Source organism: Paenibacillus pasadenensis (genome assembly GCF_002864175.1).
GTDB classification, from domain to species: Bacteria; Bacillota; Bacilli; order Paenibacillales; family Paenibacillaceae; genus Paenibacillus_O; species Paenibacillus_O pasadenensis.
This window is the reverse complement of sequence record NZ_NFEZ01000004.1, coordinates 1,917,058-2,378,430: the sequence shown is the minus strand read 5'-3', so window position 1 is coordinate 2,378,430 and position 461,373 is coordinate 1,917,058. Positions and strand designations below refer to the sequence as shown.

Sequence of the window (461,373 nt, the reverse complement as noted above, 5' to 3'; positions counted from 1 at the left end):
ACGTCAGGACGATCGTCGGCGCGGCTCCGTCCTGCACGAGCTTCGCGTCCAGCGGCAGCCGCAAGCTCGAGTCGGCGACAATTCTCGCCGGATGCAGGCCCGGCACGGACAGCCGCGTCGTCAAGCTCGGGTCGTCCGCCAGCACCGTGCCGATGCCGACGAGGATGCCCATATGGCGATGCCGCATCGCATGCACGGCCTCGCGCGCCTCCGGCCCCGTCACCCAGCGGCTGTCCCCGCTCGCCGCGGCGATGCGGCCGTCCAGCGTGGAGGCTGTCTTGAGCGTGACATAGGGCAGCCGGGTCGTGATGAACTTGCGGAACGGCTCGCTCCGCCGCCTGGCCTCCGCTTCCATGACGCCCGTTTTCGTCTCGATTCCCGCCGCCTGCAGCTTGGCCATGCCACTGCCCGCGACGAGCGGATTCGGGTCGAGCTCCGCGACGACGACGCGGGCGATTCCGGCCGCGATCAGCCGATCGCTGCAGGGCGGCGTACGGCCATAATGGCTGCACGGCTCCAGCGTGACGTAGGCCGTCGCTCCCCGGGCTTCGTCTCCCGCCATCGCCAGCGCGTGCGGCTCGGCATGCCCTTCGCCCCGCTTGAGATGGGCGCCGAGGCCGACGATGCGGCCATCCTTGACGATGACGCAGCCGACGGCCGGATTGATGCCGGTCTGGCCGGCCGTTTTGGCCGCCATGCCGAGCGCGAGCTCCATGTAATATCGATCATCGATCGTTTCCCGCAATGCAAAAACACCCCCGATTGACGCCTGGAGCGCCCTTCGGGGGTGATGGAATGTCGGAAACGTCGCCGCGCGGCAGGAGCAGGAGCCCGATCGACCGGATAGCCAAAAAAGCCGTCCTGGAAATGCGGGAACAGACCGCCGTCCCGGATCGAATCGGAAGACAGACTCCGGGCGGCAGCGCGGAACCGATCTCGATGTCTGGGCGGCGGACTTGAACAGACTCCTCCAATGATGGAGGAGCTGCCTTCATGCATGCCTGTCTTGCAGCGAGCCTTCTCCCATCCAGACTATACTGTCGGTCCCGGAGTTTCACCAGGTCAGCCGCATGCGCTCGACGCGCCCTCGGTCGAGGGAAGCGCAGAAGCGGTCATGCGGGTCACGGACTGACCGTCCCCGGCGAGCCGCGGCATATGCCGAAGACGCGCCAGGTACGGATCACCGCCGGCCCGGGAATTTCACCCAGCCCCGAAGGTTCGCTTGAATTCAATTGCTTGCATGACTCATCTTACTTGCCTGCACGCTAAAAAGCAAGCGGACGAGTCGGGATTAAACGACAAAAAGGCTCTCGGACGAGAGCCTTCCGCGCGAGGAAGTCAGACTTCGACGACTTCGACTTTGGCCATCTTGTCGCGGCCTTTGAACGCGTCGATGTATTCCATGCCTTTGGAAATCTTGCCGAAGACGGTGTGCTGGCCGTCCAGATGCGGCTGCGGCTGGTAGCAGATGTAGAACTGGCTGCCGCCGGTATTGCGTCCGGCATGAGCCATCGCGAGCGAGCCGCGCTCATGCTTGTTCGGGTTGATCTCGCAGTCGATCGTATAGCCGGGACCGCCGGTGCCGGTGCCGTTCGGGCAGCCGCCCTGAGCGACGAAGCCCGGGATGACGCGATGGAACGTAAGTCCGTTATAGAAGCCTTCGTTCGCCAGCTTTTCAAAGTTCGCGACCGTATTCGGAGCGTCCTTGTCGAACAGGTCCAGAACGACCTCGCCGCCGTTTTCGAGCGTGATTTTCGCTTGTTTTGCCACTTGTCATCACTCCTGCCTTCCAAAATAAAAGCTATGTACGCCTCTTATCATACACCAGCGCCGGTCCCGAACGCAAAGCGAGCCTCCCGAAGGAGGCTCGCCGGCAGCGGCTTACGGCTGAACTTCAGCCTTGCGCAGACGCTCCGGCAGCACGTCGTTGCGGGAGATGTCCTCCAGCGACTCGCGCTTCACGGCGACGTCGGCCTTGCCGTCCTTGACCAGCACGACCGCCGGACGGCGGATGCGGTTGTAGTTGGACGCCATCGCATAGTTGTACGCGCCGGTGCAGAAAACGGCGAGCAGATCGCCCGTCTCGGCCTTCGGCAGCTCCAGGTCCCAGATCAGCATGTCGCCGCTCTCGCAGCATTTGCCTGCGACCGATACCGTCTCGGCGGCCGGCTCGGCGGCGCGGTTCGCCAGCACCGCCTCGTACTTGGACTCGTACAGCGCCGGACGCGGGTTGTCCGTCATGCCGCCGTCGACGGCGATGTACTTGCGGACGCCGGGGATGTCCTTGCTCGTGCCGACCGTATACAGCGTCGTGCCGGCGTCGCCGACGATGCTGCGGCCCGGCTCGACCCAAATCTCCGGCAGCGGATAGCCGGCCGCCGTGAAGTTCGAGCGGATCGCGTCCGTAATCGCGCCGATGTAGTCGCGTACCGGAAGCGGGCTGTCCTCGGACGTGTAGCGGATGCCGAAGCCTCCGCCCAGGTTGATGACGCGGAACGTCTGACCGAGCTCGGCCTTGACGTTGACGGCGAACTCCGCCACCTTGGCGGCCGCCATCCGGAAGCCCTCGACCTCGAAGATCTGGGAGCCGATATGGGAGTGGACGCCGAGCAGGACGAGATGATCGAGGCTCAGCGATTGCCGCACCGCCTCGAAGGCGGCGCCGCCGGCCAGGTCGAAGCCGAACTTGGAGTCCTGCTGGCCGGTCGAGATATAGTCATGCGTATGCGCCTCGACGCCCGGCGTGATGCGCAGCAGGATGTTCGCCTTGCGGCCTTTGGCGCCGGCGATGGCGTTCAGCAGCTGCAGCTCCGAGAAGTTGTCGGCGACGAAGCAGCCGATGCCGGCGTCGAGCGCCATCTCGATCTCGAACGGCGTCTTGTTGTTGCCGTGGAAATGGATGCGCTCCGCCGGGAAGCCCGCCTGCAGCGCCGTGTGCAGCTCGCCGTCGCTGACGACGTCGAGCGACAGCCCTTCCTGCTCGGCGATGGCGCACATCGCCACGGTGCTGAACGCCTTGCTCGCATAGGCGACCTGGAAGCGGAAGCCCGACGCCTTGAACGCCTCCACGTATTCGCGGGCCCGCTGGCGGACGAGCGCCTCGTCGACGACGTACAGCGGGGTGCCGAACTGCTCGGCGAGGTCCTGCGTATCGCAGCCTCCGATCTCCAGACGGCCGTGTTCATTTATTCGGGATGTTCCGTGAAAATGCATGGATTCGCTACCTCTTTCTCCCCGGCTCAGGCAGGCGGGGTTCGTTTGTCCTAATGTGACCTCAGTATAACGAACCTCGGGAGAAGGAGTAATGGATTTTCTGTCGTTTCATTTGCATTTGTTGCATCGGGCAAACGTCCTGGATCAGGCTCCGCCGTGCTCCGGCATCTTGTCGCGCTGCTGCGGACGGAGCAGGTTCGGCCGCTTCCGGTTCATCATCACCGGCATCCGCAGCATCACATTCATCATGCCGCGGGCGTCGAACGGGATGAACGGCCACATGTACGGTCGGTTGAACGAGCGCTGCATGACGAGGATGGCGAAGACGGCCGTCCAGCCGATCACGAGTCCCGGAACGTGGAACAGGGCGACGAGGCAGATGAGCATCAGCCTCACGATCCGATTGGCGAGGCTCAGCTCGTAGCTCGGCGTGGCGAACATGCCGACGGCGGCTACCGCCATGTACAAAATGACCTCGTTGACGAACAGTCCGGTCTGCACGGCGATGTCTCCGACGAGGATCGCCGACACGAGCGAGATCGCCAGCGCGAGCGGCGTCGGCGTATGGATCGCGGCCATGCGCATCAAGTCGATGCCGCCCTCGGCGAGCAGGAACTGCAGCGCCAGCGGAATTTTGCTGGTCTTCGCCGGACCGATGAACGACAGCGCCGCCGGCAGCATCGTCGGGTTGAGCGCGAACAGCAGCCAGATCGGCACGAGGAACAGCGAAGCCAGGATGCCGAGGAAGCGCAGCCAGCGGAGGTAGGTGCCGATGAACGGCGTCTGCCGGTTCTCCTCGGCATGCTGCACGAGATCGAAAAACGTCGTCGGCAGGATCATGACGCTCGGCGACGTGTCGACGAACACCGCGACGTTGCCCTCCAGCAGATGCGCCGCGACGACGTCGGGCCGCTCCGAATAGCGCACGAGCGGATACGGGTTCCAGCCGCGCTTCACCGTCGCCTCCTCGAGCTGCTTGTCGGCGAGCGGCAGCCCGTCGATCTTGACGGCGGATATTTTGTCGCGGATCGACTCCAGCAGCTCCTTGTCCACGATGTCGTCGATATAGGCGATGCACACGTCGCTGCGCGTGCGCTCGCCGACCCGCAGAATCTCGTAGCGCAGCATCGGATCGCGCAGCCGCCTGCGGACGAGCGAGACGTTCATGAGCAGCGTCTCCACGAATCCGTCCCGCGAGCCGCGCACGACCCGCTCGAGCGATGGCTCCTCCGGATTGCGCACCGGGAAGCTGCGGGCATCGAGGATCAGCATCGTGCTCTCGCCGTCGATGTACATGCCGGTCGATCCGCCCAGCACGGCGGTCAGCATCATGTTCCAGTCGTCTTCCTGCTCCACCTGCACCGCGGGCACGTACAGCTTCATGAACGAATGCAGCGCGTCCGCCGACAGGTTGTCCGTCTGCAGGAACGTCAGCCGCTGCAGGATCTCCGTCATGATCAGGCCGCTCGAAAGGCCGTTCATCATGAAAAAGGCCGTCTTCTTGCCGCCGAGCGTCATCTCGCGGACGACGACGTCGAAGCTCGTCTTGTAGCCGACCTCTTCCTTCAGCCGATCGACGAACGTCTCGATCCGCTCCGGAATCGGCTCCAGCGCATCTCCGTCCGTGCCCGGCGCGGAATTCCCGCCCTCGGAGACTCCGCCGCCCCCGCGCCCTTTCCCGGCGCCCCGGCCGCCGGCCTCGCGGCTTTCCTTGCGCTCCTCGCGCCCATGCCCGGCCGCGCGATCCTCCCGCTCCGCATCGCCGCGGCGAGAAGGCGCGCCGGCTTCTGCGCGCAGCTCGCGGCCGGCTTCGTCGCCGCGGCGAGCCTCTCCGGCTTTCCCGCCGCGCCCTTTTTCCTCGCGGGCTCCGGTGCGGACGCCTTCCCCCCGGGCTTCCCCACGACGGTCATCCCCATCGCGGGTGTCCGCATGAAGGTCATCCTCATCGCGGTCGTCCGCATGACGGCTGTCCGCATGACGGTCGTCCGCATGACGGTCGTCCGCATGACGGCTGTCCGCATGACGGCTGTCCGCATGTCGTTCGTCCCCATCGCGGTCGTCTCCATCGCGGTCGTCTCCATCGCGGTCGTCCTCATGGAGGCCGGCCGGCCGGCTCATCTCCCGCTTCTCGCCTTCTCGGCCGCCGTCCGTCCGGTCGTCTCGAAGAGCCGCCGCCCATTCATCCCCACGCTCCTCCTCATCCTCATCCTCATGCTCGTGGTCGCCGCGGGCGCTTCTCTCCCGAACCCGGGACCGCTCCGCCTCCGCCTCGCCGCTTCCGTCCTCGTCGAGCAGCGCCTCCGCAAGGCCGCCCTCCTCGGAACGGGACTCCGCTTCCGGCAATCGGCCCGGCTCTGCCGACGCCTCCAGCAGCAGCGCCTCCATCCAGTCCTCGCGGCCTTCCGGCCTCTCTGCCCTGCGGACCGGCTCCGGCTCATGCCGCCGCTCGGCCTGCTCCAGCCGATCGATCTCCTCCAGCAGCCCTTCCCATCCGTCGCCGGAGCGGCTTTCCCCGCTCGTCTCGCGCGCCTCGACCACCGGCTCTTCCGGATGCTCCAGCCGCTTCACCTTCTGCCATTTCGTCATGGGGTTCCCTCCTTCTGTCCTACCATTGATACACCAGCCAATCGAACAGCGAGCCGGCCGTCTTGCCCAGCACCATCGCCATGACGAGCGCGCCCAGATAGCCGGTCAGGCGCAGCCGCTTCGCCAAAATCGGCAGCACGTTCATCACTTCGGTCAAAGCCGCGGCCAGCATGCCGATGAACATGCCGCACAGCAGGCCGGGCAGCGGCAGCGCCAGCGCCGCGGGCAGCGGCGCGCGCCAGCCGAAGAAGTCCGCCCAGGTCCAGAACAGCGAGCCGCCGACGACCGCCGATTCGAACGCCGCCGACAAGCGGAACGCCCGGGCCAGCTGCGCGAGCCGCGGAATCAGGTCGAACACGATCAGCAGCGCGACCATGCCGCTGCCGACGGCGATGCCTCCGGCCAGTCCAAGCATCGCCATGAACAGCCCCGCCAGCAGGTCAGCCATCGTCCCGTCCCTCCACGCGGTTCGCTTTTTTGCCCATCTCGTCGGCGATGACATAAGCGTTGATGTTCTCCTGGTAGTTGTACATCTCCAGCTCCAGCGGATTCGGCTCCTCGTTCAGCCGCTTGCGGAACAGATGGTTGAAGAACAGCACCATGCCGAGCCCGACTCCGACCGAATACGGGATCTGGAACCAGAGCGGATGCAGCGTTTCCTTGCCGGTCAGCAGGAAGGCGATGCGCTGATGCACCTCCTTCATGCTCACATCCGTGTGGAAGTTCATGATGGCGAGCCCCGCCCCGAAAAAGAGCAGCAGCCACGCTCCCGCCAGCACGGCGAACCGCGGCGAGCGGGTGGACGGAGTCTCGACGAGGATGAGCACCTGCGGATCGCCGAAGGTCTCGATGACCGCGTCGGGGGCCGTCTCGCGCAGCGCCTTCACGATCTGCAGCACGTCGATGACGACACGGTTGCCGTCCTCCGGCCGATGGGTGTAGAGCGGAATCCGCTTCAGCTCCCCGGCGAGCGGCTCGTCGGCCAGCAGCCGGACGACGGAGCCGAGCCGCACCGTCCCTTCCGGAGGGATGGAGATCCGCTTCTTCAGCCGCAAATAAACGGGAATCGGTCCGGCATTCGTTCGTTTGCGCGACATGGCGCCGCCTCCTTCCGCCACCATTTCCGACTCTTGGTTAGTATGGAACGGCTGCGGCGCGGCTACTCCTAGGCAGCCGCCCCCCGCGCAAGCCAAAAAAAGCCAGCCTCGCGGCTGGCTTGATGATGCGATATAGAGGAGCGGGATCGCGATGGACGTCCTTCCTACTGGGCGATCTGCTCCTTGATCGACTGCAGGATCTTCTTTTCCAGCCGGGAAACCTGCACCTGGGAGATGCCGAGCCGGCCCGCCACCTCGGACTGCGTCTGGTCGCGGTAATAGCGCAAGTATACGATCAGCCGCTCGCGCTCGCTGAGGCCGCCGATCGCTTCGTTCAGCGCCAGCTTGTCGAACCAGCGCTCGCCCGACTCGCCTTCGATCTGGTCCATCAGCGTGATCGGGTCGCCGTCGTTCTCGAACACCGTCTCGTGGATCGAGGCGGGCGGCTTGTTCGCCTCCTGGGCGAAGACGACATCCTCGGCCGTGATGCCGAGGAACTCCGCCACCTCGCCGATCGTCGGCAGCCGGCCGAGCGTCTTGGCCAGCTCGTCCTTCGCCTTGCGCACCTTGTTGGCCGTCTCCTTGAGCGAACGGCTCACCTTGAGCGTCCCGTCGTCGCGCAGGAAGCGCTGGATCTCCCCGATGATCATCGGCACGGCATACGTGGAGAACTTGACCTCGTAGCTGAGGTCGAACTTGTCCACCGACTTGAGCAGGCCGATGCAGCCGATCTGGAACAGATCCTCGGGCTCGTAGCCGCGATTCATGAAGCGCTGCACGACCGACCACACCAAGCGGATGTTGCAGCGGGCCAGCGTGTCCCTGGCGAGCGAATCTCCGGACTGGCTCAGCGCGATGAGGCGCTTCACCTCCGCGTCGTCGAGGAACGGACCCGCGTTCTTCTTCAGATCGGCATCCATGTTTCAGCCCCTATGCGCCTAATTGTACAGCGCCTTTTTGGATTCAATGCGCTTGGTCATGGCGATTCGAGTGCCGCGGCCGGGCTCGCTGGCAACCTCGAAGCTGTCCATGAAATTCTCCATGATCGTGAAGCCCATGCCCGAGCGCTCGAGCTCCGGCTTGGACGTGTAGAGAGGCTGGCGGGCCAGCTCGAGATCCTCGATGCCTCCGCCGTCGTCGGATATGACGATCGTGACCGAGTCGCCGCTGATCGTCGCCTCGATCGAGACAAGCTGCGTCTCGTCGCTGTCGTAGCCGTGGATGATCGAGTTCGTCACCGCCTCGGAGATGACGGTCTTCAGGTCGTTCAGCTCTTCCATCGTCGGATCCAGCTGGGAGATGAACGCCGCCACGCTGACGCGCGCGAACGCCTCGTTCTCCGATCGCGCGCTGAAGCTCAGCTTCATCGTATTGGCCGCTGCCGGCTGACGCTCGCTCATAAAGCCACCTCCAGGCTCGAGAGCGCATCGCTCTCGGTGTCGTGTATCGGCATGATCTTGAACAGGCCCGACAGCTCGAACAGGCGGTAGACGCCCGGACTCGCGTCGCAGACGACCATCCTGCCTCCGCGGCTCTTGAGCAGCTTGTAGCGCCCGAGGATGACGCCGAGCCCGGAGCTGTCCATAAAGGCGAGCTCCTTGAGGCTGAGGATAACGTCGGTGCTGCCGCCTCTCAAGATCGCTTCCTCTATCCGGATGCGGACCGAATCGGCTGTGTGGTGGTCAAGCTCGCCCTTCAATCGGACGATCAAGATATGGCGCTGATGCTCCAGATCCACATGAAGACTCATTGCGCGGCTCACTCCTCCCGTTGAATGGAGGAGGATTTCTCCTCCGGCCGTCCTCATTCCTGCCTGCCGACAAAACTAGAAGCTGGCCGTCAGGCCGCGACAGCAATCGGGCCGCGGTCCATCAGGAGAAGAGGCTGCCCGTCGAGCGCTTGAACAGCTTCCACCAGCCCGCCTTCTCGACCGATACCGGCATCTCCAGCGGGAAGTCCTGGATCACCTGATCGCCTTGGTAGACGATCAGCTTGCCGACGGGATCGCCGATCTTGACGGGCGCCTTGATGCCGGCGTTCCACTTGATCTCGTAGCGGATGTCCTTGGCCGCCGCGCCTTTTTTCAGCAGGATGCTGTAGTTGTGCTGAGCCGTGACCGGCAGCTTGCCCTGCACGCCCTTCTCGATCGCCAGCGTGCCCATGCTGTCGCCTTTTTTGAGGATCGGGTAATTGGCGTATTGCGCGAACGAATAGTCGAGCAGGCTCGACACCTCGGCGTTGCGCGTCTTCGTATTGGGCTCGCCCATGACGACCGCCACGACCCTCATGCCGTCGCGCTTCGCCGTCGCGGACAGGCAGTATTTCGCCTCGCTCGTGTATCCGGTCTTCAGTCCGTCGGCGCCGGAGTAAAAGCGCACGAGCTTGTTCGTATTCACGAGCCAGAACGGCTTCTCGCTGTCCTTGCGCAGGTAGTCCTGGTATTGGCCGGTGTACTTCGTGATGAGGCTGTGCTTCAGCAGCTCGCGCGACATGACGGCGATGTCGTGGGCCGACGTGTAGTGGTCCGCGGCGGGCAGCCCGTTCGGATTGGCGAAATGGGTATCCTTCAAGCCGAGCTGCGCCGCCTTCTCGTTCATCATCGAGACGAACTCGGCCTCCGTGCCGCCGATCTTCTCCGCCATCGCGACCGACGCGTCGTTGCCGGACGCCATCGCGATGCCCTTGAGCATGTCGTCGACCGTCATCTGCTCGCCCGGCTCGAGGAAGATCTGCGAGCCGCCCATCGAGGCGGCGTACTCGCTCGTCGACACCTTGTCCGTCAGCTTGAGCTTTCCGTCCTGGATCGCCTCGACGATCAGCAGCATCGTCATGATCTTCGTGATGCTCGCCGGCGGCAGCTTGTCGTGGCTGTTCTTCTCGTAAATGACCGTGCCGCTGTCCGCGTCCATGACGATCGCCGATCGCGCCGATGGGGCGAGATCGCTGGAGGCGGCCGGCGCTCCGGCCGCGCTGCCCGCTTGGAGAGCGTCCGGCAGGAGCGGAAGCGCGGGGCCTGGGCCCGGCTCCGCCGTCGCGTAGGCCGGCATGTCATGAGGGATGGTCGAGCCCGCGCTGGCGGGAGCGGCTGCCGTCAGCGGGGTAAGCGCGATGGCAGCGGCAAGCAAAGCCGTAAGTCGTTTCAACAGAAGTACCTCCTCGAAATGGATCGTCGGCCGCCTGAGTGCAGGACGGCATTCTTCTGCTTTCCATTCTTGCCCATTCCGATGGAGGATATTCCCAAGCGGCCGAAACCCGAGCCCGGGCGCAGCAAAAAAGCAGGCCGGCGCCGGCCGCGGGAAGGCGCATGGATCGCGTCTTCGCCTGCGGCAGGCGCTGCCTGCTTGGCGGAAGCTCCGGCGCTTTCGCCCGGAGCGGTCATTTGCGGAGTCGGGTCAGCCTTTCTTCCTGGACCTGTACGATGAGGAGATCCAAGGACTGGCTGATCTGCAGCACCTCGCCATGCAGCAGCGTATTCTGCAGCGAAGCCGTCTCGACCATTTGTCCTCGCAGTCTTTCGATCTGCTGGTGCAGCTGAGCGTTCTCGATCATTCCATTCCTCTCCAACCTTCGTCTTTGATCGCGGCTATTCTACAACAGAGAGGAAGAAAAGGCTGTCAGAACGCGTCGAGCCGAAAGTCTCATTTGAGCGCCGGAAATGGGACTACAGTCTCGAAACGAGCGTCTGCACGAGGCCCAGGAAGCGGGATTTGACGCGTTCTGTCGTTTCGATGACCTCCTCGTGCGAAAGCGGCTGATCCAGAATGCCGGAAGCCATGTTCGTGATGCAGGAGATGCCCACGACCTCGAGGCCGCAGTGGCGCGCCGCGATTACTTCCGTCACGGTCGACATGCCGACCGCGTCCGCTCCGAGCGTCCGCATCATGCGGATCTCCGCCGGCGTCTCGTACGACGGGCCGAGCACGGCCAGATAGACGCCCTCGCGCAGCTCGAAGCCTTGCTCGGAAGCGATCTCCTTGGCGACGGCGCGCAGCCGGCGGCTGTAGGCCTCCGACATGTCCGGGAAGCGGACGCCGACGGCGCTGTCGTTCGGCCCGATGAGCGGATTGCGGCCGGTCAGGTTGATATGGTCGGACAGCAGCATCAGGTCGCCTGCGGAATAGGTGGTGTTGATGCCGCCGGCGGCGTTGGTGACGACGAGCTTGTCCGCTCCGAGCGCTTTCATGACGCGCACGGGGAATGCCGTCAGCTCCGCGCCGTAGCCTTCATACATATGGAAGCGGCCCTTCATCAGAACGACCGGAACGCCGGCCAGCTTGCCGACGAGCAGCTCGCCGGCATGCCCTTCGACCGTGGAGACCGGGAAATGCGGGATGTCCTCGTAGGAAATCGTGACGGCGTCTTCGATCAGATCGGCCAGAATGCCGAGACCCGAGCCCATGATGAGGCCGACCTGCGGCTGGATTGGACTGCGGGACGCGATATAGGCGACCGCTTCTTGAATATGGCTGGCTTGCTGTTGGATGCTCATGCTACTTCTTCCTCTCGTCGTTGGCTTGCTTGTTCGTCATTCGCGCTCCGGATCGAGGACGCGGGTGCCGAAGCCCGCGCGCGGGTGGGACCGCTCATAGACGTCCTTGACCCGCGGCCGGTCTCCGAGCGCGTAGCGCTCCGTGGATACGATGCCCTCGTGGCCCATCATTTCCTGCACGGCGCGCAGGTCGGCTCCCCGCTCCAGCATATGGGCGGCGAACGACGTGCGCAGCGTATGCGGCGTGATCGCCCCGCCGTCCTCGATGCCGGAGCTGCGGGCATGCTTTTTGATCGTCTTCCAAAAGCCTTGGCGCGACAGCGGCTCGCCGGAGACGTTCAGGAACAGCTCCTCCGGCTCCGCCGCCCCCATGCGGGCCGCCGCGCCTCCGATCCGCTGCTCGAGCAGCGCCGGCCGGCCTTCGCGCAAATAAAGGCCGATCCAGCCCGCGGCGATTTGGCCGAGCGGCACGATGCGCTCTTTTTTGCGGGGGGAGCACACTCGGACGTACCCGAGTCCGGGCTGGGGGTCGGACGCTTTCATCGCGAGCAGCTCGGAGACGCGGATGCCGGAGCCGTACAGCAGCTCCAGCATCGCCTTGTCGCGAAGGCCGGCCGGGCTGTCCGTCGCCGGAGCGTTCATCAGCTGCTCGACCTGGTCGAGCGTGAGGGCGACGGGCTTCGCCAGCTCGCGGCGCGGCAGCTCCACATGCATCGAGGGATCGCGTTCCGTATAGCCGACGCGGGTCAAAAACCGGTAAAACGAGCGCAGCGAGGCGAGCCGGCGGCTGACCGTCGCGCTGCGCGCCCCGTCGTCCCGGCATGCCTGCAAATACTTGGCCAGATGATGGCGGGTGACGGCGCCGATGGCGCCGATGCCCTGCCGCTCCATCCAGGCGATCGCATGCTCGAGGTCGCGCTTGTAGGCGTCGTAGGTCGCCGGCGCGACGCGGCGCCCGTTTTCCAGCTCGTCCAGCCAGGCGTACAGGCATTGGCTCAGCTCCATGCAATCGTCCCCCTCGCTCAAAGTATAGTCGCTCCGAGCACGTTCGGCAAACGCATGCGCAAGCGGCCCGGACGCTTCGTCCGGACCGCTTGCTGCAGGCGTCTGGGAGCGCTCGCCGCCTACTCTCCGTTGTAATAGAACCAGCGCAGCCGGTCGGCGATCGTGCCGCCTTCGGGCGGAGCCTCATGCGGCTCGAACACCTTGAGCGCCTGCCCTCGCGGCGGCGCGTACGGATCGAGCGGGCGGACCCAGCTGTCCGCCAGCCGGAAGCCTTCGTAAACGGCAGCCGTCAGGCAGGCGAACAGCAGCGCGAAGACGAGCCTCGACAACCATCTGCGTACGGAAACGATCATGGCCGGCCCTCCTTCGGTTGCTCTTCCAGCCTATGCGGCGGACGAGCGGAGTATGTCCGCTCCGCCCGGCCGGGGGATCCGCCCGATCCTCTCCGGCTCCGATCCCATACGTTAACGGAAAGGAGGGAATCGAACGTGAAGAAGAACTCGATTGGAAGCTGCCTGCGCGCCTGCGCCTGCAGCGGGCCGGGGCGGCATGCGGCGAGGCGCATCGTCGTGCTGCGGAGCCGCCGCGCTTATGAAGAGGCGGTCCGGGAGCTTGCTCGCGCCGGCATCAAGCCGCTGCGCGCCTGGAAATCCAGCCGCATCCTCTGCCTGCGCCTCGACCGGCGGGTCTCCTGGCGGGAGCTGCGCCGCCATCCCGAGCTGCGCAGCCTCGAGAAGGATGCCGTCGTGCGCGCGCTCGGCTCCGGCGGCTGCGCCCGCTGCGGCAGCGGCGGGAGGCTCGTCAGGCCGCTCCGCCGCGGCAAAAGCTGTCGCGGGAAAGGCCATCCATGCGGCAAGCTGCCGTGGAACATCCGCCGCGTCGAGGCGCCTGCGGTCTGGAGGCGCACGCTCGGAAGCGGAGTCCGCCTCGCCGTCATCGACACCGGCGTCGGGCCGCATCCGGATCTGTGCGTGGCCGGCGGCGTCAACGTCAGCGGCGGCAAGTCCAAGTCCTACCGCGACGACAACGGGCACGGCACGCATGTCGCCGGCATCGCCGCCGGACGCGGCAGCGGCGGCGGTCCGCTCGGCGTCGCGCCGGGAGCCTCGCTCTATGCCGTCAAGGCGCTCGACGCCGACGGCTTCGGCAGCCTCAGCAGCATCCTCGACGCGATCGAATGGTGTATCCGCCAGCGAATGGACGTCGTCAACATGAGCCTCGGACTGCCTCCCGGCTCTCGCAGCGCCGCGCTGCGGCGGGTCGTGCGCCGGGCGCGCAAGTCCGGCCTCGTGCTGGTCGCCGCCGCCGGCAACGCAGGCGTGCGCAGCGGCGGCATCGACGTGCCGGCCTCCTATCCGGAGACGATCGCCGTCGCCGCCTCCGACCGCCGGAACCGCATCGCGCCGTTCAGCAGCCGCGGCAAAGGCATCGACCTGACCGCTCCCGGCGACGAGATCTGCTCCTGCTGGCTGAACGGAGGCTACGAGATCGACTCCGGCACGAGCATGAGCGCGCCCCATGTCGCCGGCGGAGCGGCGCTGCTGCTCGCCGCCAATCCCGGCCTGCCGTCCGCGGCGGTCGCGCCCGTGCTGAAGCGATGGGCGAAGCCGCTTGCCGGCGCTTCGCGCCGCGCTCAAGGCGCCGGCCTGCTGCAGCTGGGGCGGATCGGCTCGGTCTTTTATCCCGGGACCCATCCGTTCCTGCGCCGCAGGCGCTGACAACGCCTATGGCCTCTGAACGATCAAACAGCTCCGGCATTCATCGCCCGCTGCTTGCAGGAGCGATGAATTCGGAGCTGTCAGGGTTTCTTGGAATCGTTGGTTTCTCTGCAGCGTCTGCAGATGCCTTGGAAATCAAGGCGGTGGTCCAGCACGGCAAAGCCGTATTCGGCCTCCAGCCGTTCTTCGAGCGGACCGAGCCAGTCATCCTTGATCTCCTCCATCGATCCGCATTGGACGCAGATCAGATGGTGATGATGATGCTTGCTGTTGTCCGTCCTCAGGTCATAGCGGGCGACGCCGTCGCCGAAATTCATCTTCTCTACGACATGCAGCTCGCTGAGAAGCTCCAGCGTGCGGTACACGGTGGCCAAGCCGATCTCGGGAGCCTTGTCCTTGACGAGCATGAACACGTCCTCGGCGCTCAGGTGATCGTCCTCGTTCTCGAGGAGAACGCGCACGGTCGCTTCGCGCTGCGGGGTCAACTTGTAGCCCTGCGACTGGAGCTGCTGCTTGATGGAATCGATCCGGGCTTCCATGACTTCCCCCCTGCCACAAGAAAGCCGGCTAGCCGCCGGCACTTATGACTCTATTATAGTTGCTAGAGGAACGGGAAGTCAATGATTCAGCCCGGGACGAGCCACTGCGCGGCCCATGCCATCAGCGGCGGAGACAGCCAAGCCTCCGCCGCAGCAGCGGCCGCCAGCAGCAGCGCCGCAGCGGCGGCCGTGCCCGAAAGGGACGCCGCGGCAGGCAGCAGCGGCCCTTGGCGGCGCATCAGCCGGAAGCGGACCAGATGCAGGGCGAACGCGGCGGCCGCCGCGCTGGCGGCGAGATAAGCCGGCAGCGCGAGCAGGTTGGACGGCGCGACAGCGACGAGCGAAAAGGCGACGCCCCGCCCGCCGTGCTGGATCGCCAGCGTCGCGACGGCGAAGCCGACGAGCACGCCTTTGAGGAAGTCGAGCGCGGCGAGCAGCGGCAGGCCGATGACCGAGACGCCGAGCAGGACGATCAGCAGCAGCCATCGCCCGTGCAGCCAGTAGACGGTCCAGAACGAAGACGCTCCCTGCGGAACGCCCTCCGTCGAGAGCTTCAGCAGGAACCGGCTCAAGTCGGCCGCGAGCAGATTCCGCTGCTCCTCGCCGAGGCTGCCGGCGAGCAGCGCGCCGCAGACGATGCCCGCCGCGCACAGGAACGCCGCGGCGGCGAACAGCAGCCGCTCTTCCTTGGTCCTTCCCATGCCTCCGCCTGCCCGCATCGTCCGTCCCTCCTCGGCCGCCGTGTTGTCCACATGCTAGCCTATGCGCGGACAGGCCGGTTCATGAACGGAGGCGGCACGAGGCGCCCTGCCGAAGCTCAGCCGCGAAGGCCGATCCGGCCGGTCAGCTCGGACAGCCTCCACAAATAGACGGCCATCAGCGTCTTGGCGTCGCCGATGAGGCCTTGCTCGATATACGACAGCGCCTGCTCCATCGTCAGCGCCTCGACATGCAGGTCCTCGTCCTCGTCCGGGGAGCTCGCCCCGTGCTCGAGCCCTTCGGCGACGTACAGGTACAGCTTTTCGTCGGCGAAGCCGGGCGACGTGTAGAAGGCGTCGACGAGCCTCATGCTCGACGCGCTCACGCCCGTCTCCTCCTTCAGCTCGCGCGCCGCGCAGACCGCCGGGTCCTCGCCGGGATCGAGCTTGCCGGCGGGAATCTCGACCTGGTACTTGTCCATCGGCTTGCGGTACTGGCCGACGGTCAGCAGCTTGCCGTCCACGATGCAGATGACCGCCGCCGCTCCGGGATGGCGGACGATCTCGCGCGAGGCGGTCGCGCCGCTCGGCAAGCGCACCTGGTCGACCTGCAGCGTGATGATCTTCCCGGAATATTTCATTTCGCTCGACAGCGTCACTTCCGCTCCCGGCCGTCCGTCCGTCTGGCTACGCTCGTTCATGCGCTTCTTCCTCCCTTGATGGCATAGCTTGTCCGCTTCCTGCATATCGTGAAGGCATAACGATCCGGAAGGCGGAATGTCGTCATGAAAATGTATATCGGCGAAAAAGAGCTGAGGCTCGTCGGAAAAGCATGGGAAATCCGCCATACGCTGCGAAGGCTTGCGCGCGAGGCGGGAGCAGGCGCCCCTCTGCGGCAGGCAGCCGGCCCTGCGGGCAAAAAAGGCGCCCGGCGCTAGGCGCGGCCTGCTCGGCGCGCATGCAGGCAGGCGCGGCCTGCTTGGCCCGCCGGCAGGCGGGCCGCTTGCCGTGCCGTCGCTCGCGGCAAGAGCGTTCGGTCCGCCTGCCATTTCGGGACGGACCCGGCCCTCGCTAGCGGCTGGCCGCGCGCTCGATGATCGCTTTCACCAGCTCGGCGGTACGGACGAGATCGTCCGCCTTGAGCTGCTCCTTGGTCGTATGGATATGCTCGTAGCCGATCGCCAGATTGACCGTCGGCACGCCGAAGCCGTTGAAGATGTTGGCGTCGCTGCCGCCGCCGGAAGGGAATGTGCGCGGCTGCAGGCCGATCGCGCGGATCGCCTCGGCGGCCGCCTGCACGACCGGCGAGTCGTCGCTGTGCTTGTACGACGGATACAGATGCGTCGCCTCCAGCTTCGCGGCGGCGCCGAACTCCGCGGCCGCGGACTCCGCCGCCTGGCGCATCGCCTCGATCTGCCGCTCCAGCTTGGCGCGGTCGGCGCTGCGCGCCTCGGCCAGCAGCAGCGCCGAGTCGCAGACGACGTTCGTCGCGCCGCCGCCCTCGAAGCGGCCGATGTTGGCCGTCGTCTCGTGGTCGATGCGGCCGAGCGGCATGCGCGCGATCGCTTTGGATGCGACCTGGATCGCGCTTATGCCGTCCTCGGGATTGACGCCGGCATGCGCGCTCCGGCCCGTCACCTCGATCCGGATCTTCGCCTGCCCAGGTGCGGACGTCGCGATGCCGCCGATCTCCCCGTTGGAATCGAGCGCGTAGCCGAACTCGGCGCGCAGCTTCGAGCGGTCGAGCGCCCTCGCCCCCGCCAGGCCTGATTCTTCGCCGACGGTGATGACGAACTGCACCTCGCCATGGCGCGCTCCCGTCTCCTTCAGCACGCGCAGCGCCTCCAGCATCGCGGCCAGCCCGGCTTTGTCGTCGCTGCCGAGAATCGTCGTGCCGTCGCTGCGCAGGTAGCCGTCGCCGTCGAGCCGCGGCTGGATGCCTTTTCCTGGACGGACCGTATCCATATGCGAGGTGAAAAAGATCGTCGGTCCAAAGACGCCTTCCGAGGCCGGCAGCGTGACGAACAGATTGTTCGCGCCGTGACCGGTCGCCTGCGCCGCCTCGTCCTCCTCGACCGTCAGTCCGAATGCTCCGAACTTCGCTTTCAGCACCTCGCTGATCGCCGCCTCGTCGCCCGTCTCGCTGTCGACGCGCACCAGCTCCATGAACTCCTCGATCAGCCGTTCGCGCTGGATCATTGTGTTTTCCGCCTTTCCGGCTCCGCCCGCAGGCTGGCCGCTGCTTGGTCTTCCGCCTTGCCGAAGCCGCCTCGGGAGGCTTGGCTTTTCGCGGAGGTTTTCGGTACAATAGAGAGGTGAAGCTGACTCGCCTCGCCGGAGCCGCAGGCGACCTTCGGAAGGAGTAGATCTCATTGAATCCGCAAGGACGAGCCATCAAGATCGTCATCTACGTCGTGCTGATCACCTTGCTGGTGACGACCGTCGTATCGAGCATCGGTCTGCTGTTTTAAGAAAGGACGGGACTTTCGGCGCGCCGCGCCGCGAGTCCCGTCTTTTTTTTCAGCGGCCAGTCCGGACGGCCAACCCTGGACGGTCAGCCCGGACGGAAGCCGAAGCGCCGCATGAAATGCGGCAGAATTTCCCGGGCCGCCCGCTCCGGCTCCATCGCCTGGCCGGTCAGATCCTCGAACGAGGTGACGCCGAACTGCTGGATGCCGCATGGAACGATGCCGGCGAAGCCTTCCTCGCCGATCCCCGCCTTGAGGTTCAGCGCGAAGCCGTGGCTCGTCACGAAGCCGCGGCGGGTCCGCGAGCGGTTGAACTTGATGCCGATCGCGGCGATCTTCCGGTCCCCGACCCAGACGCCGGTGAATTCCGGCTTGCGCCCGCCCTCGATGCCGTAGCCGGCCAGCCAGTCGATCAGCACCTGCTCGAGCTCGCGCAGGAAGCCGTGCAGGTCGAGCCCTTTGGCGTCCAGCCGGATCAGCGGATAGCCGACGAGCTGCCCCGGACCGTGATAGGTGATGTCGCCGCCGCGGTCGATCTCGTAGACCGAGATGCCGCGCGCGCTCAGCTCCTCCGAGTCGAGCAGCAGATGCTCCGGGTGGCGGTCCGTGCCGAGCGTGTAGGTCGGAGGATGCTGAAGAAGGAGCAGCGTCTCCACGCGCTCCTCCCGGTCGATCTCCCCTACGAATTCCTTTTGCAGCTCCCAGGCCTCTCCGTAATCGATGAAGTCGATGTATCGCGCGGCCAGCGGCCGCGCTTCATGATTCGCGTCCATCCGCGGTTCCTCCTGCTCCTGTTGTCGTTGTCGTAGGTGCTTTTTAGGCTCAGTACAGATGCGTTTCCGAATTGAAGCTCTCCAGATTCTCCTTGACGCGCTGCAGGAAGCGCCCGCAAATGACGCCGTCGAGGATGCGGTGGTCGAGCGACAGGCAGATGTTGGCCATCGAGCGCACGGCCAGCATGTCGTTGATGACGACCGGCCGCTTCACGATCGACTCGAACGTGATGATCGCCGCCTGCGGGTAGTTGATGATCGGCTGCGTCAGGATCGCTCCGAACGAGCCGGTGTTGTTGACGGTGAACGTGCCGCCCTGCACGTCGTCGAGCTTCAGCTTGCCCTCGCGCGTCTTGCGGGCGAGCATCTCGATCTCATGCGCCAGGCCGGCGATGTTTTTCTGGTCGGCGTTTTTGATGACCGGGGTGACGACCGAGTCCTCCGTGCCGACCGACAGCGAGATGTTGATGTCGCGCTTGACGATGATCTTGTCGACCGCCCAGACCGAGTTGATGATCGGGAAGTCCTTGATCGCATTGACGACCGCCTTGATGAAAAAGGCCAGGTACGTCAGGTTCGTGCCCTCGCGCTTGCGGAAGTCGTCCTTGAGCTTGCCGCGGAGCACGACGAGGTTGGTTACGTCGACCTCGATCATCATCCAGCCATGCGGAATTTCCGTCACGCTCTGGCGCATGCGCGAGGCGATCGTGTTGCGGACCGGCGTGACGTCGATGAACGTCTCCCCGCGCCCTGGAATCGCCTGGCCTTCGATCTCTACGGACGGGATGCGCGGCGTCTCGGTCAAATGCAGCCCGGTGGAGCGCACCGGACCTCTCGCCTCGACGATCCGGTCGCCGGCGCCCGGCTGCGGCGCCGCGGCAGGAGCGGCGGATGCCGCCTGCGCCGCTTGCGGAGCCGGCGTCTGAGACGCGGCCGGACGGCCGCCCGCTGCGGCATAGGCCAGGATGTCCTTGCGCGTCACGCGGCCTCCCGCGCCCGTGCCGGGTACGGCGGACGGGTCGATGCCATGCTCGGCGGACAGCTGGAGCACGGCCGGGGAATAGCGGCCGCGCATGCCCTCGGCGGCCGCGGGACGGCCCGCAGGCGTTCCCGCCGAGGCGGGCGCGGCTGCTGCGCGCTCTCCGCTCGCTGCCGGAGGCTGCGCCGCCGGCACAGCCGGCTCGCCGGCCGCCTCCGACTCGATCAGGCAGATCGGCGTGCCGACCTCGACCGTCTCGCCGGCGCCGACGAGCAGCTTGACCAGCGTGCCTTCAATCGTCGACGGAATTTCGGCGCCGACTTTTTCGGTGATGATTTCGCATAAGGGCTCGTACATGCTTACTTTGTCGCCAGGCTGCTTCAGCCAGCGCTCGATCGTCGCGTTGACGACCGACTCGGCCAGCTGGGGCATGACGATTTCGTGGATCGTTGCTGCTTTCATCGGAATTCGCTCCTTGCCGGGAAGGCCGGTCGCAGGCCCCCGGATCAGTATGCTGGCGGACGGGATCCGCCGATCAGTACAGCGCGAGCTCTCTCATCGCGGCCAGCACCTTGTCCTTGTTCAGCATGAAGAACTTCTCCCCCGGAGGGTTGATCGGCATCGCCGGCACGTCCGGACCGCACAGCCGGCGGATCGGCGCGTCGAGCTCGTAGAGCATCTCCTCGGCGATGATCGCCGATACTTCGGCTCCGATGCCGCCGGTCTTGTTGTCCTCATGGATGATGAGCACCTTGCCCGTGCGGCGCGCGGCGGCCAGGATGCCCTCCTTGTCGAGCGGCTGCAGCGTGCGCAGATCGAGGATGTGGGCGCTGATGCCCTCCTCCTGCAGCTCCTCCGCCGCCTGCAGCGCGAAGTGCAGCGGCAGGCTGTAGCTGATGACCGTAATGTCGTCGCCTTCGCGCAGCACGTTCGACTTGCCGATCTCCACGACATGCTCGCCCTCCGGCACCGGGCCGGTGACGAGGCGGTAGCATTTCTTGTTCTCGAAGAACAGGACCGGATCGGGATCGCGGATCGCCGCCGTCAGCAGCCCCTTGGCGTCGGCCGGCGAATACGGCGCGACGATCTTCAGTCCCGGCGTGCCGAAGAATACCGACTCCGGACACTGCGAGTGGTACAGCCCGCCGAAGATGCCGCCGCCGATCGGCGCGCGGATGACGACCGGACAGCTCCAGTCGTTGTTGGAGCGGTAGCGGATCTTGGCCGCCTCGCTGATGATCTGGTTCGTCGCGGGGAACATGAAGTCGGAATACTGCATCTCGGCGATCGGCTTCATGCCGTACATCGCCGCCCCGATCGCCACGCCGGCGATCGCCGACTCGGACAGCGGGGTATCCATCACCCGCGCCTCGCCGAACTGCTCCTGCAGTCCTTTGGTCGTCGTGAAGACGCCGCCCTTGACGCCGACATCCTCGCCCAGCACGAATACGTCCGGATCGCGCTCCATCTCTTCCTTCATCGCGAGGCGGATCGCCTCGATATAATCCATGACCGGCATGTTAACGTCCTCCTTGCGGCGCATCGCCTTCATACACATGCCAGAGCGTGCTCTCCGGCGTCGGGAACGGAGCCTCGTCCGCGTAGCGCGTCGCCTCGTCCATTTCCTTGCGGATCGCCGCGGCGAGCTCGTCTTCCTGCTCCGCGCTCCAGATGCCGGCTTCCTCCAGGTAGCGCTTGAACGCCGCTACGCCGTCGCGGCCGCGATTTTCCTCGACCTCTTCCTTGGTCCGGTAGGCCAGGTCGTTGTCCGAGGTGGAATGCGGCGACAGCCGGTACATCATCGCTTCGATCAGCGTCGGTCCGCCGCCGGCAAGCGCCCGCTCGCGGGCTTCCTTGACCGCGGCGTATATGGCCAGCGCGTCGTTGCCGTCTACGCGCAGCCCCTCGAAGCCGTAGCCTAGAGCGCGATCCGCGACACGGCCGCCGAGCTGCTTGTGCACCGGCACGGAGATCGCATACTGGTTGTTCTCGCACATGAGGATGACCGGCAGCTTGTGGACGCCCGCGAAGTTGCAGCCTTCATGAAAATCGCCCTGATTGCTCGAGCCCTCGCCGAACGTCACGAAGCTGACCAGCTTCTGCCCCTTCATCTTGGCGGCGAGCGCGATGCCGACCGCATGCGGCACCTGTGTCGTCACGGGAGACGAGCCCGTAACGATGCGCAGCTTCTTGTGGCCGAAATGGCCCGGCATCTGCCGGCCGCCGCTCGTCGGATCCTCCGCCTTGGCGAACACCGAGAGCATCAGCTCGCGCAGCGTCATGCCCACCGACAGCACGAAGCCGTAGTCGCGATAGTACGGGAGGAAATAGTCCTCGTCCCGATCGAGCGCCCACGCGGCCGCGACCTGAGCCGCCTCCTGTCCGATGCCGGAGACGTGGAAGTTGATCTTGCCGGCGCGCTGCAGCAGCAGCACCCGCTCGTCGAACATCCTCGCGCTCCTCATCATCTTGTACATTCCGACGGCTTCCTCGTCGGACAAGCCCAGCTCGCGATGGCGGGAATCCACCTGTTGTCGGCTCATGGAGGAACCTCCTTCATCTCCAGTTTTGATACCTGGTACTAATACTTGATAGCAGTATTATAACGCTCAAGAAGGAAAAAGGGAACCTTTGCCGTCCTCCGGCCGATTCCCTTCGCCTTCGCAGCGGGATGACCGGCCGCTTCGCCGGTCGTCCCTTCTTAGAAGCTCAGCGATTTGCCGAGCGTCGCCAGCATCGCATCGCCGAGCCCCTCCGACAAGCTTGGATGCGGATGGAAGCTCGCTCCGACCTCCCATGGAGCCGCATCGAGGAACTGCGCCAGCGAAGCCTCGGCGATCAGCTCCGTCACATGAGCGCCGACCATATGCACGCCGAGCAGATCCTGCGTGCCGCGGTCGGCGATCACCTTGACGAAGCCGTCCGGATCGCCTTGCACGATCGCCTTGGCGATCGCCGCGAACGGAATCCTGGCCGTGATCGGATCATGGCCCGCGGCGCGCGCCTGCTCCTCCGTATAGCCGACGCTGGCCGTCTCCGGGCGGCTGTAGACGCAGCGCGGAATGCGATGCGGCGCCGCCGGATGCGGAGCGAGTCCGAGCAGATGCTCGACGGCGGCGATGCCTTCATGAGCGGCGGCATGAGCCAGCTGCACCCCGCCGGTGACATCGCCGATCGCATAGATATGCGGCTCAGCGGTCTGCAGCGTCGGCTTCACCTTGATCCAGCCGTCCTGCACGGCGATGTCGGTATTTTCCAGGCCGATGCCCTCTACGTTGGCCTGGCGTCCGATCGAGACGAGAAGCCTCTGCGCCTGCAGCCGCTCCTCCGTCTCTCCCTTGCGGACAGCCACGCTCACTCCGTCGCCGTCCTTGCGCAACGATTCCGGCAGCAGCGCGGCGCCGGTCAGAATACGCACGCCGCGTGCCGCCAGCGCTTTGGAGACGGCCGCGGATACGTCCGAATCCTCTCCCGGCAGCACGCGCGATGCGGCTTCCACGAGCGTCACGCTTACGCCGAAGTCGCTCAGCATCGACGCCCATTCGATGCCGATGACGCCGCCTCCGGCGATCAGCATCGAAGAAGGCAGCGTCTCCATGCGCAAGGCGTCATCGCTCGTCAGCACCTGCTCGCCATCCGCTTCCAATCCCGGCAGCAGCCGCGGCCGGGAGCCGGTCGCGACGATCAGATGACGGGAGACGACGGACTCCATCTCGCCGTCCTCCAGCTCCACGGCCAGCGAGCCGCTTTTTGGCGAGAAGATCGACGGTCCGATGATCCGTCCCCGGCCTCGGATGATTTCGATCCCATGCTTTTTCATGAGCTGTTGCAGCCCTCGATGCAGCTGATCGACCGTTTTTTCCTTGCGCTCTTGCACGCCGGCGAAGTCAAGCTTCACCGCTTCCCGGTCCACTTTGATTCCATATGTATCTGCATGGAGCAAGGTAGCATAGACCTCCGCGCTGCGCAGCAGCGCCTTGCTCGGTATGCATCCTTGATGCAGGCAAGTGCCGCCCAGCTTGGCTTGCTCCACAATCGCGACTTTTTTTCCCTCTTGCGCGGCTCGGATAGCGGCTGTGTAGCCTCCGGGCCCGCCGCCGAGCACGGCGACGTCCACTTGAATTGGCATGCGATCGATCCCTTCCGTTGCATGCGGAACGCTTCCGCATTCGTCATGTCGAGGTGAAGGGGGACATTCCCTTCTCCTCCGAGAACCTATTCTACTCCTTTTCGCCGGAGAAGAACACCGCATGGACAAGCCGGCATTTGTTGAAGTATGATGAAATAAGGCTGTTCCTGCACTTGGCCTCATTTTTCCGCAATCAGGTCGGTTGAAGGAGAGAACGACATGAAAGCAGTCATTTCCAGGTTTGTCGCCATTCTCATTCTGGTCATTCCCGGCATCGTCGCCTGTTTTGGCTTTCTCCAGATGAAAACGGCTACGTTCGACTATTTTGCCGCGTTCGGCAACGACGCCGTCATACCGAAATTCAGCTGGCTGACGTTCATTGTCGGCTTCATTCTGTTCGCGGTCGGCATCGGCTTCATCGGCGGCTGGATTTTCTTCCGCGACCGCAAGCACAATTACGTCGCTCCCCGCTTCAAGAAGAAGCGCCCGAGACCCAACGTTTAGCCCGCCATGGCATTGGCACAAGCAATCTTTCCTTCGGACTCGTACAATGTAGCATCTCACGAAGGAAAGGAGCTTTTCCCAATGTCCTGCCGTCATTCTCATTGCTCTCCCGAAACGGTCGTCGATCCCGTTCAAACCGTATACCGCGATGTGTATCATCCTCAACAAGTCACGGTGGTCCACCCGATCGAGATCGTCACGCGGCATCACTGCGTTCCGGTCCGCTGCGACGTGTACAAATATATTTGTCGCGACGAAAACGTAGGCGGAGTCGAGTCGGTATCTGAAGAAGGGCATAATCACGAAGGTTATGACCGTTCTACGATTTCCCGCAAGAAATCGGCCAAGAAATCCGTCAAATCCCGCGCCCGCTCCCGCAAGTAGCCTGATAAAGAAGACCGTTGCGGCCATCGGCCCAACGGTCTTTTTTTTATTCCCCTCGCCGCGGCATCCCCGCTCAGCTCACCTTATGCTCGATGCGCAGCTTGTCGGCGACCATCGCGATGAATTCCGAGTTGGTCGGCTTGGATTTGCTGATGTTGATCGTATAGCCGAACAGATGGCTGATCGAGTCGATGTTGCCGCGCGTCCAGGCGACCTCGATCGCGTGGCGGATCGCGCGTTCGACGCGCGATGGCGTCGTTTTGAACTTTTCGGCGATTGCCGGATAAAGCGTTTTGGTGATGGCGCCAAGAATTTCGATGTTGTTGTACACCATCGTAATTGCTTCGCGCAAATACTGGTAGCCTTTGATATGGGCGGGAACGCCGATTTCATGAATGATGCTCGTAATGTTCGCGTCAAGGTTTTTGCCTTTGGCGATCGGAACGACATTCGACTTGATCATCGACGAAGCGGAGGAGAAGGCGCCGGAGCTCGATGTCGCCACAACCGCCTGGTTGCCGACGAGCTGGCGGACGCGATTGGCCAGCATCTCCATGTCGAACGGCTTCAGGATATAGTACGAAGCGCCGAGCTGAACGGCTTTTTGCGTGATGTTCTCTTGACCGAAAGCGGTCAGCATGATGATTTTCGGCATCGGATTGAGCCCGCTTTCACGCAGCTTCTCCAGCACGCCCAGCCCATCGAGATGAGGCATGATGATGTCCAGTATAAGCACGTCGGGGATGCGGTCCGTTTCCTTCAGCAGACGCAGCACTTCTTCGCCGTTATAAGCGATGCCCGTTACTTCCATATCCTCCTGCTCCGTTATGTATTCGGACAGCAGGTTCGTAAATTCACGGTTATCATCGGCCAGCAGTACCTCAATCTTTGGCAAGGTTGGTCCTCCTTCATCACGTTGGGATGGTCTGTTTTTTGCTTGTACTATCGTTTCGACACCCCCAAGGGATTTCCTTCTGTCGAATATTATTTTTCTTTCTTTTTGATTCTCAATTCGGTATAATAATTATTTTACTCCATTTCCCGATCTTATCCGATAAAATTCGATAAAAACCAACAAAGATCTCAAGGCTTTAAGCAGCCTTGAGATCTTTGTTCGCCGTACGAAGAATAATGCCGGCATCATGCAGCATCCACTCGATGAAACAGCCATAACCGGATGAAGGATCGTTGACGAAAACATGCGTCACAGCTCCGATCAGCTTGCCATCCTGCAAAATCGGACTGCCCGACATGCCTTGCACGATGCCTCCGGTTTTCTCCAGAAGCTTCGGATCGGTCACTTTGATGACCATGCCTTTTGTCGCGGGCTGCTTCTGCTTGCTGACGTGGCTGATTTCGACGTTGAACCGTTCGACCTTTTGACCGTTCAGCACCGTGAGGATCTCGGCCGGCCCTTCATGGACTTCCTCCGAAAAAGCGACCGGCACCGCCTCGGCCTGATAGCCGTGACCGGGCTTCTGCTCCATTTTTCCAAAGATGCCGAACGGAGTATTCCGTTCGATATTGCCGAGCACATGGCTTTCGTTGACGAAGGTGGCTCGCTTTTCGCCAGGCTCGCCGTTTTGGCTTTTGTTGATCGACGTTACATTCGACTCCAGGATTTGCCCGTCGCCGACTTCGATCGCCGTGCCCGTATCCAGGTCGGTGATGACATGCCCGAGAGCTCCGTATACGCCTTGATCCGGCGCGTAGAACGTCAGTGTCCCTACGCCTGCGGCGGAATCGCGGATATACAATCCGATCCTCCACGCGCTGTCTTCCTTGTCATAGGAAGGCTTGAGCTTGACGTTCAAAAGCTTCCCGGAACGCTTTACCGTCAGCTTCAGGGGACGGTCGCGGGAGCCTGCAATCTCGGTGTAGCGAGCGATTTCCTTGACTTCCCGCACCTTGCGGCCGTCGATTTCGACGATCAGATCGCCGAGACGGAGGCCGGCTTGCTCGCCGGGCGAGACTTTGGCATCGCCTTTTTCTCCTACAAGATGATGGCCGACGACAAGAACGCCTGCAGACTTGACCTTGACTCCGATCGTTTGTCCGCCGGGGATGACTTTGAGATCAGGGACGACATCGACATGAACGGTCTTGAATGGAATCTTGCCGAACAGCTTCAAAGACAGGACGGCTTGCCCGGTTTGTCGCGGTTCAAGGGATATCGGCTTTTTTAGATCCAGCAACTGGCGATGCTCCGCTTTGCCGTTGACATGAAGGATGGAGGAATCCACCGTCATGTCCGCATGGACAGGCATATGATAGTCCAGCCGTTTCATTTGCCCGGAGAATAAACGCAGTTCATTCGGGAAGGAGGCATAATTTTGGAACGGACTGGAGATGCCGATCATGCAAACGAAGAATACGAGAACTAATCCGAACCACCGCTTGCGCTGGTTGGCGTTCATGATCTCACGCTCCCTGTAGTTCCATCGCTTGACGATTGGTCTCGCCATTTGCGTACCTATAAGGTACCCCCGCCCCCCCGATTTATGTCCATCAAAACCTTCCCTGAAAGCCTGACTCAGGCTCCTTTTTGGCGATCTGCCAGCACAAGCATTTCCTGTGCATGATGCCTCGTCTTGTCCGTCACTTCGACGCCGCCGAGCATCCGCGCCAGCTCCTCGATCCGCTCCCGGTCGGTGAGCTCCTTGACCGAGGTGGAGGTCCGGTCGTGGACGACATGCTTGCTGATCTCATAATGGTAATCGGCCATGCAGGCCACCTGCGGCAGATGCGTAATGGAGAATACCTGGCATTTGCCGGATAATTGCGACAACTTTTCCGCTATCGCTTGAGCGGCGCGTCCGCTGACGCCGGTATCGACCTCGTCGAAGATAAGCACGGGCACCTGATCGATCTCGGCGAAGATGCTCTTGAGCGCAAGCATGATGCGCGACATCTCGCCGCCGGAGGCGATCTTGCTGAGCGGCTTGAGCGGCTCGCCCGGGTTCGGAGCGAGCAGGAATCCGGCTTCGTCGATGCCATGCAGCGTCAGCTTGTAGGATTCCTCCGCAGGCTGGGCGTCCACATGGGCTCTGAACTGCGTACGTCCCATGCCGAGATCCTTGAGCTGGGACTCGACGGAGACGGACAGCAGCTCTCCGGCTTGCTTTCGTCTTGCCGACAGCCGCTCGGCCAGCTCTGCCGCTTCCGCATACGCTTCCTTCAGCGCGGCTTTGAGCTCGCGAATATGATCGTCGCGATTTTCGATCAGGCTCGCTTCATGCTTGATTTTTTTGTAATAGGCCATAATATCCGGCAAGGTGTCCCCATATTTGCGGCGAAGCCCTTTCAGCAGCGTGATCCGGTCCTCGATGCTGGCTAGACGCTCCGGATCGGATTGGATGCCTTCCTGATAGCCGCGGAGCTGATGGACCGCATCCTCCGCTTGGAAATACGCGCCCTTGATCTGCTCCACGAGCGGCTCAAGCAGCGTCGGCTGATAAGGGGCGATCTCCTCCAGCTTGGCGATGGCGGCAGCCATCGACTCCAGCGCCCCGCTGTCATGCAGCAGTCCGTAAGCGCCGGCCGCATGCGACATGATCTTGTCCGCATGCGCCAGCGTCTCCTTCTCTTGCTGGAGCTGCTCCCATTCGTCCTTGCGGAGCGCGGCCGAACGGATCTCCTCCAGCTGGAACTTGTACAGGTCGAGCATCTGCATATTTTGGCGGCTGCCCTCCATCAAGCTCTTCAACGAGGAGCGAAGCTCCCCGTACCGGAAGAACGCCGCTTGGTAAGCCCGCTTCAGCTCCGCCACCTGCTCCCCGGCGAACAGGTCTAGCCATTCCAGATGCTGCTCGGTCCGCAGTAGCGACTGATGCTCGTGCTGTCCATGGACGTTCACGAGGCATTCGCCGATTTCGCGCAGCATCGTCAGGTTGGCGATGGAGCCGTTGATCCGGCATGAGCTCTTGCCCTGAGCGGACAGCTCCCTCCGGACCGTCAGCAGATCCTCGGAGCTGCCTTTAAGCCCGAGCCGCTGCAGCACATGCCAGACCGGATGGGCGGATCCCAGCTCAAAGGAGGCCTCCATCTCCGCTTTGTCGCATCCGTAACGGACCATGTCGGACGATCCCCTCCCGCCGATGAGCAGGATGAGCGCATCGATCAGAATGGATTTTCCGGCGCCGGTCTCCCCAGTCAGCACATGGAAGCCGTCGTGGAAGCCGACGGTCACTTCTTCGATGACGGCAAGATTTCGAATGGACAGTTCGCGAAGCATAAAAACACTCCTTTGATCCGAATGGATATGAAATCAGTTCATCATGGCGAGCAGCTGCTCGACGATCTTGCTGCCGTGCTCCTTCTTGCGGCAAATCAGCAGCAAGGTGTCGTCCCCGCTGATCGTGCCCATGATCTCCGGCCATTCCATGCCGTCGACGAGCGAGGCGATCGCGTTGGCCGTGCCCGGCAGGCACTTCATGACGACGAGGTTTTCCGCCTGGTCGACATGCAGGAAGTTGTCGAGCATCGCGCGCTTGAGCTTGTTCACCGGGATGAAGCGCTGCTCCTGCGGCAAGGAATATTTGTAGCGGCCATCCTCGGACGGAATCTTGATCAGCTGCAGCTCCTTGATGTCGCGCGACACGGTCGCCTGGGTCACCTGCAGCCCGGCGGTGCGCAGAGCTTCCACAAGCTCGTCCTGCGTCTCGATGACATGCCGTCCGATGATCTCGCGGATCTTGACATGGCGTAGTCCTTTCATGCTTCAGGCCTCCTTCTTTTTCGGTACTTCGTTTACCTCGAATTTAACCGTCCTGATCCTATTCTCCTCGGTGTCGATCACCAGTATGCCCTCCAGCTCCGGAAGCAGGAGGTGGAAGACGAGGAGCCGGTCCCGCAAGCCGCTGCCTGTCCAGTCCAGCGGCTGACGCTCGCGCATGAGCTTGACGGCATACATGTCGCCGTCGCGGATCGCCACGTAATCCACATACAGGCGGCTCGCCAGCTCCTGCCCGTCCAGGTCGACGACGAGCGGAACGCGATGCTTGCCCGAGACGACCTCGTATCCGTGCGATTCGAGAAAAAGCACATGCGGGTCGTCCGGGGCCAATATCTCTCCGCGGCCGAGCACGAGCCGCTTCAGTCCCTTGGGCTCATGAAGCCAGTTGTAGAAGGCCCGGTAGGCCCAATACACGATCAACAGCGCCGAGATTACCATCACCAGCCGGTCCAAGCGATCCCTCCCGCTTCATGGTGAGGGTAACATTCGCTTTTCGACGGCGGATTTCCTTCCGGCGGAGCTGGAGAGAAGTCCGAACATTTGTTTGCTGAATTCAGAATAGCAGAACATGCGTTTGCTTGTAAAGAGGGGGACGGAATTATTTGCCGGAATGGAAATGAGCCGAAGCCTCGGTCACGATTCTCTCCAGCAGCTCTCCGTCCGGAACTGCCGCGCCGTCCTCGCGCACCCAATGCGCGAGGAACTCGATGTTGCCCTCGCCCCCGGTGATCGGCGAGAACGTGAGGCCATCAAGCTTGAATCCGGCCGCTGCGGCCTCGCCGCATACGGCCTGCAGCACCTCCAGATGGACGGCCGGATCGCGCACGATGCCGGCTTTTCCGACCTTTTCGCGCCCCGCCTCGAACTGCGGCTTGATGAGGCCGGCGACTTCGCCGCCTTGGGGCAGCAGCGGAGCGAGCGCCGGCAGGATCAGCTTGAGCGAGATGAAGCTGACGTCGATCGAGGCGCAGTCCGGCGCCGGGCCGGACAGATCCTCCGGACGGATGTACCGGAAATTCACCCGCTCCATCACCTTCACATGCGGATGCTGGCGCAGCGACCAGTCGAGCTGGTTGTAGCCGACGTCGATGGCGTACACATAAGCGGCTCCGTGCTGGAGGGCGCAGTCGGTGAAGCCTCCCGTCGAAGCCCCGATGTCGAGCATGACCCGTCCGTCCATCGCGATGCCGAACTCGCGGATCGCCTTCTCCAGCTTCAGCCCGCCTCGGCTGACGTACGGATGGAGGCTTCCCTTGACCTTGATCTCGGAGTCGCGCCTCACCTTCGTTCCGCTTTTGTCTACCGGCTCGTTGTCCACGAGCACGAGGCCGGCCATGAGCGCGGCCTTCGCCTTCTCGCGGCTGGGGTAATAGCCGAGCTCCACGAGCAATAGGTCGATTCGTTCTTTGGTCGTCACTTCCGGTTCGCTCCTTATAACCGTAGAATGGCCTGCAGCCGGATCGCCGCAGGCCATACAAGGGTTCATGAATGCTGGTTGGTGGCGCGCTTGCGCCTCGGCTGCACGGCCAGCACCTCGGCCGCCAGCCGCTGCGCGGTCAAGCCGCAGGCTTCGCGCTGCTCCTGGATGGAGGCATGCTCGACGAACTCGTCGGGAATGCCGATCAGGCTGACGCGGACCCCCGAGCGGCCCGTCAAGGCGAAATGCTCCTGGACGGCGCTTCCGAGCCCGCCCATGACCGCTCCTTCCTCCATGACGATGAGCGGCAAGCCTTCGTCGGCCAGCTCATCCAGCATCGCTCCGTCGAGCGGCTTGATGAAGCGGGCGTTGACGACACGCAGCGACAGTCCGTCGCGGCGAAGCAGCTCCGCCGCCTGCTCGGCGACCTCGACCATCGGGCCGACCGCCAGGACGGCCGCCGCGTCTCCCGGCCGGACGATTTCCCATGTCCCGATCGGGATCGGCGTCATCGCCGGATCGAGCTCGACGCCCCTGCCGCTGATGCGGGGATAGCGCACAGCGATCGGTCCGTCGTTGTAGTCGACGGCCGTCTGCATCATGTTGCGCAGCTCGTTCTCGTCCTTCGGCATCATCAGGACGATGTTCGGAATATGGCGCAGGTACGGAATGTCGAACACCCCGTGATGCGTCTCTCCGTCCGGTCCGACGAAGCCGGCCCGGTCGATGGCGAAGATGACGTTGGCGTTATGCCGGCAGATGTCGTGGACGACTTGGTCGTACGCCCGCTGCAGGAACGTCGAGTAGACGGCGTAGACCGGCTTCATGCCGTCCATCGCGAGCGCGGCGGACATCGTGGCGGCATGCTGCTCCGCGATGCCGACGTCGATCATGCGGCCGGGGAAGCGCGCGGCGAACTTCATCAGGCCGGAGCCGGCGGGCATCGCCGGCGTGACGGCGACGATGCGCTCGTCGCGCTCGGCCAGCTCGATCAGCGCGTCGCCGAAGACGTCCGTGTACATCGGCGGACCGACCGCCTTCAGCATCTGGCCCGATTCGATCTTGTATGGCGAGGCACCATGCCATTTGAACGAATCGGCCTCCGCCGGCTTGTAGCCTTTCCCCTTGACCGTGACGACATGCACGAGCACCGGCCCTTGCACGTTCGACGCCTGCTGCAGCGTCTCGAGCAGCCCTTCGAGGTCGTGTCCGTCGACCGGTCCGATGTAATGCAGGCCGAACTGCTCGAAAAGGATGCCGCTGACGAGCAGATACTTGAGGCTGTCCTTGAACCGCTCCGCCGTCTTGGCCAGCTTGCCCCCGATCGCCGGCACCTTCTGCAGCAGCGACTGAAGATCCTCCTTGGCCTTTTGGTAATGGCGGTCGGTGCGGATGCGGCCGAGATACTGATGCATCGCGCCGACGTTCGGCGCGATCGACATCTCGTTGTCGTTCAGGACGACGATCATGTCGCGCTTCTCGTGGCCGATATGGTTGAGCGCCTCCAGCGCCATGCCTCCGGTCAGGGCGCCGTCGCCGATGACCGCGACGACCTTGTTGGTCCCGCCTCTGAAGTCGCGCGCCATCGCCATGCCCATGGCGGCCGACAGCGACGTGCTGCTGTGGCCAGCCTCCCAGACGTCATGATCGCTTTCGCTCCGCTTGATGAAGCCGCATAGGCCGCCTTGCTGGCGCAGCGTATCGAAGCGGTCCTTGCGGCCGGTAAGGATCTTGTGCACGTAGGACTGGTGGCCGACGTCAAAGATGAATTTGTCCGTCGGGCTGTCGAACAGGAAGTGCAGCGCCAGCGTCAGCTCCACGACGCCGAGATTCGGCGCCAGATGTCCGCCCGTCACGGAGAGCTTTTGGACCAGGAACTCCCGGATCTCGCTTGCGAGCTGTTCCAGCTCCGGCACGGACAGGCCTTTCAGATCTTCGGGTCCGTTTAGTTTGTCGAGCAGCACGATAGGTTCCTCGCTTTCGTGAGCGGCGGGCGGATCGCCCGCCGTCCCGTCAATACACATTATTCACCATTATACCATACGAAGCGACATGAAACCTCATGCCCGCCTCAGCGGTCGCGATTCATCAGGTAGTCGGCCAGCTCCGCGAGGCGCTCCGGCTTGGGAAGCCTCGCCTCGAGCAGAGCCTGCTTCGCTTCGGCGGTGAACTGTCCGAGCAGCCTGCGGCTCTCGTCCATTCCGACGAGGTAAGGATACGTCACTTTCCCTGCGGCGGTGTCGCTGTTCGTCTTTTTGCCGAGCTTGCTCTCGTCGCCGATCAGGTCGAGGATGTCGTCCTGGATCTGGAACGCGAGGCCGAGCTTGCGGCCGAACTGCTCCAGCCGGGCCAGCTGCTCCGAGCTGGCTCCTCCGAGCCGAGCGCCGGCGGTGACGGAGAAGATGACCAGATCGCTCGTCTTGTGCTCATGGATATATTGGAGCTCGGGCAGCGTCGTCGCGCCTTGCTCGCCCTGCATGTCGGCCGCCTGGCCGCCGACCATGCCGGCCGGGCCGGACAGCCGCGACAGGTCCTCGACGATGTCGAGCACGACGGCCGTGTCCGCGCCGAAGCGGCGCGCCGAGGACGCCATGTGGAACGCATGCGTCAGCAGCCCGTCGCCGGCAAGGATCGCCATCGCTTCACCGAACACCTTATGGTTTGTCGGCTTGCCGCGGCGGTAATCGTCATTGTCCATCGCGGGCAGGTCGTCGTGGATGAGCGAGTACGTGTGGATCATCTCCACCGCGCAAGCGACGCGCAGCGCCGCCTCGCGATCCGCCTCCCCGCCTCGGGCCGCCTCGGCGGCGGCCAGCACGAGCACCGGACGGAGCCGCTTGCCTCCCGCCGACAAGGAGTAGTCCATCGACTCCCGCAGGCGCGGCGGCACGGCCCATGCTTCGGGCAGCGACCGCTTCAGCTCCGCCTCGATGAGGGCCGCATTCGTCGCCAAATAATCTGCCAGCATCGGCTGCGCGCTCATCGGGCTTCTCCCCGATCGTCCGGCAGCGCGTCGAAAGGCTCGGTCGCAAGGCCCGCGCCTCGTTCCAGCAGCGTCTCGATGCGGCGCTCGACCTGCTCCAGCTTGCCGCCGCACAGGCGGGAAAGCTCCATGCCCTCCTGGAACAGCTCGATCGCCGTCTCCAGCGGGACGTCCCCGCTCTCTAGACGACCGACGATGCCTTCCAGCTTTTCCATCGCCTGCTCGAAGCTCAGCGCCTGATCCTGCTTGCTATCGCTCATTCCTGCTCATCCTCCTTGATCGCCCACACATGGCATTCGGCACGTCCGTCCGGCAGCCGCACCTGGATCAGATCGCCTGGCTCCAGATCCTTTACGGAGCGGACCAGCTTATCGTTGCTATCTTCATATACGAGACTGTAGCCGCGCGCCATGACCTTGAGCGGACTGAGCGCGTCGAGCTGCCGCACCGAGGAGAGGATCCGCTGGCGAGCGTCCTTGACGGCGCCTCGCGCCGCTTTGGCGAGCCGCTCGTCCAGCTGCCTCAGGTCCCGCCCGGCAAAAGCGGCGCGGCTGGAAGGCGACTGGCTCTGCAACCTCCGCTCCAGCCGCTCCAGCCGCTGGCCCGAGCGCTCCGGCAGTCGCCGAGCCAGCTCCTCGAGCCGCTGCGTCAGCCGGTCCAGCCGCTGCGCCTGATCCAGCAGATAACGCCTCGGATGGACAAAATAAGGAGAGCGGCGCGCCCTCTGCAGCCGCTGCCTGCGGCTGTCCAGCGTCCGCTCCATCGCGGCATGCAGACGCTGCTCCAGCCGCCGGAGCGATTCGCCGATCTCCCCGATATGGGGAGCCGCGAGCTCGGCGGCGGCCGTCGGCGTCGCCGCCCTCCGGTCAGCCGCGAAGTCAGCGATCGTAAAATCGGTCTCGTGGCCGACAGCCGATATGACCGGAATCGCCGAAGCGGCGATCGCGCGCGCCACCGTCTCCTCGTTGAACGCCCACAGCTCCTCCAGCGAGCCGCCGCCGCGGCCGACGATGAGCACGTCCGCGCGGCCGTGCCGGTTCATCGCCTCGATGCCCTTGACGATCGACGGCGCGGCTCCGGCGCCTTGCACGACGGCGGGATAGACGAGGATCGCCGCGGCCGGATAGCGTCTCTGCAGCGTCGTGATGATGTCGCGCACCGCCGCTCCGGTCGGCGACGTGACGACGCCGACGACCGACGGATGACGGGGCAGCTCCCGCTTGCGCGACTCCGCGAACAGCCCTTCCTCCTCGAGCTTGGCCTTGAGCTGCTCGTAGGCGAGATACAGGCTGCCGAGTCCATCCGGCTGCATGGAGATGCAGTAGAACTGATAGTTTCCGTCCCGTTCGTAGACGGAGATGTTGCCGCGCGCGATGACCTTCGCGCCTTCGCGCGGACGGAACGGCAGCCGCTGGTTGTGGCTGGCGAACATGATGCATTTGAGGCGGCTGTCCTTGTCCTTGATCGTGAAGTACATATGGCCGCTGGAATGATGCGTGAAGTTCGAGATCTCGCCCCGGATCCAGACGTCCCCGAGCAGGCGGTCTCCCTCCAGCTTCATCTTGATGTATCGGGTCAGCTCCTTGACCGAATAGATCCTCGGCGTATCCGTCACGGGCTACACGCCCGCTTTCCGCTTCGCCGCCTTGAGCGTGTTCTGCATCAGCATCGCGATCGTCATCGGGCCGACGCCGCCCGGCACCGGCGTGATCGCGCCGGCGACGTCCAGGCAATCGTCGTAATCGACGTCGCCGGCGAGCTTGCCGGTCTCCAGCCGGTTGACGCCGACGTCGATGACGACCGCTCCCGGCTTGACATAGCGGCGGCCGATCGCTTTGGGCTTGCCGATGGCGACGACGAGGATGTCGGCCTGGGAAGCGATCGCCTCCATATTGTCGGTGCGGGAATGGCAGATGGTGACCGTCGCGTTCTCGCGCAGCAGCAGCATCGCGACCGGCTTGCCGACGATGTTGCTGCGGCCGATGACGACGGCATGCTTGCCGGCGGGATCGACGCCCGCGCGCCGGATCAGCTCGATGATGCCGGCAGGCGTGCAGGGCAGCAGGCTTTCGTCGCCGATGACGAGGTTGCCGGTGCTTTGCGGGCTGAAGCCGTCGACGTCCTTCTCGACGGCGATCGCGTCGATGACCGCCTTTTCATGGATATGCTTCGGCAGCGGCAGCTGCACGAGGATGCCGTGCACCGCTTCGTTCCGGTTCAGATCGGAGACGAGCGCCAGCAGCTGCTCCTCCGTCGTCTCCTCCGGCAGGCGGTGGACTTCGGAGTGGAAGCCCATCTCCTTGCATGTCTTCTCCTTGCTGCCGACGTAGACAGCCGATGCCGGGTCTCCGCCGACGAGCACGACCGCCAGGCCGGGCACGATGCCCCGCTCCTTCAGCCGCGCCGTCTCCAGACGGATCTCCTCCCGAATTTCCTGCGCGATGCGCTTGCCGTCGATCACCTTTGCGCTCATCCCGATCTCTCCCCTCGAATCTAGAGCTTGCGTCAGTTGGCCTTGAGCTTGTCCAGCTCGGCGATGAGGCGGCCGAGCACGCCGTTGACGAACTTGCCCGACTCGTCCGTGCCGAAGCGCTTGGACAGCTCGATCGCCTCGTTCACGACCGCCTTGGGCGGAACGTCGGTGCGGAACACGAGCTCGTAGCATGCCAGACGCAGCACCTGATGGTCCACCTTGGACAGGCGGTCCACCTGCCAGCCGGTCAAATACTGCTGCAGCATCTCGTCGATGGCCGATTTGCGCTCCAGCACGCCGTGCACGAGCTCCTTGGCGAACTCTCCCGTCTCGCCGGCATCCAGCTTCCCGGCTCCGGCCTCGTTCTCCTCCCGCGCCTCGGCGAGCAGCATCGCTACCGCCTCTTCCGCCGACACCTCGTTCATTTCCATTTGGTACAGGCTCTGTACCGCTATCTCACGCGCCAACCTTCGTTTCATAATGCCTCCTGAGCTTAGCTTGATTTAGTCGTAAAAAAAACCTATGATCTCCTCCCTGCTCCGAACAGCCGCGCGAGTCGCGCGGCAGGTCCGAAGTACGGAGGAGACCACAGAATCAGCGATACCGCCCGAAGCGTTGCTCGACCCAAGCGGCGATCCGCCGCCACGGGACGAGCGGCTCGCCGCCGGTATCCTTGCGCTGGCCAGCCGCATAGCCGACCCATAAGATCAGGCCGACGAAGAGCATGTCCCAAAAACCGGATACGAGGAAAACGATCGCCAGAAAAAGCGCCGCGCCGACGCCGACGATCCTGCCGCCGTATCCGTCCCACCAATCTCTCCACATCGCTGCAGGCCTCCTATTCTACGCGGCTCTTGAAGGACGGGGAAGAAATGACGTTGGCGACGAACACCGACACGGCCGCGACGGGAATGCCCGTAATCTCTTCCACGTGGTCCTTGACCGCCCGCTGGATCTCCTCCGTCAGCTGGGGAATCGACGTCTCGCCGTCCACGACCGCGCGTACGGCGATATCAAGTCCCGCCTCGGCGGTAGTGATGCGGGTCTTCAGATCCTTGACGCCGCGCTGGCGGCCGGCCGCCTTCAGCACGAGGCTCTCGACCGTATCCATCGAGATGCGGATATCGCCGAAATCGTTGCGCTGGTCGATCGAGGACGACGCGGCGCCCTTGACCCGGACGGCGACGTAGAACATCCGCAGGCTGAGCAGCAGCAGCAGGACGGCGCCGATCAGCATGGCCAGATGGACCGCGCTGCCGGAGTCGTACCATTCGGCTAAGAACGCGCTTGCATCCTCCCGGTGAATGCCGCCGGCGCTGGCGATGATGACGATGATGGCGATGATGCCGGCCGCAAGGCTGTACAAAAACAAGAGCAATCTGTCCACGATTCGGCTCAAGACGAGTTGACCTCCCATAAAGCGGAATAAACCCCCTTGCGCCGAGCGGCAGCCCAATCACAAGGGGGTGATGGTGTTTGGCTTATTTGACTCGGAGCGCCGCGTCTTCCTCTTCGATGCGCTCGCCGGCCTTGAAGTAGACGTCATGGATATGTACGTTCACTTCGACGACGATCAGCCCGGTCATCATCTCGATCGATTTCTTGACGTTGCGCTGGATTTCGGATGCGATCTCCGGAATCGGGTTGCCGTATTCGACGATGATGGACACGTCGACGGCCGCCTCGCGATGGCCGACCTCGACCTTCACGCCTTTGGAAAGGTTCTTGCGGCCGAGCAGCTCGGCGATGCCGCCGGCCAGCCCTCCGCTCATTCCGGCTACGCCGCCGACCTCGATCGTCGCCAGTCCCGCGATGACCTCGATGACTTCCGGCGCGATCTGGATCGTGCCGATATCCGTCTTTTCGTAGTCTGCTGCCATGATGCTCATCCTTAGGCGCACCTCCGTGTTGAGTAGGTGTCCCCCGATGCACGCCGGGGGCTCATCCGATTTCATATTCCTATACTATAACATTGGGCGAGTTTTATGACAAACGGATCAGCCCGACACGGATTCGTCGCCGTAAGGCTTGTTCACATCATGCTCCTCGAGGAACTTGATGTCGAAGCGGCCGCCCAGGAAAATCGGATGCTCCAGCAGCTTGAGATGGAACGGAATCGTCGTCTTGATGCCCTCGATCGCGAACTCGGACAAAGCGCGCTTCATGCGGTTCACCGCTTCGGCGCGGGTCGGAGCCCATACGATCAGCTTGGCGATCATCGAGTCATAGTGAGGCGAGATCGTATAGCCCGGATAAGCCGAGCTGTCGACGCGGACGCCGATGCCGCCAGGCGGCAGGTAGAAGCCGATCTTGCCGGGCGACGGCATGAAGTTGCGCTCGGAGTCCTCGGCATTGATGCGGCATTCGATCGACACGCCGTCGATCTGCAGCTCCTCCTGGCGGAAGGACAGCGGATTGCCCTCGCAGACCGAGATCATTTCCTTGATGAGGTCGATGCCGGTAATCATCTCCGTCACCGGATGCTCGACCTGGATCCGGGTATTCATCTCCATGAAGTAGAACTGGCCGTCGGGACCGAGCAGGAATTCCAGCGTGCCGGCGCCGCAATACTCGACGGCCAGCGCGGCGCGAACCGCCGCCTCGCCCATCCGCTCGCGCAGCTCGGGGCTGAGCACCGGACAAGGCGCCTCCTCGACCAGCTTCTGGCGGCGGCGCTGCACGGAGCAGTCCCGCTCGAACAGATGCACGGCGTTGCCGTGGCGGTCGGCCATGATCTGGATCTCGACATGCTTCATGCCCGTCAAGTATTTCTCCAGATAGACGCCGGCGTTGCCGAACGCCTTTTGGGCTTCCTGCTGCGCCGTCGTGATCTGCTGCACGAGCGCCTCCTCGTTCTCGGCGATGCGGATGCCCTTGCCTCCGCCTCCGGCCGTCGCCTTGATGATGACCGGATAGCCGATGCCTCGCGCGATGCGCACCGCTTCGTCCAGATCCTCGATGATGCCGTCGGAGCCGGGAATGACCGGCACGCGCGCGTCCTTCATCGTCTGCTTGGCCATCGCCTTGTCGCCCATGCGGCTGATCGCCGACGGGGACGGTCCGATGAAGGTGATGTTGCAGGATTCGCAGATCTCCGCGAAGTCGGCGTTTTCGGCGAGGAAGCCGTAGCCCGGATGGATGGCGTCGCATTCGGTGAGCGTCGCCACGCTCATGATGTTCGTCAGGTTCAGGTAGCTGTCCTTGGACAGCGTCGGCCCGATGCAGTAGGCCTCGTCGGCGAGGCGCACATGCAGCGAGTCCCGGTCCGCCTCGGAATAGACGGCGACGGTCGAGATGCCGAGCTCGCGGCACGCCCGGATGATCCGCACGGCGATTTCGCCGCGGTTGGCGATCAGGATTTTTTGGAATTTCAACGCGCTTGTCTCCTCCTCACGCACCATGCTTATTCGGGACGAACCGTGAACAGCGGCTGGCCGTATTCCACCAGCTGGCCGTTCTGCACGAGCACTTCCACGATCTCGCCGCGGACTTCGGCCTCGAGCTCGTTCATCAGCTTCATCGCCTCGAGAATGCAGACGACGCTCTTCTCCGTCACCTTGCTGCCCGGCGAGACGTACGGAGGGCTGTCCGGCGTGGAGGCGGCATAAAACGTGCCGACCATCGGCGATACGATCTGGTGCAGGTTCTCCTTCGGCGCGGCCGAAGCCGCAGGAGCGGCGGAAGCCGGCGCAGCGGCCGCGACGGAAGCCGCAGGCTCGGCTGCCGGAGCCGTATATGTAGAGATCGCCGGCGCACCTTGCACGAAGACGGTTTCGGCCTTGCCCGGCTTGCGGATCGCAAGCTTCGTTCCTTCGTTCTCGATCTCGAACTCGTGCACGGAAGTCTGGTCGATCAGCTTGATCAGCTCTTTGATTTCATTAAGTTTGAACAATGCGATTCACTCCTTCGACGATTGCAGCTTGAAAGGCGTACTCACTCATGCCCAAGCGCGGCCATGGCCAGGGGCCTTGCAGCGCATCCGGGGCCATGACGTAGTGTATTATAGCACATGGCCCCTCCGAGGACGAGTCATTCTGCCAAACTCGGGAACGAACCTCCTCTTCGGGACGCCGCCCGGCCTGCGAGCAGCCGAAAAGGGGCTTTCCGGATCGCCCGGAAAGCCCCTCGTTTGCCGCCTACGGCAGGTACTGCACGAGCACGTCGCCCGCGTTCACGTCGAGCGCCGCGCTGACCGTAGAGATGATCGCGGCCGCCTGGCTGCGCTCCAGCTTCTGGCTTTGGACGACGACCTTGACCGCATCGCCGTTCTCGTCGATGACGACGTTCTTGAACTCCTTCTCCAGCTGGCCGCGCAGCTCCGTCAGCTTGCTCTGGCGCTCCTCGAAGCCCTCCAGCTCCGTGACGGCCTTGGCGGACGTCTCGCTGTCGCTCTTGACGTCGGAAATCTTCTGCATGATCTTGTCGTATTCCGCGTTGACCCGCTCCTGCGAGCGGAGGCCGAGTTCCGTGAACTGGCTGGAGGAGCCGCTCGACTCATACTGCTGCAGCACCGCCTGATCCTCCGGCGACAGCCCGCCGTCCGCAGCGGTCTCCTTGTCTGCGCCCGCCGCGTCCTTGCCTGGCTCTGCCGACTCCGCCGACTCCGCCGTCTCCGCCGCTTCCGCGGCCGCTTCAGCGTCCAGCGCGCCGTCGCCCGTCACCTGCTGCACTTCGATGCCGTCCGTCTGCGACACCTCGGCCGCTCCCGCCTGCGTCTGGGCCGTATCGGCCAAGCCTTTCGTACCCGCATCCTCCGTGAACAGATAATAAGCGGACAGCACGACCATCAGGCTAAGCATCGACACCAGCCAGATCGTTTGACGTTTGGAATTCATCGTTCATATCCCTCCTTGGATTGGTTTACCGCTTTTCCCGCTCGCTTGCGCTTGCCGCCGCCCCGCTTCAGCCCGTCTTGCGAGGCACGATCGAGATCGCCGAGAGCGGCACGTCCATGCCGCGCTCGACCGCCTCAGCGATGATCCTCCTGACGGTGGCGTTCTCCGCCCCGTTCGCGACGACCAGCACCCCCCGGACCTTCGGCTTGACGATCTTGGTAACGACCGGCTTCTGCTCGCCGGACACCTCGTACATGACGATCTTGCCGCTGCTCGTCATCTGCGTCACATGACGCTTTCCGCCTGACTTGTCGGTCTCGTCCGTCACCTGCTGCGACGTATTGTCGTCCTTGCCCCAGACGTTCTCCTCGGTGGAGTCGACCGTGACCAGCACGTCGACCTCGCCGACGCCGACGATCTTCTCCAAAATATCCTTGAGCCGCGCTTCCAGCGGCGCCTCGATGCCGCCGAAGTCCGTGCCCGGCGACTGCACGCGGCCGCCGAGCGCCGCCTGATCCTCCGCTGCCGGCGGCGGGGCCGCGTCGCCGCTCGGCAGCGTGCCGACATCCCGGAAGTTCAGGACGTTGCCGGCCAGAATGAGCAGCACGCCGATCCCCCCGAGCACGAGCAGCCAGCGCAGCGACTTGATGCGGCTCGGCCCTTCGGCTCCTCCGGCAGCCGCCTGCCGCAGCTTTTCCCACCAATTGGCCAAAAGGCCTCCCCTCCCTTCAGCTGCCGTCCGCCGGCTCCAGCTCTACGCTCACCTGCGCCGCTCCGATCGGCCAGGACCCGCTCACGATCTGGCGGATCCGGCTCTCCAGCCGCGCGTCCGCCTTTCTATGCGAGGCCTCCCCCATGCCGGCCATCGCCTCCTGCGCCTCCGGCTCCGACAAGCGCACCTCGACCGGCTCGACCGGCTTCACCGGCTCGATCGAAGCTTCTCCGGCGGAGGCATCGTCTGCCGCGGCCGCTTCTGCCGGCAGGACCTCGCCTCTCGGCGCAGCCGCCAGCCGCACGTTCACGCTGCGGATCTCCCCGCCGCCTTGCCCGTCCCAGGAGACTGCGGCCGCGACTTCCTTGACCGCCGCCCCCGTCTCCCGCTCGACCGCTTCCCGAATGCCCATCTCAAGCTGGGTCCGGGCCAAAGCGACCGCCTGCTCGCCGGAGCGGCCGGCTGCGATCTCGGCTTGCCGCAGAATCTCGTCCAGCGAAGGCATCTTCACCTGGGAGCGCTCCAGCTCGCGGTTCCATTCGCGGTAGCCGGTCTCGAGCCGGGTCTGGAAATCGCCCTGCACGAGGCGCAGCAGCGGCGTCAGGATGACGAGCAGCACAATCAGGCCGGTGACGAGCCGCGCATAGCGCTGCATCCGCTGGTTCGGCAGCAGCAGGTCGACGAGGGCAGCCAGCAGGACGACTGCGACGACGTCTTTCAGCCAGGAGCTCAGCCAGTCCAGCATGCCGCTCCTCCTCCTCTCCTCTCGCCGCGGTTCCGCCTCATCGCATCATGATCGCGGCGTTGCCGGCGGTGAGCAGGATCGTGACCGCGAGGAAGAACATCAGGCTCACCGCCGCCAGCGCGCCGAACACATAGAGCATCGTCTTGCCGATCGTGCTCAGGCAGGTCGTGATCGGGCTCGCTCCGAGCGGCTGGAGCACCGCTCCGCAGGCGTTGTAGATGACGGCGAGCACGAGGATCTTGATCGCCGGGAAGGCGCTGATGAACAGCAGGATGATGACGCCTGCGAGCCCGACCGCGTTTTTCGCCAGCATCGACGCCGAGATGACCGTGTCGGCCGCGTCGGAGAACGTCTTGCCGACGACCGGGACGAAGCTGCCGCTGATGAACTTCGCCGTCCGCAGCGTCACTCCGTCGGTCATCGAGCCGGTCGCCCCCTGGATCGAGACGACGCCGAGAAAGACGGTCAGCATGACCCCAAGCAGCCCCGCTCCGATCGTGCGCAGCATGTTCGCCAGCTGCGTCACCTTGAAGCGGTCCGACATCGCGCTGGCGATGTGGAGGACGGCCGAGAAGAACAGGAGCGGAAAGACGACCGTGTAGATGAGCGTGCCGACCAGATGGACCATGAAGATGATGACCGGATGCAGCAGCGTCACGGTGGCGATGCCTCCGGAGCTGGCGATCAGCGTCATGAGCAGCGGCACCATCGCCATCATGAACTGGATCATCGTCTCGATCGCGTCCTTGGCGTAGCCGATGGCGACGTGGAAGCTGTTCACCGCCAGCACGATCAGCACCATGTAGGCGACCGCGTAGGCGACCTGGCTGACCGTCTGCCGCTCGAACGCCGACTGCAGCGTCTGCAGGATCGAGCTGAACACCGCGAGCAGCACGATCGAGACGAGCAGCTTGCCGTTGTAGAGCACCTCATGCGTCAGCATCGCGAGCAGGCCCTTGAGCACGTCCGACGCCTTCAGCCCTTGCCCGCCCGGCGCGACCATCTCGAGGAAGCTCGGCATCGTGCCTTCCGGAAAATAGCCTCCGTACTGCCGGACGAGATCGTCCCAGTACGACTCGACCGCATCGGTGCCGTAGCTCTGCGCCTGCTCGCGCGCCAGCTCCTCCGTGATTCCGGCCGCCGTTCGGCTGCCGTCTCCGCCGTCCGGCGGCTGCGCCGAAGCGGCGGGCGCGAGGCCGAGCCCCCATGCGGCGAGCAGCAGCCACAGCAGCGCCAGCTTGAACCGCATCCTTCTCACCCCCCGGCCGGCAGCAGGCCGACGACCGTCTCGACGATGACGTTGATGATCGGCACCGCGAGCACGAGAATCAGCACCTTGCCGGCGAACTCGACCTTGGACGCCACGCCTTCCGCTCCGGCATCCCGGATGATCTGGGCGGCGAACTCCGCGATATAGGCGATGCCGATCATCTTCAGGATCGTCTTGAGGTAGACCGAAGGGATGCCCGAGCGCTCCGCCAGCTGCTGCATCGTGCCGATGACCGCCTCGATGCGGCCGATCATGAGCAGGAAGATGAAGATGCCGGCGAACATCGCGAGCAGGAACGCGAAGAGCGGCTTCTGCTCCTTGAGGACGAGCACCAGGATCGCGGCGAGCAGCCCGATGCCTGCAATCTGTACCATTTCCATAAGCGTCTCCCGTCCCGCCGCCGCTACTGGAACAGGAAGATCGTCTTGATCTCCTGGAACAGGTCGTTCAGCATGCGCACGACCATGAAGAGCACGACGACGAATCCGATCAGCGTTACCCAGTGCGCCATGTCTTCCTTGCCCATCTGCTTCAGCACCGTGTGGATCATGGCTACGATGATGCCGATGCCGGCGATCTGGAAGATGGCGCTTATATCCATTGTCATGTCATCGGCACCCCTAAACGATCAGTATGACGACCAGCGCGGCAAGGAGGATGCCGAGCGCGCGGGACAGCTTCTCGTACCGCGCCTGGTCGTCCCGGGCGCCGCTTTCCTCGGCGAGCAGCTGCTGCTGCGCCAGCTTCAGATGCTTGAGCTGGTCCTCCCGATCGCTCATGCCGAGGATCGAGCCGAGCCGGCGGAGCGAGGCGAGCTCGGGCGCCTTCAGCGCCGTTCTCGGCCCGTAGGCTTGGATCGAGGCTTCCCAGCCGGCTTGGAAATCGGCGCTGCGTCCGCTCTCGATGTCGTCGGCCGGAGACAGCAGCATCGAGGCGAGCGGCTCGCTCGTCTGCGCCGCGACTCGGCGCAGCGCCTCGGGCAGCGGCGTGTAGCCGTAGCCGATCTCCGTCTCGAGCCGCTGCAGCCCGTGCGCCAGCTCGCGCAGCTGCTTCGGACGGCGGGCGAAGCGCGCCGCCTGCAAAAACCCGATGAGCGTGCCGGCGATCAGCACCAGCACCGCGCCCGCCGCCTTAATCACCGCTCCGCCCTCCTTTGCCCGTCGCTGTCGGCTCCCGGGCCGTCGGCGCTCCCCGCAGCAGCGGTCCGGCAAGCACGGCCGCTGCGCCAGGATCCGAGGCCGTTCCCGCTGCCGGCAAGCGATGCGTCCGCATGCGGAACCCGGTCCGATCCCGGCTCAGCGCGACGACGCGGGCGAACGCTCCTTCGTCCAGCAGCTCGCGCAGGATCGGCCGGCCTCTCGCCTCTTCCAGACTCGAGGCGTGGGCGGTGGCGAGCACCGCTACGCCGGCATGCGCCGCTTCCCGCAGCGCCGCCGCGTCTTCCGGACGGCCGATCTCGTCCGCTGCGATAATCTCCGGCGACATCGAGCGGAGCATCATCATCATGCCTTGAGCTTTCGGGCAGGCGTCCATCACGTCGGTGCGCGGACCGACGTCGAAGGAAGGAATGCCCCGCACCGAGGCCGCGATCTCGGAGCGCTCGTCCACGACGGCAACCCTTCTCCCCGGCCAGCCTGCCAGGCTCGCGCCCGGCCAGCTGCCGGCGCTCGCCATCCGCACGAGATCGCGCAGCAGCGTCGTCTTGCCCGTGCGCGGCGGCCCGATCAGCAGCGTCGAGTGCAGCGAGCGGCGCGCGGCGTCGACGAGGCTTTCCGCCAGCGGCTCGGCCGATCCGACCGTCTCGCGGGCGATCCGCAGGTTGAACGCGCCGATGTCGCGGATCGCCTTCACTTCTCCGCCCTCCAGCACCGTCCGGCCGGCCAGCCCGACCCGATGGCCGCCGGCGACCGTGATGTAGCCCTTGCGAAGCTCCTCCTCCATCGCATAGAGAGAGTGGTTGGTCAGCTGGCCGAGCAGCTTGCGGCAGCAGGCCGCGTCGGGCCGGAACGCCTCCAGCGGAACGTCCGTCCAGCCGCCGCCGCGTCCAAGAAAGCCGGAGCGGCCGCCGGCGACAAGCTCGAGCGGCCTGTCCTCGCGGATCCGCACTTCTTCCAGCTGGTCCAGCACCGCCTCGGGCAGCGTTCCGATGCGCTCCTTCAGCTCCGGCGGCAGCAGATGTCCGATGGCTGTCAGCATATCCTTTCACCTCCCCTGGATTCGTCCGGGTCCAAGCCAGGCTTGGCTCTTTCCGCATGATTAAATGTATGCCCGCCTGTCCGCAATATGCCTTCGAATCTAGCGGCGGCTCTATTTTTTGAGCACGCCGATCAGTAGGCAGGCGACGCCTGTCCCGATCCACAGCATCCGCGACGGCGACAGCTTGTCGGACAGGCCGATGAGGCCGATTGCCGTCGTCGTCAGCAGCACGATCGGACCGACGAGCGCCAGCGCGGAGTTGACCGCGAGCGCCTTGTCCACCTGGTTGAGGCGCAGCATGAGCAGCGCCGCCATGATCTCGATCGAGCCCGAGACGAGGCGCAAGGAGGCCATCGCGGCGACAGCTTTGTTCAACATGAGTCCGTTCCCCCTTTCGACCCGCTATATTGATGTAACGGCTTGGTCCAGTCTATGAGCCGGATGGCGGAATTATGGCCCGTCCCGCATCAAGCGAAGGAGCTTGATGGCGGCGAGGGCGAGCTTGAAAGAGCGTGCAAGGCTGGTCAGCGCACCGAGGCGGGGCAAGCGGGACAGCGCGCAGACTCGAGGCAACCGGGACAGGCGGGACAGCGCGCAGACTCGAGGCAAGCGGGACAGGCGCGGTTGACGGGGCATTGAGGCAGGAGAGCTGTTTCGAGGCGGCTGAGGATGACGCATGCGCGTTGATATAGTTCGGACGTATGGCGGGGCTCTAACGATGGGGCTGTATGGCATCGCGGCTTGACATGTTGGTAGGCCGCGGGCGTACGGTGTTCCTTTTCAAGGGGGACGGCGATGCAACGACGATTCAGCTCGTTAGAAGGCATATTTCGGCTGCCAGGAAAATCTTGCGATTCGTGAGGAGCTTAGATCCAGATCAGCAGCGGTCAGACGCCATATATATGGTCAACTCGCTCTTCTAAGCAGCTGATTCGTCATTGCTTATCAGGAGGATGGCGAAAACAAGCCTCTAAACGCATGGGACGTCGTTACGGTCGAAGAGGTATACGAGAAAAGCGTTCACCCACGCTCCCCTGCGGGGAGCGACGTCAAAGGAGGCGACGAGCGTCAGTGGAAACCGAGTTTCAATCCAAGACCCTACCGTCCGCCGATCGCTCCTGAACATGAGGGTATATGCAGGTAGAGAAACGTTCACCTGACCGGATGCGTCCGTTGCGAGCCGCTCGATTTCCCCTATTTCGCAAAAAAAGTCCAGCCTCTGGGGAGAGGCTGGACTTTTCCAATAATCAATCCTTGAACAATAGCAGCGGCAATCAAGCAGCATGTCGGCCAAGACGCTCCGCCGCCCTGGCGGCGGGCCTACTGCCCGCTTACCAAGACGCTCCGCCGCTCTAGCGGCGGGCCTACTGCACGCTTACCAAGACGCTCCGCCGCTCTAGCGGCGGACCTGCGGCCCGCTTACCAAGATGCTCCGCCGCTCTAGCGGCGTTCCGAAGGTCCGCCGACGAACACCTGCTCCGCCGTGTCGAGGCCATACGTCGTGTGCAGGGCGCGCACGACGTCCTGCAGCGGCTCGGCCGCGATGACGCAGGAGGTCTTGATTTCCGACGTGCTGACCATCTTGATGCTGACGCCGAGATCCGAGATGGCGCGGAACATGCGGGCCGCGACGCCCGGGTTGCTGACCATGCCCGCTCCGACGATCGACACCTTGACGAGGCCCGTCTCGGAGGTCGTCTCGCGGTAAGGAACTTCCGAGCGGATGCCGGCGATGATCGACACCGCCTGCTCGGCGTCGCCGCCGGCTACGGTGAAGCTGAAGTCGGCCTTGCCGTCCTGCACGCCGCTCTGCACGATCATGTCGACGTCGATGCCGCCGTCCGCCAGCGCGCCGAATACGCCGGCGAGCACGCCCGGCACGTCCTCGACGCCCAGAATGCTGATGCGGGCGACATCCTTGTCGAATGCGATTCCGCGTACTACGATTCCTTGTTCCATGACCGCTTCCTCCTTGACCGTCGTTCCTTCGTTGTGCGTGAAGCTGGAGCGAACGACCAGCTTGACGTTGTTGTGCTTGGCGTACTCCACCGCGCGCGGATGAAGCACGGCTGCGCCTAGATGCGCCAGCTCCAGCATCTCGTCGTACGAGATCTCCGGCAGCTTGCGCGCGTTCTTGACGACGCGCGGATCGGTTGAGTAGATGCCGTCCACGTCGGTGAAGATCTCGCACACATCCGCCTCGATCGCCGCCGCGAGCGCGACCGCCGTCGTGTCGGATCCGCCTCGTCCAAGCGTCGTGATCTCGCCTTGCTCCGTCATCCCTTGGAAGCCCGCGACGATCACAATACCGCCTTCCTCCAGCGCCGCGTGGATGCGGTCGGGCTGGATGTCCGTGATGCGCGCCTTGCCGTGCAGCGGCTCCGTGCGGATGCCTGCCTGCCAGCCCGTCATCGATACGGCCTTGCGGCCCATCGCATGTATCGTCATCGACAGCAGAGCGACCGAAATCTGCTCTCCCGTCGTCAGCAGCATGTCCATCTCCCGTGCCGGCGGATTCGGATTCAGCCGTTTGGACTGGTCGATCAGATCGTCCGTCGTATCTCCCATCGCCGATACGACCACGACGACCTTATGGCCCGCATCCCTGTTCTCCACGATCCGTTGTGCTACTCGCTGCATGCGTTCCGTCGTGCCGACCGAACTGCCGCCGAACTTCATTACGATCAACGACACCGCTGTCTCACTCCCCACCTATAGCTGTTGCAATCAAGTATCGATTATAGCACACTCCCGCATTACAGAGTAGATGTTTCAAATCATGCTCCACTGCGGGGAGCGACGTGCGCAACGTAGTGATGGGCAGCGGCGCGCAGCTGTTTCAATCCACGCTCCCCCACGGGGAGCGAGCAGCGCCTACAACACGTTTAAAAACCCCGCAAACAAGTTTCAATCCACGCTCCCCTGCGGGGAGCGACATTTCAAGTACCACGCTCCGAAAGAGGGGCAGCCGGAGTTTCAATCCACGCTCCCCTGCGGGGAGCGACCTGAATTGCCTCATGCGTCGCCTTGCCCTTCATGTTTCAATCCACGCTCCCCTGCGGGGAGCGACTGTCGCTCAGCATGCCGGCGTCCGGGCCGGCAAGTTTCAATCCACGCTCCCCTGCGGGGAGCGACTTGTTACGTATCAGGGAGATCCCGCCTGCGATAAGTTTCAATCCACGCTCCCCTGCGGGGAGCGACGCTGCGAAAGTATCCGAGCTGGCTCGACGGCAGGCTGTTTCAATCCACGCTCCCCTGCGGGGAGCGACAGCACTACGGCGGCAATTACTCCGGCGCGGGCGTGGTTTCAATCCACGCTCCCCTGCGGGGAGCGACCATTCACGATTGCCTTCCCGGCCGCGATGGGAGCGTTTCAATCCACGCTCCCCTGCGGGGAGCGACATCGGCTTTCCTTTGTGCTCGCTTAGCGCGGATCGTTTCAATCCACGCTCCCCTGCGGGGAGCGACAGGCTTTTTGTAAAGTTTCGTCGGGTTTTTTTGTGTTTCAATCCACGCTTCCCTGCGAGGAGCGACGGCTACTGGACGGACTCGGGCGCAGCGGACCCGGTTTCAATCCACGCTCCCCTGCGGGGAGCGACGCAATTGGCAGCGCGAATTGATCCGATCACTGGCGTTTCAATCCACGCTCCCCTGCGGGGAGCGACCGCCGAACGGTGTCTTGAAAATCTGCGTGTAGTTGTTTCAATCCACGCTCCCCTGCGGGGAGCGACGAGATCGACCGGGCGGTTGAGATGTCGATTGAGGTTTCAATCCACGCTCCCCTGCGGGGAGCGACCCGTTCCGCACGACGATGTATAGCGCGATCAGCGCGTTTCAATCCACGCTCCCCTGCGGGGAGCGACATGCCGCTTGCGAAACGCCCAAAGGCGTCTCCAAGGTTTCAATCCACGCTCCCCTGCGGGGAGCGACCATGCTTTTTTTGGTTAAATGGAGGAACGTAAAATGTTTCAATCCACGCTCCCCTGCGGGGAGCGACCGATTCGATCTGGCTGAATGCGCTTCTCGTGTAACCGTTTCAATCCACGCTCCCCTGCGGGGAGCGACGGTTGTCTACTTCCCATGGGTGGAGGGGTTCAACGTTTCAATCCACGCTCCCCTGCGGGGAGCGACTTACCAATCCGACTTATGCAGCAATGCAAAAGTGGTTTCAATCCACGCTCCCCTGCGGGGAGCGACGTCGATCATTCGATCGGCCTGACAGACGAAAATGTTTCAATCCACGCTCCCCTGCGGGGAGCGACGCGGATCTGCTTATGATACTGACGGCTACATAACAGGTTTCAATCCACGCTCCCCTGCGGGGAGCGACATGACGTACGACTTCGACGGCTTTGGAACTGAGAGTTTCAATCCACGCTCCCCTGCGGGGAGCGACGAGCATCACGGATATGGCTGGACCTTGCATAAGGATGTTTCAATCCACGCTCCCCTGCGGGGAGCGACAGCTACGACGACGCTTTCCGAAAGTGGGTGAAGGTTTCAATCCACGCTCCCCTGCGGGGAGCGACGTAAAAGAGGTCTCGGCACTCCTGCGGGAGTCGCCGTTTCAATCCACGCTCCCCCACGGGGAGCGACCCGGACGAAATCAGCTATGCCGACATCTTCCCGGTTTCAATCCACGCTCCCCCACGGGGAGCGACGAAAGTTTGACGATGAGGTCGACGATTTGGTTCTCGTTTCAATCCACGCTCCCCCACGGGGAGCGACCTAAACCGACTGACCAACCAAATGCCAAACATGATGTTTCAATCCACGCTCCCCCACGGGGAGCGACTGCGAACACCTGTATCGACTCCACACTGCTTCGGGGTTTCAATCCACGCTCCCCCACGGGGAGCGACCGAACCGCGACAAAGGCGGCGGCGCTGCGGGCTTGTTTCAATCCACGCTCCCCCACGGGGAGCGACAAGCGCAACTTTTTTACGCTAAGCCACGCGCCTACGTTTCAATCCACGCTCCCCCACGGGGAGCGACCAATAAAAACTGCACCTCCACAATCTAAATCAGGTTTCAATCCACGCTCCCCCACGGGGAGCGACGGACAATTTTGATGAGCGGGCGAACAAATATATCGTTTCAATCCACGCTCCCCCACGGGGAGCGACGACGCCCACACCGCCTTCGTGACGTACCTCTTGTCGTTTCAATCCACGCTCCCCCACGGGGAGCGACGTGGACCGGATGGAGCTAGGAGGAGATACCATGACGGTTTCAATCCACGCTCCCCCACGGGGAGCGACGCTTGTTAACTGGTACGGAGATTTCTTCACTTTTGTTTCAATCCACGCTCCCCCACGGGGAGCGACAAAATTCGTGACGATGGCCGTACCGACAGACGCGTTTCAATCCACGCTCCCCCACGGGGAGCGACTACGACGCACCACCCAGTTGATCGCCCAGATCAGGTTTCAATCCACGCTCCCCCACGGGGAGCGACCCGACAGCGCAGCGTCGGTCACGCCGTTGCCGCTCGTTTCAATCCACGCTCCCCCACGGGGAGCGACCTCTCGCCCTTGGTGTCGAGCTTGATGACCTTTGGTTTCAATCCACGCTCCCCCACGGGGAGCGACTTAATCACCTCCAGCTGCTATACGCCCTATGTCGAGTTTCAATCCACGCTCCCCCACGGGGAGCGACCGCGAGGGAATGCAAGGGATTTTGATGCGTTACCGTTTCAATCCACGCTCCCCCACGGGGAGCGACGGCGCCTTCCTCGGCCTCGACTTCTTCAACAAGGTTTCAATCCACGCTCCCCCACGGGGAGCGACCTACGGGCCGGAGGAGGACCCCGGTATGTTCTGGTTCGTTTCAATCCACGCTCCCCCACGGGGAGCGACGTAAGTGACCGTTCTCCCAAGACGCAAAGTCCACTGTTTCAATCCACGCTCCCCCACGGGGAGCGACGTGGACGCTCAAAAGCCAGCCCCGGTGCCCGGGTGGTTTCAATCCACGCTCCCCCACGGGGAGCGACCTCTTTTGATTGACGTTGATGTTTTTCATGCCGGAGTTTCAATCCACGCTCCCCCACGGGGAGCGACCGCGTGCTGCAAGGGCTCGGCGGGGGCATGGTCGCGCGTTTCAATCCACGCTCCCCCACGGGGAGCGACATAGACGTTATAGATCATGGCCGGATTCCCGTCGGTTTCAATCCACGCTCCCCCACGGGGAGCGACCAAAGTCTCCCTGTACGGTAGCCTGGATCGTATCGTTTCAATCCACGCTCCCCCACGGGGAGCGACTTCTTTTGGATGACGTAGAGGACAAAGAGGAACAGTTTCAATCCACGCTCCCCCACGGGGAGCGACGCGGCCGCCGTGTACGAGGTCTGGAAGGACGGCCAGTTTCAATCCACGCTCCCCCACGGGGAGCGACGAGGTTGCAAAAATAGATACACCTGAAGCATTTTTGTTTCAATCCACGCTCCCCCACGGGGAGCGACAGCGAATAACAGCGCTTTCAGCGCTGAAAAGTCATTTCGGCAACTGTTGCTACTATAAAATAAGCATAAGTTTAGACTTGACAAAAATCAAGACTGCGATTTTTCGATCGAATTCGACAATTTTCGAGGTGCGAATCTACTAGAGAATTCATGGGAGCTTGGCATTCGCACCGGCCGCAACAGGCTCCCGCTCGAGGCCGCCAAAATAACAAAAAAGCCGTCCGGCAAGCCGGACGGCCTTGCAAATCCCACAACCGATCTCCGCCAAAGCGGAGCGGCACGGTCGGACAAGCGTCTAGGCGCGGGAGATGTAGCGGCCTTCGCGCGTATCGATCAGCAGCAGGTCGCCTTCGTTGATGAACAGCGGCACCTGGACGGTGTAGCCGGTCTCGAGCGTCGCGTTTTTCGTCGCGCCTTGAGCCGTGTTGCCTTTGACGCCCGGCTCGGTCTCGGCGACCTTGAGCTCGACGCTGTTCGGCATCGTGATGCCGATGATCTCGCCCTTGTAGCTGGCGATGTTGACGTTCATGTTTTCTTTGAGGAAGTTGATCTCCCACTCCAGCTGCTTCTTGTCGAGGTTGAACTGGTCGAAGGACTCGTTGTCCATGAACGTATATTCGGAGCCGCTGTTGTACAGGTACTGCACTTCGCGGTTCTCGACATGGGCGCGGCCGAGCGTCTCGCCGGCGCGGAACGTCTTCTCCACGATGTTGCCGTTGCGCAGGTTCTTCAGCTTGGAGCGGACGAACGCCGCGCCTTTGCCCGGCTTAACGTGCTGGAACTCGATGACGGTGAAGATGTCGGTATCTACTTCGATCGTAAGGCCGGTCTTGAAATCATTCACTGAAATCACGGGTGATTCCTCCTAAGATGGGTTTTAAAGCGTGATGAGCTGCTTGGTCGACGAGGTCAGGATGCGGATGCCGTCATCTGTCAGGACGATGTCGTCCTCGATCCGCACGCCCCCGAAGCCCGGAATGTAGATGCCCGGCTCGACGGTGACGACCATGCCCGGCACGAGCACGATGTCGCTGCGGACGGACAAGGACGGCTGCTCATGCACTTCCATGCCGAGGCCGTGGCCAAGGCTGTGCCCGAACCGGTCTCCGTAACCGTGCTTGGCGATGACGTCGCGCGCCAGCGCGTCCGCCTGCTTGCCGGTCATGCCGGGACGGATATGCTCCAGCGCATGCAGCTGCGCCTCGAGCACGATGTCGTAGATCTCGCGGTGCTTGTCCGACACCTGGCCGACGGCGACCGTACGGGTGATGTCGGAGCAATAGCCGCGGTAGAGCGCGCCGAAGTCCAGCTTGACAAACTCGTTGCTGCCGATGACGCGGTCGCTCGCCACGCCATGAGGCAGCGCCGAACGCTCGCCGGAGGCGACGATCGTATCGAAGCAGGACGAGGCCGCGCCGCCGGAGCGCAGGAACACCTCAAGCTCGAGCGCGATGTCGGACTCCTTCATGCCGGGCTTGATCAGACCTTGGATGTAGGAAAAGGCGCGATCGGCGAGGTCGGCGGCTTCCTGCATGACCGCCAGCTCCGCCTCGTCCTTAATCATCCGCAGCTCCTCGACGAGGCCGGGAACGGGTACGAGCTCGACGCCCTGCAGCGTCTTGCTCCATTTGGCGAACTGGGCGTACGTCGTATGGTTCTCCTCGAAGCCGAGCTTCGACAAGCCGGCCCCGCGCAGCAGGTCGCCGATCGAAGCGATCGGATCCGGACCGTGCTCGACGATGTCGAAGCCGTGGACCTGCTCCGCCGCCTGCTCCGTGTAACGGAAATCGGTCAGGAACCAGGCCCGGTCCGCGGCGACGAGCACCCAGCCGGCCGATCCCGTGAATCCGCTTATGTATTGCCGATTGTATGCGCTGCCGATGAGAAGCGCCTCCAACCCTTGACTTGCCAGCTTCTCGCGAAGCTTGTCCAGCCGTTGCGCCATGTGCCGGCCACCTCCTTCAAGCTATTGATCGCTCTTCTCGCCTACTGTCCTCCGGCCTTCAGATGGTCGAGCAGCGCCGTCAGACCGAGCGAGTAGCTCGCCGGTCCAAAGCCGGCGATCTGTCCGATCGCGGCCGCGGCCGTCACCGAGACATGCCGGAACGCTTCCCGCTTGTGGATGTTCGACAGATGGACCTCCACCGCCGGCACCGACACCGAGCCCAGCGCGTCCCGCAGCGCGTAGCTGTAATGCGTGAGCGCTCCGGGATTGAGGAGGATGCCGTCGGCCGATCCATGGGCGGCATGGATCAGGTCGATCAGCTCGCCCTCATGGTTGGACTGGCGGAACTCCAGCTCCGCGCCTGCGGTCTCGGCGATGCCGCGAAGCATCGCTTCGATGTCCTGGAGGGTTGCCGAGCCATAGATGCCCGGCTCCCGAACGCCAAGCATATTGAGGTTCGGACCATTCAATACGAGAATACGGATCATTCCGCGCCTCCCATGCCCAGACGTTGAAAAAAAGGCTACTTGCCATTCTACCACAACCGGGCAGCGGTTGAGAAGGGCCTCACGGCTCCTTGCGAGGCTCGCGGGAGGCTTCGTCGTTGAATTCAAATGCGATCGAATAGCCGATGAACATGCCCCAGACGATGAACAGGCTGATCTCCGTGAAGATCGAATTCCAGCCGATCCGGGTGACCGGCTCCATCATGCCGAGCAGCGGGCCGAAAGCGAGGAAAAGCAGCGTCCACCAGAGCAGTCCGTAGAAAAACCCCGCCCACGGCCCCCGGAAGCGCCCGAGCAGCAGCTTGTACAAATAAGCCGCGACGATCGAGAACACGATGAACGCCGCGATGCCCGTCCCATGTCCCCAGCCGGTGACGAGGAACGAGCGGCGGAAGAACGGATCGGCCAAAAAGGCCGGCAGCACGGAGGTGAACTTGAAGGTATAAAGCAGCCAGCGGATCGTCCCCCAGAACAGGCCGGCCCAAAACCCGAGCGAAGCGCAGTACGACCATGGGTTCGTGACGCGGCGGGAGCGGCGCGATGCCGATGAGGCCTCGCGGGAAGCGGCGGATGCGCTCATGTCGATGATTCCTCCTTGTTAGACCGTTGTCGCAGGTAGTATGCGCCAATGCCGCCAGGATTACCGCGGCCGCCGAGGCGATCGCGCGCTGGCAATGGCTGGTGCCATCAAGTACAATAGAAGCATGCCAAGCAGGCGGCCTTCGCGGCCGTCCGAGACCTAGAGGAAGGTGAGCTTCGTTGCCAGAACCAACTACATCCATCTACGGCGGACAAGCGGTGATCGAGGGCGTCATGTTCGGCGGACGCAACGTCAACGTCACCGCCGTCCGGCGCAAGAATGACGAGATCGCCTACTATGAAGTGCCCGCCAGCCGCAAGAAGCCGTGGTATCAGCCGCTCAAGAAAGTGCCGTTCGTACGCGGCGTCATCGGCATCCTCGAGTCAAGCGCGAGAGGCTCGCAGCATCTGAACTTCTCGATGGAAGCCTATGCCGAGGACAACGAGGAAAAGGACGAGGCGTCCGATGCCGACTCCGCCAAGCCCAAGCCGGAAAAGAAGGAAGGCTGGAGCCTCGCCATGGTGTTCGGCGTCGCCGTCGCCGGCGTCATCAGCTTCATCCTCGGCAAGGTCGTGTTCACCGCCGTGCCGGCGATCGTCGAGGACCTGCTTTTCCAAGGCCGGTTCGGGAACATCGTCATCCACAACCTGCTCGAGGGCGCGATCAAGATCCTGTTCCTGCTCGCTTATCTGTACTTGCTCTCGCTCACGCCGATGATCAAGCGGCTGTTCCAATACCATGGCGCCGAGCATAAGGTCATCACCGCCTACGAGCACGGAGACGAGCTCACCGTCGAGAACGTGCAGCGCCGCACGCGTCTCCATTACCGCTGCGGCAGCAGCTTCATCATTTTCTCGGTGCTCGTCGGCGTCATCGTCTATTCTTTCTTCACTTGGGATACGCTATGGGAGCGGGTCTACATCCGGCTGCTGCTGCTCCCGGTCGTGCTCGGCGTATCCTACGAGGTGCTCCGCTTCACCAACTCGCTGCGCGAGGTGCCGGTGCTCCGCTTCCTCGGCTATCCGGGCCTCTGGCTGCAGCTGCTGACGACCAAGGAGCCGACCGACGACCAGGTGGCGGTCTCCATCGCTTCGTTCAAGCGGATGCGCGAGCTTGAGCAGCAGGTAAACGAGCCCCAGCCGGCCGGCGCAGCCGTATAATATCCACCCTATCGCGAAAGGCGGAATGAACGTGAAGCGTAGAACGGCGACGATCTGGATGGCCGTGCTGGCTTTCCTAGCCCTCATCGGCCTGGTTCAAATGGTGTTGAGCCGCAACTTTACCGCCCTGCTGCCGCTTGTCGTGCTGGCGCTGATCTTCGGCCTGTACCGGCTGAGCCCAGCCGGACGGGCGGGCCGCGCCGCGCGGCCCCGCGTCAAGCCAGGCCGCGCGGCCGCTGCTTCTTCCGCCGGCAAGCCTCGCCAGGCTGCCGCGGCCAAGCCGCGTTCGCGCAAGGCTTCCCCGTTCCGCGTCATCGAAGGCGGCAAGGACGAGGACGGCATGCCCAAATATCACTGATGCCGAATGGCACGGGAAACAAAAAAGAAGCGCCCCAGTCGGGGCGCTTCTTTTTTTGGCAGGGAAGCGGCGGCTGTCCCGTAAAAACAGGAGGAAGTGCCTGCCGACAGGCGCTTCCTCCCGCTCTCCGGCTCCACAGCCCGGCTCAGCTATCCGCTTCAAGCTCGCCGCGCAGTCCGCGGAGCGATTCGAGCCGCTCGCTGTCGCGGCGGAAATATTCGACGAGCGTCTCGATGCAGGTGATCGAATCCCAGCTCAGATGATGCTCGATCCCTTCGACGTCGCGATAGATGTTCTCCTCCTGCACCCCGATCAGCTCCAGGAACTCCTCGAGCAGATGATGGCGCTCGACAAGGCGCTTGCCCATTTTTTTGCCTTTGCTGGTCAAAACGAGTCCCCGATACTTCTCATAAATGAGGTATTGGTCTTTGTCCAGCTTCTGGATCATCTTGGTGACGGACGAGGGATGGACCTCCAGCCCCTCCGCGATGTCGGAGACGCGGGCGTACCCTTTCTCCTCGATCAGCTTGTAGATCCGTTCCAAATAATCCTCCATGCTCGGTGTAGGCATGCGACCCCTCCTAACCGGCCGTACACCTGCGCAGGGTGACTGCCATGCTCCTTAGTATCATACAACGTAAAGAATCGCCCTCGCAACTTGCCCCTCTCCTGAATGTACCGGATTGCCGGCGCTCCGCAGCGGTCAAAATAAGCTTGTTTTCCGTTCTCCCATCCCGATCGAGCAAGGAGGCCGCCGACCTTGAGCACCACGATGGAAAGACCCCCCGCTAGGCTCGAATCGTTCGTACCGGAGCTGGTCTATTTTGAGCCGGATGCGCTGAGCTATCCGAAGGGCAAACGGATCTACGAATGGGCGGTCCAGCAAGGACTGCCCGTCCGCATGACGACCTCGCACAACCGGATCACCGATCTGCCCGGCGAGTCGGAGCTGGAGAAATACCGGATCGCCAAGCGCACGCTTGTCGTCGGCCTGCGCAAGACGCTGAAGTTCGATACGTCGAAGCCGTCCGCCGAATATGCCATTCCGATCGCCACCGGCTGCATGGCCCATTGCCATTACTGCTACCTGCAGACGACGCTCGGCGCCAAGCCGTATGTGCGCGTCTACGTCAATACCGAGGAGATCATGGACGCGGCGCGCGGCTATATCGCGGAGCGGGCGCCGCAGATCACCCGTTTCGAGGCGGCCTGCACGTCCGATCCGGTCGGACTCGAGCCGATCAGCGGCTCGCTCGCCGAGCTGATCGAGTTCATGGCGGACCAGGAGCTCGGGCGGCTGCGATTCGTCACCAAGTTCCACCATGTCGACTCTCTGCTCGGACTGCGGCATAACGGCCATACGCGCATCCGCTTCAGCGTCAACGCCCGCTATGTCATCAAGAACTTCGAGCCGGCGACCTCCAGCTTCGAGCAGCGGATCGAAGCGGCCGGGAAGGTCGCCCGCGCCGGCTATCCGATCGGCTTCCTGATCGCGCCGATCATCTGGCATGACGGCTGGGAGGAAGGCTATGCCGAGCTGCTGGACAGGCTCGCCAAGGCGCTGCCGTCTGGAGTGCCCGATCTGACGTTCGAGCTGATTCAGCACCGCTTTACGAAAACGGCAAAAAATACGATTGAAAAGCGCTACCCGAAGACGAAGCTTGAGATGGACATCGAAAAGCGCAAGTACAAATGGGGCCGCTGGGGACAGGGCAAGTACGTTTATCCCGATGAACAGGCAGATGCGCTCCGGATGTTCATCTCGGAGCGCATCTTTGACCGCTTCCCCCAGGCGACGATCGATTACTTCACCTGAGGCAGCGATGTTCTAGAACTTGAGCCAGTCCGGCGTGATGCTGTTCAGATAGACCGTAATGATGTACATGCGGTCGGTGAACAGCAGCACCCCCATGACGAGCATCAGCCCGCCGCCGAGCTTCATCAGCAGCGACGAATACTTGAGGATCCAGCGGGCGGAGCCGATGAAGAACGCCAGCAGGAAAAACGGAATGGCGAAGCCGAGCGCGTAGGCGGTCGTCAGGCTGAACCAGGTGCCGGGATCCGACGCGGCGAGCGCCAGGATGCCCGCCAGGATCGGTCCGATGCAGGGCGACCAGCCCGCCGAGAAGCCGATGCCGAAAATAAAGGAGCCGAGATAGCCCGAGCCTCTCTTGACCGGCAGCTTGAAATCCCGCATGAGCGCTCGCGGCTGGAACAGGCCGAGCAGGAACAATCCCATCAGCATGATGAGGATCGCCGACAGCATGCGGATCAAATCCTGATAATCGGAGAACAGCTCCGCGAACTTGTTCGTGCTGTAGCCGAGCGTGTAGTAGACGACCGAGAAGCCGAGAATGAAGAACAGCGTGTGGGTCATTGTCCGCCGCCGCACTTCCGCTCCCGGCTTTTCGCTTTTCAGATCGGCGACCGAGATGCCCGTAATATAGGAAAGATACGAAGGATAGAGCGGCAGGCAGCACGGCGAGATGAACGATGCGATCCCGCCGATGAACGCCAGGCCGATATTGATGCTGGACATGGCTGGGGCGATTCCCCTTTCGGTGATGCGAGTGGAAGCCTGGCCTTACTTCACGACCGCGCCGTTCGGCATCGAGTCCGGCACCGTCGCCAGCGTCAGCTGATCGCCCTGCGAAGCGGCCAAAATCATGCCGCGCGACAGCTCTCCTCTAAGCTTGACCGGCTTGAGGTTCGTCACGCAGATGACTTTGCGCCCGACGAGCTCCTCCGGCTTGTAGAACTTGGCGATGCCGGAGACGACCTGACGCTGCTCGAAGCCGAGGTCGAGCTGCAGCTTGAGCAGCTTGTCGGCCTTCGGCACCGGCTCGGCGGCGATGACCTGGGCGACGCGCAGCTCCACCTTGGCGAAGTCGTCGATGCCGATCTCCTCCTTGAGCTCCGGCGCCTCCACCGGCTCGGCGGCCGCAGGCAGCGCCGCGGCCGATGCCGCGGCTTCGGCTGCTGGAGCCTCGGCCGGTTTGGAGCCGCCGGAGATCGCGCTCACGATGTAGGCGATCTCTTCCTCGGCGTCGAGGCGCGGGAACAGCGGGCTGCCCTTGGCGACGCGCGTGCCGCCCGGCAGGGAGCCGAACTCGCGCGCGCTGTCCCATGAGGCGAGCGGGCCTTCCTCGACGCCGAGCTGGACGCGGATCTCCCTCGGCGCGCGGGACATGAACGGCGTCAGCAGCACGGAGACGATGCGCAGCGACTCGGCCAGATGATGCATCGCGGAGGCGAGCTCGGCGCGGCGCGCCTCGTCCTTGGCGAGCACCCACGGCTGCGTCTCGTCGATGTATTTGTTCGTGCGGCTGACGAGCTGCCAGATGGCCGAGAGCGCGACGGAGAACTGCATCGACTCCATCGCTTCCTCGACGGCGGCGATGGAATCGGCCGCCTGCTTCTCCAGCGCCTCGTCGAACGGCGTGACCTTGCCGGCATAGGCCGGAATCTCGCCGCCGAAGTATTTGTCGATCATCGCGACCGTCCGGTTCAGCAGATTGCCGAGGTCGTTGGCGAGATCGAAGTTCAGCCGCTCGACGAAGCCTTCCGGCGTGAACGTGCCGTCCGAGCCGAACGGCACCTCGCGCAGCAGGAAGTAGCGCAGCGCGTCCAGTCCGTAGCGGTCAAGCAGCACGACCGGGTCGATGACATTGCCTTTGGACTTGGACATCTTGCCTTCCTTGACGAGCCACCAGCCGTGGCCGAACACCTTTTTGGGCAGCGGCAGGTCGAGCGCCATCAGCATGATCGGCCAATAGATCGTATGGAAGCGCACGATCTCCTTGCCGACGAGATGCACGTCCGCCGGCCAGAACTTGCGGTAGGCCGACTCGTCGTCCGAGCCGTAGCCGAGCGCGGTGATGTAGTTGGAGAGCGCGTCGATCCATACATAGATGACATGCTCCGGGTCGTTCGGCACCTGGATGCCCCAGTCGAACGTCGCGCGCGATACGGCCAGATCCTCGAGCCCCGGCTTGATGAAGTTGTTGATCATCTCGTTTTTGCGCGACTCCGGCTGGATGAATTCCGGATGCTCCTCATAGTAGCTCAGCAGCCGGTCGGCGTACTTGCTCATGCGGAAGAAATAGCTCTCCTCCTTGACCAGTTCGACCGGGCGGCCGCAGTCGGGACAGTTGCCGTTCTCGAGCTGGCGCTCCGTGAAGAACGACTCGCATGGCGTGCAGTACCAGCCCTCGTATGTTCCTTTGTAAATGTCGCCCTGATCCAGCAGCTGCTTGAAGATCTTCTGCGCGGACAGCTTGTGGCGCTCCTCCGTTGTGCGGATGAAGTCGTCGTGGCTGATCTCGAGCTTCGCCCACAGCTTTTGAATCTCCGAGACGTTGCGGTCGAGGAACTGGATCGGCGTGAGGCCTTCTTCCTTGGCGGAGCGCTCGATCTTTTGGCCATGCTCGTCAGTGCCGGTCAGGTACCAGACGTCGTAGCCGCGCGCGCGCTTGTAGCGCGCCATCGCGTCGCCGGCCAGCGTGCAGTAGGCGTGGCCGATATGCAGCTTGCCGCTCGGATAGTAGATCGGAGTCGTGATATAGAACGATTTGGTCTCGCTGGACATGGGGATCCCTCCGGATTTTCTTTTGAAAAAAAACAAAAAGCCCCCGTCCGCCATGGGACGAGAGCGGGAGCGCTTCGTGGTACCACCCAAATTCCCTTCGCCGCGGGGCCGGATGCCGGCTGCGGGGAAGGCTTCGTGCGCCGCCTCCGAGCTGGAGGCGACGGGGACCGGTAACGTCGGCCTGACGTCCGCGCCTGGCGCTTCCGCCGGCTAGGCGGAGCGATCGGAGCGGATTCCTCCGGGGCCATCTTCATCCCGCTCCTCCGGCCGGCTTGCACCGTCGAGCCCGGCTCTCTGAGAGCGGAGGCTGCGGAACTACTCTTCCCATCATTGGAAATTCGATATGGTACGGTAATGATACCGAATGGCGGCCGGACCTGTCAAGGAAGCTACGGCACCGGATCGTAGCCTCCCGGATGGAACGGGTGGCAGCGCAGGATGCGCCTCGCCGCCAGCCAGGAGCCTTTGGCTGCGCCATGCTTCTCGATCGCTGCGAGCGCGTAGGCCGAGCAGGTCGGATAAAAGCGGCAGGTCGGCGGCTTGAGCGGCGAAATGACCTTGCGATACACATGGACCGGCGCCTGCACGACGCGTTTCATCCCCACTCCCTGCTCCCCCTTCCTATGAAATGCTTGTGCTTCCTTCTATTGTGAAGGAGCGCCTATGCGAATGCAACCGAATCGCTTGGCGCGATATCGAAGCTTTTATGTCCGATTCGCGCACTATGAAGACGGTTTCTTCTATGATAACTTGGAGGCATGTCGTATTATCATAGTTATGCCCATCTCGAGAGGAGTTCGTGAACCGATGAAGATCCGTCTAGCCAAGCTCAGCTACTGGCATGTCCATGCCTGGGAGTATACCGGTTATGCCCAGGAGCATCCCGATACGGAAATCGTGGCCGTATGGGACGAGATTCCATCCCGCGGCGAGGAGGCGGCGGCCAAGCTCGGCGTGCCGTTCCATGCCGACCTGGACGCCTTGCTGGCGTCGCCCGGCATCGACGGCGTCATCGTCGACGCGCCGACGACGATGCATCGCGACATCATGGTGAAGGCCGCGCGCGCCGGCAAGCATATCTTCACCGAAAAGGTCGTCGCGCCGACGACGGCCGAGCTGAACGATATTCTCGACGCCGTGCGCAAGGCGGGCGTCAAGCTGACCGTATCGCTGCCGAGACTGAACGATCCGTATACGGTCGCGGTTCGCGATGTTCTTTCCCGCGGCCTGCTCGGCCAGCTGACCGAGATCCGCGTTCGGCTCGCTCATGACGGCTCGCTCGCGAACTGGCTCCCGGAGCATTTCTATGCGCCGGAAGAGACGGCGGGCGGCGCGCTGATCGACCTCGGCTGCCATCCGATGTATCTGACCCGCCTGTTCGCAGGCTCGATGCCCGAGAGCGTCACAGCCGCTTACGGCTATGTCACCGAGCGTCAGGTCGAGGACAACGCCGTCGCGCTCCTGTCCTGGCCGGACGGCGCCGTAGGCGTCGTCGAAGCAGGCTTCGCGAGCCGCCACTCGCCGTTCCAAATCGAGCTGTTCGGCACGGAAGGCGCGCTGCTGTTCGGCACGCCGGACGAGCGGCTGCTCGTCCGCAGCACCAAGCTTGAAGGCGAAGGCTGGAGCGAGCTGCCGCTGCCCGAGCGGCTTCCGAACGCGTTCAGCCAATGGGTCGGCCATATCCAAAACGGCACGGAAGCCGAGGAGAACATCGCGCTGGCGTCCGATCTGACGCGGCTCATGGAAGCGGCGAACCGTTCGGCGGCCGAAGGACGGCGCGTCGCGATCTCCGAGCTGCCCGCACGGGGATGAGGACGCTGGCCAAGCCCTATGCCGTCATGCTGGAGAAGCAGGACAGCCTCGACCGGCTGGAGCTGGGCTTCCGCTGGGGCGGGTATCGGCTGCGCGTGCTTCATTTCCATCTCGCCCCTTTTCCGGAGCATCATCTCATCCGCTTCCACAAGCATTCCGAATACGAGTTCCACTTCATCGCCGGCGGCAGCGGCATGCTGGCGCTCGAGGACAGCGAACACGCCTTTTCCGAGGGCATGTTCTATCTGACCGGCCCGGGCGTCGTCCATCAGCAGCTGGCCGGGCCAGGCGGCGGCATGCAGGAGCTCTGCCTTCATATCGACATCCAGCCTGAGTACGGCCCTGCGCCGGAAGGCGAGGAGCCGTGGGAAGCCGAGGAAGCGCGCAATTGCGTCGAGGCGCTCGACCGGCTCGGCGCCATGCCGATGGCAGACCGCTGCAAGGCGATGCCGTGGTTCCTCGCGGCCTATCAGGCGGTCGCCGAAGGGGCGCCCGGCTGGGCGACGACTGTCAAGCAAGCCGTCATCCAGATTCTGCTGCGGGCTTCCCGCGCCGCGCTCGACAGCCAGCCCGCCGTCCGGCAGCCCGAGCGGGACATGGCGAGCTACCGCTATCAGCGGGTGACGCAGTTCATCCGCGACAACTACGCGCGGCCGATCACGCTCAAGGAAGTCGCCGAGCGCATCCATGTCAGCAGCCGCCAGCTGCAGCGCATCATGAAGGAGCAGGGCGGCACCTCGTTCAGCGAGTACGTCGAGCGCTGCCGGCTCGAGCGCGTCTGCGCGTCGCTCGCCGAGGACAGCGTCTCGATCGAGCGGATCGCGGCCGATACCGGCTTCCAGAGCGGCAACTACCTTCATTATGTGTTCCGCAGGCGCTTCGGCATGACGCCAAGCCGCTACCGCGAGCACTCCCGCAGCCTGCCCGGCTGGCAGCATATCCACGAGGAGGGAAAGATATCCCTATGACGACAACCACCATCCGCATCGGCATCATCGGCAGCGGCGGCATCGCCGGCATGCATGCCGCCGCCTACAAGACCATTCCCGGCGTGGAGATCGCAGCGGTAGCCGACGCCATCCCCGGCAAGGCCGCCGAATTCGTCGAGCGCCACGGCCTGAGCGGCACGCTCGCCTTCGACGACTATCGCGAGCTGCTGCAGCTCGATCTTGACGGCGTAAGCGTCTGCACGCCGAACTCCGCCCACCGGCAGCCGACCGTCGACTCTCTGGAGGCCGGCAAGCATGTGCTGCTGGAGAAGCCGATGTCCGTCACCCTCGACGAGGGGCTGGACATGGTCCGGGCTTCGCGCCGCAGCGGACGCATGCTGACGATCGGCTTCCAGCCGCGCTATGATCCGAACATGAAGCTGATCCAGGACATCGTCCGCTCCGGCAAGCTCGGCAAGGTGTATTACGTCGAGACCGGCGGCGGACGCCGCCGCGGCATGCCGGGAGGCACGTTCATCCGCAAGGAGCTGGCCGGCGCCGGCGCGATGGCCGACATCGGCTGCTACTCGCTCGACCTGGCGCTGAACGCGCTCGACTATCCGAAGCCGCTGACCGTGTCGGCGAGCACGTTCAACCATTTCGGCCGCAATCCGGTCTATCATCCGGAGGCGGACCGCTTCGACGTCGAGGACTTCGGCACGGCGCTCATCCGCTTCGAGGGCGATCTGACGCTGCATTTCAAAATCAGCTGGGCGATGCATCTCGACTCGCTCGGGACGACCAACTTCCTCGGCACCGACGCCGGGCTGAAGATCACGCCGTTCGGCCAGGGCAACTGGTCCGGCGTCTGGGACGGCAAGGTCGGCAGCATCCAGATGTTCCATGACTTCATGGGCGGCCAGACGATGACGCAGGTGCCGCTCGTCGAGCATGCCATCGATCTGTTCCGCGAAAAAGTCCGCGACTTCGTCGACGCCATCCGGGAAGGACGCGGCGCGCCGATTCCCGGCGAGCAGATCCTCATCCAGCAGGCGATCATCGACGGCGTGCTCCGCTCCGCCGAGCAGCGCGCCGAGGTGAGCGTCTCCGTGCCGGACTTCGCCGGCGGCCCGGCCGAGGATTAGGGCTGAGGAAGGAACCGCGGCCGAATCGCATCGCGCGGCGGGACGGCAAGCTGGAACCGCCCGCGCGGCGAGGGGGCGCATGGCTTTGGCCAAGATCGATCGAAACGCAGCTAGCGCTCCGTCTCTTTTTCGTGGGAGAGGGTTCTGCCCGCTGCCTGGTTTCGCGCCACTATGCCCGTTTGGCCTCCGCCTACCCGAGTTACTCGGTTTCTCCGCGCAACTTTCCCCGTTTGGCCTCCGCCGACCCGAGTTACTCGGTTTTTCCGCGTAACTCTGCCCGTTTGGCCTGACAGCACGAATCAAGTAACTCGATTTTTTCGACTTAATCCCTCAGCTCCGTGCCTCCAACCGCCATGTAACTCGATTTTTTCGACTTATCCCTCAACTCCGTACCGCCGACCATCTATTAAGCTATCAAGCAAATTCATACTCGAACGAGCGCACGTTGGAACGTCAACTCCGACTCTTCCGGACCGGGGAGGAGAGCTGTTCTGCCGTCTCCCGGGTATGCGGGAGACGATTCTCCCTAATAAAAAGGGGGTGGAGAAGTGCTTGGACAAGGCGAAGCGGAGCGAGACGATGCCTTTCGGAGAAGCGGCAGCGGTCCTCTTGGAAGACGGATGGCCTCCGCATAGGAGGTCAGGGGATCAAGCCATCCGGCTTCCAGTGGAATCGGAGAAAGGCTCGGCTCGCGCAGCGGGTTCTTTGTCAAACATAGCCTGCTTCTCCGGCTTCCGCCGAGAAAGGCTCGGCTCGCGCAGCGGATTCCTTGTCCTATTGCAAGCCCCACTCGCGCAAGCAAAAAGAGCCTGCTCCCCAGGTCCGCTGGACCTTGAGAAACAGGCTCTCCCCATTACAGGCTCTCCCCATTACAGGCTCTCCCCATTCAATCGACTAGCTAGCTCTTCTCCGCCGGGAGCGGCTGGAAGATCATCGTGATTGGCAGGTTGCTGCCCGACGCGATCAGGTACGTCAGGTTCAGCGTCTCGCGATAGTTGCCCGAGCGATAGAGCACCATCGCTTCGTCCTGCGAGCGCAGCCAGCCGCTGCGCGGCACCGGCACGAGGCTGCCGTTGACGATGAAGGCGCCCGTGTAGAGGCCGCCGCGCGGGTTGAGCGCGACGAGCGTGCGCGGAGCGAGCTGGATGTTCATCTTGTACAGCACGCCGAAATTGCCGCGGTTGAGCTGCAGCGAGCCGTCCGTATTGTCGTAGCCGTCCAGATACGGATCGAGCTTGTTGTCGCCGAGCACGATGCGCTCCGCCTTGCCGCCGAGCACGCCCGGGATGTCGATCTCACGCGTAGCGTTGTTGAACGAGCCGCGCGTATGCTTGCCGTCGGCCGGCATGAGCTGCAGGCGGCTCAGCTCCTTGATCGGATCCTTGCCGTCGGCGACGACGACGACGCGGAAGCGCAGCGTCTGGTCCGAGGTGACGTCCGCATAGGCGGAAAAGATCAAGTTCGGCTTGATGAGCGTCGAGATCTCCGTCAGCACCTTGACCGACTGGCCGGGCTTCACCGTCGTGTACTTGACCGTCGGAGGACTCAGCAGCGAGTCCAGATAGCGGACGGTCGACATCTTGCCGGTGTTGTCCTCGTACTGGTCCGGTCCGCCGGCACCGAAATGCTTGACGCCGAACGTCGCCGTGCGGTATCCCTCGTTCGTCGCGACCAGGTACATGCGCACCGGATAGCCGGTCGTGTTCTTGTTATGGAACAGCAGCCGGATGTCGCCCTGGAACTGATCGTCGTACGCGATGCCCTCGGAGGTCCACAGCTCCGGGCTGTTGCTGCGGATCATCTTGGACGGCTCGGAGTGGAAATCGTACGACAGCGTCGGAATGTTCAGCACCGACTTGCCGTCGACCGGGAACATGTCGCCGATCGCCGTGAACAGCTTGCCGTACTCCTCGCGCGTATAAAGCACCTCGTCCGAGATCCGGATCGTCTTCGTGACGCTGGAGGCGTAGCCCTCCTCGTCCGTCACCTCGAGCGTGATCGCCTTCTCGCCGGGCTCGAAGAACACCTCCTGCTTGCCGATCCAGTATTCCTTGAGATCCTTCGTATTGTCGTCCGTGCTGAGGTTCGTAAATTCGATGCGCTCGCCTTGACGGTAGACGTCCTTGTCGGTGCGGAAATCCGCGACCGGAGGCTGGTTCGGCGCATGCACCTGAATCGTCAGCGTGAACGGATCGCTCCAGGCGCCGGTCGCGTCCTGGACGGTGCGGGTAATCGTATAGGTGCCGGGATCGAGGAACACCTCCTGCCGGCCGATCCATTCCTCATTGAGGAGCGGCGCTCCCTCCGGCGAGCTGTAGCGGTCTACGTACGTCACCGGGTCGCCGGTATAGATCTTGGCCGGGTACACGCTGAACGCCGCGCTCGGCTTGGTGTCCCAGGCGAGCGTCACGTTGACGCCGGCCGCCGAGACGCGGCTGCCGGTCGCCAGCGCCCAGGTGCGGATCGGCACCATCATCGAGCCGTTCAGCGAAAAGGCGGCCGCTTGGCCGGTCAGGCTCTGGCCGTTCGCGTTCACGACTTTTGTGTTCATGCGGAAACGGATCTCGCCGGACGGCGTCCGGGCGATAGATTCCTTCGTCTTGGCGTCGTAAGAGACGGCATAGCCGTAACGGGCCGCCATCGAGGCGAACGAGGCGTAAGAGACGCCATCGCGGATGGTGAGAGGCTGAGCGCCGATATGAATCGTGCCGTTCAGCACCATCTGCTTGCTGTTTTTGGTAAGCACGAGCACATTGGACGCGGCTCGCGCGGTCGCGGTGTCCGCGGCGGCTCCACCTAGCAGGGGAACGAGAATAAGAGCAACGACGAGCAGCCACTTGATCGGTTTCATGCTTCGACTCCTTTGTTGTCGGACGGCACCGGATGCCGTGCCTTCCCTATGTCGATAGCATAAACGCCTTTGCCACCGGAAAGTTGCGAGACGGCCGGGAACCGTCACCAATTCGCCACTAAATTTGCCTGCCCGGGTTGCGTTATCCGTTCAGTCTCATATTCGTCAGGAACGCGGCGGAGGCGGCGACGAAAAGCGCCGCGGCCAGGATCGCCGTCAGCAGCCTGCGCCGCCGCAGCAGCCGCAGCCGCTCCGGAGCGTCTCCGCGATGGAGCGCGTCGGCATAGGCGCGGTGCATGAACATCGACCAGATCACCATCGCGACGAAAGCGAGATTGAAAAAGAACCATACGAACTGCCACATCTGACTCGACCTCGATTCGGCTGAAATAAAAGGAGGAGCCTGCCCGGCTGCGGGAGGCTCCATCGGCGTTCAGGCTAGATATACCATATATCCAGCAGTAGATAGAAGACGACGGCGCTGATGACGCTGCCGGCGAAGTAGAGCCAGCCTGCGCGGAACTGCTGCTGGAACATCTTGAGCACCCCGAGGCTGAGCAAGGAAAAGATAAGCAGGATGAAGACGGCGCCGAGCACGAACAAGCCCGCCGGCACGTTGCTGACATCTACGGCAGTCACCTATGACACTCCTTATGTAAAGAAATCTCCTTCTAGCATCATATCGGAAGCGTTTGCCGAACGCAACCCGCATCCGGGCCGGGCCGCTAGGCCCGTGCCGCCCGATCCGCTAGGCGCTGTGCGCCCGAGCGGACCGGGCCGCTCGCGAGGCGGCCGGCATGCCGCTGCGGCATGCGCGGCCGACATCGCTCGACCGGCTTTACGCTGCCGCTCGGCTCGACCGGCTTGACGAGCGGACTCAATCCATGCCCTCTTCGACCGAAATGGTGATATAGCGGCTCACCGGCTTCTTTTTCATCCGGATGCGCAGCACGCCTCCCCGCAGCACCGCCCGCGTCGAACGCGGCAGGATCGGCGAAGGCAGCTTCAGCACCTGCGGCTTGCGTCCGGGAAGTCCTTCCAGCTTGAGCCGCTCCTCCTTGGCCATCACGCGCAGCGTATCCCAGTCCGGATCGCCGTTCATCGGCAGCTTGAGCACGAGATAGTCGCGGCTCTCGCTCCACTGGGCTTCGATCGAGGAGATCGCCGCCTGGAACTCCTTCTCCCGCGCCTCCGGCTCGGCCGCCGCTTCCTGCAGTCCCGACAGACCGGCGCTCGGATTGCCGCTCATCGCGCTTTCCATCATGCCTTTGACGAACCGCGCCACCCATTCCGGATCCTTCATCATCTCAAATCCTCTCGGGAGCTGCTGCCTGGACAGCCAATCCTGCAGCCGCTCGAATCTCTCGCCCATGGGCATTCGCCTCCTCATGCCTACGCTATGCACGGAGCCGTCATGCCGTGACAGCTTTCGCCGGGACGGCCCGCCTTTTGGAACATTTGGGCGAATGCCGCATATAGTGGGGATATAGGCGGCAGCCCGGGCGTGGCTGCGGCTCGCCTATCTTTCCGATACCGATACGAGGTGAATCCCATGCCAGCAGCTGTAGGCTTCGTCAACATCGTCAGCATCGGCTCCAGCGGCGTCGTGCAGTTCGGGGATACGGTGCAGATCTCTCCGTCGAGCACATCCAAGACGTATGCCGGCTCCGGCTCCTTCCTCACCGGCGGTCTCACGAACGCCAACAACGGACTGAGCGCGACCAATACGCTGGATCCGGACCTGCAGGACAACTCCACCAATGAAGTGGCGTCGGGAGCGAACATTATATGAACCTGACCGTCCATCAATCGATCACGATCCATCAGCTGCGCGTCGACAGCGTCGCCAACAGCTCGGTGCTCCAGATCGGCAGCGCCGGCTCCATCCGTCCGGTCTCTCAGCTGTACAACTCGGGCGGCTTCGACAAGCCGGCCGAGGCGCTCACCGCCGCCGAAGAAAGCTCCAACGCCCTGAACTTCGTTCCTTTGCCCAATCCAAGCTGATCCGCCAAGGAGGTGCTGTCCCGGATGGACCCTAAGGACTCTTCCGCCTCCGGCGGATCTTCCCCGAGCGGAGCGCCCGAAGCTCCTCCGAACCGCTCCTTCCTGAGCAACCCATTGCTCGGCATGCTGACCGGAACCGGCGGCATGGGCGGCATGGGGAGCGGCATCGTACCGAAGCTGCTCGGCAAAAGCATGGCATGGCCGGGGCTCGGAGGAGCCTTTCCCGGCATGATGGGCGGGAAAGGCGGCGGCGCGGGCTGGCCGCCTCTCTATCCCGGAGCTGCGGCCGGCCCTGGCGCATGGCCCCCTTATCCGGGCGGCGGCGTCCCGGGATCGTGGGGAGCTCCTGCCCCCTCGCCTGGCTTTCCCGGCGCATGGGGCGGCGGATTCCCCGGCGGAGGCGCGCCGCAAGCGGGGAACTGGAACGTCCCCCAAGGCGCGCCGCAGCCGGGGAGCTGGAACGTCTCCCAAGGCGCACCGCAAGCGGGGAACTGGAACGCCCCCCAAGGCGCGCCGCAGCCGGGGAGCTGGATCGCTCCTCCAGGCGGCCCGCAGGCCGGGGGCTGGATTGCTCCTCCAGGCGACCCGCAGGCCGGGGGCTGGATCGCTCCTCCAGGCGGCCCGCAGGCCGGGAGCTGGGCCGCTGCGCCGCAGCCGGCCGGATGGACTGCGGGCGGAGCCCTGCCTCCGCAGGCGGGCTGGCCTCCCTCGGCGGCTCCGCCGCCCGCCGCACCGCCCGACCCTAGCCTGTCGCCGGCTCCGGGCATCACGGCAGCGACTCCCGCTTCGCCCGCCATCGAAGGCGACAATACGTTCCAAATCCCCGGCGCGACGGTCGTGCCCGAACCGGGCGGCTCGGAGGCCAGCTCGGGCAGCTGGCTGCAGCCGCCCGGCCAGACCTCCTTCGCGCCCCCGTTCGTGCCGCCGCCCGCTCCCGTCCCTCCGCCGTCCGGACCGCAAGCGGCTCCGCTCGGCTCGGCTGCCGGAGGCGCTGCGCCTGCCGGCTTTCCGCCCGGAGCCTTTCCGGCCGGCATCGGCATCCCGGGCATCGACCCTAACTTCGCGCCGGGCTTGAACGAAGAGGCGATTCCAAAAGCAATCGCCTCCATCGACCCGAACTGGGTCCAAAAATGGCAGCATTATCAGGGCTGGCCCTTTTCGGCGCCGCCCTTCCCGTTTGTTCCCGATCAAGCCTCGGAAGCAGCCGCCGAGCAGGCTGCCGCCGAATATCCTTGCGCCGGCAATCTGCTCGATCCGGTCTGCCTGCAGCGCTGCTTGCAGGCGCTCGCCGCCGGCTGGACGGCCCAGCAGCGGCTGAACGAGCATTTGACCTCCTCCATGAAGCGGATCGAAAGCCGGCTGGCGGAGCTCGAGACGCGTCCTTCCTATACGATCGAGAAGCTGGAGTACAACTTCGACCAGCTCAAGGTCGAGCAGCTCGACGGGACGCTGAACATCGGCATGACCGCGCCGTCCGAAGCGCAGATGCAGGAGTTCGGCCAGATGGCTCTGCCCTCCCAGGTGAAGGGCGGCGCCAAGGTGTATCCGCTGCCGATCCCGCAGTCCGCCGCGCCGGGCATCGCGCAGCAGCTGGCCGCCCAGGCGGCCCATTCAGGCACAGGGAGCGGCATCGCGTCGACTCCTGCGGGAAGCCAGGGGCCGGGCGCGCCGGCAGGAGCCTGGACGCCCGGCCCCGAGCAGCCGAGCTTCGGCAATGCGCCGGGCACTGCGCTCGCGCCGAATCTCGTCGGCAGCCAGGCGCCGGGCGTCTTGCCGCCGCAAGCCGGCGGACAGACGCTCGCTCCGGGCGCTGCCGCCCCGCCCGGATTTTCCGGTCCGCCCGGCGCGCCGAACGCCGGGGCCGCCGGCACGAGCGGTATCGCGCCTCCCGGCGGACCAAATGCGCCGGGACTCATTCCCGGCTCTGCGGGCTTCGGCGTGCCGGGAGCGCAAAGCGGCCTGCAGCCGGGGCCGGGCGCCTTCACCGCTCCGGCGCTCGACAACTTCAGCGGGCAGCCGCCGGCCGGCAGCGCGGCCGTTCCGCCAGCCGGCGCCGCTCCGGCTCCGCAGCCCGGCGCCTTGCCCGGCTTCACCGACGTCCGCAGCGTCGTCCACCAGTGGCTGAGCGAGTCGGCGCACGACAAGCTGGAGAGCGCGGCCCGCGGCCATCGGCTGGAGCTGGACCCCTCCCATCGGCAGATGGTCATCGAAGACGTGCGCCGCCAGCTTCCCGACCGGATCCGCCTCTATCTGAACGAAGAGCTCTCCTCCCGCAGCGCGATGCAGGCCGCGGCCGGCTCCCCGCTGCGGAGGGAGCAGCTCCAGCGGACGGCCCAGCGCGCGATTCGCGACGCGGAGACCACGCTGGAGCAGTACGCGGCCCAGCTGGCGCGGATCGCGCCGCAGCGTAGAAAGGACTGATTCCACTTGGCGATGAATGTGAACATCACGAACCATGTGCTGTCGGTCGGCTCGCTTGAGCTGACCGGCGTCGCCGCGGCCTCGATGCTGCAGATCGGCGACACCGATGCCATCACGCTTTATTCCATCTTCGATACGCCGCCGGAGGCGGTCATCATCGGTCCGTTCGCGCCGCTGCCCGAGCCGCAGGCGGCGCCGGAGGCGGGCATCATCCAGAGCGAAGGCGGCCAGTCGGTCGTGCCGATCGCCGGCACCGGCGAAACGGTTCAGCCGGAAGTCACGCCCGGCGGCCCGATTCCGTTCGGCGCGAACAGCTTCCTGAACCCGACCGGTCCGGTCAACGTGGTCGGCGGATGATCGATTCCGACGCTTCGATCCGCACGTCGTACATCGGCTCCGCCGAGCTGATCAGCATCGGCCTCTCCTCCGTCGTCCAGTTCGGCGACACGGGCAGCGTCAACGCGCGCGTCACCGGCTTGGCGGTGCAGCGGCAGCTCGACCATCGGGCGGGCGGCGAGGTGGACTTCGCCGGCTACTCCCTGTTCGTCAAGCCGTTCAACCCCATCGAGGAGGAATCCTTGGAGGAAGCGGACGTCCGCACGATCCGCTCCAATCCATGTCCGGCCATCCAGGTCGGCTGCGTCAACGTGATCGCCTACAGCTCCGCATCCGTCCTGCTCGGCGGCAACGCCGTCGAGGTCAATCTCGAGTCGAGGCTGAAGCATTTCCGCCAGTACGCCTATGCCATCACCGCCAGCACGGAGCCTACGCCGGCGGCGACAGAGCTCATCGAGTCGGCGGAGCCGGCCGGCTCCGGAGAGCCGCTCCGCCCGATTCTTTCGGCTGATCCGGGACAGCTGCCGGGGTCCGTCAGCCCGCCCGCCGCATACAGTGAGGATGTGAAGTCCGGCAACCCGCATGGCAGGCCGTTCGCGGACTTCGCTCCATGACATGTAACCGGGAGGAATTGCGATGGGTTATGCGGCAGAAGGCGTCGGAGCCGGCTATGGCGGACTCGGCACGAGCACGGGCGTCATCCTTGTCCTGTTCATCCTGCTCGTCATCATTTCGCGCGCCTTTTTCATCTAAGTCCAGCTCGCAGCAAAAAGAGGGTGTCCCAAAAGCCTTGGCTTAGGGACATCCTCTTCTAAGATGGGTTAAATACTAAAAAATCTTCCTCTGGCATGATGCAGGTATCCCCCCGACATCGGCCAAAAAGGAAGATTTTGTTGTGCATTCAATAGACCACGGACCCGCTTGCCCTGCCCATGGATTTGTCCGAGGACTCCCCGAAACCCGCCTCATTCGTGTCTTGTATGCGGCGGCGGTGGACCGCATGGGCGACAAGATTTTTGCCGAGACAGTGCATGGATAGGATGTACTTGCGAACCGCCTTGGCGATCTTTCGGGAGGAGTAGACGCCGGCCGGTAACCGGACCGACCAAGGCAGAATTATGCCTTGGATTCGGCACGCCGGCCGGTAACCTGGCCATCCAAGGCAGAATTATGCCTTGGTTCCGGCCCACCGGCCGGGAACCGGACCGACCAAGGCAGAAATGTGCCTTGGTTCCGGCTCGCCGGCCGGGAACTGGACCGACCAAGGCAGAAATGTGCCTTGGATTCGGCACGCCAGCCGGTAACCGGATGTCAGGACAGTTCCTTGTACTTGGCCGCGTACTTGCTCACGCTCTGCACGAACGTCGCATGCGACCAGGTGAGCGGCGCGACGGACAGCGGCGTGCCGTCATGCGGATTGAGCTGCTCCGGCAGCACGCCGCTCTCGAGCGCCGTCCGCACGACCCACTCGAGCGTGCGCTTCGGCGCTTCCAGGTCGGCGAGACAGCGCGCCGAGTCGATCTCGAAGTTCGCCACCCACAGCGTGCAGATGATCCACGGGTTGCCCGGCACCCGGTCGATCTCGCCGGACTGCTGGAAGTAGTAGTCGTTCGTATAGCGGGCGATGCCGCCGACGTCGGTGCGTACGGCCAAGCCGTCGCGGATGGCCGTCATCGTGCGCACGACGCGCTCGTCGTCCGCCGGCAGCACGCCGAACTCAAGCACCGCGAACAGGCTGCTCTCAAGCGTCATGTCCTTGACCCAGCCGCCGTCCTTCTGCACGAGCCCGCGCGCGAACCGGCCGCTCGCCTCGTCCCACAGCTGCGTGAGGATGCCGTGCTTGACTTCCTCGGCGGTGCGCTTGTAGTGGTCGCTGCGCTCGTAGTCGCCGAACAGGTCGGTGAAGAACGAAGCGGCCATCAACCCGCCGTATACCGAAGCCGCCGTATACGTCCAGATGCCGTAGCGCTCCTCCCACAAGTCGTAGCTCGGCTTGGGCAGCGAGAGCGAATGCTCCATGTAGCTGCTGAGGAACGCGGCCGACTTGCGGATCAGATTGCTGTACAGCGACTGCGGCAGCTCGATCACCTGATGCCGCTGGAAGTCCCGCCACAGCGCGAACAGCACGAGCGCCGTCTCGTCCTCCTGGATCGGCAGCCGCTTCGCTCCCTGCACCGTATACGGATGCCAGCTGGAGCCGACCGTGCCGTCGGGATTGAACTTGTGGTTCAGGTAGCCGTCCGGCGTCAGCGCCTCCGAGCAGAATTGGAAAAACGGCGCGATGACGCTCTGATAGCCTGCCAGCGACATCGCATCGGCGACGAGCGCGCCGTCGCGAGGCCACATGTAGCTGTAGTGGTCGCGGTTGTACTGCAGGATGTCCGTATCGTTGGCCGCGATGATCGCGCCGCGCTCGTCCGTCTGCGTGCGCACGAGCAGCAGGCTCTGCCGGAACATGCGGGCGACCTCCGGCGGCAGGTCGCCGAGATCCTTTTCGGCACGGCCGAGCCAGTGGTTCCAGTAGACGACGATGCGGCTCAGCAGCTTCTCCGGATGCTGGTCCTGGACGTAGTCGTTGAGCTGCTTGACCTCCTCCAGGCTCTTGCCGATCGACATCCAGTAATAGACCGTCTTCTCGCCGCCGGCCGGCACGACCGTGCGGAAGCTGATCGTGCTGTCGACCGAGCCTTGGGCGATCGCGTTGCCCATCAGCACGCCGTCCTCGGCGTCGCGCCATGTGCCCTCGGCGGAGTGGAACCGCTTGATGCCCGTCGAGTACTGGGACATGCCGCCTTCGTCGGAGAAGCCGTTGAACATGAAGTAGGACGAGCGCTTGTAGTGGAACAGCGTATGGTTGTCGGGATAGTAGGCGGCGGTGTCGCCGACCTCCGTGCCGTCGATCATGAGGTCCTGGTGGAAGAACAGGCGGAATTCCCGTTCCCGATCGGCGTGATTGCGGATGACGACGCGCTTCAAATAGATGCATTCGCGCTGGTGGATGCCGTCGTTCATCTGCAGCTCGACGCCGAGTCCGCCGTGACGAGCCGTGACGTCGGTGACGAGGGAGTCCTCGATATAGCCGAGCTCCCTCGACCACGCCGGATCCTCCAGCCAGCTGAACTGGCCTTCGGTCCAGAGGCCGAGGCGGCAATACTGGCCGCCGACGTGGTTGAGCTGACCGACGTACGGATAGTAAATGTCGCGGATATAGAAATTCTGATCGAGGTTGAGCAGCATCTTGCCGTTTCCGATTACGAGGTGACGGGCCATGAATCCTTCTCCTTCCGCTCGGGCGCGAGTTGTTCGTACAGGTCGATGTAGGATCGGGCGGAACGGTTCCAGCTATAGTCGTCCCCGGCCCCATTGCGGACGATCGCCTCCCAGGCGGCAGGCTCGCGGTAGAAATGGAGCGCTCGGCGGATCGTGAACAGCATGTCATGCGCGTTGTAGCTCGCGAAGCTGAATCCGTTTCCTCGGCCAGTATATTCGTCGTAAGGCTGGACGGTGTCCTTGAGCCCGCCGGTCTCGCGCACGATCGGCACGCTCCGGTAGCGGAGCGCGAGCAGCTGGCTGAGGCCGCACGGCTCAAACTGCGACGGCATCAGATACAGGTCCGAGCCGGCGTAGATGCGGCGGGCGAGCCCGTCGTTGAAGCCGGTCGCGATGCTGACCTTGTCGTAGCGGGTATGGGAGGCCGAGCGGAACATCTCCTCGTACTTCCACTCGCCGGAGCCGAGCACGGCCAGCTGCATGTCCTCCTCCAGCAGCTCGCCGAACACGCCGTCGATCAAGTCGAAACCCTTCTGCTCGACGAGCCGCGAGACGATGCCGATGACAGGCACTTCCTCGCGCTGGGGCAGCCCGAGCTCCTTTTGGAGCGCGAGCTTGTTCTGGCGCTTGCGCTCCAGCGAGTCCAGGTACGGGACGGCGATCGCCTCGTCGTTCATCGGGTCGAACAGCTCCGTGTCGATGCCGTTGACGATGCCGGCCAGATCGCCCGCCCGCATGCGCAGGATGCCGTCCAGCCCTTCCCCGTAGTACTCCGTCTTGATCTCCTCGGCGTACGTCGGGCTGACCGTCGTCAGCTTGTCCGCGTAGAGCAGGCCGCCCTTCATGCAGTTGGCCGCGCCGTCATGCTCGAGGCCGTCCCAAGCGAAGATCTCCGGCCCCATGCCGATCAGATCCATCATCTCCTGCTTGCCGAACACGCCCTGGTAGCGCAGGTTGTGGATCGTGAACACGGTGCGGACGGACGACAGTCGATCGTCGGCGAAATAGCGCCGCTTGAGCAGGAACGGGATGAGGCCCGTCTGCCAGTCATGGCAGTGCAGGACGTCCCAGCGGATGTCCATCCTCCGCGCCGCCTCCAGCACGGCGATGCTGAAGAAGACGAACCGCTCCGGATCGTCGCCGTAGCCGTACAGGCCGCCGCGATGGAAGTAGAACTCGTTGTCGATCAGATAATAGACGACGCCATCCACCTCGCCCTCGAGCAGGCCGCAGTATTGCGTCCGCCAGCCGAGCTGCACCGTGAACTCGTCGATCTTGCGGAAGCGCTGCGCCAGCGTCCACGGAATCGTGTCGTACTTGGGCAGGATGACGCGGGCCTCCGTGCCCGCCTGGCGCAGCGCCTTGGGCAGCGCGCCGGCGACGTCGGCCAGTCCGCCGGTCTTGGCCAGCGGCACCGCTTCCGATGTTGCGAAAAGTACATTCATGAGTAGGGTTCCCTCCAGGTTGGCTCCGCCGTTCCGCTCTGTCTATGTGCGCGGGGGCAGGCCGGAATGTCGGCCGGGCTCATCTAACGGTTAGTATCGGCCGAAGCGCGGTCGGATGTTGGCTTTTTAGGCGCAAATAGAGAAAAAGACCATCAGATGGTCTTTCTCTTGCCCGCCACGAAGGGCAGGCCTGCCGTGCCGCGGATATCGCGATGCGGCTCGACCTGGCTCTCCTTGTCGAGGATGACGCGGTCCAGCTGCGTCCCGTCGCCGATGACGCCGTTCTGCATGACGATGCTGTTGCGGATGACCGCGCCTTTGCCGACATGGACGCCGCGGAACAGCACGCTGTTGATGACCGTGCCCTCGATCTTGCAGCCGTTGGCGATGAGCGAGTTGCCGGTCTTTGCCCCTTCGAGGTAGCGGGTCGGCGGCTCGTCCTTGGTCTTGGTGAAGATCGGGCCCGGCCGGAAGAACAGCTCGCGCCACGCCTCGGGACGGAGCAGGTCCATGCTGGTCCGGTAGTAGGCCTCGACCGTATTAACGACGCCGAGATACCCCTCGTAAAGGTAGCCGAAGATGCGCAGCCGGTCGATCCGGGACAGGATCGCGTGCCGGACGAGATGGTCCTGGCCTTGGGCCAGCGACGTCTGCACCAGGTCCATCAGCAGATCCTTTTTCATGACGTAGATCTCCATCGAGTGCACGTCGGAATCCATGTTGCCGAAATGGTCCTGCATGTCCTTGACCCGTCCGCCCTCGCCAAGCTCCACCTTGCGCGTCTTGCCGCCGAGCAGGTCGGCTTGCTTTTTGCAGATGACCGTAATGTCGGCGTTCTGGCTCTCGTGGTAGTCGATGACCGCGTCCAGATCGACGTTGCACACCATATGGCTGCGCGTCACGACGACGTACTCGAGCTTGCAGCGCTGGAAGTAGTCGCGGTGCTGGTAGAAATGGTACAGGTCGCCGCGGCTCAGCTCATGGATCTGGTCGGAGGACGGCGGCAGGACGAACAGCCCGCTTTGGCGCGTATGCAGGTCCCACGGACGGCCGGAGCCGAGATGGTCCATGAGCGAGCGGTACTTCGTATGGGCGAACACCGCCACCTTGGAGATGCCGGAGTTGACCATGCTGGAGAGGATGAAGTCGATCAGCCGGTAGCGCGCGCCGAACGGCACGGTCGCCGGGCAGCGGGTCGCGGTCAGGCTTTCGAGCTCGTCGGTCTCGTGGATCAGGTTGACGACGCCCATCGCTTTGTTGATCATGGCTGCTGCACCTCCTGGAGCGAATGATTGCGGCCGATCTTCTCGTCGCTGCCGACGACGCCGATCTCGGTTCCATCCGGAGAGCCGAGCATGACGCCCGGCTCAAGCACGGCGTTCTCGCCGATGATCGTGCGGTATACTTTGCAGCCGGCGCCGATGACGGCTCCCGGCATGATGACCGACTCGGAGATGAGGCTGCCCTCGCCGATCTCGACGCCGCTGAACACCACCGAGCGCGACACCTCGCCCTCGACGACGCAGCCTTCCGTAATCATCGACTCGCGGATCGAGGCGGCCGGGGATACGTAGTGGGCGGGCCGGTTGTGGGGGGTCGAATAGATGCGCCAGTCGCTGTCCCCGAGATCGAGCTGCGGCTCGCAGCCGAGCAGGTCCATATGGGCTTCCCACAGGCTCTCGATCGTGCCGACATCCTTCCAGTAGCCTTTGAACGGGTACATGTGCAGATGGATGTCGTCCTCGAGCATCGCCGGGATGATGTCCTTGCCGAAATCATGCGACGACTTGCGGTCCGCCTCGTCGCGGATCAAGTATTTTTGCAGCACTTTCCAGCTGAAGATGTAGACCCCCATCGAGACGACGTTGCTGACCGGATGCTTGGGCTTCTCCTCGAAGTCGACGATGCGGAAGCCTTCGCCGAGAATCATCGTGCCGAAGCGGCTCGCTTCCTTGATGTCAACCTCGAGGCCGGCGACGGTCACGTCCGCGCCGGTCGACTTGTGATGCTCCAGCATCTTTTCGTAGTCCATCTTGTAGATGTGGTCGCCGGAGATGATGAGCACGTACTCCGGCTCGTAGCGGTCGATGAACCCCATGTTCTGATAGATGGCGTTGGCGGTGCCTTTGTACCAGTCGCCGCCTTTGGACTTGACATAGGGCGGGAGCACGGCCATGCCGCCATCGCTGCGGTCAAGGCCCCATGGGCTGCCGATGCCTAAATACCGGTTGAGGACGAGTGGCTGGTACTGGGTCAGGACGCCGACGGTGTCGATGCCCGAGTGCATGCAGTTGCTCAGGGTAAAGTCGATGATCCGGTATTTGCCTCCGAAATGGACGGCCGGCTTGGCCAGGTCCTTCGTGAGGACGCCGAGGCGCTTTCCTTCTCCCCCGGCTAGCAGCATGGCGATCATTTCTTTTTGGCCCATGGTCCCAACTCCTCGTGTCAGTGTGTTCCCCTCGGCTGGTGCTCAAGCAGCTGGAAGGACAGCGGGGGCAAGTGCAGGGTAAGGCTGTAGTCGCGGCCATGCATCGGAGCCTGCTTGCTGGAGATGGAGGTCGGAAGCCCGGTCGAGGCTCCGCCGAGCCGGGCGTCGTCGCTGTGCAGGAGCAGCTTGAACCTGCCCTTGTCCGGCACGCCGATCCGGTAGTCCTCGTAGGAGCTGCGGGAGAAGTTGGCGACCGCGACCGCGTAGCCGCCGTCCTTGCTCCTGCGGATGAAGGAGACGACGCTCTGCTCGGCATTGTCGGCGTCGATCCACTCGAAGCCGGCCGGATCGTAGTCCTGCTCCCACAGCTGCGGCAGCTTGCGGTACAAGCCGTTCAGCTTGCGCACGTACTGCTGCATCGACCGGTGGGAGTCGTACTCCAGCACCATCCAGTCCAGCGACTCGCTATCCTTCCATTCGTCGAACTGGCCGAATTCTCCTCCCATGAACAGCAGCTTCTTGCCGGGATGGGCCATCCAGAATCCGTAGAACAGGCGCAGGTTCGCGAACTTCTCCTCGTAGCTGCCGGGCATCTTGTTCAGCAGCGACTTTTTGCCGTGCACGACTTCGTCATGGGACAGCGGCAGGATGAAGTTTTCCGTGTGGTGGTACATCATCGCGAAGGTGAGCCAGTCATGCCGCTGGGACCGCTGCGACGGATCAAGCTGCATGTAGCGGAGCATGTCGTTCATCCAGCCCATGCTCCACTTGAAGTTGAAGCCGAGCCCGCCGTCGTGCACCGGCGCCGTGACGCCCGGCTCCGGCGAGCTGTCCTCGGCGATCATGAGCGTGTTCGGGAAATAGCGGAACACCGCCTTGTTCAGCTTCTGGAGAAAAGCGTCCGCTTCCAGGTGGCGCGTGCCGCCGTAGATGTTGCGCGCCTGCAGCTCCGGCGGCTTATCCATCGTCAAGTCGCGCATGCTCGCGACCGCGTCGACGCGCAGGCCGTCGACATGGAACAGGTCCATCCAGTACAGCGCGTTGGAGACGAGGAAGCTCTGCACCTCCGTGCGGCCGTAATCAAAGGCGTTCGTGCCCCAGAGCGGCTTTTCCGCGAGGCTGGGGTCGGCGCTCTCGTAGAGCGGCGTGCCGTCGAACCGGCGCAGTCCCTGCTCGTCTTTGACGAAGTGCGCGGGCACCCAGTCGAGGATGACGCCGATGCCCTTGCGGTGGCAGCGGTCGATGAACTTCATGAGGCTCTTGGCCGGGCCGTAGCGCGCCGTAGGCGCGAAGTAGCCGGTGATCTGATAGCCCCACGACTTGTCGAGCGGATGCTCGGCGAGCGGCATCAGCTCGATATGGGTATAGCCCATGCGGACGACGTAGTCGATGATCTCCCCGCCGATCTCGTCGTAGCTGTAGAACACCTCCGGCGCCTTGATCTTCCAGGTGCCCAGATGCATCTCGTAGACGAGCATCGGCTGGTCGTACGGAGAAGTCGTCCGCTTGCGCCGCTCCCACTCGTCGTCCTTCCACTTGTAGCCGGACAGGTCGGCGACAACCGAGGCGGTGTTCGGGCGCAGCTCGCTCGCGAAGGCGAACGGATCCGCCTTGAGCAGCTTGCGGCCGTCCGCGGTCACGATCTCGTATTTGTAAAGGTCGCCGGCCTTGAGGCCGGGAATGAACAGCGACCAGACGCCGGTCGCGTCGACCGGCTCCATGCGGTGCTGCCCGCCGTCCCAGCCGTTGAAATCGCCGGCGACGCCGACCTCGCGGGCGTTCGGCGCCCAGACGGTGAAGCGCACGCCGCGGCGGCGTTCCTCGAGCCTGACATGCGCGCCGAACGTGCGATAGGCGAAGTCGTTTTCGCCGCGGTTGAACAGGTACACGTCCTTGAGGAGCGCTTTGTCTTGCTTGGACTTGGCGGATGGCTTCGGCTTGGCGGAAGCTCTCGGCTTGGCGGATGGCTTGGAGTCGGCGGGCTGGTCGATGCTGGCGGGCCGGCCGTCCAGGACGGCCGGATCGGATGGAACGGGCTGCTTGGGCTTGAGTGTAGGCATAGGGGACACCTCCGGATCATTCTCGCTTAAGGCAGGCGGCATTCGGGTGAAAGTAGTTCCATTATAGCAAACCTGCGCCACGCCATGATAGATTACTTGACGCAGATGCGCCGCCGCCTCGTCCCGGAGGCGGACCAGGCGGCCGGACGCCCGCAAAGCCTGCTTGAACGGGATCTGCATGCGCGGTTTTATGTAGGATCGCCGAAAAATGAAAACGCTTTTACGAAGCTCTTGCCCTAAGAATATACCCGCCGCAGGGCCGGGTCAATCAGAGGTGGCGAATTGTCGCATGATTCGGGCGGCAGCTTCGGCAGCAAGGGCGGCTTATCCTCGGTATAACGCCGGCAGGGCAGGCGCCCGGGGGGGCGGCATGCTCGGAGATCGCCGCATGCCTCGGCGGCCCGGCTTGAAGCGTTGCCGGACGCTTGGCTATCCATCTAACGATACTGACAGACGCTATTCGTGGAAAAGAAGGCTCCAAAAAAATCTAACGATACTGACCGAGCTTATTTTCTTAAACAGCCTCAAAATCGAGGGGAAAAGGGCCAATAGGCTCTGTCAGTATCGTTAGAATTCAAAACTCGCCTCAAACGATGAAATAAGGCTCGCTAGTATCGTTACGTTGAGCGGACCCAAAATTGACGGAAGGCCGCACACACCCAAGCTGCAACCAATGTGCCTGGAACGACTGGCCTCCGGGAGGCAGCCGATTCGACAGATGCGGCCGGGCGCCAATTCGTTCTCTGGATGAGCCGCCCTCCCTATGCCGTCGGCCGGGCGAGCCGCATCAGCCGCGCGATGCGGCTGATGCGACAGATACCCGCTCCAGGCGAGTCATCCGTCTGACCCGGGCAGCGGCATCCAATCCGGGAGCGCATAGGACCGATAGCGCAAATTCCCGCCCACCTGCTTCAATCTCCCCAGCTCGACCAGCCGATGCAGAATCCGTCTTGCATAAGCGGCGCTCACGTTGAGATGGACCGTCAGCTCGGAAGGCGTGAACGGACGAAATACCCGCCTCGCGTACCGGACCGTCTCCGCCTCCAACGCCGTCAGCGAGCCTGCGCTTTCGCCCGCGATGAACTTTCCGACGAAAGAAAGCACCAGCTGCTGGCAGCGCTTCGGCTCCTCGACGATCGACAGATAGGCGACGGGGATGAACAGCCAATCGTCGATGGACAGCATCGAGTACCTCCAGCTGAGGTCCTTGAAGCGCCTTACATCAAGATCTCGAGCATGAGGACCAAAGCCCTGAATCTCGATGCCCCCCTTCGCGCCCCCGCCCGGAAGATAAGCCAGATCGACATATCGGTAGCCGTTCGACGCGTCGCGCACTTCCCATTCTGGATGCAGATGCTTGAAGCTGCGCATGGTCGGGAACCAGATTTGCTTGAGGAAAGCGACCGTGCCGTGGCCCAGCCCTTTCTCCAGAAGCTCTCGGCGGCGCGGATTGGTCTCGTCCTGAATCTCGGCTTGCAGCCATTCGTCATAGGCAGTTTGAAAGTTTGGCATCGTTTCTTCGGCTCCTTTTCTGATTCGAAATGAACGAAAAAAGCCGCTTCAAGCCCTCCCGGATCGGGATGGACTTGAAGCGGCGCGTGCTTCACGACCGCAACTTGCTTTAATGTCTCGCTTCGCGACTTGCTTTAATGAATCTCGGTTCGACTGGGGCAGTCCTGCGAGAGGTACGTCAGTCGGCGAAGGCGACTGCCATGCCTGCTGCGAAGATGCCTAGCGGCGGCGTCCCTTCACATGCAGCAGGATCAGGATGAGGGCGAAGGCGGTCAGCGCCATCAGCGGAATCGTGATGAAGCCGAGCCAGTTCAAGTAATCCTGGTTGCACGGCACGCCGGACTTGCACGGCACGATGCCCGACAGCGACGGGAACCATTGGAGCAGGTTGTGGTAAAAGGAGATCGCGATGCCGATCCAGGCGAGCGGCAGCGCATAAACGCCGATCTGCCGGTCTCCGCGATAAGCCGCGATGCCGAGCAGCACCGCCAGCGGATACATGAAGATGCGCTGGTACCAGCACAAGTCGCACGGCATGTACCCGGCGACCTCGCTCAGGTAAAGGCTGCCCAGCGTCGCTGCGAGCGCGACGACCCAGGCGCAGTAGAAGCGGTAGCGCTCCCACAGTCCTTGCGGCTCGTCCTCGTCCTGGTCAAAGGAATCCGGCTCGTCATGCTCGTAGAGCTCCCCATCGGTGTTCTGTTCGGCCATGAGCCGCCACCCTCCCCATCAAAATTTCGGCGCGTCCTCGGACGTCATGCGCTTTTCGCGAAGCCGATTTCAAGCGCGCTCTTCCGCTCCGCGCATTCCATCCGGCGAGGCGGCTTATTTCTTCTCGTCGAGCTTGGCGTCGATCGCCTTCTTGATGTCGTCATAGCCTTTGAACTGGAGCTGCTCGCCGTCCACGAACAGCGAAGGCGTGCCGCCGACCTTGAGCGTCGACTCGGCCAGCCGGCTCTCCTCGGCGACCTTGTCGGAGCCGACGCCGGCGTTGATGTCGCTCAGCAGCTTGTCGAAGTCGATGTCGAGCTTGGCGTCCTTGGCGATCTGCACGAGCCGCTCGGGCGTCGCCCAGACGGTAGTCTCATCGCCTTGGTTCGCATAGATCGCGTCATTGTAGGCCCAGAACTGCTCCGGGTCCTGCAGGTAGACGGAGTGGGCCGCGACGGCCGCCGTCACCGAATCCTGTCCGAGGAAGGCGTAGTTCGCGAAATACAGCGCGGCCTTGCCGTCGTTGATGTAATCCTGGACGAGCAGCGGCTTGACCTGCTCGGAGAACAGCTTGCAGCTCGGGCACTTGTAGTCGCCGAACTCGACGAGCTTGACCTGCGCGTTCTCGTCGCCGAGGCGCGGCATCTCCCCGTAGTTGAACGCATGGGGCTTGGACGAATTGTTGATGCCCAGAATGATGACGACGGCGATGAACGCGATGGCGATCGTCAGCCAGATGAGCGCTCCGTTGCCCTTCTTCTGCTTGGCTGGAGGCACGTAGACGTTCTTCTTTTTCTTGCTGCTCTTCGATTGGCTCAAGAGGCGTCCTTCCTTTCGGTCATGATGCTCGTAATCTAGCAGCCTGGCCACCCAGGCACTTACTAAAGTATAGCCAGCTCGCGAGAACAGCGTCAAGCGTCGAAATAACGAATTCCGGGGGAGAAATCGACGATCTCGAGTCGCCGGAACGTCGACGCTGCCGGCTCATCGGCCGGCCGTCTCGCCGGCGTACCAGCTTACGTCGTCCAGCATGATGCGCCCCGCCCCGCCGTCCGCCGATCGGAAGCGCAGCTCCAGACGGTCAAGCGAGTCCGTATCGAGAAGCGGCTCGGCCTCGCGGAAGGCGGACAGCGGCAGCCGAATCGTCACCCGCGCCAGCTCGGCCGGGCGGTCGTACTTGCCCTCGCTGGCGAATCCGTCGAGCCAGGCCGGCCGCAGGAAAGGCTCGTCCTCCACCGCCGCGAGCGCATCGGCGACCGCGACCTCGGCCTCGGCGCCATTTCGGTCGCGCAGCACGACCTGGAGCTGCAGCGCTTGAGGCTCGCAGCCGGCTCCCTCGGAGCAGAGCTCGCGTCCAAGGTTGGCCGCCGTGAAGCTCAGCCCTCCGCCGCCTGGATCCGGGGGCTGAGGCAGTCCGGTCAGCCTCAGCCAGCTGCCTTCCGAAGCGGCGCTGCTCCCGGCCGCATCCTCATCGCTGCCCGGCCTTTCAGCGGCTGCCCCAAGAGCTCCCCAGGAGACGACGGCGCCTCGACTGCCTTTGGGCGAGCCGTTGCGGTCGAGCAGCGGCTCGGCGCTCAAGCTGGAGCCATCCGCCGCTTCGGCGCGCACGCCGGAGCCCGCTTGCCGGGCATCCTCCTGCTCGAAGTCGGCGACAGGCAGCTCGTCTGCGTCGGCGTACAGCCGGTACGTCCGGACGCCGGAAACGGCTTCCGGACGGCCTGCTTCAGCCGCCGCCGAAACGCTCGTCTCCTCGGGCTTCGCATCCGAGGCTTCCGCCTCCGGCAGCAGCCAGGCGCGGGCGGCGGCGTCGCCGCCGAGCACCGCGTCCGCGAACGCCCCGACATACGAGGCGGCGAGCAGGCGCTGCCGCTCCCCGCTCAGCATGTCCCGCTGGCGCAGCAGCAGCCCTCCCGGCAGCGAGTTGTCCATCGTGCCCCAGTCCGCGTTGAAGCGGCTGTGGTTCGCATCCTCGATATACACAGCCGCCTTGAAGCGGTCCGAGCCCGGCTCGAGCCGCACGCGGCCGTACTGCCTTTCTCCGTAAAAGACGGTCAGATCCGCATCCCGCGAGCCGTGCAGCGTGAGATAGCTCGCATGCTCCAGCACGGCCCGTTGGCCGTCCTCCTCCGTATCCGTCGGAGCGAGCGCGGCGACGCCGAGCACCGAGCGGGCCAGAGCGGCATCGCCGGGGAACCACTTGCCCGCATCCGCCGCCATCGCGGCCGCCTGCCCGCCGCGCGAATGCCCGATCAGCAGCGTCCGGGACGAGTCGAGCTTGCCGGCGAGCGGTCCGTCCGGCTGGCCGGACAGACGCTTCAGCTCCTCGAGATGGCGCAGCAGCAGCCACGCCCGCAGCTTCATGTCGTCGTCCGGGATGCCCGTCCAGGGCGAGAAGTTCAGGAAGTTCTCGTCGACCGAGACGGCGGCGTAGCCTTTGGAGGCGAGCCGCTCGCCGAGGTAGGCGTAGCCTGCATCCGATCGCTGCTGCGCGATATGGTTGCCGTGCACGATGAGCGCGAGCGGGAACGGCCCGTCTCCGTCCGGCAGCCACATCGTGCCGTTCAGCGGCATCCGATCGGGCTCGAAGCCCCAGTACCACGCCTTCAGCCGGCTCCAATCCGTCAGCAGCGCCGAAGCGTCTGCGGAGGAGGTGCGGATGTCCGCCTCCGCGGCGAACTCCGCCCGGCGGCCGGTGCCGCTGCCGTAGGTCAAGACGGAGTAGGCGTAGGCGCCGGATCGGCCCGGCAAGTCCGGCGCGATCGCGCTTCCCGCAGCGCCCGCGCCGTCCGCATCGTCCGCCGAGCCGCCGAAGCCCGGCGCCGGCAACGACAGCAGGAGCGGCAGCACGAGCAGCGCTCCGGCGGAACAGAGCAGCGCGGCCAGCGGCTGCGGCCGGCGAAGGCGAAGCCGCGGCAGCGCGGCGGCAAAAGCTACTCCGCCGACGGCGGCGGCAAGCGCGTACGCGGCCGCGAGCGGCAGCGCCGCCGTCCAGCGCAGCTCCGCGACGAGCAGCGCGCCAGCCGTGCCGGCGGCAAGCGCCAGCGCGCCGCCCGCGAACCGGCGAGGCAGCGGCAGCCTCATCCAGCACAGCAGCCAGGACAGCGCCCAGGCGGCGATGCCGAGCGCGGCCGTGCCGGCCAGCGTCATCGCCATCAGATCATAGGCGGGGCCAAAGCCGAGCGGCAGCCCTTGCGCGCAAGCGGCGCACAGGAACGCGGCCCCGATCCAGACGCCCGCCATCGACCGGCGCCAAAAAGCCGTGTCGCGCTGCCCGGGCGCTTCCTGCGGCAGCAACCGCTTGCGCCACGGCTTCCGAATCGGATTACGATTCGGCTGTCCCGCTCTTCCAAGCGGCCCCCACTCGATCGACACGTCTGCTCGCCTCCTGCTTCTCTCGTTGACTCTTCGATTCTACCAGTATAGCAGACCGGGGAGAAAGAGCTTCGCGATCATGAAAGGCAGGCAAAGGCAGCCACCCCGCCAACTGCAGCCGCATGAAAACAAACCGAGGGTGCCCCAAAAGCCTTGGCTTAGGCTTAGGGACACCCTCTCTGAACCGAGCTCTCGGATGTCTGCAGCCCGATCGATTCGGGTTACAGCCATTGAATTACGCCAGACAGCCCCGCTTGCCCATTCATCTCTGCTCCGCGCGCCGCTTGCCCTTGTCGGCTTCCCTGGCATTGGCGTCGGCCTCGTCGCGAGCCGCCTGCATCTGCTCGAGCGTCTTGGTCTGCAGCCTCGCCGCGCCTTCGTACTCGCGCGTCGGGATGAGATTGCCGGCCGCCAGCCGCTCCTTGGCGGCGGCGATCGCCTCGCCGTACTGCGGCAGCCAGCGCTCGCCGGCGACGAGCATCTCGTCGACGAGCTGCCACACCTCGGGCGGATTGCATACCGCGCCGACGAGCGGATCCATCAGGAACGCCTGGCGCAGCAGCTTGTCGTCGCCGCGCACCGCCGCCTCAACGGCCAGCCGCTGCACGTTCACGCTCGCCTGGCAGACGGCGGCCGGACCGAGCGGCAGGTCGCCGACGACCGGCATCGAGATGCCGTTGCGGTCGACGTAGCCCGGCGCCTCGATGATGCAGTCATCCGGCAGATTCGAGATGACGCCGCGATTGACAACGTTGAAGTGGCCGCGGTACACCCGCCCCGTTTCCAGCGATTCGATGATGTAGCCGCCGTGCTCCTGGCTCCGCTCCGACGCCTCGTACCGCAGCGCAGGCTCCTTCATCCACGCCGGGAACTCCGTCTCGAACCAGAGCCGGCCCTCGGTGCAGACGCGCAGGTAGCCTCCGGTCTCCCCGTTGATCCAGCTGTTCAGGTCGATCCAGTCCGGGATCTCCTGCGGACGCTTGCGGTACCAGGGCACGTATTCGCTCAGATGGCCGTTCGACTCCGTGCTGTAATAGCCGAAGCGCCGCAGCATGTCGATCCGCACCTTTTCCGTCCGGGCGAAGTCGGGATGGCGCTCGAACGCCTCCAGCAGGTCGCCGGTGCGGTCGACGCCGCCGGTCTTGACGCTGACGTACCAGGTCTGGTGGTTGATGCCCGCGCAGACGATGTCCACCTCGTCCATCTCCAGCCCGAGCGCCTGCGCGATCTGATGGTGGCCGCCCTGCACGCCGTGGCACAGCCCGATCGTCCGCACGCCTCCGTACGCGTTGCACGCCCAGGTGAGCATCGCCATCGGATTGGCGTAGTTGAGCAGCAGCGCATCCTCGCGGGCGAACTCGCGGATGTCCTTGCAGATGGCGAGCATCTCGGCGATGCCGCGCTGCCCGTACATGATGCCGCCGGCGCAGAGCGTGTCGCCGACGCACTGGTCGATGCCGTAGCGGAGCGGAATCTCCACGTCGGTGCGGAACGCCTCGAGCCCCCCGATCCGGATCGTGTTGAGGATGTATTTCGCGCCCTTCAGCGCCTCGCGCCGGTCCGTCGTCGCCTGGATCCGGATCGCGAGGCCGTTCTCGTCGATGTCGCGCTGGCAGAGGCTGCGCACCCGCTCCAGATTGTCCGGATCGATGTCGGCGAACGCCACCTCGATTCCCGCGAACTCCGGCACCGACAGCAGATCCCGCAGCAGCCCCCTCGTGAAGCCGATGCTGCCCGCGCCGATAAAAGCAACCTTGAATGACATGTCGCTCTCTCCTCCCTCAATCTCTTGATGGCTCTATGCTAGCCGATATCGGGAAGAAAGCGTTATCGCGGAACGAACCGATTGCTGCGGCTATTGTTCGAAATCCGAACCTTGCCCCGGCGAATAAGCGGAGTCCGGACGGCTGTCCGCCGTCACGGAGCGCCGGAACTCGGACGGCGTCATGCCCGTCTGGCGGCGGAACCACGCATGGAAGTAGGCGCGGCTGCCGAGGCCGACGTAATCCCACAGGTCGGACACGGGGATCGAGGAATGCCGGAGCAGCTGCCGCGCCTTTTCCAGCCGGATCGCCGACAGGTAGCCGCCGAGCGTGACGCCCTCCGCCTGCCGGAAAATCCGCTGCAAATAGCCCGGATGCAGGCGGACCGCCGCCGCCACCTGCTCCGCCTGCAGCGGCTGGTCGAGCCGCTCGGCCATATAGCGCTTGGCCTGCTCCACGTAGCCGTCCTGCGGACGCTCGGCCGCATGGGCCGTCTCCAGCCGCGACAGCCGCAGCAGCAGCTGGGCGTGCAGCAGCCTCGACATGGCGCTGCCGCCGATTCCGGATTCGTCGAGCTCCAGCACGAGCTGGCGCAGCGTCTGCAGCGCCCGCTCCCGGCTGTCCCGCAGCACGAGGCTGGGCGCCTTCCTCGACAGCCACTCCGCCAGCGGCGCGTCCGCCTCGGCAAGAGCGGCCGCCTCCGCGAGCGGCGCTGCCGCCGCCACGAAGCGGAACTCCACGTTGAGCATCCGGCATTCCTCGCGGACGAGCAGGCGATGCGGCACGTTCGCGTCGAGCAGCACGAGGTCTCCGCGCTTCAGGCGGCTGGCGGCGCTGCCCGGCTCCATCGGCGTCCCCAGCTCGGTCTCGACGAGGCAGCCTCCCTCCATGACGTACATGATCTCGGTCGCGTCGTGGCGGTGGTAGTCCATCGCGTAGCCTTGCCATTTTTTGAAATAATACGCCGTCACCTCCGGCTCGCAGCCGCCTCGGCGCACGGCCGGATCAAACAGGCTGCCTGTCCGGAACATCGGTGCTCGCCCTCCCTCTCGCCCAGTCTCGCGCCAGCAGGCCGTAGACGGCATGGTCGAGGAACATGCCGTCCGCATGCTCCTCCTCCCGCAGCACGCCCTCGAGCGAGAAGCCGAGGCGCAGCGCGACCGCCCGGCTGCGGCGGTTGTCCGTGCGCGCGCGGATCTCGACGCGGTTCAGGTCCAGCGTCCCGTAGGCGAACGAGAGCATCTCGGCGGCCGCCTGCGCCATCAGTCCCCGTCCCTGCCAGGCGCTGCCGAGCCAGTAGCCGAGCGACGCCTTGCGGTGGCGGAAGTCCAGCTCCTGGAAGCTGATCATGCCCGCCGCGGACGCCCCGTCCAGCAGCACGGCCGACATCGCCTTGCCCTCCTTGTAGCGCTTGCACTCGAAGCGCACATAATCCTTCATGTCCGCCGCGGAGCGGATCTGTCCGACCCAGGGCAGCCATGCCTCCAGCTCGCGCCGATCCTTTTCCAGCGTCCGGTACAGCGCCTTCGCGTCGGCAGGAGCGAGCACCCGCAGCTCGCAGCCGCCTTCCAGCCGGCGATGGAACATCGCCTTCGCCTCCCTGCCCGAAAGCGGGCTCGTTTTTTCCATCATAGCACGCGATTGTCTTTTTTCGAACGGGATCGTGTACAATAGGACTGCATGACGATACGCGAATGGAGGCTGAACCACTTGAGCAAATTGCAGCAGCAAATCGAACGCTACGCCGATCTCATCATCCGGGTCGGAGTCCGCATCCAGCCCGGACAGAAGCTCGCCATCAACGCGACGCTCGACTCGGCCGACCTGGTGCGCGGACTCGTCCGCAAGGCATACGAGGCAGGAGCCTACTCCGTCAAAGTAAACTGGTCCGACGATACGATCGCCCGCACCCGCTATGAGCTCGCTCCAGACGAGGCTTTCCTCGAGGAGCCCAAATGGTACGCCGGCGAAATGACCGAGCTCGGCGAGCAGGGCGGAGCCGCCATCAGCGTCGTCTCCTCCGACCCCGACCTGCTGAAGGGCATCGACAAGCAGCGGATCGTCAACCACCAGAAGACGTACGGCAAAGCGATGGCGGCCTACCGCCAGATGACGCAGTCCGACAAGTTCAGCTGGTGCGTCGTCGCCGCTCCGTCCAAGGCATGGGCGGCCAAGGTATTCCCCGGCTCCACCGAGGAAGAGCAGTACATAAGCCTTTGGAACTCGATCCTCAAAGCCGTCCGCTGCGATCTCGACGATCCGGTGGCGGCGTGGGAGGAGCATATCGCGAGCCTGAACTCCCGCTCCGAGCATCTGAACGCGCGCAAGTACAAAAAGCTCCATTACACCGCGCCGGGAACCGATCTGACAATCGAGCTGCCGGAGGGCCATCTGTGGGTGGCGGCGGACAGCGTCAACGAGGCCGGCATCCCGTTCGTCGCCAACCTGCCGACCGAGGAAGTGTTCACCGCCGCCAAGGCGGACGGCGTGAACGGCTACGTCTCGAGCACCAAGCCGCTCAGCTACGGCGGCACCATCATCGACAACTTCAAGCTGACGTTCGAGAACGGCAGCGTCGTCAAGGCCGAGGCCGAGCGCGGTCTGGAGACGCTCGAAGGCTTGCTTGAGATGGATGCCGGCGCCCGCCGCATCGGCGAAGTGGCGCTCGTGCCGTTCGACTCCCCGATCTCCCGCTCGAACATCCTGTACTACAATACGCTGTTCGACGAGAACGCCTCGAACCATCTGGCGCTCGGCAGCGCGTACGCCTTCAACATCGAGGGCGGCAAAGGGCTTTCCCAGGAAGAGCTTGCCGCCCGCGGCCTGAACACGAGCATCACGCATGTCGACTTCATGATCGGCTCCGCCGACATGAACATCGACGGCATCGCCGAGGACGGCAGCGTGGAGCCGATCTTCCGCGCCGGCAACTGGGCGTTCTAAGCCAGGCATCTGCGCGCGCCAGCGGATTCGAACAGGCGTCGGCGCATTGCAAAAACCCGGGAACAAACGGACCTCGCTCCGTTCGTTCCCGGGTTTTTTATGATTGCGGACGCTTGCGCCTCGCGGCTCAGCCTCGCTGCAGCGCCTTGCTCGAGCTGCGATAGGCGTCGATCGCCTCCTCCAGCTTGTCGCGCCGGATCGGCTTGCTGAGATAGTCGTCCATGCCCGCCGCGAGGCAGGCTTCCCGGTCGCCGCGCAGCGCGTTCGCCGTCACGGCGACGACATACGGCGGACGCGCGAGCCCCATCGCCCGGATCTCGTCCATCGTCTCGAAGCCGCCGAGCACCGGCATCAGAATATCGAGCAGCAGCAGATCGTAAGGCTCCGGCTCTTGCAGCGCCTCCAGCACCTCGGCGCCGTTCGCGACGACGCGGACGGAATGGCCCGACTTTTCGAGCATCTTGCGGATGACGAGCTGATTGATCTCGTTGTCCTCCGCGACCAGCACGCGCAGCGGACCGTCCGGCTCGGGCGCGGCCATCGCCGCATCCGGCAGGGCGTGCGGCGGCTGATCCCGGGCGGCCTTCGCGGCGAAGCGGAAGCGGAAGCGAGAGCCCTGGCCCGGCTCCGACTCGACCTCGATCGTGCCGCCCATCAGCTCCACCAGCCGGCGGGAGATGGCAAGGCCGAGACCGCTTCCCTCCTCCGCACGAGTCATATAGGTGCCGATGCGGCGGAACGGATGGAACAGCTGCTGCTGCTCCGTCTCCGTAATGCCGATGCCGGTATCCGATACCTCGCATTCGATGAGCCTGGAGCCGCGATCCTCGCCGCCCGCCGAAAAGACCGCCCGAATCTGCCCGCGATCGGTGAACTTGACGGCATTGCCGATCAGGTTGAGCAGCACCTTGCCGAGCTTTTCGCGATCCCCGAGCAGCTCCGCCGGCACGTCCGCGGATATCGCCGTTTCAAGCTTGAGCCCCTTTTGGACGACGATCGGCATCTGGATCGCGACGATCTCGTCGAGCAGCTCGGCAAGCCGGAACGGACGCTCCTCCGCCGCCTCGGCGCCGGCCGACTCCAGCCGCGTATAGTCGAGCGTGTCGTTGACGATATGGAGCAGCGCATGGCTGCTCTTGCGGATCAGCTCGATATAGCGCCGGGCCTCTTCCTCGAGCGGCGTGTCGAGCACCATGCGCGTCAGCCCGAGGATGCCGTTCATCGGATTGCGGATCTCGTGGCTCATCATCGTCAGGAATTCGTTTTTGGCCCGGTTCGTCGCCTCGGCGGCTTCCTTTTCGATGAGCAGCTTCTTCTGCTCGCTCATGTCCTTGGCGATCAGGTAATAGCCCTTGATCGTCCCGTTGATGATGATCGGAGCGATCGAGGCGAGGATCTCCGTCACGCGTCCGCTGCGATGCCGCATGCCGCTGAGCTGCCGCTCGGCTTCCGTGTCCTGGCTCGCCTGGCGAAGGATCGGCCCGATCTCCTCGACGAGCAGATACGGCGAGAAGTCCTTGCCCGCGAGCTCCTCCACCGGCATGCCGAGCAGCCGGCCGGCCTCCTGGTTGTAGTTGATCACTCGCCCCTGCAGATCGAGGGAAATGACCGCGTCGTGATTGTATTTCTTGAGCGAGGTATACCGCTCGACCGATTCCTGCAGCTGAAGCTCGAACCGCTTGCGCTCGGAAACGTCCTCGAGGCTGAGCAGATACCCTCCGCCCGCGCCTTCCTCTCCATCGAGCGCGTAGCCGATGATGCGGAACATGCGGCGCTCGCCGCTCTGGAGCGTCATCTCCTCCTCGCAATCGATCGGCTCCAGCTGACGGATGCGGGCCAGCTCCGCCCTGCAGAGGCTGTCCGCCGGAAAGCAGAGCCTCGCGAGCGCGTCGGCTCCGAGGCCCGTCAGCTCCTGCTCCGTGCAGGCGAAGGTGCGGAGAAAGGCCGGATTGACCGTCATGATGCTCAAGCCGGAATCGAAAAGAAGGAGGGGAACGGGGCTGAGGCTGATGACCGAGGCCAGCATGGCCCGGCTGGGCTGGGCTGGCGTCCGCTCCCCCGCTCCGCTTCGCTGCGCTGCGTTATTTTCCATGATTTGATGTCCACTCCCGGTCCGTCGGTTTGATCTCCCCCTATATTAACCGTATCGGCCGGCTCTCGCACCTCATCTGAAAAAAAGGCAGGCAAGCCCCCTCAGCCGGCCGGACCGGCCGCCAAGAGCCAGAACTGCTTGGCCTCCTGCCGCAGCAGCGCTTCCGGCGCCGTCACCCGGCCGTCGTCGGGCACGCCCTCGTCGACCGCGCCGCGATACAGCCGGTTGTCCGGATTGGGATCGAAGACGAGGAAGCCCGGCTCCCCTGCCGCCGTCCGCGCCGGCTCGGCCAGCAGAATGAAATGCCCCGCCGACGTGAATCGGCCCGGCTTCATCGAGGCGATGGCCACATCGCCGCGCTGCAGCGCCGCGCGCGCCTCGTCGATGGAGCCCGTCGCCTTGCAGGCGAGGCCGTACTCGCGGCTTGCCGCCGGAAAAAAGCTCCAGGACGTGCCGGAAGCGCGCGTCCGGTGCCCGCCCTTGACGGAAAAGGCCGCCAGCTCCGTCGGCAGCGGCCTGGCGCGCGTCAGGCTCGCGACGGCCATCGCCATGCAGGTCGGACCGCAGCCGGAGCTGCCGATCGTTTCCTTCCCCCCGATCGTGTACGGCACATTTCGCCAGCGCGGGTCCTCCTGGCTGTAATAGATCCGTTCGCGCGAGACGCGCTCCTCGCGGACGGCCGTGGAAGCGAACAGCGCCTCCCAGGTCTGGCGTCCGACGACGCCGGCCGCGCTGCCCGCATTGCCGAGCCGGCTCCGCGTCTTGAAGCGGTTCACCGCATGCAGCGTATTCCGGCCGAAGCAGCCGTCCGCCTTCAGCGGCGCCCCGTCCGCGCCCGAGTAGCCGAGCGAGGACAGCCGCTCTTGGACGAGCCGCACCGCCGCGTTCGGCGCGGCAGCGCTCGCCGCCGACAGCGGTCCCCGGAATTCCGGCGTCGAGCCCGACGCCGTCGCTCCGCTCATGACGACGCTCTCCCGCCGCCGGCGGCCGGCGGCGGGATCGAGCCGAGGCTCATGTATGGAATGGCGGCAGGCTCGACGATCCCGCCCGCTTCGGCAGAATCGGCCAGCTCCTGCAGCCGATCCAGCAGCAGCTGCTGGCCGAGCAGCACGTCCTGCAGCATCTCGCAGACGAGCTGCAGCGACGGCTCGAATGGCGTCTGCCCGGTTCGCGCGAGCGTCCTTTCAGCCAGCTCCTCGCTCATCAGCCTCGCGGCGCGGGCCGCGACCTCGAAGCTCGCCGCGACCGGCAGCGAGTCCGCTGCCGGCAGGCGCATCAGATCCCAGTTCTCCGCGCCGGAGCTGCGGATTTCCAGCAGCCCTCCGCCCAGCTCGCCCGCTGCCGCGCCTCCTGCCTGGCGGCCGTCGATGCCCGGCGTCTCGCCCGCTGCCGCCGCGCCCTCTTTGCGGAGCTTGCGCTTCGTGTCATCGCTCACCGGGCTTCACCGCCTTGACGTATAGTTCCGCGTTGCGATCGAGCCCCTGCGTCGCGATCCGCAGCAGGCCGGGCTCGCGGCTCGTCACCGTGAACGTCGCGATGCCGCCGCTGACCTGAACCGGCTGCGTCTGGCCCTGCACCGACACCGGCACGACGCCGCTGAAGCTCTCGTCCAGCCGCGACATCCAATCTCCGATCAGCAGCCTGACCCGGATCGCATCCGCGCCGTCCGCAGCCAGCTCCCCCTTGTCGGCCGTCAGCAGCGCCGCCGTGCCCGCCAGGACGCCGTCCGCATAGCGGGCGAACAGCAGGCCCGGCTGTCCGTACTGCTCCTCCGTCAACGGCACGAGCGAGCCGTGCACGAACGGCTCCGGATATTCGCAGCGCCCGACGACCCGTCCGTCCGCCGCGATTTGCGCGTAATAGCTAGGCAAACTCGATCACCTCCCAGGAAATGAAAACCGTCCGGCCCGCAGGCAATCCTCCGGCGAACAGATAGAGCCGCTCGCTGAACAGCACCGCGTAGACGCCCGAAGAGGTGCCGGCATCGCTTTTGACCTGATATAAAGTGGATGTCACTTGGAGAAAGCTTTTCGAGCGGTCGATCCACGGAATCGGCACGTTGACGGAGTCGCTCGGATTCGCGATCGACGTTTCGCCTCTCAGCACCTGCTTGATTCCCACGCCTTTCCACCCCGTTCCGTCGTTGTACTGCAGCTTGCCGCCCGCGGCGGAAAAATGGATGCCGTCCACCTTGTCGGCGTTGGCTGCGCTCGCGGCATTGCCCGCCCCCGCCGCGTAGTCGGCCGTCAGCGCGCGCTGGGCGAGCGTGTTGCTGCCCGCCAGCCGCGAGGTGATCGCGAAGTTGAAATGGACCAGGCCGACTCCGTTGCGCTGCGCGAGCACGAGACGGTTCCGATGGTCGTAAGGACGTCCGTTTTCCAAATAGACGCCCTTCTGAGCCGCGATCTCGCCTGCCGTCCCAAACGGCAGATCGATATAGAGATAATCCCATGCGCCTAGCGTGAATGTGCCCCGCGACACCCGGATGTAGCTGCCCGAGGCCGGATTCATGACGATGAGCGTGCCGTCGAGCGTCACCTTGCCCGCCCCGTCGTCGACGATGCCGCCCTCGCTCATGACGACGAGTCCTTGCAGCCGCGCATTGAGCCCCCAGCCGCGCTCGTCGTCGAGCGGGTCGAGATCCCGGTTGCCGTGGCTCGAGCTGAACACGCTCAGGCAGGAGACGGAAGCGGCGCCGTCGGCGGCAGCGGCCGCCTTGACCGTCAGCCGGACATAGCGGCAATCGGCGTTCGCCGAGAACGGCAGGTACGACAGCGGGGAATAGGCCGGCTTGCCGGCATGATCGTAGGTCTTGACCCAGTCGGTCCCGTTCGGACTCGCCTCGACGATGAAGTCCTTCGGCAGCGAGGCGGCGCTCTGGACCGGCCATCCGCCGAAGCTGATTCCTTCCAGCTTGGCGCAAGGCAGGCCGAGATCGACCGTCAGCGACAGCGGATAAACGGAGCCGGCGGGCAGCGCCCAGCGCCCTCCCTCCCCGGCCGCCGCGGAAGACCACGGGGCGGTCGGCAGGCCGATCAGCACGCCGCCTGTCGCGGCGGCGCGCTTGTTTTTGGCGACGTTGGCCGAGCTCGTCTTGACGACGAACCGGTCCAGCGCTTCGATATTTTCATTTTGAGCCGCTCTGCGGACGATGTCCGAGGGCTCGAATGTCTTGAGTCCGCTAGGCAGCTGCGCCATGACGGATCACTTCCCTTCTGCAGGATTCCATACTTCAAGCGCGTCCCAGCTGAAGCCGAGCCGCTCCAGCTCGTTCCAGTCCAGTCCGGCCGCGTCCAGCTCTTCCCAGCGCAGATAGGTGAACTGGAACTCCAGCAGCAGGTGGGCCGGCAGGATCTCGCGCACCGCCGACTTCACGTCCGCCAGGTTCGGAGGCACGCCGCGCTTGCCGATGAACGTGACGATGACCTTCCAGTCGCCGAACTTTTCCTCGACGGAGATCTCGCCGTTCTCGAACGAATCGACGACGCTGCGGATGACGGCGAGCGTCACCGTGCCGGCTCCGCGCAGCCGCGACTTGATCAGCGAGCGCCGCTGGTCGAGCGGCTTGCTGCCGCTCGCGGGGATGCCGCAGGCCTCTTCCCAGCGGGACAAGCCCCATGTCGCCGTCTCGAGGAAAATCTGGCGGAACGCCTCGTCCAGCTGGCCGGAGGCGAACGCCAGCTCCGCCGCCTCGCGCTCGATGATCGCGAGCGCGGCGAGCGCATCCTCGTAATACTTGGGCAGCATGCCCATCATCTGCTCCGCCAGGCTATACGTCATACTCAAGCTCGACCTTTCCCGCGACCGGCACCATGTCCGCCTCCAGCGCGATGTCGGCGCTGCCGCCGTTCATCGCCAGGCTGACGTAATCGTCGACCTCGTCGATGCCGATCAGGATGCCGGCGATGCGGTTGAACGGCACGCGATCCTTCTTGAAGGCGAGGCCGGCCAGATAGGCGGCCAGCCGCCGCCGGAACTCGGCGACGATCGGCTCGAGCTCCACGCCCGGCACGAAGCGCAGCTGAGCCGCGACGTCGATCTCGATTCCTTTCGCCGGAGCGACCGTCACCTTGGCCCCGATCGGCCTCCGCGCCTCGATCGCTGCCCGCGCCAGATCGACCTTGTCCGGCTTGGCCGGCGTTCCGTCCGGGCCAAGCAGAGAAAGCTTGACCGTGCCGCCTCCTTGCCACACCTCGAACACCTTGACGTCGCCGATGCCTTCCGACTCCAGCGCCCACTGGCGGTAATGGCCGGCGTTTCCGCTCGTGGCGGGCGTGCGGACGCGGTCATAGTACCGCTGCAGCAGCGACGCGTCGCTCTCTTCATCCGCTCCGCCGGCGAACGCCTTCGGATTGCTGACGGCGACGATGCCGGCCAGATCGCCCAGCACGCGGCTGACCGAGCCCGGCTGCACGTTGCCGGCCGCGCCCGGCTCCGAGGCGACCGCGCGGACGAGGACCTGCTTGCCTTCCCCGATCGTCGCCGCCTCGCGGGTCGCGAACGAGACCGTCCCGTCCGGCAGCGAGGCGATCGTTCCCTCGCGGATGCGGGTGCCGGCGGCTCCGGCGAACAGCAGCTCTCCGATGCTTTTCGTGCCGGGCTTGCGCGCCAGTCCCATCTCGGCGGCGCGCAGGTCGAGATACGGTCCCGGCTGCTGCGGTCCGGCGAACCCCCAGTCCAGCGCCTGGCCGAGCCGAGTGTAGAGCTGGGCCAGCTCGATCGCCGCCGGCGACAGCATGTCGTGGACGACCGACCCCGGCCGGCGGTCGAGCTCCGGCGGCACGGCCGCCAGCATCCGCTCCAGAATCGCTTGCTTCGTATGCTGCTCAAACAAGCAGCGTCACCTCCTGCTGCAATAATCCGTCCTTGTGGACGACCGCGAAGCGGGCGCTCAGCCGGTCTCCCTGGCTGTCCAGGGCAAAATCCACCACGTCCAGCACCCGGTCGTCCGCGAGCAGCGCTTCCCGGATGACGCGCGGAACCTCGCTGCGCATCAGCTCCGGCGTCAAGTCCTCGCCGATCAGGCGCTCGAGCTCGGAGCCGTAGCTCCAGTCGCAGGCGAGATAGCGGAAGCGCGCCGTGCGCAGCGCCTTCTCGACCGCCTGGCGCAGCGCCTCTTCCCCGTCGATCAGCCAGTTCTCAAGCTGTCCGCCAGCGAAGTCGAGCGCGTACGTCCGGGACGGACGCGGCGCCGGCGGCGCGGCGGATGCGGCCGAGCTTCGCGGCTTCAGCGGCGACAGCGCCATCAGTACGTCACCGCCCGATCGAGGACGAGGTACAGCTGGCCCTGCTGCACGCCGGCGACGATGACGCGCTCGCCCGGCTTGAGCTCGTCGATGTAGGTAAGCTCGGCGTCCGAAAGCGCGAAGTCGCCCGCTTGCATCTCCAAATTCTGCGTCGTAATCGTAAGCGTCCCTCCCGATGTCACCAGCGTTGCCGAGGAGGGCGACAAGCCCGCGCTTGCGCTCATGACTTTCTCCGCGTCCACCTTTACCTTGCGCATGTGGCTCGTCAGCCTCTCGGCGACGACGAGATCGTCCTTCTCCAGCACCAGCTCCGTATGGTCGAGCCGGATCTTCAGCTCGGGAGGCTCCGCGACGACGGTGCCGAGCTCGATCGTCGTATCCGCGTTCCAGCCGATGCTCCGCATGAGCTGCACGAGCTGGCTCGCGCCCGAACCTTCTGCTCTGTCCATGCTGCTTCCCTCCTGTCCGTTGTACGGCGCGTCTTCATCCTCAGTCCGCTTCCTCCATCGCTGTCAGCGTCAGCGCCATGCGATGCGCGCCGCCCTCGTACGAATGCTCGTCGGCGGTGATCGCATACCGGCCGACGATGCCGCTCAGCCGCTCCTCGACCTTGACGACCGCGCCCGAGACCGCTTCCTCGATGCCGAGCGCCTCGATTCTGGCCTCGTCGGCAAACGTCGCCAGCTGCCGCAGCAGCTCGTCGGCCTGCTGCTGCATCATCGAGCGGCTCATCGCCGCGCTCGGCTTGACGAAATGCTGCATGACGCCGAACCGCTCCGCGAGCTCGGCGCTGCGGACGACGACGGCCTGCTCCGTGCGCTGCGGGTCGAGGCCCATCACCTTAACCTGCGTCTTCATCTCCTCCATCGACTGCGAGCAGGACGCCGACAGCAAATTCCGCCCCGCCTCGATGCGCCACGGCACGAGCTGCGCGCTGCGCTCCCGCAGCTCGACCCGGCCTTCCCGCGAGCCAAGCTCGAACCGGCGTCCGTTCTGCTCTTCCGTCATCTCGAGCGCCTTCGTCATCATCTCGTACAGCGTCTTGTCGCGCTGGATCAGCTTCGGAATGACGAAGCCGGTCGAGGCGAGCTCGCCGACAGGCACGCCGAACTCGCCGCACAGCTGGCGGATGATGCCGTCCGCGGTCATGCGGCGGAACAGACGCGAGTCCTTCGTTTTGGTCAGGTAGATGTTCTCGTCGTACGCCGTCGCCGACATGCGGCCGCCGGAGTCGATCGAGTCCGCGAACACGACGCCGCGAAAAAGCTCCGCGCCCGACTCGCCCGCGAGCCGCAGCTCGCCGCCCTTGTCGATCTCAGCCAGCCGGCTGCGGCCGTCGGCCGTGTTGACCAGCTCGACGACGAGCTTGCGCGCCGCCTGCTTGACATCGCCCGACCAGCGGATCGACATGCACATCGCGCTCAGATCCAGCTCCTCGCCGCCACGCCGCACATGCGTCAGCGTCCAGCTCATGCCGGCACCGCCAGCTTGAGCCCGACCTTCAGCCGGTTCGGATCCTTGCCGATGGCGGCCTGGTTGGCCGCATGCAGCTCCCGCCAGCGGTCGCCGTCGCCCCAGATCCGCTGGGCGATCTTCCACAGGCTGTCGCCGGCGACGACGACATAGAACGCCGGCGGCGTGGGCGAGCCGTCCTTGCGCTCCTGCTCTGCGGCCGGCTCCGCCTGCACCGGGCGGTACTGCTTGAGCGCGAGCTCATAATAGAGGTCGCCGGGGCTGCCGGCCCGCTCCTCGTAGGAGAACGAGCGGATCGTCGTCGGCACGCCCTCGACCGTCGTGCCCGTGATGTCGAACGTCACCGGCTTGCGGGCCCGCATCCAGCCCTCCACGAGCTGGACGCAGCTCCAGGGCGGCTCGAACTCCATATGCTCGCAGTAGCCAGGATGATAGTCGCGGGGGAAAAAGGAGGAGATCGCAAACTCGCTGAGGCCCGCTTCGCCGAATACGGTACGCTCGCCGAGCGCCACGATCGAGAGGTCCTGGTAGCCCTGCGACAGCTTCACCGACAGGACGGCCGGATTGACCGGCAGCCGCAGCCGCTTGCCTCCGCCGTCCGGCGTCAGCCAAAATTGCATGCCGCTCATCCCATCAGCCCTCCCGCGGCGCGGATTTCACGCGCGAGCGCGCGGGCGATGCCGTCGATGTCGCTTTCCTGGCGGACGTGGAACGTATTGCCCGTCACCGTCACCGCCAGCCCGGCGGCTCCTCCTCCGGACCGCTCGCGGTTCTCCTGCGCGCTCAGCACGCGCTCGCCCTTGTGCAGGCGCGCGACCATGCCGTCGTACGGCACGTAGCCGAGGCCATGGTAATGGCCGGGCAGGGCGGCCGCGCCGGCAGGTCCGGCGGCCGCCACCGTGACGGTCGCGTCCTCCCCGAGGCCGAGGAAGCCTTTGACCTTGTTCCACTTTTCCAGAATGCCGCCGACAAAGTCGTTGAAATACTTCTTGATGTCATCGAAATGATACTTGAACAGATAGGCCAGTCCTGCGACCGCCGCTCCGACGAGCAGCACGGGAGCGAGGATCGCCAGGATCGGCGCCGCCACCGCCCAGGCGGCCGCGGCCGAAGCGAGCAGCGACGGCGCGAAGACGCCGATGAGAATCCCGGCCATGACAGCCGCCGAGATGCCGAGAATATCCGCGTTGCGCGCGAACACCTCCATGACGGTGACGATGCCTTCGCCAAGCGGCAGCAGCGCCTCGCCGAGCGGCGCCAGCGCGATCGTGACCCGGTTCTGCAGCGCGCCCCAGCCGTCGCCGAAGCTTTGCAGCTGCTGCGACTGCGCCGAGATGCTGCCGCTCGCCTCGCTCATCGAGCCGAGCATGCCTTTGAAGCCGTCGGTGCTGCCGCGCAGCGCCAGCGCCAGGTCGATGCCGGCCTCTTGGCCGAATACGCCGATCGCCAGTTTGGCCGCTTCGGCGATCGACTCCGCTTGCCGGATCTGCGAGGCGATGATTTCGAAGCCGCCCTCCGGCAGCTGCATCGTTCCGCCTTCCACTTTTTTCAGCACATCCTGGATCGGATTGATGCCTGCCTTTTGCCACTTGGCCATCAGCGCCGTCGAGGCATCGAGTCCGAGCTCCATCTCCTGGAACGAGCCGGCCGAATCGCTCACGCCCTTCATCAGGGCGGCCATATCGGTCTTTCCGGCCCGGCTCGCGGCGAAAAACCTGTCGAGCGTCCCTGAGCTGTCGCCAAGCTTGACGTCCCAACTGTTCATGATGCCGGCCAGCGACTCCGCCATGGCGGCGCTGTCCCCTCCTGTCAGCCGAGATGCGTCCAGCAGCGTCTTGGACGTCTTCTCCAGTCCGGCGCCCGTGAGCGGCAAGCTGCCGCGCAGCGTGCCCATCGCCTTGGCGACTTCGTCCAGGTTTTGCGGCACTTGCGATCCGACCTTGCGGAAAGACTCCAGCAGCTCCCCCATCTGCTCGCCAGGCACTCCGGCGGACGCCCGCAGGATCGAAGAAGCCTTGCCGAATGTTTCGGCCGCCTCCAGCGATTTCGTTCCGACCGCGACAATCGCGCCTCCGGCCATCGCTGCCGCCGCCGCTCCATGCTCCTTGACCAAACCCTTGTGCTGCTCGTACACGCCCCTCCCCTTCTCGCGAAGCCCTTGAGCATACGACTTGACCGCCGTCACGCCGCGATTTTTGTAGCCCGCCCAGCGCTCGCGCATCGGCCGGCTATGCTCGGCCAAATACGCTCTTGCCGGAGCCGCCGCCTGCGAGACAGCGTCCTTCGCCTTGCCCCATCCTTCCCGGACCGGCTTCGTCGAGTCCATCCATTTCTGGCCTGCCCAGCTCCTGGCTCTGCCTCCCAGCGCCTTCGCGCCTCCCCACCCCGACTTCATCATGCCGGTCAGCGGAGCGATCGACCTTTCCTTGAACGCGAAGCGGATGCCTCCCTTGACGATGCTTTTCGACGCCCTCGCCGAGGCATTGCCGACCGCCTTCGCGGCATTGCCGACCGCCTTCGCCGATGCGCTTCCCGCGGCTCTCACGACATTGCCGGCGGCATTTGCGGCTTTGGCCGTGCCTGCCGCGGCTTCCCTTCCGAGCGCCTTGATCTGATCGCCCGCATCCTTCCGGACTTTTCTCATCTGTTCGAGGAAATCCTTGGCCTGCTTCTGCTTGTCTGCTATGCTCCGCCCGGCCGCTCCCAACGGGTCCAACTTGGACAGCTGCTCCATCTGACGGCGAATCTTATCCATCAGCCGCGAGAACTGCTCCAGCGCGGCGTTCTGGGACGGTCCGGGCGCAGCGCCTCCTGTGCTCATATCCGCCCGCGCCTCCTTTCGATCGACCGAATCCTACCTGCGGGCGGCCGCCCGCTCGCTCGCCTTCCGCGCCTTCTCCTCTTCCTCCAGCTGCAGCATCATCGAGGCGTACATGAAGCGCTTGAAGCGCTCCTCCTTGTTGTACACCTCGTCCGGCGCGATGCCGTGGCGCTGGAAGATCAGATGGAGCAGGAAGGGCTCGCCGCCCGCCCGGATCAGTTTTTTACTTCTTCCTCGTCGCTGTCGAAGCCGCTGATCTCCAATATCTCGGAGGAAAGCCTCGCGATCTCGCCCGCCAGCAGCAGCCCCATGATCGCGTCGGCCGGAGTGCCGTATTTTTCCGTCAGCTCGCGCGCGGTCCAGTCCGGCACGACGCATGACTTTTGGATGACGAGGGCGCCGAACTGCTCCTCGTCGAGGATTTTCTCCCGCTTGCTGCCTTTGCCCGCGAAGTGCGTGCACTGCTCCTGGATGCGGCTGATCGTCTTGCCGTCGAGCGCCTGGATCGTGAAGTCCACGCCCAGCCTCTTCATCGGGATGTCCTTCTGCGGCCTCGTGTCGGCGCTCAGCAGCGCGTGCAGGACGGCCGTCTGGCGGTTTTCGCTCATGAACGTCTCACCTCCGTTATTCATCTAGGCTTCTTCCGCGGCGAGCTTGTCGAGCAGCTCGTAGCCGGTGAAGCTGAACGGCAGCTCCTCCTCGACGAGCGACCCGACCTCGTAGTGCAGCAGCGGGATCTTGTCGAACGTCACGCCCTTCAAGCGGACGCGGTAAGCGCCGTACGACTCGGGATCCTCCAGCTTGAGGATCAGCTCCGTGATGAAGCTGCCCTTCTTGTCGTCGGCGATCGAGCCGATCAGCTCCACGAACTCGGACGTCACCTTGTAGCCGCTGATCGTGCCGGTGCCGCTCAGTCCGGTCACCTTGTGGGCGGTCCAGCGCGTTCCGGCGCGCTTCACTTCTTCCTTGGAGATCTCCACGTTCGCTTCCGCGGACTTGATGTTCGTCAGCCACTTGCTGTCATGGTACACGTAGCCGTAAGCGCCGTTGATGACGCGTGTCGGATCCAGCATTCGATCTCATGCCTCCTCTTGGGTTCGGTTGCCTCAGACCTCGATGGTCAGGAAAATGCGTTCCATGCTGTCGATCTCCGTGTAGGCGATGCGCAGGTAGACGTTGTCGCCCTCGGACTTGCGCTCCGGATCGAGTCCGGCCTCGATGTCCGTCAGCACGCTGGCCAGCTCCAGCCGCTCGAGGTAAGCCTTCACGGCGGAGATGAGCGCCGCCTGGCCGTCGGCGTTGTTGTCGAGCTTGCCGATGTAGCTGTCCGCCGCCGTTTTCGGAATGTCCGTCGCGATCGCCTGCCGCGCCCGGATCGTGCGGATCTTGGCTCCGCTCGTCACGAGCCCCTGCTCGACCTTGACCTTCTCTCCGTCATGGACGAGCGCGAGCGAGCCTTTTTCGAGCGCGGCCGCGATCTCGCTGTTCTTGAGCCGCCGCAGCGCGTCGGTCGCGGACACCTGGGCGTAGGTGATCGACTTGTTGATGCCGGTGCCGGCGATCAGGCCGGCGACGTACGGCGCGTATTCGCCCGAGGAGTAGGACTTGCCGCCCGCCTCCGCGCCGGTGATCAGATTGACCGCGTAGTCGTCCTTCAGCTTGACGCTGCGGGCATTGCCGAGCGCCGGGTCCTTGTCCTCGTCCCTCGTGCCGCCGAATACGGCGAGGAAGTGCTTGCCGTCCTTGCGGCTGCTTTTGATCCACGCCAGCGTCAAATCGACCTCCGACGCCTCCACCTCGGACGGATAGACGAAGACGTTGAACGGCCTCGCCTCCAGCTGGTCGCGCATCGAGAGGAAGCTTTTCGCCCGGGACGCCTTGAGCGCGTCGCCCTCGCCCGTCGGCGGCGTCATCGTGTACACGAGAACCTCGCGCGCCCCTCCTTGCAGGATGAGCAGCACCGGCGCCGCATCCGCCTCGCCGAACAGCTCGACCGCCTCGGCCGGCTTTTCGATCGCATAGAACTTCTCCTTTGCCGCCGTGCCGTATTTCAGCAGCGGCAGCGCCACCGTGCCGCGCGCTCCTCCTTTGATTACGGCCGCAGCCGCGTTCACGAAATTGATGTACAGTCCCGGACGCGCCGGCAGGCTTGCCGTATCCCAAGTACCGCCCATGTTCGTCGCCACCTTTTCTTTGATTTGCTTGTTCCATGCCGCTCAGCCTTGCCGGCTGTCGTTCAGATGAAGCTTCTTCATTCGAGGGGCCGTCGGCAGCTCGAGCCGCTCTCGCACGGTGCCTTGCAGCTGGCAGCTGCAGCGATGAAGGCCGTCTTCGAGCCGCTCCGACTGTCCCAGCCTCGCCAAAGCCAGGCCGCGCACGACGGTCGCTTCCTCACCGGACGCCGGCCTCGGCGAGGCGATCAGCGCCTCGAGCGCCAGCACCGCCTCCCCGGCGCTCGAGCGGTAGCAGGCGACGGCATAGCTGCGCTCCGCCGCGACGGCATGCGTCATGTCGAGCCGCCGCTCTTCCGCCAGCAGCGCCACCGTCCAGTCTCCGTGAGCCGGCTCGGCCGGAGGCTCGTGCCGGCTGATCGCCGCATTCGGCTCAAGCCCCTTGATCCAGGCGCAGATGGCCTCGATGTCCGCCGTGATCGTGATCGCTCTCTCCTCCTTTCGGGCACAACCTGGATTATAGGAGCGCCGAGGGGGGACGGGGGAGGATGAACTTTTATCACCCGGCCTCGGAACGGATGTTCAGCGGGGGGATGATGGAAGTTCGCCCTGTTCAGCTGAGGCGGGACTTGATATACTCCATGAAAACAAGCTCGGAGGAGGCGGTCCGCATGCGCCGCATACGCGTCATGCTGGTGGAGGACGATCCGTTCTGGCAGGAAAACATCAGCTCCGATCTGGCCGCCGAAGCGGATATCGAGGTCGCCGCCGTCTGCGGAAGCAAAGAAGAAGCCCTGCAAGCGGCAGCGCTTGACAGGGCTCTGGACGTGGTGCTGATGGACATCAATCTGTCGGGCAACAAGCTCGACGGACTGGAGGCGGTGCAGGAGCTGTGGCCGATCGTCGGCGAGCGCGACGTCAAGGTCATCATGCTGACATCGCTCAAGGAAAGCTCGATCATCCTGAAATCGCTGCAGCTCGGAGCGGTGAACTATATGACCAAGCAGAGCTGCAAGGATATCGTCCGCGCGATCCGGGAAGCCGCCGCGGGCGCCGCGCAGATCCACGCGGACGCAGCAGGCGCGATGCGGGCCGAGCTGCAGCTGATGGAGCTGACGCCGACCGAGCGCGAGGTGTACGAGCTGCGTCGGGCGGGGCTGAGCCGGCAGCAGATTTCCGACCGGCTGTACAAGTCCGCCCATACGATCAAGTCCCAGATCAAGAGCATCCGCAGCAAGCTGCTGCCGTTCCGGCTCCATCAGCCCTCGCGCGCGGCGGACGACGAGCATGATTGAGCCCGCGCGAGCCGGCTGGCGCGGGCTTGCGGCGTCAGCCCTCGCTTGCGGCGGACGGCGAGGAGGCATGCCGCGCCTGCTCCGCGGCGGCGAGCGGCGGCCTCGCGCGGAATCGGGATGCCGGCAGCTGCAGCTGCACGATCGTCCCGCTGCCCGGCTCGACAGGCGGAAAGACGATCGCTCCGCCGTGCTTCTGGGCGACCTGCGCGCAATAGGACAGGCCCAGCCCGTGGTTGGACGCGTTTCTTTTGGTCGTATAGAACGGCTCCATGATGCGCGGCGCATGCTCGGGATCGATGCCCGCGCCGTCGTCGCGCACCTCGACGATGAACCGCTTGCGCGTCGAAAAGGCGCGCACCGAGATGGTCCCTTCCTTGCCCTTCGCCGCATCGGCGTCATTTTGCAGCAGGTTCGACACCGTCTCCAGCAGATGCATCCGATCGCCTCTCAGCTCCCCGTCCTCCACGCTCGACTCGAGCCTCGTCCCGCGACCTGCCAGCTGAGGCCGCATCGGCCCGAGCGCGCCCTCCAGCATTTCCCGCACATCGACGGCGGCTTCGCGCAGGACGATCTCGTCCGACTTTTCACGGATGCTCTCCACCATGGAGAGCAGATGCGAGGTGACGCCGCCGATCTGCCGCAGCGATTCCTTCGACCGCTCCGCCTCCCCGTTTTCCAGCTGTCCGGCCGCCTTTTCCGTCAAGTAGTCGATTTTTTGAATCTCGTTCTTGATCGAGTGGTTCAGGATCGACACGCCCATCGTGATCGCGCGCAGCGAGTAGCTGCGGCGCTCGCGCTCGATGCGCAGCTTGATGCCGAGGAAGCCGTTGCGGATGAGCTGGTACAGGATGGCCCCGACGAGGCTGAAAATCATGATGACGTTCAGCTGCCACAGGTTGTTGCTTTCCAGGCGGAAATCCCACATGCGGAGCTCCAGCCGCTTCATGCCGAGGAAGTCGGTCACGTACGCCCAGACGACCGCCGCGGAGAACAGCCAGGCGACGCGTTTCTTGTTGCTCAGGCTGTACATGCTGCCGTCCCGCCAGTAGGCGAGGAAGAAGAAAAACACGGCCGCAGCGAGATAGAAGCCGACAAGCAGGCGCTGCTCCTCGAAGGCGAAGACGTTCCACGGCTCCCGCTCGAGATGGCGCAGCAGGTTCAGGACGGCGGGCAGCAGCAGCGCGGACGCAAGCAGGTGACGCGCGCGGCGGGACTCGACGCCGCCCATCCAGAGCGCGCCGAGCGAGGTGATCGCGGGAAAAAGGTACAGATAGACGGTCATCATGAAGACGCTCGCCTGATAGAGGATCGTCTCGACGTCCGGCGTCAGCCAGCCGAGCGGCTGGAGGCGCGGAAGGATCGTCAGATGGATGGAGAAGGCGCAGCTGGACATGCCGCCGCTCAGCATCGTCAGCGCGATCCAGAAATTGCGGCGGAAGTTGAAGGCAAGGAACGTCAGTCCCAGCGTCCATAGCGACAGGAACATGAACAGATACAGGATCGTCAAGCTAGCGTCCTCCATTGCTGGCCAAAAAGCCCGATTCCTTTCGCTCCGATTATACGGCAGCGCGCCGCCAGCAGGGATGGGCCTAAAGTCATAGGCACGGACAGCGGCGGTTTTTACACAATGTTAAATGTACAATCCGGCCTTTGCCCTCTATACTCTTGAGCGAACGTTCAGGCGCGGTTAAACCGATGTTCAGTCCTCAGCCGCCGCGGACGATTCCAATTCGACTGGGAGGGATTTTTATGTGGAAACGCAAGCTTGGCTGGGGACTTGTCGCGATGCTCGCCTTTATGGCGGCGCTGTTTCCGGGCGCTTCCGTCCGGACCGAGGCGGCAGCCGGCTATGACGCCGTCATTTATTTTCCGTTCGACCGCTACCCGCTGACCGGCGATCATATCCGCGACGCGATCGCGGACGGGCATTCGGCGATCTGCACGATCGATCGGGCCGGCGCGGACGCGAACCGCAAGGAGTCGCTCAAGGGCATCCCGACCAAAAGCGGCTACGACCGCGACGAATGGCCGATGGCGATGTGCGACGAAGGCGGTGCAGGCGCGGACGTGCGCTACGTGCCGTCCTCCGACAACCGCGGCGCAGGGGCATGGGTCGGCAACCAGCTTTCCTCGTACGCGAACGGCAAGCGGATCAAGTTTGTCATGTCCTACGGCAGCTGACGAGCCTTCTCCGCGTCCGGCGGATCGGCTATACTGAAGCTACCCGATTCCGGCGCATTCAACCGGTTGAAAAAGGAGAGATGCCGCATGACCCGATTGGGCACGACCGAGCTGCTCGTATCCTACTCTCAGCTCGCGGCGTACAACCGCAGCGAGGAGCATCCTTATTCCGACTGGACGGACGAGCATGTCGGCCAAGGCTTTGCCTGGCGCGAGGGCAGCGTCTCGTTCGGCACGCTCGGCGATGTCCGCAGCCTCGTCGAGCTGGAGCTTGACGAGAGGCTGCCCGAGCCGGCAGCCGACGCGGTCCGCGTCATCGTCGTGCCGTTCCGCGCGGACGGCAGCGGCATCGCGGTCAGCAGCATCCTGTCGGAAACGCTGGCAGCCGAGCTGCCCGCCGGCTTGTACGAGCTTCAGTTCGAAGCGTTCGAGCCGGCGGGCGACGGCGATGGCCCCGGCCGCTATCGGCTCGCCTTCGCCCCGGCGGAGTCGCCGGCGGCTCGCATCGTCCGGCAGGACGAGGAGCTCGACCCGCCTGCCGAGCTGGTCCTGGCCGCGGAGGCGGCCGTTTGAACATGAGCCTGGCCGCATCCGTGCATGCACGGATGCGGCCAGGCTTTTTTCACGGATGCGGCCAGGTTTTTTCGACGGTCCGGTCGTTCGACGCCAAGCTCCTCCGCTGATCCAGGTCCGCTGCGGCGAGTCCAGTTTGACGCCGTTATTGCTTGCGGTGCACACCCGCGGCGCCGAGCGCCGAGCCGATGATGCGGATCGGCACGTCCGCCGTCTTGCGCGTGCCGTTGCGGTACACCACCTCGAAGCGGATCGTATAGTCGCCCTTGGACAGTCCATCCGTCAAATGCGCCCACCGCTCGTCATGCAGCTCGCCCGCATAATGGCGATCGGCCGTCACCGGCTTCAGGATGGTGCGTGCGTCCAGCCCGCCTCCGGCCGTCAAGCTCGCCGTCACCTGCAGCACCGGAGCCGGGACCGGATAGCCTTGCACGATCAGCTTCTCTCCGGCATAAAACTCCTTCGGATGCTGCGCCGTCTCGTGGCCGAGCCGGTCATGGATTTCCTTCCAGTCCGCCGTATGGCCGACATCGGCGCTCAGTCCAAGCGGCACGACCGAGATCGGCTTCGCCGCCGTCGCTTCCGCCTTGCCGTCGCTGACCGTCAGCGTCACCTGATAGGTGCCGGGCAAGGACCGTTCAAGGAGCGGCGGAGCCGCATGCACGCTCGTTCGGCCCGACGGGTCGAGCACGGTCCATTTCGCCGTAAGCGCGTCTCCGTCCGGATCGGACGAGCGGTCGAGCAGTTGGATCGGGTCGCCTTCGTAGACCGGCCTCGGCGTCCAGTCGAAATCGGCCACTGGCGGGCGATTCGTCTCGAGATAGAAATACTTCGGCGCACTCCAGGCGCTCCAATCGAAGCCGTCGTAGGCGCGGACCTGCACGTACAGGTTGACCTTCTCCGGAAGGTCGGTCGTAGGGCGCCAGCTGCGGTCCTTGCCCGGCCGAATGTCCGTATCCCGGAGCAATTCGCCGCCGTAGCGATAAATCCTCAGTTGATACCGGCTCTGTTCATCGCTGTCTGCATCCCAGTAGCTCCACTGGAAAAGCGGCCTGAATTCGATCAGTTTGGTCGGCTGATTCGGATCGGAGCTCGCCGGCACGGTGATTTGAGCGGACGGGATCTGGTTGTGAATCGTCACGGTCTTGGTGATTTGCGCTTCGGCACCGAGCGAGTCTTCGACGCGCTGGCGGATTTCAAAGGTGCCGATCGTGCTAAAGCTCTTTTGCCAGCTCGTCCGGCTGCCGCTTGCGATCGTCTCGGCTCCGTTCGTCGTCCGATTCCTCAAGTACCACGTATGCGGCAGGTTCTCGCGGCCGCCGTCCTCTTTGTCCCATGCGGTGGAGTCGAACGTGATCGTCACGCCTCGATACGTGTTCACATGGCTTTGGTTGAAGCCAGGCACTGGCGGCGTATTGTTCGCGCCCGTCACCGTGACATGGAGCGTCTTGACGGTGTAGGCCGACCATGCGCCGTACTCATCCTTTACGGCCATCCCAATTTCGTACATGCCTTTTTCTTGCGGCGTCACGAGCTTTTCGTAGAAGGTGTCCCCCGAAGGCGTCGTGTAGTAGAACTTCTTCTCCAGAATGCCTCGCGTCAACCGATATTCAATGCCGGTTGCTTCGGTCGAATAGTTGCTCGGGCTTTCGTAACGATCCGGATCGTAGCTGCTGTCGGTCCAGATGACTTTTCCGTCTCCGGATAGCGTCACCGTATACTGCGATACCGGGCGGCGATGAACCGTTACTTTCTTTACGAACGGATTGCTCTCCTTGCGGTATTCACTGAATCGATTGTCCGGATACCGGTAGTCCGGATGCGGATCGTCCTGGGCTCGCAGCTGCACGAGGTAATCCCCGACTTTGTCGAAGGCGAGCTGCTCGCTCTCGAACGTTTTTCCGTGCAGCGCCGAAAGGCCCTGATTGTTGAGGAAACGCGGCGTGTGCTCGAAGCTCCAGCGGTACGAGCCGGCCTTCGGATCGTTCTCCGGATCGAGGAACTGGATGCTGTCGTACTGGACTTCCGCCTTGGCCGTTCCTTCATCCCAAATGGCGTAGTCGGCCGACCATTCGACTTTGCTGTCGACGGCCTTGTACGTCAAGGCGCTGAACCTGACATACGCCTTGTTCGCGAAGTAGCCGAACTTGCCTTCGAGGAATTGGCCATCCGTCGCCGACAGGATCGGGATGTTGTTCAGGAAAACCTCGATCTTGCTGCCGACGGTCTTCACTTTGAAGCCATAGCTCACGTCCGATTCGAACGGATAGCTGCCGGCCTGCAGCACGGTCCGGCTGCCATTCACGTATTTCACAAGATCCAGCGAGTGGCCATTCGACTCCACGGCATAGCGGTTTCGCGGGTCTTGCATGCGGAAGCTGAAGCCCATCGCTTCTTGGTCTACATCAACGTCGAGCATGCGCTGGCTGTACTTCATTTCCGCGTCGCTCAGCGAGACGTCCGAGACGAACTGGCCGTTCGTGAACGTCTGCTTGACGAGCGGCGTTGTCGATGGAGCGCCAGAGGTAAACCAGATCATGGCATTCGGCTCGGAGTTTTCTCTCGGGATTCGCTTCAACGCGAAGAGTGATCCATCCCCGACGTATTCGCGGAAGAAGGTACAGCCGCGATAGCTTATCACCAAGGAACCGCTCGGATTGTAGACTTGGCCGTCGGCTGTGCAGTTTCCTTGATTGTACGGCGTAGAGTTCGTGATGTATCCATCGGCTGTCCGAGTAGAGAAGTCTGTCCCCTGAGAAGATCCGTCCCAGTTGAAGGTCGCGTTATTCCAGTTGGATAAATTCTGGAGTGTAGCACCTGACTTCATGTTGAAGACCTTTGTTATTCGCGTCGGGAGGTAAGGCTCGCTTCCCATGAAATAAACATCGACATAAAGCTCGTTTGCGAATGTGTTCATCCACATCGGGTTGTAGCCGTAATAGCCGCCCGCCCCTGCGAACATGCCGATTGAATTGGAGTTCAGCGCCATCTGCTGGTCTGGCTCAGATAAGTATCGGCTCCAGATGAGATTCATGTTCTTGTCGTATTTGTTGATCGTCAAATCGAAGAATAGGGTCATGTCCCGATACTCGTTTTGCTTATACCCATAGCCTTCTAGGGTGTAGGTGTTTCCTTCGGGATCCAGGTACATCTCCGGCGCGGCCCGGTATGGATAATCGGCAAGATCCCAAGGGGTCGGTCGGTTCATTTGCCGTTGAATGGAACCCAGCGTTGTAAGGGTCATGTTGGGGCTGACCGAAACAAAGTGCGCGTACGCGCTCCCGACCTGGTAGTTGTCTTTGCCGCCAGAGCTGAAATCTCTCTCCATTTTCAAGACAACGCCGTTTCCAGAAGTCGTGGAGTGAATGACCCAATCCTTGAAGTTCCAGTTCACTTTGTCCGTGAACCGGTTCATATTGGATGGCACGGTCGTTTCTTGAAGAAGGGTTCCGTTTGCGGCATCGTAACGCCGAATGATGACATCGTCAACAGAGGAAAGAACGACGTACAAGTATGGACCGGAGAGCTCCCATGTCATTTTTCGTGAAAATGGACCCAGGTTGATGACATAATCATACGGACTTCCTTTGCTCCATTTCTTGGCTTTCCAGTCATAAGGATTATTGCCTTGGACAAGAGGCGAGAGTTTCTTAGGATTCAATCCGTAGATCTTCATCTTACCTTGGTAGTTTGAATAATTAGAAATGCTGAAGATGACATGTTTCTTGTTGGACCGAACTTTCGGAATTTCATTGTACTGCGTGTACGAGATGCTGTACGCCTCGATTTGCCGCCCGTTCTCATCCGCTAAGTAATCGTTGAAATAGGCCGTATTCGTCAACGCTCGCCAAGGGGAAAGGGCGTTGGCGCCAAAGCCGTTGTTTGGCTTCGTGCCGTTAATCAGTTCCACTTCGCCGCCATAGCGCATGAAGGAATAGGTGTTGTTTTGGGCATCTCCGAAGTTTTTGGCGTCTCCGCCGATGAGGCTTCCTCCGTCGACGCTCCATAGCCGCGACCGATCAAATACCGTTTCGTTCGTATTCGTTACATAGACGGGCCACGTAATCATTTTCTCCGGACGGATCGTCGTGCTCGCATCGAGATCCGGCTGCGGGTTTTTGCCCTTCAAGTCGAAGGAGACTTCCGGCGCGTTGTTGACGATGTTCAGCGTGTAGCTTTCGATCGGTTCGTCATCCGTATTGTCCTTCAAGTTGAAGTCGTCGGTGACTTCGGTCCAGAACAGGTACTTGCCGACTTTAGGGGCCGTGAAGGATACCTTTTCCTTCGATCCGACAATCGTCTGCCAGGCATCGTCCTGAAAGCCGTTGTTCAACGCGTCGTACTTGAAGCGGTAGATGGCGGAGACGATCTGGTCGCCGTCCGGACTGAACGACTTGTTCAAAATGACGTTCGGTTCGTTCCGTATCCCTAGCTTCGGCACGTCGAGCTTGGCGATCGGAGGCAGGTCGGGCTTGACGATGATCGTGCATCTGGCCGGCTGCTCTGATTTTCTCCCCTCAACGTCGTAGACGTTCAGCTGGACCTCGACCGTGATGTTTTGTTGCGTTCCGTTTACATAGGAAGACTGCCTTCCGATCCATTCATCTTGACTGTGATCGATCGCAGCGAAGACGGGGCTGTAGCTTTTGCTGGAGTCGAACAAGGCGTCTGGTATGTAATGGTTCTCGATGACTTCGTCCGGGCACTTGATGATGGGAATAGGGCCTTTAGACTGGACGTTGATGAAAGCCGAAACCTCACCGGTCGCTCCAAACGGATCGCGGAGCGTGCCTTTCACGGTGTGGACACCAGGAGTGTCCATGCGAATTTCGTACATGCCCCAGCTGCCTTCCGGATATCTTCCTTTCAGGCTCTTTATCCATGCGCTATTCCCGTTTGCAAAATCAAATCCATCAAAAGTCACTTCATCGCCATCCGGATCAAACGGGGAGGGGATGGACGGATCATGCAGAACGATTAGGTACATGGTTTCGCCTTCAACAACGGAGGTTACGGGAACCGTCGGGTTGCTGGGCCGAACAAAGGCGGCTTTGCCGGACGGCGGGCGGTTGTTCGGCGGGTTTTTGACTTCCAGCGGGCGGGGGCCGATTTCCTTCTGTCCGCAGTCGGTAATCAGGGTCATGTAGACCTGATGCGTCCCGGTGCTGATGGCACTTGGGTAATCTTTACGCTCGATCGTCGTGTCGGACCAACTGTGGAACCAGCCCGTCACGCCTTCCCTGGAGCCGCGCTTGAACGTGTACATGTGGCGCAGATATTTACATTGCTCGAATTCCGGATCTTTCGGGCGAAGCGTGAAGCTGTCGCCATAGTCGATGGACGGGGGCGTGACGTCAAAGTTCCCTCCAAAATCCTTGCTAGGAGGAGGGGGTGTAGGCGTCGGTGCTTCGCCCGGCGAGAATGTTCCATCTACCGTGTTGTTCGTTTCGCTGGCTTCGTCGATCGTGTTGGCCGAATCGACCGTCAGCCGGAACGTTTTAGGCGCATTCGACGTGAAGGTACTGCTGAACGTGAGCGACCGGCTCGCCCCCGCCTTCATGGAGGGAACGGATTCGGATTTCAAGACCGTCCCTGTACCGACGTCTTTTACGTTTACCGTGAAGGCTTTGTTGATGTCGACGCCGTCGTTATGATAGTCGGCTGTAAAGGTCATCGGTTTTCCGATTTCTATTTTTCCTGATGATCGGATGTTGTCTGCGACTAAATCGGGTTTAGAATTGTCAATTGGATCGTAGATGACGTTTACCGAATAACTTATTTCGTAGGTAAGAGCTGCCCAAGTTGTTTCGGTGTTTATTGGTTCATAGCGCCTACCTTGGACGTTTCCTGAACTGCCAGAGAGGGCTATCCAATGAACTCCGTTTATATTGTTAGTGGCATTTAATTGCAGTTTGACTTTTACGTAGCCGTAACCTGGCTTTCCATTTCCTTTAGCGGTAACTTCGTGAAAGCCTAAAGATTCGGCTTCAATGACTTTTACGGAAGAAAGTTTAATCTTATCAGTTGGAACTCTATCGGTAGTTTTTTTGTCTTTGCGGTAAAAATCAGGCACCCCCAGCTCATCCGACCACGCAGCAGCAGAGCCATCCGTATAGCGCAGTCTGGAATCGATGGTTTGTCCTGAACTGTCTTTCTCAGGAATAGCTCCAGGATATTGAGACACCCCATTCTGATAAGTCGATGAGTCAGCTATAAAGGTGTAGGACGGAGTGTCTCCTACCTGGATTGTCCAACCCTTGCCATCTGACTTCCGCCAAATATCATAATACATTCTTGATTCTCTTTGCCCGGTGAGCTCGACGGGTACGCCATTTACGGGCGGTAATGCTATCTGGCCGCTACCTTCATCGTAGGTTCCTAATTGGCCCTTTTGATTCCCGTTAATTTCAAAAGACCAGGACTTTACTTTGCATCCAGACTTCTTAACGGTTGCGGTTTTTAACCCTTCAATTATGTCTGAGTTGTGGAGCCCGCCCCCGTTGCCGGTTATTGTAGTAGATTTGCAGTTGGTTGCTTCAGCTGCTTCGGCAATCGAGTTTGGAGGGAAGGAGAAAACCTCAAATAATGGCATTAGAAGCGCAAGGAGTAACATCACACTGATTTTTGATTTCATTGAATTTTGCCCCCGAAGATCCTGCCTTCTTCGTTAAGCAGAATCTTATGTTTATCATTTCCGAAAGATTCGAAATAAAAGAAAACATTATTGTAAGTTGACGCTTCTTTAACCTTCTCTTTACTGATTGAATAAAGTGCCCATATTTCCTGGGAATGGATCGTTCTCATGTCAAAGTGCCAGTTTGATCCAAGGGGTCCTTTGCTACCGTAAGGCATGTGTAAAGCAAAGATGAAATGGGGCAGACTGATCATAGACATGAAAGGCATGCTCAATTTTTCAGTTTTTGTGTTCGTGACGTTAACCTTGAATGCGACAAGGTATTCGTCTTTCCATGGTTTGTAGGTAAGACGATGGATGCCTGCTGGATCGAGCTTGTTTACTGGTTCAAATGAAGATTTTGGTACCCAATTCATATAAGGACTGTTTTTGTCGTCCATATCAATAATGATGATTTGCTTAAACTCACCATCTATATATGGTCGAATGTTAGCCTTGAACGGCAACTGCCGGAACTTCCCGCCCCACATCGTCTCGACGTTTGTTCCCGTGTACGCCACTTCGGCATAGGACGCCGCCCGCTTGTCCATCGGCAGCGTCCCGCCGGCAAGCAGCGTCAGCATGCGGTCGATGATGACCGTCGCCTGTGCGCGCGTCGAGCTTTCCTTCAGACCCAGCTCGCCTCCGGACAAGCCGGACAGAATGCCGCGCTTCGTCGCTTCATAGACGAGCTGAGGATCGGTTGTTTTTGCCTGCCGCAGCTTCTCGTCCACGGCCCGTACGACGAGCCGCGCCATCTCCTGACGGCTGATCGGCTGGGACCAGTTGTCGTTGAAGTCGCTCGTTTTGTGGACGCCGGCGCTGACCGCCGCTTGAATGTACGGCACATGCCAGGCTTGGCCCGCCGCCGCTTCGCCTACCGGAAGCCCCAGCGCGGAATCGGTCATCTTGATGAACTCGGCGCGAGTAATCGACCGGTCGGGGCAGAACAGGCCGTCTCCGCAGCCGTTGACGAGCCCCTTTCCAGCGAGCTTGGCCACCGAGGCGTAGTACCACGCCGACGGCTTCACGTCAGTGAAAGCAGCCTCAGAAGCGGCAGAAGCAGCCCCGATCTTCGACAGCAACGTCCCTCCGCTCGTCGTCCCCATCAGCAATCCCGCCATCGTCAAAGCCATCCACGTTTTTTTCATCTTCATATCGTTCATCCTCCATCGGTTAAGTTATTTGGGGTTCCGCAGTCGTTCCGCTGCGGCTCATGCCACTAAAAATCATCGATTGTTCCATTCCTGACTCCCTTCTTTATCGGAATTTCCTACCGGGATTGACACCAATTGCATCCTTTAGAACCCATAAAAAGGCAAAAAGCACCTGTTCGCGTGGGGCAAATGCGAACGGGTGCTTCCCGTAGCGGATCTCTATTCGGTTATCCAAGTCGATCATCAGCTGCAGTCCTCTGCGCCTTCCCTGCTGATGGAGCAAAATCGGCGTGGCAAACTGTCGGCTTCGCAGCGATCAGGAGCCAATCTCAATCTCCGGAGTCCCTTTGCTCATTTTATCCACCATCTGTACGGTCGGTTTCACAGTATAACCTCACCAAAATCTGGTTCGTCATTCCTTCGACACGCGGCGTCGGTTTCCTCTTTATGAAGAAAAAAGGCCCTCTTCGTGTAAAGGAAGACCTAAGCAGTAACAAAAATCTTAACCCAACTGAAGTGAAACAAAAGCATATTATGGTACGTCTGCGGAGCTGGAGGTGTTTATTTTGAACAAGTTGGTAATTATCCTTTTTCTAGCATTGTTGGGCTGCCAATCTTCGGGACCTGATGAATCAATGACTACTAAGATAAACGGCACTCCATCCGCCACATCAAACGCTGCAAACGAGCTTTTCTCCGTTCATGTTTCGGTTCCACAGCAAGTTAAAGCAAACGAGGATTTTACGATTGACGTTGAATTAATGAATAAGACGGAACGGAGAGTCGAGATCTTAAGTGGAGAGCCCGTGTTTTATTATGTCATACACCGGTAAGTCGATTAACATGATTGCAAGGAACGATATAGGGGTTGTGCATCCAATGGCAGGAAGCGAGGTTATTTCAGAAAAGCATCCGTACCGGTTTAAAAATCCGGGCGTATATGAGGTTTCGGCCATTGCGGAATTTTCTGTTCAAGGTGGAGCAGACGACGAGGTCTACAAAATGGAAACGGCTCGAAAGCAGATTGAGGTTATTAGCCAAATGTCTCCTAGCGGGAACCGAACGCGCTGATTCAATGAGGGGCTAAAAAGACGGAAAAACGCTTCGAAGAGATTGAGGCCACTGAAGAAGGTACCGTTTCTAAGCGGCTCGAAAAATTCATCGACAACAAGGCATCGGCTCCCAGTAACTGGGTGCCGATGCCTTGTTGTTGGAACCATCTTGGACACTTCTTGCCTACTCCTGCTCTCCCATTTTTAATATTCGTTTTAAATTTACGGCAAATTAGGGCCATTGCTCCTTGCGAAACCGACGGTCTGTCCGCTGCTGGCATCCCGCCCGATCAGCTCTCGCGCTCGCCCGTCAGGAAACGGTAGCCGATGCCCGGCTCGGTCGCGATATAGAGCGGATCGGCCGCGTTGTCCTCGAGCTTCTTGCGCAGATGGCCGACATAGACGCGCAGATAATGGCCTTCCGACTCGACATGGCCCGGTCCCCATACTTGCCGGAGCAGCTGCTTCTGCGTCATCACCTTGCCCGCGTGCTGCGCGAGCGCCTTGAGCAGATCGTACTCGGTCGGCGTCAGCTTCACCCGCTCCCCCGACAGCTCCACGATCCGCTGCGCCAAGTCGACCGTCAGCCGCCCGAACCGCAGCACCGGCTCGGCCGCCGGGCCGCCCGCCGCATGGCGGAGGGCGACGCGGATGCGCGCGACGAGCTCCCCCGTGCCGAACGGCTTGGTCACATAATCGTCCGCCCCGCTGTCGAGCGCCTCGATCTTGTCCTCCTCGCCGTCCTTGGCCGTCAGCACGATGACCGGCATCGGCGACCACTCGCGCAGCCGCTTCAGCACGTCCAGTCCCGGACCGTCCGGCAGGCCGAGATCGAGCAGCACGAGGTCGGGATGCCCGGCCGCTGCCTGCAGCAGGCCGTCCTCGCCCGTGACGCTCTCCTGCACCTCGTAGCCATGCGCCTGCAGCGTCATCCGCAGCAGCTTGCGGATTTGCGGCTCGTCCTCGATGAGCAGGATGCGCGCTCCGCCCGCCTTATTCGTCATGCTCTCCGCCTCCTGTCTGGTCCGTTGCAGCCGCCGGCAGCTCGACGGTCATGACGGCGCCGATGCCGCCGTCCCCGGGTCCGGCGGCGATCGAGCCGCCATGAAGCTCGGCGACCGCCTTGGCGATGGACAGGCCGAGTCCCGTCCCGGTCACCGACGCTGCATTGCCGCTGCGATAAAATTTCTGGAAAATCCGCTCCCGGTCCGCCTCCGGAATGCCGATGCCCTCGTCGCGGACGGCGATCCGCACGAAGCCCTCCCGCTCCTCGGCGGCGATGACGATCCGGCTGCCGTCCGGCGAATATTTGACCGCATTGCCGATCAAATTGACGAGCATCTGCTCCAGCAGCACCGGATCTCCCCGCAGCAGAGGGGCGGGATCGCCGAGCCGCAGCTCGACCGCCCGTTCGCCCCGAGCCTCCTTCAGCTGGCGAAGCGCCGCGCCGACCAGCTCGTCGGTGCCGACCCAATCCCGCCTCAGCCGCAGCAGGCCGCTCTCCAGCCGGACCATGCCGAGCAAATTGGCCACCAGCCGGTTCATGCGCAAAGCCCCTCCGCGGATCGAGACGAGCAGCTCGCGCCGCTCCTCCTCGCCGAACAGCGCCCCCGATTCCAGCAGGGCGCTGCTCGAGCCGATCATCTCCGCGAGCGGCGTCCTCAGCTCATGCGAGACGGAGTCGAGCAGCGCGGCCCGCAGCCGCTCCGACTCGGCCGTCACCTGCGCCAGCCTCGCCTCCTCGCCCCTGCGGATACGGGCCAAAGCGCCCGCCGCCAGGCCGGCCATCGCCTCGCAGCGGGTGCGGTCCGCCGGCCACGCCCCTGCCTGCTGCGGGTCGCCCCGCAGCAGCAGCACGCCGAGAGACTCTTCCTCGGCCGTCAGCGGGAGCAGCAGCGTCGCTCCGTCCAGGATGCGGATGCTGCCCGCGTCCCCGGCCTCCTGCCGGGCGACGCTCTCGACGATCCGCCGCATGCGCTCCTCTTCCACATCCGGCGCAGCCGCCGGGTCGGCGCCGTAGCGGACGAGACGTCCGTCTTTTCCCGGCAAATAAAAGACCGTCTCCTCCCCGGTCAGGCTGCCGATGCCCGCCCGGAACGTCCGCACGAGCGACTCGACATCCGCTACGTCGCTCATGCTCCGGCTGATGTCATACAGGATCGCGGTCTGCCGCTGCTGCGTGACCGCCTGCCGCACCTGCCGCTTCAGCCGTCCGGCCAGCTCCGACGTGAGCAGCGCCACGGCCAGATAGACGGCGAACGAGACCAGATAGCGCAGGTCCGCCACCGTGAAGCTGAGCACCGGCGGCACGAAGAAGAAGTCGAACGCCAATATGCCCGCTCCCGCTGCGGCGACGGCCGGACCGCGTCCGCCGTAGACCGCTCCGATCAGAATCGGAAACAAATAGATCAGCGCCGCGTTGACCGGATCCATGCCCAGCTCGGGCACCCGCATGAGCGCGGTCAGGGCGGCCGTGCCCGCCACTACCGCCGCATAGGGCAGCCAGCTCGGCTGTGCGGCTGCTTCCGCCATGCTCCGTCACCCTTTCCAACCGATATCGTCCCATTATACCGCACCGAGCCGCCCCAAGCCCGGCGCGCAGCCGTAAAAATAATATAAAGAATGCGGATTTTTTCCGACAATCTGTCCGGCTCGCGCTTTACAAAATGTATAGCCCTCTTTCTTCCAATCGTTGGTATAATCGGAGCGAATTCCAATCCATTCGATGTCAGGAGGCATGAAGTCATGAAATCCGTCGTCCGTCTCATCGCCAGCATCTCTCTTGTTCTCGCGCTCGTCCTCGGCAGCTCGCCGCAGCTCGGGCTGCAAGCCGTTCCGTCCGCCGCCGCCGCGGTGTCCGGGCCTACGGACTTTGCCGGCATCATCAGCTACCTGAAGGCGAACGGCAAGCTGCCCCCGAACTTCCTGACGAAAAGCCAGGCGACGAGCCGCGGCTGGGTATCGAGCCAGTGCAATCTGGCGACCGTCGCTCCGGGCTACAGCATCGGCGGCGATACGTTCCAGAACCGCGAGGGCAAGCTCCCGGCCAAAAGCGGACGGACGTGGAAGGAAGCGGACGCCTACTACAGCTCCGGATGCCGCAACGCTTCCCGCGTCCTCTATTCAAATGACGGCCTGTACTACACGACGAGCGATCATTACGTCACCTTCACGAAGTGGAACTGAGATGGTAGACTAGAAGCGGAGAGGGACTTGCCGGAAACGGCAAGTCCCTTGCCATGCAGGCTGGAAAAGGGGGTCTCGACATGAGAGAGCTGCTGCTGGACGGAAGCAAGCTGCAGGCATGGAACGACATTCACGATTGGTTTGCGGAGCAGTTCGGCTTTCCGGAGCATTACGGCCGCAACCTCGACGCTCTCTACGATTGCCTCGGCGACTATGCCGCGCCGCCGCTCCGCTTGCGGTGGCTGCGCTTCGAGGAAAGCCGGGTTCGTCTCGGCGAGGATGCCGCGCGCGCGCTCCTGCAGCTGCTGCAGGACGTCGAGTCGGAGCTGGACGGCTTCGAGGTGAGCGTCGAATGAAGCTCCGCTTGTTCCGCGCAGGCTGCCTGCTGCTGCTCGCTGTCCTTTTGGCCGCGGGCTGCGCCCTGCGGACGGAGGACGCAGCCCGCGGCGGCTCCGGAGCAGACGGCGCGGACAACAGCTTCGCTACGATCATCGGCCATCTTCGGGAGCATGGCGAGCTGCCGGAGCATTTCCTGACCAAGGCCGAGGCCCGGAAGCGCGGCTGGAACGCCAAGTCCTGCAATCTCGCCGACGTGCTGCCCGGAGCGAGCATCGGCGGCGACCGCTTCCAGAACCGCGAGGGGCTGCTGCCGGCCAAGTCCGGCCGGATCTGGCGGGAAGCGGATGCCGAGTACGAGTCGGGCTGCCGCAACGCGAAGCGGGTCGTCTATTCCAACGACGGCCTCTATTACGTCACCGAGGACCATTACAAGTCGTTCCGGGAATGGACGGCTCCTTGATCGCAGAATGAAAAAAAGCAGCTCCCGAGCGGCCGTCTTCCGGCCGTGCGAGGAGCTGCTTTTTTGCATGCGCCGCTTGTTGTTGCTCAGATCACGCTGCGCGAGGAGACGTAACGGTCCTTCCACCAGCCGCTCGTCAGGCTGTGGATCGCCACCCCGTCCGCCGAAGGCGTGTTGTGGATGAACTGTCCGTTGCCCATGTAGATGCCGACGTGATTGATGACGCCGTTGTTTGAGCCGACCGTATCGAAGAAGATCAGGTCGCCCTTCTGCAGATTGGCCCGGCTGACGGCCTGGCCTTGGCTCTTCTGCACGCTCGTGCCCCACTTCAGGCTGACGCCGGCTTGTCCGTAGACGAACTGCGTGAACGACGAGCAGTCGAAAATGAGCCGGGATTCGTTGCGGACGCCGTAGCCGTAGCTGACTCGTCCGATATAGCTCTGCGCGATCGAGACGACTTGGTCGCGCTTGGAGGAGACGCCTGGGGACGTCGTGCCGCCGGTCGAGCCGCTCGGTCCCGAGTAGGTCGAATATTGGCTGGAGGAGGAAATATAGCCGCTCTCGCCTCGCGGCGTCAGCACATGCAGCCAGTAGGCGTTCGCCTGGCCGACGACGTGGACCTGCTCTCCTTTTTTCAGCATGCGGATCTTGTCCGATCCGGCGCTGGCCTGAACCCTCATGTTGACGCCATATGTAATCTTGGTCTCGTAGGATGCCGCCGCCGAAACGGTGCTCGAGGCGGGAATCCAGGCCCCGCCTACGGCTCCAAAAGCGATTGCCGCGCTCAGCGCCACCTTGATCTTGTTTCGGCTTGCCCAACTATTGTTCATTCTGGATGCTTCCTCCTTGGGTGCAAGTTGTACCCTGAGCATACCAGAAATGAATCGCCCTATATTTTTCCACAAAGAGCGGAAAACCAAGGACGGCTTGGCTCGGCCGCCCTTTGTTAGAAATAAATGAGAAAGCTCTAACCTTTCATTTCCTCTATTTCCTCTCCTGCCTCCCCGTCGCCCGCCAGACCGTGCGTCTGCCGGAAGTAGGCCCGATTGTGCAGCATGCTCGGATGATCCGGAAATAGGCGCAGCGCAGCTTCGTTATGCTCATGCGCCTTGGCGTACAGCCCCATCCGGTCATAGCAGAGGCATAGCTGAAGATGCGGATACCAGGTGCCGGCCGTACGATCGGACAAGCCCATCGTCGACGGCCAATCCGCCTTCAGCGCCTGCTCGTACCAATAGGCCGCGATGCCGTAGCTGCCGCTGTCGAACAAGGCGTTGCCGATGGCACAGCAGCCTTCCGGCCGCGGCTTGTCGTAAGCAAGCGCGCGCAAGGCGGACTGCAGCCGCAGCTCCGGCTGCCCGAGCGCTTCGTAGCACGCCGCGAGCTTCATGCAAGCCTGCAGATTGTCCTCCACCCAGCCTTCGCCGGTCCGCAGCATCGTCTCGTAATGGATCGCCGCTTCGTCATGGATGCCGTGATCCTTGAGCTCGTTGGCGTAGTAATAGAGATCGCGCACCGAAAACGCCTCTCCCCGCTCCCGCCGCTGCCGGTAGATGCGCAGGTTGCGGTCGGTATAGGCTTTGTCCTTGCCGTGCTGCACCGCCGCATCGGCGTCCAGATGAGGTCCCGAGGCGTCCAGATACTCATGCACCGCCCCGATCCAGCGGAAGCCGCGATCCCTGCGCACGATGCGGTTGCGGCGCAGGCTCGACAGCGGCTCCCCATCCGCCCCGCGGCTGAGCACGTACGGCATCGTCACCCGCCAGATCGAAGGGTCCAGCGTCCGCTTCAGCTCCAGCAGGCGCTCGGCGTCCTGCGGCTCGACGTAGTCGTCGGCGTCCAGCCAGAGGATGTAGTCCATCTTGGCATGAGAAAAGGAGAAGTTGCGCGCGGCGGCAAAATCGTCGATCCACTCGAACGGCTCCACTCTCGCTCCGAACGAGGCCGCGATCTCTGCGGTGCGGTCCTCGGAGCCCGTATCCGCGATGACGATCTCGTCCACGACTTCCCGGACGGAGGACAGCGCCCGTGCCAGCACCGCCTCCTCGTTCTTGACAATCATGCACAGGCTGATCGTGATCACAGCTCATCCCTCCTGTCTCCACCGTATTCGCATTCTCCGCTCTCCATGCCTAGCGCGGCTTCACCTCCCGGCCTCGTGCCGCATATACAGGCAACATCGAAGGACCGACCGCTCTCGAGCGCTCGGCAGCTAGAAAGGAGCGGCGGAGAGTGGCCCCTTCAAGGCGCGGCAAGAAACGATTCAAATCCCGCCCATCGTTGCGCAGGCTGCTTCGGTGCGCTGCTACGCTGGCGGATAAGCGCTGGTCGGGAAAAGAGCTGGCGCGAAAGCTGGAGCGGCTTATCGAGGCGGAGGGCCGGAAGGCATGCGCGAAGCCCAAGCGACGCAAGGCGACTCGGCCGAGCGGCGGCATGAAGCCTTGCCAGAGGAAGCGGCGGCGGCCGAAGGCTCCCTGCCGGCCTTGTGATGCCGGAAAAATCAAGGCGCTGGTGAATGAAGAGCTTGGCCTGATCGTGCCTTTGCTGCCTCCGGGCAGCACCGGGGCGACGGGGGCGACTGGTGTTGCAGGAGCGACGGGCCCTACTGGGGCGACAGGTACAACTGGTTTGAGCGGAGCCACGGGTGCGACCGGCGCTACGGGCCCGACTGGGGCGACTGGCGTTACTGGTGCGAGCGGAGTTACTGGCGTCACTGGGGCGACAGGTTCTAGCGGTGCGACTGGGGCGACAGGTTCTAGCGGAGCTACTGGGACTACTGGAGCGACTGGTTTGACCGGGGCGACTGGAGACACGGGCGCAACAGGTCCTACCGGGGCGACCGGCTTTACAGGCGATACTGGTGCTACTGGCGTGTCTGGTACGACTGGAGCGACTGGGGCCACGGGTGCGACTGGCATCACAGGTGCGACAGGCTTCGCTGGAGACACGGGCGCGACTGGCTCTAGCGGTGCGACCGGGGCTGCTGGCGCAACCGGGGCGACTGGAGACACGGGCTTGACCGGGGTGACTGGTTTTACGGGGACCACGGGTGCAACCGGGGCGACCGGCGCTACGGGTCCGAGCGGAGTCGCAGGGGTGACTGGCTTCACTGGCGCGACTGGCGTTACGGGTGCGAGCGGAGTTACTGGCGTCACTGGGGCGACCGGTTCTACCGGGGCCACGGGAGACACTGGCTCGACAGGAGCAACTGGATTTACGGGGACGACTGGCGCTACGGGTGCGACAGGTGCAACTGGGGCCACGGGTGCGACTGGAATCACGGGTTCGACTGGCTTCGCTGGAGACACAGGCGCGACAGGTTCTAGCGGTGCGACCGGGGCAGCCGGCGCGACCGGGGCGACCGGCTTTACTGGCGCAACTGGTATTACAGGTGCGACTGGCCTCCCTGGCGATACTGGCGCTACGGGTGCGACCGGGGTGACTGGAATCACGGGGGCGACAGGTGCGACCGGAATCACTGGCGACACTGGCGCTACGGGTTCTAGCGGGGCGACTGGAATCACGGGTGCGACAGGTGCGATAGGTGCGACCGGGGCCACTGGCGACACGGGCGTGACCGGAATAACCGGCTTTACCGGGACAACGGGTGCAACTGGGTCGACCGGCGCTACGGGTTCTAGCGGCGCTACTGGATCCTCAGGTGTGACAGGTTCGACCGGCGCAACCGGAGACACGGGCATGACCGGGGCGACTGGGTTTACTGGGGCAACTGGGGCGACCGGAGCCATTGGCCTTACGGGCGCGACGGGCTTAACAGGGACGACGGGCGCTACTGGTGCGACCGGCTTTACAGGTGCAACGGGTTCAACCGGGGCCACTGGAATCACGGGTGCGACTGGTTCGACAGGAGCCACGGGAGACACGGGCGCGACTGGTTCTAGCGGAGCTACTGGAACCACAGGCGCGACTGGTTCGACAGGTGCGACCGGGGCCACGGGCGTGACCGGAGCCACGGGCCTTACCGGGACAACTGGCGCGACCGGCTTTACTGGCGACACGGGTCCAACCGGGGCCACGGGTGCGACGGGCTTCACTGGAGACACGGGCGCGACAGGTTTTAGTGGAGCTACTGGGACTACTGGAGCGACTGGTTCGACCGGGGCTACTGGCGACACTGGTGCGACCGGGGCTACTGGCTTAACAGGGACGACAGGCGCTACTGGGGCAACGGGCGTAACCGGAGTAACCGGTTTTACAGGCGCGACGGGAGCCACCGGCGCTACGAGTCCAACCGGGGCCACTGGAGCGACGGGCTTTACAGGTGCGACGGGCTTCACTGGAGACACTGGAGCGACCGGGATAACTGGCCTTACGGGGACGACGGGTGCTACTGGCTTTACTGGCGCGACGGGCGCGACGGGTTCTAGCGGAGCTACTGGAAACACGGGTGTGACAGGTTCGACCGGGGCAACTGGCGACACGGGCGTGACCGGGGCAACTGGCGACACTGGCTCGACAGGAGCAACTGGCTTTAACGGGACGACGGGCGCTACTGGTGCGACTGGTTCTAGCGGTGCGACCGGGGCTGCTGGCGCAACTGGGGCGACCGGCTTTACAGGCGCAACAGGTCCTACCGGGGCGACAGGTGCAACTGGTTTTACAGGTGCAACGGGCTTCACTGGAGACACAGGCGCGACTGGTTCTAGCGGAGCTACTGGCTCCACGGGGGCGACAGGTCCAGCCGGGGCCACTGGGACGACGGGCTTTACGGGTGCAACCGGGGTGACTGGCCTTACAGGGACGACTGGTGCAACTGGGGCGACAGGCGCAATTGGCTTTACAGGCGTGACGGGCTCCACTGGAGATACTGGAGCGACGGGCTCTAGCGGAGCAACTGGCTCCACGGGGGCGACAGGTGCAACCGGGGCCACGGGCGACACGGGTTCGACAGGTTCGATCGGGGCGACCGGCTTTACAGGCGCAACAGGTCCTACCGGGGCCACGGGTGCAACTGGTATTACAGGTGCAACGGGCTTTACGGGCGACACAGGCGCGACAGGTTCTAGCGGAGCGACTGGCTCCACGGGGGCGACAGGTCCAGCCGGGGCAACTGGCGACACGGGCGTGACCGGGGCAACGGGCTTAACAGGGACGACGGGCGCTACTGGTGCGACCGGCTTTACAGGCGATACTGGTGCGACTGGCATGACTGGGGCCACTGGCGTAACCGGTTTTACAGGCGCGACGGGAGCGACCGGCGCTACAAGTCCAACCGGGGCCACGGGAACGACGGGCATTACAGGTGCGACGGGCTTCACTGGCGAGACTGGAGCGACGGGTTCTAGCGGAGCTACTGGCTCCACGGGGGCAACAGGTTCGACCGGGCCCACGGGCGACACGGGTTCGACAGGAGTAACTGGCCTTACAGGGACGACGGGCGCTACAGGCGAGACAGGTTCTAACGGTGCGACCGGGGCTGCTGGCGCAACCGGCGCGACAGGTGCAACTGGTTTTACAGGTGCGACCGGATTCACTGGAGACACTGGCGCGACTGGAACCACGGGGGCGACTGGTCCAACCGGGGCAACTGGCGTGACCGGGGTGACGGGCTTTACAGGGACGACGGGCGCTACTGGAGACACTGGAGCGACCGGGCTAACTGGATTTACGGGGGTGACTGGCTTCACTGGCGCTACGGGTTCCAGCGGCGCTACGGGCACCACGGGGGCGACTGGTTCAACCGGGGCGACTGGCGTAAACGGAGTGACTGGATTAACGGGGACGACTGGTGCAACCGGAGCGACTGGCTCTACGGGTGTAACGGGCTTCACTGGTGAGACTGGCGCTACGGGTTCCAGCGGTGCTACTGGGATCACGGGGGCGACTGGTTTAAACGGCGCGACTGGAGACACTGGCGCAACCGGAGTAACTGGCCTTACAGGAACGACTGGTGTAACAGGTGCGACCGGCTTTACAGGTGCAACGGGCTTCACTGGAGACACTGGCGTGACCGGGGCCACGGGCGACACGGGCGCGACGGGTTCTAGCGGCGCTACTGGAACCACAGGTGCGACAGGTCCAACCGGGGCTACTGGCTTTACGGGCGCGACGGGCTCTAGCGGAACCACTGGAACCACAGGTGTAACAGGTGCGACCGGGGCTAGTGGCACCACAGGTGCGACTGGTTCGCCTGGGGCCACTGGCTTTACGGGCGCGACCGGCTTCACTGGCGAGACGGGCGCGACGGGTTCTAGTGGAGCTACTGGAACCACGGGGGCGACCGGAACGACCGGGCCTACTGGCGACACGGGCGTGACCGGGGCGACTGGTGACATGGGGACGACTGGTGCAACCGGAGCGACTGGCTCTACGGGCGACACGGGCGCGACGGGTTCTAGCGGTGCTACTGGAACCACGGGGGCGACTGGAATGACCGGGCCTACTGGCGACACGGGCGTGACCGGGGCGACGGGCTTAACGGGGACGACTGGGGCGACCGGAGCTACTGGTGCTACTGGTGCGACGGGCTTCACTGGCGCGACAGGTTCTAGCGGCGCTACTGGCACCACAGGTACGACAGGTCCTGCCGGGGCAACTGGCGACACTGGCGCGACTGGAGTAACTGGCCTTACAGGTACGACTGGCGCTACTGGCGCGACAGGCCCTACCGGGGCCACTGGTGCAACTGGAATTACAGGTACGACTGGAATCACGGGTGTGACAGGTGCGACCGGAGCGACTGGCTTTACGGGCGCGACCGGCTTCACTGGTGATACTGGCGCGACGGGCTCCAGCGGTGTCACTGGCGACACTGGGGCGACAGGTTCGACCGGGGCATCTGGCGTGACCGGAGTGACTGGCTTTACGGGGACGACTGGTCCAACTGGGGCGACTGGAATCACAGGCGCTACTGGCGTTACGGGTTTGAGCGGAGTCACTGGCGACACTGGGGCGACAGGTGCGACCGGGGCATCTGGCGTGACCGGAGTGACTGGCTTTACGGGGACGACTGGTCCAACTGGGGAGACCGGAGCGACTGGCTTTACGGGAGCGACGGGTTCTAGCGGAGCTACTGGCATCACGGGTGTGACAGGTTCGACCGGGGCAACTGGAGACACGGGCGTAACCGGGGTAACTGGCCTTACCGGGACAACTGGTGCAACTGGCGCGACCGGAGCGACGGGCTCTACGGGCGCGACGGGTTCTAGCGGCGCTACTGGCACCACGGGTGCGACCGGAACGACCGGGCCTACTGGCGAGACTGGCGTGACTGGCGTGACTGGCGTGACCGGGACGACTGGCGCTACTGGTGCGACGGGCTTTACGGGCACGACGGGGACGACCGGGGTAACTGGCCTTACTGGGACGACTGGTGTGACCGGCGCTACTGGCTCTACAGGAACAACTGGCACTACTGGTGTGACGGGGGCGACGGGATTCACAGGCGCAACAGGCGCGACGGGACCAACAGGAGCTACAGGCGTTACTGGCGAGATTGGCGCAACGGGCCTTACTGGTGTGACGGGCTTCACAGGCGCAACGGGGACGACCGGAGCGACCGGTCCGACCGGAACGACCGGAACGACCGGAACGACCGGAGCAACTGGAGTTTCTGGCGCTACTGGTGTGACCGGCGCTACTGGTACAACTGGCGTGACGGGGACGACGGGTCCTAGCGGGGCGACCGGCTTTACGGGCGCCACAGGAACGACAGGCCCGACTGGTGCGACCGGAGCCACCGGCATATCTGGAGAGACCGGATCTACAGGCGTGACGGGGACGACCGGCGCTACTGGCGTGACCGGAACGACCGGGGTTTCTGGAATAACTGGAGCTGCAGGCGCTACTGGTACGACCGGCTTTACGGGCACGACGGGGACGACCGGCGCCACTGGGGCAACCGGGGTTACTGGAGCCTCTGGCACCACCGGAGTTACGGGTGCGACTGGATTTACAGGCGCGACGGGGACGACCGGGACCACCGGCGCAACGGGTCCCAGCGGAGCTACTGGGGCTACTGGGGTTACTGGGGTTACTGGGTCCACTGGCACGACGGGCGTGACCGGGGCAACAGGCCCAATCGGCACTACGGGCGTTACAGGAGCGACCGGATCCACTGGAGCCACTAGCGCCACCGGCCCGACAGGTCCGACCGGAGCAACAGGTGCGACTGGCTTCACCGGAGCGAGCGGAATCACGGGCGCGACGGGCGTGACCGGATTCACTGGCCCGACGGGCGCGACCGGAATCACGGGCGCGACGGGACCTAACTTCCTCTCGAACGGCTTCTCCGCCACGCGAACGCCGACCACGTCGTCGAGCAGCACGCAGCTGACGGGCTGGAGCACCGCGTCGCCGTTCTACCCCGGCACCGGATTCGACCCGACGGGCGGCAACTATACGGTGCCCGTGACCGGACGCTACTCCATCGAGGCGACGATCAGCTACTCGACGACCGCGTCGCTCAGCGTCTCTCTCGGCTCCAGCGTGACGCCGGCTTTCGTCATTCAGCGCACGTCGCCGGTCTCGACGGTTCTTGTCACGGGATTGTTCCCGGTTCTCGACTTCAACATCGCCCTCCTGCTGACGCTGCGGGCGATCCTCGGCTCCGCGACGATCACGATGGTCGGCGAATACCAGCTCAATGCCGGCGACGTCATCGGCATCTACTATGTCGCCAACGGCCTCTCGGTCAACCTCAACCTCGGCGGTGCCGCCGCAAACGTTTCCACCTGGGCGATCCATCAGATGGCTTGATTTCGGATGAGGACCGCCGCCGATGCGCAAAAACGAAGACCCGAGACCATGCAGAGCCGGCTCTGCATGGTCTCGGGTCTTTGCGTTTTTCAATAAAATCAGATCCGTCCGCCCGCATGCGGCACGACGCTGATCAGCTCCAGCAGCTCTCGATCCGAGAGCGCCTCGGCTCCCTCCTCCGCGCCTGCGGGCCGGACGAGCTCCTCCATCATCCGCAGCTTGCGGCTCTGCAGCTCATGCATCTTCTGCTCGATCGTGCCTCGCGCCGCAAGGCGGATGACCTGCACGACCCGCTGCTGCCCGATCCGATGCGCGCGGTCCATCGCCTGCTGCTCGACCGCAGGATTCCACCACAGGTCGTACAGGATGACCGTATCCGCGCCGGTCAGGTTCAGTCCGGTGCCGCCCGCCTTCAGCGACAGCAGGAAGACGTCGCGCTCGCCTTCGTTGAAGCGGCGGCACAGCTCCACCCGCTCCCGGCTCGGCGTCGAGCCGTCGAGCTGGAAGCAGTCCAGCCCTTCCTTTTCCAGACGACGCCGGATGAGCGCGAGCATGGACGTGAACTGCGAGAAGATGAGCGGCCGCCGGCCCGCCTCAAGCGCGTCGCGGACGAGCGAGGCGAGCTGCTCGAGCTTGGCGGAGCCGCCTTCGTAGCCTTCGACGAACAGCGCAGGGTGGTCGCAGATCTGCCGCAGCCGCGTGATGCCGGCGAGGATGCGGATCCGGTTCTGCTCCAGCTCGTCCTTGTCGATATGCCGCAGCGTTTCCTGCTGCAGCTGCACCAGGTAGGCGGCGTACAGCTTCTTCTGCTCCGGCAGCAGCTCGGCGCTGTGCAGCGTCTCGATCTTGTCCGGCAGCTCGCGGATGACGTCCCGCTTGAGCCGGCGCAGCAGGAACGGCCGAGTCCTCGCCGCCAGCTCCTCGCGCGGCATCTCCTCGAATTGACGCTTGGAGCCGAGCAGCCTTGGAAAGACCGCGTGGAAAATCGACCACAGGTCCGCGGCGTGATTTTCCACCGGCGTGCCCGTCATGGCGAAGCGGTACTCCGCCGTCAGCGCCGACACGGCGCGGGCCGTCTGCGTCGATTCGTTCTTGATCGTCTGCGCCTCGTCGAGCAGCAGCGCCGCGAACGGCTGCGCCCCGTAGCTCTCGGCGTCCAGCCGCAGCAGCGGATACGAGGCGATCACGACGTCCGCCTCGCCGGTGCCGGCCGCCGCGAGCTTGCGGAGCCGCTCTTTCTTGGCCCCGTCGGCCACGACCGCCCTCAGCTCGGGAGCGAAGCGCTCCAGCTCGGCCGCCCAGTTGTAGACGAGCGAGGACGGGCAGACGACAAGCGCCGGCCGGCCCGTCCGCCGGATCTCCTCCCGGATCGACAGGAGGAACGCAATCGCCTGCACCGTCTTGCCGAGTCCCATCTCATCCGCCAGAATGCCGCCGAAGCGGTAGCGCGCCAGCGCCTTCAGCCAGCGGTAGCCGGCCTTCTGGTAGTCTCGCAGCACGCCATTCAAGCCTTCCGGGATCAAGTCCGCGCTGCGCTCCGGATGGCGCAGCTCCTGCAGCAGCCGCTCCGCCTCCGCGCTCGTCGCCATGAGCGGGCTGCCGGCCAGCTCCTCCAGCAGCGAGACGCCGGCAGCGGCCGGAGCCCGGTACCCGTAGGCGGTCCGCTCGGCGTACGCAAAGCCGGTCTCGTTGATATAGCGGACCAGCTGCTGATACGCCTCCGACCGGAGCGGCAGCAGCGCGCCGCTGCGCAGCCGGTGGTACGGCCGCTTCTCCTCGAGCGACTGCAGCACGGCGCGGATCTCCGACTCGGGAATTCCATTCATCTCGAAGCGGAACTCCAGCCAGTCGGTGCGCTCGTCCGGCTGCGCCCGGATGTGCGGCGGCGGATCGGGATGCAGCCGCGTCTTGACCGCCGTCGTGGCATACACCTGGACCAAGCGCTCGAGCCGGGGCAGAATCTCGTACAAAAAGGCGAACTCCTCTTCCTCGCTCGACAGGCTGCAGCCTTGCTCGGTCAGCGTCATGCGGCCTTCCTTCATCAGGTCCAGGATGTCGGCTTCCTTTTCCCGGTCGCGCACGAGGATGCGGCCATGGGCGGGCTCGTCCCCTTCGCGCAGCGGCTCGATCGCGATGTCGCCGTAGCGGAATTCCAGATCCGCGACGAGCCGGTCCTTCACCCGGTCGAGATACAGCCTCGCCTTGAGCGACGGACGATCGAGCCGCTGCGCCATCTGCGGGCTCACGCTCACCTCCGCCATTCGTCCGAGGCCGGGCAGCACATGCCGCGCCAGCTCCTCCAGCTGCGGCCGGGAGAGCGAGAGCCGTCCTTCCGGCAGCGGCCGAAACAGCTCCTGCAGCGCCGTCAGCCTGCCGCAGCCCTCGTGCCCGAGCGCGATGAGCCGGCCATGCCCCAGCGCGGCGCCGTACGCGGGCAGAGCCAGCAGCGCATCGAGGCCGCTGGACGTCAGCACGCCTCCGCCATCGCTCGCCGTCTCCAGCCCGAAGCGCAGCCCCGTCGACTCGCTCCGGTCGAGCCGGAACGGGGCGGGCCGGTCGCCGCCGTGCAGCCGGGCTTCGGAGCAGGCCTCCGCGAGCCGGACGATCTCGTCCCAGTCGCCGGGCGGGATGTCGAGCCGATCCTCCCGCTCTCCCGGCTGGCCGGAGCCGTCCGCCCGCAGCAGCGCTTCGGTCGAGGCGATCCGCGCCAGCCCGCGCAGCAGCGCCGCCGAAGCCGTCTCGAACCGATGCCTATCCGGATCGTACGCCTCCGCTGAGGTGATCGTCGCCTTGCGGCTCTCCATGATTCGGCGCAGGAAGCTGCGCAACCGATAGATCGGCTTCCACCCGTCCGCCAGCCGCACCGACAGGCCGACGCACAGCAGCGGCTCGCCTCTTCTCGCGCGCGGCTCGAAGTCGAACCGCAGCTCCAGCCGCTCGCGGGCATCGAACAGCGCCGGCCGCGACAAGCCGCTGCCGGGACGCGGCTGCCGCTGGAACGCCTGCTTCAGGCCGTCCAGCGCGCGCTCGGTCGCCGTCCGCTCCCGGCCGCCGGGGCCGGGCCCCGCTGCCGCCGACGACGGCTTGGCCGGCGCACCCGCGCCTTCGCCGCGGCGCAGCGCATAGAGCACGGCCGCGACATGCTTGCATGACTGGCCGTAGGAGCCGATGTCCAGGCAAAAGCTGCAGGACGCTTCGGGGAGGCTCCCTGGCTTCACTCGCAGCTCCACATGCGCGACAGGCTTGCCGAACACCTCCGCCCGGATCACGTCCGAGCCGGCATTGCCGCTGCGGATGGCGACGAGCCCGCGCTCGGCGAGCTGCCTGCCCTTGCGGCTGGACAGCTTGCCGCAGCTGCGCTCGATTTCCGCCTCGTTCCATGCGGGCTTGTTCATGGCTCCCCCTCCTATCTCTTGCCGCTCCCTGCGGCAAGTCCACCTCCGATCGTATCATAGTCGGCCGTCCGACAGGTAGCTTACGTCGTCTCCTCTTCGGCGAAGGCCTTGGCCAGCTTCCCCGAATCCGCCTCGTAATCGGCGACGACGAGCACGTCGAGACGGCGCGCCTCCCGCAGCACGCTGCGGACGAGACGGTTGGCGCAAAACGGCCTCCAGCTGCGCCCGGCGGGCTGGCCGACGATGATCTGCGTCGCCTTCTTCTCCGCGGCCCAGCCGAGCAGCGCGGCGGCAGCCGGCTGCCGCTGCTCCCGGCGCAGCAGCCGGAAGCTGCCGCCGAGCCGCTCCGCCAGCTGCCGCAGCTGCTCCAGCCGGCCTTCGAGCTCCGGCGCGAGCGGTCCGCGGCCATGCACATAGACGACATGCCAGGCCGCCTTCAGCCGGTAGGCGATCCGAAAGCCGCGGCGGATGAGCCGCTCGGCGCTCGGACTGGCCGTGACGGCGACGAAGATGACCTCCTCCCTCCGCCACGGACCGCGCAGCGACCCGCGGCGGTCCCATGACTCCAGCCGCTCGTCGACATCGTCGGCCAGCTCCCGCAGCGCGAGCTCGCGCAGCGCGATCAGATTGCCGAGCTTGAAAAACTGCCCGAGCGCCGCCTCGACCTTCTCCGGAGCGTAGATTTTGCCCGCCTTCATCCGCGCCTGCAGCGACTTCGGCGAGACGTCGACGAGCTGCACCTCGTCGGCGAGGCGCAGGATCCGGTCCGGCACCGTCTCGCGCACGACGACGCCGGCGATCTGCTCGACCGCGTCGCCTAGGCTCTCCAGATGCTGCACGTTCATCGTCGAGATGACCGAGATGCCGGCGTCGAGCAGCCGGATCACGTCCTCCCAGCGCTTGCGGCGCTCGCTGCCAGGGATGTTCGTATGGGCCAGCTCGTCGACGAGCGCGACCTCCGGCCGCCGCTGCAGGATGGCGTCGACGTCCATCTCCTCCAGCAGCGTCCCCCGGTACTGCGCCTGGCGGCGAGGCACGATCTCGAGCGCGCCGACCTGCGCCTGCGTATCCTCCCGGCCATGCGTCTCGAGCAGGCCGATGACGACGTCGACGCCTTTCTGCAGCAGCTCGCCTCCCTCCCGCAGCATCGCGTACGTCTTGCCGACGCCCGGAGCCGCCCCGATGTACAGCTTAAAGCTGCCCCGCCGCAGCTGCCCGATCTCCGCCTTGAGCTCCTGATCCGTCAGCCGCCGGTAGCGGCTGCGCGGCTCGCGCTCCGGGCTGCGGGCGGGCAGGATGCGCTCTCCGGTCCAATCGGAGCGGTCGGCGACGAACAGCAGGTCGATGTTGCGCGTCATCGTCAGCAGGCGGTTCGCGATCGAGCCTCGGCGCCATTCCTGCCACGGCGTCTGGCGCGAGTGGCCGAGCACGATCCGGGTCGCCTTGCGCTGCAGCGCGAAATGGAGCAGCTGCCGCGGCAGGCGGCGGCGAGAGCGGAACGTACGCTCCTCGAACGAAGCGCCGACCTTGCGGGCGAGCAGGCGGATGGAGCGGCGGAACGCCTCTTCCTCCACGCGCAGCGCCCGTCCTGACGGGACGAAGGCGACGACGTCCATCTCGCCGCCGAGCCGCTTGGCGACCTGCTGGCCGCGCCGCACGAGGATCGATCCGTTCCAGTGGTACTGGACGGCGACGAGCACGCGCTCGGCGATGCCGGACGGACCGGCGAGCCCGAGCTCCTCGCGATGCTTTTCGAGCGTGCCGTTCACGCCCTCCGCCATCGTGCGCAGCGCAAGCTCGCGCAGCCGCCCGAGCGTCCCGCGCTCCAGCCAACGCGGCGGCAGCGAAGGATTCGCCCCTTCGGCCGCGCGTTCCAGCAGCGTATCCGGCGTGACGTCGATCAGCCTCATCTCGTCGGCCAGCTCCAGCGCCCGAGCCGGCACGGGATGGTCGATGCTCAGCCCGATCCAGCTGCGCGCAAGCGCGGCCGCTCCTTCGAGCTCGTAAATGTTGACGGTCGTGACGACGCTGATGCCGCGGGCCAGCAGCAGCTCGATATCCTCCAGCCGGGATTCCCGAGGCGCGTCCGGCCGATTGCGATGAGCCAGATCGTCCACGAGGACGACCTCGGGATTGCGCTCCAGCAGCAGCTCGACATCGAGATCGACGGCTTCGCCGCGGCTCCAGGCGACGCCCGCCACCGTCTCCAGCGGCGGCTGCGCGGCCGGAGCGGAGGCCGCCTCGCCGCTCTCCTCCACCGGCGGCGACACGACGGCGTCGACGCCCTGGCGGAGCAGCTCTTCTCCTTCGCGCAGCATATGGTACGTCTTGCCGGAGCCCGCGACCGCTCCGACCAGGATGTTCAGCCTCCCGCGCTTCAGCTTGAGGATGGAGGCCAGAATCTCTTCCGGCGACTTTCGTTTGAACGGCTCCATGAGCGCTTCCCTCCATGAACGGGCAAAGCCCCGCTCTCCAGAACGGAGAAGCGGGGATTCGCGCCTTACTTGGACGCCGCTTCGCGCAGCGCCAGATTGAGCTCCAGCACGTTCACCGTCGGCTCGCCGAACAGCCCGAGCCGGCGAGGCGCCGTATGCCGCTCCACCAGCTGCTCGAGCTCGGCCTGCGGGATGCCGGTCGCCGCGCTGACGCGCGGAATTTGCACGCGCGCGCCTTGCGGGCTGATGTCCGGATCGAGGCCCGAGCCGGAGTTCGTGACGAGGTCAAGCGGCACCTCGCTCAGCGGCACGTCCGGGTTGGCGGCCTGCCAGTCGAGCGCCGACTGCCGCGCCCGCTCCAGCAGGTCCGGATTCGACGGAGCGTAGTTCGGCGTGCCCGAGCCGTCCGCGGCGTAGCCGATGCTCGACAGCCGCCCGTGGAACCAGCGCGGCTCGGTGAACGTCTGGCCGATGAGCTCCGAGCCGACGATGCGGCCGTCCTCCTCGATCAGGCTGCCGCTGGCCCGATGGGGCATCAGCGTCTGGGCGATGCCGGTCGCCGCCAGATTGTAGACGACGCCGCAAAGCAGCATGAGGACGAGGCTGATGCGGAGACTGCTGGCGAATAGCTGCATGGTCGGTTCATCCTTTCGAAGTTCGATTGTTCCGTCGATCGCCCGCATCCGCCTACACCATCCACATGACGGCAAGGTCGATCAGCTTGATGCCCGCGAACGGCACGATGACGCCGCCGAGGCCGTAGACGAGCAGATTGCGCCGCAGCAGCGCGGCGGAGCCCTGCGGCTTGTAGGCGACGCCCTTCATCGCGAGCGGGATGAGCAGCGGGATGACGATCGCGTTGAAGATGAGCGCGGACAGGATCGCCGACATCGGCGAGTCGAGCCGCATGATGTTGAGGACGTCCATCTGCGGGATCGCCGCCATGAACATCGCCGGGATGATCGCGAAATACTTGGCGACGTCGTTTGCGATGCTGAACGTAGTCAGCGCGCCGCGCGTCATGAGCAGCTGCTTGCCGATCGCTACGACCTCGATGATCTTGGACGGATCGGAGTCGAGGTCGACCATGTTCGCCGCCTCCTTGGCCGCCGTCGTGCCGCTGTTCATGGCGATGCCGACATCCGCCTGCGCCAGCGCCGGCGCGTCGTTCGTGCCGTCCCCGGTCATGGCGACGAGCTTGCCCTGAGCCTGCTCGCGCTTGATGACCGCGATCTTGTCCTCCGGACGGCTCTCGGCGATGAAGTCGTCGACGCCGGCTTCCCGGGCGATCGTCTGCGCGGTTAGCGGATTGTCGCCGGTGCACATGATCGTGCGGATGCCCATCTGGCGCATCTGCTCGAAGCGCTCCTTCATGCCCGGCTTGACCGTATCCTTCAGGTAAATGAGGCCGACGATCTTCTCGTCCACGGCGACCGCGAGCGGCGTGCCGCCCGCCGAGGCGATACGGTCGCTTTTCGCGTCCAGATCGCTCGGAACGTCGCCGCCCTTCTGCCTGGCCCACGTCTTGACCGCGTCGACCGAGCCCTTGCGCACGCATCGTCCATCTGCGAGATCGAGGCCGCTCATCCGCGTCTCGGCGCGGAACTCGATCCACTCCCCGCCCTCGGCCAGCGCCGGGTCCGCCGACAGCCCCATCTTGCGGGCCAGCTCGACGACCGAGCGGCCTTCCGGCGTCTCGTCCTTGACGGAGCCGGCGAGCGCCCACTCGGCGACGGCCGTCTCGCTCCAGCCGCCGACGGAGACGAACTCGCTCGCCATCCGGTTGCCGTACGTGATCGTGCCCGTCTTGTCGAGGATGATCGTGTTGATGTCGCCGGCCGCCTCGACCGCCTTGCCCGACATCGCGATGACGTTGAACTGCGTCACGCGGTCCATGCCGGCGATGCCGATCGCCGACAGCAGGCCGCCGATCGTCGTCGGGATGAGGCAGACGAGCAGGGCGATCAGCACCGGCACCTCCAGCTTCACCCCGAGGAAGCCCCCGAGGAACGGCAGGCTCGCCACGACCATCAGGAAAATAAGCGTCAAGCTCGTCAGCACCGTGCTGAGCGCGATCTCGTTCGGCGTCTTCTGCCGCTTCGCTCCCTCGACGAGAGCGATCATGCGGTCGAGGAACGACTCGCCCGGATCGCTCGTCATGCGGACGCGGATCGAGTCGCTGAGCACCTTGGTCCCTCCGGTGACGGAGGAGAAGTCGCCTCCCGCCTCCTTGATGACCGGAGCGGACTCGCCGGTGATCGCGGACTCGTCGACGGACGCGAGTCCCTCGATGACCTCGCCGTCGCCGGGAATCCACTGGCCGGCCTCGACGCGCACGACATCGCCCTTGCGCAGCTCGCTCGCCGGCACCTCCTTGAGGCCCGCCGAGCCGCTCTCGCGGAAGGCGACGACGTCGCGCTTGGAGCGCTTGAGCGAGTCGGCCTGCGCCTTGCCGCGGCCTTCCGCCAGCGCCTCCGCGAAGTTCGCGAACAGCAGCGTCACCAGCAGGATCGCGGCGACGACGACGTTGAACCAGGCCGGCGTGCCGCCCCCGAACGCATCCGGGACGACGGCGAGCAGCAGCGTGACGGCGAAGCCGATCTCGACGACGAACATGACCGGGTTGCGGACCATCACCCGCGGATCCAGCTTCAGGACCGATTCCTTCAGAGCCTGGCGGACGATCGGTCCGCCAAGCGTCGATCTATTTTGGCTCATGGCTAGCTCTCCTCTTTTCTGTCCGTTCGGCTATGGCTTCAGCGTCAGCTGCTCGGCGATCGGCCCCAGCACGAGGCTCGGGAAGTACGTCAGCGCGCCGACGATGAGCACGGTGCCGAGAAAGACGGCGCCGAACGTAGCCGAATCGGTGCGGAACGTGCCGATCGTCTCCGGCACGGCCTTTTTGGCGGCGAGCGAGCCCGCGACCGCAAGCAGCGTGATGATGGAGACGTACCGCCCCAGGTACATGACGATGCCGGTGCTGAGGTTCCAGAACGGCGTATTGTCGCCTAGTCCCTCGAAGCCGGAGCCGTTGTTGGCCGCGGACGACGTGAACTCGTAGAGCGCCTGGGTAAGGCCATGGTAGCCCGGGTTCGAGATCGTATCGGGATAAGCATAAAGAGCGGCGGCCGTCGGCAGCAGGATGAGCGCCGGCTGCACGAGCAGCGTCAGCGCGATCAGCTTCATTTCGCGACCCTCCAGCTTCTTGCCGAGAAACTCCGGCGTCCGGCCGACCATCAGGCCGGAGAGAAACACCGCCATCAGCGCGTACAGCAGCACGTTCATGAGGCCGACGCCGGAGCCGCCGAACACGGTGTTCAGCATCATGTTCATGAGCGGCACCATGCCGCCGAGCGGCGTGAACGAGTCGTGCATCGAGTTGACGGCGCCGGTTTCGGAGGCGGTCGTCACGACTGAATAGAGCGCGGATTGCGGCACGCCGAAGCGGGTTTCCTTTCCTTCCATGCTTCCTTGGCCGGAATCATAGCCGAGCGCCGCGATCGCGGGGTTCGCCTCCTGCTCGGCCGTCAGCGAGACGCCCAGCATGACGACGAACAGCAGCGCCATGGAGACGAACAGCACCCGCCCCTGCTTCGGATTGCCGACGAGCTTGCCGTACGCGAACGGCAGCGCCGTCGGCACGAGCAGCATGAGCAGCATCTGCAATAGGTTGCTGATCGCGTCGGGGTTTTCGAACGGATGCGCGGAGTTGACGCCCATATGGCCGCCGCCGTTGTTGCCGAGCTCCTTGATGGCGAGCAGCGAGGCGACCGGACCGCGCGCGATCGTCTGCTCCCCGCCCTCCAGCGTCTGCGCGGCGGCAGACGGCTCCAGCGTCTGCGGCACGCCGAGCGCGACGAAGACGAGCGCCAGCACAAAAGCGATCGGCAGCAGCACCCGCGTGATCGAGCGCACGAGATCGACGAAGAAATGGCCCATCGGCTTGCCGGCCAGCCCTCTCATGAACGCCATCGCCGCGCACAGCCCCGTCGCCGGCGAGACGAACATCATGAACACGATCGCGATCATTTGGGACAGATAGGATAAGCCGCTTTCGCCGCTGTAATGCTGCAGGTTCGTATTGGTCATGAAGCTGATCGTCGTGTTGAACGCGAGCCGCGGCTCCATGTTCGCGATCCCGCTCGGATTGAGCGGGAGATAGGCTTGCGTGCGGAAGACGGCGTAGACGAGCAGCAGCATGACGCCGTTGCTGACGATCAGCGCCGCGGCGTAGGCTTTCCAGCTCTGGCTTCCGGGGCGGATGCCCCCGAGGCGGTAGATCAGCCGCTCCGCCGGGCCGAAGACGCGGTCGAGGCCGGTCGGCTCCAGGCTGTAGGCCCGATAGAGATACAGCCCCGCCGGCTTGGCCAGCAGCAGCACGAGCAGCAGCGTGATTGCGATGGATAGTCCTGCCATCATGGGAGGTGGCTCCTTCTTGGGTCAGAATTGGTCGGGGTGAAGCAAGACGTAGACGAGGTAGAGGAACACGGCCGCGACGACAACCCACAGGAGCGCGATCATCGTTCCTCGCGTCCTTCCTGCGCCTGCTTGCCGCACCAGGCGAGCAGGCCGAGCATCGCGGCGGTCAATCCGATCAGCAAGGCGAGCATGCCGATATCCATCATGTGAATGGCTCCTTGTCTTGGCGGGCTTCGTCCTGAATGAGGTAAAAGACGTCCTGCCCGTTTGTATGAATGACATAATCCGCTCCGAGCGACTTGTAGACGCCGCCCGAGCCGCGGCCTTGCGTGACGACGAAGATGCTGCGGCCGGTCCAGCCGCGGAAAATCTGCACATAGCGGCAGCAGAGAGCGAGGCTGCTCTCGAACAGGTAGACGTTGCCGCATCGGCATTCAGGCGCCGGATTGCGGTCCTTTTCGGCCGTATCGATTTGCATGATTCGACCTAAGCCGAGGCGCTCCAGCCGCTGCCTTTCGCGGCGGCTGTTGACGACTGCGGCGCAAGGAATCCGCATGCGCTTCAGCTGCATCAGGAAGCGTTCGCCGGCCGCTGTGGCCGGCGAGACGAGTATCGTTTCGGGATCGAGATCCATGGTGGTTCTCCTTCGGGTGGCGAGGGCGGCGGACGGCTGCGGACCGGGATCCGCTTTGGAAAAAAGCGCGCAAAAAACCACAGAGGCAGCGGCCCCTGTGGTCTTGGTCAGATCACAAGCGTCATCATCCTCTCTCCCGATCGGAGCACGGCGCGCTATGGCGCGCGCCGCCTCCTGCGCTTACGAGGTTAGCTGTCGGATTCGGACGGTGAGAGTCGCCCTACCCGAGGGAGACGGATTCCATGGATCCGCTCCCCCAGGATTCACCCCTGGAGCCGCGGCGGCCGACTCTCACATCGGCGGCCGCAGGCTCCGCTTGGTTCCCCCGTTTTCCATTTCGGAAACTCAGCGTTGTCAAAAGCTGGTCTGGCTAGCTGAGACGAATCTTACACCCGGACTTTTCGGAAAGTAAAGCCGGGCCAGCGGCGAAAATCCGGCCGCGATCGCGCTTGTCGAGCAAGAAAGGCCGATCGATCTCCATTTCTCTCTCTGAATCTCGCTCATTCTCTCGAATTCATCTCGACGCATGCCAAAAACCCGCCTCCATCGCCGATTTCATTCTCGGCAAACGAAGGCGATGGTCGCGCTTACATGAAGCGGGACGGCTGAATTCCGCCTGCGCCGCCTTTTACAGACCGCCCTCTCGTCGCGTAGGATGAGCAGCAAAAAAAAGCGAAGGAGCAATTGCCATGCCCAAATCGGAACACATCCTCGTCTGCCTGTCGTACGGCCCGCACGGAGAGCGCCTCATCCGCCGCGGCGCCGAGCTTGCCGCGGCGGCGGGCAGCCGCTTGGTCGTCCTGAGCGTGGTGTCGGACGTCGAGGCGGCGCCCGGCTCGGCGCAGGAGGAATGGCAGCGCGTCTGGCGCGAGGCCGCGGCCGAAGCAGGCGCGGAATTCCGGGCGGTGCCGTCCGCAGGCCGCAAGGCCGTCGACGTGATCGCGCATACGGCGATGATCGAGCGCATGACGCAGATCGTCGTCGGCCAGCCCGTGCCGACGCGCTGGGAGGAGCGGTTCCACGGCTCCTTCGTCGACGCGCTGCTGCGCCGGATCGGCCAGACCGATCTGCATGTCGTCGCCGTGCAGCGGCTGGACGAGGAGCTGGAGCGGACCCATGAGCGCGGCGTCCGCGTCGCGGTCGCCGCGCGGGACGGCGGCTACGTCATCCAGAGGACCTTGGACAAGAATGGATGCTCCGGCGTCTTTTTCCGCAGCCGCGATACCGAGTTCGAGCATGGCCTGCTGAAGCTCAAGGACGGCAGCAGCCGCAGCCGCGCCTTCAAGGTGCGTCACGGCGCCGTCGTCGATCCCGAATTCCCGGCCTTCTGGCGGAGCAGAAGCTAGGGCGTGTTTGCATAACCCGAAGCGGGATTGCAAACACGCCCTAAGGAGACGTTTTTACGCGATTTTTATTTGGCAGACCGGGTCGCCGGGCGTAAGATCAGCTTAACGAATCCATCCAGCCCGTGAACTCCAGCTCGTCGTACCGGTAGAACTGATCCAGAATCCGCTCGCGATCGTCGAGGAACAGCCCGCCCGCGACCTCCGACACGAGCTTCGGTATCGCATGGCGCATGCCCGACAGCGCGGAGGCGGATAGGCCGCAACTGATCATCGCGGAGTAGTTGAACGTGTGAAGGCCGTGCAGCCGCGACGCGCCCTCCTCGTCCCGGCTCGTGAAGGCGAAGCCCGGCGTCAAATACGGATGGGCGTCGAGCACCGGGCTGGCGATGTCCGCCGGCGCCTCGTACCGGTCGCCCCAGCGGGCGATATGGCGCTCGACCAGCCGCAGCTCGGGACGCAGCGCCGGGTCGGTCAGCAGCCCGGTGCTGACGACGAGGAAGTCGAACGACTCCTCGCCCTGCGGCGTCGTCACGACGGCCCGCTCTCCTTCCGTCCGCACCGCGAGCCAGGGCGCTCCGACATGGAGCCGGAAGCCCGGCCAGGCGGCCGCCCGCTGGAACGTGTCGTTCGTCGGCGGCTGGTTGTGCTTGAAGAAATGCGCCATGACGGCGTACTTGTCCTCGTCGGACAGCCGCGGGAAATGCTCGATCATGCCCGAGTGCTCCATTTGCCGGATCGGATTGATGCGCGGCAGCTCCGGCCGGCGGACGAATACATGCGCCTCCGCGACGCCCGCGGCCAAGGCGAAGCTGGCGTTGTCGAACGCCGACGCGCCTCCGCCGAGCACGGCGATCCGCTTGCCGCGCAGCGCCTCGAAGTCAATCGCCTCGGACGTATGCGCGTACAGCTCGCGCGGCACATGGCGCGACACGAGCGGCGGCACATGCCACTCCCCGCCGCCCTGGATGCCGGTCGCGAGGATGACCTTGCGGGCGAGCAGCTGCGGAGCCGGCGCGCCGGGGCCTTCGAGATGGAGCCGGTAAAGGCCCTTCTCCAGCGGCTCGACGAGCGTCAGCCGCGTCTCGTTGACGACAGGCAGGTTCAGCACCCGGCGGTACCAGCGCAAGTAGCTCATCCAGTCCCCGCGCGGAATTTTGTCGATCGCCTCCCAGCCCTCCGCGCCTGCCTGCGCCTCCCACCAGGCGCGGAACGTGAGCGACGGAACGCCGAGATCGATGGACGGCAGATGCTTGGGCGTACGGAGCGTGTTCATGCGCGCGTACGTTTCCCACGGCCCTTCCTTGCCCTCCGGATTCTCATCGAGGACGATGACGTTCGAGACGCGTTCCTTCATTAAAGCAAATGCGGCTCCGAGTCCGCTCTGGCCGCCGCCGATGATGGCGACGTCATGCACATGGCCTTCGTCATGGCTCCTCGGCTGGACCCAGCCCGCCCCTCCGAAGGCGATATAAGACAGGTCCCGCTGGACCTGGGCGTTCAGTTGCTCTAGGCTCATCCCGCATCGTTCCTTTCTGCTGTTCCGCTTGCCGGCCCGGCGGCTGGAGGTCAGACTATCTGCCGCATCCGATTCGTCTTTTTGGCGACTAGACCGTTTCAACCCTTTATCGCGGCTCTCAATGTCTCCTTCATGTTATATTTTATCACATCATGCGTAAAGAGTTGCGGAAAGAACTTGTAACTCGCCGCCTTCGATTTGTGCCCGTTGACAAGAGCGGGACGATCCTGCTGATGGCTCATATCGCTTTGCGCAGCAAAAAGAGCCGCGCAAAGAGGGCGGCTCGGGGCTTGCCATCGTTCCTGATTCCAGCCTCTTATCGACGGTCATAACGGGCTCAGCTGCTCAACTTCTTCGTTTCGACTCCGTCTCACAATGGCGTTAGGGCGTGTTGATGACGACGCACCGCGCTCCCTAAAGGCAAAAATGGCGTTAAGACGCGCTGATGACGATGCGCCGCGCTCCCTAAAGGCAAAAATGGCGTTAAGACGCGCTGATGACGATGCGCCGCGCTTCCTAAAGGCAAAAATGGCGTTAAGACGCGCTGATGACGATGCACGCTCGCACACTACCAGCTTGAATCCATTCCGTGTCTTTCTTTCAAAAAAAGCCTTGCCAAGGTCGCTTTCATCGACCTCGGCAAGGCTTTAGCTGTCTAACGCTTCTAAAGGAAGCTCGCTTTAACCGCCTCCACCGATCAAGAATGGACGATGTTCTGGTTAGGATCCTGCTTGCCCGATCAAGGCAGGAGCAGCTTCCAAACCGCGTGGAGAACGGCCGCCGCTTCGGCGCGGGTCAGCGCGCCGGCCGGATTCAGACGGCCGGCCTCGTCGCCGCGGACAAGTCCGGCCGCGACGAGCTTCTCCGCGTCCGCGCGGGCATAGTCCGCGACCTGGCCGGCGTCCTTGAAGCCGGCCAGTCCGCTGCCGCTGCCGCTGTCGAGCGGCCATCCAGCCGCCTGCAGCGCGCGCACGGTCAGCGCCATCATTTCCTGGCGGCTGAGCGGCGCTTGCGGCCGGAACGTGCCGCCGCCTTGGCCGCCGGCGATGCCGAGCTCCTTGGCGGCGCGCAGCTCGGCGGCGTACGGCGCGTTCGCCGGAACGTCGGCGAACGGAGCTTGCGTGCCGGCTGCCGCTCCGCCCTTGAGCTCGAGCAGGCGCAGCAGCAGCGATACATAATCCGCGCGGCGGATCGGCGCCGACGGCGAGTAAGCGCCGGCTCCGGTGCCCTGGATCAGTCCGCGCGCGGCGAGCGTCTCGACCGCTTCCTTCGCCCATGCGGCGGAGGATAGATCGGAGAAGGACGCCGGCACAACCGTCATCGCATACAGGCCGGACGCGGAGAGCGGGAAGCGGATCTCCGCCGCGGCGGCGTCATACGCCGAGCGGATGACCGGCACGAGCGCGCCCGTGCCGCTGCGGAACCGGATCGACGCCGCAGGGGCGGATGCGATCGCCGGTCCGTCCTTCGGCACGGCCAGCGTCGCGGAGGCTCCCGTCGCGGAGCTCGGTGCGAGCTCCTTTCCATCCGCTTCGAGGCTCCACTGCAGCGCCGGCAGGCCCGAGGAGCTGACGCTCCGCGGCAATCCGGACGCGGATGCCTTGGCGAGCCGCAGCGTCACGACGCGGTCAGGCGCCAGCCCGGCGCCCTGCAGCAGCTGTCCCGGCAGCGAGACGGCCGCGAAGCCGGCGTCCAGCTGCAGCGTCAGCGCAGCTTGTCCGGCCAGCCAGCCGGCCGGCAGACGGACTTCGAAGGCGTCGGCCTTGGACAGCGCGGCGAGATCGACGGCGATCTGGCGGCTGCCCGCCTCGCCGACGGCGGCCGCTTCAAGCAGGCGCCGCAGGTACGCTTCCGTCAGCTCGACGGTCGCGCCTGCCGTGCCGCTCGTGACGACTGGCCCCGGCGTCGGCGATGGAGAAGGCGTGCTCGCAGCCGGAGGCTGCTGGCCACCAGGCGTCGATGTCGGCGTCGGCGTGGACGTCGGCGTGGACGTCGGCTGCGGCGACTCCGACTCGCCAGGCTCGCCCGGCTGGACGGCCTCGGCCAGCTGCAGCATGCCGAGTCCGCTCGTATCCTGGTAGGACTGGCCGGAGCCGTCCGCCCAGTTTTTGACGGAGTAGCGGACGCCGCTGCCCGTCTCGTCGTTGTTCACCTGCAGGTCGAAGCCGATGTACATGCCTGCTGCCGGCTGGATCGCATCCAGCGCGATCTTCGCCTCGACCGCATACCCGCCGTCGACGATGCGGACCGCCGAAGCGTAGTTGTCTTGGCTGGCATGGCCGCCCGTCGTGCGCACGTTCTTGAAGTTGATGCGGTACTGGCCGTCATCTCCCTCATAGACCGGCGTCTTGCCGTTGTTCTGGTCGACGAAGATCTCGATCGAGTCCTGCTCCCAGGCGTTGGCGCTCGCATCGCTCAGCAGCGGGTCCTTCACGACCGCGTATACATACAGATTGTCCTCGTCCCACAGCGTGCGGAAAGCTGCCGTCGCCCCTTTGTCGGCCGGACCTTCGACCGCCACCTGGGTCAGCAGCTCGTCGGCCTGCTGCCAGATGCCGTCCGCCTCGCCGTCGATGACCGGCGTTCCGTAGCGGGCTTTCGCTTCCTTTGATGCCGCGGCCAGCGTCAGCTCGCCGTAGCCGAGATCGTCGCGCTCCTGCGCGCTGCGGGGATCGCTCCAGGAGACGATCGCGCCGTTGCTGCCCTGCTCGGAGCCGTCGTTCACTCCGGTATCCGTCACCCGCAGGTCGAACTTCAGCTTCGCGCCGATCTGAAGCGGATCGGGCAGCTCGAACGAAGCCAGAACCGCGTAGCCTCCCGCTTTTTCCGCTGCGCCCTCAGCGCCGCGAGCGACCGTACGGACCAGCGTCCGATCGCCGTCCTTCAGGAACAGCTCGACCTGATCGCCGGCGCCGACGGAGGCGTCGCGCACGTCCGCAAGGACATGCAGCCTGCCGCCGTCCCACAGCGTCTTGAACGAGGCTTGCAGCGTTCCGATCTCTTCCGTCTTCAGAGCCGGCACCTTCTGCCAGGCCTGATCTCCGCCGCCTCCGCTTCCCAGCGCTCCTTGGCGGGAAACGGCGCTTTTGCCTACGACCGGCAAGCGGCTCGGATCGACCATGCCCCAGAAGGCGGGCTTCGCCTTGTAATTCTTGTCGAAGGCGAACGGCGCGTCCTGACGGCCCGTGCCGCTCGGACGGTCATGCAGCCACGTATGGTCGTCGGCGATGCCCCAGAACGTCACGTTGCTGATGTATCCGCCAGGAACGCCATTGCGCTCGCCCTCGTCATCCACTTTCTTGAGGGCGTCGAACAGCTCCTTGTACCGGTAGCCCTGCTTGTCGAGCAGCGCCTGAGGCACCGTCTGGTAGGAGTCCGTGTTGTTCGTATAGACGGATACGTCCAGCTCGGTCAGCTGGTTGTCGAAGCCGGCCGCGCCGAACTTGCGGATCGACTCCGTGATCTCGGCGACCGACGGACCGGCGATGTTGATGTGCGTCTGATGCCCGACGCCGTCGATCGGCACTCCTTCGGCGCGCAGCTTGACGACGAGATCATAGAGGAAATCGCGCTTCTTCGCATTCTGCGTGCCGTAGTCGTTGATGTAGAGCTTGGCGTCCGGCGCATGCTCGCGCGCCGTCTCGAACGCCGTGCGGATGAAGTCGAGGCCGGTGATGCGGTACCACTGGGAATCCCGCATGCCGTCCGGACGTCCCTCGTCGATCACCTCGTTGACGACGTCCCAGTCGGTCGCGACATCCTTGTAGCGCTCGACGGCGGCAGCGATGTAGTTGCGCAGCCGGTCCAGCACGAGCTCTTTGTTTTCCGGCGTCGGAGCCAGGAACTGGCCGCTCTCGTCCTGCAGCATCCAGTCCGAGCCCTGGCTGTGCCAGAGCAGCGTGTGGAAGCGCAGGTTCATGTCGCGTCCCGCCTGCTTCTCCGCGCGCACGTAGTTCGCCAGCACGTCGGCCCCCGACCAGTCGAACTGGTCGAAGCCCTGGCTGAGGTACGCGGGCTTCATCGCGTTTTCCGCGACGAGCGAGTTGTAATGAAGATCCAGCAGCTCCTTGTGCACGCCTACAAGCTGAGTGTTCGTCACCGCCGCGCCGATGCGGAAGTACGGAGCGTACGCCTCCTTCAGGCTCGGCAGATCCTTCTCGATCGAGCTCGGCGCCGGAGGCGCGATCGACACGTCGTCCACATAAAACGCATCGTCCACGCTCGACGTCTCGACGTAAAGCTTGAGCGTCTCCAGCTCGCCGGAATAGCTGAACGTTCCCTTCAGCTGCACCCAGTCCGTGCCGGACACGCTCGCCGAGGCGAGCGTCGTATACTTCGCGTCGCTGCCGGGCGCCTTGTTCTCCATCGACAGCCGCACCGTGCTCGGCTGCGCCGGAGCCGCAGCCAGCTTGACATACGCCGTCACCGCATACGGCACGGACGGCTGAAGCTGTCCGAGCAGATCGCGGTTCGGCCCGTTCCAGCTCTCGGTGCGGCCGGAAGCCTTGATGCTGTACGTTCCGGTGCGGGCCGCCTCGGAGCTGACCGCGACCGTTTCGCTGCCGCGCGGCCCCCAGCCCATCGACGTGCCGTCCTCGAAGCCGAACTCGATCGCCGCCTCGCCGGGCTCCGAAGGCTCCTGCGGGCCGGCCGTCAGATCGACGATCTCGACTTCATCGACATACAGGTCGGCGGACGATGCGGCCGTCTCTACGTAGAGCGTCATGAGCGTCGAGCCCGGCGGACGGGTGTACGAGTCGACGGACAGCGTCGTCCACTCCGCATCGCTCACCGGCTTGTTGCCGACGATCCACGTATAGTTGTTGCTCTGGCCCGTCGTCCGCATCGTGACATGGGCTTGGTCGCTTCCTTGGGCAAGGCGCGTCTTCAGGGAGATCTTGTACGCATGCCCTTCCTGCAGCTGCGAGTTCAGCTCGAGGCTCGGACTGCAGGTTTGCGAGCCGCGATTCGCCAGCTTGAGCGAAGCTTGTCCGCTCGCCGCCTGCTCGTTCGAGACGGACAGCGCGCCTGCTCCGGAGCCGCAGTTGAACACGCTCCAGCCCGCCGTCGTGCCGCCCTCGAAGCCATAGACGGCCCCTGTCGCCGTGCTTGCGCTCGCCGCGAGCGCCTTAGCCTCCGGCTCCGCGGAAGCGCGGGCCGCTTGCGGACCGAGCATCCCGCCTTGCGGAGCGAGCAGCAGCGCCGCCAGCGCCAGCGTCAGCGCCCGGCGGCCGGATTTTTTCCAACTGGAAAACATGATGGACAACCCCTCCTTCATGATGGTCGAGGAACATTTGAACCGCTTACAATTTCCCTCCGCTTCTATGTAAGCCCTTACATTATAACGAGCCGATTCGCGCAAGTTTACCCTGCAAACTATAGCATTTGCTTCGAAATCCATAGAACTTGACGGGGAAGGCATGAAAAAAGACGCCGAACCGAGCGGTTCAGGCGTCGATGGATGGGGCCTGCTTCAAGCCGCGCGTCCGCCGCAGCAGCGCGAGTCCCGCCCAGCCGGCCGCGAGCAGTAGGCCGAGGACTAGAGCGGTCGCCCAGCCGGCGCTCAGCCAGCCGGCCGCGAGGAAGCGCAGCCAGACGTACAGCCCGCCGAGCGCGAGCAGCAGCGTCGGCACCGTCAGCACGATGCCGGCCTTCATATAATAGCCCCAGGAGATGCGGACTCCTTTGCCCGCCAGCACATGCAGCCAGAGCAGCGTCGCGAGCGAGCCGATCGGAGTCATCTTCGGGCCGAGGTTGCAGCCGATGACGTTGGCGTAGACCATCGCCTCGCGGATCGGTCCGGAGACGCCGGATTGCTGGATCGCCAGCGCGTCGATCATGACGGTCGGCATGTTGTTCATGACCGAGGACAGCAGCGCCGCAGCGATGCCCGTCGCCAGCGTGGCGGCGAGCAGCCCGTGCTCCGCCGCCGCGGCAAGCATCTCTCCGAGCTCTCCGGTCAGTCCGGCGCCGCGCAGCCCGTACACGACGACATACATTCCGATCGAAAAGACGACGACCGACCACGGCGCGCCGCGAACGACCTTGGCGATCGAGACGGCCGGACTGCGGCGGGCCGCGCCGAGCAGCAGCAGCGCCGCCGCCCCGGTCACGAGCGACACCGGCAGCTTCAGCAGGTCGCTCGCGAAGTAGGCGGCAAGCAGCGCGCCCATCACGATCCACGACAGGCGGAACAGCCGCGGGTCCCGGATCGCGTCCGCAGGCGCGCGCACCTCCTCCGCCCGGTAGCGGCCGCGCACGTCCCGGCGGTAGAACGCCCCCAGCACGAGCAGGCTCGCGCCGATGGAGACGAGCGTCGGCACGATCATGCGCGAGGCGTACTCGCCGAACGACAGGCCGAAAAAGTCGGCCGACACGATGTTCACGAGGTTGCTGATGACGAGCGGCAGCGAAGCCGTGTCGGCGATGAAGCCGCTCGCCATGACGAACGCCAGCACGAAGCGCCCGCCGCCGCCGAGCGCCCGCACCATCGCCAGCACGATCGGCGTCATGATGAGCGCCGCCCCGTCGTTGGCGAACATGCCCGAGACGGCCGCCCCGAGCAGGATGACGGCAACGAACAGCAGCGGCCGGCTGCCGCCCGCCAGCCTCGCCATATGCAGCGCGCACCACTCGAAAAACCCGATCTCGTCGAGCACGAGCGAGATCAGGATGATGCCGACGAACGCGAGCGTCGCGTTCCAGACGATGCCCGTCACCGCCGCGACATCGTGCAGCGTGACGACGCCGAGCGCGAGCGCCAGCAGCGCGCCGACCGAGGCGGACCAGCCGATGCCGAGCCCGCGCGGCTGCCAGATGACCAGAATCAAGGTAAGGATGAATATCGCTGCCGCAGCCATATGAAATTGCTCTCCCCCGCCATTCTATTTCTCTTAAACGCACGGACTCTATTATACAAAAAATGTGCATGACCGAGTGGCAGCTTTTGCAAAGCCCGAGTTGCGAGCTGTAACCCGATGAAATCGGGTTGCAGCTGGTTCAGAGCTCGGTTTGCGAGCTGTAACCCGATATATTCGGGTTGCGGCTGTTTCAAAGCCCGGTTTGCGAACTGTAACCCGATAAAATCGGGTTATAGCTGTTTCAAAGCCCGGTTTGCAAGCTGCAACCCGATAAAATCGGGTTGCAGCTGCTCCAAAGCCCGGTTTGAGGGCTGTAGCCCGAAAAGTTCGGGTTGCATAAAGAGGCCGGTCCTTCCCGAGAGAACGGACCGGCCTCGCGTTCCAGCCTCTGCAATCGTTCGGCGGAATCAGGCCAGGTTCCCGCTCAGCAGCGGCTGTAGCCGCAGCTGCCGCAGGTGCTGCAGCCTTCCAAGCGGAGCAGAGCCGCGCTGCCGCAGGAGGGGCATAGATCCGCCGCGACGGCCCGTTCTTCGGCATGCGCTCGGGAACCGGCATGTGTATCAGAGCTGGCATGCGCCCGGGAACCGACATGCGTATCAGAGCCGGCATGCGCCCGGGAACCGGCATCCGCACCGGAGTCGGCAGGCGCCCGGAAACCGGCATGCATCTCGGAACCGAGCGGCGCGTCCTTTGCGCGGCTGCCGCGCTCTCCGGCTCCAGCGTCCGGCGCGGCTGCCTCGCCGCCGCTGGCGGCATGCTGCTCCAGCGCCTTGGCGACCGCATCGGCGATCGACTCGACGCGGCTCGCGCCGAAGCCGGTCGCCCCGGAGCCGCCGATTCCCTTCAGATGCTTGATGAGCAGGCCGACCTTCCGTCCGTGCTCGCCGTACCGGAGGAACAGCGAGCAGACGCGTCCGAGCGCTTCCGCCATCGCGAACACATCCGATCCCGCCTTGCCGACGTTGAGGAAAATCTCTCCCGGCGTTCCGTCGAGATCATTGATCGTGATGTACGCCATGCCGAGCGGCGTGTTCATCCGATATGTCGAGCCGCGCAGCACCGCCGGACGCCGCTTGTACTCGTGGTCAACGATGCGCCCGGATGGGACCGAGGTCGATGGGGCCGAGGTCGACGGGACCGATGTTGACGGGACCAACGCGGACGAGACAGGCGAGGACAGTACCGGTGGTTCGGCCGCGTCGCCGCGTGCCGCGCCCTGTCCGGCGTCCGCCTCGGCGGCTCCGCTGCCTGCAAATCCGCGTGCCGCGCCCTGTCCGGCATCCGCCCCAGCGGCTGCGCTGCCTGCAAATCCGCGTGCCGCGCCCTGTCCGGCGTCCGCCCCAGCGGCTGCGCTGCCTGCAAATCCGCTTGCCGCGCCCTCCCCGGCGTCCGCCCCTGATACGGCGCCCTCGCCCGCCGCCCCTGCGCCTCCCCCTGCCTGCCCGGCGTCCGCCCCGGCCGCAGCTCCGTCTCCCTCAGCACCGCCGCCCTCAGCAGCGCGTGCCGCGCCTTGCCCTTCCTCGCCCTTTTTGCCCTCGGCCGCGCTCAGCACCTGCGTATCCCGGCTGCCGTCGCGGTAGATCGTCACGCCCTTGCAGCCGAGCTCGTACGCCAGCTCGTAGAGACGACGCGTGTCCTCGACGGTGAAGTCCGCCGGGCAGTTGGCCGTCTTGGAGATCGAGCTGTCCACCCAGCGCTGGATCGCCGCCTGCACGCGGATATGGTCCTCGGCGGACAGGTCCATCGCCGTGACGAACGGCTCCGGCAGCTCCTCGCCCGGATGGGCCTCCTTCCATTGCCGCGCGATCGGCACGAGCTGCCGGTCGAGACCGAGCCGGCTCTGGCGAACATACTCAAAGGCGAAATAGGGCTCGATGCCGGTCGACGTGCCGACCATCGTGCCGGTGCTGCCCGTCGGCGCCTGCGTCAGCACGGTGACGTTGCGCATGCCGCTGCGGCGGACAGCCTCCGCGACCTCAGGAAACCGCTCGGCCAGGCTCCGCATGAAGCCGCTTTTCAAATAGGGCTCCGCCTCGAACGCCGGGAACGGCCCCTTCTCCGCCGCCAACTCCGCCGAGGCGAGATAAGCCTCGCGCGCGATGAAGCTGTACAGCCGGTCGAGGAACGCGAGCGACTCCGGACTGCCGTAGCGGATGCCGAGCCGGATCAGTAGCTCCGCCAGTCCCATCGTGCCGAGGCCGATGCGGCGCTCCCGCTGCTGGTTGCGCTCGTTCGCCGCGAAATGGTAAGGCGTCGTGTCGATGACATTGTCCAGGAACCGCACCGACCCGCGCACGACCCGGGCCAGCTCCTCCCAGTCGACGTCCTGGCGGCTCTCGTCGTGGAATCGGGACAGGTTGATCGCCGACAGATTGCAGACGCCCCAAGGCGGCAGCGCCTGCTCGCCGCATGGATTGGTCGCGATGAGCGGATTGAAATACCAGCTGTTCGACATCTCATTGTAGCGCTCCATGAAGACGACGCCCGGCTCCGCCGACTTCCAGGCCGACTCCACGATCGCCGCCCACGCCTCGCGCGCCTTGACCGTCCGCCAAGCCGTCACCGCGCCTCCGAGCTCGCGCCATGCGGCCAGATCGCCGGTCCAATGCTCGTCATAGAGCGGATGCTTCGTGTCAGGGAAGGCCAGCTCCCAGTCGTCATCCTCCCGGACCGCCTGCATGAAGCGGTCGCTCACGCAGACCGACAGATTGGCGTTGGTCAGCTCGCCCCTCGTCTGCTTGACCGCGATGAAGTCGAGCAGGTCGGGATGCCAGTCGTTCAGCATGAGCATGAGCGCGCCGCGCCGGCTGCCTCCCTGCTCGATCAGTCCCGTCGTGTAGCTGAACAGCCCGCCCCAGCTGACCGAGCCGCTGGAGCTGCCGTTCACGCCCGCGACCGGCGCGCGCCGCGGACGCAGCGACGACAGGTTGATGCCGACGCCTCCGCCGCGCGACATGATCTCCGTCATCTCGCCGAGCGTCTGCATGATGCCGCCCCTGCTGTCGCGGGGAGACGGCAGCACATAGCAGTTGAACAGCGTCAGTTCCTCGCTCGTGCCCGCTCCGGCCGCGATGCGCCCGCCCGGCACGAGCTTCCAGTCGTCCAGCAGCGAGCGGAAGCGCTCCTTCCACAGCCGCCGGCTCTCCTCGTCCGGCTCGGCCGCCGCCATCGCGCGGGCGAGCCGGTCCCACATCTGCCCGGGCTCGCGCTCCTCCGCGAGCGTCAGACGGTCCGCCTCGGTCTCGACCAGCTCGCCGGAGCGCGTCCGCACCGTCGCCCGCGAGCCGGAGCGCGCGACGACCTCGCCGACCTCTTTAGCCGGGAAGGCCGGATCGTCCTTCGTCAGCACGAGCACAGTGTCGCCGGGCTTCGCCTCGCGCGGATCGGCCTTCTTCCAGGCATAGCGGTCCAAAAAGATTTTTTCGCTCAAGCCTTCCAAACGGGTCGCCGTCATCGCATGCACTCTCCTCGCTTCGCTGGTCTATCTCCCATATCTAGTGTCTACTCCATTATATCCTACGACATCTAGATCAACATGTGATAAATGTCCGATTCCGCCTCCCCTTATTGAACTCCCGGACGCTGGGCATACTGAATGGCATATGACAACGAGAGGGGCCGATAGAGATGACGCGAACCGTCAAAGAAGGCGGATCGGGACGGCTGCATCCGCTCGTCGACCTGAGGATGGACCGATCCTGGTTCGAGGAGCTGCAAGCCCGCGTGGACCGCAACGGCCCGTGGGACGATTGGACGCTGTACCAGCTGGCGATGGAGGCGGAGCAGTCCCGGCGCATCGAAAGCTTCGACGAGCTGCAATGCCTGCGCTTCCTGAACGGCCTCGAGCCGATGAAGCATCAGACCGAGACGGCCGTCAAGGTGCTGCACGACATGGGCGGACGGGCGATCCTGGCTGACGAGGTCGGCCTCGGCAAGACGATCGAAGCCGGGCTCGTGCTCAAGGAATACATGGTGCGGGGGCTCGTGCGCCGGGCGCTCATCCTCGTGCCCGCCTCGCTCGTGCTGCAATGGGTGCGGGAGCTGAATACGAAGTTCGGCATCACCGCCGTCGCCCAGAAGCGCGCGCATACGTGGAACTACGATGTCGTCGTCGCCTCGATCGACACCGCCAAGCGCGAGCCGCATCGCGACCTGCTGCTCGGCACCGACTACGACATGCTCATCATCGACGAGGCGCATAAGCTCAAGAACAAAAAGACGACCAACTACCAGTTCATCACCCAGCTGCGCAAAAAATATTGCCTGCTGCTCACCGCGACGCCGGTGCAGAACGATCTCGACGAGCTGTACAACCTCATCACGCTGCTCAAGCCGGGCCAGCTCGGCGGGCAGGGCGAGTTCGCCTCCAACTTCGTCGTCGGCAAGCGGATGCCGAAAAACGAGGATCAGCTGCAGGAGGCGCTCTCCTCGGTCATGATCCGCAACCGCCGCGGCGACGGCGACGTGCAGTTCACGAAGCGGATCGTGCGCAACGTGCCGCTGCGCCTGTCCAAGGAAGAGATGGACTTGTACGAGGCCGTCACCGCGTTCGTCAAGGAGCGCTACGAGGAAAGCGGCGGCAGCCTGACGAGCATGCTCTCGCTCGTGACGCTGCAGCGCGAGGTGTGCTCGAGCCGCGACTCGGTGTTCCTGACGCTCGTCAACCTGTTCAAGAAGACGGAGGAGGACTCCCCCGTGCGCGGCAAGATCTGGGAGCTGATCGAGGTCATCAAGCGGATCAAGGCCAACACGAAGGCGGAAAAAGCGATGGAGCTCGTGCGCGAGAGCGACGGCAAGGTCATCATCTTCACCGAATACCGCGCGACGCAGGAATATCTGCTGCAGTTTTTCCGAGGCTCAGACATTACCGCCGTGCCGTACCGGGGAGGCATGGGACGCGGCAAGAAGGACTGGATGATGGACCTGTTCCGCGGCCGCGCCCAGGTCATGATCGCGACCGAAGCCGGCGGCGAGGGCATCAACCTGCAGTTTTGCAGCCGCATCATCAACTTCGACCTGCCGTGGAATCCGATGCGCGTCGAGCAGCGGATCGGCCGCGTGCACCGGCTCGGCCAGACCGAGGACGTGCAGGTATACAACCTGTGCACGCTCGGCACGATCGAGGAGCATATCGTGAACCTGCTGCATGAAAAGATCGACATGTTCGAATCGGTCATCGGCGAGCTCGACCATATCCTCGAGCGGTTCGAGCAGGAGGAGTCGATGGAGCAGCGGCTCGCGCGCGTCATGCTGGAGGCGCCGGACGAGGAGGCGCTCGCCGAGGGCATCGACCATCTCGGCCGCTCGCTGCGCAGCCTCGCCGAGCAGCCGGCCGCCTCGCCGAAGGTCCGGCTCTCCGGCGCAGCCGGCGCAGACGGCCGCAAGCTCTCCCGCGCCGAGCGCAAGCAGGCGCTGAACCGTCTGCTCGACGGCATATCCCAGCCCGTGGAGGTCGATGCGCCATGAACGACAAGCAAGTGCAGCGCTTCGTCGCCCGCTACGCCGAGGCGACCGGCTCCCGCATCGTCGAGAAGTCGCCGATGCATCTGACTGTCAAGCTCTCCCCCGCCGCCGACCGCGAGCTGACGAACCGCCCGTACTATTGGAGCTACGTCGACCGGGCGGGCATCGAGCCCGAGACGATGACGTACCTGTTCGTCACCGACAGCAAGCGCTACGACGAGCAGCAGCTGCGCCAGGCCAAGGCCGAGGCGGAAGCCGCCGCCGAGCCCGGCTCGCTCGATCAGGCGGCGCAAAGCGCCCTCGCCCGCTCGATCGGCTTCGTGCACGGCTCGATCCAGGGCCGCACGCCGCGCGAGGACCTGTACTTCGGCTCGCGCAAGCTCGACCAGCTGTTCGCCGCCGCCCGCAGCGGCGGCAGCTATGTCTGCCTGTTCCAGGAGCCGGAGCGCCGCTCGCTCCATCCGTTCGAGTCGGTCGCCTACACGGCCTGGCTCGGCGTCAACCTGCGCGTCGAGTTCGCCTGCGACATGAAGCGCGAGGAGATCCACTCCTACGGCATCTCGCTGGCGACGGGCAACATCCAGGAAAACTTCCATGAGCGCTTGTCCGGCCTCAAGCTGACGCCGAAGCTGCCCGCCAACGTGCATGCCGCCCGCAACGGGCTCACGCATGCGCGGGCGATGTCGCTGATCGAGGGCCATCTCGAGCGGAAGCTGCGCGCCGCCGACTTCAGCTGGGCGGAAGGCGCGAGCCGCAGGCTCCAGGAGGAGCTGGACATCCTCGCCCACTACTACGACCGGCTGCTGGAGTCGGCCGAGGAGGAGCAGCGGGACGCGATCGCCGCCCAATTCGAGACGAGGCGCCAGGAAATCCGCTGGCAGTACGAGCCGCGGGTGACGGTATCCGCCATCAACGGCGGCCTGTTCCATCTCGAGGGGATCGAATGAGCGCCTTTTCGCCAGCATGTCCGTCCATCCGCCACAAATAGCCCCGGCGCAGGCGCGGCGGAGCTGACAGCAAGCAACAGCCTTCGCCCGCTATCCGCGGTAGACTGAAGCAGAATCGAATCGACAGGAGGCAATCGTAATGGCCCAATCCTCGCTGCGCGCCGCCGCGGCCGCCTTGCTCGCCATGATGCTGGGCGCCCTGCCGGCCGCCGCCGTTGCCGCAGCCGCGCCGCCGCTCTCTCTCGCCGTGTCCAAGGCGCCGTCCCGCTACGCGAGCTCGGACAAGGCTCCCGCCGAGGACGCCTTCCGCTCCCGCTTGCAGGCGCAAGCCGCGAGCTGGCGGGACGAGCTGGCGCGCCTGCCCGAATTCGCCGCCTGGAAGTCGGCCGAGCTCCGTCTGGAGCCGCTCGGTCCCGGCACGCATGCCTGGCTTGCCGGCGTATTCGCAGCGGACAGCGGCGAGCAAGCCGGGTACATGATTCTGAACGCCAAGGAAGACGGTAGCGTCGAGCTGGGCGAATACGGCGCCGGCGAAAGCCCGCTGTTCCGCGAATCGGCGCTTCGTCAGGGGCTGAAGAAGGAAGGAAAGAGCTTCGCGGACTTCACGGCGCGCAAGCGATATGCATCGCCTTTCGCCGCCGTCTGGAGGCTTCAGGACGGACAAGGCCGCGTCCGCTACGCCGATGCGGCGAGCGGCGAGCTGCTGCCGATCTCGGACGCCGATTGGAGCCGCTGGGCGAACGACGCTGCGCGTCCGGCCTCCGGGCAAGCAGCCGCGCTCCATGCCGCGACAAGCCAAAAACCGGCTTCAGCAACGAAGCCGGTCCATTTGGCAAGCCATCGCCTGTTCGCCGGCGACGATCCGCTGCAGCGTCTCTCCTGGCTGCTGCAGCGGCCGCTGTCCGCGCCGACCGAGGCGCAGCTGCTGCAGCGGCTGCAAGCCGGAACCGCGCTCGATTACGCCGCAGAAGCGTACGGCGGCAAAGCGCTGTTCATCGGACAAGCCGCCGGGTTCCACCGCTGGAGCGGCGCGCCGGCGTTCGGCGCGTTCCGCATGGCGGGCTCGGCCGGCATCCGCTACTTGCCGCTGGTCGACGCTGCGGCGGCAGGCTCTTTTTATCCCGTCGGCGATGTTGCGACCGCTTAGCGCTTCAGCCCGCGCAGCCACATGCTGATGCCCATGCCCGACATGCCGAACCAGCGCGTCAGCCACGGCTCGCGGCTGCTCTTGCGCTCCCGCCGCTTCTGGCGGCGCACTTGGCTGGGCGTATCGACATAGCGGACGAACCGCTCCGTCATATCCTTGATCCATTCTTCCGAATCCATGCCTCATCCCTCCGTCGCTTCGTTCATGGAGATAGTATTTCCGCCGCCGGCTGCTCCTAAACGCGAATAGAGCCCGGCTTCGAGTGGAAAAGTATCCGTAAGCTTTCCATGAATGGAGGATCGAGGATGAAGCAGAAGAAGCTTCCCCGCTGCCGGGCGGCCGCGCTGACCGTCGCCCTGGCGCTGCTTGCGCCCATGTCCGCCTATGCCGCTCCGACGCTGGATCTCGCGCCGCCTCTTGAAGAAGCCGGCGGTCCCAGCTACAAAGGCGCGCTTCCGTATGCCGAGGTGCTGATCGACGCCGGCCACGGCGGCATCGACGGCGGCACCTTTTACGAGAAGGTGCTGGAAAAGGACACCAACCTGGCGGTCGCCAAAAAGCTGCTTGTGCGGCTGCAGCAGCTCGGCGTCAGCGCCGTGCTGAACCGGGTCGACGACTACGCGCTCAGCGACGACAACCGCTGGCTTGGCAGCCGGTCGCGGCATCAGAAGGACCTGTCCCAGCGGACCGGCCTGACCGAAGAAATCCATACCGGCATGCTGGTCAGCCTGCATGTGAACTGGTCCAAGCGCGGCGCGGCCCGCGGTCCGGTCGTGCTGCATCAGAAAAATCGCGGCGAGAGCGTGCTGCTCGCCCTCTGCGTGCAGGACGCGCTCAACCGCCAGCAGCTTACGGCGGAGCTGCCGCGCGCGGGCAGCCCGTTTTATCTGCTCAACACGGTCAAGCAGCCGGCCGTCATCGTCGAGATGGGCTTCATCAGCAACGGGGACGATCGGGCGATGCTGACCTCGATGGAGGGCCAGCAGAAAATCGCCGAAGCGATCGCCTCAGGCGTGCGGCAGTACAAGCTTCTCTTCCGCTGAGGCCGGCAGCAGCTCCGTCAACCGCACGAATCGGCTCTGCGGCATCGATGCGGCGGCGGAGCGCACGGCGGCGGAGGTGATGAGCCCCGGCACGCCGACGTGTCCGATCGTGATGCAGTCGTTTTTCTCGCGGGCGAGCTTCCGCAGCTTGACGATCTGACCGGAAACATGGCTCGCGGTATAGACGTCATCAAGGAAGATGTCGTTGCTCAGCACCGGCACGCCCAGCTCGGCGCCGACACGCGGGATGACGGTCTTGAACGTCGTCCGGCTATCCAGGAAAAACAATCCCTTCTCCTTGCAGACCGCGAGCACGACGCGCATGATGCGCTCGTCCGCGGTTATTTTGCTGCCCATATGGTTGTTCATGCCGACGGCATGGGGCACCTCGGCAATCGCCTTCTCCACCGCCTGCCTCACCTCGGCATCGCTCATCGAGGCGCGGATCGCGCCGGGTCCGAGCCACTCCGGCTTGCCCTGGTTCGGCTCCATCGGCATATGCACGATGACGTCCAGGCCGAGCTTATGCGCCTGCTCGGCATCCTGGCGCGAAGTCGGCATGAACGGCATGACGGCGGCCGTCACCGGCACCGGCAGCTTGAACATCTCCTCGGTTCCCTTCATCTTGTTGCCGAAGTCGTCGATGACGACGGCGACGCGGCTTTGCGCCGCGGCTTGCTGTCCGCCCCGCTGCTGCTGCGCTTGCGGCGCGGACGCTCCGGCCCAGGAAGGCAGCAGCAGCAGCGCGGCGAGCGCGATCACGGAGCTTTTTCGGAATGTGGTCATGGCAAGAATCCCCTTTCTATTCGGGCTTTCCTGTTCATTTTGCATCCGAATGGAGACGCTTATGCCGGCGAGCGTAAAGGCAAATTGAGGCTCTTGCTTGCGCAGCACGCAAAAATGGCTTCCCGTTGCCGAAGCAACGGGAAGCCATAGTCGAACGAATGCTTATCTCATCGGGGCAAAGCCGCTGACCTCGGACAAGATCTCCTCGGTCCGCTGGAGCACATCGTCGGTCAGGACGAGATCGAGCGCCTTGATGTTTTCTTCCAGCTGCGAAGGACGGCTGGAGCCGTTGATGGCCGAGCTTACGTTCGGCTGGCGCAATACCCACGCCAAGGAGAATTGGGACAGGCTCGCTCCCAGCTCCGACGCCAGAGCTTCCAGCTTGGCCGTGCAAGCGAGCACGTCTTCGCGCAGGTAGCTGTTGATGACGCCGTTCGTCTGGTTGTTGGCCGCGCGGCTGTTTTGCGGAATGCCTTGGCCCGGTTTATATTTGCCGGTCAGGACGCCTTGAGCGAGCGGCGAGAAGACCACTTGGCCCAAGCCTGCCTCCTCGCATTGCTGGATGACGCCTTCTTTTTCGATATAGCGCTCGAAGAGGTTGTAGATCGGCTGGTTGGAAATCAAAGGACGCAGATTGAGCTGCTTTCCGATCGCAGCGGCGCTCTTGATTTGCTCGGCGGACCACTCGCTGACGCCCGCGTACAAAATTTTGCCTTGAGCCGTCAGATCGTCCAGCGCCCGCAGCGTCTCTTCGATCGGAGTTGTGTCATCGAAGCGATGGCACTGGTACAGATCGATGTAATCGGTGTTCAGCCGCTTCAAGCTCGCCTCGCATTGCTCCATGATATGCTTGCGGGACAGGCCGCGCTCGTTGGGGCCTCGGCCCTGCGGGAAGAACACCTTCGTCGCGAGCACATAGGTGCTGCGGCGATAGGCTTTCAAAGCCCGGCCCAGCACTTCCTCCGCGCCCTCATAGGAATTGGACGTATCGAAAAAGTTGATGCCTAGCTCGTAGGCTTTATCAATGCACGCCTTGGCGGTTTCCTCGGCCGTAACCGATCCGTATGTCAGCCAGCTTCCAAGACCGATCTCGCTTACCTTGAGGCCGCTTTTGCCGATTGCTCTGTATTTCATTGCCTTCACTCCTCCTAGTTGGGTTGTTCTTTACGAGCATAAAGGCTAAAGTTAACTTCAGGTCAAGCGTTTGATTGACCCACCTTGCCAAAGGAGAAGATCTGCATGGACTATACGATCAAGCAAGTCTCGGAACGCCTCGGCCTGCCCGTCTCTACTCTTCGCTACTATGACAAAGAAGGCTTGATGCCGCTGCTGGAAAGGACGGATTACGGAACTCGCCAATATTCCGAGACGGACATCTGCTGGCTGGAGCTCGTCTGCTGCCTCAAAAACAACGGCATGCCTTTGAATGAGATCAAGGACTTCATGGGCTTGTGCCTGGAGGGGGCGTCGACCTGCGAGCAAAGGAAAATCATGCTGGAGAAGCACAAAGAGCATGTCCTGCAGCAGATCGATTCCTTGACCCGCAGTCTTGACATGATCAACTATAAATTGGATCATTATGATGAAATCGGCATCTTCCACATCGATGCCCCGGTCCATTCCTAACTTTCTTTCAGGAGGTTCTCCATGCCGAAGCCGATTTGTTATGCCGAAGTCTCCCTGCATCCTCTCGCATGGGAGCAATTGAAAGCGCATTACGAAATCACGAGCGACGACAGCCGCTTGCCGGAGGCGTCCGCCGCGCTGGTGTATTCGGTGCCCGATCATTGGGCGTTCAGCGAATCGACGAGCAGGCTCAAGGCTGTCGCTTGCCACTCCTGCAGCAGCTCGGCCGCCGCTTGGATGAAGGAGCAAGGAATTGCTCTGACGCTGGCACACAGCTTGTGGCGCACCGTAGCGGAGCATACGCTGGCCTTGATGATGGCCGCGGCACGAAATATCGTGCCGGCGGACCGGGCCGTGCGCAACGGCGAATGGAGCGGTCAAGACTTGAAAATCCCTTACTCGGGATGGGATTTCCAGCAAAAAACCATCGGGATTTGGGGCATGGGCAAGATCGGCATCGAATTGGCCGGATTGATATCCGGCTTCGGCATGAACAGGCTGTACAACGATTGCCGCCGCCTCCCGGCGGAGCAGGAGCAAAGGCTGGGCATCGCTTATGCCTCCGTCGAGGACATGCTCGCGCAGGCGGATTATTTCTGCATCCTCCTGCCGCTGAACGAGCAGACTCGTGGCGCATTAGGGAAAGAGCAATTTGCGCGCATGAAAAAAGGCTGCATCCTGATCAATACCGCAAGAGCCGGCATCATCGAGGAGCAGGCTTTTCAAGAAGCGCTGGAAAACGGCACGATCGGCGCCGCCGGTCTCGATGTCTTTTGGCGGGAAAACGATGTGCAGCCCGCCTATCTGGCGGAAAGAACCAATGTCGTGCTGACCCCTCATCTAGGAGGATCCACCTATGAATGCGACATGGTTCTGGCGAATGCCGTGCTAGAGCGGAAGTAGCGGGTCGGAGACGATGAAGCGCGACCGCTCGTCCGCGTCAATCGCCGCCTTGACCGAGGCCAGGATGTCCTCGCCTGTCAGGATCGAGTCTCCGCCCTCGAGGCGCTTCAGAAAATCTGCCGTGATGGACGGCGGAGAATCCAGCCGCGCTTGGACGAAGGGCTCTGTATGCGTCGCCGTCAGCAGCAGCGGCTCCGCCTGCGCGCCAATCGCCAGCGGATCTCCCGCCAGCCGGCATTCGGCCGAGCCGCGCGTGCCCGCGACGAATATCCTTCCGTCCCCCCACGTCCAGCTCTGCCTGGGCGTATGCCAATCGGCATACAATTGAGCGACCAGGCCATTGTCCATGAGGACCTGCAAGGAGGCCGCGTCATAAAAATCCGGATGCTCCGGAAGGATGCGCTTGACCGCAACCCCTTCCGCATGGCGGATCTCGCTGCCCGTCAGCCAGCGGAGCAGATCAAAATCGTGGATGAGAAGATCCACGATGATGCCGCCGCTCTGCGTTTTGGAAAAAAACCACGGGGGGCGGCTCTCCGGGCTCAACCGATGCGGCTTGCGGATTCCGATCGACACCAATTGCCCTAGATCCCCTCGATCGATGAGCTGCTTCAGGGCATGGATGGCCGGCTGGAATCGTTCCGTGAGCAGCATGCCGACTTGAATGACTCCCCGGTCCATGACCGCCTTCAAGCGTCGATACCCTTCTCGATCCGTCACCGCAGGCTTGTCGACCATGACAGGCTTGCCGTGACGCTCGCATGTCTCGATCACTTCGATTTTTTCGTTGTGGATCGCCGAAGTGCCGATCAGCTTCACCTCCTCCGCCAGCAGCCTGTCGCATTCGCTCAGCAGAGGCACTTGATGCTGGGCGGCCAGCTGCGATGCGAGCGCGGTATGGCGGGGGTCATAGATGCCGGCGCAGACATGGCCCAGTGCCAGCATTTCCTCAAGAAAAACTCCGATATGCGCATGCTCGCAGCCGAGAATGCCGAACGTCATCGTTTTCATGTCGAACTTAAACCTCCTTGACGGCTGCGGCTTGGTCAGAGAGAGAACCGCTTCTGCTCGCGATAAGCTCGCGCGAATGCGGCGCCGTCGTAGCCGCTCGCATCCGGCGTCAGGCTCGGCAGCTCCACCGGTTGTCCGCCTCGCTCCTTGGACAATCGGGCCGCGATCGCGGCCAGCTCGGTCTCGATCACGGCCTCGAGCTGGACCGGCGCCGGGGCCTCGCCGCTAAAATACGGCATGACGGCCTCGAGCAAGGACCGATACAGTCGGCTGCTGTCAGCCGTGATGAATTCCACTCCGGACTGCGTAATCATCGTGGCGTAGAACGGATGGCTGCTCTCCGTCGCGCCTACGCTGACGATCCCCCGGCGCCCGTCCGACCAGGACAGCTCATATTGATCCTGTCCCGAATGCCCCAGATGGCGCACGCTGCGAATGCCCGGCCCCAGAAGCCCGTGCAGCAGCGTAAAGGCATGAATGCCATAGTAATACTCGTCGTTGGCACAGCCGGAAAGAGCGTAGATGAACGAATGCGGAGCCGCGGCTTGCCGCCTCAATGCCTGCACTTCTGGCGCATAACGCAAAGCGGAGCCGCCCGTGACGACCGCCCCCCGGCTTGCCCATTCTTTGATTTGCAGCAGGTCGCGGACATTGCCCGCTAGCGGCTTGTCGATAAAAACAGCTTTGCGGGCGTGGACAAAAGGCAGCGCCCTCGCGACATGAACATCCCAGTTGCAGCTATGAATAAAGGCCATATCGACTTGTTCGGCCATTTCCTCCACGGACGCATAGACCCGCTCGATGCCGTGATCGGACGCGAATGTTTCTGCATAGCCGGCTGGATTCACCTCTCCATGGTCGCATACGCCGACGACCTCGTGACCGAGGGATCGCAGGATGGGGATGAAGCTTTCGGGGTGAGACGTATCGGGATCCACCAGTCCGATTCGCAAGGCTTTCATGACGCAACGCCCCTTTTCTGCGCTACTCGGCGCGCCGACCTGCGGATACCCGCTCCAAATAATCGTCCAAGCGTTCGATTTGGAATTCCTGGATGATGTCTTCTATCGTGCATTCATCCGTCTCGCAGGAGATCAGAACGGAGCCCAAATGCCCGGGATCCGCGATGGCCACTTTTGATCCGTATTTGGATTTGAGCTGCCGCAAACGCTCCATATTGTAATCGAGATGCACGACCGCGCAATCCAGATTGACGGATGTCGTCGCGAAGTCGAAATAGCTGGTGCTGGATGCCAGCACCTCGCCGACCGGGGACAGCACCGCGCTTGGCAGGCCGCCTCCGATGGCGCCGACAAAATGCGATCGGCAGGAATAAGCCCAGTAAGGCTGCATGATTCCGCCATGATACAGAGAGGAAAAAAGGATCAAATCGGGCTTTGACTGGACGTATTGCAATCGCAGCCGGTCAAAGTTCAAATCAAAACAAATCGCGCATGCGACCCATCCGAAATCGCATGCGATGATCGGCGCCTCGGTGCCGCAAACGACGCCGTAATCCTCGATTTCTCCCAACGTCAGATGGTTTTTCGCATACTCGCCGATCGGTTCGCCGTTTCGATCCAGCACGACGATTGAGTTTCGCCAGGTCCGATCCTCCTGCAGCCTCAAGGTCGGATACGCGATATAGCAGCCGTTCTCGCTCGCCATTTCGGAGAAGAGACGCTGAATTTTATCTCCGCGAACGCGGCAGTATTCATGCGTTTTGGCCGGCGACAAGAAAACATTGGACGGAATGTCGCAAAATTCAGGCAAAACGATTAGATCAGGCTGATCGGGAAGCACCTGGCTCAGCTTCTGTTGCAGGTGCTTCATCATGCGATCGACCATTTCCTCCGTCGCCAGCTGCTCCTCTACGTTGAACTCACGATTGCCGATCGTGCTGATTTTGACGTAATTGCTCATGGCTCAAGGCTCCCTTCGCGCCCGGACGGCATGCGGAAGATCCGATCAGCTCAGGACGGGTTGATCTCTTTGAATGAGAGACCGTATCGGCTCGGGCTTGCCGCTCTTCACGGATTTTATCGCCTGCAGCATCATCAACGTCGCGTACAGGCCGTCCATATGGTTGATCGGCGGCTCCGCATTCTGTCTCAAACTTTCGATGAACGCTTTATTCTCTTCGAGAATGCCGGTTTCCTTGCCGCGATACAAGATCGTTTCCTTGCCTTCTTCGCTGTAGATCAACGTCGTCAAGCGATCGGACAGCGTAACGGTCTTGTTCTCGGCGAACAGCTGCATGAAAAACTTGCTGGTGAAGGGCGGACATTTGCAATCGCCCTGAATCAAATTGCCGACGACATTGTCGTCGAAGCGGAAAATGGCGGCTATATTGTCCACTTGGGCATTTTGCTGGTAATAATTCGCCCCGGCCGCGTAGACATCGATCGGGTCCTTGCCGACCATGAACCTCATGATGTCGGCCGAGTGGCAGCCTTGCGACAGCACATTGCCGCCCCCGAACGTCGGATCGTTGGCCCATATGCCTGCCGGCCACTTGTCGTCCATCATCTGCATGCTGACCAGCAGCGGCTCCGGAATCAGTTCCTTCGCTTTCAACAGCATATCGTAATAGCGCATCTTGAACGCCGTCATCACCTTTTTGCCGCTTCGTTTGACGGCTTCGTCGATGCGCAAGCAGTCTTCCACATTCATGGCGAGCGGTTTTTCCACCATCACATGCTTGCCCGCTTCCAACGCCCGGATGCAATAATCGGCGTGCGTATTGTGCATGGTGGAGATATAAATCGCGTCGATCGTCTCGTCGGCGTACAGCCTTTCCGCATCGTCGGTCGCATAGTCCCCGCCGAACTCCTCCAGCAACTTCTGAGCGTTGCCCACATGCACATCGCAAAATGCAACCATATCCATACCGTCCAGCTGGCGGATGCATTCGGTATGAATCCTCCCGTTTTGTCCGCAGCCGATGAGTCCGGCTCTAAAAGTTCGCACCGTTTATCTCTCCCATTTTCAGAGCATGTATGATTCCGCAGTTGTCCGACCGTCTGATCCTCGGATAGGATCAGACGCTCCGAAGGAGGGCCTGCCAGGAATGATGGCTGCGGGCGTTCAACGGATCGCGCTCCCACTCGCTCGCTTCCATTCCTGCAGCCGACTCCAGGCAATGGCTCGCTGAAGCAAAAATCGTCCCCCGCAGCCCGTTGTCGACGAGCTCCAGCTCGATATCCACCGGCGAGCTGAAGACAGCCGCGCGTTCTCCCATTCGCAGCTCTCGCAAGCCGAGCGCCGTCAATCGCCGATGCGCCGGGTCCGATAGGACCGCTTCGGCGTCGATCTCGCAGCCTTGCAGCCGGATGGACGTCGCTTTCTTCCCGAACTGCAGCTCTGCCCCGCCTTCAAATGAAATGACGCCTTCCTGCATCGAGACCTCACCGGCGGTCGCGGTGACGGCAAAGAGGAACGCTCCTTGCTTGACCTGCGACGGATAGGCAAGACGCCAGCGCTTGTATCGCGGAAAGCGCCCGTGCTTGATATCCTGCTCGCCGGCGTTGCCGTTCAAGCCGTAGATATAGGTCGGATGCCATGCCGGCTCCTCGATGTTGACTTGCCGGTCGTCCGGTCCATCCAAAATGCTGACGAACACTTCGCCCTTTTCTTCGTCGCTCAAGCCTTTGTCGCCATCCTTGATGCCTGCGATGAGGTTGGCCTGGCCGCCTGTAAGCCGATACTGGCCCGCTCCGAGATCCGTTGCGGCGCCCGAGCAATGCAAATGCGTCGCGAAATGGAGGGGGCGGCGGCCCTCGAACGAATCGGACAGGACGATGGCGCCGGTGCGCTGATCCACGACGATGATCCGCTCGGCTTGCTTCACCTCATGCCGGGGATGAAGCTCGTTCGTGATGACGGCATGCGCGTAGATGAATCGTTCGCCGATCAGGCAGCGGCGAATATACGAGCTTTTTTCCGGTCCGACATTTCCGTTCAAGTATTGCCCTTGCGTGTAGCAGCCCCCGTCGTCAAAGCACATGGAATTGCAGAGGGAGCTGTCTATGCCGTAGGTTCCGATGTCGATCAAAACGGGAGAACCGTCCGCGCTGAGCTGAATGCCGCCCATGGCCGGCGGGAACTCGCGGTTATGCGTCTGGATGTTGAAGCTGACGGAGCGGCCCGCTTTAAGCCCGGCGGTGAACGCCCCGGCGATCCGTCCGCCGGACGCAAACGTAATCATGCCGATATCCTTCGCAAAGAAGGGCCGCTCCGGATACGGCGCAGCCGCGCCTTGCCCCTGCGGAGCGAACAAGAAGTCGAATAATCCAAGCTCGACGTCTCCCGCCGTTTTTCGCTCTTGATCCACGAAGGTTCGATAGATGGAATCGATGCCCGGCGTCGGATGGAACCGGGTCAAAAAAGCCGTCAGGTAGCGATGCTCCCGCGTACGCAGTCCCCGCTGCAATTCCTGGCTGTTCGGCGCGTTGAAGCACGCCAGCATCGCGTGGCCGAGCCGGTCCAGAAAAGGACTCTCGTCCAGCTCGGGACGCTGTCCGCCAAACGTATGCGCCGCCGCCAGATAACGAATCAGATGAAAGGGGAAGTAGGTGACCCATACGTTTTTGCCGTCCTGCGGGAACAAGCGAAGGCTTTCGGCAAACAGCCCGTGAAAAAACGGAAGGGCTTTGCGTGCCGCCTCGAGATCGTCATAAAACGCCATGCAGGCGATCGCCGTTCCGTTCCATGTGCCGAGCGAATGAGGCTCCGGCGTCGGGCAGCCCATATACGCCCGCTGCAGAACGGTAAAGTCATACAATTTCCGGATGTACGTTCCGACCTTTTCCTTCATGCGCGTCTGCTCGGCCGCATCGAACAAATCGGAGCACCAATCCCAGGCAAGCCCGATCGCATACAGCTTCAGGGCGATGCCGCGATCGTTCTCTCCGCCCATGACGAGCGGGTCCGCTTTCCCCGACCAGGTCGCCAGCCGGCATAATTCATCGACTTTCGATTTTACGGACGCGCCGATCTCCCGATCCCTCGTCACCAGGTACGCCAGGCAGACGAGATCGAACTCGACGCTGCCCGGCGGGCCGCTTTTGATGCGCTCGACGATCGCCTGGAAGGCGGGATCTCCGGCCAACCGGCGGCGCAGCGGCTCCGCCTCATCCGCGTTCAGATAGACTCGCGGATGCCCTTTGCCTATCGGCGCCAGCTCGTGCAGCTTGCGGTCGTCGGTTTTGATTTCGATGAACTTGATCCGCTGCCAGTCGATCCGGCTGCGATCGCGTTCGACGAACTCCAGCCTCAATTCGGTTTCGTCGGCGTCGGCTTCGAAGCCAAAATCGGCATTCAGCCGGCTCGCTTCGATATCCTCCGGCCCGGGCATGTCAAACCACATTCCGCCCAGCAGTCTGCCGTTCACATACGTTCTGGCCATCGGCATGGCCATGACGCCGCTCAGATGATCGAAATCCCAAGGCCCGACGGGCTCAAGCGCCCCATCCGGCACCCGCACCATCGGAATCATCGCCGTATTCATGTCAAAGGCGCCGTCCAGCGTCTGCAGCCGGCAGCGATAGAGGCCCGGCGGCAATGACACTGTTAGGACGAGCCGATCGGCGTCCGCTTCGATATCCGTGATCCGGCCGGTCACGTCGCGCCATTCCGTCCCGTTGAACCGGTTCGGCGACGGCTGCAAATATGCGATCAAGTCGCGGTTAAGCACGCTGAGTCCCCCTTACCGCTGATGTAAGACAACTACTTCCTGCCCGCTGCGATGCGAGGCATAGATCGCTTGCACCGCAGCAACGACGCTGCGGCTGTATTCTCCGGAGCATTCGGGATTGACGTCCGTGCGGATGCTGCTGAGCAAGTCGCGGTATTGCAGGACGAACGGAGGGGCTTCCTGCGACGCCTCTACCGACCGATATTCGCCGGATTGGCCGATCCAAAGCCCAGCTCCGGTGCTCAGCTTCAGCATGCCTTCCGTAAACACAAATTCCGTTTCGTCCCTGTTCACGCCGCCGTATCCGCTTTGGCTGATCGTACACGGCACGCCTCGGTCCGTTTGGACCCATGCCGTCACGCTGCCTTCAATGTCTCCCTTGGCGCCGTAATGGCTGACCGAGGCTTTGACCTGCACGATTCTGCTGTCCGTCAGCCATTGAATTTTATCGATGGAATGCGATCCAAGGTTCATCGCAATTCCGCCGCCCGATTTTGCGCTCTCGAAAAACCAGGCCGGCCGGTTCGGGGAATAATAATCGACATGCCGCACATCGTTGATCATGACCAGCTTGCCGAGCCGACCGCTTTGAATGATTTCCTTGGCGATCCGATTTTCGGCAAAATAATGCTGGGTGTGGCCGACCATGAGCTTGATCCGGCTTTCGCCTACCGTCTTTATGATTTCATCGCATGCCTCGACGTCGATGGCCATCGGTTTTTCCAGCAAAATATGGCAGCCGCTGCGCGCGCACCAGATCGCGCACTCTTTATGCAAATGATGCGGCAGCGTAATGACCACGATATCCGGCCGCTCGATCTCGACCATGCGCCGATAATCGGCATACGCTCGAACAGGATGCTGAGCGGATGCCTTGCGGGCCCGCTCCTCGTCGATGTCGGCGATCGCAACCGCCTCGATCTCGTTCATTTCCGCCAGAGCCTGCAGATGCAAGGAGCTGATGGCTCCAGCTCCGATTATGGCCGCCTTGAACATCGTTCACCTCCAAATATGACGTCGCGATTCCCGTTGCGGGCAGCGAATGCAGGGATATCGGCCTTAAGGACATGGACATCGGCCATGGCCGAGCTCGCCCTCACTCCTCGCGATCGCCGATCGCGGAAGGCCATTCTCCCCACGCAACCGTCAGATCCTCCCAAGGGAAAAAGGACGGAATCGAGGCGAAGGGTTCATTCAAAAATGGCAGCTCCTCGCTTGTCACGCCGTCAATGGCCGCTATCGGCTGCTCGATTCGAGCGCCGTTGATCGTCGCATACCGCGTCGCCATCGCTCCCGGACTCCAGGAGGTTTCAAGCTCAAGCGGCGGCCTGGCTTTGCCGGCAGGGCGTCTGTACCGCACCCGGCGCGTAGTCCAGTAATAGTCGGTAAACTGAGCGGATTCAAACTCCTCCGCGAACTCGGCCAGAGAGGCGTACTCCGAAACGCTCGCATGCTCGGCTACGAATCCGCCGAAAAGGAATCGAAGCTCGTCTCGGGCAAAGCTTCGCTCCTCCCCTTCATACAGGCTGGAGCAGATGAAATTATAGTTCCCCTTTGATTCCAGGCGGATCGAAACCGGCCTCTGGCTTGGCGTGTAGACCATGGGACGGAAGGCCGACAGCAGCTTCCCGGTGCGGCAGACGATCCATTCTCCGTGCTGCACCTCTCCGGACCAGTCCTTCCGCGGAATGCCTCCGACGATCAGCTCCTCTACGTCTCCTCCGTGCGTCGACAAGATGATCTGCTCGCGGATGGCCGACAACGGCTTGCGGGCCGCCGCCTCGTCGAAAGACGGATGCGGATGCGTGAGCACCAAAGCCGTAGATCCGGACTGGATCGTAAACGTGTTGGCCCAGGAGGAGAGGATGTCGGCTTCTCCGACATTGGCATATTCCCGATCGCCGTCTCTTGCCCGGACTTTCGTTCCCGGCACGTCGCCGTTGACCGCCAGCTTCGTGAAGATCGTTCCGATATCCCGATAGGACTCAACCTGATCCTGCCGCTTGTAGGTGACGAAGTAGCTGTTGTTCTGATCCATGCTGCCGAACGGCGCGCTGGACGTTCCGAGCGCGAAGTCGCGGTGCAGCACCGTTTCGATCCGGCTTGTTCTTGCCAGGAAGTCCGTGCCTTCGCCGGCTCCCAATTCGCAGGAGGCGACCGCTCGGAACGGAAACGGCTTGGCGTCGAACAGCCGCAAGGCCGTGTCGGGGATATCGTAGTGTCCGCCGGCGAACCAGCAGAATTGCGCGACATTGAACGGAACGTCTCCCATATGGTGAAGGACAAGGTCGTCGGGCTTGTCGAACAGCAGCATCGGAGACGGGTGGACCCGGTCGCCCAGACAGAACCAAAGCAGGCTGGAGATGCAGCTGGCATGCGCGGCCGTGTCCACGGTGTAGGCGCGCGAATACGGTCCCGCGAGCACGCCCATTTCCGGGTGGAACCGGGCGGCCAGATCGATCCAAAGACGCTGCTCGATCCCGGACGCCAGAAGGCGCGCTTCCTCGTTTTGCGCCTGAGCGGCGATCTCCCCCATGGCGCGGATCGTCAATCCCGAATACGTCGGCGAGTTGAACTCGCTGTTGATGCCGTTCCGGACCAGCATCGCCCTGAATTGCCTTAGATTCCAGAGTCCATAGTCGACCGCATCCTCGCAGCCCAGCATTTCCCCGCCGAGAATTAGCCCCACCGTCGCCTTGGCAGGCATGTTGTCGTTGTAGCCGTGGAATTGAAAGTCCGGCTGCCGGTTGCCCGGCTTGAACGAAAACCCGTCTCGCACGAGACGCTCGAGCTCTTGCCGGACGGCTGCCGACATCTTGTCGCGATGAGCGACTAACAGGCTGGCGGCTATATTGGTATTGAAAATATTAAACCGGATCGCCCCGTACTTTTCCGTCTCGCCTTTTGCGACGATGGCATCCGCCCATTCGGCTTCTCCCGCTGCGTACATGGCGCCGGCCAGCCAGTACCGTTCCCTTGTGTGGGGCGGCGTGGTGTCGGCCAGCCATTCGCCTTCGCGGTCATACCATTGTCCGGCGGCATCGACCGCCCTCGCCATGAACCGTTGCGTTCGTTCGCGGAAGCCCTGTCCGTTTCCGCTATTGGAACGCTGCTCTGCTTGATTTTCGACCATCGGGATTCCTCCTGACCGCTTACCCCTTTACGGAGCCGAGCGTAGCCCCTTCCATAATCCATCTTTGGAAAAACATAAAGACCAATACGGAAGGAATCATCGTGATGATGACGCCGGCGAACAATGTCACCCAATCGTTGGTGTACTGCATCAGCATGTTGGCATGGTAAATATTGACGCCGATCGTATATTTGCTCGAGTCGCTTAAATAAATGAAAGGCTCCAGGAAGGAATTGTACAGGCCGATGAATTTGAAGATCGCTACCGTGACGATCCCCGGCATGGAGAGCGGCACGATGATGCGGATGAACATTTTAAATATCGACGCGCCGTCGATCGTCCCGCTCTCCTCCAGCTCGCGCGGCAGCGACCGCATGAACCCGCCCAGCAGCATGAGGAAAAAGACGCTTTCCCCCAGGCAGTTCAGCAGAATGAGGCCGGTAAGGCTGTTGGTCAGATGCAGATCGCGCATGAGGATATACTGCGGGATCAGCGCATTGATGCCCGGCAGGAACAGCGAGAGCATGATCATGCCCCAGATGAATTTCCTGCCTTTAAATTCAATGCGGGTGAGCGCGTAGGCGTTCAGAGCGGTCAGGAACGTGCCGATCACGAGGCTCGCCCCGACGTAATACAGCGTATTGAGCATCGCGGTCAGGAGATTGTAGTTGAGCCAAGCCTTCTTGTAGTTCATCCATTGGGGATGATCCGGCAACGTCCACACATTTTGGAAAAACTCCGGATTCGTCTTCAGCGATTCATAGAGAACCCATACGATCGGAAAAAGAATGGTTAACGACCAGGCGATGAGTACAAGCCACCAAATCAGGTCGATATAACTGCGCCGCTCCTTCATGGTCCACCACCTTTAATATTCGTAACCGCGGTCTGGCAAAAGCTTGTCGACCAGCAGCTTGGCTCCGACAAGAATGACGAACAAGAACATCCCGATCGCCGAAGCGTAGCCGTAGTTCTGGACTTGCTCCCCGAAGGCCATGTTGAACATATAGAGGCCGATGACGTCGGTAGAGCCTGCCGGACCGCCGCGCGTGAGGATGAGGATCAGATCGAGGCTCTTCAGCGTGCCGAGCACGAGGAAGATGGCGCTCACCCGGATCAAAGGCGTAATGAGCGGGATCGTAATGCGGAACAGCCGCGTCATATGCCCCGCCCCCTCCAAAATGGCGGCTTCGTATAAACTCTTGGGAATCGTAGTCATGGCATTCATGAAAATGACGATGTACAATCCGACGCCCGCCCATACGTACGGAGGCAGCACCGCATACATGGCCGTCCGGGTGTCCCCGAGCCAATAAAAGCCGTCCATGTCGATGCCGAACACCTTCAGCAGCGCGTTCAGCAGGCCGAAGCTGCCATCGTAGATGAACGCCCACAGCAAGGAGACGACTACGGTAGACAAGACGTTGGGGAAGAAAAAGAGCACTTTGTAAAACGACGTGCCCTTGTAGCCTTTGTTGGTCAGAAGGTAGGAAAGCACCAAGGAAATCAAAATGACGCAAACCGGCACGGTGGCCATATAGAATAAATTGTGGCCGAGCGCTCGCCATACATAACGATCGTTGAAAAGGCGGACGTAGTTTTCAAAATAAATGAACTTCGGCTCCGTAATGCCGTTCCAATCCAGCAGCGAGTAGTAGATCGACAGTAGATTGGGATAAAGCGCAAACAGCAGGTAACCGCCAAAAGTCGGCACGATGGCAAAGGTGAGGAAGATCCACTTTTGAACATTCGCCCTTTGCAGCAGGCTGCTTCGCTTCGGTCTAGTCAGGTCGCGATCTGTTCGAAGTGTAGCCAAGGTTCAGCGCTCCTTTCTTGAGGTCAGCCGATAAGAAAGGAGGGGGCCTCCCCCCTCCTTGGCGGATTTACTTGCCCTGTGCGTCGATCGCTTTCTTGAGGTAGTTTTCCGCTTCCTGAAGCTTCGGCTGCGGATCCTGTTTTCCGGTCGCGATCTGTGTAATCGATTCGGACATGACCTTGTTCGCCTGCTCGAATGCGGGGTCCGTCAACGTAACGTCTGCGGAGCCCGAATCCATTTTTACTTTATTGTCCTTCATATAAGCCAGGAATGCGCTAGGCAAGCTCTGGAGCTTCTCCAAGCGGGACGCGTCGTCGGCAAAGTCCGCTCTCAGAGGAATCATGCCGCCCTTTTCCGCGATCTGCAGTTGATTGTCCAGGTTCCACAGCCAGACGATGAATTCCTTGGACCAGTTCTTGTTCAGCTCAGGCTTGGCCGCCCAGATCAGGAAGCCCGAGCCCGGCGTGAACGTAATCCATTTCGTATTGTCAGGCTTCTCGGCCATTGGAACCGTCATGTAGCCCCATTTGAAGCCTTCCGGCGTCGACTGCTTCATTTCGTTCTCGACCCAGGTGCCCGTCGCCACCATCGCCGCTTTGCCTTGTACGACCTGCATTTGAGATTGCGTATGATTCAATGCGGCAAGGCCGCTCGGGAAGTAGCCCTTCTTGCCCATATCATAGATCCGGTTCCAGCGCTCGACGTTTTCGGCAGCGAGGAAGTAAGGCTGATTGAACTTGTGGTAATCCTCATACACCTTATCCAGCGTGCCGTTCTCCTCCGCCAGCTCGTATACCTTGGGCGGGCCGAACGCGTTGGTGATATAATCCGGATACACGCCGGGGAACGTAATCGGATATAAGCCGGCCGCTTTAATATCCTCGCAAAGCTTCAAAAACTCGCTCCACGTTTTCGGGTTCTCGTTCCAGCCGTTTTGCTCGAACAAAGATTTGTTGTACATCAGACCGGATCCGCTTGCCGAGATCGGGAAGGCGTACGTATTTCCCTTCGTGCGCGGAGACGACTCAAAGCTGCCTTCGAAGGAAACCTCTTTCAGCGTCTTACCGCTTCCGTCATACGCTTTTCGGTCCCACAGGTCTTCCTGCGATTCAAGCTTGCCCGCTTCGACGTAGCTCGCGATGCCTCCCGGTATGCTTCCCGAGAACAGATCGAACATGTCCTTGTCGTCATTCGCCGCGATTTTCGTTTGCGTGACCTGCGAGATCGTAGGGGAGTACGTGACGTCGAACGAGACGTTGGGGAATTTCTGCTTGAAGGATTCGAGAGCGTAGTCGAACCATTCGCGGCCCATTCCGCCTTCAAAAAAACCGACCTTCAGCGTTACTTTTTCGTCCTTCGGCAGCCCGTTCTCCGAATAGACCTGGGCGCCCGCGTCCGTCTCGCCGGCCGAGGCATTGACCGGTGCGGGAGAATTGGCGGCATTGTTCGAGGAATTGCTGCTGCAAGCGGCAAGTGAAGTAAGAACAACGAGCGATGCAAGTGATACTGAAGTCGCTTTCAAAACCTTTTTCATGTAGACCCTCCTTGGAAGTTAGAAGTCATGGTTTTGCTGAATTAGCCTTCGTATAAATGCTTGTTCTTACACGCAATCGACGAGCGGCTCACCTCCCGCATGGGCTCCATCCGATTGGAACCGATTGAACCCCGCCCAATCTGCTGTATATTTGATTTACTTTACTTAAGCCAATTTTAAGCAGGTATCGCCCGGTTGTCAAACTAAATTTCTCATCATATACAGCAGATTGGATAAAAAAGTGAGTTTATAGAAAAATAGTACAGCAAAAAGGGAGGGAATCCTCCCTCCCTACCCGTTGACAAGCAGTTCCTCCACCTTGGCGCACAGCTCTTCCTCGGTGATGAGATCCGACCAATACCTTTTCAACAGCCGGCCGAGCTGGTCGAACGCTTCCGCCGATAGATTCAGGCGGCTGCGCGAGCTGTACGTCGCCATGATCTCACGGAAGAGCGGATAGCGCGACGGCCGGTTGATCGAATCCCGCTCTTCCAGACGGATTTCATTCAGCGATCTGACCGCCGGTATGCTGTTCGTCCACTTGCGGATCATGCCCTGGGCTCTCGAGGAAGCCAAATAATCGACGAGCAGACGGGCAGCCACATGATCGGTCTTACGCATGGACACCCCGATCGTGTGGAGCATCGTAGCGGGCGCTTCAATGAACGGAGCCGGCGACAAGTCGAAGTCGATGGACGAGTCCTTCAGCTCGTTCAAAGCCATGTAGCTGGCCAGCATCATCGATACTTTGCCCTGACGAAACAGGTCCATGACATCCTTATTGTCCTCGATCAGGAAGCCAAGGTAGTTGTCCTGCGCCTTGATGATGCGCTTGCACAACCGAATGCTCTCGAGCAGCTTGCTGCCTTGAAGTCTGAATCCGCCGCTCGGGTCCGGCCCGATCTCTTCCCCGCTCTGCATGAGAAACACCGGCCAGCGCAAGGAGGACACCATGATGAAGTATAGCCCCAGCCTCCCGTCCGCCCCTCTGGACAGCGTCTCGGCATGCTTCAGCGCATCCTCCCATGTCCAGCTCCCATCCGGTTCGGGGACTTGCGCTTCGCTGAAGTGAGTCCGGTTGTACGCGAGTACGATAGGGGAAAAGACGATAGGGACGGCATACTGCAGCGATTGATGGCTGAACACGTCGTTCAGAAACGGATAAATCTCCTTTTCCGCCTTCAACGGCTCGAGCATGCTCAGCGCTCCGCTTTCTTTCAGCTCCTGGAAATGAAGGCTGTTCTGCGTGAAGACGTCAATGACCTCGTTTTCCAAATAGCTCTCGATCTGGCTCGTGTAGTTGGTGATCGTGATCGTCATGATCTTGACGCGTATATGAGGGTACAGCTCGTTGAAGTCGTCCAGCAATTTCGAAAGGAAGATGTCCTTCTCGATCGAAGAACTGACGCCTAGCGTAACGACCGTCGATTCATGGCCTTTTTCCGTCACTTTGCTTCCGACCCGATTCACTTTGACGATCAGGCCTTCCGCTACCAGCTCGTCAAGCCCTTTCCGGATGGATTTGTTGCTCAATCCGTACAGCTGGACCAGCTCGGACTCCGAAGGAAGAAACTCGCCCGGTTTATAAGTGCCGTCCAAGATCCGGTCCCGCAGCTGATCAATCATGAATTTCAATCGAGACCGGAATTTAGTACGACCTGATTTAGGTTGATTCCCCATTTGAATATGAGCCGCCACCTTTCGAGACGCATGTTCGTTGCATGAATAGCATTTTTCTTAAATCTAAACGATTGAACCTTCAAAGTAAAGCGATCTGCTGTATAACTTCTGACTTTTCGGAAATGCAAACAAGCCATCGGGCCGCAAGGGAGGATCTCCCTGCGCCGCGATGGCTTTAAGCTCAGGCGATAGCGCCCGACTTTTTGCCGGCTTCGGCCATGCTCTTAACTTCCCATTCGAACTTCACGTCCTGATTTGGAGGACTCATAGATGGCGTCGATGATCCGATTGTTGAGGTATCCGGTTGCAGCTGAGGGCAGAGGCTCCTTCCCTTGGAGGACGCATTCGACAAAGTGCCGGCTTAACAGCAGCCGCTCGTCGGCTTTCTCATCCGGCGTCATCTCGATGTCGACCTTTCGATCGAACAGCTCCGCATGCAGCACGCCGGAATTCAGCTTGATCGTCGCCCCGCCCTCGGTTCCCATAAGCTGCAGCAGCATGCCGTCCTCGTTGCCGTTGTGGCTGGCCCAGCTTACGTCGAACAGCAGCGTCGCGCCATCCTCCATCTTCACGAACGCCGTAGCGAGATCCTCCACGTCAAAATAGCCGTTCCAGTCGTGGGTTCCCCAATTGCCGATGCCGAGCTTGCGAGGTCCGAAGCTCGCATAAGTCGAGCCCGATACGCTGGCCGGCGTCGGGTTGCCCATCAGATACAGCGCCAGATCAAGCAAATGGATGCCGACGTCAATGAGAGGCCCTCCGCCGGAATGCTCCATCCGCGTAAACCACGAGCCCCAGCCGGGGATATTTTTACGGCGCAGCCAATTCGCCTTGACATAATAGATCGTGCCCAGCTTGCCTTCCTCAATCAGCTTTTTGAGCTGCCTCGCCGGCCACACCCACCTGAGCTGATGGGCAATCATGAGCGTTTTGCCGGACTTGAGATGCGCCTCTTGGATGCGAGCGGCCGCCTCTGCATTGATGCCCATCGGCTTCTCGAGCAGCACATGCTTGCCGGCTTGAAGCGCCTGGATCGCCAGATCGGCATGCCATTTGTTGGGGACGCCCAGGACAACGGCGTCGATCTCCTCGCTCGCGATCATCTGATCTGCGGAATCGAAGACGCGTTCGATGCCGAGCTCGGCGGCAGCCTTTTGCGCGAGCGGCAGATGGGCGTCGGCCATGCCCGCGACGACGGCGTTGTCGAGCTGCTTGAACGTCGCGGCATGGATCTGGCCGATGGCGCCGGCTCCGATGATTCCGATGCGAAGGCTCATCGCTTTTCCTCCTGAGCTAAAAGCTCGTTCCACTGCTGTTTGACGAGCTGCAGGCTTCGAACCATGGCCGGCATCGGATCGTGGTCATAGGGCTCGTGCTCCAACGTCAGCGCCCCTTGGTAGCCGATCGCATGCAGCTCGCGAAGCGTCCCCTTGATGTCGACGACGCCTTCGCCCAGCCCGCACGAGTCATGCGCGCCTGCCGCGAGAACGTCCTTCAGGTGAACATGCTTCAAATACGGCGCAAGCTCGCCGACGGCGGCGCTGACATCGCAGCCGTTCGTGCCGAACCATCCCGTATCCAGCGCAGCCCCGATCCAGGGCGAGTACGGGGAAATCTTCTCGATGATCTCCTGCGCATTGCGCTCCGGATGATTTTCCAGTCCAAAGAAAATTCCGTATCGCTGCGACAGCTCGACAATCAGCTCCGCATTCGAGACGTTGAAGCCGCTCGCGAGCAGCGGAGCGCCGATCGCGCGGGCGATCTCGAATCGACGGGATCCCTCCTCAAGCGTCATGTTCGGCGATGAGAACGAAGCGGTATAGGACACGACGGAGAGCTCGTACTTATCCAGGAGCCCGCGCGCCTTGCGCACCATCTCGTCCGTCGCCGTCTCCGGGTGCAGATGCCCCACCCATAGCTCGATCGCATCGAATCCATTTTCTTTGATGCCGCTGATCAGCGACTCGAATTTCAGCTCGAATTGACTGCCGTGGAAGCTCCGAATCGTCGCTTCCGTGCATCGTCCCCAATCCTTGAACCAGTCCGTCACATCCTTGTAGCCGACTTCCTTCGCCACGTAGTTCGCCGTCATGAACGCCCATTCCATCCCGTACCTCTCCTCGCTTCCTAAGCTTCGTGCGGCTGACTCAGCCTTCCAGCCACTCCATCAGCCGATGATTGGTGGCAATCGCCGCGACGCCGACTACGCCGGGATCCCTGCTCAGCTGCAGGTCACATCGGACGTCGATGACGCACAGCCGCTTCAGGTATTCTTTCACTTCATCCAATAATGCCTCTCCAAGCGCCTCAACGGTCACGCCGCCCAGCACCACGTCCGTAATGTCAAGAGCGGCGACCAGGTTGGAGATGCAGAGCGCCAAATGCGAAGCGATGTAACGGATCATCTCCTCGAAAGGCCCGCGATGCGTCGTCGGATAGCTCCCCGCTTGTCCGTCGTTCAGGATGTTCTCCAGGAAGCTCCACTTGCCGATCAACGGATGGATGCCGAGCCTTCCTTCGATCCAGCCCACCTCCGTCTTGGACATTCGGAAGGCTGGATCGAAGGAGGTGAAGGCGATCTCGCCGGCCAGGCTATGCTTGCCGCGACGGATTTGGCCGTCCAGGATAATGCCCGCGCCAATGCCTGAGCCGAGCGAGACATAGAGCAGATCTTGCAGCGCTTCTCCGCTTCGCGTGATGTACTCGCCCCATGCGGCTGATTTGACATCATTGTCGATGGAGACGGGCAGTCCGATTTGCTCGCTCAGCCGATCGATGAGGCTTCTGCAGTCTCTTCTTTCTTTGACGCCGACGATAGGAGCGGCGAACTCGATCTGAGCCGTGTCCGGATCCACGACTCCGGGGATGCCGATGCCGACGCCGAGAATGCTCGGCCGGGCTTCCCCGAACTCCTCCATGAAAGCCCGCAGGATGACCGGCAGCCGAAGCTCGAGCATCTCGTCCAGGTTGGCGACTGCCTTGAACCTTTTCCGATGCTTGATATTCCCGTTCAAATCGACGAATCCGACATCCAGATAATCGCCTTCATACACGACTCCGATCGACCATGCGGCATCCGGATTGAAGCGGATCAGCTGAGGCTTCCTTCCTGCCGTGGAGATGCTTCCCTCGCCTAATTCGATGACCAGGCCCTTCTCCTGAAAATAACTGACGATCTTGATGACCGTAGGAGAACTGATTCCCGTTCGCCTGCTGATCTCGGCTCTGGAGATGCTGTCTACCGAAGACAATAAGTCGAATACCGTCTTGCGGTTCATATCTTTCAGATGGGTTTGAATGAAGCTCGCCATGAATGTCCCTCTTCTCATTAGTTAAGAAAGCTTATTAACCAAATATAGAGGGACGACCGCGCCCCGTCAATGACACGGGTCTATCGGTTTCCCCTTCCAGTCCTGCCGCTAAACGCCGTGCCAGAGATCGATCGGTTTCTTTACTTGGGGACGAAACGGAAGCTCCACCTTGTTCCCCGTTCGGGCAGATTCGTAGGCGGCATAGATGATTTCCAGGACAGCCCTTCCGTCTTCTCCGGTTACCAAAGGCGTCTTGTCATAGGCGATGCATTCAATGAAGTGCTTGAGCTCTTGCGGATAGCCGTAGTTGAACGCTTCCTCGTAGATCGTAAACGTCCAGCCCTTTGTCGTTCCCGCCTTCTCCGCCGCATAATCGTACCCGTCCACGCTGTAGGTCAAGGCGGAGTTGCCCATGACCATATCCGCGTAGCTGACGCCTTTTGTACCATGAACCTCGATCTTGTCGTCCATGCCGCCATGCTTCGCCCAGCTGTCTTCCGCAACGCCGAGCACGCCTCCCTCGAATTCGATGAGGAGAACGGCGTTGTCCTCGCCTTTCGTAATCTCGTTGTGCAGCACGGTCTGCATATGTGCCTTTACGCTCTTCACGCCCGGGTTCCCGCCGAGCATCCAGCGGAACCATTGGATGGCGTGGCAGCCCATGTCCATCACCACGCCGCCGCCGGACAGATCCATGTCATAGAACCAAGGGCTGTGAGGACCGGAATGCTTCTCGGTCTGCTTCAGCATATAAATTTCGCCTATCGCGCCATCCTGAACGAGCTCGCGAACGCGTTCATACTTCGGGGCAAAGCACAATTCCTCGGCATACATGAGCTTGACGTTCTGCGCCTTGCAGGTCGCGATCATATCGTCCGCTTCTTCAAGCGTGACGCAGAGCGGCTTCTCTATGATGACATGCTTGCCGGCATTGGCGGCGGCGATGCAGACCCTATGGTGGAGAAAGTTTGGGAGGCAAATGTCGACGACGTCGCAGCCCGATTCCGCGAGCAGCTGGCCGATGTCTGAATAAGCCTGCGGAATATGATGCTTGGCTGCGAATTGCTTGGCTTTATCCAGATCTCTCGCATAGACGGCGACGACTTCCGATTCCGGGACGAAACGACGATAGCACTCTGCATGGTAATCCGAGATGAACCCGGCTCCGAAAATAGCCACCTTTACTTTTTTCATCCTCCATGGCCTCCTTCGTGGAATTAGACCGGCTCCCGCAAGCTAGCCGGGTTGTTTCTCGCTTGGCTGATCATCGTCATGGAAGCCGGCCAGATGTTGAACCAGCTGGGCGGGCGTCGGACTTGTGCCATGCTTTACATAGTAGCTGGCTACGGCGTTGCCGGTCTGCAGGCTCTCTTTGACGCCGAGTCCGAGCAGCTGCCCCGAGCAGTAGCCGGCGTTGAAATGGTCGCCGCTGCCTGTGAGGATGACCGGCTCCTCAATGGCATAGCTGTCTGCTTGAAACAATTCGTCGCCGCTCCAGGCGAACGCCCCGTCCTTTACATGCACGACAAGCTGATCGACTCCCGCGTATTCGTAAAGCTGCCGCGCCGCATGCGCCATGTCCTGCTCGTCCTGGTCAAGCAGCTTGCGGCCTGCTGTCGCCAATTCGTTCTCGTTCATGCCGAGCACAACGTTGCAATGACGCTTGAATGCCTTCAGGAGCGAGAAGGCTCGGCGAAGATCGGCCTCGCTTTTTTTAGAGCAATCGGACAAGTCGATGAAGATCGTCTTCTCCGAGGCGTTCCGGGCGTTCGGGATAATCTCATTCAGAAAGCCCTCCCAAATCTGAGAGGCATGCTTCGTCTCGCTCCAATTCAACAAGCAGATCAGCGGATTGCTGTCGAACCAGGAGAGGAGCCGCTCCTTCCCGACGCATTGGACCAATCTGTCCCAGTCCATGGAATCCAGGCAGCTGACATCGGCCAGCATGACCTTCCCGTCCCGGAATTCTATCGCCGTCGAGAAGCCTGGATCCGTCACGGAAATCGCTTCATGGACCGTTCCGGTCAGCTCCGAAAATTGCGGCTTGATCCCTTGACTGCCCAGCGCCCCGATGCTCGTAAGCCGGAAGCCGAGCCTCCCCAAGGCGAGAGCCATGATCGGCATGTTGCCGCCGAGCTTGTTCGTTTGCTCTACCAGCTCGATCGAGCAGTTTTTGCCGCTCTTGTCCACTAGATATTGCCCGAACTCGCTCATGGTCTCGAAATAGCGGGCTTGATCCTCCTCGTCACGCCGCCGTACCGCGCGAACGACGCTGTCGATGAAACCGTCAAATCCGAGCATGACCCCGAACTGCTCTGCCTTCTTATACTTGATCGCGATTTGTTCGGCTATTGGCTGCAAGCTTCCTTCAGTCCTTCCTTGCCTTGACGGCCGCCTCGCTGTCCAGCAGCAAGCAGCCGTTCGGATGCTTCCGAACGAGGCTCGCCGGCAGCTGTTCACTGATTCCCTCGTTAACGATGCGCTCGACGATGTCGGCTTTGTGGGAGCCGCTGACCATGAGGACCACGCTCCTCGACTCGGCGAGATGCCTCAATCCAAGCGTGACCCCGGTCCGAAGCCTCATCGGCTTGGTGAAATATTTCTGGCCGACCTGTTGGGTCACCTCATCCAAATTCGCCACATGAGCATACGTATCGAACGAAGTCCCCGGCTCGTTGAAGCCAATATGCCCATTCATTCCCGCTCCTACGAGCATGAAATCAATGCCGCCGAGCGTTTCGATCCGCCGGTTCATGGCTTGGCATTGTCCGGCCAGATCCTCCGAGCAAGCATCGAACATATAGAGCTGGTCTTCGGGAATTTGCAGCGGCTCAAAAATCTCTTCATAAAGTAATCGCTTACAACTGCCTTCGTCCTCGCGGCCAAGTCCGGCCCACTCATCCAGTCCGACAAAACGGCATTTCGACAAGTCGACCTTTCCTTCTCTGGCCATCGAGACCAGCTTCCGAAAAGCGCCTACCGGCGTAGCTCCGGCTGCCAGACATAATACCGCGTCCGGCTTGTCTGACACGCACTTCGCAATCCATTCGCTTGCTCTCTCCGAAAGAGCTTCATAATCGGATTCGATGATCGTCTGCATAGTCACCACCTCGGGTCCATGATTTAATTAACTAACTTTATTAATTATAATAGGTTGCCTCTACGGCCCCGTCAACCCCTATCGGTAGGCCAAACGAAAAAAAAGCTCCCGAACCGTCACTAGGACGGGTTCGGGAGCTTGTACATTTCTGGGGTGGTGCGGTCAAGAGGACTCGAACCTCCACGGTATTGCTACCACTGGCACCTGAAGCCAGCGCGTCTGCCAATTCCGCCATGACCGCATAACCAACGAAAAATAATATACCATGATTTAAAGTTCACGGTCAAGCTCTTTTATGATTTTTACAAAAAAGAAGGACCGGCTCCACGGCCGGTCCTTCTGCTTTGCTCCGAGCTCGCCTTACGCCGCTCTTACTTCCATTCCTTGATTTCGAACAGCCGATAGAGCACGGCTGCGGCTTGCGCCCGGCTCGACAATCCGAGCGGGTCGAAGACGCCTCCGCCCATTCCGTTCATCAAGCCCGCCTGCTCCACGGCAGCTGCCGCTTCCTTCGCATAACCGGCAATCTTGTCTTGGTCCGCGAATGAAGGGGCGGCGGCATTCGCCGGCGCGAGCACATCCAGCTTCATGTAGCGGGAAGCGCGGTACAGCATGACAGCCATATCCTGCCGGCTGATCGGATCGCCGATCCCGATCGTGCCGTCCTTCTTCCCTTCAACGATGCCCGCCTTCTGAGCGGATGCGATGGCCTCATAATACCAGGCGCCTTTTTTCGCATCGGAGAACGTGGCGGCCGCCGCCGGGTCCGTCAGGTCGAACAGCCGGACGAGCATCGTAATGAACTGCGCCCGGGTCAGCCGTCCGTTCGGATCGAAGGCTTCGCCGCCGACGCCGGTTACCGCTTCGCGGGCCGCCAGCGCCTTGATATACGGCTTGGCCCATCCTGCCTCGTTCAAGTCGAGGAAGGTGAGGTCGGCATAGCCAGGGAAATAAAGGCTGAAATGCCGGGGGCTGAACGAAATCATGCCTGTGGCCGGGTCGTATTTGGCGTTTTTGACGACCTCGAGCTCGCCGTTATCGGCGATGTAGTAGATGACGGCCTGCTCCGGCTGCTCGCCAGCGCGGAGCGTGTACGGAACCGTCACCGTCACTTCGCGGGCATCGAAGGCGCCGACCGGCCGGCCATCCAGCGTCAAGCCGAAGTCATAGATCGTCGCGTCCGCCGGCACGTTCCCGCTTGCGGCCGCAGGCAGCTCGGACGCCGCCTTCCGGCCGACCGACAGCTGCAGCTTCGCGCCGTCCGCCGCATTCTGCTTCGCGAACCAGCTCCGATCCAGCGAGACGACCGCCAGGCCGTTATCAATCGTCAGGCGTTCCACATTCGACGCCATGGCGCTGCGGATCGGTCCGAAAGGCAGGACGAGCTCGACCTGCTTCGTCGCCGGATCGGAGACGAGCTTGATCGTCAAGGCATGTCCCTCCAGCTTGCCGATCGCGCTTTGCAGACGGGCCGCATCCAGCTCGACACGAGCGGTTCCCGCTGCATTCGGCGCTGCCTTGACGCTGATGCCCGAGCCGCTGATGACCGGATCGTTCCCGGCGTCCGGAATGACGGGAGCCGGGCCGCTGTCGCCGCCCCCGCCGCTGACGATCTGCGTGCTCGTCCGCACGCCCGGCGCATAGTCGGTCCACCGGTCGCCGTCTTGGCCGACCTTGATGGCATTCAGCGAGAAGGCTCCGCTGCCCGCCGCTTTAGCGGTGAACTTCACCTTGCCGAGCATGAGGTCGCCGCTGTCGCCCGCCGCATGTCCCAGCTTCGTATAGACGGCACGCAGCTGGCCTTCGTCCAGCAGCTCCGGGTTGACGACCGCGCTGAACCCGCTCAGGCCAGTCGTGAACGAAGACGCGCTGACGCTCCACAGGGCGGCGTCGAACGACAGATTCAGCTCGAAGGCCGTCCACGCTTGGGCGCCTCGCACTCCGATCTCGACCTCTACCTGGTCTCCGACCGCCACGCTCGACTTCGACGCGCCCACATAAAACGCAGGCTCATCGCTTGCTGCTGCCGGCGAGACCGGCAGCAGCATGAAGATCAGCAGGAGAGACAGACTCCATGTCCATAGATTTGTTCTCAATGATTTCGACTTCCTCTCTTCCGATTCGCTCCGGCTTTAGCTCAAGATAAGCTTGGCCAACTCGCGCAGATCCTTGATGTCGATGACGTTGTCGCCATTCAGATCCGCCGCCTTGACGCTGCTCCAGTCGGTGTCCGCGGCTTTTTTGCCGTAACGGGCCGCCGCCAGGCTCAGATCCTCGATCCCGACGCGTCCGTCTCCGTTCAGATCGCCCGCAACAGGAACGCTCGGAACGTTTTTCAGCGCCTCGAATGCCTCTACGGCTTCATTCAGCGCGATCATAGCCTGCTGCACGTCCTCCGTCTCGGCCGTATCGTCGTTCAGCACAACGCTTGCCTGATCGATCGCCGCTTGCAGCGCCGCCTTGGCGCCTGCCGGATATTGGCCGTCCAGATCGCCCTCCGTCGCCGCGTCATGCCGCGCTTGCGCATCTGCGACCGCAGCGGCCAGCGAAGACTTCGACACCGCCATCAGGACGTAGCTGTACGTAGCGCCATTTGCAGCCGGCGCTTCCAGACCCGTACCGTCGGCAAGAATGACATCCGACGTGTATACGCTTCCGGTCACCGTCTGCTCCAGCGCCTTCGCCTTGAACTGCAGCTTAAGCTGCGCGACGTCGGCATCCGGCGTCTGCGTTCCGCCGGCCTCGACGGTCGTAACCCGGACCTGACCCGGCGCCACTTCCGTTTCCAGCTGGAAGATGTACCCCGGCTTCAGCGGCTCCGCCTGGATGAACTCCAGCTTCGCCGGATCGTAGTTGATGGTGTACTCCTTAGCATATACGCTGTCGGTGACCGAACGAAGTCCAAACGCGACCTCGAACGTCTGATTGGACACCACGTTCGCAGGCCCCGTCAACGACAGCACGGTATCTTCCAGTCCTCCGCGATCCGCCTCGACGGTGTAGCTCGCTTCCAGAATGCCGCTCGTCACGCCGTTTACGATCGCGATCGCCTTCAGCGTGCTCATGCCGACCGGCAGCTCGATCGCCCCGGCATACGGCGTGCTGGACAAGGTCGGCGTGCTGCCGTCCAGCGTGTAGTACAGCTGCGCATCCTCGACGTCATGGGACAGCTTCACCGATTGCGGGAAGCTGTACGTGCCCGACGCGAGATCGGCGCTCGGCGGCGTCAGCGTGTACGGATCCGCCGAGTTGGCGTATACCTGAACCTCGACAAGCCCGCTTCCCCATGCGTTGCTGAGGGCGTTGTTGTTGACGCGGCGAACCTCGTTTACTTTCAGCTTCACGTACCGGTAAAGGCCGCTCAGCGTATCCGAGTTGAAGCCGGCCCACATATTCGTGCCGTTGTTCACCAGCTCCGTCCAGTTGGCATTGTCATTGGAGGCCAGGATCTGGTAGCGATGATACATCTCCGAACCATTATACAGCCGGTAGGCGACATCGATCCGCGACAGATCATAGATCGCGCCCAGATCGATCGTGTATTCGTACGGAGCCGCCAGCTCGAAGAAGCTGCTGGAATCGCCCGACGTATGCAGGTTGAAGGCATAGCCGTCGTTCGCCTTCTCGATGCCCGCGGCCTCGTCGTTGCCGGTAATCGTAGCGCTTTTTCCTTGCGAGACGAGATACGCCTGCGGCATCTGCACGCCGCCGGTGGCCGCATTCAGCTTCCAGCCCGTCGTGTATTTCATGGAAGCCGTATGCTGCTCGGCCTCGAACTCGATCGGCAGCCATACGTAACGCGAGTCGGACAGCTGGCTCGAGCGCCATTTGTCGCCCATGTAGACGTAGGTCCGGGTGCCGTCCGCGCCGGTAAGCTTCATGATGTTGGTCGGCTGGCTGTAGTACGTGCTGTTGTTTCCGAACGCATATTTCTCGATGATTTTTCCGTCTTCTCTGACCGGCGTCCAGCCGTGCGGATCGCGGAGATCGGCGCTGTAGCTGATCGTTCCTTGGTTCGGCATCCAGCCGGACTGCCCGGATGACGCCATATAGTAGCCGTCGTCCGTCCGCACGACTGCCGGAGCTTCGCGGCCGACGTCTTCATAGAAGCTGTAGGATTCAAAATCGGTCGCCTTCGATTCGGAATCGCTGAATTCATAGGTGGTGAAGTCCACGTCGGTGTAATCTTCATTCAGCCGGTGGACCCGCATGGAATGTCCTTCCGCCGACATCAGGTAAGCCGTGCCGTCGTCATCGGCGAACACGGTGAAGTCGCGCGAAAGATAGCCCATTTGCGATTCGTCCTGCTGAACGGAAGCCGGAATCGCCGCCTTCACGCCTCCAGCTTTGAAATATTCCGAATCGCTGTAATTGTTGACGTCGCTGCGCCAGTTGCGCAGCGTGCCGCCCGGACGCCAGTGTCCGAGGAACGTATACGGACCTTCCGGACTATCCGCCGTCGCCACCGCGATCTGGCTGCTGGCGTAGCTGCTCGCCGTCTCCCAGTGGCCGTACAGCACGTACTTTTGCGTCTTTTCGTTGTAGAGCAGCTTCGGCCGCTCCCACTTGTTGTCGATCAAACCGAATTCCGCCCCCGGCACCGTAGCCGAGAACGAGTTCAGAATGTCGCCCTCGTTCGTCCAGTTGACCAGATCGCGCGAGGAATACAGCGACACGGCATGGAAGTTCGCTTGGTTATGGATTTTGTTCTCGCCTACCCAGTAGTAGATCGGGTTGCCGTCCGCAGCGGTCTGCTGCAGGAATCCGCCGCCGTGAGCCTGGATCGGGTTGCCTTCGGTATCGTACCAGAGCTCGCCGACCGGCACGCCTGCCGCCGCATAGTCCACGACCTTGTCCGGATGGACGTTCTGAGCCCAGGTGAAGGCCTCGTCGAGCTGCTGCAGCGCCCGGTCAATCGTCCACTGCGTTGCGGAAGAATCGTTCAGCACCGCCTCCGCGTTCCGAAGCGCCTCCGTGATGGTATTCCAGCTTCCGTTCGTAAACGTGCCCCGCTCCGTGTCTTTATGCGCGGCATACTTGGCCTGCAGCGCCGTCTTGTCGAGATGCGGCGTGCCGTAGACGGACAATTCGATGATGCCGTCCGCCCAGATCGCGCTGTTGCCGTTGAATACGTTGATGACGTTGTCAACGGTCAGGCGGACGTAGCGATAAAGCGATTCGTCCGTGACCGGATTGGTCACAAAGCCGACGACGTTGTTTTGCGAGCCGTCCGTCAGCAGCGTCCAATTCGCATTGTCCATGCTGCCTTCCAGCTTGAAGCGATAAGCCGTATCCGAGCCGCCGACCTCGCGGGTGGTGAAGTTGATCTCGGAAAGCTGAGACGCCTGCGCCAAATCAATCACGATGTTATACCCTGCAGCCTTATGCTGCACGCGCGGCGACGAGGCAAAATCCGCTCCGTCCGTCACGGCAGTGGCGTCGAGCCCTTCGGAATCGACGGCTTTTTTGCCGAGCGAGAGCAGCTGCCCGGATTGGACCGGAATGGCGCCGATGGCCGGATCGTAGTCCAGCTGATGGAACCAGTCGGCGGTTGCAATGCCGTCGTGGAACACCATCGGGAACAGACGCGAATAGGTGCCCATCGGGTCCCTGAACTCGCCGGGATACTGATCGCCCCAGTGGTAGCCGTTCAGCGCGAACGTTTTTTGTCCGCCCGTTCCGGTCCAGGTGCGGGTTCCGTTCGCCTGCGTGGCGAAGGAGGAGCCGTTGCCGATCGGCCGAAGCGGCGTCCAGTCGCCGTCGAGCGATGTCGCAGAGGCATACTCCGCCTGGCTCGGATACCAGCCGTTCGCCGTCGAGCCGAAGAAGTAATAGCGTCCTTCATGCTTGATGACGGTCGGAGACTCCTTGTGCTTGCCCACGAACGCCGTGTTCACCAGAGCCTCCGGCTGCTCCCAGCTGTCGTTCAGCCGGACGATCCCGATGTCGTTGTTGTTGCGCGTAGCGAACAATACGTACGCCGTGTCGTCATCGTCGACGAACAGCACCATGTCGCGCGCTTCCATATCGAACGGGCGCGCCCGGAACGTCGCTTCAAAGTCGTTCCCGCCTGGAGTGACCGAGGCGATGAACAGCTTCGCCTGCTGATAGTCGAAGCTGCCTTCCTCATGCGCGGTGAAGACGACTTTGCCGTCAGGATGCAGCGTGTAGCCGGCTCCCTCCGCCCGCATGTCCTCGAACGAGCCGAGCAGGCGCTTGCTGCCGTAGGAAAGCCCGTCGGCGCTCGTCTGCTCGTAGATTCCCGTCGTGACGACGCCGGTGTCCTCGTCCTTCGTCGATTCGTAGACGTAATCATACCAGGTATTGCCCGACTTGACGCCATACGGAATTCCGTTCGTAAGGCTGTCCGCGCCGGTCGTATTGATCTTCTTGTGCGTGATCGCCGCAGCGTCGTAGCCGAACGTGCGCAGCGCATTCGTGCTCGCCTCCGCGATTGTCGCGCCGGCAGCGATCGCCTTGACCGTATACGTATAGTCTTGATCCGTCTCGAGTCCGTACTCGTCCGCGACGTCGCCGTAAGTCCGGCTGATGAGCTGGTCTCCGCGATAGACTTCGTAGTAGTCCGCACCCGTAACCAACGGCCAGGCAATCTTCGCGTTTACGACCTCGGACTGTCCGTCAAGCCGGAAGCCGGTCGCGGTCGCCGACCAGTCGCTGCCGTAGAAGTCCGCGCTTGCAATCGCGCTGCTTTTCCCTTCCGCGGAAATGGCGACGGCCTTGATCGTCGTAATTCCGTGGACCGGGATCGGTCCCGCATACGTCGGACTTTCCGCCGTAGGGGTCGAGCCGTCCGTCGTGTAGTGAATATACTGCTCCCCTGCCGGATGCGAGATCGCGATCGGAGCGTAAGCCTGTCCCTCGGACGGAGAGAAGGTAGGCGGAGCGCTGGTCAACCGGTTCTCAAGCAGCTCTTGCTCGCTCAATGCCCGGCTGTACATCTTGAAGTTGTCGATCAGGCCCGCGAAATATTCGCCTCCGCCCCAGTTGCCCTTCCCGAGCTGAAGAATGCCTCCGGATTCGGTCAGGACGCTCGACATCGGATAGGGACTCGTCACCGTCGACTTGAGCGTACCGTCGACGAACAGCTTCGTTTCCGTCATCGTAATGACGACGTCCACATGCTTCCATCTGGTCGCTGAAGTTTCCGCTTCTGCCGCTTCCGGGCGGGAGCCGTTGTTGTTGAACCGCTCAACGCCGACGAAGCCTGGCCGATCCAGGATCCCTATGTAATGCTCGGCCAGATAGTTCTGCGTCTCCGCATTCGGCGCGGCAAAAAACGCCCAGGTGCTGCCGCCGTCCGGCTTGCTGTCGTACGAGACGGTGATCTCTTCCATCCCGGCCAGCAGCGGCGTGCCGTCCTGCTTGGTCAGCTCGAGCCAGAAATTGTTGCTGAGATTGGCCGCCTTTCCTCCCCCTTCGTAAGAGTCCTCATAGCTGGGGGTGCCGTGAACCGTAACCTTCGCCAAGCTGCCCTCCAGGCCGCCAACCGGATCCTCGAAGTTGAAGTCGGCCATGATCGACTCGTCGCTGTCGCCGTTCGAGTCGTCGGCCGCCCAAACGCTTTGAAGAGGCATGAGCATGTTGAAGGCCAGGCATGCGATAAGAAGCAGCACTCCCGGCTTTCGCCCTTTAGCTCGCCCCCTTCTTCCTGCACTTCCGTTCATTGATTATCCTCCTTTGCTTGCTTGAATCCGCCCGCCGAAATTTTTTCAGGAAAGCGGTTCCATGAACTCATGACGAATCATAAGCCAATCATCCGCGCTTTTTCTAGTGAACATATCGATCACCATTGGACATGTCGAGGATTTTGACGGTGAACAATATTGATCTTGCTGCATAAACAAGCCCTTCCTCGACCGTCCGCCCGTCAGTACCCGATCATCGGCACCGATTTCGGCAGCTTGCCATAAGGCATTGCCTCGCCGTTTTTGACCTGATACAGCACGCGCGACGTTTCGCGAGCCGCCTCCATCAATTCCGGGTAAGGCTGCATGCAGATGTCCACCATGCCGATCTGATAATTCTCGCCGTCATACCTGCCCAGGCAGAACTGATCGTTATACTGGAACCAGTGGGCGCCTACGCCATAAGGATGGGCCGCGACCTTCTCCACGAAATGCCTCCACATGACGCCTCGTTCCTCTTGATCGGGAACGCCCTTCAGCCCGGTCGCCGGCAGCCCTCGATCCAGCGCCCCGCAGTGGTACTCTCCGAGCAGGATCGGCAGGTCCACTCTCGCATGCTGGACAAAGTCCATGTCGCGAGTCGGGTCGAAATCATAACAGTTGATGGAGAATACGTCGAAGTACTCCCAGCCCTCCATCATGTCGAGATTGTAGGCTTTGGACCATCTGAGACCGAGGTTCAGGTGATTCGAGTCTACCGCTCTGCAGGCCAAGGACGGTACTTTGATATATTCGCGAATGAGATGAGCCGAAAACTTCCGAATATCCGGCTTTGATTTTGGATACGTCGTGGAGCAGCTGTAGATCGGCTTTTCCAGTTCCGAAAAACTCTCGAATGCGGAATCCCAGGCGAGATTCAGCTCCTCGATCGTCGTGTAAGCGCTTTTCAAAAAGGCAATGAGTCCCGACCGGCAATGCGTTTGCGCGGGATTATGCAAAACCTCGTCGGCAATGGCCAAGCCCTCCACGAAGTTGAACTCCGGTTCATTCCTCAAAAAATAACCGATCAGCCAAGGGTCGTCCTTCCACGCCGACAGCTGGCGCGCATACTGCTCGGCTTTCTCTTTGTACTCCGGCGAGAGGACATCCGGGAAATCCCTGAAAATGAGCGTGTCGGTCGTCGGGAAATTAGGCAGTTCTCGAACATAAGGCAGCCTTGTCCGACCGCTGGCCATGCCGAGACCGGGGAAATTGCCTTGCGAATTGATGCCGTTTTTCATCAGGATATGGTGGGAAATCTCCTCCCATTTCTCATGCCATCGCTCGCCATACGCTTTTTTCATATTCAATGCGGTGAAGCGGATGATTTTGAACGAATCGAGGGGCATGTAGGCCGCTCGCCTTGTCGTCCCGATTTTGTAAAATTCCCCGAAGTCCGGGTCGTCGGTCTCCGGAAGCCAGTCGCACAGGTCCTCGAAGCTGTCCACGCGGCACTGATCCCCCGGATTCGTCCCGCACGGGCCTAAGGAGAAATAATCGCAGCCGCTCGGGTCTACCAGATGCCATCTTCCGTCCTCGGACTTGAAGGTCGAGAAGTAGCCGGTGCCTTCCTTCAGCTGGCGGGTTCGGTCTCCTCCCCACTCGTTCCATTCGGGAAACGGGTATTCCGCCGGCCCTTCGTTCGCTTCCAGCCTCTCCTTCAGCTCGGCCAAGGAATGGATTTTGCCCGGCCAGTCCTTTCCTTTCCACTGGCCGAATTCATCCACGAGCTTTGTCCGAGGCAGCGGAAAATCGGTCGGCATCTGATCCGTCAGATGAAAATGCTCGAACCGGACGCGGACATCATGAAAGGCCTTTTCCATGCCGAGCTCGAAGCGCTCCACGCTGCCCAGCTCGGTCCGCTGCCCATGTACGACCAGCTTCAGCGTTCCCGGCGTACGGTTCGTAAAAATGGTTCTATTGTCAAGCAAGTGAAGATCCAAGCAAATCCTGGTCTTGAAGCGCGGCAGCAGACCGAAACGCATAAAAATCCGTTCCTGGTCTTCTCCGGGCAAGAAGCAGCGAAACATCATCGCCACGGAATGATCCTCCAGCACTTCGATGTCGCCGACAAGATATCGTTTGCCCGCTTCTTTGACTTGTCCGATCGTAATCCCGCCACCGTCCGCGCCAAGGACAACCTCGCAGCCATCCGGGCTGCAAGCGGCCATCTTCGCCTCTCTGGCCACGGAATTCGTAAAATTAATTTTCATGGCTCGACCTCCGCATGAAGCATAGTTTGTACGCCTTAATTCTCGAATGAATAGGTATGGAATTCAATGCAAAATCCCAGCCTCTTTGTAAAATAGCGACTTTTTAACGAAAAAGATCCAGGCTCGTCCGTTTTCCCTGTCGAAAAAACAAAAACCGCTCTCTCGAGCGGTTCGCAATTGAAATGGCAGAAGGGATGGGCCATAATGAACCGAGATCGCTTTTACACCATAACGACTATGATGCGGATGCATCCCTAGCCGCATCAAGCGATGCCGGGAGTCGATACAAAAATGAAGACCCTGCTGCATTATCGAATGGACAGCAGCCAGCTGCCGCGAGTGCTCTTTATGGAGAAGGTATCCGTAGCTCCCCCGCATCTTCATATTCGGAGAAAAACCGAGGAATTCATTTTGTACTATGTGCTGGCCGGCGAGATGCATTTGAATGAGGAAGACCGCCGCTTCGTGCTCAAGCCGAATGACTTTCTGCTCCTCGATCCGCAGCGGGAGCATTGGGGGACGAAATCTGCCCCCTGCACCTATTTTTATATCCACTTCAGGCACGGCGACATGGAAGAGCGGACGGAAGCCGTGGATGAGCTCAAGCATGCCTTGATCGCCGATCGCTTGACCGCCTTGAAAACGCATGAATGCGATGCCGACAAGCCCTCTTCATCGAAGCTCGTCCTTCCAAAAACCTTCTCCTCCAAGCCGACCGGCACGGCCGTAAGCCTCCTCCATAAGCTGAGAGAGGTCCATCATAACCGTCTGGAGCATTTTCAGTCGATGTCCGGAATGGTTTTATTGGAGCTGCTGATCACATTGTCCCGGGAGCTGACGGCCAGCTTCCTTTTCAACGAGCATTCCATCGCGAAGACCCGCTCCACTCGAATGATCCATGATCTGCTGGCCTATTTTCAACAGGACTATTCCTTGCCCATCAGCGGAGCGAGCCTCGAGGAACGATACAAGTGCAATTTCGATCATTTGAACCGCCTGTTCAAACGGACGACCGGCACGACGATTTTGGCGTATTTAAATGAAGTGCGAATTTCAAAAGCCAAGCAGATGCTTTATGACGGATCGGGCAGCATCTCCGAAATAGCCGAAAAATGCGGGTTCAAGGACGTCTACTATTTCTCGAAGGTGTTCAAGAAATATACCGGGCTTGCTCCAGGCTTGTTTGCCCGGAATCGCAGCTGGTAGCGGAAACCGATCCCCATTATCCTAAAACGAAAAAAGCTCCTGAGCTGCCGCTTGAACGGGTCCAGGAGCTCGATTATTCATAGAGACGGCCATCATGCGCAGGGCAGCCCTTAGCTTAAAAGTCCATCTTGGAAATGAACGATCCGTTTTTCACGGGCAGACAAATAGGCTCCTTCCAGCAATGAAACCGTATGCAAATTATCGTAGGCGCTGTTCGAGGCCTCTTCTCCGGTTTCAATCCATTCCAGCAACTGATTTAATCCATCAAACACCGCTTCTTCAATAGGCATGGCATACTTCCAGGTTTGAACGGGGGTTGGGTTCCAATTAGGCTGACCGGAAGGATCGGGCTTGAGCAAGTGAATCTCATTCCCCGTGGGCCTTAATGCGGCTTCGCTTCCCAACACCACAAGGTCATCCCTGCAGAACGCGCTGGAAAAGCTTTGGGAGAAATTCGCATTCACGCCGTTGTCGAACACGATCTGCACCGTCGCATCGGTTTCGCCGATGCAATCAATCGCCTCCGAGCTATAGGACGTACAGTAGATGGAGCTTGCATCGGCATCGGCCATTCTTCGTATTCCGTCAAACCAATGAATCGACATGACGGACATCGCATGTCGTTCGGTATGGATTCTCCAGCCTGTATCTTGACGAAAGAATAAGGACGAAAAATGAATTCCCTCCAGCTTCCCTATCGCCCCCTCTTTGATCAGTCCCCGGATAAACTCGAATTTGTGGTGCTTTCGGAAGTTTTGGTTGACGGACACGGGAACCTTCAACCGCTTGGCTTGTTCCGCGATCGACTTTGCTTCCTCAAGCGTGTCGGCGAACGGCTTTTCGACAAAAACCGGAATTCCTGCTTCAAGCAGCGGCGTGATGACGCTTTCACGGATCGTCGAAGGCGTGCAGACGACAGCAGCCTCGATGCCTGCTTCCTTGATCATCGTTTCCACATCCGTGTACCTGCCCGGAATGTTAAATTCATCGGCTCGTTCTTGAACATTCGACTCGCTCGGATCGCAAATGGCAACGACCTCAATCCGATCCGGATGAGCGGAGTAGCCTTTCAAATGCATTCGCGTCACTGCTCCTGCGCCCACAAAACCTACCTTGAACTTCTTCACTCGGGCTCACGCTCCTAATCCTAGTTTCATGAACTTGAGGCATTCTTTCATTCCGGTCGCAATTTCCCCGCCGCTTTCCTCGTCTGCGGAGATCCAGCCGGAGTAACGGATATCCTGAATGGCTTGAAACACGGGGGAGAAATCAATCTCTCCGTGCCCTAATATCTCAAAATGACCTTTGGCAAAATCTTTCATATGGAAATTCGTTATAAAGGGAGCAAACGTGCGAATGACCTCCGCGATATCGTCTACACCCGATTTGACTAGATGAGCGGTATCGATCGTCAATCCGACATGAGCGGGATTCTTGATCCTGTCAAAAAAGAGATCAAAGTCCTCCCGATGCATGAGCGGCTGGTCATAATGGTGGTGCAAGGAGAGCCGCAGGCCATGCTGCTCCGCCTCTTTGCCCATTTCTTCAAAAACGGCGGCGAATGTCGCGATGTTCTCGTTCGTCACTTGCTGCCTCGGCACCGCATGGCAATAAACGATCATCTCTGAATCAACATGCGCAGCAAACTTATACACCTGGCGCAATTGCTCCCTGCTGTCATCGTTTAATAGAGTGCCCCCCGCGATGAGCGCAGCAGCGATGCCGGCGGGTTGTCCCCAACGGCTCCTGAATGATTCAGGCTCAAGCAAATAAGGAGCGTACTGACTCGGCTTCAGCTGCAGCCCGCTATAGCCGGCCTTTTGATAGCCGTGAACGAGCAGCTGTTCCTCCTCGGAGGTTGCCGTAGGCCTTGAAAAGGCAAAGTTGTACGTCATGCGTCCTTTCCTCCCTTCCTGATCGGCTTCATCGGCCTCACAGCCGTGTTCCGTTTACTCTCCGATCGTCTGCCTGTCTACCGACGAATAGGCGATGATCATTTTGCATGGCTCCCAGCTCGTTACTTTGGCGTGATGCGGCACGCCTTGCGGAATCCGAAGCGCCATGCCCGGCTTCAAATGAACGATTTCATCTCCCAACGAATGGTCGCATTCCCCGGACAATACATAAATGATTTCTTCGCAGTTCGGATGGATATGACGTCCATTCTCCTGCCCCGCTTCAATGTACACCACGCCGAACGTCATTTGACCGTCCGGATCAATTTCTTTGCCATACAACCAGGCGATTTTACCCCATCCCATGTCGAGCACATGCTTCTCTTCGTTCAAATCCGATGGCTGGATCATTCGGCACTCTCCTCTTTTGCAGCTGGCAGGATGTGAAGTTGAATCTGTGTTTATGATAATTCAACATGGTTGAATTATCAACAACTTTATTGAATGAACTTCTCCGGAGTTTAGTTTATGATATGATGATGGAAGCGAACGTCGATAAGGAGAGAGAATCCATGAATATCGGAAGCCGAATCCGGTACATCCGACAGGAACAAAAACGAACTCAAGAGGAAATCGCCAAGTCATGCGGATTTACGAAAAGCCTTTTATCCAAAATTGAAAATGGACAATCCAATCCGCCTGTATCGACGCTGATCAAGATCGCTGCCTCGCTTGGAGTTCGAGTGTCCGATCTGCTGGAGGAACAAAGCGCTCAAACGACAGTATACAATAGCGTCAAGCAATACGAGGACCAGGAGAAATGGGTCGAGACGAATAAAGGCTATTCCTTTTTCGCTTTTGCCGGCGAAAGAAGGGACAAGCTGATTCAGCCCTATTTGATTACCGCCAAAAAAGGGAACGTCAAGCAGCATGGGTTTACGCATGAAGGAGAAGAGTTCATTTATATGATCAAGGGAGAAATGAACTATCAAGTCGGCGCTACTCAATACACCATGCTGCCTGGAGATTCGATCTATTTCAATTCGCTAGAGAAGCATCTGCTGATTCCGATTACCGACGAGGTCACCTATCTCGCGATTTTCACTCAAAAAACGGACGACAAGAAGTAGCCTTTCCTTTCCAAACGGATGGAATATGGGGAGCCTAGCTAGGCCAAAAAAAGAGGGGCATTTCTCGGGGTTACGACGCCGCCGAGAAATGCCCCTGCTTCATGACTCTCTGACTAAACGCCAAATTGCCTTAAATGATGGTCCAGATGTTTATAAACCCCTATCCCCCATTGCTCGGGCGTGAATTTCCCAAAGAAAGGATGCGGATGAGAGGAACATTTCTCCGGGCCATTCCTTTGGAAAACGACAATCATTTGCTTCAGCTTTTCCTTTTCCGTCTCAAAATCTCTCTCATCTGCAATCCGTATCGTTGGAATGGTCGACATATTGTGCGGTGCCGGCTTGTCATTATAAAAAATACGGTTTACGAACCTGCCAATCACTTTCCCCAGCCAGTATCTCGGGGGAAAGGAATTCCCCATCGGGATGTCTTGGAACGCCGAGCAGTGAGCCAGCATCTGAGCCGCATTCATCGTTCCCCACTGGGGCGCTGCATGCGGGCTTAACTTGTCGATCCGATTCAATATATTCGCTGAATGCACCGGGCTGTAGATGCTTTCCATGATTCCACCTCATTCATTTCTATAGGCTGGTTTACAGTATTTCACATTGTCCCGTATCTTGAAACAAAAAAATAAAAAAATCCCTTCCGAAAGGAAGGGGTCGATTGAAAGGATGGTGCGGTCAAGAGGACTTGAACCTCCACGTCATTGCTGACACTAGAACCTGAATCTAGCGCGTCTGCCAATTCCGCCATGACCGCGTAATCACAAGGAATAATATACCGCGGCCGTATCCTAAAGTCAACAAAAATCAGCGGATTTCCACCATCGCCTTGATGACCTGCGAGGCGGGATCCAGCCATCCCTCGAACCGGTCGACTGTCTCGTCGAAGGCTGCCCGGTGGGTGACGTAGGCGTCGATGTCGAGCGATCCGCCGCGCACGACATCCATCACATGGAGGAAATCCTCCTTGGTCGCGTTGCGGCTGCCCATCAGCGTCATCTCGCGCTTGTGGAATTCGGGATCGTTGAAGGCGATGTCCCCCTTCACCAAGCCCACATAGACGAGCCGGCCGCCATGCGCGACATAGCGGAAGGCGCTTGCCATCGAGCCGGCGTGGCCCGTCGCATCGAATACAGCCGTCGGATAGTCGCCGTCCGTGATGCTCGCCAGCTCGGCCGCGGCTTCCGGCGACGCCTTGACCGTATGATGGACCTTGGCCCACTGGCTGCAAAAAGCAAGCCGCTGCTCGCTCAAGTCCATCACGATGACGCGCGCGCCCCGCTGCTTGGCGAACGCCATCACGCCGAGGCCGATCGGCCCCGCGCCGATGACGAGCGCGGTCTCGCCCGCGCGCAGCTCCGAGCGGCGCACCGCATGGGCGCCGATGCTCAGCGGCTCGACCACGGCCGCCTCGTCGAGAGTGAGGCCGGACGCCTTCAGCAGATGGCTCGTCGGCACGGCGATGCGCTCGCGCATCCCGCCGTCCGCATGGACGCCGAGCACCTTCATCGCCGTGCAGCAGTTCGTCTTGCCGCTGCGGCAGGCGATGCAGCGGCCGCAGTGCAGGTAAGGGATGATGCTGACGGGATCGCCGGCTCGCAGGCCTGAGGCCGGATCGTCGACCCGCTCGATCACGCCGGACAGCTCATGCCCGAGGATGCGCGGATAGTCGAAGAACGGCTGGTTTCCTTTGTAGGCATGCAGGTCGGTGCCGCAGATGCCGATCCGCTTGACCGCCACGATCGCCTCGCCCGGCCCGCATGCCGGCTCCGGCAGCTCGACCAGCGCCAGCTTTTCCGCTTGCTCGCAACGGATTCCTTTCATCGTCCAAGCTCCTCTCGCTTACACATTCAAGCTCCGGTTGTATTCCGGCAGGCCGCTAGGCCAGGTCTGTCCTTGCACGGGCGCCAGGACGTCCAGCACTTCCTGCAGCAGCTCCGTGTCGAGCTCCTCTTCCGCCCAGCCGGCATTGCGGCGGATGTTGTCCGGGTTGGCCGTGCTTACGAGCGTAGTCGGGATGCTCTCGTTGGCGACGGAATACTGGATCGCCAGCTTTGCGATCTCCGTTCCTTTGGAGGCGCACAGCTCGGCGGCGCGCTTGCAGGCCGCCTTCAGCTCGCTGCCGGCCGGATGCCAGTCCGGCGCGCCGCGCGTGCCGAGCAGTCCCATCGAGAGCGGAGAAGCGTTCACCAGCCCGACCTGACGAGCCGAGAGCAGCGGCAGCAGCTCGAGCAGCGTGGAGTCGTTCAGCGAGTAATGGCAGTACGAGATGATCGCATCGACCTCGATCTGCGGCAGCATCTGGCGGAACAGCTCAAGCGGCAGGCCGCAGATGCCGGCATGGCGGATCTTGCCCTCCTGCTTCAGCCGCTGGAGCGTCGGCATCGCTTCTTCAAGGATGACGGCCGGCTCCACGAATTCGATGTCATGCAGGAAGAAGAGGTCCACATGGTCGGTATTCAGCCGCTGCAGGCTTTCCTCCAGGCTGGCGGCGATCCGCTTCGACGAGAAGTCGAATTCGTTCTCGCCGTAGCGGCCGGCTTTGGTCGACAAGTAGAAGCTGTCGCGAGGAACGTCGCGAATCGCTTTGCCGAGCACGGTCTCCGCCTTGGTCAAGCCGTAATAAGGCGATACGTCGATATAATTGATGCCGCAGTCCAGCGCTTCGCGGACGGTGCGGATGCTTTCGCTCTCGTCCGTAGTCCGGAATACCGAGCCCAGCGACGAGGCGCCGAAGCTCAGCACGGAGACGTCGAGTCCGGTGCTGCCGAGTTTCCTGTAGTTCACGTTCGGTTCGCTCCTTGAAAGAAGAGTGGGATGACGCTAGAGGATGACGCCGTCCTTGAAGATCGCGATCTCCCGGAAGTCGTTGCGCTCATTGTTCGTCTGCCGCTCGCCCGAGGCGAGCGCGATCACATAATTCCACAGCTCGTCGGCGAGCTGGTCCATCGTGGCATCCTCAAGCAGGCGGCCCGCATTGAAGTCGATCCAGTTTTTTTTGCGCGCGGCCAGCTCGCTGTTCGAGGAGAGCTTGACGGTCGGCACCGGTCCGCCGAACGGAGTCCCTCGGCCTGTCGTGAACAGGACGATATGGGCGCCGCTCGCCGACAGCGCCGTCACCGAGACGAGATCGTTGCCAGGCGCCTCCAGCAGGGCAAGCCCCGGCCGGCTCGCCCGGCCGCCGTACGGCAAGACGTCGGTGACGGCGACCTGGCCGCCCTTCTGCGTGCATCCGAGCGACTTCTCCTCCAGCGTGCTGATGCCGCCGGCTTTGTTGCCGGGAGAAGGATTCTCATAGACCTCCTGCCCATGCCGGATGAAGTAGTTCTTGAAGTCGTTGACGAGATGTACGATGCCTTGGAAAATCTGCTCGTCGGCCGCCCGGTTCATCAAAATCGTCTCGGCGCCGAACATCTCGGGCACCTCCGTCAGGATCGCCGTTCCGCCCTCCTGCGCCAGCCGATCGGCGACGGCTCCGACGAGCGGGTTGGCGGTAATTCCGGACAGCCCGTCCGACCCTCCGCATTTGAGGCCGAGCTTCAGCTTGGAGACCGGCACCGGCTCGCGCTTGAAGCGCTCGGCGTAGTCGGCCAGCTCGGAGAGCAAGGCCATGCCGGCCTCGAGCTCGTCTTCTTCGTCCTGCAGCTTCATGAATTTGATGCGGTCGGGATCATGCGGCCCGATCGCCTGCTTGAACGAATCGATCTGGTTGTTCTCGCAGCCGAGCCCGGCGACGAGCACGGCCGCCGCATTGGGATGGTTCACGAGCGCGGCCAGCAGCCTTTGCGTATGGACGAGGTCGTCGCCGAGCTGCGAGCAGCCGAACGGATGCGCGAAATGATGCACGCCGTCGATGCGGCCGCCAAAGGCCGCGGTCGCCCGCCGCGCGAGCGTCTCGCAGGTCCGGTTGATGCAGCCGACCGTATTGATGATCCAGATCTCGTTGCGGATGCCGACCTGCCCGTCGGAGCGCAGGTATCCCTGAAACATGCGGCCTGTCGGCCGCTCGGCCGGTGCGATGGCGGCCGCCGGCGCATAGCCGTAATCTTCCTTGATCCCTTGCAGCCCGGTGCGCAGATTATGCGTGTGCACCCACGAGCCCGGCGCGATGTCGCAGACGGCTTTGCCGATCGAATAGCCGTACTTGACGACGTCCTCGCCCGCGCGAGCCGCCCGCGTCAGAATCTTGTGCCCCTTGGGCACGTCGTCCAGCAGCGTCAATGCCGTTCCATCCTCCAAGATGATGGAGTCTCCGGCTTGGAACGGCTGCAGCGCTACGATGGCCGAATCCTTTTCGGCAAGCCTGATCCAGCTGTTCATGCTTCCTTCCGCTCCCATCCCGCCAGATGATCGGCGACGGCTTCCGCCAGGCCCTTCCAGGCCGACAGATCGATTCCCCATACCGTCTCGTCGGCCAGCAGCCGGCGAACCTTCTCCCGCTCCCCGCAGTCGGCCGACCACGCCTGCTCGATCCGGCCCAGCAGCTCGGCATCGTCGGCGACCCGATACGGCTCTCCGGCGAAGCTCCGGCCCTCATAGCCGTCGCCGATCCGTTCTACGCGGTAATACCGCAGCAGGGCGGCGAAGCCTAGGGCCAGTCCAGCCGGCACAGGCTCGCCCTTCTCGGCGTAATAAGCCATCGACGGCAGCAAGCGCGCCTTGGCCTTGCTGATGCTGTTCATGGCGATATCCGAGAGCCGGTGGCGGAGATGCGGATTCAAGTACCTCTCGTAAACTTCCGCCGCATAGGCCTTCATCGCCTCCGCCGGCTCCGGCAGCGACGGAATGATCTCCGCTTCGACCGTATTCCGGACGAAGCTCCCCAGCTCGGGATGCTCCATCAGCTCGCGCACATGCTCCACGCCATGCAGCAGGCCGAGCGGAGTCATGAGCGTATGGGCTCCGTTCAGAATCCGCACCTTGCGCTGCTGGAACGGCTTGAGATCGGGCGTCCAGTGGACGTTGAAGCCGGCCTGGCGCAGGGGAAGCTCCTCATCCAGCTCCGGCTCGGCCTCGATCGCCCACAGATGGTAAGGCTCGCCCGTCGTCAGCAGCTCGTCGCGATAGCCCCAGCGCTCGAACCAGCGCTCCGCCTCCTCGGCATCCGGGTATCCGGTCACGATCCGATCGACGAGCGTGCTCAGGAACCGGTTGTGCTCCCGCACCCAGGCTTGAAAAGCCTCCGGCAGGCCCCATTCCTCGGCATGCCGCAGCACGCCTTCCCGCAGCCGGTCGCCGTTGCGCTCGAGCAGCTCGCACGGCAGGAAGATCAGCCCCTTGTCCGGCGCCCCCGCGAACGTCTCGTAGCGGCGCAGCAGCAGCAGCGTCATCTTGGCTGGGAACGACTCCGGCGCCTCGCCCGGAACCATCGGCTCGGAGCGGTAGGCGAGCCCCGCTTCGGTCGTATTGGATACGACGAATCGGAGCTCGGCGCCATCCGCCAGCGCGAGGAACGACGCCCACTCCTCGTAAGGATCCAGCACGTTGGAGAATACGGAGACGACGCTCCGGCGCTCGATCCGCTCGCCTCCCTCCAGGCCGCGGATGACGAGGGTGAACAGTCCGTCCTGCGCAGCCAGCTTCTCGATCTTGCGCTTCCCCGATCGGCGGGGCTGCACGACCGCGACGCTGCCAGGGAAAAGTCCTTGATTACGGCAGCCATCGAGCATCCAGTCCACAAAACCGCGCAGGAAGTTGCCTTCTCCAACCTGCAGCACCCGCACCGGGTCGGAACCAGCGCTTGTAAAGCGGCCGTCTTCCGCTGCGGCCAACAGCGTTTCGGTAAGTAACGACGCCATCGCATAGCGCCTCCTTTTTGTTCGCTTGCCTTCATTTTATAAGATAAAATGGATTATAAACATAACCTGTAATTGCTTTAACATTCTCTATTTTGATATATTGAACGAACGATGAGGACATGGAGGAGGTTTCCCGTGCAGCCGTTTCGCAAGCCCTTTCAACTGGATCCTGTCTTTCCGTTCGAGCTCGTTCTTCAAGGCGTCCGCCGCTACGAGACCGAGCTTCCCGACCATCTGCACGATCTGTATGAGCTCGTCTATGTCCATGACGGCCAAGGCACCTTTTTCATCGACGGCTCCCTGTACGAAAAAAAAGCCGGGGACTTGTTCCTCATCCCCGGCAACACCGTCCATCGCGCGTTTCCTTCTTCCGGCGACCCGATCGTATCGACGGCTTTGTTTTTCGCTCCCTCCCTCGTCCATGCCGAATCGCTCGACGACGGCCATCATCCGCTCCGCTGCTTCGAACGGGCCCGCAAAAGCAAGCAGCACAAGGCCGAGCTGACGCAGCCGGCGCGGCTGGCCGTAGAAGCGGCCATCGAGGCGATCGCAGGCGAGCTCCAGACGGCAGCCGCCGGCTATCGCCATGCGGTCAAGCTTCATCTGCAGCAGCTTCTGCTTGCGCTCAGCCGGCTGCCGATGCATGAGGAAGCCCCCCGCAGCGACCTCCTGCCCGGTCCGAAATGGGTCCATGACGCGCTGCGGACGATCGACCTCGATCCGGTCCGCTGCGGCGGCCTCAAGGAGCTGGCCTCTGCCGCCTGCGTCAGCGCGCCTCACTTTTCACGCGTGTTCAAGCAGATGACCGGCATGAACGTGACGGACTATGTCGGCGCCAAGCGGCTCGTCGCCGCCAAGGAACGGCTGCTCTCCACGGACGACAACGTAGAGGCGATCGCCAATGACTGCGGCTTCCTCGGTCTGCCGCATTTTTACCAGGCGTTCAAAAAGCTGACGGGCATGACCCCGCGCGGCTACCGCCTGCAGAGCCGGCTTGAGCCGAAGGAATGAACCGATTCAGCCGAGACGCAGAGGCCGCGGCTCGACGCTACTGGCTCCAGCTGCGGTAGCTCGACGGCGACTCGTTGAAGATCTTCTTGAACACGCTGCTGAAGTAGCCCGGCTCCGAGAATCCGACCTGCTGCGCGATTTCATAGGTTTTCAGCGTCGTATTGCGCAGCAGCTCAGCCGCTTTCTGCATGCGGTATTCCGTCACGTATTCAATATAGGTGCGGCCGATTTCATTTTTGAACAGCGCGCTGATATAGCTGAGGCTGAGATGGACATGCCGGGACAGGTCCTGCATCGCCAGCTCCGGATCGGCGTAGTTTTGCGCGACATATTCCTTGATCCGGGCCACATAGACGCTGTTGCTCTTCGCATGGGCCTCGATATGGGCGCTGCACTTCAAATACAGCTCATGCACCCACTGCTTGATGTTGAGCAAGCTCTTGATCTGCCGCAGCGTCTCGGACACCGGGACCTCCCTTCCGAACATGGCCTCGACGCTCACATTCATGTCGATGAATTTCTGCAGCATCATGGCGACGAGCTTGATCCATTCATCGACGCACACCTGCTTGTCGAATTTCTGCAGGATCATGTAGTCGTAAAAGCTTTCCAGCTCGCGCGCGACCCGCTTGTCCTCGCGCGCTCCGACAGCCTGCAGCACCGAGCTGCGGATGGTCGCCAGGCCGCCTGTAAAATCCGTGGAGCTCTGCTCGACGCGATCCCCGTCGACGATGACGTCGTTGCCGATGAAGAATTTATACTCAATCGCTTTTTTCGCGATGACATACGATTTGGACAGCTCTCGGAGCGACTTGACGAAGCTTCCCACCCCGGCGGAAATCGTAATCTTCAAATATTGCCCGCCGGCCTTTTTCAGCTCGGCGATAGAGGCCTTCGTCTTCAGGACCGCCGCCTGCTTGCTTTCATCCAGATAGGAAAAAACAATCGCGATTTCATTTTCGTCCGTGCGGAAGACGCTGCAGTCCTCCCGGTTCTGGAGCAGCTCCGATACGAGATTGTACAAAGCAAAATTCGTCAGCTTCCGTTCATCCGGATGAATCGAGGCGCTCCCGCCCAGAACGCGATCGTAATCGAGCAGGCAGATGCCGTGCCACTGGCACGCTTCGTTGAAGCTCATCTTCGCGATCGCTTCGCTGTCGATGTACAGGCTTTCATAAATCAGGCCGTTCAAATAGCGGCTCCGCATGTAGGGCAGGCTTTCGTTCACCTTTTCGTTCAACGCCTCGTATTCAAGCTGCTTTTCTCTTTTTTTATCCAGTCCGGCCACGACAGTCGTCAAAATCTCGATCGACTCGTCCTTGGTCAACGGCTTCAAAATGTAGTCGCTTACATGAAGCCGCAGCGATTCCCTCACATAGGCGAAATCGTCGTAGCCGGTCACGACAATGATCTCGCAGTCGTTTCCGGCGTCTTTCAGCATTCGGACAAGCTCCAGTCCGTTGACCTGAGGCATGTTGATATCCACGATTGCAATGTCCGGCCGAACGCGCTGGATGAGCTCGAATCCTTCGATGCCGTCCTGCGCGCCTCCTGCGTATTCAAGACCGAGCGAGGGCCAGTCGATTTGTTTCCGCATCCCTTCCCGGACGATATTCTCATCGTCGACGATTACGATCTTGTACAAGGCAACTCCACCTTCAGGATCCAGATTCACAGCCAGCTAACAAACGAACCAGGGGATGATCCATCCCCTGGCTTCCGGCTTTTTTCACGATTATACTCTGCTTGCTACTTCAACGGATAGAGGGCCGCTTGCGAAGCCGGATCTTCCATATTGTCCGTCGCCACGAGCGTCGTGCCCGTGTCGATGCTTTTCGTCACCTCGGCTCCGCTGAACGAATTCACGAGCTGCTTGATGCCTTCGACCCCCATCGTATACGGCATCTGCACGGCTACGGCCTTGATGATTCCATCCTTCAGCAGCGGAATGACGTCGTCGGAGGAGTCGAAGCCGACGAGGATCGTTCCCGTGACGTTCTTTTCCTTGAAGGCACGGCCCGCGCCGACGACGCTAGGCTCGTTGGCGGCGAAGAGAGCGGTCAGATCCGGATGGGCGGTAAGGATGTCCTGCGTGACGGAGAGCGCTTTCGTCTTGTCGCTCTGGCTGTACTGGGTCGTGACGATCTTCATGTCGGGATGCTCGGCGATCGCTTTCTTGAAGCCGTTTTCCCTTGCCGTATTGGAGCCTGCTCCCGGCTGGAAGCCGAGAATGGCGACCGTTCCTTTGCCGCCGACCATTTCCGCGAGCTTTTTGCCGACCTGGTAGGCGGCGTCCTCGTTGTTCGTCGTCGCATAGCTCAGGTAGTTTTCGGTATTGATGCCGGAGTCGATGATGACGACGGGAATGCCCGCCTTGGACGCCTTGTCGACGGCCGGCACGAGCGCGTCCGAATCGGAAGGAGCGAGTACGATTCCGTCCACCTTCTGGTTGATGGCCGTCTCGACCAGGTTCACTTGGCCGTTGATATCCGTCTCGCCGCCGGCGGCGCCGGTGAAGTACATGTCGACGCCGTTCTTTTTCGCTTCTTCCTCGGCTCCCTTTTTGACCGTCTGCCAGTACGGAGCATCGGTCGATTTGACGATGACGGCAATTTTCTTCTGCTTGTCGCCGCCGGCCGCATTGCCGCCGCCGCTTGCATTTTCCGCCGCGCCGTTGCCGGAGCTGCCCGAATTTCCGCATCCCGCCGCAAATGCGACCAAGCATGCTGCCACCATAAGAGCTGCAACCTTTTTAATCGGCTTCACATTTCTTCCTCCTTAGATAGGTCCATCTATTTTTATGGAAAATTCCATTTGAAACCGTCTCGAGCGGCGCCGCCTCCGATCAAGCGAGGGCGTGGCCTTTTCTGCGGCGAAGCGTATCCATGTAGACGGCGATGATGATGACCGCGCCGATGGCAATCTGCTGCCAGAATGCATTGACGTTGAGCAGGTTCAAGCCGTTGCGCAGGATGCCGATGATGAAGGCCCCGATGATCGTCTCCCGGATCTTCCCGGATCCGCCCGCCGGGCTCGTTCCTCCGATGATGGCGGCGGCAATGGCGTCCAGCTCGTAGCCGGTGCCTGCCGTCGACTGGGCGGAGACGAGCCGGGAAGCCATCATGATGCCGGCGAAAGCGGCCAGCGAGCCGGAGATGACATACACCCAGATTTTCGTCTTCTGGACGTTGATGCCCGAGAGCACCGCTGCGTCCTCGTTGCTGCCGAGGCAGTACACGTAGCGTCCGAACCGGCTCTTGCGCAGGATGAACCCGAAGACGATCGCCAGCACGAACATCTCGATCATCGGGATCGGAATCCGGCCGATGCTCCCGCCGCCGATGAAGTAGAACTCCTCCGGCAAGCCCGATACCGGCATCGCTCCCGTGATGACGTAGGCGACGCCCCTGGCGATGCTCATCATGCCCAAGGTGGCGATGAACGGCGCGATGTTCAGCTTGGCGATGACGAGTCCGTTGATCCATCCGCATACGGCCCCGATCAGGATGCCGGCGACGATCGCCAGCCAGATCGGCGTTCCCGCGACCATCAGCTTGCCTGTGACGACCCCGGAGACCGCCAGGATCGAGCCGACGGACAAGTCGATGCCCGACGTGATGATGACATACGTCTGCGCGATGGCCAGGATGCCGATGACCGACGTCTGCAGCGCGATCGTCAACAGGTTGTCGACGGTGAAGAAATGATCCGAAAGAATGGAGAAGACGAGGCTCATGACAAGCAGTCCAAGCAGAATCCCGAATTTATGCAAGACTTTCCGTGTGTAATCCGTCGCCGATCTTTTCATTGCTACGGTTTGCCCGTCCAATGCTTCCACTTCCTTTGTCGATAATTAATGGATGGCGTGAGACAGGATGCCGACCTCCGTCAAGTCCTCCGCATCCAGTTCTCCTGTCACGCGGCCTTCCCTCATGATGACGACGCGGTCGCTGATGCCGATGATCTCCGGAAGCTCCGAAGAAATCATGATCACGCCGATGCCCTCCTGCACGAGCCGGTACATCAGCTCGTACACCTCGTACTTCGCTCCCACGTCGATGCCGCGCGTCGGCTCGTCGAAGATGACGATCCGGGACTGCTTCGCCAGCCATTTGCCGATGATCACCTTCTGCTGGTTGCCGCCGCTCAGGTTTTTGGCCAGCTGATGAATGGACGGCGTCTTCACGCGCAGATCCTGGACGTATTTCTCGGAAGTCAGCGCCGCTTTCCTATCGCTCACCACGCCGACGCTCGTTATTTTCTCGAGGCTCGGAAGCGTGATGTTGTACTCGATCGACAGATCGAGCGCCAGGCCGTCCTTTTTGCGGTCTTCGGTCAAGTAGGCCAGCCCGTAGGCGATCGCATCGTACGGAGCCCTGACCTTCATCGGCTCTCCGAAGATGCGGACATCGAACTGATCGACTCGATCCGCTCCGAAAATCGCTCGCGCCAGCTCCGTCCTGCCCGATCCCATCAGCCCGTAGATGCCGAGAATCTCGCCCTTGTAGAGCTTCAGGTCCTCCACATCCAGCTTCGTGCCTCTGCGGATCTTGTTGACCTGGAGCAGCACCTCCGACCGGTCGGCCTTCGTGTGCGGCTTCGGCGGGAACTTTTCGCTCAGGTCCCTCCCCACCATGGAGGAGATCAAGCTGTTCATCGTCATGTCCTGGAAGCGCTCCGTCTTGATGTAGCTGCCGTCTCTGAGGATCGTGACGCGATCGCAGATCTCGTTCAGCTCTTCGAGACGATGGGAGATGTAGATGATGCCGACGCCGTTTTTCTTCAGGTTGCGGATGACCTTGAACAGCTCCTTGATCTCCGATTCCGTCAACGCCGCCGTCGGCTCATCCATGACGAGAATCTGCGCGTCCATCGACAGCGCCTTGGCGATCTCGACCATCTGCTGCTCGGCGACGCTGAGCCTTCCGACCTGTTGATCCGGGTCGAGCTTCAGGTCCAGCATGTCGAGCACTTCGCGCGTCTTTCTTTTCAGCTCGCGGTCGTCGATCACGAAGTTGAAAAGAGCGTGTTTCGGTTCTCTGCGGATGAATATATTTTCCGCAATCGTAAGATCCGAGAATAAATTGAATTCCTGGAATATAATGCTTATCCCTCGTTTTTGCGCTGAATCCGGATCAAGGTCGACGACCTCCTCGCCCTTGATGAAGATCCGGCCCTCGTCTTTTTTATAGACGCCGGCCAGAATTTTCATCAGCGTCGATTTCCCCGCCCCGTTCTCGCCGATCAAGGCGTGCAGCTCGCCGCTCTGCAGCTCGAGATCTACCCCTGACAACGCTTTCACTCCGGGAAACGACTTTACGATTCCATTCATTCGCAACAGCTCCGTCAAGCTCTTCACCACCGTTTTGCTTTTAGTCGTCCTGCTGCCCTGTCTCCTGCTCCTTCGATTATAGGTCTCGCGGCAGAATTGCATAATAAAGAAATCTATGATGAATATATAAAAATCTCTAAAAAAAACACCCTCCGGATTGCTGCCGGAAGGTGTTGCATGATGGCGACTGGCGAAGCTATTCTGCGAACGGGAAGAGCAGCTTTTCGTTTTGCGGCGAGTACATCGTCTCTTTCGTAATGAGCTCGTAGCCGGTAAGGATCGTTTCGCTCTTGTCCTTCAGAGCGGATATGATGCTGGCATATCCCATGTTGAACGGCTTTTGAACGACGATGGCCTGAATGATCCCGTCCTCGAGCCCCTTGATGATCAGCCGCGAGCTGTCGAAGCCGACGACGCTGATCCGGTCCTGGACGCCCAGCTCGCGAACCGCGATCGCAATGCCCTCGAGCGCCTGCTGATTGACGCCGTAGAGGCCGGTCACGTTCGGATTTTTCCGCAGGAGCTCCTTGGTCAGATGGTAGCTCTTGTCGACATTCTCCTGGCTGTACTCCTTGAACGCGATCGATGCGCGGCTGTCCGCAGAAGCCTCCACCGCCTCCTTGAAGCCTTTCTCGCGGTCGATGGCCGTCGTCGCGTTCATCGTCGAGCTGACGATGCCGATCTCCCCCCCGGCCCGGAGCCGGTCCAGCAGATGATGGCCCAGATCGACGGCGGCCGCTGCATTGTCAGTCGTAATGAAGCTCCTGCTGACGTCCGAGTGGATGTCCGAGTCGAGCAGCAGCAGCTTGATGCCGTGATCGGCCACCTGCTTCGCCGCATCGCTCAGCAAATACTGATCGACGGCGGATATGATGATCGCGTCCGGCTTCTTTTCGATGGCGCGCTTGACGAGCTCGATCTGCTCCTGCGCGTCGTTCTCGTATTTCGGTCCCCAGAAGACGAAGTCGCAGCCATGCTCCTTCGCCGCGGCTTGGGCGCCGGCCCGGATGAGCCTCCAGAATTCATAATCCTCGCGGTCCACCTTGACGATCATGTAGATCACCGGCCTCTTCGGCGAATCGAACACGGATCCGCTCAGAGCGAGCAGCCCGCCTAGCAGGATGGCCGCGCAAGCGGCAGCGAACAGGCTTTTCTTGACTTTCATCCGCATCCGAAGTCCACCTCCGCTATTCCACGATCGGCAGGAAGACCGTGACGGTCGTGCCTTCGCCTGGAACGCTCTCAAACTGAAGTCCGTACGACAAGCCGTAGCTCAGCTGGATTCGCTGATGCACGTTGATGATCGCTACGCCGCCGCTCGTGAGCGGCTCGTCCTCCTTGAAGATGAGCAGCCTCGCCAGCTTCTCCTTGCTCATGCCGACGCCGTCGTCCCGCACCTGCAGGGTGAGCCTGTCCCCGCTCCGCTTGCCGGAGATCCATATCTTTCCGCCGCCGGGCTTGTTCTTGATGCCATGATACAAGGCGTTCTCGACGAGAGGCTGCAGCAGCGTCTTCAGCATCTTGTACGAGTAGAGGTCTTGGTCGATCCCGATCTCGTACTCCAGCTTGCTCTCGTAGCGGATTTTCTGGATGACGAGATAATATTTGATATGCTCGATCTCCTGATAGACCGGGATGATGTCATGGCCCCTGCTCAGGCTGAGGCGGAAATATTTCGACAGCGCCGACGTCATCCTGACGACCTTCTGATGCTCGCCCTGCTCCGCGGTCCAGATGATCGTATCCAAGGAATTGTACAGGAAATGCGGATTGATCTGGGCATAAAGCGTCTTCAGCTCGCTTTTCCGCAGCTCCGATTGATCCTCTTCGATCTTCAGCAGCAGGCTTTTGATCCGGCGCACCATGATCGAGAACGTATGGGCCAGATGGGCGACCTCGTTCCTGCCGGATACGCGGATGTCCAGATCGAGGTCGCCCTTCTCCACGCGCTTCATCATCTTCTCCAGCTGGGACAGCGGCCCGGACAGATTCGAGGAGACCTTGATCGATATGACCGTCGCGACGATCAGGCAGACGAGCGTGAGGAGCACCATGATCTTCATGAGCACTTCTTTTTGAATCAATATATCGTCCATATAGGTCACGCCGACGACCTTCCAGTCGATCGACTGCAGGCTTTGGACCGTGACGATGCGGCTGACGCCATCCTGCTTGTCGTTGAAGCTGCCGTTCTCGGTCTGAAGAAGGCGGGCCGTATCTTCTTTTTTGACGTTGGAATGGATGAGCTGCTGGCTGGGATGATAGACCATCTCGCCTCGGCTGTCCATGAGGAACAAGTAGCCGCGCTCCCCGATCTCCACGTTGCTGCATAGATCCGTGAACACCTTGTAGTTCATGTCGATCAGCAGCACGCCGACGAACTGATCCTGCTCGTCGTAGATGGCGCTGCTCAAGGAGACGACCCACGGATACTGGTCGACGATGAAGTTCTGCACATGGGAGGAGGACAGCACGGGCTCGCCTCCAGCCTCGACCGCTTGCCGATACCAGTCCAGGCTGGCGACATCCGTATTCCCTTTGATCTGATAATCGTCTTTGTCGGCCAGCAGGATCTCATTCCGGTTCAGCAGCACGATCGTCACGATATCGCTGCGCGTCTGGGGAATCGTCTTCACCAGCACGTCGCCTTCCTTGGCGGAGGAATACCGGATGATCGACGAGATGTCCTGCATGTAGTTCACATAGTAGTCGATGTTCCGGCCGATCTGAGCCGTGATCTGGCTGGCCGAGGCCTTGGCCTCGCGGGTGATGACCTGTACCGATAAATAATAAAACACGCTGTCCAGCACGATGATCAAGCCGATGATCATCAGCCCGATATTCGTCAGGATCTGCATCTGGATCGATCTGAAGTTGCGGAACTTCATGCGGCGCCGGTCCCCTCCCGCTATGCTAGAACGCGTCTACCTGTCGAAGATCATGCTCCGTCCGAAGCCGCCTCTTCCTTTCCTCCCCGAAAGACAAGCCGATAAACCGCTCCCGCCCGCGTCGAAAAGACAACCGCTCCGGCAGCATCCGTCTTCGCTTCGACCTTGCCGCCGTCCTCGTCCCGCACTTCGAACGGCTGGCAGCTGACGATCGCGCAAGCGCTGCCGGCGTCGGAGCGCAGCTCCGCCTCCGTCAAGCGGCCGGCACGCCAGGCCATGCCGACCTCGAAGCCGCCTCTCGCCCGCAAGCCGCGGACCGAGCCTTGCGGCCACGCCTGCGGCAATGCCGGCAGCAGCTCGATCCGTCCTTCATGAGACTGCAGCAGCAGCTCCGCGATGCCGGCCGTAGCCGCGAAATTGCCGTCGATCTGGAACGGCGGATGCGCGTCGAACAGATTCGCATACACGCCGCCGCCCTCGTATTCGGTCGGCTCGTTCGGACGCACCAGCCGCAGCAGGTTCGAGATGAGCCGAAACGCCCGGTCGCCGTCCTTGAACCTTGCCCACAGCCCGATTTTCCAGCCCAGGCTCCATCCTGTGCCGCCGTCGCCCCGGATGTCGAGCGACGTCCTTGCGGCCTCGAACTGCTCCGGAACGCTGCCCTTCGTCACGATCCTGCCCGGATAAACTCCAACGAGATGGGATACATGCCGATGATGCGGGTCCTCGTCCTTATAGTCGCGGCTCCATTCCTGCAAGCGGCCTCGGTCGCCGATCCGGATCGGATGCAGCTTTTTCCGGGCCTGCTCGAGGGTGTGCGCGAACTCCTCGTCCAGCCCCAGCTCCGCCGCCGCGAGCTGGCAATTTTCGAACAGCTCCGCGATCAGCATCAGATCCATCGTCGCCGATTCGGTGACGGCATGCTTTTGCCCCGCGAGCACGAATTTATGCTCCGGCGAGGTGGACGGCGAGGTGATGAGCTGGCCGTGCTCGTTTTCGACGAGCCAGTCGAGCGCGAACAGCGCCGCCTCCTTCATGATCGGGTAGGCGCGCTTCCTCAGGAATTCCGCATCCGAGCTGAAGGCGTAATGCTCCCACAGATGCTGGGTCAGCCACACGCCTCCCATCGGCCACATCGTCCAGACCGGGTCCCCTCGGCCATAGTCGCCGACGGGAGCCGTCTGCGCCCATAGATCCGAGTTGTGATGCGCCACCCAGCCTCGCGCTCCGTAATTGACCTCGGCCGTCTTGGCGCCATTGGCCGCCAGCCGGCCGATATAGTCGAGCAGCGGCTCGTGAAGCTCGGCCAGGTTGCAGCTTTCGGCAGCCCAGTAGTTCATCTCCGCGTTGATGTTGAGCGTGAAGTTGCAGCTCCACGGCGCCCGCGTCTCCTCGTTCCAGATGCCTTGCAGATTGGCCGGCTGGCTGCCCGGACGCGAGCTGGCGATCAGCAGATAGCGTCCATAATGGAACAGCAGCTCGACCAGTCCCGGATCGTCCGCCCCGTAGTCAGCGATCCGCCGATCCGTCGGCAGCGAGTCCGGCGCCTTGCTGCCGCCCAGATGGAGCGAGACGCGGTCGAACAGCCGCGAGTGGTCCTCCGCATGACGCTGCCGCAGCTCCTCGTAGCGGCGGACGCGCGCCTGCCGCAGCGTCTCCAGCGTAATCCGCTCCGGCCGGATCGCCTCGTCCCTCGCTCCCAGGCGCGGATGGAATGAAGTCGCCGCGCTGAACAGCAGCGTAGCCGATGTCGCATCCTGGACATGGAGCCCGTCACCGTCCGCCCGCAGCGTGCCGCCCTCCAGCTCGACCGCCAGGCGGCCGTGGAACGACAGCCCCTTGCTCTTGCCATCAGCGCCGTAGCGGACGGGCTGCTCGGTATCGTGATAGCTCGGCGAGACATGCTCCGGCGCGAAGCCGAACAAAGTGAAATCTCCCTCGTCCGCCGCCGTCGCATGGCGCAGCGGGCTGTCCAGGCGCGCCCGGAAGCTGAGCGCGCCTGCCCGATCGGCAGACAGGCGGACGACAATCGCCTGGTCGGGATGCGAGGCGAACACCTCGCGCTCGTACGTCACCCCTCCGATCGAATACCGCACCGTCGCCATGCCGCGGGCGAGGTCGAGCTTCCGCTCGTAGCTGCCATAGCTGATCTGCCCATGCTCCATGCTGAGCAGCAGATCGCCGAACGGCAAGTACGACTGCGTATACGGTCCCATCAAGCATTGCTGGGCGAGCCGATCCGCCTCCGCATGCCTTTCCTGAGCGATCAAGGCGCGGATTTCCGGCAAGGCTTCCTTCGCTCGCGGGTTGTTCCAGTCCGTCGGATAGCCGGACCAGAGCGTGTCCTCGTTGAGCGCGATCCGTTCCTTCTCGATGCCGCCGAATATCATGGCGCCCAGCCTTCCATTGCCGACGGGCAGCGCCTCGACCCAATGGACGGCGGGGGAATGGAATTGAATGTTCATCGTGGATAAACCCTCCCATGTCATGTCGATTTCGATTGGTGCATCCTCGCCGCGTGTTCAAGCCGATGGCAGGCTGCTCGTCCATCCCGGCGGCAACGCAGGGAACGAGCATGAGAACGCTTGCGGTCAGCAGGATTGCTCCCAGCATAAGGCATCGACCGGGAGATGAAAAGAAAAAAAGCCTGCCCGGGTCGGGAGGCTTGTTCCAGTCATCCAAGGCGAAGCTTCGGAAAAGCGCTACGGCAGCGAGCTTTTGCGCGCTTCGTCGATCGCTTTTTGAATATCATCCAGCGCCGTCTTCAACGGAGCGCCGGCCAAATAATGGTTGACTCCCTCCAGAATTTTGACCTGAAGCGATTCCGTCGAAATCGTATGCGGCCAGTACAGCGTCGCTTCCTTTTGAGTCACGGCAGCCGCGATCGAAGACGTGGATTCGTTCCAGCCCTGGGACGACGAGATTGTCGAGGGGATGGCGTTTGCTCCGCGGGCAAGCTTTTCCTGGCTGGCGCGTCCGTTCATGAACGCCACGAACAGCTTCGCTTCCTCGGGATGCTTCGTTTGCGAGTTGATGACCCGGTAGCTGCCTACATTGATGTTGGGAACGGTACGGGTGCTGCCCGGAATGACCATGAACCGGATATCCTGAGAAGGATCTCTCTCCTTGATCGTCAATAGGTCCCATGTCCCCGTAATCAACATGGCCGCGCTTCCGTTGCCGATCAAATCTTTCGCCTGCTCATGCTTGAGCGACGTCCAGTTTTTCGGAACGTAGCCGCGATCGATCAACAGCTTGTGCTTGCTGATCGCATCGACAAAGTAAGGATGGTCGATCTTGATCTGGCCGCTCTCCAGCTTTTTCGTCCACTCGGCATCCGCGCCATTGTTGGACATGATGGAGCCCCAGAAAAACTGGGCGTTGGACCATTCGCCGTCTGCCGCGATCGGGATGATCCCTTCTCGCTTCAGCGTTTCGCAAAGCTCCAGCAGCTCATCCCATGTTCGCGGCACTTGAAGCCCCAGACGGTCGAACATCGTTTGATTATAGATCAAGCCGTCGCTATGCATGACTTCCGGTACGCCATACACCTTGCCGTCCACCTCGACGGGCTTCAGGGAAGAAGGATAAAAATCGTCGAGGAACGGAGAGCCGCTCAAATCGAGATATACGTCCGGACGCAGCTTGCGGAACTCCTCGAACAAGCTCGGGGACCAGGTGTCGAACACATCCAGCGGCTCGCCTCCGAGCAGCCTGATCTTGATCCCGGCGGTATAGTTGTTGCTTTGAATGAAGTTGGCTTCGATCTTGATGTTCGGGTAGCGTTTCTCGAAATCCGCGATCGCCTCGTAATAAACCTTGCCGGCTTGAGCCGCATCCAGCAAAAAGCTGGAATAATGCAGGACGACCGGTTCCGGCGCCGGCTTCCCGTCCTCGGAGGAGCGGGGAATGCCGAACCGGCCAGCCAAGCCGCAGCCTGCGCAGCTGACGATCAGAGCGCAGAAGACAGCCAGCAGCGCCCATGCTGCGCGCTGGCCTCGCTTCATGCCGGGCATTCCCTTCCCTCCCTTTTATCCTTCCCGAGCTTGATTTTCCTCATCATGACATGACGGCTTTCGCTCGTCAATGACTCAGAGCTTGCCGCCGGACGTCGCGATGCCTTCGATGAACTGCTTTTGGAACAGCATGAACAGCGCGAGCATCGGCCAAATCGCCAGCACAGACGCGGCCATCAGCTCCGGATAGTGGACCGCGAACGCGCTCTGGATTTTGGCCAGCGCGGAAGAGAGCGTCGCCGCGCTGGAATCGGTGTTCACGATGAGCGGCCACATCAAGTCCTTGAACGAGAACAGCGCGGTGAAGATGGAAAGAGCGGCCAATCCGGAGCGGACAAGCGGAAGCATGACATAAAGGAACGTCTGTCCGATATTGCAGCCGTCGAGCTTCGCCGCTTCCTCCAGCTCCTTTGGCAGTCCCATGAAAAACTGCCGCAGCAAAAAGGTGCCGAAAGCGCTGACCAAGCCCGGGAACAGCAGGGCAAGTATAGTATTGCGCAATCCGAGCTGATCCACCATTAAATATTGCGGAATGATGAAAATTTGGGTCGGAACCATCATTTGGAACAGCACCAGGCTGAAAAAGAAGCTTCGTCCCGGGAATTTTAGCCTGGCGAAAGCATAGGCCGCCATCGCGCTGAACGTCACGCCGCATAAAACGCGCAGCGCCATCATCGCAAACGTATTCCAGTACAGGCGGAGGAAGTCGGTCTGCCGCCACACCTCCGAATAGTTTTCCCACATCACCCGGCTGGGGAAGAAATAGAACGGATTCATCGAGGTCGATTCCGTCACGGTCTTGAGCGAGGTCAGCACCATCCAAAGGAAGGGCAGAACCATGATGGCCGCTCCCAGCAGCAAGACCGCATGGACGAACAGCGTGGATACTCGATTTTTTTGCGTCATGCCGCACCTCCTATTGATAATGGACCCACCGCTTCTGCGCTTTCATCTGGAAGAAGGTGATGATCATGATCAGCGCCAGCAGCAGCATGACGATCGCCGATCCATACCCTCTGTCCATGTACTTGAAGGAGCTGTTGTAGAACAGATAGACGAGCGAGACGGTATGGTCGTACGCCGGATTCGTCACGTCGATCATCATGAAGATGACATCGAATACTTGCATGGCCTGAATGACCGACGTTACGACGACAAAAAACAGCGTCGGCGTCACGAGCGGCAGCGTAATGACGAAAAATTGCCTGATTCTGCCCGCCCCGTCGATATCGGAAGCCTCATAGTAGTCCTTCGGTATTTCCTGCAGGCCAGCAAGCAAAAGCACCATATTGTAGCCGACGACGCTCCAGATCCCGATGACGGCAATCGAGACGAGTGCAAGACGGGGATTGGAAATCCAGTCGACGGGCGGCAAGCCAAATTTGGACAGCACATAGTTGAATAATCCGAATTGCTGATTGTACATCCATCTCCATACCATCGTTACGGCGGCAGGCGCCGCGATCATCGGGATGAAATATATGGTCCGATAGGCGGATCGGCCCGCGATTTTCTGGTTCAGCAGCACGGCGATGAGCATCGCGAGGGCGATGCTGACCGGCACGACGATCGCGGCATAAAGCAGCGTGTTGGCGACAGCATGCCAGACCTGCGCATCCTGGACCAGCTTGCGGTAGTTGTCCAGACCGACATAAATATTGTTTCTCCCGAAGTCTCCGCTCTTGAAAAAGCTCAAGTAGGCCGACTGGGCCATCGGAATCAAGTTCAGAACGACAAGTCCGACAATGGTCGGGGCGATGAAAAACCAGCCCCAGGCCCATTCCTTCCATGCTTTCTTTCCGGATGTTCTCTTTACGGCTTGGCTCTGCATCCGATTTCCTCCTATCAAAATGCGGCAACCGCTCGGTTGCCGCATTCCTCATTTACCGTTCCGCCGACCCGTGGCGCTTACTTCTCCTGGGACAGGCTTTCATTCATGATCTTGGCGGCGTTTTTAGCTGCCTCCTCCACCGTCGCTTGACCGAGGAAAGCCGGCTTGAGCGCTTCGTACGCCTTGTCTTCCCAGACAAGCGTCGTATTGGAGTAAGGACGGACGACGCCGTATTGAACCATGTCGACAAACACTTGAGAATGGAACGTCGACGAGGATTCGACCCACTTCTGTGCCGTTCCTTTATAGGCCGGGATCGCCAGGCCAAGCTCCGCCTGCATCTCCTGGCCTTCCTTCGAGCTGAGGAACTCCACGAATTTCCAGGCCTCTTCCGGATGCTTCGTTTTCGCGTCGATCGCATGGCCCAGGCCGTTGTAGATGGAGGCTTGCTTTTCTTTTTTCGGCAGTACGGCGACGTCGAAGTTTTTCGCCATATACTCGTTCTCCGCAAAGCTGCTCAAGTTCCAGGAGCCGAAAATGCCCATCGCGACTTTTCCGTTTTTGATCAGTTCCGGACGCTCCGCGTCGACGACGGTCATCGGAGACAGCCCTTCGCGAGTGAAGCTGATGTAATAATCCAGCGCCTCGATCGTTTTCGGATCGTCATAACCGGATTTCTTGTCGTCGGTGATGATCGTGCCGCCGTTTTGATACACGAAGTTGTAGTAGCCTTCCTGGTTGTGCATCGGAGCGAGCAGGCCGTACACGCCGTCTTTCGTCAGCGTCTTCGCGGCGCTTTTCAGATCGTCCCACGTCCAGTTCTCGTCGGGATAGCTCAGGTTCGCCTTGTCGAACAGCGTTTTATTGTACCAAAGTCCGATCGTATCGAAGTCCCTCGGAACGGCATATTGCTTGCCGTCAAAGTTGTAGATCTGATTGAGCCCCTCGGGGTAGTTCTCCAGCTTGACCTCCGTGCTTTTGGCGATCTGATCGTTCAGATCGAGCAGCATGCCGTTGGAGGCATAGCGATAGATCTCGTTGGAGTGCATCCAGAACACATCCGGCAGCGATCCGCCGGTCGCTCCGGCTTCCAGCATCGTCCAGTAATCGGACCAGCCGGCCACTTCGATCTTGATCTTGATGTTCGGGTTTTTCGCCTCGAATGCGTCGGCAATCTTGCGCGCGCCTTTCTCCTGATTGGAATCCCATAACGCGTATCTCAGCGTTACGTTTCCGCCGCTTCCGCTGCCTGTCGAACCGTTCTCCGCCTTGGAAGGCTCCGAACCGGCATTGCCTGCAGCGCCATTGCCGCCATTGCCGCCATTTCCGCATGCAGCCAACATCGTCGCGGTCAGGCCGATGGATACTAAAGTCGTCCAGCGTTTGTGCGTCACTCGAGTTCCCCCTCTAATCGTGCTCAAGTTTCCCTTGCCTTTGCTCTCTTATCGTAAACAATGGCGCTTCAAGCCGGAATGGCGGTTTTTTACGCTCTATTCACCTTTTTTGACCAGACAAAAGACGACAAAAAAAGCGCTCCGCCGGAAGGAGCACTTTTTTTACTTTTCCTCTTTATTTTTTGCTTTCGCCGGCAGATCCGCGGAATTCCTCCGGCGTCATGCCGCAATGCTTCTTGAACAGCTTGCTGAAATAAGCGGTATTGGGATAGCCGACCCTTTCCGCCACCTCGTACACCTTCAGCCGGTTTTCCCGCAGCATTGCTTTTGCCTTTTCCATGCGCAGCCGAGTCAAATAGCCGACGAAGTTCACTCCCGTCTCGCGTTTGAAGATGCGGCTCAAATAAGAGGCGTTCACATTGATCTTCTCCGCCACGAATTGAAGCGAAATATCCTCCGTATACAGCTGCCGCATCATTTCGCATGCCTGCTCCGCATAACTGCGAGGAAGCTCTTTGTCGGTCAAAAGGGAGCGGCATGAGTTCAAATAGTCCACGACCGTGCGGTGGAGGCCCTCCAGCCGTTCTTCGCGCAGCAGCTTTTCGTATACGTTCAATCCGTCCTCGTCGGAATCGGGAAGCACCGGGAAGCAAGAGGAGATCAAGCCGAGCACCCGGATATAAGCCGAGCGGGCCGCTTGCTTCGTGTAGCCGCCTTCCCGCAGCTGCTCCTTCAGCTCCTCCAAAAACGCCAGCGCCGTCTCGCTGCCAAGCTCCGCGTCCTGGCGGAACGATCGCAAGGCCGCGCCTTTCCACACGAAGCGCTGGATGCAGCGCTCCTTTTTCCGTGGCCGGTCATAATAGACCAGTCCGTTTCCGGAGCTGAAAAACAGGTCGTCCAGCGCTTCATCCGCTTCCTGAAACGCTTTCCGAATGCCTTTGTAGCCGTCGGCCTTGCTCGCCCCGATCGACATCGTCAAATTGAGAAAGTCGTTCATCGCCTCCTGAATCTTGTCGACGAGCTTCTCGAATTCCTGCGGCGGCCCGTCATCGAGCCATTCCATCAGCAGGACGTATTCAGCCGAATTCATGACGATGATTTCCTTCTGCCGCTGCCGCGGTATGATCTCCTCCAGGATGTTCAGGACGGCGTACCGCAGCAGCTTCTCGTCCTGCTCGACATATTTGCGGCGCAAATATTCGAAGCGGTCGATCCTGAACTTCGCCAGCAGCATCGGTCCGTCCTGGACGCGGATGCGCAGCGATTCCCGGCTCGCCGCAATGTCGCGCTCTCCTTTGTAGCCGCTGATCACTTCCTTGAAGAGCGTCTCCTTCAAGTATTCGATGCTTTCCTTGACCGATCCGGGCGGCATGCCGTCCATCTCTTTGCGCGTCGTTTTCGCCGCTCTTTTTTTCACGACATCGAGCACCCGCAGCAGCTGCGAGGACTTCATGTCGCTCTTGATCAAATAATCGGCGGCTCCGAGCCGGATCGCCTCCTGCGCATAGTGGAATTCATCCAGGCAGCTTAAAATGACATACTGGCAGTCCGGACGGTCCCGCTGCACTTCGCGGATCAGCTCGAGGCCGTCCATGACCGGCATTTTGATGTCGGTCACGATCAGGTCGGGAGCCGCCGCCTCGGCCAGCTCCAGCGCTTCCTTGCCGTTCGCCGCCTCGCCCATGATGCGGAAGCCCTCCTCCTCCCAATTGATCAGCGATTTGAGGCCGATGCGCATCAAAAGCTCGTCATCCACGATGAGTACGTTCAGCATGGCCGCTTTCCTCCTTCATTAGGTCGATACGGGAAGATCAAGGTAAACTCGGCCCCTTCTCCCTCGGCGCTGCGGAAGGACACGCCGTACGGCTCGCCGAAAACCCTCCGGATGCGCTGATGCACGTTGCAGATTCCGATTCCGCCCTCCGCATCGCTGCCGGCCAGCCGTTCTCGAAGGCGGCTGGCCGCTTCGCCGCTCATCCCCGCTCCGTTGTCGCGCACCGTAATCCGCAGCTGCTCTTTTCCGATGCCCCTTACTTCCAGCGTCAGCACGCCGTCCTTCTGATTGGCGATTCCATGGAAGATGGCGTTCTCCACGAGCGGCTGGATGCTGAGCTTGGGAATTTCCTGATCCAGCAGCGAGTCGTCCTCGACCTCCACATGAACCTCGATCCGGTTGAAATAGCGGACCTTTTGGATGACGAGATAATGACGGATATGCTCCAGCTCTTCGCGGACGGGCACGAGTCCCTTGTCCGCTCTTGCGGTATACCGCAGCATGGAGATGAGCGCCTCCGTCATTTCCACGATTTTGTCCGAGCGCTGCATCGAGGCGATCCACTTGACCGAATTCAGCGTGTTGTACAAGAAATGCGGATTGATTTGCGCCTGCAAAGCCCGGATTTCCGCCTCCACCTTTTGCTCCTGCTCCTCGTAGATGCGCTCGACAAGCTGCTTCAGCTCGGCCGACATCTGTTCGAACCGGATCGCCATCAGCCCGATCTCGTCATTCGACTGGACGGGGTGCAGGCTGTCGAACTTGCCGTGCTCTACGAGCGCCATGTTCCTCATCAGCTGCTTGATCGGCCGCGTGATGAGGCTGGAGATATAGAGCGTGCTCACCAGCGCGAACAGCAGCAGCACGGTGATGATCATCCACAAGTTGCGCTTCAAAATCCCATCCTCGATCGTCAGATCGTCCATAGGCATCGAGAGATAGGTCTTCCATCGGTGGGACTCGAAGCCCGCCTGGATGAGCATGTGCTCGCTGCCCTTGACGCGGACGATCTGGCGGTCGAGCCCGCCGTCGACATGGCCGCCCATCGGGAAGATCGACTCGAACGGCTGGCCGATCGCGCCGTAGTCGTCCCTGAACATGATCCGGTCCTGCTCATCGACGATCGTCATGACAGACTGGCTGCCGACATTCATGCGCTTGTTGAGCTCATGGATGAACTCGATGTCGACGCTGATCACCATCACGCCGAGCAGCTTGCCGTTCTCCATGTCCAATATTTTCCGCAAATTGTAAATGGCCCAGTTGCCTTCTCCTTTGACCTGCCGGTCCTTTTGTGTCGGCAAATCCCGCGTAATGTCATCCGATTCCAAAAAATCGTTGAACCACGCTTCCTGGCGCGGCTCGTACGCGTAGTCGATCGGCTTGTTCGGGCTGATATAGAGATCGTTTCCAGGATTCATGTTATAGACATAGATGGAAATTTTTCTGTCTTTCATCGTGATGTAGTTCATCAATAATTGCGTCGCCTGCATTTCATTGGCGATGGATTGGTTGCGCAAATAATTTTGAACCGGATAATTATCCTGCGATACAGCCGAAATATAGCTGTTGATGCCATAGCTTGAAATAAGAGAAATTTGCCGGATATCCCGCAAATATTCCTCGATCCGGATATTGGACTGCCTGGCCACGTCCGCAAGCAGGATGCTGTACTTGCTCTCCAGCATCTGGCGCGAAGAAAAATAGGCGTTGACGACCATCACGGACAACGGGATGAGGATCGACAGCAAGAAAAAAACCATGATCTTGTTTTTCAGGCTGATGAAGCGGTATTTGCGACGCATCGCATCGTCCTCCGGTCTGAACGGGATAGAACCAATGTCCCCATGATAATCATAGAAGCATCGCCTTGTCACGTCAGGACGGTCTGCTATACTGGTAGCAGCACGGCACTTCACCTGAAAAGAGGTTGCTTCCATGGCTAGCTTCACCTTGCAGAGACAGCCGGACGGGGTTGCGGATCCGGAGCTGAGCTTGCTGTTCTGGGGCAGGGAGCAATGCTGTCCCGGCCATACCTACGGTCCCGGCATGCGCGACTTTTATAAAATCCATTTCATTCAGAGCGGATCCGGCACGTTGACCGCCGCGGGCGAGACCCATCGCATCGGCGCCGGCCAGGCGTTCCTCACTTATCCGCATATGCGGGTCACCTATTCGGCCAGCGAGGAGACGCCGTGGCTCTATTCCTGGATCGCCTTCAAAGGCAGCCGGGCGGAACAGCTGCTCGCCCGGACGGCATTGTCGGCAGCCAGCCCGATCTTTCCGCTGGACGACAAGCTGATGCCGACGCTGGATCAGACGATGAGCCGCGACGCCCTGGCCTCGGACGCCGCCGATCTGCTGCTGCTCGGACGGCTGTACGAATTTCTGGCCGCGCTGATCGCGATCGTGCCGCGCCGCGAGGCCGGCCGCGACGGCCGCGCGCGTCCCAACCCTCATGTCGCCGACTGCCTCCGCTATCTGCACGCCCATTACGACGAGGACATCTCGGTCGAACGCATGGCGCGGGAATTCCAGCTCGACCGCAAATATCTGTCGTCCCTCTTCAAGCGGGAGACCGGCATGCCTCCGCGTCAATACTTGCTGGATTACCGGATGTCGCGCGCGGCAGATCTGCTCGAACGGACCGACTGCACGATCAGCGAGATCGCGTTTTCGGTCGGCTATCGCGATCCGCTGCTGTTTTCCCGCATGTTCAAGCGGGTTCGAGGCTGCTCGCCTCGAAGCTATCGCGAGCGCAGATGCTGACATCATGACATGTTTTCCTTCCTTGCTGACATGTTTTCCACGCCGCTCCTTCGGCTACAATGGAGAAGTCAACTCGGCCAGGCAAGCCCTTTCAGGCTGTCGGGCCACATGGGAGGAATGATGATTTTGTACAAGGCTTCCGAATCGCGCTACGACACGATGAAGTATAACCGGAGCGGCCGCAGCGGCTTGCTGCTTCCGGCCATCTCGCTCGGTCTTTGGCACAACTTTGGCGGCATCAACTCGGTCGAGAGCGGCCGGAGCATGCTGACCCGCGCCTTCGATCTCGGCATCACGCACTTCGATCTCGCCAACAACTACGGTCCGCCTCCAGGCTCGGCCGAGGAGATGTTCGGCGAGATCCTGAAAAAAGACCTGCTTCCATACCGGGACGAGATCGTCGTCTCCACGAAAGCCGGTTATTATATGTATCCAGGCCCTTACGGCGAGTGGGGCTCCCGCAAATATCTCGTCGCCAGCCTGGACCAGAGCCTGAAGCGCATGGGCCTCGATTATGTCGATATTTATTATCACCATCGTCCGGACCCGAATACGCCGCTGGAAGAGACGATGAGCGCTCTCGACGCGATCGTCCGCCAAGGCAAGGCGCTCTATGTCGGCATCTCCAGCTACAGCCCGGAAGATACGCGCAAAGCTTCCCGCATCCTGCGCGAGCTCGGCACGCCATGCCTCATCCATCAGCCGAGCTACTCCATGTTCAACCGCTGGATCGAAGACGGGCTTCAGGACGCGCTGGATGAAGAAGGCATCGGATCGATCGTCTTCTCCCCGCTGCACGGCGGCATCCTGACCGACCGCTATCTCAATGGCGTCGCGGCGGATTCCCGCGCTGCCGGTCCAAGCGTCTTCCTGTCCGAGAACGACATCACCGAGGAACGGATCGCCAAGGTCCGCCGCCTGAACGAGATCGCCGCGGGCCGCGGCCAAAAAATGTCGCAGCTCGCCCTGAACTGGGTGCTGCGCGGCGGCCGAGTCACGTCGGCTCTGATCGGCGCCAGCAAAGTGTCGCAGATCGAGGATGCGGTCGACTCGCTCCGCTTCCCGGAGCTGACCGAGTCGGAAATCGCCGCGATCGAAGCCATTCTGAAGGGCTGATCGGATCCAGGACGCCTCGCGGCATGGTCCTTGATGCTTGGCTGACGCCAGGGATGAGGCTCATGCCGGTCCAATCGAAAGGGCGGCTACTCATTAATTGAGTAGCCGCCCTTGTTTCATACCATGAGCAATCTTCGATGCAGACAGTCAAATGAGTTATTGACCCAACGGACGTATGAACGATCCGAGATAGCTGGCTCTGTAAGGACTACAGCCTTTTGTATATGACGCCGAGCTTGTCTATATTGTCGGCAGCGCGTCCGAAGAAGCCCGCAATACTGCTGCCGGCCGGGGCGGTAAAGGTAGTGGCGGTGCCGCTCTTCGTGCCCGAAGCAATCTTGCGTCCCTTGCTTGTCGTAAGCTCCAGATAGAAAATGCGAACGCTGTTGTTGTACGTATTCGTGTACACGAGCGCGCTGGCGATCGTTTCCCCGCTGTCCAGCGTAAGGGTGCTTGTTGTCCCGCCGGACCCGCCAATGCTGATCGTCGTTCCGTTCACATAAGTCATGGCGATGGAATCCAGACGGCTCGCTCCCCTTAGCGTGACAGAGAGCGGAGCGCTTGTCGCCGGAGCGTTGCTGTGGAGGAAGTTGAAGCCATTGCCGCCGCTTCCGCCCGCAAGATCACTGTAAGATACGGCAGCGCTGGTCGAGTACGTAAAGTTCGCGGCTATCCCGTAATGATCGGACAGTTGCGCGCCGTTCTCATCGGTAAAGTAAGTATCCTCGACCTGGTAGCTGTTCGCTTCGAGGGATAGGGCAGCGCCGCTGCGATAGAAAATCTTGTCGACGACTTCGTTGTCGGCGCTTGTCGATCCAGGGACGCCCAGCAAGGCGTCTGCGCCCATGGTCGGATAGCTGCCGCCGCGAACTTTCTCGATCCAGGCATCCTTCATCCCTAGCCGATCGACGAACAACGACTTCAAATTATCTTCGGATCGCGTATATCGGGTGTTGGTATCGCCGAATACAAGCACGGCATGACCTTGCGAATGCGCCTCGATATAGGTGGCGAGCTGGCTCAGGTTATCCCGTCTCGCTTCATTGGACAACGTGTCCGTATTGGCGTCGGCATGGAGATTGTAAACGTCAATGTAGACCCCTGCGGACATTTGGATTTGGCTGTAGGTGAAGCCCTTCGGTGTCAGCTCGTCCGATCCGTTGTCAAACAGTCCATAGCGTTTGTTCCAGGTCACTCGCTTCAAATCGTTGAGCGGGTAGTTCGACAGCGTGTTCAGGCCGCTGCCGATGCCGGCGCCGCCGGATGTCGGGGTGCGGTGGGGATGATTGTCGTTCGCATACAAGGAAGCGTGGTAATTAAAGTCCTCCTGCACGTTGACCAGATCATAAGGCCCCAGCTTGGCTCCGATCAACGGCGTAAATTTTTGCGGATCTGAGCTGCTGGACAGAAGCGCGGGCAATCCTCCGATATTGTAGGACAGCACCGTGAAGCTTCCTGTTGCCGCGCTTGCCTTCTGAACATAGCCGGTCATCCCTAATGGAGCCGCGCTTGCCAACGCCAGCGTTAATGCCAACACCTTGCGCCACTTCGGCATTTCAATTCATCACCCTTCAACATTTGATCGTGTGTTGCCTCCCACAGTCTAACACCCGATTTTGGCGAGCTTCCATATGACAAATCCCGTATTGTAGCAGAACCGTACGATTCTGCGGCAGGGCTCATCCAGAACCGGCTTCGCGCCTATATGAACATGAACAACGTTTATGGAAAAATCGCAGAGTCGTATAGGATGTGGCGCCGGAGACCGGGCTTTACGAGGGTTGATGCTCGTCGCGCCATTCATTCGCTTCCCGGACCACCTGCAATCCTCCCATTTCCATAAATTCCTGGACGAACGCATCGAAGAACTCCAGGGGCTGATCGCCCGTAATGATGGAGATATAGGCCTTGTTCTTCCATTTGATGAGGTCGGAGCCGTAACGGGCCAGAGATGGAGTCGCGACCTCCAGCGCATTGTAGAGTCCGTCCTTGTCCAGGCCCAGGGAGAGCGCCCATTGCTCTCTGCGGCCGGCCGGCATGATCGGAACAGTCATGCCCAGATTGGCGCCGATCAGGTTCTGATAGCTGAACAGCTTATCGTACGGCGGGAGCAGAATGACGTCCTCCTTGGATGGACTTGTCCATCGCCAGTGCGTCCCTTCGATTCCGTATTTCAACGTGGCCGCCTCGTCGGGATCGGGGTTGGCGCTGACATCGTCGAGAATCCGCAAAATCATCTCCAGCTTCCCAGGCTCTCGGACTGCGTCGGCGCCGATCGCCATGAAGCTCATGAGCATGTCATAGGCTTGGGAGCCGCGCTTGCCTTCCGGGCCTTGGACAGGCCTGCCAAACGAAATCCGGGCTTCCGGATAAGCCGCGGACAGCTCCTTCGCGTTGAAGGCGGCGGCGGCGGGAGACAGCTGTCCGTTCAAATTCCAGGCCAAATAGTCGCCTTCCTGGACCCAATGATAATAGTTGCCCATCGAGGTCATGCCGATCGTTCCATTGATGAAGGAATGGGAGAGATGCTTGTAGCCTCCCTTGTTCTCGCCCGTTATGAATTCAGGATCGATGACGCCGTCCCGATACCACTTCCTGAGAAGCCGCAGCGCCTCCTTCATCTCCGGCTGCAGGGCGCCGACGGCCAACTCCCCATCCTTCTCTCCGAAATAAAGCTGGTCGGCGAAGACGACCTGCCCGAAGGCGCCGAAAACGACGTTCATCCCTTCTCGGGACAAGCCGTACGTATCCTTCTTGCCGTTGCCGTCCGGATCGTCATGTGCGAACGCGTACATGACCTTCTCGAACTCGGCCAGCGTGTCGGGAACTTCAAGCCCGAGCTTGTCGAGCCAATCCTGGCGATAAACGACAGGGATACGGTAGACGTTCGTAGGATTGATGACCGGAATGCCGTAATAGCGGCCGTCGATGACGCCGTAATCCTGATAATGAGGCGCGTTCTCTCGAATGGCCTTCATGAGGTTCGGAGCGTACTTCTCCAGAGCCTCCTTCGGGATCTCGGCCAGCACGCCTTGCCGCTCATACTTGAGCAGATCCTGCGGCTGCCGGATCCGGAACAGGTCGGGGATGTCTCCCTGCGCCAGCTTCAGATCCAACAGCGCTTCGTAGTTATTGTTCTCGAGATTCCACAGGTCCAGATCGACGTTGAACTTCCTTTCCACGTAGCGGACCATCTCGGCCTCTTCGGGCACGGGCAGGTTCTGATGCATCGTCCAGGAGATTTCGTACTTCGGCTCGGTCGCGGCCTCGGCGGGGGGCAGGGACTGAGGCGAGGCGAGCATCGTCGAGGCTCCCTCGCATCCACCGAGCAATCCCGCTGACAAGATTGCGAAAAGGATGGCCGCGATGCGACGCGGCTGCTGTTTGGCCATGATTCCCCTCCGTTGCCGCTAGGCATGTCTTGCGATGCTGCGCCTGTAATTTCCCGGCGTGCAGCCGTGAATTTCCTTGAATTTCTTGATGAAGTAAGCCGCCGTTCCGTATCCGACCGTGCTCGCGATCTGCTCGACCGTCAGCTTGTTGGCCTCGATCAGCGCTTTGGCCCTCTCCATCCGCTGGCCCGTGACGTATTCGGTATAGGTTACGCCAACCTCCTCCTTGAACAGTTTGCTGAGGTATTTGGGACTCAAGAAAACTTGTCCGGCTACCGCGTCCAAGGACAAGTCCTCCGATAAGTGATCCTGGATGTACCGCTTGACAGCCTCCACGCTGGAGACCGCCCTCTCGCTGTTCCGACTTTCCATGTGCGCGATGAACTCGGCCGCCGAATTCGTCAACCAGTCCTGATAAGCCAGAATATGGGGCAGCCCGGCAAACTCGCCGTAGAGATCCGGATTGCCGGGATCGGGATGCTTGTAGCGGACGCTCTTCATGTAGTCGGAATAGACGAACACGGTATTCGCCAGAATATAGCGGCAATAATCCGCCGCATAGGCCCCTTCCCGCATGACCGTCGCCAATTGCTCGACGGCGTCGGCAAGGCCGTCCGCCTGGCGGGCATGCAGCTTGTCCCTGAATGTCGCCAGGATAGCCTGCGGAATTTCTTCCGTGCTTTGCTCTCGGTCCAGCAGCTCCGGATCGTTCAAAATGGACGTCTCCGGAAAGAAGTAGGCGTATTTCATCCGAATCCGGGCTTCGTCGAAGCTCCGGTGAACGTCGATCAGCTCCTCCACCCAACAGCCCCAGGAGATTTGGAAGTCGAGCTGGAATCGCTCCCTGCCTTCGGCCACGACGAACCGGGAAATCCGCTCCCGCAGCTCGCCGCTCTCCCGATCGGCGCCCATGAGGACGACCACCCTCTTATCGGGGAGCGCCTCGGCCCGAATGAAGCCATCCGGCAGCGCGGCCGCCTCCAATTGGCCGATCATTCGATAGGCCGCGTACTGAAGGCTGCGGGAATTCAGCCCGGCAAACGCTCCTCTCGAATCGAGAAGCAGGCAGCAGTAGCGGCCATACTCGCGGTCCAGGCCAAGAAAATCGAGGTCCTCGGCCAATTCCTCCTGACTGTAGCTGTTGCGCAGCAGGCCAAGGATGACATTGTGCCGGATGACCGAGCTGTTCGCTTCCAGCGTTTCCTCGAGGCTGGCGACTTTGGCGTTCAGCTTGACGAAGGCCGTATCGATCAGCCGGTACTCGTTGGCGACGCTTGCGGAGGCGGGGTCCAGCAGGCCCTTGATCTTGGCCGTCAGACGTTTGATCGGACCCGTATTCGCCCGCGCCAGCACTCCGGACATGACGATGCCGATCAGGAGCGCGAACAAGCAAAGGCCTAAAATAAGCTTCTGAATAAAAATCGACTTCTGGTAGAACGCGCTCGAAGGCATGATGCTGTACAGCTTCCATCCGGTCGATGGAAGCGTCAGGTAGGTCGCCACTTGGGAGGACCATTCTACCGTCCCCCCTGCGTCGCCCGCTCCCGGCTCCAGCGCGCCCGCTCCTGCCTCCGCCCTCTGGCCCAGCTTGCCCTTGTCGGAGCCGGATATTGCATTGCCCGAGCTGTCCACGATAAAAGTGCCTTCGTACCGGGAAGGCATCCTATTGCGGATGATTCCGCTGATCGCGCTCTCCTTTACGTCCACCGCGACGATCACCTCGCTGTCCGCTCCCGACGACCGGAACGGGTATCCGTGAGCGTAGGTGATGAGCGCCTGGCTCTTTCCGCCCTTCAGATTGGAATAGATGTCCTCGGGAACCAGGCGGGCTTGCGTCCACAGGCTGCTCTCCTTGCTGCTCCGCATTCCTTCGATCCAATCCGTCAAAAAAGGCGTTTCCCGCTCCCGGTCGGCGTAGAATTTCAGTCCGTAGGCAGAGGAGAGCATGATGTTCGGCTTGGGATAATAGAGATGCACCGCCTGAACGAAATCGGAGTTTCGGATGACTGCCGAACGCAGCAGCTCCTGCAGATCGAGCACCTCGGCATGATCGCCCTTAAAGGAGGGATCGGCGAGCAGCCTCACGTCTGCCGTCTTATTGAGGGAGATGTCCAGATAGATCTGCTGAGCCCGTCGAAGCACCGAGCTCTCGATCGTCTGGGCCGTATTCTCCAGCGCAATCCGGCTTCGGTCGCGCAGCTCCTCCTTATACTTGCCGGTAAAGTACATATAGAAGCTCGAACAAAGCAGAAGCACGATGACAAGGACGATAAATAGGTACGATAGGATCAGGTTAGCGAATACCGTGTTCCATTTTCTCAAGTCGTCCCCTCCTTCCGCTGCCGATCCTGCCTCAGCTTTCTCATTCAAAATACCGCATCTTTATTAAGGCAATGTCAAATCACGCCCGGTTCCTCCCAAAGCGACAGAAAGCGGAAATTGTCCTATTGCCGCCCGCCGCGCCCCGGTGCTACATTGAGTCCGGTTCCGATCCCCCGAGGGTCGAGATTAATCATGATAGGAGTAGACTCATTGTGAAGACAAAGGCAAAACCAAAGAACCGGCTCGTATCGGCCATGATGGGCGCGCTGCTGCTTTCGAATTTCGCAGGCGGAACGATCGCGCTCGCGGCTTCCGACGATCCATCCGCAGCTCTGCCCGCTGCTCTGCCCCCCGCTCCGGCATGGGGATACTTCGTCGACGGCTACAAGAACAACACGACCGCCAACATGACATTGGAATCCAACCCGGTGCTGGGCACGCTGTCCAGGTTTCTGGATCTGTGGACGCCGGGGACGTCCTGGAACAACGGCACGAAGCTCAACGCCGGCGTTCTCGACGCCAACATTCAATATGTTGCCGACATCGCGGCCAGCCGCACGGATGCAGAGGAAGCAGCGGCATATTACGATGACCGGCGCAACCAAACCTACGGCGCCATCGACGGCCTCGGCTCGCTGGCTGACGTCTACCGTCAGAACACGAACACGTTCACCACGATCACGAGCATTCCGGAAGACGCTGCATCGGTGAAGTACAACGACGGCAACGGCGCGAACAAGGGGGGCGACTCCGATTCCGAGCTCGGCAAGATGGTCGATCTCATCGGAACGGTGAGAGGCAACTACGCCTCGACTACCCCGGCCAAAAATAACTTCGCTTACATGCGTCCCTACCGCTGGCTGGACGACACGTCCATCATCGTGCCGACGCTTGTTCCTGCGATCAGCTCAACGCCGGCTACGGACGGCGGCTTCCCGAGCGGCCACACGAACGCATCGTACCTCGCCGCGCTGTCGCTCGCTTATGCCGTGCCGGAGCGGTTCCAGGAGCTGCTGACCCGCGCTTCCGAGATGGGCAACAATCGCATCGTCGCCGGCATGCACTCTCCGCTCGACGTCATGGGCGGGCGCGTCACGGCAACAGCTCTGGCGGCCGCTGCCTTGGCCGATCCGGACAACGCTGCGCTGAAGCAGGCCGCGTACGATCAAGCTCACGCTATCCTGCTGAAGGAGAACGGCACAGCTGAAGACCGCTTCAGCGATTACGCCAAAAATAAGGCGCAGTTCACCCAGCGGCTCACCTACGGCTTCACGCCGATCGCTTCCACTACGGAGGCCATGGTCGTTCCGAAGGGCGCCGAGGTTCTGCTGGAGACCCGCCTGCCTTACTTGAGCGGCGACCAGCGCCGTGCCGTTCTCGCGACGACAGGCCTCTCCTCCGGCTACCCGCTGCTGGACGATCCGGAAGGCTGGGGACGGCTCAACCTGTTCGCTGCGGCGGACGGCTATGGCGCCTTTAGCGGCGACGTTACGGTCGAGATGAATGCAAGCCAGGGCGGATTCCATGCCTCCGACAGCTGGAGGAACAATATCTCCGGACCCGGAAAGCTGACGAAGGAAGGCACGGGCACCCTGAAGCTCAGCGGTAGCAACACCTATTCCGGCGGCACCGAACTGAATGCCGGCACGCTGGAAGGCGCCTCGGAGACGGCCTTCGGCAGCGGCGCGGTTGCGAACAACGGCGGCACGCTCGCAGAGAGCGCAACGGGAAGAGTAGCGATCGGAGGCGACTTCGCTCAAGCTTCCAAAGGCACGTTGGAGCTGAACGTAGCGAGCTTCGGCGACATGCTCGATGTCGACGGCGCGATCGACGCGGACGGCAAGCTCGTCGTGAGCTTCGCGAAAGACTACGTGCCGGAAGCAGGCTCTCTTACTCTGATCCGCCATGGCAAGGACAAGCGCATCGGGCAGTTTTCCTCCGTGGAGATCAACGGATTGCCAAGCGGCTATACGGCCCAGCTTGATTACCAGTCCGACCGGATCGCGCTGTCCATCGACAATGGCACGACGCCTGGCACCACGCCTGGCACCACGCCTGGCACGACTGCGCCGGATACGGGAACAACTGATCCTTCCGCCGGGACGGACGATACGGATTCTGGCGGCAGCAGCGCTCCGGAACCGAACCAGGAGCCGGACGCCGGCATCGATCCGTTCCATTCGAACGTAGTCAGCCGCGAAGCCGTCGTGCAAACGGTCCGCGACGCGATTGCCGCTGCGGGCAACGAGAGCCGCTCGTTCCGCGACGTCGGCAAGCACTGGGCAAGCGGCACCATCGCCAAAGCGGCAAAACTTCGTATCGCGGGCGGTTACGCGGACGGGACGTTCCGGCCGAATGCGCCTGTCACCCGGGCCGAATTCGCCGCCATGATCGCCCGCGCGTTCGGGCTGGCGCCAAGCCCGGCTTCGAACGTCTATGCCGATGCCGCATCCAGCTGGGCTGCCGGCTCCATCGGCGCTTTGGCGGACAAAGGAATCATCGCCGGATACGCGGATGGCAGCTTCAGACCGAACGATCCGCTCACCCGCGCCGAGCTGGTGAAAATAATCTCGCAGATCTTGAACCTCAATACGCTGGCGAAAGGCTCCGCTGCCGGCTTTGCAGACGTACGCGGCGACCATTGGGCGGCGGAGGCAATCCGTCTGGCGTCCTCGGCCAGCCTCGTCCAAGGGATCTCTTCCTCCCGCTTCGCGCCGGACGACAGCAGCAGCCGCGCCGAAGCGCTGACGATCCTCCTTCGCGCCTTGGAGAGCGACCTTACGATCAAGGCTATGATCGACGCCATGTAAACGCAAGGGAAACGCAAAGAACCGGGGCTCATGCTGCACGAGCCCCGGTTCTTCATTCTGGTTCTGAAAATAAAAAAAAGCTCTGATCTGCGAGAATTCGCAGAACAGAAGCCTGTTGTAGATAAGAGTGGTGCGGTCAAGAGGACTTGAACCTCCACGTCATTGCTGACACTAGAACCTGAATCTAGCGCGTCTGCCAATTCCGCCATGACCGCGTGACACTTTTAATAAAATATCACACGGCCCGGATGCTTGTCAACCTTTATGTCGAAGGCTTGAAAAGCTCATGGCGCGGGCGGCATTCCGTAAGGCGGGGACGGCGTCTCCGGCCGTTTTTCGTCGGCAGGCACATAACCGTAAGGTCCGCCGGCAAGCGCGAAGCCGCCTGCTTCCTCCTCCGGCGCTCCGTAAAGCGGAATGCCGTCGTCGCGCGCTCCTTCGGCTTCCTCGGACGCCAGCTCATGGGCTCCATAAGGCGTCTCGCTCAGATGTCGCTCCTCGACCGGACCGGAATAGTATGGCGTGACTTCCACGCCGCCATACAGCCGCTCGCCATCCGGGCCTGCGAGGCGGACATTGCCGCATACAGGGCAGCGGAACACCGTCACGCCATCGACCTCGGACCCGTTCATCACCATATGATCGTTTGGACAAAACATCTCGCGCTCTCCTCCTTCGTCGTTCAGGACGATGCGGAACGCGGAGCTGCTGCGGATTCGTACGTATAGCCCCGGCTGAGCTGGACGACCCGCCGGTTCGCCTTGCGGATCATGACGCTGTCGTCATCCCAGGCGACGACGATTCCGAGCACGTCGTTCTGCTCCATTTCATCCCGGATGACCCGGACCTTCTCTCCGGTCAGCCGGAATCCGTTCAGCAGATCGTCGCTGGCAAGATTCATCTTATTACCCTCCTCTCCTGCTGCTGAAACGCCGCCGCATCAAAAAGCCCCGGAAGCACCGGGGCTGAAGCCGCTCTATTCTGCGTTGCCGACATGCTCCTTGGTATCGTTCGTCTCGTACCACTCGTCCAGCACGCGCGAGCTCATGACCCGCTTGGAAATATAATCGGCCTGCTTGTCGGTGAACTGGCCCTTCCACTCCAGCCCGAGCTCCTCGCTCAGCTTGACGATCGTCAGCAGCTCGGACCAGGCGACGTACCGTTTGTACCAGAAAAATTGCGGATGCTCGATCATGTACGGATACAGATCGTCGAATTCGGTATGCTTGCAATCGAGCGCGCGCTCGAAATGAATTTTGGCAGCGGACAGCTTGGCTTCAAAGAAACCGGGATCTACGTTTTCCATCGCCTTGTGCCTCCCCATGTAAGAAATCTTCTTTACCCATTATAGGCGATATGCCGGGCAGGGAAAAGGGAAGATTTTGACGGCTATTCCTCGAAGACGATCGATCCGCCCTCGAGCGAGCGGATGCGGACGAGCGGCTCGACGCGGATGCCTTGCTCGCGCAGCGTGCTGGCGCCGGCCTGGAAGCACTTCTCGATGACGACGCCGAATCCGACGAGCTCGGCTCCCGAGCGCTCGATGATGCGCACGAGACCGCGCGCGGCGTCGCCGTTGGCGATGATGTCGTCGATGAACAGCAGCCGGTCCTCCGGAGACAGCAGCGACTTGGACACCATCAGATCGGTCACGATGCCCTTGGTGAACGACGGCACCCGCTCCGAGTAATGATCGGGATCGGCGATCAGCGTCTTCTTGCGCCGAGCGAACAGCAGCGGCACGTTCAGCTCCAGCGCCGTGGCGAAGGCGACCGGGATGCCGGACGATTCGACGGTGATGACCTTGGTCGCCCCCGCTTCCCGGAACAGGCGAGCGAACTCGCGCCCCATCTCCATCGTCAGCGCCGGATCGACCTGATGGTTGAGGATGGCGTCCAGCTTGACTACATCGGCAGACAAGATCGACGCGTCCTGAAGGATTCGGTTTTTCAGCATTTCCATATCGGCTTGGTCCCTTCCTTGGGGAATTCTTTCCGTTAAATTATCATAGCCCGGCCGTTCCTGCAACCTCGCCCAGCCGCTCCCTGTCATGCCTGTCCGCCGCCGCACATAGGATGTAAGGACAATCCATGCGAGAACGGAGGCGAAGCCATGCGGGGACGCGTCTTGCGCGTGCTGCAGATCGGATTCACGTATATGGGCACCGTCGTCGGTGCCGGATTCGCCACGGGCCAGGAGATCCTCCAATTCTTCACCCGCTACGGCCACTGGGCCGTGCTGACGATCGTGCTCGCGACCGCCATGTTCATCTGGCTCGGAGGCAAGATGATGCTGCTCGCCGGCGAGATCGGAGCCAAGTCTTACGAGGATCTCAACAAGGCGCTGTTCGGACCGGCCGTCGGCCAGCTCGTCAGCTATTTCATGCTCGTCGTCCTGCTCGGCGTGAACGCCGTCATGCTGGCGGGAGCGGGAACGATCTTTTATGAGAACTGGAACCTGCCCTACCAGATCGGACTCGTCGTGACGCTCATCGCCTGCTATCTCATGCTGCGTCGCGGCATGAACGCCATCCTGACGATCAACAGCATCGTCGTGCCGTTCATGTTGCTGTTCACGGCGATCGTGCTGTACGACACGTTCACCTCGCCGAGCGGCGGCCGCTGGCTGCAGCTGACGACGGACGACTCGGCGCTGCGGGTGTGGACCGCCCCGCTGCTGTACACCGCGTTCAACCTCGCGATGGCTCAGGCGGTGCTCGTCCCGCTCGGCGCCGGGATCACGGACCGCAAGGCGATCCGGCTCGGCTCGCTGTTCGGCGGCATCGGCATCGGCTTCATGCTGCTCGCCGGCCATATCGCGCTGTCGTCGCATATGCCGGGCGTCCAGCAGTACGAGATCCCGATGGGCGGCATCGCGCGCCAGCTCGGCTACGGCATCCAGTTCGTCTATATCCTGCTCATCTTCTCCGAGATCTTCACGACGCTCATCGCCGACATCTACGGCCTGGCCCTGCAGCTGCAGCAGCGCGTGGCGGTTTCACCGAACGTGCTGCTGCTGATCATCCTCGTCCTCTGCTACCTGCTCAGCCAGATCGGCTTCGGCCCGCTCGTCAAGACGCTCTATCCGATCTTCGGCCTGTTCAGCCTCGGCTGGCTGGCGCTCATGATGCTCAAGAAGACGCGAAAGCGGCCGGAGAGCGATTAGCTCTCCGCCGCTCCAGGCGCCGCTTCCAGATAGACCTGCTTCAGCTGCGAGATGACCCTCGTCAGCGAGTAGGCTTTTTTGGCTTTGTCCCAGGCGGCGCGGGCAAGCTGATAACGGAACGTCTGGTCCGTGATGAGCCGCTCCAGCGCCGCGGCCAGCGCCGCCGCATCGTCTGGCGGCACGAGCAGCCCGTTCACGCCCTCCTCGATCTGCTCGCCGATGCCGCCGACGTCGGTGCCGACGAGCGCGAGCCAGCAGAGCGCCGCCTCGGCGAAAACGCTGCCGAACGCCTCCGCCCGCGATGGCAGCACGAACACGTCGAAGAACGGCATGAATTCCTCCGGATGCAGCATGTAGCCGTAAAAAATGATGTCGTCGTACAAGCCGAGCTCGGTCGCAAGCGTCTCGAGCTCCTTGCGGATCGGGCCGTCGCCGATGATGTGGAGGACGAACGGATGGCCTTTGTCCTTGAGCTCGGCGCAAGCCCGCAGCAGGATGTCGATTCCTTTGGCGGGCACGAGGCGGCATACCGTGATGAGCTGCGTCACCTCGTTCTCATGGCTGATCGGCTTGAAGCGCCGCTCGTCGAAGCCGTTGGCGATGACGCCGATCGCCTCCGCGTCGTCGACGTACGGAGCCATGTACCGGCGGAACGAATCCGATACGGTCAGCAGCCGGTCGGCGGCATGCTCGAGCTCGCGATAGATGGAGGCGAGGAACCGGTGCTCCGGCCCGCCCTCCTCGATCTTGCCGTTCAGGATGAGCTCGCGCTCGTAGCTCGAGTGGATCGTGACGACGAGCGGCGTGTCGGGAAAGACCTGCTTCATGACGAGCGCGGCGACGGGATGATGCGCGTGGATCAGGTCGTAGTTGCGCTTGATGCGCATTTTGGTCCACCACAGGTAGTCGCTCAGCGTCTGAAGATACTTGGCCGCGATCGGATTGTCCCGATACGGCTCCGGATCGAACGTATGCAGCCGCACTTCCTCGGTTCCCTTGCCGCGGATCCGCTTCGGCAGGGAGAACAGGTCGGTCGGCCAGCCGACCTTGTTGAACCGATCCTGCATATAAGGGACCATGGAGGACACGCCTCCGGGCTGCTCGGGAGGAAAGAACAAAGCCTGCAAAATTTCCATCTGATCGCTCTCCTTCCAGCTTGGCCATGATAGAATGGAACGGACGTTCCCTCTAATGGTTGGACGGGGAACAGCCGATACCGTGAAAAGGCGGCAAGCGAATCGCTTCCGCTGCCCGGCCGCCGCTGCGAAACGCGGAGCCGGACCGATGCTGACAAAGGCGGAGTGCATGTTCCATGACCAATTGGCCTCAGGCTGCTTCGATTCAACTATTCGCATCCGCCTGCACGCTGACCGTGCTTGCGCTGATGATCTTCATGGGCGTGAAGCTGTATCGAAGCTATCGCCGCCATCACGTCTACCGGCTGCTGATCCTCATCCTGCCGCTGCTCATGATCCGGCAGGGGATGCTGCTCGCCGGGCTGGACCAGGGCGATGCCCTTCCCTTGCTCCAGCTGGCGACGCGCCTGCTCGGAATCTTTTCTTTCATCATTATAAACTTTGTCTTCATGAAATTATATAGCCATCCCGGCGCGAAGCTGCGCGGAGCTCCGTTCGTCGTCATGGCCGCCCTCGCCTTCGCGATCGCCGGAGCGGAGCTGGCCATGAATCCGGGCCTGCTCGACGCTGCCGACGGCCGTGCGGTGCCGCTCGTGCTGCTCGACTTCTACGGCATCATCATCAATTTCCTCATCCTGCTCGATACGCGGGGGGTCGAGCTGCGCACGAAGTATTCCGCCAGCTTGATCGTCTACTTTACGGCCGACCTGGCGCTCGTCACCGACCGCTACGTCTTCCAGGGCGGCATGCCGGTGCTGCTCGTGCTTTCGCGGATGCTGCCCGTCGTCTACTTCACGCTGCTGTTCCTGCTGCTGTTCGAATGGGTGCTCGAGCGGCTGCTCACGACCTACCGCTCCTCCATCACCGACGGGCTGACCGGACTGTACAACCGCCGCCATTTCCAGCAAAAGGCGGAGCTGCTGCTCCGCCGCGGCAAAGGAATCGCCGTCGTCTTTTGCGACATCGACAACTTCAAGAAGCTGAACGACACGCAAGGCCATCACCGGGCCGACGGCGTGCTCAAGCAGATCTCGGAGATGATGCGGGAGCTCGTGCAGGGCATCGGCTCGGCCGGACGCTACGGCGGCGAGGAGCTGCTGCTGGTCGTCGGCTCCAGGGAGAAGGCCGCCGAGCTCGCCGAGACGCTGCGCCGGCGGATCGAGCAAGAGACGATCGTCACCGTCAGCATAGGCGTCAGCTACTCCCGGCCCGGCATCAGCGTCGACCAGATCGTGCGCGAGGCCGACGAAGCGATGTACCGCTCCAAGACGACCGGCAAAAACCGCGTCACCGTCGTGAACGAGCCCGCTCGCGCCGCGAGGGGCAAAAAAGCATCCCCCGTTTAGGGCGTGTTTGCACCCCCGCTCAGTTGCGTCTATCACCGCCTTTTTGCCCCCTGCTTCGTCACGCAGGGATCAAAAATTCGGCAATATTCGGCTTCCTTCGAAGGATGCAACACGCCCTAGGACGGCGGATGCCTTTTCTTGACTGCCCTTTCTTGGCGCGACCGGCTCCAGGCGCATGGCGCGGGGCAGCTGCGGCCGCCCCGGCTGCCGGGGTCAGGCGCCGCTGCTGAGCCGCCAGTCGGCTGCGGCCGTCTGCCCCGACACGAGCCGGATCGCCGCCGGCAGCTGCGCGAGCTCGGAGATGACCGCGTCCGGCAGCGCCGCCGCCTCGTCCGGCCAGGCCTGGCTGCTCCGCAGCCAGACGGTCTTCATGCCGCTGAAGTAGGCGCCCTGGATGTCGTTGACGGGATGGTCGCCGACAAAAAGGGCCTGCTCGGGCTGTACGCCAAGCTCGCGCAGCCCCATGGCGAAGATCTCGCGCTGCGGCTTGCGGCAGCCGGCCGACTCGGAGACGAGGATCGATTCGAACCAGCGCGCGAGCCCGGTCCGCTCCAGCTTGCCGCGCTGAATCGCGTCCTTGCCGTTCGAGACGATGCCGAGGCGATAATACGGACGCAGCGACGCGAGCAGCTGCGCCGCGCCGCTCATCGCCCGCGCGGCGGCGACGTATTCCCGCTCATAAAAGGCCATGAGCTCCGCAGGGTCGGAGCATGTGCAAGGAAGAAGCTCCGGCAGCTCCCGAAACAGGTCGTGCTTCGGCTTGTAGCCGTCCTCGTCCAGCTCGATCAGCCGCCGCGTCCAGCCTGCGCGCCCGCTCTCCGGCACGGCGGCATACCGCTCGGCGAAGCGGCAGGCGAACTCGTGGAAGCCTGCCGTACGGTCGAGCAGCGTATTGTCCAGGTCGAACAGGATCGCTCGTATCATCGCTCTCCTCCTTTTTGCCGATCGCTCACGCTTGCAAGCCCCGATAGCGTCCCGTCACGAGCTCCCGACAATACGGCTCCAGCTGCGGCATGGCGAGCCGCTCGGCGCGGGCGACCGCCTCGCCGATATCGTAGGGCACCCGGATCAGCTGCAGCGCGAAAGGCGCCATGGCCGCCGCATCCGGCTCCCCTTCCACGATCGCGTAGGAGGCTTGCGGCAGATCGAGCGGGTTGCCGACGCTGCCGCAGTTGAACAGCAGCCTGCCGTCCACATATTGGGCATAGGCTTGGTGGATGTCTCCATAGCCCAGCGCATCGGGGCGGCCGCTGCAGCCGTCCGGCGGATCGAACATGGACGCCCTGTCCTCCGGGGAGTCCCAAGGCTGGACGCGGCGATACACGCTCTGCGGAGAAGCATGGACGAGGCGGATGAGCCGCCCGCCGAGGCGAAGCTCCGCGCAGAACGGCAGCTCCCGCAAATAGCGGAGCCGCTCCGGCCCGAGACGCTCCTGATGCCAACGGAGCGTCTCGTCGTCCGTCGGCAAGCCGAGGAATTCATCCCAGTTGCCGCGGATGACCGTCTCGCAGCTGCTTCGCACCTCATCGACGGCCTCCGCCGGCTCCGGTCCCTTTCCCGCCAGATCGCCCAGGCAGACGATCCGCGAGATGCCTCTGGCCCGGATGTCCGCGAGCACCGCCTCCAGCGCCGGCATATTGCCGTGTACATCAGATAGGATCGCGATCCGCTCCATGCAGTCCCTCCTTGAAAGCGGTTCATAGTAGCTTATGTACGGCAGGCCGGGAGGAATGATTCCTCCCGGCCGATTATTTGCGCAAGCGCGTTTGCCGCGGGATCGTTCAGCGGCCGCGCACCGTCTGGACATCCGCCGCCGGGATCCGTTCTCCCTCGTAGAGCATGAACCGCCCCTCCTGCCATTCGATGCGCAGCAGCCTGCGGTCGTCGGACTGGTATTGCCACACATGCAGCTCGCCCGCCGGATGATGGGGGGCCCTGCCGGACGACGTCACCGGAGAAGAATGCTGCTCTTCCAAATAGTAGTCCCGGCCGTCCAGCGCCATCGTCGACGGCACCTCCTCGATCGAGTCCAGCCGTCCGTCGATCGGCTCGTACAGGCTGTACTCGGTCTGCTCGCGGTCCTCGATATGGAGATAGCGGAGCCGGGTGCCGTCCTGCAGCGTCAGGAACGTTTCCTTGCGCCGGAAATTCTTCGTCTGGCCGATCACCTCATACGTCTCCAGCGAGATCTCGCAGATGTCGCCCGGGCCGAGCGTCAGCATGCTTTTCTCGGCCGGCGCCGGCTCCGGACGCCGCATGAGGTTCGCCACTCGTTTGAACAAGCTCATGCCTTCGCCGCCTTATTCCGGTTTTTTGTATTGGTTCAGCAGGGCAGCCAGCTCATCCTCGACTTTTTTGTCGCGGCCGAGCGCCTCGAACTCCTCGTCGAGCGACTTCGCCCGGTCGTTCAGGACGTTGCTCGCCTCCGCTTGCGATTCGAGGCCGAGCACCTTGTCTTCCATCCGCTTCAGTCCGGCCATCGCCGTATCGGAGCCGAAGCCGCTCATCGAACGGTTGATCTCGACCTGCGCTTTGGCTGCCTGGGCCCGGGCGACGAGCGACTCGCGCTTGCTCTTAAGCTCGCCGAGCTGCTTTTGCATCTGCGCGAGCTTGTCGCGGAGCAGATCCGCGGAAGCCTTGTTCGTCTCGAACGCGGCGCGGTATTCGTCCCGCTTGGCTTCGGCGCTCTGCTTCTCCGCAAGCGCGCGGCGAGCCAGATCGACATTGCCCGCCTCGGCGGCGGCATGGGCCTGCTGCAGGCGGCGTTGAAGAAGCTCCTCCTGCTCCTCGAGCAGCTTCTTGAACTTCTTCTCCAGGGCGATCTGGGCCGCGACCGCCTTTTCGGCTTCTTCCAGATCGCTCGCCATGTCGCGGATATATTGATCGGTCATCTTGACCGGATCCTCGGCTTTGTCGATCAGGGCATAAACGTTGGATAGAGTCAGATCGCGCAGGCGTTTGAACAGAGACATGGATAAATTCCTCCTTGGAAGGTCGATTAATCGGTACTGAAAAGTTTGCCAGTCAATTAGTTTCTTGCTTTCCCCTTATACGACGGCAGCCGCCGGAAGGTTTCCGAATCCGGACGGCAGCCGGGCCGGACGGTCCAAGGTTAATGCTTCCGGGGCAAGGGTATACAAGGAGTAAAGGAATCCAGTCGCCCGAACGGAGGTCGTCCCGCTTGAAAATCGGAAAGTTCTATCAAGCCTGCATCAGCATCATTCTCGTCCTCGTCATCCTCTACCTGCTCTCCCGGCTCGAGTTCCTTTACCGCCCGGTGCTGCTCGCGTTCAACATGCTGCTGCTTCCGTTCGTCGTCTCGTTTTTCTTCTATTACCTTTTCCGCCCGCTCGTCACGCAGCTGCACAAGTGGCGCATGCCGAAATGGCTTGCCGTGCTCGTGCTGTTCGTCGTCATGGCGGCCGTCGTGGCGATGCTCGTCGTGCTCGTCTGGCCGACGCTGCAGTCCCAGGCCGAGGGCTTCGTCGAGAACCTGCCCGCCCTCGCCAAGGAGGTGCAGGAGCAGATCAACTACTTGCAGACGCAGAGCTTCGGCGGATTCAGCCTCGCCGAGATCGACTTGTCGAGCAAGCTGACCGGCTACCTCGAGCAAGGCATCAACTATTTGTCGACCTACCTGCAGAACGCCGTCTCCGTCGTCGCGACGATCGCGCTCGTCGTCGGCACGGTGCCGGTGCTGCTCTACTACATGCTCAAGGAAGACCGCAAGGGCTATACGTCCTTCGTCCGCTTCTCGCCCGCCAAGTACCGCGCCGACGCGATCGAGATCTTCGGCAGCGTCGACAAGATGCTGAGCGAGTTCGTCATCGGCCGCGTCGTCTGCTGCCTCGCGCTCGGAGCGTTCGCCTATATCGGCTTCCTGATCGTCGACCTGCCTTATTCGCTGCTGCTCGCGCTGTTCGTCGGCGCGATGAACATGATCCCGTACATCGGGTCGATCATCGGCTCGATCCCGTGCATCCTCATCGCGTTCACGGACTCGTTCACGACGGCGATCTGGGTGCTCGCGATCATCCTCGTCGCCCAGCAGCTCGAGGGCAACCTGATCTCGCCGTTCGTCTACGGAAGGACGATGGACATCCATCCGCTGACGACGATCATCGTCGTCCTCATCGCCGGCGCGGTGAGCGGCATCGTCGGCATCATGATCTCGATCCCGGTTTACATGATCTTCAAAATCGTCATCCTGCAGATCGCCGAGCATTTCGAGCGCAAAGCACAGCCGGACAGCACCGCTTGACCCGTCCGGCCTAGGCCGGCGGAACGCTCCAGAGCAGCTCCGCCCGCTCCAGCGGGCTGACGCGATAAGCCTCGTCGAGGCCGTCCGCCGCGATGTGCGCCTTCGGTACCCGCTTCAGCCTCAGCTCGACCTTCGTCTCGCCTTGCAGCGCCCTCTCCGACAGGAGGAGGCGCTGCTTGTCCGTCCAGGACGCCCGCAGCCGGCGGCCGGACGGCAGCAGCCCGTCGGCCGCGGAAAAGCCTTCCCTGTACCAGGGATGCTCCTGCTCCCCCGCTGTGCCAGGCTCGTTGAGGCAGACATACAGCGACAGGCTGTCGAGCAGCTGCAGCCGCAGCAGATCGAGGCGGGTCCGCTCCGGATCGGCGCGCAGATTCATCGCGAGCCGGCGCTGGCGCACCTCCTCGGTCCGCTTGAACTCTTCGCATGCCTCTCCTTCCAGATGCTCGAAAAAGGCATGATAAAACAAGCTGCACAGCAGGCCGGCATAGGGGCTGACCGCTTCGACCTCGTCGATGCCGCGCCGGTAGAACGCGATCTTGGGCAGCAGCGGATAGTCCTCGAACGCGTAGGGGCGTCCGGCCGCATCGTTCCAGATCGGCGTCTCGTCGAGCCCGATCCAGCCGCGGTCATGATGCGCCGCCGCATAGACGACGCTGGCGCGAAGCTTGTCCGCCGGCAGCAGCTCGGGCGCGAGCGCCTGCGCGAGCTGCGCGGACACGGCCGCATGGTCGTGCTGGCGGATCAGCACGAAGCTGTCTCCGCTGTCCCGGATGATCATGGTCGGTCGGCCTCCTTTGCCGGCAGCGGCACTTCCGTGTAGTGCTCCACCGTAGGGAACGGATCATAGTAATGATGCAGCAGCGCCTTCCAGCGGCCATAGTCGGCGGATTCGCGGAAGCCGTGCGTATGGTCCTCCAGCGTCTCCCACTCGACGAGCAGCAGGTAGCGCGAAGGCTGCTCCAGGCAGCGGGACAGCGTATGGCGGACATAGCCGCGCATGGAGGAGATGATGGCGGAAGCCGTGCGGAAGTCCCGCTCGAAGTCGGCCTCCTTGCCGGGAATGACGGACAGCAGCGCATGCTCGAGAATCATGGTCGTCGCCTCTTTTCGATCCGTTATGGATGATGCGGCAGCATGAGATGGGGGCGGATGAACGCCAGCCTCATGCCGCAGCGCTGCATGTTGCGCATGCTGATGCTATAGGGCTCGCACTGGCTGACGGCGATCAAGCATCCTGCTGCCCGGGCCGCTTCAAGGCGGGCAAGCAGCAGCGCCTGCTGCAGCCCTCGCCCGCGCTCCTCCGGCAGCGTCGCTGCGAAGCTGAGGTTCGCCGCTCCGCCGCTTATGCGCATGACGCCGACTGCGGCCGGCTCTCCATCCCGCTCCGCGATCCAGAAGCTCCACCCGGGACGCTCCATCAGCACTTCGTTGTTCGCCCGCACCGACGGTATGCCGGATTCTCCGAGCCCCGTCGACAGGCAGTGGATGCGGGCATAGGCCTCAGCATCGGCAAGCCCCGCCTGCCGTATCGTCAGCCCGCTCCCCGACGACGGCTCGACTTCGATGCCGGCTTCTTTCGGAGCGAACAGCCGGTACAGGCCTGCATGGAGCGCCGCTGTCCTATAGCCTCGGCGGCCGAGCTCCTGCAGCAAGGCAGAGGTGATCCGCTGGGGACTAAGCTCCAGCCTGACAGGCCGCTCCCGCTCCCGATAATAGCGCTCCAAATCGTCCAACCTTTCCAGCACGCCCTCGTGAACGCCTTTGACCGTATTGAACTGCGGCCACGGCATCGAGCGGCTGAACAGGCGCAGCATGCCGTCCTGCTCCACGATCTCCACGCCTTCCGGATTTCCCGCTCGTTCCCGCACCGCTTGCATCCGGTCTTTCATGGACTCCGCTTCCGCAAGTTCGGCAGCCGAAGCGTGCATGGCAAGCAAAATGTCGTTTGCGTTCAATAGGCCGCCTCCGTTTCCTCGTTCATCCGGCTCTTCTTCCGGCTCCATGCTGAATATTCGTGATCGGCACCGCGATCTCCCGCTTGCTGGATGAAAACTCTCGGGCCATCGTTGCCAAACCGGCCTTGATCCGTTAAGATAATCGAGAGAAAGTTAAAGGGCTTTAATTTTGAAGCAGGCTGACGCCGCTTCCTTTTGCCAGCCTTCTCGACATCCGAAAAGAGCAAGCTCTCTTTTTTTTCATCAAAAGTTTAAGCGGTTTAACTTCACGAAGGGAGGCGCTTCATGAAACCAAGCATCTTCGACGTCGCCAAGCGCTCCGGCCTGTCCGTCGTCACCGTCTCGCGCGTGCTCAACGGCTCCGGCAACGTGCGGGAGAAGAACCGCCTCAAGGTGCAGCAGGCGATGAAGGAGCTCGGGTACCGGCCGAACTCGGCCGCGCAGTCGCTCGCCAAGGGCAAGACCGGCGTCGTCGGCCTGCTGCTGTCGACGCTTCAGGACTCGGTGTTCGACGCGATCGTCAAGAGCGTGCATGACGAGCTCGCCGGACACGGCTATTTTCTCGCGCTGTCCGTATCGCCGAGCTGCCGGGAGCCCGGAAGCAGCTTCCTGATGGAAAGGGACCGGGTCGACGGCATGATCATCCTGTCGCCGACCTGGGAGGACGAGCTGATTCCCGATCTCGAGCGCAAGGGCATTCCGTACTCGATCATCGACAACCAGAACCCCGCCTACGACTTGTCGGCCGTGCAGGTCGGCCATTACTCCGGCGGCTACGCGGCCGGCAAGCATCTGGTCGAGCTCGGCCATTCGTCGATCGCCCATCTGAGCGGCCCCAGCAACTACAAGAGCACGATCGACCGGCAGAACGGCTTCCTCAAGGCGCTGGCCGAGCACGGCCTGGAGCCGGTGTTCATCGAGGAAGGGACATATTCCATGGACACGGGCTATGAGGCGGCGAAGCGCTGGCTGGCGGAGGGCCGCCTGCCGGAGGCGCTGTTCTGCGGCGACGATTATATCGCCGTCGGCGTGCTCAACGCGCTGCAGGAGGCAGGCCTGGCCATCCCCCGCGACCTGTCGCTCGTCGGCTACGACGACCAGAACCTCGCGACGCTGCTGCATCCGAAGCTGACGACCGTGGCGCAGCCGGTGCTGGAGATCGCGCGCTCCGCGGTCGACGGCCTGCTCGCCCAGATGGAGGGGCGCGAGGCGCCGCCTCCTGTCGTGCTGAGACCGGAGCTCGTCGTGCGCGAGAGCACCGCTCCGCCATTATCCGCTTGGAAGGAGAATTCCGTATGAGCTTCTATCTCGGCGTCGATGCCGGCGGCACGAAGACGCATGCTCTCGTCTCCGATGCCGATGGACGCATCCTCGGCAAAGGCATGGCCGCAGGCGGCAACCATCAGAACGGCCGCGACTCCGCCCGGCGCAATCTCGACGCCGCCGTCTCCGAGGCGCTGCGGCAAGCAGGCGTCGAGCGCTCCGCGCTCGCCCACGCGTACTTCGGACTCGCCGGAGCCGACCGCCAGGCCGACCTCGACATTTTGCATCCGCTGCTCGGCAGCATCGGCTTCGCGGAGCGCTATACGGTCGTCTGCGACACGATCATCGGCCTCCGGGCCGGCACGGCCAGGCCGTACGGAGTCTCTGTCATCTGCGGCACCGGCGTCAACTGCGCCGGCGTGAGTCCGAGCGGCGACATGTACCAATGCGGCGGCTTCAGCTACATGTACGGGGACTTCGGCGGCGGCGGCGGGCTGAACGTCGAGGTTTTCCGCACCGTCATCCGCTCCTGGGACGGCCGCGAAGGCCCGACGAAGCTGACGCCGATGCTGCTGGAGATGCTCGGCTATCCGACGGTCGAAGCGATGTTCCACGACTATCTCGACCGCTCGCTCGGCGTGCCGACCGACGTCGTGCGGCTGCTGTTCCGCGCCGCCTCCGAGGGCGACGAAGCGGCGCTCCGCATCCTGACGCATCAGGGCGAGGAGCTCGCACTGTCCGTCAAGGCGGTCATCGAGCGGCTCGGCATGCGCAAGCTTCCGTTCGACGTCGTGCTTGCCGGCAGCCTGCTGACTCGCGGCGACCACGGCTGGATCAGCGGCCCGATCGCCGCGATGCTGCGGCAGACGGCTCCGGGAGCGTCGCTCGTCAAGCTCGATGTCGAGCCGGTCGTCGGCGCCCTCTGGGGCGCGCTGGAGGCGGACCGCATCGACATCACGCCGGAGATGTACCGATCGATGCGCCAGCACCGCGAGTTCGACGACATCCCGATCGCCCCACTTTAACGAAAAGAGGAATCGACCATGACCGAAACAAAAGGCCTCAAGATCGCCGTCATCGGCGGCGGATCGTCCTACACCCCCGAGCTCGTCGAAGGCTTCATCCGCTATTATGACTCGCTGCCCGTGCGCGAGCTGTGGCTCGTCGACATCGAGCCCGGCCTATGGAAGCTGAACATCGTCGGCGAGCTCGCCAAACGAATGGTCGACCGCTCCGGGCTGCCGATCGAAGTGCATCTGACGACGGACCGCCGAGCGGCGATCGCCGGAGCCGACTTCGTCAGCACGCAGATGCGCGTCGGCATGCTGGAAGCGCGCGGCCTGGACGAGGCGATTCCGCTCAAGCACGGCGTGATCGGCCAGGAGACGACCGGCCCCGGCGGCATGATGAAGGCGCTGCGCACGATTCCGGTGCTGCTCGACATCTGCCGCGACATCGAGGAGCTCGCTCCGGAAGCATGGCTGCTCAACTTCACCAACCCGGCCGGCATGGTCACCGAGGCGATCCGCAAGCACTCCAAGGTCAAAAGCATCGGCCTCTGCAACGCGCCGATCGGCCTGCTCAAATGGCTCGCCGGCAAGTACGGCACGACGACGGACCGCGTCTACGCCGAGTTCGTCGGCCTGAACCATCTGCACTGGGTCAGCCGCGTCACCGTCGACGGCGTCGACCGGCTGCCGGAGCTCGTGCGGGGCGAGGACAGCTTCTCCGCCAAAAACGTCTCCGGCTCCGACTGGGATCCGGCGTTCATCTCCGGCCTGAACGCGCTGCCCTCCTACTATCTCAAATACTTCTACATGACCGACACGATGCTCGCCGAGCAGAAAGCCGCGTTCGAGAAGGACGGCAACCGCGCCGAGGTCGTCAAGCGCGTCGAGAAGGAGCTGTTCGAGCTGTACCAGGATCCGGAGCTGAAGGAGAAGCCGAAGCAGCTGGAGCAGCGCGGCGGCGCCTACTATTCCGAGGCGGCAGTCAACCTGATGCGCTCGCTCTATGGCGGCACCGGAGACGTGCAGACGCTGAACGTGCCGAACAACGGCATCCTGCCTTTCCTCCCGGACGACGCCTGCATCGAGGTCAACTGCGTCGTCACGAGCGGCGGCCCGATCCCGCTGCAGCTGACGGCCGTGCCGGCCCCGTGCGTCGGCCTCATCCAGGCCGTCAAGACGTACGAGTCGCTCGCGATCGAAGCCGCCGTCAGCGGCGACCGCAGCATCGCGCTGCAGGCGCTGGCGCATCATCCGCTCGTGCCGTCGGTCCGCGTCGCCCAGGCGCTGCTGGGCGAGATGCTGGAGGCGAACCGGGCGTATTTGCCGAAGTTTTTCACGCAGGAATGAAAAAAAAGCGCGGCGGCTCCTTCATCGGCCTGCAGCCATGCTCGCCATGCTTGCCGCTGCGCTTCCCCCTTGCTTCTTTGCCGCCGCTTCGCCGCAAAGCCGCTCCCCGCAACCCGCAGCCTGCTTGCCCCCGGTTGGCTCGGACGAGCCGACAAAAAAAGCAACATCCGTCGACAAATTTTTCCTCCCCGGCCTTCACCCCCAGCCAAATACCGCAAAAAAGGAAATGCGATTGGACAATTATCTTCATAGGCTTGCGTTCTCCCCCGATTTACAATGAACTGGCGGATTGTTCCGTCAGACCAGTATGGGGGGAAATTGAATGTCAAAGAAGAAAATCGCTCTGTTGTTGTCTCTTTGCATGATGCTGGCTTTGCCGACGGCTTGCAGCAACGCTCCGAGCGCAAGCAACGGCGCCGGCAGCGCTTCGACCGGCAATGAGGCCGCGGACGCTCTGGAAGCAAATCCTTCCGACCCTGCCTTCAGCGCCTACAAGGAGCCGGTGACGATCCATACGGTCACTTCGGAATATCCTTCGGCCAAATATCCGCAGGGCGACGACATTACCAACAATGTATGGATCCGGCGCTACCAAGAAAAATACAACATCAAAGTCGTGACGGATTGGGTAAGCGATGAATACGACACCAAGCTGAACCTGGCGATCACCTCCAACGACCTTCCCGACGTGTTCAAGGTCAACGCCTCCCAGCTGCAGCAGCTCATTGAAGCCGACATGATCATGGACTTGACGGAGGTGTTCGACAAGTACGCTTCCAGCCGCTTGAAGGATTACATGAAAGCGGATACAGACAGCTATGAATCGGGGATGAAGGACGGCAAGCTGTACGGCATCCCGCAGCTGCACTGGGGATTGATCGATCAATCCGACTACATCTGGATCCGCAACGATTGGAAAGAAGAGCTGGGACTTAAAGATCCGCAAAGCCCGGAAGACATCAAGAACATCGCGCTTGCCTTCATGGAAAAGCACGGCGGCTACGGCATGGCCGTCGACCAGACGCTGGATTACCTCAATGTGCTTGCCGTCAGCTGGAACGCCCATCCCGACATGTGGATCAAGGACAGCAGCGGCTCCATCGTGTACGGCTCCATCCAGCCGGAAATGAAGGACGCGCTCCAGGCATGGGCGGAATGGTACAAGCAAGGCATCATCGATCCGGAGTTCGCCATCAAGGACTTCAGCGCGATGAACGCGGACGTCGTCGCCGGCAAAGTAGGCCTGCAGCCGTACTATCAATGGTGGGGCTACAATCCCGGCGTCGATACGATTACGAATCTGGGCAAGGAAGCCATCTTCTATCCTTACCTGCTGCGCACGGCGAACGGCGAGGAAGCGAAGCAATCCATCTCCTTTGCCAACGGCAGCTATATCGTCGCCAAAAAGTCGTTCAAGCATCCTGAAGCGGCCGTCAAGCTGCTCAACGATTACGCCTACATCGTCGATGAAGGATTGGAAAAAGAGTCGAAGGAAACGCTGTCCGGCCTGCTCGACAACGATATGGCGCATGTCGTAGGCGCCTTCCGGGTGCTCAATCCGACCTCCGACTACGAGCAGTACGAAGCCGTTTCGGCAGCGCTGGAATCCGGCGACTCCAGCGGCCTCACCTCCTCGGGCATGTGGCAGAAATATAAAAACAGCATTGAATTCAAAGAGAATGCGACTCCTAGCGCCGTGGGCGACTACCTGCAGCAAGGAGCGCCGAAGTCGGCGTTCAGCCTGGCCAAAAAAATCTATGACAGCGGCAACTATATCAAGACCGAGCTGTGGGGAGCGACTCCAGAGGCGCTTGCAGCGTACGGAACGACTCTCGATGATATTTTGACGGAAGGCTTCACCAAAATCATCATGGGCTCCGAAAGCATCGATTATTTCGATACGGTCGTGCAAAATTGGAAGACTGCAGGCGGAGATGCGGCTACTCAGGCCGTAAACGAAGCTTACGGAAACAAGTGACTCTTTCTGTAGAGGGGATGCGGATTTCCGCAGCCCCTTTTCCACCTATCCAAGTCAAGAAACGAGGCGACCATCCATGCTGACGAAATTAAAGCAGCAGCGCGCGCTGCATCTCATGCTGCTTCCGAGCCTCATCCTCGTCTTCATTTTCAGCTACATTCCTTTTTACGGCCTGGTCATTGCGTTTCAAAAGTATAATCCCGGACTCGGCTTCCAATCTCCGTGGGTCGGTTGGGACAACTTCAATCATGTCTTCCAGCAGCCTAACTTCGTCCGAACGATATGGAACACGCTCTATATGTCGGCCTTCAAAATCATCGGCGGCATCGTCGTCCCCGTCGTTTTCGCCCTGCTGCTGAACGAGGTGGCGCACGGACTCGTCAAACGGACGTTCCAGACGCTCGTTTATATTCCGAACTTCCTGTCGTGGGTCATCATGGCCGGCATCCTGCTCGACATCCTCAGCTCCGACGGCATCATCAACCATTTTCTGAGCTTGCTCGGAATTCCCGCCGTCAATTTCCTCGGCAATCCGTCCCTCTTCCCCTGGACGATGATCGTGAGCGATATATGGAAAGGCTTCGGCTTTGGGACGGTCGTTTATTTGGCGGCGTTGTCGGGCATCGATCCCGGCTTGTACGAGGCTGCCGTCATCGACGGCGCAAAACGCTGGAAGCAGACGATTTATATTACGCTGCCGCTGCTTATGCCGACGATCGTGCTGATGTCCGTGCTGTCGCTCGGAAACGTGCTGAACGCCGGCTTTGATCAGATCTACAATCTGTACTCGCCGGTCGTGTACCAGACGGGCGACATCATCGATACGTATGTCTACCGCCTCGGCATCCAGCAGGCCCAATATTCAATCAGCACGGCAGTCGGATTGTTCAAGTCGGTCATTTCCTGTATCCTCGTCGGCGTATCCTATGTGCTTGCCTATAAAGTCGCCAACTATAGAATCTTCTAAGGGGGGATCCGGATGATTCAGGACCGAAGCGTCGGGAGATATTTGTTTGTAGCCGCCAACTATGTCATCTTGATCGCCACATCGCTGCTTTGCATCTTGCCGTTCGTCAACCTGCTGGCCGTATCGTTCAGCGGCAGCGCCGCCGTGTCGGCAGGAGACGTCGTGTTCTGGCCGGTGGACTTCACGACCAAAGCGTACGAGTTCGCGATGACCGGCGGAAAGTTCCTCACTTCTTTATGGGTATCCGTGCAAAGGGTCGTCCTGGGGACGATCGTCAACCTCCTGCTCATCGTCTTGACGGCTTATCCGCTATCCAAGTCATCGGGCAAGCTTGCGGGCCGCAACTGGTACATGACCTTCTTCATCGTCACGATGCTGTTCAACGGAGGCTTGATTCCCACCTACCTCATCGTCGTCAAAACCGGCTTGATCGATTCGATCTGGTCGTTGATCCTGCCCGGGGCGCTCCCCGTATTCAGCATGATCATCCTCATGAACTTCATCCGCGGCTTGCCGGAAGAGATCGAAGAGTCCGCCATCATCGACGGGGCGAGTCCGATGCAGATCTTGATCCGAGTCCTGCTCCCCTTGCTGAAGCCCGCGCTGGCCACGGTCGGCCTGTTCAGCATCGTCGGCCATTGGAATTCATGGTTCGACGGCATCATCTATATGAAAAACCCGGCCAACTATCCTTTGCAGAGCTATTTGCAGACGTTATTGATGAGCTTCGAGCAGCTTATGCTCAAGTCGGGCTCCGATTACACGAAGCTGCTGTCGATGATGAATGCCAGGACAGGCCGCGCTGCCCAGATGTTCCTGGGCGCCATTCCGATTTTGCTCGTCTACCCTTTCCTGCAGAAATATTTCACGAAAGGCCTCGTTCTCGGCAGCGTAAAAGGCTGACCGCTGGGCAAAAACGGCGCTTCCGCATAGGAAGCGCCGTTTTTTGATCGTTCAGGAAATACCGGGAAGCAGGAACGTAAACGTCGTCCCTTCCCCGGGGCTGCTTGCCACTCCGATGCCGTAACGCTCGCCGAAATGAAGCTTGATGCGGCGCTGCACGTTGAACAGCCCGATCCCCCGCGCTTCGGCCTCCGTCCCGGTTCTCCAGCTCTCCAGCAAGCACCGCACCGTCTCCTCCTCCATCCCCGCTCCGTTGTCGTGAATCTCGATGGCGACATCGGCCTGGATCGAGTAGATGCGGATGGTGATGCAGCCTTCCTCCTCCAATTCCGCGAAGCCGTGAAAGATCGCATTTTCAATGATCGGCTGCAGGATCATTTTCGGAATCCGGTAATCCAGCAGAGGCTCTTCGATTTCCCGGCGGATCTGGATGGAATCATAATAGCGCACGTTTTGAATCGTAATGTAATTGTCCACATTGTCGAGCTCCTCGCGGATCGTCACGAGCGGGCTTTCGAGCCGCGAGGCATACCGGAGCATGGAGATCAGCGCTTCGGTCATGTCGACGATCTTGTCGGACTGCTGCATCGCCGCGATCCATTTCAACGAGCCGAGCGTATTGTACAAAAAATGGGGATTGATCTGAGAGTGAAGCGCCCGGATTTCCGTCTTCGCTTTTTCGATCTCATCCTGCTGGATTTTTCCGACGAGCCTTTTCAGCTCATCGGCCATCTTGTTGAACCGCTGGGAGAGCTGCCCGAACTCGTCCCGCGCGTTGATCTGCTGCACCCGTTCGAAATGCCCCTTCTCCACGAGCACGATGTTGTTCATCAGCTTTTTCATCGGCCGGGCAATGACGGAGGAAAGAAAGCTCGACACGATGGCCGCGAACAGCACCATGAGACCCGCCAGCAGGAGCAGATTGCGCCCCAGCAGCCTTCCTTCATTCGTCAGCTCGCCCTTCGGCATGTACAAATACGTCATCCAATCTTTTTGGCCCAGCCGATTGGTCACGACGATATTTCTCTTTTCGTCGGGACGGACGTTCGCCCGGAACAAGGTGCCGATCAGCGACTCGTTCCGGCTGTAGACGATTTTGTCCTCGCTGTCCACGATCATATAGTTGGAACGAAACGTATCTTGCAGATTGCGGTTCACATTTTCCACGAATTTAATGTCGATGCTTACGACGATGACTCCAAGAAGCGCTCCCGATGACGAATCGTATATTTTCCGGGCATGGGAGACGGCCAGCGGCTTCGTTTCGATCTGCTCGTCGACGCGAGTCGTCAGCGTGATCGTCCGCTCCTTGTCATGCATGAATTTTTTGTACCACAGCTCGGTCTCCACGTTGTACGCCTCATGGACCGGGCTGTTCGGGCTTACGATCAGATCCGGCCCGCCGTTCAAGTTGTACAGGTAGATCGAAAAAACGCGATCCTCCATCATGATGTAGGTCATCAGATTGTTGTAAGCGAGCGTCGTGTTCGGCTCGCCGCCCTCTCGCAAAAAATCCTGCACCGGATCGCTTCCGACTCCGGTCGCAGACTGGCTGCCGCTGAGCCCGGTGCTGGCCAGCAGCGATATTTTTTCGATCTTTTTCAAGAAGTCGTCGATGCGAATGCTCGTCTGATAGCCCAAGTCCTCCATGATCCGCTTATAATTCCGCTCCAGCAGCCGCTCGGAGGAGCGGTAGGAGCTGATCGTCATGACGGTGATCGGCAAGACGATGACGACCATGCAGATCAGGATGATTTTCGTTTTGATCGAGACAGGCCGGCTTCTCCGCATGCTGCACCTCTATCGGCTCGAATTCAATGGATTTGTTCCCGATATTCCTCCGGCGTGACGCCGACATGCTTTTTGAATATTTTGCTGAAATACGTGTAGTTCGGGTAGCCTACCATCTCGGCGACGGCGTATACCTTCAGCTTTCCGCTCCGCAAATAGATTTTCGCCTTCTCCAAGCGCACCTCGGTCAGGTAGGAGACGAAATTGACCCCTTTTTCCTGCTTGAAGATCCGGCTCAAATAGGAAGGGCTGACATTGATTTGGCTGGCTACGCTTTGAAGGGAGATCGCTTCCGCGAAATAGGTATGGATCAGGTCGACAGCCATCCCCGTATACGTGCTTTCCTCGACAACGCGGCCCTCCTGGTCGAAGCAGCAGGACACATAGTCCAGCAGTCCGTGATGGACGTCTTCCCAGCTGTCCCCTTTTAGAACGTTTTCATAAGGCGACAGCCCGTTGAAGGAGCTCAACGGTCTTTTGCCGGCCAGCGACAAATAGGCATTCATCTTCTCCAGCAGCAGGATGTAGAACAGCCGGATGCTGCTCTCGTCGAGCCGCTGCTGATCCAGCTTCGAGCGGAGGCCGGCAAAAAACCGACCGGCCTGCTCCTTGTCCGCGGAGCTCAGCATGGCGAAGAACAGCTGCTCTTCCTCCGAGCTGATTTTGGGGTTCGCTGCTTTGCGCGGCGGCTCCTCCGCCTTGTCGTCATAAAAGAAGGTCGCCGGTCCAGAGGCGAAAAAGCGAGCGCCGAGCGCTTGTTCCGCCTGCTTGTACGCCGATTTGACGGAGCTGAAGCCGCTCGCCGGCGCGCTCGCCCCGACCGACACGCTGAGGTTGGTGAAATCCTTCAGAGAAGCGATTATTTTCGCGCACAGCTTTTCGATGTCCGGACGTGCCGACGAGCTTCCCTCCAGCTTGTTGACGACGATCAAATATTCCGAGGAGCTCAGGACGACGATTTCTTTTTCCCATTTGGACGGGATGATTTCCTCTAGAATGTTCAAGATTGAAAATCGGAGCAGCTTTTCGTCTTTCTCGACGTATTTCCTTTTGATCGCTTCGAAATGATTCACTTTCAACGTCAGCGCGATCAGATCCGCCGGCTTGACGCGAATGTGCAGGTCCGCCGCCCGCGCATCGGCTTCGCTTTCGGTCATGAAGCCGCTGATGAGATCCTTGAAAAACTCGGCCTTCCTATGGCTGATGCTGCTGGAGCCGTCGTACGGATGGTCGGCGCTCGCCGGTTGTCCGGATTCAAGCTGAAGCTGCTCGCGGATGGAGGCGAGCAGCTCCATGAGCGCGGCAGAGGTAAGCTCGCTTTTGATCAAATAATCGGCCACATGCAGCTTGAGCGCTTCCTTGACGTATTGAAGCTCATCGAGATTGCTGAGCACGATGAACTGGCATTTCTTTCGCTGCTTCAATACTTCCCGGATGAATTGAAGACCGTCCATGACCGGCATTTTGATGTCGGTGATGATCAGATCCGGCGAGGCCGCCAAGGCGACCTCCAGCCCCTCCTTGCCGTTGGCGGCTTCGCCGACGATGCGAAAGCCGTGCTCTTCCCACTGGATCATGTTCCGGATGCCGATCCGCATCAGCAGCTCGTCATCGACGATCATCAGGTTGTACATAACAAGTCACCTCTGACGGGCTCCATGGCCGTAATCGACGAAAGCGGATCCGGAGCGAGCCACCGCTCCAGAAACGCCCGCACCGCCGCGTCGTACTGCACCGGCGCTTTTTGCCGCGCCGCGCCATGCTCTGCGCCCGGCACGACGAGCAGCTCCTTGGGCTGCGGGCAGGCCTCGTGCAGCTTGACGCCCATCCAGGTCGGAACGAACGTGTCGGCTCCCCCATGGATGAACAGCATCGGGACCTTGGCCTGCCGAACCTGCTTCAGCGCCGACGCCTCGCCGAACGAGTAGCCCGCCAGCAGCTTGGTCAGCGCGCTCGTCAGCGGCAGGAACGGGAACGGCGGCAGCTTGTACATGCGCTTCAGCTGGAACGTCAGCTCGTCCTTGACCGACGTGTACGGGCAGTCGGCGACGATTGCCTTCACCTGCGGCGGCAGCGCCTCGCCCGCCGTCATGCAGACGGTCGCTCCGCCCATCGAGATGCCGTGCAGCACGATCTCCGCGTCGCTGCCGGTGCGGGCGAGCGCCCAGTCGATCCATCCCAGGTAATCCTTGCGCTCCGGCCAGCCGAAACCGATGTAGCCGCCGCCGCTGCGGCCATGTCCGCGCGCGTCCGGCAGCAGCACGTTCCAGCCGAGCTGCTCGGCGTAAAAGCGGGCGAAGCCCGCCATCTGCTTGGCCTCGCCGGAATAGCCATGCGCGAGAATCGCCGTCCGCGCGCTTCCGCCCGGCGCCGGCAGCCAGTAAGCGCGCAGCTTCAGGCCGTCCGGCGAGAGCAGCTCGGCCTCCTCCGGCGCGCGCCCGCGCAGCCATGCCTGATGGTCGGCGGCGCTGCCTTCCCCGGCCTTCGGCTCCGGCAGCTGCGGCAGATCGGGGTCGCCCTCCAGATACGTCTTCGGCGAACGATGGATCGCCATGCGGTAGAAATAAATGCTGGCCGCGATCAGCAGCGCGGCGAGCGCGCCGGCAGCGGCGGCAATCCAGATGAAACCTTGCGTCATGTCCGGTTCAGTCCTCTTTCCTGAGTTTCTGGCTTGTCGTCGTTCTCGATGATCGCGCCGGACACGCTTCCGGCTACTATGTCCGTATTATACCAATCGGACGGCGCGGATGATACGAGCTGCGCAAAAAGGCCAGCCGCGCTCATGAGCGCGGCTGGCCGGGGTCGATCGGCTGCTTATTTGAATACTTTGACGCGCTCCTCGATCGGCGAGAACTGCTTTTCGCCGGCCGGAGCGACCGGCTTGCCGAACGGCATCTGGGCGATCAGCTTCCAGCTCTCCGGCACGTTGAACTCCTTTTGCACCTGCTCGTCGATGAGCGGGTTGTAGTGCTGCAGCGTCGCGCCGAGGCCTTCCGCCTCCAGCGCCGTCCAGATGACGAGCTGCAGCATGCCGTTGGAATGAGCGCTCCATTTCGGGAAGTTGTCCTGATAAGCGACGAACTGCTCCTGCAGGCTGCGCACGACATGCTCGTCCTCGAAGAACAGCACCGTGCCGTAGCCGGCCTTGAACGCGGCCATCTTCTCCTCGGTGGAGCTGAAGCCCTCGCCGCCGCCCGTCACGACGCGCAGCGTCTCGAGCGTGAAGTCCCAGAGCTTGTCCGATTGCTCGTCGAACAGGACGACGACGCGTGCGCTCTGCGAGTTGAACGCCGACGGCGTATGCTTGACGGCTTCCTCGATGATCGACTGCACCTTGTCGACCGGCACGACTTTCTCTTTGCTGATGGCGTACAGGGAACGGCGGTTTTTGATGGCGTCCAGGAATGCTTGCGAAGACATCGGAATCCCTCCATTGAGTTGAATTATCCACGAATTAAGTTACCTACTTTTCTATTGTAACTTAAAAGGGAAATCAAGGCAATCGTCAAGTTTCGCTCGCCCGCAAGTCCGATTCCGAGGCCGGTCCGGACGAGGTCGGCGACTGCACAAGTTTACCCCGAGCGGCCGATTTTGAACCGGCTCAGCTGCTCCGTCAAGCCCATTTCCGTCAAGATCCGCTCCTGATGGACGCCGAACAGGTCCAGATGCGGGTATTCGCTGCGGCGGTGGATGTAGCGCGGCTCGAAGCCATGGCTCCGGCACCACCGCTCCAGCTTGCCGAGGTCGCTGCAGCCGACCTTGGTGACGCTGGTCATGCCCGGGAAGCGCTCGTCCATCCAGAAATGCGTCAGCAGCGCGATGTCGCCGCGGGCGACCGCCTGCTTCCAGGCGAGCAGCTCTCCTCTGCCGATGCCGAAGGCCATCCGCCCGCTACAGCTCCCCGGTGTAGGCCACGATGGCCTTGACGCGGCCGACCTGTCCGTCCTGCAGCCGGACCTTGATGCCGTGCGGATGCGTCGGCGAGTTCGTGAGGATGTCCTTGACGATGCCGCGCGTCAGCTTGCCGGATCGCTGATCCTGCTTGAGCACGATGTCGACGGTCAGTCCCGCGCGGATGTCGATTCGTTTTTGAATGGCCATATGCCTTCTTCTCTCCCTTGTCCTTGCCTAGTCGGTTCCCCGCCTTCCGGTCGGGTCTCATGCGACAAAGAGTATCACAGACGTCCTCCGCTTGGCAAAATCCGTCCGTTCGGCTCTTTTGCCATGTGCATCCCGCCGCGGCGGCGTGTTATACTGAAGGAATAAGCAGACGCCGGTTCTTCTGCCGCGCTGCACTTATCCAGAAATGAGGAATCTCAACTTATGTCATCCCCTTTTAACGCCCTCGGCATCCGGGAGGAGCTTGTCGGCCTTCTTCACCAGGAGGGCATCCTGGATCCGACTCCGGTCCAGGAGACGGCCATTCCCGTGCTTCTCAAGGGCAAGGACGCCATCGTGCAGGCGCAGACGGGCACCGGCAAGACGCTGGCGTTCGCGCTTCCGATCCTGGAGGGCATCCATTCCAATAAAAGCTATACCCAAGCGCTCATCCTGACGCCGACGCGCGAGCTGGCGATCCAGATCAGCGGCGAGCTGGCCAAGCTCGCGCCCGCGCTCGGCGTATCCGTGCTTGCCGCCTATGGCGGCCAGGACGTCGAGTCGCAGATCCGCAAGCTGAAAAATCCGCCTCATGTCGTCATCGCGACGCCCGGCCGCCTGCTCGACCATCTGCGCCGCGAGACCGTGACGCTGAGCTCGATCCGCATGCTCGTGCTGGACGAGGCCGATCAGATGCTGCATATGGGCTTCCTGCAAGAGGTTCAGGCGATCATCGACCAATGCTCGCTCAAGCGCCAGACGATGCTGTTCTCGGCCACGATGCCGGGTCCGGTCAAGCAGCTCGCCGCCCGCTACATGGACGACCCGGAAGACATCCGCATCCGCAGCGCGGCCGTCACGCTCGACGCGATCGAGCAGCGGGTCGTCGACACGACGGACCGGAACAAGCAGCCGCTGCTGCTGGCTCTGCTCGACGCGGAGAACCCTTACCTGGCCGTCGTCTTCTGCCGCACCAAGCTGCGCGCCAAGAAGCTGACCGAAGCGCTGCAGGAAGCCGGCGTCCCGGCGGACGAGCTGCACGGCGATCTGACGCAGGCCAAGCGCGAGACGGTCATGAAGCGGTTCCGCAACGCCAAGCTGCAGGTGCTCGTCGCGACCGACGTCGCCGCGCGCGGCCTCGACGTCGAGGGCGTCACGCATGTGTTCAACTATGACGCTCCGTCCGACGGCGATACGTATATCCACCGCATCGGCCGCACCGGCCGCGCCGGCGAGTCCGGCATCGCGATCACGTTCGCGACGCCGCGCGACCGCACGAGCCTCGAGACGATCGAGCAGAAGATCCGCGCCAAGCTGAAGCATGTGCCCGGCTCCAAATACGGCGTCGGCCAAGGCGCGGCTGCAGCACAGGACGAGCCTGCGGAAGCCCGCCCGCGGCGGACGGGCGAGGCCTCGTCCCGCGGCGGCGCGCGTTCCGGCGGCTCCCGTCCTGCCGGCGCTGGCCGCAAAGGCGGCGCGGCCGGATTCGGCCGCGGCAGCTCCTCCCGCCCGGGCGGCTCCGCTCGCTCCGGCGGCTCCGACCGCCGCGACGAGGCTCGCGGCCCGGCGCGCAGCGCCTCCGCACGCGGCGGCGCTGCCGGCGCCAGGCCGGAAGCTCGCGTCGCGAGCTGGAGCGACGAGCCGCGCGGCGGCGCACGCAGCGGCGGCAGCGCCCGCGGCGCCTCCGCTGCCGCAGGACGCGGATCCTCCGCCCGCTCGGCTGGCGGCGCGCGCAGCGGCAAGCCCGCTCCCGGCGGCTCGCGCTCCGCTGGCTTCTCCCGCGCCTCCAAGCCCGCTTCCGGCGGCGGACGCTCCGCCTCGCCTCGTCCGGGCGCCAAGGCGGGCGGACGCAGCGGCAAGCCGTCTCCGGGAAGCCGCTCTGGCGGCGGTCAGGGACGACGCGGACGGTAACGGCCCTTCCTCTGTGCCAAGCCTATTTTCCGGATATCCGGGCGCTTGCCCCGGACCAATCAGGCGGGCGGGCATAGACTGGAGTACAAAGCAGCTCGAAGGCTGCCGCTTGGCCAGAGGAGGGAATCACATGTCCGTCGCAGGCTTTGGTGGAGGCTACACCAGCACAGCCACGATCCTCGTGCTGTTCATTCTGCTCGTTATCGTTTCCCAAGTTTTCCTGCTGTAGGCTCGCATAGACGCAAAGAACCCGCCTTTCTCCGGAAAGGCGGGTTCTTTGCGGTTAAGCTTGAGTTCGGTTCGGTGCGCTGCTCCGCGAGCCGCCGTGCCGGCGGGCGCATCAGGAGTGGACGCCGCTGCCTTCATGGCGGATGACAGGCGCTCCGGCGGCTGTCTCCAGGCGGACGCCTGCAGCGCGCATTTTGACGACGATCTTACGCAGACTTTCGATGGAGAGGTGGAACTTCTGCTCCAGATCAGCCAGCGACAATCCCTTCAGATAGCAGCGGTAGATGTCTTCGTTGCGGCGCTGGATGAGCTTGCGCGATCCGCTCAGCTCGCCCCATGCGGCGCGGCGCTCCTGCTGCTTCGGGATGTAGATCAATTCCCCGTTGATGTATTTCTGCAGCTCTTTCAGCAGGCTAGGGGGAAGCACGTCTTTTCCATTTTTGTAGTTCAAGGTTTCCTACCTCCTCGATTGCATGACCCTTTACGACCAGACGGCGGCTTTCGGCAACAATGCCTTTTGCGTTTGCAGCAACACGAACGATTTGATTGTTCATTTTGTGCTTCCTCCTTTCGAAATTTGCCCCTGCGATGGGGGGTGGCGATATCGCCATTCCAATTGTATTCGTTTGCGAACGACAGATTTCCTGCTGGACCGAAAAAAAAAACGAAGGGAGGCCATCGGCCTCCCTTCTGGCACGGGTCTCCGCCGTTAGGCGGAGACCACCTCGTATGCCTGATCCATTTCTATCAGCCTCCTTCCAGTAGAGGATGTGTCGGCCCGACATCTATATTAAGCCATACCTTGCCAGGCTTCGGCAAGAAACAACTTGGCTATAGCTGTTTTTTACCGCAGGTTCTCCCGATACGCCTTCAACGCGTCCGGCTGCAGCGAGGCGAGCTCCGCCTCGGTCAGCTCCCGGTACGTCCCGATCGGCAGCCGATCGTCGAGGACGAGCGGTCCCATCGAGACCCGCTTGAGATGGACGACCCGGCCCCCCGCGGCCTGGAACATGCGCTTCACCTGATGGAACTTGCCCTCGCGGATCGTCAGCCGGACGGACGACAGCGCGCCGCCGTCCGTCTCCTCTCCGGGATCGTCCGCGCCCGCTTCCTTGCAGCCGAGCGTCTCCAGCTCGGCCGGCATCGTCACATAGCCGTCGTCCAGCTCGATCCCGCTGCGAAACAGCTCCGCCTCGCGCTCTCCGACCGGCTCGGCCGACCGCACGAGCGCCTCGTACGTCTTGGGCACATGCTTGCGCGGGGCGAGCAGCTCATGAGCGAGCTGGCCGTCGTTCGTAAGCAGCAGCAGCCCGACCGTATCCTTGTCCAGACGGCCGACCGGGAACGGCTCCAGCACCCGATCCTCCGGCGCGAGCAGGTCGATCACCGTGCGCTCGCGCCCGTCCTCCGTCGCCGAGATGACGCCTGGCGGCTTGTGCAGCATCAGATAGATCTTGTCGCGGAACAGGACCGCCTGCCCGTCCAGCTCCACCTTCTCCTGCTCCGGATCGAGGACCCTGCCGCTGTCCTTCTCGGTCCGTCCGTCGACGGCGACCCGGCCGGCCTTGACGATCCGCTTGATCTCAGCCCGCGATCCATGCCCCATGCTCGACAGCAGCTTGTCCAGCCTGATTCTTCGGCTCATGGCGCTCCCTCCTTCTTCTCGTTTCCCGCCAAAAGAAAGCGGAGCCTCGTGCGGCTCCGCCAGCGATCTTTTTCTTGCAGGCCGCGCGATCGGCGCGGCTTATTCGAGCTCGTCGGCCTGCGGCGGGCTTTTGCGCGCCTTGTGCAGCGACGACTGGATCTCGCCCGACAGCTGCTTGAGGCCGAACGTGTCGCCCTGCTCCCACAGCTCGTTGAACTTGAGCTGGAACTGGACCGCCTCCCGCACCTTGCGGTAGAAATACAGGTCCTGGATGTCGCTCAGCACCTTGTTGACGATATTCGAGCCTTCCTCGAAGCCGATCTGCGCATCAAGAATCTCGCTGCGGATGCTCGACATCTCGTTGTCGAGGTTGAACGCCGCCTCCGCCGCCTTGCGCAGGCGCAGCTTCACGTCATCGGGCAGGCTCTCCTTGAACTTGTAATTGAGCGAGTGCTCGATCGTCGCCCAGAAATTCATCGCCAGCGTGCGGATCTGGATCTCCGCCAGCACCTTCTTGAATCCGAGCGCCGTCTGCACGGGATATTCCACGATCATATGATAGCTGCGGTAGCCGCTGTCCTTGTAGTTCGTCACGTAGTCCTTCTCGTAGACGAGCTTCAGATCCTGCCTCGAGCGGACGATCGCGGCGACCCGCGTGATGTCGTCGACGAACTGGCACATGATGCGGATGCCGGCGATGTCCTCGATGCCGGTCTCCAGCTGCTCCATCGGCACGTTCAGCCTGCGCGCCTTGTCGAGGATGCTGGAGATCTTCTTCACCCTGCCGGTGACGAATTCGATGGGAGCGTAGGACTCCCGGGCTTTCAATTCCGAACGGAGCGTTTTGAATTTGACCTTCATTTCCTCGACTGCCTGTTCATAAGGCTGCAAAAAAAGATTCCAATCCCGGCCGTCCATCCGTCCGCCTCCTGTCTGTCATTGATGATCGGCGCCGATAGCCTCCTTGATCGAGCGATAGCCGTCCCGGCGCAGCAGCGCGCCGAGTCCAGCCGCGATGTCCTTAACGATGCCAGGACCGCGATAGATCATGGAGGTGTAGATCTCCACGAGCGACGCTCCGGCCTTGATCTTGGCGTACGCATCCTCCGCCGTGAAGATGCCCCCCGAGCCGACGATCGGCAGCCTGCCGCCGGTCATCCGGTAGAGCTCGGAGACGACCTCCGTCGAGCGCTCCCGCAGCGGCTTGCCGCTGAGGCCGCCGGCCTCGCTCCGGCTCGCATGGCCGAGCCCGTCGCGGCTCAGCGTCGTATTGGTGGCGATGATGCCGCTGACGCCGCTCGCCGCGATCGTCTCCGCCGTCAGCGCGAGCTGGTCGCCGGTCATGTCCGGGGCGATCTTGACGAGCACCGGCTTCGGCCGCGAGCCGGATCGGGACGCCTGGGAGGCGATCTCCGACGTGACCGCCGCGAGCAGCGTGCGCAGCTCGTCGCCGTGCTGCAGCGCGCGCAGATCCGGCGTATTGGGCGAGCTGATGTTGACGACGAACAGGTCGGCATGCTCATGCAGCTTGCGGATGCAGGTTATGTAGTCTTCGTGGGCAAGCTCGTTCGGCGTCGTCTTGTTCTTGCCGATATTGACCCAGACGGGCACCGTGCGCCGCCCCAGCGCCGCGAGCCGTCCGGCCATCGCGTCCGCCCCGTCGTTGTTGAAGCCCATCCGGTTGATCAGCGCCTCGTCGGAGGGGAGCCGGAACAGCCTCGGCAGCTCGTTGCCCGGCTGGGCGAGCGGCGTCACCGTGCCTACCTCCATGAAGCCGAATCCGATGCTGGAAAATCCGGCGACGGACTTCGCGTTCTTGTCCAGTCCGGCGGCGAGGCCGACCGGATGGCGGAAGTCCAGGCCGAACAGCTCCATGCGCAGCTCGGGCTGATCAGGCACGCCGTACAAGCTCTCCAGCATCGCGGCCATGCCCGGCACGCGCGATGCTTGATGCAGCCCGTCGATGACCAGATGATGGGCTTTTTCCGGGTCCATGCGGAAGAACACCGGCTTCAGAAAAGATTGATACAGCAACCCCTTCACTCCCGTTCCTACAGAAAATGCTCTGCCCTTCAGTTTATCGCGTTCCGCCTCAAAAGGAAAGAGCGGCTGCGAAAGCGAGCGCTTGCAGCCGGCAACTTCCGCTATCTCGGACAGGGGCTATTGCCCGTCCGGCGCGCAAGCGATTACAATAGGAAGACAGACGGCGGTGCCGGCTGATCGGAAAGGGGATGAACACGATGAGCGCTGCAAAACGGAAGCCTCCGGCGATGAAGCAGGTTCAAAAGGAGCAGCCGAACCGCAAGGCGATCGCGGTCTTTTCGGCTGTATTCGGCGTCGTCGCGGTCGCGATGATCGTGCTGCTGATCGTATATTCCTAAGCGCTCGGACGACGGGCTTACAGCCAGTCGTACCGCTTGCCCGGATTCTCCTCGAGAGCCGCGGGTTCGACCCGGTAGCGGCTCTTTTTCGGCTGTCCGGATTCCGGCTGCAGCCGCTCCAAGCCGCCCTCCTGAATCGTGACCGGAGTGCCGATCGGCACCAGGTCGTACAGCTCCTCCACATCGTCCCGCCCGAGCCGCACGCAGCCGAGGGACTCGTCCTTGCCGATCGAGTCCGGCTCGTCGGTTCCGTGGATCGCATAGCGCGTGTCGGACAGCGTCATGCCGCGGCTGCCGAAGCTGCCGGTCGAGCTTCCATTCGGATTGCGGACCTTCTCGCTGATCTCGAAGCGGCCGAGCGGCGTCCGCTCGCCCCCAAGCCCGGCCGCATAGACGCGCACCGCGACAGGGCCGCTGAAGACGGCGAGCCGGCGGGCCTTCGTATCGACGACGATGCGGAAGCTTTCTGCCATCGCCGCAGCCAGACGCCCGCGGCCGGCCGAAGCTCCGCCCGTCGCCTGTCCGGCCGCCGCCCCGCCAGGCGCCCCTCCGGCCGCTCCGGCGGCAGCGGGCTCGGCCGGCTGCTTCGCTTCCTTCAGCCAGCCGTCGAACCGCTCCTCCATGCCGTCTGCGCGGCCGGCGAGGATATTGTCCGGGTAAGGACGCAGCAGGTCCTCCAGGCGGGCCGGCCATTTGCCGTATCGCCGCTCGAAGCTCCGGATGCCGCTCACGACGGACCAGCGCTGCTCCTGCAGCGCCTTCTCGGAGCGGACGGCTTCGTCGGCTTCCGCCGACAGTCCGCTCTCGCAGCCGCATTCTTCCCGGCCGGCCGGCTCCCGCACGAGGTAGTCCCCGCCAGACGCGCGGCTGGCCAGCGCCGCTCCCGCCGCTTCCGATCGCCAGCGATAATGCGAGCCCGCCTCCGGCAGCGTCGCCGCGACCGCCCGATCCTCTCCACCGGCTCGCGACAAGGCGTCGACGGCGGCAGCCGCGCCCTCCGGAAAGCTCCGTCCGTCGACCCATACGATACCGATGCCGCTCCCCTCCCCGTCGCGCTGCGCCGGCTTGGAGACGGCAGCCGGCTGTCCGCCGGGCTTGTCGACCGTCGCCGGCAGCGCCGTTCCCGGCGCCCAGGACGCCGCCGGAAGCAGCGCCAGGCCGGCCGCGATCAGGATGGCTGCGCGCAGCGCCGTTCTGGCGACGCCCCCGCGCCGCGGCTCGTTCCAGCGGTCCAGCCAGTCCTCGGCGGCCAAATTTTCGAACGGATGAGGCTCGTTCTCATACGCCTCGTAGATCGGACCCGATCGCAGATAGCAGTAATTGGCCTTTCCTTCCTTGCCCAGCGAGGCGTAGGTCTTGCCCAGCAAAAACCAAGCCATCCGGTTCGATGGATTGGAGGCCAGATAGCGCTTGAGCTCCTCCAGCCGCTGCCGCGCGGCGGTCTCCCCTTCCTGCGGCCCGCCTCCGCTTCCGCCTCGTTCCTTGTCGTCCACCCGCATCCGCTCCTTCCGTGCGCCCTTCAAGAGGTACTATCGGCAATTCGACGCGCCGTCTCCATGAGGCCGCGGTCCCGAACCGCGAAAAAGCCTGCCCGGGTATCCGGGCAGGCGGCATGAGAGCGATGATTTACAGGTTGAACGGTTCGTCGGCGATCTTGATGGAGTCGGTCGGACAGCCGTCGCACGCGTCCTGCAGATCGTCGAACAGATCGTCCGGAATGATCTTCGTTCCCGTGTTGCCGTCGCCTTCGTAGATCGTCTCGGCGAGACCCTCGTCATCGTAATCGTAAATATCAGGGGCCGTCGCGCCGCATGCTCCGCATGCGATGCAGGTGTCTTTATCGACCCATGTATATTTGCCCATGGTGTTCCCTCCTCCAATAAATGAAGCCTGTGGCCCTTATAATCGGATAAGAGTATTCTTACCCGTTATCAGCCTGTCTGTACACATCAATTTATAACAAAATCCTCATCGATTTGCAAGGAGGTGCCGCGCAGCTTGCGGTTGCGGATGAGCGCCGACGGATCCTCTCCGAGCATGCCCGCCGTCAGCACGGCGCTCTCTCCGAACTTGTCGCGCAGCGCGTCCATCGCCTTGGTCAGCGCCTCCCGCCGAGGCTCCTGCTCGTATTCGAACAGATCGAGCTGCACCGCCGCGCTGTCCTTGGGCTGCAGGCTCTGGAGCGTAATGCCGAGCAGCCGCACCGGCTCCGGCCGCGGCCAATGCTCGTCGAACAGGCGGCAGGCTTCGCGATGGATGCTCGCCGCGTCCTCGAGCGGCTTGTCCAGCGTGCGGGAGCGCGTATAGGTCGTCATGTCCGGCAGCCGCACCGTAATCTGCACGCAGCCGGCGACGAAGCCCTTGCGGCGCATGCGGCGCGCTGTCTGGTCGGCGAGATTGAGCAGCACGCGGTGGATCTCCGGCCGGGCGGAGACGTTGGCGGGCAGCGTCGTCGTATGGCCGACCGACTTGCTCGCTTCCTTCGTCTCGCGCACAGGCGAGCGGTCGATGCCGTTCGCGGCCTCCTTCATATGCGGCCCGTACACGCCGAACTGCGACAGCAGCAGCGTCTCGTCCGCCGCCGCGAGCTGGCCGATCGTGCGGATGTTCAGCTTGCGCAGCTTGTCGGCCGTCTTGCGCCCGATGCCGAACAGCTGGTCGCACGGCTTGTCCCAGAGCAGCCGCGGCACGTCGCGGATGCGCAGCACCGTCAGGCCCGACGGCTTCTTCATGTCCGACGCCATCTTGGCGAGCAGCTTGTTCGGGCCGATGCCGACCGAGCACGGCAGCGACCACTCGAGCCGGATGCGGCGCTGGATCGTCTCCGCGATCTCGAGCGGGGACCCGAACAGCGACGAGCCGGTGATGTCCAGGTAGCATTCGTCGATCGACACCGTCTCCATGATCGGCGTATAGGAGGCGGCGATCTGCCGGAAGCCTTGGGAATAGCGCCGGTACAGGTCGAAGTCCGGCCGGATCAGCATCAGCTCGGGACAGAGCTGCAGTCCCTGGCGGACGGTCATGCCGGTGCGCACGCCTTTGGCGCGGGCCGGATACGAGCAGGTGACGATGATGCCTTTGCGCAGCTCCACGCTGCCCGCTACCGCCGTCGGCTTGCCGGCGTATTTTTCCGGCTCCTCGGCCTCGTGGACCGAGCAGTAGAAGGCGTTCATGTCCAGATGCAGGACGACCCGTCCCTTCCGCGCCTCCCGGCCCTCTTCCCGCTTCTCCATGAGAGCGCCTCCTTTTCCGCAGTCCTCGTCCTTGTACTAGAAGCATACCCCCGCCCTTCCCGAGGGTCAACCGCGAGGAAAAATTGCACTTTCTCTTCTATCCTGCGCAGCCGCGGTGTTATAATAAAGTAATCTTTCACCCAATACTTCTGCGCATGAATGCGGCAACACATCAAAGGGGGATTCGTTCGTCTATGAGCCAAGCCATCTCCATCTTCGACACGACCTTACGGGACGGCACCCAAGGCGAGGGCATCAGCCTCTCCGCCGACGACAAGCTCAAGATCGCCCTCAAGCTGGATGAGCTTGGGGTCCATTATATCGAAGGCGGCAACCCGGGCAGCAACAGCAAGGACATCGAGTTTTTCCAGCGCGTGCAGAAGCTAGGCCTGAACGCCAAGATCACCGCCTTCGGCAGCACGAGGCGCAAGCACAGCGTCGCCGAGCAGGACGCGAGCCTGCTGCGGATCGCGGAGTCCGGCGTGCAGGCGGCCACGCTCGTCGGCAAGTCCTGGGACTTCCACGTGCACACGGCGCTCGGCACGACGCTGGAGGAGAACCTGTCCATGATCTTCGACTCCATCGCCTTCCTCAAGCAGCGCGGCCTCGAGGCGATCTTTGACGCGGAGCATTTTTTCGACGGCTTCAAGCACAATCCCGACTATGCCCTCGCCGTCCTGCGGCGCGCGCGCGAGGCCGGCGCCGACTGGCTCGTCATGTGCGACACCAACGGCGGCACGATGCCCGGCGAGATCTCCGATATCGTGAGCCGCGTCCGCTCCGAGATCGACGCCCCGCTCGGCATCCATACGCATAACGACTGCGAGCTGGCCGTCGCCAACACGCTCGCGGCCGTCGCCGCCGGCGCGACCCAGGTGCAGGGCACGATCAACGGCTACGGCGAGCGCTGCGGCAACGCCAACCTGTGCTCGATCCTGCCGAGCCTCGAGCTCAAGCTCGGCTATTCGGCCATCGGCCGCGAGCGGCTGCGGCTGCTGACGCCTACGGCCCGCTACATCAGCGAGATCGCCAACGTCAGCATGCCGGTCGGCCAGCCGTATGTCGGCAACGCCGCCTTTGCCCACAAGGGCGGCATCCACGTCTCGGCCATCCTCAAGGATTCCAAGACGTACGAGCATATCGAGCCGGATCTCGTCGGCAACAAGCAGCGGATCCTCGTCTCCGAGCTAGCCGGCCAGAGCAACGTCATCTCCAAGGCGCAGGAGATGGGCCTCGACGTGACGAGCAACAACGACAATACGCGCGCGATCATGGAGCGGATCAAGGACCTCGAGCATCAGGGCTACCAGTTCGAGGCGGCCGACGCCAGCCTCGAGCTGCTGCTGCGCGACGCCTTCGGCGGCCTGGACGAGGTGTTCGCCGTCGAGTCGTTCAAGATCCTCCTCGAAAAGACCTCGCACGGCATGGTCACCGAAGCGATCGTCAAGCTGCGGGTCGGCCAGGAGTCCGTCTATACCGCCGCCGAGGGCAACGGCCCCGTCAACGCGCTCGACAACGCCTTGCGCAAGGCGCTGCTGCCGTTCTATCCGCGCATCAACGACATCCATCTCGCCGACTACAAGGTACGCGTGCTCGACGAGAAGGACGCGACGGCGGCCAAGGTGCGCGTGCTCATCGAGTCCAGCGACCTGTCCAGCAGCTGGAATACGGTCGGCGTATCCGGCAACGTCATCGAGGCGAGCTGGGAGGCTCTGCTCGACAGCATCCGCTATGCCTTGCTCGGCATGGCGCGCCTGGAGAGCGGCTCCGGCGACGATGCCCTGCGCATGCGGACCGGCGTCGTCAATCATTGATTCGATATGCCAAAAGGCAGCTCCCGACAAGGGGAGCTGCCTTTTTTGTGTCCGCGCCTGCGAGCCCCGAGGGGCCGTTCGATCGCACCGCCGCGCCGCCGAGCGGGAGCGTCTCGCCACGGTCCGATCCAGCGCCCGTTCCGACTGTCCGCCCGGCTGCCCGTCCGGCTGTCCCATTCGGCTGTCCGATTCGACTGTCCGTCCCGGCTGTCCAATCCGGCTGTCCAATCCGGCTGTCCAATCCGGCTGTCCGATTCACCCGTCCGTCCCGGCTGCCCGTCCGGCTTCAGGCGCCGGGCTGCCGCGGCTGCGCGAGCAGATCGTCCAGCTTCTGCTCCCACTGCTTTTTCGTGATGACGCCGGTAATGCGCTCCCTCACCTTGCCGTCCGTTCCGATCAGCAGCGAGGTCGGGAAGTTGCTGACCTTGTACGCCTTCGTAGCCACACCGTCCCGGTCCATCGGAATCGGGAACGTCAGCTTCTTCTCGTCGACGAAGGCGCGCGCGTCGCGCTCGCGGTCGTAGTCCGTCGAGTTGACGCCGTAAAAATCGATCCGGTCGCCGTACTTCTCGAACAGCTCCTGCAAATCCGGCGCTTCGGCGTCGCACGGGCCGCACCAGGAGGCCCAGAAATTGACCAGCACCGGCTTCTCGCGAGCGCCGCCGACCGCATAGGTCTTATCGTCCAGCCCGGGGAGAGAGAACGCGGGCGCATCGTAGCCTTCCTTGGGCTTGGCGTCTTGGCCGCCCGAGAACAATCCTGCGCCGAGCGGCATGTCCGCCCGGTCCATCCAGATCCAGCCTCCGGCCAGCACCGCGGCCAGCAGAATCAGCACGGTCATTCCCTTTTTCATGCTCTACCTTCCTTCGCTACTGCCGTCTTCCTGTCATCGACATGGTATCATGAATGAGGAGGCCGACTCAAGGCCGTCCCTTCCATGATCCCCCAAAGGAGCGCCCGCTATGAAAAATGCCGATTACCTGCTCTCGGCCTCGGCGTTCGGCCAGCTCGTCGCCCGCTGCCGTCAGGCAGCGCCGCAGGAGGCATGCGGCCTAGCCGCAGCTTCGGCCGACGACCCTTGCGGCATCGTCACCTGCATCTTGCCGCTCCGCAACTGCCATCCCGATCCGCTGCGCCACTACCGGCTCGATCCCGCCGAATGGATCGAAGCGCATTACCGCCTCGTCCGCTCCGGCCTCCGCCTGATCGCCGTTTATCACTCCCATCCTCGAGGACCTGCCGCCCCGTCGGAAGAAGACCGCCGCGCGGCGCTTTGGACCGGCTCCCCGCGCGCCGAAGAGCCCTTCGGACTCGCCGAAGGGCCTGGCATGTGGATCGTATCGCTGGAAAACGCCGCCGAACCGGAAATCGCCGCTTATGCCTCCGGACCGGAAGGCCTCCGGCGCTCAGTGCTGGCTCAAATAAGCGTATAGGTCGCCGAGCGTATGGATGTTGCGCGAGCGGATCCTCCCGAGGTACGTCCGCCATAGCCGCGACTGCATAAAGCAATCCTCCAGCGCGTGGTGGCGGCGCGTGATCGGGATGCGCTCCTCGGCCAGCAGCTCGTCGAGGCCGTATGATTCCCGTCCAGGCTGCAGCCACTTGGCGACCATCATCGTGTCGAGCACGCGATGGGTCAGATTGCATTTGTACGTCCTCCACAAGGCGGCGTTCAGGAACTGCTTGTCATGCCCGCTCCCATGCGCGATGAGCAGGCGCTTCCCGCAGAAGTCCATGAAATCATGCAGCACGTCGGCCAGTTCCGGCGCGTCCTCGCCCATTGCGCTCGTAATGCCGGTCAGCTCCGTGATATGGAGGGGAACTTTGCGCTTCGGGTTGACGAGGCTGTAGAACGTCTTGCCCTCGACCGGCTCCCCTCCCTTGAGCAGCACCGCGCCGAAGCTGATGATCTCGTCTCCGTTGTACGGATAGAAGCCCGTCGTCTCCAAGTCGAATACGACGGTCTCCAGATCGTCGAATGGCGTATCGAGCAGAGACTGCTTGCGCAGGTCGCGGTTGACCGAGCGCATAAAGGCCATCTGCTGCGCGTTCTGCGCTCCCAGCATGGACGCGAGGGCCGGCGTGACGCCTCCCATCTTGTACAGCTGCCACATTCGGCTGACGCCTTTGCTTTCCTTCATGTTGACTCCTTTCCATCCGTCAGAGCCTGTTCATCGTATGCCGGTACACCCGCCGCTGCAGCTTCTTGCCGACCTTGAGGCCGCTTTTCAGCTCCTCCGCCATCTCCTTCGTCAGCTTGCGCGAGCTCAGCTTGCCGTTGGTCGTGAACCGGCCGTTCTCGATGCGCTCGGTCGTCATCATCCGCAGCCGCAGGAACAGGCGGAACGTCTGAATCCACTCCGCCGCCTCAGAGCGCTGCACGAGCCCCTGCTCCTCGAGCGCGCGGATTCTCTCCAGCGTGCCCGTCTCGCGCAGGTTGGCCTCGATCGCCAGCAGGCGGATGGCATTGACCATCGGGATGTAGGCGCCGTATTTGATGTCGAGGCTGCCCGCGTCTTCGCCGTACGGCTCCCGCAGGAGCTGGCCGAACACATTGAGCAGCACCTTGTGCTTCATCGTATTTTCCAGCATTCGCTTCACGATGACGGGCTGTTGGATGACGTCTCGATAAAAGTAGGCCATGAGCTCCTCGTGGAGCTCCGGAGCGCCGAACACGCAGCGGCTGTCCGCCACGATCAGCAAATAGCGCACCGGCTCCCACGCCGGCTCGTCGAACCAGCGCCCTAGCCGCTCCTGCCAGCTCGAAAGCGGGCGGCACCACTCCGAATTGCTGCTCAGCACATTGCCCTCGCAGAGCGGATAGCCCGCCCCGAGCAGCAGCTGGACGACCTGGTCCGACAGGGCGGCAAAATAGCGGCGGCTTTCTTCTCGGCCTTCGCCATCCGGCGAATCGCCATAAACGATGCCGCTGTCCTGATCGCTGAGCAATGTCTGTTCCCTGCGCCCGCCGCTCCCGAACAACAAATAGGCAAAAGGCGCGGGGGGAGTTCCCATCCCGAGCCGCGCCAATTCGCTTTGAGCGAGCTGAATGGCGCGACGAATCATAGCGTCGTGCGCGTCATTCAGCTCGGCATAGAATTGTTCTGTCTGTTGCTGAGGCAGCCGGGCGACCATCCGGTCGTGGACAAGCTCGCGAAGGCGATGCAGGCTGGCGGAATCTTCCGCGCGGGCGATTCCGTGAAGCAGCTGATGCCAACCCGGGTCTGTCATGCGGCGTCTCTCCCCTCTGGCCTGATCCAAGCTCTGGATGAAGTGTAGCAGATTCCGCTACGCTTGGATATTCTGGCCGGAAGGTTTTTTGAGCTGCTCCGGATAGCCGTAGTTGCCGTGCTCGCTCAGGTCGAGGCCGGCGATCTCCTGCTCCTCCGTGACGCGCAGGCCCATGATGGCCTTCATGATGCCGAGCAGGATGAAGCTCGCGGCGAGGACGAACACGCCGCAGATGACGACGCTCTCGAACTGGACCCACAGCTGATGCCAGCTGCCGGTATCGATCAGGCCGCCTTGGCCGACGCCGACTTTGGTGGCGAGCTCTTCCGTGGCGAAGATGCCGTTGGCGAGCGTGCCCCAGATGCCGGCCGCGCCGTGCACGGAGAGGGCGAAGATCGGATCGTCGATTTTCATTTTTTCGAAGAAGCGGACGCTGTAGAAGACGAGGATGCCGGCGACCAAGCCGATGACGACTGCCGCCCATGGATCGACGAAGGCGCAGGAGGCTGTGATGGCGACGAGGCCGGCGAGCGCGCCGTTCAGCGTCGTGCCGATGTCCGCCTTGCCCAGCACCGCCCAGGAGATGAGGAGCGCCGCGACTGCGCCGCCGGCTGCGCCCAGCTGGGTGTTGAAGGCGACGAAGCCGAAGAAGCCGTCGCCGATCGCGACCGTGGAGCCGGCGTTGAAGCCGAACCAGCCTACCCACAGGATGAGGACCGACAGCGCCGTGAACACTTGGTTGTGGCCGAGGATCTCATTGGCGGAGCCGTCCTTGTTGAACTTGCCGATGCGCGGCTTGAGCAGGATCGTGCCTGCCAGAGCGGCGAGGGCGCCGGTCAAGTGGACGACCGTAGAGCCTGCGAAGTCTTGCGCGCCGTCTTGGGCGAGGAAGCCCCCGCCCCAGATCCAGTGCGCGACGACCGGATAGATGAGAGCCGTGAACAGAATCGTGAAGATCAAGTATACGGACAGCTTGGCGCGTTCCGCGAAGCCGCCCCATGCGATCGACAGCGATACCGCCGCGAAAGCGAGCTGGAACAGGAAGAAGACCGTAGTAGGAAGGCCGTTGTCGACCGACGTCTTGGCCGGATCGAAGAAGAAGTCTCCCCATCCGAAGAAGTCGTTGCCGGAGCCTCCGAAGGCGATGCCGTAGCCGAGCGCCCAGTAGACCAGCGAGCAAAGGCCGACCGTGAAGATCGTCTTGCCGGCGACGTGCCCGGCGTTCTTCATGCGGGTCGAGCCCGTCTCCAGCAGGATGAATCCTCCTTGCATGAGCAGGACCAGAATCGCCGCCAGCATGACCCACAGGGCATTTAGACCCATGTTGAGCGTCGCTCCCGAAGGATCCTCTGCGAACGCCATCGCCGGGAAAAGCACCAGCAATGCGCTCATGGAAATCAGCATCTTTTTGACCACTACGACCACTCCCTAATGTAATGTTCTCTAACGTGTGATGAAAGACTTAATGCCATTATAGTCAGAAGTACCTGCTTTGACAATAACCTATTTTTCAGAAACGAAAAGAATATCAAACGTTCCCCTTTCATATCGTAACGAATGTTAAGTTTTCCCCCCACATTCAGCGAGAACGGACGATCCTCCCAGGCTATCCTTCGGTTTTGCCGCGAAACCAGGATGAAAAACCGATCCGTCAGAAGTCATGCGATGCATCCAGCCTTCATGTAAGCTTTCTCGACAATCCCGCTTTTCTCCCTCGCTGGACCGGCAACAGGAAACGGCTGGGTTTGACGGCATGAAGGCTTACCGATTATCATAGTTTTCATAGAGAAGCAAGGGTTTGATAAGGATGGTGGAGGAGAAATGGCTGAACAACTGCTCAAGATCGGTGAATTGTCCAAGCAGGCTGAGGTCAGCTCCAGAACGATCGACTACTACACGAAGCTAGGCTTGATCCAGCCCGAAGCCCGCAGCGAGGGCAATTATCGGCTCTATAGTCGTGAAACCTTGGAACGCCTCCAGCGTATAGAACAGTTGAAGAAAGAAAAATATACGTTGGACGAAATCAAGCAAGCCCTGGACAGCTGGACCAAGGTCTCATCCGTGTCCCAGGTCACGCAGCGACTCAGCGATCTCGAGCTGCATCTGACGCAGCTCGAGCGCGAGGTCAAGGAGCTTGAGCCCGTCATTCAGAATCTCAAGCCGAAGCAGGCCAACCAAGCCGTCAAGCGCCTCATCCCGCAGACCGCGGCATGCATCGAGGCGCTGATGCTGATTCTGAACAAGGGCAATTTCATGTAGCCAACGAAGAAAGATGGAGGGATTGCCTTGTTTTTTCATCCGATGGACTTCCTGATCCTGATCGCCTTCGCTCTGTCGATCTGGGCGCAGTTCAGAGTCAAGGGCACGTTCAACCGCTGGTCCGAGGTGCAGGCGATGAGCGGCCTGACGGGCTACGAGGCCGCGCGCCGCTTGCTTGACGCGAACGGACTGTACGACGTGCCGATCGAGCCGGTTCCGGGCCGCCTGAGCGACCACTACGATCCGATCCACCGCGTCGTCCGCTTGTCGGAGCCGGTCTACTACGAGAGCTCCATATCGGCGATCTCGGTCGCCTGCCACGAGGTCGGCCACGCGATCCAGCATAAGGTGAGCTACCCGATGCTGACGCTGCGCCACCGGATCTTCCCGGTCGTCAACTTCGCTTCCGGCATCGCGCCGTTCCTGCTGATCGGCGGCTTCCTGTTCCAGGCGACCGGCCTGATCGGCATCGGCATCATCTTCTTCTCGGTCGCCGTCGCGTTCCAGCTCATCACGCTGCCGGTCGAGTTCAACGCCAGCAGCCGCGCCCGCGAGCTGATGGTATCCGAGGGCTTCATCTCCAACGAGGAAGAGCGCGGCGTATCCAAAGTGCTCAACGCCGCCGCCTTGACCTACGTCGCGGCCGCCCTCATCTCTCTGCTGGAGCTGGTCAAGTACATCATGATCTTCTTCAGCAACCGCGAATAACACGCAAACGAAAAGCCCCTTCCGTCTCCAGACGGAAGGGGCTTTTCGTTTGGCGGAGCAGGACTCGCTCTTATGCGAGGCCAGCTCCTGCAACGCCCCACGCGGCTGATCAGCGCCGCATGGGGGGCATGGCTAGGGTTGCCGCAACCCCCGCCTCAACGCTGGCGGGCCCGGCGGTAGCGCTCCTTGTTGTCCATCGCGGCGTAGATCAGATAGCCGCCGATGAGGCCGCCCAGATGGGCATACCAGTTGATGTTGGAATAGAACAGCAGCGACACGACGCCCAGGATCAGAATCATGTAGACCGTCTTGACCGAGCTCTCGTCCATCATGCCCTTGCGGTGCAGCGCCATGAACAGATAGGCGCCGTAAACGCCGTAAATGGCGCCTGACGCGCCGAGAGACGACTGGACTCCGGTAATCGCGACCGCGGACAGCACGTTCCCGGCGATGCCGCTCAGCACGTACAGCAGCGTGTAGCGCCAGGCGCCGATAAGCCGCTCCAGCGGCGGAGCGAAAACGAGCAAGGCGAACAGGTTGAAGAACAGATGCTGCAGGCTGCCGTGCACGAAAATCGAGGTGATGTACCTCCACGGCTCCTGGAGGCCGAAGGCATTGTCGGCATAGCCGGGCTGATCCTGCCACTGGATGAACATCAGATCGTAGGTGAGGCGGTCGTTCGTCAGCAGCTGGCCGGCGAACAGGATCAGGTTCAGCGCGATCAGGATCGACGTGACGGGATACGACTTCAGGTATCCCCGAAAGCTTTCGTAGCGCAGGAAAATCATGAGGCTCTCCCCTTCTTTCCCGATTGGACAACCGGGTTGGCGAATGTTTATAATGAGAAGGCATTTCCTATTCCATTGTTGCAAATGAAGGAGGACATATCAGATGGCTCAAGAACGTCAAGCAAGCTTCAAGGGCAACCCGATCACGCTGGTCGGCCCGCAGCTTCAGGCAGGCGACAAAGCCCCTGCATTCACCCTCAACAAATCGCTCGTGGACACGGCCACGCTCGGCGATTATGCAGGCAAGATCAAGCTGATCAGCGTCGTGCCGAGCATCGACACCGGCGTTTGCGACGCCCAGACCCGCCGCTTCAACGAGGAAGCCGCGAAGCTCGGCGACAACGTGGCCGTGCTGACGGTGAGCGCGGATCTGCCTTTCGCCCAGGCGCGCTGGTGCGGCGCGGCGGGCATCGACAAAGTCGTCCTTCTTTCCGACTACAAGGGCAATGAGTTCGGCCAAGCCTACGGCGTCTACATCAAGGAGTTCGGCCTCGACATGCGTTCGATCTTCGTTCTCGACGCCGACGACACGATCCGTTATGTCGAGGTGCTCGGCGAGATGACCGAGCATCCGAATTACGAAGCCGCTGTCGAAGCGGTGCGCGCGCTGCTGTAGCGCCAGGAACAGAAAAGCGAGCAGGGACGATGTCCTTCGCTCGCTTTTTGCTTGTTCAGGAGGTCGTCTTGACGGCCGCCAGCTTTTTGTCCAGGGTGCGGTAAATATCGAGAATGACCCGGTAATTGGCGCCGAGATCCCCGAGGGAGCCCCGCGAAGCGGAGTAGATATCGACCGCGGATGTGACGGGTCCCGTACCGATGACCGAGACGGTGATGTCCATCGTCCGGCCTGTGACGGTCCGCTTCTCCAGTACGATCTCGCCGACCGACGGCACGTCATGCAGCACCTTGTAGCCCTGCATCTTCTTGAGCGTGCTTAGAACCTCGTCAAAAGCCTTGTCCTTGGAGAGCTTGTAGTAATGGGACTTGAGCAGCGGATCCTTCGCCTTATCCCCCGACTGCTCGAAGCTGCGCAGCAAACCGAAAAGCGTCCGTTTCAGCAAGGATGATTCCCCCTCCGACCTCTATGTATAAGGGTGTGGCTCGTATGTCGGCATCAGGCATGCCGTTTCAAAAAAAAGGCTCTGACAGCTGTCAGAGTCGTCTTGAACTCTAGAATTAAGTCCCGCGATGCCGTCCGGCTTGCTTGTTTCTGAACCCGCTCTCGCAGGTGGGTGTCCGCAGATCTGCCTTTGAGATCCTCCATGAAATGAAGGCGTGTCAGCCGCACATCGATGTTGAACTCCCGGGAAACAGCCATTGGTTCAAAACAATTTAAAGCCGTAACGAGCATCGCAGGATGTATAGCTATTATAAGCCTTGCGGCCGCAAAAGTAAAATTCGCCGCTTTATTTTTTGGCGCCCTCTCCAAGCTCCGTATCCACGACGTCGGCTTCTTCCGCGGCGAGCCGATTCTTCTCCTCCAGCTGGGACTGCACCTTCTGGTAGACGAGGTAGAAGTTCCAGAATGCGAAGTAAGCGATCAAGCTGCCCATGAAAAACGGGATCAGGAACGTGATCTTCGTGAAGCTGATATACAGGATGAACCCGGCCACGATCGCCGTGGAGAACGAGCGCAGCGGCCGCCCGATCGTGATGAGGATCGCATTTTTGAGCAGCTGGAACGTCTTCATGTGATAATGCACGACCATCGAGAAGAAATTGAACACCGAGATCGACAGCAGCAGCATCAGGCCGATGAAGATGTACGAGACGAGCTGCAGGCTCGGATTGTTCATATATACCCGGTAATCGACGATCATGATGGCGAATAGAAGCGCATACAAGATGCCGCCGACCATGCTCTGCACATAGTTTTCCTTGTAGGTCCGGAAAAAGGTCTTGAACAAAGGCACGTCCAGGTCGCCCATGACCCACTTGCGCGCGACGCCGAACATCGCGGACGTCGCCGGGAACAGCGTGAACGGGGCGACGACGAGCGCGAGGAACATCCAGCTGAAAAAGCTTGCCGCGACGTCGACATCTTCGATCCCCGTGGAAAGGAATGCGGTCAGCACCAAAAACGCAAACGGAAAGGAGCAGACGACCCACAGCAGATTGATGACCGCAAGCCTCATGATCCATTCGGAAAGGCGGTAGAAGCCGCCCATAATGCCTCTCATTTCCATGTCGTACTCATTCCCCCCAGCTGACTATTGCTTCTATTATACCGCGTATCGCAGCAGAAGCCCAACTATATCGAGACCGGGCATTCGTCCTGTCCGTACAACTGTCCCCCGCATACACTGACATCAGCTTCACCCAAATCAATCCATTTCATAGGAGGTGTCGATATGGGCGCAGCTTACGGAGGATTCGGTGGCGGCTTCGGCGGATACAGCACGGGAGCCATTCTGGTCCTGTTCATTCTTCTGGTCATCATCACACGTGCATTCTGGTACTGATCCGACGGATGCCGACCGAGACCGGACTACGGGATTCCTGCCAGGCAGGATAAGCTCGGTCCGGAAGGCGACTCCGCTGAATCGGGGCTAGGCATGAAACGGCGATGCACCTTCTTCTTTGCAAACGAAAAGCCGGGATGGCCGCATATGCGGTTGTCCCGGCTTTTCGTCTAGACGCATCGTGCAGGATTATTGGTTGACGAAGTCGTCCGAGGAGAACTTGGGACGACGGTCGCCGCCGCCGCTGTTGCCGCGGTTCTCTCCGCGGCTTTCGTAGCTGCGGCCGCCCTCGCCTCTCGGCTTGTAGCCGTCACGGCTGCCGCCGCGATTGCCGCCGTAGCTGCTGCTGCCGCTGCCGTATCCGCTGCGTCCACGAGGAGCGCTGCCGCTGCCTCCAGTACCGCCGCCAGTACCGCCGCCAGTGCCGCCGCGATTGCCGCCGTAGCCGCTGCCCGTAAAGCGGCGACCGCTCGAACGTACATCCGGACGGCGCTTTTTGGCGCGGATCGGATCTTCCGGCGTCAGCTCGATGCTGACGTCCTTCTTCTCGCCGGTGATCAGCTTGATCGCCGAAGCGAGCACATTGACGGAGTCGTACTGCTCCAGCAGCTGGATGGCGATGCCCTTGTACTCTTGGAAGCTGTCCGTCTGCACGATCTCGATGATGCGCTCCGCCGTGATGCGCTGCTTGCCCTCGATCGCCTCCGCGATGGACGGAACCGGCTTCTTGGAGATGCGCTGGCGCGTCACCTTCTCGATGAAGTGCAGGTGATCCGTCTCGCGCGGCGTCACGAAGCTCCATGCCGTGCCTTCCTTGCCGGCGCGGCCCGTACGGCCGATGCGGTGGACATAGCTCTCCGGATCTTGCGGGAGGTCGAAGTTGATGACATGCGTCACGCCGGATACGTCGAGGCCGCGAGCCGCGACGTCCGTCGCGACGAGCACGTCGATGCTGCCGTCGCGGAACTTGCGCATGACGTTGTCGCGTTGGTTCTGGCTCAGGTCGCCATGCAGGCCGTCCGCGGAGTAGCCGCGCTTTTGCAGCGCTTCGCTCAGCTCGTCGACGCGGCGCTTCGTGCGGCCGAAGATGATCGCCAGCTCTGGGCTTTCCATATCGAGCAAGCGGCTCAGGGCGTCGAACTTCTGACGCTCGTGCACTTCGATGTAGGCCTGGTCGATCGTCGGAGCGGTAACCTGTTTAGGGATGACCGAGACATGCTCGGGATTTTTGAGGAACTGCTGGGCGAGACGCTGGATGTTCGGAGGCATCGTCGCCGAGAAGAGCATCGTCTGGCGCTGCTCCGGCACGAGGCTCAGAATGGACGTGATGTCCTCCATGAAGCCCATGTCGAGCATTTCGTCCGCCTCGTCAAGCACGACGTGCTGGACGTCGTCAAGCTTGATCGTCTTGCGGTTGATGTGGTCGAGCAGACGGCCCGGGGTGCCGATGATGATCTGCGGACGCTTCTTGAGCGCGCGGATCTGGCGGCCGATCTCTTGTCCGCCGTAGATCGGAAGGGAACGGATGCCCTTGAAGCGGGAAAGCTTGCCGATCTCCTCGGCGACCTGGATGGCCAGCTCGCGGGTAGGCGTCATGATGAGCGCAACGATGCGATCCTCGGTCGTCGGAATGTTGTTGATGAGGGGGATGCCGAAGGCTGCGGTCTTGCCTGTGCCCGTCTGGGCCTGGCCGATGAGATCGGTGCCTGCGAGGGCGATCGGGATGGCCTTATCTTGAATTGCCGTGGATTCCTCGAATCCCAGCTCCGTAATTGCCTGCAACACCTTAGCGTCGAGGCCAAATTCAGCAAATGTTTTCAAATCTTATTCAAACTCCTTCTCTTTGCGAAGCTCGCTTCAAAAATATCCTGTTAAGTATAGCACAAAGAACCTGGTGAATACCAGTCGCAGGCAAACAGCCATACTACGGGCGTATGCAAAGGGAACGGCCGCCCAGGGGACAAGCCTCCGGCGGCGGAAACGGAGGAAGCATGAAGCCTTACCAAGCATTGGCCTCCTGGCTGGCCGTTACGGCCGGCTCGATGCTCATCGCGGCCGCCTTCAATATCCTCCTGATTCCGGAGCAGCTGCTGAGCGGGGGCATCTCCGGCATCTCCATGATGATCGGCTACCTGACCGGCAGCAACATCGGCTGGCTGTACCTGGCGCTCAACGTTCCGGTGCTCGCCTGGGGCTGGTTCACGCTCGGCCGCCGCTTCGTCTTCTGGAGCAGCTACTCCGTCGTCGCCGCCAGCGCCTTCATGCAGCTCATCCCTGTCCAGCCGGTCGCGCAGGACATCCTGCTCGCCTCGGTATTCGGCGGGTTGCTGCTCGGATTCGGGACCGGCCTCTGCCTGCGCGCCGGAGGCTCGTCCGGCGGCTTCGACATCATCGCGTCGATCGTCAGCCGCAGCCGCGACCTCCCCGTCGGCATGATGATCTTCATCCTCAACGGCCTCGTCATCGGCATCCTCGTCGTCTTCACCGGCAACTGGGACATCGCGCTCTACTCGCTGATCTCCATCTTCACCGCCGGGAAAGTCGTCGACCTCGTCCATATCCGCCACCTCAAGGTGACGGCCTTCATCGTGACGCAGAAGACGGAGGAGCTGCTGAAGCAGATGCTCTCCCGTCCGCGCGGCGTGACGATCGTCAAGACGAGAGGCGCCTTCTCCTCCGAGGAGCGCGACATGCTGATGACGGTGACGACCCGCTACGAGCTCGACGAGCTGAAGCGGATGGTCCGGCGCCTCGATCCGAAGGCGTTCGTGAATATCGTGGAGACGGTCGGCGTCATGGGCGATTTCCGGCGCAACGGCTGACCGGAGGAAGAGGCGGAAGCGGATTTGTGGCCCCTTCCCTTTCTTCCTCCTCCGCATTGGAGTATACTGGAGCTATCCCGTAGTTCATTGTTTCATGCCCAGCGTTCTGCCCTGTTATCTGAATGAGAAAGGGTGATGCAAGGTGGAAGTGGAAACGGTCAAACTTTCGAGGATTGTGGAAAAGCTGGCGCCTGAGCTTCATTCCTTCCTTACGGCGCATGAGCTTGATCTCAAGATTGTCCTCCGGGACGGACTGTCCGTGCTGGAGCCGTCTGACGCGATGGAGATCGTGCAGCACAGCATTTGCGAATACCAGAAGCTGACGCTTCTGCATTGACCCTTCTCGATCCGAGAAGGCCGAGGGCCCGCCGCCAGGCGGGCCTTTTTTAGCTGAAATTTCTTGTGTCAGCTTGTCGGATCTTGTTTTATAATTTCATGAGAAGAGTACATAGGGAGAGAACAGAATGGAAATGGTGTATTCAACGATGCTGCTGATGATGCAGCTGATGTCGGGCGGGACCGGTCCGGAGTCGGACGCCTCTCATCAGATGATGGCGTCCTATGTGAACGCGGCCGCGGGCAAGCCGGTGATCGCGATGCCGGCCGCGGAGGTCAAGGCTCCGGACGCCGGCGGCGAGTTCGTCAAGAAGGATCCGCAGCCGGACGCGCCCGAGGTCAAAGGCATCTACGCGACGGCGCACAGCGCCGGCGGCGCGCGGCTGGAGAAGCTGCTCTCGCTGCTCGACCGGACGGAGCTCAACAGCATGGTCGTCGACATCAAGGACGACTACGGCTACATCACCTACCCGACCGACAATCCCGAGCTGCTGGAGATGGGCACGGCCAAGAAATACATCAAGGATCTCCCGGGCCTCATGAAGACGCTCGAGCAGCATAAAGTGTATCCGATCGCCCGTATCGTCGTCTTCAAGGATACGGTGCTCGCGGCGAAAAATCCGGAGCTGAGCTTCGTGCGCGGAGACGGCAGCGTCTGGAAGAACGGCAAGGGCGACAGCTTCGTCAACCCTTATTCCAAGGAAGTCTGGGACTACAACATCGCCGTCGCCAAGGAAGCGGTCAAGTTCGGCTTCAAGGAAATCCAGTTCGATTACGTGCGCTTTCCGGAAGGCTTCGAGAAAAAAGCCGACTCGCTCAAGTATGAGAAGACCGACATCAGCCGCGTCGACGCGGTCGCCGGATTCGTCAAGTACGCGCGGGAGCAGATGGCCGATCTCGGCGTCCGCGTCTCGGTCGACATCTTCGGCTACGCCGCCTCCGTCCCGGCTGCCGAGGGCATCGGCCAGGACTTCGTCAAAATCTCGAAATATGTCGACGTCATCAGTCCGATGGTCTACCCGAGCCACTATTCGACCGGCTGGTACGGCGCCAAGGCGCCGGATACGAAGCCGTACGACGTCATCAAGGGCTCGATGGTCGATACGCACAAGAAGCTCGATCCGATCGGCAGCTTCAAGCCGGTCATCCGCCCTTGGATTCAAGACTTCACGGCGAGCTGGCTCGGCAAGGGCAACTACATCAAGTACGGCAAGGCCGAGGTCGAGGCGCAGATCAAGGCGCTCCACGACACGGGCGTCAAGGAATACCTGCTCTGGAACGCGGGCAACAACTACACGGAAGCGAATTATAAGTAACGCCGGACTCATCCGCCTTTATTGCGAGCGGGAGGCGGCAGGGAAACCTGCCTCCTCCCGCTTTTTTTGCCGCGCCAAGCCAAAAAAAGCGGCCGCGGCGTCCATGGTGGACGCCGCGGCCGCTCGGCGCGCGAAGCGGATCAGCCTTCGATCAGATAGCCGCTGCCCGGCTCGGGCCGCTTCTTCTCGACGATGGCGATCGACTGAAGCTCGGGGGTATGCAGGAAATGGCGCTGCGCATGGCTTTCGACGTAGGAGAACGCCTTCTCGTCGCTCGCCGCGAGCACGATCAGATGCGCCTGCTTGCCTTCCGGCAGCTGCAGCTCGATTTTGTACAGGAACAAGGGGCTCGCCCTCCTCTGCGGCTTATTGGGACAGGCGAAGGGCCAGGTTGTACAGGTCCATGTTGAACGGCTTCTTGGTGTTGACGACCAGGTCGATGTCCGTCGCCGTCAGCTCGCCCTTGATGATGCCGCAGGACTTGGCCGACTCGCCCGCCATCAGCTGGCGCACGGCGAAGTCGCCGAGCTGGCTCGCCAGCACGCGGTCGTTGTGGGTCGGAGAGCCGCCGCGCTGGATGTGGCCCAGCACCGTGACGCGAGGGTCGATGCCGCAGCAGCTCGTGATATGGTCGGCGACGTCCTGGCCCTTGCCGGCGCCTTCAGCGACGATAATGATGCTGTGGCGCTTGCCGTGGCGGAAATTGTCCTGCATGCGGCGGGAGACTTCGTCCAGATCGTACGGCACCTCCGGCACGAGGATCGTCTCCGCTCCGCTCGCCAGGCCCGCGTACAGGGCGATGTCGCCGCAGTGGCGGCCCATGACCTCGACGATCGAGGAGCGCTCATGGGACGTCATCGTATCGCGCAGCTTGTTGATGGCGTCGACGACGATGCTCACCGCCGTGTCGAATCCGATCGTGAAGTCCGTGAACGGAATGTCGTTGTCGATCGTGCCCGGCAGGCCCATCGTCTTGATGCCGAGCTTGCTCAGCTTGTTGGCTCCTTGGTACGAGCCGTCGCCGCCGATGACGACGAGGCCGTCGATGCCGCGCTCGCGCAGCACCTCGGCGCCCTTTTGCTGGCCCTCGGGAGTCATGAACTCCTTGCAGCGGGCCGTCTGCAGGATCGTGCCGCCGCGCTGGATGATGTCGCCGACGCTGCGCAGGTCCATCGGACGCAGATCGTCGTTGATCAGTCCTTGATAGCCGCGCTGCACGCCGTATACGTCCAGGCCGTGATAAAGGGCGCTGCGCACGACAGCGCGCACCGCCGCGTTCATCCCCTGGGAATCTCCGCCGCTCGTAAGGACGGCAATGGATTTGACTGCTGACATAGTAGGTCCTCCAATGACGCATTAGTATAGGTGCAAAAAGAAAAGAAACCGGTTCGGAAGCGCGCTAGGCCCGGATCCGGCGGATCCAGACGCTGTTGAGCAGGAAGAACAGCCGGGCGAGCGGACTGCCCTTCATGAGCGCGCGGGACACCCGCTTCACGTCCTCCTGGCCGCCCACCTTGGGATCGGACAGATACAGAGCCAGCAGCCCCTCGACGATCAAGCGGTGGAAGCCGGGGTCGGGCAAGGCGAGCGCATCCGCTCGCGCCTGCTCGACGATGGCGCCGATGCGCGCCGCCGCCTCCTCGGTATCCCGATAATAGTTGCAGAAGTTGAGGTCCCCGCCGGCCAGGTCCTCCTCCTGATCGATCAAATAGTCGAGCAGAATGTGGAGGCCGCATATATGCGGGAAATAGCCGCCTCGCACGCGGGCGGCGCCCTCCGGCGTCAGGCCGGGATCCACGGCGGCCGTGAACAGCGCGAACATGCCGAGCGTCGAGCCCGTCGCGGCGGCGAACTCGTTCCAGCGAAGCTCGGGACTGAGCTGCCGATGCCGCTCCCGCCAGGCGAGCAGCTGCTCCTCGCGCAGGTCCTTGCGGATGTGCTTGTACACCTGCAGGTCGCCGTACAGCGAGACGAGCTGCGCGACCTCGGGCTGCGCGGCCGCATAGCCGGGCAGCCGGCGCACGGCTTGCTGGCAAGTCCGCACGAGATGATGCAGATAGCCGCCGTCATCCTGCTCGGCCCTCCGCGCGTAATAGTTCGTCAGCTCGGCGTCCGGGTCGATCGCGTCCAGCATCGAGCGATGCAGCAGGCGAAAGTCGTCCGGATCGAGCGAGGTGCTGCGGTCGCATAGATTGTCCAGGTAGTCGCTGATCGTCTGCAGCGCGACGATCAGCGGAATGAGCAGGCGGCGCTTGGACGGATCTAGGATCGCGTAGACGCAGCCGCCCTGGCAGTGGAACCGCTTGTCCCTCATGCTCGCGAGCGCCTGCGTCCGCAGCTCGGGATCGGGGATGAGCTCCGCCCGGCGGCGCAGGGCGGCCAGCTCTGCCGATACGCCGGGCAGCACATAGCGGTAGACGCGGTACATCAAGTTCATCGGCTTGGACGGAGCCTTGACGGCTCCGATCGTCCTGTCGTTCATTCGAGGCGCCCTCCTAGCGGTCGTCAGGAATGGCGCCGCGCTTCAATCTCCTGATTGACGCGGTACCAAATATGCAGGTCATTGATGCGGCTCGCCAGCTCGGCGATGTCGGAATTGAGGCGGCATGAGCGAGCGAAGTCCTCCTCCTCGTCCAGCTCCCGCTGCAGGAGGACGATCTGTCTCTCCAGAGCGAAAATGACGTCCGGAATGCGGCCGCGGATCAGCTCCCACTGCTCCACGATCCCCATCTGCTCCGCGGCGTCATATTGATCCCAATTCCGATCCAGGCGGGGCAAGTCGATGCCGAGCCTGGCGTCCGGTACGAAGAAACGGTCCCTCATGGTAAACCTCCATTGATACTTTACCATCCTGATGCCTTAAAATCCAGTGTCGAAGCGGAAAACGATCACCGCCGCGTGGGCCGCGAAAGGGGGATCGAGCCGGGATTCCGGTCCCGAGCGGGGAGACAAAACGCATAGACGAATCAAGCGCCAGCCGCCGGTCCGCTTGACGGATGCCGCCGCTGGCGGCCGGAGGCCGCTCGGCAAAAAAAATAAGGCCCCTCGAAAGGGGCCTTATCTTGCTCTATAATAAGCGAATCCGACGAAGCGGATCTTACAGCTTGACTACGTTCGCAGCTTGAGGACCGCGGTTGCCGTCCGTGATGTCGAATTCAACTTCTTGGCCTTCGTCGAGGGACTTGAAGCCTTCTGCTTGGATCGCAGAGAAGTGAACGAATACGTCTTCGCCGTTCTCAACCTGGATGAAGCCGTAGCCTTTTTCTGCGTTGAACCACTTAACTGTTCCTTTCAAATGAACAACCTCCTAAAATGACGCTGCTTGAAGCAGCGAATAAGCCCATTATACACTCGCCACTCCCTGATTGCAATGAGGTCGAGACGGCTATAGCCGTTCTTTACCGGACGATTTCGAGAAAATGGGTCGACTGCGGCAGAAAAGGCAGCCTCGAGGGCTTCAGATCCGGCCGTCCGCCGGCCGCGCGGATCTCGTCGAGCAGCCGCTCCAGCTCCGGATAAGGCTCGGCGGCCAGCGACAGCAGCGGGTAGATCCGCACCGTGCCGCCTGGCCGGCAGACGCGCATCAGCTCCAACGCCGCGTCGCGATGGAAGCGGTAGCCGAACTGCTCCGCATATAGAAATAGGAAATGGCTGCAGAAGACGAGGTCGAACTTCCCGTCCGGCGCAGGCAGAGTCGGCAGCATCGCCGCCAAATATCTTCCTTCCGCCTCCACCGAGGCTCGGTCGGCCAGACAGCGCTCCAGGGAAGCGATCCGCTCCGCATGATGGCGCTCCAGCGTGCCGTAGTAGCTCCAGTCGAATGTCTCCTTCAGCGCGTCCAGCTTGGCCGTGGACAGCTCGATCTCCTCCCGGGCCGACTGCGCCCAGCTGCCGAGCGGCTCGCCGAAGCGCGGATCGAAGGCATAAGCATCCGCTCCCGCCGCCCTCGCGCCGGCGCAGAACGAAGATGCTCCTGCGGCTACATCCGCGACGGCGATTCCATGGAACGCCTCCGGCTCGAGGCCGAACATCGCGGCGTACTCCGCGAAGCTTCGGCAGGTCATCGCCACGCCCGACTGCTCGTAGCGCTCCCGGCTGAACGATGGCGGATTTGATTCAGGCTCGCGGCCCCTGCTCATGAATGGGTTCATGCGTTCATCTCTCCTCTTCTCGTCTTCCCCGCCGCTCTCGCGGCGACGGCGGAGCATCCCTTTTTCGAAAAGGAGGGATGCATTTCCATGCTAATCCACCTCTTGTTTGCTTTGCAACGATTTTTAGCGCTATGATGAAGGGATAGCAAGTCCGACACATGAAGGGGGATTTATCGTCATGATCAAAAAACATCTGATCTACAAGACCGACAAATACAATATGCTGAACGTCGAGGTCCACGGCAAGACGATCATCGCAAGGGAGATTTCCGACCAATGGGGCGAGGAATGCCATACGTTCCTGAGCCGTCCGGAGCTGATGCATTGGGCGGAGAGCCGCTTCCGTCCGGAGAAGTTCGAAGGCCGCGAGGAAGAGCTGCAGACGATTCTGCAAAATTTGCGCGAGGTCTAAGAGCCGGCGGCAGGATTACTCCCCGCCCTTCACGAAGGTTACACGCATCCCCGGATCAATTCCCATAAAATGGAGGAGCCTTGCCCGGATGGACACCACCAATGCCGTCATCTTCATCATCGCCAGCTTCTGCCTGGCCGCGATCGTCCTCATGAACCGGTCGTCGCTGCCGGATCGAGTGCGCAAGCCGCTCGCGATCAGCGCGATCGCGCTCGTCTCGATCGCGTTCGTGCTCCTCGTCGCCTCCTTGTTCCGCATGGGAACATAAGGCAAGCCCCAGGCAGGCATACTAAAGGGTATTCTTGTTCCCGATGGAGGCCTGCCGAATGAAATGGTTGCCCGTGCTGCTGTCGCTGACCCTGCTGGGCGGAGCTCCGCCGCGCATCGCCGCCGGCGCGCCGCCCGCCGCCGCGCCCGCCCATCCCGCTTCCGGGAGCGCGGACGCGGCTCCACTACCGAACCTTCCAAGGAGGGCTATCATGAGCCAAGTACCGAAACGTTCCGAAACCGCACCGGAGTACCGTTGGAAGCTGGAAGACATCTTTGCCGACCAGGCCGCCTGGGACAAGGAATACGGCAAGGCGAAGGAGCTCATCCGCTCCGCCGCCGCGTTCCAGGGCACGCTCTCCGAAGCGTCCCGCCTCAAGGCTTGCTTCGAGCTCGAGGACGACATCGGCTACCATGTGGAGCGCCTGTACGTATTCGCCAACATGAAGCATCACGAGGATACGGCGGAGCCGCAATACCAGGCGCTGTCCGAGAAGTCCCAAAAGCTCAGCGTCGAGGCCGGCGAGGCGCTCAGCTTCCTGACGCCCGAGGTGCTCGCGCTGCCGGAAGAAAAGCTCGAGGCGTTCATCGCCGACCCGCAGCTCGCTCCGTACAAGCATACGCTCGAGGAGATGAAGCGGCAGAAAGCCCATGTGCTCTCCAAAAACGAGGAGTCGCTGCTCGCCCAGGTCGGCAACATCAGCAGCGCGCCGAACACGATCTTCAGCATGCTCAACAACGCCGACCTCAAGTTCCCGAAGGTCCGCAACGAGCAAGGCGAGGAGGTCGAGCTGTCGCACGGCCGCTATATCGAGTTCCTGGAGAGCCGGGACCAGAACGTTCGCCGCGAGGCGTTCAAGGCGATGTACGATACATACGGCAAGCTCAAAAATACGCTCGCCTCGACGCTGAGCGCGAACGTCACCAAAAACGTCTTTTACGCCAAAGCCCGCAAATATCCGTCCGTGCTGGAGATGTCGCTCTACGGCGACAACATTCCGAAGACCGTGTACACGAATCTGATCGACACGGTGCACGGCTCGCTGCCGCTCATGTACCGCTACATGGAGCTGCGCAAAAAGCTGCTCGGCGTCGACGAGCTGCATATGTACGACCTGTTCGCGCCGCTCGTGGACGAATTCGACATGAAGATCACGTTCGACGAAGCGAAGAAAATTACGGCCGAAAGCTTGAAGCCGCTCGGCGAGGACTACGGCAAGGCGCTGCAGCAAGGCTACTCGGACAGCTGGATCGACGTCTACGAGAACGAAGGCAAGCGCAGCGGCGCCTATAGCTGGGGAGCCTACGGCACGCATCCGTACGTGCTGCTCAACCATAAGGACAACCTCAACAGCATGTTCACGCTGACGCATGAGATGGGGCACGCGCTGCACTCGTTCTATTCCGACGGCAACCAGAAGTACCGCGACGCGCAGTACACGATCTTCCTCGCGGAGGTGGCCAGCACGCTCAACGAGGCGCTGCTCATGGACCATCTGCTCAAGAAATCGACCGACCGCAAGGAAAAGATGTACCTGCTCACCTACTATGCCGATCAGTTCCGCACGACCGTGTTCCGCCAGACGATGTTCGCGGAGTTCGAGAAGATCATCCACGAGAAGGCGGAGGCGGGCGAGTCGCTGACGCCGCAGGAGCTGTCCAAGATCTACTACGGCCTCAACGAGCTGTACTACGGCAAGGGCATGACGGTCGACAAGGACATCGAGATGGAATGGGCGCGCATTCCGCATTTCTACAACAGCTTCTATGTGTACAAATACGCGACCGGCTTCTCGGCGGCGACGAGCTTCGCCAAGCAGATCCTCGACGAGGGCCAGCCTGCGGTCGACCGCTACCTCGGCTTCCTGAAGAGCGGCGGCAGCGACTTCTCGATCAACATCCTGCGCAAGGCCGGCGTCGACATGAGCTCGCCGGAGCCGATCGAGCAGGCGATGAGCGTGTTCGAGGACGTCATCCGCCAGCTCGAGGAGCTGGTCGATTCTCCGTCCGAATAGCCGCATCGCATCGCCAAAGCCAGAAAAAGCCTTTCCCGGGCAGCTGCTGCCGGGAAAGGCTTTTTGGCATGGCATGGAGGCGGTGCGTGAGGCGGCGGGCGCGAGCGTCCGGAACGCTCCGCCGGAAAGCGCGGGAGCGTCGATCCCCGCCCTCTCCGGCGGTTATCCCAGCAGCGCCATCGCCGCGGCGAGCGCGCCGGCGAGCAGCGACGAGACGAGGTTGACCGCGTCGTTGGTCATCCAGGCGAAGCCGCGCACTCGCTCGGCGGGACGCCCGCAATGCTCGGCGCGCTCCGTCTCGCTGCCGCAGGCGGAGCAGCGGTACATGACCTGGAACGTCGCGCCGAGCCACGAGTCGGCGAGCGCGCCGGCCAGTCCGGCGAGCGCGCCGGCAGCCAGCAGCGCGCCAAGCGGCGGCGCGGGGACGGCCGCGGCGGCGCCCCAGGCGAGCGGCGCGGCCGCAGCCAGCAGCGCGGCGGCGGCCCCGATGAAGGCGCCGCCGAGCAGCGCCGCACCGGTGCCGAGCGGCGTGACGCCGCCGCTCGTGCCGGCCGGCACGCGGCGGAGCGTGCGCACCGACCGCGGCAGGCGGCGGCTCAGGGCGCCGATCTCCGTCGCCCAGGTGTCGGCGTTGACGCTCGCCATGACGCCGACAAAAGCGAGCGCCAGCCAAGGCTGCGGCCAGATGGCGTAGGCGGCGCAAAGGAGCAGCCCCGCCCCGCCGTTGGCCAGCACCTGTCCGGCGTCGCGGCGGCTGCCCTTGGCATAGCCGCGCTCCGCGCCGGCCTTGGCGCGGTGATGCTTTTTCCACTTCGACCAGAGCGTCGAGCTGACGAAAAACGCCAGCAGCAGGCCGAACCAGAACGGTCCGCCCAGCGCGACATAACCGGTGCCGACCATTGCGGCCGCAAGCGCTCCCGAGCCGGACAGCGCGCGCAAGCGCCAAGCCGCGCCCGCGATCGCGGCCGCTCCGGCGGCCGCGGCGGCCAGCCTCAGCAGCGGCTGGCCGTCGAGCAAGCCCCACGCGTCCATCGTCTTCCCCCTTTCGACGCCAACGCGCCTCGCTGTTGTCAGTCCCAGGTCCGGTGCGGCTGCGGCAGGCTGCGCATCGCCTCGCGCCAGCACGCCGGATCGTTCGTGCAAATCATCAGCCGGTCATCCATCAGAGCATGCTGACGGATGAGCCGGTAATCGTCGATCGTCCACGCCATGACGCGCAGGCCCGCCTCGCGAAGCCGCCGCAGCCGCTCCCGGTTCAAAGCGCGGTAGTCGATCGACAGCAGGCCGCAGCCCAGCTCCCGCAGCTCCTCCGGCAGGCGGCCGTTCCAGCTGTCGGCGATCAGGCCGGTCGGCACGGCGCCTCCGAGCTCGCGCAGCCGAAGCAGCGAACCGCGGCTGAACGAGGTCAGCACGCAGCGCTGCTCCATGCCGGCGTCGCGCACCGCTGCGAGCACCCGCTCCTCCAGGCCGTCCGCCCCGCCGTGGCGCTTGAGCTCGATGTTGAAGCGCAGCCGCCCGCCGAATTCGCGCAGCGCCTCGGCCAGCGTCGGCACCGGCTCGCCCCGATAGGCGGCCGAGAACCAGCTGCCCGCGTCGAGCCGGCCCAGCTGCTCGGCCGTCAGATCGGCCGCTTCGCGGCGCCCTCCGGTCGTCGTCCGCCTGAGCGTGCGGTCATGGAGCAGCACAGGCGTCCCGTCGCCCGCCAGCTGCACGTCGATCTCCGCCCAGCCGATGTCGGGCGCCTCCGCGGCCAGCCGGAGCGCCGAGAGCGTGTTCTCCGGAGCGAGGCTCGACCAGCCGCGATGCGCGACGCACGGATTCCTCAACGCGGCTCACCTCCCCGCGGACTTCTCAACGCGGCCTCGCCGTCTCGCGGACTTCTCAACGCGGCTTCACCGTCCCGTCCGCTCCGATGGTGGCGGCCTTGCTGATGCCGTTCAGCCGCTTCAGCTGAGCCGCAAGCTGCTCGCCCGAGACGGGCGCAGGGCGCGACTGAGCGATCTTCATCGGGTGGAACTGGAGGCCGCAGCGGCCGTCCTTGGCGCAGACGGCGTCGAGCACGCCGGTCTCGCTCGTGTTCGAGTTCGCATTGGAGGTGAAAATGAAGTTGCCGAGGCTGTACGCGATCCATTTGCCCTTGTACAGCTCGAAGCCCTGCAGCACATGCGGATGCGCGCCGATGATGAGATCGGCTCCGGCGTCGATGAACGCCCGCGCGAGCGAGCGCTGGTGGTCGACCGGCTGATCGGCGCGCTCGCGGCCCCAATGGACCATGACGACGACGAGATCCGCCTGCTTGCGAGCGGCGCGGATCGCCTCCTCCGCGCGCGCCGGATCATAGGCTTCGGCGACGCCGGCACGGGTCGGGCCGGCTTTCCACTCGACAACCGGCAGCACGCGGCTGACGCCGAGATAGGCGACCTTGACGCCGCCGCTCTCCAGCACGACCGGCGCGTACGCTTCCTTGTCGGTGCGGCCGCCGCCGACATGCGGCAGTCCGGCGTCGTCCAGATGGCCGATCGTATCGAGCAGCCCCTCGACGCCCTGGTCGAGCGTATGGTTGTTGGCGAGCGTGACGACGTCGAAGCCGGCGTCCTTGAGCGGCTTCACGTATGCCGGCTTGCCCTTGAAGACGAACTGCTTGCCCGTGGCAGGATTGCCGCGTGACGTGATCGGCGTCTCCAGATTGCCGGCGGTCAGATCGGGCTTGGACAGCCGCTCGGCCGCGCCGGTGAACGGGTAGTCCAGCCCCTCGCTCTCCATCAGGCCGGCTACCTTGGCGGCCAGCAGGATGTCGCCGGTAAAGGCGAGGCGGATCGTCGGCGCGTCCTTGGGCACGAGGCCCGACCAGCCGGACGGCGAAGCCGTCGGCCGCGCCCCTGCTCCCGAGCCGCTCGGCGGCGTGGAAGGCTCGGACGGCGAAGCGCTCGGCGCAGCCGATGGAGCTGCCGACGGAGAAGCCGACGGCTCGGGCGACGGAGTCGCGGAGGGCGTCGGCGATGCGGACGGCGACGCCGTCGGCGATGCGGAAGGCGGCGCCGTCGCCGGGGCAGGCTCGGACGGCGCGGCCGTCGCCTCGGCCAGCGGAGCTCCGCCGGAATCCGGCCGATTGTCGCGGCTCAGGCCGAAGACCAGCACGGCGCCGGCTCCGAGCAGCAGGGCGAGCAGAATGACATTCAAGACGAGCAGGCGGCGGACCGCGCGCTTGCGGCGCTGGCGCTGCTGCTGTCTGGCTTGGCTGCGGTTGCGGTACAAAAAGACAGCTCCTCTCGCGAAGGCAGGAATGAATGGATGAGGCGAACCGGATTCCGCCAGATGGACGGACCTTACGCCATTATACCATTCTATCCCCGCTCGGAAAGGAGCCGGTTCTTCTTAGCTTAAAGACGCCCAGATTTGCCGCGCCGCCTCGCGGCCTTGGCGGATGCAGTCCGGCAGCCCGACGCCGTCGAACGCGGCGCCGGTCGCATAGACGCCCGGGCAGTCGCGGCGCATCGCGGCGCGCAGCCCCGCGATCGCCTCGACGTGGCCGACCGGATACTGCGGCATCGAGCGGTGCAGGCGCGTGATCTCCGTGAACAGCGGCTCCGCCTCGATGCCCATCGTGTCGCGCACGTCGCGGCGCACGGCGGCGATCAGCTCGCCGTCCGGCAGCAGCGCGCCCTCCTCCGCTCCCGCGCGGCCGACGTAGCAGCGCAGCAGCACGCGGCCGTCCGGGCTGCTGTGCAGCCATTTGGACGACGTCCATGTGCAGGCGGTGATCGTACGCCCTTCGGAGCGCGGCACGAGGAAGCCGGAGCCGTCGAACGCCATGTCGGCGATATCCTCCTCGCGGAACGCCATGACGACGTTGGCGACGGAGACATACTCGACGGCGCGCAGCGCGGCCGTGTCCGTCAGCGGCTCCAGCAGCGCGGCGGCCGCCTGGCTCGGCACGGTCACGACGACCGCGTCCGCGGCCAGCGTCTCCCCGCCCGCCAGCTCCAGCTCATACGCCGGAGCCGCCTCGCCGGAGGAGCGGCGGATCGCCTCGATGCGCGTCTCCATCCGCCGCTCGATGCCGCCCAGCGCCTCGTCCAGCCCGTCGACGAGCGTGCGCAGCCCGCGCCGGTACGTCATGAACACGCCGCCGCGAGCCGCCGCCGGCACATAGTCGGGCGCGGCCGGAGCGCCGCCGGCCTTGGGCGCTCGCATGCCGCGGATGAGGCTGCCATGCTCAAGCTCGGCCTGGCGGAACTGCGGAAACGTCGCCGCGAGGCTGAGCTTGTACAGATCGCCGGCGTAGATGCCCGCGAGCAGCGGCTCGCTGATGCGCTCCACCATCGCCCGCCCGAAGCGCCGCTCCAGCAGGCTGCCGACCGACTCGTCGCGTCCGTCGTCCGGGCGCGGAGCCGTCAGGAAGTCCTGCGAGGCGCGGAACTTCTCCTGCGGGTCCATCAGCTCCGTCTTGAGGAAGCTGGCCATGTCCGCCGGCACGCCGAGCGCGAGCCGCGCCGGCATCGGATGCAGGCGGCCTCCTTGGTAGATGTACGTCTTGGCCGCCTTCGGATTGGTCGTGACGAGCTCGTCCAGCAGGCCGAGCTCCTGCGTCAGCTCCAGGATCGCCGTCTTGCGGCCGAGGAACGAATCCGGGCCTTTTTCGATCGTGAAGCCGTCCTTGCGCAGCGTCTCGATGCGGCCGCCGAGGCGGCCGCTCGCCTCCGCCAGCACGATCCGCGCCTCCCGCCCCTCCTGCCGCGCCTGCAGCTGCAGGTAGAACGCCGCGCTGAGGCCGGTCAGTCCGGCTCCGGCGACGACGATGACCGGCGTCCGTCCGGACGTCATGACGGCAGCTTCGCCGCCGCTTCGCGGATGCTGTCGGCGAGCGTCTCCATGTACAGCGGATCGGAATTCAGCATGCGGATGCGGCCGAACGCCACGCCGAGCTTGTCCGCATGGGCCATCGCCTCGATGTCGAGGTCGTAGAGCACCTCCAGATGGTCGGAGACGAAGCCGACCGGCGCGGCGAGCAGCGCCCGCTCCCCTTCTCCCGCCAGCTTGTCCATCGTCTCGAGGATGTCCGGACCGAGCCAAGGCTCCGCCGTGCGTCCCGCGCTCTGCCAGGTGAACTGCCAGCGCGGCGCTCCGGCCGCCTCGGCGACCGCGCGCGACGTCTCCAGCAGCTGCTCCTCGTACGGATCGCCCGCCTCGCGGATGCGCTCCGGCAGGCTGTGCGCGCTGAACAGCACCTTGACGTCCGCTCCGCCGGCTTTGGCCGACACGGCCTCGACGCCTTCGCGCACGCGCTCCGCGAGCGCCTCGATCAGGCTCGGATGCAGATGGTAGGATTCCACGCAGGCCAGCTCGATGCCGTGCTTCTGCGCCTCGGCGAGCGCCCGCTTGTTGTAGCTGGCGATGCTCATCGTCGAGTAATGCGGCGCCAGCACGATGCCGACCGCGCGCTTCACGCCGTCCGCGGCCATCGCCGCGACGCCGTCCTCGATGTAGGGACGGGCATGCTTGAGGCCCTGGTAGCAGCGGAAGCGGCCCGGCTCGGCCGTATCCAGCTTGTCCTGCAGGCTGGATACTTGGCGGTCCGTGTTCTCGCGCAGCGGAAAGACGCCGCCCGCGATCGCCTCGTAGCGGTCGGTCAGCTCCTTGAGCTGCTCGGCCGACGGCGCATGGCCGCGGCGGATGTGGGTGTAGTACTCCTCGACGGAGTCGAGGCTTTCCGGCGTCCCGTACGACATCACGAGCACGCCGATCGCAGCGTTAGACATGAGGCAGCTCCTCTCCCGTATGGACGGCTGCCGGCTGCGCGCCGGACAGCGCCTTGGACGAATAGTCATGCACGAAGGCCGTCAGCTCGCGCAGCTTGTCGAGCGAGGCTTCGGGGAACAGGCCGTGGCCGAGGTTGAACACATAGCCCGGCTCCTGGATGCCCTGGTCGATGATCGCGGCGGCGTGGCGCTCGATGACGTCCATCGGCGCGGTGAGCACGACCGGATCGAGGTTGCCCTGGATCGCATAGCCGCCGCCGAGGCGCCGGCGCGCCTCGGGAATGCTGACGCGCCAGTCGATGCCGATGCCGCTCGCCTGCAGGTCCCGCAGCTCCGGCAGCAGCTCGCCCGAGCTGACGCCCGGGAAGTAGATGCCCGGCTGCTCCAGATCGGACAGCTCCGCGAAGATGCGGCGGATCGTCGGCAGCACGTACCGGCGGAAATCGGCCGGAGCCAGCGAGCCGACCCAGCTGTCGAACAGCTGGTACGCCTTGCCTCCGCTGGCCGCGTGGGCCCGCAGGTAGGCGATGACCATATCGCCCAGCTTGTCCATGAGCAGGAACCAGGTGTCGGGATCGCCGTACATCATCGCCTTGGTCTTGAGGTAGCTGCGCGACGGCTTGCCCTCGATCAGATAGCTGGCGATCGTGAACGGCGCGCCGGCGAACGTGATCAGCGGCACCGTCAGCTCGCGGTCGAGAATGCGGATCGTCTCCAGCACATGGCCGAGGTCGCCCTCGACGTCGATCGGCTTCAGCCGCCGGACGTCCTCCGCGCTGCGGATCGGATTGTGGATGACCGGTCCCGTGCCGGCCACGATATCGAAATCGATCCCGATCGAGGCGACCGGGTTCATGATGTCGGAATAAAGGATGGCTGCGTCCACGCCGAGCTTGCGCACCGGCATGAGCGTCACTTCCGCGGCCAGCTCGGGCCGGCGGCAGATCTCGAGCAGGCTGTACGATTCCTTGATCTTGCGGTAATCCGGATCGTAGCGCCCCGCCTGCCTCATGTACCAGACCGGAACATGGCCGGTCGTTTCCCTCCGGAGAGCCCGGAGGAAGGAGTCGTTGTTGATCATGTGCGCGCCCCTTCGCTCTCTATGAATTTCCCATCGTTTCCATTATGCCCGTTTTCAAAATCGCTAACAACCTTCGCCCCGCGGAGGCTATGACAATCCTATGACAAACGAGTTTCAACCCCCGATCAAAAAGATTATACTAAGGTAATGAGCAAAAGGCGCCTTACGGCCTGGGCAAATGCTCCGTCAGGGCGGGTTTGCAACTGCGCCCTAGGCCGTCAAAACGCGAAGGAGACCGCTGATCTATGACTCTATATCCCGTTCGCCACGATCTGGCCGCCTCGGCGCTGGAGCAGTCGCCGTTTGCCGTCGCTCTGCTCGATCCGCATGCGATGGAATGGGCCGGCATGAATGCCGCATTCCTTCGGCTGGCCGGATACGGACAAGAGCCGAACCGCCCGGCTCCCCCCGGCCCCGAGCAGCTGCTGAAGCTGGAGTCCGGCACGCTCCGAGACGCCGCCGAGGGCGTCCTTGGAGGAGCGGCCGGCGAGCGCCGCGCGATGCTGCTGACGGCGCGCTCCGGCTCCCTTCCGGTCCGGGCCGCTTTCGCGGACGCTTCCGCAGGGGGAAGTCCCTGCATCGGCGTCTATATCCTGGAATCAAGCCCGGCCGCGGAAGAGCCGCTCGTCGAGGACAACATCGCCGAGCTGATCGCCGACCATACGCTCGATCTCATCACCTGCAGCACGCCCGAGGGGACGATCCTTTATTGCGCGCCCTCCATCAAGGAGATTCTCGGCTACGACGTGAGCGAGATGATCGGGCGCAACCGGCGAGAGTTCTACCATGAGCAGGAGGCGCGCGAGATGACGCCGGAGCGGATGTACGACACCGGCCGGAACTTCGTGCGCCGCGTCCGCCACAAGGACGGACGCTTCATCTGGATGGAGACCTATTCCCGAGAAATCCGGCTCCAGAACGGCCGCAAGCGGGTGCTTACGTTCGGACGCGACGTCACCGGCATGAAAAAATACGAGGACATGCTCGCCGCCGTCCATCGCATCGCCAAGATCGGCGCCTGGGAGTGGGACATTGAGCGCGGCCTCATCACCTTCTCCGAGGATGCCCGGCGCATGTTCGCCTATCTGCTGCCTGCGGAAGCCGCGCCCGTGGACGCCCTCGTCGACTCGCTGAACCTCGACGACGGGCCGGTCGACCGCAGCATGAAGGAGTTCCTCCGCCTCGGCAAGGACAACTCTCCCGGCGAAAAGGTGTGGGAGTACGCGCTCGACCTTCCCGACGGCTCGTCCAAGACGATCCAGGTCCGCTGCGAGCCGCGGCTGAACGAGCAGGGCAAGCCCTACCGGTTCACCGGCATCGTGCGCGACGTCACCGAGCAGCGCCAGCTGCAGCGCCAGCTGCTCGAGAGCGAGCGCAACTACCGCCTGATTACGGAAACCTCGCCCGATCTGATCACGCGCCACAAAGGCGATCGGCAGGTCGAGTTCACCTTTCTCTCCCCTTCGGTCGAGAAGCTGCTCGGCTACAAGGCCGAGGAGCTGCTCGGGCGGACCGTCCTTCCGTACGTGCATCCGGACGACCTGCAGCGGGTGCAGGGCTATATCGAGCAGCAGCTGCAGGCCGACAGCTCGCAGACGGTCGAATACCGCTTTCTCCGCAAGGACGGCTCCTACGTCTGGCTCGAGGTCACCTGCAGCTGCATCCGCGACGGCAAAGGCCGGCCGCTCGAGATCGTCGCCGTCTCGCGGGACATCTCCGAGCGCATCCTCTCCAGCCACAAGCTGCAGGAGAGCGAGCAGCGCTACAAGTCGCTGTTCGAGCATAGCCCGCAGGCGGTCTACTCGATGAACCTGCAGGGCGACTATTTGACGGCCAACGAGCATCTCGAGCGGCTGACGGGATACAAGCTCGACGAGCTGATCGGCATGTACTGGGGACCGATCGTGACCGAGGAATATACCGAGAAGACGCTTCATCATTTCCAGCTCGCCTGCCAGGGCCATCCGCAGTCGTACGATCTCAAGATCCGCCACAAACAAGGTCACGAGCTGCTGATCAATACGATCAACATCCCGATCATCGTGGACGACGAGGTCGTCGGCGTATACGGCATCTCCAGCGACATCTCGGAGCGGGCGCGCTACGTCGAGCAGATCGAAAAGCTCGGCTATCAGTACACGCTCATCCTCAACGCCGTGTCCGAGGGCATCCTCGGGCTGGACAACGAAGGGCGGGCGATGTTCGTCAACCCGGCGGCGATGGCGATGCTCGGCCTGACGGCAGCCGAGTCGAGCGGCGGCTCCTATCTGGACATGATCGAGCAGACGCGGGCCGACGGAACGCCCTACAAGCGCCACGAGTCGCCGATCCATCAGGCGCTGCGCGAGGGCCGCTCCTACCATAGCCCGGAGGCGGTGCTCTGGCGCAAGGACGGCTCCAGCTTCCTCGCGGAGTTCCGCGTCACGCCGATCTTCGACCGGGGCGAGCATCGCGGCGCCGTGCTCGTCTTCCAGGACATGACCAACGAGAAGGAGATCATCCGCGCCAAGGAATCCGCCGAAGAGGCGGACCGCGCCAAGTCGGAGTTCCTCGCCATCATGAGCCATGAGCTGCGCACGCCGATGAACGGCATCCTCGGCATGGCCGACCTGCTCGCGGGGACGAAGCTCGACGAGGAGCAGCAGAGCTACGCCGACATGATCATCCAGAGCGGCGAGTCGCTGCTGCGCCTGCTCAACGAGATTCTCGACTTCAGCAAGATCGAGGCCGGCAAGATGGTGCTCGAAAAGGAGCGCTTCTCCATGCCGAAGCTGGCCGCCGAGGTGGCGAATCTGTTCCGCGCCGTCGCCTCGGAAAAGCAGCTCCGGCTGGAGCTGCGGCTGGACGATTCGATCCCGGCCGCGCTGCTTGGCGATGCGGGGCGCATCCGTCAGGTGCTGGTCAACCTTGTCGGCAATGCCGTCAAGTTCACCGAAGAGGGGCGGGTGTGCCTGTCCGCGCGGCTGCTCGGCCGCGACCGCAGCGCCGCCCTGCTGGAGCTGGCGGTGCAGGATACCGGCATCGGCATCCCGCTGGACAAGCAGAACCTGCTGTTCCAATCGTTCTCGCAGCTGCATCCCGGCCTCAACCGCAAGTATGGAGGCACCGGGCTCGGCCTCGCCATCAGCCGTCGCCTCGTCGAGCTGATGGACGGCTCGATCGCCGTGGAGAGCATGCCGGGCGAAGGCTCGACCTTCCGCGTGCTGATCCGCCTGGAGGTCGAGGAGGACGAGGGGCTCCGGCAGTCCCGGCCTTCCCACGAGGGCCGGCTCGATGCGGTCGAGCCGGCGGCCTCCGCCCGCTTCAGCGGCGTCCGGGCGCTCGTCGTCGACGACAATCAGGTCAACCGCATGCTGCTGAACGCCCTGCTCGGCAAGATGGGCTGCTCGACCGACAGCGCCGAGAGCGGCCAGGAAGCCGTCCACGCGCTGGAGCGGGGGCGCTACGACATCGTCTTCATGGACCTGCAGATGCCGGTCATGGACGGACTGGAGGCGACCCGGGCGATCCATGCCCGCATCCCGGCGGAGCTTCAGCCGGCGATCGTGGCGGTGACGGCGTTCGTCCGCCAGGCCGACCGCGACAAATGCCTTGAGTCCGGCATGAAGGACTTCATCGGCAAGCCGGTGTTCGCTTCGGAGGTCGCCCGCGTGCTCGGCACGCTCGTCTCCGGCGGCTACGGCGCGGAGCGCGCGCGGAGCTGAGCTCGGCTCGCAAGAATGGAACGATAGGTTCAATTGGAATCCCGATCCATGTAAGGCGGCGTTCAACGTTGCTATAGTTTGGATTAGGGTGATCGAAGACATGGCTTATGACTACTCCGTAATCGGCAAGCGGATCCGCAGGGCTCGCGAGGAAAAGGGCTTGACCCAGGAAGCGCTGGCCGAGCAGCTCGACGTGTCCAACGCCTACATCAGCAAGATCGAGCGAGGCCGGACGCCGATCAATCTCGACCGGCTGTCCGAGCTGTGCGTCGTCCTCGAGGAGACGCCGGAATACTTGCTGAGCGGCGCGAACCGCTCCTCCCAGGACTTCTTGCGCGGCGAGATCATGGAGATGCTGGAGGGCTGCTCGCCCGAGAAGATCCGGCTCATCTCCCAGGTGATCCGCCCGATCGTGGATTTCAAGGAAAAGGAATAATCAAAAGGGGGCAGCCCCGCGATCCGATTCGGACCGCGGGGCTGCCCCCTTTTTGATGCCGGCTGCGCACGCCGGCGGGCTGCCCCGCCCAACGAACGCCGCCGCTCCCCTAGCCCCTGGCAGAGGCCCTCATCTGCGAGAGACGCCTCAGCCCCGGGAAACCGCGGCGCGCGCCTGCACCTGCACCTCGTCCGGACGGTAGACGCTCACGAGCGAGCCGTCCTTGGCGGCGGCGAACAGCACGGAGCGCTCGGCTTCGAGGGTGAACGCATACGACGTGCCGGTCGCCGGATCGACGACGCGGATGTCCGCGTCAAGCGCGTATTCGGAGACGAAGATGAAGACGGCTCCGTCCTTGAACTGCAGCTTGCGGCCGTAGACGCCGGCCAGCTCGCCGCCCTGCTCCCAGAGCAGCTCCTGCTCCACGCCGGCTGCCTCCAGCGCGATGTCGTATACCGCCTCGAGCGGCATCCAGCTCTCGGCCAGCTCGAGCGGCAGCGGGCACCAGAGCAGGCGGCCCTGGCCGAGCGCGATGTCATGCAGCTTGGCCGCGGCGGCCGGGCGGCCGTCCTCGCCGAGCGGCGACTCCTTGCTCAGCCGCGCGATGCCCTCCCCGCCAAAGCCGACCGGCAGCAGCTCGCCGTCCAGCTCGAGCGCCTCCTCGCGGCGGACGTTGCCGACGGCCGTCGCTCCGATCAGTCCGCGCGCGCGGGCCGTCGGGCGCCAGTACGCGTCCAGCGACAGCGGGCCGGTGACGAGCAGCGTGCCGCCGGTCCGCTCCGCCCATTCCGTCAGCGCCGCGAACGCCTCGTCGCTCAGCGCATGCGCGGACGGCAGCAGGATCAGCTTCGGCGATTCGTACGACGGATCGCTCAAAATGTCGAGCCCGTACTCGCCGAGCGAGCGGAACGGCACGTTCATCCGATGCGCAAGCGAGCGCGCCAGGCGGGACGTGCTTTCCTCGACGCTGGAGCGGTTCGAGAAATCGCTGCTGTACGGATAGACGACGGCGACCTCCTCCAGCTTGCGGTCCTCGAACAGATGCCCGCATTCGCGGATGAAGCGTCCGAAGTCGTACGAGACGTCCGCCTCCGGCTTCTCCGTGCCGTCGGCGCGCAGCGCCCCGATATGGGACTCGTTCACGTTGTGCATATAGAAGTTGATGTTCCAGATCCACTGCACCGCGCCCGCTCCGCCCGTCGAGAACGCGTAGGCGTACTTGCGCTCGAGGATCGCATGCAGCTCTTCCTCTGTGCGCTTGGCGAAGCCGTCCGGCGTCTCGACGTACATGATGCCCGTCTCCTGGATGACATTCGGCTTGTTCGGCGTCTTGGCGAAGACGCCGTCCAGCACGAGCTGGTCGTTCTTCCACCAGGAATGGACCGTCGTGTAGTCGACCGCCTGCTCGTAGAACAGCGGGGACGGACGCTGCGCCTGCAGGCCCTCGTCCTGGCCGACCGTCACGAGCTGCTTCGGCTGCACCGCCTGGATCGCCGCCCGCAGCTCCGACGCCCAGCGGTTGTGCATATCCTGCGAGAACAGCAGGTAGTCGAGCCACTGGCCGCTGCGCTTCTCGACCAGCTCCGTCGTGGAGAAGCCGATGTCCTGCGGCAGCGGAGGCAGGATGCTCTCGAACGACGGCAGGTCGAGCGGCGACATGTTCCAGCGCTCCTGCAGCGTCCCGATGTCGCCGTGCCGCTCCTGCAGCCACTGCCGGTACGCGGCGACCTCGAAGCGGTCGCGCAGCGTGCTCGCCGCGTTCCACAGCTTCGCCGGGTTGAACATCGTCGGCTCGTTGATGAGGTCCCAGTGCACATGCGCGCTGTCCTTGTGCCGGGAGACGATCGCCGTCAGGAAGCGCTTCTGCGCCTCGACGCTGCGCGGGTCGAGGTACGGGTTCTCCCCTTCCCACAGCTCCGGCGTGAACGCGAAGAAATTGAACACGAGCTCGAGGCCGTGGCGCTTCGCCGTCAGGATGAGCGCGTCGACCGCGCGCAGCATCTCCTCGCTCACATGGCCGTCGACGAACGCCATCTTGCGCAGCGCCGTCCAGAGGCCGGTGCGGATCAGGTTGATGCCCGCCCGCGCCATCTGCTCCATGTCGCGGTCCCAGACGGCCGCGTTCGGCAGATGCAGGTACTTGCGCGCGACGTCGCTCGTCATGTACGTCATGCCGACGATCGGCAGCGGGCGTCCTTCCTTGACGAAATAATCGCGGCCCGCCTGGAGCATCCCGCCCTCGCGCAGCAGCGTCTCGTCGCGGCCCCAGAAGCCTTGCACGAGGCGGCGCTTCTCGCCGCTGCCCGCCGCCGTCAGCTCGGCGTCGATCCGGTAGTAGCCCGGCTCCGCCGCGATCGGCAGCGCGACGCGCTCATAGTCGGCCAGCGCGCCCGAGGCAAGCTCGAGCTCGCCTCCAGCCACGACCTCGCGCGCGCCGCCGCGCTCGCGGCTCACCTCGTAGCGGACGCGCCACGCGCCGTCGGCGCGCTCGTTCAGGCGCTGGCGCTGGAACGTCAGCACCGGCTTCTCGCCCGGCTCGTAGCAGGCGTAGTTGGGCTTGAGCCACCACTCCGTCACGCCGCGCGCGGCATAGTCGCCCCAGGCGGCAAGCGCCTCGGCGCCCCTTCCCTCCGCCCAGAACCTTGCCCCGGCCTCGCGGCAGGCGAAGATCCAGCGGCCGCCGGCAAAGTCGCCCTTCGTATTTTCCAGCAGCACGACCGGCGCGCAGCGCTCGCGGCCGTCCTTGTCCTCGCCCGTTAGCAGCGGGTAGATGTGGGCGTCCATCGGGCCTCCCGAGCCGTTCTCGCCCGGATGGTCATGCGAGCGCGTCACATGCAGCGCCAGGCCGTAGGTCGGCGCCCCGTCGAACAGCTCCTCCGCGCCGTCCAGCAGCGGAATCGCGGAAGACGCCTTCCAGCGGACGACCTTGGAGACGTCTGCGCGCAGCGCTTCGTGGATGCCGATCGCCTGATGGTAGTTCGTCTGCTCCAGCTCTTCCTTCCAGCCGCTATCCGTCGCCGCGACCGGAACGCGCAGCGGAATGCCGCCGATCGTCACGAGGCCGCCGCCGCGCTGCAGATGGCCCAGAATCGCCGGCCACGCCGCCTTGGGGAAATAAGGCCCGTGCAGCAGCAGCAGCGCCTCCGGGCGCTCCGTCTCGAGCCGCGCCGCCAGCTCCTCCGCCGTCGCGACGGAACCGCTCAGCGCCGCGAGCTGCTCCGGCTCGGGGCGAACCCCGGGGAATGGAAAGCCTCCATCGTAAAATGCCAGCCATGTCGCCATGAACCAACTTCCTCTCTATGCAAAAGTTTGGCTTGCTTGAAATCGTTAGGTTTGTTAGGCTAAAAGCATCCGAATTTCAACCAAACTTTAGAGGGTGCATGATGCGATGTCAAGAGGAGGAAAAGTGACGATGCAGCAGATCGCCGATCGGCTGCATGTATCCAAATATACGGTCTCCCAGGCGCTCGCCGGCAAAGGCGGCGTCAGCGAGGCGACCCGCCAGCGGGTCATGGAGACGGCCCGCGCGATGGGCTACGAGGCGCCTTCGTCCCGCCCCCCGCTCGGGGCCGCCGTCTACGACTCGGCTCTCGCCCGGCCGTCGGCCGCCGGCGATGCCGACGGCCGCTACATCGTCGTCTGGATGTCCCGCATCCATCAGGAGGAGCCGATGTACTGGCAGCGCGTGCTCGGCGGCATCCAGGAGGCATGCCGCCTGCACGGGTGGGGCGCCGTCGTGCTCGCTCCCTTTGACGACGGGCATGTCTCCGACATCCTGCCGCCTTACCTCGACCGGACGCGCTGCGTAGGCGGCCTCGCGGTCGGCTCGTTTCCGCTGAAGCAGCTCGCCGCCATGAAGCGCACGGCCCTCCCGGTCGTGCTCGTCGACCATCAGGAGCCGTTCTCCGGACTCGACAGCGTCGCCAACGACAACATCGCGGCGGCGCGCATGATCAGCGGCCTGCTGCTCGACCGCGGCTGCCGCAGCTTCGTCTTCGTCGGGAGCGACCGGTTTTCCGTCAGCTTCCGCGAGCGCTGGCTCGGGTGCCGTTCGGCGCTGGAGCAGACGTTCGCCCAGCGCAAAGACGGCGAGCTGCGCCGCTGGACGATCCCTTATTCGCGCGAATGGATCGACACGCTGCAGGCGCGGCTCTCGCGGACACGCCCGGACGAGCTGCCCGACGCGTTCGTCTGCGCCAACGACGACATCGCCGCCGAGCTGCTCAAGCTACTGCTGCAGCGCGGCGTCGACGTCCCCGGCCGCTGCCGCGTCGCCGGCATCGACAACATCGAAGGCTCGGCCTGGACGCGTCCGCCGCTGACGACGATGGACCTCGGCAAGGAGCAGCTCGGCCAGCGCGCCGTCGAGGCGCTCGAGCGCCGCATCGCGCGACCGTCCGCGCCGGTCGAGCGCGTCGGGCTCGTGCCGGAGCTCGTCCTGCGCGCGAGCACCTGACCGTCAGCCTTTCACGCGCATGACGGCCAGCCCGTCATAGGCGGGCAGCAGCGTGCCCGCTAGCCGCGGGTCCTCCGCGAGGCGGCGGTTGAACTCCCGCATCGCGAGCACGGACGGGCCGGTGCGCGCCGGATCGGCGACGCGGCCGCGCAGCAGCGTGTTGTCGGCCACGATGACCGCGCCCGGCTCCGCCAGCTCGATCGCGGCGTCCAGATAGCGCGGATAGCCGCCTTTGTCCGCATCGATGAAAAAGAAGCCGAAGCGCCGGCCCTCCGCCTTCAGCGCCTCGAGGCTGTCTCCCGCGTCGCCGACCCGGTATTCCGTCCGGCCGCCGAAGCCGGCCGCCTCCAGATGCGCTGCCGCCAGCTCCGCGTATTCCGGGAGCAGCTCCAGCGAGGTCAGCCTGCCGTCCGGAGCGAGCCCGCGCGCCAGGCAGATGCCGCTGTAGCCGCCGAGGGCGCCGATCTCCAGCACCTGGCTCGCTCCGCTCATCGCGACGAGCAGCGTCAGCAGCCGGCCATAGCCGGTCGGCACGGAGATCTCCGGCATGCCGCGCTCGCGGATGCCCTCCAGCACCCGGCGCAGATCGGGATCGGGGGGGAACAGCTCCTCGATGTAGCGCTCCATCTCTTCGGGTCCAAGCAAACGTTCTTTCATGGTTCGTTCCTGCCTTCCTCGTTGTGCTGGATCGGTACGATCGCCTATACTTGATTGTATGATGACAGGCCGGGAGACACAAACGCCCCGGCCGGATATGGAGTGAACGCAAACCGATGCAACAGCTTGAACTGATCGCAACCTCTCCCATGGGCCTCGAGGCGGTCGTCGCCCGGGAGCTCAAGGACCTCGGCTACAGCGAGGCGAAGACCGAAAACGGACGCGTCACCTTCAAAGGCGGCCTGGAGGACATCGCGCGCGCGAACCTGTGGCTGCGCACGTCCGACCGCGTCCTCGTCAAGATGGCCGAGTTCCCCGCCCTCACCTTCGAGGAGCTGTTCGAGGGCGTGCGCGCCATCGACTGGCCGGACTGGATTCCGGAGAACGGAGAATTCCCGGTGAACGGCCGCTCCCAAAAATCGCAGCTGTCGAGCGTGCCCGCCTGCCAGTCGATCGTCAAAAAGGCGGTCGTCGAGCGCATGAAGGACAGCTACGGAACCGAGTGGTTCTCCGAGGACGGCGACCGCTACGTCATCGAGGTGAGCCTGCTGAACGACGTCGCGCTCATCACGCTCGACACGACCGGAGCGAGCCTGCACAAGCGCGGCTACCGCAAGCTCGTGACCGAGGCTCCGCTCAAGGAGACGATGGCCGCGGCGATGGTGCTGCTCAGCCGCTGGAATCCGTCGCGGCCGCTGTACGATCCGTTCTGCGGCTCCGGCACGATCCTGATCGAGGCGGCGATGATCGGCTGGAACGTCGCCCCCGGCCTGCGCCGCGAGTTCAACAGCAGCAGCTGGGACATCATGGGCCAGCGCCGCTGGGAACTCGCCCGCGAGGAGGCGATGGACGCCGTCCGCGACGACGTCCCGCTCGAGATCGCCGGCTCCGACATCGACCCGGAGGCGATCGAGGTCGCCGAGGCGGCCGTGCGCAAGGCCGGCTTCGCCCGCGACATCAAGCTGCAGACGCTGCCGATCGCGCGCGTGCAGCCGGCCGGCAAGTACGGGTGCATCATTACGAACCCGCCTTACGGCGAGCGGCTCGGCACCGAGAAGGAAGCGGACAAGGTCATCCGGCAGCTCGGCTTCATCGACGCCGTCAAGAAGGACTGGTCCGTCTTCGCCCTCAGCCCGTCCAAGACGTTCGAGCAGAGCTACGGCCGCTCGGCGGACAAGAAGCGCAAGCTGTTCAACGGCCGCATCGAATGCCAGCTGTACCAGTACCTCGGCCCGCTGCCTCCGCGCGGCTAGACCCCGATCCCCAAAAAAACCGGCTCCCGCCGGCAGGACCTGAAGCGTCCCGCCGGCGGCGCCGGTTTTATTTCTTGATATGAGGCTTGACCTTCTCCAGCACCTCGTCCTCGGTCGGGGCGGTCACGTAGCGGCCGTTGACAAAGACGAACGCCCGCTTGCCGCAAGGGCCGCAGTACGACTTGCAGCCGACCTTGATGTCCGCCTCCGGGTCCAGCTTCTGCAGCTTGGGCAGCAGCGTCTTGACGCGGGTGAACTTGCATTTGTCGCAGATGCGGATGTCGTTCAGCGAGGTCGGCTCTTCCGTCCCGAGAGGAGCTTCCAGCGTCTCAGTGGTCACCGTGATTGCCCTTGGCAGGGTTCGTCACGACGAAGCCCTCCTCCGGAGAATACAGGTAGTCGACCTTCACGCCGTCGAGCAGGTCGACGCCTTTTTCGAGCAGCACGTCGATCTCCTTGTCGGTGGAGACGAGCTCGTCCTTGTCGCTGCGCTCGTCGATGCCGAGGCCGTAATGCGCGTGGTCGCCGTGCGCATGCGTAATGTAGACGCGCAGGAACTTTCCTTCGTGCTCGGGCTTGTCCAGCTCCGCCTTGAGGATCTTGGCGGCGTTGCGGGTGATCTTGCAGTTCATCGGGATATCCTCCTTGGGTCTATGTCATCCATCCGCCTGCCGGGCGGGGGAATCTCGTCGATTTTCGTCTCTATCATTTTATAGAAAGCCCGTCGAAACTTCAACCCGCCGGATACTTGCCCTCCATCCAGCGGGTGAAGCCCTCGGCGGCCAGCATCGTGACGGCGATGTCGTCGATCGGCATGAACGGCATGACGTCGGGCAGCACCCAGTACAGCGCGACCGGCACCAGGAACAGCAGCTTGTGGACGGGCTTCACGTCCCGCGAGCGCAGGATCCGGAAGATCCGGGCGAATACATGCTTCCAATGGCGAAGCGAGAGCAGCTTGCGCATCGTCATTCCTCCTCGGTTCAGCTTCGCCGGCGCAGCAGGCTTTTAAACCGGCCTTCCCTTATACGAATAGAGATTCCCCGAGGTTGCGAAAGGAAAAAAGAGAGCCCGCAGGCTCTCCCGTTCCGCGGCGGAAGCCGACATCCAGCCGTCCGGCATGCCGCTATCCACCGCCCGGCGATCCTTTCTCCGCTACCGCGCCGGTCCATCCTCCTCGCGGGCCAGCCGCAGCAGCTCCTCCAGCAGAGGACGCAGACGCGCCACAATGTCGTCCTGCTGCTCCAGCGGCAGCGGGTTCGCGCCGCAGCCGAGCTCGATCGTGAAGCCCGGCCGGCGGAACCGCTGAATGAACCAGTCCTTGTAGCCGGCGTCGCTGCCCTCCAGCTCGACGGCCGCATAGCCCGAAGCGCGGGCGAGCCGCTCGGCCATGTCCCTCGCGCAGGCCGGCTCCAGCCCCCTGTAGTTCCAGTAGATCTCCTCGCCCTGCGTATGCAAGGCGGCGACGACGTCGAACGACTCCCGCTCCGTCAGCGCCGCCGCCGCGCGCGCCTCGGGCTCGCTGAGCGGGCTTTCGCCCGGGTAGTCGCGCGGTCCCGGTCCCTCCATGCCCCGCCGCCTGCGCTCTTCGTCCCAGTGGGCCGGGAACTGGTCGTTCAGGTCGACGCCGCGGATGTTGGCCTTCCAGCCGCTGAAGTCGGCGCTGCCTCTATTCCACTCCAGCAGCTGGCGCCCGTACGGATGCCCTTCCGGCACGCCGCGCAGCGCAAGCTCCACGCCGTCCGGGTTGACCATCGGCAGCAGCCAGAGCGACAGCCCGTCTGCCGGGTCGACGCCGGCGGCGCGCCGCTCGAGCAGCTCCTCGGTCCACCTCATGAGCGCCAGGCTGGTGATCCATTCGTTTGCATGGAACGAAGCGTTCAGATGCACATGCCGGCTCCCGCGGCCGATCCGCAGCAGCTCCAGCCGCTTGCCCATGACGCTCGCGCCCGCCGGCTGGCGCTGCAGCTCCGGATAGCGCAGCTGCAGCGCCGCCAGATCCTCGTCCAGCTCCGCCGGGCCGTACGGCCGCGCCTGCACGATCTTGCCGGTCCTTGCCATGCCGCTCCCCTCCTCCGAATCCGATTAGAGATGTATATGCGGCCGCAAACGCAGCTATCCCCGTCCGCTGCGCGGACGGGGATAGCTCTCAGCCGATCTGCGGGATCTGCCAGACGACCGGCGTCAGCTCGATCTGCTCGCCGAGCCACTGCTGGGCGATGCGCTTGAACAGGCGGGGATCGCCGCTGCAAAAGAACTGATGCACCGGCAGCTCCGGCTGGGAGGCGAGCTTGCCGGTCTCCTGCAGGATCGCGCTCATCTCCCGCGCCGTCTCGCTGTCGGAGCTGATCAGCTTCACGCCCGGCCCCATCACCTCGCCGATCGTGTCGGCGAGGAACGGGTAGTGGGTGCAGCCGAGGATGAGCGTGTCGAGCGGGATCTCCTTGAGCGGCTCCAGCGAGCTGCGGATCGTCTCGAACGTCTGCTCGGAGCGGAAATTGCCCTGCTCCACGAGCGGAACGAACTGCGGGCAGGCGAGGCTGGCCACATGGATGTTCGGGTTGAGGCGCTTGAGCGCTTCCTCGTACGCCTGGCTGCGAACCGTGCCGATCGTGCCGATGATGCCGACGATGCCGGACTTCGTGCTCTTGATCGCGGCCCGCGAGCCGGGATTGATGACGCCGATGACCGGGACGTCGACGCGGCTGCGGATGTGCTCCAGCGCGACGGCCGTCGCCGTGTTGCAGGCGATGATGATCATTTTAGGCTTGAACTGCATCAGATAGGTTACGAGTTCATCCGTGAACCGGACCACTTCCTCCGCTGGCCTCGGTCCGTACGGCGTCCGTGCGGTATCTCCGAAGTAGATGACCTTCTCGCGGGGCAGCTGCCGCATCACCTCGCGCACGACAGTCAGGCCTCCCACTCCGGAATCTAGGATGGCTATCGGTCTTTGCACGTACACACCGCTTTCCTTGAACGAATTGACGTCAGCTATTCGCTAAGACAGCATATGAATCCGGGCTGCCGAACGTACCTTCATCTTAGCGGATTGCTAGAGTCGGTTCAAGCAGGCGGACGCCCATCCGGCGCGGAGGAGCCGTCCCGCGGCGGCAGCCGGACCGGCAGCCGCACGGTCAGCGCCGTGCCGCCCTCCTCGTCGCTGCCGGCCGCGATCGAGCCGCCGTGCAGCTCCACGATCTTGCGGCTGATCGCGAGCCCGAGGCCGCTGCCTCCGCCCTCGCGGGTGCGCGACTTGTCGACCTTGTAGAAGCGCTCGAACAAATGCGGCAGGCTCTCGGGCGGGATCGGCGCGCCCGTGTTGGACACCGTCGCCACCGCTTCGTCGCCTTCGCGGACGAGCGAGATCGAGATGCGCTCCCGCTCCGGCGAGAACTTGACCGCGTTGTGGATGAGATTCGTCCATACCTGGCGCAGCAGGTCCTCGTCCGCCTCGATCTCGAGCGCTCCGGCCTGGACTTCCAGCTCCTGCTCCTTGGCGCTCCAGAGCGGCTCGAGCGACAGCGCGGCCGTGCGCAGCTGGGCGTCGAGGCGAAGCCGCGCCGGGCGGAACGGATGATGCTCGGAGTCGAGCGAGGCCAGGCGCAGCATGTTGTCCGACAGGCGCGAGAGGCGCTCGCTTTCCTCCTCGATGATCGCCAGATAGCGCCGCCGCTGCTCCTGCGGCAGCTGCTCGTCCTGCAGCGCGCGGGCGAAGCCGCGGATCGAGGTGAGCGGCGACTGGATCTCATGCGAGACGTTGGAGATGAAGTCCTGCCGCATCGTCTCCATCCGGCCAAGATCGGCCGCCATGTCGTTGATCCCTTGGACGAGCCGGCTGAACTCGTCGCCGCTGTCATGCGGACGGGGAAGGATGACCTGGACGGTGAAGTCGCCGCGGGCGATGCGGCTCAAGGCGTCGAAGATCGCCTTGAACAGCTCCATGTTGCGCTCGTGCATGAAGCGGCCGACGATCGCCATCGACAATCCGAACAGCAGGAATCCTCCCGCTGTCGCGGACAGATGGGCGATCAGCGGCGGCGGCGTCCAGCCGGAGAGGTCGATGGCATAAAACGAGGCGGTCCAGCAAAGGGCGATCCAGGCCAGCACAGCCGCGACGAGAGCGGCCCGCTTGATCCGCATGCCCCAGCTTGCCGGCTGCCTGGCAGGCGAGCCCCGCCTGGCCATGCCGGATGCGGCGCCTCCGCCGCGCGCCGGGGCGCCGCGCTCCCGACCGCTCACGGCCGCTCCTCCAGCCGGTAGCCGAGGCCGCGGATCGTGCGGATCTCGACGCCCGAGCCGTCCGCCAGCCGGTCGCGCAGCCGCTTGATATGCGTGTCGAGCGTGCGCTCGTCGCCCTCGTAGTCGTAGCCCCATATCTGCTCGAGCAGCTGCTCGCGAGGCAGCGTGCGTCCCGGATAGCTGGCGAGCCGGAACAGCAGCTCGAACTCCTTGCGCGGCAGCGTGTCCTCGCGGCCGCCGATCCGGCAGGTGTACGTCTCGCGGTCGAGCGTGACGGCTCCCGCCTTGACCTGCCTGGAGGAGGCGATCCGGCTGCGCTTGAGCAGCGCCTTGACGCGGGCGACGAGCTCCGGCGGATCGAACGGCTTGACGACATAGTCGTCGGTGCCGAGCTCGAAGCCTTTGACCTTATGCATCGTCTCGCCCTTGGCGGTCAGCATGAGCAGCGGCAGCTCCCGGCTGTCCTCGCGCAGCCGCCGGCACAGCTCCCAGCCGTCCATGCCCGGCATCATCAGATCGAGGATGACGAGATCGGCCGGACGATCCTCCAGCCGCGCCAGCGCCTCCGACCCGCTGGCCGCCTCCGTCGTGTCGAAGCCTTCCTTAGCCATGAAATGGACGACCAGCTCGCGGATATGGCGGTCGTCGTCGACGATGAGCAGATGGGGCATGCAGCATTCTCCTTTTTATCTCGCTGATGCCCCTAGTCTACCCCGCCAATGTGAACGGAAGTTGGACTCGCGGAATCAGCGGTACTCCGGCAGCCAGTCTCCGTGCGCCTCGATCAGATCATCGCACAGCGAGACGATGTCGTCCATCGACAGCTCCGCCGACGTATGCGGATCGAGCATCGCCGCGTGGTAGATATGCTCGCGCTTGCGCGTGACGGCCGCTTCAAGCGTCAGCAGCTGCGTGTTGATGTTCGTCCGGTTGAGCGCGGCCAGCTGCGGCGGGAGCGCTTCGACCTGCAACGGCTGGATGCCGCCGCGGTCGACGAGGCAAGGCACCTCGACGCACGCTTCCCGCGGCAGGTTCGGGATGAGTCCGTGCGTATTCATGACGTTGCCGCCGATCTTGAACGTCACGTCCGTCTCGATCGCTTCCATGATGTAGGAGGCGTATTCATGCGAGCGCTCATGCTCGAGCCCCGCGCTTCCGAGCAGCTCGTCGCGCTGGCGGTTCCAGTTCGCGATCTGCTCCACGCAGCGGCGCGGGTATTCGTCGAGCGGAATGTTGAATGTTTCGACGAGCTCGGGATAGCGGCTCTTGATGAAGTAAGGATGGTATTCCGCATTGTGCTCCGACGATTCGGTCACGTAGTGCCCGAATTTCAGCATCAGCTCGTAGCGGACCATGTCGTGGTGCTTCTCTTTCTGCTTCTCGGCCGCGCGGCGCTTGATCTCCGGGTACAGATCCTCGCCGTCCCTTGTCGCCTCCAGCAGCCACGCCATATGGTTGATGCCCGCGATCCGCGTCTTGACGCCGGCCGGATCGAGGCCGAGGTCGCGGAACAGATGCGGCACGCACACCTGCACGCTGTGGCAGAGCCCGACCGTCCGCACGTTGCCGTACGTATTCAGGTAGTTCGTCAGGACGGCCATCGGGTTCGTATAGTTGAGGAAGAGCGCGTCCGGACACACCTCGCGGATGTCGGCCGCGAAGCCCTCCAGCACCGGAATCGTGCGCAGGCTGCGGAAAATGCCGCCGATGCCGATCGTATCGGCGATCGTCTGGCGCAGGCCGTACTTTTTCGGAATCTCGAAGTCGGTCACCGTGCAAGGCTCGTATCCGCCCACCTGGATCGCGTTGATAACGTACTTCGCGCCGCGCAGCGCTTCCTTGCGGTCCGCGTACACCTTGATCTCGCAGGTGCTGCCGCTCGACCGCTTGATCGCGCCGAGCAGCTGCTCCGACTCCTTCACCCGCTGCGCGTCGATGTCGAACAGCGCCAGCTCGAACTCCTGCAGCGCCGGCGTCAGCATCGCATCGCCCAGCACGTTGCGGACGAATACCGTGCTGCCCGCTCCTAGAAACGTGATTTTCCCTTTCATGATCCAGCCTCCCTGACCTTCATGATTGTCTTGCTGCGGCTTCGCGGCCGGCGCCTGCGGGCACCGCGATGCCCGCTTCGGGCCGAGCCCGGATTTGCGCTTCGTGAAAGCGCGTTCCAGGGCAAGCGCATCCGCTTTGCCGCTCCACTCGATCTTACGGAATCGCCGGGGCGGAGCATAGGGCCGGATGAAGGGAAGCCATGGACAGATGTCTTCTTTTCGGCTACGGTAGAGGAAACTAGGCTCGGCCGGGAGGCCGGATTCGGAGGGACAAAGATGGAGACGCCGGCACAGCCCGACCATTACTCGTTCCAAGTGTGGGACAATCCAAGCGAGGCCTCGGCTGGGGAGCTCTACGTGCTGTTCAGCGGCCAGGGCAGTCCGCTGCCAGGCCACCGGAACGGTCCCGGCATCCACGATTACGCGCTTGTCCATACGGTCGCCAGCGGGCGCGGACTGTTCCGCTGGCGGGATGCGGAGCATCGGCTGGAAGCGGGCGATACGTTCGTCATCTTTCCGGGCGAGCTGTTCTTTTACGAAGCGGACGGGCAGGAGCCGTGGACGTACGAGTGGGTCGCTTTCCGCGGCTATGCGGTCTTGCCGATGCTGGCGGCGGCGGGATTGGATCCGTCGAGCCCGGTGCTGGCCGGGCGCGGCTGCGGCGACGCCTCCCGGCTGTACGGGCGGCTGCGCGAGGCGCTCGCCGGCGGCAGCAGCGCCGCCTTGTCCGATCTGGAGGCAGGCGGCTGGCTGCGGCTGCTGCTCTGCGAGCTGGCTCGGCTCCAGCCGGAGCGCGCGCGGCCTCAGGCACGCTCCTCCGACGCGGCGCGCCGCCAAGTCGACCAGGCGGTGCGCTGGCTGCAGACGCATTATGCGGAGCCCGTCTCGATCCAGGATCTGGCGCGCCGCCTCGGCTACCACCGCACCCATCTGTCCAAGCTGTTCCGCGCGTTCACCGGCCTGTCGCCGATGCAGTATCTGGGCCAGCTGCGGATGAGCCGGGCCAAGGACCTGCTCGCCACCGACTTGTCGGTCGAGCAGATCGCTTCTTCGTGCGGCTATGCGGACCCGCTCTATTTTTCCCGCCATTTCCGCCGCAGCTTCGGCTTGTCGCCTACGGCCTACCGGCAGGGGCTGGAGTGAAGCTAGGCCGGAACCTGATGCCGCTTTTCGGAGCGAGAGCTAGGCTGGAACCTGCTGCCGCTTCGCGGAGCGGGAGCTAAGCTGGAACCTGCTGCCGCTTCGCGGAGCGGGGACTCGTTCCGATCTCCTTGGAGCCCAGATTCCTTTGATCCCATTCCCCAGCTGGGGTGGAATCCGGCCTCCAAGGGAACCGCTGCCGCTTCTCCACGAGTTCCCCGTCCACTTCGCTACGGTTTCAGGATCTGCTTGCGCTTCGCGCACGACTCGCGGTTTCCAACGCCATTTAGAGATTCAACCCTACTCATGCATCCAGTTGCTCGGTTTTTCCGCGCAACTTCCTTCGTTCCACCCCTTCCGCACACGAGTTGCTCGGTTTTTCCGCGCAATTTCCTTCGTTCCTCCCCTCCGCACACGAGTTGCTCGGTTTTTCCGCGCAACTTCCTTCGCTCCGCACCCTCTCCGCACATGGGCTACTCGATTTTCTCGATCACCTTGCTGGCGCGACCAGCTAGCTGGCCTGACCGTCGAGTCGGAGCTGGTCCGTGCAGCGGGCGACCCAGGCTGCCGTCTGCCAAGGAACGGGAGACGGCTCCTTTACTCCATAAAAGGGGAGGGCAGACCCGGGACGAAAGGAGCGGAGCGTGACGATGCCTTTCGGAGAAGCGGCAGCGGTCCTCTTGGAAGACGGATGGCCTCCGAATCGGAGGTAGGGCGATCCGGGCATCCGGCTTCCAGTGGAATCGGAAAAAGGCTCGGCTCGCGCAGCACCCTGCATGAGAAAAAGCCTCTCCCGACATCCGCTTGCCGCAAAGGCTCGCATCGGTCGAAAGAGGCTTCCGATCTTGGCGTCGTGTCCGCTTAGAGCGGGCCAGACGGCTTACACTTGCATGATCTTGATCAGGTTCGTCGCGCCGGCCTTGCCCGTCGGCACGCCGCTGGAGATGACGACGAAGTCGCCGTCCTGCAGCAGGCCCGTCTTGCGTCCGCCGTCGACGGCCGACTCGAACATCGCGTCGGTCGATTCCGCGCGCTCGCCGAGCACCGGGATGACGCCGCGCAGCAGGCAAAGCTTGGCGATCGTCGTCGGCTCCGGCGTGATCGCGATGATCGGCGCCTTTGGACGATACTTGGACACCATGCGGGCCGTGAAGCCCGATTCCGTCGGCGTCAGGATCGCCTTGGCGTCGAGGTCGAGCGAGGACCCTACCGCAGCCTGGCTGATCACCTCGGTCGTCGTCGTCGCATGCAGCACCTGCCGCGTGCGGAACTGCAGGCGGTGATCGGCGAGCGACTCGGTCTTGGCGGCGATCGACGCCATGCGGCGCACCGACTCGACCGGGTACTTGCCCGCCGCCGTCTCGCCGGACAGCATGATGCAGTCCGTGCCCTGGATGACGGCATTGGCGACGTCGCTCACCTCGGCGCGCGTCGGACGAGGGTTCACCTGCATCGACTCGAGCATATGGGTCGCGACGATGACCGGCTTGCCGGCCAGGTTGCACTTGTGGATCATCTCTTCCTGCAGGGCCGGGACGTCCTCGACCGGGATCTCGACGCCGAGGTCGCCGCGGGCGACCATGATGCCGTCCGACACTTCGATGATCGCGTCAAGGTTCTCCACGCCCTCGTCGTTCTCGATCTTGGAGATGATCTGGATGTGGCCCGCCCCCTGCTCCTCCAGGATCTGGCGGATCTCCATGATGTCCTCGGCCTTGCGGACGAACGAAGCGGCGATGATGTCGACCTGCTCCTTGATGCCGAAACGGATATGGTTCACGTCCCGCTCCGTCACGCCGGGCAGGCGGGTGCGCACGCCGGGCAGGTTGACGCCCTTGCGAGGCTTGAGCGCGCCGCCGCTGACGATTCGGCAGCGGATTTCCGTGCCGCCGGACTCCAGCACCGACAGCTCGATGAGGCCGTCATCGATCAGAATCGTGCTGCCTTCCGTTACGTCCTCCGGCAGTCCGGCATAGTTGACGGAGATTCGCGATGCGTCGCCTTCGAGCTCCACGGTCGTAAGCGTCAGCTCCCCGCCGGGCACGAGCGTCACGTAAGGCTCCTTCAGCTTGCCGATCCGCACCTCCGGACCTTTGATGTCCATCAGCACCGGCACGACGGCTCCCGATACGCGAGAAGCCTCCCGGACGGCGCGGATGCGCGCGGCATGATCCTCCAGCTCCCCGTGCGCCATGTTGATGCGCGCGACGTTCATGCCGGCTTCCATCAGTTGGACGAGCACTTCCGGCGATTCGCTCGCGGGGCCGAGCGTACAGACGATTTTCGTTTTGCGTAGAGTCACAGCAATAGCCTCCTCATCTTCTGCCCCTATTGTACCTTTCTGTTCGCCAGGATTCGACATGCTATAGTATGATTAGAAAACTATAGTACGATTTAGGGGTTGCAACAGAGGAGGAATAGAATGGATTGGACCATCAGGAGGCTGCAGGGAAAGCTCGACGGCATGCCGCTGCGCGCGAGTTCCGGCAACACGCTTCAAGCGCAGCGGCACGCGAATACCGACAACCCGCTTCAAGCGCAGCTGCATGCGCATTCCTACAACCCGCTTCATGCGCCGCTGCATGCGCATTCCGACAACACGCTTCAAGCGCCGCTGCCAGGTAGCTCCTTCGAACCGCCGCTCGCAAGCTCCGGCACAACGCAGCAGGCAGGCTCGGGGATGGGGCTGCTGCTTTTGATGGCGTACGGGAGCCTTGCCTTGCGCTTGGACGCGGATGGAACGGAGCTTGAGCTGAAGCGGGGCGACATGGCTTATGCTCCGCCGGGCTCCCTGCCCTCGGTTCATGCAGGCAGCGGCCGCATGCAGGAGCTTTACCTGCTTGGAATCGAAGCGGACTGCGCATCCGTGCGGGAGCTTGGCCTGCCGTCGCAGGGAGCCTTGCTGCATACGCTGCGGCTCGACTGGATGGTAGGCCGGCTGCGCACGCTCCTCGAGGAAGACAGCGACCGCGAGCCAGGCTACCGCGTGCGCGGAGAAGGCATCGCGCTTGAGATCGCGGCGCTTTGGAGCCGCGAGGCTCATGCCGGTCGGCCGACACCGGTCGCCGAACGCCATCTGGAGCGGATGAAAGCCTACATCCAAGACAAGTATCGGGAGAAGGTCACCAAAGAAGACCTCGGGCGCTGCATCGGACGCACGCCCAACTATGCCGCCACGCTGTTCCGCCAGGGGACCGGACAGACGATCAGCGGGTACGTGCATGCCCAGCGCATGCGGACGGCGGTCTACATGCTGTCGGAATCGCTTTTGACGATAGAAGAAATAGCCGATTATCTCGGCTATGGGGAGGTTTCGTATTTTCAGCGGATATTCGGACGAACGTTCGGCATGCCGCCTTCCCGCTACGCCGGCCGCTCGGATTAGGACGCAGCCCGAGCCGCATGGACGACGCTCCGGCTCCGCCCCGATTCGCGATCGGCTCTCAGATCTTGTCGTCTTCGCCGTTCGTCTGGATCGCAGCCGCTTCTTCTTCGTCCAGGATGTCCGCCGCCTGCAGGCTGCCGGCCAGCTCCTCGATCGTATCGGCCCCTTCGATCGCGGCCGAAGAAAGGTTCGCCGATGCGATGGACACGATCGGCTCCTCCGTCTTGCGCTCCCAGAACTTGATGCCGGAAGCCAGATGATCGGCCGTGTGGATCGCCTTTTCCTTCAGCGCCGAGGCGCTTTCGGCCGTGTGGCGCGCCGCTTCGGCCGCCGAGCTGCCGATCCGCGAGCCGATCTCGCCTGCTTTGTCGGCCGCGCGCGATGCGCGCTCGCCGATGTCGCTCCGCAGCTCGCTGCCGGATTTCGGGGCGAACAGCAGCGCTGTCACCGAGCCGATGACGCCTCCGGCCAGGGCTCCGAGCAGGAAGCCCCCGCCGCGTTTCTTCGTTTGCCATTTGACCATGTCAATCTCTCCTTTCGTCATTAGGGTTCCCTTGTTCCCCGCCGGAACATGCAGGCGATCTGAGCCGGGAAGCCGCCGAGCGCACATACATCCAGCCTTCGAGCGCGGCGTCGGCGATGGCGATCGCTTCCTCGAGCTGAGGCCGGTACTTGCCGGCCGCCGAGCGGACTCTTGCTGCGGCCGCATCCGCGGTGCCGGCCGCCTGCTCGGCGATCCGCCGTGCGGCCGTGCCGGCCGTGTCCGCCGCTGCCTGCAGCGAACCGGCCGCTTCCGCAAGCGGCGCCAGCTTCTCGAGCTGCCGGCCGGCCATGACGGCCGCCTGCTCCGCCTTTCCGACGAGCGCGCGAAGCTCGCCGGCCAGCTCCGCCGTTTCGCCGAGCGTGCGCGACGAAGCCTTTTCCAGCTCCGCCGCCGTCTCGGCCAGCCGCCGCATCAGCGCCCGCGCCTGCCAAGCGGCCGCAGCCGCCGACAGGCATAGCAGCGCCGCGCAGCCCGCATACCACCATTCCATCCGCCTCGCCTCCCGCTGCATCTGTTGCCGGACCGGGCGGGAGCCCAGTTCCTGCTCTCAGTAGATGCGCCGCGGGCTCCAAGTGACACAAAAAAAAGCCAGCCCGCGAGTCCGGGCTGACGGAACGATGAAAAAAGCCGCATCCTGCGCCTTCATGGCGGCGGATGCGGCTAATGATGCTACTGTTCTTTTTGCAGATAGTGCCCGACCTGATCGCTGAAGCGCCGCAGCCAGCCGGCCAGCTCCGGCGTATACGGATGCAGCTCGCCGCGAGGCCAGCTGTAGAACTCCTGCACGAGCGGGCGGCGCAGCGCCGTCAGCGCTTTGAGCCGGTCGGCCAGCTCCGCGTCCACCACCTCTTCGCCGCCGATGATCTCGATGATGTCGCTGTAGCTGCTCGCTTCCCGCATGATGTAGCCGTCGATGAGGCAGCTGCCGACATCGGTGACCGTCTCGATCGCGAGATGGAGCAGCCGCTCCTGCGCGAGTCCGTGGAGCGTCGAGCCGTTCCAGGATGCCGCGAGCTCGTCGAGCGCGTCCGCCAGCTCCGGTATTCCATCCAGCCGCAGCCGGATGTCCTGCACGTTCACATAATACATGAAGCGCCTCCGTGAATGCTTATTTCTTCTTTTTGCCGCGACGCTTCAGCCAGACGATCATGATGATGCTGCTGATGACGACGACAAAAAGATAGGTGATCATCATATAGAAGTCTTCCCCGAGCGACTGCTGCTCTTCCATGAATGAATGCTTCCTCCCCGGCTCCGCTTAGGATTCGTAATCGACGGCGACGGACGATTCCCGCGCCTCGTTCATATGGCGGATGACATCCTGATGGACCGGATGGACCTGATACTCGCCCAGCGCCTCGAGAGAGTCGAACTTCGTCACGAGCGCGATGTCGTAGGAGCGCTCCGAGTGGACGACGTCCTTGCCGACCTCCAGATGGCGGAGAACCTCGATCTTGCCCTCCATGGCGCGCAGGACGGCCGCCGTGGCCTCGACGCTCTCGGGAGAGCGGTCCTTCAGGCGGAAAAAGACGATATGAGTCAACATTGCCGCGTATCCTCCAATCCAGTTGTGCCCGCAGGCGGAAGGGCCTTGTCCGCCGTCTGCATGTCCGGCGCCCTTTTGACCCATAATAACGCAAGCCGTACGATTCGGCAATGCCGGCGGAAGGGAGCTTTGCCCATATGCGCTATCCGGTCACGCTTGCTGCGACAGCCCTCGGCCTGATCCTGTGCCTGTTCAGCTCGACGGGCTACGACCCCCATAATGTGTTCTTCTTCATGTTCAGTCCGGTCGCTTGGATATCCGACGTGTTCTACGACATCCACAAGACGCCGGTCATCGTCATGTACGCCTTGACGGTGCTGTGCTACGCCGTCATCGGCTATGCCTGCGACCGGCTGATCGCGGCTGGCCGCAGGCGCAGGCGCGTCTGAAGCCGCATCGGCGGACGCCCATGGACGCCGCGCTCCGCGCGCGAAGCAGCCCGGCAGCGAAGCTCCCCCTCTAAAAGAAGGAGCGCGCCGCCGGGCTGCCGCCGTTTCCGCCGCCGTCAGGCCGGCTTCAGCCTGCCCGCGTCCAGCACGAGCACCCGGTCGCAAAACGGGAGCACCCGCTCGTCATGCGTCACGACGACGCCCGCCTTGCTGCGCGCCTTCACCTCTGCGCGAAGCATCTCCATGACATCCGCGCCGCGCGCCGCGTCGAGGCTCGCCGTCGGCTCGTCCGCGAGGATGACCTCGGGCCCGTTCATCCAGGCCCGGGCGATCGCCGCCCGTTGCTTCTCCCCTCCCGACAGCCGCTCCGGATACGCCTTGCGCCGGCCGCCGAGGCCGAGCCGCTCCAGCAGCTCCCGCGAGCGCGCCGCCGCCTCCGCCCGCGGCATGCCGGCAAGCCTGGCGACGAGCAGCAGCTGCTCCTCCACCTTCAAGTAAGGGATCAGGTTCGCCGATTGAAAGATGAAGCCGAGCTTGCCGAGACGCAGCTGCGCGAGCCGCATCGCGTCCATGCCGGACAGCGGCTGCCCGTCGATGCGCACCTCGCCGCCGTCCGGCGACAGCAGCGCCCCCGCGATCGACAGGAATGTGCTCTTGCCGGAGCCGGACGGCCCGGTCACCGCGACCAGCTCGCCCTCCCCCACCTCGAGCGACAATCCGTCCAAAATCGTCCTTTCCTTCTCCCCGTCCGTGAACGCATGCGTGATTCCGTCCAGCACGAGCTTCGCCTTCGTCCTGTTCATGCCGTTGTCCTCCCTATCGCTTCCAGCGCATCGGCGCGGGCTACTTTGACGATCGATACGAGCGAGCCGGCGGCCGATGTCGCCAGGAACAAGCCGCAGGTGGCGAGCAGCGTCATCTCGTCCAGCCGGAACGGCAGCGAGGCCGGCAGCACGGCGCGGAAGCCCGCGATCAGCAGCAGGCTCGCGGCCAGGCTAGCCGCCGCCAGCAGCAGCACCTGCCCCGCGACGCTGCGCGCCAGATAGCCGGTGCCGGCGCCGATCGCCTTGAGGATGCCGAACTGGCCGAGCTTCTGGAGCGTCATGACATAAAAGAATACCGCCAGCACAAACGCCGAGATGACATAGAGGAACGCGATCATCATCGACAGCGAGCCTTGCTCCGCCGAGTAGCCGGGGATCGCCTCGATCACCTGGCGCTTGCTCAGCAGCGCCGTGTCCGGCAGCTCTGCCGCGATCGCCTCCAGCCGCTGCGCGTCGCCCTGCAAGGCGATCGCATTGTACGGCGCCGAGCCCGCCGGCTCGCCGCCGCCGCTGGCAGCTCCGCCGCGGACCGGCCGAGCCAGCTCCGCCCATTCGGCCGGACTGACGAACAGCGCCGGCGTATGGCTGAACGATTCGTCCTGCGCGAAGCCGACGATTTCCCAGCTCCGTCCGCTGGCCGTATCGGTCAGCACCCCGCCGATGCGCGCCCCCGCAGCCTTCAGCTGCGCGTCCGCCAAGGCCTTGCCCGTATCGCCCGGCGCAAGCGCAGCGCCCTCTACCACCGGCGGAGCGAGCCAGCCCTCCGGATCGACGGCGAGCACCGCCGCGTCGGCCTTGCCGGCTCCGTCGACCTCGACCGCAGCCATCCGCACGCCGAGCGCCTCCGACTTGCCTTCCCCAGCCAGCTCGCGAATCCGCTCCGCCTGCGGGGCGGCCAGCTCCGAGCGCGCCAGCCGATGCTCGGCATCCGCCGACAGCAGAAACGCGTCCGCCGGCATGTTGACGACCGAGGACGCGTTCGCGTAGCTCAGTCCTTTGGCCAGCCCCGTCACGAACAGCACGAGAAAGGACACCAGAATCAATATCGCCGCCATCAGCGCGTACCTCAGCTTCGAATGCCTCATTTCCCGAAGCGCCAAAAACATCCTTCATCGCCTCCTTGTCTCGATGCATTCAGCTTAGGGACGGCGTATGAACGGAGCGTGAACCGCTGGTTACATCGGCGATGGCGCACGAAGCGCGCAAAAAAAGCGCCCCCCGAAGGGAGCGCTTGATCCGGCGGCGCCGATTATTCGACGACGAGCGTCGATTTCATGTCGGCATGGCCGATGCCGCACATGACCGAGCAGTGCATTTCATAACGGCCTGGCTTGTCGAAGGTCACTTCCTGCTCCATCGTATCGCCTTGCAGGTCGATGCCGAGCTCCTCGATGCCGAGTCCATGGATGCCGCTCTTGTTATGCAGCACCAGCTTGTACTTCTGGCCGGCTTTGACGACGTATTCCTGCTTGTCGAAGACGAAATCGTTGGAGGCGGTCACCTTGAGCAGCTCCACGCCTTCCGGCAGATCCGCCGTCTCGTCCTTCGGACCTTCCGGCAGGCCGAGCGTAAGCATGTAGATGCCGACGCCAGCGGTAATGACGAGCAGAATTGACATAATCCATTTCATGAGGTTCTTGCTCCCCTTTGCATTAATGATGATCCAGTTTTGTCCATAGCTATTTCTTACTATAACGAATAAAGGGGGTCCATCACAAGCTTCAACCGCTTCCATGCGGACATCGAGGGCAAGATTTTGACAATTCATTGAACATTCCGTGTCGTTCACTCGTCCTTGCGGCGGAAGATTTCGATCGCCGACCGCAGCTTTTCCGGCAGCGGCAGCCCGATGCGTCCGCAGTTCTCCACGATGGACAGCAGCTCGTTGCCGATGTAGAAATAGATCGCGGCGCCCATCACCGCGCTTCCGCCGCCCAGCAGCTCGTCGATCCGATGCGCGATCAGAATGATGAGCAGCGTCAGTCCTTTGCGCGCGAGCCCCCAGGAGCCGACGATGCTGCTCAGCCCCCGCCGCTCCTTGAGCGAAGCGGAGATTCCGGTGATATAGTCCACCGCCATGCAGACGAGCAGCAGCGTCAGCGACTCGTGCCAGATGCCGAAGGCAAAGCTGACGATCGAGCCGATGACGGCGGCGAGCGGCACGGCCAGTCCGTCTTTCATGGCGCATTCCTCCTCTATCGGGTTCGATAGAACAGTTTATGCGCCGTCTTGTCCTGCGGACTGTTTGTCCGCCTGCACGCCGCAGGTCAGCTGAGGTTGAATTTGCCCGTGTGGATGAGCTCCAGCTTCACTACCGCCTCGAGCTGGCTGGGCTTCGGAATCCATTCCCGCCCGCTGTTGAGCCGCTTCCAGAACGGGTAGTCGTCCCGATACAGCTTATCTCCGAGCAGCAGCACGTCGACGCCGGTCTCGCAGCCTTTGCGGAACGTGTCCATGATCTCGCTTCGGATCGCCTCCTCCACTTGCCGCGTGATCTCCTGCTCGTCCAGATTGCCGTCCAGCTCGACGACATGGCCCTCCAAGCTCACCTCCATCCGGAAATGCGGTTCCCCATCGGATACGTCCATGCTGACGCGCGGCCGGGAGCGGGTGATGCTGACGCTCGCGTTCGGCTGGCCCTGCTTGTCCCCGTCTCCCCCGTCCTCTTTCGATTTCGTATTCACCACATACTGCAGGAAGGAAGGATCGATCCAGCGGAAGCCCTCCGTGTCTTCCAGCGGCAGGAACCGCTTGAACTTGCGGTGGTTGAATGCGAACAGCCCGTCGTACGCCTGCACCTTCAGCTCCCGGTCGGACTGCAGCCAATTGCCTTTGTCCAGCTTCAGGGAAGGAAGCATCGCCGTGAAGCCTTCCTCGTCGAGGAAGCGGACGAGCTCCTGCATGCTGATCGGCCGGATATAGCTGCTCTGCGCGTACTGGCTGCTCGGGTTGTACAGCACGCTGAGCAGCGGCGAGGAGCCGAAGAACGATTCCGTCTGGAGCAGCTCGGCGATCGGCCCCCGCGTGCCGAAGACGAGCGTCGTATAGCGGGAAGCCCGCTGGCGGTTGTTCGCGTCGAGAATGTCGCTCATCAGCGGCAGCGCCCGCTCGTGGACGATCATCGCCTTCAGGTGCTCCATATTGAGGACGAACTGGCTCGTCCGCTGCAGGTTGCCCATCGCGGTCAGCAGCGTCTTTCCTTTGGCGGTTCCCACCCATACGTTGCCGTTGCCGGGACCCGCGCCTTTCTGCTTGGCGATCGCCTTGAACTGGATCAGCTGCGTGTAGACGACATACTGGCCGTCGACGTAGTCGACTCCGAGCGCCGACACGTACCCTTGATCGGTCATGTCGATCTCGTCCCAGCATCCCTGAAGCAGCAGCGCCGGCAGCAGCGCCGCGACGAGCCGGAGCCAGGCGGCGCGGGAGGCGCGCCGGCTAGTCATGGCTTCCGCCTCCGCCTTGCAGCCTGCGCTTCTTCCACGGCAGCTGCAGGAAGCTCGGCAGCATGTTCTTGAATTCCATCGTCGCGAGCGGAGCCATGTAGGGGCGGCCGAACGACTCCAGCGAGCACACATGGACGACGATCGCCAGCAGGCTGATGAAAAAGCCGAACATGCCGAGCACGGAGGCCGCGGCGAGCACGGCGTAACGCAGCACCGTGACCGTCCCGTTCAGCGTCTGGTTGACGAGCGAGAACGTCGCGACGGCGGTGACGGCGGCGACGACGAGCATCGTCGGCGACGTGAGGCCGGCTTCGATCTCCGCGTTGCCGACGATCAGCCCGCCGACGACCGACACGGTCTGCCCGACCGCCCGCGGCAGCCGCACCCCAGCCTCGCGGAACAGCTCGAACATCGTCAGCATGAGGAACATTTCCATCGTGCTCGAGAACGGCAGTCCGCTGCGCGAAGTGGAGATCGTCGCCAGCAGGTTGAACGGGATCTGGTCCGTGTTGAACGAGCAGAGCGCGATCCAGAAGCCGGGAGCGAACAGGCTGAGGAACAGCCCGATGAAGCGCAGCGTCCGCTCCAGGGAGACATAGAAGTACGGCATGTGCAGGTCTTCGGGCGACTTGAGGAGGAAGGCGAGATCCGCCGGCGCGATGACGCAGGCGGGATTGCCGTCGACGAGGATCGCGATGCGCCCGGCCATCAGCGACGAGGCGACGAAGTCAGGGCGTCCGCTGTAGTGGACGAGCGGGAACATCTTTCCCTTGCCGTCGGAGACAAGCGCCTCGATCTGCGTGCTGCTCTCGATGGAGACGACCGAATCGGCGATGTTCTCCAGCCTGCGCCGCGCGCTCTCGACGATCGCCGGCTCGGCGAGGCTCGCCATGAACAGAAGCGCGATCTGCGTGCGGGACTCGCTTCCCGCCGTCAGCAGGTCGATCTGCAGGTCCGGCGTCTTCAGCCGCCGGCGCACGAGGCTGATGTTCTGCTGGATGTTCTCGACAAAGCCGTCGCGCGGCCCTTTGAGCGATACTTCCATGACCGACTCGTCGGGCTGCCGGACCGACAGGTTGGCGATGTCCGACAGGTAGATCCGCTGCTCCTCCCCCTCGCCGGCGAGGATAAGCACCGCTCCGCTGAACAGAGCCTCGAACAGGTTCTGGACTTCGTCCGCCGGATCGAAATGGAGCAGCTTCGTGTCCGAGCCGGCTACGATCCGGCCGCCATGCTGCCTGAGCTCGCTCAGCACGGACAGCTGGAACAGCGTGGAGTCGATCAGGTTCGGACAATACAGCAGCACGACATCCTTCTGCCCGCCTTGCTCGGTCATCAGCCCCGAATCCAGCATCTCGACGTCGCCGCAGCCTTCCAGCTTGTCCAGCAGCTCTTCCTTCGTCCAGCGGCGGCGCCGGACGCCGTCCCGCTCCCGGGACCGGTCCTGGCCGCTGCCGCGCGCGCGGCCGACCGAGAACGCCGACCGGCTGCCCGATTTTCCTTGTTGGGTCATGTCTGTCCTCCTTTGCTTCCGCCAGCCGGCTTCGAACGGCTGCTTCGCGCCAGCGCCGCCACGAGCCAGCTGCCCAGGCTGACCAGCAGCAGCAGCAGTCCGGATGCCGGGAAATAATACACCATCAGCTCGCGATACGGAATCATATGGTCCGTGACCAGCTGGGCCAGCGGGGTCAGCGCTGCGAACAGCAGCCAGCCGTACGCCGCCTTCGCCTTGGGCCGCCGGATCCCGAGCAGCTCCTGGACGAGATAGAGGCTGATCGCGATGCGGATGAGCGACCCGGACAGCCACTGGTAGACCGCGAAGAAGTCGAGATGCTCGATGTACTTGCCGATCTGGACAAGTCGCCACTGCGAGAAGGCCGGATAGCGCATCTTGGCCGCCTCGGTCGGCCCGAACTGCGTGATCGCTCCAAGCAGCGGCCCCATCGTCAGCAGCACGAGCGCCACCATGAGCAGGAGGAGCTGCCACAAGGCGAACTTCTGCCGGATATGGTGCTGATACAGCACGAGGATGTAGATCTCGACGAGAGAGCAGCCCGCAAGCAGCGCCCCGTGCCACACCGGGGTGAATCCCTGCACGAGGAACGGCTTGAGGAACTGGTAGTCCTTATGCGGCATGTTCGCTCCCATGACGAAGTCTCCGAACAAGACGACGAACGGCAGCAGGACGCATGAGGCGAAAGCGATCGTCCGCAGCCCTTTGGAGACGGCATAAAGCGAGACGCCGAGCAGGCAGATCGCGAACATGAAATTGGGCGTAGCCGGCAGATAGGTCGACTTGCTCCAGGAAATGGTGTCGATGAGCGAATTGAATGCGGTCGCCAGCAGCACGACAAGCACCGGCAGCTTCAGCGCCCATGAGCCGGCCTTGCCGAGCGTCCGCTCCGCCGCCGACCAGAACGGCTCGCGCAGCCGCTTCATCGTGCCGTAGACAGGCAGGCATATCCACAGGACGCCGAGCACGCAGGCGAGCAGCGGACTGATCCAGCTGTCGCGGCCGGCGACACGAAGGATAATGGGCAAGATCAGGACGTGATTGACGAGTCCGACCGACAGCACGAGAATGAACACGGCCGGCAAGCGGCCGATCTGGTTCGCGGCCTGCATGCGATCCCCTCCTTTTGGGGTTAGATTATCCCTCTATCGGCAGGAATATCCAAAAGCGAGGCCGGCAGGCTTCAATTCAAAAAGCCTTCCCGCTCCGGCAGCGCCGGGCGGGAAGGCTTTTGAATGATGCGGCCAGGCCGCGGACTCGGCGAAGAGCCGAGCCTATTCGGCATAGATCATCTTGCGCGTCATGCCGCCGTCGACCGTAATGTTCTCGCCGGTGACGAAATCGTTGGCCGGATCGGTCAGATAGAAGCAGGCGCGGGCGATGTCGTCCGGACGTCCGACGCGGCCGGACGGATGCTGCTCATGGTCGCGGACGCTCAGCTTGGCCGTGTCGCCGGTCTCGATCCAGCCGGGGCTGACCGAGTTGACCCGGATGCCGTGCGGAGCAAGCGAGAGCGCGAGCGCATGCGTCAGCGCGAGGATGCCGCCCTTGGACGCCGCGTACGCTTCCGAGTCGGGCTCGGACATGAACGCCCGCGTCGAGGCGATGTTCACGATCCGTCCCCGCACGCCCTTCTCCCGCATCAGAACGGCCGCCTCGCGGCTGCACAGGAACGTGCCGCGCAGATTCGTATCCAGCACGACGTCCCATTCCTCCACCTCCAGCTCCCAGAGGGGCTTGAAGGCGCTGATGCCGGCGTTGTTCACCAGCACGTCGGCCGCGCCCCAGCTTTCCCGGACGCGCCCGAACAGCTCCTTCACTGCTTCCGGGCGGCTCAGATCCGCCACATGGACCTGCGCTTTTCCGCCTGCCGCCTCGATCAGCCGCAGCGTCTGCTCCAGCCCTTCGTGGCTGCGGTCGACGAGCAGCACCTCGTCCCCTTTGCCGGCATAGGCTTGAGCGAGCGCCCTGCCGATGCCGGAGCCCGCTCCCGTGATGATCGTCCTGTCCGTCTCCGTCCGCCTGCTCTCCATCGCTCTCATCCTTTCGCTTCGGGCCGGCCGCCAAGCCGCCCGGGGTATCTACCTCTATACCCCGCTGCCCTCCGGATCTATCGGCCGGCATCCGGCCGAGCGTCCGGGGCCAAGGCCCGTCCTGCCTCCATTTTAACCGGTCGAGGGCTGGTTCGGAACATGTCCCTTCTGATTGCGGTTCTCGTCGCTGCCGGCAGCGGCCCGATTTTCCGCTTCCTTGGACCGCTGCGCCAGCGACTGCTGCTTGCTGTCGAGGCTGATCTTGCCGCCTTTGGCCATTTTCCATCCGCCTCCTTCCGCGGGCTTGATCCGGCGGTCCCCGCAGGGCCGCCGCGCCGCATCCGGTAGCTTGCCCCTCCCTCCGCTTCTCCATCAGGCGCGTCCGCAAGGTTTCCCTTTTCCCCTGAATCCCTTACAATGAAAGTCGGATGCCGGCATCCGCCGCTTCCCAACCATTCGATCCCGCCGCTAGGAGAAAGGATGCCTGATCATGATCATCAAACCGAGAACACGCGGCTTCATCTGCACGACCGCGCATCCGGAAGGCTGCGCGCGCCAGGTCCGCGAGCAGATCGAGTACATACAGCAGCAGCCACGCCTGGAAGGACCCAAGCGCGCCCTCGTGCTTGGCGCGTCGACCGGCTACGGCCTGTCCGCCCGCATCGCCCTCGCTTTCGGCGCCGGCGCGGCGACCGTCGGCGTCTTCCGTCCGTCCGCCGCGACGGACAAGCGCACCGCATCTCCCGGCTGGTACAACTCCGCCGCCTTCGAGCGCGAGGCCGCCGAGGCTGGCCTGACGTCCATCAGCGTCACGGGCGACGCCTTCGCCGACGAGACCAAGGACAAGGTCATCGAGACGATCCGCGAGGAGCTCGGCCAGGTCGACCTCGTCGTCTACAGCGTAGCCGCTCCGCGCCGCACCGATCCCGACACCGGAGAGACGTTCTCCTCCACGCTCAAGCCGATCGGCGATCCATATACGAACAAGACCGTCAACTTCCACACCGGCGAAGTGAGCGAGGTGACGATCGAGCCGGCCGAGGACGACGACATCCGGCAGACGGTCGCCGTCATGGGCGGCGCCGACTGGCAGCGCTGGATCACCCGCCTGCAGCAGGCCGGCGTGCTCGCCGAAGGCGCCGTCACGATCGCCTACTCCTACATCGGCTCCTCGATTACGCAGGCGATCTACCGGGAAGGCACGATCGGCAAGGCCAAGGACGATCTCGAGGCGACCGCGCTGGAGCTCCAGCGGCAGCTCGCTCCGCTCGGCGGACGCGCCTACGTCAGCGTGAGCAAGGCGCTCGTCACCCAGTCCAGCTCGGCGATCCCGGTCGTGCCGCTGTACGTGTCGGCGCTGTACAAGGTCATGAAGGACAAAGGCCTGCACGAGAATACGATCCAGCAGACGGCGCGCCTGTTCGAGCTGCTGTATGCGGATGGCGGCACCCCGCTCGACGAGAAGGGCCGCATTCGCATCGACGACTGGGAGCTGCGCGCAGACGTGCAGGACGAGGTCGCGCGCATCTGGGCCGAGGTCGACAGCTCCAACATCGACGAGCGGACCGATCTCGAAGGCTACCGCAAGGAGTTTTTCCAGCTGTTCGGCTTTGAAACGGCCGGCGTCGACTACGAGCAGGACGCCGATCCCATCGTCGACATCCCGTCGGCCCGCTGAGCGTTGCCCGGCGCCGATCCCATCGTCGACATCCCGTCGGCGCGCTGAGCGGCGCCCGGCGACGATCCTTATCGTCGACATCCCGTCGGCGCGCTGAGCGGCGCCCGGCGACGATCCTATCGTCGACATCCCGTCGGCCCGCTGAGCGCGGTCGGAGCTTAAGAAGAAGCAGCCCGTCCTGGGAGCCAGGGACGGGCTGCTTTTAGGTTTGCCGCGAGCTGCAAGGAACCGGCGGATGGAGCGTCCGGCCAAGCCGGAGCGTGCGCGGGTCCGCGCACGCCTTATCCGTCAGCGGCGGGGTCCTCTCCCTGCCCGCGCTCATGCCGCCGCTTCGCCGTCTCCGTCCGGCCGAGCCCGCCCTCCGTCAGGCCGAGCCTCCTCGCCCTCCTCCTCGCGCAGCAGGAACAGGCGGATATCCGCCGCCAGCCGCTCCGACAGCTCGTGCACGTCCGCCGCCTGGCGGGCCATCCGGCGGATCTCCTCGTCCTGCACCGTGCCCGACGCGAGCACCTGCTGCGCCGCCGCGGCCGCGCTCTCGGCGATGCCCGACACCTGGGCGGCGAGCTGCCGAAGTCCGCCGCAAGCGTCGCGCGTGCGGTCCACCTGGGCATGCACCTCGCCGATGCTCGCGCTGATGCGAGTCATCGACCCGCCGATCGCCTCGAAGCTGCCGAGCGTCGCCGCGACCTGCTCCTGCTGCTCCAGGAGCAGGCTGCGGCTGCCTTCCATCGAGGAGCGGAATTGCTCCATGCCCTGCTGCAGCCGGCCGATCAGCCCTCCGATGACCGTCGTCGACTCCTTCGTCTGGTTCGATAGCCGCCTGACCTCCTCGGCGATGACGGCGAATCCTTTGCCGTACGCCCCCGCCTGCGCCGCTTCGATGGAGGCGTTCAGCGCCAGCACATGCGTCTGCGAAGAAATCTCGATCATCGACTTCGTAATGCCGGAGATTTGGCTCGAGAATCCGCTCAGCCGCTCCAGCTCCTCAAACATGCAGGCGATGCTCTCCTCGGTCTGCCGCGACGTCTCCCGCAGCCGGCCGACCGTCTCCTGTCCGCGCCGCGTATCGCCCTCCGCCGTGCCGCGCAGCTTCAGCATCCCGTCGGCCAGGCCCGCGATCGCCTCCACATCCGCGCCCAGCCCGTCCATCAGCCGGCTCGTCTCCTCGGACAGCTCGCTCTGGCTCTCCGCGCCGGCGGCGATGTCCCGGATCGAGCGCAGGATCTCCTCGTTCGCCGCTGCCGTCACGTCGGCGGACACACGGAATGCGCCCGACCGGCTCTCCAGCGAAGCGGCCACGGCGCGGCTCCGCTGCAGCATTCCGTGCACCCGGTCGACCATCACGTCGAACTGACGGCTCAGCCGGCCGAGCTCGTCCGTCCGCGAGGAGCCGATCCGCTCCCGCAGATCGCCCTCGGCGAGCCTTCCGACGGCCCGCTCCAGCTGTCCGACGCTCGCGCGGAACGAGCGGACGAGCAGGAACGCGACGACCACGGTAAGCGCGATGACCGCCAGCGCGGCAGCGCCCGACATCGTCAGCGTGTCCTGCAGCCGCTCGAACGAGAGCGCCTGGGCGGCGCCCGCATTGCGGTCGGCGGCCGCGCTCAGCCGGCTGCTGATGTCGAGCATCGTCACGTTTTCCGCGGCGGTGCGGGTATGGAGCAGATCCATCTGCTCCAGCAGCTCCAGCGGATCGGCATTTTCATCCAGGAGCAGCGCGGCCATCTTCTCCACCTCGCCGGCGTAATGGCCGGACTTGGTCCGCAGCGCCTCGAGATCCTCCTGCGCGGCGGTGCTGCCGGAGAAGTCCAGCCGTCTCAGCTCCGTCTCCATCGCCTGATGGACCGTGCGGAACGGCTCGATGCGCTCCGCGTCGTTCTCCCGCTTCAGCTCGCCCTCCAAACGATCCAGCTCCTGCAGGAACTGGCTGATCTTCGCGGTCGACAGCCGCTTGTCCATCTCCCGCTTCTGCTCGGTCATCGAGCTGCGGACCTGGCTGATCCGCTCGAATTGATAGACGGCGAGGCCGACCAGCAGCAGCGAGACGATCGCGAAGCTCGCGATCAGCCTCGTCTGCATGTCCGACCAGCCGCTTCCCCTGAAAATGCGCATTCTGTCTTCCTCCTCCGAAGTCCCGCTTGCATTCGAGTGGCTCAAGTCTACGGAAGGACGATTAAAACCAGCCGGTCGAATCGTCAACGGAGCGTTAAACAAAGGAAGGAGCAGGAAGTCGCTATCGACTTATCGCAGAGTAGAAGCGCGCGAAAAAGGCCGTCCGCATGCGGATGCGGACGGCCTTGATGACGGCGAAGCGGCGTTCAGCTGTTCAGCAGCTGCTTGACGATTTCTTTGTTGCGGCCGCTGAACACGTCGTTGTGCGAGGAAACCATGGCGTAGCTGTCGGCATCGGGATTCAGATGCATCTTGGCCCGGTTGACGGCGTTGGCCGCGTCCTGGAACGTGCCGGCGATGAGATGAAGCTTGCCTTCCTGCATGAGGATGTCTCCCGCGGCGTAAAGCCCCGGCACCGAGGACTCGCCGCTGCCGTTGCCGGCGATGTAGAAGCTGTCGATGCGCTTGAGGTCCAGCGGGCTGTTGTCGAGCAGCGAGCTGTCGCGCTCGTAGCCGTGGTTGATGACGACCTCCTCGACCTCCACCTCCGCGATCTCGCCCGTTGCGATATGGGTCAGCTCGACCTTGCCGATGCGGTCCGATCCGGGCTCCGCAAGCAAGCGCGTGATCGACGTCTGGAACAGGCATTTCGCCGAGCTGCCGAGCAGCTGGGCGACCTTGGCCTCATGGCCGGTGAGCGATTCCTTGCGGTGCACGACGTACACCTGGCGGGCGACGGCGACCAGCTCGTTGGCCCAGTCGACGGCCGAGTTGCCCCCGCCGGAGACGAGCACGACTTTGTCCTTGAACTGCTTGAGCGACTTGACCGTATAGTGGAGATTCGACACCTCGAAGCGGTCCGCTCCCTCGATCTGCAGCCGCTGCGGATTGAGGATGCCGCCGCCGACGGCCACGATGACCGTGCGCGAGCGGTGGATCCGGCCCGAAGAGCCCTCGAGCAGAAAGATTCCTTCCTCGTCCTTCACGATGCGCTCGATCTTCTCGCCGAGCACGACCTCCGGATCGAATGTCAGCCCTTGCTGCACAAGCTGCTCGATCAGCTGCGCGCCCGGCACGGGCGTCAGCCCGCCGACATCCCAGATGATCTTTTCCGGATAGATGTGGATCTTGCCTCCCAAGCGAGGCTGATACTCGACGATCTTGGTCCGCAGCCCTCTCAGTCCGCTATAAAAGGCGGAATAGAGCCCGGCCGGCCCTCCGCCGATAATGGTCGTATCGAACAGCTCCTCGGTTTCCCGACCTTCGCGATTCCCGTTCAATCCGGTTCCCCCCGCTCCATTGATTATCATTCTCATTTACTTTACCGTCTTTTTTCTCCCTTGGCAACGCCCGCTTCGGCAAGGCGGTTTTCTCGCGCCATCTTCGACTCCAGGCTTGACAGATCCCGCCGACGGCTCTATAGTGAAGAACGTCATTGATAATCATTATCATTCATTTAGGGAGAGATCATCGTTGAAAAAGATATGCCTGCCGCTCATCCTGTCGCTCCTCCTTCTCTTGACTGCATGCGGCGGTCAGAAAAGCTCCAACGCCGGCACGAACGAAGGCGCCGCCGGAGCTGAAAATGCCGCTGCGGCGAATGCGAACGGCTCCGCAGCCGCGACGGAAGGAACGATTACATACGAGTCCGAGAACGGACCGATCGAAGTGCCGGCGAACCCGCAGCGCGTCATCGTCGTCGCCTCTTATGCGGGCAATGTCATGGCTCTCGGCGTGCCGCTCGTCGGCGTCGACAGCTGGTCCAAGATGAATCCGCGCTACCAGGACCATCTGGCCGGCGTCGAGGAGATCAGCGAGGAGAACATCGAGAAGATCATCGAGCTCGATCCCGATCTGATCATCGGCTTGTCCACCACCAAAAACCTCGACAAGCTCAAGGAAATCGCCCCTACCGTGACCTACACCTACGGCAAGGTCGACTACCTGACGCAGCAGCTGGAGATCGGCAAGCTGCTGAACAAGGAGAAGGAAGCCCAGGCATGGATCGACGACTTCAAGGCTCGCGCCGCAGAGGCCGGCGAGCAGATCCGCGCCAAGATCGGCGACAAGACGGTTTCCGTCATCGAGAGCTACGACAAGCAGCTGTACGTGTTCGGCGACAACTGGGGCCGCGGCACCGAGGTCCTTTATCAGGCGATGAAGCTGAACATGCCGGAGAAGGTCAAGGAGATGGCGCTTCAGGACGGGTACTACGCCCTTTCCGCCGAAGTGCTTCCGGAATATGCCGGTGACTACCTGATCATCAGCAAATACCTCGACCAGGAGAACGCGTTCCAGCAGACGGAGTCGTACAAGAACATCCCGGCGGTGAAGAACGGCCAAGTGTTCGAAGCGAACGCCAAGGAGTTCTACTTCAACGATCCGATCACGCTCGACTACCAGCTCGACTTCTTCAAATCCCATTTCCTCGGCAACTGACCAAGGATGATCCGACTGGAACTCTTGCTCGTTCAAGGGTTCCTTTCGCTGTTTAGCCGACCGGCTCGAACCGCCGGACGATCGATCAAGGAGGTTCCCCCATGCAGCAACCATTGTCCCGGCGAAGAGGCGCTTATTTCGGCTGGAAGCTCGCGGCCTCGCTCGTCGCTCTCGCCTTTTGCTTCTTCTTCGCCCTCACCTTCGGCGCGGCCGACACCAGCTTCCGCGACGTGCTGATGGCCCTGTTCACTTCCTCCTCAGAAAAGGCCGTCCTCACCATCCGCGAGCTGCGCTTGCCGCGCGAGCTGGCCGCCATGGCGGTCGGCTCCGCGCTCGCCGTAGCCGGCGCGGTCATGCAGGGCATGACGCGCAATCCGCTCGCCGATCCCGGCCTGCTCGGCCTGACGGCCGGAGCGAACCTGATGCTCGCGCTGACGATCGCGCTGTTTCCGAACATCGGCTACATCGGCATCATGATCGGCTGCTTCATCGGCTCGACGGCCGCCGCTCTGCTCGTCTTCGGCATCAGCGCCTCCCGCAGCAACCGCTTCTCGCCGCTGCGCATCGTGCTCGCCGGCGCCGCGATCTCCGCGCTGCTGTTCGCAGCCTCCGACGCGGTCAGCCTGCACTTCAAGATCTCGCAGCAGGTCAACCTGTGGAACGCCGGCGGCGTCATCGGCACGACCTGGAAGCAGCTCGCCCTCGTCACGCCGTTCATCGGAGCCGGCATCCTGGGGGCGCTGCTCCTATCCCGCCAGCTCACCGTGCTCAGCATGAGCGAGGAAGTCTCGACCGGCCTCGGCCAAAATACCGCGCTCGCGAAGACGCTGCTGTTCGTCGTCGTCGTGCTGCTCACCGGCGCCGCGGTGGCGCTCGTCGGCAACATGGCCTTCGTCGGACTGCTCGTGCCGCATGTCGCGCGCGCGATCGTCGGTCCGGACTACCGCTTCGTCCTGCCGGTGTCGGCTGTCGGCGGAGCCGCGCTGCTGCTGCTCGCCGATACGTTCGCGCGCACGGTCAACTCGCCGTATGAGACGTCGCTCACGGCGATCGTCGCCATGCTCGGCCTGCCGTTCTTCCTCTGGATCGTCAATCGGAAAGGAGGCGCGTTCCGATGATCCAATCGCTCGCGCGCCGGCGGCAGCGCATCGCGCTGATCGTCCTGCTGCTGCTCGTCGCCGTCACGATGCTCGTCAGCGCCAGCTGGGGCTATTCCAATCTCGGCATCAAACGGGTGCTGCCCGTCCTGTTCGGCGACGGCTCGCGCAAGGAGGAGTTCGTGCTCTTCTCGATCCGCCTGCCGCGCATCGCCATCACCTTCCTGGCCGGCGTCGGCCTCGCCCTCTCCGGCGCGATCCTGCAGCGGGTGACGCGCAACGACCTTGCCGATCCGGGCATCATCGGCATCAACACCGGCGCCGGCCTCGGCGTCGCCGTATTTTTCCTGTTCGCCCCGATCGAGCCGGGCAGCTTCGTCTATCTGCTCACGCTGGTCGCCTTCGCCAGCGCGATGCTGACCGCTTTTTTCATCTATCTATTCTCGTATCGCAAGGGCGAAGGACTGAATCCGGTCCGGCTCGTGCTCATTGGCGTCGGCTTCTCCCTGTCCATCTCCGGCATCATGACGGTCGTCATCTCCTCGGTCTCCGACCGCGAGAAGGTCGACTTCATCGCCAAATGGCTGTCCGGCAGCATCTGGGGCACCGATTGGGTGTTCATCTGGGCGCTGCTGCCGTGGCTGCTGCTGCTCATCCCGTTCACGCTGTACAAAGCGAACCAGCTCAACCTGCTTGAGCTGAGCGAGCCGGTCGCCGTCGGCATCGGCCTGCCGGTGCAGAAGGAGCGCATCTGGCTGCTCATCGCGGCCGTCGCGCTCGCCGCCTCCTCCGTCTCCGTGACAGGCGGCATCAGCTTCATCGGGCTCATGGCGCCGCATATCGCCAAGGCGCTCGTCGGCCCGCGCAACCAGCTGTCGCTGCCGATCGCGATGCTGATCGGCGGCTGGCTGCTGCTCGCCGCCGACACGATCGGCCGCAATCTAGCGGACCCGAACGGCGTGCCCGCCGGCGTCGTCGCCGCTTTTATCGGCGCGCCTTACTTCGTCTACCTGCTGCTTCGGCGGACGACTTCCTAGTCCGGAGCTGGCCGCTGCGCTCCGGGTACGACAATTCCGGTTCGGCTGGCCGCTGCTGCGCTCCGGGTACGGCAATTCCAGTTCGGCTGGCCGCTGGCTGCGCTCCGGGTACGGAACCTCTTTCCGATTCCGCTGAAGCCCAGATTCCTCTGATCTCCCTTCCCGAAACGGAAGGAATCCGGCCTTCAAGGGAACCGCTCCCGCTTCTCCAAGAGGTTTCCGTCCCCTCCGCTCCTGCTGAACGCCCCACACCATCTAGTAAATGCCCTGAAGAGAGCGGACTTTGTAGCCGCTCTCTTTTCGTATGTACATCTCGCAAGGTTTTCCGCGCGTAGAGCGCCGCGTCGCGTCGGCTTCGCTGGCTACGCACAGTTTTTCCGCGCGTAGAGCGCCGCGTCGCGTCGGCTTCGCTGGCTACGCACAGTTTTTCCGCGCGTAGGGCGCCGCGTCGCGACTCCTGCTCCGGCTACGCACAGTTTTTCCGCGCGTAGGGCGCCGCGTCGCGTCTCCTGGGCCAGCTACGCACGGTTTTTCCACGCGTGTAGCGCCGCGTCGCGACTCCTGGGCCAGCTACGCACGGTTTTTCCGCGCGTAGGGCGCCGCGTCGCGACTCCTGCTCCGGCTACGCACAGTTTTTCCGCACGTAGAGCGCCGCGTCGCGACTCCTGGGCCAGCTACGCACGGTTTTTCCGCGCGTGTAGCGCCGCGTCGCGACTCCTGCGCTGGCTACGCACAGTTTTTCCGCGCGTAGAGCGCCGCGTCGCGTCGGCTTCACTGGCTACGCACAGTTTTTCCGCGCGTAGGGCGCCGCGTCGCGACTCCTGCTCCGGCTACGCACAGTTTTTCCGCGCGTAGAGCGCCGCGTCGCGTCGGCTTCGCTGGCTACGCACAGTTTTTCCGCGCGTAGGGCGCCGCGTCGCGACTCCTGCTCCGGCTACGCACAGTTTTTCCGCGCGTAGGGCGCCGCGTCGCGACTCCTGCGCTGGCTACGCACAGTTTTTCCGCGCGTAGAGCGCCGCGTCGCGTCGGCTTCGCTGGCTACGCACAGTTTTTCCGCGCGTAGGGCGCCGCGTCGCGACTCCTGGGCCAGCTACGCACAGTTTTTCCGCGCGTAGGGCGCCGCGTCGCGACTCCTGCGCTGGCTACGCACAGTTTTTCCGCGCGTAGAGCGCCCCGCCGCTCCTTCAAGCGCACCGTGCCCATCACGTATAGCTCAGCAACTCGGTTTTTCCGCGCAACTCCCCCGGTCAGACTCCTTTTCAGCCGCTCGTAAGAGCGGCTCCCCTGCACTTCAGGCGGAGAGTAGCGGCTCCGTCAGCCGTCCGCTATACTAAAATGGTCGAAGAGTTTAAACGCATCAACGTATAAGCCTGACTTTCTCTACCTTAAGGAGGCTCTGCCATGGGCAAGCTCGCCATTCAGCTGTTCCGCCAGTGCCTGCCGGTGTTCCAGACGCTGTCCGATCCGCATCGGCAGGACATCCTGCTGCATCTCCACGAAAACGGCCCGCTGTCCGTAAGCGATCTGACCGCGCGGCTCAGCTTGAGCCGGCCCGCCGTGTCCCATCATCTCAAGCTGCTGCTGCAAGCCGGCCTGCTCGCCTGCGAGCAGCAGGGCACGCAGCGGATCTACTCGCTGCGGCTCGAAGAGCCTGCCGCCCTGCTGCGCGAGCTGCTGGAGACGGTCGAGCGCGAATGCCTGGCTCCCGGAGCCGGCGGCGCATCCGTTCCGCCAGCTCGATCCCCCAACGCATCCGACACCCCATCCGACAAGGAGGAACGATCATGAAGCCCGTCACCCCTGCCGAGGTCGCGGCGATGCTCGCCGAGCACAAGCGCTTTTTCGATACTGGCGCCACCCGCCCGATCGACTGGCGAATCGAGCAGTTGCATCGGCTCGCCGCCGCGCTCCGCAAGTTCGAGCAGCCGTTGCTCGATGCCGTGTTCAAGGATCTGCACAAAGGCCCTGCCGAAGCATATATGAGCGAAATCGGCTTCACGCTCGCCAGCATCAAGGACACCGCCAAAAAGCTGCGCCGCTGGGCGAAGCCGGAGCGGACCGGGAGCAAGCTGTTCCAGTTCCCCGCCCGCAGCCGCATCTACCGCGAGCCGTACGGCACCGCGCTCATCATCGGGCCGTTCAACTATCCGATCCAGCTGCTCGTGGAGCCGCTCGTCGGCGCCATCGCGGCCGGCAACTGCGCCGTGCTCAAGCCGTCCGAGAACACGCCCCATGTCTCCGCCGTCATCCGCGACATGATCGCCGTTACGTTCGAGCCGGGCTTCGTCCGGGTCGTGGAGGGCGAGCGCGAGACGACGACGGCGCTGATCGAGTCGCCGTTCGACTACATCTTCTTCACCGGCAGCGTGCCGGTCGGACGCATCGTCATGCAGGCCGCGGCCAAAAATCTCGTGCCGGTCACGCTGGAGCTCGGCGGCAAGAGCCCGGTCATCGTCGACCGCACCGCGGATCTGAAGATCTCCGCCCGGCGCATCATGTGGGGCAAGCTGATGAACGCCGGCCAGACCTGCGTCGCTCCGGACTACATTCTCGCCGAAAAGGAGATCAAGGAGGAGCTAATCCGCCAGATGCGCGAGGCGGTCCGCGACTTCTACGGCGACGATCCGTCCCGCGCCGAGTTCGGCCGGATCGTGAACGAGCGCCAGTTCGACCGGCTGGCGGACATCCTGGAGCGCGATCGCGAGAGCATCGTCTTCGGCGGCAGGATCGACCGCGCGACGCTGTACATCGAGCCGACTGTGCTGAACGCGGACTTCCACCACTCGGCGGCGATGGAGGAAGAGCTGTTCGGACCGGTGCTGCCGATCATCGGCATCGACAGCGTCGACGAGGCGATCCGCCTCGTGAACGGCAAGCCGAAGCCACTGGCGCTGTATCTTTTCACCAAGGACGACGAAGCCGTGGAGAAGGTCATCGCGCGCTGCTCGTTCGGCGGCGGCACCGTGAACGACACGATGATGCATCTGATCAACCCGGAGCTGCCCTTCGGCGGCGTCGGACCTTCCGGCATCGGGGCGTATCACGGGCGGCACAGCTTCGAGCTGTTCTCCCACCGCAAGAGCGTCGTGCGCCGCAGCTTCCGGTTCGCGAGCAGCCTCACGTTCCCGCCGTACACGCCCGAGAAGATGAACATGATCCGAAAATTCCTCGGCTAGGCCGCCGAAACGGCGGCGGATCGCCGAAACGGCGGCGGATCGCCGAAACGGCGGCGGATCGCCGAAACGGCGGCGGATCGCCGAAAAGACCGGAGCGGGCGCTCCGGTCTTCTTTTCGTCTGCAAGAGGGCCAAGTGGCCGAATAGCCGACAAGGAAAGCGGCTGCCCCTCGCCCGCCTGCCTATGCCTACGCCTTGCCTTCCCGCCGAGCCGCGCGGCTTTCCCGCCGCCCGCTCAGCCCCGCGCCTCTGCCGGCCGTCGCACCGGGATCCAGATCTCGCTGCGATAGTCCGGCTTGGACGTGTCCGCGGACTCGTTCCAAAGCATCTCCGGTCCCGGGACAAGCTCATAGCCCGAGGACGGGAACCACTCGGAGTAGATCCGTCCCCAGACGTTTTGCAGCGCGGCCGGGAACGCACCGACCGCCTCGAACACCGCCCATGTCGACGAAGCCACCTCCAGCGTCTGCCAGCCTGCCGGCGCGCTCCTTGTCGTGGCCGCTCCGATATGATGGTCGAGCTCGCCCTTCTCCTCCATGCGCTCCTCGGAAAAATTCGTCGATGCGCTGACGAGTCCGGACGGCTCGCCGTCACTGAGAGCCTTCAGCTCGGCGACGCCTTCCGGAGTCAAGCTGCCCCACATCTCCTGAATCGCCGGATTGACGCCTTCAAATTGAATCGGCACCCGCCGGCCGAGGCCGACGATCCGAAACGCTCCTTTTTCAACTATCCGCACCTTCATCTCCATGCCGCCTCTCAAGCTCAAGTGAAAGGTCATCCTCGGAAACGCCTTCAGCTGGACGCCGCCCGAGCGCGCCTCGCTCGGCGTCGCTCCGTGCTGCGCCTGGAACGCGCGCGCGAAGGCGTCCGGCGACGCATAGCCGTGCTTGACGGCGACGTCGATGACCTTGGCCCCCCGCTGCCGCAGCTCATCCGCGGCCAGCGTCAGCCGCCTGCGGCGGATGTACTCCGCAAGCGGGACTCCCGACAAGTAAGAGAACATGCGCTTGAAGTGATGCTCCGAGCAGAGCGCGATCCGCGCCGTCCGCGCCAGGTCGATCTGTTCGCCGGCGAAGAGGCGTTCCTCCAGATCGTCGAGCGCCAGGTTCCAGGCTTCCAGCATGCCGATGGACCTCCTTTCCTTTCCCTAGGATAGCGACTGCAAGACGAGAGCGCCCGACCGGCACGGTTCCGAAAAAGTCGGATCGGGACGCTCGGACGAAGGCGCCGCCAGCGCCGCATAAAGGGTGGAGCCGGATGCGGATCGGCGTCGGAGCGCTTGCGCCGGCTCCGGAGCCGGCGCAAGCGCTTCGACGCTCAGCCGGGCAGCTCGTCGGCGAGCCGGCAGGCGGCGTCGTGGAACTCGCGCCGCAGCGGACCGAGGTCGACGCCGCGCCCGAAATGGACGCGGTTCGTCAGCAGCACGACGGCGAGGCCGCGCTCCGGATCGACCATGAGGCTCGTTCCGGTGAAGCCGGTATGGCCGAACGCGCTGCCGCTCGCCAGCGAGCCGAAGCAGTCCGCCTTGTCGCCGCGCAGCACCCAGCCGAGGCCGCGCCGCTCCTCGTCCCGCCCGGACGTCTGCAGCCGCAGCGCCTCGCGGCGGATCGGCTCCGGCAGCACCTCCGCCGCGGCAGCTGCGCTCGCCGATGCGTCGCCGGAAGCAGCGGCTCCGGCCGGCGGCTCACCCAGCCACATCGCGGCATAGCGCAGCAGATCCTGCGCCGTCGAGAACATGCCCGCATGGCCAGCGACGCCTCCGAGCGCGCGAGCGTTCTCGTCATGCACGACGCCTTGCCAGAAGCGGCCGCTCGCGGCATCGCGCTCGGTCGGCGCGCATACTGGCCGCTCCTCCGCGCGCAGGCCGTAGGAGGTCCGCTCCATTCCGAGCGGCTCCCAGACGAGACTCCGGACCGCCTCGTCCAGCGGCAGGCCGGCCGCCCGCGAGGCCAGCTCGCCGAGCAGCAGGAAGCCGATGTCGCTATAGACGGCCGACGTCCCCGGCTCCGCGCGCAGGTCGCGGGCCGCGATCCGGCGGAGCGCCTCCGCCAGCGGCGCCGGCGGCGAGTGCAGGTTCTCGCTGGACGGCAGCCCGGAGGTGTGGGCGAGCAGCTGGCGGATCGTCACGCCGCAGGACGGTCCGGCGGCGAGCTCCGGCAGCAGCCGGCTCGCCGGCTCGTCCAGCCGGAGGCGTCCCTCTGCCGCGAGCCGCAGCGTCAGCGGCAGCGTCGCGGCCACTTTCGTCAGCGAAGCGCAGTCGTAAAGCGTATCCGCTCCGACCGGCCGGGCGTCCGGCGGCTCGGACGAAGTCGCCCCGACCGCGACGCTCCAGCTTGCTCCGCGGACATGAACGGCGGCCGCGGCTCCCGGCGTCCATTTCCGCTCCACCGCCTCGCGCAGCGGCTTCAGCAGCCGCTCCAAAACAGCGTCTTCCGATTTTTCCGACATAGGCGATTCCTCCTTTTGCTTGCCTCCATTGTACCGGATCCTCGCGGACGGCAGAACCCTTTTCGGCTGAGAGACGTATAGAAAGCATTCCAGCCTAGCCGGGAGGTACGATGAACCGATTGCTTCTGCAAGGAAAAAGGCTGCTCGCCGACTGGCTCGACCGTCCGCTGCGCGGCGGCGTCATCGTCGGCCGCCGCTATCGGATCGACGAGCTGCTCGGCATCGGCAGCTACGGCCTGACCTATCGCTGCACCGACCTGCTGCGCGGCCGCCCGGCCGCTCTCAAGCAGGCCAAGCCGAGCAAAGGCGCGGCCGCCCGCGAGCTGCTCCGCCGGGAAGCCGGCATGCTGGAGCGGCTGGACCATCCGGCTATTCCGCGCGCGCTCGCGCTGCTGGAGGAGCGGGGGCAGCTGTTTCTCGCGAGCGAGCTGGCTGCGGGGGTGACGCTCGAGGATTGGATCTTCGAGCAGGGACGGACATTCTCCGAAGCGGAGGCGCTGCGGCTCGTCCGCAGCCTGGCGGAGATCGTCGGCCATGTCCACAAGAGCGGCTATGTCCATCTGGACGTGCGTATCCCGAATGTTTTGGCCAAATTATCCAGCAGCGAATTCGGAGCGCCAAACAGCGCAGCGCGGGCCGGATTCGCCAGCGGAGACAGCCTCTCCCTCATCGACTTCGGGCTCGCCCGCCGCATCGGCGAGCCTCCGCTCGCGCTCGCCTCCGCGGACGAGCATGACCGGCGCCGCGCTCCGGCCGAGCCGGCTTCCGACCTGCATGATCTCGGCGAGCTGCTGCTGTTCCTGCTTTACTCCTCCTACGAGCCCGCGCCCGGCGCTCCCGAGCGAGGCTGGGAAGAGGAGCTTGAGCTGACCCCGCAGGCGCGCCGGCTGCTGCGCCGATTGCTCGGCTCCGATGGCCCGCCGCTGAGCGGCGTGCCGGAGCTGCTGGAGGAGCTGGACCGGATGCTCGCGGCTCGCTGAGCGCAGCGGACGATAACGGCCGCTCAAGCCGGCGCCGCCCGCCCGATCGGACAAAAAGACCGGCCCGAACCCCCGCATCGCGGAGATTCGGGCCGGCCTTCTTGGATCGCCGATCGGCGGGCGGCCTCCTCAGCTTGAGCTATGCTTGCGGCCCTTGTAGTAGCCGTGGCCGCGGCCATGCCCGTACTTGCGGTCCGAGGAGCTGTAGCGCTTATGGCTGTAGCCCCTGCGGCCGCTGCTCGAGCTGTAGCGCTTGTAGCCGCCGTAAGGCTTCCGATGGCGGGACGAGCCGAGCAGCCGTTCCAGCAGACGTCGGATCATAAATCATTCCTCCTCGCTTTTTCCCGTTCTACGAAGAAAAAGCGGCTTGGTTTCAGACGGCTGCCTGCGCGCCGGCGGCTCGCGTCTCGAAGCGGTACGTGCCGGAGCCGAGCCGAAGCTCCAGACCTTCGTCCGCTTGAACGACCTCCGATACGCCCTCGGCCTCTCGCACCGGCCGGCCGGATTCGGTCGATCCTTCCTCCGCCGCGCCCGGCAAGCACACGCGCGCGGTCGCGCCCGCCGGCACCTCGAACTCGTAGGCGAAGCCGCCGTCCGGGCGGCGCGACCAGGCGGAGCGGATCGGACCGTACGGCGAGTCGAGCTCCGCTTCGGCGAACGAAAGCGTGCCGCCCGGCACCGGGCGGAGGCGGATGCTCCGGTAGCCCGGTCCGCTTTCGTCCGCGTCGATGCCCGCCACCGAGCCGAACAGCCAGTCGCCGACCGCTCCGTAGGCGTAATGGTTGTACGAGTTCATGTCCCGGCTCCAGAAGCTGCCGTCCGGCTTGATGCCGTCCCAATGCTCCCAGATCGTCGTCGCTCCCTTGGTGACCGGATACAGCCACGACGGATATTCGCGGCGCTCCAGCAGGCGGTAGGCCAGCTCGGCATGGCCGAAGCGGGTCAGCACATGGCAAAGGTAAGGCGTGCCGACAAACCCGGTCGTCAGCTGATGGCCGCTCTCCTCGACGAGCGCGGCGAGCCGGTCCGCCGCTTGCTGCCGCTGGCCGGGCTCCAGCAGGTCGAACATGAGCGCCAGCGCATAGGAGGTCTGCGTCGGCGCCGCGAGCCGGCCGCTCGGGGTGACGAACTCCTTGCGGAAAGCAGCCTCGACCTGCTCCCGCAGCTTGCCGTATCCGGCGGCATCGTCCGCCTTGCCGATGACGGCGGCCGACTTGGCGAGCAGGCCGGCGGCATGCGCGTAAAACGCGGTCGCGATCAGATCGCGCGGCGTCGCCCCGACATAGCTGTTCTCCTTGGCGTCGAGACCGAGCCAGTCCCCGAAATGAAAGCCGGTATTCCATAAGAACTCGTCCTCGCCTTGAGCGCGGATATACTCGACCCAAGCCTTCATGCTGGCATACTGCTCCTCCAGCATCCGCTTGTCGCCGTAGCGCTCGTACAGCACCCACGGAACGATGACGGCAGCGTCTCCCCAAGCCGCCGAGCTCGCGCCGACGCCCGGCACATCCGGCACGACGAACGGCACGCCGCCGTCCGGCAGCTGGTCCGCCGCCAGATCGCGCAGCCACTTGGCGAAAAACGGCAGCACGTCGCGGTTGTACGTCGACGCTCGCACGAACGCCTGCGCGTCGCCGGTCCAGCCGAGGCGCTCGTCGCGCTGCGGGCAGTCGGTCGGGATGTCGACGAAGTTGCCGAGCTGACCCCAGACGATATTGTCGACGAGCTTGTTCACGAGCGGATCGGAGCAGCGGAACCGGCCTGCCGGCCGCAGATCGCTCGTGATGACGCACCCGATGAAGCGGCCCGGAATCTGCTCCGGCGCGACGCCCTCGACCTTGACGTAGCGGAAGCCCTGGAACGTGAAGCTCGGCTCGAACGTCTCTTCCCCTTCGCCGGAGCAGATGTACGTCACCAGCTGCTTCGCGGAGCGCAGGTTGTCGGTATAGAAATTGCCGGCCGCATCCAGCACCTCGGCATGGCTCAGCGTGACGGCGGCTCCGGCTTTCCCGCGGACGGTGAAGCGGACCCAGCCGACCATGTTCTGGCCCATGTCCAGCACTGTCTCGCCGCTCGGCGTCGTCAGCACCGAGACCGGCACGATCGTATCGACGACGCGCACCGGCTCGCTCTCCTGCGCGACGAGCCGCCCGGCGGCAGGCTCGATCGGCGCGGCCGCCGTCCAGTCCGCGTCGTCGTAGCCGGGCAGCGCCCAGCCTTTCTTTTCCCGCCTCGCGTCATAGCGCTCTCCGTCGTAAATCTCCGAAGCGCGGATCGCGCCGTCGCTCCCTTTCCAACTGCCGTCCGTGCCGATCGTCTCCTCGGTGCCGTCGGCATACCGGATGCGCAGCAGCGCCAGCGCCGCGCGCTCGCGGCCGTAGATCGGCCATTCGCCCCAGCCGATCCTCCCCTTGTACCAGCCGTCGCCAAGCAGGATGCCGAGAGCGTTACCGCCCGAGCGGAGCTTTTTCGTCACATCGTACGTCTGGTACTGCAGCCGCTTGGCGTAGCTGGTCCAGCCGGGATGCAGGCAGGCGTCGTCGGCCGGCTCGCCGTTCACGAGCAGCCGGTACATGCCGAGCGCCGTCGCATAGATCCGGGCCGAGGCGATCGGCCGGTCGAGCCGGAACTCGCGGCGCAGGCAGGCGGCCGGCTCCTTGCCTTCCTCGTCGGCCGGCAGCGGATGCGAGATCCAGCGCGCTCCGCTCCACGGAGCATCGCCGAGCAGGGCGGTCTCGAAGCGCGCCGGCTCGCTCCACGGCGACTCCTCGCCGTCGACTCCCCAAGCCTTGACTCGCCAGACATAAGCCGTGCAGGCTTGCAGCGCCGCTCCTTCGCACCGCGCATGCAGCGAGGAGCCGCCCTCTTGGCGGCCGCTGTCCCAGACGAGGTCCTTGTCCGCGAACTCCTCCCCTCCAGCCGCAACCGCGACCTGGATGCGCCAAGCCTGCTGCAGCCAGCCCCTGCGCTCCGATTTGATTTTCCAGCTGAAGGACGGGCTCGGATCGTCGATGCCGAGCGGGTCGATGCGGTTGTTGCAGGTCAATCCATGCACGTCGATGATGGCCATTGAATTCTCTCCCCTTTTAGGCAGCGCTTACTTGCTACCGTCAGCTTACCTCGCTGCCAGCCGCTCTCCCATAGCTGATCCGGACGAAAAACCATGGTAAAATGGACATAACCATCGACCATTCTATGGCTGCCGATGCCGAAAGGAGGCCGCGCATGAAGCGAAGCCGGCTTACGATGAAAGCGAGCGAGCTGTTCCGTCCGGGGTACCGGATTTTCGTCAACCGGATCGAGGAGCGGTTCGAGACCGCCCTGCACGAGCATGACTTCATCGAGCTGAACTATGTGGCCGAAGGAACCGGCTACCAGTATTTGGGCGGCACCGCCCATCCGGCGGGACGCGGCGACTTCTACGCGCTGCCGGTCGGCGCGTCCCATGTGTTCCGTCCCTACTCGGCGGACAAAAGCCGGCGGCTCGTCGTGTACAACGTCGTATTCCAGCCCGAGCTGCTGGAGGAGATCGCTGCCGCCTCGCCGGAGCTCCGCCTGCTGGAGCGCTGGCGGGACATCGAGGCCGGTCCGCCGGGGGCCGGCCATATCCGCGACGCGCGCCTGAAGCTCGAGCCGCTGTTCGAGCGGCTGCACGAGGAGCATGCCTCGCCGCGCGCCGGCACGCCCGCCATGCTGTCCGCGCTGCTGACGCTGCTGCTCATCGAGTGGCTGCGGCTGCGGGAAGCGGACGCGAGCAGCGGATCCGGACAGGAGCCTTCCCCGATCCATGCGTTCGCCGAGACGATCGAGCAGGTGCGCGAGCAGGCGCTCGGCCCGATCACGCTGCATGAGGCGGCAGAGCGGTCCGGCATGAGCGAGCGGCATTTTCAGCGTCTATTCCGGCGCCATGCCGGCCAGACGTTCCATCGGTTCGTGCAGCGCCAGCGGATCGCCGCCGCCAGCGAGCTGCTGCGCGCGACGGACCACAAGCTCGACACGATCGCCGGCATGGTCGGCTATCGGGACATCGCATCGTTCAGCCGCGTGTTCAAGCAGATCGAGGGGCGGACACCGGGGAGATATCGAAGCGAGGCTTTCAACGCCAAAAAACCCCTCCCAAGCGAGAGGGGGTGAAATCGAAGCTATTTTACGACTGGGAATTCGGCCCGACGGGCTGCAGCCACTCCAGCTTGATCGCGTCGCCGACGGGACGGGTCCGCAAGCCGAGCGACTTGAGCCGCACCACTACCTGTTCCTGGTACTCAAACAGTGGAGCTCCTTGAAGATAGGCGGAGGAGCGGTCGAGCGTCACCGGCTCCCTTCCCGGAAGCTCGAACGTATATCGCGTATCTACTTGCTTGATATACGGCAAAAACGCACGAGCGCGCACGTAGGGCTCGCCATTCAAATAATAAAGCGGGTATTCATTGCCGCCGCTGGCGTTCGGGTGCACCTCGAACAGCTCCGATTCCAGACGGAAAGCTCGTGATCGCTGCATGATTTTTGCCAGCTGCTCCCGCGAGTAGGGCGCATCGCTTGCGTTTCTCAGCAGCTCCTCCAGCAAGTCGATGATTCGAGACAGAGCCATCAGCAGCAGTCCGCCGAACAGGCCTCCGGCAAAGGCCGGCCATTGCCCCGAAAGGAGGGCGAACGCCCCGAATGCCAGGAGCACCACGCCGCCGACGACGAGTAAAGCTTGCATCGCGCCACCTCTTCCTTTTATTTCCTATTGGAAGTGTAGCATGGCGAAACAGCAGCCGTACAGCATCCGCTGCGCCTTTTGTCCCCTCGAGAGCTGCTTCGATCCGTCTAAGCCCGCATGCTTTCGTCCCCCAGCTGCACCAGCACCTTGCCGAAGCGGCCCCCTTGGCGGACCCGAACACGGCCCGACGGATAGGCTTTCTCTAGGTGGCCGGCAATCGCCCGCTCCACCTCGTCATCCACGGTCATGCCGCGGCCTCTCAGCAAGCTTCTCATTTCCTGCAGCGCCTCGCCCCATGACAGCTCGCTCATCTTCGATTCCCGCGTGACGAGCGAATGATAGGCATACCCCTTGAGATAAAGCAGATGCTGGAGGAAGCCCATCTCCCGATGGAGTCCGACCTGCAGCGGCTCGCCGGTGACGAGCGGCCAGATCTCCTCGGCGAGGCTATGCCCTCCCGCGCTCGCGGGCAGGCTGATGTAGGCATAATGCCTCGCGCAGGACAGGATCTTCTCCACCGCGCTCCAATCGTGCAGGACGGGGCACATCGAGACGAAAACAAGATCGAACGCGCCCTCCCAGCCCCGCTCGCGCACGTCGATCTCCTCGAACGGGGCAGCCGCGATCTCCAGCCCGCTTGCGCCCGCGCGCGCCGCGTTCTCTCTCAGCAGCCGGACGAGCGGCGGGGAAGGCTCCACCGCCGTGACGGCGGCTCCGCGCTCGAGCATCGGCACGGTGAACACGCCGGACGCCGCGCCGACATCAAGGATGGACATCCCTTTGAAGTCGACGCCCTGCCCCTCCAGCCATCCGAGGATGCGCTCTGTCCTTCTTCTTCCTTCCTCGCTGAAGGAAGATTGATCGAACGTCTCCGCTTTGTCGTCAAAAGCTCGGGACGGCTGGATGCCGGCTTTTTCCTGCTTTGCCCGCACGAGATCCCCTCTTTCCTTCCACGCCTGCTCCCACACCTTGGCATCATCAAGCTCTTTCATCGTCAAGCCCCTCTCATTGATTCTATTATGGATATCTAATATCTATAATAGATGAGTTCATTCCGATGAGCAAGCGCCTCGCTTCGAAACAAGCCGCAAAAAGCCGTTTCCAAAGCTTTGGCAAGCTTCGGAAACGGCTTATTTTTTCGCAATCGGCTGCCCTGGCAAGCCTTCTTGAACGCGATGATCCCTTTCGACGGTTCTTTATTCTCCGAGGAACTTCTCCGTAAAGAAGTCGAGCTGATACTCCAGGCTGAGCGGATCGTTGAAGTAGAACGCCTTGGCGTCGGCCTCGTACACATGCCCGTTCTTCACGGCCGGGATGTTCTTGTACGTTTCCGTCTCCTGGAACGAGTTGTCCTCTTCCGAGTTTTTGCTGAAGATGATGTAGTCGCCCGAGTAGTCGCCCAGCACCTCGGTCGATACGGCCAGGTAGCCGTCCGTCTTCGTCGCTTCCTTCACCTTTTCAGGGATGTTCAGCCCGAACGGCCCGTAGAGAAGCTCCGTGCCGCGGCCGAAGTTGTAGCCGTATACGTACAGCTGCTTGTTGAACGTCTCGAGCACGGAAACGGTCGCCTTGTCGCCGATCTTTGCCCGAATCTTCGCTCCGGCTTCCTTGGAGCGCTTGTCGAAGTCCTCGACCCACGCCTTCGCCTCGGCTTCCTTGTTCAGCAGCTTGCCGACCTCCAGCTGCAGGTCCAGGTAATCCAGCTTGCCGTAGGTGAAGGTGACGGTCGGCGCGATCTGCTTGAGCTTGTCAAGGTTTTTGGCATCCGTCGTGCCCAGGATCAGGTCGGGCTGCAGCTCGATGATCTTCTCCACGCTTTCGTCCGATACCGCCTCGACATCGGCCAGCTTGTCCTTGAAGTTCGGATTGTCCTTGGACATCTCGTCCGCGCCGACAAGCGGCACGCCCAGCGCCATGACGTTGCCCGTCAGGAACCGGGTCAGCACGACGACGCGCTGCGGATGCGCCGGCACCTCGACCGGGCCGCTCTCGGATTGATAAACGATCGTCTCGGAGCCGCTCTCTCCGACAGCCCCCGCGTTGGATTCGTTATCGGCCGCCTCCTTGCTGCCGCAGGCTGCCAGCAGCAGGATCGCGCTCAATGCGATCGGCATGAAAAGCTTCTTCATGATGACTCTCTCCCTTTTCTCTCGCTGTCCAAACTGACGATGAAAATCATTATCAGTCGCTATCGCTAGTATAGGGAGACTCCCTCGGCCATGCCATAGCTTTTTAAGGGAGGAACCGCATGCACAATTGGCTCACTGGCGCCAGTTGGACATTCAGGCTCGGAACGGCTCGCCGAGCAGCAGCTGGACCGCGCGGCGAAGCTGCAGCTGGATCGAGACCGGATTGTACGGAATCCAGTCGTCCTCCTCCGCTCTATAGACCGCTTGCCGCTGCACGGCTCGCAGCCCTCGCCACGCGTCCGATTGCAGAAGCTCCTCCACATGGCCGATAGAGCCGTGCTTGTCGGGCACGGAGATGAGCAGGAGCCGATCGCCGTCGCACCGTCCCAGCTCGGACAACCCGACCTCCATCGAATGGAACTGGTCGATTCGGCGCTCCATCTCCTCGCGCACCGGAGGCGGAGGAAGCATTCCGAGCGAACGGTAGAACACATACCCCGCATTGCGCGCGCCGTAAGCCAGCAGCCGCCCGGGCTTGGCGACCAGGATCGAGACGGTCTGACCCGCCAACCCCCGTGCCTGCACGAGCTCCCGCGCCGCCCGCTCCTCCCGGTCGAACGCCTCCAGCCACGCATCCGCCCGCTCCGTCCGCTGGACCGCGCGGGCAATCAGGCTCAGCTGATCCTTCCAGCCGATCTCCATCCACGGAATATCCGCGAGCGGCGCGGCGACGCGCAGCCGGCTGGCGCTCTGCCCGTACCGCTCCAGATGCGGCGAGGCGCCGACGATCAGCTCGATCCGGCTGTCCAGAAGAGCCGCTCGGATCGTCTCGGGCGGCTCGTCGGCGGCGATCAGCCGGGAAGCTCCCGCAGCCGGGACCTCCGCCTCCGGCTTCAGGAACTCGCTGCTGTCCGCGATCAGCAGCTCCGGCTCCACGCCGAGCAGCCGCAGATGGACGGCGTAGGGAGCGAGCCAGGCGGCGACCCGTTCGACCTTGCGGCTGCGGAATTCGCTCGGCGAGCGCCCCTCCTGCAGCTTGAAGCGCCGGCTCAGGTAGAATTCGTCCTTGTAGCCGACCTTGTGGGCGATGTCGCGCAGCGAGTCCGCGCCGCCAAGCAGCAGCTCCTTGGCCCGGTTGATCCGCAGGCGCGACCAGTAGTCGCTCGGGGTGAAGCCGGTGTGCAGCTTGAACAGCCGGGTATAGTGGGACGCGCTCACGCCCGCGATCTCGGCCAGCCGCTCGCGCGTCACTTCCTCGGCGAACCGCTCCTCCAGATAAGCGACGCTGCGCTCCATCGAAGGCAGCTCCGCATCAGGCGCCTGCTTCGCCTGGCCGTGGGGAAGCAGGCGGAGCAGGAGCTGGTGGAACAGGAGCTGATTCTGGACGTGGCGGATTTCCGTGCGCGGCAGCCGGTGGACAAAAAGCTCCTCCAGCTGAGACGCCAGCCCAGCATCGCCGGAGATGCGCCGAGGCTGCCGGACGGCGTCAAGCGAGCTGGGGCGCAAGCCTCCCGGGCCATCCACGGCTGCGGCTCCAGCCATCCCCGTGCCGATGACGAGCAGGTAAGCATGCAGCGGTCCGCCGGGACCTCCTCGGAGCTCGGCAGCCTCCTCTGCCGGCAGCAGCAGCGCCTCTCCCGCGCCAAGATCGTAGGCGTTCCCGCCCGCCTGCAGCGTCCCGCTGCCGTCCCGGACCGCGAGCAGCGACGGCGACGCTTCCTTCCACTTCTGGACGGGCGTATTCGCCGTGCAGTAGACGGACCGGATCCGCTGCGCGGAATAGAGCGGAAAACGGAGCTTTTCCCACTCCGATCCAAATGTCTGGTCCACCGTCAAATCCCCTCTTCAAGCCGGGACCGTGGCGCCGAAAGCCGCCCTTTTCCCGCGTTTTCCCCTATCGTAGCATATCAAGCGCCGGGAACAAACCGAGCGCCAAAAAGGAGCCGGCATCCCGGCTCCTCGGTCGTTCCTGGCTCTAGTGTTCTCTCGGATGCCGCTTCCGCAGCTCGCCGACGTATTCTCCCCGTCCCGTCTCCGCCAGCCGCTTGGCGTAGCGGGCCAGATTCCCCTTGGCGTGGTACGGGCCGCCTTCCTTCATGACGGTCCAGAGTGGATCGACGTCATGGTCCATCGTCATCATCATGCCGTCGTGCCAGTCCAGGAGCCGATGAGCGGCTTCCCGGCACAGCTCGGGACGCTCCGCTGCGAGATCGCGCTGCTCGTGCGGGTCCTCCTTGACGTTGAACAGCATCTCCTTGGCGAAAAGATGGTAGCCGTCGTGGTACGTCCGAATGTACAGCCAGTCCCCGAAGCGGACGCTGCGCTGGCACACATGCGCGCATTGGGACAGGACGAGCGCGTCGCGTCCCGTCTCCTCTCCGTCCCGCACGGAGGCGGCATAGCTGCGGCCGTCCCACGACGGCGCCGGCTCCAGCCCGATCAGCTCCGCCATCGTAGGCGGCAGATCGAGATGATAATGAAGCCCCCGGTCGACCGTGCCGCGCCCGCTGACGCCCGGCCAGCGGACGATCATCGGGATCCGGCATGTGGCCTGGTCCGCCGTGCCGTGCTCGCCGTAAATGCCCAGCTCGCCCAGGCTCTCGCCATGATCCGCCGTCACGATGATGACGGCATCGTCCAGCACGCCTTTGCGCCGCATGGCGTCCAGGATCAGGCCGATGTTGTCGTCCATGTGGCGCACGCCGCAATCGTAGCCGTCGATCATGCGCCGCAGATCGTCCCGGTCCTTCAGCTCGCCGGGATGCCGAGGATACTCGGGGAAGGTCTGGCTGTCATACATGTTGATTTCGCGGGCGCCGTGCGGTCCGACCTTCTCCCGATGCTTTCGGAACGCTTCCTCGGTAATCCAGTCCGGCAGCGGCTCGTCGGCGAAGGGGTTGCCGAACGCCTCCGGCGCCCGGTAGGGCGTATGCGGGTCCCAGTAGTTGACGTACAGCATCCAGTCGTCCTGCTCCGCATGGCGCTCCAGCCAGTCCAGCACGACCGGCGTCACCTCCTCGGCGGACTCCATGCCGCCTTTGCCGGTGTTGTGGATCTCGTTGAAGCCGGCATAAAACGTCCACGCCGAATGCCGCTCGCCGAACGGGCTGACGAGCGCGGTCTTCATGCCCGCCTTGCGGAACAAGGCCGGGAAGCTGTCGCTTGCCAGCCGGCTGCGGAAATCGCGCGACTCCCCGTCATGGCGCACGTCGGCCGCCGTGCCGCCATGCCCGACGACGCCGTTGTGGATGCCGAACCGTCCGGTCATGAGCGCGGTGCGCGAAGGAAAGCACGGCGCGTCGGAAGTGTAGTAGTTCTCGAACCGCACGCCCTCGGCGGCGATCCGGTCGATATGGGGCGACGTATTCCGAGGGTACCCGTAGCAGCCCAGATGGTCGGGGCGGGTCGAATCGAGGTCAAGCAGCAGGATGCGCATCGTCTTCTCTCCTTTTATCGGGCTTGGGCGAGCTTTCCCTATGGCCTGCTCCGAGTATAGGAGACGAACGCGGAGCACGTCGATGTAAGATCCGATTCCGGGAGGTACGATTCAACGATGACCTTTTTTCGAGCTCGGACCCGCTCATGCGGAAAATGGTATACTGGCAAGGATCGATTACGCGATGAAGGTGATTCCATGCTGCGTTCCTTGTCGGTACATTTGGATGATTTCATTCCGGGCTGGCGCACGCAGTCCGAGCGCATCCCGTACCATGTGCTGATTCTTGTCCTGGAAGGAAATGTATCCTATCGCATCGACGGCCGGGACTATGTCGCCGAGCCGGGAGACCTGCTGCTCGTGCCCGCAGGGACGCGCCGTGCCGGCAGCACGCATCCGTCCGGGCCCCATCGGAAATTCACCGCTACGTTCACCTTCGATGCCGAGGCCGGGGGCGCGGTTCCGCTGCTGCGGGAGAACCGCTTCATCCGCTTCAAGCCGCGCCACTTCCCGTATCTGGAGCAGCGCTTCGAGCGCCTGTTCGAGGAATTCCGGAGCAGCGAAGCCTACGGGACATTCGTCTGCGAGGCCATCCTGCTGGAGCTGCTCGGCCTGGCGGCAAGGGAGCTGGACAAGCCCGAGCTGACGCCGATCCAGGCTCGGTACGCCGAGCGGATGAAGCGCCACCTGATGGAGCATTACCGGGAGCAGGTGGAGATCCGGGACCTGGCCCGGCTCATCGGGCGGTCGCCCAACTATGCCGCCTCCGTCTTCCGGGAGACGATCGGCCTGTCTCCGATCCGCTACGTCCATCAGCTGCGGGTGGCCGAAGCCGGACGCCTGCTGCTTCATTCGGATATGACGGTCGCCCGGATCGCCGAGTATCTCGGCTATTACGACACGTCCTATTTCTTCCGGATGTTCAAAAAGCATACTTCCCTGTCGCCGACCGACTATGTCGCGCGCGGCGGCCGGCGGGACGGGCGTCCTCCGCTCGCCGACTGAATCCGCGCAGCGCCAAAAGACCCGCCGCGCGTAAGGCGCGGCGGGTCTATTCGGCGTGACCGGCCTCAGGGGAGGACGTCCGCGGCGACGCGGAAGCCCATGTTGCCGGTGGAGCTGTCCGGCGTATTGCCGCTTCGCGCGGCGACCCGGTAGCGGTTGCAGTAGGAACGGTGGCACAGGTACGAGCCGCCGCGCGTCGAGCGCTTGCCGGTCGGCTCCGTCTGATGCGGGTTGACGGGATCGGTGCTCGCGTGGTAGCTCGGGCTGAACCAGTCCGCGCACCATTCCCAGACGTTGCCCGACATGTTGTACAGGCCGTATCCGTTCGGCTCGTAGGCGTCGACGGGAGCCGTTCCGACATACCCGTCGGAGGCGTTGTTCTTGACGGGAAACTTTCCTTGCCAGATGTTGCACCGGTGCCGGCCGTCCGGCCTCAGCAGGTCGCCCCACGGGTACGTCCTGCCCTGCAGGCCGCCGCGGGCCGCATACTCCCATTCCGCCTCCGTCGGCAGCCGCGTGCCCGACCAGGCGCAGTAGGCCGCCGCGTCCTGCCACGAGACGTGGACGACGGGATGGTCCAGCCGCTCCTTCCCGATCGACGAGTCCGGCCCTTCGGGCCTCGACCAGCATGCCCCTTCGACGACGAGCCACCACGGGACGCCTTGAGGCACGCTCGCCACCCGCCGACGGGTCTGCTCCGAGACGAGCAGATGAAAAACGAACGACCAGCCGAAGCGCTCCGCTTCGGTCCGGTAGCCGGTCGCCTCGACGAACTCGGCGAATTCGCGGTTGCTTACGGCGCAGGGCGCGATCCGGAACGGATCGACGCGCACGAGCCGGGGCGGCCCTTCGCCGTCGGAGGCGAATCCGTCGGCATCGCTGGCCCCCATCTGAAACTCGCCGCCCTCCAGCCGCACGAGCCGCTCGCTCCGCGCCGGAACGACAGGCGAAGGCGTGCGCTCGAGATCCGGCCCGGCCGCCGCCTGAGGCCCGGAGGCCATGCGCGAGGCGCTGCAGCAGGACGAATGCATGTCCATCGTGTGACCTCTCCTTTTGTCCGATTCCGTTGCCCGGATTCCCGCCGGCGCCGTCAGCTGTAGAGAGCGACGCCGACGAGTCCTGACACGATCATAACGGAAACCGGATGCTTGCGGTAGACGAGAAGCGCGATCAGCGCTCCGGCGAAGAGCAGCAGCTGCGAAGCCGCGAACCAGGAAATCGTCTCGAGCATGCCGCCGCTCTTGGCGAACGATACGGCCGCATAGGCGATGAGTCCGGCGACGGCGGGGCGCAGGCCGTATAGGGAGGCTTGCACCCAGCGATTGTCCCGATACCGGAAAAACAGCGTGCCGAGCAGCAGGATCAGCAGCAGCGAGGGCAGGACGATGCCGAGCATGGCGACGATCGCTCCGGCGTAACCCGCGACTCGATGGCCCGTCAGCACGGCGATGTTCGCCGCCATCGGTCCCGGCGCGATGCCCGCTAGGCCGACCTGATCGGCGAACTCCCGGGCCGTCATCCAACCGTGCCGGTAGACGATCTCATGCTGCAGCAGCGGCACCATCGCATAGCCTCCGCCGAAGGAGAACAGCCCTGCCAGGAAAAACGCGATAAACAGTTCGATCAGCTGCATGGCTGGCCTCCGGTCAGATCATGTATTCAATTTCATGCTCATCGGAACGCCGGGCCGGAATCCGGCCTTTGTTCAAGCGCATGGCCGCGATTCCCGCGGCCGCTCCTCCCGCAAGCACGAGCAGGGGATGGACGAGCGGCTGTCCGAGCAGCATCGCAGCGGCTGCCGCGACGAATATAAGCACGGTGATCCAGTCCACGAGCGCCGTTCGGCCGACTTTATAGGCCGCATAGACGATCAGCGCCACGACGGCCGGACGCATCGCCGTCAGCGCCGCCTCGACCTTGGGATTGCCCCGTCCGGCCAGGAACGCCATCGACAGCGCGAGCACGATCGCGAACGTCGGCAGCAGCATGCCGGCCAACGCGGCGACGGCTCCCCGCACGCCGGCCATGCGGTACCCGATGAGCGTCGCCGCATTCGCTCCGATCGCTCCGGGCACCGTCTGGGCGACCGCGCACAGGTCCGCCACGTCCTCGGAGCTCAGCCAGTGCCGCCTGTCGACGACCTCGCGCTCGATCAGCGCGACCGAGGAATAGCCTCCGCCGAAGGTCAGCGGTCCGATCTTGAGGAAACTGACGAAAAGCTTGCCCGGCAGCTTGAATCCCGGTTCGTTCATCGTCTTCACCTCCATCCGCATCAGTATATCATCTTAATTCCATTTTGGCATTAAGTTATCAACGAGAGCTGATTCTTCGTTCCAAACCCCTCTGAAACAACTCCCATTCCGGCCTTTTCCCCCTTCTTTCGCTTTTGGACGACTCCACTTTATTTGAAATTAACCTAAAGTTGCATTTTTCGGCGGATGCTCGTCGTCTTGCACGATGGTCTTCCCAAGCGAATTCCGTTATACTGACCTTAATCCCATCCCGATACAAGGAAAAAATCCATGAAAAACTCTTCCGATCGCCGTACCGATCCGCCAAAGAAGCGGATCCATGCCCTCGTCTCCTCGATGGGCACCGCGTCGAAAGCCGAGCTGCTGCCCGCCTCCGGGATGACCGGCAGCTCGCTCACCCGGCTGCTGGACGAGATGGTCGCCGAGAAGCTGCTGAGCGCTTCCCGGCTCGGACCGTCCAGCGGCGGCAGGAAGCCGATCCTGTACGAGATCAATCCCGAAAGCGGCTATTTTTTCGGCTTGGAGATTTCCCGCCGCACGTCCTCGCTCGGCTTTTTCGATGCGAGGATGAACGCCAAGGCGCTTCTCCACTGGCGGATGGACGAGGCCATGACGCCGGAGCAGCTCGTCGATTTTGCCGCCCGCAACATCCGCTCCATCCTGTCGGACCACCGGATCGAGCCGAGCCAAGTCCGAGGCATCGGCATCGGAGCCGTCGGCCCTCTCGACCGCAAGCAGGGACTGCTCATCGCGCCCCTTCATTTTCCGGCACCGGGATGGAAGGATGTTCCGATCTGCCGCTTGCTCGAGGAGCGGACCGGCATTCCGGCCCGCCTGGAAAACGGCGCCAACGCCGCCCTGCTAGGGGAGCGATGGGCGATGCGCGGCGACAATCCGCAGCATCTGCTCCATGTGCATGCCGGCATCGGCATCCGCACCGCGATGATGTCCGGCGGCAGCCTCGTCCACGGCTCGGTGGACATGGAGGGCGCCGCCGGACAGATGATCATCCATATGGACGGTCCGCGCCTGCACTCGGACGGCAATTACGGCGCGTGGGAGGCGTTCGCCTCCGTGCAGGCGATCGAGCGAAAGGCGCAAGCCGACGCCAAGGCCGGCCGGCGCGACGTTCCCGGCGCCGCCGCGGTTCCTCCGGAGCGGATCACGTACGACATGGTGCTGCAAGGGCTTCATGACGGCAGTCCCTACGCCCGCGAGATCTTTCTGCAAGCCGCCGTTCATCTCGGCATCGGGCTCGCCAACCTGATCAACGTCCTCCACCCGGAGACGGTGCTGCTCGGCGGCGCCCTCATCCGCTCCAGCGACCACGTCTACCGGACCGCCATCGAGACGGCCCGGCGCAACATCTATTACTCGCCCCACTACTCGCCCGTATTCTCCAAAGGCGTCCTCCAGGAGGACGCCGTCGTCGTCGGAGCCGCCTTGACCGTATGGCAGGAGGAGCCTTGAACCCGAAACGCCCCGCCGGAGCCGCTGCATACGCGGCTCCGACGGGGCGTCGTGCGTTATGGTTTAGGCGCGCCATGCGCCGCTGCTGCGGACGACCGGCTGTCCGCTCGGATTTCCAGGCTGAACGGGGCAAGACAGCACGGCCCGCCGCACCGCTTCGTCTCGCTTCTTTTCGTTACGGTCCTGTGCTAACCGACGGCTCGGGCGGCTCATTCCACCGCGTTCCACGCCTCCAGCATGAGCTCGCCCACAACCGCCGCGCCGGCGATCGACCCGAGCGCCGCCGCTTGAATCGCCTGATAGCGCGCCGTCATCGCATCTCCGGCGCAGTAGACGCCGGGCACGCTCGTCTGGCCCATCTCGCTCGCCTCGACCGTGCCCGCCTCGTCGGCGCGGCAGCCGAGCCGCTGCGGCAGGTCGGAGCCCGCCGCCAGCTGCGGAGCGAAGATCATGCCTCCGAATGGCTCGCTCGTTCCGTCCGTCCATTCCACCCGCTCCAGCATCCCGTCCCGCGCCTGCAGCCGGCGGATCGTCCCGGTCCGCACCGCGACGCCATGCGCCTCCAGCTCAGCAATCTGGACTTCGTCCAGCCCTCCCTGGCCGTTCGTCAGCACCGTCCGCCGCGGCGACCAGGCCGCGAGCAGCTTCGCCATGTGCATCGCATGCTCGCCGCGGGCGAGAATCGCCAGGCTGCGCTCCCGCATCTCCCAGCCGTCGCAGAACGGGCAGACGAAGGCGCTGCGGCCGTAAACCTCCTGCAGACCCGGCACGTCGAGCGGAAGGTCCTTTTTGCCCGTGGCGAAAATCAGCTTGCGCGCCTCATATGTCTCGCCTTCCTCCGTGACGATCCGAAACCGCCCGTTCTCGCCTGCGGCCTCGACCGCCTTGCCCGCCCGCACGCGGACAGAAGGATACGGAGCGAGCTGCTCCAGTCCGATGCGGCGGAATTCCGTCGGCGAGATGCCGTCTCGCGTCACGAAGCCGTGGCTCTCCCGGGTCACCCGGTTGCGCGGCTTGCCCTCGTCCAGCAGCAGCGCGTCGCGCCGCGCCCGCCCCAGCACGAGCGCCGCGCTCAGACCGGCAGGACCTCCTCCGATGATGATCGCATCCAGCCTCTTGTCCGCCATTGCTCAATCGCCTCCATTGTAGAGTAATAATATCTATAATTGACCCGAAACGATCCCGCCTCTACTCGCGCTCGAAGCGCCTGCGAGGCGGGAATCGAATCAGGATAATGCCCTCTGCTCCTGCTGACGGGCGAGATCGGCGATCGTAACGGAGGCGAGATGCGCCTCCATCCTATGCTCCGCTTCTGCCATCGCCTGATGGATGAGGCAGCCGGGATGATGGTGGACGCCGCTGCACTCGTACAGCGACGTCTTGCCCTCGATCGCCTGGATGATGTCGAGCAGGGCGATGTCTCCTGCGCTGCGCCGCAGCCGGTAGCCGCCCGATACGCCGGGCGAGGACTCCACGAGTCCGTCCTTGACGAGCTTCGTCAAAATCTTGGACAGATACGTCGGGGATACCTGCATCCGCTCGGCCAGCGGTCCGACGCCGACGCGTCCTTCCCGTTCGCCGAGCGCGAGGAAAAGCATCGTATGCAGCGCGTAATCCGTCGCTTTGGAATATTTCATTCGCTATCGCCTCTTTATTACAGACTTCACGGGTCTATATTAACCCGATTTTGGCAAAAGCGCAACTTAAAAAGCCGGCAAGGGGGCTTTCGCATCCCGCTGCCGGCCCATCCGAACCTTGCACGAGAAATCAGTCCCCAGCGGTCCCCGGCTGCGCTCCTTGTCCTCCGCTCCCCCAGCGGATCGCCCAATTCTCCATTTCCCTCAGCGCCGCCTGGAAATCCCGGCCCTTATCCGTCAAGGAATATTCCACCGTCACGGGCACGCTTGGATATACCTCGCGATGAACGATTCCCGTGCTTTCCAGATGACGAAGCACGTTCGTCAGCGACTGCGTGCGCACGACCGCGACATCCCGCTGCAGCTGCTGGAATCTCCGCGGCCCTTTATAGAGCTCCGCGATGACAAGGATGGACCATTTCGCCCCCAATATTTCGAGCACCGAGCAGATATGGGGATGATGCGATTCGTCCTGGCTCCACCCTCCCTCCTCAAGCTCCTGCTCTTCGATTCCTTCCTGCTTTTCGATTCGCTCCTGCTTTTCGAGTCGCTCCTCCATTGCCTTTCCTCTCCTTTGCCGTTTCGAAAGGAAGTCCATTCCGGTGGACTACGTCCAAACGCTTTGCGAACTTACCTAAATAAAGAAACTTAATTATAATCCAATCAGACAAAAGGAAGGGAACGATCTCCATGAAAACAAACGCGTTTACGATCTACCTGCTTGCCCTCGGCGTGTTCCTCACGGCGACGTCGGAACTGGTCGTTTCTGGCATTCTACCCCGCATCGCCGAGGATGTAAATATTTCCTTGGCCGTCGCCGGACAGCTGATCGCCGCTTATTCCTTGTCGTTCGCGATCGCGACGCCGCTGCTCATCGTCGCGACGAGCCGCATGGACCGCAAGCCGCTGCTGCTGTGCTCGCTGGCCGTCTTCATCGCCGGCAGCGCCTGGTCCGCCTCGAGCTCGAGCATCGAGTCGCTGATGGCGGCCCGAGTCGTGCTCGGCGCCAGCTCCGGCATGTTCCTCGTCGTCTCTCTCGGCATCGCCGCCAAGCTCGTTCCGGCCGACAGGCTCGGACGCGCCATCGGCACGATCATCCTCGGCTTCAGCAGCGCGATGATCCTCGGCGTGCCGCTCGGCGTCGCCATCGCCGACTGGCTGAGCTGGCAGGCGATCTTCATCCTGCTCGGCGCTCTCGCCGCAGCCGTCGGCGCCGTCATGTTCCGCCTCATGCCCGGAGTGGAGGGCGACGAGCCGGTTCCGTTGTCTCGCCAGCTGAAGCATGCGGGCAGCGCAGTCATTTTGACGGCGTTTTTGATCTCGCTGCTCCGTGAAGGAGGAAATTCCGTCTTCCTCACCTATATCTCGCCTTACCTGCAGCAGATGCTGGAGTTCCGAACGGCGGATATCGCGTTTTTGATGCTCGCTCTTGGCTTGGCCGGCGCTTTCGCCTCCCGGCTCGGCGGCGGCCTCGTCGACCGCTGGGGCGCCGCTCGTACGCTTGGAGCTTTCCTTGTCCTGCATGCGCTGGGCATGGCGCTCTTGCCGTTCTTCGCGTTCTCCACGCCGGTCGCGGTCGGACTGATCGCGATCGTGTTCATCGCCTTGTTCGCATCGGGCCCTGCCGTCCAAAGCTACATGATCCAGCAAGCGCCCAAGTCGGCCAACCTCGTGCTCAGCCTGAACACCTCCGTCATCCATCTCGGCATCGCCGGCGGCGCCGGCGCGGGAGGATGGCTGATCAATCGAACGGCCGAGGTGGAGTTCCATCCTTGGCTTGCGGCATCGCTGATCGCGCTCGGCTTCGCGGCCGCGCTGGCCAGCTTCGCGCTGGGTCGCAGGGCTCGGATTCGGGCGGACCGGCGAAGCGCGGCTTGAATTCAAATAAGGGCAAGGGCTTGTCCCTTGGCTGCCCTGCTTGGATGGACGGAACAGGCGCAGCGAAAAAAGAGCCGAAGCGAGGGCAGCCTCCGCTTCGGCTCTGCTCGTCGATCTGACCTAGGGCGTGTTTGCAAACCCGCTCCGAGCCTCTCTCCCGCTTTTTCGCCCCTTGCATCCTTAGCAGGCTGCAGCACGCCCTAAGCTTTGGGCCGGGCCCGTTTCGCTCGCAGCGCCGTTCCTGCCTTGGCTGGCGGAATGCTCTGCGGATTGCGGAATACGTTTTCCGGATCGTACTTCGCCTTCACGCGGCGCAGCCGAGGGTAGTTCTTGCCGTAATAGACCGGGCCGGAAGCTTTGATGCCCTGATCCGGGACGTTGATATAAGAGCCGACGATGTAAGGCTGCAGCCTCCGGCGCGTCTTGCGGACGATCGCGATGTTTTTGGCCGCCTGGCTCGGCTGCACCCAGGAGCTGTTCCACTCCACATAAAACTTCGCATCGCGCCAGTAGAAAGCCGTCGAGCGAGGCGACGGACGGCTGACCGCTCCGCCCCAGTTGAGGAAAAAGAATCCGGCGAACTCGCCCTCGATGTTCTCCAGGAATTCGCGCATCGGCTTCAGCGCCGCGGTCGGGAACGGACGGCGGGCAAAGCCGGAGGAGAACTGGTTGCTCTCCCGATTCGTCAGCACCGGGTCCGGCGGCAGCAGGAACGTCACCGCCTCGTCATACGGCAGCAGCCGGATGATCCGGCTCGTCGGCGTTCCGATGCTCGTCAGCGGCTTCAGCAGCCTTGTCGCTGCAGTTTTGGAGCCGAGGAACAGCCCTTCCATGCTGACGTTGCCGCCCTTTTTCGGACCGATCGACAGCTCGCTTCCGAGCCTGTCGTCCACGCTCGGCGCCCATTGCTGCCAGGCGAGAAGCACTTCCTCGAACTGCTCCCACGGCCATGTGATCCGGTAGACGGTCGCCTTCGCCGGAGCCTTGCGAACCTTGAACTTATACCGGGTGCAGATGCCGAAGTTGCCTCCCCCGCCGCCGCGCGAAGCCCACAGCAGATCCGCGTTCCGCTTCTTGGTGGCGTGGAGGATCCGCCCCTTGGCATCGATCATTTCCAGGGCGGTCAGATTGTCGCTGATAAGGCCGATCGTCCGCTGGAGCGGGCCGATGCCGCCGCCAAGCGTGATGCCGCCGATCCCGACGGACGGGCTGTCGCCGAACGGAGCGATGAAGCCCCGCTTCGCCAGCGCGTGGGCGAGCCGCCCCACCCGGTTGCCGGCGCCGACGACGACGGTGCCTTTGGCTTTGTTCAGCTTGATCTCGTTCAGCTTGCTGACATCGATGACGATGCCTCCGGTTACTTGGGACAGATCGCCTTCCAGCGCATGGCGGCCGCTTCTCGGCCGGATCGGGACGTCGTTCTCCCGAGCCCATTGGATCGCATTGGACACGTCTTTGGCCGTCCGGGCAAAGACGAACACCTTCGGAAAGCGGTCCGTGTGCGGATCCCAGTTTTTGCGCGCGGCATCATAGCCCGATTCGCCGCGAAAAATGACTTTTCCAGTCAGCTTCGTGTTGGATTTCATGGATCCAGCTCCCATCGGGACAAGTGGGCCTCTCGCCTTGGCGCGGCCAGATGCCCTCTATCCTATGCGGGACATTCGCGGACGGAATGGGCCCATGCGGCAAGCCAGACAGGCGACCGGAGCGTTCCTGCTACATCTCTCTATGCTCCCGCCACATTCTTCTATTCGCAACCGGCTGCGATTCTGGTTTAATCCGAATAGACGACATCATGCGGCGAGCGCTCCTCCCGATAGGATCGACGGCGCATGATAAAGAGAGGATGAAGGAAATGGATGCTAACAAGCCGCTTGGCCTGACGCCCGCTTTGGGCTGGAATTCATGGAATACGTTTACATGGGATATCAACGAGGAGCTGATCCGCAACGTCGCCGATCTGTTCGTGACGGATGGCTATAAAGATGCCGGCTACGAATATATCGTCATCGACGACTGCTGGAGCTTGAAGGAACGGGATGCCGACGGCAATCTTGTGGCCGATCCGGCCAAATTCCCCAGCGGGATGAAAGCGCTGGCCGATTATATCCACGCCAAAGGCTTGAAGTTCGGCATGTATTCCTGCGTCGGCACCCACACTTGCGCCGGCTATCCGGGCAGCTTCGAGCATGAGTTCCAGGATGCGGCGCTGTTCGCCGAATGGGGCGTCGATTTCCTCAAGTACGATTACTGCTTCAAGCCCCGCCATATTTCCGGCGAGCTGATGTACAAGCGGATGAGCCTCGCCCTCAAGAACAGCGGTCGCGACATCCTCTTCTCCGCGTGCAACTGGGGCGAGGACAAAGTGTACGACTGGATCCGCGAATCCGGCGCCCATACGTACCGGTCGACCGTCGACATCCGCGATTTCTGGGATTCCATCAAGGACCTCGCCATCTCCCAGCTCGACAAGACGCCGTTTACGGGACCGTTCAGCTACAACGACCTGGACATGCTCGTCGTCGGCATGAACGGCGGCAGCAACGACGCCTTCATCGGCAGCAAGATCGGCGGCTGCACCGACATCGAGTACAGGACCCATTTCGCGCTCTGGGCCCTGATGGGGTCCCCGCTCATGATCGGCTGCGATATCCGCAACGCGAGCGAGGCGACGAAGGACATTTTGCTGAACCGGGATCTGATCGCCATCAATCAGGACATCGAAGGGCGCGGCGCCTACCGGATCAAGCCGGAGCCGAACTGGTTCCATAACGACGAGGTGTTCATCCTGGTCAAAGTGCTGACGGACGGCGATCTGGCGATCGGCTTCTTCAACCTGAGCGACACCCCGCGCGAAGTGCCGGTGCTGTTCTGGGATCTCGGACTGCCGCATGCAGCCGGCTTCTCCCTGTCGCTGTACGACTGCATCGAGCATGCGGAGCTGGGATCGTTCAAGGAACGTTTCGCTCCGGTCGTGCCTGCTCACGATTGCCGCGTCGTGCGCGCCAAGCTCGTCCGCTAAAATGGCCGGCCCCCGCATCTGCACCAGCTGCCGCGTGCCGCTCCAGACGGATGACGTCGCCATCTACCTGAAGCTCGTGTCCCGCTTCGCGCAGGACTTCCTCTGCATCGACTGCCTCGGCGTCAAGCTGAATTGCGGCCGCGAGCCGATCGAGAAGCTCATCCAGCATTATCGGGCTTCCGGAAAATGCGTGCTGTTTCGTTGATGGATTATGGATTTCACGACGAAAGCAATCGGGAAGAAACGGATGCATCCGTTTTAGGTTAAACTCAAGGGGATGAACCTAAAAGGAGGCCGTTTACGATGAGCATGCACCAATCGGGTCTGGATCGGGGAATCGTTCCGCATCTGTGGTTCGACAAGGAAGCGAAAGAGGCGGCAGAGCTCTACAGCAGCGTCTTTCCGGATTCCAGCATCAACAGCGTAACGCCCTTGAACGACACGCCTTCCGGCGATGCGTCCCTCGTCTCGTTCCAAGTATGGGGGCAGCCGTTCATGGCGATCTCGGCAGGACCGCATTTCAAGCTGAATCCCTCGATCTCGTTCTTTGCCAATTACGATCCGTCGCGGGAACCGAAAGCGAGGGAAATGCTTGACGAGGCATGGGAGAAGCTGGCTGATGGAGGAACTCCTCTCATGCCGCTCGGCCAATACCCGTTCAGCGAACGGTTTGGGTGGATCCAGGACAAATTCGGCGTCAGCTGGCAGCTCATCCTGACGAATCCGGACGGGGAGCCGCGTCCGCCGATCATCCCTTCCCTGCTGTTCGTCGGCGCCAACTGCGGCAAGGCTGAGGAAGCGCGCGATTTCTATCTTTCGGTGTTCCGCGACTCGCAGCCCGGCGAGCTCGTTCGTTATGGACCCGGCATGGAGCCGGATCGCGAGGGAGACGTCATGTTCTCCGACTTCAGGCTGGGAAGCACCTGGCTCACGGCGATGGACAGCGCGCATGACCACTCGTTCCAATTCAATGAAGCGACTTCCTTCGTGGTCCGTTGCGACACCCAGGAAGAGATCGACTTCTACTGGGACAAGCTGTCCGCCGTTCCTTCAGCCGAGCAATGCGGCTGGCTCAAGGACCGCTACGGCGTGTCATGGCAGATCTGTCCCAGCGCCATGGACAAGATGATGGCCGAAGGAACGCCGGAGCAGCGGGTCCGCGTCACGAAAGCTTTCCTGAAGATGAAGAAGTTCGATTTGGCAGAGCTGGAGCGGGCTTATCGGGGAGATTGACGAGGGCAGCAGCTTTTCTGAAAAAAACGCCATCCCGGTCGGGAGGGCGTTTTTTGGGTTCAACCTGCGTCAGCTTTGTCTTTATGGACAGAGCGTCTCGCCTACCGCCGCCGGGGAGCCGGCTTAGCGTATTTTCGGCTATGGCCTCAGCTTTGCCGCTCTTTTTGGAAAGAGCGTCTCGCCCACCCGCGATAGCCGATCAGCGTCACGGCTAGAAAGACGCCGTAAATGGCGGCCGCCGCCCAAATATTCCGCGCGTCGTAGACAAGGCCGTCGCCGATGACGACAAACAGCAGCATCGACGGCACCTTTCCGAGCGCCGATGCGACGGCGTACACGCCGAACGACACGCGGCTCAGCGCCGCGTAAACGTTGATGACGATCGACGGGATGACGGGAATGAGCCGTGCGAACAGGATCATCAGAAAGGCATTGCGCTCGAACAGCTGCGTCATCCGATCGAGCCGGCCATAGCGTGCCAGCATGCGCTTTCCCCAGTCCTGAAAGACGTAGCGGATGAACAGGAACATGAGCAGGGAAGCGGCGGTCGAGCCGACCCAGGTGACGATGCCGCCCTCGATCGGGCCGTATGCCGCGCCGATGACGGCGCCGACGACCGGATACGGGATGACCGGAAACAGCGCCATCCCGGTCGCTGCCAGCATGACGGGCATGGCCGATTCCCGGCTTTCGATCCAGCCGAGGATCGGCTCATGGTACAGATAGACGACGACCGCAATTCCGGCGTACAAAATCGTCATCGTTAGCTTTTTGATCATGGATGCGCTCTTTTCCGGTTCGTCATTAGCGTGCTTGCTTCTATGATACGGAATGGGCGGGGTGGATACAAATGCGGGGCGAGGCCGTCGATCCATGAATGGGTTTTTCTGGTTCAGATCAAGTCCCCGCTTTGGACAGAGCCTAAAAGCTCATACGAGTAGACTTTTCCTGATGGTCCAGCCGGGACAGGCCTCAGCTTTCCTTTTTGCGCGAGCTCGCGACAGTACTTGATGACGGTCTGCTTATGCAATTCCAGTTCGACTGCCGCTTGCGCCGGCCGAATGATTCGGTGATGACGGACCGCAAAAACGCATCCATTCGCGCTCTATCTTCCCATGCCGCCGATTTCCTGTTCCCGAATGATCTATGCCGGAATTCAAGTATGGGGCCAATATATTCCGTAGAACGGCCTCAATGTAAGCTGGATTTTCTTTCAACTCGTCGAATGAAATCGCGATCAAGCGGCATGAATAGGATTGCAGGAACATTCCGCGGTTCAGGTCCATCCGATACTTCGTCCGGTCCTTGCCGTGCGAGCCATAGTCCATGATTTCGATCGCAAAGCGAAGAGTCCCCACGATCCACATGAAATCGACGAAATACGATCGCCCGCGCCAATCCATCACTTCATACTCGGGGTGCAAGTCATGAAAATGGCCCACGAGCGGCCACCATGTTTTCTCTGCAAAGAATCGATTTCCATACCCATGGCCTCGCTTCAACGCATCTTTCCGCTCCCCTTCGCGTCGTTTCAAATGCCCTTTGATCCATTTTTCATGTTCAGCTTTGAAACTCATTCTTGTCCACTCCCTCTGTTAGAATAAAATGAAATACGAGAAGAAAAGGCGTTCTGCCGGAGCGTTCTTCCAAGACAACGATCTAATCATATGTACCAAGATTGGAACCCCTGTCAATCCCCGCAATCTCCTCCGCACGTTTTATGACCTTATGAAGAAGGCTGATGTTCCCAAAATTCGCTTTCACGATCTGAGACATACTGTGGCTACTCTGATGCTCAGCCGCAACATCAATCCCAAGGTAGTAAAGGAAATATTGGGCCATTCCGATATTCGCGTCACATTGGATACGTATAGTCACGTACTACCTTCTGTTCATAAGGAAACGGCACAGCAGTATGGCAACATGCTCTTTGGGACGGAGCAAAAGAGCAAGGGACATGAAGTCTCATTTACCGTCCCGCCAGAGAGACTATTTGATACCGACTCTGAATCGTCAACGACGATTCAATAATTCGCTCTCAAGCTACTGACCGCCTTTCAACGTAGCTTTCGGAGCGGTACAAAATGAATCGCCCTGCCTTTAACAGAAGACAGGGCGATTCATTTTCTTAAAAAATATTGATCTGGATGAAGCGCGTTAGCTTTTGAGGTCCAAAATGCTACGTTGGAAATATCCTGCCTGCCGTAAGAAATTATTATGAACTTTGGTCTGTCAACATTGCTTCCTGCTCCAATTTAATACGTTTTTCAATCATGTAGTCGATGCAGGCTTGACAATCGTCAAGCTCTTCACGTAATTTCAAGGTGCCAAGTTTCTCAAGATATTTTGGCGTGAATGATGCTGTCAATGAAGAATGTTTTATCAACTCCGATTTATTCATACGGTAAGGAATGACATTATGCTTAATTTCCCGTCTCAATCTTGCTAACATTGAAAATCCACCATAATCGATATCGCTCCAATGATACCAGTTACAAGTGTTTGGTATGTTATTGGCAATGCTTTGTAAAAACTTCCGCTTTGCCGGACTGAATTGTCCTCCATGAAATACAACCAATTCATGCTCACTTTTTTGCTTATAGATGTAATCAATGTAATTTGCCCGATTTTCGATAGAGATCACACTTTTTATTTCAGGAGAAACGTTTAGGTGTCCTCTTTGGAAATCAGTTATGCTCACAGTCCCCCCGAAAGTTAACGGTGAAAAATCTACGGATTCATTATCAAATATGATTTTGACGTGCCCACAAAACTCCATTTGCTCAGGATATTTGGAAATCCCTACCTGTCTAAGAAGCCCCTCTTCAGATTCATCTACGGAATCCAAATATTTTGACAATATGCCAAGCAGCCGAGTTTTTACCGTCTTCTCAAATCTCTTTGAATCACCGAAACATTGTATCGAAAAAACACGCTCAAGTATTTCCACCGTGCCCAATTGTTCCACAAAGCATATTGCATGAATAAGATCTGTGCGCTCCTTTTTGTCGGCGGGCAATCTCTTTCCAATAGAGCGTCTGCTAGAAATAGCTTCATAAGCATCAGCTAGGAACTGTTTGGCCCAATCACTTTGGACAATTTCCATGGCAGCCAACAGTTCAAGACACACGTCGTCTATTTCATCACCTTTAGGCTTTCTACAAATCAAGGCATATGCTGAGGATATATTCTCAATATTTAACCACACCTTAGCAATAATGTGGTGTTCTTCTCCTCGCATCCACTGATAGGAAACGAGTTGCTCCTCATTCAAAGACAGTACCGCATTATTAATCATCGTACGTTTTTCAAATTGTTCAATATCATATTGGGGGAAATCTGTCTGCCCACCATCGTATAGATTCAATATGATTCGGCGTGAAGGCTGTTTTCTCTCAGAAAAATAACTACTGCGTTCGTATTTGTCTAGCAATGCTGCTATCAGTTGGTACCTGTACCGTTCACTCATATTCAAGGTCCTCTAGTTTTCTAGGATCAAATTTGCGAACACAAGCCTGTTTGCCTTCACGTAACACTAGTAGATTACTGTCGACGAGAGTGGCAATATCTCCAATTTTATCAGGTGGTGCAGAAATCACCACTTGGAAATTGAATTGACGTAGTAGTTCAACGCTACGTACGATACGCTCTCCGTCCATTTTAGAAAAAGCCTCATCAAACAGAATTATGCGAGATGTGTTTGCAATCTTATCCCTACCAACCCGATATAATTGAGTGAACGATGCCAATACAGCTATATAAAATGGCGTCTGCGTTTCACCGCCCGACTTTTTACCTAGCGTTTTCGAAAGACGTTGTGATTCGCCCTCACTGTTCATGACCTCCAAATCGAAAGACAAGTATGTACGGTAATCTGTAAAGGCTTGAACACGTTTTTCATAATCTTCGCGCTCCTGAGTTTTGGATCCAGTTCCTTCATTCGTTATGATGGCAAATAGTTCTGCTATCTCGTCCTTGTATTTTGTATTAAACTGATCGGATAATAGATTGTATCCACCCTCCAGAAGCATTGGATCAACGATCATATCATAATACCGCTTGTATTCAGGCTTGGGAATAATCCGGAATCGATATGTATCCTCACCAAAGGAACTTCCACTTAAAGCATTATTGAGTCCGTCAATTTGTCTTTTGGCATCATTAATGTTGTTTTGCAAGCGACTTAAAAAATCTTCTTGAAACTGCTCAAAGGCTTTGTTCCTTGTGTCCTGGATCAGTGAAAGATACTCTGGAAGCTTATTATCACTAAGCTCGAGCCACGCGTTATCGTAAACTTCGTTATGCAAGTCATTAATATTGTAACCCATAAGATACATATCGTTATATTGTCGGCGCAAGTTTCGCAACTCGTCCCATGTCGCAGTTTTGGCGTTTGTTGAGCGGTTGAGCTCTCGCGGAAAAGCCCTTTCAATATCGATAGCGTTGCCTCTACTAAGTAGCTCACGTTCATACCTCATTACCCCTGTATTTTCCAGCCACTCCATTTCGAATTTTTCGGATAACTGCTTTTCCATGGCGTTGAGTTCTTCGGACAATTTCGGTATCGTTTCGTCTTTGCATACTCGCAAGCGTTCTTTGATGGTGCTGCAATGGTCTTTATATCCATCAATTTCTTCACGCAACTTATTCAACATTTGATCTAAGCCTCGAATACGCTCCTGTAGGGCTTCAACAACGCTCTTATCAACGGAATTCAAATCGTGTTTCAATTGGGTAATATCCCGCTCAATCTCCGGAATCAACCCGACATTTTTCGCGGCTGATACTATTTGTCCTACTTCTGATGTGCTTATGGACATTAGGCTGCTACCCAGTTGAAAGGCAGTCTTGATGGAAGAGCAGATGCCTATTTTATCGGTTAGTTCTGCTATCTCTATTCTCACATCTTCCAATCGTTGCCGAATCGCGCCTTGACCTATAGCTGGTTTCGCCCATCTTTCAGGATTCATAGCTCTTACAACGAAATTCTGATAAATCATGCCTTCGTCAGTAATTGATGTTCGATGACGACGCAAGTCACCGACGCGATCACACTTTTTCACACGGCCAAGAGTATAATCCAAAAATAGTCGCACATTGGCATCATTGGTGTCGAGTTCTTCTGCTAAGCTACCGGGGTCCGCAGTAGGATTTATTTTCTTAATACTTTCAATATCTACAATTCCGGTACCATAAATACTACGCTTTCGTTTGATTTCGTCATACACATGTAGCGCAGTATCGAAATGTTCTGGAGGGACTATAAGATAAAATTTTTGCGTATGAAGATACCCTTCTATGACATTACGCCAGCGATTATTCCTTATTTCCGCCGCTTCCGCCACGATTACGACTTTGACACTTGTCCCCGTTTTAGCACGTAAACGACCTGATACCGCTTCTTTGAGATCCAAGACATCTCGTGGAAAGCGATAAACACCACTCTCAAGGGATTGTAGTTCTGTCTGTAATATTTTACGTTCATCAGCAATCTTCTGCTGTTCCTCAGAAAACCGGGAAACGAGTCCACCGGACTCTATTCGCATTGCATCCGCAGTTTGTGCGATGCGGATAAGCCCATCCTCACCAACTGACAAAATAGCTTCAGCATCACTATTACCGATTGTGTCAAAATTGACGAAGAATTCTTGACCTTCAGCAACCAAATCATGAATACGAGTAGTCAATAGAGGGTTTAGAGAAGAAATATCGATTTCATCTATCTTCCGGATCATTCCACCCAAATTAATACGCCACGACGCCACGCTTTTTGTAAGCATTGCCGAGGTCCTGTCATATTCCTTCTGTAATTCGTCTTTTCGTAGTTCTTTTTCTTCAATCTGCCCCTGAAGGTGTTTCAGGGTTTGAGTCTGCTCATTATTCAGATACTGGGCTTGTAAAATATCACGTTTTTCCTGCATTTCTATTTGCCGTTCATTTTCCACTTCCAATTTACCGTTCAGAGTGAATACCTGCGCTGTATATTCTATTGCCTTTTTCTTTTCAACTTCTAAGTCCATCGTTTTGATATCAGCCCGAGCACGGTCCACTAAATAAGAATAGAGCATTTCATTTTGTTGGTGAGTTACAAAACTCTGATGAGAAGTAACGATTTGATCAAGCAAGGCAATACGATCCTTAAGTACATCAGCTTCTTGTTCCAATCTTTTATAGCTTCTAATATTCTCTTGCATTCGGCTGACATCGACTGTTTGTTGCGTATCGCATACGAATTCTGAAATAAACTGCTGGATGTCCACATCCGGATTAAATGAAACAGCTTTTTTCAATAATTGCCCGAAACGATCACGCAATCCCCCGAGCTTTCCATACAGATCATTCCTGAAATCCCGGTTTACATCAGTGGTATAGCTATGTCCTGTATAACTTTCTTTGATATAAGCCCTAAGTGCTGTAATATCCATTGGCTTACGGTTAACGACGAGAGCATTGGACGGTATGGATCCATCAAATCGGAAGAACAGTTTTTGCATGTCGTTTTCCGAGTAGGTATCAAAGCAACACCCGGCAGTAAAATATTTCTTCTTTTCCTCATCATAAAACTCTATGGCAATGTAACTTGTAAACCGACCGTCTCGCAGGTATTTGAAACCAGCGTTCTCATCGTCCCCCAATTCTCCACGCAAATATCCGCTCAAGGTTCGATTCCCGCGTCCGCTAGCAGCTTTGTTGAAGAAACTGCCACTCGTATCGGCCAATAGCAATAACTGAAGCGCATCCATGATTGTGGATTTTCCAGAGGCATTTTTTCCGGTCAGAAAATTCACTTTATCAAACTCAATCATTTCATGGACAAAATAGTGCCAATGAATCAGCAGTAGTTTAGTCATCCGTTTCATTTCGCATCCTCCAGTCCCGGCTCCGTCTTGTCGACATCATCTTTGCGAAGTTCCTCTAATTCTGCCATCATATCATTAATTCCCTGATTAGAGACAATAGACAAAATGGAAGGAAGAATGAGAACTTGGTTTCCTTCACTGTTCCATGCAGAAGTATCCATTTTCTGTATGATGTTATGATGAGCAAGTGTTCTCTGAGCATCCATCCGTTCTTTTTGAGTCGTTTTCCCTTTTTCCAGAAGCCCAAGCATCTGCATCTTCTCTACGATTGCCTGAGTATCCGTTTTCACAGTGTGGAAGCTGCTCGCTTGTTCTCGTTCTTCCTCATAAATGAGACGACATGTATATAGAAAGAGTGTGGTGAATCGATCGATTCTAAAGCGATTATGGTCGTAAATGTTGATTAAAGACATAATGCCGTAATGATCATCTTTCTCAAGACGCCAACCCGTGACAGCAAAGTAATCCCGTAAGACTCCAAAAAAACGTGACGCATTCTGGTAATCATAGCTAGGCAATGTCATTTGCTGCGATGGCTGATATTCATATCGCACCATATAAGTGTGGGATAGCAGATAATTCGCAAGTCGTCTAAACTCGCCCTTCTCGTAACTAGTAAGTGCTTCATATTTCTCACTCCACAAGATGCTTTGCCACCTTTCTGCTGATTGTCAGATTCGGAATGGTGTATCCATTTTTCTCATGGCGCCCTTCCTTCATTTGAACCTTATATGTCATACCACGTTCATTAGCGCGGACAATAGCTAAAATCAGTAAAATAAAATCGGTATCATTATCCACTGGAATCGTCTCACTGCTGACCTCGCTGTTACCCGAAGCAAATAGGCTATCTACATAGGCTCGTATTCTTGCTATAGGATACCCCTTTTTAATTTGTTGCAACATGCCAGCCATTGCCGAATCGGAGAAAGTTTGATTATCCGATATTTCTAGAGGGTTTAAATTAACTCTCCGACTGCGTACATTTTTATGATAAAGAGATTTTCCATCTAAAAATTCTTGTCGATTAACTCGAACATTTCTTTCAAGCATCTCTCCAATTTTACTTCTTGCTGTATTCGTGGACTGTGCATATCCCTTCAACAATTCAACTAATTTTCCCTTGATACTTTGGTCGGCAGTCATCAAATACTGGATTTTGTCTATGGAGCTTTTGGTATAGGTACTGTGCTTTCTATCGATTTCGTTTACAATACCACCTACAGACTGATATACATCCAAAACATAATCAATCAACGTTATAATTTCCTGACTAGCTTCTTCGTGACTTTCATATTTTCGTATAGTCATAGCTCTTGAACGCATGTTATCCATAAGTTCCTCATCCGCAAGAACATCTGACAAAATCCCTTGAATTGGAGCCATATACCTATGAATAGAATCCATCGTTTTGATAGGATGATAGATACGATCGGACATCCGTTTATACTCTTCGAAATGATTTTTCAAGAGTATGTTCACATCGCTCTGCTCTTGGATCCGCCGCAAATAACTTCGAATACCATGATAGAGACTTTTCAATTCGAATGTAAGCCGCTCTGTATTTGCCTTCGCCGATAAAACCGCCTCGTACATTTGCCCGCGGTGTTCTTCTTTTGCTTGTTTAAGACTAGAGTAAGTGGCAAAAACGAGAGAGTTATACTCGTGTAACGTGTGGTCGTTCAGTTCACTTAAAAGTTTCATTACTTGAATGGCATAATCTCGCGGCGTAATTATCTCGATGAATGATCCGTCCAGAAACTCTTTATCAACCCAGCCCGTTTTTACCAACCGATTCAAGATCAAACGCGCCTTAACATTTGGTGTTAAACTACCCTCAGTAGCATCGTCATCTGCTTCAGGTGTAAACTCCTTATCTTCAATCTGTGCAATTAAAGAAGTTAAATAGTCATCCACGCGTATATTGAGTTCATATTTAAACATCTGATGTAAAAGCATGATCGCATCAAGATATATTTCTTTGTTTCCAGATGAAAGCACGGAAAAAAAGCTTCCGGGAATAGTGGCAAATAGGCTCATTTTTATACCTGCCTTCTTATACATGGTATAGATACAGCATGAATTAATTTCTTTTATGCCATACCATTTTTCATACATTCAGAAATTTCATCCAACGAAAAAGATGAGTATATAAATTAAAGTTTTCGACAAAAAATGAGGAAATTCCTTCCTAATGACAAGAATTTCTATAAGTTACCCATCCGATTGTAACTAGCCATTTTAGGCATAGTGGGCTACGAATGAAGCCGAGACGCTTTCATACTATTTAAAATGTTGAATCTCACTGCAATTAGCTGACCGCCTTTCATCCAAGTGTTGATATTTATCATAAAAGTCGCCCTGCCCTTATGAAAAGGACAAGGCGATTTTTTTTATCGAGGGATACGATGCTCTGGAATTCTCACAAGAAATTCGAAAATCCTGATTTTACACCAAAAAAATCGTCAGCGTGACCAAACGTGTGACCACGACCCAAAATCAGCTCCGTTTCGGGCATAGAAAAAACCGCCAAACACCCGGAATCCCTTGTGTTTAGCGGTTTTCTTTTGTATGGAGCCTAGGGGGATCGAACCCCTGACCTCATCGCTGCCAGCGATGCGCTCTCCCAGCTGAGCTAAGGCCCCGTATGATCATGTCGTATGTATGTCATCTGCTTCGTTAGAAGAAGATTTGCTTACCGCGACAAGAAAGAATATACCATGCTACCGAATAAAGTGTCAACACTTTATTCAATATTCTTTTCACCGCTCCGTGCGATGTGTCCAGCTGCTGCGTCATCCACTGGCTTTTCCGGCGAATGCCAGTTGCAATCCGCTAAAAAATGTTCTAACCTATTAATTGTTAAGACCTTTTAACTATTATTGAAATGAACCTATTCGACATGCGAGGTGAATGCCGCTGAACCCTCAGCATCCCCTCTCCCGACTGGTCGGAGAGTACATGCAGACGCTCGTCGAGCGCTTTACCAAGCTGCAGGACCCCGCCTTGTCGGCGCCGCAGTATTCCATCCTGCAGACGCTCGCCCGCGAAGGCCGCAAAACCTCGTCCGAGCTGGCCGCCCGCCTCGAGGTGACGCCCTCCGCCGTGACGAACCTCAGCACGAAGCTCGTGCAAAAGGGATACGTCGAACGGATCGTCTCCGAGCAGGATCGCCGAATCATGTTTCTGCAGATTACGGAATCCGGCATGGCAGCCGAAAAAGGACTGCTGGACCGATTCGAAGAGCTGATGGACGGAGCCTGGGAAAGCTTCACCGAAGAGGAGCGGAAGCTGCTCGAACGCTCCTATCGCCATCTGATCGACCACCTGCGGCAAGAAAAGAACTCCACCGGGACATCTTAGCATGGGCAGCATCCAGCATCCCAATTCATCGAATGCGGAGGAATCAACTATGGATCGACTCAAAGGAAAAGTCGCGATCGTAACCGGCGCAGCCGGAGGCATGGGCAAGGCGGACGCGCTGCTGTTCGCCAAGGAAGGCGCGAAGGTCGTCGTCACGGATTTGCAGGAGGACAAGCTCCAAGCCGTCGTCGAAGAAATCAAGGCGGCCGGCGGCGAGGCCGCAGGCTTCAAGCATAACGTCGCCTCCGAAGAGGACTGGCAGCGCGTCGTTTCCGAAGCGAAGAACGCTTTCGGCAAGATCGACATCCTCGTCAACAACGCCGGCATCTCGGACGCCACTCCGTTCATGGACCAGACGGTCGACAACTGGGAGCGCGTCATGAAGATCAACGTCACGAGCATCTTCCTCGGCCAAAAATACGTCATCCCGCATATGATCGAAGCCGGCGGCGGCTCGATCATCAACATCTCTTCGATCGCCGGCCTGACCGGCGGCAGCGGCACCGGACCCTATACGGCCAGCAAAGGCGCCGTCCGCCTGCTGACGAAGGCGACTGCGGTCGATTATGCGAAGCACAACATCCGCTGCAACTCGATCCATCCGGGCTTCATCGAGACCCCGATGACGGTCGACATGTTCAAGGATCCGCAAATGGTGCAGTGGTTCCAGATGCAGACGCCGCTGCCGCGTCTCGGCAAAGCGGAGGACATCGCGAACGGGGTGCTGTTCCTCGCCTCCGACGAGTCCTCCTATATTACCGGCGTGGAGCTGCCGATCGACGGCGGCTACTACGCGAAGTAATCCTGCCTGCCGCGGCTGACTGCCGCCTTGTAGCGGCTGCTGCCTCATAGCGGCCGGCGCTGCTCCGGCCCCCTGCCACGCGGACTAGCTGCGCGGACAAGCCGCGCCAAAAAGCCCGAGCCGCTTCGCAGCATGCGAAGCGGCTCGGGCTTTGGGCCGTCCATCGGATGCCAAGCTTGTTCCGTCTCAGCCTTCGACTGGATTTTTGGACAGCAGGCTCGACAGTTCCTTCATGAACATGTCGATATCCTTGAACTGGCGGTAAACGGAGGCGAAGCGCACGTAGGCGACCTCGTCCACCGGATAAAGCTGCTGCATGACGAGCTCGCCGATCGCCCGGCTGTCGATCTCGGCCTGGGCTGTCGTCCGTAGCTCCTTTTCGACCTCGGAGACGATCTCCTCGAGACGCTCGACCGGCACCGGACGCTTCTCGCAGGCGCGGATGAGGCCGCGCAAGATCTTGTCGCGGCTGAACTCCTCGCGGCTGCCGTCCTTCTTGATGACGATCAGCGGCGTTTCCTCGATCATCTCGAACGTCGTGAAACGGCGGCTGCACTTCTCGCATTCACGGCGGCGGCGGATGGACTTGTCCCCGTTGGCGGGACGCGAATCCAGCACCTTCGTGCCGTTATGCTCGCAATAGGGGCATTTCATCGTTGGTCCTCCCTTTCCTCGGCTGGTTGCGCGGAGGCAAACCCGCTTCCCGCATGGACTTGCGGGCGTTTGTACAAATTTATCTTCTCCTTGCGTATGAAGCCGGCATTTCGGCACATAATACTTTTACCAACCGCGAGGAGGTGAAACGACAATGGCACAGAACAACGGCAGCAACAAGCTGGTCGTAACGGGTTCCCACGCAGCCCTGGACCAAATGAAGTACGAAGTTGCTCAAGAGCTCGGCATCGCCATCCCGCAGGACGGCTACTACGGCAACTTCACGACGTATGACGCAGGTTCCCTCGGTGGCTACATCACGAAACGCCTCGTAACCATCGGCGAGCAATCCCTCGCAGGTCAATATAAATAATTGACCTCATACCGAAAGGCCCGGAGACGCTCCCGCAGCGGACGCTCCGGGCCTTTTTCCTTCTCTCCCCCATTATACATAACGGGACCATTCGGGATAAAGGCTTTTGTACTTTTTGTAGTAATAATTGACTCTTTGCACATAATGACGAGTCTCTCCGTACGGCACCTGATCGAGCCGCGCCATCGTTCCGTCCCAGCGGCCTTCCTTGAGCCATTGGCCGACCTTGCCCGGACCGGCATTGTAGGCCGCGACCGATGCCGCCTGGTTGCCCTTGAACTGGTCCTGCAGCGAATGCACGTACCAGGAGCCGGCGCGGATGTTCTCCTCCACGCCGATCATGACCGTCTCGCGCGACATCGACTTGAATTTCGCCGTGTCGATGATCCATTCGGCCGTATCGGGCATGAGCTGCATGACGCCGCCTGCGCCCTTGCGCGACACCTTGTCCGTGCGGAAGTTGGACTCGACCCGGATGATCGCCGCGATCAGATAAGGATCGACCTGCTGCTCGGCGGCCGCCTGCTCGATGCTGTCCTTGAAGGCGATCGGATACATCAAGCGGCCGAGCCAGTCGGACTTCAAAAACAGCAGGGCGATGAAGCCGGCCAGCACGATCAGCAGCACCCGCTTGCGGACGAGCCAGCCCCAGCTCATGAGATCCCCCGCTCAGCCAGGAATCGCTCCGCCTGCCGCATCGTCTCTTGCTCGCTGCCGCCGTTGTCGATGACCCAGTCCGCACGCCGCTTCTTCTCCTCGAGGTCGAGCTGCAGCCCGATGCGCCGCCGCGCCTCCGTCTCGTCCATGCCGCTGCGCTTGATCAGCCGCTCGAGCTGGACATCGGCCGGCACGTAGACGACGAGCACGCCGTCATAAGCCGCGTCCTGTCCCGTCTCGTACAGCAGCGGGATGTCCGCGACGACGAGCCTCTCCGGCCGCTCCCGCTCCGCCTGCTCCATCTCGGCTTGCATATGCCGCCGGATCGCCGGATGCAGGATGCCCTCCAGCTGCCGGAGCTTGTCCGGCTGGCCGAAGACGATGCGGCCGAGCGCAGGCCGGTCGAGCCGGCCGTCTGGCTGCAGCACGCCCTCGCCGAATGCGGCGGCGATCGCCGCGAGCGCGGGCTCTCCCGGCTCGACGACGGCGCGTGCCGCCTCGTCGGCGTCCGATACGAAGACGCCTTTCTCCCTCAGCATGCGGGAGACGGTGCTTTTGCCGCTGGCGATGCCGCCTGTAAGGCCGATTCTCATGCGAGGTCCTCCTCCCTGTTTGCTTGTCCCGGATCTGGCCGGGCAGCGGATAAAATCCAAAATCCCCCCGTCGCGGGAGGGATCGATGTCAGTCTGGATCACGGGGCGGGCGTCGGCTCGAAAGCCGGCGTCACCAAAGCTTGCCGAGGCCGATCAGCAGCAGCAGCGTGCCCGGCAGCACGCTCAGCAGCTTCATGCGCTTGCCTCCGGAAAATCGGAAGCCGAAGCGCAGGCCGGCCGCCAGGAACAGGCCGCTGGCCAGCATGATGCTGAGCGCCGTCAGCCACGGCTCGAGGCCGACCATCGCCGCGCCGAGCCCCGCTCCGAACGCGTCGAGCGACAGCGCCGAGCCGAGCAGCAGCGCTTCGCCGGCGCTGATGCTGCCGGAGCTGTCGACATCCGCCGTCTGCGGCGAACGCAGAATCTGGATGACGATGCCGAGCTTCTTGATCTCGAGCGTCAGGACGGCGATCGACGGCACGGCGAGCTCGGCGGCGGCGCCCGAGCCGGAGCCGGCGGAAATCGCCGCAGCGGAGCCGCCGGCTCCCGCGGCAGAAGCGGCGCCCGCATGGCTGCCGTCTGGCGAAGCGGCAGCCTCGCCCTTTCGCTGCTCCTCGCCAGCCTCCGCCTCGGCGGATGTCCGCTTGGGGCGCAGCTGCTGGAACAACGTGAAGCATCCGATGCCGATCAGGATGAGCGCGCCGATGCGCCTTGCGTCATCGGGGTCGACGAATCCCGTCAGCCAGGTTCCGACTTTCATGCTGAGCAGGATGACGACGCCCGAGCATCCCGTTATGATGAGCACGGACAGCAGCGGGATGCGGATTCGCCTCAGTCCGTACGTGATTCCGACTCCGAATCCGTCTACGCTAACGGCAAAGGACAGCAGCAGCAGCGGCAGCAGATGGGAAAGCATAGCCGAACAGTCCTCCCTGCGAATGGCTTTGCTCCATCCTATGCAGGGGCTGGGCATCTGTTCCTATCCGGCCGCCGATGCAGGCTTCGCCGCAGCGGACGGCAGCCGCTCGAAGCTAGCGGATCGCTGCCTCGGAGCGCTTGCGGCGCACGCTCGGCAGCGGCTGGCAGGCCGCGCAGAAATGGGTGCCTCGGCCGCCGACGACCGTCTTGACGATCGGCGCCCCGCAGCCCGAGCAGGGCTCGTTCTTGCGGCCGTAGACGAGCAGCTCATGCTGGAAGCGGCCTGCGTCGCCCTGGCCGTTGACATACGACTTGACCGACGAGCCGCCCGCCGCCACGGCGCGCTCCAGCGTCGCCCGGATCGAAGCATGCAGCTTGCGCCACTGCTCCGGCTTCAGCCGGTCGGCCGTCGTCTCGGGATGGATGCCCGCGAGATGCAGCGCCTCATCGACATAAATATTGCCAAGCCCGACGATGTATGCCTGGTTGAGCAGCAGCGGCTTGATCATCGTCGTGCGCTTCGCCAGCAGCCCGCGCAGCGCTTCGAGCGTGAACGTCTCCTCAAGCGGCTCCAGCCCGAGCTTCGCGAGCGGCGGCTGCGCGAACTCCTCGCCCGGCTCGAACAGATGCATCGTGCCGAACTGGCGCACGTCCTGGTAGCGCAGCTCGGTGCCGTCGGTGAAGCGGAAGCGCACATGCGTATGCTTGGCCACCGGCTCGCCGGCGTCATAAAGGCCGTAGCGGCCTTCCATGCGCAGATGCGAGACGAGCACGAGCCCGTCGAGCACGATGCGGATGAATTTGCCGCGGCGCTCGACGGTTTGGATCGTATGCCCGGCCAGGGCGGCGGCGAACGCCTCCGGCTCCTGCGGGCGCTGTATGATGCGCGGCAAGCTGACGACGACGCTCTCGATCGTCTTGCCCGCCGCGATGAGGGTGAGCGTTCGGGTTACAGTTTCTACCTCCGGCAGTTCCGGCATGGGGATCAGCACCTTTCTCTATCCTCACCATTATAACGGAGATAAGCGCTTCCTGCATGCCCAGCGAGCTGGGAAAACAACCAAGCCGCCTCCCCCGCCTCGCGGGAAAGGCGGCTGAAGGCCGTCCGTTACTTCGCTTCGTACCAGTTCGCTCCGTAGCTGACGTCCGCGCGCAGCGGCACGCTCAGCTCCAGGGCGCTCTCCATCACTTCGGGGACGAGCGCCTTCATCGTCTCGAGCTCCTCGGGATGCACCTCGAAGACCAGTTCGTCATGCACCTGCAGCAGCATGCGCGAGCGCAGTCCCTCGGCGCGCATCCGCTCCTGCATCTTGACCATCGCCAGCTTGATGATGTCGGCGGCCGTGCCCTGGATCGGCGTATTCATCGCCGTGCGCTCCGCGAACGAGCGCAGGTTGAAGTTCGACGCCTTGATCTCCGGCAGGTAGCGCCTGCGCTCCAGCAGCGTCGTCACATAGCCGTCGCGGCGCGCCTGCTGCACGATGTCGTCCATGTACTTGCGCACGCCCTGGAACGCCTCGAAATACTGATCGATGAAGCGCGCCGCCTCCTTGCGCGTGATGCCGAGGTTCTGCGAGAGGCCGAAGTCGCTGATGCCGTACACGATGCCGAAGTTGACCGCCTTGGCGGAGCGGCGCATGTTCGCGTCCACGTCCGCCTGCGCCACGCCGAACACGTCCATCGCCGTCTTCGTATGCACATCCAGATCCTGCGTGAACGCCTCGCTCAGTCCCTCGTCGCCCGAGATATGCGCGAGCACGCGCAGCTCGATCTGCGAGTAGTCGGCCGCGAGGATGAGCCAGTCCGGCTCGGACGGCACGAACGCCTTGCGGATCTTGCGCCCTTCCTCCAGACGGATCGGGATGTTCTGCAGGTTCGGGAACTGGCTGCTCAGCCGGCCCGTCGCCGCGATCGTCTGGCGGTAGTACGTGTGGATCTTGCCGCTGTCCGGACGGATCTCCTTGAGCAGCCCCTCCACGTAGGTCGACTGCAGCTTGTGCAGCTGGCGGAAGTGCAGGATGAGCGGGATGATCTCGTGGTACGGCTCCAGCTTCTCCAGCACGTCGGCGTCGGTCGAGTACCCGGTCTTCGTTTTTTTCATGACGGGCAGGCCGAGCTTGTCGAAAAGGATCTCGCCCAGCTGCTTGGGCGAGTTGATGTTGAACTTCTGGCCGGCGTGGCGGTAGATCGCCTCCATGTCGGCCTTGATGCCTGTCTCCAGCTCCGCTCCGAGCTGGCGGATCGTCTCCGCGTCGACGGAGATGCCTTGGCGCTCCATGTCGGCGAGCACGCCGGACAGCGGCTGCTCCAGCTCGTAGTAGAGCCGGTGCATGCCCGTCTCCTCCAGCTGGGCCATCTGCAGCGGCGCGGCCGCGCGCACGGCGTCGGCCTTGACCGCCAGCTGCGCGTACAGAGCCTCCTTGTCCGGCACCTTGAACTTCGCGCCCTTGCCGTAGACCGACTCGTCGGTCGGCACCGACGGCAGGCCGAGGCGCGCCGCGATGCCGCTGACGCTCTGGTCCGTCGCGGTTGGGTCGAGCAGGTAGGCGGCCAGCACGATGTCGAACGCTCCGCCCTGCAGATGCACGCCGAGGCTGGCGCTGAGCGCCAGCTCCGCGCGGTGCAGGTCGCAGCCGGTCTTCGGCGCGGAAGCATCGGCGAGCCACGCCTTGAACTCGGCGGCATCGCCGCTCGCCAGCCATTCGCCGGACATCGCATAGACGGCGTCCTCGGCCGCGTAGGCGGCTCCGATCAGCTCGGCGTGATGCGGGTTGTCGCCGATCGCCTCGAGGTAGAACGCGCCCGGAGCGCGGAGCGCCTGCTCGAGCGCCTCGCACGCGGCGGCGTCGCCGATCTCGACCGGCCGGACGTCGAGCTCCTTTTGCGGCTCGGCCGATACGGGGGCTGCGGCGCCGAGGCCGAGCCGCTCGATGAGCGACTTGAACTCCAGCTTGCCGAACGCCGCGGCCAGCGTCGACGGCTCGTATCCTTTGTAGGCAAAATCGCCCGTCTCGCCGGCAAGCGGCACCTCGCGGAAGATCGTCGCCAGACGCTTGCTCAGCCGCGCCGACTCCTGATGCTCCTCGACGCGCTCCTTGAGCTTGCCCTTGAGCTCGCCGGAGCGCTCAATCACCGCCTCGACGGTGCCGTATTCATGCAGCAGCTTGAGCGCGGTCTTCTCCCCGACGCCGGGGATGCCGGGAATGTTGTCGGACGTGTCGCCCATGAGCCCCTTGAGGTCGATGATCTGCGCCGGCTCGAGGCCGTAGCGCTCGCGCACCGCCGCCGGATCGTACAGCTCGATCTCGCTCACGCCCTTGCGCGTGACGGCGATCGACACCCGCTCCGAAGCGAGCTGCAGCATGTCCTTGTCGCCGCTGACGACGATCGCCTGCACGCCCTGCTCGTCCGCCATGCGGGTAAGCGTGCCGATGATGTCGTCCGCCTCGTAGCCCGAGAGCTCGAACTGGCGGATGCCGAACGCCTGCACGACCTCCTTGATGAGCGGGAACTGCTCGGACAGCTCGGACGGCGTCTTGTCGCGGGTTCCTTTGTAGTCGGCGAAGCTTTCCGTGCGGAACGTCACCTTGCCCGCGTCGAAGGCGACCAGCACATGGGTCGGCTTGTGCTCCTCGAGCACCTTGAGCAGCATCGTCGTGAAGCCGAAGACGGCGTTCGTATGCAATCCAGCCGCGTTGGTGAGCGGCGGCATGGCAAAAAACGCCCGGTAGGCGATGCTGTTGCCGTCGATCAAAATCCACTTGTCCATATCAGGGCACCTCGTCGTCGTTATGATTGCTTCTACTATACCACACTCCGCTGGAAAACCTTGAAACCTTAGCGCTCAAATGTTCGTATTCAAAGAAAATATCAAACGAAAGCGAGGCATGGCTATTGATGGCAGGCATCGGCATCATCGGCGTCCTTTTCTTGCTTATTGCGCTCGGACTGTTCGTGCTTCACATCGCGCTCTGCGTATGGGCGTACCGAGACGCCCGCGACCGCGGCTACAGCAGCGAGTTCGCGCTGCTCGTGCTCCTGGCGCTGCTGTTCTTCCCGGTCGTCGGGCTGATCGTCTACCTGATCATCCGCGAGGATCGGCGCGGGAATCGGCTTCGCTGAATGGCAAAAAGGCATGGCTCCGGCGATCCGGAGGCCATGCCTTTTTCGTGCTTGCTCTAGCCTTGCTCTGCCGCTGCCGCCGCCGGCAGATGCGATGCCGCGACGCGGTAGATCGTCACGCGGTTGCCGACGATCGGTCCCGCGCCTTCGCCGGCAGCAGCCGGACGGCCGTGCGCGGAGCCATGCGCGCCGTGGCCATGGGCTTGACCGTGGCCGCCATGTCCGTGAGCCGGCTTTTCAGCCGCCTCGCCTTCGGCTTGCTGCTCCTGGCGCTTCGCATGCGCGCCGCGGAACGAGTCGCTCGACGCCCAGGCCTCGAAGTCGGCTTTGGCTCTCCAGGTCGTGCAGACGCGGATTTCCTCTTCGCCTTCGTTCTCGCTTTTGCCATGCAGCACGTCCATCCGGATGAACCCTTCGAACGTGTGCACCTGCTTCGGCTTCGCGAACCGCTCCAGCACCGCTTCGGCGAATCCGGCCTTGACGACGATCCGGTTCTCGACGAGCACCGGGCCGGCCAGCTCTTCCTTCGCTTCTCCCAGCTTTTCCTTCAAATAAGCCACGACCTCTTGCGCGTCCGGCCCGCCCATCAGGGCATGCTGCAGCAGCGTGATGCCATGCGGTCCCTTGGCATGCAGCTGAGACGGATGGCGCTCGATGACCGAGCGGACGAGCTCCAGCTCGCCGAGCATCGCCGCGCCGAACAGATCCAGTCGCGCTCCCTGCTCGAGCAGCCAGTTCAGAATATCCTTGCGGCCGACGTGAGCGGCCGCTCCGGCCGCCGTCTCCCAGTCGCCGCCGCCCCAGTTCATGGCGGCATGCAGCAGTCCCGGCTCTTCTTGCAGCAGCTGCTGCACGCGCTCCAGGTCGCTATGGGCCGAGCCGACGAAGGCGCGTACCAGTTCTGGATTCAATGCTTGCTCAGACATTTGTCATCTCTCCCGTTTCCTGTGGTTGAATCGCTTCATGGCTCGAATCCGCGCTTGCGGATTCGGCCGGCGCCGCCAGCCGGCGCGCCGTTGTCGCACGCCGCGCCTGGAAGCTCGGCACGCCTTCGTCGGTCCGGATGCTGCCCTCGACGCCGAATACGTCGCGGAAAAACGCATGCGTAAACAGCTCGGCGGGCCGGCCCTGAGCGGCGACTCGGCCGTCCTTGACGGCAACGAGCCTGTCGCAGTAGCGGGCGGCTTGATTGAGGTCATGCAGCACGGTCACGACGGTCATTCCCTGCTCGCGGTTCAGCCTTTGGACAAGCTCCATCAGCTCGAGCTGATGGGCGATGTCCAGATACGTAGCCGGCTCGTCGAGCAGCAGCACCGAAGGCGTCTGCGCGATCGCCATCGCGAGCCAGGCGCGCTGGCGCTCCCCGCCTGACAGCGCAGGCAGCGGCCGATGCTGCAGCTCCTGCAGCGAGGCCGCCGCGATCGCCCAGTCGACGATGCTCTCATGCTCTTCGGCGCTTCCATCCTGGTACCATTTCAAATGCGGGTGGCGTCCCTTGCGCACCAGCTCGCGCACGGTCAGCTCCAATCCCGACTCCTGGGCTTGCGCCAGCATCGCGATTTGTCGCGCCACGGCTTTGGGCGGAATCGCCGCCAGATCTTTGCCGTCAAGCAGCGCCGATCCGCCGCGCGGCTTCATCAAGCGGGCAAGCATCCGCAGCACGGTCGACTTGCCCGAGCCGTTCGGGCCGATGATGCCGACCCACTCGCCTTTGACGATGTCGATGTCGACGCCGTGCACGACAAGCCGGTCGCCGTAGCCGTGCACGAGCGCTTCTCCGGTCAGACGGCTCATCGTTTCGCCCCCTTTCGCAGCAGATAAAGGAAGAACGGAGCTCCGAGCAGCGCCAGCAGGATGCCGACCGGGAACTCGATCGGATCGAACAGCGTGCGCGCCGCCGTATCGGCCAGCGTGACGAGCGCCGCGCCGCCGAGCGCGGACGCCGGCATGAGAACGCGGTAGTCCGAGCCGACAAGCATGCGGACGATATGCGGCACGACAAGGCCGACGAAGCCGACCATGCCGGCCTGGCTGATCGCCGCGCCGGCGAGGAATGCCGCGACGCCGACGATGATGAGGCGGTACAGCTCGACGCGCACGCCGAGCAGCTTGGCCGCGTCGTCACCGAGCGCCAGCAGGTTCGCCGGCTTGATCAGCAGCAGCGCCGCCGCAAGTCCGGCCAGCGCGTAAGGCAGCAGCGCGTCGGCATGCGGCCAGCTGCGGCCGTTCAGGCTGCCGCTCATCCACGGCAGCACCGATTGCACCTTTTCGCTGTTGAGGATCATGAGCGCCGACATCGCCGCGCCGAGCAGCGAGTTGACCGCGACGCCGGCGAGGATGAGCCTCACCGGAGATGCTCCGCCCTTCCAGGCGAGCCCGTAGATGACCGCGCTGGCCGCCAAGGCGCCGATGAACGCCGCCGCGGGCAGCAGCGCGATCTGCGCTGGGAACAGGATCATGATGGCGACAGCGGCGATGCCTCCGCCCGACGAGACGCCGATGATGCCGGGATCGGCAAGCGGATTGCGGAATACGCCTTGCAGCAGAGCGCCGGAAAGGCCGAGCGCGCCGCCGACCATAAGGCCGGTCAGCACGCGCGGCAGACGCAGGTTCCAAACGATTTGCCACGCCTCGGTGTCGGAGCGCCCGAGGAGCGAGGCCCACACGTCGGCGATCGGAATCCGGATCGATCCGAGCGCGAGACCGCAGACGACGCTGGCGACGACGAGCGCCGCCGCGCCGACGAGCACGGCCGCATGCCGCGCCGACGCCGGGCGCCTCGCCCGCTTGACGTCAGCCGGCGACAGGACGGCCGCCATGTCAGTTCACCTGCAGGAGCAGCTTGTTGATCGTCTTGATCGCCTCTGGAGCGCGCAGGCCCGGGTTGGCGGCGAACAGGTTCTGCGGCAGGATCTCGAACTGGTCGTCCTTGATCGCCGACAGGTTGTTCCAGGCCGGATTCGACTCGAACTGCTTTTTGAACGCCGACTTGACTTCTGCGGCGTCGCCATGGGCGATGAGCAGGATCAGGTCCGGGTTGGCCGCGACGATGCGCTCCATGCTGAGCTCGGCGTATTGCGGCATCGTGTCCATTTTCGGGAACTTGGACGCTACGTTCTCGCCGCCCGCCAGCTCCAGGAAGCTGCCCGGGTAGCTCGTCGGCAGAGCGACGACGAAGCTGCCAGGAGCGCCGTACACGATCAGCGTCTTCGGCTTGGTCGCCGGCTTCTTCAGGCTGCTCACCGTGCGGTCCATGTTGGCTGCGATTTCCTCGGCCTTTGTCTCCTTGCCGAGCAGCTTGCCGTACAGGCGCAGGGAGGACTTGATCTGATCATAGGAGTTGTGCGAGTTGAGCAGCACTTGCGCGCCGAGCTTCTCGATCGTCGCCTTCTGGCTGGCAAGAGACGGGCTCGCGATGACCAGATCCGGCTTGACGGATGCCAGCTTCTCGAACAGGATGCCGTGCGTGCTGCCGACTTCGACCGCCGATGCGGCTTCCGGCGGATTGACCGCGCCCATCGCCGTCGGACGGCCGACAACCGTGCCGCCGAGCGCGTAGATCATCTCGGTGTCGGACGAGGAAAGCGTGACGATGCGCTGCGGACGCTTGTTCAGCGTGAACGGTCCGGTGCTCGTCGTCAGCGTCAGCTTGCTCGAAATCGCGACCGTGCGGCTCGATTGCGACCAGGTGACCCACTTTCCGAACGCTTCCGTGATGAGGCGCAGCGGAACGAACGTCCTGCCGTTCTGGATGACCGGAGCGGCCTCCAGCTTCGTGGCTTTGCCGTTTATGTATGCCGTCGCAGAGCTTGCCGTCAGCTTGACGGTATCGCTTCCGCTCGTCGCCGTCACCGTGCGCGTCGAGCTGTTCCAGGTTGCCTTGCCGCCGAGCGACTGGACGATCGAGCTGTAAGGCACGAGCGTGCGACCAGCGGTTACGATCGGCTGCGCGTCGAGCGACAGCTTTTTGCCGTCGAGCGTCACCTGGATCGGCGCGGCAGCGGCGCGCGCCGTCGACGGCACGCCGGAAGCCGAGACGAGAATAAGTGCTGCCGCGGAAGCGGCGAGAAGCGATTTGGTGCTGCGGAACATGAAAGAAACCTCCCCGGTTGGATTAAGAATGAGAATCAGTATCATTTACTGAATCTATAATACTGATAACGATTCTCATTGTCAACGGGGTCCGACCATCTTTTTCCGCGCCATGGTAAAATGGAGAAATCGACCCGAAGGAGATGAACATCGACTATGACTTTCTCAGCTACGCCCGCCTCCATCCCGTCCGTCTACCTCGCCGGATTCGAGGTGTTCCGACCCGACGCGGCCGATACCGGCCGCGCGATGAAGGCGCTCTGCGCCGAATACGGCTTCCGCGGCATCTTTCCGCTCGACAAGGACATCCGTCCATTGCCCGACCGGCTGGACACCGCTCGCGCCATCTTCGAAGGCAACGTGCGGCTCGTCCGCCAGGCCGACTTCGTAATCGCCAATCTGAACGCGTTTCGCGGCGCCGAGCCGGATGCCGGCACCGTCTTCGAGTGCGGGCTCGCCTATGCGCTCGGCAAGCCGCTCTACGCTCATCTGGCCGATGCGCGGGACCAGGCCGAGCGTCTCGCGGCCGAGATCGATCCGGCTACCGGCCTGCATCGGGACGGGATGAACGTCGAGAACTTCGGCCTGCCGGTGAACCTGATGCTCGCCATCCCCGCCACCGTCGTCGAGGGTGGACTGGAGGACGCGCTGCGTCGCGCCTCCGCCGATCTGGCCGCCGGCGTGTTAAGCTTCGGTTAAACCCGACGAGTCGGGCAGACAAGCCGCTGCGCGAGGCTTATAATGGCAGGGAAGCGCCAGCGGCAGCTACGGATGCCGGTGTATGGCGCACCCGAGCCTGGCGCGACCGAGCCTGATGCGGCCGAGCCTGGCTCGACCGAGTCTGGCGCGGACGAGCCCTGGCGCGGCTGTTCGGCCGATGCGGCCGGCAGCCGGCGGCTTGGGCCGACCCTGCTTGCCGCAACCCATTTGAGAACCCGAAAGGATGGTCAAGATGAATTCCTCCCTCCAGCCGCTCGTCATTGGACATCGCGGCGCCGCAGGTGAAGCGCCTGAGAACACGCTCGCCAGCTTCCGGCTCGCCGCAGAGCAAGGCGCGCAGATGGTCGAGCTCGACGTCCATCTGTCCGCCGACGGACAGTTGATCGTCTGCCATGACGATACGCTCGATCGAACGACGGATGGCGCAGGCGCGATTCGCGACCAGACGGCAGAAGAAATCCGACGCGCCGACGCCGGAGCCTGGTTCGGTCCGGCATTCGCCGGCGAGCGCGTGCCGCTGCTGAGCGAAGTCTACGAGCTGCTGCCGTTGACGGTAGAGATCAACGTCGAGGTGAAAGACGCGGCCGGAGAGCAACTCGACGCCAAGCTGCTCGACTTTCTCCGTCAAGGAACGAACCTGTTCCGCACCGTCGTCTCCTCGTTCGACCACAAGCTGCTCGTCCGTCTCAAAGCTGCCGAGCCGGAGCTGCGCATCGGGCTGCTCTATGCCGCCGATCTGTATCATCATGCCTCCTACGCAGCTCTGCTCGAGACCGAGGTATGGTCGCTCCATCCGCATCACGGGCTGATCGGCCGCGAGGACGCCGAGGACGCGAAGGCGGCCGGCATTGCCGTCTACCCTTACACCGCCAATCGGCCCGAGGAATGGGAACGGCTGGCCGCGATCGGCGTCTCCGGCATCATCACCGATTATCCCGGCCGGCTGAACGACTGGCTGGCCCAGCGGGCCGGACGCTAAAGGCCCGGCGGGCGGGACGCTAAAGGCTCGTCAGGCGGACCGCTATTAGTCCGGCGGGCGGACCGCTATTGGTCCGTCACTCTCAGTCGCCGTCGAGCCTACGCCCTGCCTGCGGCTTGATGGCCGATCCGTGCATCCCCTTGCGGATGCCCCGGCTCACTGAATCTCGACACGATCCGAATTACGGCCTAGGCAGCATAAGACAGCTGATCGTACTCAACTGAATCCGGCTTCTCGAACTTGAGACACCTCAATCGGCCAACGCACGCTTAGGCGGAGCGAACCGGCTGAACGGCGTGTCTCTTTTTCTTGCCGGCAGCTTGAGGCGGCACATCGAGCCCGATCGCGTTTCGCGTTTTTTGTTCTTCTTGGTTTTCCTTGTCCGCTCCCCCCGGCCGCCCCGAAGTTCGACATCTTCGCGGCTAACGACTCCTGAAATCGTAAGAAGTCCCCTACGCGGCGTTGTGAAAATCTAACGACTCTCACGAATCTTAGCGAACGAAAAATAGCATTTTTTCGATAGAGAAACGCAATATCCTCAACGCTAAGCACTTGAGGCGTCGTTAGGTTTTTGAATCCACGACTAAAAGGCGTCTAAGCGTCTGACGAATCGTTAGCTTTCCAGCTGCAAAGAACGAAGCGGTGGTGCTGGGATAGCTGGGGCTGCCGGGGCTGCTGGGGCTGCTGGGGCTGCTGGGGCTGCTGGGGCTGCTGGGGCTGCTGGGGTTGCTGGGGTTGCTGGGGTTGCTGGGGTTGCTGGGGTTGCTGGGGTTGCTGGGGCTGCCGGGGTTGCCGGGGTTGCCGGATGTACCGGGGGCGGGGCTACTCTACCTGTCGGGGTTCGGGGGTTGCATCTAGCAAAGGTCCAAGCAGGGAGCGGAGGGGACGGAAACCTCTTGGAGAAGCGGCAGCGGTTCCCTTGAAGGCCGGATTCCTTCCGTTTCGGAAAGGGAGATCAGAGGAATCTGGGCTTCAGCGGAATCGGAAAGAGGTTCCGTCCCCGGAGCGGGGCAACTCTTGACCCACGGCCCCACAGATTCCACAGGCTCCCCGGGCTTCCCGAATTCCCCGCTCCCTAGGCTCCCAGACTCCAAGCTCCCCGATCCCGAGGCTCCCCAAGCCCTCCCTGCGCTCAAGGGAACGCCAAAAAGCGCCTCCCGCTCCGGAATTCCGAAACGGTCAAGGCGCATGCAGCAGCCGACGCTACAAAAAAGCTAGGCGTTCAAATCCGGACGGCGGCCCGTCACGAGGTAAACGACGCTTTCCCCGATATTGGTCGCATGGTCGGCCAGACGCTCGATATAGCGGCCGACGAAGCTGAGCAGCATCGACTGGTTGATCGTGCGCGGGTCCTGCACCATGAGCGTATACAGCTCGCGGATGATCTGCGAGTACAGCGCGTCGACGGCATCGTCGTCCTTGGCCATCTTGTAGGCGAGATCGACATTCTCCTGCACGAACGACTGGATCGACTCGAAAATCATCGTCTGCACGATCTCGGCCATGCGCGGCAGGTCGATCAGCGGCTTGATGAGCTGCTGCCCCTCGAGGCGCAGCACGACCTTGGCGATGTCGACCGACAGATCGCCCATCCGCTCCAGGTCGCCGGAGATGCGGAACGCGACGAGCACGCGCCTCAAATCCTTGGCGACCGGCTGCTGCGTGGCGATCAGCTTGGAGCCGAGCTCCGTAATGCGCTCCTCCAGCCGGTTCAGCTCCGGGTCGCGGCGGATGATCGCGGACGCCGCCTCGGTGTCGACGCTCATCAGCGCCTGCATCGATCCCGCGAGCGCCGACTCCACATGCTCGCCCATTTCCTGCAGCATCTTGTCGAGCTGCTCCAGTCCCTCGTCCAGTTCCTTGCGTTTGATCATGACGGTCTCTTCTCTCCCTCTCGCCGGCGCTTCAGCCGAAGCGTCCTGTAATGTAGTCTTCCGTGCGCGCGTCGCTCGGGTTGGAGAACAGCTTCTCCGTCTCGTCGGCCTCGACAAGCTCTCCGTTGAGGAAAAACACGGTACGGTCGGATACGCGCGCCGCCTGGTGCATGTTGTGCGTCACCATGACGATCGTGTACTCCTTCTTGAGCTCGCGCACCAGCTCCTCGATCTTGAGCGTCGAGATCGGGTCGAGCGCGGACGTCGCCTCGTCCATGAGCAGCACCTCGGGCTCGACGGCGAGCGCGCGGGCGATGCACAGCCGCTGCTGCTGGCCGCCGGACAGGCTGAGCGCCGACTTGCCGAGCAGATCCTTCACTTCCTCCCACAGCGAGGCGCCGCGCAGGCTGCGCTCCACGATCTCGTTCAAGGTCGCCTTGTCGCGGATGCCGTGCAGCCGCGGGCCGTACGCGACATTGTCGAAGATCGACTTCGGAAAGGGATTCGGCTGCTGGAACACCATGCCGACCCGCTTGCGGAGGGACTCGACGTCCGTTTCCGCACCGTAGATGTCCTCGCCGTCCAGCTTGACGCTGCCGTCGATCTTGACGCCGGCGACGAGATCGTTCATGCGGTTGAGCGTGCGCAGGAACGTCGACTTGCCGCAGCCCGACGGGCCGATAAAGGCGGTGATGGTCTTTTCGGGAATGTCCAGCTCGATGTTCTTGAGCGCGTGGAACTCGCTGTAATGCAGGTTGAGCCGGTCAATCTCCATGATCGATGTCGTCATAACGTTCCCCTTCTCCCATGCGTCGATAGTCGGATTGCCGCCGCGACGGCCTCTCCCGGCCGAGCGCGGCTTGCCTTTCGGATCAGCCGAAGCGGCCCGAGATGTAGTCGTCGGTCTGCTTCTTCTCCGGATTGGTGAAAATGACGTTCGTCTCGTTGTGCTCGATCAGATTGCCCATGTAGAAGAACGCCGTCTTGTCGGACACGCGGGCCGCCTGGCCCATGTTGTGCGTCACGATGACGATGCAGTACTCCTGCTTGAGCTCAGAGATGAGCTCCTCGATCTTGGACGTCGACACCGGGTCGAGCGCGGAGGCCGGCTCGTCCATGAGCAGGATTTCCGGCTGCACCGACAGCGCGCGGGCGATGCACAGCCGCTGCTGCTGGCCGCCGGACAGCGCGAGCGCCGACTGGTTCAGCCGGTCCTTCGTCTCGTCCCACAGCGCCGTGCGGCGCAGGCAGGACTCGACGATCTCGTCCAGCTCGCGCTTGTTGCGCACGCCGTGATAGCGCGGACCGAAGGCGACGTTTTCATAGATCGACTTGTAGAACGGATTCGGCTTTTGCCACACCATGCCGATCCGCTGGCGCAGCGAGACGACATCGGTGCCCGGCGCGTTGATGTCCTCGCCGTCCAGCCAGATGCTTCCTTTGGCGCTCGCGCCGGCGATCGTGTCGTTCATCCGGTTGAGGCTCCGCAGGAACGTGGACTTGCCGCACCCGGACGGGCCGATGAGCGCCGTCACGCTGCCTCTCGCGAAGCTCAGGTCGACTTTTTTGACCGCTTCCTTCTCTCCGTAAAAGATGCTCAGCTGCTCGGCGGCCAGCGCCGCGCTGCCTCCCGGCCGCGTGCTCGCGCCGATTGCGCTCGAGGGAGCTGCGATTGCCATCTTGGGGTCCTCCTCGTAGTCGGGTTTAGCGGGATGCCGTCAGCTTGCGGTACAAGAAGCGGCCAAGCCAGCGGGAGCCCAGATTGAACAGCAGCACCGTCAGGATGAGCACGGCGGAAGCGCCGGCCGCGATCTGCGCGGCGTCCGGAGCGATGCCTTCGCTGTTGATTTTCCAGATGTGCACGGCGAGCGTCTCGGCCGGACGAAGCGGATTGAGCGGCGACACCGGACTGAACGGATTCCAGTCGGTGAAGTCCAGCCGCGGCGAGCTCATGCCGGCGGTGAACAGCAGCGCGGCGGCTTCGCCGAAGACGCGGCCTGCGGCCAGGATCGTGCCGGTCAGGATCGTCGGCAGCGCGACCGGCAGCATGATCTTGACGATCGTTTTCCAGCGCGTCAGGCCGAGGGCGAGTCCCGCCTCCTTCTGCTCGCGCGGCACGCCGCGGATGCCCTGCTCGGTGATGCGCACCATGAGCGGCAGGTTGAATACGGTCAGCGCGAGCGCGCCGGCCAGCAGCGAGAACTTGAGGCCGAAGTAGTTGACGAACACCAGCAGGCCGAACAGGCCGACGACGATCGAAGGGAACGAGGAGAGCACCTCGACGACGAGCCGGATGAAGTCGGTGAACCGGCCCGGGCGGGCGTACTCCGCCATGTAGATGCCGGCGCCGATGCCGAGCGGCACGGTGATGATCATCGTCAGCACGAGCAGGAACAGCGAGTTGAACAGCTGCGGCCCGATGCCGCCTCCGACCTTGAACGTCTGCGGCGGCGACGTCAGGAAGCCGAAGCTGATATGGCTGAGGCCGCGGTACAGAATGAATCCGATCAGCCCCGCCAGGATGAGGATGATGAGGAAGGCGAAGAAGTAGAAGACGGCCGTCGCTACGCGGTCGGCGGTTTTGTTGGACATTCTCATCGCAGGCTTCTCCTTTCCAGCACGCGCACGATCGCGACGAAGACGAATGTCATGACGAGCAGCACGAGCGCGAGGCTCCACAGCACGTTGTTCTGGACTTGGCCCATGATCGTGTTGCCCATGCTGAGCGTGATGACGCTCGTCAGCGTGGACGCCGATTCGAACAGCGAGCTCGGAATATGCGGAGCGTTGCCGATGACCATCTGCACGGCGAGCGCCTCGCCGAACGCGCGCGCGATGCCGAGCACGACGCCCGTCAGCATGGACGGGATGACGGCCGGCAGGATGCTGCGCGAGATCGTCTGCCAGCGCGTCGCGCCGAGCGCGTAGCTGCCTTCCTTGAGGCCGCGCGGCAGGTTGCTCATCGCATCGGTCGCGATCGTCGTGATCGTCGGCAGGATCATGATCGAGAGCACGACCGCGCCTGCGGCGAGGCCGAGGCCCTGCCCGGGGAAGATCGCGCGGAAGAACGGCACGATAACGGTCAGGCCGACAAAGCCGTACACGACCGACGGGATGCCGGCGAGCAGCTCGATGACCGGCTGCATGACCCTTTTGCCGAACTTCGGCATCAGCTCGGTCATGAAGATCGCCGCGCAGAAGGCGAGCGGAGCCGAGATGCAGGCGGCCAGAATCGAGGTGACGAACGAGCCGGTGATGAACGGCAGCGCGCCGAACGACTGCGGCTCGCCGTCAGGCGCCCATTTCGTGCCGAACAGGAATTCCTTCAGGCTGACGCCGTTGACGAAGAAGGTCGACAGCCCCTTGGACGCAACGAAATAAACGATCGAAAAAATCGTGACGATGAGCACGGCGACGCAGATGAGCGTATACGTCTTGCCGAACCATTCTCCGCCGGAGCGCGATTTGCGGCGCGCGGTCGGACGAGGCGGCGTTCCGCCGGAAGGGGCGGCGGATGCCGGAGACGCCTCAGCGCGCGGCTCGGACGAAGCCTCGGCCCTCGAAGTCGGCTCTGCGCCCTCGGAGCCTGGCCGGGCAGGGTCTAAGGTTGCTTTCATGAATTGATCTCTCCTTACGCCGAATACTCTTGGCATGGCGCAAAGCCAAGAGGGGGCATGGGATGCCTCCTTCTTGGCCTGCCGCTGCGCCATGATGCGCAGCTGGTGATGACGGTGTTATTTTTTCGTGATCGTGCCGGCTTCATCGCGCGTCACTTGCATGTCGTTGATGGAAATGTAGCCCAGATCGGTTACGTCCGTCTTTTGGATGTCGTCGCTGACCATGTAGTCGAGGAACGCTTTGACGACTTCGTTCGGCTCGCCCTTCGTGTACATGTGCTGGTAGGCCCAGATCGGATACGCGCCGGTTTTGACGTTGTCCGGAGTCGCTTCGATGCCGTCGAGCTTGAGCGTCTTCACCGAATCGTCGAGGTAGGAAAGCGCCAGGTAGCCGATCGCTCCCGGCGTTTCGCCGACGAGCTTTTTGACCGTGCCGGAGGAATCCTCTTGGATGTTGCCCGGGAGATCTTCGGATTTCGTGCCGAGTCCGTATTTTTCAAACGTCTTGCGCGTGCCGGAGCTCGATGGACGGTTGACGATGACGATCTTCTCGTCGGCTCCGCCGACTTCGCTCCAGTTCGTCACTTTGCCGGTGAAGATGTCGACCAGCTGCTGCTTCGACAGGTTGTCGATGGCGATATTCTTGTTGACGACGGTCGCCATGGCGACGACGGCGACTTGATGGTCGATGAGCTCCTTGCCTTTGTCCGCGTCGGCATCCGTGAACTTCTCGCCGGCGAAGATGTCCGAGTTGCCGATGTCGGCTTGTCCTTCCGATACTTGCGTCAGGCCAGTGCCGCTGCCGCCGCCTTGAACCTGCACCGTGACTCCGCTATATTCCGATTCGGCCATGAATTTCTGGGATACTTGCTCAACCAGCGGCTGCATCGCCGTGGAGCCTGCCGCGAGGATCGAGCCGCTCAGGCTTGCGCCCTCCGCTCCTCCGCTGTTCGCGTCGTTCTTGCTTCCGCAGGCAGCCAGCGTCAAGGCAAGCACCGTCGTCATCAGGACCAGCATCGTCTTTTTCATCTTGTTTTTGTTTCCCCTTCCGAAGATCCGAGTTTTGATCTGCCTTACGAGATTCATTGTACGAGCCGGTTGTTAATGCCGTATGTTCGCTTTGTAAAGGTAATTGTAAAATTGCATTTATTTTATCTATAATAAAGCAAGCATATTCACATAAAATATCTATACTTCATGGCGAAAGGGAAGATCCATCATGACAATCGTTAAATGGAGGCTGCTCGTCCTGCTGGACAAGCATAAGAAGGTGACTCCCGCCGCCCGCGAGCTCGGCCTCAAGCAGCCTACGGCAACCTTTCATATGAAGAAGATGGAGGAGGAATGGGGGACGGAGCTGTTCGAGTCGAAAACCGGCCGCATCCTGCTGACCGATGCCGGCAAGGCGCTGCTGCGCTTCGCGCGCGAGATCATCCGGCTGCACGAGGAAGCGCGGCTGGAGATGCGGCTGCTCGCGGCAGCGGGAGAGCGGCTGGCGGTGCGGATCGACGCGCCTTGCCGCGAGCAGGCCGCCGCGCTTGCCGCCTCGTTGCTCGAGCCGTTCGGACGCGCGATCGACTTCACCGCCGAGCGGCGGCTGGAGGAGCCTGATCTGATCGTATCCGAGCGGGCCGAGCCGCCTTCGGTAGCGGGCAGCGTCTACTGGCAGGCCGAGCTGAAGCTGGCGGTATCCGCCTCTCATCCCGCTTATGCGGGAGCGTCGGCCGATTCTCTGCTCGCCTCGCAATCGCCGTGGATCGCTCCGCCTGCCGGCACGGAGCTGCGCCGGCTATGCCTCGAGTGGAGCGAATCCCGCCGCGGCGCTCTCCGGGAAACGTACACATCCGCCGATCTCGGCACGGCCCGGACGCTCGCGGCGCAAGGCCTCGGTTTTGCTATCGTGCCCGACTTCAGCCGGCATCATCCGGCGGCGGCGGCCAGCGGCGCGGCCGGACTGCGGCTGATCCCGCTTCCCGGAGCCCCTTCCTACGGCCTCGAGCTCGCACCCGGACCGCTGCTCGCGCGCAAGGACGAGCCGATGCTGCTCGCTCTGTTCGCCGACACGAGGCGCGGCGGCTGACTCCCTCCTGCGGATTCCCATTCGAAGCGATGAAGCATTCGTTCCGAAAAAACACAAGACGGGATGGAGCGTCTGCTCCATCCCGTCTTGTGTTTGGCCGGAAATGCCGCCCTTCCCGCTAGGGAACGGCCGATGAACCTGAAGCTTGCCGGCGTCACGCTGCTTCTATTAGTAGAATTCGTCCATGCCGCCGATCGTATCCTTCACCCGATCGAGCGCTTCCGTCGCTTTAGACCGCCTGGCCGCGATCCGGCATCAGACGTTGAAGCCGTTCCAATGGGTGATCTCGTCGACATGCAGCCGGACGGTTGGATGGCCGGGCTGAGCCGCCTTGCCGAGCGCGATCAGCATGACGTTGGCGTAGCGGTCGGAAATCTGCAGCAGCTCGCGGAACTGGTCGACGTTGTAGCCGGCCATCGGCACGGTGTCGAGGCCGCGGGCGCGGGCGGCCAGCATGAGCTGCTGGGAGACGAGGCCGCCGTCGATCAGAGCGGACTGGAGCGCGCGCTCCTGCGGCAGGGAGCCGTAGAAGCGGTTCATGTTCTCGACCAGCTTGGCGGCCGTCTCCTCGTTCATATAGCCGGCCTCGACCGCTTTGCCGTAGATGCGGGGAGCTTCCGTATACGCCTGGAGATCGACGAGCACGGCGATGACGGCCGAAGCGGCGACGACCTGCTCCTGGTTGAAGGCGATCGGAAGCAGCTTCTGCTTGAGCTCCGAGTCGGTGATGACGATGAAGCGCCACGGCTGCATGTTGCTTCCGGAAGGGGCGAGCGTCGCCGTCGTCAGAAGCTCCTTGATCTCTTCGTCCGTCAGCTTGAAGTCCGGATCATACTTGCGGACCGATCTTCTGCTTTTGATCACCTCATGGAAATCTGCGGCCGGCAGGCTCGCTTGTGGATTCGTCGTCGACATGTCTCCCACTCCTTGAACTGTTATGATAATAACCACAGTATAGGGAGGGGATTAATCCCTGTCAATAGGTCGGAATAAACTCCCGTGCTTAGCCGCCGCTGCTTGAGCTCTCAGGTCGGCAAGAAAAAACCGTCCCTTGGTTTCCAAGGGACGGCGGGATGAATCGATCAAGCGTCCAGCCCATGCTCTTCGCGGATTTTGTACAGGCCGGTGATGAGCGGGTCGGCCGTATCGCGATTCAGCAGATGCAGCGCGAGCAAGTAGTGGAACGGCATCGCGACGACGTTGTTGCCCTCGCGGATCGACGGGAAGCCGGCCTCGACGACCGGACCGTGGTCCGGATGGATGTCGATGTCGACATGGACCGGCTCGTCCTCGAACTCGGCGCGGCACATCTTGGCGCAATGCGGAACGATGATCTGGTCGAACAGGTATTTCGCTTCCTCTTCGTTTTGCGGCGGCGGCGGCAGCAGGCGGCTGCGCTCGCCGCGCAGGATGTCCACGAAGAACGACGACATCCAAAGAGCCGGATCCTCGTTCTTTTGGAAATTGTGCACGAGCTCGTTCATGAAGAAGCCTACGGAATGGGGATTCTTATTGGCATCGAGCAGCCGGTAGGTGAACAGCGGCCCGTACATCGGGTGATTCACCACTTGTCCGTCTACTTCGTATTCGTCCTGATAGAAGCTTCTGAGCGCGAGCTCGCCGTGCTGATAAAGCGCAGCGATCATCTGCTGCAGCTCCTCCTCGGTCAGCTGAGGCTGTCCCGGCGTCGCCGCTTCGGCTCCTTGTCCTGGCTGGAGCTCGTCGGTATTTTGATTAGTCGTCATGAACGCATCCTCCTCATGCGTCCATCTTACCATTCCGTCCAACAAAGGGAAAGCGTTTGACAAACTTCGAGGCGGCTCGCGCCCGCCTCTCGACCGGTCAACGGCCGGCGGCGGGGTATGCCGAGCGGTCCCAGCTGTGGTCGGCCGCCATGGCGGCGTCGGAGCGGAGGAAATAGGCGAGCTTGCTTTTGCCCGCTCCGGGATCGTCCAGCGTCGCGTCCAGATGCTGCCAGACGCCGTCCAGGCGGACCATGTTCCAAAGATGAAGATCGCCCTTGGACTTGCCGTACACGATGCGGCTCTCGTAGCCGGCCGCTTGCAGCAAGCGATGAAGCATGAGCGCATAGCCCTGACAGACCGTTCCGTTCTTGCCGTACAGTCCCGCATATGCGGAATGCTCCTCCAGCGTGCGGTCGTAGCGGAACCGGTCCATCACCCATTCATAGATCGCCAGCGTCTGCTCGCGGCCTTCCTTCTTGCGGGCAATGGCCGGCGACTGGACGGCCTTGCGCGCTTCTTCGTTGACGGCCTCGGTCTGCTCGGACGTCTCCCAATAGGACATGCGATAGTCGATCGTCGCGGAGTAGGCCGTGCTTGTCCAGTTCCAGGTCATCTTTTTGAGGACAAAGCGCAGGTCGTCATCCTTGGCGCCAATCGCCTTGAACACCTGCTGCAGCTTCTGGTCCAGCGATTCCGTGCTGCCGCGGTACAGGACCGTCGCCCGCTCGCCGTATCCGTCCTTCATGACGCCGTAGATCAGCTCCGCGATCTCCTCGAACGTCGCAGCCTCGAGGACAGGGGCGGCGTCAGGCGCGGCGACGGCCGCTGCCGGCCGGGCCGTCGCGACGGCAGGATCGGCCGCGTAGGCGGCATCGGCCTTGCCGGCGCCGCTCCTTCCCTTCGCCGCTTTCGCGATCGGCGCATTTGCCGCCGCAGCGGCCGGCAGCGCCGCGCCGAGCAGCAGGCTCGCGGACAGGATGGCGGTCAGCGCACGCCTGCCCGTACGCCGGAACGGCTTCCTTCCGATCCGCCGCCTTGCCTTGCGGCTTCCGTCCTCCATTGCCGCTGACTGAGCTTCGCCGATTCCACGTCCGATCATATCCGATTCCTCCCTTTCACCCGCGCCACATTGCGATATAAGACTAACGGACGATCAATATATCGTTTTGTAGTTCTTATGGCACGGGTATTTAGTTAGGTATTTCTTCGGATCGAATCAGGATTTATTGAATATCCGCCAAATGAATTAGTTCTATAGAACTATTTATGCAGATCGCGCTTCCCTTATAAATAAAGGCGGCTGCGTGCGGACATCCTAAGCGAAACAGGATCCGGGCTGCGGACAAGGTGATTGGAGCGCTGCCGGCACGGTTACTTAATAGCATGAGCGAGACCAAAAAATACGAAACGACTAAGGGAGGAAACACATCATGGCATGGTTATGGGCACTTATCGTCGGCGGCATCATCGGTTGGCTGGCTGGCATGCTCGTCGGACGCGACGTTCCGGGAGGCATCATCGGCAACATCATCGCCGGCTTCGTCGGCGCTTGGCTCGGCGCGCTGCTGCTGGGCGAATGGGGTCCGGTCGTAGGCGGATTCTTCTTCATCCCGGCGCTGATCGGAGCCATCGTGCTGGTCGCGATCGTCAGCCTCATCCTCGGCAGCATGCGCCGCGCCCGCTAACACTGGCCGCGCGGCCGTCTGGCCGGACTGGCGCAAGGCTAGGCGCGCCAGACGCAAAGAAGCCGTTTCCCCGATCGGGGAAGCGGCTTCTTTTTGCGTGCGCGCTTGCAGCGGTCCAGCGAATTATTCCTCGTAAATTTTCGTCAGCATCTCGCCGAGCTCGCGGAGCGCCTGCTCTTCCTGCTCGCCTTCGGTTTCGAGGCGGATCTCGCTGCCGGCGGAAATGCCCAGCGTCAGAAGGCCGAGCGAGCTTTTGCCGTTGGCCTTTTTCTCGCCTTTGTACAGCGTCACCTTGCACGGGAACGCATTCGCCTTCTCGACGAACAGCTTGCTCGGACGGGCATGGAAGCCCTGCGGATGAATGACGGTGAATGTACCGGATGCCATGATTATGCTTCACTCCTTGCGGTATAGTGGCGGACGAGCTTCAGCACCTCGTCCTGGGACTCGAGCTCCAGCGCTTGGCGGGCCAGCTCCGCGCAGTCGGCGCGGGACAGGCGGGAGATCTGCTCGCGGGCGGACAGCACGGTGGACGCGCTCATGCTGAATTCATGCAGGCCGAGGCCGAGCAGCAGAGGGATCGCGTCGGGATCGCCGGCCATCTCGCCGCACATGCCGGTCCAGCGGCCATGGCGCTCCGAGGCGCGGATGACCATCTCGACGAGGCGCAGGATCGACGGATGATGCGGCTGGTACAGATAGGCGACCGATTCGTTCATGCGGTCGGCGGCCATCGTGTACTGGATCAGATCGTTCGTGCCGATGCTGAAAAAGTCCGCTTCGCGGGCCAGCGCGTCGGCATTCAGCGCCGCGGCCGGAATCTCGATCATGAGGCCGACCTCGATCCCGCTCGATACGGCGACGCCGTCCCGCTCCAGCTTGGCGCGCTCCTCGGCGAGGATGCGCTTGGCGTCGCGGAGCTCCGAAGCGACCGCGATCATCGGGAACATGATCGCCAGGCGGCCGTAGGCGCTGGCCCGCAGCAGCGCGCGCAGCTGCACGCGCAGCAGCTCCTCCTCGGCCAGGCAGAGGCGGATCGCCCGCCGGCCGAGGAACGGATTGCTCTCCTTGGGCAGATCGAGGTAAGGCAGCTCCTTGTCGCCGCCGATATCGAGCGTGCGGATGACGACGCGCTTGCCTTGCATCTTTTCCAGCACATGGCGGTAGACGGAGAACTGCTCCTCCTCGGTCGGCAGCGAGCTGCGTCCCATATAAAGGAATTCCGTGCGGAACAGGCCGATCGCGTCCGCCCCGCTCTCCAGCACCTTGGCCACATCGGCGACGCTGCCGATATTGGCGGCCAGCTCGATCTCATGGCCGTCGGCGGAAACCGACGGACGGTCGACGAAGCCGCGCAGCCGCGCCATCTTCTCCTCGTACTCGCGCTTGAGCAGCCGATAGCGCTCCAGCTCCTCGGCGGAAGGATCGACGAGCACGACGCCTTCGACCGCATCGAGCACGAGCATCGTGCCGGTCTCGATGCGGCCGGCCTCGCGGCCGGCGCCGACGATCGCCGGCAGCTCGAGCGAGCGCGCCATGATGGCGGAGTGCGACGTGCGGCTGCCGACTTCGGTCAGGAAGCCCTTCACATAGTCGAGATCCAGCTGCGCCGTATCGGACGGCGTCAAATCCTCGGCGACGAGGATCGTCTCCTCGCTGAGGCCGGACATCGTGCCGCCGTCGCGGCCTTCGAGGATGCGGACGACCCGACCCGCGACGTCGCCGACATCCGCCGCGCGCTCGCGCAGCAGCTCGTCGTCCATCGAGCGGAGCAGCTCGGCGATGCCGGCAGCCACTTCATGAAGCGCCGATTCGGCGTTGATGCGCTCGTCCCGGATTTTGTCCTCGGTCGCTTCGATCAGCTCCGGATCGTCCAGCAGAAACAGATGCGCCTCGAAAATCTCGGCCTTCTGCTCGCCCATCCGCTCCAGCGTCGAGCGGCGGATCGCCTCAATCGCCTCTTTCGCCTCGGCGACGGCCGCCTTCAGGCGAGCCGCTTCCGCCTCGGAATCGGCGACGGCGCGCCGCTCCGGGATCGCCGCGGCCGGCTCCAGCCGCAGCGCCTTGGCGATGGCGATGCCCGGCGATGCCGCCGTGCCTTTCCATGCGATTGTCGTCATGATGCTTGCGCCTCCTGTTCGTAGCTCGCAGCCGCAGCCGCGAGGAGAGGATGGCCGGCGTCGAGGCCGCTCGCCTGCGCCAGCGCGCCGGCCGGGCCGAGCTCGCGCAGCGCCTGCTGCAGCTGCACCGCCTCGGGATCGCCGGCGACATCGAAGCGCAGCGCAAGGCCCATCGCCTCGGCGAGCCGATCCGCCGGCAGGCCGAGCGCGAGCGCGAGCAGCGCCGGCCGGACGAGCCGGTCCTCGCGGGACAGCTTGCGCAGCGGCGAGCGGCCGACGCGCTCGACCTCGTCCGTCAGATGCGGGTTGCGGAAGCGGCCGAGAATCGTCTCGACATAGGCTTCATGCTCCGCCGGGTCGAAGCCGTAGCTGCGGACGAGCATGTCGCCCGTCTCCCGCAGCACGGCGCGCACGAACGCGGCAACCTCTTCATCCTGCATCGACTGCTGGATAGTGGCGAAGCCTTTTGCATAACCGGCGTAGGCCGCCGAGCAATGGCCCGTGTTGACCGTGAACAGCTTGCGTTCGATGTACGGCGCCAGATCGTCGACATAACGGACGCCGGGGATCTCCGCTGCGCCGGGCAGCAGCTGCGAGCGGTCGACGACCCACTCGTAGAACGGCTCGACCGTCACCGCGAGCACATCCTCGTGATGCTGGATCGGCACGATCCGGTCGACCGCCGAGTCCGGAAAAGCGGTGCAGGCGGCAAGCGCCTCGCGCTCTTCGCCGCTCAGCCGCTCCATGACCTGCTGCTTGAGGATGGAGCTGGCGCCGATCGCGTTCTCGCAGGCGATCAGCTGCAGCGGAGCTGCGCCCCGCTCCAAGCGGAGCCTCAGCCCTGCGGCGATGCCGGGGGCGATATGCCGCAGCACGCCGACGCCGACGGCCGTCGTGACGAGGTCGGCCTCCGCGACCGCCTCCGCGACCGCCTGCGGGTCGCGGCCGTCGATTGCGCTCACGCCGCCGACGCGGAACTGCCGGCCCTCCTCCTCGGCCAGCGTCACCGTGTACTCGCCTCGGCGCTGCAGCTCGCGGACGAGCGGCTCGTTCACGTCGGAGAAGACGACCTCGTAGCCGGCTTGCGAGAGCAGGAGGCCGATGAAGCCGCGGCCGATGTTGCCCGCTCCGAAGTGGACCGCCTTCATTCTTCCATCCCGCTTTCGAAGATGTCGATGATCTCCTGGGCGCTTCGGGCCGTGCGGATGCGCTCCATGCTCTCTTCCTCGGAGCACACCATCGCGACGCTCGTCAGGATGTCCATATGCTCGCCGCCCTGCGCGGCGATGCCGACGACGAGCACGGCCGGCTCGTCGCCGCCGAAGTCGACGCCGCCCGGAATTTGCAGCACCGACAGCCCCGTGGAGCGGATGAGCGCCTTCGCCTCGTTCGTGCCGTGCGGGATCGCGAGTCCGCTGCCCATGTAGGTGGACAGCGCCTGCTCGCGCTCGACCATCTTCTCCACATAATCGGCATCGGCATGGCCGGCGTCGACGAGCAGCTGGCCCGCCAAACGAACGGCCTCCCATTTGTCCTTGACGGCTACGTTCAGTCGGATGAGTTCAGATTTCAGCATGTGGGTCAAGCACTCCTTTATTCTCTTTCTAATTTATGATTCAGATACGCCTTCAAATGGACGGCCAGATCGGCGCGGATGCGGTTTTCGCGTCCTGCCGCCAGCACCTCGATCATCTCGCTGTCCAGCAAGGAGGCGCTGATCTCGCTCAGCACCTCGAGGCTCTCGCGCGCCAGCGCCAGCGGCGCCAGCATGAGCAGGAACCTGCGCAGCGCCGGCGCGTCCGGATCCGGATCGAGCCGCAGCGGCTGCTCAAGCTCGAACAGCGCGAGCAGCGGCCGGGAAACGTTCCCGCTGCGCGTATGGAACAGGGCGAGATCGGTGCCGGGAAGCATCTGCGTGCCATGCGCCTCCCGCTCGATCAGGCGGTCGACGACTTCTTCCGCGTCGCGCACCGATGCGGCAAGCTCCGGACGGCGGCAAGCCTCCAGCAGCATCGGCCGCAGGCTGGCGGACGCCGTCCGCAGCTGCAGCACGCGAAAGTCCTCCAGCAGCCGCGCGCACTCCGCGGCCGCTCGGCTGACCGAGAGCAGCGACTGCTCCGGCCCGCGGCCGTCTGCGGGCCCGTCTGCGGGCTGCGGCTGAGGCGCGGCGAGCGTGGCGTCGAACGGCCCTGCCTCCGCTCCGTCCTGAAGGGCCGGCTCGCCGGATTCCTTCTCGCGCGGACGAGAGCGGATGAACTCGCGCAGCCGCTGCGCCTCCCCGGAATCGAGCAGCGGACTGAGCTTGATGTAGCGGCTCCCCGCGATCGGCAGGTCAACGGTGCTGATGATGATGTCATAGGCCGACGGCGGGATTCGGCTCGCCTCGTACCAGGAGGCTTGCTGGACGAGGTCCAGCTGCGGGAACTCCTTGCCGAGGCGGGTCGCCAGCATGCGCGAGGAGCCGATGCCGCTCGTGCAGACGATGATCGCCCGCAGCGGCTGGCTCAGCTGCTGGCGGCGCTCCAGGCTCGCTCCGAAATGCATGACGAGGAACGCGATCTCTTCCTCCGGCACGGTCCAGTTGCGCAGCGCCGCATCGCTTGCCGCCCGCACCTGCGCGAACAGCTCGGCGTAATCCTTGCGCACCGCCTCCAGCAGCGGATTGCGGATGCGCTGGCCGGCGGCGATCCGCTCGAGGGCGGCCTTCAGATGGGCATACAGGCCGTCCCGCAGCGAGCGGTCGGACTCGTAGTCCCCGCCGCCGATCTCGTCCATGCGGCGGATGAGCTGACGGACGATCGCCGCAAGCTCCAGATCCTCCGCCGGCAGCGGACCGGCGGACCGGCGCGCCGCCCGCTCGAGCAGCAGCTGCGCATAGTGGCGCTCCGACTCTCCGTAGGTCAAGCCCGTCTCTTCCTGCAGCAGGTCGCATAGCCGCTCCGTCTCCGGAGCCGGGCGCCGATAGTAGCCGCGCAGCTCCTCCAGCTCGGACAGCGGCGCGACATGGCCGCGGCCGATGCGCTCGGCGGCGATCGCCAGCCGGACGAGCAGGTCGGTATACGCCTGCTCGCTCAGCGGATGGTCGTCCTGCTCTTCTTCCCAGCGCCAAAGCACGTCCTCGATCTCGGGCATGCGGGACGTGCCGGACAAGTCGGCGATGCTCTCGTCGATCGGATGCCGCAGCCGCTCCTCGTCCAGCGACAACAGCGCCAGATCGTCAAGCCTCAGCCGCTGCAGCGCTCGGACCGCATCGCGGCGGGCCGTTTCGGCGCCGGCCAGCTCGATGCCGTAGCCGCGGCGGCGCACGAGCTCCAGCCGGTTCGCCGCGATCCACGCCTCCAGATCGTCGAGGTCGGCGCTGACGGTCGGCACGGTCACCTTCATCTCGGACGCCAGCCCGAACAGCTTGATCGGCTCGGCGCTGCCGAGCAGCCGGGCGAGCAGATGCAGCTGCCGCTCTTCGGCGGAAAACTCCGCCTCCTCCGGCGCGTCCAGCTCGCGCTTCAGCCGGAGGAGGCGTTCTTCGTCCGCTTCGAGCCGCAGGCCGGAGCCTGCCTTGCGCAGCAGCCGCGCGCCTTTGCGATGCAGATAGCCCTCGAGCGCGTCGAGCTCCCGATGCACCGTGCGCGAGCTGACCTGGATGCGGCGGGCGATCTCGGCGACGGTGATGTCATCGGCATCGGAATGAAGCAGCAGATCGAGCATGCGTCTCATGCGATGCGTCAGCTCCATGCGTCCCTCCTCCTCCTCGCTTCTGCTTTTCGGACAAAATGCCGGAAAGGATGCCGGGAGCGCGCGGCTCCGGCATCCATCCGTCTTGTCAGGTCAAGCGCGAATCACGGCTTCAGGCGTTCCGCCAGCTTGTCGTATTCCGGGCTCTTGAGGAAATTGTCGATGGAAACATGCTCCGCTGCGGGAACGACCGAGCGGGCGCGGTCCGTCAGCGTATGATGCGTGATGACGACGTCGGCGTCGGACGGAAGGTCGCTGATCGCCGTGTTCGTCACCTCGACATCGGAGCCGATCGACTTGAGCTTCTTGCGCAGCATCGAAGCTCCCATCGCGCTCGAGCCCATGCCGGCATCGCAGGCGAAGACGATTTTGCGGATGTCCGAGCCTGCCTTCGCTTCAGACGCGGAAGCATCGATCGAGGCCGATGCGCCCGCAGCCGCTCCGGCAGTCGGCGTCATGCCTTGCGCCTTCATGTCCTTCATGCGTTGCGCCGCTTCCTCCAGCGACTCCTCGTCGTCCTTCTGCTTGGAGGTCTTGAGCAGCAGCGCTGCAATCAGGAAGGAGACGACCGCCGAGGTAAGCACGCCGCTCAGCACCTGCAGGATCTCGCCGCGCGGAGCCATCGCGAGGTACGCGATGATGCTGCCGGGAGACGGCGGTCCGACAAGGCCTGCGCCGACGATCGAGAACGTCAGCGTGCCGGTGACGCCGCCCGCGATGACCGCGAGCAGCAGGCGCGGATTCATGAGGATGTACGGGAAGTAGATCTCATGGATGCCGCCGAAGAAGTGGATGATCGCCGCTCCCGGAGCCGACTGGCGGGCGGAGCCGCGGCCGACGATCATGTAGGCGAGCAGGATGCCGAGGCCCGGTCCCGGGTTCGACTCCAGCATGAACAGGATCGACTTGCCGGCGCTCGCCGCTTGCTCGATGGCGATCGGGCTCAGCACGCCGTGGTTGATGGCGTTGTTGAGGAACAGCACCTTGGCCGGCTCGATCAGAATGTTGACGAGCGGGATGAGGTGATGGGCGACGAGGAAGTCGACGCCGGCGGAAAGCACGTTCGTCACCGCTTCGATCGCACGGCCGATCAGCGAGTAGGCGACCAGCGCGAGCGCGCCGCCGATGATGCCGAGCGAGAAGTTGTTGACGAGCATCTCGAAGCCCGAGCGGACCTTGCCTTCGATCGCCTCGTCGAACTTCTTGAGCACCCAGGCCGCGGCCGGGCCGACGATCATCGCGCCGAGGAACATCGGGATGTCCGCGCCGACGATGACGCCCATCGTCGCCAGGGCGCCGATGACGCCGCCGCGCTGCTTGTGGATCATCGTACCGCCGGTATAGCCGATCAAGAGCGGCAGCAGGTAGGTGATCATCGGACCGACGAGCTTGGCGAAGTATTCGTTCGGCCACCAGCCGGTCGGGATGAAGAGCGCGGTGATCAGGCCCCAGGCGATGAATGCGCCGATATTGGGCATGACCATGCCGCTGAGAAAGCGTCCGAACTTCTGCACGCCTACGCGTGCGCCTCCGGATGCGGATTTGGTGGATTGCGCCACAGTGGATTCCTCCTCGAGTTGACTTGCCGAAGGAGCCCTGCGCGCTAGGCCCTTCGTTCTGGTTCATTCTATGCTACGAAACGCAAGCTCTCAATAAAATGAAAACGCTATCTTGTCATCAATGCTCCTGCCATTTCTTTAAAAGGGAAGAAAGGCGCCCTAAAAAGGGGGCTTCGGCCACTGGACGCGCCTCCACCCGCCATCCTGCGGTATACTGGAGGAATGATGGCTTCGCCATCCTACATTGTCTGTTTCGGGAGGAATCGCTATGCCTGATTTCGCGTCTATTTTCCAAGCGGCCGCAGAACGCTGCGGACAAGGCTGGAAGCAGCTGTCGAGGGCGATCGGGGAACGTCCGGAGCTCGGCCATGAAGAGTTCTACGCCTCGGCGCAGCTCGCGGACGAGCTGGAGAGGCAAGGCTTCGACGTGAAGCGCGGCGTGCTCGGCCTGCCGACGGCGTTCGTGGCGGAGTACGATACCGGCCGGCCCGGCCCGGTGGCCGGACTGCTGTGCGAGTACGACGCCCTGCCGGACATCGGGCATGCATGCGGGCATCATCTGATCGGCGTCATGGGCGTCGCCGCCGCCGCGCTGCTGAAGGAAGCGCTCGACGCATGCGGCATCGGCGGACGCATCCGCGTGTACGGCACGCCGGCCGAGGAGACGCGCGGCGCGAAGGTCACGATGAGCGAGGCCGGCTGGTTCGACGACTGCGGCTTCGCGCTGATGGCGCATCCGTACCACGCGCATGAGCGGTCGGGCCGCTCGCTGGCGATGCACGCGCTGCAGTTCGATTATTACGGCCGCACCGCCCACGCCGCCGCCAGCCCGCATCTCGGGGTGAACGCGCTCGACGCCGTGCTGCTGCTGTTCGGCTCCGTGAACGCCCTGCGCCAGCAGATGCGCAGCGATGCCCGCGTGCACGGCATCGTCAGCGAGGGCGGCCAGGCGCCCAACATCATCCCCGGCCATGCCGCGGCCCAGTTCTACGTGCGCGCGGCCGACAGCGCCTATCGCGACGAGCTGACGGAGCGCGTGCGGGCCTGCGCGCAAGGCGCGGCGCTGCAGACCGGCTGCCGGCTCGAGATCACGCCGTTCGAGTTCAGCTACGACGAGCTGCGCACGAACGAAGCGCTGTCGGAGACGTACCAGCGGATGCTGCGTCTCGAGGGCGTGCCGGACGAGCAGGTGCTCTCGGGCAGCGACCACGGCTCGCTCGACCTCGGCAACGTTTCGCTGCGCTGCCCGGCGATCCATCCCTACCTCAAGGTCGTGGAGGAAAAGCTCGGGCTGCACACGGTCGAATTCCGCGATGCGGCCATGCGCGAGGAGGCGCTGGACGCGATGCTGGCCGGCGCGCGGCTGCTCGCGGCGACGGCGCTCGAGGTGATGGCGGACGAGTCGCTGTACCGGGCCGTCCGCGAGGAGTTCGAGGGCGGCCGATAGCCCGATTGGACCGTCATGAACGCCAAAAAAGCCGGCTGCGGATTCGTTCCGCAGCCGGCTGTTGAGGTTTTTGGGGCTTTAGTCGAAGTAGACGGCCTTGCCCGTCTTGGACGACTCGTAGATCGCTTCGAGAATCTCGGAGACGACAAGCGCCTGCTCCGGCGTGACGACCGGCTCCGTATCGTTGATGACAGCCTGGATCCAAGCGCGGGCCTCCAGCTCGCCCGGATCCTCGGAGGCGCCCTCGTAGAAGGCGACGCCGCCGCTGTTCAGCTCGATCTCCTTGACGTACAGGCGGGAGTTCTCCTCGCCGTTGAAGCGCAGGCCGCCCTTCATGTCGGCTCCGGCCTTCGTGCCGCTGAGCGACACCTTCGCCTCGTCGACTTCGAGCGAGTTGAGCGCCCAGCTCGACTCCAGCACGATCGAAGCGCCGTTCTCCATCGTGATCATCGCGAACGCCGAGTCCTCGACCGTGAACTTCGCCGGATCCCAAGGTCCCCATGCGTTGGCGGCGTTCTCGGTCTGCGACAGCTTGTGGTAGGCGCGGCCGAGCACGACCTTCGGCTTGTAGTTGTCCATCATCCACAGCGCCAGGTCGAGCGCATGCGTGCCGATGTCGATGAGCGGGCCTCCGCCTTGCTTCTCCTCGTCGAGGAAAACGCCCCAGGTCGGCACCGCGCGGCGGCGGATCGCATGGGCCTTGGCGAAGTAGACCTCGCCCAGCTCGTCACGGACGCAAGCGTCCTTCAGGTAGCGCGTATCGCCGCGGAAGCGGTTCTGGTAGCCGATCGTCAGCTTCTTGCCCGTGCGCTTCGCCGCTTCGAGCATGCGGCGGGCGTCGTCGGCCGTCTTCGCCATCGGCTTTTCGCACATGACATGCTTGCCCGCCTCCAGCGCGGCGATCGCGATGTCTGCGTGAGAGTCGTTCGGGGTGCATACATGCACGACCGCGATCGACGGATCGTTCAGCAGGTCATGGTAGTTTTCGTAGACGGCCGCCTCGCTGCTGCCGTACTTCGCTTTCGCTTCCTCGGCGCGGCCGCGCTCGATGTCGCAGAACGCCACCATTTCCGCTTCGCTTACTTTGGCCAGGGACGGCATATGCTTGCCATTGGCGATGCCGCCGCAGCCGATGATTCCAACACGTACTTTGGACATGTGTTCATTTCCTCCCGGTATCCTTAACGTGGATCGAAGTTGGTTTTTTAGGGGAACGCTTGAAGGCGCATGCTTCAAACACTAAAATAAGTATAAGAGAACCGATCGGCAAAAATAAAGCTTCTTTCTAGCGCTCGTTTTATGCGATCTTGGTATTGGAGGCCTCTCCCCCTTGGAAGTCTATAACGAAAAGGTCCTTTATGAAAACCCTCTTTTGTCGCTGCGCGTCTTTCGGTCGCAGCGCGACCATAATCTGCACATCAACTGGCATTATCACCGCGAGCTGGAGCTGCTGCTCGTCCTGAGCGGCAGCCTGGAGGTCCATGTCGAGGAGGAGCGCTTCGATCTCGCCGAGGGCGACGTCGCGATCATCGGCGCCAGCCAGCTGCACCGGGACCGGAGCAGCTCCGGCTCGCTCGACTATATCGTGCTGCAGTTCGACCTCGAGCAGTTTTTCGACCACAGCACGATGCCGTACATGCGCTTTTTCATGGAGACGAACCACCCGCTCAGCCAAGTGAACTACATCTTCCAGGAAAACTCCCACGTCAAGAACGAAATCGGGCAAACGGTTCGAGACATTCTTGCCGAGACGACCGTCAAGGAGATCGGCTACGAGCTTGCCGTCGGCATGCTCGTCAAGCGCATCCTGCTGCTGCTGCTGCGCAACGACAAGCGCAAGATCCTTTCCGACCAGGACGACTTCGACCGCCTCCGCTTGAAGCCCGTGCTGACGTTCGTCGAGCAGCATCTCACCGACCGCATCCAGGTCGAGGAAGTGTGCAAGCTGGCCAACATGAGCTATTATTATTTCGTCAAGTACTTCAAAAAAACCATCGGACTGAGCTTCACCGAGTATGTCAATTACCGGAAGATCAAATGGGCCGAGCGCATCCTGCTGACGAAGGATCTGAGCATCTCCGAGGTCGGCGACCGGATCGGCATGCCGAACATGGCCCATTTCTACAAGATGTTCAAGAAGTACAACGACTGCTCGCCCAAGGAATTCCAGAAGAAGATGCTCGCCTGGGGACGCAGCTGACCGAAGCTTCGACGAATTGAAAAAGCTGTCTCGCCCGTTTCTCGACGGGGAGACAGCTTTTTTGCGATCGCGGCGGGCGCGGAGCAGGCTTGCGGCAGCCTCATTTCCCGAGGCGGCCAAGCCGGGCGGCCGGCCCGAAAGCGAGGCAGCCAAGCCCGTCGGCGGCCCGCCGGCGCATTCTCTATGCCAGCGCTCAGCGCTGCCCGCTCAGCCTGCGCCGACTTTTTTGGGCAGCACGAGCTTGTAGCCGACGCCGCGGATCGACTCGATGCAGACCGAATTGGCGCCCAGCTCGAGCTTTTTGCGGAGGGAGCTGACATGCACGTCGACGGTGCGCTGGCCGCCGATGTAGTCGAAGCCCCAGACGACATTCATCAGATCGTCGCGCGTGATGACCATGCCGGGCCGCTGGATGAGATACAGCAGCACCTCGAACTCCTTGGGCCGCAGCGGCACCTGCTCCCCGGCCAGGATGACCTCGTAGCGCTCGGGATAGATCGCGAGGTCTCCGGCTCGGATGACCTTGTCCTGCGGCTGCGCCGTATCGGCCACCGCATGGCCGGAGCGCCTCAGCACCGCCGAGACGCGGGCCAGCAGCTCGGCGACGCCGAACGGCTTGGTGATGTAGTCGTCGGCTCCATGCTTGAGGCCCTGGACGACCTCCTCCTCCGCCGTGCGCGCCGTCAGGATGATGACCGGCGTCTTGATCCCGCTCTGCCTCAGCTTGCCCAGCACCTCGAAGCCGTTCATCCCCGGCAGCATGATGTCGAGCATGATCAGGTCGAAGCTGCGCTGAATCGCCGCCTGCAGCCCTTCTCCTCCATGATCGCAGACCGTCACGTCGTAGCCTTCTTGCGTCAAGTTGTACGAGAGCAGCCTCGAAAGAGTGGGCTCATCCTCGATGACAAGCACTTTGTGCGACATGATCGTCAAACCTCCAGCCGTCCGGAACGGATGCCCGTTCTCGGTATTGTTATCTCTATCTTAACATGACAAGCCCTGCGGCGAGGCAAAAAGATCATTTTTCCCCCTATGGCTGAATGACCGGCAGCTCCAGGGTGAACGCCGTGCCGATGCCGACCGTGCTGTCGACCGTGATCATGCCCTTGTGCAGCTCCACGAGATGCTTCACAATCGACAGGCCGAGGCCGGTGCCCCCGCTGACGCGCGAGCGGGCCTTGTCCACCCGGTAAAACCGCTCGAAAATGCGCGGAAGATCTTTTTTCGGAATGCCGATGCCCGTGTCGCTGATGCGGATGCGCACGGCCTCCACGCCGTCGTCGCGAGTCGCGAGCGATGCGGAAAGCGTGACATGGCCGCCTTCGGTCGTATAGTTGATGCCGTTCTGCAGCAGGTTGATGATGATCTGGCGCAGCCGGTCCTCGTCCGCCTCCAGGAAAATGCCATCCGCGATCGACGATTCCAGCGCGATCCTTTTTTTGGCGGCCTCCGGCTCCATGACCTCGATCGAGCGGCGCAGGAACGCGGTCAGGTCGACCGGCGACAGCTGCAGCGGCACTCGCCTCGACTCTACCTTGGACAGCTCGAGGATGTCGCCGATGAGCCGGTTGAGCCGCTCGCTCTCGTCGTAGATGATCTGCATGAACTGCTGCGACATGACCGGATCGTGCACCGCGCCGCCGAGCAGCGTCTCGGCGAAGCCCTTGATCGCCGTCACCGGCGTCTTCAGCTCATGCGAGACGTTGGCGACGAACTCGCTGCGCATCCGCTCAAGGCGGCGGATCGCCGATACGTCATGCAGCACGAGCAGCGCTCCGCCGTAGCGGTCGTCGCTCGCGTACACGGGGACGAGGTTGAGCTCCAGCAGCCTTTCCTCCGGGAAATAAAACGTGATCTCGTCGTGCATCGGCTCCTGGTTGTCGATGCCCTGCTGGATGAACTGCGACAGCTCGTACTGCTGCTTGACCTCGCTGTAGTGCTTGCCGACCATCTCGCGATGCTCGAAGCCGAGCACCTCCTCCGCACGGCGGTTCAGCAGCACCATGCGGCCGTCGGGATGGATCATGACGATGCCGCTCGTCATGTTGTCGAGGACGCTGTACAGCTGCGTCTCGTTCTCCTGGATGCGGTTCATCTGCACCTGCAGCCCTTCGGCCATCGCATTGATCGCCGTGCCGAGCTCGCCGATCTCGTCCTTGCTGCGGATGTCGACCCGAACCGAGTAGTCCATCGCCTTGATGCGGCGCGCGGCGCCGGTGATCTGCTCGAGCGGCCGCGTCAGGCCGAGCGCGACCCGGTAGCTGACGGCCGCCGACAGCAGGAAGAGCAGGATCAGGCCGCCGATAAGCACCGTCCATAGCTTGTTCACGCTGCTCTCCACCGATGCGAGGCTGTAGGACAGCCGGATCAGGTCGGACGGCAGCTGCTCGGGATCGGCGGCGACGGCGACGTAGAGCATGTTCTGCCGAACCGTCTCGCTGTGGCGGATCGCCCGGCCGGAGCCCTCGGCTTCCGCCTCGAGCACCTCCTTGCGCCCGCTGTGGTTGTCCATGGCGTTCGGGTCGGAGTCGGAGTCGCCGAGCACCTTGCCGTCCTTGCGGATGAACGTCACGCGCGCGCCGGTCAGCTCCTTGAAATCCAACGCCCGCTGTCTGAAATACGCCTGCCCCTCGTCCGGCTTGTCCGCGAGGCTCCAGTCGAGGTGGGCGTTGATCACCTTCATCTCGCGGAGCATGCTTTCCTCGAGGGCGGAGATATGGTTGTCCTTATAGGTCTTGCCCATCAACAAGCCGGCTGCCGTGACCGACAGGCCGATCATGACGATCATGATCCACGTGAGGCGGACCCGAAAACGCTTCATGCCAAAATCTCCCCGCTGTCATCTGAATTCGTCCATTTATCGTACCTCCCGCGAGTCAAAGGCGCCATAGCAGTATTGTAAACTTTGTGTAAAATTTCATACGGCCGGAAATGCAGCCGAGATTGCATCGCTTCTCGGGAGGCGGAGCGGAGGACCGTATCGCTTCGCGGGGAGGCAGAGCGGGAGGAGCGTATCGCTTCGCGGGGAGGCAGAGCGGGAGGAGCGTATCGCTTCGCGGAAATGGATGGCAGGACCGTGCCGCTTCGTGGATTTGGAGGGCAGGACCGTGCCGCTTCGCGGATTTGGAGGGCAGGACCGCATCGCTCCGCGGAAATGGAGGGCAGGACCGTACCGCTTCGCGGGACGGGGGCTCGTTCCGATCTCCCTGGAGCCCAGATTCCTTTGATCCCATTCCCCAGCAGGGGTGGAATCCGGCCTCCAAGGGAACCGCTGCCGCTTCTTCACGAGCTCCCCGCCCGCTTCGCTCCTGGTCCTTGATCATGCACCGCTTCGCGGGAAGGCTCCGCTCCTAAAAATGGACTCTCTCATACAAGACGCTCCGCTGACCAATGGCTCCCCAATCCTCCGATTGACTACGTACCCGAGTTACTCGGTTTTTCCGCGTAACTCCGCCGTTTCTCACGCTGCGTACCCGAGTTACTCGGTTTTTCCGCGTAACTCCGCCATTTCTCCCGCTGCACACCCGAGTTACTCGGTTTTTCCGCGTAATTCCGCCGTTTCTCTCGCTGCACACCCGAGTTACTCGGTTTTTCCGCGTAATTCCGCCGTTTCTCTCGCTGCACACCCGAGTTACTCGGTTTTTCCGCGTAACTCCGCCGTTTCTCTCGCTGCACACCCAAGTTACTCGATTTTTCCGCGTAACTCCGCCATTTTTCCTTCTGCGTGCCCGAGTTACTCGGTTTTTCCGCGCAACTCCACCCGTTTCTCTCGCTGCATGCCCGAGTTACTCGGTTTTTCCGCGTAACTCAGCCCGACCTTCCCCGATCGCCTTCCACCTAACTCGATTTTTTCGACTTACTGCCTCGACTCCGCCCCTGCAAGCGCCTATTAACTCGATTTTTTCGACTTACTGGCCCGCCCTCATGGCGTGGCCAAGCGCTGGGCGCAGTTAGGACTGCCGTCTCCCAGGTATGCGGGAGACGGTCCACCCCCTATAAAAAGGGGGTGGAGGCGGGCGGCGGGACGAAGGGAGCGAAGCGAGACGATGCCTTTCGGAGAAGCGGCAGCGGTCCTCTTGGAAGACGGATGGCCTCCGCATAGGAGGTCAGGGGATCAAGCCATCCGGCTTCCAGTGGAATCGGAGAAAGGCTCGGCTCGCGCAGCGGGCTTCTCGTCCCAGTCAGCTCGGCCTGCGCTGCGGCCTGTTCGACTCCAGCCTTCGGCTCGCGCTGCGGCCTGTTCGTCCAATAAAAAAAGTCCCTCCCGAAGGAAGGACTTTTACACAATTCAATTCCGGCCTACAGCCCGAATCCGAACGGATACGCCTTGCTCAGAGCCATCGGCAGCTTGCCCGACGGCGTAAGCTCGCCGGCCAGCGCCTTGGCCGCCGACCGCAGCGCCAGCGGGCGGCACTCGTACACGGCGAGGAACGCCTGCACCGACGGGAACCGGCCCAGGTCCAGCGGATTGCGGACCGAAACGGCGACCGTACGGTCGCTCGCCGCCGCCAGCAGCCGCTCCGCCAGCTCAAGCTCCTGCGGATGCTTGGAGGCGTCGTAGCTGACGAACACGATGCGGTCGAACGCCTCCAGCCCGTCGAGAGCCTGCGGGTCATCGTGGCGGCGCTCCTCGACGTTCGGCAGCAGCTTGGTTAGCCAGCTGCCGAGCGTGCCGTCGCCCGACAGCATCTCGTCGGCGACCGAGACGGCCTTGATCTCCGGCCACAGCACGAGCGTGCGTCCCTCGGCCGGCAGCGGCAGCAGGCCGCCCTCGTTTTTGACGAGCGTCACGGACGCCTCGCTCCAGCGCTCGGCGACGGCCCGGTTGTCCGCCGTGCCGATGCGCGGCGCGCTCTCTTCCCAGGAGGCGAGGGGCTCGCCGGCGCCGAGCTTCTCTTTCAAGGAAAGGATGCGGTCGAGCGACTTCTCCAGCCGCTCCTCGGACAAGCGGCCTTCCTCGACGGCCTGCACGACGGCGTCGATTCCGGCGAGCTGCTTGCCGATCGTATGGCTGATGAGCACGAGGTCGGCTCCCGCCTCGATCGCGCGCACGGAGCCTTCGCCAGGCCCGTACGTCTTGTCGATCGCGTCCATCTCCAGGCAGTCGGTGACGATGACGCGATCGTAGCCGAGCTCGCCGCGCAGCAGGCCGGTCAGCACCGGCTGCGACAGCGTGGACGGCACGCCGCTCGGGTCGAGCGCGGGCAGGCAGACATGCGCGGTCATGATGACGTCGGCGCCGGCCGCGATGGCGGCGCGGAACGGCGGCAGCTCGATCTCCTCGAGCCGCTGGCGGTCATGCGCGACGACCGGCAGCGCGTGATGCGAGTCGACGCTCGTATCGCCGTGGCCCGGGAAGTGCTTGACCGTGGCGGCCACTCCGGCCGACTGGAAGCCCTCCACAGCCGCCGAGCCGAGCTCGGACACGAGCTCCGGACGATCGCCGTAGGAGCGGACGTTGATGACCGGATTGTCGGGATTGTTGTTGACGTCGATGCAGGGCGCGAAGTTGAGGTTGACGCCGAGCAGGCGCAGCTCCTCGCCGCAGATGCGCGCCGTCTCGTAGGCGCCTTCGCGGGATGCCGCGGCGCCGAGCGCCATGTTGCCCGGCATGAGCGTCACGCCGTCGACGATGCGCGCCACCATGCCGCCCTCCTGGTCGATGCTCACGAGCAGCGGCGGACGTCCCGCCTCCGAGGCGGCCCGGTGCAGCTGCGAGGACAGCTCGTGCACCTGGCGGGCGTCGTCGATGTTGCGCGTGAAGTAGATGACGCCGCCGACGCCGTGCCGCTCGATGATGCCGAGAATATCGTCCGACGGCTGCTTGCCGTGGAAGCCGAAGACGAACAGCTGGGCCGCCTTTTCCCGCAGCGACCACCCGTCATACGGTTTCGGCGCCGAATTGCGCGATTCAATCATAGACATGATTATTTCTTCCTACCCCTCTTCGAAAAATGATCGAAATAAAGTTCATCACGATTAATTGTACCAGCACTCGCGATCATAATCTAGGAAGAGTTAAGCCTTTTCAACCCGGCTGCTGCAGCCTCGCGCGGAAGTCGGTCGGGTTTTCTCCCGTATATTTCATGAAGACCTTGGTGAAGTAGCGGCGCTCCGAGTAGCCGACCTCCTTGGAGATCTGGGCGACGCTCTTGGAGGTGTTCTCCAGCAGCTGCTTCGCCTTCTCCATGCGCTGGCGCGTGACGTACTCGATGAACGTCTCGCCGTACGTCTGCTTGAACAGCAGGCTGAAATACGAGGTGCTCAGCCCGACGCGGGTCGCCGCCTCCTCGACGCCGATGTCGCGGTACAGGTTGCGGTCGAGGTAGGCTTTGGCCTCGGCGATCGTGCGCTCGGAATGCTTCTTCTTGTCGCTCGAGCCGGCCAAGCCGGCGTCCGCCGTCTGGCGGATGACGCTGAGCAGGTCCTTGGCGCTGATGCGCCGGTCGAGCTTGCGCCAGAGCGCCTCCTCCTGCTCCTTGCCGAGCAGCTGCATCTCCTTCATCTCGCGCATCAGATGGAGCGCGAAGTAGTGCAGCACCGGCTTGATGCGGCCGAGCTCGGGCGTGCCGAGCGACTGCAGGCGGGAGGAGAGCAGCTTCATCTCCTCGTTGACGTCCTGCGCATGGCCGCGCTTGAGCGCCTCGAGGATCCGCTCGGAGCTCGACCAGAGCACCTCATGCGAGACGTTCTGCAGCAAGGTCTCCCCCGTAAAGAAGCGGATCCGCTCCGCCTCGGGATCGAGCTGCATCGAGCGATGCACCCGCTTGTACGCGGTCGACAGCCCCTTCATGTCGACCAGATCGCCCCAGACGCCGGCATGCAGGCTGAGCTTGACATGCTTCCGGATCTCCTCCAGCAGCTTTTCAATCCACTGGGAGGTCTCTCCCCGATCGAACCGATAGCCCTCCTTCATCGCGGCGAGCACGCACCATTCGCCGTCGCGCATCTGGATGACGGCATGGCGCATGCCGCTGCGCCGCAGCGACTCGCGCAGCACGTTGGCGACCGCGAAGTTCCACAGCTTGCGCTCCTTGTCGTTCCACTCCCGCCAGTCCTTGGCCTCCTCCGCGCCGGCGTCCATGTCGAGCACGAGCAGCAGGTAGGAGCGGCCGCTCAGCTCATGCTCGTCCTCGGCGACGAGCCAGTGGTTGTGCGACACGTCGGTATAGTCCTTGAGCACGTCGAACAGCACCTTTTCGTTGGCGAGGTCGAGCACGGCGTTCATCCGCACGCGCTCGTCCTGCTGCTGCCGCTGCCGGGCCCGCCGCTGGCTCATGACGCGGGCGATGACGCCGGTCAGCTCGTCGTACGGGATCGGCTTGAGGATATAATCCTGCACGCCGTACTGGATCGCCGTGCGCGTGTAGCTGAAATCCTGGTAGCCCGACAGCATGATGATGTCCAGATCCATGCCGGCATCGCGGATCGTCTTGACCAGCGTCATGCCGTCCATGACCGGCATCCGGATGTCGCAGAGCAGCAGGTCGATCTCGCCGCCCTGCAGCGCCTCCAGCGCCTCCCTACCGTTCTTGGCCGTAGCCGCCACCTCGAGGCCGAGCATCTCCCAGGGGATGACCTTCTCGAGGTTGCGCGTAATATGCGGCTCGTCGTCGACAATCATGACCTTGCCCGTCATTCGAGATCCCCCTTATTGCGCGGTATCGTACAGCGGATGATCGTCCCCTCGCCGGGGCTGCTGCAGATCATCATGCCGTAGGAAGGGCCGTAGTGGATCCGCAGCCGGTCCGCCACGTTGCGCAGGCCGAGTCCGCCCCGCTCCCCGTCTTCCATCGGGCTCCACTTCTCGTCCTTCTTGCCCTCGGCCACGCGCCGCAGCGTCGGTCCGTCCATGCCGATTCCGTTGTCCTCGACCGTCAGCACGATGGCGTTCGGACGCAGCTCGACCCGCACCGAGATGACGCCGGGACGCTCCAGCCCGTCGAAGCCGTGCTGGATGCTGTTCTCTACGAGCGGCTGCAGCGTCAGCTTGAGGATGCGGTATTCGCGCGCGTCCTCGTCGACTTCCATCCCGTACGAGAACAGATCCTCGAACCGGTATTTCTGGATCTCGAGATAGCTGCGGACATGCTCGAGCTCCTCGTGCACGGTGATCTCTTCCTTCTGATGCATGCTCGTGCGCAGCAGCTGGCTGAGCCGGCGCACCATGAGCATGATCTTGCCGCCTTCGTTCTGCGCGGCCAGCGCGTTGATCGACTCCAGCGTGTTGAACAGGAAATGCGGCTTGATCTGCGCCTGCATGAGCATCATTTCCGCCCGCTGCTTGCGGATCTGCTCCTCCCGCACCTCGGTCAGCAGCCGGCCGAGCCGCTCGGTCATGCTGTTGAAACTGTTGCCGAGCAGCACCGTCTCGTCCTTGCCCTGCACCGGCACCCGGATGTCGAGCAGGCCCTGCTCGACGAGCCGCATCTTGCGCACGACGCGGATGATCGACTTGGCGACCCGGTTGACGAAAAAGACGTTGAACAGCACCGCGGACAGCAGGCTGAGGCCCGTCAGCAGGCTGATCCATTTGACAAAGGCGACGTTCTCGCTCATGAGCGAGCTCCACGGCTTGGCCGACACGAGCATCCAGTCGTTGATGCCGAGCCAGTACGAGGAGACGAGGCTGTCGGTATGGAGGAACTCCGCCCGCCCGCTCACATAAGGCGTGCCGGGGCTCGCCGACGCGTAGCTGGAGCTGCTGATGTAGCTGCCCTCCATGTCCGTCTCGCTGTCGAGCAGCACGAGCCCGTTGCGGTTGAGGATGTAATAGCGCGAGCCGTCGTCCTCGCTGCCCTTGAAGTCGGTGAGGATCTCGTCCACGCCCGACGACTTGAACTGGGTGACCATGATGCCCAGATCGCTCAGGCTTTCCCGGTCCTTGACGAGGCGCATCTGGGTGAACAGAGTGAACTCCTTGCCCGTCAGCTCCTCCTGCTCGTAGGGGCCGATCCAGAGCGGCTTGGCGTTGAGCTTGACCGCCTCCTCATAGGAGGGATGGAGCCTCAGCTTGTCGTAGGCGATCGGCTTGAACGTCGTCGGATCGTTCCGCGTCGAGCGGAACAGCGCGCCGTTGTTGGCGTAGAGGGCGATATAGCTGATGGCCGGATTCTGGAACAGCAGCGGTCCCATCTCCTTCTCGGCCATGCCGATCGCGATCAGGGAGCTGGCTCCTCCGTCCGGATCGGCGTTGATCTTAAGCGTATGCTGGACGACCGAGCTGGTCAGGTTCACGTCCGTCAGGCGGTTCATTTCGTCGAAAAAGTTCGTGATGTTGCGGCCGACCGCATTCATCGTCAGCTCCGTCTGCTCGTTGTATTTTTTCTCGATCAGATGCTCGTAATACAGGAAGGACACGACGCCCGACGCTGCAACCGGCACGACGATGAGCAGGATGAAGGCGAGCAGCAGCTTCGGTCTCAGGTTCACGGCCTCTCCAGCTCCTCTCTAAGATGTTCGTCAGCTGCCGCCGCCGGGCGAAGGCTCGCTCTCCTGCAGCTGCTGCAGGTCCTTGGCGACCTGCTCCGGCGTCTTGACCTGCCCGATCAGCTCCTGCAGCCCGATGCCGATCTCCGCGTTCATGCGCGGGGAAAAGATGGAGTCGAACGCCGGGAACGAGCGGCTCGCGTTGCCCACGACCTGCAGCACCTCCGAGATGAGCGGATCGATGCCCGCGTAGTCGCTCAGCTTCATCGACGGCAGCGTCTTGTCCTCCAGCAGGATCCGCTTCTGCACCTGTTCGTTGAAATAATTGCGGATGAAGCTTTTGACCATCTGCCGCTGGTCCCCGCTCAAGCTCGACGAGAAGCCGAAGCCGTTGGAGTAGCCGGCGTTGAGCGCGCCGGGATCGCCCTTGCCCCCCGTCACCGAAGGGAAGCTGAAGTAGCCGATGTCGTTTTTGTACGGCCCGGCGTTGTCGTCGGTCAAGCCGGCGAGATCCCAGGTGCCGGTGAACAGCATCGCCGCCTTGCCGGTCAGCAGGTCCTTGGCCTGCTGCTTCTCCTCCTGGCTGAGCGCGTCGGCCGGGAAATACCTCTTGTCCACGATCTCGGCATACGCCTGGAAGCCGGCGAGCACGTCGGGATCGGTCCACTTGGCCTTGCCGGAGGCGATCGCCCGCAGCTTGTCCGTGCCCGCATGCCGGTCCATGATCGTGTTCCACATCATGCCGGCCAGCCAAGGATCCTTGGCCGACAGCGCGAACGGACTGTAGCCGGCCTGCCGGATGCGCTCGCACGCCTCCATCAGCTGCTCCCACGTCGCCGGAACGGCGAGCCCGAGCTCGCGGAAGATCCGCTTGTTGTAGTAGATCGCCTCGCTGTAGCCGCCGAACGGCAAGCCGTAGACGCGGCCGTCGACCGTGAACTCCTCGAGGCTCTGGAACTGCTGGCCGATGCCGAGCTCCTCGATGATCGGCGTCAGGTCGAGCAGGCGCTGCGCCTTGACGTACAGCCGCAGGTCCGAGCCGCCGAACACCTCGAAGATGTCCGGCGTGGAGCCCGTCGCCATCTCCGCCTTTAGCTTCTGATCGCGATTGATGATCTCGTCGATGCCCTCGAGCTGGAACTTGAGGCCCGGATTTTGCCGTTCCGTCTCGTCGAGCACGTCCTGCAGAATCTTCAGCCGGGCTTTGACCGACTGCTTGATCTGCGTATGGCGGATCGTCAGATTGACATGCGTCGCGCCGCCCTCCGCCGATCCTTCTCCGCCTTCGGCTTGATTGGCGGACTCGCCCGCTCCGCCGCCGAAGCAGCCGGCCGGACCGAGCAGCAGAACGAGCGCCAGCAGCGCTTGCAGCCCTTTTTTGCCCATAGACAGACCTCCCCTTGTCTGACCGCGTGACAGTCTATGTCTTGTATTCATTATAGGCGAACGGCAAGCGGCTTGCAGGATGAAAAATAGACTGTCAAGGGATAGATTTGTATTGTAAAAAAGGCCTCGAACGCCGGCTCAGCCGGCATTCGAAGCCTTATTGCAGTCCTGCGCGCTAGCGCTGCCCGAGGCGGCGCGCCGCCTGGCGGACCGCCTCGTAGAACGCCTCCCACTCGGGGGGAAGCGCTTCGGCCGCCGCCAGCTGCGCCTGCGCGTCCGGCCCGGCTCCGTCCTGCATCGGAGCGGGACGGCCCGGACGCGGATCGAGTTCGTCTTCCATCATGCTGCCCCCCTCCTCTGGCCGCTGCTCAGCTCTCGAGCCACTCCTTGCGGAGCGTGAAAATTTCCCGCAGCTCCTCGTTCGACAGCTCGGTGATCCATTGCTCGGACTGGCTGACGACCTGCTCGCTCAGCGACTGCTTGCGCTCGATCATCTCGTGGATTCGCTCCTCAAGCGTGCCCAGCGCGACGAACTTATGCACCTGCACCTGGCGCCGCTGGCCGATCCGGAACGCGCGATCCGTCGCCTGGTTCTCGACGGCGGGATTCCACCAGCGGTCGAAGTGGAACACATGGTTCGCCTCCGTCAGATTGAGGCCAGTGCCCCCGGCCTTGAGCGAGAGCACGAACGCTCCATGCGGCCGCTCCGGATCCTGGAACGCCTCGATCATCTCGTCGCGCCGCGCCTTGGGCACGCCGCCATGCAGATACGGCACAGGCAGGGCGAGCCGCTTTTCAAGCAGCCGCTGCAGCGCCGCGCCCATGTCGACGAACTGCGTGAAGATGAGCGCGCGCTCGCCCTCGGCGGCGATCTCCTCGCACATCTCGACCAGCCGCATCAGCTTGGCGGAGCGCTCCGGCGACCAGTCCCCGGTCGCCGCGTCCTCTCCGAGCAGCAGCGCCGGATGGTCGCATACCTGCTTGAGCCTCGTGATCGAGGCGAGGATCAGGCCGCGGCGCTGCATCGGCGCGAGCGTGTCGAGCTTCTCGAGCAGCTCGGAGACGATCGTCTCGTACAGCGCGCCTTGCTCGGCCGTCAGCGTCACGTACACCTGGCCTTCGTTCTTCTCCGGCAGCGACAGCTGGATCGCCGGGTCCTTCTTGAGCCGGCGCAGCATGAACGGCTTGATCCGCCGCTGCAGCGAGGCGATGCGCTCCGCGTCGCGGTCCCTCTCGATCGGCAGGATGACGGCTCGCCGGAACTCCGGCAGCGTGCCGAGATAGCCCGGATTGGCAAAATCGTAGATCGACCACAGCTCGCTCAGCCGGTTCTCCATCGGCGTGCCGGTCAGCGCGATGCGGTGGCGGCTCGGCAAGCCGCGGATCGCCGACGACTGCTTCGTATAGACGTTCTTGATGTTCTGCGCCTCGTCGAGGCAGAGGCTCTCCCATTCGAAGCCGCTCAGCTCCTCCTCGTCGAGCGACGTCAGCGCGTAGGACGTGATGACGAGATCGGCGCCGGCCGCGAACTCCTGGAAGGCTTCCTTGCCGCGCGCGCGGCGCGGACCGTAATGCAGCCGCACCTCGAGTCCCGGCGCGAAGCGCTGCAGCTCCTTTTCCCAGTTGCCGATGACCGACGTCGGACAGATGAGCAGCGACGGCCGCGCCGGCTCTCCGGCCGCGGCGCCGGATTCCTTGACATGAAGCAGATAGGCGGTGAACTGGATCGTCTTGCCCAGGCCCATATCGTCCGCCAGCGTCGCGCCGAGGCCGAACCGCCGCAGGAACGCGAGCCACGACACGCCTTGGTGCTGATACGGCCGAAGCTGCCCGCGGAACGAGTCGGGCACGTCGACGAGCGGCAGCTCGGACGTGTCCTGCAGCCGGTTCATCAGCTGCTCCAGATGGGCGTTCAGCTCCACCTCCGCCTTGAGCAGCTCCTCGCCTTCCTCGGCCTCCTCGTTCAGGACGATCCCGCCCTGCAGATGCATCTGCATGATCTCGCGGAAGCTGAGACCTTTCTTGCCGCCGTTCTTCTTGATCCAGCTGCGGATGCGGGTGATGTCCTCCGGATGGAGATGGACCCACTCGCCGTCGATCTTCATGAGCCGCTTGTTCTGCGCCGCGAGCTGCATGAACTCCTCCTCCGAAAGGTCGGCGCCGCCGAGAGCCAGCTTCCAGTCGAACTGCACGATCTGCGACAGGCCGAACATCGGCTGCTCCGCCGAGCCGGCGGCGGAGCGCAGCTTCGCCTTGAGCCGCACGCGGCGCTTGCGCACCGATTCCCACCAGCCGGGCAGCAGCACCGCCGCTCCGGCATCGAGCAGCTGCAGGCTCGCCTGCTCCAGGAAGCGCCACGCCTCCTCGTCCGCCAGCTCGCGCTTGACCATCTCGTCGTCGCCGCTCCAATCCGGCAGCGCCGTGCGCCACTTGCCTTCTTCCTTGGCGAGGCGCTCCTCCAGCAGCGGCAGCCATTCCTCCGGCAGGCTCAGCTCCGAGCCTGCGGCCGGACGCCAGCTGCCCGGTCTGGCGCCGCGCTCCAGCGGGATCCAGCCGGCGTCCGCCGCGCGTCCGCGCAGCGCGGCTCGCAGCCGCCAGACGCCGTCATCGCCGGGCTCAGCGAGCTGCAGCGCGATGCGGAACGGGAACCGGTCCTGCTTGAGCCCGAGGCCGATGTACCAGTCCTCCTCGTCCGGCGACCGGCGCTCCAGCGCCGGGCCGAGCGCCCGGGCGAGGCCGCTCCAGGCCGCCTGCGCGCCCGCATCCTCGTCGAGCAGCTGCTCGACGCAGGCGCCGAGCCAGGCGGACAGCCACGACGGAGCCTCCGCCGTCCGGCCCGCTTCGTCGCGGAAGCGCCAGCCGCGCGCTCCGTCCGTCCAGCGGCTCCAGTCCGGCTCGAAGCCGCCGCTCTCGAGCGCTTCGCGGATGCGGATCGCGCCGGCGCGAAGCTCCTGCGCCTGGCTGGACCAGCCGAGCGAAAGCATGCGCACCGGCCGCGGCGACAGCAGGTAGTCGAGCGCCGTCAGCGGCCGCAGCAGCATCGGCTTCGCCTTGCGCGTCGGGTCGGACTCGACGTAGTCGATGTCGGCGCCGTACCAGGAAGGCACATGCCAGGCGAACAGCAGATCCTTGAGCCGGGCTTCGAGCTCGCCTGCGTCCTCGGCTTGAAGCACGATGCCGCTGCCGTTCCAATAGCCGTCCACGACGATCGGTCGCGCGGCAGAGAATCCCTTCATCATTTCAGCATGGTTCCTTTCCGCAGTTCTTCCTGGAATGCCCGCATCCGCTGGTACTTGGAGACGGTCCGGTCGAGGTACAGCTTCCACTCCGCGGTCCGCTTCTCGGCCGCGTACAGCTTCTCCAGCTTCTTGAGCTGCTTGACCGCCATCCGGTAGCTCTGCCGGTTGCGCATCGCGATCCAGCCCTCCACCGCCTGATGGTACAGCGGAATCATGACGGACGGCGCGCGTTTCGAGACGAGCCGCAGGTCCGCCGGATCGAGCTCGTCGGGCCGCAGCCCCATCGCCAGCTGCAGGTCCGCCCATTCCTCGAAGCAGCCCTTTTCCAGCAGCAGGTCGGCCAGCGACATGTACGAGTAAGGCAGCTTGTCGGCCATGCGCCGCTGCCAGGACGGATCGTCCGGCCGGGCGAGATCGGCGTCGCGGCACAGCTGCAGGTACGAGGTCAGCAGATTGCCCCGCTTGCTACCGGCGATCGGATCAAGGAAGTCCATCCAGATGGCGAAATCATTCCAGCCGCGCTGCTCCAGGCGGATGCGGGCATAATCCAGCGCGAGGCTGGCGACCGCGTCCGGCGCCGCCTGCCGCAGCCGCTCCACCGCCTTCGCGTCCTCTCCCTGGGCGGCGTCGAGGCAGGCGAGCGCCGCGTTCGCGAAAGCGAAGCCGCGTTCGAGATCCGCCGCCGCAGGAGCGCCCGCTTCGCCGGCAGGCTCCGATTGCGCCGCCGCTTGCCGCGCGGAGCCCGCCTCCAAAAGCATCCGCTCCAGCTCCGCGCGCTCGCCCTGCAGCCAGGCCGGATCGGCCAGCAGCGGCGAGATGAAGCCGAGATAAAGCTGATCCCAGCGGAACAGCTTCGGCTCGGCCGACGCGGCTTGGCCCCGCAGGTAGGAGGCCAGCTCCGCCTGCCAAGCCAGGCCTGCTTGACCGGCAGGCTCCGCCGCCTGGCGCTCGGCGAGCGAGTAGTAATGCTCGATCCACGGCTCCGCCATCCGGGCGAAGCTCATTTCCTGATAATAGCGGCTGAACGGATCCGTCAGCTTGATCGCCCGCTCCGCCTGCTCCAGGATGAACAGAATGCTGTACATCCAATGCATCGCCTGGAGCGGCTTGGGCCAGTCGCGCGCCGCCCCCTTGAGCGCCGACAGCACCGGCTGCAGCGGATGCAGCGTATGCCGGCAGCCTTGCCAGGTGCGGCCGAACCGGCGCTCCATCCATTCCATCCATTCCTGCGGGCTCGACTGCTCGTCGATGCCTCCCGCCGCCGCTTGCGCCGGCGATTCGGCCTGCTCGGCGGGCGCTTCTCTTTCCAGCCGGCTGACCGTCACCGGCCCGGCGCCCGTCAGCCGCTCGAGCGCCCGCTTCGGCTCGCCGCCCTGCAGCTCCAGCGCGGCGAAGTACGAGGCCACTATATGCTTGCACCAGCCCGAATACGGGCAGTCGCATGTGTTGTCGTCGAATTGCGCGCCGAGCACGACGTGGTAGGGCTCCGTGCCCTTGACGGCGGCCAGCAGCCGCGAGCCGGCCTCCTGCACCGACTTCACTCGTCCTTGGGCGTAGTAATCCCAGCCGCGCGCGATGATGTCTTTCCGCGTGTAGTCGGAGATCTTCCGCTCGATATCGTTCAGCAACGTTTCCGAGATCCCGTCCGCTCGCATGGCTGTCCCCCGCTTTTCTGTTTCGGCATTCTTATCATTATACCAAATAAAAACGGAAACCGTCCTGCCTCGCCTTATAAAAATGCATGGGCTCGCTCCGAAAACGGAAAACGGGGCTGCTCCCGGCCAAAAGCTGCTGGCCGAACGGAGCTGCCCCGCTGCGCGGAATAAAGGTTCGAAACAGGCGCGAGGACGGATGGAGCGGCGTCCTTCCACGCGCAGCCGGAACGATCAGGAAGCGTTTTTGCCGAGCGAGCAAAGCAGCGCCCAGCGCCGCTCCTGACGGCGCTTGTATTTGGGCAGCTGGCGATACAGCCGCAGCCCTTCCTCGAAGGCGGCCTTCGCATCGGCCTTGCGGTCGAGCCCCTGCAGCAGCTTGCCCATGCGGTAGTAACCTTCGCAGGAGGAGGACTGGATGCGGGAGAATGCCTCCAGCTCGGCAAGCGCTTGCGTCTTGTCGCTCTTTGCCTTGAGCGCGGCCAGCCGCAGATGCGGCGCGCCGTATTTGACGCGCGGGTTGAGAGCCAGCGCCTTGCGGATCGCCGCCTCCCCCTCCTCCTCGCGGCCGGTATGGAGCAGGCTCGTGCCGTAGTCGTCCCAGAATTCGGCCGAATCCTCCATCAGCAGCGATTCGCGCAGCGGCTCCAGCGTGCTGCGCGCTTCCGCATAGCGCTTGCGCTCCAGCTGCAGGCGAGCCAGCTCCAGGCGGGAGCCGCTGTTGCTCGGGTTCGCGTCCAGCTCCCGCCGCAGCGCCGCGATGCGGCTGCGGCGGCGCAGCGGCTTGGTGAAGCTCGGGGTCAGGCCGACGAAGCGGCGGTCAAGGAAGTAAAGGACGGCCAGCAGGACGAGCAGGGCGAGAAACGGGTTGCCGAGCAGCGTCCAAAGGAGGCCGAACAAAAGCGCGATTTTCATGATAGCGGCTCCAATCTCTAATAAAATGGACGCTCCTATTTTAGCACATGAAAACAAGGGTGAAAACGGAATTGATGGAGGTGTCTGGAAGGGCTGTCCCGGAGCCGCCGGCATTATTCCTCTTGACCCGCGCCCAAATGAAGAAATGACCGCACCCATGAAGAGGCGGATTCATAAGATACGTTGACTGTATCCCTTAACCTTGTTGTAACCCACAAAAACCCGTGCAAGGAGGGGGGACGAAATTGAAGGGCTCTGACCACAAAAACAAGTTTCTGCTGACTCACCGGGAACGTGAAGTCTTCGAGCTGCTGGTCCAAGACAAAACGACGAGGGATATCGCCGGGCAGCTGTTCATCAGCGAAAAGACCGTCCGCAACCATATCTCCAACGTTATGCAGAAGTTGAACGTGAAAGGCCGCTCGCAGGCTGTCGTCGAACTGATCAAGCTTGGAGAACTGACGATCTGATCCGCCTGGTCGGCGCTCTTGATAAGCCTTCCCGCTCCGCATCCGCTTCGGCGCATGCGGCGGGAAGGCTTTTTAAGCTACATAAACCATGCCCCGAAAAGCTTAGCTCCCGATGTCGGAACCCTCCATGGAATCGTGCAGGGGTTGGAAGAATTATGGTACATTTAAGGCAAAATACTTGACGAAGGTGGAACAAGCCTATGCGCACGAATGCTCCTTCGGAAATAAGCTCTCTCACTTCTCAAGAGAAGCAAAGCTTAGTTCGTCTGAAGCAAAGACTTGCTGCTAGCTTTCGACTGATTGAACTGATCCTTTTCGGCTCCAAGGCAAGGGGAGACCATGACGAATGGTCTGATCTGGATGTATTGGTTCTCGTCGAAGACGAAAAAAATTGGCGAAACCGCGAGCTGCTTTCCGATATCGTTTATGAATTGAACCTGCAATACGGCACCCATTTGACGTGCATCTTGGAAAATGCGGATGACTGGCGGTCAGAGGAAACGTCCATTGGGCTCCCCTTGAAAGACAATATTGTCGAGGAGGGCATTGTCATTGCGATACCTTAAGGCTGCCGAAGTCATGAAAGGCAAGGCGGTTGATGGATCATCGAGCAGAAGCTGACTATAGCGCCACCGTGTCTTTCTCAAAAGATGATGTGGCCCACCTGCTCCATCAGGTCCGGTCGTTCAACGAAGCCATCGTGAAGATCATCGATCAAGAAGCCGCTAAGTAAGAATCGATGTGGTAACCTCCATTTTACACGAAGCCCACATGGGCTTTTTTTTCTAGGTGTCGCACTTCATATACAATCCGTCATACCTTATACCGGAGAGGAATTAGTCAACTATTTACTTATTACGCCGATATATTACAAATACCATATATTTCAATGAAGAGAGGTCCGCGATGCAAACGAATGGCATTTACGCGTCATCAACTCCGAGCGCTATAGCAGCAAAGAATAACCCGCTTCCTGCAAAAGTGCCCGTACCTGCAAGCAGCCATGCTTCTCATGCCGTAGAGACGTATACCCCGAGCGTGATTGATGAAGGACAACAAGGGCTTCGTGCACTGGGAGGCCAGTGGATTGTTGGCAGGGAATTTACATCCGTGCAAGGTACGGACTACTCAAAGAATTTTCTGGATGATGTAAGCGGGTTTCTGGTAAAAAGCGCCTATGAGCGTGATCTCCTGCTTCAGCGTTACGCAGGAGACGAATTGAATCAGCAGCTTGAGCAATACGATAAGCAAGTTCAACTCAAGCTAGAGGATATCGCGCAGACAACAGCGAGCACTTTGTCTCAATATTTGAATTTTGAAAATGATTCTATTTTTGGAGGCAGCAAGGAGACGCAAGGAGAGTTCCTCTCCGCCTATAAGCCGCTCTTCGACAAAAATGAGTTGACCGATCGCATCAAGAATATGCTGCAGGAACAGTCCCGGATTCTGGACAAGTTGCAGGAGGAGCAGGGGGACCAATGGAAGCAGGTCATGGAACAAGGCGGCAAGGAGATTACAGACTTTCGGGATTTACTGAAGGAGGAGGCAAGTAAAGCCTCTGGAGGAGAATCGACCTCTTTTCAAGATATTAGTTACCGTGATGTAGCAGCAGTATTCGATGCACTTGTACACACAACAGCTAAAGCTATGAACACGTCTACTTTTGATACGGAATGGATGGCGAACAATTTAGGGACCGCACGTCTCAAGCTGGAACTTTATTTGCAGCAATCGCCTATGTCGTCAGCGATTAAGGAGCAGCTCACTCAGTCCGTAGATAAGGCAATGAGTACCAAGATGGGAATCGCAGAATATGAAGACTATAAGTCCTCTCTTGTCTCAACGCCTTCCTTCCGCAAGCAATTTGCTTCACATCAAGAAATGACCTTGGAAATAAAGCGAATGTACAGCGACCATCTACAAGACCCTAATGCCAAGAAGTCTGTAGGAACGATCATGTGGGAGAGCATGAAGGAATTATTGAATCAGAAGCCGGAGCATCTTCTCAGTGGCCTGATGGACTCCTTCAATAGACTGCATCACAGCCTCATATCCTCACCGAGTATGGAAGGGGATGTAGGTCCAAAGGCCAAGCTTGAATTTGCCAACCAGGTACGAGATGCGAATCTAGAGGACTGGAACAGCTTCATTTCTTCTCTGAATATGGGTCAACAGCAGAAGAGCGCGCTTACGATGCCCAAGAATAGTATCGACATTAAAGTATAGCAGTAACGTAGAGCTTCTGTCCGGAAATCAGCCGGGCAGAGGCTCTTCTTCTGTGTACTGGTTCGCAGCTTCTATATTTCCAACGTAATGCTCTGGCGATCCGGCTCCGTTTTCACAAAGACACCGTTCTCCGGTTTATTTACGATGCCGCGATCCCCTTTGACAACAACCAGGGCTGCCAACGACGAATCAGATCGTTAAAAGCCCCAAATCGGCCAGCAAAAAAATCTAACGACGCGTGAGGAGCTTAGCCATGCAAAAAGGCCGAAAAAACGTGCGGAGAAACGCAAAAGACGGCTCTAAGCGTCTGACTCGTCGTTAGATTTCGGGAGACTCGGAAAAAGGGATTCTAAGCGTCTGAGGAGTCGTTGGCAACGGATGGTGAGTGCATGAGTCCCGCGAAACAGCAGGAACCGGCGATTCAGAAGCCGCGAGACGACCGATCCAGGCAGCCCGATGCCGCTCCAGCCGCCGACCTCGCACGGGCCGTCGTCGTTGTCGCCGCCAGCGACGACCTTTCCGTCCGATCTCAGGCCAACCGTATGCCGTTGGCCCGCCGCTGCGGAGCCCGCTGGCCGACCGCCACCCTTCATCGGTCAAGGCTCTTACATTCAAATCAAAAAAGGCCTCGATTCCTCATGGAGGAAAGCGAGGCCTTCTTCGGGCAAATCCGGTCGGGAGCGCGATCGCTCCCCCGCCGGCGCCGGTCGAAACGTCATTTCACCGCGCCGGCGACAAGGCCGGACACGATATGGCGCTGCGCGAACATGTAGACGATCAGCACCGGCACGATCGTGAACAGCAGGCCGGCGAACAGCGGCCCCCACTCGGTCTTGTACTGCATCTCGACCTGCATCGCGGCGAGGCCGATCGGCAGCGTGTACTTGGCCGGGTCGTTGACGAGGATCGTGCCGACGATGAACTCGTTCCAGATGTCCAGCACGTTGATGATGCCGACGCTGATCAGGCCGGAGCGCGACAGCGGCAGCATGACGCGGAAGAACGTGCCGAAGTAGCCGGCGCCGTCGATCGCGGCCGCCTCCTCCAGCTCCTTGGGCAGCGTCTTGAAGAAGCCGATGAGCACGAAGATGCCGAAGGCGAGCGTGTTGGAGGCGTAGACGAAGATGAGGCCGAGCGGCGTGTTCGTCAGCCCGAGGTCGTTCACGAGGAAAAACAGCGGGATGAGCGCGAGGCTGAACGGCACCATCATCGAGGAGATGTAGATCAGATACAGCACCCTGCTGCCGATAAAGCGATAGCGGGCGATCGTATAGGCCGTCATCGACGCCAGCACGAGGCCGAACAGCGTCGCGCCGGTCGTGACGAGGATCGAGTTGACGAAGTACTTGCCGAAATTGTAGTTGTTCCACACATAGCCGAAGTTGGACCATTGGAGCGGCAGCTCCGGCAGCGCCCACGGCATGTTGAAGTAGAACTGCTGGTTGTCCTTGAGCGAGTCCATCAAGGTCCACAGGAGCGGATAGAGGACCGAGACGCCCCACAGGACGAGCAGCAGCATGAAGAATCCCTTGATGACGGGATGGACGGTGCGTTGAACCATGCTCGCTTCTCTCCTTCCTTAACTCTCGTGCGCTAGCTGACTTCCACCTGATCCTTGCGCAGAAGCCACTGCAGGAAGACGGTGGTGACGAGCGAGGTGGTCAGAATGGCGATGCCGATCGAGGCGCCGTATCCGAAATGGGCCTGCTTGAACGCCTGCTGGTACAGGTACGAGCCCATGACCTGCGTCGAGTTGTCCGGTCCGCCCGCCGTCATGATCGTCACGATGACGAACGAGCCGTTCAGCGTCGTCATCATGATGTTGATGACGGAGATCTTCATCTGCTCCCAGACGAGGGGCAGCGTGATGTGCCGGAACTGATGCCATTGTCCGGCGCCTTCTATGTCGGCGGCTTCGTAAAGCGACTCCGGAATGTTCGTGATTGCGGCGATCAGAAGAATCATGTAGAATCCGATGCCGGCCCAGATGGTCGGAGGCAGCAGCATCCAGATCGAATGGCTTTCGAAGCCGAGCCAGTTGATCGTGACGGGCTCTTTGGTGAACAGCGACAGGAAGCCGTTCAGGAAGCCGATCTGCGGGTTGTAGATGAAGCCCCACAGGATGCCGACGACGACGACGGACAGCACGTTCGGAATGAAGAAGATCGAGCGGAAAAACCCGGCGCCCCGGATGCGCAGGCGCGTCAGCGCCACGGCGAAAAAGGTCGCGATGGCCATGATGCCGATCATCTTGCCGGCGACGAGGAAGTAGTCGTTGCCGATGGCCGTCAGCATGATCGGGTCTTGCAGCAGGTCCTTGAAGTTCTGCAGCCCGACGAAATCCTTGTGCTGGGACATGCCGGACCAGTCGTAGAAGGAGTTGTACAGCGCCTGGACGATCGGATAGATCGTGAACAGGCAAAAATAGAGGAATGTCGGTATGATGAACGCCGCAATGAACAGCTTGCGTTGTCCTTTGGCTCCTCCCAGTCTCATCTCAAGCTCACCGCCCCGTTCGTTCTGCCATCAGAGAGCATCCCCGGAAGCTTCCGCTCCCGAGGATGGCCTGTGCTGGTTCTATCTTGATCCTCGACGGCCGACCGTTACTTCGCGACTTTTTCGACGACCTTGACGACGCGGTCGACCCAGCCCTGCGGATCGATCTTGCCGATCGTCAGCGCGACCGTCGCGTCCTGCATCGCCTTGTCGACGTCCTGGTTGAACGTGACCGTCGGCACGACGACCGTCGTATCGGCCGTCAGGTAAGCCGCGGCTTGCTTGACGAAGTCCGGCGCGGCGGAGCTGCTGATGTCGCCTTTGATGTTGGACGGCGCGCCGCTCAGCTCGGCGAACTTGGACGCCTGGCTTTCGGAGAAGATGAACTGCAGGAACGCTTTCGCGGCTTCCTTGTTCTTCGCGTTTTTGGCGATCGCGACCGTGGAGGTCGACGTGTTGGCGACGACCTTGTCGCCCGCTTTTTGCGTGACGGATGGAATGAAGCCGAACTTGAAGTCGGCCGGAACGTCCTTGCTCATCTCGTTCGGCAGCCACAGGCCGTTCGGGATGTACGCGTCCTTGTTTTGCAGGAACAGCATTTGCGAGTCCGTATGGTTGATGGAGACGGAAGCCTTGTCGATGAAGCCCTTGTCGCGCAGCTCGACGATCTTGCCCAGCGCTTCCAGCACCTGCGGCGACTTGAACGCCTCGACCTTGCTGTCGCCCATGTCCTGCAGCAGCTTGTAGTCGTTGCCGTTGGCGGAGACGATCGCCGGGAACAGGAAGGAGCTGTTGATGTAGTACGGATATTTGCCGGTGTGGATGAACGGAGTCGTGCCGGCCGCCTTGATCGCCTCGGAGGAGCTGATGAACGTGTCCCAGTCCTTCGGCTCGGTCCAGCCGTTTTTCTCGAACAGCGCTTTGTTGTAGAAAATGCCCCACGAGTTCAGCACGAGCGGCACGTTGTACGTCTTGCCGCCGTATTGCGGAGGCTGCTGCGCCAGCAGGTCGAGGATCTTCACGCCGTCGACGTTCGTCGCCGTCTGCAGCCAGTCGGTCAGGTCCTCCAGCTGGCCGTCCTCGGCCATCTGGCGGTCGTTGAGCTCAGGACCGTCGATGTAGACGAAGTCCGGCGGCGTGCCGGCGATCCACTTCGGCTTGTTTTGCGTATTGATCTGAGGGCCGGCTTCTTCCTTGATGTTGAGGTCCGGGTTGGCCGCCTTGAAGTCGGCGATGACCTGCTTCCACCACTTGTCGCCATAACCGCCGACGAAATATTGGACCGTGAAGTCGCCGCTCAGCTTCGTCTCGCCGCCTGTGGCCGACGTGTTTTCCGCCGCCGCGTTCGTCGCCGAGTTCGTCGCCGGCTCATTGGCCGCTTCTCCTGTATTGCCGCTGTTGCCGTTGTTGCCGCCGCAGCCGGCGAGCACAGCCAGGGACATCGCGATCGCCATGGCGCCCGCTGCCGTTTTCTTTACCGTAAACGTCATCTTGGCTTAACCCTCCCGAATGAATTCTATTTGGCCGATGCCTCGTTGCTCCGACCGTTGCCGGCGAGCCATCCGCATACTTGTATCGTAAAGGGGATCGTCTGCACGCTCTATGGAATATCTTCCGTAAAATCTTTAGTATTTTATGATTTTTCATTTCATGATTTTGATGATAATCGTCATTTCATGCGAATCTATCGCTGGTTCTCCCGATTTCGGGTTCAAAAAAAGCCGTTCCCATAACCGGGAACGGCTCTTTCTCTCGTCTTCGTTCAGTCCTGCTTCACCGCGATCGTTTGAAGCTCCTCCAGCGCCGATTGCGGCGAGTATCGCCCTTGGAGCACGGCGCTGCCGAGCTTGCGGGCCGCGTCCATCACGTTGCTCCAGCGCGGCTGCTCGATCGGCACGAAGCGCGCGCCGTCAAGGTCGTCCAGGTTGGCGCGCATCTCCGCATCGGCTTCGGACAGCAGCCTTCCCGCCGACAGCGTCACCGGCAGGAACCCTTCCTGGCGCACCATGTCGGCATAACGCTCGTCCTCGTACAGATACTGGATGAAGGCGGACAGCGCGGCCGGGTCGGTATGGCCCGTCTTGAACGAGACGAGCACGTCCTGCACGCCGAACGTCATCGGCGGCTGGCCGTCCTTGACCGGAATCGGTCCCCTGCCCCATCGCAGTCCCGGGAATTCCTTGGGCACGACGGAGCTGAAATAATTGCCCGAGATCATCATCGCGAGCCCGCCGCCGCCAAGGATCCGCTGCTTCTCGTCCCGCGTCTTCAGCCACGGTTCGGCATCGGTGAGGCCGGCGTCGTACATCGACTTGAGCAGCTCCAGCCCCTCCACGTTGGCCGGCTGGTCGATCGCCCACCGGCCGTTCTTGATCCAGCCGCCGCCCGCTCCGTAAAAGAAATAGCTCAGGTAGGAGTGGATCTCGTTGTCGGTCATGTCGATGCCGAAGCCCTCTCCGTGCCCGCCCTCCCGGACGAGCCGCGCGTCCTCGACGAGCTCCGACCAGGTGCGAGGCGGTCCCGCGATGCCGGCTTGCTCGAGCAGATCCTGATTGTAGTACAGGCTGCGGACCGAGGCGACGTACGGAAGCGCGGCCAGCTGTCCTTTGTAGGTGTCGCGGGAGAGCAGCGAAGGCTGCAGGTTGTCGAGGAACGAGTCCGGCAGGATTTCTCCCAGATCGTTCAGCAGCCCGTCCGCCGCGAAATGCGCGTAGAAATTGGCGTTCAGCAAATCGGGCGGCTCGCCCTGCGCGAGCATGTTCGTGTAGACGCCGTCAAGAATGTCCCAATTGACGACCTGGAGCTCGACGCGGATGTCGGGATGGAGCGACTCGAAGCCGCTTACGATATCCTCGAGCAGCGGCTTCGTCTCCGTGCTGTATTCGGAAGCGACGAACTTGATGAGCGCTTGCTGCGGCTCCGGCTCGGTCACCTTGGGCGCGGGAGAGGACGAGGAGCAGCCTGCCAAGAGCGCGGCCAGAGCGAGCGCCCAGGCGGTCCGCTCGCTCCGCCGCCGGGCCGTCGTCCGCCGCGGAGCGGCAGCACCCGCCTGCCGCTTCGGCGCATGTTCGGGACGCTGCGGGCGCGCGGACCGCGGCGATGCTTTGCCGGCGACGTCATTCGTCATGGCATAGCGCCTCCTTTTCAACGGACGATGGATTCAAGAAACGAACGGAAACAGCAGCTTCTGATTCTCGGGCTCGTACATGTTGGCCGACGTGACCGTCGCGGACGGGATGTCCACCCACTGCGGACGCTTCCTGCCCTGCATGACGGCGCTAGCCGTCTCGACGCCGAGATACCCCATGTTGAACGGGTTCTGAACGATCAGCGCATGCATCCGTCCCCGTTCGAGCAGCTGGATCTCCGGCAGCGAGCTGTCGAAGCCGATCAGCTTGACGCTATGAGACAGTCCCTGATCCTCCAGGGCGCGAGCCGCGCCGCTCACCCCGACATCGGTCAAGGCGACGATGCCGTTCATGCCGGGATAGGCGACCGTAAGCGACTTGACCGTCCGATACGCCTGCTCCTCGGACTTGCCGACGTCGATCGTCCCGAGGCTGAACGCCTCTCCCGGCGGGAGCTTCTCCAGCACGCCCTGGCGGCGCTGGCTCGCCACGACGGAGTCGTCGTCGCTTGTGATGAAGGCGTAAACGGGCTTCTTGCGCTTGTCGGGAGCGAGCATGTCCGCCGCGACGCGGCCTTCCTCGACATGATCGCTGGAGACGTAGCTGTCATACGGATGGCTCAGCAGCGGCGTATCGATGACGATGAGCTTGATGCCGGCCTTGCGGCAGGCGTCCAGCTCCTCCGACAGCCGCTCCTCGGCTATCGGCGCGAGCACGATGGCCTCCGGCCGGGCCGCGATCGCCCCGCGCAGCAGCTCCTTCTGCTCCTCCGCCGCCTCCGCTCCGGTCGGACCGAGCAGCTCGAGCGCCACGTTCAGCTCCTTGGCCGCCGCCATCGCGCCCGAGCGCACCGTCTGCCAGTAAGAGCTGTTGACGTCCTTCGTCTGCAGGATGACGATGATGCCGCCTCCGGCATCGGCAGGCTCCGAGCGCTTCAAGCCGTTCCAGACGACGAGCGCGGCGAACAGCAGCAGCAGGAGCGGCAGCCACAGCTTCTTGCTTCCCATCGGCATGACCTCCTTCAACGGACCTTCGGTATCGTGACGGCGACGCAGGTTCCTTCGCCGGGCTCGCTCTCGATCGACACGCCGTAGCCGGCTCCGAACGTGAGGACGATCCGCTCGTTGACGTTGCTGACTCCGATATGGTCGCGTCCGTCGTTGTCGCGAGCGCTCGCGTTCAGGACCGCCTGCACCGTCTCCTCGTCCATGCCCTTGCCGTTGTCCCTCACCGTGAATCGGATGGAGTCTCCGTCCACCTCGGCGGCAATCTGCACCACTCCGCCTTCCGGCATGTTCTTGATGCCGTGATAGATCGCGTTTTCCACGAACGGCTGAAGCAGGATGCGGGGCGACTTGTACAGGTGCAGCTCGCGCGGGATGTCGATCTCGTAGTCCAGCATGTCCCGATAGCGCATCTTTTGAATCTGCAGGTAGCTGGCGATATGCTCCTGCTCGATGCGGATCGGCACGAGCTCGTCGTCCTTGGCGATGCTGGCGCGGAACAGCTTGGCCAGCGCCGAGGTCATCCGCACGACCTCCTCGTTCTTGCGCTGCTCCGCCATCCAGATGATCGAATCGAGCGTGTTGTAAAGAAAATGCGGATTGATCTGCGATTGCAGCAGCCGAAGCTCCGTCCGGCGCTTCGTCTCCTCGGTCTGGATGCGCTCGTCCATGAGGCGCTGCGTCTGGCCGACCATCATGTTGAACGTCCGCTCCAGCTGTCCGATCTCGCTCTGCTGCTCCACCTCGGCGCGCACCTCGAAGTTGCCTCGCTCGACCTGGCGCATCGCCGCTTGCAGCCTGCGGATCGGGCGGGTGATGCGATGGCTCAGCAGCAGGCTGATGAGCAGCGTTCCCGCCAGCGCGGCCGCGGCCCAGAGCAGGAAGGAGTTTCGCATCGCGTCCGGTTCGGCGATCAGCTCGCTGCGATAGGCGACGCCGACGATTTTCCAGCCGAAGTTGCTGTCCTGCACGGAATACAGCCTCTCGCCGGCGCCGTCATCGACGAGGAAGCTGCTTTGACCCGCGGAGAGGATGCGCTCGATCGGCTCCTCGCGCAGCTTGCTGTACAGCAGCTGCTGCTGGGGGTGGTACACGATGTTGCCGGCGCTGTCGACGATGAACACGTAGCCGCGCGAGCCGAGCTTGACGCTTCGGCAGATGTCGTTGATGACGTTGAGCTTGAGGTCGACGAGCGCGATGCCTTGGCCGGTCATTCCGTTGCTGTTCTTCAGCTCGCGGCTGAGCGAGACGACCCATTCGTAATCGCCGGAGACGACGTTCTGCACATGCGGCGCCGAGATGACCGAGCGTCCGCCGGCGCGCGCCGCTTTGACATACCAATCCTGCTCGCGCAGCTGCACGTACGGATTGAGCGTCGTCAGCCTGCGGTCGGATACGTTGCGGCCGTTATAGCCGAACACCATGATCGAGGCGATGTCCTTGCGGGTGTACAGCAGCGATTGGAACAGGTCGGAGATGCTTTTCTCGTAGGTGCGGATCTCCTCCCGGCTGAGGAAGGGATTGTCCGACAGATAATACTTGACGTCCTTGTTGGTGAAGATAAGCAGCGAGATGTTCTCCATGTTGTCGATATACGACTGGATGTTCTGGCCGACCTGCTGGATGACCTCGCCCAGATAAGCCTGGGAATTGCTCAGCACCGCCTCTTCCGACAGCTTGTAGCTGTTGAGGCTCGTGATGCCGATCGCCGCGAGGATCAGGATCGAGAACGCGGCCGAGATCGTGCCGTGGATCGTGCGGAGCGGCCGCAGCCCGCGCTTCAGCCAGTCGGGAGGCCGCAGCCTCGTCATGCCTGCCCTCTCGCCTGCTCGCGGTATTCGCGCGGGGACAGTCCGGCATGCTTCTTGAAGGCGAGGCTGAAGTAGTTCGGATCGGAGTAGCCGACCTGCGCGGCGATCTCGTACAGCTTCAGCGGCGTGTTCTCCAGCAGCTCCTTGGCTTTGGCCATGCGGATTCGCGTCAGGTATTCCACGAACGTCTCGCCGGTCTCCTGCTTGAACATCTGGCTGAAATAGCTCGTGCTCATCAGTGCCTGCCGCGAAATATCCGACAGGCTGAGCCGCTCGTCGGCGAAGTTGCGCTCGATGTAAAGCAGCGCTTGCCCGATCTGGCTGCGCCCGAGCCGGCTGCGGCTGTCCGCCGCCGCTTTGGCGCCTCGCGTCGCGAGGTCCGTCAGCCACCCGCCGACCTCATCCAGCGTAGAGAGGCGCTGCGCCTCGGCGAACAGCATGCCGGGGCTGTCGCCAAGTTCCTCTACGCCCATCTCCTGCAGCACGCTCAGCATCGTGACGAGCGCCCGCTGGATTTCCAGCTGGCAGGAGACGAGCGGAGCCCTGGACTGCTTGAGCCGTTCGGTGAAATCGCCGAAAAGCTGGCGCAGCTCGCCCGCCGACCCGGTCCGCAGCGCCGCTCCGAGCTTGCCGCTCCAGTCCTCGCCGGCTGCCGGCGGCGCCGCGCGCTCGCCTTCGAGCTCGACGATGCTCAGTACACGGTCGCGGCCATAGTGGAATCGGTAATCGAGCGCGGCGATGGCGCTCCGATATGATTCCGGCAGCTTCGCGAGGCTGTCCGCGGCCCGGCCGAACGCCGCCGACATCGCGTAGCCAAGGTAATGCTCGATCTCGCGGCGGATCGACCAGGCGATGCGCGAGGCTTGCTCGTACAGATCCGCAGGCGGCTGGCCCGACAGCAGCACGGCGATTCTTTCCTCGCGGGTGCGGAAGCAGATCGCCCCTTCGCGGGCGGCGATCTCCTCGGCGATGTTGAAGCCGGCGAAGCGCAGCAGCTCCCGATCCGGCTCGCTGCCGGCGGCAGGCCCGCCGTCGAAGTCGAGCAGCAGCGCGAGCAGCGGCGGCTGCAGCGGCGGCAGGCCGAAATAAGCCAGCCGCTCCTCGGCGTCCTGAGATCCGGCGCCGGTGGCGGCAAGCCGGTCCAAATACCGCTCCCGCAGCAGCGGCAGGCTCTGGCTCAGCTGGCTGCGCAGGCGGTCGACATCCTCCTTGCGGCGCCGCTCCTCGTCAAGCTCCCCGCGCAGCCGGTCGAGCAGCTCCCTGGTCTCGCTCGCGGTGATCGGCTTGAGGATGAAATCGTACACCTTCATGCGGAGCGCCTGCTGAGCGTAATCGAATTGGTCGTAGCCGGTGAGGATGATGATTTTGACGTTGGGATGGCTGGCCGAGATGGCCGCGCTCAGCTCGAGTCCGTCCATGAACGGCATGTTGATGTCGGTCAGCACCAAGTCGGGACGGAGGAGCTCGACCGCCTCCAGCGCATCCCGGCCGTTGGCGTAATCGCCCGCGAGCTCGAAGCCGTGGCTCGCCCAGTCGATCGTGTTCATCAGGCCTTCGCGGACGATCGGCTCGTCATCCACCAGGATCAGCTTGTACATGGCCGGCGCCTCCTGCAGCTGCTGTCGCTTGAATTTTTGATCGAATATGTAACCATACTGATCGTGACGATCATTTTTGTCAATATCGCGAAAAAAGCCGCCCGTTTGGGGCGGCTCGGAAGATGGGGTCGGCGGACAGGTCGGATGGAAGGTTCTACTTGAAAATATGCGCATCCAGTCCGCTCAGCTTCTTTTGCGTGCCGGCGCTGCCGTCGTCCACGTTCGGGAACACCCTCTCGACCATAGCGTTGAACTCCGCCAGATACGGCTGGATCGAGTGGCCTTGCTTCGCATCGTTGTCGTATTCCCGCATCCGGCTGAAGAAGTCCGGGTTGGCGGAGACGAACACCTTGTCGATGCCCGGCATGCTTTTGCGGACGGCGTCCGCGACCTGCGTCTTGAAGCCTTCGTTGAGGCTGCGGGCCATATAGATGTTGTTGTTGTCGGCGAGGCCGTTTTCCATATGGCCTCGGCGATTCGTCGCCGAAGCGCCGCCGTAGCCGTTGTAGCCGTTCGACAGCGAGCTGTAGCCGTTGTTTCCGCGCGACTCGCCCATGCGCCCATATTGGTCGATCGTGTTGTCGAACTTCCCGTCCATGCCCCGGCCCAGCCGTTCGTTCATGCGTCCCATGCTGCCGTCCAGCCGGTTCATCCCGCGCTCGAGGCTAAGTCCGTCGCCGCTTTTGGCAGACATGCGGCCGCTGTTCGAGCCCGTTCGGCCCGTATTGGAGGCGGCGTAGCCCATTTCGGTGCCCGAACGGGTATTGGTGCTGCCGACGATGCTCTCGCCTTTGAGGCCGACTGCGACATAGGCGTTGTCGTTGGTCGTAAGCACATAGGCGTCGCGCACGCCTTCAAGCTTCTTGACCGTGCCGGCGATCTGCCGATTCGATTTGAGGTTATAGTTGCGATGATTGCCGATGATGTTGTTGCCGTTCAGCTGACGCCCGTCGACGCGGTTCATCTCGTTCATGTTGTCGTCGGCGAAGCGCTTGTCGAGCAGGCGGTAGTTGCCGATGTTGTTGTTCCGGATGTTCTTGTTGCCGAGCTCGCCATGATGCGTTCCGCAGCCCGCCAGAGCCGTGCTCAACGCAACGCCGGCTGCAAGCACTTTCCAGGGATGCTTCATTCGAAAACCTCCATGTCATGGGCGTCCGCTCCGCTCGCGGAGACGGCTGTAGTAGTGTCGCCCCGCGGAGGCGGCCGTATCCGGGACAATCGCTGGGAAGGCGGCCAGTCCGAGCGAACTGGTGCACCCACGACCGAGTTGCTCGGAAAAACCGAGTAACTCTCCTCCAAATGGAGCGGATAACACCGAGTTGCGCGGAGAAACCGAGTAACTCCCCTCCAAATGGAGCGGTTAACACCGAGTTGCTCGGAAAAACCGAGTAACTCCCCTCCAAATGGAGCGGATAACACCGAGCTGCTCGGAAAAACCGAGTAACTGCAGCTGTAGGCCGAAAAAAACGGTTTGCCGCTGTTCTGAAGCTTGTTTCTCAAGCTGTAACCCGAATTTATCGGGTTGCGGCTGCTCGGAAGCTCGTTTCTCGAGCTGTAACCCGAATTTATCGGGTTAGGGATGCTCGTCAGCCCGTTTCTCGAGCTGTAACCCGAATTTATCAGGTTACAGCTGCTTGAAAGGGCGAACCTGTGAGCGGCGGTCTCGAAAGAGGATGGTGGAGGGTAGACGGTGGGAAGGTAGAGGATGGCGGAGCGAAAGGGATGGACCTTCTTGGAGAAGCGGAGCGGTTCCCTTGAAGGCCGGATTCCTTCCGCTAACGGAAAGGGAGATCAGAGGAATCTGGGCTTCAGCGGAATCGGAAAGAGGGTCCGTCCCTGGAGCGGCTCCAGCCACCTCACAGCGGCTCCAGCCCTCCTCCCAACAGCTCGCAAAAAACAGCCCTCCATAAATGGAGGGCTGTCCAAGTGGCCAAGCTACATCCGGCTCGGTTCAAGGATGAATTCAAAGGCATAATCCCGGTCGGAAGGAATGCGGAACTCCGGATGGACAGGCGCGCCCCAACTGTCGTCGCCGCCGACGCCAAGCTGCTTGGCCGCGACCGTCACGTTCGTGTAATGGACCGCAGGCAGCTCCCAGACATGGGCGGCGTTCTCCAGCTCCATCGCGCTGTGCGGGGAGACATTGCATTCCAGCGGCTCGGAAACGGCTGCGACCGCAAAGCCATTCCCTTGGGCATCCAGAACGTCCAGCCGGCGCACGCCGGTGCGGTTGCCCGACTCCTGCGGCACGAGGTAGCGGGACGGCAGCTCCGCCACCGCTCGGCTGAACGTGCCGAGCCGCGCGCCATGGCAGCGGTCGGAATAGTTCTCCTCCGGACCGAGCGCGTACCACTTCGTCTGGCCGTAGTCGGCCGACGTCTTGAACGTCAGCGCCAAAATCGGCAGATCCGCCAGTCCTTGCGCTCCCTTGTACTCCGTCCGCACGCGGATGCTGCCGTCGGCGCGGACCGTGTAGGCGACGGTCAGCCAGGCGCCCGGGGCCGTGCTGAACTCATAGCGGTAGGCGACCGTGACCGTACCGGCCTCCTGCGTCAGCTCCCAGCCCGTGCAGCGGCGGGCGACGCTCGCGGCCAGCCACGCTCCGTGCGTGTAGGCCAGCGCCGTGCCCTTGTCGTTGTCCGTCGTCGCCCGCCAGAACAGCGGCATCGGCGGCGACTCGATCACCTCGCGGCCTCCATAGCGGAGCGAGACGAGGCTATGCGCCTGCTTGGAGAACAGCGCCTGCCAGCCTCTTCCGAAAACGCCGATGTTCACGTCGCCTTCGACGACGTCGATCTCCCCGGCCGGCAGCGGCTCGGCAGCCTCGCGCTCGACGCGCGCCACCGACTGGCCGAACGCCACCTCATGGCCGGCTGCGGCCCAGAGCTGATCGTCCCGCAGCCGCAGCGACGCTTCGATGACGTATTCGCCCGGCGCCTCGGCGATGCCTTGCGGCAGGCCGCTCGGCACCTCGGCCTCTTCGCCCGGACCAACCTCGAGCGGAACGATCGCTTCATGGACCAAGGCTCCGTCGCGCAGCAGCCGGCAAGCCAGCTCCAGATGCCCGGTGCCGGCGAACAGCGAGCCGCTGCGCACCGAGATCGAATCGAGCGACGGCGTCAGGCGGTAGTTCTGGTAAAGGAACTTGACCTCCTGCATCTTGGGCGAGACGGTGCCGTCGGCATGCACGATGCCGTTGCCGCAGAAGCTGTAGTCCGTCGGACGGTCGCCGAAGTCGCCGCCGTAGGCGAGGTATTCTTTTCCGTAACGATCCTTGCGAATGAGCGCCTGGTCCAAGTAGTCCCAGATGAAGCCGCCCTGATAGAGCGGATACTTGTCCTCCAGCTCCGTATACTTGTGCATGCCGCCGACGGAGTTGCCCATCGCGTGCATGTACTCGCAGCTGATGTACGGCTTTTGCGGATCGTCGTTCAGATAGGCTTCGATGTCGGCCGGCTTGGCGTACATGCGGCTCTCCATGTCGCTCGTATCGTTGAACGCGCGGTTGTGGAACACGCCCTCGTAATGGACGAGGCGGCTCGGATCGCGCTCGCGGAAATAGTTCGAGACGTTCAGGATGACTTCGCCCGCGTACGACTCGTTGCCGCAGGACCAGATGACGATGGACGGGTGGTTCTTGTCCCGCTCCAGCATGCTGGCCGCCCGGTCGAGGACGATGTCCTGCCACTCCGGCAGGTCGCCCGGCACGTTCCAGGACGGCTCGACCGCGCCCATCTTCTGCCAGGAGCCGTGCGACTCCAGGTTCATCTCGTCGATGACGTAGATGCCGTATTCGTCGCAGAGCTCGTACCAGAGCGTCTGGTTCGGATAATGGGACGTGCGCACGGCGTTCAGGTTGTTCTGCTTGAGGATGCGGATGTCGCGCAGCATGTCTTCCTTGCCGATCGCCCGCCCGCTCCGGCTGTTGAACTCGTGGCGGTTGACGCCCTTGAAGACGATGCGCTTGCCGTTCACGAGCATCAGCTTGTCCTTCAGCTCGAAGCGGCGGAAGCCGGCCTTCTGCACGATCGCCTCGACCAGCTCGCCGCCGGGACGATGGATCGTGACGAGCAGCGAGTACAGCCGCGGCAGCTCGGCGCTCCACGGCTGCACCTCGCCCGCTTCAAGCACGGCGGCGATGCGGCCTGCTGCGTCCAGCGCGACCTGTCCGCTCTCGGCGACGACGGCTCCATGCGGGTCACGCAGCCGCAGCAGCGCGTAACTCCCGGCAGGGGCGGCGTCGGCCAGCCGGATCGAGGCATGCAGCGTGCCGAGGCGGTACGTATCGTCCAGATCGGCGCGCACCTCGAGGTCGACCGCATGGATGTCCGGCGTCGTATAAAGGTAGACGTCGCGGAAGATGCCCGAGAACCGCCAGAAATCCTGGTCCTCCAGCCAGCTGCCCGTGCTCCGCTGGTATACCGCTACCGCGAGGCGGTTCGCTCCGCCGCGGATATGCGGCGTCAGGTCGAATTCCGACGGCGTGAAGCTGTCCTCGGCATAACCGACGAACTCGCCGTTCAGCCAGACGTAGAAGGCCGACTCGACTCCCTGGAAGGAAATGAACGTCGGGCGGCCGTCCCAATCGGCCGGCAGCTCGAACTCCTTGACATAGCTCCCGACGGGATTGTGCTCCGGCAGCTGCGGAGGGCGGATCGCCTCCAGGCCGTCCCACGGATACATCGTGTTTACGTATTGCGGCTGACCCCAGCCTTGAAGCTGGATATGGCCCGGCACCTGGATGTCTCCCCAGCCGGCCGTGCTGAAGCCCTCGGCGTGGAAATCCGCCGGACGAGAAGCCGGATTGGCCGCGTAATGGAAGCTCCAGCTTCCATTCAGGCTATGGCGCATCTTCATCGGCGCCCCTGCCTCCGCCTCCTCCACCGTGGCGTAATAGCGGTGGTCCGAATGGGCATCCAGCCGATTCACCTTGAATACGGCCGGATCGGCCAGCCAATCCAGCGATGCTTGACGATCAGACATGTAGCGGATTCTCCTCTTCGGTTTACTTGACGGAACCGACCATTCCGGCGACGAAATGCTTTTGCATCAAGAAAAACACCAGCGCGGTCGGCAAGGTGGAAACGACGATCGCCGTCATGATGATGCCGTAATCCGGCGAATAGCTGGAGCCCAGATTCGAGATCAGCAGCGGAATCGTGCGCTTGTCAGGCGTCTGCAGCACGACGAGCGGCCACAAATAGTTGTTCCAGCTCGACATGAACGTGATGATGGCGCCTGCGGCGTAGCTTGTTTTCATCGTAGGCACATAGATCCGAAAAAACAAGCCCCATTCGCTCAGTCCGTCCATCCGCCCCGCCTCGAGCATGTCCTTCGGGAACATCTTGGAGCTCTGGCGGAAATAAAAGATCAGAAAGGCGGTCGTGAACGTCGGCAAAATGACCGAGGCGATCGTATTGATGCCGATGGCGGGCGCGAAGCCGGAGATGCCCGCGAACATCTGGAACAGCGGCACCATGATCGCGGCGAACGGGATCATCATCGAGACCAGCAGGATGTTGAAGACGATGTCCTTCGCCTTGCTGCGGTAGATCTCGAAGCCGTATCCGGCGAGCGAGGCGATGAGCAGCGCCAGCAGCGTCGTCGTGACGGAAATCTTGGCGGAATTCCACAACGCCTGCCCGAGCTCGACCTGCTCCGTCAGGTTGCGGAAGTTGTTCAGCAGGTTCGAGCCGGGCAGCAGCCGGCCGCTGGAGACGTCGATCGACTTGTTCGTCGCGCTGGAGAGGATCCAGAGGAACGGGAAGATCGAGACGCCGGCCGCGAGAGTCAGGAACAAATAAATCGGCGTTCGTTTGAGCGATTTCATCGTTTATCACCTGCCGCTTTGAACTGGAGGATGGACAGCAGCACGATCAGAATGACGATCGTGTAGGAGACGGTAGCCGCATAGCCGAAGTCCGGGGTGTACTTAAAGCTCAGGTTGTAGATGTACTGGGAGATCGTCATCGTGGCGTTGCCCGGTCCGCCCTTGGTGATGTTCATGATCTCGTCGAACAGCTGCAGCGTGCCGATCGTCGACGTGATCGAGGTGAACAGGATGATCGGCTTCAGCATCGGCGTCGTGATGGAGAAGAACTGCCGCACCGGAGAAGCGCCGTCGATGCGCGCCGCCTCGTAGATGGAGGCGTCGATGTTCTGCAGCGCGGACAGGTAGAAGATCATGTTGTAGCCGGTCCAGCGCCAGGTGATGGCGATGATGATCGTAATTTTGGCCAGCACGGGATCGGTGATCCACTGCAGCGGCGCGTCGATCAGATGCAGCTTCAGCAGCGCCTGGTTGACGAGCCCTTCCGCGCCGAACAGGTACTTGAACACGACCGAGTAGGCGACGAGCGAGGTGATCGCGGGCAGGAAGATCGCCGTGCGGAAAAAGCCCTTGAAGCGCAGCTTGCTGTCGTTCAGCAGCACGGAGATGAACATCGCCAGCAGGATCATGACCGGAACCTGCACGATCAGGTATAGAAATGTATTTTTAAGCGCCGTCCAAAACACCGGATCGCTCGTCAGCCGCTTGTAGTTGTCGAGCCCGGTCCAGTCGATCCTGGCCCCGGTGCCGGACTTGAACGACAGCAGCAGCGCCTGGAGCATCGGGTAGAAATAAAAGAGGAGGATCATCAGCACCGCGACGGAGATGAACATCCATCCCGTCCAGCGGGGCTGAAGACGATTGCAGACGATGGCCGTTTGTTTCATCCTTAGGGCTCCTTTCTCGGGAAAAATGGACCGTGACGAAGCAAGCCGTCCTCGCGGACGGCCTGCTGACGGACGGATTCGGTTAGCCCAGCTGGGACTCCGCCTGGGACTGCGCGTCGCTCAGCACCTTGTCGAGGTCCGCGCCGCCCAGATAGCTCTGCATCGCGCTTACGAGGATGTCCTCGATCGCATACGTATGCATGCCGTAGTTGACTTGCGGAATCTTCTGCGTCCAGGCCGCGAAGTCGCTGACGATCTTCTGGCCGCCGAAATACGCATCTTCCTGGTTGTAGGCGTCGCCTTCGGTAGCCGCCTTCAGCGTGCCGATGACGCCGATATCCGTCACGAGCTTCTGATACAGCTCCGCGTCGGAGCCGAGCGTCTTGGCGAGGAACTCGGCCGCCTGCTCCTTGCCGTCGACGTTGAGCACGTACCAGGAGCTGCCGCCCAGATTGGAGGCGTTGACCGAGGAAGCGGTATTTTTCAGCTTCGGCATCGGAACGACGGCCCATTGTCCGGACTGGGAAGCCTCGGCCTTGACCGACGGCGTGATCCAGTTGCCGGTCGGCACGGTCGCCACGTCGCCGGTGTTGAATCCGGCCAGGAACTGGCTCCAGTCGGAAATCATCTTGACGGTGTCGGACTCCATCAGCTTCTTGTAGGTCGCGAACGCGTCCTTCAGCGCCGCGTTGTCCTTCAGGTCCGGCGTCGTGCCGTCCTCAGCCGTGTACCAGGCTCCCGCCGACTGGATCATCATGCGGATGAGCCCGAGGTCGTTCGGATCCTGCGTCAGCATCGCCTTGCCGGTCTTTTCCTTCACGGCCTTGCCGATCTCGATGAACTGGTCCCAATCGATGTTCTGCAGGTCATCGACCGAATAGCCGGCTTGCTCCATCAGATCCTTGCGGACATAGAGCCCGGTCACCCCGGAGTCGAACGGCACGCCGTACTGCACGCCGTCCAGGCTCGTCGAGGAGAGCTTGTAGTCGGCGAAATCACCCGGCTTGATCAGGTCGGACATCTTGTAGAACGAGTCGGGATAAGCCTGCAGGAAGCTTTGCGCCCGGTAGTCCTCGATCAGCACGACGTTCGGCAGGCCGCTCGTCGTGCCGGAGTTGAGGCCCGTATTCAGCTTCTGGATGATGTCGGCCTGGGCGTACTCGATGATGTCGACGTTCACGTCCGGATTTTCGGCCGCATAGGCTTCCTTCGCCAGCTTCATCGCCGCGATGTTGAAGTTCGGATCCCATGCCCATACCGTGACTTTGCCGCCGCCCGAGCTTTGGCCCTCCTGACCGTCGTTGTTGCCGCTGGAGCAAGCCGTGAGCGCCATGACGCCGGCGAGCGCAGCGAATGCCATCTGTTTCTTCATCGTAAAAGGTCCCCCTTCGCATGCTTTCGGAAAGCGCTTGCCTTCACCAAAAATGGTATCAAACGCGGGCGTTCCTCCGGTAGGAATATCTTTGCCCCGTTTGGTCCTTTCAATGCCAATCTTTCGGGGAAGGGGGAGGAGGCGTTGTCTTTTTTAAAGCTTTTTGGATTATGTTTAGCTTTCGCGGCCGGTCAGCCTTCGGATTTTTCCGCGAACGGCAGCCGGACCTGCACCCTCGTGCCCTCGCCCGGCTTGCTGCGGATCGTCACGCCGTAGTCCTTGCCGTAGAGCAGCAGGATGCGGGCATGGACGTTGCGGATGCCGATGCCGCTGAACAGCTGGCGGTTGCTCTGCGAGTCGGGCAGGCTGTCCTGGCCGTCCTGCAGGTCCATGCCGTCGCCGTTGTCGACGATCTCGCACAGCAGCGATTCGCCTTCGCGGGCGACGATGACGTAGATGTAGCCGCTCTCCCTTTCCTTGAACGCATGGAAAAACGCGTTCTCCATGAACGGCTGCAGGATCAGCTTCGGCACCTCGGCCTGGAGGCAGTCCGGCGAGATGAAGTAGTCGACCGCGATGCCGCTGCCGTAGCGGATTCCGTTGATGAAGGCGTAATCCTTCAGGTTCTGCACCTCCTGCTCCACCGGGATCGTCTCCTCCACGTTGCCGATGGAGTTCTGCAGCAGCGAGATGAGCGCATGGATCGTCTCGGTCGCCTTCTGCTTGTCCTCGCGCTGGACGAGGAAGTTGACGGAGGCGAGCGTGTTGTACAGGAAATGCGGATTGATCTGCCGCTGCAGGGCGGCCAGCTCGGCATTGCGCTGCTCGCGCTGGGTCTGCACGAGCTGCATGATGTAGGCGTTCAGCTCGTCGAGCATGTAGTTGAACGCCGTCCCGAGCTGGCGCGTCTCGTAGCTGCCGCTGACGGGCATGTAGTTGTGGAAGTTGCGCTTGGTCACGCTCGACATCTGCCGCACGAGCAGCCGCAGCGAGCGGGTGAGCCGGCGCGAGATGAGCAGCAGGATGAGCAGCGCCGCCGACACGATGGCCGCTCCGATGAGCACGATCTGCGTCACCGGCAGCATGTCGCGGACGAGCTTTTTGTCGACGAGGTTGACGATGTAGAAATCGTATTCGGGCAGATGCTGCGACACCATCAGCTGGCTGCCCTCTCCGCTCCCGATCGAGATCGAGTCCAGCCCCTCCGCGCGGATCCTCTCCGCTCCGGCGAGCAGGGCCGCGTCGCGGCTGCCGATGCGGCCGGTCAGGTTGCTCGACACGATCATGCCGTCGCGGTCGAGCACGAGCACGTCGTTGCCGGTGCTGGTGAACGTGCTGTAGAAGCGGCTGAAGTCGCGCTCCGGCAGCATGAAAAGCATCGTCCCGTACGGCAGTCCGGTCGTCCGCGAGATGAGCTTGCGGGAGGCGGTCAGGATCGGCTCGCCCGCCGTCCCGTCCTGCTCCAGCAGCAGCCGGTACGTCAACCGGCTGGCGTTTTGCGGCTGCTCGGCCGCCAGCTCCTGGCGCTTCAGCGCGGCGGCCGACTTCGTCCAGTAGGAGCGGTCGCTGAAGTAGCTCCGCTCGCCGTCGCCGAGGATGATCGTGCCGACCTCGTTCTGGTCGAGGCCGGCGGCGATCCGCGTCATCTGCGCTACCATGGCGTAGTAGGCCTTGTTCTCGCTCAGCGAATTCCCTTCCTCCTCCGTCAGGAAGCTGCGGATCGTGCTGTTTTGCATCGCCTCGTTCGAAGCGGTCAGGATCGAATAATGGAACGACTCGAAATTGCGCTTGATCTGGCTGACGACCTTGGCGTTGGTCAGGCTGAACGTGTCGAGGAACAGCTGCTGCGACACATGCACCGTCACCCAGGAGGTCATGCCTCCGACGGCGATCGTGCTGATGACCATGATGATGAACATCTTGCCGAAAAGGCCGAGCCGCGACAGGCGGCCGCCCGCTTCCTTCATCGGAGGTCCTTCCCTTCCTGCGCCGATCGGCGGTACTGGCTCGGAGACTGGTCCATGTATTTTCGGAACACCTTGGTGAAGTAGCTGTTATCGGCGTAGCCGACGCGGGTGGCGATGTCCGCGATCGCGTCGTCGGTGTCCGCCAGCAGCCGGCATGCCTGCTCGATGCGCACGCGGTTGACGTACTCGCTGAAGCCCTCCTTGTTGCGGCTGGCGAAGTAGTTGGACAGATACGACGGGTTGAAATGGAAATGCTGGGCGACGTCCGCCAGATGGAGCGGCTCGGCATAATGCTCGTGGATGTAGGCGAGCAGCTTCTGCATCGCCTGGCTGCCTCCGGGACGCTGGCGCGCGGCGACGCAGCCCTCGGCCTCGTCCAGGAAGCGCAGCAGCGTCCGCTCCGCTTCCTGCACGGATCGGGCTTCATGGATCTCGCGGAAATACTCGTACTTGCGCTCGTCGAGAGACGCGGCCGGATACTGATGGCGGAGCAGCGCCACGATCACATGGAACAGATGATGGCCGAGGAACGACTTGAGCTCCTGGACGCGCATGCCCTCGCAGCCTTCCATCGACGAGGCGAACTGCCGCAGCCGGGCGAACGCCGCCTCGAACTGCTGGCCGCCGAGCTCCGCCTCGAAGGCGGCGGCGTCGAAGGCCGAGCCGCCGCTCGCGGCGGCAGCTTGCGCCGGCGGCGCGAAGAAGCGCCGCTCCGGCCGGAAGAAGCGGCGCTCCATCAGCGCCGGCAGCTGCTCGATCGCCGCGTGCAGCCCGCCGAGCGAGCCGAACGCCGGGCCGAGCGCGCCGAGGACGGGCCAGCTTCCTTCGGCCGCCGACGCTTCGAGCCGCTCCAGCCAAGCCTCCAGCAGGGGCAGGTCCGCCGCGTCGAAATTGATCAGCGCCCGCACGAGGTCCCGCCCCTCCGCCAGCTCCGCCGCAGGCGCGAACCGGCCCGCTGCGGGCAGCTCGGCGAGATGGGCTTCGAGCCGCTCCTTCCACGCGGCCGTGCCGGCGGCGGGACTGTCGCCATCGAGCCTGGCGCCGAACACCGCATAGGAGCGATGGGGCAGCTGCTCCTGCAGCAGCCTCGCTCCGTCCATGCTGTCGCCGAGCGGAAAGCCGGCGGCCGCCTTGTCGAGCAAGGCGCGCAGCGACTGCTGCTTGGCTCCGCCGAGCCGGATGCCGCTCAGCTCGGGGATGCCGGCGGCCATTTTTTTCAGCGTCGCGAGCAGCTTGCCGGCATCGAGCTTCGGCTTGAGGATATAATCCTCGACGCCGCTCTGGAACGTGGAGCGCACGTAGTCGAACTCGCTGAAGCTGCTGAGCACGATCATGCGGATTTCCGGATGGCGGATGCGCACTTCCCGCGCGAGCTCCTCTCCGTCCATGACGGGCATGACGATATCGGTGATCAGGATATGCGGGGAGAGCCGTTCGATCAGCTCCAGCGCCTCCTTGCCGTTGGCGGCCTCGCCGACGATGCGGAAGCCCTCGCTCTCCCAGTCGAGCAGATGCTTGATGCCCTGGCGGGCCAGCAGCTCGTCATCCACGATCAATACGTTGCAGGTCAGTTCGCTCAAGCCGACGCCCCCTTTCTACGATGCTTGCGTTTTTTTATTCGTCTATTCTAACGGACAAGCATGCTGACGTAAAACGAGGCTGGGCCGAGGCCTTCGAAGGAAGCGGACGATGCCGAGGCGGGCTTGCAAAAACGCCCCTGCTCTGGCCGCCGGAACGCAAAGAGGGCGCAGCCGATGCGGCTGCGCCCTCTGGTTACCCTGATTTTCGGTTCCGGCCGGCGGCAATCCGCCTCACACCCGGCTGAGCCGGATCCAGACGGCCATCTCGCCCGGCTCCCGGTTGCCCCACAGGAAGTACGGGACCGCCCTCAGCTCGGCCGCCGCCGGCTCCGGCGACTGGCCGAGCGGACGATACGGCTGGTCCGGATCCCATCCCGCCAGGTCCGCGCGGCGGCCGGCCGCCTCGAGGGAGACCGCGCCGCCCGGCAGCGCGGCGTCGAAGGTCGGGATCAGCTCGGTGTCGGGATCGATCGAGAGGGACGCGATCGGAGCGCCGTTGTCGACCTCCTCCAGGCAATAGACGAGCGGCCCGCGCTCGATCGCCGCCTTGCCCGCGTCGGCGCGGATCTCCGGATTGGCGGCGATCAGCCGCGCCTCCAGCCTCGGCTCCCATTCCACCACATCTCCGGCCGCCCAGACGCGGGTCAAGACCGCATAGCCGTCGACGGTCCGATACGCCGATTCGGCGCCGTTGATTTTCAGCAGCGCCTGCCCGCCGCACCAGGACGGGACGCGCAGCGCCAGCGAGACCGCCGTCTCCGGCGCTTCGGTCCACTCGAACCTCGTGCCGCCCTGCCAGGGCAGGAGCGACGTCTGGACGAACGCGGCCGTGCCGCTTTTCAGCTCGAACCGCGCCTCGCTGCCGATGAACAGATGCGCGTAGACAACGTCGTCCTCGGCGGACGCCGTGTACACATAATCATGCAGCGAGCAGAGCAGGCGGGCGACATTGGGCGGGCAGCAGGAGCAGCCGAACCATTTTTGGCGGACGGCCTTCACATGCCTGCGGTCGGGGCTGCCCTCGGACGCCTTGGGCCATACCTCCAGCGGATTGACGTAGAAATAATGCTTGCCGTCCTGGGACATGCTGCCGATCACGTTGTTGTACAGCGCGCGCTCCAGCACGTCGGCGTACTCGCTCTTCGGCTCCAGCTGCAGCATGCGGCGGGCAAAGAAGATGAGCCCGATCGACGCGCATGTCTCGGCGTAGACGGTGTCGTTCGGCAGATCGTAGTCGAACGAAAAGGCTTCGCCATGATGCGTCGAGCCGATGCCGCCGGTGATGTACATCTGCTTGCCGGTCATGTTGGCCCACAGGCGGCGGCAGGATTCGAGCAGCTCGGCGTCTCCGGTCAGCCCGGCCAGATCGGCCATCGCCGTGTACATGTACACCGCGCGCACGGCATGGCCGACCGCGACGTCCTGCTCGCGGACCGGCTTGTGCGCCTGGTTGTAGGCCATCTGGCGCACGCTCGGAATCGGCTGCTGCCTGCCCGTCCAGTGGCTGACGCCATCCCTGCGCCCGCATTCCTCCACGAGGAAGTTCGGCTCCGCTCCGCGCTCGTCGATGAAGAACTTGGCGAGGTCGAGGTAGCGCCGCTCGCCCGTCGCGCCGTACAGCTTGACGAGCGCCAGCTCGATCTCCTGATGCCCGTCGTAGCCGCGCAGCTGGCCCTCCTCCCGGCCGAACACCGAGTCGATATGGTCGGCGAAGCGGGAGACGACGTCGAGCAGCCGGCGCTTGCCGGTGCTCTCGTAATAAGCGACGGCCGCTTCGATCATATGGCCGGCGCAATAGAGCTCATGCGCCTCGTACAGGTTCGTCCATCGCTTGCCCGACTCCTTGATCGTGAAATACGTGTTCAGGTAGCCGTCCTCCTGCTGGGCCGCCGCGACCAGCTCGATCGCCTCGTCCGCGATCCGCTCCAGCTCGGGGTCCGGATGCGTGCCGAGCGCGTAGCCTACCGCCTCCAGCCATTTGGCGAGGTCGCTGTCCTGGAACACCATGCCGCCGAACTCCCCTTGCTCCTGGCCGGCCGCGATGCGGAAATTCCGGATCGCATAGCTCGGCTCGGCATCGGCGATGCGGTCGTTAAGCGCTTCCCATTGATACGGAATGACGGTGTCCCGGACTAGCGCCGCATAGGCATCCCAAAATCCGTCCTTGATGCGCACGCGCTCTTTCGTTCCGGCGGCCGCTGCTTGCTTCATGCCATATCCCTCCAGGCGATTGATAGGATTCATTGCTTTTCCACCCTATTCTAGCCTTGGACAACAATTGGAACTAGGTGCAACCGAACACAAAAATGACAATATCCGACCCCGAACATACGGTCGCCTGTGGAGCGGAACGGCCGGAGCGGCGGGCCCGGCCAGAAGGCGGCGGGCGCTCACAGCTTGTAGAATTCCCTTGCGTTGCCTCCGAACAGCCGCGCCCTCTCCTCCGCTCCCCAATGCGCCGGGAGAGAGCTTTCCAGAACGTCCACGACCTGATCGTAGCTCGCCGCGAGCAGGCATACCGGCCAATCCGATCCGAACAGGACCCGTTCGGGACCGAATACGCTCAGCACATGCTCGACATAGCCGCGGAAATGCTCCGGGGTCCACGCCTGATGATCGGCCTCCGTCACCATGCCGGACAGCTTGCAATAAATCGCGGGATGCTCCGCCGCACGCGCAAGCTGCGCGGCCCATGGCTCGAACGCCTGCTCCGCGATGCGCGGCTTGCCGATATGGTCGACAACCCCCCGAAGGCCGGGGACGGCGTCGAGGAGCGCATTGAGGGCGTCCAGCTGAGTCGATTTTACGAGCAGGTCGACGGGCACGTCCTCCCGCGCGAGCTCCCGCAGCGCTTGCACGAACGAAGGCTCGAGCACGCGCGCCGCGTCCGGCATCTCCTGGATCATGATCCGGAAGCCGACGAATTTCGGATGGCTGCGATAAGCCTCGTACCGTGCCCGATGCGAGGGATCGAACAGGTCCAGCCACCCGACGACGCCCAGGATGGACTCCGAGCGGTCGGCGAGGGAGAGCAGGTACTCCGTTTCCTCCGCCGTCGGAGCCGCCTGCACGACGATCGTCCCGTCCAATCCGTGCCGCTGCAGGCAGGGCTCCAGATCCTCCGGCAAATAATCCCGGTACAGCACCGGCAAGTCAGGCGTAATCCAGCCGTAATCCGTGCGGGACATCGTCCAATAATGCTGATGAGCATCGATGCGCATAAGAGTCCACTCCTTCTTCAACTTGTCTCTTCTGATTGTAACCGGATTCAATGAAAGCGGAATAACAGCGGCCCGCAAGTTTATTCCCGATTTTGATATGCGGCGGCGGCCGCAACTTGGGCGGCTCGCGCTCGTCATCTGTCCCTATCGCTTGCGCCGCGAGGCTCATAGGATAGAGGTGACAGCTTATCCAAAGAGGTGATGCCCGCTATGCTGCCGTTGGTCACGGTCGTCATACCGTTTTACAACTGCCCGTACATTCCGCAAGCGATCCAGAGCGTGCTCGACCAGTCCTATCCCTCGATCGAGCTCATCGTCGTCGACGACGGCTCGACCACGAACCAGCATCTGCTCGATCCGTACCGCCATCGCATCGTCTACTTGAGCAAGGCGAACGGCGGGACAGCCAGCGCGCTCAACTACGGGATGCAATGCGCGAGCGGACGATACGTCGCCTGGCTCAGCTCCGACGACCTGTTCACCCGCGACAAAGTGCTGAACCAGGTGTCCTACATGCTGGAGAAGAACGCCCAGTTCAGCTTCACGGACTTCCACACGATCAACGAGACCGGACAGATCACGCAGATGTGGAGCATGGTGAAATTCCCGACGGAAAAAGCGTTCATCGCCTCCATGCTCGACTTCTGTCCGGTCAACGGCTGCACGGTCATGATGCTGCGGGACCTCATCCAGAATGTCGGATGGTTCAATCCCGGCCTGCCTTACGCGCATGACTACGACCTGTGGGCGCGGATCGCGCTGAACGACGTCGGCATGCATTACTTGAACGAGCCGCTCACGCTGTACCGCCGCCATGCCGGCATGGGCACCGTCCAGCATTTGTCGCGCATCATGCCTGAGTTCGAGTCGCTCAAAGCCTACTACGCGCCGATGCTCCGCACGAAGCTCGCCCGCATGCCGGGCTGACCTGCGGCATTCGGGAGATTGCCGCAGGACGCAGATTCAAGCTGAAAAGGGACCCGCCAGCTGCGGGTCCCTTTTCGGCTTGCGCCCGCGAGCCGGGCTTCGCCGGGACGGACAACCCGGCCGCTCAGCGGATCGTGCGCTTGAGCGCGTGCAGGTCGTCCTCGACCTGCAGCATCCGCTGCCCCAGCAGCTTCAGCGCGTCCTCGACCCCTTTGTTGTACAGATGCGGAGCCAGCGCGGCGATCATATGGTCGAGCAGCGCTTCCGCGCCGATGGTTCCGAG

Annotated in this window: 404 protein-coding genes, 4 tRNA genes, 1 other RNA gene, 1 pseudogene, 1 CRISPR repeat array and 2 riboswitches (2 of these 413 cut by a window edge); of the genes and pseudogenes, 100 read left to right on the top strand and 310 right to left on the bottom strand. The window is 62.6% G+C overall.

Going from position 1 to position 461,373, the window contains the following annotated elements; translation table 11 throughout:
- The 14 genes from ribD to B8V81_RS19635 all read right to left on the bottom strand — a co-directional run.
- Positions 1-745, bottom strand: the 5' portion of a protein-coding gene (ribD, locus tag B8V81_RS19700) for a bifunctional diaminohydroxyphosphoribosylaminopyrimidine deaminase/5-amino-6-(5-phosphoribosylamino)uracil reductase RibD (protein ID WP_228551430.1). Its footprint begins 371 nt before the window's first position; the window shows 745 of its 1,116 coding nt (coding positions 1-745); its start codon is at positions 743-745; its stop codon lies beyond the left edge, outside the window.
- Positions 746-1,011: 266 nt separating this feature from the next.
- Positions 1,012-1,222, bottom strand: a riboswitch (FMN riboswitch).
- A 116-nt stretch (positions 1,223-1,338) separates the two neighbouring features.
- Positions 1,339-1,770: a peptidylprolyl isomerase gene (locus tag B8V81_RS19695; protein WP_028599823.1), complete on the bottom strand. Its 432-nt coding sequence runs from the start codon at positions 1,768-1,770 to the stop codon at positions 1,339-1,341.
- 111 nt (positions 1,771-1,881) lie between these two features.
- Positions 1,882-3,213, bottom strand: coding sequence for a diaminopimelate decarboxylase (gene lysA, locus B8V81_RS19690; protein ID WP_028599824.1), 1,332 nt, complete (start codon positions 3,211-3,213; stop codon positions 1,882-1,884).
- 144 nt (positions 3,214-3,357) lie between these two features.
- The gene (locus B8V81_RS26200) at positions 3,358-5,799 is read right to left on the bottom strand and encodes a spore germination protein (protein ID WP_323744197.1); all 2,442 of its coding nucleotides are present in this window, start codon (positions 5,797-5,799) and stop codon (positions 3,358-3,360) included.
- Positions 5,800-5,818: 19 nt separating this feature from the next.
- A complete protein-coding gene (locus B8V81_RS19680; protein ID WP_028599825.1) occupies positions 5,819-6,247 on the bottom strand; it encodes a stage V sporulation protein AB in 429 nt (142 codons plus the stop codon).
- On the bottom strand, positions 6,240-6,896 hold the full coding sequence (locus B8V81_RS19675) for a stage V sporulation protein AA (RefSeq protein WP_101809017.1): 657 nt from the start codon (positions 6,894-6,896) through the stop codon (positions 6,240-6,242). The genes B8V81_RS19680 and B8V81_RS19675 overlap by 8 nt, the downstream gene beginning before the upstream one ends.
- A 164-nt stretch (positions 6,897-7,060) precedes the next feature.
- Positions 7,061-7,816 carry an RNA polymerase sporulation sigma factor SigF gene (gene sigF, locus B8V81_RS19670; RefSeq protein WP_028599827.1) on the bottom strand — a complete coding sequence of 252 codons (756 nt, stop codon included), beginning with the start codon at positions 7,814-7,816 and terminating at the stop codon, positions 7,061-7,063.
- Positions 7,817-7,834: 18 nt separating this feature from the next.
- A complete protein-coding gene (gene spoIIAB / locus B8V81_RS19665) occupies positions 7,835-8,296 on the bottom strand; it encodes an anti-sigma F factor (RefSeq protein WP_028599828.1) in 462 nt (153 codons plus the stop codon).
- Positions 8,293-8,646 carry an anti-sigma F factor antagonist gene (gene spoIIAA / locus B8V81_RS19660; RefSeq protein ID WP_028599829.1) on the bottom strand — a complete coding sequence of 118 codons (354 nt, stop codon included), beginning with the start codon at positions 8,644-8,646 and terminating at the stop codon, positions 8,293-8,295. Before spoIIAA ends, spoIIAB begins: the two co-directional genes overlap by 4 nt.
- 121 nt (positions 8,647-8,767) lie before the next feature.
- Positions 8,768-10,042, bottom strand: a complete 1,275-nt coding sequence (locus B8V81_RS19655; protein ID WP_028599830.1) for a D-alanyl-D-alanine carboxypeptidase family protein — start codon at positions 10,040-10,042, stop codon at positions 8,768-8,770.
- A 229-nt stretch (positions 10,043-10,271) separates the two neighbouring features.
- Positions 10,272-10,445, bottom strand: a complete 174-nt coding sequence (locus B8V81_RS19650) for an aspartyl-phosphate phosphatase Spo0E family protein (RefSeq protein WP_084137430.1) — start codon at positions 10,443-10,445, stop codon at positions 10,272-10,274.
- Positions 10,446-10,557: 112 nt separating this feature from the next.
- Complete coding sequence (locus tag B8V81_RS19645; RefSeq protein ID WP_028599831.1) at positions 10,558-11,385, bottom strand: purine-nucleoside phosphorylase; 828 nt, start codon at positions 11,383-11,385, stop codon at positions 10,558-10,560.
- Positions 11,386-11,421: 36 nt separating this feature from the next.
- Positions 11,422-12,390: a tyrosine recombinase gene (locus B8V81_RS19640; RefSeq protein WP_052333432.1), complete on the bottom strand. Its 969-nt coding sequence runs from the start codon at positions 12,388-12,390 to the stop codon at positions 11,422-11,424.
- A gap of 119 nt (positions 12,391-12,509) precedes the next feature.
- The gene (locus B8V81_RS19635) at positions 12,510-12,743 is read right to left on the bottom strand and encodes a DUF4227 family protein (protein WP_028599832.1); all 234 of its coding nucleotides are present in this window, start codon (positions 12,741-12,743) and stop codon (positions 12,510-12,512) included.
- A gap of 135 nt (positions 12,744-12,878) precedes the next feature.
- Here B8V81_RS19635 and B8V81_RS19630 point away from each other — a divergent pair, with 135 nt between their 5' ends.
- A complete protein-coding gene (locus tag B8V81_RS19630) occupies positions 12,879-14,108 on the top strand; it encodes a S8 family peptidase (RefSeq protein WP_180968496.1) in 1,230 nt (409 codons plus the stop codon).
- Between the two features lie 80 nt (positions 14,109-14,188).
- Here B8V81_RS19630 and fur read toward each other — a convergent pair whose 3' ends face one another.
- From fur to B8V81_RS19615, 3 genes are all read right to left on the bottom strand, one after another.
- The gene (fur, locus tag B8V81_RS19625; RefSeq protein ID WP_028599833.1) at positions 14,189-14,647 is read right to left on the bottom strand and encodes a ferric iron uptake transcriptional regulator; all 459 of its coding nucleotides are present in this window, start codon (positions 14,645-14,647) and stop codon (positions 14,189-14,191) included.
- A gap of 86 nt (positions 14,648-14,733) precedes the next feature.
- On the bottom strand, positions 14,734-15,366 hold the full coding sequence (spoIIM, locus tag B8V81_RS19620; RefSeq protein WP_028599834.1) for a stage II sporulation protein M: 633 nt from the start codon (positions 15,364-15,366) through the stop codon (positions 14,734-14,736).
- 98 nt (positions 15,367-15,464) lie between these two features.
- Entirely contained in the window at positions 15,465-16,046 is a 582-nt protein-coding gene (locus B8V81_RS19615; protein ID WP_028599835.1) for an NUDIX hydrolase, read from the bottom strand.
- A gap of 84 nt (positions 16,047-16,130) precedes the next feature.
- On the opposite strand from B8V81_RS19615, the gene mciZ reads away from it, so the two are divergent.
- Positions 16,131-16,283 carry a Z-ring formation inhibitor MciZ gene (mciZ, locus tag B8V81_RS19610; RefSeq protein ID WP_084137432.1) on the top strand — a complete coding sequence of 51 codons (153 nt, stop codon included), beginning with the start codon at positions 16,131-16,133 and terminating at the stop codon, positions 16,281-16,283.
- A gap of 133 nt (positions 16,284-16,416) precedes the next feature.
- Here the strand turns inward: mciZ and B8V81_RS19605 are convergent, their stop codons facing one another.
- The 6 genes from B8V81_RS19605 to lpdA form a co-directional block, all read right to left on the bottom strand.
- Entirely contained in the window at positions 16,417-17,544 is a 1,128-nt protein-coding gene (locus B8V81_RS19605) for a M20/M25/M40 family metallo-hydrolase (protein ID WP_101809015.1), read from the bottom strand.
- 355 nt (positions 17,545-17,899) lie between these two features.
- A complete protein-coding gene (gene lipB, locus B8V81_RS19600) occupies positions 17,900-18,586 on the bottom strand; it encodes a lipoyl(octanoyl) transferase LipB (RefSeq protein WP_043111595.1) in 687 nt (228 codons plus the stop codon).
- Positions 18,587-18,635: 49 nt separating this feature from the next.
- Positions 18,636-20,027: a dihydrolipoamide acetyltransferase family protein gene (locus B8V81_RS19595; protein WP_101809014.1), complete on the bottom strand. Its 1,392-nt coding sequence runs from the start codon at positions 20,025-20,027 to the stop codon at positions 18,636-18,638.
- A gap of 73 nt (positions 20,028-20,100) precedes the next feature.
- Positions 20,101-21,084: an alpha-ketoacid dehydrogenase subunit beta gene (locus B8V81_RS19590; protein ID WP_028599839.1), complete on the bottom strand. Its 984-nt coding sequence runs from the start codon at positions 21,082-21,084 to the stop codon at positions 20,101-20,103.
- 1 nt (position 21,085) lies between these two features.
- Complete coding sequence (locus B8V81_RS19585) at positions 21,086-22,108, bottom strand: thiamine pyrophosphate-dependent dehydrogenase E1 component subunit alpha (protein WP_101809013.1); 1,023 nt, start codon at positions 22,106-22,108, stop codon at positions 21,086-21,088.
- Positions 22,109-22,266: 158 nt separating this feature from the next.
- The gene (gene lpdA, locus B8V81_RS19580) at positions 22,267-23,694 is read right to left on the bottom strand and encodes a dihydrolipoyl dehydrogenase (protein WP_101809012.1); all 1,428 of its coding nucleotides are present in this window, start codon (positions 23,692-23,694) and stop codon (positions 22,267-22,269) included.
- Between the two features lie 219 nt (positions 23,695-23,913).
- On the opposite strand from lpdA, the gene B8V81_RS19575 reads away from it, so the two are divergent.
- Entirely contained in the window at positions 23,914-24,198 is a 285-nt protein-coding gene (locus B8V81_RS19575; protein ID WP_028599842.1) for a DUF2627 domain-containing protein, read from the top strand.
- Positions 24,199-24,279: 81 nt separating this feature from the next.
- Positions 24,280-24,582 carry a hypothetical protein gene (locus B8V81_RS19570; RefSeq protein ID WP_084137433.1) on the top strand — a complete coding sequence of 101 codons (303 nt, stop codon included), beginning with the start codon at positions 24,280-24,282 and terminating at the stop codon, positions 24,580-24,582.
- Between the two features lie 73 nt (positions 24,583-24,655).
- Here the strand turns inward: B8V81_RS19570 and spo0A are convergent, their stop codons facing one another.
- The 31 genes from spo0A to B8V81_RS19410 form a co-directional block, all read right to left on the bottom strand.
- On the bottom strand, positions 24,656-25,477 hold the full coding sequence (spo0A, locus tag B8V81_RS19565) for a sporulation transcription factor Spo0A (RefSeq protein ID WP_101809011.1): 822 nt from the start codon (positions 25,475-25,477) through the stop codon (positions 24,656-24,658).
- 196 nt (positions 25,478-25,673) lie between these two features.
- A complete protein-coding gene (gene spoIVB, locus B8V81_RS19560; protein ID WP_028599844.1) occupies positions 25,674-26,999 on the bottom strand; it encodes a SpoIVB peptidase in 1,326 nt (441 codons plus the stop codon).
- Between the two features lie 116 nt (positions 27,000-27,115).
- Complete coding sequence (gene recN / locus B8V81_RS19555; RefSeq protein WP_028599845.1) at positions 27,116-28,816, bottom strand: DNA repair protein RecN; 1,701 nt, start codon at positions 28,814-28,816, stop codon at positions 27,116-27,118.
- 33 nt (positions 28,817-28,849) lie between these two features.
- Positions 28,850-29,299, bottom strand: a complete 450-nt coding sequence (ahrC, locus tag B8V81_RS19550; RefSeq protein ID WP_028599846.1) for a transcriptional regulator AhrC/ArgR — start codon at positions 29,297-29,299, stop codon at positions 28,850-28,852.
- Positions 29,300-29,302: 3 nt separating this feature from the next.
- The gene (locus B8V81_RS19545) at positions 29,303-29,770 is read right to left on the bottom strand and encodes a hypothetical protein (RefSeq protein ID WP_028599847.1); all 468 of its coding nucleotides are present in this window, start codon (positions 29,768-29,770) and stop codon (positions 29,303-29,305) included.
- A 145-nt stretch (positions 29,771-29,915) separates the two neighbouring features.
- Positions 29,916-30,791, bottom strand: coding sequence for a TlyA family RNA methyltransferase (locus B8V81_RS19540; RefSeq protein ID WP_052333434.1), 876 nt, complete (start codon positions 30,789-30,791; stop codon positions 29,916-29,918).
- 8 nt (positions 30,792-30,799) lie between these two features.
- Positions 30,800-32,758, bottom strand: coding sequence for a 1-deoxy-D-xylulose-5-phosphate synthase (gene dxs / locus B8V81_RS19535; RefSeq protein ID WP_373864115.1), 1,959 nt, complete (start codon positions 32,756-32,758; stop codon positions 30,800-30,802).
- Positions 32,759-32,805: 47 nt separating this feature from the next.
- Entirely contained in the window at positions 32,806-33,717 is a 912-nt protein-coding gene (locus tag B8V81_RS19530; protein WP_028599850.1) for a polyprenyl synthetase family protein, read from the bottom strand.
- Positions 33,714-33,977 carry an exodeoxyribonuclease VII small subunit gene (xseB, locus tag B8V81_RS19525; protein ID WP_028599851.1) on the bottom strand — a complete coding sequence of 88 codons (264 nt, stop codon included), beginning with the start codon at positions 33,975-33,977 and terminating at the stop codon, positions 33,714-33,716. Before xseB ends, B8V81_RS19530 begins: the two co-directional genes overlap by 4 nt.
- Positions 33,974-35,332: an exodeoxyribonuclease VII large subunit gene (xseA, locus tag B8V81_RS19520; RefSeq protein WP_028599852.1), complete on the bottom strand. Its 1,359-nt coding sequence runs from the start codon at positions 35,330-35,332 to the stop codon at positions 33,974-33,976. Before xseA ends, xseB begins: the two co-directional genes overlap by 4 nt.
- Before the next feature lie 3 nt (positions 35,333-35,335).
- Positions 35,336-36,190: a bifunctional methylenetetrahydrofolate dehydrogenase/methenyltetrahydrofolate cyclohydrolase FolD gene (gene folD, locus B8V81_RS19515; protein WP_028599853.1), complete on the bottom strand. Its 855-nt coding sequence runs from the start codon at positions 36,188-36,190 to the stop codon at positions 35,336-35,338.
- A 32-nt stretch (positions 36,191-36,222) separates the two neighbouring features.
- Positions 36,223-36,669, bottom strand: a complete 447-nt coding sequence (gene nusB, locus B8V81_RS19510; protein WP_028599854.1) for a transcription antitermination factor NusB — start codon at positions 36,667-36,669, stop codon at positions 36,223-36,225.
- 115 nt (positions 36,670-36,784) lie between these two features.
- Positions 36,785-37,015, bottom strand: coding sequence for a DUF2273 domain-containing protein (locus tag B8V81_RS19505; protein WP_028599855.1), 231 nt, complete (start codon positions 37,013-37,015; stop codon positions 36,785-36,787).
- 13 nt (positions 37,016-37,028) lie between these two features.
- Positions 37,029-37,589, bottom strand: coding sequence for an alkaline shock response membrane anchor protein AmaP (gene amaP / locus B8V81_RS19500; protein WP_028599856.1), 561 nt, complete (start codon positions 37,587-37,589; stop codon positions 37,029-37,031).
- A gap of 82 nt (positions 37,590-37,671) precedes the next feature.
- A complete protein-coding gene (locus B8V81_RS19495; protein ID WP_028599857.1) occupies positions 37,672-38,079 on the bottom strand; it encodes an Asp23/Gls24 family envelope stress response protein in 408 nt (135 codons plus the stop codon).
- 108 nt (positions 38,080-38,187) lie between these two features.
- Positions 38,188-39,564, bottom strand: coding sequence for an acetyl-CoA carboxylase biotin carboxylase subunit (gene accC / locus B8V81_RS19490; protein WP_028599858.1), 1,377 nt, complete (start codon positions 39,562-39,564; stop codon positions 38,188-38,190).
- A gap of 29 nt (positions 39,565-39,593) precedes the next feature.
- The gene (gene accB, locus B8V81_RS19485) at positions 39,594-40,082 is read right to left on the bottom strand and encodes an acetyl-CoA carboxylase biotin carboxyl carrier protein (RefSeq protein WP_028599859.1); all 489 of its coding nucleotides are present in this window, start codon (positions 40,080-40,082) and stop codon (positions 39,594-39,596) included.
- A gap of 244 nt (positions 40,083-40,326) precedes the next feature.
- On the bottom strand, positions 40,327-41,025 hold the full coding sequence (locus B8V81_RS19480) for a SpoIIIAH-like family protein (protein WP_101809010.1): 699 nt from the start codon (positions 41,023-41,025) through the stop codon (positions 40,327-40,329).
- 67 nt (positions 41,026-41,092) lie between these two features.
- Positions 41,093-41,737 (bottom strand): stage III sporulation protein AG, encoded by a 645-nt coding sequence (gene spoIIIAG / locus B8V81_RS19475; RefSeq protein WP_028599861.1) that lies wholly within the window; start codon positions 41,735-41,737, stop codon positions 41,093-41,095.
- A gap of 16 nt (positions 41,738-41,753) precedes the next feature.
- Positions 41,754-42,482, bottom strand: a complete 729-nt coding sequence (spoIIIAF, locus tag B8V81_RS19470) for a stage III sporulation protein AF (protein ID WP_101809009.1) — start codon at positions 42,480-42,482, stop codon at positions 41,754-41,756.
- A 37-nt stretch (positions 42,483-42,519) separates the two neighbouring features.
- Complete coding sequence (spoIIIAE, locus tag B8V81_RS19465) at positions 42,520-43,731, bottom strand: stage III sporulation protein AE (protein WP_052333436.1); 1,212 nt, start codon at positions 43,729-43,731, stop codon at positions 42,520-42,522.
- Between the two features lie 5 nt (positions 43,732-43,736).
- Positions 43,737-44,132 carry a stage III sporulation protein AD gene (spoIIIAD, locus tag B8V81_RS19460; protein WP_028599863.1) on the bottom strand — a complete coding sequence of 132 codons (396 nt, stop codon included), beginning with the start codon at positions 44,130-44,132 and terminating at the stop codon, positions 43,737-43,739.
- Between the two features lie 23 nt (positions 44,133-44,155).
- Positions 44,156-44,359, bottom strand: a complete 204-nt coding sequence (spoIIIAC, locus tag B8V81_RS19455) for a stage III sporulation protein AC (protein ID WP_028599864.1) — start codon at positions 44,357-44,359, stop codon at positions 44,156-44,158.
- A gap of 13 nt (positions 44,360-44,372) precedes the next feature.
- Positions 44,373-44,891: a stage III sporulation protein SpoIIIAB gene (gene spoIIIAB, locus B8V81_RS19450; protein ID WP_101809008.1), complete on the bottom strand. Its 519-nt coding sequence runs from the start codon at positions 44,889-44,891 to the stop codon at positions 44,373-44,375.
- The gene (gene spoIIIAA, locus B8V81_RS19445; RefSeq protein ID WP_219623329.1) at positions 44,884-45,948 is read right to left on the bottom strand and encodes a stage III sporulation protein AA; all 1,065 of its coding nucleotides are present in this window, start codon (positions 45,946-45,948) and stop codon (positions 44,884-44,886) included. The genes spoIIIAB and spoIIIAA overlap by 8 nt, the downstream gene beginning before the upstream one ends.
- 111 nt (positions 45,949-46,059) lie before the next feature.
- Positions 46,060-46,326 (bottom strand): YqhV family protein, encoded by a 267-nt coding sequence (locus B8V81_RS19440; protein ID WP_028599866.1) that lies wholly within the window; start codon positions 46,324-46,326, stop codon positions 46,060-46,062.
- A gap of 1,062 nt (positions 46,327-47,388) precedes the next feature.
- Entirely contained in the window at positions 47,389-48,642 is a 1,254-nt protein-coding gene (locus B8V81_RS19430) for an aspartate kinase (protein WP_028599868.1), read from the bottom strand.
- Positions 48,643-48,717: 75 nt separating this feature from the next.
- Positions 48,718-52,408: direct repeats of the CRISPR family, unit length 32 nt; unit sequence GTTTCAATCCACGCTCCCCCACGGGGAGCGAC.
- A 295-nt stretch (positions 52,409-52,703) separates the two neighbouring features.
- A complete protein-coding gene (gene efp / locus B8V81_RS19425; RefSeq protein ID WP_028599869.1) occupies positions 52,704-53,261 on the bottom strand; it encodes an elongation factor P in 558 nt (185 codons plus the stop codon).
- A 24-nt stretch (positions 53,262-53,285) separates the two neighbouring features.
- Positions 53,286-54,353 (bottom strand): M24 family metallopeptidase, encoded by a 1,068-nt coding sequence (locus B8V81_RS19420; RefSeq protein ID WP_028599870.1) that lies wholly within the window; start codon positions 54,351-54,353, stop codon positions 53,286-53,288.
- A 41-nt stretch (positions 54,354-54,394) separates the two neighbouring features.
- Positions 54,395-54,841: a type II 3-dehydroquinate dehydratase gene (gene aroQ, locus B8V81_RS19415; protein ID WP_028599871.1), complete on the bottom strand. Its 447-nt coding sequence runs from the start codon at positions 54,839-54,841 to the stop codon at positions 54,395-54,397.
- A 79-nt stretch (positions 54,842-54,920) separates the two neighbouring features.
- Positions 54,921-55,439, bottom strand: coding sequence for a YqhR family membrane protein (locus tag B8V81_RS19410; RefSeq protein ID WP_101809007.1), 519 nt, complete (start codon positions 55,437-55,439; stop codon positions 54,921-54,923).
- Positions 55,440-55,618: 179 nt separating this feature from the next.
- Between B8V81_RS19410 and B8V81_RS19405 the strand changes: the two genes are divergently transcribed.
- Together B8V81_RS19405 and B8V81_RS19400 are read left to right on the top strand one after the other, a co-directional pair.
- On the top strand, positions 55,619-56,599 hold the full coding sequence (locus B8V81_RS19405) for a DUF1385 domain-containing protein (protein WP_101809006.1): 981 nt from the start codon (positions 55,619-55,621) through the stop codon (positions 56,597-56,599).
- Positions 56,600-56,630: 31 nt separating this feature from the next.
- Positions 56,631-56,957, top strand: coding sequence for a hypothetical protein (locus B8V81_RS19400; RefSeq protein WP_146000535.1), 327 nt, complete (start codon positions 56,631-56,633; stop codon positions 56,955-56,957).
- A 145-nt stretch (positions 56,958-57,102) separates the two neighbouring features.
- Here B8V81_RS19400 and mntR read toward each other — a convergent pair whose 3' ends face one another.
- Positions 57,103-57,528, bottom strand: a complete 426-nt coding sequence (mntR, locus tag B8V81_RS19395; RefSeq protein ID WP_028599874.1) for a transcriptional regulator MntR — start codon at positions 57,526-57,528, stop codon at positions 57,103-57,105.
- Between the two features lie 201 nt (positions 57,529-57,729).
- On the opposite strand from mntR, the gene splB reads away from it, so the two are divergent.
- Complete coding sequence (gene splB, locus B8V81_RS19390; RefSeq protein WP_043111623.1) at positions 57,730-58,773, top strand: spore photoproduct lyase; 1,044 nt, start codon at positions 57,730-57,732, stop codon at positions 58,771-58,773.
- A 12-nt stretch (positions 58,774-58,785) separates the two neighbouring features.
- Here splB and B8V81_RS19385 read toward each other — a convergent pair whose 3' ends face one another.
- From B8V81_RS19385 to yidD, 3 genes are all read right to left on the bottom strand, one after another.
- On the bottom strand, positions 58,786-59,496 hold the full coding sequence (locus B8V81_RS19385; RefSeq protein WP_028599876.1) for a cytochrome c biogenesis CcdA family protein: 711 nt from the start codon (positions 59,494-59,496) through the stop codon (positions 58,786-58,788).
- A 45-nt stretch (positions 59,497-59,541) separates the two neighbouring features.
- Entirely contained in the window at positions 59,542-61,545 is a 2,004-nt protein-coding gene (gene metG / locus B8V81_RS19380) for a methionine--tRNA ligase (protein ID WP_028599877.1), read from the bottom strand.
- Between the two features lie 389 nt (positions 61,546-61,934).
- Positions 61,935-62,144, bottom strand: coding sequence for a membrane protein insertion efficiency factor YidD (yidD, locus tag B8V81_RS19375; protein ID WP_028599878.1), 210 nt, complete (start codon positions 62,142-62,144; stop codon positions 61,935-61,937).
- A 208-nt stretch (positions 62,145-62,352) separates the two neighbouring features.
- Here yidD and B8V81_RS19370 point away from each other — a divergent pair, with 208 nt between their 5' ends.
- Genes B8V81_RS19370 through B8V81_RS19360 form a run of 3 tightly spaced genes read left to right on the top strand, consistent with a single transcriptional unit; the run spans position 62,353 to position 65,431 of the window.
- Complete coding sequence (locus B8V81_RS19370; protein WP_028599879.1) at positions 62,353-63,357, top strand: Gfo/Idh/MocA family protein; 1,005 nt, start codon at positions 62,353-62,355, stop codon at positions 63,355-63,357.
- Positions 63,354-64,325 carry an AraC family transcriptional regulator gene (locus B8V81_RS19365; protein ID WP_043111596.1) on the top strand — a complete coding sequence of 324 codons (972 nt, stop codon included), beginning with the start codon at positions 63,354-63,356 and terminating at the stop codon, positions 64,323-64,325. Before B8V81_RS19370 ends, B8V81_RS19365 begins: the two co-directional genes overlap by 4 nt.
- Positions 64,322-65,431, top strand: coding sequence for a Gfo/Idh/MocA family protein (locus tag B8V81_RS19360; protein WP_043111597.1), 1,110 nt, complete (start codon positions 64,322-64,324; stop codon positions 65,429-65,431). Before B8V81_RS19365 ends, B8V81_RS19360 begins: the two co-directional genes overlap by 4 nt.
- A gap of 898 nt (positions 65,432-66,329) precedes the next feature.
- Here B8V81_RS19360 and B8V81_RS19355 read toward each other — a convergent pair.
- The 4 genes from B8V81_RS19355 to B8V81_RS19340 all read right to left on the bottom strand — a co-directional run bounded on the left by B8V81_RS19355 (position 66,330) and on the right by B8V81_RS19340 (position 69,654).
- A complete protein-coding gene (locus B8V81_RS19355) occupies positions 66,330-68,282 on the bottom strand; it encodes a stalk domain-containing protein (RefSeq protein WP_101809004.1) in 1,953 nt (650 codons plus the stop codon).
- 142 nt (positions 68,283-68,424) lie between these two features.
- Entirely contained in the window at positions 68,425-68,646 is a 222-nt protein-coding gene (locus B8V81_RS19350; RefSeq protein WP_101809003.1) for a hypothetical protein, read from the bottom strand.
- Positions 68,647-68,720: 74 nt separating this feature from the next.
- The gene (locus tag B8V81_RS19345) at positions 68,721-68,921 is read right to left on the bottom strand and encodes a hypothetical protein (RefSeq protein ID WP_101809002.1); all 201 of its coding nucleotides are present in this window, start codon (positions 68,919-68,921) and stop codon (positions 68,721-68,723) included.
- Between the two features lie 238 nt (positions 68,922-69,159).
- A complete protein-coding gene (locus B8V81_RS19340) occupies positions 69,160-69,654 on the bottom strand; it encodes an Hsp20/alpha crystallin family protein (protein ID WP_028599641.1) in 495 nt (164 codons plus the stop codon).
- 180 nt (positions 69,655-69,834) lie between these two features.
- Here B8V81_RS19340 and B8V81_RS19335 point away from each other — a divergent pair, with 180 nt between their 5' ends.
- Genes B8V81_RS19335 through B8V81_RS19310 form a run of 6 tightly spaced genes read left to right on the top strand, consistent with a single transcriptional unit; the run spans position 69,835 to position 73,796 of the window.
- The gene (locus B8V81_RS19335; protein ID WP_101809001.1) at positions 69,835-70,074 is read left to right on the top strand and encodes a spore germination protein; all 240 of its coding nucleotides are present in this window, start codon (positions 69,835-69,837) and stop codon (positions 70,072-70,074) included.
- Entirely contained in the window at positions 70,071-70,286 is a 216-nt protein-coding gene (locus tag B8V81_RS19330) for a spore germination protein GerPB (protein WP_028599639.1), read from the top strand. The genes B8V81_RS19335 and B8V81_RS19330 overlap by 4 nt, the downstream gene beginning before the upstream one ends.
- 24 nt (positions 70,287-70,310) lie before the next feature.
- Positions 70,311-72,707, top strand: a complete 2,397-nt coding sequence (gene gerPC / locus B8V81_RS19325; protein ID WP_101809000.1) for a spore germination protein GerPC — start codon at positions 70,311-70,313, stop codon at positions 72,705-72,707.
- Between the two features lie 6 nt (positions 72,708-72,713).
- Positions 72,714-73,064 (top strand): hypothetical protein, encoded by a 351-nt coding sequence (locus B8V81_RS26195; protein WP_307719969.1) that lies wholly within the window; start codon positions 72,714-72,716, stop codon positions 73,062-73,064.
- A complete protein-coding gene (locus B8V81_RS19315) occupies positions 73,061-73,657 on the top strand; it encodes a spore germination protein GerPE (RefSeq protein WP_028599637.1) in 597 nt (198 codons plus the stop codon). The genes B8V81_RS26195 and B8V81_RS19315 overlap by 4 nt, the downstream gene beginning before the upstream one ends.
- Positions 73,658-73,679: 22 nt before the next feature.
- Positions 73,680-73,796: a sporulation protein YjcZ gene (locus tag B8V81_RS19310; RefSeq protein ID WP_084137414.1), complete on the top strand. Its 117-nt coding sequence runs from the start codon at positions 73,680-73,682 to the stop codon at positions 73,794-73,796.
- Between the two features lie 558 nt (positions 73,797-74,354).
- Here the strand turns inward: B8V81_RS19310 and B8V81_RS19305 are convergent.
- From B8V81_RS19305 to B8V81_RS19250, 12 genes are all read right to left on the bottom strand, one after another.
- A complete protein-coding gene (locus B8V81_RS19305; RefSeq protein ID WP_028599636.1) occupies positions 74,355-76,313 on the bottom strand; it encodes a glycoside hydrolase family 15 protein in 1,959 nt (652 codons plus the stop codon).
- Positions 76,295-77,758, bottom strand: a complete 1,464-nt coding sequence (glgA, locus tag B8V81_RS19300; protein ID WP_101808999.1) for a glycogen synthase GlgA — start codon at positions 77,756-77,758, stop codon at positions 76,295-76,297. The genes B8V81_RS19305 and glgA overlap by 19 nt, the downstream gene beginning before the upstream one ends.
- Positions 77,759-77,910: 152 nt before the next feature.
- Positions 77,911-79,023 (bottom strand): glucose-1-phosphate adenylyltransferase subunit GlgD, encoded by a 1,113-nt coding sequence (glgD, locus tag B8V81_RS19295; protein ID WP_101808998.1) that lies wholly within the window; start codon positions 79,021-79,023, stop codon positions 77,911-77,913.
- The gene (locus B8V81_RS19290) at positions 79,020-80,186 is read right to left on the bottom strand and encodes a glucose-1-phosphate adenylyltransferase (RefSeq protein WP_101808997.1); all 1,167 of its coding nucleotides are present in this window, start codon (positions 80,184-80,186) and stop codon (positions 79,020-79,022) included. The genes glgD and B8V81_RS19290 overlap by 4 nt, the downstream gene beginning before the upstream one ends.
- A 17-nt stretch (positions 80,187-80,203) precedes the next feature.
- The gene (glgB, locus tag B8V81_RS19285; RefSeq protein ID WP_101808996.1) at positions 80,204-82,246 is read right to left on the bottom strand and encodes a 1,4-alpha-glucan branching protein GlgB; all 2,043 of its coding nucleotides are present in this window, start codon (positions 82,244-82,246) and stop codon (positions 80,204-80,206) included.
- A gap of 834 nt (positions 82,247-83,080) precedes the next feature.
- Complete coding sequence (locus B8V81_RS19280) at positions 83,081-83,758, bottom strand: hypothetical protein (protein WP_028599632.1); 678 nt, start codon at positions 83,756-83,758, stop codon at positions 83,081-83,083.
- 219 nt (positions 83,759-83,977) lie between these two features.
- Complete coding sequence (locus tag B8V81_RS19275; protein ID WP_084137412.1) at positions 83,978-84,469, bottom strand: disulfide oxidoreductase; 492 nt, start codon at positions 84,467-84,469, stop codon at positions 83,978-83,980.
- Between the two features lie 114 nt (positions 84,470-84,583).
- Positions 84,584-85,288 carry a DsbA family protein gene (locus B8V81_RS19270; RefSeq protein ID WP_028599630.1) on the bottom strand — a complete coding sequence of 235 codons (705 nt, stop codon included), beginning with the start codon at positions 85,286-85,288 and terminating at the stop codon, positions 84,584-84,586.
- A 165-nt stretch (positions 85,289-85,453) separates the two neighbouring features.
- Positions 85,454-87,841: an alpha/beta hydrolase gene (locus tag B8V81_RS19265; protein WP_146000534.1), complete on the bottom strand. Its 2,388-nt coding sequence runs from the start codon at positions 87,839-87,841 to the stop codon at positions 85,454-85,456.
- Positions 87,842-88,103: 262 nt separating this feature from the next.
- A complete protein-coding gene (gene melA / locus B8V81_RS19260; RefSeq protein WP_028599629.1) occupies positions 88,104-89,606 on the bottom strand; it encodes an alpha-glucosidase/alpha-galactosidase in 1,503 nt (500 codons plus the stop codon).
- 90 nt (positions 89,607-89,696) lie between these two features.
- The gene (locus B8V81_RS19255) at positions 89,697-90,635 is read right to left on the bottom strand and encodes an AraC family transcriptional regulator (protein WP_052333404.1); all 939 of its coding nucleotides are present in this window, start codon (positions 90,633-90,635) and stop codon (positions 89,697-89,699) included.
- Complete coding sequence (locus B8V81_RS19250) at positions 90,610-91,191, bottom strand: GNAT family N-acetyltransferase (protein ID WP_164820098.1); 582 nt, start codon at positions 91,189-91,191, stop codon at positions 90,610-90,612. The genes B8V81_RS19255 and B8V81_RS19250 overlap by 26 nt, the downstream gene beginning before the upstream one ends.
- Before the next feature lie 123 nt (positions 91,192-91,314).
- Between B8V81_RS19250 and B8V81_RS19245 the strand changes: the two genes are divergently transcribed.
- Complete coding sequence (locus tag B8V81_RS19245; RefSeq protein ID WP_028599628.1) at positions 91,315-92,547, top strand: aminopeptidase; 1,233 nt, start codon at positions 91,315-91,317, stop codon at positions 92,545-92,547.
- A 127-nt stretch (positions 92,548-92,674) separates the two neighbouring features.
- Here the strand turns inward: B8V81_RS19245 and B8V81_RS19240 are convergent, their stop codons facing one another.
- The 16 genes from B8V81_RS19240 to B8V81_RS19160 form a co-directional block, all read right to left on the bottom strand.
- Complete coding sequence (locus tag B8V81_RS19240) at positions 92,675-94,639, bottom strand: PAS domain-containing hybrid sensor histidine kinase/response regulator (protein WP_101808994.1); 1,965 nt, start codon at positions 94,637-94,639, stop codon at positions 92,675-92,677.
- Positions 94,640-94,740: 101 nt separating this feature from the next.
- A complete protein-coding gene (locus B8V81_RS19235) occupies positions 94,741-95,601 on the bottom strand; it encodes a C39 family peptidase (RefSeq protein WP_101808993.1) in 861 nt (286 codons plus the stop codon).
- Positions 95,598-96,074, bottom strand: a complete 477-nt coding sequence (locus B8V81_RS19230) for a hypothetical protein (RefSeq protein ID WP_101808992.1) — start codon at positions 96,072-96,074, stop codon at positions 95,598-95,600. The genes B8V81_RS19235 and B8V81_RS19230 overlap by 4 nt, the downstream gene beginning before the upstream one ends.
- Positions 96,064-96,510, bottom strand: coding sequence for a hypothetical protein (locus B8V81_RS19225; RefSeq protein WP_101808991.1), 447 nt, complete (start codon positions 96,508-96,510; stop codon positions 96,064-96,066). The genes B8V81_RS19230 and B8V81_RS19225 overlap by 11 nt, the downstream gene beginning before the upstream one ends.
- Entirely contained in the window at positions 96,503-97,837 is a 1,335-nt protein-coding gene (locus B8V81_RS19220; protein WP_101808990.1) for a discoidin domain-containing protein, read from the bottom strand. The genes B8V81_RS19225 and B8V81_RS19220 overlap by 8 nt, the downstream gene beginning before the upstream one ends.
- A gap of 6 nt (positions 97,838-97,843) precedes the next feature.
- Positions 97,844-98,419: a putative phage tail protein gene (locus B8V81_RS19215; protein WP_101808989.1), complete on the bottom strand. Its 576-nt coding sequence runs from the start codon at positions 98,417-98,419 to the stop codon at positions 97,844-97,846.
- Positions 98,409-99,473, bottom strand: coding sequence for a baseplate J/gp47 family protein (locus B8V81_RS19210; RefSeq protein ID WP_101808988.1), 1,065 nt, complete (start codon positions 99,471-99,473; stop codon positions 98,409-98,411). The genes B8V81_RS19215 and B8V81_RS19210 overlap by 11 nt, the downstream gene beginning before the upstream one ends.
- Positions 99,466-99,885, bottom strand: coding sequence for a DUF2634 domain-containing protein (locus tag B8V81_RS19205; protein WP_028599622.1), 420 nt, complete (start codon positions 99,883-99,885; stop codon positions 99,466-99,468). The genes B8V81_RS19210 and B8V81_RS19205 overlap by 8 nt, the downstream gene beginning before the upstream one ends.
- Positions 99,885-100,334, bottom strand: coding sequence for a DUF2577 domain-containing protein (locus B8V81_RS19200; RefSeq protein WP_028599621.1), 450 nt, complete (start codon positions 100,332-100,334; stop codon positions 99,885-99,887). Before B8V81_RS19200 ends, B8V81_RS19205 begins: the two co-directional genes overlap by 1 nt.
- A 40-nt stretch (positions 100,335-100,374) precedes the next feature.
- Entirely contained in the window at positions 100,375-101,358 is a 984-nt protein-coding gene (locus B8V81_RS19195; RefSeq protein ID WP_043111536.1) for an XkdQ/YqbQ family protein, read from the bottom strand.
- Positions 101,355-101,987 carry a LysM peptidoglycan-binding domain-containing protein gene (locus tag B8V81_RS19190; RefSeq protein ID WP_101808987.1) on the bottom strand — a complete coding sequence of 211 codons (633 nt, stop codon included), beginning with the start codon at positions 101,985-101,987 and terminating at the stop codon, positions 101,355-101,357. The genes B8V81_RS19195 and B8V81_RS19190 overlap by 4 nt, the downstream gene beginning before the upstream one ends.
- Complete coding sequence (locus tag B8V81_RS19185; RefSeq protein ID WP_101808986.1) at positions 101,984-104,179, bottom strand: phage tail tape measure protein; 2,196 nt, start codon at positions 104,177-104,179, stop codon at positions 101,984-101,986. The genes B8V81_RS19190 and B8V81_RS19185 overlap by 4 nt, the downstream gene beginning before the upstream one ends.
- 215 nt (positions 104,180-104,394) lie before the next feature.
- Complete coding sequence (locus B8V81_RS19175) at positions 104,395-104,787, bottom strand: phage tail assembly chaperone (RefSeq protein ID WP_180968495.1); 393 nt, start codon at positions 104,785-104,787, stop codon at positions 104,395-104,397.
- Between the two features lie 24 nt (positions 104,788-104,811).
- Positions 104,812-105,252 (bottom strand): phage tail tube protein, encoded by a 441-nt coding sequence (locus B8V81_RS19170; protein WP_028599616.1) that lies wholly within the window; start codon positions 105,250-105,252, stop codon positions 104,812-104,814.
- Positions 105,253-105,285: 33 nt separating this feature from the next.
- The gene (locus tag B8V81_RS19165; RefSeq protein ID WP_101808984.1) at positions 105,286-106,353 is read right to left on the bottom strand and encodes a phage tail sheath subtilisin-like domain-containing protein; all 1,068 of its coding nucleotides are present in this window, start codon (positions 106,351-106,353) and stop codon (positions 105,286-105,288) included.
- Positions 106,354-106,395: 42 nt separating this feature from the next.
- Positions 106,396-106,722, bottom strand: coding sequence for a hypothetical protein (locus B8V81_RS19160; RefSeq protein ID WP_101808983.1), 327 nt, complete (start codon positions 106,720-106,722; stop codon positions 106,396-106,398).
- Between the two features lie 299 nt (positions 106,723-107,021).
- On the opposite strand from B8V81_RS19160, the gene B8V81_RS19155 reads away from it, so the two are divergent.
- Positions 107,022-107,645: a response regulator transcription factor gene (locus B8V81_RS19155; RefSeq protein WP_028599613.1), complete on the top strand. Its 624-nt coding sequence runs from the start codon at positions 107,022-107,024 to the stop codon at positions 107,643-107,645.
- A gap of 34 nt (positions 107,646-107,679) precedes the next feature.
- On the opposite strand, the gene B8V81_RS19150 is transcribed toward B8V81_RS19155, so the two are convergent.
- Positions 107,680-109,152 (bottom strand): sensor histidine kinase, encoded by a 1,473-nt coding sequence (locus tag B8V81_RS19150; RefSeq protein ID WP_180968494.1) that lies wholly within the window; start codon positions 109,150-109,152, stop codon positions 107,680-107,682.
- 278 nt (positions 109,153-109,430) lie between these two features.
- Between B8V81_RS19150 and B8V81_RS19145 the strand changes: the two genes are divergently transcribed.
- Positions 109,431-109,826 carry a NucA/NucB deoxyribonuclease domain-containing protein gene (locus B8V81_RS19145; protein WP_028599611.1) on the top strand — a complete coding sequence of 132 codons (396 nt, stop codon included), beginning with the start codon at positions 109,431-109,433 and terminating at the stop codon, positions 109,824-109,826.
- An 87-nt stretch (positions 109,827-109,913) separates the two neighbouring features.
- On the top strand, positions 109,914-110,399 hold the full coding sequence (comJ, locus tag B8V81_RS19140) for a competence protein ComJ (protein WP_028599610.1): 486 nt from the start codon (positions 109,914-109,916) through the stop codon (positions 110,397-110,399).
- A 145-nt stretch (positions 110,400-110,544) separates the two neighbouring features.
- On the opposite strand, the gene B8V81_RS19135 is transcribed toward comJ, so the two are convergent.
- On the bottom strand, positions 110,545-117,033 hold the full coding sequence (locus tag B8V81_RS19135) for a CARDB domain-containing protein (RefSeq protein WP_084137409.1): 6,489 nt from the start codon (positions 117,031-117,033) through the stop codon (positions 110,545-110,547).
- The gene (locus B8V81_RS19130) at positions 117,030-118,229 is read right to left on the bottom strand and encodes an S-layer homology domain-containing protein (protein WP_028599606.1); all 1,200 of its coding nucleotides are present in this window, start codon (positions 118,227-118,229) and stop codon (positions 117,030-117,032) included. The genes B8V81_RS19135 and B8V81_RS19130 overlap by 4 nt, the downstream gene beginning before the upstream one ends.
- A gap of 879 nt (positions 118,230-119,108) precedes the next feature.
- Here B8V81_RS19130 and B8V81_RS24995 point away from each other — a divergent pair.
- Positions 119,109-119,300, top strand: coding sequence for a hypothetical protein (locus B8V81_RS24995; protein WP_127464330.1), 192 nt, complete (start codon positions 119,109-119,111; stop codon positions 119,298-119,300).
- Positions 119,301-119,571: 271 nt separating this feature from the next.
- Here the strand turns inward: B8V81_RS24995 and B8V81_RS19125 are convergent, their stop codons facing one another.
- Together B8V81_RS19125 and B8V81_RS19120 are read right to left on the bottom strand one after the other, a co-directional pair.
- Positions 119,572-120,285: a response regulator gene (locus B8V81_RS19125; RefSeq protein WP_028599605.1), complete on the bottom strand. Its 714-nt coding sequence runs from the start codon at positions 120,283-120,285 to the stop codon at positions 119,572-119,574.
- Entirely contained in the window at positions 120,275-121,813 is a 1,539-nt protein-coding gene (locus tag B8V81_RS19120; protein WP_101808980.1) for an ATP-binding protein, read from the bottom strand. Before B8V81_RS19120 ends, B8V81_RS19125 begins: the two co-directional genes overlap by 11 nt.
- 213 nt (positions 121,814-122,026) lie before the next feature.
- On the opposite strand from B8V81_RS19120, the gene B8V81_RS19115 reads away from it, so the two are divergent.
- The 3 genes from B8V81_RS19115 (at position 122,027) to B8V81_RS19105 (ending at position 123,266) form a co-directional block, all read left to right on the top strand.
- Positions 122,027-122,467, top strand: a complete 441-nt coding sequence (locus tag B8V81_RS19115) for a ribonuclease domain-containing protein (RefSeq protein WP_028599604.1) — start codon at positions 122,027-122,029, stop codon at positions 122,465-122,467.
- Between the two features lie 80 nt (positions 122,468-122,547).
- Positions 122,548-122,823, top strand: a complete 276-nt coding sequence (locus B8V81_RS19110) for a barstar family protein (RefSeq protein WP_028599603.1) — start codon at positions 122,548-122,550, stop codon at positions 122,821-122,823.
- Complete coding sequence (locus B8V81_RS19105; protein ID WP_028599602.1) at positions 122,820-123,266, top strand: ribonuclease domain-containing protein; 447 nt, start codon at positions 122,820-122,822, stop codon at positions 123,264-123,266. Before B8V81_RS19110 ends, B8V81_RS19105 begins: the two co-directional genes overlap by 4 nt.
- 86 nt (positions 123,267-123,352) lie before the next feature.
- Here B8V81_RS19105 and B8V81_RS19100 read toward each other — a convergent pair whose 3' ends face one another.
- Complete coding sequence (locus B8V81_RS19100; RefSeq protein ID WP_052333397.1) at positions 123,353-124,096, bottom strand: C40 family peptidase; 744 nt, start codon at positions 124,094-124,096, stop codon at positions 123,353-123,355.
- A 137-nt stretch (positions 124,097-124,233) separates the two neighbouring features.
- On the bottom strand, positions 124,234-125,349 hold the full coding sequence (locus B8V81_RS19095) for a glycosyltransferase family 2 protein (protein ID WP_028599601.1): 1,116 nt from the start codon (positions 125,347-125,349) through the stop codon (positions 124,234-124,236).
- Positions 125,350-126,965: 1,616 nt separating this feature from the next.
- Between B8V81_RS19095 and B8V81_RS25545 the strand changes: the two genes are divergently transcribed.
- The gene (locus B8V81_RS25545) at positions 126,966-131,984 is read left to right on the top strand and encodes a beta strand repeat-containing protein (protein WP_244912828.1); all 5,019 of its coding nucleotides are present in this window, start codon (positions 126,966-126,968) and stop codon (positions 131,982-131,984) included.
- Between the two features lie 98 nt (positions 131,985-132,082).
- Here B8V81_RS25545 and B8V81_RS19085 read toward each other — a convergent pair whose 3' ends face one another.
- The 7 genes from B8V81_RS19085 to B8V81_RS19060 form a co-directional block, all read right to left on the bottom strand.
- Positions 132,083-135,379, bottom strand: coding sequence for a DEAD/DEAH box helicase (locus tag B8V81_RS19085; protein ID WP_101808979.1), 3,297 nt, complete (start codon positions 135,377-135,379; stop codon positions 132,083-132,085).
- A gap of 80 nt (positions 135,380-135,459) precedes the next feature.
- Positions 135,460-137,814 carry a histidine kinase gene (locus B8V81_RS19080; RefSeq protein WP_101808978.1) on the bottom strand — a complete coding sequence of 785 codons (2,355 nt, stop codon included), beginning with the start codon at positions 137,812-137,814 and terminating at the stop codon, positions 135,460-135,462.
- Between the two features lie 65 nt (positions 137,815-137,879).
- Positions 137,880-138,449, bottom strand: coding sequence for a potassium-transporting ATPase subunit KdpC (gene kdpC / locus B8V81_RS19075; RefSeq protein ID WP_028599598.1), 570 nt, complete (start codon positions 138,447-138,449; stop codon positions 137,880-137,882).
- A gap of 52 nt (positions 138,450-138,501) precedes the next feature.
- Positions 138,502-140,532, bottom strand: coding sequence for a potassium-transporting ATPase subunit KdpB (kdpB, locus tag B8V81_RS19070; RefSeq protein ID WP_028599597.1), 2,031 nt, complete (start codon positions 140,530-140,532; stop codon positions 138,502-138,504).
- 30 nt (positions 140,533-140,562) lie between these two features.
- Positions 140,563-142,230 (bottom strand): potassium-transporting ATPase subunit KdpA, encoded by a 1,668-nt coding sequence (gene kdpA / locus B8V81_RS19065; protein ID WP_028599596.1) that lies wholly within the window; start codon positions 142,228-142,230, stop codon positions 140,563-140,565.
- Between the two features lie 24 nt (positions 142,231-142,254).
- Entirely contained in the window at positions 142,255-142,335 is an 81-nt protein-coding gene (locus tag B8V81_RS26310) for a potassium-transporting ATPase subunit F (protein ID WP_373864106.1), read from the bottom strand.
- A gap of 100 nt (positions 142,336-142,435) precedes the next feature.
- Positions 142,436-142,867, bottom strand: coding sequence for a hypothetical protein (locus B8V81_RS19060; protein WP_028599595.1), 432 nt, complete (start codon positions 142,865-142,867; stop codon positions 142,436-142,438).
- Positions 142,868-143,029: 162 nt separating this feature from the next.
- Positions 143,030-143,228: riboswitch (cyclic di-AMP (ydaO/yuaA leader) on the bottom strand.
- A 328-nt stretch (positions 143,229-143,556) separates the two neighbouring features.
- Between B8V81_RS19060 and B8V81_RS19055 the strand changes: the two genes are divergently transcribed.
- Entirely contained in the window at positions 143,557-144,213 is a 657-nt protein-coding gene (locus B8V81_RS19055; protein ID WP_043111533.1) for a universal stress protein, read from the top strand.
- A gap of 97 nt (positions 144,214-144,310) precedes the next feature.
- Here B8V81_RS19055 and B8V81_RS19050 read toward each other — a convergent pair whose 3' ends face one another.
- The 4 genes from B8V81_RS19050 to B8V81_RS19035 all read right to left on the bottom strand — a co-directional run bounded on the left by B8V81_RS19050 (position 144,311) and on the right by B8V81_RS19035 (position 156,043).
- Positions 144,311-145,729: an FAD/NAD(P)-binding protein gene (locus tag B8V81_RS19050; protein ID WP_101808977.1), complete on the bottom strand. Its 1,419-nt coding sequence runs from the start codon at positions 145,727-145,729 to the stop codon at positions 144,311-144,313.
- A gap of 739 nt (positions 145,730-146,468) precedes the next feature.
- Positions 146,469-150,986, bottom strand: coding sequence for an endo-1,4-beta-xylanase (locus tag B8V81_RS19045; RefSeq protein WP_180968493.1), 4,518 nt, complete (start codon positions 150,984-150,986; stop codon positions 146,469-146,471).
- A 190-nt stretch (positions 150,987-151,176) separates the two neighbouring features.
- Positions 151,177-152,589 carry an arsenic transporter gene (locus B8V81_RS19040; RefSeq protein WP_052333395.1) on the bottom strand — a complete coding sequence of 471 codons (1,413 nt, stop codon included), beginning with the start codon at positions 152,587-152,589 and terminating at the stop codon, positions 151,177-151,179.
- Between the two features lie 424 nt (positions 152,590-153,013).
- A complete protein-coding gene (locus B8V81_RS19035) occupies positions 153,014-156,043 on the bottom strand; it encodes an adenosylcobalamin-dependent ribonucleoside-diphosphate reductase (protein ID WP_043111532.1) in 3,030 nt (1,009 codons plus the stop codon).
- A 173-nt stretch (positions 156,044-156,216) separates the two neighbouring features.
- Between B8V81_RS19035 and B8V81_RS19030 the strand changes: the two genes are divergently transcribed.
- The 3 genes from B8V81_RS19030 to B8V81_RS19020 all read left to right on the top strand — a co-directional run bounded on the left by B8V81_RS19030 (position 156,217) and on the right by B8V81_RS19020 (position 160,146).
- Positions 156,217-158,055 (top strand): DEAD/DEAH box helicase, encoded by a 1,839-nt coding sequence (locus B8V81_RS19030; RefSeq protein ID WP_101808975.1) that lies wholly within the window; start codon positions 156,217-156,219, stop codon positions 158,053-158,055.
- Positions 158,052-158,999, top strand: a complete 948-nt coding sequence (locus B8V81_RS19025) for a YqhG family protein (protein ID WP_101808974.1) — start codon at positions 158,052-158,054, stop codon at positions 158,997-158,999. Before B8V81_RS19030 ends, B8V81_RS19025 begins: the two co-directional genes overlap by 4 nt.
- A gap of 139 nt (positions 159,000-159,138) precedes the next feature.
- Positions 159,139-160,146, top strand: coding sequence for a hypothetical protein (locus B8V81_RS19020; protein ID WP_101808973.1), 1,008 nt, complete (start codon positions 159,139-159,141; stop codon positions 160,144-160,146).
- On the opposite strand, the gene B8V81_RS19015 is transcribed toward B8V81_RS19020, so the two are convergent.
- Positions 160,143-160,325, bottom strand: a complete 183-nt coding sequence (locus B8V81_RS19015; RefSeq protein WP_028599590.1) for a YqzE family protein — start codon at positions 160,323-160,325, stop codon at positions 160,143-160,145. The two genes, B8V81_RS19020 and B8V81_RS19015, sit on opposite strands and share 4 nt — an antisense overlap.
- A gap of 126 nt (positions 160,326-160,451) precedes the next feature.
- Between B8V81_RS19015 and B8V81_RS19010 the strand changes: the two genes are divergently transcribed.
- Entirely contained in the window at positions 160,452-161,189 is a 738-nt protein-coding gene (locus tag B8V81_RS19010) for an N-acetylmuramoyl-L-alanine amidase family protein (protein ID WP_028599589.1), read from the top strand.
- Here the strand turns inward: B8V81_RS19010 and B8V81_RS19005 are convergent.
- Together B8V81_RS19005 and B8V81_RS19000 are read right to left on the bottom strand one after the other, a co-directional pair.
- Entirely contained in the window at positions 161,154-161,975 is an 822-nt protein-coding gene (locus tag B8V81_RS19005) for a divergent polysaccharide deacetylase family protein (RefSeq protein ID WP_043111531.1), read from the bottom strand. The two genes, B8V81_RS19010 and B8V81_RS19005, sit on opposite strands and share 36 nt — an antisense overlap.
- A gap of 162 nt (positions 161,976-162,137) precedes the next feature.
- Entirely contained in the window at positions 162,138-163,109 is a 972-nt protein-coding gene (locus B8V81_RS19000; RefSeq protein WP_028599587.1) for an aldo/keto reductase family protein, read from the bottom strand.
- A gap of 105 nt (positions 163,110-163,214) precedes the next feature.
- Here B8V81_RS19000 and B8V81_RS18995 point away from each other — a divergent pair, with 105 nt between their 5' ends.
- Together B8V81_RS18995 and B8V81_RS18990 are read left to right on the top strand one after the other, a co-directional pair.
- The gene (locus B8V81_RS18995) at positions 163,215-163,601 is read left to right on the top strand and encodes a MerR family transcriptional regulator (protein WP_101808972.1); all 387 of its coding nucleotides are present in this window, start codon (positions 163,215-163,217) and stop codon (positions 163,599-163,601) included.
- Between the two features lie 21 nt (positions 163,602-163,622).
- Complete coding sequence (locus tag B8V81_RS18990) at positions 163,623-164,504, top strand: 2-hydroxyacid dehydrogenase (RefSeq protein WP_101808971.1); 882 nt, start codon at positions 163,623-163,625, stop codon at positions 164,502-164,504.
- On the opposite strand, the gene B8V81_RS18985 is transcribed toward B8V81_RS18990, so the two are convergent.
- From B8V81_RS18985 to B8V81_RS18885, 21 genes are all read right to left on the bottom strand, one after another.
- Positions 164,490-165,515 carry a Gfo/Idh/MocA family protein gene (locus B8V81_RS18985; RefSeq protein WP_240479038.1) on the bottom strand — a complete coding sequence of 342 codons (1,026 nt, stop codon included), beginning with the start codon at positions 165,513-165,515 and terminating at the stop codon, positions 164,490-164,492. The two genes, B8V81_RS18990 and B8V81_RS18985, sit on opposite strands and share 15 nt — an antisense overlap.
- Positions 165,516-165,550: 35 nt before the next feature.
- Entirely contained in the window at positions 165,551-166,453 is a 903-nt protein-coding gene (locus B8V81_RS18980) for a Gfo/Idh/MocA family protein (protein ID WP_219623328.1), read from the bottom strand.
- 46 nt (positions 166,454-166,499) lie between these two features.
- Positions 166,500-167,438: a carbon-nitrogen hydrolase family protein gene (locus B8V81_RS18975; RefSeq protein ID WP_052333393.1), complete on the bottom strand. Its 939-nt coding sequence runs from the start codon at positions 167,436-167,438 to the stop codon at positions 166,500-166,502.
- Between the two features lie 45 nt (positions 167,439-167,483).
- The gene (locus tag B8V81_RS18970) at positions 167,484-168,485 is read right to left on the bottom strand and encodes a Gfo/Idh/MocA family protein (protein ID WP_084137404.1); all 1,002 of its coding nucleotides are present in this window, start codon (positions 168,483-168,485) and stop codon (positions 167,484-167,486) included.
- A gap of 70 nt (positions 168,486-168,555) precedes the next feature.
- On the bottom strand, positions 168,556-171,210 hold the full coding sequence (locus tag B8V81_RS18965; protein WP_127464333.1) for a hypothetical protein: 2,655 nt from the start codon (positions 171,208-171,210) through the stop codon (positions 168,556-168,558).
- A gap of 12 nt (positions 171,211-171,222) precedes the next feature.
- The gene (locus B8V81_RS18960; protein ID WP_028599581.1) at positions 171,223-172,206 is read right to left on the bottom strand and encodes a Gfo/Idh/MocA family protein; all 984 of its coding nucleotides are present in this window, start codon (positions 172,204-172,206) and stop codon (positions 171,223-171,225) included.
- Between the two features lie 100 nt (positions 172,207-172,306).
- Positions 172,307-174,343 carry a hypothetical protein gene (locus B8V81_RS18955; protein ID WP_101808970.1) on the bottom strand — a complete coding sequence of 679 codons (2,037 nt, stop codon included), beginning with the start codon at positions 174,341-174,343 and terminating at the stop codon, positions 172,307-172,309.
- A 19-nt stretch (positions 174,344-174,362) separates the two neighbouring features.
- Positions 174,363-175,199, bottom strand: coding sequence for a carbohydrate ABC transporter permease (locus B8V81_RS18950; RefSeq protein WP_028599579.1), 837 nt, complete (start codon positions 175,197-175,199; stop codon positions 174,363-174,365).
- Positions 175,200-175,211: 12 nt separating this feature from the next.
- Positions 175,212-176,159, bottom strand: coding sequence for a carbohydrate ABC transporter permease (locus B8V81_RS18945; RefSeq protein ID WP_052333392.1), 948 nt, complete (start codon positions 176,157-176,159; stop codon positions 175,212-175,214).
- 67 nt (positions 176,160-176,226) lie between these two features.
- The gene (locus tag B8V81_RS18940; protein WP_101808969.1) at positions 176,227-177,693 is read right to left on the bottom strand and encodes an extracellular solute-binding protein; all 1,467 of its coding nucleotides are present in this window, start codon (positions 177,691-177,693) and stop codon (positions 176,227-176,229) included.
- Positions 177,694-177,984: 291 nt separating this feature from the next.
- Positions 177,985-179,319, bottom strand: coding sequence for an extracellular solute-binding protein (locus tag B8V81_RS18935; RefSeq protein WP_180968492.1), 1,335 nt, complete (start codon positions 179,317-179,319; stop codon positions 177,985-177,987).
- A 278-nt stretch (positions 179,320-179,597) separates the two neighbouring features.
- Positions 179,598-180,650, bottom strand: a complete 1,053-nt coding sequence (locus B8V81_RS18930) for a Gfo/Idh/MocA family protein (protein WP_101808967.1) — start codon at positions 180,648-180,650, stop codon at positions 179,598-179,600.
- Positions 180,647-181,480, bottom strand: a complete 834-nt coding sequence (locus B8V81_RS18925) for a sugar phosphate isomerase/epimerase family protein (protein ID WP_101808966.1) — start codon at positions 181,478-181,480, stop codon at positions 180,647-180,649. Before B8V81_RS18925 ends, B8V81_RS18930 begins: the two co-directional genes overlap by 4 nt.
- A gap of 40 nt (positions 181,481-181,520) precedes the next feature.
- On the bottom strand, positions 181,521-182,684 hold the full coding sequence (locus B8V81_RS18920) for an ROK family transcriptional regulator (protein ID WP_180968491.1): 1,164 nt from the start codon (positions 182,682-182,684) through the stop codon (positions 181,521-181,523).
- A 108-nt stretch (positions 182,685-182,792) separates the two neighbouring features.
- Positions 182,793-183,878: a Gfo/Idh/MocA family protein gene (locus B8V81_RS18915; RefSeq protein WP_043111530.1), complete on the bottom strand. Its 1,086-nt coding sequence runs from the start codon at positions 183,876-183,878 to the stop codon at positions 182,793-182,795.
- 42 nt (positions 183,879-183,920) lie between these two features.
- Positions 183,921-184,985, bottom strand: coding sequence for a carbohydrate kinase family protein (locus tag B8V81_RS18910; protein ID WP_127464336.1), 1,065 nt, complete (start codon positions 184,983-184,985; stop codon positions 183,921-183,923).
- 67 nt (positions 184,986-185,052) lie between these two features.
- Positions 185,053-185,784 (bottom strand): 6-phosphogluconolactonase, encoded by a 732-nt coding sequence (locus B8V81_RS18905; protein ID WP_101808964.1) that lies wholly within the window; start codon positions 185,782-185,784, stop codon positions 185,053-185,055.
- Between the two features lie 154 nt (positions 185,785-185,938).
- Positions 185,939-186,025 (bottom strand) — tRNA-Leu (locus B8V81_RS18900).
- Between the two features lie 130 nt (positions 186,026-186,155).
- A complete protein-coding gene (locus tag B8V81_RS18895) occupies positions 186,156-187,880 on the bottom strand; it encodes an S-layer homology domain-containing protein (protein WP_146000532.1) in 1,725 nt (574 codons plus the stop codon).
- 36 nt (positions 187,881-187,916) lie between these two features.
- On the bottom strand, positions 187,917-193,469 hold the full coding sequence (locus B8V81_RS18890) for a chitobiase/beta-hexosaminidase C-terminal domain-containing protein (RefSeq protein ID WP_101808962.1): 5,553 nt from the start codon (positions 193,467-193,469) through the stop codon (positions 187,917-187,919).
- A gap of 203 nt (positions 193,470-193,672) precedes the next feature.
- On the bottom strand, positions 193,673-195,682 hold the full coding sequence (locus tag B8V81_RS18885) for a beta-galactosidase (RefSeq protein WP_101808961.1): 2,010 nt from the start codon (positions 195,680-195,682) through the stop codon (positions 193,673-193,675).
- 291 nt (positions 195,683-195,973) lie between these two features.
- Between B8V81_RS18885 and B8V81_RS18880 the strand changes: the two genes are divergently transcribed.
- A complete protein-coding gene (locus B8V81_RS18880; RefSeq protein ID WP_180968490.1) occupies positions 195,974-196,888 on the top strand; it encodes an AraC family transcriptional regulator in 915 nt (304 codons plus the stop codon).
- Between the two features lie 110 nt (positions 196,889-196,998).
- Here B8V81_RS18880 and B8V81_RS18875 read toward each other — a convergent pair whose 3' ends face one another.
- From B8V81_RS18875 to B8V81_RS18865, 3 genes are read right to left on the bottom strand one after another with little or no spacing between them, the layout of a single operon-like run.
- Positions 196,999-198,015 (bottom strand): Gfo/Idh/MocA family protein, encoded by a 1,017-nt coding sequence (locus tag B8V81_RS18875; RefSeq protein WP_101808959.1) that lies wholly within the window; start codon positions 198,013-198,015, stop codon positions 196,999-197,001.
- 6 nt (positions 198,016-198,021) lie between these two features.
- A complete protein-coding gene (locus B8V81_RS18870) occupies positions 198,022-198,783 on the bottom strand; it encodes a sugar phosphate isomerase/epimerase family protein (protein ID WP_101808958.1) in 762 nt (253 codons plus the stop codon).
- Between the two features lie 54 nt (positions 198,784-198,837).
- Positions 198,838-199,194: a cupin domain-containing protein gene (locus B8V81_RS18865; protein ID WP_028599565.1), complete on the bottom strand. Its 357-nt coding sequence runs from the start codon at positions 199,192-199,194 to the stop codon at positions 198,838-198,840.
- 161 nt (positions 199,195-199,355) lie between these two features.
- Between B8V81_RS18865 and B8V81_RS18860 the strand changes: the two genes are divergently transcribed.
- Positions 199,356-199,913, top strand: coding sequence for a helix-turn-helix domain-containing protein (locus tag B8V81_RS18860; RefSeq protein WP_028599564.1), 558 nt, complete (start codon positions 199,356-199,358; stop codon positions 199,911-199,913).
- A gap of 113 nt (positions 199,914-200,026) precedes the next feature.
- Here B8V81_RS18860 and B8V81_RS18855 read toward each other — a convergent pair whose 3' ends face one another.
- From B8V81_RS18855 to B8V81_RS18830, 6 genes are all read right to left on the bottom strand, one after another.
- Entirely contained in the window at positions 200,027-200,476 is a 450-nt protein-coding gene (locus B8V81_RS18855; protein WP_028599563.1) for a DUF1569 domain-containing protein, read from the bottom strand.
- A 113-nt stretch (positions 200,477-200,589) separates the two neighbouring features.
- Positions 200,590-200,676, bottom strand: a tRNA-Leu gene (locus B8V81_RS18850).
- A gap of 50 nt (positions 200,677-200,726) precedes the next feature.
- Entirely contained in the window at positions 200,727-201,743 is a 1,017-nt protein-coding gene (locus tag B8V81_RS18845) for a zinc-binding alcohol dehydrogenase family protein (RefSeq protein WP_028599562.1), read from the bottom strand.
- An 18-nt stretch (positions 201,744-201,761) separates the two neighbouring features.
- Positions 201,762-202,706, bottom strand: a complete 945-nt coding sequence (locus B8V81_RS18840; protein ID WP_028599561.1) for an aldo/keto reductase — start codon at positions 202,704-202,706, stop codon at positions 201,762-201,764.
- Between the two features lie 36 nt (positions 202,707-202,742).
- Positions 202,743-204,239 carry a UxaA family hydrolase gene (locus tag B8V81_RS18835; protein ID WP_028599560.1) on the bottom strand — a complete coding sequence of 499 codons (1,497 nt, stop codon included), beginning with the start codon at positions 204,237-204,239 and terminating at the stop codon, positions 202,743-202,745.
- On the bottom strand, positions 204,236-205,717 hold the full coding sequence (locus B8V81_RS18830; RefSeq protein ID WP_101808957.1) for a tagaturonate reductase: 1,482 nt from the start codon (positions 205,715-205,717) through the stop codon (positions 204,236-204,238). The genes B8V81_RS18835 and B8V81_RS18830 overlap by 4 nt, the downstream gene beginning before the upstream one ends.
- A gap of 135 nt (positions 205,718-205,852) precedes the next feature.
- Between B8V81_RS18830 and B8V81_RS18825 the strand changes: the two genes are divergently transcribed.
- Positions 205,853-206,728: an AraC family transcriptional regulator gene (locus tag B8V81_RS18825; RefSeq protein ID WP_101808956.1), complete on the top strand. Its 876-nt coding sequence runs from the start codon at positions 205,853-205,855 to the stop codon at positions 206,726-206,728.
- Positions 206,729-206,765: 37 nt separating this feature from the next.
- On the opposite strand, the gene B8V81_RS18820 is transcribed toward B8V81_RS18825, so the two are convergent.
- The 13 genes from B8V81_RS18820 to B8V81_RS18760 form a co-directional block, all read right to left on the bottom strand.
- On the bottom strand, positions 206,766-208,373 hold the full coding sequence (locus B8V81_RS18820; RefSeq protein WP_101808955.1) for a response regulator: 1,608 nt from the start codon (positions 208,371-208,373) through the stop codon (positions 206,766-206,768).
- Positions 208,374-208,477: 104 nt separating this feature from the next.
- Positions 208,478-209,449, bottom strand: a complete 972-nt coding sequence (locus B8V81_RS18815) for an ABC transporter substrate-binding protein (protein ID WP_180968489.1) — start codon at positions 209,447-209,449, stop codon at positions 208,478-208,480.
- 124 nt (positions 209,450-209,573) lie between these two features.
- Entirely contained in the window at positions 209,574-210,464 is an 891-nt protein-coding gene (locus tag B8V81_RS18810) for an ABC transporter permease (protein WP_228551403.1), read from the bottom strand.
- Between the two features lie 117 nt (positions 210,465-210,581).
- Positions 210,582-212,060, bottom strand: a complete 1,479-nt coding sequence (locus B8V81_RS18805) for a sugar ABC transporter ATP-binding protein (protein WP_101808952.1) — start codon at positions 212,058-212,060, stop codon at positions 210,582-210,584.
- 196 nt (positions 212,061-212,256) lie between these two features.
- Positions 212,257-213,231 (bottom strand): substrate-binding domain-containing protein, encoded by a 975-nt coding sequence (locus B8V81_RS18800; protein WP_101808951.1) that lies wholly within the window; start codon positions 213,229-213,231, stop codon positions 212,257-212,259.
- Between the two features lie 16 nt (positions 213,232-213,247).
- Positions 213,248-214,948, bottom strand: a complete 1,701-nt coding sequence (locus tag B8V81_RS18795) for a sensor histidine kinase (RefSeq protein ID WP_101808950.1) — start codon at positions 214,946-214,948, stop codon at positions 213,248-213,250.
- 50 nt (positions 214,949-214,998) lie between these two features.
- A complete protein-coding gene (locus B8V81_RS18790; RefSeq protein WP_101808949.1) occupies positions 214,999-217,413 on the bottom strand; it encodes a glycoside hydrolase family 95 protein in 2,415 nt (804 codons plus the stop codon).
- Between the two features lie 237 nt (positions 217,414-217,650).
- Entirely contained in the window at positions 217,651-218,955 is a 1,305-nt protein-coding gene (locus B8V81_RS18785) for an ABC transporter substrate-binding protein (RefSeq protein WP_043111559.1), read from the bottom strand.
- Between the two features lie 84 nt (positions 218,956-219,039).
- On the bottom strand, positions 219,040-219,870 hold the full coding sequence (locus B8V81_RS18780) for a carbohydrate ABC transporter permease (protein WP_028599557.1): 831 nt from the start codon (positions 219,868-219,870) through the stop codon (positions 219,040-219,042).
- Positions 219,871-219,880: 10 nt separating this feature from the next.
- Complete coding sequence (locus tag B8V81_RS18775; RefSeq protein WP_028599556.1) at positions 219,881-220,795, bottom strand: carbohydrate ABC transporter permease; 915 nt, start codon at positions 220,793-220,795, stop codon at positions 219,881-219,883.
- A 77-nt stretch (positions 220,796-220,872) separates the two neighbouring features.
- On the bottom strand, positions 220,873-222,189 hold the full coding sequence (locus B8V81_RS18770; RefSeq protein WP_028599555.1) for an ABC transporter substrate-binding protein: 1,317 nt from the start codon (positions 222,187-222,189) through the stop codon (positions 220,873-220,875).
- 175 nt (positions 222,190-222,364) lie between these two features.
- Positions 222,365-223,963, bottom strand: a complete 1,599-nt coding sequence (locus B8V81_RS18765; protein ID WP_028599554.1) for a response regulator — start codon at positions 223,961-223,963, stop codon at positions 222,365-222,367.
- The gene (locus B8V81_RS18760; protein WP_028599553.1) at positions 223,957-225,768 is read right to left on the bottom strand and encodes a cache domain-containing sensor histidine kinase; all 1,812 of its coding nucleotides are present in this window, start codon (positions 225,766-225,768) and stop codon (positions 223,957-223,959) included. The genes B8V81_RS18765 and B8V81_RS18760 overlap by 7 nt, the downstream gene beginning before the upstream one ends.
- 133 nt (positions 225,769-225,901) lie before the next feature.
- On the opposite strand from B8V81_RS18760, the gene B8V81_RS18755 reads away from it, so the two are divergent.
- Both B8V81_RS18755 and B8V81_RS18750 read left to right on the top strand, forming a co-directional pair.
- Positions 225,902-226,732: an AraC family transcriptional regulator gene (locus B8V81_RS18755; protein WP_052333389.1), complete on the top strand. Its 831-nt coding sequence runs from the start codon at positions 225,902-225,904 to the stop codon at positions 226,730-226,732.
- A gap of 108 nt (positions 226,733-226,840) precedes the next feature.
- Positions 226,841-227,848, top strand: a complete 1,008-nt coding sequence (locus B8V81_RS18750; RefSeq protein ID WP_280522980.1) for an aldo/keto reductase — start codon at positions 226,841-226,843, stop codon at positions 227,846-227,848.
- Between the two features lie 208 nt (positions 227,849-228,056).
- Here the strand turns inward: B8V81_RS18750 and B8V81_RS18745 are convergent, their stop codons facing one another.
- From B8V81_RS18745 to B8V81_RS18735, 3 genes are all read right to left on the bottom strand, one after another.
- Complete coding sequence (locus tag B8V81_RS18745) at positions 228,057-229,403, bottom strand: jacalin-like lectin (protein WP_101808947.1); 1,347 nt, start codon at positions 229,401-229,403, stop codon at positions 228,057-228,059.
- A gap of 217 nt (positions 229,404-229,620) precedes the next feature.
- Entirely contained in the window at positions 229,621-231,150 is a 1,530-nt protein-coding gene (locus B8V81_RS18740; RefSeq protein ID WP_244912795.1) for an extracellular solute-binding protein, read from the bottom strand.
- 108 nt (positions 231,151-231,258) lie between these two features.
- On the bottom strand, positions 231,259-233,562 hold the full coding sequence (locus B8V81_RS18735; RefSeq protein ID WP_101808945.1) for a helix-turn-helix domain-containing protein: 2,304 nt from the start codon (positions 233,560-233,562) through the stop codon (positions 231,259-231,261).
- Between the two features lie 212 nt (positions 233,563-233,774).
- Here B8V81_RS18735 and B8V81_RS18730 point away from each other — a divergent pair, with 212 nt between their 5' ends.
- The gene (locus B8V81_RS18730) at positions 233,775-236,372 is read left to right on the top strand and encodes an S-layer homology domain-containing protein (protein WP_101808944.1); all 2,598 of its coding nucleotides are present in this window, start codon (positions 233,775-233,777) and stop codon (positions 236,370-236,372) included.
- A 128-nt stretch (positions 236,373-236,500) separates the two neighbouring features.
- Here B8V81_RS18730 and B8V81_RS18725 read toward each other — a convergent pair.
- From B8V81_RS18725 to B8V81_RS18705, 5 genes are all read right to left on the bottom strand, one after another.
- Positions 236,501-236,587, bottom strand: a tRNA-Leu gene (locus B8V81_RS18725).
- A 69-nt stretch (positions 236,588-236,656) separates the two neighbouring features.
- Positions 236,657-237,031: a TFIIB-type zinc ribbon-containing protein gene (locus B8V81_RS18720; RefSeq protein ID WP_146000530.1), complete on the bottom strand. Its 375-nt coding sequence runs from the start codon at positions 237,029-237,031 to the stop codon at positions 236,657-236,659.
- Positions 237,032-237,054: 23 nt separating this feature from the next.
- Positions 237,055-237,273 (bottom strand): hypothetical protein, encoded by a 219-nt coding sequence (locus B8V81_RS18715; protein ID WP_101808942.1) that lies wholly within the window; start codon positions 237,271-237,273, stop codon positions 237,055-237,057.
- A 75-nt stretch (positions 237,274-237,348) separates the two neighbouring features.
- Positions 237,349-237,678, bottom strand: coding sequence for a hypothetical protein (locus B8V81_RS18710; protein ID WP_028599547.1), 330 nt, complete (start codon positions 237,676-237,678; stop codon positions 237,349-237,351).
- 83 nt (positions 237,679-237,761) lie between these two features.
- Positions 237,762-238,334, bottom strand: a complete 573-nt coding sequence (locus B8V81_RS18705) for a xanthine phosphoribosyltransferase (protein WP_028599546.1) — start codon at positions 238,332-238,334, stop codon at positions 237,762-237,764.
- A 150-nt stretch (positions 238,335-238,484) separates the two neighbouring features.
- Between B8V81_RS18705 and B8V81_RS18700 the strand changes: the two genes are divergently transcribed.
- Positions 238,485-239,537 carry a YkvI family membrane protein gene (locus tag B8V81_RS18700; RefSeq protein ID WP_101808941.1) on the top strand — a complete coding sequence of 351 codons (1,053 nt, stop codon included), beginning with the start codon at positions 238,485-238,487 and terminating at the stop codon, positions 239,535-239,537.
- Here B8V81_RS18700 and B8V81_RS18695 read toward each other — a convergent pair.
- On the bottom strand, positions 239,534-240,673 hold the full coding sequence (locus B8V81_RS18695) for a glycosyltransferase family 4 protein (RefSeq protein WP_101808940.1): 1,140 nt from the start codon (positions 240,671-240,673) through the stop codon (positions 239,534-239,536). The two genes, B8V81_RS18700 and B8V81_RS18695, sit on opposite strands and share 4 nt — an antisense overlap.
- 176 nt (positions 240,674-240,849) lie before the next feature.
- Between B8V81_RS18695 and B8V81_RS18690 the strand changes: the two genes are divergently transcribed.
- Entirely contained in the window at positions 240,850-242,019 is a 1,170-nt protein-coding gene (locus B8V81_RS18690) for a GGDEF domain-containing protein (RefSeq protein WP_028599543.1), read from the top strand.
- A 213-nt stretch (positions 242,020-242,232) separates the two neighbouring features.
- Here B8V81_RS18690 and B8V81_RS18685 read toward each other — a convergent pair whose 3' ends face one another.
- From B8V81_RS18685 to B8V81_RS18670, 4 genes are all read right to left on the bottom strand, one after another.
- The gene (locus tag B8V81_RS18685; protein WP_052333387.1) at positions 242,233-242,943 is read right to left on the bottom strand and encodes an HAD family hydrolase; all 711 of its coding nucleotides are present in this window, start codon (positions 242,941-242,943) and stop codon (positions 242,233-242,235) included.
- A 25-nt stretch (positions 242,944-242,968) separates the two neighbouring features.
- On the bottom strand, positions 242,969-243,694 hold the full coding sequence (locus tag B8V81_RS18680) for a metallophosphoesterase family protein (RefSeq protein WP_028599542.1): 726 nt from the start codon (positions 243,692-243,694) through the stop codon (positions 242,969-242,971).
- Positions 243,695-243,800: 106 nt separating this feature from the next.
- On the bottom strand, positions 243,801-244,307 hold the full coding sequence (locus B8V81_RS18675; RefSeq protein WP_028599541.1) for a DUF4178 domain-containing protein: 507 nt from the start codon (positions 244,305-244,307) through the stop codon (positions 243,801-243,803).
- Between the two features lie 12 nt (positions 244,308-244,319).
- Complete coding sequence (locus tag B8V81_RS18670; protein ID WP_028599540.1) at positions 244,320-244,991, bottom strand: PspA/IM30 family protein; 672 nt, start codon at positions 244,989-244,991, stop codon at positions 244,320-244,322.
- A gap of 209 nt (positions 244,992-245,200) precedes the next feature.
- Here B8V81_RS18670 and B8V81_RS18665 point away from each other — a divergent pair, with 209 nt between their 5' ends.
- Entirely contained in the window at positions 245,201-246,280 is a 1,080-nt protein-coding gene (locus B8V81_RS18665; protein WP_043111527.1) for an AI-2E family transporter, read from the top strand.
- Positions 246,281-246,290: 10 nt separating this feature from the next.
- On the opposite strand, the gene B8V81_RS18660 is transcribed toward B8V81_RS18665, so the two are convergent.
- From B8V81_RS18660 to B8V81_RS18650, 3 genes are read right to left on the bottom strand one after another with little or no spacing between them, the layout of a single operon-like run.
- Positions 246,291-247,058 (bottom strand): DUF3891 family protein, encoded by a 768-nt coding sequence (locus tag B8V81_RS18660; protein WP_028599538.1) that lies wholly within the window; start codon positions 247,056-247,058, stop codon positions 246,291-246,293.
- The gene (locus B8V81_RS18655; RefSeq protein ID WP_028599537.1) at positions 247,055-247,372 is read right to left on the bottom strand and encodes an antibiotic biosynthesis monooxygenase family protein; all 318 of its coding nucleotides are present in this window, start codon (positions 247,370-247,372) and stop codon (positions 247,055-247,057) included. The genes B8V81_RS18660 and B8V81_RS18655 overlap by 4 nt, the downstream gene beginning before the upstream one ends.
- 23 nt (positions 247,373-247,395) lie before the next feature.
- On the bottom strand, positions 247,396-248,169 hold the full coding sequence (locus B8V81_RS18650) for a GNAT family N-acetyltransferase (protein WP_127464340.1): 774 nt from the start codon (positions 248,167-248,169) through the stop codon (positions 247,396-247,398).
- Positions 248,170-248,520: 351 nt separating this feature from the next.
- Here B8V81_RS18650 and B8V81_RS18640 point away from each other — a divergent pair, with 351 nt between their 5' ends.
- The 6 genes from B8V81_RS18640 (at position 248,521) to B8V81_RS18615 (ending at position 255,703) form a co-directional block, all read left to right on the top strand.
- Positions 248,521-249,534 carry a LacI family DNA-binding transcriptional regulator gene (locus B8V81_RS18640; protein ID WP_028599534.1) on the top strand — a complete coding sequence of 338 codons (1,014 nt, stop codon included), beginning with the start codon at positions 248,521-248,523 and terminating at the stop codon, positions 249,532-249,534.
- Entirely contained in the window at positions 249,531-250,523 is a 993-nt protein-coding gene (locus tag B8V81_RS18635) for an N-acetylglucosamine kinase (RefSeq protein WP_028599533.1), read from the top strand. The genes B8V81_RS18640 and B8V81_RS18635 overlap by 4 nt, the downstream gene beginning before the upstream one ends.
- Positions 250,524-250,541: 18 nt before the next feature.
- Complete coding sequence (locus B8V81_RS18630) at positions 250,542-251,855, top strand: 6-phospho-beta-glucosidase (RefSeq protein ID WP_028599532.1); 1,314 nt, start codon at positions 250,542-250,544, stop codon at positions 251,853-251,855.
- A gap of 322 nt (positions 251,856-252,177) precedes the next feature.
- On the top strand, positions 252,178-253,833 hold the full coding sequence (locus tag B8V81_RS18625) for an extracellular solute-binding protein (RefSeq protein ID WP_028599531.1): 1,656 nt from the start codon (positions 252,178-252,180) through the stop codon (positions 253,831-253,833).
- Positions 253,834-253,909: 76 nt separating this feature from the next.
- Complete coding sequence (locus tag B8V81_RS18620) at positions 253,910-254,800, top strand: ABC transporter permease (protein ID WP_028599530.1); 891 nt, start codon at positions 253,910-253,912, stop codon at positions 254,798-254,800.
- A 12-nt stretch (positions 254,801-254,812) separates the two neighbouring features.
- A complete protein-coding gene (locus B8V81_RS18615) occupies positions 254,813-255,703 on the top strand; it encodes a carbohydrate ABC transporter permease (RefSeq protein WP_101808939.1) in 891 nt (296 codons plus the stop codon).
- Positions 255,704-255,754: 51 nt separating this feature from the next.
- Here B8V81_RS18615 and B8V81_RS18610 read toward each other — a convergent pair whose 3' ends face one another.
- The 6 genes from B8V81_RS18610 to B8V81_RS18585 form a co-directional block, all read right to left on the bottom strand.
- Entirely contained in the window at positions 255,755-257,494 is a 1,740-nt protein-coding gene (locus B8V81_RS18610; protein WP_028599529.1) for a cache domain-containing sensor histidine kinase, read from the bottom strand.
- Between the two features lie 23 nt (positions 257,495-257,517).
- On the bottom strand, positions 257,518-259,128 hold the full coding sequence (locus B8V81_RS18605) for a helix-turn-helix domain-containing protein (RefSeq protein WP_028599528.1): 1,611 nt from the start codon (positions 259,126-259,128) through the stop codon (positions 257,518-257,520).
- The gene (locus tag B8V81_RS18600) at positions 259,116-260,132 is read right to left on the bottom strand and encodes an alpha/beta hydrolase (protein ID WP_052333384.1); all 1,017 of its coding nucleotides are present in this window, start codon (positions 260,130-260,132) and stop codon (positions 259,116-259,118) included. Before B8V81_RS18600 ends, B8V81_RS18605 begins: the two co-directional genes overlap by 13 nt.
- Positions 260,133-260,308: 176 nt before the next feature.
- The gene (locus B8V81_RS18595) at positions 260,309-260,914 is read right to left on the bottom strand and encodes a nitroreductase family protein (protein WP_028599527.1); all 606 of its coding nucleotides are present in this window, start codon (positions 260,912-260,914) and stop codon (positions 260,309-260,311) included.
- A 152-nt stretch (positions 260,915-261,066) separates the two neighbouring features.
- A complete protein-coding gene (locus B8V81_RS18590) occupies positions 261,067-261,378 on the bottom strand; it encodes a hypothetical protein (protein ID WP_028599526.1) in 312 nt (103 codons plus the stop codon).
- Between the two features lie 7 nt (positions 261,379-261,385).
- Complete coding sequence (locus B8V81_RS18585; RefSeq protein ID WP_028599525.1) at positions 261,386-261,595, bottom strand: YwbE family protein; 210 nt, start codon at positions 261,593-261,595, stop codon at positions 261,386-261,388.
- A 222-nt stretch (positions 261,596-261,817) separates the two neighbouring features.
- Here B8V81_RS18585 and B8V81_RS18580 point away from each other — a divergent pair, with 222 nt between their 5' ends.
- A complete protein-coding gene (locus tag B8V81_RS18580; RefSeq protein ID WP_101808938.1) occupies positions 261,818-263,503 on the top strand; it encodes a DEAD/DEAH box helicase in 1,686 nt (561 codons plus the stop codon).
- Between the two features lie 130 nt (positions 263,504-263,633).
- Positions 263,634-263,732: a YjcZ family sporulation protein gene (locus tag B8V81_RS24985; protein ID WP_127464540.1), complete on the top strand. Its 99-nt coding sequence runs from the start codon at positions 263,634-263,636 to the stop codon at positions 263,730-263,732.
- Positions 263,733-263,843: 111 nt separating this feature from the next.
- Here B8V81_RS24985 and B8V81_RS18575 read toward each other — a convergent pair whose 3' ends face one another.
- From B8V81_RS18575 to B8V81_RS18560, 5 genes are all read right to left on the bottom strand, one after another.
- Complete coding sequence (locus tag B8V81_RS18575; protein WP_101808937.1) at positions 263,844-264,182, bottom strand: CD3324 family protein; 339 nt, start codon at positions 264,180-264,182, stop codon at positions 263,844-263,846.
- The gene (locus B8V81_RS25375) at positions 264,145-264,285 is read right to left on the bottom strand and encodes a hypothetical protein (RefSeq protein ID WP_153783323.1); all 141 of its coding nucleotides are present in this window, start codon (positions 264,283-264,285) and stop codon (positions 264,145-264,147) included. Before B8V81_RS25375 ends, B8V81_RS18575 begins: the two co-directional genes overlap by 38 nt.
- A gap of 290 nt (positions 264,286-264,575) precedes the next feature.
- Positions 264,576-265,376: a pseudouridine synthase gene (locus B8V81_RS18570; protein ID WP_028599523.1), complete on the bottom strand. Its 801-nt coding sequence runs from the start codon at positions 265,374-265,376 to the stop codon at positions 264,576-264,578.
- Positions 265,377-265,475: 99 nt separating this feature from the next.
- Positions 265,476-266,294, bottom strand: a complete 819-nt coding sequence (yjbM, locus tag B8V81_RS18565) for a GTP diphosphokinase (protein ID WP_028599522.1) — start codon at positions 266,292-266,294, stop codon at positions 265,476-265,478.
- Between the two features lie 18 nt (positions 266,295-266,312).
- Positions 266,313-267,410, bottom strand: a complete 1,098-nt coding sequence (locus B8V81_RS18560; RefSeq protein ID WP_028599521.1) for a quinone-dependent dihydroorotate dehydrogenase — start codon at positions 267,408-267,410, stop codon at positions 266,313-266,315.
- Between the two features lie 206 nt (positions 267,411-267,616).
- On the opposite strand from B8V81_RS18560, the gene B8V81_RS25370 reads away from it, so the two are divergent.
- Positions 267,617-267,757 (top strand): hypothetical protein, encoded by a 141-nt coding sequence (locus B8V81_RS25370; RefSeq protein WP_153783321.1) that lies wholly within the window; start codon positions 267,617-267,619, stop codon positions 267,755-267,757.
- 17 nt (positions 267,758-267,774) lie between these two features.
- Here the strand turns inward: B8V81_RS25370 and B8V81_RS18555 are convergent, their stop codons facing one another.
- The 3 genes from B8V81_RS18555 to B8V81_RS18545 all read right to left on the bottom strand — a co-directional run bounded on the left by B8V81_RS18555 (position 267,775) and on the right by B8V81_RS18545 (position 270,990).
- Positions 267,775-269,250, bottom strand: coding sequence for a L,D-transpeptidase (locus B8V81_RS18555; protein ID WP_180968487.1), 1,476 nt, complete (start codon positions 269,248-269,250; stop codon positions 267,775-267,777).
- A 133-nt stretch (positions 269,251-269,383) separates the two neighbouring features.
- The gene (locus B8V81_RS18550; protein WP_028599520.1) at positions 269,384-269,620 is read right to left on the bottom strand and encodes a ferredoxin; all 237 of its coding nucleotides are present in this window, start codon (positions 269,618-269,620) and stop codon (positions 269,384-269,386) included.
- An 86-nt stretch (positions 269,621-269,706) separates the two neighbouring features.
- A complete protein-coding gene (locus tag B8V81_RS18545) occupies positions 269,707-270,990 on the bottom strand; it encodes a DNA polymerase IV (protein ID WP_028599519.1) in 1,284 nt (427 codons plus the stop codon).
- A gap of 194 nt (positions 270,991-271,184) precedes the next feature.
- Here B8V81_RS18545 and cimA point away from each other — a divergent pair, with 194 nt between their 5' ends.
- Positions 271,185-272,804 (top strand): citramalate synthase, encoded by a 1,620-nt coding sequence (cimA, locus tag B8V81_RS18540; RefSeq protein WP_028599518.1) that lies wholly within the window; start codon positions 271,185-271,187, stop codon positions 272,802-272,804.
- A gap of 286 nt (positions 272,805-273,090) precedes the next feature.
- Here the strand turns inward: cimA and B8V81_RS18535 are convergent, their stop codons facing one another.
- Complete coding sequence (locus B8V81_RS18535) at positions 273,091-273,657, bottom strand: TlpA family protein disulfide reductase (RefSeq protein ID WP_028599517.1); 567 nt, start codon at positions 273,655-273,657, stop codon at positions 273,091-273,093.
- A 109-nt stretch (positions 273,658-273,766) separates the two neighbouring features.
- Between B8V81_RS18535 and B8V81_RS18530 the strand changes: the two genes are divergently transcribed.
- The gene (locus tag B8V81_RS18530; protein ID WP_043111526.1) at positions 273,767-274,237 is read left to right on the top strand and encodes a M67 family metallopeptidase; all 471 of its coding nucleotides are present in this window, start codon (positions 273,767-273,769) and stop codon (positions 274,235-274,237) included.
- On the opposite strand, the gene B8V81_RS18525 is transcribed toward B8V81_RS18530, so the two are convergent.
- Together B8V81_RS18525 and B8V81_RS18520 are read right to left on the bottom strand one after the other, a co-directional pair.
- Positions 274,211-274,945 (bottom strand): exonuclease domain-containing protein, encoded by a 735-nt coding sequence (locus B8V81_RS18525; protein ID WP_028599516.1) that lies wholly within the window; start codon positions 274,943-274,945, stop codon positions 274,211-274,213. The genes B8V81_RS18530 and B8V81_RS18525 overlap by 27 nt on opposite strands.
- A gap of 19 nt (positions 274,946-274,964) precedes the next feature.
- A complete protein-coding gene (locus tag B8V81_RS18520; RefSeq protein WP_228551842.1) occupies positions 274,965-275,939 on the bottom strand; it encodes a DUF294 nucleotidyltransferase-like domain-containing protein in 975 nt (324 codons plus the stop codon).
- On the opposite strand from B8V81_RS18520, the gene B8V81_RS25905 reads away from it, so the two are divergent.
- Positions 275,841-276,083, top strand: coding sequence for a hypothetical protein (locus B8V81_RS25905; protein ID WP_244912836.1), 243 nt, complete (start codon positions 275,841-275,843; stop codon positions 276,081-276,083). The two genes, B8V81_RS18520 and B8V81_RS25905, sit on opposite strands and share 99 nt — an antisense overlap.
- 9 nt (positions 276,084-276,092) lie before the next feature.
- On the opposite strand, the gene B8V81_RS18515 is transcribed toward B8V81_RS25905, so the two are convergent.
- Positions 276,093-277,427 (bottom strand): ammonium transporter, encoded by a 1,335-nt coding sequence (locus tag B8V81_RS18515; protein WP_373864127.1) that lies wholly within the window; start codon positions 277,425-277,427, stop codon positions 276,093-276,095.
- Between the two features lie 429 nt (positions 277,428-277,856).
- Here B8V81_RS18515 and B8V81_RS18510 point away from each other — a divergent pair, with 429 nt between their 5' ends.
- Together B8V81_RS18510 and B8V81_RS18505 are read left to right on the top strand one after the other, a co-directional pair.
- On the top strand, positions 277,857-278,294 hold the full coding sequence (locus B8V81_RS18510) for a MerR family transcriptional regulator (protein ID WP_028599513.1): 438 nt from the start codon (positions 277,857-277,859) through the stop codon (positions 278,292-278,294).
- A gap of 42 nt (positions 278,295-278,336) precedes the next feature.
- Positions 278,337-279,002, top strand: a complete 666-nt coding sequence (locus tag B8V81_RS18505; protein ID WP_101809458.1) for a zinc metallopeptidase — start codon at positions 278,337-278,339, stop codon at positions 279,000-279,002.
- A 155-nt stretch (positions 279,003-279,157) separates the two neighbouring features.
- Here the strand turns inward: B8V81_RS18505 and B8V81_RS18500 are convergent, their stop codons facing one another.
- On the bottom strand, positions 279,158-279,790 hold the full coding sequence (locus tag B8V81_RS18500) for a rhomboid family intramembrane serine protease (RefSeq protein WP_028599511.1): 633 nt from the start codon (positions 279,788-279,790) through the stop codon (positions 279,158-279,160).
- Between the two features lie 103 nt (positions 279,791-279,893).
- On the opposite strand from B8V81_RS18500, the gene tpx reads away from it, so the two are divergent.
- Positions 279,894-280,406, top strand: a complete 513-nt coding sequence (tpx, locus tag B8V81_RS18495; protein WP_043111525.1) for a thiol peroxidase — start codon at positions 279,894-279,896, stop codon at positions 280,404-280,406.
- Between the two features lie 55 nt (positions 280,407-280,461).
- Here the strand turns inward: tpx and B8V81_RS18490 are convergent, their stop codons facing one another.
- The 3 genes from B8V81_RS18490 to B8V81_RS18480 form a co-directional block, all read right to left on the bottom strand.
- Positions 280,462-280,851: a DUF1499 domain-containing protein gene (locus B8V81_RS18490; protein ID WP_028599510.1), complete on the bottom strand. Its 390-nt coding sequence runs from the start codon at positions 280,849-280,851 to the stop codon at positions 280,462-280,464.
- Positions 280,852-280,966: 115 nt separating this feature from the next.
- Positions 280,967-281,152: non-coding RNA, 6S RNA (gene ssrS / locus B8V81_RS18485), on the bottom strand.
- A 44-nt stretch (positions 281,153-281,196) separates the two neighbouring features.
- Positions 281,197-281,976, bottom strand: coding sequence for a YesL family protein (locus tag B8V81_RS18480; RefSeq protein WP_028599509.1), 780 nt, complete (start codon positions 281,974-281,976; stop codon positions 281,197-281,199).
- 165 nt (positions 281,977-282,141) lie between these two features.
- On the opposite strand from B8V81_RS18480, the gene yjcZ reads away from it, so the two are divergent.
- A complete protein-coding gene (gene yjcZ, locus B8V81_RS18475) occupies positions 282,142-282,252 on the top strand; it encodes a sporulation protein YjcZ (protein ID WP_084137398.1) in 111 nt (36 codons plus the stop codon).
- Between the two features lie 189 nt (positions 282,253-282,441).
- On the opposite strand, the gene cshA is transcribed toward yjcZ, so the two are convergent.
- Complete coding sequence (gene cshA / locus B8V81_RS18470; protein ID WP_101808935.1) at positions 282,442-284,073, bottom strand: degradosome RNA helicase CshA; 1,632 nt, start codon at positions 284,071-284,073, stop codon at positions 282,442-282,444.
- 170 nt (positions 284,074-284,243) lie between these two features.
- Between cshA and B8V81_RS18465 the strand changes: the two genes are divergently transcribed.
- From B8V81_RS18465 to B8V81_RS18455, 3 genes are all read left to right on the top strand, one after another.
- Complete coding sequence (locus tag B8V81_RS18465) at positions 284,244-285,074, top strand: YitT family protein (RefSeq protein ID WP_028599507.1); 831 nt, start codon at positions 284,244-284,246, stop codon at positions 285,072-285,074.
- Positions 285,075-285,216: 142 nt separating this feature from the next.
- Positions 285,217-285,411, top strand: a complete 195-nt coding sequence (locus B8V81_RS18460) for a hypothetical protein (protein WP_028599506.1) — start codon at positions 285,217-285,219, stop codon at positions 285,409-285,411.
- 127 nt (positions 285,412-285,538) lie between these two features.
- The gene (locus tag B8V81_RS18455) at positions 285,539-286,726 is read left to right on the top strand and encodes a putative glycoside hydrolase (RefSeq protein WP_101808934.1); all 1,188 of its coding nucleotides are present in this window, start codon (positions 285,539-285,541) and stop codon (positions 286,724-286,726) included.
- A gap of 140 nt (positions 286,727-286,866) precedes the next feature.
- Here the strand turns inward: B8V81_RS18455 and B8V81_RS18450 are convergent, their stop codons facing one another.
- The 6 genes from B8V81_RS18450 to B8V81_RS18425 form a co-directional block, all read right to left on the bottom strand.
- Complete coding sequence (locus tag B8V81_RS18450; protein ID WP_028599504.1) at positions 286,867-287,070, bottom strand: DUF3906 family protein; 204 nt, start codon at positions 287,068-287,070, stop codon at positions 286,867-286,869.
- A 22-nt stretch (positions 287,071-287,092) separates the two neighbouring features.
- Positions 287,093-288,061: a 6-phosphofructokinase gene (gene pfkA / locus B8V81_RS18445; protein ID WP_028599503.1), complete on the bottom strand. Its 969-nt coding sequence runs from the start codon at positions 288,059-288,061 to the stop codon at positions 287,093-287,095.
- A gap of 64 nt (positions 288,062-288,125) precedes the next feature.
- Complete coding sequence (locus B8V81_RS18440; protein ID WP_028599502.1) at positions 288,126-289,208, bottom strand: tetraprenyl-beta-curcumene synthase family protein; 1,083 nt, start codon at positions 289,206-289,208, stop codon at positions 288,126-288,128.
- 23 nt (positions 289,209-289,231) lie between these two features.
- Positions 289,232-289,549 (bottom strand): hypothetical protein, encoded by a 318-nt coding sequence (locus tag B8V81_RS18435; protein ID WP_028599501.1) that lies wholly within the window; start codon positions 289,547-289,549, stop codon positions 289,232-289,234.
- A gap of 274 nt (positions 289,550-289,823) precedes the next feature.
- A complete protein-coding gene (locus B8V81_RS18430; protein ID WP_028599500.1) occupies positions 289,824-290,021 on the bottom strand; it encodes a cold shock domain-containing protein in 198 nt (65 codons plus the stop codon).
- Between the two features lie 103 nt (positions 290,022-290,124).
- A complete protein-coding gene (locus B8V81_RS18425; protein ID WP_228551392.1) occupies positions 290,125-290,877 on the bottom strand; it encodes a class I SAM-dependent methyltransferase in 753 nt (250 codons plus the stop codon).
- Between the two features lie 178 nt (positions 290,878-291,055).
- Between B8V81_RS18425 and B8V81_RS18420 the strand changes: the two genes are divergently transcribed.
- The 3 genes from B8V81_RS18420 to pepF all read left to right on the top strand — a co-directional run bounded on the left by B8V81_RS18420 (position 291,056) and on the right by pepF (position 293,571).
- Positions 291,056-291,289 carry a hypothetical protein gene (locus B8V81_RS18420; protein WP_028599498.1) on the top strand — a complete coding sequence of 78 codons (234 nt, stop codon included), beginning with the start codon at positions 291,056-291,058 and terminating at the stop codon, positions 291,287-291,289.
- An 88-nt stretch (positions 291,290-291,377) separates the two neighbouring features.
- Positions 291,378-291,557 carry a hypothetical protein gene (locus B8V81_RS18415; RefSeq protein ID WP_028599497.1) on the top strand — a complete coding sequence of 60 codons (180 nt, stop codon included), beginning with the start codon at positions 291,378-291,380 and terminating at the stop codon, positions 291,555-291,557.
- 211 nt (positions 291,558-291,768) lie between these two features.
- Positions 291,769-293,571: an oligoendopeptidase F gene (pepF, locus tag B8V81_RS18410; protein ID WP_028599496.1), complete on the top strand. Its 1,803-nt coding sequence runs from the start codon at positions 291,769-291,771 to the stop codon at positions 293,569-293,571.
- Positions 293,572-293,733: 162 nt separating this feature from the next.
- Here pepF and B8V81_RS18405 read toward each other — a convergent pair whose 3' ends face one another.
- The 6 genes from B8V81_RS18405 to hemE all read right to left on the bottom strand — a co-directional run bounded on the left by B8V81_RS18405 (position 293,734) and on the right by hemE (position 300,411).
- On the bottom strand, positions 293,734-294,603 hold the full coding sequence (locus tag B8V81_RS18405; RefSeq protein ID WP_052333381.1) for a DUF92 domain-containing protein: 870 nt from the start codon (positions 294,601-294,603) through the stop codon (positions 293,734-293,736).
- Positions 294,604-294,641: 38 nt separating this feature from the next.
- On the bottom strand, positions 294,642-295,397 hold the full coding sequence (locus B8V81_RS18400; protein ID WP_028599494.1) for a glycerophosphodiester phosphodiesterase: 756 nt from the start codon (positions 295,395-295,397) through the stop codon (positions 294,642-294,644).
- Positions 295,398-295,452: 55 nt separating this feature from the next.
- Positions 295,453-296,826, bottom strand: a complete 1,374-nt coding sequence (locus tag B8V81_RS18395; protein ID WP_028599493.1) for a CapA family protein — start codon at positions 296,824-296,826, stop codon at positions 295,453-295,455.
- A gap of 120 nt (positions 296,827-296,946) precedes the next feature.
- Complete coding sequence (hemG, locus tag B8V81_RS18390) at positions 296,947-298,395, bottom strand: protoporphyrinogen oxidase (protein ID WP_028599492.1); 1,449 nt, start codon at positions 298,393-298,395, stop codon at positions 296,947-296,949.
- Complete coding sequence (gene hemH, locus B8V81_RS18385; protein WP_028599491.1) at positions 298,392-299,330, bottom strand: ferrochelatase; 939 nt, start codon at positions 299,328-299,330, stop codon at positions 298,392-298,394. The genes hemG and hemH overlap by 4 nt, the downstream gene beginning before the upstream one ends.
- Positions 299,323-300,411 (bottom strand): uroporphyrinogen decarboxylase, encoded by a 1,089-nt coding sequence (hemE, locus tag B8V81_RS18380; protein ID WP_028599490.1) that lies wholly within the window; start codon positions 300,409-300,411, stop codon positions 299,323-299,325. The genes hemH and hemE overlap by 8 nt, the downstream gene beginning before the upstream one ends.
- A 245-nt stretch (positions 300,412-300,656) precedes the next feature.
- On the opposite strand from hemE, the gene B8V81_RS18375 reads away from it, so the two are divergent.
- Positions 300,657-304,115 (top strand): PAS domain S-box protein, encoded by a 3,459-nt coding sequence (locus tag B8V81_RS18375; protein WP_101808933.1) that lies wholly within the window; start codon positions 300,657-300,659, stop codon positions 304,113-304,115.
- Between the two features lie 100 nt (positions 304,116-304,215).
- Positions 304,216-304,551, top strand: a complete 336-nt coding sequence (locus B8V81_RS18370; protein WP_028599489.1) for a helix-turn-helix domain-containing protein — start codon at positions 304,216-304,218, stop codon at positions 304,549-304,551.
- A gap of 147 nt (positions 304,552-304,698) precedes the next feature.
- Here B8V81_RS18370 and B8V81_RS18365 read toward each other — a convergent pair whose 3' ends face one another.
- Positions 304,699-307,833, bottom strand: a complete 3,135-nt coding sequence (locus B8V81_RS18365) for an alpha-amylase family protein (RefSeq protein WP_101808932.1) — start codon at positions 307,831-307,833, stop codon at positions 304,699-304,701.
- 106 nt (positions 307,834-307,939) lie between these two features.
- Here B8V81_RS18365 and B8V81_RS18360 point away from each other — a divergent pair, with 106 nt between their 5' ends.
- Positions 307,940-309,007 carry a LacI family DNA-binding transcriptional regulator gene (locus tag B8V81_RS18360; RefSeq protein ID WP_028599487.1) on the top strand — a complete coding sequence of 356 codons (1,068 nt, stop codon included), beginning with the start codon at positions 307,940-307,942 and terminating at the stop codon, positions 309,005-309,007.
- 3 nt (positions 309,008-309,010) lie between these two features.
- Here the strand turns inward: B8V81_RS18360 and B8V81_RS18355 are convergent, their stop codons facing one another.
- Positions 309,011-309,664, bottom strand: coding sequence for an O-methyltransferase (locus tag B8V81_RS18355; protein WP_101808931.1), 654 nt, complete (start codon positions 309,662-309,664; stop codon positions 309,011-309,013).
- A 116-nt stretch (positions 309,665-309,780) separates the two neighbouring features.
- Between B8V81_RS18355 and B8V81_RS18350 the strand changes: the two genes are divergently transcribed.
- Positions 309,781-310,917, top strand: a complete 1,137-nt coding sequence (locus B8V81_RS18350; RefSeq protein WP_028599485.1) for a THUMP domain-containing class I SAM-dependent RNA methyltransferase — start codon at positions 309,781-309,783, stop codon at positions 310,915-310,917.
- A 67-nt stretch (positions 310,918-310,984) separates the two neighbouring features.
- On the opposite strand, the gene B8V81_RS18345 is transcribed toward B8V81_RS18350, so the two are convergent.
- From B8V81_RS18345 to melA (B8V81_RS18305), 8 genes are all read right to left on the bottom strand, one after another.
- Positions 310,985-311,257 carry a YuzB family protein gene (locus B8V81_RS18345; protein ID WP_228551390.1) on the bottom strand — a complete coding sequence of 91 codons (273 nt, stop codon included), beginning with the start codon at positions 311,255-311,257 and terminating at the stop codon, positions 310,985-310,987.
- Positions 311,247-311,549 carry an iron-sulfur cluster assembly accessory protein gene (locus B8V81_RS18340; protein ID WP_028599483.1) on the bottom strand — a complete coding sequence of 101 codons (303 nt, stop codon included), beginning with the start codon at positions 311,547-311,549 and terminating at the stop codon, positions 311,247-311,249. Before B8V81_RS18340 ends, B8V81_RS18345 begins: the two co-directional genes overlap by 11 nt.
- Positions 311,550-311,649: 100 nt before the next feature.
- A complete protein-coding gene (locus tag B8V81_RS18335; RefSeq protein WP_028599482.1) occupies positions 311,650-311,889 on the bottom strand; it encodes a hypothetical protein in 240 nt (79 codons plus the stop codon).
- A gap of 183 nt (positions 311,890-312,072) precedes the next feature.
- On the bottom strand, positions 312,073-312,978 hold the full coding sequence (locus B8V81_RS18330; RefSeq protein WP_101808930.1) for a M14 family metallopeptidase: 906 nt from the start codon (positions 312,976-312,978) through the stop codon (positions 312,073-312,075).
- 88 nt (positions 312,979-313,066) lie between these two features.
- Complete coding sequence (racE, locus tag B8V81_RS18325; protein ID WP_028599481.1) at positions 313,067-313,876, bottom strand: glutamate racemase; 810 nt, start codon at positions 313,874-313,876, stop codon at positions 313,067-313,069.
- Between the two features lie 107 nt (positions 313,877-313,983).
- The gene (locus B8V81_RS18320; protein WP_228551387.1) at positions 313,984-315,159 is read right to left on the bottom strand and encodes a sensor histidine kinase; all 1,176 of its coding nucleotides are present in this window, start codon (positions 315,157-315,159) and stop codon (positions 313,984-313,986) included.
- Positions 315,156-315,830 carry a response regulator transcription factor gene (locus B8V81_RS18310; RefSeq protein ID WP_028599480.1) on the bottom strand — a complete coding sequence of 225 codons (675 nt, stop codon included), beginning with the start codon at positions 315,828-315,830 and terminating at the stop codon, positions 315,156-315,158. Before B8V81_RS18310 ends, B8V81_RS18320 begins: the two co-directional genes overlap by 4 nt.
- Positions 315,831-315,905: 75 nt before the next feature.
- Entirely contained in the window at positions 315,906-317,210 is a 1,305-nt protein-coding gene (gene melA / locus B8V81_RS18305) for an alpha-glucosidase/alpha-galactosidase (protein WP_043111524.1), read from the bottom strand.
- A 276-nt stretch (positions 317,211-317,486) separates the two neighbouring features.
- On the opposite strand from melA (B8V81_RS18305), the gene B8V81_RS18300 reads away from it, so the two are divergent.
- Positions 317,487-318,353: an AraC family transcriptional regulator gene (locus tag B8V81_RS18300; RefSeq protein WP_101808928.1), complete on the top strand. Its 867-nt coding sequence runs from the start codon at positions 317,487-317,489 to the stop codon at positions 318,351-318,353.
- A gap of 877 nt (positions 318,354-319,230) precedes the next feature.
- Here the strand turns inward: B8V81_RS18300 and pyk are convergent.
- Positions 319,231-320,652: a pyruvate kinase gene (gene pyk / locus B8V81_RS18295; RefSeq protein WP_043111522.1), complete on the bottom strand. Its 1,422-nt coding sequence runs from the start codon at positions 320,650-320,652 to the stop codon at positions 319,231-319,233.
- Positions 320,653-320,772: 120 nt separating this feature from the next.
- Between pyk and B8V81_RS18290 the strand changes: the two genes are divergently transcribed.
- Entirely contained in the window at positions 320,773-321,735 is a 963-nt protein-coding gene (locus B8V81_RS18290; RefSeq protein ID WP_052333374.1) for an AraC family transcriptional regulator, read from the top strand.
- 58 nt (positions 321,736-321,793) lie between these two features.
- Here B8V81_RS18290 and B8V81_RS18285 read toward each other — a convergent pair whose 3' ends face one another.
- The 5 genes from B8V81_RS18285 to B8V81_RS18270 all read right to left on the bottom strand — a co-directional run bounded on the left by B8V81_RS18285 (position 321,794) and on the right by B8V81_RS18270 (position 323,825).
- Complete coding sequence (locus tag B8V81_RS18285; RefSeq protein WP_052333373.1) at positions 321,794-322,258, bottom strand: YtxH domain-containing protein; 465 nt, start codon at positions 322,256-322,258, stop codon at positions 321,794-321,796.
- A 1-nt stretch (position 322,259) separates the two neighbouring features.
- A complete protein-coding gene (locus tag B8V81_RS25365) occupies positions 322,260-322,769 on the bottom strand; it encodes a DUF948 domain-containing protein (RefSeq protein ID WP_101808927.1) in 510 nt (169 codons plus the stop codon).
- Between the two features lie 179 nt (positions 322,770-322,948).
- Positions 322,949-323,368 carry a DUF86 domain-containing protein gene (locus B8V81_RS18275; protein WP_101808926.1) on the bottom strand — a complete coding sequence of 140 codons (420 nt, stop codon included), beginning with the start codon at positions 323,366-323,368 and terminating at the stop codon, positions 322,949-322,951.
- A gap of 19 nt (positions 323,369-323,387) precedes the next feature.
- Complete coding sequence (locus tag B8V81_RS26075; protein WP_280522979.1) at positions 323,388-323,510, bottom strand: hypothetical protein; 123 nt, start codon at positions 323,508-323,510, stop codon at positions 323,388-323,390.
- Positions 323,511-323,537: 27 nt separating this feature from the next.
- The gene (locus tag B8V81_RS18270; RefSeq protein ID WP_028599472.1) at positions 323,538-323,825 is read right to left on the bottom strand and encodes a Dabb family protein; all 288 of its coding nucleotides are present in this window, start codon (positions 323,823-323,825) and stop codon (positions 323,538-323,540) included.
- Positions 323,826-323,962: 137 nt separating this feature from the next.
- Between B8V81_RS18270 and B8V81_RS18265 the strand changes: the two genes are divergently transcribed.
- Positions 323,963-324,214, top strand: coding sequence for a hypothetical protein (locus B8V81_RS18265; protein ID WP_028599471.1), 252 nt, complete (start codon positions 323,963-323,965; stop codon positions 324,212-324,214).
- Positions 324,215-324,330: 116 nt separating this feature from the next.
- Here B8V81_RS18265 and B8V81_RS18260 read toward each other — a convergent pair whose 3' ends face one another.
- From B8V81_RS18260 to B8V81_RS25360, 9 genes are all read right to left on the bottom strand, one after another.
- On the bottom strand, positions 324,331-325,017 hold the full coding sequence (locus tag B8V81_RS18260) for an ABC transporter ATP-binding protein (protein WP_101808925.1): 687 nt from the start codon (positions 325,015-325,017) through the stop codon (positions 324,331-324,333).
- Positions 325,014-326,144 carry an ABC transporter permease gene (locus tag B8V81_RS18255; RefSeq protein ID WP_101808924.1) on the bottom strand — a complete coding sequence of 377 codons (1,131 nt, stop codon included), beginning with the start codon at positions 326,142-326,144 and terminating at the stop codon, positions 325,014-325,016. The genes B8V81_RS18260 and B8V81_RS18255 overlap by 4 nt, the downstream gene beginning before the upstream one ends.
- A gap of 143 nt (positions 326,145-326,287) precedes the next feature.
- The gene (locus B8V81_RS18250) at positions 326,288-326,668 is read right to left on the bottom strand and encodes a cupredoxin domain-containing protein (RefSeq protein WP_052333372.1); all 381 of its coding nucleotides are present in this window, start codon (positions 326,666-326,668) and stop codon (positions 326,288-326,290) included.
- Positions 326,669-326,823: 155 nt separating this feature from the next.
- On the bottom strand, positions 326,824-327,219 hold the full coding sequence (locus B8V81_RS18245) for a phage holin family protein (RefSeq protein ID WP_028599467.1): 396 nt from the start codon (positions 327,217-327,219) through the stop codon (positions 326,824-326,826).
- Positions 327,220-327,305: 86 nt separating this feature from the next.
- Complete coding sequence (locus tag B8V81_RS18240) at positions 327,306-328,484, bottom strand: Ger(x)C family spore germination protein (RefSeq protein ID WP_180968486.1); 1,179 nt, start codon at positions 328,482-328,484, stop codon at positions 327,306-327,308.
- Positions 328,477-329,997: a spore germination protein gene (locus B8V81_RS18235; RefSeq protein WP_101808922.1), complete on the bottom strand. Its 1,521-nt coding sequence runs from the start codon at positions 329,995-329,997 to the stop codon at positions 328,477-328,479. The genes B8V81_RS18240 and B8V81_RS18235 overlap by 8 nt, the downstream gene beginning before the upstream one ends.
- A complete protein-coding gene (locus tag B8V81_RS18230; protein WP_101808921.1) occupies positions 329,994-331,109 on the bottom strand; it encodes an endospore germination permease in 1,116 nt (371 codons plus the stop codon). The genes B8V81_RS18235 and B8V81_RS18230 overlap by 4 nt, the downstream gene beginning before the upstream one ends.
- A gap of 162 nt (positions 331,110-331,271) precedes the next feature.
- Positions 331,272-332,030, bottom strand: a complete 759-nt coding sequence (locus tag B8V81_RS18225; RefSeq protein WP_028599465.1) for an SDR family NAD(P)-dependent oxidoreductase — start codon at positions 332,028-332,030, stop codon at positions 331,272-331,274.
- A gap of 132 nt (positions 332,031-332,162) precedes the next feature.
- Positions 332,163-332,309, bottom strand: a complete 147-nt coding sequence (locus tag B8V81_RS25360) for a hypothetical protein (protein WP_164820197.1) — start codon at positions 332,307-332,309, stop codon at positions 332,163-332,165.
- A 211-nt stretch (positions 332,310-332,520) separates the two neighbouring features.
- Here B8V81_RS25360 and fabV point away from each other — a divergent pair, with 211 nt between their 5' ends.
- Positions 332,521-333,708, top strand: a complete 1,188-nt coding sequence (gene fabV / locus B8V81_RS18220; RefSeq protein WP_028599464.1) for an enoyl-ACP reductase FabV — start codon at positions 332,521-332,523, stop codon at positions 333,706-333,708.
- A 318-nt stretch (positions 333,709-334,026) separates the two neighbouring features.
- Here fabV and B8V81_RS18215 read toward each other — a convergent pair whose 3' ends face one another.
- Both B8V81_RS18215 and B8V81_RS18210 read right to left on the bottom strand, forming a co-directional pair.
- Positions 334,027-335,820, bottom strand: coding sequence for a methyl-accepting chemotaxis protein (locus B8V81_RS18215; protein WP_101808920.1), 1,794 nt, complete (start codon positions 335,818-335,820; stop codon positions 334,027-334,029).
- A gap of 206 nt (positions 335,821-336,026) precedes the next feature.
- Positions 336,027-337,100, bottom strand: coding sequence for an NAD(P)/FAD-dependent oxidoreductase (locus tag B8V81_RS18210; RefSeq protein ID WP_244912793.1), 1,074 nt, complete (start codon positions 337,098-337,100; stop codon positions 336,027-336,029).
- Positions 337,101-337,293: 193 nt separating this feature from the next.
- Here B8V81_RS18210 and B8V81_RS18205 point away from each other — a divergent pair, with 193 nt between their 5' ends.
- The 5 genes from B8V81_RS18205 to B8V81_RS18185 all read left to right on the top strand — a co-directional run bounded on the left by B8V81_RS18205 (position 337,294) and on the right by B8V81_RS18185 (position 343,569).
- On the top strand, positions 337,294-338,259 hold the full coding sequence (locus tag B8V81_RS18205) for an iron-hydroxamate ABC transporter substrate-binding protein (RefSeq protein WP_028599460.1): 966 nt from the start codon (positions 337,294-337,296) through the stop codon (positions 338,257-338,259).
- Between the two features lie 101 nt (positions 338,260-338,360).
- Complete coding sequence (locus B8V81_RS18200; protein WP_101808918.1) at positions 338,361-339,377, top strand: FecCD family ABC transporter permease; 1,017 nt, start codon at positions 338,361-338,363, stop codon at positions 339,375-339,377.
- Positions 339,374-340,393, top strand: a complete 1,020-nt coding sequence (locus tag B8V81_RS18195; RefSeq protein ID WP_101808917.1) for a FecCD family ABC transporter permease — start codon at positions 339,374-339,376, stop codon at positions 340,391-340,393. Before B8V81_RS18200 ends, B8V81_RS18195 begins: the two co-directional genes overlap by 4 nt.
- Before the next feature lie 1,401 nt (positions 340,394-341,794).
- Positions 341,795-342,181 carry an ArsR/SmtB family transcription factor gene (locus tag B8V81_RS18190; RefSeq protein ID WP_084136720.1) on the top strand — a complete coding sequence of 129 codons (387 nt, stop codon included), beginning with the start codon at positions 341,795-341,797 and terminating at the stop codon, positions 342,179-342,181.
- Positions 342,178-343,569, top strand: coding sequence for an aldehyde dehydrogenase (locus tag B8V81_RS18185; RefSeq protein ID WP_028597845.1), 1,392 nt, complete (start codon positions 342,178-342,180; stop codon positions 343,567-343,569). Before B8V81_RS18190 ends, B8V81_RS18185 begins: the two co-directional genes overlap by 4 nt.
- A 234-nt stretch (positions 343,570-343,803) precedes the next feature.
- Here the strand turns inward: B8V81_RS18185 and B8V81_RS18180 are convergent, their stop codons facing one another.
- The gene (locus B8V81_RS18180; protein ID WP_028597844.1) at positions 343,804-344,697 is read right to left on the bottom strand and encodes an AraC family transcriptional regulator; all 894 of its coding nucleotides are present in this window, start codon (positions 344,695-344,697) and stop codon (positions 343,804-343,806) included.
- A 188-nt stretch (positions 344,698-344,885) separates the two neighbouring features.
- A complete protein-coding gene (locus B8V81_RS18175) occupies positions 344,886-346,016 on the bottom strand; it encodes a serine hydrolase domain-containing protein (protein ID WP_101808916.1) in 1,131 nt (376 codons plus the stop codon).
- A gap of 110 nt (positions 346,017-346,126) precedes the next feature.
- Between B8V81_RS18175 and B8V81_RS18170 the strand changes: the two genes are divergently transcribed.
- Positions 346,127-346,996 (top strand): protein kinase domain-containing protein, encoded by an 870-nt coding sequence (locus tag B8V81_RS18170; RefSeq protein WP_101808915.1) that lies wholly within the window; start codon positions 346,127-346,129, stop codon positions 346,994-346,996.
- A 129-nt stretch (positions 346,997-347,125) separates the two neighbouring features.
- On the opposite strand, the gene B8V81_RS18165 is transcribed toward B8V81_RS18170, so the two are convergent.
- Positions 347,126-347,317 carry a hypothetical protein gene (locus B8V81_RS18165; protein ID WP_028597841.1) on the bottom strand — a complete coding sequence of 64 codons (192 nt, stop codon included), beginning with the start codon at positions 347,315-347,317 and terminating at the stop codon, positions 347,126-347,128.
- Positions 347,318-347,369: 52 nt separating this feature from the next.
- Positions 347,370-350,066: a glycoside hydrolase family 78 protein gene (locus tag B8V81_RS18160; RefSeq protein WP_101808914.1), complete on the bottom strand. Its 2,697-nt coding sequence runs from the start codon at positions 350,064-350,066 to the stop codon at positions 347,370-347,372.
- 155 nt (positions 350,067-350,221) lie between these two features.
- Between B8V81_RS18160 and B8V81_RS18155 the strand changes: the two genes are divergently transcribed.
- Positions 350,222-351,130, top strand: a complete 909-nt coding sequence (locus B8V81_RS18155) for an AraC family transcriptional regulator (protein ID WP_028597840.1) — start codon at positions 350,222-350,224, stop codon at positions 351,128-351,130.
- A 13-nt stretch (positions 351,131-351,143) separates the two neighbouring features.
- Here B8V81_RS18155 and B8V81_RS18150 read toward each other — a convergent pair whose 3' ends face one another.
- The 5 genes from B8V81_RS18150 to B8V81_RS18130 form a co-directional block, all read right to left on the bottom strand.
- Positions 351,144-351,698 carry a hypothetical protein gene (locus tag B8V81_RS18150; protein ID WP_028597839.1) on the bottom strand — a complete coding sequence of 185 codons (555 nt, stop codon included), beginning with the start codon at positions 351,696-351,698 and terminating at the stop codon, positions 351,144-351,146.
- Positions 351,699-351,805: 107 nt separating this feature from the next.
- The gene (locus B8V81_RS18145) at positions 351,806-352,690 is read right to left on the bottom strand and encodes a class I SAM-dependent methyltransferase (RefSeq protein WP_028597838.1); all 885 of its coding nucleotides are present in this window, start codon (positions 352,688-352,690) and stop codon (positions 351,806-351,808) included.
- Positions 352,691-352,894: 204 nt separating this feature from the next.
- A complete protein-coding gene (locus B8V81_RS18140) occupies positions 352,895-353,827 on the bottom strand; it encodes an iron-hydroxamate ABC transporter substrate-binding protein (protein WP_028597837.1) in 933 nt (310 codons plus the stop codon).
- 153 nt (positions 353,828-353,980) lie between these two features.
- Positions 353,981-355,657: a helix-turn-helix domain-containing protein gene (locus tag B8V81_RS18135; protein WP_043110980.1), complete on the bottom strand. Its 1,677-nt coding sequence runs from the start codon at positions 355,655-355,657 to the stop codon at positions 353,981-353,983.
- Positions 355,658-355,802: 145 nt separating this feature from the next.
- The gene (locus tag B8V81_RS18130) at positions 355,803-357,263 is read right to left on the bottom strand and encodes a sulfatase family protein (RefSeq protein ID WP_028597835.1); all 1,461 of its coding nucleotides are present in this window, start codon (positions 357,261-357,263) and stop codon (positions 355,803-355,805) included.
- A 198-nt stretch (positions 357,264-357,461) separates the two neighbouring features.
- On the opposite strand from B8V81_RS18130, the gene B8V81_RS18125 reads away from it, so the two are divergent.
- Complete coding sequence (locus B8V81_RS18125) at positions 357,462-358,268, top strand: helix-turn-helix domain-containing protein (RefSeq protein WP_101808912.1); 807 nt, start codon at positions 357,462-357,464, stop codon at positions 358,266-358,268.
- Positions 358,269-358,333: 65 nt separating this feature from the next.
- Here the strand turns inward: B8V81_RS18125 and B8V81_RS18120 are convergent, their stop codons facing one another.
- The 3 genes from B8V81_RS18120 to B8V81_RS18110 are packed head-to-tail and all read right to left on the bottom strand — an operon-like array spanning position 358,334 to position 360,520.
- The gene (locus B8V81_RS18120) at positions 358,334-359,305 is read right to left on the bottom strand and encodes a formylglycine-generating enzyme family protein (RefSeq protein WP_043110979.1); all 972 of its coding nucleotides are present in this window, start codon (positions 359,303-359,305) and stop codon (positions 358,334-358,336) included.
- Positions 359,306-359,358: 53 nt separating this feature from the next.
- Positions 359,359-359,901 carry a chromate transporter gene (locus tag B8V81_RS18115; RefSeq protein ID WP_028597833.1) on the bottom strand — a complete coding sequence of 181 codons (543 nt, stop codon included), beginning with the start codon at positions 359,899-359,901 and terminating at the stop codon, positions 359,359-359,361.
- Positions 359,902-359,914: 13 nt separating this feature from the next.
- Entirely contained in the window at positions 359,915-360,520 is a 606-nt protein-coding gene (locus B8V81_RS18110; RefSeq protein WP_101809456.1) for a chromate transporter, read from the bottom strand.
- 270 nt (positions 360,521-360,790) lie between these two features.
- On the opposite strand from B8V81_RS18110, the gene B8V81_RS18105 reads away from it, so the two are divergent.
- On the top strand, positions 360,791-361,990 hold the full coding sequence (locus tag B8V81_RS18105) for an ROK family protein (RefSeq protein WP_028597832.1): 1,200 nt from the start codon (positions 360,791-360,793) through the stop codon (positions 361,988-361,990).
- Positions 361,991-362,199: 209 nt separating this feature from the next.
- Here the strand turns inward: B8V81_RS18105 and B8V81_RS18100 are convergent, their stop codons facing one another.
- From B8V81_RS18100 to B8V81_RS18090, 3 genes are all read right to left on the bottom strand, one after another.
- Positions 362,200-363,117, bottom strand: coding sequence for an NAD(P)/FAD-dependent oxidoreductase (locus B8V81_RS18100; protein ID WP_028597831.1), 918 nt, complete (start codon positions 363,115-363,117; stop codon positions 362,200-362,202).
- 99 nt (positions 363,118-363,216) lie between these two features.
- Positions 363,217-363,627 (bottom strand): RrF2 family transcriptional regulator, encoded by a 411-nt coding sequence (locus B8V81_RS18095; RefSeq protein WP_101808911.1) that lies wholly within the window; start codon positions 363,625-363,627, stop codon positions 363,217-363,219.
- A gap of 130 nt (positions 363,628-363,757) precedes the next feature.
- A complete protein-coding gene (locus tag B8V81_RS18090; RefSeq protein WP_101808910.1) occupies positions 363,758-364,186 on the bottom strand; it encodes a winged helix-turn-helix transcriptional regulator in 429 nt (142 codons plus the stop codon).
- A 131-nt stretch (positions 364,187-364,317) separates the two neighbouring features.
- Between B8V81_RS18090 and B8V81_RS18085 the strand changes: the two genes are divergently transcribed.
- Positions 364,318-365,505: an MFS transporter gene (locus B8V81_RS18085; protein ID WP_101808909.1), complete on the top strand. Its 1,188-nt coding sequence runs from the start codon at positions 364,318-364,320 to the stop codon at positions 365,503-365,505.
- Between the two features lie 200 nt (positions 365,506-365,705).
- Here the strand turns inward: B8V81_RS18085 and B8V81_RS18080 are convergent, their stop codons facing one another.
- Complete coding sequence (locus B8V81_RS18080; protein WP_101808908.1) at positions 365,706-367,091, bottom strand: FAD-binding oxidoreductase; 1,386 nt, start codon at positions 367,089-367,091, stop codon at positions 365,706-365,708.
- Between the two features lie 269 nt (positions 367,092-367,360).
- Here B8V81_RS18080 and B8V81_RS18075 point away from each other — a divergent pair, with 269 nt between their 5' ends.
- The 3 genes from B8V81_RS18075 to B8V81_RS18065 all read left to right on the top strand — a co-directional run bounded on the left by B8V81_RS18075 (position 367,361) and on the right by B8V81_RS18065 (position 369,760).
- Positions 367,361-368,527, top strand: a complete 1,167-nt coding sequence (locus B8V81_RS18075) for a glycoside hydrolase family 27 protein (protein WP_101808907.1) — start codon at positions 367,361-367,363, stop codon at positions 368,525-368,527.
- 1 nt (position 368,528) lies between these two features.
- Positions 368,529-368,732 carry a hypothetical protein gene (locus B8V81_RS18070; RefSeq protein WP_101808906.1) on the top strand — a complete coding sequence of 68 codons (204 nt, stop codon included), beginning with the start codon at positions 368,529-368,531 and terminating at the stop codon, positions 368,730-368,732.
- A gap of 98 nt (positions 368,733-368,830) precedes the next feature.
- Positions 368,831-369,760, top strand: coding sequence for a VOC family protein (locus B8V81_RS18065; RefSeq protein WP_101808905.1), 930 nt, complete (start codon positions 368,831-368,833; stop codon positions 369,758-369,760).
- Between the two features lie 146 nt (positions 369,761-369,906).
- Here B8V81_RS18065 and B8V81_RS18060 read toward each other — a convergent pair whose 3' ends face one another.
- On the bottom strand, positions 369,907-370,539 hold the full coding sequence (locus B8V81_RS18060) for a TVP38/TMEM64 family protein (RefSeq protein WP_101808904.1): 633 nt from the start codon (positions 370,537-370,539) through the stop codon (positions 369,907-369,909).
- Positions 370,540-370,782: 243 nt separating this feature from the next.
- A complete protein-coding gene (locus B8V81_RS18055) occupies positions 370,783-371,337 on the bottom strand; it encodes a cyclin family protein (RefSeq protein WP_244912792.1) in 555 nt (184 codons plus the stop codon).
- A gap of 28 nt (positions 371,338-371,365) precedes the next feature.
- On the opposite strand from B8V81_RS18055, the gene B8V81_RS18050 reads away from it, so the two are divergent.
- Complete coding sequence (locus B8V81_RS18050; protein ID WP_084136714.1) at positions 371,366-371,791, top strand: site-specific integrase; 426 nt, start codon at positions 371,366-371,368, stop codon at positions 371,789-371,791.
- 184 nt (positions 371,792-371,975) lie between these two features.
- Here B8V81_RS18050 and B8V81_RS18045 read toward each other — a convergent pair whose 3' ends face one another.
- The 5 genes from B8V81_RS18045 to B8V81_RS18025 all read right to left on the bottom strand — a co-directional run bounded on the left by B8V81_RS18045 (position 371,976) and on the right by B8V81_RS18025 (position 379,265).
- Positions 371,976-373,229, bottom strand: coding sequence for a Wadjet anti-phage system protein JetD domain-containing protein (locus tag B8V81_RS18045; RefSeq protein ID WP_084136713.1), 1,254 nt, complete (start codon positions 373,227-373,229; stop codon positions 371,976-371,978).
- Complete coding sequence (locus B8V81_RS18040; RefSeq protein ID WP_084136711.1) at positions 373,222-376,620, bottom strand: ATP-binding protein; 3,399 nt, start codon at positions 376,618-376,620, stop codon at positions 373,222-373,224. The genes B8V81_RS18045 and B8V81_RS18040 overlap by 8 nt, the downstream gene beginning before the upstream one ends.
- Positions 376,617-377,264: a DUF4194 domain-containing protein gene (locus tag B8V81_RS18035; RefSeq protein ID WP_028597822.1), complete on the bottom strand. Its 648-nt coding sequence runs from the start codon at positions 377,262-377,264 to the stop codon at positions 376,617-376,619. Before B8V81_RS18035 ends, B8V81_RS18040 begins: the two co-directional genes overlap by 4 nt.
- Positions 377,254-378,738 carry a Wadjet anti-phage system protein JetA family protein gene (locus B8V81_RS18030; RefSeq protein ID WP_127464467.1) on the bottom strand — a complete coding sequence of 495 codons (1,485 nt, stop codon included), beginning with the start codon at positions 378,736-378,738 and terminating at the stop codon, positions 377,254-377,256. The genes B8V81_RS18035 and B8V81_RS18030 overlap by 11 nt, the downstream gene beginning before the upstream one ends.
- A gap of 454 nt (positions 378,739-379,192) precedes the next feature.
- Positions 379,193-379,265 (bottom strand) — tRNA-Ala (locus tag B8V81_RS18025).
- Between the two features lie 268 nt (positions 379,266-379,533).
- On the opposite strand from B8V81_RS18025, the gene B8V81_RS18020 reads away from it, so the two are divergent.
- Both B8V81_RS18020 and B8V81_RS18015 read left to right on the top strand, forming a co-directional pair.
- On the top strand, positions 379,534-379,983 hold the full coding sequence (locus B8V81_RS18020; RefSeq protein ID WP_052333004.1) for a MarR family transcriptional regulator: 450 nt from the start codon (positions 379,534-379,536) through the stop codon (positions 379,981-379,983).
- Between the two features lie 49 nt (positions 379,984-380,032).
- Entirely contained in the window at positions 380,033-380,785 is a 753-nt protein-coding gene (locus tag B8V81_RS18015) for an SDR family NAD(P)-dependent oxidoreductase (RefSeq protein ID WP_028597819.1), read from the top strand.
- Positions 380,786-380,971: 186 nt separating this feature from the next.
- Here B8V81_RS18015 and nrdR read toward each other — a convergent pair whose 3' ends face one another.
- A complete protein-coding gene (gene nrdR, locus B8V81_RS18010) occupies positions 380,972-381,439 on the bottom strand; it encodes a transcriptional regulator NrdR (RefSeq protein ID WP_028597818.1) in 468 nt (155 codons plus the stop codon).
- A 154-nt stretch (positions 381,440-381,593) separates the two neighbouring features.
- Between nrdR and B8V81_RS18005 the strand changes: the two genes are divergently transcribed.
- Positions 381,594-381,812, top strand: a complete 219-nt coding sequence (locus tag B8V81_RS18005) for an alpha/beta-type small acid-soluble spore protein (RefSeq protein ID WP_028597817.1) — start codon at positions 381,594-381,596, stop codon at positions 381,810-381,812.
- A gap of 72 nt (positions 381,813-381,884) precedes the next feature.
- Here the strand turns inward: B8V81_RS18005 and B8V81_RS18000 are convergent, their stop codons facing one another.
- The 5 genes from B8V81_RS18000 to polA all read right to left on the bottom strand — a co-directional run bounded on the left by B8V81_RS18000 (position 381,885) and on the right by polA (position 387,749).
- Entirely contained in the window at positions 381,885-382,469 is a 585-nt protein-coding gene (locus B8V81_RS18000) for a lytic transglycosylase domain-containing protein (protein WP_028597816.1), read from the bottom strand.
- Entirely contained in the window at positions 382,466-383,062 is a 597-nt protein-coding gene (gene coaE, locus B8V81_RS17995) for a dephospho-CoA kinase (protein WP_028597815.1), read from the bottom strand. The genes B8V81_RS18000 and coaE overlap by 4 nt, the downstream gene beginning before the upstream one ends.
- A gap of 130 nt (positions 383,063-383,192) precedes the next feature.
- The gene (locus tag B8V81_RS17990) at positions 383,193-383,978 is read right to left on the bottom strand and encodes a manganese efflux pump (protein ID WP_180968485.1); all 786 of its coding nucleotides are present in this window, start codon (positions 383,976-383,978) and stop codon (positions 383,193-383,195) included.
- A 115-nt stretch (positions 383,979-384,093) separates the two neighbouring features.
- The gene (gene mutM / locus B8V81_RS17985; protein WP_028597813.1) at positions 384,094-384,960 is read right to left on the bottom strand and encodes a DNA-formamidopyrimidine glycosylase; all 867 of its coding nucleotides are present in this window, start codon (positions 384,958-384,960) and stop codon (positions 384,094-384,096) included.
- Positions 384,961-385,088: 128 nt separating this feature from the next.
- Positions 385,089-387,749, bottom strand: a complete 2,661-nt coding sequence (gene polA / locus B8V81_RS17980; protein WP_101808903.1) for a DNA polymerase I — start codon at positions 387,747-387,749, stop codon at positions 385,089-385,091.
- A gap of 128 nt (positions 387,750-387,877) precedes the next feature.
- Between polA and B8V81_RS17975 the strand changes: the two genes are divergently transcribed.
- Positions 387,878-388,102, top strand: a complete 225-nt coding sequence (locus B8V81_RS17975; protein WP_028597812.1) for a PLDc N-terminal domain-containing protein — start codon at positions 387,878-387,880, stop codon at positions 388,100-388,102.
- A gap of 56 nt (positions 388,103-388,158) precedes the next feature.
- Here B8V81_RS17975 and B8V81_RS25900 read toward each other — a convergent pair whose 3' ends face one another.
- From B8V81_RS25900 to B8V81_RS17955, 5 genes and pseudogenes are all read right to left on the bottom strand, one after another.
- Positions 388,159-388,608, bottom strand: a complete 450-nt coding sequence (locus B8V81_RS25900) for an antibiotic biosynthesis monooxygenase (RefSeq protein ID WP_228551836.1) — start codon at positions 388,606-388,608, stop codon at positions 388,159-388,161.
- A 42-nt stretch (positions 388,609-388,650) separates the two neighbouring features.
- A pseudogene (locus tag B8V81_RS25895) lies at positions 388,651-389,028 on the bottom strand (ankyrin repeat domain-containing protein); the annotation flags it as partial.
- The gene (locus B8V81_RS17965; RefSeq protein ID WP_084136709.1) at positions 389,021-389,896 is read right to left on the bottom strand and encodes an ABC transporter ATP-binding protein; all 876 of its coding nucleotides are present in this window, start codon (positions 389,894-389,896) and stop codon (positions 389,021-389,023) included. The pseudogene B8V81_RS25895 and the gene B8V81_RS17965, both read right to left, overlap by 8 nt.
- Positions 389,893-390,921 (bottom strand): FecCD family ABC transporter permease, encoded by a 1,029-nt coding sequence (locus B8V81_RS17960; RefSeq protein WP_028597811.1) that lies wholly within the window; start codon positions 390,919-390,921, stop codon positions 389,893-389,895. Before B8V81_RS17960 ends, B8V81_RS17965 begins: the two co-directional genes overlap by 4 nt.
- Before the next feature lies 1 nt (position 390,922).
- The gene (locus B8V81_RS17955) at positions 390,923-392,194 is read right to left on the bottom strand and encodes an ABC transporter substrate-binding protein (RefSeq protein ID WP_052333003.1); all 1,272 of its coding nucleotides are present in this window, start codon (positions 392,192-392,194) and stop codon (positions 390,923-390,925) included.
- 156 nt (positions 392,195-392,350) lie between these two features.
- Between B8V81_RS17955 and B8V81_RS17950 the strand changes: the two genes are divergently transcribed.
- Both B8V81_RS17950 and B8V81_RS17945 read left to right on the top strand, forming a co-directional pair.
- A complete protein-coding gene (locus B8V81_RS17950) occupies positions 392,351-392,893 on the top strand; it encodes a nucleoside 2-deoxyribosyltransferase (RefSeq protein WP_219623326.1) in 543 nt (180 codons plus the stop codon).
- A 253-nt stretch (positions 392,894-393,146) separates the two neighbouring features.
- Positions 393,147-393,893 (top strand): glycerophosphodiester phosphodiesterase, encoded by a 747-nt coding sequence (locus B8V81_RS17945; RefSeq protein WP_028597809.1) that lies wholly within the window; start codon positions 393,147-393,149, stop codon positions 393,891-393,893.
- A 1,214-nt stretch (positions 393,894-395,107) separates the two neighbouring features.
- Here the strand turns inward: B8V81_RS17945 and phoU are convergent.
- The 6 genes from phoU to B8V81_RS17910 form a co-directional block, all read right to left on the bottom strand.
- The gene (gene phoU / locus B8V81_RS17935; protein ID WP_028597808.1) at positions 395,108-395,767 is read right to left on the bottom strand and encodes a phosphate signaling complex protein PhoU; all 660 of its coding nucleotides are present in this window, start codon (positions 395,765-395,767) and stop codon (positions 395,108-395,110) included.
- A gap of 31 nt (positions 395,768-395,798) precedes the next feature.
- The gene (pstB, locus tag B8V81_RS17930; protein WP_028597807.1) at positions 395,799-396,557 is read right to left on the bottom strand and encodes a phosphate ABC transporter ATP-binding protein PstB; all 759 of its coding nucleotides are present in this window, start codon (positions 396,555-396,557) and stop codon (positions 395,799-395,801) included.
- Positions 396,558-396,639: 82 nt separating this feature from the next.
- A complete protein-coding gene (pstB, locus tag B8V81_RS17925; RefSeq protein WP_084136705.1) occupies positions 396,640-397,446 on the bottom strand; it encodes a phosphate ABC transporter ATP-binding protein PstB in 807 nt (268 codons plus the stop codon).
- Between the two features lie 25 nt (positions 397,447-397,471).
- The gene (pstA, locus tag B8V81_RS17920; RefSeq protein WP_028597805.1) at positions 397,472-398,359 is read right to left on the bottom strand and encodes a phosphate ABC transporter permease PstA; all 888 of its coding nucleotides are present in this window, start codon (positions 398,357-398,359) and stop codon (positions 397,472-397,474) included.
- A 2-nt stretch (positions 398,360-398,361) separates the two neighbouring features.
- A complete protein-coding gene (gene pstC, locus B8V81_RS17915; protein ID WP_084136702.1) occupies positions 398,362-399,384 on the bottom strand; it encodes a phosphate ABC transporter permease subunit PstC in 1,023 nt (340 codons plus the stop codon).
- 117 nt (positions 399,385-399,501) lie between these two features.
- Positions 399,502-400,413: a phosphate ABC transporter substrate-binding protein PstS family protein gene (locus tag B8V81_RS17910; RefSeq protein ID WP_101808901.1), complete on the bottom strand. Its 912-nt coding sequence runs from the start codon at positions 400,411-400,413 to the stop codon at positions 399,502-399,504.
- A 190-nt stretch (positions 400,414-400,603) separates the two neighbouring features.
- On the opposite strand from B8V81_RS17910, the gene B8V81_RS17905 reads away from it, so the two are divergent.
- Positions 400,604-401,464, top strand: coding sequence for a LysR family transcriptional regulator (locus B8V81_RS17905; RefSeq protein ID WP_101808900.1), 861 nt, complete (start codon positions 400,604-400,606; stop codon positions 401,462-401,464).
- 255 nt (positions 401,465-401,719) lie between these two features.
- Here the strand turns inward: B8V81_RS17905 and B8V81_RS17900 are convergent, their stop codons facing one another.
- The 3 genes from B8V81_RS17900 to B8V81_RS17890 form a co-directional block, all read right to left on the bottom strand.
- Complete coding sequence (locus B8V81_RS17900; protein ID WP_101808899.1) at positions 401,720-402,379, bottom strand: nitroreductase family protein; 660 nt, start codon at positions 402,377-402,379, stop codon at positions 401,720-401,722.
- A 167-nt stretch (positions 402,380-402,546) separates the two neighbouring features.
- Positions 402,547-403,209, bottom strand: coding sequence for a hypothetical protein (locus B8V81_RS17895; RefSeq protein ID WP_028597800.1), 663 nt, complete (start codon positions 403,207-403,209; stop codon positions 402,547-402,549).
- Between the two features lie 97 nt (positions 403,210-403,306).
- Positions 403,307-404,308 carry a transglutaminase domain-containing protein gene (locus B8V81_RS17890; protein WP_101808898.1) on the bottom strand — a complete coding sequence of 334 codons (1,002 nt, stop codon included), beginning with the start codon at positions 404,306-404,308 and terminating at the stop codon, positions 403,307-403,309.
- A 331-nt stretch (positions 404,309-404,639) separates the two neighbouring features.
- On the opposite strand from B8V81_RS17890, the gene B8V81_RS17885 reads away from it, so the two are divergent.
- Positions 404,640-404,894, top strand: a complete 255-nt coding sequence (locus B8V81_RS17885) for a GlsB/YeaQ/YmgE family stress response membrane protein (protein ID WP_101808897.1) — start codon at positions 404,640-404,642, stop codon at positions 404,892-404,894.
- Between the two features lie 123 nt (positions 404,895-405,017).
- On the opposite strand, the gene B8V81_RS17880 is transcribed toward B8V81_RS17885, so the two are convergent.
- The 6 genes from B8V81_RS17880 to B8V81_RS17855 form a co-directional block, all read right to left on the bottom strand.
- Positions 405,018-405,281 carry an HPr family phosphocarrier protein gene (locus B8V81_RS17880; RefSeq protein WP_028597797.1) on the bottom strand — a complete coding sequence of 88 codons (264 nt, stop codon included), beginning with the start codon at positions 405,279-405,281 and terminating at the stop codon, positions 405,018-405,020.
- A 2-nt stretch (positions 405,282-405,283) separates the two neighbouring features.
- Positions 405,284-407,014: a phosphoenolpyruvate--protein phosphotransferase gene (gene ptsP, locus B8V81_RS17875; RefSeq protein ID WP_101808896.1), complete on the bottom strand. Its 1,731-nt coding sequence runs from the start codon at positions 407,012-407,014 to the stop codon at positions 405,284-405,286.
- The gene (locus tag B8V81_RS17870; RefSeq protein ID WP_101808895.1) at positions 407,011-408,162 is read right to left on the bottom strand and encodes a mannitol-1-phosphate 5-dehydrogenase; all 1,152 of its coding nucleotides are present in this window, start codon (positions 408,160-408,162) and stop codon (positions 407,011-407,013) included. Before B8V81_RS17870 ends, ptsP begins: the two co-directional genes overlap by 4 nt.
- A complete protein-coding gene (locus B8V81_RS17865; RefSeq protein WP_043110974.1) occupies positions 408,159-408,590 on the bottom strand; it encodes a PTS mannitol transporter subunit IIA in 432 nt (143 codons plus the stop codon). Before B8V81_RS17865 ends, B8V81_RS17870 begins: the two co-directional genes overlap by 4 nt.
- 17 nt (positions 408,591-408,607) lie before the next feature.
- On the bottom strand, positions 408,608-410,746 hold the full coding sequence (locus B8V81_RS17860; RefSeq protein WP_101808894.1) for a BglG family transcription antiterminator: 2,139 nt from the start codon (positions 410,744-410,746) through the stop codon (positions 408,608-408,610).
- A 104-nt stretch (positions 410,747-410,850) separates the two neighbouring features.
- Positions 410,851-412,305: a PTS mannitol transporter subunit IIBC gene (locus B8V81_RS17855; RefSeq protein WP_101808893.1), complete on the bottom strand. Its 1,455-nt coding sequence runs from the start codon at positions 412,303-412,305 to the stop codon at positions 410,851-410,853.
- A gap of 268 nt (positions 412,306-412,573) precedes the next feature.
- Between B8V81_RS17855 and B8V81_RS17850 the strand changes: the two genes are divergently transcribed.
- Entirely contained in the window at positions 412,574-413,752 is a 1,179-nt protein-coding gene (locus B8V81_RS17850) for a M20 family metallopeptidase (RefSeq protein ID WP_101808892.1), read from the top strand.
- Positions 413,753-413,830: 78 nt separating this feature from the next.
- On the opposite strand, the gene B8V81_RS17845 is transcribed toward B8V81_RS17850, so the two are convergent.
- Positions 413,831-414,910, bottom strand: a complete 1,080-nt coding sequence (locus tag B8V81_RS17845) for a Gfo/Idh/MocA family protein (protein WP_028597790.1) — start codon at positions 414,908-414,910, stop codon at positions 413,831-413,833.
- A 172-nt stretch (positions 414,911-415,082) separates the two neighbouring features.
- Between B8V81_RS17845 and B8V81_RS17840 the strand changes: the two genes are divergently transcribed.
- The gene (locus B8V81_RS17840; RefSeq protein WP_028597789.1) at positions 415,083-415,952 is read left to right on the top strand and encodes a helix-turn-helix domain-containing protein; all 870 of its coding nucleotides are present in this window, start codon (positions 415,083-415,085) and stop codon (positions 415,950-415,952) included.
- A gap of 207 nt (positions 415,953-416,159) precedes the next feature.
- On the opposite strand, the gene B8V81_RS17835 is transcribed toward B8V81_RS17840, so the two are convergent.
- From B8V81_RS17835 to B8V81_RS17795, 10 genes are all read right to left on the bottom strand, one after another.
- Positions 416,160-416,876 carry a response regulator transcription factor gene (locus B8V81_RS17835; protein WP_028597788.1) on the bottom strand — a complete coding sequence of 239 codons (717 nt, stop codon included), beginning with the start codon at positions 416,874-416,876 and terminating at the stop codon, positions 416,160-416,162.
- Positions 416,877-416,982: 106 nt separating this feature from the next.
- The gene (gene pnpS, locus B8V81_RS17830) at positions 416,983-418,773 is read right to left on the bottom strand and encodes a two-component system histidine kinase PnpS (protein ID WP_101808891.1); all 1,791 of its coding nucleotides are present in this window, start codon (positions 418,771-418,773) and stop codon (positions 416,983-416,985) included.
- 1,478 nt (positions 418,774-420,251) lie between these two features.
- Complete coding sequence (locus B8V81_RS17825; RefSeq protein WP_240478951.1) at positions 420,252-421,877, bottom strand: glycoside hydrolase family 3 protein; 1,626 nt, start codon at positions 421,875-421,877, stop codon at positions 420,252-420,254.
- A 103-nt stretch (positions 421,878-421,980) separates the two neighbouring features.
- The gene (locus B8V81_RS17820; RefSeq protein ID WP_028597785.1) at positions 421,981-423,591 is read right to left on the bottom strand and encodes a response regulator transcription factor; all 1,611 of its coding nucleotides are present in this window, start codon (positions 423,589-423,591) and stop codon (positions 421,981-421,983) included.
- Positions 423,588-425,384 (bottom strand): cache domain-containing sensor histidine kinase, encoded by a 1,797-nt coding sequence (locus B8V81_RS17815; RefSeq protein WP_028597784.1) that lies wholly within the window; start codon positions 425,382-425,384, stop codon positions 423,588-423,590. Before B8V81_RS17815 ends, B8V81_RS17820 begins: the two co-directional genes overlap by 4 nt.
- Before the next feature lie 30 nt (positions 425,385-425,414).
- On the bottom strand, positions 425,415-426,767 hold the full coding sequence (locus B8V81_RS17810) for an extracellular solute-binding protein (RefSeq protein WP_101808890.1): 1,353 nt from the start codon (positions 426,765-426,767) through the stop codon (positions 425,415-425,417).
- Between the two features lie 175 nt (positions 426,768-426,942).
- On the bottom strand, positions 426,943-427,110 hold the full coding sequence (locus tag B8V81_RS25350; RefSeq protein WP_180968484.1) for a hypothetical protein: 168 nt from the start codon (positions 427,108-427,110) through the stop codon (positions 426,943-426,945).
- 25 nt (positions 427,111-427,135) lie between these two features.
- Positions 427,136-430,003 (bottom strand): DEAD/DEAH box helicase, encoded by a 2,868-nt coding sequence (locus B8V81_RS17805; protein WP_101809453.1) that lies wholly within the window; start codon positions 430,001-430,003, stop codon positions 427,136-427,138.
- Positions 430,003-431,634 (bottom strand): SWIM zinc finger family protein, encoded by a 1,632-nt coding sequence (locus tag B8V81_RS17800; protein ID WP_164820169.1) that lies wholly within the window; start codon positions 431,632-431,634, stop codon positions 430,003-430,005. The genes B8V81_RS17805 and B8V81_RS17800 overlap by 1 nt, the downstream gene beginning before the upstream one ends.
- Before the next feature lie 258 nt (positions 431,635-431,892).
- Entirely contained in the window at positions 431,893-432,573 is a 681-nt protein-coding gene (locus B8V81_RS17795) for a tetratricopeptide repeat protein (RefSeq protein WP_028597780.1), read from the bottom strand.
- Positions 432,574-432,818: 245 nt separating this feature from the next.
- Here B8V81_RS17795 and B8V81_RS17790 point away from each other — a divergent pair, with 245 nt between their 5' ends.
- The 4 genes from B8V81_RS17790 (at position 432,819) to B8V81_RS17780 (ending at position 435,269) form a co-directional block, all read left to right on the top strand.
- Positions 432,819-433,043 carry a helix-turn-helix domain-containing protein gene (locus tag B8V81_RS17790; protein ID WP_028597779.1) on the top strand — a complete coding sequence of 75 codons (225 nt, stop codon included), beginning with the start codon at positions 432,819-432,821 and terminating at the stop codon, positions 433,041-433,043.
- Positions 433,044-433,243: 200 nt separating this feature from the next.
- Positions 433,244-433,609 carry a nucleotidyltransferase family protein gene (locus B8V81_RS17785; RefSeq protein ID WP_052333000.1) on the top strand — a complete coding sequence of 122 codons (366 nt, stop codon included), beginning with the start codon at positions 433,244-433,246 and terminating at the stop codon, positions 433,607-433,609.
- A gap of 32 nt (positions 433,610-433,641) precedes the next feature.
- Positions 433,642-433,776 (top strand): hypothetical protein, encoded by a 135-nt coding sequence (locus tag B8V81_RS26070; protein ID WP_255309764.1) that lies wholly within the window; start codon positions 433,642-433,644, stop codon positions 433,774-433,776.
- 173 nt (positions 433,777-433,949) lie between these two features.
- Positions 433,950-435,269 carry a hypothetical protein gene (locus B8V81_RS17780; RefSeq protein WP_101808889.1) on the top strand — a complete coding sequence of 440 codons (1,320 nt, stop codon included), beginning with the start codon at positions 433,950-433,952 and terminating at the stop codon, positions 435,267-435,269.
- 299 nt (positions 435,270-435,568) lie between these two features.
- Here the strand turns inward: B8V81_RS17780 and B8V81_RS26305 are convergent, their stop codons facing one another.
- From B8V81_RS26305 to B8V81_RS17700, 17 genes are all read right to left on the bottom strand, one after another.
- Positions 435,569-435,862 carry an RCC1-like domain-containing protein gene (locus B8V81_RS26305; RefSeq protein ID WP_127464541.1) on the bottom strand — a complete coding sequence of 98 codons (294 nt, stop codon included), beginning with the start codon at positions 435,860-435,862 and terminating at the stop codon, positions 435,569-435,571.
- Positions 435,863-435,984: 122 nt separating this feature from the next.
- Complete coding sequence (locus tag B8V81_RS17775; RefSeq protein WP_101808888.1) at positions 435,985-436,830, bottom strand: carbohydrate ABC transporter permease; 846 nt, start codon at positions 436,828-436,830, stop codon at positions 435,985-435,987.
- A gap of 32 nt (positions 436,831-436,862) precedes the next feature.
- Positions 436,863-437,765, bottom strand: coding sequence for a carbohydrate ABC transporter permease (locus tag B8V81_RS17770; RefSeq protein ID WP_101808887.1), 903 nt, complete (start codon positions 437,763-437,765; stop codon positions 436,863-436,865).
- Between the two features lie 107 nt (positions 437,766-437,872).
- On the bottom strand, positions 437,873-439,255 hold the full coding sequence (locus B8V81_RS17765; RefSeq protein WP_101808886.1) for an ABC transporter substrate-binding protein: 1,383 nt from the start codon (positions 439,253-439,255) through the stop codon (positions 437,873-437,875).
- Between the two features lie 272 nt (positions 439,256-439,527).
- Positions 439,528-440,892 carry an extracellular solute-binding protein gene (locus tag B8V81_RS17760; RefSeq protein WP_101808885.1) on the bottom strand — a complete coding sequence of 455 codons (1,365 nt, stop codon included), beginning with the start codon at positions 440,890-440,892 and terminating at the stop codon, positions 439,528-439,530.
- Positions 440,893-440,925: 33 nt separating this feature from the next.
- Positions 440,926-441,900 (bottom strand): substrate-binding domain-containing protein, encoded by a 975-nt coding sequence (locus B8V81_RS17755; protein WP_028597772.1) that lies wholly within the window; start codon positions 441,898-441,900, stop codon positions 440,926-440,928.
- A gap of 14 nt (positions 441,901-441,914) precedes the next feature.
- Positions 441,915-443,708, bottom strand: a complete 1,794-nt coding sequence (locus B8V81_RS17750; RefSeq protein WP_052332999.1) for a cache domain-containing sensor histidine kinase — start codon at positions 443,706-443,708, stop codon at positions 441,915-441,917.
- On the bottom strand, positions 443,705-445,306 hold the full coding sequence (locus B8V81_RS17745; RefSeq protein WP_101808884.1) for a response regulator transcription factor: 1,602 nt from the start codon (positions 445,304-445,306) through the stop codon (positions 443,705-443,707). Before B8V81_RS17745 ends, B8V81_RS17750 begins: the two co-directional genes overlap by 4 nt.
- A gap of 154 nt (positions 445,307-445,460) precedes the next feature.
- Positions 445,461-446,435, bottom strand: coding sequence for a YhcN/YlaJ family sporulation lipoprotein (locus B8V81_RS17740; RefSeq protein WP_101808883.1), 975 nt, complete (start codon positions 446,433-446,435; stop codon positions 445,461-445,463).
- A gap of 806 nt (positions 446,436-447,241) precedes the next feature.
- A complete protein-coding gene (lacZ, locus tag B8V81_RS17735) occupies positions 447,242-450,289 on the bottom strand; it encodes a beta-galactosidase, LacZ type (protein ID WP_101808882.1) in 3,048 nt (1,015 codons plus the stop codon).
- A 22-nt stretch (positions 450,290-450,311) separates the two neighbouring features.
- Positions 450,312-451,136, bottom strand: a complete 825-nt coding sequence (locus B8V81_RS17730) for a carbohydrate ABC transporter permease (protein WP_101808881.1) — start codon at positions 451,134-451,136, stop codon at positions 450,312-450,314.
- On the bottom strand, positions 451,133-452,023 hold the full coding sequence (locus B8V81_RS17725; RefSeq protein ID WP_101808880.1) for a carbohydrate ABC transporter permease: 891 nt from the start codon (positions 452,021-452,023) through the stop codon (positions 451,133-451,135). The genes B8V81_RS17730 and B8V81_RS17725 overlap by 4 nt, the downstream gene beginning before the upstream one ends.
- An 82-nt stretch (positions 452,024-452,105) precedes the next feature.
- The gene (locus B8V81_RS17720; RefSeq protein WP_101808879.1) at positions 452,106-453,395 is read right to left on the bottom strand and encodes an ABC transporter substrate-binding protein; all 1,290 of its coding nucleotides are present in this window, start codon (positions 453,393-453,395) and stop codon (positions 452,106-452,108) included.
- A 191-nt stretch (positions 453,396-453,586) separates the two neighbouring features.
- The gene (locus B8V81_RS17715; RefSeq protein ID WP_101808878.1) at positions 453,587-455,362 is read right to left on the bottom strand and encodes a cache domain-containing sensor histidine kinase; all 1,776 of its coding nucleotides are present in this window, start codon (positions 455,360-455,362) and stop codon (positions 453,587-453,589) included.
- On the bottom strand, positions 455,359-456,942 hold the full coding sequence (locus B8V81_RS17710; protein WP_101808877.1) for a response regulator transcription factor: 1,584 nt from the start codon (positions 456,940-456,942) through the stop codon (positions 455,359-455,361). Before B8V81_RS17710 ends, B8V81_RS17715 begins: the two co-directional genes overlap by 4 nt.
- Positions 456,943-457,173: 231 nt before the next feature.
- Positions 457,174-459,153 carry a glycoside hydrolase family 127 protein gene (locus B8V81_RS17705; protein ID WP_101808876.1) on the bottom strand — a complete coding sequence of 660 codons (1,980 nt, stop codon included), beginning with the start codon at positions 459,151-459,153 and terminating at the stop codon, positions 457,174-457,176.
- 179 nt (positions 459,154-459,332) lie between these two features.
- Entirely contained in the window at positions 459,333-460,163 is an 831-nt protein-coding gene (locus B8V81_RS17700; protein ID WP_101808875.1) for an amidohydrolase family protein, read from the bottom strand.
- A gap of 210 nt (positions 460,164-460,373) precedes the next feature.
- Here B8V81_RS17700 and B8V81_RS17695 point away from each other — a divergent pair, with 210 nt between their 5' ends.
- On the top strand, positions 460,374-461,090 hold the full coding sequence (locus B8V81_RS17695; RefSeq protein WP_101808874.1) for a glycosyltransferase: 717 nt from the start codon (positions 460,374-460,376) through the stop codon (positions 461,088-461,090).
- Positions 461,091-461,214: 124 nt separating this feature from the next.
- Here the strand turns inward: B8V81_RS17695 and B8V81_RS17690 are convergent, their stop codons facing one another.
- A protein-coding gene (locus B8V81_RS17690) for a DUF2164 domain-containing protein (RefSeq protein ID WP_101808873.1) crosses the window boundary here: on the bottom strand, positions 461,215-461,373 show its 3' portion. The gene runs 87 nt beyond the window's last position; the window shows 159 of its 246 coding nt (coding positions 88-246); the start codon falls outside the window, past its right edge — the gene reads right to left on this strand; it ends in the stop codon at positions 461,215-461,217.

Bases quoted from the DNA above. Each gene is read 5' to 3' on its own strand.
- B8V81_RS19440 (WP_028599866.1), bottom strand. From the start codon at position 46,326: ATGTTGAACAAAGCTGTCGCCGCGATGGCCTCCTTGCGCCTCGTCTCG.
- B8V81_RS18165 (WP_028597841.1), bottom strand. From the start codon at position 347,317: ATGATCCGACGTCTGCTGGAACGGCTGCTCGGCTCGTCCCGCCATCGG.
- B8V81_RS18675 (WP_028599541.1), bottom strand. From the start codon at position 244,307: ATGAGCTTGTTCAAACGAGTGGCGAACCTCATGCGGCGTCCGGAGCCG.
- B8V81_RS19110 (WP_028599603.1), top strand. From the start codon at position 122,548: ATGAGAGAGCTGCTGCTGGACGGAAGCAAGCTGCAGGCATGGAACGAC.
- B8V81_RS18595 (WP_028599527.1), bottom strand. From the start codon at position 260,914: ATGTCTTCGCAAGCATTCCTGGACGCCATCAAAAACCGCCGTTCCCTG.
- spoIIM (WP_028599834.1), bottom strand. From the start codon at position 15,366: ATGCGGGCAGGCGGAGGCATGGGAAGGACCAAGGAAGAGCGGCTGCTG.
- B8V81_RS18995 (WP_101808972.1), top strand. From the start codon at position 163,215: ATGGACTATACGATCAAGCAAGTCTCGGAACGCCTCGGCCTGCCCGTC.
- B8V81_RS18805 (WP_101808952.1), bottom strand. From the start codon at position 212,060: ATGAATGGAATCGTAAAGTCGTTTCCCGGAGTGAAAGCGTTGTCAGGG.
- nrdR (WP_028597818.1), bottom strand. From the start codon at position 381,439: ATGAAATGCCCCTATTGCGAGCATAACGGCACGAAGGTGCTGGATTCG.
- B8V81_RS19105 (WP_028599602.1), top strand. From the start codon at position 122,820: ATGAAGCTCCGCTTGTTCCGCGCAGGCTGCCTGCTGCTGCTCGCTGTC.
- spoIIAB (WP_028599828.1), bottom strand. From the start codon at position 8,296: ATGAGCGAGCGTCAGCCGGCAGCGGCCAATACGATGAAGCTGAGCTTC.
- B8V81_RS18425 (WP_228551392.1), bottom strand. From the start codon at position 290,877: ATGAACCCATTCATGAGCAGGGGCCGCGAGCCTGAATCAAATCCGCCA.
- B8V81_RS17810 (WP_101808890.1), bottom strand. From the start codon at position 426,767: ATGGGCAAAAAAGGGCTGCAAGCGCTGCTGGCGCTCGTTCTGCTGCTC.
- B8V81_RS17975 (WP_028597812.1), top strand. From the start codon at position 387,878: ATGGCAGGCATCGGCATCATCGGCGTCCTTTTCTTGCTTATTGCGCTC.
- B8V81_RS18235 (WP_101808922.1), bottom strand. From the start codon at position 329,997: ATGACCCAACAAGGAAAATCGGGCAGCCGGTCGGCGTTCTCGGTCGGC.
- B8V81_RS18065 (WP_101808905.1), top strand. From the start codon at position 368,831: ATGAGCATGCACCAATCGGGTCTGGATCGGGGAATCGTTCCGCATCTG.
- melA (WP_043111524.1), bottom strand. From the start codon at position 317,210: ATGAAAGGGAAAATCACGTTTCTAGGAGCGGGCAGCACGGTATTCGTC.
- B8V81_RS18290 (WP_052333374.1), top strand. From the start codon at position 320,773: ATGGATTGGACCATCAGGAGGCTGCAGGGAAAGCTCGACGGCATGCCG.
- B8V81_RS18145 (WP_028597838.1), bottom strand. From the start codon at position 352,690: ATGAAAGAGCTTGATGATGCCAAGGTGTGGGAGCAGGCGTGGAAGGAA.
- B8V81_RS18420 (WP_028599498.1), top strand. From the start codon at position 291,056: ATGATCAAAAAACATCTGATCTACAAGACCGACAAATACAATATGCTG.
- B8V81_RS19080 (WP_101808978.1), bottom strand. From the start codon at position 137,814: ATGGAGCCGTTCAAACGAAAGTCGCCGGAAGAGATTCTGGCCTCCATC.
- B8V81_RS18935 (WP_180968492.1), bottom strand. From the start codon at position 179,319: ATGATTGATCAGCTGCGGGACCGGATCTTGGACGGCACTTATAAACCG.
- B8V81_RS25375 (WP_153783323.1), bottom strand. From the start codon at position 264,285: ATGAACAATCAAATCGTTCGTGTTGCTGCAAACGCAAAAGGCATTGTT.
- B8V81_RS19420 (WP_028599870.1), bottom strand. From the start codon at position 54,353: ATGGCGCAACGGCTGGACAAGCTTCGCGAGAAGCTGGCAAGTCAAGGG.
- B8V81_RS19145 (WP_028599611.1), top strand. From the start codon at position 109,431: ATGCTCGCCTTTATGGCGGCGCTGTTTCCGGGCGCTTCCGTCCGGACC.
- B8V81_RS17770 (WP_101808887.1), bottom strand. From the start codon at position 437,765: ATGAGACTGGGAGGAGCCAAAGGACAACGCAAGCTGTTCATTGCGGCG.
- B8V81_RS18720 (WP_146000530.1), bottom strand. From the start codon at position 237,031: ATGTTTTGTCCAAACGATCATATGGTGATGAACGGGTCCGAGGTCGAT.
- B8V81_RS19255 (WP_052333404.1), bottom strand. From the start codon at position 90,635: ATGTTCCGGACAGGCAGCCTGTTTGATCCGGCCGTGCGCCGAGGCGGC.
- B8V81_RS18785 (WP_043111559.1), bottom strand. From the start codon at position 218,955: ATGAAGCGAGGCCAGCGCGCAGCATGGGCGCTGCTGGCTGTCTTCTGC.
- polA (WP_101808903.1), bottom strand. From the start codon at position 387,749: ATGGACAAGTGGATTTTGATCGACGGCAACAGCATCGCCTACCGGGCG.
- B8V81_RS18170 (WP_101808915.1), top strand. From the start codon at position 346,127: ATGAACCGATTGCTTCTGCAAGGAAAAAGGCTGCTCGCCGACTGGCTC.
- B8V81_RS18310 (WP_028599480.1), bottom strand. From the start codon at position 315,830: ATGCCCCATCTGCTCATCGTCGACGACGACCGCCATATCCGCGAGCTG.
- B8V81_RS19495 (WP_028599857.1), bottom strand. From the start codon at position 38,079: ATGAGCATCATGGCAGCAGACTACGAAAAGACGGATATCGGCACGATC.
- aroQ (WP_028599871.1), bottom strand. From the start codon at position 54,841: ATGATCCGTATTCTCGTATTGAATGGTCCGAACCTCAATATGCTTGGC.
- coaE (WP_028597815.1), bottom strand. From the start codon at position 383,062: ATGAGAATCGGCCTTACAGGCGGCATCGCCAGCGGCAAAAGCACCGTC.
- B8V81_RS18500 (WP_028599511.1), bottom strand. From the start codon at position 279,790: ATGATTTTCCTGCGCTACGAAAGCTTTCGGGGATACCTGAAGTCGTAT.
- B8V81_RS17720 (WP_101808879.1), bottom strand. From the start codon at position 453,395: ATGAAGAAACAGATGGCATTCGCTGCGCTCGCCGGCGTCATGGCGCTC.
- B8V81_RS17740 (WP_101808883.1), bottom strand. From the start codon at position 446,435: ATGAAGCATCCCTGGAAAGTGCTTGCAGCCGGCGTTGCGTTGAGCACG.
- mntR (WP_028599874.1), bottom strand. From the start codon at position 57,528: ATGCCTACACCGAGCATGGAGGATTATTTGGAACGGATCTACAAGCTG.
- B8V81_RS18625 (WP_028599531.1), top strand. From the start codon at position 252,178: ATGTCAAAGAAGAAAATCGCTCTGTTGTTGTCTCTTTGCATGATGCTG.
- B8V81_RS18335 (WP_028599482.1), bottom strand. From the start codon at position 311,889: ATGACGATGCGCAAGCTGCTCTCGCTTCGCCATTGGAAGCATGTATTC.
- B8V81_RS19640 (WP_052333432.1), bottom strand. From the start codon at position 12,390: ATGGAGCTGAGCCAATGCCTGTACGCCTGGCTGGACGAGCTGGAAAAC.
- B8V81_RS18120 (WP_043110979.1), bottom strand. From the start codon at position 359,305: ATGGACATGCATTCGTCCTGCTGCAGCGCCTCGCGCATGGCCTCCGGG.
- B8V81_RS18580 (WP_101808938.1), top strand. From the start codon at position 261,818: ATGTCATCCCCTTTTAACGCCCTCGGCATCCGGGAGGAGCTTGTCGGC.
- B8V81_RS19030 (WP_101808975.1), top strand. From the start codon at position 156,217: ATGACGCGAACCGTCAAAGAAGGCGGATCGGGACGGCTGCATCCGCTC.
- B8V81_RS17820 (WP_028597785.1), bottom strand. From the start codon at position 423,591: ATGACGGGCAAGGTCATGATTGTCGACGACGAGCCGCATATTACGCGC.
- B8V81_RS17700 (WP_101808875.1), bottom strand. From the start codon at position 460,163: ATGCGCATCGATGCTCATCAGCATTATTGGACGATGTCCCGCACGGAT.
- B8V81_RS19645 (WP_028599831.1), bottom strand. From the start codon at position 11,385: ATGAGCATCCAACAGCAAGCCAGCCATATTCAAGAAGCGGTCGCCTAT.
- spoIIIAF (WP_101809009.1), bottom strand. From the start codon at position 42,482: ATGCTGGACTGGCTGAGCTCCTGGCTGAAAGACGTCGTCGCAGTCGTC.
- B8V81_RS18480 (WP_028599509.1), bottom strand. From the start codon at position 281,976: ATGGAAATGAGAGGCATTATGGGCGGCTTCTACCGCCTTTCCGAATGG.
- B8V81_RS19135 (WP_084137409.1), bottom strand. From the start codon at position 117,033: ATGAAATCAAAAATCAGTGTGATGTTACTCCTTGCGCTTCTAATGCCA.
- B8V81_RS18790 (WP_101808949.1), bottom strand. From the start codon at position 217,413: ATGAACATTCAATTCCATTCCCCCGCCGTCCATTGGGTCGAGGCGCTG.
- B8V81_RS18515 (WP_373864127.1), bottom strand. From the start codon at position 277,427: ATGAGCGCATTGCTGGTGCTTTTCCCGGCGATGGCGTTCGCAGAGGAT.
- spoIIAA (WP_028599829.1), bottom strand. From the start codon at position 8,646: ATGAGTCTTCATGTGGATCTGGAGCATCAGCGCCATATCTTGATCGTC.
- B8V81_RS19280 (WP_028599632.1), bottom strand. From the start codon at position 83,758: ATGCCAAACTTTCAAACTGCCTATGACGAATGGCTGCAAGCCGAGATT.
- B8V81_RS18355 (WP_101808931.1), bottom strand. From the start codon at position 309,664: ATGAAAGAACGTTTGCTTGGACCCGAAGAGATGGAGCGCTACATCGAG.
- B8V81_RS18115 (WP_028597833.1), bottom strand. From the start codon at position 359,901: ATGCAGCTGATCGAACTGTTTATCGCGTTTTTCCTGGCAGGGCTGTTC.
- B8V81_RS18255 (WP_101808924.1), bottom strand. From the start codon at position 326,144: ATGTTTTTGGCGCTTCGGGAAATGAGGCATTCGAAGCTGAGGTACGCG.
- B8V81_RS18195 (WP_101808917.1), top strand. From the start codon at position 339,374: ATGATCCAATCGCTCGCGCGCCGGCGGCAGCGCATCGCGCTGATCGTC.
- kdpC (WP_028599598.1), bottom strand. From the start codon at position 138,449: ATGCAGCTATTCGCCAGCAGTCTCCGCATCAGCCTCGTCCTCATGCTG.
- B8V81_RS19330 (WP_028599639.1), top strand. From the start codon at position 70,071: ATGAACCTGACCGTCCATCAATCGATCACGATCCATCAGCTGCGCGTC.
- B8V81_RS18860 (WP_028599564.1), top strand. From the start codon at position 199,356: ATGAATATCGGAAGCCGAATCCGGTACATCCGACAGGAACAAAAACGA.
- B8V81_RS19035 (WP_043111532.1), bottom strand. From the start codon at position 156,043: ATGACGGCGACCCGTTTGGAAGGCTTGAGCGAAAAAATCTTTTTGGAC.
- B8V81_RS19585 (WP_101809013.1), bottom strand. From the start codon at position 22,108: ATGAGCCGACAACAGGTGGATTCCCGCCATCGCGAGCTGGGCTTGTCC.
- B8V81_RS26200 (WP_323744197.1), bottom strand. From the start codon at position 5,799: ATGACGAAATGGCAGAAGGTGAAGCGGCTGGAGCATCCGGAAGAGCCG.
- B8V81_RS18745 (WP_101808947.1), bottom strand. From the start codon at position 229,403: ATGCCGAAGTGGCGCAAGGTGTTGGCATTAACGCTGGCGTTGGCAAGC.
- B8V81_RS17990 (WP_180968485.1), bottom strand. From the start codon at position 383,978: ATGCTTTCCCATCTGCTGCCGCTGCTGCTGCTGTCCTTTGCCGTTAGC.
- B8V81_RS18885 (WP_101808961.1), bottom strand. From the start codon at position 195,682: ATGAAAATTAATTTTACGAATTCCGTGGCCAGAGAGGCGAAGATGGCC.
- B8V81_RS18005 (WP_028597817.1), top strand. From the start codon at position 381,594: ATGGCACAGAACAACGGCAGCAACAAGCTGGTCGTAACGGGTTCCCAC.
- B8V81_RS18775 (WP_028599556.1), bottom strand. From the start codon at position 220,795: ATGCAGAGCCAAGCCGTAAAGAGAACATCCGGAAAGAAAGCATGGAAG.
- kdpA (WP_028599596.1), bottom strand. From the start codon at position 142,230: ATGGCAGGACTATCCATCGCAATCACGCTGCTGCTCGTGCTGCTGCTG.
- glgA (WP_101808999.1), bottom strand. From the start codon at position 77,758: ATGAATGTACTTTTCGCAACATCGGAAGCGGTGCCGCTGGCCAAGACC.
- B8V81_RS18975 (WP_052333393.1), bottom strand. From the start codon at position 167,438: ATGAGCAATTACGTCAAAATCAGCACGATCGGCAATCGTGAGTTCAAC.
- B8V81_RS19200 (WP_028599621.1), bottom strand. From the start codon at position 100,334: ATGGACAGAGCAGAAGGTTCGGGCGCGAGCCAGCTCGTGCAGCTCATG.
- tpx (WP_043111525.1), top strand. From the start codon at position 279,894: ATGGCTCAAGAACGTCAAGCAAGCTTCAAGGGCAACCCGATCACGCTG.
- B8V81_RS19170 (WP_028599616.1), bottom strand. From the start codon at position 105,252: ATGCTGGATCCGACACGCGTCATCAACGGCGCTTACGGCTACGTGTAC.
- hemE (WP_028599490.1), bottom strand. From the start codon at position 300,411: ATGATCAACAACGACTCCTTCCTCCGGGCTCTCCGGAGGGAAACGACC.
- mciZ (WP_084137432.1), top strand. From the start codon at position 16,131: ATGAAAATGTATATCGGCGAAAAAGAGCTGAGGCTCGTCGGAAAAGCA.
- B8V81_RS18125 (WP_101808912.1), top strand. From the start codon at position 357,462: ATGCTGCGTTCCTTGTCGGTACATTTGGATGATTTCATTCCGGGCTGG.
- B8V81_RS18415 (WP_028599497.1), top strand. From the start codon at position 291,378: ATGGACACCACCAATGCCGTCATCTTCATCATCGCCAGCTTCTGCCTG.
- B8V81_RS18435 (WP_028599501.1), bottom strand. From the start codon at position 289,549: ATGAGGGACCGTTTCTTCGTACCGGACGCCAGGCTCGGCATCGACTTG.
- B8V81_RS19190 (WP_101808987.1), bottom strand. From the start codon at position 101,987: ATGAGCGGCATGCAATTTTGGCTGACGCCGGACGGCGGAGGCAAGCGG.
- B8V81_RS18265 (WP_028599471.1), top strand. From the start codon at position 323,963: ATGCGCTATCCGGTCACGCTTGCTGCGACAGCCCTCGGCCTGATCCTG.
- lacZ (WP_101808882.1), bottom strand. From the start codon at position 450,289: ATGTCTGATCGTCAAGCATCGCTGGATTGGCTGGCCGATCCGGCCGTA.
- B8V81_RS18855 (WP_028599563.1), bottom strand. From the start codon at position 200,476: ATGGAAAGCATCTACAGCCCGGTGCATTCAGCGAATATATTGAATCGG.
- B8V81_RS18100 (WP_028597831.1), bottom strand. From the start codon at position 363,117: ATGGCGGACAAGAGGCTGGATGCGATCATCATCGGAGGAGGTCCTGCC.
- B8V81_RS19365 (WP_043111596.1), top strand. From the start codon at position 63,354: ATGAGGACGCTGGCCAAGCCCTATGCCGTCATGCTGGAGAAGCAGGAC.
- B8V81_RS19165 (WP_101808984.1), bottom strand. From the start codon at position 106,353: ATGGGCGGTACTTGGGATACGGCAAGCCTGCCGGCGCGTCCGGGACTG.
- B8V81_RS18095 (WP_101808911.1), bottom strand. From the start codon at position 363,627: ATGAAATATTCCAAAGCGACGGATTACGCGCTGCATACGATGCTTTTC.
- B8V81_RS19370 (WP_028599879.1), top strand. From the start codon at position 62,353: ATGAAGATCCGTCTAGCCAAGCTCAGCTACTGGCATGTCCATGCCTGG.
- B8V81_RS19615 (WP_028599835.1), bottom strand. From the start codon at position 16,046: ATGAACGAGCGTAGCCAGACGGACGGACGGCCGGGAGCGGAAGTGACG.
- B8V81_RS18080 (WP_101808908.1), bottom strand. From the start codon at position 367,091: ATGAAATCCAACACGAAGCTGACTGGAAAAGTCATTTTTCGCGGCGAA.
- B8V81_RS19650 (WP_084137430.1), bottom strand. From the start codon at position 10,445: ATGATCGAGAACGCTCAGCTGCACCAGCAGATCGAAAGACTGCGAGGA.
- nusB (WP_028599854.1), bottom strand. From the start codon at position 36,669: ATGAAACGAAGGTTGGCGCGTGAGATAGCGGTACAGAGCCTGTACCAA.
- B8V81_RS18130 (WP_028597835.1), bottom strand. From the start codon at position 357,263: ATGCGCATCCTGCTGCTTGACCTCGATTCGACCCGCCCCGACCATCTG.
- B8V81_RS18230 (WP_101808921.1), bottom strand. From the start codon at position 331,109: ATGCAGGCCGCGAACCAGATCGGCCGCTTGCCGGCCGTGTTCATTCTC.
- B8V81_RS18455 (WP_101808934.1), top strand. From the start codon at position 285,539: ATGGAAATGGTGTATTCAACGATGCTGCTGATGATGCAGCTGATGTCG.
- B8V81_RS17695 (WP_101808874.1), top strand. From the start codon at position 460,374: ATGCTGCCGTTGGTCACGGTCGTCATACCGTTTTACAACTGCCCGTAC.
- B8V81_RS19570 (WP_084137433.1), top strand. From the start codon at position 24,280: ATGTCCTGCCGTCATTCTCATTGCTCTCCCGAAACGGTCGTCGATCCC.
- B8V81_RS19235 (WP_101808993.1), bottom strand. From the start codon at position 95,601: ATGAGCGGAGCGACGGCGTCGGGCTCGACGCCGGAATTCCGGGGACCG.
- B8V81_RS19220 (WP_101808990.1), bottom strand. From the start codon at position 97,837: ATGGCGCAGCTGCCTAGCGGACTCAAGACATTCGAGCCCTCGGACATC.
- B8V81_RS18405 (WP_052333381.1), bottom strand. From the start codon at position 294,603: ATGGACGCGTGGGGCTTGCTCGACGGCCAGCCGCTGCTGAGGCTGGCC.
- B8V81_RS18150 (WP_028597839.1), bottom strand. From the start codon at position 351,698: ATGCAAGCTTTACTCGTCGTCGGCGGCGTGGTGCTCCTGGCATTCGGG.
- B8V81_RS18740 (WP_244912795.1), bottom strand. From the start codon at position 231,150: ATGCTCGCCTCGCCTCAGTCCCTGCCCCCCGCCGAGGCCGCGACCGAG.
- B8V81_RS17745 (WP_101808884.1), bottom strand. From the start codon at position 445,306: ATGTACAAGCTGATCCTGGTGGATGACGAGCCGATCGTCCGCGAAGGC.
- ahrC (WP_028599846.1), bottom strand. From the start codon at position 29,299: ATGAAAGGACTACGCCATGTCAAGATCCGCGAGATCATCGGACGGCAT.
- B8V81_RS17900 (WP_101808899.1), bottom strand. From the start codon at position 402,379: ATGTCGACGACGAATCCACAAGCGAGCCTGCCGGCCGCAGATTTCCAT.
- B8V81_RS18905 (WP_101808964.1), bottom strand. From the start codon at position 185,784: ATGCAGACGATCATCGAATCCGATTATGAAGCTCTTTCGGAGAGAGCA.
- hemH (WP_028599491.1), bottom strand. From the start codon at position 299,330: ATGTCTAACGCTGCGATCGGCGTGCTCGTGATGTCGTACGGGACGCCG.
- B8V81_RS25365 (WP_101808927.1), bottom strand. From the start codon at position 322,769: ATGGAATGGTGGTATGCGGGCTGCGCGGCGCTGCTATGCCTGTCGGCG.
- B8V81_RS18105 (WP_028597832.1), top strand. From the start codon at position 360,791: ATGAAAAACTCTTCCGATCGCCGTACCGATCCGCCAAAGAAGCGGATC.
- B8V81_RS18795 (WP_101808950.1), bottom strand. From the start codon at position 214,948: ATGAAGTTCCGCAACTTCAGATCGATCCAGATGCAGATCCTGACGAAT.
- B8V81_RS18660 (WP_028599538.1), bottom strand. From the start codon at position 247,058: ATGATCATCCGGGACAGCGGAGACAGCTTCGTGCTGATCCGCCAGCAC.
- B8V81_RS25360 (WP_164820197.1), bottom strand. From the start codon at position 332,309: ATGGCCAAAGGCGGCAAGATCAGCCTCGACAGCAAGCAGCAGTCGCTG.
- B8V81_RS18270 (WP_028599472.1), bottom strand. From the start codon at position 323,825: ATGTTGACTCATATCGTCTTTTTCCGCCTGAAGGACCGCTCTCCCGAG.
- B8V81_RS18285 (WP_052333373.1), bottom strand. From the start codon at position 322,258: ATGGTCAAATGGCAAACGAAGAAACGCGGCGGGGGCTTCCTGCTCGGA.
- B8V81_RS18765 (WP_028599554.1), bottom strand. From the start codon at position 223,963: ATGCTGAACGTACTCATCGTGGATGACGAGCTTTTGATGCGCATCGGC.
- pepF (WP_028599496.1), top strand. From the start codon at position 291,769: ATGAGCCAAGTACCGAAACGTTCCGAAACCGCACCGGAGTACCGTTGG.
- B8V81_RS17960 (WP_028597811.1), bottom strand. From the start codon at position 390,921: ATGGCGGCCGTCCTGTCGCCGGCTGACGTCAAGCGGGCGAGGCGCCCG.
- B8V81_RS17865 (WP_043110974.1), bottom strand. From the start codon at position 408,590: ATGCTGAAATCTGAACTCATCCGACTGAACGTAGCCGTCAAGGACAAA.
- B8V81_RS18890 (WP_101808962.1), bottom strand. From the start codon at position 193,469: ATGAACGGAAGTGCAGGAAGAAGGGGGCGAGCTAAAGGGCGAAAGCCG.
- B8V81_RS18655 (WP_028599537.1), bottom strand. From the start codon at position 247,372: ATGATTCTCGAGCATGCGCTGCTGTCCGTCATTCCCGGCAAGGAGGCC.
- B8V81_RS18050 (WP_084136714.1), top strand. From the start codon at position 371,366: ATGAAATACGAGAAGAAAAGGCGTTCTGCCGGAGCGTTCTTCCAAGAC.
- B8V81_RS18040 (WP_084136711.1), bottom strand. From the start codon at position 376,620: ATGAAACGGATGACTAAACTACTGCTGATTCATTGGCACTATTTTGTC.
- B8V81_RS18670 (WP_028599540.1), bottom strand. From the start codon at position 244,991: ATGTCTCTGTTCAAACGCCTGCGCGATCTGACTCTATCCAACGTTTAT.
- B8V81_RS18055 (WP_244912792.1), bottom strand. From the start codon at position 371,337: ATGAGTTTCAAAGCTGAACATGAAAAATGGATCAAAGGGCATTTGAAA.
- B8V81_RS19385 (WP_028599876.1), bottom strand. From the start codon at position 59,496: ATGTCCAGCATCAATATCGGCCTGGCGTTCATCGGCGGGATCGCATCG.
- B8V81_RS25370 (WP_153783321.1), top strand. From the start codon at position 267,617: ATGAGCGCTGCAAAACGGAAGCCTCCGGCGATGAAGCAGGTTCAAAAG.
- B8V81_RS17725 (WP_101808880.1), bottom strand. From the start codon at position 452,023: ATGAAACAAACGGCCATCGTCTGCAATCGTCTTCAGCCCCGCTGGACG.
- B8V81_RS18030 (WP_127464467.1), bottom strand. From the start codon at position 378,738: ATGTATGAAAAATGGTATGGCATAAAAGAAATTAATTCATGCTGTATC.
- B8V81_RS19130 (WP_028599606.1), bottom strand. From the start codon at position 118,229: ATGAAGATGAAAAAAACGTGGATGGCTTTGACGATGGCGGGATTGCTG.
- metG (WP_028599877.1), bottom strand. From the start codon at position 61,545: ATGTCCAGCGAGACCAAATCGTTCTATATCACGACTCCGATCTACTAT.
- B8V81_RS18630 (WP_028599532.1), top strand. From the start codon at position 250,542: ATGACCGAAACAAAAGGCCTCAAGATCGCCGTCATCGGCGGCGGATCG.
- B8V81_RS17795 (WP_028597780.1), bottom strand. From the start codon at position 432,573: ATGAAAATCGCGCTTTTGTTCGGCCTCCTTTGGACGCTGCTCGGCAAC.
- B8V81_RS18070 (WP_101808906.1), top strand. From the start codon at position 368,529: ATGGCCGGCCCCCGCATCTGCACCAGCTGCCGCGTGCCGCTCCAGACG.
- B8V81_RS18260 (WP_101808925.1), bottom strand. From the start codon at position 325,017: ATGAACAGGACGAAGGCGAAGCTCGTGCTGGACGGAATCACGCATGCG.
- B8V81_RS19050 (WP_101808977.1), bottom strand. From the start codon at position 145,729: ATGAGCCTAGAGCAACTGAACGCCCAGGTCCAGCGGGACCTGTCTTAT.
- B8V81_RS17715 (WP_101808878.1), bottom strand. From the start codon at position 455,362: ATGAAGGAAGCGGGCGGCCGCCTGTCGCGGCTCGGCCTTTTCGGCAAG.
- B8V81_RS19305 (WP_028599636.1), bottom strand. From the start codon at position 76,313: ATGGCCCGTCACCTCGTAATCGGAAACGGCAAGATGCTGCTCAACCTC.
- yjcZ (WP_084137398.1), top strand. From the start codon at position 282,142: ATGGGCGCAGCTTACGGAGGATTCGGTGGCGGCTTCGGCGGATACAGC.
- B8V81_RS19575 (WP_028599842.1), top strand. From the start codon at position 23,914: ATGAAAGCAGTCATTTCCAGGTTTGTCGCCATTCTCATTCTGGTCATT.
- B8V81_RS18955 (WP_101808970.1), bottom strand. From the start codon at position 174,343: ATGGTCGAAAATCAAGCAGAGCAGCGTTCCAATAGCGGAAACGGACAG.
- B8V81_RS17880 (WP_028597797.1), bottom strand. From the start codon at position 405,281: ATGGCATCCGGTACATTCACCGTCATTCATCCGCAGGGCTTCCATGCC.
- B8V81_RS19635 (WP_028599832.1), bottom strand. From the start codon at position 12,743: ATGATCGTTTCCGTACGCAGATGGTTGTCGAGGCTCGTCTTCGCGCTG.
- B8V81_RS18960 (WP_028599581.1), bottom strand. From the start codon at position 172,206: ATGTTCAAGGCGGCCATAATCGGAGCTGGAGCCATCAGCTCCTTGCAT.
- B8V81_RS17760 (WP_101808885.1), bottom strand. From the start codon at position 440,892: ATGACGAATGACGTCGCCGGCAAAGCATCGCCGCGGTCCGCGCGCCCG.
- B8V81_RS18520 (WP_228551842.1), bottom strand. From the start codon at position 275,939: ATGGTCGCCCGGCTGCCTCAGCAACAGACAGAACAATTCTATGCCGAG.
- B8V81_RS18680 (WP_028599542.1), bottom strand. From the start codon at position 243,694: ATGGAGCGGATCGCGATCCTATCTGATGTACACGGCAATATGCCGGCG.
- B8V81_RS19595 (WP_101809014.1), bottom strand. From the start codon at position 20,027: ATGAAAGCAGCAACGATCCACGAAATCGTCATGCCCCAGCTGGCCGAG.
- B8V81_RS18510 (WP_028599513.1), top strand. From the start codon at position 277,857: ATGGCTGAACAACTGCTCAAGATCGGTGAATTGTCCAAGCAGGCTGAG.
- B8V81_RS17965 (WP_084136709.1), bottom strand. From the start codon at position 389,896: ATGAGCCGTCTGACCGGAGAAGCGCTCGTGCACGGCTACGGCGACCGG.
- folD (WP_028599853.1), bottom strand. From the start codon at position 36,190: ATGAGCGCAAAGGTGATCGACGGCAAGCGCATCGCGCAGGAAATTCGG.
- glgD (WP_101808998.1), bottom strand. From the start codon at position 79,023: ATGATCAACAAAGCGATGGGCGTCGTCAACCTGATCCACGAGACCGAC.
- B8V81_RS19680 (WP_028599825.1), bottom strand. From the start codon at position 6,247: ATGGCTGACCTGCTGGCGGGGCTGTTCATGGCGATGCTTGGACTGGCC.
- B8V81_RS19275 (WP_084137412.1), bottom strand. From the start codon at position 84,469: ATGGCCGAACAGAACACCGATGGGGAGCTCTACGAGCATGACGAGCCG.
- B8V81_RS17870 (WP_101808895.1), bottom strand. From the start codon at position 408,162: ATGAAGGCGGTCCACTTCGGAGCGGGCAACATCGGCCGCGGCTTCATC.
- B8V81_RS18370 (WP_028599489.1), top strand. From the start codon at position 304,216: ATGGCTTATGACTACTCCGTAATCGGCAAGCGGATCCGCAGGGCTCGC.
- B8V81_RS19010 (WP_028599589.1), top strand. From the start codon at position 160,452: ATGAAGCAGAAGAAGCTTCCCCGCTGCCGGGCGGCCGCGCTGACCGTC.
- lipB (WP_043111595.1), bottom strand. From the start codon at position 18,586: ATGGACGCGAATCATGAAGCGCGGCCGCTGGCCGCGCGATACATCGAC.
- B8V81_RS18140 (WP_028597837.1), bottom strand. From the start codon at position 353,827: ATGAAGAAGCTTTTCATGCCGATCGCATTGAGCGCGATCCTGCTGCTG.
- B8V81_RS19410 (WP_101809007.1), bottom strand. From the start codon at position 55,439: ATGAGCGCATCCGCCGCTTCCCGCGAGGCCTCATCGGCATCGCGCCGC.
- pstB (WP_028597807.1), bottom strand. From the start codon at position 396,557: ATGACGACATCGATCATGGAGATTGACCGGCTCAACCTGCATTACAGC.
- B8V81_RS18590 (WP_028599526.1), bottom strand. From the start codon at position 261,378: ATGGCCTTCGGCATCGGCAGAGGAGAGCTGCTCGCCTGGAAGCAGGCG.
- xseB (WP_028599851.1), bottom strand. From the start codon at position 33,977: ATGAGCGATAGCAAGCAGGATCAGGCGCTGAGCTTCGAGCAGGCGATG.
- B8V81_RS19350 (WP_101809003.1), bottom strand. From the start codon at position 68,646: ATGTGGCAGTTCGTATGGTTCTTTTTCAATCTCGCTTTCGTCGCGATG.
- B8V81_RS18240 (WP_180968486.1), bottom strand. From the start codon at position 328,484: ATGACTAGCCGGCGCGCCTCCCGCGCCGCCTGGCTCCGGCTCGTCGCG.
- B8V81_RS18530 (WP_043111526.1), top strand. From the start codon at position 273,767: ATGAAAAATGCCGATTACCTGCTCTCGGCCTCGGCGTTCGGCCAGCTC.
- B8V81_RS19310 (WP_084137414.1), top strand. From the start codon at position 73,680: ATGGGTTATGCGGCAGAAGGCGTCGGAGCCGGCTATGGCGGACTCGGC.
- gerPC (WP_101809000.1), top strand. From the start codon at position 70,311: ATGGACCCTAAGGACTCTTCCGCCTCCGGCGGATCTTCCCCGAGCGGA.
- B8V81_RS18045 (WP_084136713.1), bottom strand. From the start codon at position 373,229: ATGAGTGAACGGTACAGGTACCAACTGATAGCAGCATTGCTAGACAAA.
- B8V81_RS19605 (WP_101809015.1), bottom strand. From the start codon at position 17,544: ATGATCCAGCGCGAACGGCTGATCGAGGAGTTCATGGAGCTGGTGCGC.
- B8V81_RS26305 (WP_127464541.1), bottom strand. From the start codon at position 435,862: ATGAAGGGTGGCGGTCGGCCAGCGGGCTCCGCAGCGGCGGGCCAACGG.
- spoIIIAE (WP_052333436.1), bottom strand. From the start codon at position 43,731: ATGCGGTTCAAGCTGGCGCTGCTGTGGCTGCTGCTCGCCGCATGGGGG.
- B8V81_RS26070 (WP_255309764.1), top strand. From the start codon at position 433,642: ATGGATCATCGAGCAGAAGCTGACTATAGCGCCACCGTGTCTTTCTCA.
- B8V81_RS18175 (WP_101808916.1), bottom strand. From the start codon at position 346,016: ATGTCGGAAAAATCGGAAGACGCTGTTTTGGAGCGGCTGCTGAAGCCG.
- B8V81_RS17845 (WP_028597790.1), bottom strand. From the start codon at position 414,910: ATGTCCAAAGTACGTGTTGGAATCATCGGCTGCGGCGGCATCGCCAAT.
- B8V81_RS18640 (WP_028599534.1), top strand. From the start codon at position 248,521: ATGAAACCAAGCATCTTCGACGTCGCCAAGCGCTCCGGCCTGTCCGTC.
- B8V81_RS25545 (WP_244912828.1), top strand. From the start codon at position 126,966: ATGACCGGGGCGACTGGGTTTACTGGGGCAACTGGGGCGACCGGAGCC.
- B8V81_RS18810 (WP_228551403.1), bottom strand. From the start codon at position 210,464: ATGAGCCTCGTCTTCTCCATTCTTTCGGATCATTTCTTCACCGTCGAC.
- B8V81_RS19020 (WP_101808973.1), top strand. From the start codon at position 159,139: ATGGCCCAATCCTCGCTGCGCGCCGCCGCGGCCGCCTTGCTCGCCATG.
- B8V81_RS18585 (WP_028599525.1), bottom strand. From the start codon at position 261,595: ATGGCCATTCAAAAACGAATCGACATCCGCGCGGGACTGACCGTCGAC.
- B8V81_RS18685 (WP_052333387.1), bottom strand. From the start codon at position 242,943: ATGATACGAGCGATCCTGTTCGACCTGGACAATACGCTGCTCGACCGT.
- pstC (WP_084136702.1), bottom strand. From the start codon at position 399,384: ATGAAAGCAACCTTAGACCCTGCCCGGCCAGGCTCCGAGGGCGCAGAG.
- B8V81_RS18545 (WP_028599519.1), bottom strand. From the start codon at position 270,990: ATGGAGAAGCGGGAAGAGGGCCGGGAGGCGCGGAAGGGACGGGTCGTC.
- B8V81_RS17775 (WP_101808888.1), bottom strand. From the start codon at position 436,830: ATGGTTCAACGCACCGTCCATCCCGTCATCAAGGGATTCTTCATGCTG.
- B8V81_RS17910 (WP_101808901.1), bottom strand. From the start codon at position 400,413: ATGAAAAAGACGATGCTGGTCCTGATGACGACGGTGCTTGCCTTGACG.
- B8V81_RS18695 (WP_101808940.1), bottom strand. From the start codon at position 240,673: ATGGAAATTTTGCAGGCTTTGTTCTTTCCTCCCGAGCAGCCCGGAGGC.
- B8V81_RS18845 (WP_028599562.1), bottom strand. From the start codon at position 201,743: ATGAAAGGAATCCGTTGCGAGCAAGCGGAAAAGCTGGCGCTGGTCGAG.
- mutM (WP_028597813.1), bottom strand. From the start codon at position 384,960: ATGCCGGAACTGCCGGAGGTAGAAACTGTAACCCGAACGCTCACCCTC.
- B8V81_RS19335 (WP_101809001.1), top strand. From the start codon at position 69,835: ATGCCAGCAGCTGTAGGCTTCGTCAACATCGTCAGCATCGGCTCCAGC.
- B8V81_RS17705 (WP_101808876.1), bottom strand. From the start codon at position 459,153: ATGAAGCAAGCAGCGGCCGCCGGAACGAAAGAGCGCGTGCGCATCAAG.
- B8V81_RS19590 (WP_028599839.1), bottom strand. From the start codon at position 21,084: ATGCCGGTCATGGATTATATCGAGGCGATCCGCCTCGCGATGAAGGAA.
- spoIIIAD (WP_028599863.1), bottom strand. From the start codon at position 44,132: ATGGAAATGGTACAGATTGCAGGCATCGGGCTGCTCGCCGCGATCCTG.
- B8V81_RS18780 (WP_028599557.1), bottom strand. From the start codon at position 219,870: ATGACGCAAAAAAATCGAGTATCCACGCTGTTCGTCCATGCGGTCTTG.
- B8V81_RS19480 (WP_101809010.1), bottom strand. From the start codon at position 41,025: ATGAATTCCAAACGTCAAACGATCTGGCTGGTGTCGATGCTTAGCCTG.
- B8V81_RS19195 (WP_043111536.1), bottom strand. From the start codon at position 101,358: ATGAGCTGGACGCTGACGCATGTGCGGCGTGGCGGCGAGGAGCTGGAT.
- B8V81_RS19360 (WP_043111597.1), top strand. From the start codon at position 64,322: ATGACGACAACCACCATCCGCATCGGCATCATCGGCAGCGGCGGCATC.
- recN (WP_028599845.1), bottom strand. From the start codon at position 28,816: ATGCTTCGCGAACTGTCCATTCGAAATCTTGCCGTCATCGAAGAAGTG.
- kdpB (WP_028599597.1), bottom strand. From the start codon at position 140,532: ATGAGCCAAAATAGATCGACGCTTGGCGGACCGATCGTCCGCCAGGCT.
- B8V81_RS18705 (WP_028599546.1), bottom strand. From the start codon at position 238,334: ATGGAAATGCTGAAAAACCGAATCCTTCAGGACGCGTCGATCTTGTCT.
- B8V81_RS19045 (WP_180968493.1), bottom strand. From the start codon at position 150,986: ATGTTTTCCAGTTGGAAAAAATCCGGCCGCCGGGCGCTGACGCTGGCG.
- B8V81_RS19115 (WP_028599604.1), top strand. From the start codon at position 122,027: ATGAAATCCGTCGTCCGTCTCATCGCCAGCATCTCTCTTGTTCTCGCG.
- B8V81_RS18835 (WP_028599560.1), bottom strand. From the start codon at position 204,239: ATGAACAGCTGGATCAGGCTTGCCGAAAAGGATTCGGCCATCGTAGCG.
- B8V81_RS18160 (WP_101808914.1), bottom strand. From the start codon at position 350,066: ATGGCCATCATCGACGTGCATGGATTGACCTGCAACAACCGCATCGAC.
- B8V81_RS18275 (WP_101808926.1), bottom strand. From the start codon at position 323,368: ATGTATTATGTGAACGTGCAGGACATCCGGCTGCGGCTGGATGGAATA.
- B8V81_RS18155 (WP_028597840.1), top strand. From the start codon at position 350,222: ATGAAGCGAAGCCGGCTTACGATGAAAGCGAGCGAGCTGTTCCGTCCG.
- B8V81_RS18360 (WP_028599487.1), top strand. From the start codon at position 307,940: ATGTCAAGAGGAGGAAAAGTGACGATGCAGCAGATCGCCGATCGGCTG.
- B8V81_RS19355 (WP_101809004.1), bottom strand. From the start codon at position 68,282: ATGAAACCGATCAAGTGGCTGCTCGTCGTTGCTCTTATTCTCGTTCCC.
- B8V81_RS18300 (WP_101808928.1), top strand. From the start codon at position 317,487: ATGGAGACGCCGGCACAGCCCGACCATTACTCGTTCCAAGTGTGGGAC.
- pstA (WP_028597805.1), bottom strand. From the start codon at position 398,359: ATGTCCAACAAAACCGCCGACCGCGTAGCGACGGCCGTCTTCTACTTC.
- B8V81_RS18800 (WP_101808951.1), bottom strand. From the start codon at position 213,231: ATGCGGATGAAAGTCAAGAAAAGCCTGTTCGCTGCCGCTTGCGCGGCC.
- B8V81_RS18365 (WP_101808932.1), bottom strand. From the start codon at position 307,833: ATGGCGACATGGCTGGCATTTTACGATGGAGGCTTTCCATTCCCCGGG.
- spoIIIAC (WP_028599864.1), bottom strand. From the start codon at position 44,359: ATGACAATGGATATAAGCGCCATCTTCCAGATCGCCGGCATCGGCATC.
- melA (WP_028599629.1), bottom strand. From the start codon at position 89,606: ATGTCATTCAAGGTTGCTTTTATCGGCGCGGGCAGCATCGGCTTCACG.
- B8V81_RS26075 (WP_280522979.1), bottom strand. From the start codon at position 323,510: ATGGAAGAGCAGCAGTCGCTCGGGGAAGACTTCTATATGATGATCACC.
- B8V81_RS18635 (WP_028599533.1), top strand. From the start codon at position 249,531: ATGAGCTTCTATCTCGGCGTCGATGCCGGCGGCACGAAGACGCATGCT.
- B8V81_RS19315 (WP_028599637.1), top strand. From the start codon at position 73,061: ATGATCGATTCCGACGCTTCGATCCGCACGTCGTACATCGGCTCCGCC.
- B8V81_RS18830 (WP_101808957.1), bottom strand. From the start codon at position 205,717: ATGGCGTCGTTACTTACCGAAACGCTGTTGGCCGCAGCGGAAGACGGC.
- B8V81_RS18505 (WP_101809458.1), top strand. From the start codon at position 278,337: ATGGACTTCCTGATCCTGATCGCCTTCGCTCTGTCGATCTGGGCGCAG.
- B8V81_RS18990 (WP_101808971.1), top strand. From the start codon at position 163,623: ATGCCGAAGCCGATTTGTTATGCCGAAGTCTCCCTGCATCCTCTCGCA.
- B8V81_RS17890 (WP_101808898.1), bottom strand. From the start codon at position 404,308: ATGATCGGACGTGGAATCGGCGAAGCTCAGTCAGCGGCAATGGAGGAC.
- B8V81_RS24985 (WP_127464540.1), top strand. From the start codon at position 263,634: ATGTCCGTCGCAGGCTTTGGTGGAGGCTACACCAGCACAGCCACGATC.
- B8V81_RS19000 (WP_028599587.1), bottom strand. From the start codon at position 163,109: ATGAAATACAGAGCAATCGGCAAAAGCGGCCTCAAGGTAAGCGAGATC.
- B8V81_RS18550 (WP_028599520.1), bottom strand. From the start codon at position 269,620: ATGGGCAAATATACATGGGTCGATAAAGACACCTGCATCGCATGCGGA.
- B8V81_RS18185 (WP_028597845.1), top strand. From the start codon at position 342,178: ATGAAGCCCGTCACCCCTGCCGAGGTCGCGGCGATGCTCGCCGAGCAC.
- B8V81_RS18710 (WP_028599547.1), bottom strand. From the start codon at position 237,678: ATGGAAAACGTAGATCCCGGTTTCTTTGAAGCCAAGCTGTCCGCTGCC.
- yjbM (WP_028599522.1), bottom strand. From the start codon at position 266,294: ATGGACGGCCGGGATTGGAATCTTTTTTTGCAGCCTTATGAACAGGCA.
- B8V81_RS18245 (WP_028599467.1), bottom strand. From the start codon at position 327,219: ATGAAAGACGGACTGGCCGTGCCGCTCGCCGCCGTCATCGGCTCGATC.
- B8V81_RS18915 (WP_043111530.1), bottom strand. From the start codon at position 183,878: ATGAAAAAAGTAAAGGTGGCTATTTTCGGAGCCGGGTTCATCTCGGAT.
- B8V81_RS18060 (WP_101808904.1), bottom strand. From the start codon at position 370,539: ATGATCAAAAAGCTAACGATGACGATTTTGTACGCCGGAATTGCGGTC.
- B8V81_RS18350 (WP_028599485.1), top strand. From the start codon at position 309,781: ATGCAACAGCTTGAACTGATCGCAACCTCTCCCATGGGCCTCGAGGCG.
- yidD (WP_028599878.1), bottom strand. From the start codon at position 62,144: ATGAAACGCGTCGTGCAGGCGCCGGTCCATGTGTATCGCAAGGTCATT.
- B8V81_RS18985 (WP_240479038.1), bottom strand. From the start codon at position 165,515: ATGAAAACGATGACGTTCGGCATTCTCGGCTGCGAGCATGCGCATATC.
- B8V81_RS18020 (WP_052333004.1), top strand. From the start codon at position 379,534: ATGCCGCTGAACCCTCAGCATCCCCTCTCCCGACTGGTCGGAGAGTAC.
- B8V81_RS18215 (WP_101808920.1), bottom strand. From the start codon at position 335,820: ATGCGCATTTTCAGGGGAAGCGGCTGGTCGGACATGCAGACGAGGCTG.
- B8V81_RS18075 (WP_101808907.1), top strand. From the start codon at position 367,361: ATGGATGCTAACAAGCCGCTTGGCCTGACGCCCGCTTTGGGCTGGAAT.
- B8V81_RS17860 (WP_101808894.1), bottom strand. From the start codon at position 410,746: ATGGAGCTGACGCATCGCATGAGACGCATGCTCGATCTGCTGCTTCAT.
- B8V81_RS19250 (WP_164820098.1), bottom strand. From the start codon at position 91,191: ATGTTCCATCGCCGGCTGGAAGGCGGCTGCGAGCTGCGGGTGCTCGCT.
- B8V81_RS18620 (WP_028599530.1), top strand. From the start codon at position 253,910: ATGCTGACGAAATTAAAGCAGCAGCGCGCGCTGCATCTCATGCTGCTT.
- B8V81_RS18715 (WP_101808942.1), bottom strand. From the start codon at position 237,273: ATGAATCTTGCCAGCGACGATCTGCTGAACGGATTCCGGCTGACCGGA.
- B8V81_RS19155 (WP_028599613.1), top strand. From the start codon at position 107,022: ATGCGCCGCATACGCGTCATGCTGGTGGAGGACGATCCGTTCTGGCAG.
- B8V81_RS19060 (WP_028599595.1), bottom strand. From the start codon at position 142,867: ATGGATCTCGATCCCGAAACGATACTCGTCTCGCCGGCCACAGCGGCC.
- B8V81_RS19185 (WP_101808986.1), bottom strand. From the start codon at position 104,179: ATGAGCACAGGAGGCGCTGCGCCCGGACCGTCCCAGAACGCCGCGCTG.
- B8V81_RS18440 (WP_028599502.1), bottom strand. From the start codon at position 289,208: ATGAACGACAGGACGATCGGAGCCGTCAAGGCTCCGTCCAAGCCGATG.
- B8V81_RS19040 (WP_052333395.1), bottom strand. From the start codon at position 152,589: ATGGCTGCGGCAGCGATATTCATCCTTACCTTGATTCTGGTCATCTGG.
- B8V81_RS18000 (WP_028597816.1), bottom strand. From the start codon at position 382,469: ATGAGCTGGGGCTGGCTCGTCCGCAAGCGGGTGCTGCTGATCGTGCTG.
- spoIIIAA (WP_219623329.1), bottom strand. From the start codon at position 45,948: ATGCTGACAGCCATCGGACATCTGCTGCCGCCGGAGCTGAAGGAGCGC.
- hemG (WP_028599492.1), bottom strand. From the start codon at position 298,395: ATGACGTCCGGACGGACGCCGGTCATCGTCGTCGCCGGAGCCGGACTG.
- B8V81_RS19205 (WP_028599622.1), bottom strand. From the start codon at position 99,885: ATGGCGCTGTCGCCGCTGAAGCCGCGAAGCTCGGCCGCATCCGCCGCG.
- B8V81_RS18930 (WP_101808967.1), bottom strand. From the start codon at position 180,650: ATGAGCCTTCGCATCGGAATCATCGGAGCCGGCGCCATCGGCCAGATC.
- B8V81_RS18870 (WP_101808958.1), bottom strand. From the start codon at position 198,783: ATGACGTACAACTTTGCCTTTTCAAGGCCTACGGCAACCTCCGAGGAG.
- B8V81_RS17950 (WP_219623326.1), top strand. From the start codon at position 392,351: ATGACTTTCTCAGCTACGCCCGCCTCCATCCCGTCCGTCTACCTCGCC.
- B8V81_RS18605 (WP_028599528.1), bottom strand. From the start codon at position 259,128: ATGTACAACCTGATGATCGTCGATGACGAGCTGCTGATGCGGATCGGC.
- B8V81_RS19505 (WP_028599855.1), bottom strand. From the start codon at position 37,015: ATGTGGAGAGATTGGTGGGACGGATACGGCGGCAGGATCGTCGGCGTC.
- B8V81_RS17825 (WP_240478951.1), bottom strand. From the start codon at position 421,877: ATGTCTATGATTGAATCGCGCAATTCGGCGCCGAAACCGTATGACGGG.
- B8V81_RS17905 (WP_101808900.1), top strand. From the start codon at position 400,604: ATGACAATCGTTAAATGGAGGCTGCTCGTCCTGCTGGACAAGCATAAG.
- B8V81_RS19085 (WP_101808979.1), bottom strand. From the start codon at position 135,379: ATGAACAAGCCCGCATGGAACGAGGCGGAAATCGAGCGCAGCTGCGGC.
- B8V81_RS18880 (WP_180968490.1), top strand. From the start codon at position 195,974: ATGAAGACCCTGCTGCATTATCGAATGGACAGCAGCCAGCTGCCGCGA.
- phoU (WP_028597808.1), bottom strand. From the start codon at position 395,767: ATGATCAAACGCAAGGAACTGGACGAGGGACTGGAGCAGCTCGACAAG.
- B8V81_RS17805 (WP_101809453.1), bottom strand. From the start codon at position 430,003: ATGAAGGGATTCTCTGCCGCGCGACCGATCGTCGTGGACGGCTATTGG.
- B8V81_RS18525 (WP_028599516.1), bottom strand. From the start codon at position 274,945: ATGAAGGAAAGCAAAGGCGTCAGCCGAATGTGGCAGCTGTACAAGATG.
- B8V81_RS17885 (WP_101808897.1), top strand. From the start codon at position 404,640: ATGGCATGGTTATGGGCACTTATCGTCGGCGGCATCATCGGTTGGCTG.
- fur (WP_028599833.1), bottom strand. From the start codon at position 14,647: ATGGAAGCCCGGATCGATTCCATCAAGCAGCAGCTCCAGTCGCAGGGC.
- B8V81_RS18865 (WP_028599565.1), bottom strand. From the start codon at position 199,194: ATGATCCAGCCATCGGATTTGAACGAAGAGAAGCATGTGCTCGACATG.
- B8V81_RS18650 (WP_127464340.1), bottom strand. From the start codon at position 248,169: ATGAAAGACCGGATGCAAGCGGTGCGGGAACGAGCGGGAAATCCGGAA.
- B8V81_RS19005 (WP_043111531.1), bottom strand. From the start codon at position 161,975: ATGACCACATTCCGAAAAAGCTCCGTGATCGCGCTCGCCGCGCTGCTG.
- B8V81_RS17730 (WP_101808881.1), bottom strand. From the start codon at position 451,136: ATGAAATCGCTCAAACGAACGCCGATTTATTTGTTCCTGACTCTCGCG.
- B8V81_RS17755 (WP_028597772.1), bottom strand. From the start codon at position 441,900: ATGGGAAGCAAGAAGCTGTGGCTGCCGCTCCTGCTGCTGCTGTTCGCC.
- B8V81_RS19175 (WP_180968495.1), bottom strand. From the start codon at position 104,787: ATGAGCGAAAACCGCCAGACGGCCGTCCTGCACGCGCTGCTGAGCGCC.
- B8V81_RS18760 (WP_028599553.1), bottom strand. From the start codon at position 225,768: ATGCGTCGCAAATACCGCTTCATCAGCCTGAAAAACAAGATCATGGTT.
- B8V81_RS18750 (WP_280522980.1), top strand. From the start codon at position 226,841: ATGGGAGGAATGATGATTTTGTACAAGGCTTCCGAATCGCGCTACGAC.
- pfkA (WP_028599503.1), bottom strand. From the start codon at position 288,061: ATGTCAGCAGTCAAATCCATTGCCGTCCTTACGAGCGGCGGAGATTCC.
- B8V81_RS19290 (WP_101808997.1), bottom strand. From the start codon at position 80,186: ATGGGCCAAAAAGAAATGATCGCCATGCTGCTAGCCGGGGGAGAAGGA.
- B8V81_RS17895 (WP_028597800.1), bottom strand. From the start codon at position 403,209: ATGACGACTAATCAAAATACCGACGAGCTCCAGCCAGGACAAGGAGCC.
- glgB (WP_101808996.1), bottom strand. From the start codon at position 82,246: ATGCCTACACTCAAGCCCAAGCAGCCCGTTCCATCCGATCCGGCCGTC.
- B8V81_RS18085 (WP_101808909.1), top strand. From the start codon at position 364,318: ATGAAAACAAACGCGTTTACGATCTACCTGCTTGCCCTCGGCGTGTTC.
- B8V81_RS17750 (WP_052332999.1), bottom strand. From the start codon at position 443,708: ATGACGAGGCTGCGGCCTCCCGACTGGCTGAAGCGCGGGCTGCGGCCG.
- B8V81_RS18600 (WP_052333384.1), bottom strand. From the start codon at position 260,132: ATGACGCAAGGTTTCATCTGGATTGCCGCCGCTGCCGGCGCGCTCGCC.
- B8V81_RS19125 (WP_028599605.1), bottom strand. From the start codon at position 120,285: ATGACGAATAAGGCGGGCGGAGCGCGCATCCTGCTCATCGAGGACGAG.
- B8V81_RS18200 (WP_101808918.1), top strand. From the start codon at position 338,361: ATGCAGCAACCATTGTCCCGGCGAAGAGGCGCTTATTTCGGCTGGAAG.
- B8V81_RS19530 (WP_028599850.1), bottom strand. From the start codon at position 33,717: ATGAGCGCGCAGCCGATGCTGGCAGATTATTTGGCGACGAATGCGGCC.
- B8V81_RS18755 (WP_052333389.1), top strand. From the start codon at position 225,902: ATGGCTAGCTTCACCTTGCAGAGACAGCCGGACGGGGTTGCGGATCCG.
- comJ (WP_028599610.1), top strand. From the start codon at position 109,914: ATGACCCGATTGGGCACGACCGAGCTGCTCGTATCCTACTCTCAGCTC.
- B8V81_RS19215 (WP_101808989.1), bottom strand. From the start codon at position 98,419: ATGACGTATAGCCTGGCGGAGCAGATGATGGGCATGCTGCCCAAGTAT.
- B8V81_RS19025 (WP_101808974.1), top strand. From the start codon at position 158,052: ATGAACGACAAGCAAGTGCAGCGCTTCGTCGCCCGCTACGCCGAGGCG.
- B8V81_RS18340 (WP_028599483.1), bottom strand. From the start codon at position 311,549: ATGAACTGCAAGATCACCCGCAACGCCGCCAAGATCCTCAAGGCGGAG.
- B8V81_RS18225 (WP_028599465.1), bottom strand. From the start codon at position 332,030: ATGGAGAGCAGGCGGACGGAGACGGACAGGACGATCATCACGGGAGCG.
- B8V81_RS17765 (WP_101808886.1), bottom strand. From the start codon at position 439,255: ATGACGTTTACGGTAAAGAAAACGGCAGCGGGCGCCATGGCGATCGCG.
- B8V81_RS17945 (WP_028597809.1), top strand. From the start codon at position 393,147: ATGAATTCCTCCCTCCAGCCGCTCGTCATTGGACATCGCGGCGCCGCA.
- lysA (WP_028599824.1), bottom strand. From the start codon at position 3,213: ATGCATTTTCACGGAACATCCCGAATAAATGAACACGGCCGTCTGGAG.
- B8V81_RS19675 (WP_101809017.1), bottom strand. From the start codon at position 6,896: ATGTCGCGCAAACGAACGAATGCCGGACCGATTCCCGTTTATTTGCGG.
- B8V81_RS18925 (WP_101808966.1), bottom strand. From the start codon at position 181,480: ATGGAATGGGCGTTCATGACGGCGAACTACGTGGCGAAGGAAGTCGGC.
- B8V81_RS25350 (WP_180968484.1), bottom strand. From the start codon at position 427,110: ATGATGGAAGACGAACTCGATCCGCGTCCGGGCCGTCCCGCTCCGATG.
- B8V81_RS18910 (WP_127464336.1), bottom strand. From the start codon at position 184,985: ATGCTCGGATTTGACGGTTTCATCGACAGCGTCGTTCGCGCGGTACGG.
- B8V81_RS17850 (WP_101808892.1), top strand. From the start codon at position 412,574: ATGCCTGATTTCGCGTCTATTTTCCAAGCGGCCGCAGAACGCTGCGGA.
- B8V81_RS19015 (WP_028599590.1), bottom strand. From the start codon at position 160,325: ATGGATTCGGAAGAATGGATCAAGGATATGACGGAGCGGTTCGTCCGC.
- cimA (WP_028599518.1), top strand. From the start codon at position 271,185: ATGAGCCAAGCCATCTCCATCTTCGACACGACCTTACGGGACGGCACC.
- B8V81_RS19100 (WP_052333397.1), bottom strand. From the start codon at position 124,096: ATGAACAATAGTTGGGCAAGCCGAAACAAGATCAAGGTGGCGCTGAGC.
- splB (WP_043111623.1), top strand. From the start codon at position 57,730: ATGGAAAGACCCCCCGCTAGGCTCGAATCGTTCGTACCGGAGCTGGTC.
- ptsP (WP_101808896.1), bottom strand. From the start codon at position 407,014: ATGACGACAATCGCATGGAAAGGCACGGCGGCATCGCCGGGCATCGCC.
- B8V81_RS18375 (WP_101808933.1), top strand. From the start codon at position 300,657: ATGACTCTATATCCCGTTCGCCACGATCTGGCCGCCTCGGCGCTGGAG.
- lpdA (WP_101809012.1), bottom strand. From the start codon at position 23,694: ATGCCAATTCAAGTGGACGTCGCCGTGCTCGGCGGCGGGCCCGGAGGC.
- pnpS (WP_101808891.1), bottom strand. From the start codon at position 418,773: ATGAAGCGTTTTCGGGTCCGCCTCACGTGGATCATGATCGTCATGATC.
- B8V81_RS26310 (WP_373864106.1), bottom strand. From the start codon at position 142,335: ATGATCGCGCTCCTGTGGGTTGTCGTCGCGGCCGTGTTCCTCTACCTC.
- B8V81_RS18190 (WP_084136720.1), top strand. From the start codon at position 341,795: ATGGGCAAGCTCGCCATTCAGCTGTTCCGCCAGTGCCTGCCGGTGTTC.
- pstB (WP_084136705.1), bottom strand. From the start codon at position 397,446: ATGGCAATCGCAGCTCCCTCGAGCGCAATCGGCGCGAGCACGCGGCCG.
- B8V81_RS24995 (WP_127464330.1), top strand. From the start codon at position 119,109: ATGGCAGGAAGCGAGGTTATTTCAGAAAAGCATCCGTACCGGTTTAAA.
- B8V81_RS19340 (WP_028599641.1), bottom strand. From the start codon at position 69,654: ATGGGCGAGAGATTCGAGCGGCTGCAGGATTGGCTGTCCAGGCAGCAG.
- B8V81_RS17780 (WP_101808889.1), top strand. From the start codon at position 433,950: ATGCAAACGAATGGCATTTACGCGTCATCAACTCCGAGCGCTATAGCA.
- B8V81_RS18250 (WP_052333372.1), bottom strand. From the start codon at position 326,668: ATGAAATGGATTATGTCAATTCTGCTCGTCATTACCGCTGGCGTCGGC.
- B8V81_RS17785 (WP_052333000.1), top strand. From the start codon at position 433,244: ATGCGCACGAATGCTCCTTCGGAAATAAGCTCTCTCACTTCTCAAGAG.
- B8V81_RS18690 (WP_028599543.1), top strand. From the start codon at position 240,850: ATGACCAATTGGCCTCAGGCTGCTTCGATTCAACTATTCGCATCCGCC.
- B8V81_RS18570 (WP_028599523.1), bottom strand. From the start codon at position 265,376: ATGAGCCGAAGAATCAGGCTGGACAAGCTGCTGTCGAGCATGGGGCAT.
- B8V81_RS19240 (WP_101808994.1), bottom strand. From the start codon at position 94,639: ATGGAAAATAACGCAGCGCAGCGAAGCGGAGCGGGGGAGCGGACGCCA.
- B8V81_RS18015 (WP_028597819.1), top strand. From the start codon at position 380,033: ATGGATCGACTCAAAGGAAAAGTCGCGATCGTAACCGGCGCAGCCGGA.
- B8V81_RS18950 (WP_028599579.1), bottom strand. From the start codon at position 175,199: ATGAAGGAGCGGCGCAGTTATATCGACCTGATTTGGTGGCTTGTACTC.
- B8V81_RS18090 (WP_101808910.1), bottom strand. From the start codon at position 364,186: ATGGAGGAGCGACTCGAAAAGCAGGAGCGAATCGAAAAGCAGGAAGGA.
- fabV (WP_028599464.1), top strand. From the start codon at position 332,521: ATGATCATCAAACCGAGAACACGCGGCTTCATCTGCACGACCGCGCAT.
- B8V81_RS18535 (WP_028599517.1), bottom strand. From the start codon at position 273,657: ATGAAAAAGGGAATGACCGTGCTGATTCTGCTGGCCGCGGTGCTGGCC.
- sigF (WP_028599827.1), bottom strand. From the start codon at position 7,816: ATGGATGCCGATCTGAAGAAGAACGCGGGTCCGTTCCTCGACGACGCG.
- B8V81_RS19540 (WP_052333434.1), bottom strand. From the start codon at position 30,791: ATGGCCTGCGGCGATCCGGCTGCAGGCCATTCTACGGTTATAAGGAGC.
- B8V81_RS18700 (WP_101808941.1), top strand. From the start codon at position 238,485: ATGCGGGGACGCGTCTTGCGCGTGCTGCAGATCGGATTCACGTATATG.
- dxs (WP_373864115.1), bottom strand. From the start codon at position 32,758: ATGTGTATTGACGGGACGGCGGGCGATCCGCCCGCCGCTCACGAAAGC.
- spoIVB (WP_028599844.1), bottom strand. From the start codon at position 26,999: ATGAACGCCAACCAGCGCAAGCGGTGGTTCGGATTAGTTCTCGTATTC.
- B8V81_RS18615 (WP_101808939.1), top strand. From the start codon at position 254,813: ATGATTCAGGACCGAAGCGTCGGGAGATATTTGTTTGTAGCCGCCAAC.
- B8V81_RS18920 (WP_180968491.1), bottom strand. From the start codon at position 182,684: ATGGCGAGCTTCATTCAAACCCATCTGAAAGATATGAACCGCAAGACG.
- B8V81_RS19120 (WP_101808980.1), bottom strand. From the start codon at position 121,813: ATGGCGGAAGCAGCCGCACAGCCGAGCTGGCTGCCCTATGCGGCGGTA.
- B8V81_RS19055 (WP_043111533.1), top strand. From the start codon at position 143,557: ATGCCCAAATCGGAACACATCCTCGTCTGCCTGTCGTACGGCCCGCAC.
- B8V81_RS17835 (WP_028597788.1), bottom strand. From the start codon at position 416,876: ATGTCGCACAAAGTGCTTGTCATCGAGGATGAGCCCACTCTTTCGAGG.
- B8V81_RS18940 (WP_101808969.1), bottom strand. From the start codon at position 177,693: ATGAAAAAGGTTTTGAAAGCGACTTCAGTATCACTTGCATCGCTCGTT.
- B8V81_RS18330 (WP_101808930.1), bottom strand. From the start codon at position 312,978: ATGGCAAGGACCGGCAAGATCGTGCAGGCGCGGCCGTACGGCCCGGCG.
- B8V81_RS18110 (WP_101809456.1), bottom strand. From the start codon at position 360,520: ATGAACGAACCGGGATTCAAGCTGCCGGGCAAGCTTTTCGTCAGTTTC.
- B8V81_RS18610 (WP_028599529.1), bottom strand. From the start codon at position 257,494: ATGCGGAGAAGCCGGCCTGTCTCGATCAAAACGAAAATCATCCTGATC.
- B8V81_RS18465 (WP_028599507.1), top strand. From the start codon at position 284,244: ATGAAGCCTTACCAAGCATTGGCCTCCTGGCTGGCCGTTACGGCCGGC.
- B8V81_RS17955 (WP_052333003.1), bottom strand. From the start codon at position 392,194: ATGTTCCGCAGCACCAAATCGCTTCTCGCCGCTTCCGCGGCAGCACTT.